This is a genomic window from Pseudoalteromonas sp. SCSIO 43101, from assembly GCF_023650775.1.
Lineage (GTDB): Bacteria > Pseudomonadota > Gammaproteobacteria > Enterobacterales > Alteromonadaceae > Pseudoalteromonas > Pseudoalteromonas apostichopi.
Window position 1 is genome coordinate 461372 of record NZ_CP072674.1, and the last position, 370871, is coordinate 832242.

Genomic DNA, 370871 nt, shown 5'->3' on the forward strand with positions numbered 1-370871 from the left:
TCATAATAGCCTTTCGCTATTGGCTTCCAAGTATAAGCCATGTCGGTTAGGTTCACGAAAAAGTCGGTACTTAATGTGCCTACGTTATCTGTAAATACACCGTGTAAAGTACCATTATGATTAGTACCTAGAACACGCATGCCACCGACAAGAGCGGTCATTTCTGGTGCTGTTAAGCCCATTAATTGCGAACGCTCTAACATTAGCTCCTCTGCTGATACCGTGTACTCTTCTTTGAGCCAGTTACGGAAACCATCATGAATTGGCTCAAGTACGTCAAACGAGTCAGCATCTGTCATTTCGTCTGTGGCATCACCACGACCAGGCGCAAATGGGACTTTTATATCAACGCCCGCGGCTTTCGCAGCTTGTTCAACAGCAGCTGACCCACCAAGTACAATTAAATCAGCTAGGCTTACTGGTTTATTTAAACTCGCTTGTACTGACTCAAGTGCGCTTAATACTTTAGCTAAACGCTTTGGTTCATTGCCCTGCCAATCTTTTTGCGGCGCGAGGCGAATACGTGCACCGTTTGCACCACCGCGATGGTCTGAGCCACGATAAGTACGGGCGCTATCCCATGCTGTTGCAATTAATTCTGCTTGGCTTACACCACAGTTAAGTAGCTTAGTTTTAAGTTCACTAATTTCGCTGTCTGATAAGGTGTAATCTACCGCTGGGATTGGATCTTGCCAGATCAGATCTTCGCTTGGTACATCAGCACCTAAATAACGTGATTTTGGACCTAAGTCACGGTGCGTTAGTTTAAACCAAGCACGAGCAAACACATCACTAAAGTATTCAAAATCATCGTTAAAACGCTCAATGATCTTACGATAAGTTGGGTCCATCTTCATCGCCATATCGGCGTCGGTCATAATAGGATTTAGACGAATTGATGGATCTTCAACATCAACTGGTTTGTCTTCTTCTTTAATATCAATTGGCTCCCACTGCCACGCACCCGCAGGGCTTTTCTTAAGCTCCCAGTCGTAGTTAAGCAGCAAGTAGCAATAACCGTTATCCCATTTTGTTGGGTGAGTTGTCCACGCACCTTCAATACCTGAGGTCATGGTGTCGCGACCAATACCACGTGAATTATGGTTGTTCCAACCTAAACCCTGCTCAAACACATCGGCCGCTTCTGGTTCTGGACCAACGTTTTCTTCGCTACCATTACCATGGGTTTTACCCACAGTGTGACCGCCAACTGTCAGCGCAGCTGTTTCTTCGTCATCCATTGCCATGCGGGCAAATGTTTCGCGAACTTGCTCAGCAGTTTTAAGCGGGTCTGGGTTACCATTCACCCCTTCTGGATTAACATAAATTAAGCCCATTTGTACCGCTGCCAATGGATTTTCCATGGTATCTGGCTTGGCTACATTTGAATAACGCCCATCACTTGGTGCTAACCACTCTTTTTCAGCGCCCCAATAAACATCTTTTTCTGGGTGCCAAATATCTTCGCGGCCACCTGCAAAACCGAAGGTTCTTAAACCCATTGATTCGTAAGCCATATTACCAGCTAAAATAATTAAGTCGGCCCAAGAAAGTTTGTTACCGTATTTCTTTTTAATTGGCCAAAGTAATCGTCGAGCTTTATCTAGGTTAGCGTTGTCTGGCCATGAGTTTAACGGTGCAAACCGTTGGTTACCTGTACCACCGCCACCACGGCCATCTTCTAAACGATATGAACCTGCTGAGTGCCACGCCATTCGGATCATCAAACCACCGTAATGACCCCAATCGGCTGGCCACCATTCTTGGCTTTCGGTCATTAGGTTTTTTAAATCGGTTTTAACGGCTTCAAGGTCTAGTGATTTGAATGCTTCTGCGTAATTAAAGTCTTTGCCGTAAGGGTTCGTTTTGCTGTCGTGTTGATGAAGAATGTCGAAATTAAGTGCGTTTGGCCACCAGTCAGTGTTCGATTGAGCTGTGACAGTATTACTACCATGCATTACCGGGCACCCGCCCGTTTTTCCATTACTCATTGCGTGCTCCTAGAAAGCTAAAATATGACGAAACGCTAGAAATTACTTTTATCTCTTTCGTCATAAAGAGAGATTTTCTACTAGTTATGAATAACTAATAGCGAATAAGTTCCTGTTGTTTGAAACTATAGGAGTTGTATTTAAATAAAGCTAGATGCAAAAGATGGTTTTAAATCGATTGCACCGATAGGAAAATTTGATTTGATTCATTTTATTAAAGCGTCCATTTTATAAGGGTATTTTTTACAGCGAGTAGCCCTTATGAAAACAATTAATCCTGAAGTTGCTAGACAGCTAAGTATTAACTTTTTTATCGCCCATTTACCTATTTTGATGTTATCGGGATTTGTGGTGGCGTCGCTTGTGGGGCTAATTTTCAGAAGCTCTGCATTGTTTTGGATAGCACTATTAATTACGCCTTTCAGCATTAATTATTTATATTCTAAAAAGCGTATTAAGCAATTTTGTAAAGACAACAAATGCACTGATATTTCTTGTCTTGCTAAGCAAACTGATTAATTTTTAATTTTATTACCCAGTCACCAGATTATTTAGCCTTCAATTTGTATGAATATTAATTAGTTATGCGAGTTTTTGCGGCAATTTAAAGGTTAGCGTAACACCATGATCAGGCATGCTATCAATGCTCACCTCACCTTGCAGTGCTTGGGTTGCAAGGTTATAAACTATCGACATACCCAAACCACTACCGCCACTACCACGTTTAGTAGTAAAAAATGGTTCGAACACTTTATGCATTACATCTTCACTCATGCCATGACCATTGTCTTTGTAGGTTACTGTGTAGCTGTGGGTGTCATCATCAATACCTACAGTAATATCAATTCGATTTTGCTCACGCCCTATAAACCCATGAACACAGCTGTTATTCACAAGATTTAAGAATATTTGGCTAAGGGCTCCCGGAACGGTAATGAGCGAAAAATCATCAACGCAGTCAATGTTCACTTCAACATTATTACTGCGGGTTAGTGGCATTAGACTGTGTAAAATGTTTTCAAAATAGTCTTTAATATTCGTTTCGAGTAAATTGAGTGATGATTGATCAACCGCCGTTTGCTTAAAATCACTAATGAGCTTTGCAGCTCGCTCAAGATTCGCAAAGGAAATTTTGATGCACTCGTTTAAATGATTCATACCCTCAAGTAAGGCCGCTTTTGTTAGCGTATTTGCCTCTATAAGTTGATTAAGGCTATTTAGCTTATCCTTAGCCGAGCTATTTGCTGTTACAGCGATGCCAATAGGCGTATTTACCTCATGAGCAATGCCCGCCACGAGATTACCAAGTGACGCCATTTTTTCGGCTTCAATTAGTTTTTCTTGCATTGCAGTAAGCTCAGATAAGGTTTTTTCAAGGGTACGAGTACGCTCTGCAACACGTTGCTCTAAATGCAGATTAGCTCGTTCAAGCTCAGCATTCATGCGTTCATTCTCTTGTGCTGAGAGTGCTCTGCCATATAAGTCAGCTAATGCACCAATAAAGGAGCATTCATCTTCTGTCCATTGCCGTGGTCCACCTATATGCTCACAGCAAAATATCCCGATCATTTTACCTTTATAGCGAATTGGTGCATCTAACATAGCGCCAATATTAAGTGGTTTTAAGTAGCTTTCACTAAACTCAAAGGTGGCAGGGTCAGTATGAGCATCCTCTGCGGTGATAGTACGCTGGGTATCAAGTGCTTTGAAATAAGCTGGATATGCATCACGAGGCAATACTAACATTTGAATTTCTTTGCCGTTTTCTCTATCAAGTAGTAATCGGCACTCAATCGCGGTATTTTCGGCATTTAACAACCATATCCCTGCTCTGCCAATTTCAAGGCCATCTAGTACCGCATTCAGAATTAAGCGTTCAGCTAATTCAACATTGCCACTGTCAAGATCGGAAGAAATTGATACTCCATACAGCAGTTGGACTAGTTGTTGGCGCATACTCTCACCTTTTAGTTTTACGACACTTTAAGTCTAGACGAACATTATAAATCTGACAGAATGATTATAATTTTTTAAAAACTCATTTAGTATTAAGTAGTTGTTCAGATAAATAAGAGTATATTGTACCCAACTCCTGTTAATACCCTTTACGACTTTATGTTGTTTAAGCAGTTTGGCCAGCTCTCCCCCGAGCTGGTTTTTTTTTGCCTAGTCCACAGTGCTAACGCATGTTACAGTTACCTTAGAAATCATCAAAAATTAATATCTCATGCGTTATACCTTAATTTTAATCACATTTTTAATGAGCTTTAGCACTTTTGCAGTTGCTCAAAATGAACCTGAAAACCGCCCTGCGTTAACCGATGTTGAGCAGCAACAAGCTCTCGATAAGCTTCAAGAACCAATGTATAAGCCACTGTTAGAGCGATATATTCTTGATGAATTAAAAGCAGTGCGCCAAGACCAGCAAAAATTACGCGAAGACGTAACTAAGCAAGTAGCTCATACACAACTTGATACCGCAGATCGTGCGATTACTTATACAACAGACACCATTAATAATGTGTTTTTCATTATTACTATTACAGCTTCAATTTTGGTGTTAGTTGGTTGGAATTCCCTGCGTGACGTAAAAAACAAAGTAGAAGACATTGTAAACACACGTGTTAGTGCGATTACACAAGAATACGAAGATCGCTTGAAAGTACTTGAAGAAAAGTTACGTGAGCGATCTGAAGAGATCTTATTAAACCAACAAAAGATCTCGATCACTAACGAAGTTCATTCTTTATGGATGCGTGCCAACTTAGAAAGCGATGTTGCGAATAAGATCGAGATTTTTGACGAAATATTAAAGCGTAAACCTGAAGACGTTGAAGCAATTGCCTATAAAGCGGATGCGCTATTAGAAATTAACGAAACAGGTGAAGCCATTGAACTTTGTAATCAAGCGCTAGAAATTGATAGCGACTACGGCTATGCATACTGGCAACGTGCTTGTGCGTATGCATTACTGCATAAACATGCTGATGCAATGGCAGACATTCGCATGGCACTTGAGTATTCTCCAAACCTTCGTAACGAGCTATTACACGAAAGCGCTTTTGCCAGCCTGCACGACAACGACAGCTTTAATTCGTTGTTAAACGAAATGGCTTAGCCGAAACCCATGTAGCAGCGGGTTTATCCCGCGTCATAGGCGCTAGGGTTTAGGTTCTAGGCTCTAGGTCCTAGGCGCTAGGACGCGATGTAAAATCGCTGCTACCTAGTACCTCGTAACTTTCACCTTTCCCCTTGTAACTTGAATTCAACTAACTTTCACCCATAAAAAAGAGCAGCTAAGCTGCTCTTTTTTCTAACGGAAGAATAACACTTTGGTTATTTTGCCATTCTCTATTTTGTAGCTGGTGACAAACTCAGAACGCTTGTCGACGACTTTGGGGTCTTGTGAACATGTTTCAGAGAGTTCATGATCAATCACGATGTTGCCAAGCACAATGCGTTTAATTGGTGATGACTTAATGCACTTTAGCTTTTTAAACATGATGCCATATCGAGCAATAAGCTTTTCTTTACCTTTAAACATCAACTCATTCGGGAATGTATAAAACTCTACGTTTTCGTCATACATCTTAATGAATGCATCGATGTTTCGTGCATTATAAGCTGCAATCAGCTGTTCAATCACCGCCATCGATTCACGTGACTGACGCGCTTTTTCTTGCTGCTTAGCTGTAAGGGCTTCTTTAGCTTGGTTAACGGCTTTTTCAGCTTCTGCAACTGCTTGCTGTTTTTCAGCAACTGTTTTTGGTTGCTCTGCAGGTGCGGGAGTTTGTGTGCCTAGCACTTTGCTGTCATCAACTTCTGCAACCGCTTTTAAAGCTTCTGCAGTGGCTTTTTGCTCATCGCTGCTTTGAGTTTTTTCGGCTGTTGCTTTCGCTGTTTCAGTTTCAGACGCTGATTTTTGTTCTGTTGCAGGCTTTTCTTCAATAAACTCTAAGCTAGGTAAGTCCTTCTTTTCGGCTTTTTGTTCATTGCTAGTTTGAGGTTGGACTTGCTCTACTGTTTCGTCACTTGCAATTGACTGCCAAGAGAATAATAAACTGATTGCAAAAAATAACGGTTTCATAGTTTTCCTAAATGCATCATGCCTGATTGAGGCGCTAAGGTAGCAAATTATGACTGCTTGGCATAGTTTTTTACCAATATTGCTCTACTGTTATCTGCCCAGGTTCGCGGCGTCTGTTGCGGCTAAAACCCAGCTCTAATAAAATAGCTGTGGTGTCTTTTACCATTTTTGGATTACCGCAAATCATAAACTGTGCGGTATCAGGTACAGTAGGATGCCCTATTACATCAAACAAACGATGGTCTTTAATTACATCTGTGATCCGACCATTAAAACCTACTTCGGCTGACTCTCGGCTGACTACGGGTGAATAGTAAAGGTTCGGGTACTGTTGCTGAAGCGCTTTAATACGCTCTTGATAGCTTAAGTCCTCGTTAAAACGAACACCATGCACTAGGTGAACATGCTCAAATTTTTGCCACACTTCACCCTGCTCTAATATTGAAATAAAAGGTCCAAGCGCTGTACCAGTACTCAGCATATAAAGTTGTTCGCTGCCAGGTACTTCATCAAGGGTAAAAAAACCTGTGGCGCGACGTTCAATTGTAACTGAGTCACCTGATTTTAATTGTGCTAGCTGCTGAGAAAGTTGGCCGTCTTTGACGTTAATAAGATAAAACTCAAGATCGGGATTATTAGGCGCATTCACATAAGAATATGCGCGTGCAACACGTTTATCACCCACTTGCATAGCTAACTTAGTAAACTGCCCTGCCGTAAATGGCTCAACATCGGCATTAACGATTAAGCTAAATAATGACTCAGTCCACCATTTAACGTCTTTAACCTTAGCTTCAACCCAATTAGACATACACATCCTCAATTGTTGTTCCTCTATTAAAAGTGGCAACAATTAGTTGAATTTTCAAGTTTTAAGGGGCGGTTGCAAGTTGCGAGCAGGATTTTACGCGAGGTAAACAGGCAGCTATAAAAAAAGCCGCATAAATGCGGCTTTGAGGTTAGTCTCACTTCACTTTGGGCGTGTTTCCAAATTTCAGTGAATACGTTACCAAGGAACTTATTTAAATTGATTCTAAAGCAATTTTAACCATTTCGTTAAACGTGCTTTGACGCTCTTCACTTGGTGTTGCTTCACCAGTGATTACGTGGTCACTTACAGTAAATAGTGCCATCGCTTTTGCGCCGTATTCAGCGGCTACGCCGTACATGCCAGCTGTTTCCATATCAACAGCAAGTACGCCTAGCTTGTCTAATTCTTGATAAAAAGTGTTATCTGCTTGATAGAATGTATCTGTTGTAAATACATTACCTACCTTCGCTTCAATACCTAATTCTTTTGCTGCGTTTACACCATTTAGTAATAAACCAAAATCAGCAATTGCGGCAAAGTCGTAACCACGAACGCGCGCACGGTTTACGTTTGAATCAGTACTTGCACCTTGTGCAAAGATAACGTCACGGATTTTGATATCGCTACCAATACCACCACAGGTACCAATACGAATTAGATTTTTAACGCCGTAACTAACGATCAATTCACGGGCATAAATTGACATTGATGGAATACCCATCCCAGAGCCCATAATACTTACTGGTTTACCTTTGTAGGTACCGGTAAAACCATACATATTACGAACGCCTGTTACTTGTTTTGCGTCATCTAAAAAGTTTTCAGCAATGTATTGAGCGCGAAGCGGATCACCCGGCATTAATACCGTTTCTGCAAATTCGCCTACATCGGCGCTGATATGAGGAGTACTCATTATTGGTTTCCTTTTTTGTTCGCTAATAGCTTGTCGTTAAAGCTATCACCGTATTCAAGTGCAGGAAGATTAAACCACTGGGCAAGGGTTTGACCTATGTCTGCAAAACTAGCTCGTTCTCCAAGCGGGGTGTTTGTCATTCCCGGTTGGTAGGCAAGTACTGGCACGTATTCACGTGTATGGTCAGTGCCTGCTGCTGTTGGATCACATCCGTGATCGGCGGTAATGATTAACACATCATCGCTATTTAGCTGATTTAAAATGGTCGGCAGATAATCATCAAACTCTTTTAATGCTTTAGCGTAGCCAACTGCATTACGGCGATGACCGTACTTTTCATCAAAATCAACTAAATTTGTAAAAATCAAACTATGATCAGGTGCACTTGCGATAACTTCTGAGGTTTTCTCAAGTAAGTTCATCAGCCCTGGCGCTTTGTGTTTTTGGGTGATGCCTTGGTGCGCATAAATATCAGAAATTTTACCGATACTGATCACTTCACCACCGTCTTGCGATAATTTATCTAGCAAAGTTGGCGACGGTGGAAGCACCGAGTAGTCACGACGATTACCTGTACGGGCAAAATCATCGCTGCTCGAACCCAAAAATGGCCGCGCAATCACTCTTCCTATGTTCATTTCATCAAGCAGCGCCCGTGCGATTTCGCAAACCTGATAAAGTTTCTCCAGTCCAAATGATTCTTCGTGCGCGGCTATTTGAAACACGCTATCAACTGAGGTGTAGCAAATTGGCATGCCAGTTTGCATGTGCTCTTCACCTAGTTGTTCTAAAATGGTCGTTCCTGAGGCATAGCAGTTACCTAAGATGCCAGGAATACCTGCGCGAGCAATAAGCTCATCAACAAATTCTTGTGGAAAACACGGCTGTGTATTTGGAAAATAACCCCAATCAAACAACACAGGTACACCGGCCATTTCCCAATGTCCAGAAGGTGTGTCTTTACCACTTGATAACTCTTTAGCGTAACCCCACGCGCCAGTAGGTGCTTGTCGGTCACTTACTAAACAAGGTTCTTTACCTGCGGCTTCGCATGCATCAGCTAAACCTAGACGGGTAAGATTGGGTAGCGATAAATGCTCACCAGTTTCTTCTGCATAGGCTTTAAGTAAATGAGCAAAAGTATTTGCGCCTACATCACCAAACTTCTCTGCGTCAGGTGCTGCGCCTATTCCTAGGCTATCTGCCATTAAGATGAGTGCTCTTGCCATGGGTACCTCGTTATCAATATGTGAATACTTTATATGCTCTTCGAATTTTTGGTACAGGACATAAGTCCTGTTTCATAAAACAGAAACATTATAAATTTGCATCCCTAAGCGAAGCAAAAGAGATTAATCGTGTCTTTTTTGCTATTGTGATCTACCTAACAATGTTTCCTTCTGTGTGGGCGAGAACTTTAGTGACACGAACAATTATAGCTATTGCTGGCGCATCTGCGTCGGGCAAGTCTCTTTTTAGCAAGACAATTTATAACGAATTAGTCAATGAGCTTGAACCGGGCGCGATCGCAGTGATCGAAGAAGATGCTTATTACAAAGACCAGTCGCATTTGCCGTTTGACCATCGAACGCAAACCAATTACGACCATCCTGATGCTTTCGAGCATGAGCTTTTGCATGAGCACTTACTTCAATTGCGCGCTGGAAAATCGGTAGACGTACCAACTTATGACTATGCAATGCATACCCGTAGCGATGAAACGCGCCGAGTTGCATCTGCAAAAGTACTTATCGTTGAAGGTATTTTGCTACTGAGTGATCCGGCACTTCGAAAAGAATTTGATATTAAGGTGTTTATTGATACACCTTTAGATATCTGCCTTATGCGCCGTATGCAACGAGATATGGAGCAGCGTGGCAGAACATTACAGTCCGTTGTTGATCAATATCAAGCGACAGTGCGACCTATGTTTTATCAGTTTATTGAGCCATCAAAACACAAAGCTGATCTCGTAGTCACTCGCGGCGGTATGAATCGCGTTGCCATTGATATAATTAAAAGTAAAATAAAATATTTACTGCAACAATAACAACGGGAAATAGTCAGTATGACAACATTTATGAGCTTAGTAGGCATTGTTGTGCTACTAGGCATTGCTTTTGCGGCTTCAACTAACCGTAAAGCGATTAATTTAAGAACAGTAGGCATCGCCTTTTTACTACAAGTGTTAATTGGTGGCTTTGTCTTGTTCTTCGAAGTGGGCAAAAACGTACTAGCAAGTATGTCACGAGGAGTTTCATCGGTTATTGGATATGCTAATGACGGTATAAGCTTCTTATTTGGCTCACTGGCATCGCAAGATACTTTAGGGTTTATTTTTGCGATACAAGTATTGCCCGTTATCGTGTTCTTCTCAGCATTAGTTGCTGTGTTGTATCACATCGGAGTAATGGATTGGATAATCAAGATTCTCGGCGGTGGCTTACAAAAGCTATTGAAAACCTCTCGCCCTGAATCGCTTTCTGCAACCGCCAATATTTTCGTTGGCCAAACAGAAGCACCATTGATTGTTAAGCCATTTATTGCCAGCATGACTAAGTCAGAGCTGTTTGCGGTAATGGTAGGTGGCCTTGCTACCGTAGCAGGTTCTGTTATGGCGGGTTACGTAACAATTGGTGTAGAGCTTAAATACTTAATCGCAGCCAGCTTTATGGCGGCACCAGGTGGTTTCTTAATGGCAAAAATGATTGTGCCAGAGACCGAAACACCAAAAGAAGATTTAGCTGATTTAGACGTACAAGAAGAAAAACCGGTTAACGTAATTGATGCAGCTGCATCAGGTGCCGCAAACGGTATGCATCTAGCACTGAATGTAGGTGCTATGTTACTTGCTTTCGTAGCACTTATTGCACTTTTAAATGGGCTATTAGGCGGTATTGGTGGTTGGTTTGATCATCCAACATTAACGCTACAAGAAATTTTAGGTTACGTATTCGCGCCAGTTGCATGGTTATTAGGTGTACCTTGGAACGAAGCAGTAATCGCAGGCAGTTTTATAGGTCAGAAGGTTGTAGTAAACGAATTTGTTGCTTACCTCGACTTTATTAATTATCGCGATACGTTAAGTGCGCACACACAAGCGATTGTCACATTCGCGTTATGTGGGTTTGCTAACTTATCATCGATAGCAATTTTACTAGGTGGATTAGGCGGTATGGCGCCTAGTCGGCGAAAGGATATCGCACGCTTAGGGCTCAGAGCAGTGTTAGCAGGATCTATGGCTAACCTCATGAGTGCAGCAATTGCAGGTTTTTTCCTCTCGCTAGCTTAGAAACTTAATGAGATGAGCCGTAGTTGCAAAACAATAGGATAGGACTTTAAGGGGTTAAAGGTCTATCTGACTTGAACGATACTTCACCAAGGGCCGCAAGGCCCTTTTATCGTTTTATGTGCTAAGATTTAATTACTAAGTCTATTTAAGTACATAAATGAAATTTTTACGAGTTTATATACTAATCCTTTTCTTTAGTTGGCCAGCACTTTGCGAACCGACCCTGACCGTTGTGACTGAGCTGTCGCCACCAAACCAAACTTTAATCAATAACCAAGTTTCCGGTGAAAGCACCGAATTAGTTAAAGCTATTTTTGCCAAAGCAAACATAAACCCAAATATAGAGCTTTATCCTTGGGCCCGTGCCTACAATATGGCACTTAAGAGACCTAATATCTTTATTTATAGTATGGCGAAGACCCCTGAGCGCGAAAAACACTTTCATTGGATTGGTGAAGTAGCTACCTATCAAATGGGCTTTGTTAAATTAAGCTCTCGCACAGATATAAACATCACCTCAAACGAGCAAGCAAAAGATTACAAAATAGCCGTACAACGTAATGATTTAGCGGCACAGCGCCTAACAGACCGTGGTTACACTGTAGTCTATACTTCGGATATCAATAAATCATATCAACTGTTGATGTCGGGCAAGGTTGATTTAATTATCGATGATAAAAATTATATTGCAGCTATGGCTGAGCAGCTGGCATTAGATGAGCGTCGCTTTAGCTTTACGCATGGTATCGACTTTTTAACCATGAAAGGCTACCTCGCGGCAAATATTAATACCGAACAACGCTATGTGGATGCGTTAAAAAAAGCATTTAATGAAGTGATGGTGACGCCAAAATACAATACCGTGATGTTACTACAGCGACCTTAATTCGCCTTATATTGCTCAATATACTTTTCTAGTAGTCCTTGTTTACTCAGCTTGTTATAACTTGCTTGAAATCGAGCAACTAACTCATCAGGTAATGCTTTATTTAGCGCTAGAAAGTTACCCACGGCGCCATTCAGAGGCAATTCAACTAACTTAACCACTTCTCTGCCTTGGTGACCATACTGCATTAATTGATATTTAAACGATAGCTCTGAGCCTATGATCAGCTCGATTTTATTTTTAAAAAATAGGTTAATACATTCGTAATAGTGACTCACTTTTAGAAGATTTTTATCACCTTCATAGCCAATGCTTTCTACGAATTTTTCGTAAATGCTGTCTCTGACAACACATAAACTATGATCTTTTACTTGAGATAAGTCGATAGGATTAATGCGATCATTTGATTGTAAGCGATAAAAAAAGTTACGTGATGAAGCCAGTGGACCAACCCACTTGAATAACTCTTCTCGATCAGGAACTCGTGCCGTAGAGACTAGGCCTGATTGTGGTTTTTTCTGTGCAAAGTGATATGCCCTAGACCAAGGTAAAAGCTCGAAGTGACATTCAATGTCTGCATCAACACACATTGCTTTGACAAATTTAAGATTAATGCCTTCTAGGTGCCCTTTGTTTGAAAAATTATATGGCGGGAATTGCTCGGTGTAGATGGTGACACTATCCTTTGCCATTACTACGGGTGCAAAACTTAGGCATGCTAACAACAATAATTTTAAGATAATTAATACACCCTAATTAAATAGCTGCATTAAATATAGAAATTTTCATTAGCTCAGTCAATTTTTAAGCACAAAAAAAGCAAGCCGTAGCTTGCTTCTTCTTAATTTTTACTAAAAGTAAAAATTATAACGGAGTGATGTTATCCGCTTGTGGGCCTTTTTGACCTTGTGAAAGAGTGAACTCTACACGTTGGCCTTCAGCTAAAGTTTTGAAACCGTCGCTTTTAATAGCGCTGAAGTGTGCGAACACGTCTGGGCCATTTTCTTGCTCGATGAAACCAAAACCTTTAGATTCGTTAAACCACTTAACTGTACCTGATACGATGTTAGACATAGTATTATTCCTGATATAAAAAATTAAAAATGCCCTAATGGGCGGGTGTAGCAAAAAATGAGATGGTACTTAAAAACTTCAGGACGGTACTACAAGTATTACTTATACAACAACGAAATAAAGATTTATTAATTACACGCTTTCTTTCTAGCTGGTGCCCACTATATAGAGTTACTAAGATAAGTCAAACACTATCGTCATTAAAACTCAAATTCCAATGCTAAGCGAAAGCTATGATCTTTACCGGATTGACTCAGTTCGCTGATAAAACCAGCTTCCCATTTTAACTGACGTTTTGGACTAAACCTATGTAAACCAATAAAGCCGGGACCAACCCCAACAAAATCCTCACCAGCGTAAATTTCTATTGATGGTTGAAACGCTGATCGATAGCGATAACGATACTGCAAACGAAACTCGCTTTCCCACTCATTCTCGATATCTGCGCCCCATTCATACACTAAAAATGCATTCATAGTCAGGCTTGTACGGCCAAACTCTTTTTCCCATAAAAAGCCTGTCGTTGCTTCGTAAGCATCCACTGTATTTTGTTTTTCAAGCTCAAATAGTGCCCCCCAGTCAGCCCATAATCGTCCCTGTTCAACAAGCTGCCAACGTAACTCTACCTCGTATGAAGATAACCCAAAATCGCCGTTATCGTCTCGTTCGCCAACCAAATAACCTTCAAGACTCATGGTGTCATTAATTGCCCCACCAAAACCTGCGCGCTGCGCTAACACATTGCCGCTATCAGTTTGTCTCGACACTAAACGCCACTCTACTTCGCGCTCAAAAGGCATTACATAAGGGTGATATACTTTATCGACCACCATGCCATCAGCATGTGCGACTTGACTAATAGTTGCTAACAGCAAACAGCTTAAGCTAATCATTAAGAACCGCATACTGGCTCCTCTGTCTTTTTAATTTTTAAAACACGCGCTAAGGCGATAAATACCAACGCTGCAACTACATACACCCAAAGCGCTGTTTTACTTGGTGTGGCTTCGTAACCCAATAAGGCTTTTAATACCCGCCCTAGTTCTGAGTTTTCAACTAGAAACCCACGCCAATCTAAATAATTTGAAGTCACATCGAGTAGGTCTACCTGACTTGCTAAATCAAGAAGTATCAATAACTTTGCTGTTGCATTTAAGGCAAGCAACACAACTAAAGGCTGCACGCCTGCGCGTTTAACAACACTTTCAAGTAAAAAGAACAGTAACACACCAAAGCTAATACAAATACCAACCCCTAATAAGGTACCAAGTATCAGAGGCTCAGCAGTATCTTTGCTGTGCCAGAAACTGACTAAATAAATCATGTAGTGACTTAAATACAACGTCATGGTAGCAACCAATGCGACAGCTGCGGCCTGACTTCGTTGCTGACAACTAATTAATGCAGCTGCAAAAATCACAATACACAGCAACATTTGCATGAACTCTAAGCCTCTATGATCAAATAACTGGCTCACCCATGCAGCGCCTTGTACAAACACTAAGCTCATCACAATACCAATAACGGCATAAATACATAGCTGACGCTGATTTAAAGGCACAATCAAACCCAGAAGCACAGCTAAAATAACCACAGGCAGAAGCTGATTTATACTCATCAGCAGACTAGTTATCAGCATCATCCACCTCCGTAGCCACAACAGTCCCTCGAGCAGTGTTAGGCGAAAATTCACCAAAAAAATCATAACGCCCAGGGCTTAATGGGCCGATATAAATCACACTGGTTCGGCCTGGGTAGAGCACTTTTTCGCGGTTTAAGTCAAAGCTATCGAACTCTTCAGGAGTGTCATCTTGATTTTCGATTAAAAGTCGCAGCTTTTTATTGGCAGGTACTTTAATTTCAGCGGGGTAAAATAGATGATCTCTTAAGATCAGTTTGTACTCTTTGGCATAAGCAAGCCAAGACGACATACATAGTAGCAGCATAGAGAATGCCAAAATCCATTTATTCACTAATCTCTCCTTGCATAAAAGAGACGCTTACTCGCAAGCCACCGAGGTGACTATCTGCAAGCGCAATATCAGCGTTATAAATCGATACTATGTGTTCAACAATAGCCATACCAAGCCCGGCTCCTTGCTCACCGGATGGATGTTTATCGCCACCCACGCGGTAAAAACGGTTAAAAATGCGCTGCTTTTGAGCTTCATCAATACCTGGACCGGAGTCATCAATTTGCCAGATAAAACGATTACCTTCGGCTTTAAGAGTAATACAAATCTCTCCCACAGCTGGTGTATATTTTATGGCGTTACTCAGTAAATTGCCAAATAAAGTGATCAAAGTGAATTCATCACCAGCAATAATAAAATCATCACCATCTATGCTAATTGTATGCTCTTTTTCATCGATACGGTCATAAAGTTGTGCTACAACTTGCTGGCTAACCTCTAATACCGATACAGGGCTAAATTGCGCCTGCCACTGCTCTGGGTATGTTCGCCCTAAAATCAACATCTGCTCAACGATATTACTCAGTTTATCAACGCCTTTTTCCATCGCATCAAGTTCTACACTATCGACACCTTGGGCAAGTAAATTATGTACATTTATTTTTAAGCTACTAAGCGGTGTGCGCAGCTCATGGGCCGCATCTGAGGCAAAAAATCGTTCTCGTAAATAGGCACTTTCAACACGCTTAAATAGATCATTTAAGCGGCTGATTACGGGTTTAATTTCTTGTTCTGGGGTCTGCCAAGGGATCGCAGTAAAGTCATTTGCTTGTCTATGTTTAAGTTGATTAGATAACCGAGTGAGTGGCGCAAGCCCTTGTTTTACAAAAACACTAATAAGCAGTGCTAAGATTGGTACGCTCCATAACAATGGCGTCATAGCCGATAAAATCACTGTTTCTGTTAGTGCCACACGTTTACTCAATGGCTCAGCAATAAGCACCCGCTTATCTCCTTCGCTTAAACGGTATACTTTGACTCGTTGCCCTGCCAAATTCTCAACACTAAACCCGGTTTGCCAGTGACTTTGATTGATTGGGTTATTTTGTAATGACTTTGAGCTTGAGACCAAACTGTCATCCACCCAAACCTGAAATAATAACTGCGGTAAATTACTCGTATAGGCAGGAGTTTCTTTATTTAACGGCTGTTCAATCAACACATGCGCAAGCGTTACAAGCTCATTATCAAGCAGTGCTTCAGCCTGATTCATACTTTCTCGATAACCTTTAGTAAAAGCCAAAAAGCAGGTTAAGATCACCATAGACAAGATAAGTAAGGTGAGTCGCTTACGAATTGACACTAGCGTTTACCTACCACATAACCAATGCCGCGTAAGGTTTTTATGAACTCTTTCGGAAATTTTTTACGTAAGTGATGAATATGCACTTCGATGGTATTTGATCCCACCTCTTCGCCCCACTCATAGAGTTTACTCTCTAGCTGCTGTTTTGATTGCACGCGGCCCTGATTTTCTAACAAAGCTTTAAGGAGCATGAACTCTTTACGCGGAAGATTAACGGGCTCTCCTTGATAACTCACGGTAAATGCCGCGGTATCCATTTCAACATCACCGACTTTTAAGGTGCTGGTTTGTGCTTGTGTCAGGCGCCTGCTTGCAACCCGAAGACGTGCAAATAATTCAGCGGGATCAAACGGTTTTGCAAGATAATCATCAGCCCCTAAATCTAAACCCATAACTTTATCGTCGATACTACCCCTAGCAGTTAAAATCACCACAGGAATGTTTTTACGATGTTTTTTTATATGCTTTAAAATGTCGATGCCATCACCGTCAGGTAGCCCTAAATCAAGGACTACCAGCTCAATTTCATCGTTGTGCAGCCATTGCATCGCTGACTTAACGGTCGAACTATGTTCAACACTATATCCTTGTTGACGCAAAGAGCGACACAGGCCTTCAGCCACTAAATGGTCGTCTTCAACGAGCAATAAATGCATAGTTTATCTCTTTATTTTTTTCTCTACCTTAGCCAATAGTTTAGTAATTTCTTGTTGGCGGTAAAGATCTGCTTTTGGTCTATCAGGGCGCGCTGGCGCTTGCTGAGCAACCAATAAAAATTCTTTAGCTGATTTATACTTACGCTCGTCATATAGGAATGAAGCATATAAATAGTTACTATCGATACCACGAGGATTTAGCTCAAGCGCTTGCTGAAACAGCTTTTTCGCTTCATCATCATCACCAAAACCAATTGGCCAACCCGGCACTTTACCGTACAAGGTAGCAAGGCTGGTGTATGCTGAACCGTCGAGCGCTTTTGGATCTAAGCTTAGCGCTTTTTCAAATTGCGCTTTAGCATCTTTTGCAAGACCAAGAGCACCTAAGCCCCCTTTCGCTCCCGCATAACTCGATAGCACAATACCGTACCAAATATGACTTGCAGCCTGCTGGTCATTCGCTTTTGTAAATTCAGCCGTTTCGTTGGCTAGTTTTTCAAAGGCATCTAATTGCGCATCATCAACTAATTCGTAATTAACCACTGCCCACTTTTTTTGCACCGAACTTAAATCACTATTAAAGTCGGCTTTTGCAGGCGCGGCCATGATAACACCTAACATCATTAGGGCTTTAAAATTTAGTTTAGTCATAATCATTCACCTTAATCAATTTAGTTCGCAAAAAAACTTTTAATTTTAGGAAGTTGTTTTGCTATTGCGTTATCAACTAGTGATGGAAATGCGCCGTTAATACGGGCAAATAATGTTTCAGGGAAGCCGATAAAACGGCGACGTTTTTTTGATTTAATTAAATCTATTAATGCATCTGCCACTTTTTCAGGCGGATCCATCGTGTTACCAAGCTCTTTGTTCATCGCGCGCACTTGTGGCGAATTGATCGCGGTATCAGTCGCGCGAGGTGCTAAATACAATATTTTCACATCGCTGTGGCTGAGCTCTCTGGCAAGGGCTTCTGTCATACCTCTAAGTCCAAACTTGCTGGCGCAGTACAAGGTTTGATATGGATATCCGATGCTACCAAACGATGAACCTATATTCACAATCGTGCCTTTGTTGCGTGTAATTTGTGGTAAAAATAGCTGGCATAATTTAATTGGCACATGCAGGTTGATATTTAACAGGTGATCTATTTGCTGCTCACTGATTTCACTAAAGCCCTGCATCACATTGACGCCTGCATTATTGATAAGTAATGTTGCACCACCAATTTGCTGAGCAAACTTGGCAAGATCATCACGGGATTCACTGTTACTTAGATCAGCCTGAAAATACTCTGCGTCATTACCACACTCCAACTTAAGTGCAGCAAGTTGCTTAACATTTCTGCCTACCAGCAATAAACGCCACCCTTCTTTCACAAGGCTAAGAGCAATAGCACGGCCAATGCCCCCAGTTGCGCCGGTTAGCACACAAACTGGGCTACTCATGCGCTTTGCTCCATGTCCGCCTCTGTAAAGAAAGGTTCTGAGTCGAGGTCACGAAAAATATTGCCGTATAGTTTGTAAAAACATTTAGCGGCGTGAATAATGGCTTGTTGGTCGTCCTCGTTGTCTATTTTATTCATTAGTGATTCGAAGAACTTAACGTGTTCAATATCAAGTGCACCGTGCGAAGTAAGGTATGAAAAAGCCTTTTTAGGTAGCCCAACAACCTCACGGATTTGTCCTGCAGCATTATCTGCTAATGCAATAGAAGTACCTTCAAGCACATGAACCATACCAAAGAAAGCTAAAGGATTACCGCGATTAATTGCATCATAGGCATACGACACCATTAATTCGGTCGAAAACTGTGGACGAGAATTACGTACCAACTCTTTATCAAAACCGCATGCAGCAATATCATTTAATACCCATTCTTGATGGCCTAACTCTTCTTCAATGTATTCTGCAACAGCTTCACGCAGCCACTCTTGTTTATCGGTAAGCTTTGCACCCACAGCCATTAGTAGTGGCACTGTGTGCTTAACATGGTGATATGCTTGAGTTAAAAACGATGCATATTCACTAAGGCTTACTTCACCTTTAAAAACTCGGCCAATAATCGGCGCTGCTAAAAGATAGTCGCGCTCATTTTGTGTTTCGGCTTGTAATGTATTGAAAAATTGACTCATGCTCGTCGCCTCTTTGTAAAATGCTGAAATTTCTCTAGCAAAAAATTGGTTAATAACATCGCGTTTTGGGCGATTATTGCTAGTTAATAAACCTTGGGTGTGGCTCATTGGCTCTGCCAGACGATGCCATTTTTTTATCTGTGCGTATTCGGGTAACTGCGCGTTTTGTTTAGCAATGTGTGCTGCAAGCTCATTGTCACTCATCGCTTGGTTTGCAAAGATAAGCGCAGCTAAAAACGCTTGGCCTTCGCCAATAACGACAGCTTGCTGTACCTGACTGTGGCTGAGCAATAATGACTCCGGCCACTCAGCACTGATATTGCGTCCAAAGCTTGTGATAAGCTGATTTTTCAAGCGGCCTTGGATAACCAAACGGCCTTCTTGCTCAGTAACTAAGTCTCCAGTGGCATACCAATCGTCGGTATTTTGTGCAGCTTGACCTAAATAACCTAAAAATAATGAACCTTTGATATGAAGTTGGCCATTTTCAATTTTATATTGAATATGTTTAAGTACTCGGCCTGCAGTTTCGATGTCATCATCATTACTAGTGTTTAAACTCACCACCGATGAAGACTCAGACAAACCATAACCTTGATACACAGGTAAGCCACATTCACGGGCTTGCTTAATAAGCTGCTGACTTACAACCGCGCCACCTACAGCAATAAACTTTAAGCTTTTAGGCGCTTGCCAGCCTTGCTTTGCAAAAGCCACCAAACAGGTAAGAAGTTCTGGCACTAAAATAAGAGTATTTGGCTCAGTACGTTCAATTGCAGCAATCAATTTGTGAGGTTCAAGTAACTGCGCACCAGAAAAACCAAGTTCAGCTAAAGGGACCAAATTAACCGTACCACCAGCTAATAGCGGCGCATAAACACCTGCTAAGTTCTCAAGCAAAACCGGTAACGGCAATAAACACAAATGGTTTGGTTTTTCTAAACCAATGCTTTGATAGAGTGATGTAGCTACCTGCATTTGACTTTCAAGAGATAAACACACGCCTTTTGGTGTACCCGTTGAGCCCGATGTAAAGGTAATCTTTTGCGTGTTAGCAAAATAAGGCACAGGCTGTGTATTACTCAGTTGATAAACATATAAAGGGTAATGCTTACACACGTCAACTAACGCAACTAACTTAGCATGCTCACCTTCGTATGCGCGGTCACATACAAATAGCCCTGCCCCACTGTTTTGCAAACCAAATGCAATTTGCTGAGCAGTAAAAAACGTTGGTAGCGGAATCGCGACTCTTTTAAGATCGCTAATCGCGGCTTCCAATACACACCATGCTGGCGTGTTATCTAATTGATAAGCGATGCCTTGGGCATCAAATTCAGCTAAGGTTGGCAGTAAACGAGTTACTTGCTCAGTAAACTCTTGTTTAGTTAGTGAGCGTACACCATCACTTTGATGGCAAACCATCAATGTGTCGCTATCCTTATGCGGTAATTGTGTTAACCAGCTCATAACGCCTCCAAAAATACAGCAAGCTCAAGTGATGACTGCAAACACTGCTGTTTGATATTGAATAAAACTGGGGTGTTTAATACACGTTGATGTGCTTCGTTTAGGTCAACCACACAAATGGTTGGTTGATTGTCGTAATAGCTACCCCAGCTGGCTGGATCTTGAAGTGCTTGTGCATTGGCAACACCGATTTCTTTGCAATTCACACCAAGCATTTTTAATAACGCTCTCACTTTACGGGTTGCGCAAAACACTAAATATTTTGCTCCTGCCTGATAAAGTGCTTCGTTCATTAAAACAAAATGTGCCAAGGTGGCTTTTCGATGCGTTGAGCATAAATTACCTAGCTCAAAAATGTGCTCACGCTTGGCACTGACAAAGTGCTCAATAGACGCAGGGAGGTATTGTTCAATAAACAAAGGCTGTGATGCAGAGCGAAGACCTAAAGTACATACTTCATCATCAACATTAAGCTCGCAAAGTAGCGGCATGAATTGCGAAATTTTCGCGTCATACGCAGCAGCAAAGCCTTGCTTGATATTGCTCTCAAGGCGGTCACGGAATTGACCTCCTTCACGAGTGCAAACAAAGGCTGGCTCTTGAACTTGAGTTTGTTGTAATTGTTGAACTGAAAGCATAATTGTTCGCTCCACTTAGGTTATGTGTAAAATTTATCGAGCGAAACTTAAATAAAACTTAAGAAAAATTAATTTTTATAAATATTTTTCAAACTAATGAAATTTAATGATTTTATTTTTATTAAAAACAAAAATGCCAGTCTGTTAGACTGGCATTTTAATGCTTAAATTAACGTTAAACTTAGATTACTTAACGATAGTCATCTCTTTCAGTAGATTTTGCGCATTATCAACTTTATCCATCACCCATAACATGTATCGTGAATCAACGTGAATTGAGCGATTTAAGTTTTCATCGTAATCCCAATCACCAATAATGCTTTCGTAAACACCATCAAATAATAAACCAACCAGTTCAGCATTACCGTTTAACGTTGGTGAGCCTGAGTTACCACCTGTGGTATCTACATTTGATAAAAAGTTAACCGGAACAGTATTCATACCGCCGGTGTAATCACCATAAAGCTTTTGCTTAATTAACTCATTTTGCTTTTCTGGTGAGTTGAATGGTTCAACACCGGTGTTTTTAGCAAGCAGTCCCTCTAAAGTTGTAAAGGGGGTTGCCACTAAGCCATCTTGCGGTGAATAGCCGCCTACCGTGCCGTAAGTTACACGTAGGGTGCTGTTCGCATCAGCATAAACAGGTTTATTAAGTGCCTTGTTATAAGCGATAATTGCTTCCATTAATGCAGGGCGAGCGGCTTGCTGTTTACCGGCCAGCTCTTTTTTCGCATCTTCTATATCTTTAGTGGCAGCAAAAATAGCCTGAGCGTACTGAATGAAAGGATCGCTACTTTGTTTTAACTGTGCAAGGTCAAGGCCTGCCATCCATAAGCGTTTACTCTCATCAGCAAGAACAGATTTAGCATACATTTCATCAAGTAAAGCTTGTTGTTTTTGCTTGTCAAAACCGTTTGTTAAACCAAGCGCTTTATCAACTTCTGCAACACGTTGGTCCTTTGGTAATGCCGCATACTGCTCAATAAAGTACAGCAATATTGCTTTATCAACAGCTTCATCATAACGACGGCTCATGCTTTTTAAACGTGACTCGATACGTGGCATATCACGCTCTTGATAACCGCTTTCGCGCTCAGCATCTGGCTTTTGTTTTTCATAAGCTAAACGATATAAACGTCGAGCAGTTGAAATCATTTGTGAACGGTGTACATACCCTAACATACGGTCGCGCTGGTTATGCTCTTGTGACTGTGCAACTAGCGCTGATAAATCAGCAAGTACATGTCCGTATTTAGCTTTGCGTTTGCTATCTTGATTGATCCACGCTGTGAGATCTTTTTCGAATTGTTGCTTACGGCTATACATTGAACCTTTGTTAAAGCTCTCAATCATTGAGCCATAGTTTTTAATGTAATTGTTGTAACCCGCAATCGTGCTTTCGTAAGCGATACGTGCCTCTGAACCCTCTGGAGCATTTTCTTCAATTAACGAAACATATTTAGAATTATATTTACGCGCTAATGGGTAGGCTGTATTAAACACGTAGTCAACTTCAGGCGATATACGGTAACGGTTTGTGCTACCCGGATAACCGGTAACCATCACAAAATCGCCTTCTTGTACGCCTTTAGCACTTACTTTTAAAAACGCATCACTTTGGTACGGCACGTTGTCTTCCGAATATTCAGCAGGCTTGCCATCTTTGCCAACATACGCGCGATAGAACGAGAAATCACCCGTATGGCGCGGCCACATCCAGTTATCGATATCACCGCCGTATTTACCCACACCCATAGCGGGTGCATACGCTAAACGTACATCTTTAATTTCTAGTGATTTAATGAGGTAATACTCAAGACCACCATGGAAAGTGTACACATTACAGCGATAGCTTGGATCTTGCTCACATTCACTAACAAGTGCTTTTTCATTTGCTTCAATAGCATCAAAACGTGCTTTACCTGTTAGCTGGTCAGTACCTTGGTTAACTTTATCAGTGACTTCGGTTACTTGTTCTGTCACATAAACACGAGACCCCGGCGCAGCAGGTACTTCTTCACCTGTTGACTTAGCTAAAAAGCCATTTTCTAAAATATTATTGTCGGTAGTTGAGTTATATTGAATCGAACCATAAGCACAGTGATGATTAGTTACCACTAAACCTTTTGGAGAAACAAACGAAGCTGTACAGCCACCAAGGCTAATTACCGCGTTCATCGGAAACTCAGTCAGTTTTGAAATTGATTGTACATCAATGCTCAAACCTTTCGCTTTTAATATAGATTCAAGTTCCGGTAGCTGGTGAGGTTGCCACATGCCTTCGTCGGCAACAGCAACATTTGCTACAGCAAGACCTACTGCAGCAGCAATAAATTTAAAACGCATAGTCATCCTTTTTGTTATGTTTATCATTTTTAGCGCTCATATAATTATCATGGTGCTAGTGAATAGCAATAATTTGCGACCGCTAATGTCAAAATTTGTAAACCACTCAGGTTTCATGAGCCTAATATTTAGACTCATGAACCACTGCATTATGGCCATGTAAGCTTTCTTGATGCTCAACTTTAAACTGATAATCAGTAATTACATCCATTGTTTCGAAGCACTGCTTTAATCGCCTTGCTGCATCTTCGCAAAACAGTAAATTTTTTGCGTTAAGAGCAGCAAATGCTTGTTCATCTTCACGCTTCACGGCGGTTTGTACTGGGGTGCCTATAGCTTGCTCACATACTGTGATAAAGCCGCCAATATCAGGTAGCTTTTCACTAATAAAAGTGACATCGACATACGCATAAGAGCGCTGGCTATGAGGGGTTGCAATTGAGCCCTGTTCACTTGCAAGCCAGTTAAGGAATGATGCTTTATCAATCGCTGCATCGTTAAATTGTTTATCAACCGCCTCGCTCAAAAGCTGCCTCGACAATGCCGCTGAGCACGGGCAAGTGCTGCTATAGGTAATATCTACTTTTAAGTTAATAATCAGCGATTGCTGCTTAGTAATCGTTAAAATAACAGGGTAAGCATTATAACCAGCGTTGTCGCTAAGTAATGCTGGTTTTAACTGAGGTAAATCAAAATGCAGCACCAGTTTTGCGCCTTTACTTAAGCCTTTTTGTGATGCTAAAACGGCCTCCATAAACTCGTTAACACGCTGAGTCGTTAAGCTTTGTTTAGCCAATAGCTGATTAAGTAGTAAATAAAGACGCGACATATGAATGCCTTTAGCATCGCTATCAAGGCTAACGAACACATCGGCTTTGGCATTAAGGTGCACATCAACATGAGTTTGTGCAAGCTTCAAAGGCAATGCTATTTTTTCCATACCGACCCATTTTAAAGGCGACTGAAAATCTACATTAGAGTGCGAGGTAATATCGGGTAATTGCATATCAACTTCTTTTAACGATTAAATGTTAAGGCCATAGCAGCCTGTTTGTGCGGGTATACGTGCTGCCCATCAAAAACACACTCCCCATTTACAAAGGTATGTGTAATTCGGTTTGAAAAAGTAGTGCCATTGAATGGCGTCCATTGGCATAAGTAATGAGTGTTTGTGTGCTCAACGTGCTTTTCTGCATTTGGGTCAACCAGTACTAAATCAGCAAAATAACCCTCTCGTATAAAGCCACGGCCTTCAATAGCAAATCGCTTTGCCACGTTATGCGCTGTTTTTTCAACGATTTGCTCAAGGCTCAACGTACCGCGTTTTACCTGTTCAAGTAACATTAATAAGGCATGCTCGACGAGCGGAAGCCCTGCTGGTGCAGCGTTGTATTGTTGCTGTTTTTCTTGCCAAGTATGAGGTGCATGGTCGGTGGCAATAATATCAATGCGACCATCACGCACTGCTGCGAGCAGCGCTATGCGGTCTTGCTCTGATTTTATGGCGGGGTTACATTTAATTTGATTGCCATAGTGTGCGTAATCGTCTTGGTTAAACCATAAATGATGCACGCATGCTTCTGCGGTTATGTGCTTTTGCTCTATCGGGGCATTACTAAATAGTTCGAGCTCTTTTGCCGTTGTTAAGTGTAAAACATGTAGCTGTGAACCATAACGTTTTGCCAGTGATACCGCATACGATGATGATGCATAACAGGCTAACTCATCACGAATTAATGGATGATGTTCGATACATAGTTCGCCAAAACGTTTTGCTAAACGGCGCTGATTTTGCTGAATAACCTCGCCTTGCTCGCAATGGGTTGCAATAAGTACAGGGCTTTCACGAAAAATGGCTTCTAGTGCATGCGGATGCTCAACGAGTAAATCGCCTGTTGATGCCCCCATAAATACTTTCACGCCGCAAACTTTTTTTGTATCAAGGGCTTTAATTTCTTCAAGATTGTCAGGGGTTGCACCAAAGTAAAACGCATAATTCGCAGCGCTAGTCTGAGCTGCTATCGCGTATTTATCTGCAAGAGCTTTTGCCGAGGTGGTCGACGGTGAAACATTGGGCATTTCCATAAAACTTGTAATGCCACCCGCAACTGCGGCGGCGGACTCTCTGGCAATAGTGCCTTTATGCGTCAGGCCTGGCTCTCTGAAGTGAACTTGATCGTCAATCATGCCAGGTAATAGCAACAGGCCGCTTGCATCAATCACCTGATCATTGGCCTTTGCAGTGATATCAGAATCGATTAGAACAATTCGTTTATCGACTATTTTTATATCGTTTGTTTTCCGCTGTCCTTCATTAACTACGCTCGCATGTTTGATTATGATAGCCATACTGCTCCTTGCTTATTCAGCAACATTTGCAACTTATCGTAAAAAAATTCACTCCATGGCAAGATTGGTTGCAGATTGATATGTTACAATATAACATACCATAAAGTTTTTATTTGGTAACTGTTATGAGTCAAAAAGATCATTTTATCGGGCTATTTAAGCTGCTAAGTAATAAGCCGCTTTCCGATCTTAGAGAATTTTAACAGCTTATCGCAGCCAATAATCACCTTATCGCAACGTATGAGGTCAATTGTAATAAGACACAGTATGCTGGGCTCATTGATCACATGCTGATACCTACCCCATATGAGTGCATTTTTGTAATTCGTTTTAACCGCTTTTCAAATCAAGAGCTTATAAAGCGTATGTGCAAGGGTATATCGACACAATTTAATTTTAAAAATGACAAGAGAAATACTATGAAACACCTAATCGCAACCGCGATCAGTTCAGCGCTGTTACTCACAGCCTGTTCAGAACCACAAACGACAACATCAACGCCTAAATCAGAACAATCAGCACCAGCTGCTGCCGCAGAGCAAGCTAACCCACTGTTTGTAAAAAGCGTATTACAATACGAAACGCCTGATTTCAGTGCGATTAAAGATGAGCACTTTATGCCTGCTTTTAATAAAGGTATGGCTGAGCAAATGGCTGAAGTACAAGCTATCATCAATAACCCAGCAAAGCCTGATTTCGCTAACACCATTGTTGCTCTTGAGAAAAGTGGTGAGCTACTGACTCGCACACGCAGTATTTTTTATAACCTAGCAGGTACTGACTCAAACCCGGCTCGTCGTGAATTACAAAAGAATTAGCGCCAAAACTAGCTGCTCATAGCGACAATATTTTCTTAAATAAAGCACTCTTTGAAAAAGTAGCCGCTATTCACAGCGAAGCTGACAACCTTGCCTTAACTGCTGAAGAAAAACGTTTATTAGACGTTTACTACAAACGTTTTGTGCGTGCAGGTGCAAAATTAAGTGCAGAGCAAAAACAACAAATTCGTGATATCAATACGAAGCACTCAAGCTTAACAACTCAGTTCTCACAAAACTTATTAGCACTGACTAAAACAAATGTTGTTTTAGTGGATGACAAAGCAGAGCTTGAAGGCTTACCAGCAGGTCAAATTGAACAACTCGCCAATGCCGCAGCAGAAGCAGGCCACCCAGGTCAATACCTAATTAAAATCACAAACACCACGCGTCAGCCAATTTTGGCAACACTGAAAAACCGTGATTTACGTGAAAAAGTATGGCGTGCATCGGCTGAGCGCGCATTATCGGGCGAAAATAGTAACCGTGAGATCGTGGCACAGCTTGCTCAGTTACGTGCTCAAAAAGCGAAGCTATTAGGTTACGACAGCTGGGCTGACTTTGGTTTAGAGTCACAAATGGCGAAAAAACCACAAGCTGTATTTGATATGTTTGCGAGCATGATCCCTGCATTAATGCAAAACGTAAACGCTGAGGCCGCTGCAATTCAAGCTAAGATTGATGAATCAGGCGAGCAATTCAAATTACAGCCATGGGATTGGTTATTCTACGCAGAGCAAGTTCGTAAAGATAAATACAACCTTGACGAAAATGCAGTGAAAGAATACTTCGAGTTCAACCGCGTTCTAGAAGACGGCGTATTCTTCACCATGAACCGTTTATACGGCATCACCTTTAAACCACGTAACGATATTCCGGTATATCACCCAGATCTAAAAGCCTATGAGTTATTTGATGAAAATGGTAAGAGCTTGGCCATTTTCTTTGCTGACTACTTCGCTCGTGAAGGCAAGCGTGGCGGTGCATGGATGAGCTCATTCGTTAAACAATCTGGCCTTAAAGAACAAAAGCCTGTTGTTGTAAACGTTATGAACATTCAAAAAGGCGCGAATGGCGAACCTACGCTTATCAGCTATGATGAAGCAACAACGATTTTCCACGAGCTAGGTCATGGCTTACACGGCATGTTCTCAAACGTGAAGTACCCTACTCTATCTGGCACCTCAGTATCACGCGACTTCGTTGAGTTCCCATCAACATTTGAAGAAGATTGGGCAATGTACCCTGAAGTTATCGCTAACTATGCAAAACACCATAAAACCGGCGAGCCAATTCCTGATGAGCTACTGAAAAAAGTAATTCAATCGCGTAGCTTTAACCAAGGTTTTGATACCCTAGAGTACGTTGCAGCTGCACTACTTGATATGGAATGGCATTCACTTTCTGCTGATGCACCATTACAAGACATTGAAAAGTTTGAGCAACAAGCGCTTGCTAAACATGGTGTTGATGTACCATTTGTACCACCACGTTATAAGTCAGCCTTCTTCTCGCACTCAATGGGCGGCGGTTACTCAGCGGGTTACTACGCTTACATGTGGAGTGAAATCTTAGCGGCAGACGCCTTTGCTTATGTTCAAGAACAAGGTGGTTTAACTCGCGAAATGGGTGAAAAATACCGTAAAGAAATTTTAGAAGTCGGTAACTCACGTGACCTGATGGAATCGTTCAAAGCGTTCCGTGGTCAAGAGCCAGACACTTCAGCGTTATTAAAACGCCGCGGCCTAAAAGCAACGGTTCAATAGCTTACCTTGAGCTTTAAGCTCTAAGCTCTAAGCTGTAAGTCAGAAATGTGGGGTTATCGAGTATTGATAACCCCACAACGATAGCAAAAGGAGCGGTCAGCCTTCAGCTATCAGCGGTCAGACGCGCGAAACAAGTTTCACGCCTACAAAAAGGCGCTAGGCTCTAAGACGCGATGTAAAATCGCTGCTACGTCGTATCTCGTACCTTTCCCCTCGTACCTCGGAACTCGGAACTCGGAACTCGGAACTCGGAACTCGCTAACTTAAAAACAAAAAAGCCCTTACAGTAAGCTGTAAGGGCTTTGTTATCACTATTTAACGTTATTATTTACGTTTACGGCGACGGCCGATAAGCGCTAATGGTGCAAGTAGTAGTGTTAAGAAACCAAAGCTACCATTGCTAGATTTAGTCACTTTCTTCTCTTCTACTGGCTCAGCTTCGTTAGTTACAGCAACAGTGAATTGCTCTGATACAGAGTCTGTACCATCATTAACTGTTACTTCAAATACCAACTCGTCATCGCTTGAGATAGCGCCTGGCGTGAAGCCTAAAGTAGCTGTATCAGCACCAGTTAATGTAGCAGTTGTACCGCTTAGTTGCGTCCACGTGTAGCTTAGTGCGTCATCATTACGGTCTGTAGCTGTTGCAGTTAATGTGCCTGAAGCAGACTCAGAAACTGACTCATCACCCGATACAGAAAGTAATGGTAATGCGTTATCACATGCTAATGCATCACCAGCAACCACGTTTGAGAAGATTGGTGAAGTCACGTTGCTTACCGTAACGTTATCAATCCACCAGCCGAACTCACGTACTGCGCTGTCTGATGACATACGGAAACGTAATTTTGCACGGTTACCGTTTAGTTCAGTACCGAAACGAATTGTTTCGTAGTTACCATAAACACCGTTACCATCAACATTGTTACCTGTGAAGGTATCGCGATCTTGTAGTGCTTGCGCGTCGTTTTCGATTAGTGGGCCATCGTAACCTACATCAAAAGTACCGCCCATCTCAGTAACATCTACCCAGTTACCGCCGTTTACGCTGATTTCTACAACACCACCATCCCATTCGTTTTCGATTAGGTAGAAGTGCCAGAATGAAACTTCAAAGTCACCAGCAAAACCGATATCAAACTCTCTTGATTCAACCGCAACATCAGACTGGAAGTCATTGTTGTTTAGGTACATTGTTTGCTCGCCAAGACCGAAGCCAAAGCTGTTGAAGAAGTTAACATTACCACCAGTTGCCATGCTTTGCGTGCCAACAGCTAAGTCATCACCTGTCATTACGTTTTCTTTCCAATCACGTAATGATGCACCTGCTACTTCCATATCGTCTGCCGTTTGTGAGCTAACTGGTGCTTTATCTTCAAAGTCCATATTCACAAGGTAAGATACTGTATCGCTTGCTGCTTCAACAATTTCGTCATCAGCAGAAAGCTCAGGGAATGACACTTCGATTTTAAGTGTATCCGCAGTGTCAGCATCATTTAACGTGAAAGTAATCGGCGCGCTTGTTTGTGAAGCATATGGGTTTGTATCGTCGAATGTGATTAAACCATCATTTTCGAAAGTTACATCGTGGCCACTTACAACCGTTAACTGAGCTTGTGTGCCAGTCAGTACTTCACTACCTGTGTTCATGATGCTAACAGTTAATGTACCTGTTTCACCTTTATCTAGCACGTTATCGTTTGAACAATAACCTAACTCAGCACCGTTGTAGTTTGCATTCATTGCCACATCTTTAAATGTGAAGCTAGCAAGTTTCATTTTGTCTGATTCAACAACACCTGTTAAATCTTCACTGAAACGCTCTGGTGCTTTAGCTCCTAAGCCCATACCACGCTTAGCAAATGCACCTAAGATTAGTTTGTAATCTTCTGGGTCTACAGCATACGCTGCAGCTAAGATAGCATCACGTGCTTCTGTGTATAACGGTGCAACAGGAGTCAGCTTGTAACCAGCAACTAAGTAGTTAGCCATACGGTTTTGAGCATCTTCAAAGCCGTGCTCGTTGATAAGCGCTACATAGCTTTCCCAAAGCATAGTTGCCCAAATTTCACCTGCTGCGTGTGGTGAAGCAACACTTGTTGGTGAAATACCTACATCATCACCAGCATTTTCAGTAATGTGACGGAAAGACAATGGGTTTACTTCCATATTGGTAGAATATGGAACACGACGAATACCGTAGTAGAAGTCTTCTACGAAAGTACCGCTACCGTATGCTTTTTGGAACTTGTCGTTACCAGGGATGTTAATGTCACCTGCTTTAGCAATGAACATTAGAGAGTGGAAATCACCCCAACCTTCACCCATCGCGCGGCCCTGGAAGTTGATAAGGCCTGATGAGTTACCCACTAAGCGGTTACTGATATAGTGACCCCATTCGTGAGCAATAATACCGTTATCTAAAGTACCGTCTTTTAACGTTGCTTTATTGAACATGTTAACAGTGACAGTTTCGCCTGCAGCGATACCATCGTAAAGCGCATGACCGTCAGCATAGTTCAGACCCATGTTAGGAATGATAACGGCATCGTCTTCACCGCCCATTGGCGCTGGCTCATCCGTATCTGGGTTGTTGTTTACAACGATTGCACCAATTGCACCGGCTTCTTGTGCGTGTAGTACTTTTGCTGTGAAGTTACAAGAACCACGATCTACAAGCGCAATTTTGCCAGCGAGTTCTGCTGCATTTGTTGCAGGTTCACAACCATCGTTTACGCTACCAGAATCTACGTTATTACCGTCAACTAGACGAACAACTTCCCCTGCGATATCAGCAAATTGCATTTGACCAAAGCCAGATACTTTAGAAGATTCTAGAAGACCAATCGTTGCATCAGATGTTACAACCACACCGTAGTCAACGCCTACTTTTGCGTCTTTTGAGTTGTATAGATACATTTGCATGCGTGGGCTTGCACCGTCAGCAGGCGTAGACATGTTCGCGTTGTTTAAACCGCTATTATCTTGTGCTTGCGCTTCGATTGGATCGCCTTCAACACCACCACGACCGTAGTTAGATACTTGCGCAACATTTGATGTTTCGTCAAAACCATGATCATAGAAAAAATCGTGTAAGAAGTTGTTCATGTAGAACAAGTTAACGATCGCCGCTTTACGGTTGTCGTAGCTGTTTGCTACTTGATCAACTCGGTAAGGGTAATCGAATGTGTAATCTGATGTTGTTTCTGCAGTGAAGTCACCTTCTGTGTAACCTTGAGGTGCGATAACATCAGCATAAGCAAATACGTTGTTACCTGATGTTGTTGTAGCATCATCAGCAAGCCACGGATCCATCGTGCTTAATTTTTTGTAATAAGATAAGCTTACAAGTGGTGCATCAAGGATTTCTGTTTCATCAACTTGATCAGGGCCATCAGCTGGGATTACGTCACCGTGTGGACCTTCCCACGGGTAACCATCTTCATCAGCCCAAACACGGTAGTTAAAATCTGCCGCGTGAGCTTTTAAGTCTTTCTTGAAGTAAACTTTGTTGTTTTGCGCGCCAATAACATAACTGAAGTAATCGCTTTCTAGGCTATTTTTGTCAGCTACTTCTACTTCAACATAGTATGCAGATTGCAACTCACCCGCTACTTCAAAGAATACTTTCTTAGCACGTGGCTGACCTAATACAACTTTGTCACCATTTTGGTTAGACACATTGTATTTAACATAGTCGCCTTGCTCAGTTGACTTAGTTAGCGATACATTGATATCTGCAAGCTCTTTAATAGCACGCTTGATACTTTGCTCAGCGCCTACAAAGTCAGCTAAAGGTGCAAATGATTGTGTTGCGTTTGAGCTTGTATTAGCGAAGTAACCAGAACCTGCAACTAGGTTGTACTCTTTGTCCATGATCAGGTTGTATTCACGGTTGAATACTTCAATGTCATGTACTTTTTGCTTGTATTTAGCAGTGATTGAACCAAGCTTTTGTTCAGATAAATCTGTTAATACAGCGCTTGATACACCTTTTTTAGCTGTGCTAACGCCAGTTAAGGCATTTAAATAAAAATCTGCGGCATAGGCATTGCGTTGCTCAGGAAGCACCATAGCCATATCTGGCTTAGCTTGACCAACTGCATTCCATAGGAACGTGGCTTTACCTAATTGCGCATCGAAAATAGATTTATGACCCGATACTGTGCGACGCTCAGCTAATGCACGTTGCTGAGATACTTGAGGATTAAATTGTACTTGCGAGCTAACACTTGAGGCATTATAGAAGCGAGTTTGTTCACTTGCCTGTAATTGAGATGATGCCAAGATAGCCGTTACCATGGTAGCAACAGCTGTTACTTTAAATTGAGACATTCCTTACGTTCCCTATTGTTATATTTTTATTTTCGGTTAACAATCATAACCGAGGCCAATGTACCCAATATGGCAATTAAAAAACAGAATTAATTGTAAAAAAAAGTAACAAACAAGCAGGAACATAATGAATCAAACAATTAAGATACAAGCACTTACACTAGCATTAGTACTAGTATCAGGCTGTCAAAAAAATGAAATAAGCGAGCAAAATACAGCACAACAGCCAACGACCAGTTCACAAAAAGAACAAGTTTTAGTTAAAGATGTTAAAAAAGCAGTCGAAATCAACAAACAAAAATCTACTAACGCTTTTAGTAATAATGGCGAAAAAATTACCTTTGATGCGCCTAATTTAGTCAAAGGCACAGAAGTCTTTAATCATGCAATGCAAGAGCGCGGCATCGCTACTGGGGCAATTTATTTAACTCTAAAAGAAAACAGTTTACCAATAGAGCTTAGCAGCCAATACAAACTGAAAAAAATGACCAACAAAAATTATCGATACATTGCAGATAAAAACACTGATTTATTAAAAGTACAAAACGCTTTTAAACAAAATGCCAACGTAGATGTTGTTGAAATTAAAATTGATTATTCACCGATTAAAGAAGTGATGTAGGACAGGAGCTCTCAGCCTTCTGCTATCAGCCGTCAGACGCGCGAAACAAGTTTCACGCCTACTTGTAGCAGCGGGTTTATCCCGCGCCATCATGCGCTAGGTTCTAGGCCCTAGGCTCTAGGACGCGATGTAAAATCGCTGCTACCTCGAAACTCGCTAACTTTACTCTTTCCCCTCGTAACTCGCTAACTTACTACTCCACCACAAAGTCAAAATAGGTGGCTGGGTATGCTTGAGGTTGATAAGTGAAGTGCCACCACTCCATTGAATATGGGGCGAACCCGGCATCTGTCATAAGGGTTTTTAGTTTATACCTATTTGCTTTTTGCTCTGCATTAATACGCGGATCGTCGGTGTTAGAAAGGGTATCGAACATATCAAACGGTGAGCCCATATCAAGCTCTTTGCCTTTTGTATCGACTAACGTTAAATCAATCGTTGAGCCACGACTATGGCCCGATTTAGCAGCGATGTAATCACCAAGCAGCTTATCTTTGCCTAAGTTTGGATAAAACTCAGCTTTAGTACCTGTATCCTCTAAATCGTTAACCCAACGCACAAAGTGGTCAACGGCGCGCTGTGGGCGGTAACAATCAAAGATTTTTAAATTAAGGCCTTGTGTTTGAGCTGCTGTTTGCACATTTTTAAGAGCGGCAGCAGCGCTATTATGCAATAAGCATTTAGGCGCGTTGTAGCCATCAACAGGTTTGCCTACAAAGTTATGATGACCAAAATAACGAATATCTAACACGGCATTAGGAAGTAAAGCACCTACATCCACAAATTCACTTCGCTTATCATCGCTTGGGTTTGCATAAGCAGTGCTTGTGCTAATAAGCGCTATACTTAGCAAAGAAGAGGGGATAGTTAAACGTGCCAACATAGTGAATGCCATTTTAATTTCTCGTAAATAACTTAATACCACTCACTATTGCACATTAAATAACTTATTCCAAGATTAAAGACTCAGAAACAGGAGTAATATTTTGGCTATATAATGCATCTACAACTGATCGGTTGCGACCCGTCTTTTTAGCCTGGTATAAAGCTTGGTCGGCAAGTTTAAATACTTCATCAATGTTTAATTGCTCGATTGGCCAGCCTGAAATACCAATCGATACATTAATGCAGCCAACAGGGTCAATGTAGCTTTCGGACACCCGCATACGCAAACGTTCAGCGAGTTGATACGCTCGTTTTGCTTCGACTCTTGGCATGATCACAATGAACTCTTCACCGCCTGTACGGGCAACCACATCACTATCACGAGTGACATCTAACAAAATTTTAGCTAACGACTGTAGTACCACATCACCAATGTCATGACCAAACTCATCGTTCACTCGTTTAAAATGGTCGATATCGATAGCCAACACAGCAAAAGGACAACGCTGAGCTATAAAATGATTAATTTGTATATCAAGGCTACGGCGATTGTGCAGGCTAGTTAATGGGTCTGTTTGCGCTTCTTGGCGCAATAAACCGATTTTACTTTGTAGTAGCCCCACTCCTTTTAACATGGCTTTTCTTAACTCATTACTTTCAAAATACCATGAGCGGATTTGTGTCAACTCTAGTGACGTTGAAGGGCGATCTAAGGTATTTGCAGTCTCAGCTAATTGCCTTAACGGCTGTGAAATTAAACGTGCTAATACCCAAATAAACACAAATGTAAGTAAACCAATTGGGGCTGTCTTTACAAACACTTGCCACATTAAGTCATCAAGCGGTGCAAGGGTGTTTTCAAGCGGTCGCTGAGTGACTACCCCCCAAGAGGCAACTGTCATTGGCGCGTAACCGGCAAGCATTCCAACGCCTTTGCTGTTGGTAACAATCTGTGTGCCTGAGTTACCTTTTAATACCTCATCAATTACTTGGTTATCATATACTTGCTCACCAATTCGGCTTTTATCAGGGTGATAAAGTAAGCGATGATTTTCATCAACCACATACAGATAGGAACCGTCTTGATAGTAATGAACTTGCAGCAATTCATTTAAAATACTGGTCCGCTTTAAGTAAAGGGTGCCGCCAACATAACCAATAAAATTGCTATTTTTGTCAAATAATGGCTGCGAAATAAAGATCAGTAAATTACCTGCCATCGAAATATACGGCTCACTGATCATTGGAATCCGATACGACAAAGCTGCCTTAGTACCAAAACTATCTACTTTTCGGTTTTGTAGTTTCAGTGACTTGGGCGAAACACCTAGAATATCGCCTTGTGCATTTACAATAATTGTCGAATTAAAACTATTGGTTTGTAGTCTTAACCTGTCTACCTCAGAATTAATTAACCCTTGATTATTAAAATCATCCTCAAGAATTTTACCGACATAAGCAAGTTGTTGCTGAGCAGCCAGTAAAAAGTTATCGGTCGCCGACACCAACTTAGCGGCATAGGCCTTATGATTATTAAGGGTTTTATCTATTAGTTGTTGCTTTTGAACTTGGTAGCTCGAGTAATAACTATTTAGAAAGGTAATAAGCGTTGCAGAAAACGCTAACAATAAAATTAAGCGACGTAGGTTTAAACCTTTACTTAGACTCTTAAGCACGATACTTCTCACATATGGGGCCCAAAGTCCATATCGGGTACATCTAATACCTTTATACTAGCAAGATGTTTTGTATACCTCTATAAAACTTTTGTCATAATTTGATTTAGCGCAAATAAATGAGTGCAATTACTCTAATTAATTAAAGTAACTTTGTTTAATAACTTCAGCTACCAAGCACTCGTTGAACATGAACGGCATCAAAGCCTCTTACCAGCAACCTTCGTTATTTAACATGTTGAATTTAATAAACTATAAACTTAAGACAGTTAAAAGAATGGCTAATACATGCGATTTATATTGTTCAAAAGCAGCTTGCTTTGACGTAATAATTTATTACACTATAAAAACAAAATAACAATAAAGTTTTCCTATGCGTCAACACTGTGCTGAAATCATCAATAAACTCCCTTCACATCGACTTATGGCGTTAGATGTAATGCGGGGCTTGACTATTACTGCCATGATCTTAGTGAACAACCCGGGCAGCTGGAGCGCTATGTATTGGCCGTTGAAACATGCAGACTGGCATGGTTGGACACCTACCGACTTAATTTTTCCCTTTTTTATTTTTATTGTCGGCATGTCTATTACGCTATCTGTAAATAACCTGCGTGGTAAAGGGGTAAGTGATCAACAAATATTAAAAGCAGGTGTTATTCGCACCATTAAACTTATTGTGCTGGGTTGGTTTTTAGCCTTGTTTTATTACAATTTTCAAGACCCTTCTTTTAGCTGGGTTGATGACAAATTATTGCAACTGCGAGTTTTGGGTGTGCTACAACGCATCGGTTTGGTGTATTTAGCAGCCCTGTGTTGTTACCTCTATTTATCGCCGAAAAAAATAGCCATTACTTGCATCGCTCTTTTATTATTTTATGGCGCCGCCATGCTTTATATCCCGTATACCTTGCCAAACGGCGAGGTAGTGAGTGGCTTATGGTTACATGGCAATAACTTAAGTGCTTTCATAGACAACACCGTACTTGGTAGTCATCACCTGTATTATGCCAATGCTAAGCCACTGCCATTTGATCCTGAAGGGCTGTTCTCAACTCTTCCTGCGATTGCGAGTGCGCTCAGCGGCATTTTGACTGCAGTTTACTTAACCAAACAACTCGACCTTAAAAAGCAAGCACGTACACTAATCTTAGCAGGCATATTAAGCGTTATTGCCGGCTATGCTATTTCGCCAATAACGCCTATCAATAAAGCATTATGGACTCCTAGCTATGTGTTACTCAGCTCAGGGCTTGCTGCGATTTTTTATGCTTTATGCAGTACTATTTTAGATATTTATAAGCTGCGCAGCTGGAGTGCTCCATTTATTGTTTTTGGTGCTAATGCGATATTATTTTTTATGTTTGCAGGCGTGTTCGCACGCCTATTAATTATGGTTTCGTTAGGCGATAGCAGTTTAAAAGGCAATGTTTATGGTCTTATACAATTAGCGATCAGTGATCATTATTTGGCATCTTTTATATTTTCGCTGTTGTTTTTAGCAGTGTCTTATATTGTGATGTTCAGCTGCTACCGCAAAGGCATTTTTTGGAAGGTTTAGTCTTTGAAAAAATGAGCCAGTCAGCAACTGGCTCATCTGTTCAGCAATTATGCCTGTGGTATTGCATGGCTTTGCTTATCGAGTAGATACAAAATTGACTGATAACTAATGCCACTGTGCTCAGTTAAACCAATTTCACAGCTACGGCTATTAGATACGCCGCGACTACAATTTTTTGGCACTTGTTGTTTAAGGGTTTTTAGCGCGTTGCTATTTAGTTCTGGCAAGTTAAAACCCTTATCACCAGCAAAACCACAACACTCAATATCGGCTGGAATAATCACCTCATTACTACATGCCTTGGCAAGTGATACTAGGCTTTGCTCTTTACCTAATCGCTTTGAGCTACAGGTAACATGGAGCATCACAGGCTCATTCACGGGCGTTACTTGCAAATTAGGCAGTAAGTACTGAGCTGCAAAGTCGGCACTTTCGTAAATTTTGAGTGCAGTATTTTGCGCAGCATTAAGGGTGGTGAGCGCACAGGGGCTGGCATCAAAAACGATTGGATACAGGCCATTATTTGAAAGCGCCTCGAGCTTAGTAAGTAATTGCTCACTTTTATTTTTAGACTCTTGATTAAAACCTTTACTAGCAAATGGCATACCGCAGCATAGTGAATCAGCTTGTTTAGGTATCACCACTTCATAGCCTGCTTTTGCAGCTAATGAAAAGATTACATCAAGCAGTGGACGCTTATCATCGGCAAGTTTATCGGCCGCAAAAACCCGGCTTGCGCAGCTTGGCATATAAACTAACTTTTTCGCTTGTTGGGGTTGTTGACGTTTTCTATTAATTGGCTGCTCGGCCCTTGGCCATGCCGAATAATATAGCGGTGTACCAAGCAACTTATTAGCAGGTTTACTCAGGTTTCTTAAGTTACTGCTGCCAATTGCTTTTTCTAGCACCTGGATGACGGATAAGCCAAACCGAGCACCAGAGGCGACAACCGCAAAATGCTTGCTGGCAAAGCGTGATAATGACCGCGCTACTTTGCTTGAGGAAACTTGCTCAGCCCTAAGTGATTTTATAAATTCACCAGTGTTTATCCCCACTGGGCATTTAAGTCCGCAAAGACCGGTTGCTGCGCACGAATCAATACCAAGGTATTTAAAGTCGGCCTCGATAACACTGAGCTTTTGATTTAACTTCTGCTTACTCGCTAAATCATCGGTTGTTAGCAATTGATTGTGTAATTCGGTGCGGTGCCGCCATAAAGTAATACGCTGCCTAGGTGTTAAGGTAAGCCCTTTTGATGGGCAAACCACTTCGCAAAAGCCACACTCAATACAGGTGTCAATAATATCATCACTTTTTGGCATGACTTTTAAATGCTGAGTGTGAGCATTTTTGTCGTGATTAATAATAACCCCAGGGTTAAGAATATTCTGCTTATCGAATAATGCTTTAAGCGCAACCATCACCGAGAAGCCATCATCTCCCCATTCGGTGGCAACAAACGGAGCCATGTTACGACCTGTGCCATGCTCTGCTTTTAATGACCCTTTTAGTTCAACTGCCACTAAGTTCGCCACATCAGCCATAAATTGCTCGTAACGGCTTACTTGCTCGTGTGTGTCGAAGGCTTGAGTAAATACAAAATGCAGGTTTCCGGCCAGTGCATGACCAAAAATAATGGCTTCGTCATAGCCATATTTAATAAATAACTGATGCAGCGCATTTACGCCCTCAGCTAATTTATCAAGAGCAAAGGCGACATCTTCAATAATCACTGTAGTGCCAGTTTCACGCACCGCGCCAACCGCAGGAAACGTTCCTTTGCGGATATTCCAAAGTGCTGCATTACGGGCACTGTCAGCAGAAAACTCAATCGCTGCCAGCTGGCTTTGCTTAAACTGAGCAAGAAGTTGCTCGGTGATCTTAGTAAGTGCATCAAGAGCCTCTGCATTTTCAGCTCTTAACTCAATTAAAAGTGCCGCTGCTTGCTCTGGATAGTTGGTCACTTCTTTTGGCATTATGGCATGTTCAGACACCGACATCAGGGCACGTTTATCAAGTAGCTCAACCGCTGCAACATCAAGTTCACTCAGTCTTTGTACCAGCTCACAAACCTTACTGATATCGTCAAAGATAAAAAAACCTGTGTGTTTATACTTATGCTCGACCACTGTGTGGTAGGTAATATCTGCGATAAAAGCTAACGTACCCTCAGAGCCAATAATTAAATGTTTAATGATTTCGATTGGATCAGAAAAATCCAGTAACGCATTTAAGCCATAACCTGTGGTATTTTTTAAACGATATTTATGGGCGATGCGTTCACTCAAATCTGGGTTCTGCTTTACGCTATCAACAAGGTTCATTAGCTCATCAACCCAGCTACTATGGCTTTGCAAAAAGGCGTTACAGCTTTGGTTATCAGCCGTATTAAGCACAGTGCCATCGGCAAAAATTAGGGTCATATCTTTTACTGTATGGTAGCTGTTTTGCGCCACCCCACAACACATACCCGATGAATTATTTGCCGCCATCCCCGCTATTTTGCAACTATTAATTGAAGCGGGATCAGGGCCAATTTTTTTACCAAACGGGGCTAATACTTGATTCACTCTAGCGCCGATGATCGCCGGTTGTAAGCGTATTGCATCGGCATCATCAATAATCTCAAACTTGCTCCAACTATCGCACAATAAAACCAATACCGAATCTGTAATTGCTTGCCCAGATAAACTCGTCCCTGCAGCTCGAAATGTGATAGGTATTTGTTGCTCGTTTGCAGCAATGATCACTTGTCGTGCTTGATTTTGATTGCTAACTAATACAATTAACTCAGGAATTAATCGATAAAAGCTTGCATCTGTTCCATACGCATAACGGCGCGAGTAATCTTCTATTAATGCAGACTCTGGTAAAAAAGGTGCAATTTGCTGTTTGAATGCGTGCAATCTTGTTAAAGCCATCTCGCCCCCAGGCTTGTCATAGTTACGCTGATGATTATGGAATATATTATTACTTTAAATTGTACTAAAAAGCGACCCATTAAATTGATAAATTATCATCTTCAAGCATTTTCATCAGCATAAAGGTTTGGTTATTTAAGCATATCAGCCCTATTTGGTGATCTAACTTAGCTTTTTGCAGTCATGCAGAAAAACCGCTAGGGTAGCAAAAAAAGACTGTATTTATATTTAAAAACCCATTAACATCAAGAATAATTTATTCTAAAAACTAAATAAGCGTTTTGCTTTGGAGCTTGCTGTGTTAAATAAGTTTGCACTATCGTCACTGGTTATCGGATTAGGATGTTTCATGCCATTACAATCATCATTTGCTGAGTCTGCATTAACTTTAAAACAACAGTTAGGGCAAAAGCTCATGCTCGACCTGCGCTATTACTGTGAGCAAGACCCTGGCGAGCAAAAATGCCGTACACCGGTCACTCAGCTGCCAGCCGATTTAGCCAATATCATCACTAAACATAACATTGGTGGTGTGATTTTATTTGCTGAAAATATCGATACCGTGCCACAGGTGATCAAACTTAATAATGATCTACAAAAAGCTGCTGCTAAGTCTGAGTTAGGCTTACCGCTGTTTATTTCGATAGATCAAGAAGGTGGCCGAGTAGCCCGAATTCCTCGTGATGTAGGCACTTCATTCACAGGTAATATGTCGATTGGCGCAACCTACAAAGAACATGGCACATACTTCGCGACTGAGTCTGCGCGCATTATCGCCGACGAGCTTTTAGCACTGGGTGTTAATGTTAACTATGCACCCACGGTCGATGTAAACATGAACCCTGATAACCCTGTTATTAACGTACGTTCTTACGGCGAAGACCCGCAACTGGTTGCGAAACTAGGTGGTGCACAAGTCGCAGGGTTCGAAAATAACGGCGTTATTTCATCGTTAAAGCACTTTCCGGGGCATGGCGATACTAACGTAGATAGCCACACAGGCTTGCCAAAGGTAATGCATGATAAAGAAACCATTTGGCAGCAAGACCTACCACCATTTAAAGAAATTATTAAGAATCAACAGCCGGGTATGATCATGACTGCACATATCCAATATCCAGCCCTCGATGACACTACGTTTGTCAGTAAAGAAGGCAAAACCATGATCAAACCTGCAACAATGTCGCGCAAAATCATCACCGACTTATTGCGTGATGAACTCGGTTATCAAGGTGTTGTGATCACCGATGCACTTGATATGGCAGGTATTAGCCACTTCTTTGAACCAATTGAAGCAGTGATAAATACCTTTGCAGCGGGTGTTGATATTGCGCTTATGCCAATTGAAATAAGAAGCCCTAAAGACTTGGCGGTACTTGAAGCCCTAATTGACAGATTAGAGCAAGAAGTACAGCGTGGCACTTTAAATGCTGACGAAATGAGTGCTTCAGCAACGCGTATTTTAAGACTTAAAGAGAAGTTTAAACTCACCTCTTCACTTGACGACGAAGCAGCTATCAAAAAAGCGCAGCTTTTACTTGGTGATCAAGGTCACAGAAAAGTAGAAGCCGAATTAGCATTAGCCGCTATCACCGAAGTTAAAAACGAAAAAAATACCCTACCACTCGACATTAAATCAGGCAGCAAAGTGCATATTATTATGCCAGATACCCGCAAGTGCTATGCCCTACAGCAGGCGTTAGTTGATAACACTGATAAGTTAATCAGCTTTAGCTGCACTAGTTTGCAAGGCTATGAGAAGCTTGCCACGTTAAAAGAAATTAACGAAGCCGATATAATCATTGCCGCAAATGCGTCACCAAAACAAAGTGCTGTTGAAGTAGGTGGAATGGACGATTTAGCTGATAACCCAGAGTTTGCAATTGCTAAAGCAGATCAATCTGCGGCATTAGAATCATTGCTAAAACAAGCAAAATTAGCCCATAAGAAGACCGTATTTGTAAGCTTACGTGCCCCTTATGATATTGCTCAATTTGGAAAATTTGGTGATGCTGTACTTGCCACCTATGCTTACAATATAGATGTAGATACAGATGAAAAGATTGCTGGTCCTGCATTCACAGCGCTAGCAAAAGTTTTACTAGGGAAGGCCCCTGCTAAAGGACAGCTGCCCGTTACTATTAATGACCTGAACTGAGTGTTATTGTAGCAACTATGGGCAAGTGTTTACTTCAAGGAGAGTCACATGCAAAAAAATGCATCTTTAACCACTCCTGCGGCTATTCGTAAAATGGTACGTGAGGGTGACTACAGTGGAAATACATCGGGTTTTGCACCGGGTTTTGTGCAAGCAAATTTAGTGATTTTACCTAAACAATATGCGTTTGATTTTTTGCAGTTTAGCCAAGCAAACCCGAAAGCTTGCCCGATTATTGCTACTAGCCGTTTACCGGGCGTTACCGATATGCCAACCGTTGGTGAAGATATAGATATTCGTAGCGACTTCCCTCGTTACCGCATCTTTAAAAATGGCCAAATGGTTGAAGAAGTAACTGATATTACAAGCCATTGGCGCGATGATTTAGTCACCTTTCTAATTGGTTGCTCGTTCTCGTTTGAAGAAGCGCTTATTGCCGCGGGTCTTGAGATCAGAAATATCAGCGAGCAAAAAAATGTGCCTATGTATGTAACCAATATGGCCTGCCAGAGTGCGGGGATTTTCCACGCCAATATGGTCGTTAGCATGCGCCCAATGAAACCTGCAGATGCTATTCGGGCAATCCAAATTTGCAGCCGTTTTCCAAGTGTACATGGTGCGCCAGTGCATTTTGGTGACCCTGTAGCAATTGGCATAAAAGATATTAACAAGCCTGAATTTGGCGATGCGGTTACCATCAAAGCAGGTGAAGTACCGGTGTTTTGGGCCTGTGGTGTTACTCCACAAGTTGCGATTGCCAACGCAGCACCTGATTTTTGTATCACGCATAGCCCAGGACACATGCTGATCACTGATATTCCAAATAGTAAAATGGCAGCGTTATAAATGACGATGAAACTAAATTGCGACCTTGGCGAAAGCTTTGGGATGTGGAAAATGGGCTTAGACGAGCAAGTTATGCCACATATTGATATGGCAAATATTGCTTGTGGTTTTCATGCTGGCGATGCCGATGTGATGGCAAACACCCTAGCCCTTGCCAAGCAATACAAGGTAATGGTTGGCGCACACCCAAGTTACCCAGATAAGCAAGGCTTTGGTCGCCGTTCTATGGCTATGAGTGAAAAAGAGCTTACCAATTGCCTGCATTATCAAATTGCTGCAATTGATGGTATGGCTGCGGTACATGGCTTAACGCTCGAATACGTAAAACCACATGGCGCCTTATATAACGATATGATGAGTGACGAGCAAACCTTGAATATCGTTATGCGTGCTGTGGCTAGTTATGCAAAGCCACTAAAATTAATGATTTTAGCCACCAACCAAGCAGCCGAACACAAAGTACAAGCAAAAAATCTTCAACTAGAACTCATTCTAGAGGCGTTTGCCGACCGTCAATACACAGACGAAGGTAAACTAGTCACGCGCTCTTTAGCTGGCAGTGTACACGATAAACCAGCGCTAATGGCGCAGGTTAAACAGTTAGTTGAACATGGCACAGTCACAACGCGAAGCGGTCAGCAGCTTGCGCTTGATGCCGATAGCCTGTGTGTGCACGGCGATAATGATGCGGGTATTGCGCTCATTCAAGAGATCAAAGCACTATGTCAGCAAGCCTAAGTGACGCTGCGCTCAGCCAACAAATTGAAACCATGATGGTTGAACAAAACCCGCGTGGTATGCAGCATTTATATGCAAAACAACTAACGGGTACGTATTTACGCGCAGCGAAATACCTTCATCAAGCACAAGGTACTGTATTGATTGGTACAGGCTTTGCAGTCAACAATACCTTCGAAACCGACGGCCCAGTTGGAGCGATTGCACTTTACAAAGTACTCAAAAAACTTGGTAAACAGCCCCTTTTGGTTACTGGCAACCCCCTTTACAGTGCCCTTAAAAAAGACTTCAACTGCTTTGAGCTGCCAATTAATAGCATTGATAATGCCCACACTTTTAGCATTAAAGCCCTTGCACAGCTGAAACCTGATTGTGTTTTATCAATAGAACGCCCGGGGCTGAATCAGCATCAGCGTTATTACAATATGCGCGGTATTGATATTTCTGAGCATTGCGGCTGCTTTGATTTTTTTGTAACAGAAGCACGTTGCCCCACCATAGCGATTGGTGATGGCGGTAACGAAATAGGCATGGGTAACCTTGCACAGCACATGCAAGCGCTAAACATTACTCCTTGTTTAACTCCTTGCGATGAGCTTTTACTCGCCGATGTATCTAACTGGGCGGCGTACGGGCTGATAGCCTTTTTAAGTCGCTGGCATAACACCGATTTGCTGGCTGAAATTGAGCCACTCAATATTTTACATTATCTAAGTGAGCGCGGTAGTGTCGATGGTGTCACCCATAAAAACGAGCTCACCGAAGACGGTCTGCATGCAATGCATGGTCAACAATTAATAACTCGGCTTCGCCAACTTGGCGGCTTTACGACAGAGAATGAGGTTTAACAATGGGCACGGTATACCTAAATGGTGAATACCTTGGCGCTGATGAAGCAAAGATTTCACCAATGGATCGCGGCTTCTTATTTGGCGATGGCATTTATGAAGTGATCCCATCATACCAAGGCAAAATGCTAGGCTTTGGCGCACATATTGAGCGTATGAATAACGGTTTAAACGAGCTTGAAATTAAGCTCGATTACAATGCCGATACGTGGCGTAAAATCTGTAATGATTTATGCGAAAAAAACCAAGGTGACAACCTAGGGATTTATTTGCATGTGAGCCGCGGCGCTGATACAAAACGTGCCCACGGCTACCCAAGCAATATTACTCCGACCGTATTTGCGTTTGCTTTTGAAATTCCGGCAGAGCCAAAAAGCGACATCGATAGCGCAACAACTTACACCGTATCACTTGAGCAAGATCGTCGCTGGCAACGTTGCCATATAAAATCAACGGCACTGCTTGGCAACGTGATCCATTACCAACACGGTGCAGCAGCGGGTAATAAAGAAACCATTCTATTTAATCGTTTAGAAGAAATTACCGAAGCCAGTTCAAGTAATGTGTTTATCGTAAAAGATGGTGTGATCAGCACGCCACCACTTGATAACCAAATTTTACCGGGGATCACCCGCTGGTTAATCCTCAATATTCTTCACAGTTACAGTGATTTTAAAGTGCAAGAGCGCATTATTAGTAAAGAAGAGTTACTTGATGCCGACGAGGTATGGATCACCAGCGCCACTAAAGAAGTTGGCCCAGTCGTAAAAGTAAATGGCAAGTTAGTTGGCGATGGCAAACCAGGTGCAATTTGGCAACAAGTGCAAAGCCTGTTTACCAAGCATAAGTTTGATTACTAATTTAATCGCACTTTAAAAAAACGCCTACTTAAAGTAGGCGTTTTTTTTAGCTATTATTTAATTGCTTATTATATCAAATGGCCAAGCTTGCAGTAGGCCGTCACTGGTTTCTGAATATAGCAGGTTACCATCGTATGCCACACTCAGTACTGACGTACGCTGGCGCTGTTGTTTAGCTTCGTATTCAGCGATTAGTTCACCATCTGCAACGCGATATAAACGCATCTTCATTTTTGGCGAACCCGTTAATAGCCATTTATCTTGATTAATAAATTGCGATGCGGTGAACTCAATAAAGTTAGCGTATGAGGCCACTTCTGATAGTTCTTTTTTATTGGCTAAATCAAAAAATACTCGATCATCAACCGAATCAATTGCAAAAGCCAAGCTCGCTGTTTTATTTAAAGTAACGTGATTTACTCTAGTAGCTAAACGCTCTTCAAAGCGAGTGCTGCCATCGCTCGTTGACCAAAGCTTTACGTATTTGTCGCTCGAGCCGGTAAACGCCCACTGACCATCAGCCGATAACGCCACGCTATTAATATCTAAGCGATGAATATCAAAACGCTTAGTATCACCTGTGCGGGTATTTATCACCTCAGCCTTACCGCTACGATAGGCTATAACCAAAGTATCGCCTACAGCTGAAATAGCGATGTCTCTGGCGATTTCTTGCCCAGTGAGCCAAGTGCCAATACTACGCCCGGTGCGAGTATCGTATAAAGTTACTGATAACCGATTTGAAATGAAAAAACGAGATTTGTTGGCGCTAAAGCCCGCAAGCTCAACATGTTCAGCGCCCAGCCCTGTTATACAATCGTATAGACGCGCTTTTAACTGATTATCCCAAACGCACACCTCAGATTGGGTTGCCACTAACGCGTGACTAGCATCTTCACTAAGCGCCGTGGCACTTAATAGCTCATTGCCATGCGCAAATTCACTACTAGCAGAGGCAGTAAACACCTCACCTCCACCACAGCCCACAAGGCTTAGTGCAAATACACAGCAAAGAGATTTAAGCAGTTTCGACGTCATGATCACTCTCATTTTTTATAATTATATTGTATAGGAGCAGTGTAATGAAAATAAGCGGAAGTTGGTAGGAAATCTCGCTGCCAGCTTTCAGCCGTCAGCCATCAGTTTTTGTAGGCGTGAAATTTATTTCGCGCGAAGTGCCGGCTGTTCGGCGATGCAGCGGCGCGCCATGCAAGCATGGCGCCTACATGAAACGATTATTGGTCTGTTCTGCTAACGATTTCGTAGCCTTCAGCTTCATAATCATTGATGCATTTTTGAAATTTATTTTGAAGTTTTATTTCATCGAAATAGCCAAGTGAGTATACATCACACTTTACTTTCATATGTTCACTGTTTTCCAAAACCGCATTAAGTTTAAGCTCAGCAAAACCAAATTTATAGGCTAATTCTGTGAACTGTGAATACAGAACCAAAAGCAGTACAGCAAGAAGGGTAAGCGTTAGTGTATTTTTCATTTTTATTTCCTTTAAAAGTGTTGGTAAAAAGTCTGGAGCAATTATCGAACCAACAATATAACTTCATATAAATCAATACAATGAGAGATTAAAGCAAAAACATAGTTGATATTTTCACCAATAAATAGTGAAAAAGACAACTTTTCCCTACAATAAACACAATATGGTGATAATGCTTGTTTTAAAGTACTAGAAATGAGCTTCGAGGTGTGTGAAAGATAGGCGAGAAGCGAGATAGGAGGTGCTTTAGCGCCGAACAAAAGCCTCCTGATTCTCTGCTTAAGGTAATCCCACGGTTTTCTTGTAAACGTGAAATTTATTTCGCGCGAGGGTTCTAACTTTCCCCTTGCTAACTCCCCTCACCCATGCGTAAAACAAAACACATTAAGTTTGTTACCGTCTAGGTCTCTAAAGTATCCCGCATAAAAGCCCGGCATTTCACGTGGGCCGGGAGCGCCTTCGTCAGTGCCACCTAGTTCTATGGCTTTTTTATAAAAGGCATCTACTTGGGCTGGAGTTTCGACTGCCAGAGCGATCATAGTACCGTTACCAACTGTGGCTTTTTCATCATTATGGGGTTTAGTAACCGCAAAACCGGGCTTATCTTGACCTGTACTCCATGCGACAAAGCGATCAGTTTCTAAAAAGCGCTCGGCGTTTAGAGTGGCGAACAATTCATCGTAATACTTTACTGCTTTAGCTAGGTTGTTAGTGCCTAACATGATGTAACCTATCATTGTGTGCTCCTTACATTTAAAAGTGTCTTTACTCAACATAAAAGGGAAATGACCATCTGTCTATTGATTTCTTCATTCATCGCAATGGACTATATTTCTTATGGTTGTTACTTTATAACAGGTCAACGATGAAATGGTCTCCTCCCTTTCGGCATCGCAATGTGCCAAACTTGGAATTGAACGATTCAAGTAATAAAGCGAGGAGACCGAGATGAATATTACAACAGTTGGATTAGATTTAGCAAAGAATGTGAGTCATGTGGTTTGCTGTAATCAAGTAGGTAAAATTGTTAAGAAAAAAATCCTGAGAAGAAAAGAAATACTGAATTATTTTGCTCAACTAGATGATTGCCTAGTTGGAGTCGAGTCATGTGCCAGTGCACATTACTGGGCAAGAGAACTCGAAAAACTGGGGCATCGGGTAAAACAAATAGCGCCTCAACACGTAAAGGCTTATGTCAGAGGTAACAAAACAGATTTTAATGATGCATTAGCCATAGCCGAAGCTGTTGTGCGACCAGAAATGCGTTTTGTTAGAACAAAAACCCAAACCCAACAAGATATTCAATCGCTGCATGTACTACGCAAGAAATGTGAGCGAGACAGAACAGCGAATAGTAATGAAATACGAGGCTTATTGTATGAGTATGGGATTGTCATTCCATTGGGAGTACATAATGTTTATAAGGCCTTGCCTGAGTTATACGATAGAGAAGCAAATAATGGGTTGAGTGAGTTGTTCAAGGAATTATTGGAACAACACTATAAAAAGTTGTCAGAGCTTAAAGCGCACCTGGATGTTTATACTCAAAAAATCCATGACTTAAGTAAAGATGATGCCTGTGTTCGATTACAGAGTATTCCGGGTATTGGCCCATTGATTGCCAGTGCGTTTTATCAACATGTGGGCAATGGCAGTGAATTTAACAATGGACGAGCGGTATCAGCTTCCATAGGTTTAGTTCCGAGGCAACATAGTTCCGGCGGTAAACAAAATTTACTGGGTATCAGTAAACGGGGCGATGGGTATTTAAGAACCTTATTGATACACGGTGCCAGAGCCGTTATGCGAGTCAGTGCGAACAAAGATACGCCACTGGCAAAATGGATAAAGCGAATAGAGCAAACGCGAGGCAGGAACAAAGCTGCGGTTGCGCTTGCCAATAAGTTAGCTCGCGTTGGTTGGGCGATATTAAAACACGGCGGTCGTTACAACGATGATTTGGTAACGGCTTAACAATGAATAACGAGTTCACTTCAGAGGATTGCTGAATAAACATCAAGTGATGACAAACAGGTAAAACCGACATATCGAAAACCTGATAGGGCGTGTGAGTTTGATAAACTCGTGTCAACGATAAGGACGATATGTGCGAAGTTCATCGAGGCTCGAAACCAAAGTGTTTCAATTAAGAAGCCGGATATACGAACGCAAACCTATCCCTGTCAAAACTCATTGTTTATTCTTGCAATGTTGGAGGAGACCATATACACGCCCTAATCTCTGCTCACTAACAAGGAAATAAAATGAAGTTTAAAACATCTTTAGCACTGCTTGCTGCAGCTAGCTTTTACAGCCACGCAGAAGCTAGCAATACCTTTGACCTCGAAAATGTTTTTGATCTTGAATACGCCAACCAAATAGAAATGACAAAAAATGGCGATACAATTTACTTTGTGCGTAATCGCATGGATATCAAAAGCGACCGTAAAGTCAGCAATATTTGGTCAGTAAACCCAGATGGTAAAACCATGCTACCGCTAACGTCTGGCGTGCATATGGATTACTCTCCGGTGCTGTCACCGGATGAAACTCGCTTAGCGTTTATTTCTACCCGTGATGGTAGCAGCCAAATCTATGTAAAATGGTTAAAAACCGGTAACGTAGCGAAAATTAGTAACCTAACGCAAAGCCCTGGTGGATTAACTTGGACACCAGATGGCAAGCAATTGGTGTTTAGCCAGTTTGTACCAGCAAAATCAGCAAGCCCTGTGTCATTACCGGGTAAGCCTGAGGGCGCTAAGTGGGCAGAGCCAGCTAAATATATTGACGATACTTATTACCGTGCCGATGGCGGTGGCTACTCTGAAAAAGGCTATCGTCACTTTTTTATCATCAGTGCAACTGGCGGCAATGCACGTCAATTAAGCTCAGGTGATTTTGATCACGGCGGAGCAATCAGCTTTAACGAGCAAGGCGATGCGTTCTATTTTTCGGCTAATCGTTATGAAAACAACGAACTACACCCAACTGAATCTGAAATCTATAAACTTAGTTTAGCGGATCGTTCAATTACCCAAATAACAAACCGTAAAGGCCCAGATTCACGCCCTAAAGTCTCACCAAATGGTCGTTACCTTGCATACACAGGCTATGACGACAAAAAGACTAACTATGAAAATAACGACATTTATTTACTTGATTTAAATTCAGGTAAAACCTCAGTGCTCACTGCTGATTTAGACCGTAGCGTCGAAAGCATAAAATGGGATGATAGTGGCAGAGGTCTTTATTTTAGCTACGATAGCGAAGGTAAAACACACCTAGCTTACCAACCTCGTAGTGGTAAACATAAAGTGATTACCTCAGAGATTGGTAGTGTCGCCTTTGGCCGTCCGTATTCGGGTGGTGACTTTGACGTGAGCGAAGATGGTGAAGTTGCATTCACACTTGCAGATACCCAACGCCCAGCTGATGTAGCACTAATTAAGCGCGGTAAAACAGCGCGTTTAACGCAATTAAACGAAGATGCGTTGGGCGACAAAGAACTCGCTAAGGTTGAAGAAATTTGGGTTAAGTCAAGCCACGATGGCTTGGCTATTCAAGGTTGGGTTGCTTACCCACCAGGTTTTGATAAAAGCAAAAAGTACCCACTTATTTTAGAAATCCACGGTGGTCCTGTTGCAAACTATGGCCCTCATTTTAGCCCTGAAGTGCAATTATATGCAGCCAAAGGTAACGTTGTGCTTTATATGAACCCACGCGGCAGTGATTCATACGGTAAAGAATTTGCGCAAACAATTCATCATAACTACCCAAGTAATGACTTTGATGACTTGATGACAGGTGTTGATGCTGTCATCAATAAGGGCTTTATTGATGAGAGCAAATTGTTTGTTACCGGCGGTTCAGGCGGAGGTGTTTTAACAGCATGGATTGTGGGCCATACAGACCGCTTTGCAGCAGCGGTAGTTGCTAAACCTGTCATCAATTGGATCAGTTTTGTACTAACTGCTGACTTCTACCCTTTCTTTGCTGATTATTGGTTCCCTGGTAAGCCATGGGACAACATTGAGCATTACATGAAGCGCTCACCAATAAGCTATGTTGGCAATGTTAAAACACCAACCATGCTGTTAACCGGTGAATCAGACTATCGCACCCCAATTTCTGAAACCGAACAATTTTACCAAGCCTTAAAGCTACAAGGTGTTGATACAGCGATGGTGCGTATTCCTAATGCCTCACATGGTATTACCGCTCGCCCATCAAACCTGATGACTAAAGTAGCCTATATTCAATGGTGGTTTGATAAAAACAGTGGAAATAATTAACGACATCGAGCGAAGCGAGAACATTTCGTTTGCACAAGGTGAACGAATTTCGTGACGCAGTTTCGTTTAACTTATCTCAAATTGCATTAAGCGCGGCTTTATGCCGCGCCATACACAAAACATAAAATAGTTTCACACTTACCTGTAGCAGCGGCTTTATGCCACGTCATTTAATAAAACTATAACGCGGGGTAAACCCGCTGCTACTTTCTCCTTTCTAACTTTTGAATTTCAATCTGATAGCTGACAGCTTTCTTTTCTCTGTAAACCCCCTTTACACTTAAAATGTGATTAACTCCTTACATACTTTTCTCAAATATCGGACATTACCCAAAAAGCAGTTAGTAAAAAATCGGTTTATAGCCAAAATCAGTAACTTGAGTTAGTAAAAAATCGGTTTGTGCCGCTAAAAACCTAGCTTCAGTTAGTAAAATTTTGGTTTGTAAGTGTATGGAGTTGGTAAAAAATCGGTTTATGGCTTGGGTGAGTTAATAAAAAATCGGTTTATAAATCGCTAGATTCTACAAAACAACATTAAATTGCCGTTTATATTACCCATTTTTAACCATTCTAGAGGCTGTACTCAGGCAATAAGCCCTAAATTAAAGCTCATAAGACGGAGGTAGTTAAATCCTGATCTAAAATTATGAGGCTGGTAAATGCGTGATCTGTATTTTTATAAAGCTAGTAAATGGCTGATCCAAGACTTGGTTAAAGAGTGATCCGAACCTACGAGATGCGAGTCTGAAAGCTGATAGCTACAAATGAAAAAGGGCCCGAAGGCCCCTAACAACATTATTGAATAGCTATAAAGGAAATTACAACTTGGTTAGAACTGGTTCATGGTATTTGCTTCACCACCGGCTTTAAGCGCATTTTCACCAGAGAAGTACTCTTTATGAGTATCACCAATGTTAGAACCTGCTAGGTCTTGGTGTTTCACTGATGCTTGCTCACGGCGGATTTCTTGACGTTGTACGTCACGAACATACGCTAGCATCCCTAGGTCGCCGAAATAGCCTTCTGATAGAATATCAGTGCTTAGCGCCGCTGTATGGTAAGTTGGTAGCGTGATTAGGTGATGGAAGATACCCGCTTCACGTGCACCATCTTTTTGGAAGTTTTGCACAAGTACGTCTGCTGCCGCTGCAAGCTCTGTGTCATCCATTTCTGGTGCCATTAATGCCTTATTATCATCGATACTTGGGTAAGCAGATAAGTCTTTACCTTGCGCTTGCCACTCAGCATATACTTGCTCACGGAATTTAAGTGTCCAGTTGAACGACGGTGAGTTGTTGTATACCAGCTTAGCATTTGGTACTTGCTCTTTAACGCGGTTAACAAGCTCAGCGATTTGTTTAACGTTAGGCTTTTCTGTTTCAATCCACAGTAAGTCTGCGCCTGATTGTAAGCTAGTTACACAGTCTAGAACTACGCGGTCTTTCTCTGTGCCTTCACGGAACTGGTATAAACCATTATCTAAACGTGTTGGTTTGCAAAGTTGACCATTAAGCTTCATTGCTGTGTCGCCTTCGTTTAAGTCATCCACACTGTTTACTGGTGTTGTTTCAAGGAACGACGTGTATTGGCTAGCAAGGTCGCCAGGTGTTTTAGATACAGGCACTTTTTGAGTAAGGCTTGCACCTAGTGAGTCTGTACGAGCAACGATGATACCGTTATCAATACCAAGCTCTAAGAATGCGTAACGAACTGCGTTAATTTTTGCTAAGAAATCTTCATGCGGTACTGTTACTTTACCTGCTTGGTGACCACATTGTTTTGCGTCAGATACTTGGTTCTCGATTTGGATAGCACATGCACCTGCTTCAATCATCTTTTTAGCCAGTAGGTAAGTTGCTTCTTCGTTACCGAAACCCGCATCGATATCAGCAATAATTGGCACAACATGGCTTTCGAAGTTATCGATTTTATTTAGCACAGCTTGAACGTCACCGCCGTTTGCTTTCGCTTCGTCTAGGTCTTTATAAAGGTGGTCAAGTTCACGTGCATCAGCTTGCTTTAAGAAGGTGTAGATTTCTTCGATTAGCGCTGGAACAGATGTTTTTTCATGCATACTTTGGTCAGGTAATGGACCGAACTCAGAGCGAAGTGCCGCAACCATCCAGCCACTTAGGTAAACGTAGCTGCGTTTAGTTGTTTTGTTATGACGTTTAATTGCCATCATCATTTGTTGTGCAGTGAAACCATGCCAACAACCTAATGATTGTGTGTATTGGCTGTGGTCAGCATCGTATGAAGCCATGTCTGCACGCATAATGTCTGCAGTGTATTGTGCGATGTCTAGACCCGTACGAAAACGGTTTTGTAAGCGCATACGGCTTGCGTATTCTGGGTTGATTGACTGCCACGTTTTGCCTTGTGTTTGACATAAAGTAGCTAGGTTATCTGTTTCGCGTTGATATGTTGTCATAATAAAATCCTTCGAACGGGTTATCTATTTTTGTTAGTGAGAGTGGCTACTTGGCGTTTGCTTCGTAGCGCTTAATTCAACATTAGGCGGATTTTAAGGATTTAGTAAATTTATAGTTGTTATTGCCACTATATATCTAGTGAATGACAAATAGCCTGCTTATTAGCCTTTTTTACGATATGGTTTAGCCATGAATGATCAATTTAAGCTCGTTTAAAGGACATTATTATGACCACTCTCTCACTTAACGGTTTAAGCGTTGCTCAACAACTAGCACAGTTTGTTGAGCAGCAACTTTTACCAGGAACAGGCATTAGCACAGACACCTTTTGGCAAGGTTTTGCTGAAATCGTCAATGAATTAACGCCAATCAATCGTGCGCTTTTAGAAAAACGCGAACAACTGCAAGCTAAGATTGATGACTATCACAAGCAGCAACCGGTATGGGATGCAGCTAACTATCAAGCATTCCTTGAGGACATTGGCTACCTAGTTCCCGAGCCAGCTAGCTTCAGCATAGAAACAGAACAGGTCGAGCCTGAAATCGCTAGCACTGCGGGGCCGCAGCTTGTTGTGCCTGTGAGCAACGCACGCTTTGCCTTAAACGCAGCGAATGCCCGCTGGGGCTCTTTGTATGATGCGCTGTATGGCACCGATGTATTAAGTGAAGATGACGGCGCAGAGAAAGGCTCTACATACAACCCTGTACGTGGCTTTAAAGTAATGGCTTATGCCCGCCAGTTCCTTGATAAAGCATTACCTTTAGCAAATGGCTCGCATATCGAAAGTACTAGCTATTCAGTGGTTAACAATGAACTTTTAATAACATTACGTGACAGCAGCCAGGTTCGCCTAGCAAACCCTGATCAACTTATCGGTTACCAAGGTGAAGCGCAAAACCCAACCGCTATCTTACTGAAAAATAATGGCTTACATATTGAACTGCAAATCGACCATCATCACCCAATAGGTCAAGCTGATAAAGCAGGCCTTAAAGATGTGCTACTTGAAGCAGCCTTAACAACGATTATGGATTGTGAAGATTCAGTTGCCGCTGTCGATGCCGAAGACAAAGTAAACGTATATCAAAACTGGCTTGGTTTAATGCAAGGTAACCTAGTAGAAGCATTTAACAAAGGCGGTAAAACCATTGAGCGTCGTTTAGCACAAGACCGCCAATATCAAGGTGTGAATGGTGAAACACTTACGCTAAAAGGCCGTAGCATGATGTTTGTGCGTAACGTTGGCCACTTAATGACAACCCCTGCAATCCAAGATAGTGAAGGCAATGACGTGTTTGAAGGCATTATGGATGCCATTATCACCAGCACAGCAGCTCTTCATGACTTAAAAGGTACAAGTAGCCTAAAAAATTCAACGGCTAATAGCATTAATATTGTTAAACCAAAAATGCACGGTCCAGAAGAAGTGGCATTCACTAATACATTATTTACCCGCGTTGAGCAGCTATTAGGCTTGCCTGAAAACACAATTAAAATGGGTATTATGGATGAAGAACGCCGCACTTCAGCTAACTTAAAAGCCTGTATTTTCGAAGCTAAAAAACGTGTTGTGTTCATTAATACTGGCTTCTTAGACCGTACCGGTGACGAAATTCATACTTCGATGCAAGCTGGTGTTGTACTGCCAAAAGGCGCTATCAAACTTGAGCCTTGGATCAGCGCATATGAAGATCGCAATGTTGATATTGGGCTTGCTACAGGACTAAGTGGTAAAGCACAGATTGGTAAAGGTATGTGGCCAATGCCAGATAAGATGGCATTAATGATGGAACAAAAAAGTGGTCACCCGAAAAGTGGTGCAAATACCGCATGGGTGCCCTCTCCGACAGCTGCAACCCTACATGCAATGCATTATCACGATATAGATGTGTTTGCCTGTCAAAAATCGCTTATGGACCGCAAAGAAGCAAGCCTTACCAGCTTACTCACTCCACCGCTTATGAAAGATGCAAGCAGCTTAAGCAAAGAAGATATTCAAGCCGAACTTGATAACAATGCACAGGGTATTCTAGGTTATGTTGTACGTTGGATTGACCAAGGTATTGGCTGCTCTAAAGTACCAGACATCAATCATGTTGGTTTAATGGAAGATCGTGCCACACTGCGGATTTCAAGCCAACACATGGCTAATTGGTTGTATCATGGCGTTTGCTCTGAAGAGCAAATTAGAAAAACTATGGCGCGTATGGCAAAAGTTGTTGATGGTCAAAATGAAGGTGATCCAGCCTACAAGAATATGGCAGATTCTGCCGAAACGTTAGCACAAAGTGTGGCTTATCAAGCAGCGCTAGCCCTTGTACTAGAGGGAGTTAAACAACCTAGTGGCTATACTGAACCATTATTACATGCGTTCCGTATAAAGTATAAGTCGTTAAATTAGCCACTACACAACTCCCCTTCGAGTTTCATGTGTCGTTCCTAGCAGCCTAAGGGCTGCTTTTTTTTGACTAATATCAATTGATACCAATCCGCAATAATACTTAATTATTTTGAGGGATTAAACCTGTCGCTACCTGCGTTAAAAATTTCTGATTTAGAACAACTAAATAACGAAATTTTTGCCTTGTTATCAACAAGGTTTTATTGCCTCAAAATAGACCATTAAATTAAGCGTATTGGTATAAACTCATAACGACAGTGAATACTCATCATTCACGGCATAATAAAAATCTATTAAAAAAGGGGGATTTGTTACCAAATCCCCCTTTTTTACATGCTAATTTCTTAAAAATTAGTTTTTGACAATCGCATTGTGATAAACGTTTTGAACGTCATCACAGTCATCAAGCATAGAAATAAACTTTTCAAAGTTTGCGATATCATCTGGATCAGTGATGTCAGTATGAACTTGTGGAACAAACGTAATCTCGTCTACTTCAAAGTTAATACCTTCAAATGCTTCTTCCAGTGCTGTTTTTGCTTTGTAGTACTCTGTATGAGGAGCGAATACTGATACTTTGCCGTCTTCTACTTCTACATCTGTTACGTCTACATCCGCCATCATCAGCGCTTCTAGCACGACTTCGTCGTCATCACCTTCAAAGCCTAAAACAGCTAAGTGATCGAACATATGGGCTACACAACCAGGTGTGCCAATTTTTGAATCTGTTTTTGTGAACGGTAAACGTACATCTTTGATAGTACGGTTAGGGTTATCAGTTAAACAGTCAACAATAACCATACAATTACCAGGACCGTAACCTTCATAACGTGCTGGTGAATAGTCTTCCCCTGCCCCACCGGCTGCTTTTTTGATCGCGTTATCGATTACATGTGCTGGAACTTGGTCTTTCTTGGCACGCTCAATAATACGCTTTAGCGCTTGGTTAACTTCTGGATCTGGTTCGCCATTTTTAGCAACTACGTAGATTTCTTTTCCGTATTTAGAATTTACTTTTGTTTTTGCATTGGCTGTTTTAGCCATGGCGTTTTTGCGGACTTCAAATGCTCTGCCCATCTTATGCCTCTATGAATACATTTGATAATTGCCGATATTTTAGCAACTCATGACCGCTTGGGCTAGTACTAGGACATTTTGAAAAATAAAAAACTAACAATTAATCTCGGGAAAAATAAAAAACAAGGCTATTTAACATAACACCTTATTTTCTTGGAATGAGTCAACCAAAATAGGTAGTTCTGAAAAGTGATGCATTACATAATCAGCTTGATTTGCGTATTCGGGAATTTCGTCTGGTGCATATAAACAAGCTCGCATATTAGCATTATGGGCTGCTTGTATATCAAATAAATAATCACCAACATAGAGTAACTCTGACTGGTCAAGTTCCCATAATGTAGCAATGGCATTTAAAGCACTTGGGTCAGGCTTAGCTGGCGCATCAGAGCGAGTTAACACTGTTTCTATAGGTAAGGGGTTATTCTTTAATTTAATGGCAGCAGCCCGATCGTAATTACGGGTAACAATAGCCATTGGGATATTATTTTCTTTTAGCCTGGTAATAGCTTCAGCAACACCAGGCAATAAATGAGCGTGCTGAGCATCAATAAGTTCATGTTGATGGACAATATTCATTGCTTCTTCACGCATGTAAGGCGAAGGTAATGATGCAATATAAGCGAGTAAGTCATTCTCGATAGGACAACCTACCTGTGCTTTAATTAACGAAAAATCTAACTCCGATGAAACCAAAGTACCATCTAAATCAAAAATTACGCCACGGATTTTATTGTCATGGATAGTCATATAAATCCCTGTATATGAGAATTGGGAAAATTTTGAAGCCCACTAATAAGATAGTTTACGAAAGAAGTTAATTAAAGGATCAAAGGATTAAAAAAGTAACTTTTTTAATCCTTTAGGATTGCTATTACTCTGGATTTACCGATTCAAACCTTGCTTCAAGCCAGGTATCATCTTGGCTAAAGGTCAGTGTTTTTACCTTACCTTTACCTTCAATATTAACCATATTCACTTGTGCCGGCCAAAGATCGCGAAGTGCACCGTTGCTCATGCGTATGCCATGAATCCCTTCTGGTATCGTGACTTCTTGATAAACCCAAAAGAATTTACCATCAACTTGCGCACCTACATCTTTTAGCTCAAGTGGCTTGCCATCTAAAGTTTGCAGAGCAATATGTGACTCAACGTAGTCAGCAAAACGCTTCTGATCTTCTTTATTAGATAGGATATCAGCATTGCCATCAAATAAATGTTCAACGGCGTGCTCTGTATCGTGTAAATAAAAACGATGCATCAGCTCTATGTTGTTAGTGCGTTTATTAAATAGCACAGTTGTCACAGACGCTTTTAACTGGTGCGCCATGCTTGGCGCACTCAGTATTAAAGCAAAAATAATGGCCGCGAAGCGCATTATTGTTGCTCCTGGGCATCTTTTTCGTCGTCCTTTTTCAGCTCAGTTTTAATATCTTGCATGATATCGCGGCTAACTTTCGCTTTACTCTTTTCACGTTTGTACACTTCAATGCGTGATGGAATAATACGACGCGGGTAGTTATTGTTTTCTACATCAACGTCCGCTGTTTCCCAGCGCGGATCGACTGTAACAGACACTAGGTTTTTACCTTTATCGGTTACAATTAGCTTTTGTACATGCTTGTGGTTACGACGCCAGATTTCAGCCGGAATGTACTTTTCTTCTTTCGTACCATCTTCATAAGTAAGCTCTAATAAGATAGGCATTACTAAGCCACCTAAGTTTGAGAACTCAAGTACGTAGTAGTTTTTATCTTCTTTGATTGCACGCTCAAACGTTTTACGTTCCCAAGGCTCTAAACCTTTAAGGAATTTGTTATAAGCGTTACGCTCTTTGTTAGTTACTGTGAAGCGGTCGTTTTCGTCGTAGAAGTCAGTCACATCAGGATTTTCTTCAACCCATAGTTTTTTACCTTCTTCTTTATTACGTTTTACGAATAACGGCATTGGCTTGTCTGCTTCGATATCACGTAAACGATTAAAGTCGATATCAGGGTTTTTCGTATCTAAACGCAGTTGGTAAACCTTGTCTAGCGAGATATCAACGTGATCTGTGGTGTAGAACCAACCACGCCAGAACCAATCTAGGTCAACACCTGACGCTTCTTCCATTGTACGGAAGAAATCAGCAGGAGTAGGGCGCTTGTACTTCCAACGCTGTGCATATTCTTTAAATGCAAAGTCAAATAGCTCTCGACCAAGGATCACTTCACGTAAAATGTTAAGTGCGGCAGCAGGCTTAGTGTAGGCATTAGGACCTAAACGTAATACGCTGTCAGACTGGGTCATAACTGGTACTTGGTTTTCAGACTTCATGTATGCAACAACATCGCGAGGCTCAACACCCCAAGGAATTGTGTGGTCCCACTCACGACCAGCAACACCATCTAAGAAACTGTTAAGACCTTCATCCATCCACGTCCACTGACGTTCGTCTGAGTTAACTACCATTGGGAAGTAGATGTGACCTACTTCGTGGATAACAACGCCGATTAAGAAACGTTTTTCTGCTTGTGAGTAAGTACGAGTACCGTCGTCTTGTAAATCAGTTCGCGGACCATTGAAGGTGATCATAGGATATTCCATACCACCTACAGGGCCATTGACTGACTGAGCCACTGGATAAGGGTAGTCAAACGAGAAGCGCGAATACACTTCCATTGTATGAACTACAGCTTCAGTAGAGTACTTCTTCCAAAGGTCGCCACCTTCTTTCGGGTAGAAAGACATCGCCATAACTAATGGCTGATCTTTACCACCTTGATGATAGCCTTTGGCATCCCACATAAATTTACGCGAAGACGCCCACGCAAAGTCACGTACGTTCTCAGCTTTAAAATGCCATGTTTTAGTTTTATCGGTGCCTTCTTTCTCGTTTTCTAACGCTTCTTCTTCAGTCACGATGAAAACAGGGCGCTTAGCATCTTCAGCTTGCTCAAGGCGCTTACGCTGCGTGCTAGTTAGAACACGGCTTGGGTTATCAAGTTTACCAGTTGCAGATACAATGTGATCAGCAGGAACGGTTAACTCAACGTCATAGTTACCAAATTCAAGAGTAAACTCACCACTACCTAAGAAGGCTTTATTCGTCCATGCTTCATAATCAGTGTAAGCAGCAAGACGAGGGAACCATTGCGCTAATAAAAAGATATCATTGCCATCTTCTTCAAAATGTTCATAACCCGAACGTGCACCAACGGCATCTTCTTCAACAATGTTAAAGGCGAAGTCCATGCTGAACTCAACGTCTTTACCCGGTTTAAGCGGTTCGTTTAAGTCGATACGCATTAATGTATCTACTACAGTAACTTTAAGCTCTTTTCCGTCTTCGTCTTTAACATTGGCGATTTGATAACCCAGCTCGTTGTCGGCCATAAATTGCTGACGACGTAGCTGTCCTAAACTCAATTTAGTTGATTTTGGCTGAGGGTCACCTTGCAATGTTTTACCATTAAAAGTTGATGTCATTTCAGCAATTGAGTCAGATTTAAAGATATTTTGGTCTAGTTGTAACCAAAGATACTTTAAAGTGTGCGGCGAGTTATTTTTATACTCGATAGTTTGGCTTGCTGTTAAGCGGCGTTTCTTTTCATCAAGCTTTGCATCAATTTCGTAGTTTACTTGCTGTTGCCAGTAATGCTCAGCAGGTTCACCTGCTGCACTACGGTAAACGTTTGGAGTTGGAAGTGCTTCATCTAGCTGACGGAACTTGTCAACGAATGAGCCTTTAGTTTGCTCAACAGATGACGCCATGACAGCTGAAGATACTGCTAAAGGCAATACCAAAGCACTCAACTTGAGAACTGCTTTTTTCATTGTTAATCCTGTAATTAATTTGCAAGCATACCATCGCAAACTGCTAACAAAGTTGCAATAAAATAACGATAAAGCGCGGTATTTTTCGGGTAGTATTCGATGTTTTACTGAGGTCCTATTTTTCACAAAAAAAATAGCTTCGATTAACTTCCTGTAAACCCCCTTTACAAAACACTGGTTAATTTTAGTTCAGCACTAATTCATCCCAAAGTATTACAGTTAAGAAGTAAATACTCTGCTTAAATTCTAGTTAATGATGAAAGGGTGATTAGATGAAGTTTTATATTGTAAAAAAAGACTCTCGTTTAGCAGCCATTCCTGCTCAAGAATCGATTCTAAACGAGTACAAAGAACGCGGATTTGAATTTGTTGAAGTCATTGCTGCATGCGATGAGTCAGATGCATTGTCTCGAACCACTCCAAGTGTAACTGGGTCTAAAAAATGGTTAATTTACCCTACTGCACTAGTAATTTTATCCTTAATTGCCATTATTTTTGCAATAAATTAAATTTTGCGACATTTGCTATTGAAATTCACTGCCATTTGTATTTAAAATCGCCCACTTTTTTGATTTTGGGGTCTGTTGTGCGTTTGTTCAAACCCCAAATGTTTTGGTAATCAGCATAGAATTCGGTGAGCTTATGGATTTCTATATCCTAAAAAAACAACAAGAACTAATTGCAATTCCAGCGGACGAACAAAATTGTAAACAGTACCTAGATTCAGGGTATTTTTATATCGACAAAGTAGCGGCATGTAATGAAACAAATGCCCTTAAAATATTGCAAGCTAAGCAAACAAAAGCACTTAAAGTACCTTTGATAATGGCATTATTAGCTCTGCCTATGGTGATTTTTGCTTGGTATAGCTTAAGTTAACAAACCAGGCTGGGCATCTTGCCTCAGCTTAGGTATATTGGCGCTCTTACTAAATAATAAGAGCGTTTAATGAAAGTCCTTCATACATCTGATTGGCATTTAGGCCAACAATTCTACGAGCACTCCCGATTCGATGAACATCAAGCATTTTTTGCTTGGTTAACCGATACGCTTGTGTCAGAACAGATCGACTTACTACTGGTTGCGGGTGACATTTATCATACGGCAACGCCACCTGCCAGCGCAGAAAACCAACTCTACCAATTTATTAAAACCACTAAGCAGCATTGCCCAGACTTACACATAGTGATTATTGCTGGTAACCATGATTCAGCAAATCGAATTATGGCGGCAAAGCCCTTATTAGCTCAGTTTGATACCCATGTTGTTGGCCGCTTTGATAGCAACGCTCCTCATGAAGTAGTACTGCCAATCAGCACAAAAAACGGCGATGCGAATGTTGTTGCCATGCCATTTTTACGTAGCAGTGATTTAAGCAGCTATAACCGCCAACAAGAGCAACCATTAAGTTATAACCAAGCCGTTGCCCTTGCCTACAAAGATGCATTACAAGCAACAAGCGAATTACCAAACGCGCCATTAATTGCCATGGGTCATTTACATGCAAAAGGCGGAGACATCTCATCTGACTCTGAACGTAACTTAGTCATTGGTGGTGAAGATGCGATATCGGCAAGCATATTTACTGAACAACCTGATTATGTCGCGCTAGGGCACCTTCATAAAGCTCAAACCGTCGCGAAGAAAGAGACTATTCGCTACAGTGGCACGCCATTGCCAATGTCATTTTCTGAAAGGCGTTATCAACATCAAGTTGTAATTGTTGAGCTTAGTGACTCAGGAACTTCTGTAAACCCCCTTTACATTCCTAGCTTTTGTAAAGTCATGTTGCTACCAGAAAAAGACTGTGTGCCACTGAACGAATTATGTGAGCTTATAAAACAGCTCGATTTAACGGATGAAGATTTAGCGCCGTATCTTAGGGTTAAATTGAGCGCCCATGACACTGACACCACTTTTAGAGAACAAATAGAACAAGCCCTTGAAGGTAAGCAGGTTAAGTTTTGTGGCATTGAAAGGGTGCGACAGCAAAGCAGCCAGCAAGACGATGAACAAACCTTATTTGAAGATGTCTCGCAAATTGAAGCGCTGAACCCACATTCACTTTTAGAGCAAGCATTTGCAAATAATAAAGATATGGCAGGGCAGGCTGTGCCAAAAGAACTAGAAAGCTTATTAAGCCAAGTGATCGATGAATTGAATGCGGAGGATCTACTATGAAAATTTTAGCGATTCGTGTTCATCAACTCGCCTCTATCTTAGACGCCGAAGTCGACTTTAGCACTTCGCCTTTAAAAGAGGCGGGGTTGTTTGCCATCACAGGTGATACAGGCGCGGGGAAAAGTACTTTGCTTGATGCTATTTGCTTAGCGCTTTATAACAAAACAGCAAGATTACGCGGCGATACAGGCAATAAAATTGACTTTAACGGCGACAATATCAAACTCAATGACTCGCGAAATTTATTACGCCGTGGGGCAGGGCAGGGCTTTGCCGAAGTCGACTTTATAGGCCAAGATAAACAGCAGTATCGAGCAAGATTAAGCTTTAGCCGAGCGCGTAATAAAGCTGATGGCAAGTTACAGCCCGCACAACATAGCTTGCACTCACTACCTGATAAAATCCTGATCGCTGACAGAAGCGCAGCAGGTAAAGAGATCGAGCGTATTATTGGTTTGAGCTTTGAGCAGTTCTCTCGAGCAGTGCTGCTTGCGCAACATGAATTTGCAGCGTTTTTAAAAGCAACCGGTGATGAGCGTGCGCAATTACTTGAATGTTTAACAGGCACAGATAAATTCAGCCGTATTGGTCAGCGTATTTTTGAGCGCCACCGTGAGCAGCAGCAATCGTTAGAGCAGTTAAAGTTAAGTTTAAGTAATTATCAGGTTTTAAGCCCTGAAGAGGTCGAAACTAAACAAGCTGAGCAAACGGCGCTTGAGGCAAAACTTGCTGAGTCACAAAAACAAATAAAGCAATTCGAACAGTACCAAACCTGGTATAAGCAAGCATCTCAGCAGCAACAACAGCTAAACCAAGCTGAGCAAGCAAAACAAGAGTTACAACAGCAATTAGAAGCCCTTGCTGAAAAAGCCACTGAAGCGAAACAAGCTCAGCAATGCCTTGAAATAAAAGATAACCGCGAACGCGCCGCTACAATTACAGCCCAACAAGGTCAGCTAACCCAAAATCGTGAGCAGTTATTAAACGTTGACCATAAAGCACAGATCAAAGATGCTGAGCAAACGCTTGAAAAGCAAACCGTGCAACTAAACCAAGCAAAGCAAGCACAAAAAGACGCGCAACCTCTTATTAGCCAGGCCCGAGAGTTAGATAAGCAACTTGCCGTATTAAACCAGCAAGCAGCGACGCAAAAAGTACAAGCGGATAAAGCAAAGCACCATCATAAAGAGCTGACTAATACACTAAATAGCCATAAAGCAGAGCAGCAAAAACAGCTTGAGCAACAAGCACACATTAATAGCTACTTAGAAACACACGCACAGTGGCAGCCTTTAGCGAAAGACTGGTCATTCTTTAAAAGTGAGCTAAGCCGCTTTAGTCAGAAACAGCACACAATTAACCAAACACAGCAAAACGTAAAAGCTCTTCAACCTAAAATTGATGAGCAGCAAGCAGCCGCGCAGCAGTGCAAAACCCAGTTTCAAACCCTTGAGCAAGAAATTAAGCGCTTAAATGAACAAGATGCCGCCTTTAAATCGAGTTTAAATACCCAATCAATGGCGGATATTGATGCGGGGCTTGAGGCGATTAAGCACCTGATTGAAAAGCGCCAAGTGTGGCAAACTAATCAGCAGCAGTTAAAAAACTGGCAAGCCCAGCTAAACACATTAAGCCAAACTGAGCAGCAACTACAAACGGCATTAAAAGATGCACAGCAAGGGGCAGAGCAAGCACAGCAACAGGTTTCGCTTTGTGAGAAAAATTTACAGCAAGTGCAGCTAAGAGCCAGTGAGGGAGTCAGCCAGTTACGTGCCACTTTAAAAGCAGGGGAGCCTTGCGCGGTATGCGGCTCAAAAGAACACCCCTTTATGCATGAAGAAATGGTTAGCGAGCAATTTAGCCAGCTTATTAACGACTTTACCAGGGAGCTAACTAACGCCAAACAGCATTTAAAAGCTCAGCAAGCATTACAGCAAACTAAAAGTAATGAGCTGGCGGCATGTAGCCAACAGATAAGCTCGTTAAGCGGGCAAATCTCAGAACTGAGCGCTCAACAACAGAGCCTCAAAGAAACCATGGCAGCTAGCCGTACTGAGCTAAATGATTTAACCGAAGATCAGTTAAGTGAGCGTCAGCAACAGCTCAGCCTGCAAAAACAGCAATACTACAAAACCCTCGAGCTGCAACAGCAGCTGCAAAACACACTTACGGCTAAGCAAACTGAATATAATCAGCAAGGGCAAGCGCTACATAGCAAAGAGCAGCAATTAAACGAACTGCAACAACAGCTAAATAATCTGCAAACACGTTTAAATGAGCTCAATGATGAGCATCAGCAGCTCTATACGACACTAAATCAACAGTTCACCAGTGCACCTTGGTGGCACGCATTAAATGAACAAAGTATTTCTCTAGAGAACATCGCTGAACATGTTAAGGCCTATCAAGCTTCGCTACAAACTGCAGATGAGCTTAAAGCTAGCTTAAAAACGATTGAGCAGCACCTTGCTCATTTAACGCCGCAGCTTAACGAAGCAAATGCCTCTTTAACTCATTGCAACGAGCAACTAAGCCAAACTCAAAACGAACTAACGCAGATACAATCAAAGCGCGAGGGCTTATTGAGTAACGCTGCAATTTCGGTAGATGAGTTTATTGCAGAGCTAGAAAAGGCGATAGATTCAGCGCAGCAAGCACTGCAACTTGCCCAGACAACCCATAGTCATGCGGTAAAGGCGCGTGACGAACAAGCCATTCAAATCGCCAATATTGACGAGCGTGAGAAAGAACTAAACGCTGAACAAGCAGCGCTTAATGAACGCTTTTGCGTTTGGTTTAACGATTTTAAAGCGCAGCATCCAAACTTGGATGAGCAAGCAATTAGTCAGCTATTAACGATAAGCCCTACTGAAATCAAGCAAACTCTGGCTGAATATCACTCCGCCGAAAGCGGCTTAAAAGACGCTGAAGCTCTTTTAAAACAACGACAACAGGCTCTGGCTCAACATCAAAAAGATAAGCCAGCTCTGGGAGAAGGTGAGCTGCAAATACAACTTAATCAGGCCACAGAGCAACAAGTGCAAACGAATAACGCATTATTGCAAGTTGCGACGGAGCTTAAAACCCATCAACAAAATAGCCAAGCGCTGGCTGATAAACAAAAGCTATTAGTGGAACAACAAAGAAGCTATGAGCACTGGTATCTACTCAATAAGGTGCTAGGAGATGCAAGCGGTAAAACCATGCGTAATCTAGCGCAAACACAAACCTTAAAAATACTTCTGCACTACGCGAATAGTCACTTACAGACACTAAACAAACGCTACAAATTAACAGCCATAGGACAAACACTCGATATCGCAATTATCGATAAAGACATGGCCGATGAGCAGCGCTCTGTAAATACGTTATCTGGCGGCGAGTCATTTTTAGTGTCGTTAGCACTGGCATTAGGTCTTGCATCGTTGTCGTCAAATAAAGTGCAAATAAACTCTTTGTTTATCGACGAAGGGTTTGGTACTTTGGATAGTGAAACGTTAAGCATCGCGATGGATGCTCTTGATTCTCTGCAAGCACAAGGTCGCAAAGTGGGCGTTATTTCTCACGTATCGGAAATGACCGAACGCGTTGCCACGCAAGTGCATGTGGCGAAAAAACCAGGTGGTTATTCGACCATCTCAGTTATTTAAAGGATTAGCATGCCAACTTTTAATCACGAAGAAGCAAGTCACTACGACGAACGTATTTTGCGCCTAGTTCCAGGTTATGAGCTATTACATCAAGCAACCGCCGCCCAACTGGCAACAACGCTGAGCGATGATGCGTGCATTTTAGTTGTTGGAGCCGGAACAGGTAAGGAAATCATCGAATTAGCAGCATTAAACCCTAGCTGGCAGTTTATTGCTCAAGATATTTCACAAGACATGCTCGATATTGCCGAGCAGCAGTTTGGTCAGCATAACATCAGCGACCGCGTGACTGTACACTGCGGTGATATCAACGACATCGACAGCCAATGTGACGCAGCATTGTGTTTATTGGTAATGCATTTTGTTGAAGATAACGGCGACAAAAAAGCGCTATTAAAAGCGATTCACAGCAAACTTAAAAAATCGAGCAACTTATACATTGCCGATTTAATGCGCCCAGAATCTGCTTTTGAACGTGAATCACAGCTACAGCTTTGTACGCAGTTAGGTTTAACCGAAGCCGGCGTAGAGCACACGCGCCACAATCTAGAGCACGAGTTTTATCCATTAGACCGAATTCGTTTTTCAGAGTTAATGAATGAAACCCGATTCAGCACCCCAAAACAGTATTTTAAAGTGCTGGGTTTTACAGGGTATGTGGTTGGGAGTTAGCTACTTTACGGAGCTGACGGCTGATAGCTGACAGCTCTTTTAAATTCCGAGAACCTAATACCCCGCGGCCTGTCCGTCTTTACGGGTTTCAGATGCGCCGTAATAAACGCCGGTTTTCGGGTCTTTCAATATTGCTTGATAACCACCGTATGGGCCAACGGCGTCTTGTAAGGTGTGGCCTTTTTTCATTAACTCGCGGCGGGTTTCCATCGAAAAGCCTGACTCTAAACTAACAAAACCACCGTCTTCCATAATCTCACCGGTTGGTTGCGATGAACCAGTGTGCAGAATACGCGGTGCATCACCGGCTTCTTGGAGGTTCATGCCAAAATCAATCATGTTGATCAGTATTTGAGCATGCATTTGTGGCTGTGTGGCACCGCCCATTACGCCATAACTCATATATGGCTTGCCATCTTTGGTGACAAACGCAGGAATGATTGTATGAAATGGTCGTTTGCCTGGCTCATATTGGTTCATGTGGCCTTTTTTAAGCGCGAACATTTCGCCACGGTTTTGCAATACAAAGCCTAATTTTGCCGGTGTCATACCTGAGCCCATGCCACGGTAATTACTTTGAATAAGTGAAACCATGTTGCCGTCTTTATCGGCGGTCGTCATATAGATGGTATCGCCTTCTACTGGGCCTGCATGGTCGCGTTTTGCGGCTTTGTTAGGGTCTATCAGTTTACGTCTTTGGTCAGCATATTGCTGCGAAATAAGTGTTTGTACGGGAATGGTGTTAAACGCTGGATCGGCGTAGTACTTTGCACGATCAGCAAACGCGAGCTTTTTCGCTTCAACAAAGGTGTGTACGTATTCTGGGCTATCAAAACCCATTGCTTTGATATCGTAACCTTCAAGAATATTCAAAATTTGCTGTGCAGCAATACCTTGACCATTTGGTGGCAATTCCCAAAGCGTATACCCCCTATAATCGGCGCTCACAGGCTTAACCCATTCACTATGGTGCGCAGCTAAATCTTCATAGGATAAGTAGCCGCCGTTTTCTTTCATGTAGCGACCAATTTCTTTAGCTATATCGCCTTTGTAAAAGGCATCGCGGCCGCCTTTGGCAATTTTGCGATAGGTATTTGCAAGGGCAGGGTTCTTAAATATATCGCCTTTTTCAGGCATTGCTCCATCAGGCATGTAAACATCTTTAAAACCCGGGTATTTACCACGCGCAGCTACACTTTTTTGCATGTAATAGGCAATCAGTTCCGACACAGGGAAGCCATTTTCGGCATAGTCGATAGCAGGTTGTAATAGCGTTTTCATTGGCGTTTTGCCGAACTTTTTGTGCAATTCAAACCAACCATCAACAGCACCAGGTACCGACACTGGCAAGGGCCCATAAGCAGGAATATAGTCCCCCTGTGCTTTTAAAGTATCAAAAGACAAGCCTTGTGGTGAACGACCAGAGGCATTTAAACCGTAAAGTTGCTTAGTTTTGTTATCCCAAACAATGGCAAACAAGTCGCCACCAATTCCACATCCTGTTGGCTCAACAAGGCCAAGCACTGCGTTTGCTGCAATCGCCGCATCAATGGCATTTCCACCATCTTTTAATACTTGTAAGCCCACTTGCGTAGCTAACGGCTGTGATGTTGCAACCATACCTGATTGTGCGATGACTTCAGAACGACTTGCAAAGTTATGTCCTGTGATGCGATCGTAAGCTTGAGTAGCGCCTGTTGTACCTAAGCATATAGCGAGCACTAAGCTTTTAATGAGTGGAGTTGGTTTCATAGTTTTTGCCCTTTTTATTGTATTAATCACTATAAAAAGCATTTAAAAATGAGGCAATGGCTTTGCGTTCGAGTGCGAAAAATCGCGATTGACTTCAAAAATAAGAGAAGTGGCGGACATTTTACCTAAAAACAATCCAAATTAGTAAATAGCAGAGCCATTTAAGCACGGCTGCGCAACTGTCGATACTTCGCCGTGAGAATGCATCTCCTCTGCTACAAACTCATCAACAATTCGGTCTATTTGACCTTCTTGCTTCATGGTATCAAGCGCTTTTTGCAGTGCAGTGATCACCTCTAGCGACGTATTTTTGTTAAGCGCTAAGTAATTACCCACTAAAGCAGGGTGCTTAAGCTCAAATACCGGTGTTACTTGTTCTGGATTCATACCCACATTCATCAATTGTGATGAAAGAGTAAGAGACGAGCCAATTAGCAAGTCATGCTTACCTTGCTTAAACATTTTTAGCTCTTCAAACTTTTTTGAGTAAGTTAAAAATTGCTGGCCTTCAGTTAGGTTAAAATCAGCTAGAACGGTTTGATATACATCACCACGAGATACGCCAATGGTGTAGTTTTGCAACGACTGATTACTCGTTACTTTAATGTCGTTGCGGTTATTTAAACGGTATAAACAAGAATGCCCAGATACCAAAGGGCCAACCCAATAAAATTGAGTTTCTCGCTTTGCGGTACGCGAAGTAGAGTAAATTCCTGCATTCGGTTGGGCGAGCGTTTGTGACATTGCGCGCTTCCAAGGCAATACACTAAACGTACAGCTCAACTTGGCTCTTTCGCACAAAGATTCCATGATTTTGGTGTTAATACCGGTGAGTTGATTGTGCTGCAAAAAGTTATAGGGTGGAAACACTTCGGTGTATAAAGTCAATTGTTCAGCACTTGCCACTGCTGTGCTTGCTGTGAATAAACTCACTATTGTTAAATGCTTAAACATCGCTCTTAACTCCAGTTTTTGCTGGTTATTCTGGTTTAACAATTCGACTTAACTGCTTTTGCAGCGTATTTAAACAAAATGGTTTGATAATAAAGCCGTTTACTCTTGCTGTAATCATCTCGTTGACCGTTTGCTTACTATCTTCGCACGTCACCATAAGTACGGGTAAATCTCTAAGTTCAGAGGATTCACGAATATGATTAAGCAAGCATTTACCATCCATTTTCGGCATGTGTAAATCAGTTATTATCAGGTCAAAGCTTTGCTTTTCTAGTAAATCTAACGCTTGCGCGCCATCAGTCGCCTCTGTTATATCCTTATAGTTTAACCTACGCAACATGTTTATAAGCACATGGCGCATCAAGGGCATGTCATCGACGACCAGTATTTTCATCTGAAGTACTATTAATTTTTGCGGTATTCTAAGCTTAGTTTGCTAACTCAATAACGCAATAAACTAGAAACTAAGAGAAAATATCTGCGACTAACTGACTAAGACGTGCGATTTTAATATTGCTTAACTGACGGTAATCAAAATAAGGGCAGACAATCACTTTATCTGATTTACTAATAGCAAACTCATCATCAAGCCAAGTTAGCTGACTACTGAGAAGCCCATCATTGATAAGCTTTTTGGCATAAGTTCGCCCTGCAATAATATGTAATTGCTTTGGTTTGTCTAATAACGGCGGGCTAAACAGTAATGCCGTTTGACTATGTGCTTGTAGCAGTTGTTCATCGCGAAAAGTCTGCCAGTCAGGTGCGCATTTAGCAAAATCATAATATTCACTTGGTAGTGCAAACAGCACTTTGCCATACACGTTAAAAACTTTACGCCAACCATTTCCGCATGCTTGGTTTATTTCGTTAATTTGGCCGGTTTGCATTACATGTAAATGGTCAAGCTGTTGCCAAGCAGGCATTGGCGGGCGTTTTTCTATATAAACAGCGACTTTAAACGCCTCATCACCAAAACCGATTAGCGCTCTGCTATTAGCGACACTCATGACTTTTTAGCTAGAATTCGGTCTAGGTTATTAGCAAAGTTCTGGCGATCAGCTTGGCTTAACGGCGGTGGGCCGCCGGCCATTTCAACGCCACTAGAGCGCATTGTATCCATAAAGTCACGAACGTTTAAACGTGAGCGAATATTTTCAGTTGTATATAACTCACCGCGAGGGTTGAGCGCTTGGGCACCTTTTTCGATAACTTCTGCAGCCAAAGGGATATCACCGGTGATCACCAAATCACTCGGCTCAATGCGCTTAACGATTTCGTTGTCAGCAATATCAAAACCCGAAGATACCTGCAAACGGCTAATATACTTTGAAGGGGGCACTCGCATCGCATGGTTCGCCACTAATGTGGTGAAGGTTTGTGTGCGCTCTGCGGCACGAAATAATATTTCTTTAATAACGACGGGGCAGGCGTCTGCATCAACCCAAATCTTCATACTGTTCTCACTTTAATTTTTGACTTTAATAGTTTACCGTAATTGAACTAAATTAGTGCCATTAACGTATTAATTTGTTTGATTTTTAAAAGGGAGTAAAAGCGTGCAAACATCATTAAAGCTAATCGGAATTTTATGTATCACAGCTATTTTATCTGCGTGTACAGGAGTGCCAGACGATATCAAACCCGTCGATAACTTTGAGTTAAACAAATACACAGGAACTTGGTACGAAATTGCACGTTTAGATCATTCATTTGAGCGCGGCCTAGAGGGTATTACTGCCGAATACTCGATTAACCCAGATGGCAGTGTGAAAGTTATCAATAAGGGATATAGCGCTGAAGATCAAGAATGGCAGCAAGCTGAAGGTAAAGCGAAATTTGTCAAGCAACAAGACATAGGCCACTTAGAAGTATCATTCTTTGGGCCATTTTATAGCTCTTATGTAGTGTTCGAATTAGATAAGCAAGATTATCAATACGCTTATATCACTGGCTATAACAAAGAGTATTTATGGTTTTTGTCACGCACCCCTAACGTTACAGAACAGCAAATGCAGGACTTTATAAACACAGCAAAAAAATATGGTTTTAAAACAGACGAGCTTATTTATGTTGACCATAAGAGCTTGTAAAGGGGCTTTACAACTTTCTTTAAACTATCACGAATGTGCAACACAACTGTAATGGAGGGTGAGCATAATACTCACCATTAAATTGTAGCAACATGTGATCCCCAATTTAATCCCCTGCTTGGGTAGGCATTGCCTACCCATTTTTTTATATCAATTCCTGAATTAGGTATTATTTCGAATTGGTATCAGATCAGTTTTTTACTAACTAAACTAGAAAATCATCACTGAAAAGCCACTTAACAGCAAGACAGACATAGTTAATAAACTGACATGCTTAACCCAAGAAACAGTAAAACTGAATAAAATCATTAATATAAGTACACTTAATGCCATATAGCCGCAAAACAGCAATGCGCCATATCCAGCATCTGACAGCACACAAAGTACTAAACTTAGTAAAATATTGATCCAGCCACTTAATAAAAAGCTATTTCTTTGTTTTTCAGTCAATTTCTTTTTAAACACATCACGAAAATGATTAAATTTTGCAAGTGCAAAACAATTAAATCCTAAAAAGCAGAGACTAAATTGTAGTAATTCCATCATCCTTGTTGCTCCTTTAAAATCCTGTTTTTATTTGATCTACCTTTATTTGTAGTGGTTTTATGGCTTGGTATTTTTTTGCTTTGTAGTAAAAACAGCCCCCCAGCACAAATAAACGCACTATCAATACCAAATAAAGCCCACTGTTTAGTTAGTAAATACGTGATCCAATTACCATCTGTTGTCAGCGCATTTACAATAGGCACTAATAAGCAAGTAGCAGCGTTTAACCATGCACTATAGCGCCAATGATGTTTTTCTCGGCCGATCACAGCAACAACTAGCGTCGCAAGCCAAGCTAAGAAAAACACGAGTATTTCTTTATCGGCACGCCCAGCTAACTCTAAAGGTAATAGTCGATTAGCAATGAAGAATGCTGCGGTTGCAAGGGGTAAACCCATCAGTGTGGCTAAATTTAGTGTCTCAACGAACTTAAGTCCAAAGCTTGGTTTTTGCTCTGCTTTAAGTCTCTCGCGTAAGCGCTTTGCCCACATGATGCAGCCTGTAGCTATCATGGCACAGCCTGCTACGCCACAGAAAAAATACAACCAACGCAGTAATGGCTCGGCTAAACGGCCGCTATGTAATGCTGTCATTGAGTCATAAAACTGCGCCGAAGCGCTCCAATCTTCACCTGAGCTCGCTTCGAGCTCACCTGTTACACCATTAAATAAATAGCGTGGTCCGTTATCTACAAGCTCTTTGTCGGTTGCCAAATAAACCACTATTTGTGAGGTCGCTGTATTCGCATTTCTCACAAACACGTGGCTAATGTCGGCATTCGGTGACTTAGTATAAATCTGATCTAATACCTCTTTGATTGCCACCATAGGGCGCTGCTCTTCACTGGGCTTAGCACGCTTGTTAATGGGCAATGCCTCTTCAAACATTTGTCTTAAGCCATTTTCATATACGGTTTCAGCGGGGTAGGGGAACAGCATAAATATCAGAGTAATAATACCCGTATAGGTGATCATAATATGAAACGGCAACGCTAATACCGACGAAACATTATGTGCATCTAGCCAACTTCGGCTGCCTTTGTTAGCTCTAAAGCTAAACATATCTTTAAAAATGCGCTTATGGATCACAATGCCAGTGTTCAATGCTACAAGCATAAATAATGAGGCTAAACAAACAATTATCCTTGCAGTAAAAACGTCTATGTAATGCAAATCAAAGTGTAAGCGATAGAAAAAATTCCCCCCTTTAGTATCTCGAGGCGCTGGCAATTGCTCTAAATTATTAGGGTTCAAATAGGTATAATTGAAAGGCGCACGACGCTGCCCTGGCTGTTTAGGCTCAGCAAATCCATAGCTTAAAACTGGATTTCGAGATTCAGGTAAGTTTATTCGCCACGATAATGAGTTAGGTGCCTGCAACTGTAATTGCGCAAACACATATTTAATTTGATCGGCTTGAGACTGAATACGCTTAGGCTGATGCTGCACATGATGCGTTTCGGGCTTAGCCCAAATAGTAATTTCATCCTTAAAAAAGCTGATAGTACCAGCAAAAAATATCAAGAATAATAACCAACATACCAGTAAACCGACCCAGGTGTGCAGCCAAGTCATTGAGCGGAAAAAACTCTCTTTCATAACCACCCCTTAATCAATGAAAGGGCCAGTAATTGCCCACCAGTAGTTAGTAAAATTGTGATCCATACAGTCTTTAAAGACTTAACTGCAAACACCCAAATAAATACACAACAGTAAAAAAATACCGATAGAGTCGTAGTTAAAAGAACACTGTCGAGTTTATTAAGTGGTAATAACACAGCTAATAACGAAATAAGTACACTGGTAAAAGCGTAACCACCAATGATGGCTGCAACAAAACGCAAAAATACAGCGACACGATAAGATAGGCTCACAGAACCCTTTTTAGCTGTAATTTTAGGGTGATTGTTTGTCACTGCATCTAATGATTGAGAGTGCATGATAATCCCTTAAAAAAATAACACGAGAAGAAAACCACATATTATATCGCCGCCAAACAGAAAAGATAGTAATTATCATTTGCGTAAGCGTATTTAATAATGAAACAAATTCATCCTGTATTTTTGTTAGTAAAATAATGATCTGCTAGCTTTGTTCTGAGCATTGTCATATGGTGTTATGAAACTAAAAAGAGGTTGTAATGAAAACAATAGGCTTAATTGGTGGTATGAGCTGGGAGTCAACGCAAAGTTACTATCAACTTTTAAATCAAGGCATTAAAAATGAACTTGGGGGGCTACATAGCGCCAGAATAGTACTTGTCAGTCTCGATTTTGCCGAAATAGCAGAACTACAACAGCAACAGGATTGGCCACAGATGGCCGAAATACTGATAAAAGCAGCCAAACAGGTTGAAGCTGCTGGCGCCGATTATTTATTGATTTGTACTAACACGATGCACAAATTAGCAGAGCAAGTACAAGCATGTGTTTCTATTCCTTTGTTACATATTGCTGATGCAGTTGGTGAAAAGCTAATACAATGTAACCATAAAAAAGTGGCTTTGCTGGGTACTCAATTCACTATGGAGCAAGGCTTTTATAAACAACGCTTAGCAGATAAATTCTCTGTAGACGTTTTAATTCCTGATGCTCAGGAGCGTGAAATAGTGCATCGTGTGATTTATGATGAACTATGCAAAGGCATAATCAATCCAGAATCCAAAGCCGAGTACCTAACAATTATTGATAATCTAACTAAGCAGGGTGCAGAGTCCATTATTCTTGGTTGCACTGAAATAGCATTGCTAGTTCAGCAATCCGATGCCTCAATTCCATTACTTGATAGTACAGCACTGCATTGCGCCATGGCGCTCAAGAATAGTTTAAAATAGGAACAAATTATGTCGAACCACCATAGCTTAAATTATGTTGAGTTTGCAGCAAAAGATTTAGCTGCAACAAAAGCGTTTTTTCATCAAGTTTTTAAATGGCAATTTACCGATTACGGGCCTGAATACAGCGCATTTAGCGTTGAATCAGCGGGCCTTGACGGTGGTTTTTACCAAGCACCTCTAAGTAGCTCAACCTCTAATGGCGGTGCGCTAGTAGTGCTTTATTCAAATAATATTAAAGAGACTCAAGCACAGGTAGAAAAACACGGCGGCACAATTATTAAGCCTTTGTTTGATTTTCCTGGAGGCTGTCGTTTTCACTTCACAGAACCAAGTGGTAACGAGTTAGCTGTTTGGTCAAAACAAGCATAGATCATATTTTTACTAACTCATGACTACTCAATCATTATTAGAACAAGTTAGTAAATGCGTGATCTGCGAGACTCATTTACCACTTGGCGCTCGGCCCGTTATTCAATTTAATTCACGGGCTCGTATTTTAATTGCTGGTCAAGCGCCAGGGATAAAAGTACATGAAAGTGGCAAACCATTTGATGATGCTAGCGGTGAAAGGCTTCGCTCTTGGCTTGGCGTAAGCAATGAAGAGTTTTACGATAATAGTAATTTTGCTATTCTGCCAATGGGCTTTTGTTACCCAGGAAAAGGTAAGTCGGGCGATTTACCACCGAGAAAAGAGTGCGCGATTACATGGCGTGAAAAACTTTTAGCACAGTTAACTAATATTGAACTCACCATTATCTTAGGTAAGTACGCGCAGGCATATCATTTACCCCACACTAAGCAGTTACCCTTAACTGAGTTAGTAAAATCGTGGCGTGAATATTGGCCAAGTTACCTGCCATTACCTCACCCAAGCCCTCGTAATAATATCTGGCTGAAGAAAAACCCATGGTTTGAGCAACAAGTATTGCCTGAGCTTAGTAGTAAAATACGTGCAATTTTAGCAAGGTAAAAAATGGAAAATAACTTTTTTGCTGAAAACGGCTATTGCCATGTAAAGGGGCTTTACACAGCGAATGAACTTGGCAAGATAAGGCCCATTCTCGATAAGTTTCATTATAACTGGCTGCTAGAAAACCAACGTTTTTACCAATCCAGAGGGATTAATAGCTCAGGGTTGACTGGCGCTGCATGTTTAAGTACTGAAGAAAAGTTTACCCTTTTTGAATTTATCTGTGCCGATACTCTATTGAATCAGGTTAAAGGCGTTGTTGCTGAACCTCAGTTTATGAATACTCAATTATTTTTTAATCCTTACAATCCCAAACAAGCAAACTATTGGCATCGCGATATGCAATATCACTTAGAGCTTGATGCACAAAAGGCCGCACTTTATGGCCCTGAAGTTTTACATTGCCGAGTAGCTTTTGAAGATGAGCCGGGAATTGAGCTAATACCGGGCAGTCACAAAAACTGGGATTCAGACGAAGAACTAGCTGTAAGATTGGGGCAGCAAGGAGCTAAAAATAATGATTCGCTGAGACGCGGAAAACAAGTTGCATTGAAGAAGGGTGACTTACTCATATTTTCGGCAAATATGATCCATCGGGGCTTGTACGGCATGAATCGATTTGCCCTAGATATTTTGTACTTTGAACGTCACCCGAGCCTGAATGAATTTGTACAAACTGGATTTTTACCAACTGCAGAACAAAAGCAGCATCTAAAAAACGCAATGGTATTCGAGTAAGTAGAAAAAGCGGCTCACTAGCCCAATGCCAGTCAGTTAAGCTGACTGGCATTTCTTTTTTTATGTGGGTACTTTGATGGCTTAGGCTTAATCGCTCTTGGATACCGCCTATCTTCTCTTCTAGGTGGCAGCTTAAATAGTCTTAGCGTACCTAACAGGTGCTCCCAGTGAATTGGGATATTACCGGGGCTCATAATTGATATTGATGAGAAGTATTGAATAACTGCCATCGAGCAGCTTGAGAAACTGAGTTGGTTAGGCCATATTCCTTCAGCTTTTGCTGCTAGGGTCATCAACCTTCGAATTAAATTGTATGCTAGGAGGATCCCCCATAGCTCCTGTCTGACCATATCAGGGCGCTTGCTTCGAAGATGATATGTGCTATCTAGCATTGTTTGCTTTATTTCTCGATACCCTAATTCTATTTCCCAGCGATGGCTGTATAAATCAACAATTTCGCTACTTGGAAAACGAAGCCTATCTACCATCGAGGTTAATATTCGGTAATTTTTACCTTTTATGGTTTTACTAACCAATCTTGCTTTAATAACTTCTGGAACATCGGGGAAATTCTTTTGCGCATGCTTAGTGGTTTTAAGCTCAATTATCAGGTCATTGTTACCAACCTTAGAAACGACTTCGTATTGTAAATCAGGTCTTGCAGGTATTAGCCAATGCCTTTCTTCTCCAGTGCTGTGCCATCGATTTAACAAGCCCAGTGAATAGTATCCTTTATCAAACATGGTCAATGAGTGGTTAGGTGTACGCTCAATCAGTCGTTCAGCAAGCTTCATTTCATTCGTCTTATAGTTATCAAACTCACTGCTTATCAGTTGGTGGCTGGTGAGTTCCATATGACAAACCATACGAATTTGTGGGAATCCTGTATCACCATATTGGTTGCTAGCCGATGAGAATGCTTCACGATTTTCATCTGAATCGGCCGTACGCCAAACAACGCCATCAACCGCTAATAAATTTAACCCAGCCCACGTGTCAAACTCTTCTGTATGGTACATATTATCAGCAGCTTTATTAAAGACTTGCTTAACGGGGTCATCACCTAATCGCTGGCGAGCTTGAACCATGGCACTTGGGGCGACTAACTGATTTTTGCCAGGCAGCATAATGTCTAGTTTATTCGCAATATTCCAGACAGACTCTTTACGGAATAATGCCATGCCAATAACAGACCAAAGCACAGCTTCTAGAGGCAACCTGCGTTTTCTAACTGTGGCTACTCCTGCTTGTTGAAAGCCTTGTTCAATAAGGTCAGAAGATAAAATTTCAGATAATTTTTCAAACGTGTGGTAACGAGTGCTTTCTTCGAAAGCAGAATGAAGAGCTTGTTCTATATTCACAAAAAAATCCGTAGTTAGTTGCCTAACTACGGATTGTGCATGATCATTCTGATCGGTCAACTGATCAACTTCTTAACTGATCAGCATTAGGCTCACTAGCCGCTTTCTTTATTTTATTGTACTGTTACTGCAACATCGCGAATAACTCTTTTAACTGCGGCATGTATTGCTTAACTAAGTTAATATTACTTTCGCTAACATCTGCTGTTGCAGTACTGGCTTTAACACCTTCTAAAGCACCCGCCATTGAGCGAGCCCCCGCATTAGATGATGATGCCGTTAGGCTTTGTAAACCACTCATCGCTTGGTTTACACGTTGCTTGTTCTCTTCAGACATACCTGCTTTAAGGTTTTCTAAATAGGCAAGAGATACTTCTGAGCCAACTGTAACTAACTGCTCAGGAGTGAAACCGTATTGTTTGGTTAACGCTGCAAACTCAGTGTAAAGCTCATGCCTTTTAATGTGGCCTAATGCATCCATAACAGAGGAACTATCTGCACCATTAGAGCTTCCTAACATACTATCGAGATTCAAACTTTCAAGCTCTGGTTGGTTTTGCGACCAATTTACCACTGCTGGCAAAGCCCTGATATAACGCTGTAGCTGGCTTTCAGTAATATCTTCTGCGAAGCTAGAAAAACTCATCGCCAGTAGGCTTATTGAAATAAATAGTGCTTTCATTGTGATCTCCTTTCTTTCAAATTGGTTAGCAATCGGCTCACATAGTCGAGTAATTATGTTTGACCAATTACAAATGTTATAATCCTTTTTTTACCATAGCTAAATGAACCTGATGTTAACTATTTCTAATACTGTCACGATTGCTGAATGGGAGCTCGACTTTAGTGCGATCCGTTCTCAAGGTGCTGGCGGACAGAACGTCAATAAAGTGGCTACAGCAATTCACCTACGCTTTGATATTAACCGATCAAAATTACCTGACTTTTACAAACAACGTTTGCTTAATTTAAATGACTCTCGAATCACCAAAGAGGGCGTAATTGTCATTAAGTCGCAAAGTCATCGTACACAAGAGATGAACAAAGAAGATGCGCTTAGCCGTTTAAAAGAAATAATCGTAAACGCTACACAAGTACAAAAGAAACGTAGAGCAACTAAACCCAGCAAAAGCTCTCAGAGAAAACGTATGGACAGCAAAACCAAAAGAGGACAAACAAAAGCATTACGAAAAAACATAAAACCCTAACCTTAGCACCAGAAAACCGTGTCAAAAATGAGCGAAACTGTAAAGAAGTGTAACTTGTTAACAAAGTTAATTGATGGTTAATCCTGCCGCGTCTATAATAGTAATACAATTTCACAATAATAAAGGAGGGGCGTATGGGCCAAAAATCACGTTTTTTTGCAGCTGCAATGATAACGCTGTCAACGATGCCTATTTCAAGCTTTGCTGTAGATTCTTGGCAAGCTGGAAGCGCGTATCCGCAAGGTAGTGAAACCTGTTATAACGAAATTCTTTATAAAGCCAGATGGTGGGCAACACCTGGAGAAGAACCAGGCAGTTCTCAATGGGGCGCTTGGGTTGCAGATGTTGCTTCAAAAACTTGCGTACAAAGTGTTGTAAAAAAGCAAGAGGATTTATTAAAGTCTTTACCCACAATTTTCGAACCAAATAATAAAAAAGGGAGTACTGAATAACTCCCTTTTTTGTGCATATTAGATTTTACTCGAATGTGTGATGCCTTGTCATTTCAAAGCGATTTAAAATGTGATGCATAATGTACACTGCACATAAGCTCAGCAGTATTGCCACTGATACTGACGAAAAGCGATAAAGTGCGCTGTATACTAGATCTTGCCCCGGCCCCAATGACTGGCCAAACAAAATGCCAAATGTAGTAATAATACCAAAACCGACACCTGGAATACCCCCACCAATTATATGATAACGACTAAAGATAAAAGTTAAGATCCATAGAATTAACGCCGGAAATATCAAAATATCAGTATGGTTGTACAAGAATAACTGTGAAACTAAGGCCAAATTACAGCCAATTAAAGTGCCTATAGCACGTTGCCATGCAGCCATACCAGCCGCTTTCCAGCATAACGAAAATAAGATCAGAACAAATGCTGCTTGAGCAGAAATTGAATCTTGTAAATCAAAAACCTGAAAAACCACAAATGACAAGGTTGCCACCGTTGAGCAAAGTAATACCTCATGGCGTACACTTTCTTTTGCTTTTTCTGGCATCTGACGGCCTTGGCGCGGTGAAACATCTGGGAATAAACCATGCATTAGCATCGAAAACACCACAGTAACCACAACTGCAACGGCATTACTAATAATCAGCGGATAAATACTTACCCCTCCACCTGTGTAGGTCGAAAAATGCAATTGAATAGACAAGCTGACCACTGTTGTAGCGCCAAATAAAAAGTTAGCGCCACGACTCATTTGATAGAATAAAAAGGCAAATGCCACAAAGCAGATCATCGTCATAACAACAGGCAAGTGAGAGAACAGCCCTTGCACTACAAGTACAAATAATGCACTGAATACAGCGCCTGCGTAAAACTGTCGAATGATATGCATGTTTAACACAGGCACTAAGCCGAGCAATAGCATAGGGTAAACAGTAAAAAAGATGCCATTAGGCCAGTTCATCAATTTTGCCAGTGCAAACCCTAATGCTGAGCCCGTAGCAATGCGAAGCGCCTGGCGCAAGCCATTGCCATCGAGTTGCAATACAGACATAGCTCACCCAGCCTTAGTAAATGAAGTGCAGAACACTGATAAAACGGATTTGCATGCTCGCAAACCAGCTACCGATGCTAGAGTCAGGCAAAAGCTGTACGGTTGCACGAGCACCACTTGGGAACTTAGCTAGCATCTGGTGTTCATCAAGTTGAATATGAATACGTTGACGCTGTGCATCTCGTACCCAACGATTGCTGCTTTCTGTGGCACTGAGTAAACCGTTTGCATTGAGCTGACCGTCACTTACACCGGCTTCAAAACTAATAATTTTGCCAGTAAACACTTTTCCCGGTAGCGCATCAAAGCTTACTTTTGCAGTACTACCAATTTGTACGTGAACTAAAGACTTTTCACGAAAATCAGCCACTAAATCAGCCTTATTGGCAACAATCGCCATTAACGGCTGGCCCTTATTAGCATAAGTACCCGGTGTTACTTGTAAATTTGCTGTTTTACCGTCGGTATCGGCAGTCACTGTGGTGTACGACAAATTTAGTTTCGCTTGCTCAAGCTGATTTAGGGCATGGCGAAGCGCTAAATTGTCATCACCCTTTTTACCACGCGCTAATTTAGCCTCGCTAAGCTGCGCTTCAATTGCAGCTACATTCGCTTTGCTTGATTGGTAGTTTGCATTGATTGTTTCGTACTCTTGCTCTGAAATAGAGCGCTTTTTCAATAACGACTCACCGCGCTCGAACAGCAACGTTTGCTCATGCAGCTTAGCTTGAGCAGCAGCTAACTGCGCTTCTATTGCCTTGACACTACTATCTAAACGTTGGTTTTGTTGTTTCGCATCATCATAAGCAAGTTCAGCTTGTTGAACGGCAAGCTCAAAAGGCTCATCGTTAATCTTAAACAAGGCTTGCTGTTTTTCGACGGCTTGATTATTGGTCACTAATACGTCAGTCACACGCCCACTTACTTGTGGCGTCACTTGCACAACAGGGTGATACACACGGGCCTGTGGTGTGACAGGCATGTATAGATCAGCAATCACAAAATATAAAAATAAAACAATGAAACCCGCCAAAGAGATTTTTACGTAACGGGCAAATTTTTGATCTGGCGTCATAAAGTTACTTATCTCCTGAATAATGACGGATACACTGGCGAGCGTTTTGCTCCATCTGAATTAAACCATGTGCCATAGTATCGAGTTGTTCTGTGGTCAAATCGGCATAAAGATGCTCTTTCACATCAGCGATAATCACTTGTAATGTGTCTAACAATTGTAGACCCTGCTCAGTGAAGTACAGACGTTTACTGCGTTTATCTTCAGCATCAGCTTTGCGAGCAATAATCTCTTGTTGCTCAAGCTTCTTAATAGTGCGAGTCAACGATGGCATTTCAATACCTAAGCTGCTTGCCAACTCTTGCTGCGTACAACCTTGGTTTAAATGAGACAGGTGCATCATTGCAGTCCAACGAGATTGAGTGAGTCCAAGAGGCTCGACCGCCAAAGTTACTGCATCGCGACATAATCGATGCACACGGCCCATACTGCCGCATAATGTTAAATCAAGAGTTTCGTGAAAAGGGGGAGTAGAGGACATGATGCGCTCCATTTACTTAGCATGCTAACTATTTTAATGTAGTTAGCATGCTAAGTAAATATTAGTGCAATTAATAAAATAGATAGCAATGTTCGACAAAAACGAATAACAGCAAAAGTTATCTGCTTAATAATACTAATTAGCAATTAACTCTTTGATATGGCTTTCATAGAGGTCTAATTTATCAGCTAAAAATCCAGTGTGTTGATATCGAACTATACCTTCTTTATCGATTAAAAAGCTGCTCGGCATCCCTTTCAGTTGGTATTGCCTACCAATAACAGCATCAGGGTCGTAAATAATATTAAAGTTCACAGCAAACTCAGTTAAAAACGCATCAGCATCACTGCGCTCAACATCAATGTTTACAGCTATCACTTTAAGTCCTTGCTCTTGATACTTACTTTGCATGGCAATAAACCAAGGAAATGACCGCCTACAAGGGCTACACCAAGATGCCCAAAAATCGAGTAACACGATTTTCCCTTTATATTGATTCAAAAGTTTAGACAATTGTTGCTGGCTTGCCGCTAAAGGAGCGGTAGAAGGGTGCTCTGCCGTAGCAGCAGAGCAAGCAAATAAAAGAAATGCAATTAAGCCGTATTTGATCATTGATAATTTAATAAGTTCGCTGGTGAATATTGGTCAGTGAGTACTTTAGTATCAGCAGGCCAATCTTGATTACCCTTAGTATAAAACAAATGCTCGCTGAGTAACTGCAAATCAACATCGTAAGGTGTTAACTTATTTGCGAGTTTGTTGGCTCGTTCAGCTAACTGTTGCTGGCTAGGCATAGTATCGAAGCCAGCTAAAATAATGCGATTAGAGTTTTCATCGGTCACAACATTGACAAAGTCACCAAACACATCGAAGTAAGTTGCCGACTCATGCTGGTAAAGTTTACTCGATGAAAAAGTATTTGCAGCGATAATTCCGCCATCAGCCAAAACACTTTTTACTTCCGTAAAAAACTCCTTAGTAAGCAGGTGCTCTGGGATATAGTCGCCATTAAAGGCATCAAGAATTATCCAATCGTACTTTTGTTTTTTAAGTGCGGCACGTTTAATAAAAATACGACCATCTTGCACTTTTGACGTTACTTTATCAGTTTCTACAAAACTAAAAAAATCACGGGCAACTTTGATTACCGCAGGATCAATTTCAACATTTTCGATATGAGCGCTAGGGTAAAGCTCATGAATGGTATTAGAAAGCGAACCGCCCCCTAACCCAATGATCAATACATTCTGAGGGTCATCAATAAATAGTAAGCTTGCAAACGTCATTTTGGTGTAATTAAACACCAGCTTTTTAGGCTTACTTTTATACATACAACTTTGCGTACTTTTACGGGTTTTTTCGTTAAATTTTAAACACAATAAATCGCCAGACTTCTCCACTAAAATATTGCGATAAAGCGAGCGTTCTTTATGAATTACTTCGGCAAAGCCATTAAAGGGTAGTGTCATGATCAAACAAACCATTAAGACTCTAAACATACAGTACGCTCCTTCGTTTTTATTTGACTAACAACAATTGCAAGCAACCCAAGCAAGCCTAAAACCGCGGCAAAGGTTTTAATGATGTCGTTAACATCAAATGCTAGCACCATATAAAAAGAGGTAATAATCGTGCCAAGGGCGCTTCCTAGAGTGCTCACAAAATACAAACCACCGGCAACCTGACCACTTTTTTCATGATCGGTAACCAATAATCGCACTGAGTAAGGTGAGATCATGCCGAGTATTGTTGTTGGGATAAAAAACAATGCCGTTGAAGCCAGTAACGAGCCGTAACGACTGTCTTCAATATAGGTGAAAATAAAGGTCATAATTGGCTCAGCAAACAATACAATTGGCACAACCATAATGCTAGCCACAAAGAAGATTAGGCCATATTTAGTTAATGACGGGTTGCGGATTGAAAGCTTGCCACCAAGCAAATAGCCGATCGATAAGCTCAACATAAATACAGTGATGATACTGCCCCATATATGCACACTACTGCCAAAGTACGGCGCTAAAATTCGTCCGCCTAAAAGCTCAATTCCCATAATACAAAAGCCGCTACTAAAGGCTAAAAAGTAGATAAGCGCATTGATCTTATTCATTAAACACCCGCTGATTTTATTGTTATTTTGCCCATCTTAACCTGATGCTGATAAGGATGCTATGACTGTTTTTTAAGCTGTAAAGGCCGTTGACAAAATGAGGGGTAATAAAATAAATAATGAAAAAGGCTAGGTTAAAGCACATATGCTCTGGTATTTTAACGGGAACAAAAAACAAGGATAAATGCAATGGATCAGCAAGTAACGAAAATCAATATCGACAACCCAACGACTTTATTTGGCCTCAAGGTTCGCACCAGTAATATGAACGAAATGAGTGGTAAAGGTGCCAAAATTGCAGGCTTATGGCAGCAATTTTACACAGACATAGCGCCAAATTTAACGCCATCTAGCAAAGTATATGGCGTATACACTCACTATGAGTCAGATGTCACAGGGGAGTTTGATGTATTTGCTTGTACTGACCAGCAAGTCACTTCACCAGAGACAGAACAAACTACACTTGCCACAGGTAACTACCTTCGCTTTAGCGCCAAAGGAGCCATGCCACAAACCGTTATAGATGTTTGGGGTCAAGTTTGGCAGTACTTTAGTAATGAACAATGCCCACACATCCGAGCATATAAAACTGACTATGAGTTTTATAAAAGCAGTGAAGAAGTTGAGGTGTTCATTTCGGTAGAATAACGTTAAATCGAATTTATAATGTAAAGCCCCATTACACAACAAAGCCGCTTATTGCGGCTTTGTTTTGTAATCTTAATTGATGTATCTCAGTGCTAACTGTTCAGCCTTAGCATAGGCATTAGTCAAAGAACGTTGATGCCTGCTGTCGTTAAATTCTTGATACTCACAAGCAATTTCATCAATATGCTGAACACCTAAATACTTACTCAACGTTTTAATGTGCGGCACTAAATGACTCATACTCTCTCGTATACCACCTGCCTCAAAGCCAAACTCACCCGTTGAGGTTATAACCAGCAAACGCTTACCACTTAATAATGGTTGCAAAGGGAAATCCCCCCGCTGCAAATCAAAGTCAAATGTTTTATTGATCCTAACGATTTGATCAAACCATGCTTTTAGTTGTGCGGGCATGCCATAGTTATACATAGGCGTTGATATCACTATGGTATGAGCGTTAACCAATTCATTTATCAATTCATCTGATTCGGCCAGTACTTCTTTTTGCTCTAGCGTTAACTTGTTGGCAGGCGTAAACACAGCACCAATCCAAGATTGATTAATAAATGAAGGTGGATTCATTCCAACATCACGGTAAATATACTCAGCTATAGCATTGTTTTGCTGTAAATGATTTACAAATTGCTTAGCAATATTTTTAGAGATTGAGTCGTGATTAGGGTTTGCGTTTTTAGCTGAACGCACACTAGCATCAATGTGTAGCAGAGTAGTCATAGTAAATACCTCATTAGTTAATGTGTTGGTATCATCATTAAATGTGCGCCATTTAACAAACGAGTTATAATTCACTATAAGTAAGTTATACTCATCTATAAATTTAGGTGGGTTCAACTATGCATATATCATTACAAGCTTTAAAAGCCTTTGAATCAGCTGCACGATTAGGTAGCTTTAAAGCAGCCGCCGCTGAGCTTGCGATTACGCCTACAGCGGTATCGCACCACATTGCTAATCTAGAAAGCCGCTTGAATACTGATTTATTTCATCGCGAAGTGAGAAAGATAACCTTAACTCCATCAGGCGAGTACCTAAGCCAAAACACAACTAGCGGCTTTAAGCTTATTTTTGCGGCAATTGAACAGGTGAGCCAAGCACATAACCAAGTACGTATCACCACAACATCTTCTCTAGCAGCCCTAAGATTAATACCCGCTTTAGAAGAGCTAAATAACAAAAAACCACATTTACAGCTTGATATATCAACCAGTGAAACTTTAGATAAGCAGCTTCATACCTTGCCTGTTCGGCTAGGAAATAGTGAGGAAGTAAACAAATCAGATATCATCAAGTATGAGCGCTTTGATGTGTTTGCAGCAAGCTCAGATAAAAGCCCCCCTTGGCTTGATGAACAGGTCACTTTATACACAAGCCAGTGGAAAAATAATGCGCTACCTGCTCCACCATTAGCGCAGTGGCTCAAAGTAAATAACCTAAATGACTCATGTTTCGAGATAAAAACATTTGATCAAGAGCTATTTAGTATAAATCAGGTGCTCGCCAATAAAGGCGTGGTGTTTTGCTCAAAAACCTTGGTTCAACCTTATTTAAATTCAGGGTTACTAACACCATTTAATAGCCAAGATGTTGAATCAAAACTATGTTACTACATCCCCGAAAAAAATCGCTTTGAAACATCTATACAAAAAGTTGTGATTGAGTGGCTTGAGCGTTTACTAAATTAGTGTTGTACAAATAACCTTCATTTAAGTTACTGTGGTTTAGTAAATTTTAGCCACCAAAAAGGATGTTGTTGTGTATAAATTACTACTCTTTGCCAGCCTATCTCTTGCTGTTTTTTCTACCAGCGCAGCGAAAATTATCGATGATGAACACGTAACAAAAGAAACAGACTGCTTCACAGGCATCTTTGCTGACTATGATTCGTGGCACCAATTTATAGCGCAAAAGAATAAACGCAAAGCTAAAACCGAGACTGAGTACTTAAAGCGTATTAAAGCCTTTGAAGAAACCTTTTCACAAGATATGTTCGATAACTTTAAAACAAATTTAACCTGCCATAACTTTAAATATAAGGTTGATGATGTTGAAGTGCTTGGTTATATCATCAAACCTAAAGTCATCAAGAATAAGCTACCAGTATTAATTTATAACCGCGGCGGTAACGGTAATTTTGGCAGTGTTTATTTTGCAGCAATGATGCGAAATTTATTTCCTTTAGCAGAGCAAGGCTTTGTGGTTATCGGCAGTCAGTACCGCGGTACATTAACAAAAAATGATGATTTAGATGAGTTTGGTGGCAAAGATGTTAATGACGTACTTGCGCTTATTGATTTTATTCCTCACATAGCAAGTGCAGATGAAAACCGTATTGGCATGTTAGGAGTAAGTAGAGGCGGCATGCAAACCCACGTTGCGATGCAACACACAAACAAGATTAAAGCCATTGCAACCATTGCAGGGGCGACCGATTTAGTTAAAGAGCTTACGTTTAGACCTAACATGGAAAATAACGTGTATGTACGTCGTATCCCCAATTATAAAGAAAACAAACAAGCAGAGCTTAAAGCACGCTCTGTAATGAACTGGGTTGATAAGCTCTCGCGTAAAGTGCCCATATTACTTATTCATGGCAGTGACGATAAACGAGTATCGGTCGATAACTCAATTCAATTTGCCAAAGCGCTAGATAAGCATCATATCCCCCATAAGCTTGTGGTGTATGAAGGTGACAACCACTTTTTAATGAACCATAAAAAGCAACTAGAAACAGAGCTAGTGAATTGGTTTAACACTTATTTGTAACTTTTTTGAAAGTAAAAAGGGCCAAAAAGGCCCTATTTAATCATTACTTAGCAATATCAAAATGATTAAACGCCCCATCTAGCGCACTGCGAACGGATTGCTCTGCGTTTTGTTCATGGTCAGCTCCTTTGTTGATGTGGTGCTGCCAGGTAAGGTCGTTTGGTGCATGCTTTTGAAGAGCATTCACTAAGCCATTAAATGCACCGGTTATGATTGGATTCTCATCACCACCTAATGTGACATAAAAATAGTGAGTGCTGCCTGCTGTATTAGGTAAACTTTTACTGAACTGTTTTACGACAACATTATCGTCATACCAAGCCGCAGGGCTAAAAGCAAAGTATGCATTAAATAACTCTGGTTTAGTAACCATGGTATATAACACAAAGCTACCTCCCGCCGAAAAACCTGTTAGTGTGCGCTCCCCGCTAATACGGTACTCTCCCTCTAAATAGGGTATTAGCTCTGTTTCAATAAACTTTAAAAACACATCAGCTTTACCAAATATTTCTCGTTGATTTTGATTAATTGGGCGAGCTTCTATCGCCACATCCTTACGGGCGTAAGGTGGCACTAAATCACGATTTCGTGTGTCATGCCAAAACAGGTTCGGGATGGCCACGAGAATAACCTCATGCTTGTCATCGGTGCTTTCAAGAAAACTTAAAGCGTCATCCCAAGTATCAAGGTTAAAATTGCCGTCAGTTTTAATTATGAGCGGATAAGCTTTGTTAGGGTTGTAGTTTTTGGGCAAGCGAATGAAAACTCGGCGCATTTCTGAAAGCGCATTCGACTTTATATCTATATCAATAAAGCGTGAACTATAGTGCTGTTGGTATTTCATCGCGATATACAAGCCTGTAGCTAACAAAACAAATGTAATAAGCCAAGCTAGATACTGAAATCTAAATTTTAGTAATGCCATTTTATATCCTTAATCAATAACTTAATGACACTACTTCAATTATAAATATTAGTTAATAAGACAATTGTAACAGGGTATTAGTTAGCCTCTTTCACCGACTTAACTGTGATACAAGATATTCATTATACGCTTGCTCGATAATCCAATAGCTCGCAGCCGCCATTGCCAGCACTGAAAATTTACATCGAACATTTGATAGCTTTCATCTAAACGCTTTCTTTGTGTAACGGGGGTTTACAGTTTGCATAAAAATACCGCAGCTTAACGTTGAAGCTGCAGTATTTTTTATAAAGCATATTTACTTGTTATACCAATCCGCTTAATTAAGTAGTCTATTTTGAGGCAATTAAACCTCGTTGATAACAAGGCAAAAATTTCGTTATTTAGTTGTTCTAAATGAGAAACTTTTAACGCAGTTAGCGACAGGTTTAATCCCTCAAAATGATTAAGTATTATTGCGGGTTGGTATTAAGTAAATGCTTTTCGAAGAAGTTAGCCATCATAGTGTGGTAGTGCAGGGTAGTGCCTTTACCTTCTCGTAGGCTGTGAGAACGGTTCGGGTAAGAGAAAAACTCGAACTGTTTATTGTGCTTAACTAATTCGTTAATTAAACGCTCTGAACCTTGGTAGTGTACGTTATCATCTCCGGTGCCGTGGATCAGTAGCAACTTACCTTGCAGATCTTTTGCAAAAGTAATCGGCGACGTGTTGTCGTAACTTTCAGGATCGGTATTTGGGTTACCCGCATAGCGTTCTTGGTAGATAGTATCGTACAAGCGAATATCTGGCACTGGGGCTGAGGCAATACCAACTTTATATTTATCACCATGGCGGAATAACAAATTAAGTGTTGAACTACCGCCACCAGAGTGACCCCATACACCGACACGGTCGGTATCAATGACATCCCAACGTTTTGCCATTGCATCAAGGGCGTCAACTTGGTCTCGTACGGTAATAGAGCCTATTTTTTTGTAGATAGACTTACGCCAATCTCTGCCTTTTGGTGCGCGCGTGCCGCGGTTATCAACTGAGGCAACAATAAAGCCTTGCTGAGTTAGATACGACTTGTATAAGTAACTGTTACCTTCCCAGCGGTCTTGTACTGTTGAGCCCCATGGCTCACCGTAAACATAGAATACAATTGGGTATTTTTTACTTTTATCCATATTCGCTGGGAACATGATGTAGCCATCAAGCTCAACACCATCACGGGCATTAACTGTAAAGAACTCGTGAGTCGGTAATTGCTCAGTCGCTAATTTCTCTTTTAATGCTTTGTTCTCAACTAAGGTTTTCACATTGCTATGATCGCTTACTTTGATGATCTCTTTCATTGGTGGAGTGCCAAATTTAGAAAATGTGTGCATCGCCCAAGAGGTATCTTTAGACATATAATAGCTGTTTGAGCCATCAAATGACGCTGGCGTTACGCGCATAGGTTTAGAGCTGCCATCTAACGACGTACGGAATAAATACCGCTGGCTAGGATCATCCGGTGATGCAGTAAAGTACATAACGTTTTTATCTTCGTTAAGCGCTAACATATCAATGATGTCATAGTCGCCCGGCGTTAAATCAACAACCGTTTTGCCATCGCGAGATACACGGTATAGATGACGCCAGCCATCACGCTCACTGTGCCAAATAAAGAACTTACCGTCTTTTGACCAGTTTGCTTTATAAAACCACTCAATAAAGGCATCGTCTTTATCTTCAAGGATTTTAGTTAGCTGTTGTTTTTGCCAGTCGAATAACCAAACCTTGTTGTGGCTTTGCGGGCGGTTAAGATCTTGGATCATCAAAGATTCACCAGTGCCTGCCCAGCTAATACGTGGAATATAACGATCACGATTATCGCCACCAAGTTCAGCCCAGCGAGTTTTCTTGTCGCTAAGACTGACCACACCCACTTTAACCGCAGAGTTCATCTCGCCGGCTTTTGGATATGGGAATTCTTTAAGGGTAGGGTAGAGATCATCGGTGTTATTGATCATGGTGAAGTATTTCACGCCACTGGTATCAAGCTGCCAATAGGCAATTGATTTATTGTCTGGGCTCCAGCGAAAACCATCACGAATAGTAAATTCTTCTTCGTATACCCAGTCAAAATTACCATTAACAATGGTGTCGTTACCATCAGTGGTTAAAGCAGTCACAGCCTTGCTACCGACTTTTTCCATGTAGATGTTGTTATCACGCACGTAAGCTACTTTTGAGCTATCTGGTGAGAACTTAGCAAACATTAGCTTTTTCGCTTCGATGTTTTCGCCACCTAACTGATATAGCGAATCTGTTTCAAGGTTTAATAGCCAAAAATCACCACGGCTACGTGAGCGCCACACTTGCTCGCCATTGGTAAAAACCATCAGCCATTTACCATCTTTAGACCATTGATAGCTTTCAACGGTGAGTGGCTCTTTATCACCTTTGGGAATTAATTTTTCGTAGCTAACAAGCACCTTACGACCCGTCCCATCGGCGTTATAAAACACAATATCATTGCCTTTTACGCCGTGTTCATCGTCTTTAGCTTTGTCGTCTTGAGTATTTTTATCGCTTTCGCGCTCTTCAAGTACTGTGTAGCCAGTACCATCATCGAGCCACGTAAAATAGGTGCTACGCTCAGCTTTAAAGTCTTTTTCTTTATAAATTTGTGCAAGCGAGAGTGGATTAGCCGTTGCGTTCACTGTTGCTGATGGGGTGCTAGCTTGCTCTGCAGTTGAGCATGCCTGCAAACCTAAACCCGCAACCACAGCAAACGCAAGGGTTGATGTTTTTATTAAATTCATTTTGTTGTTCCTAGGTTTTAACTTACCTAGCGTACCAAATTAGATGAATAAAATCTGAGCTTTTATCGTGTTATCAGGGGGGTTGAACTTAAACTCAATCGTCCCACAAAAACATACTGGCTTGCTTGTTGGCAATACGTAGCTCGTAAATATCATTACAAGGGCGCATCGCCGCACCATAGCAAACATGTAACGGCAATAAGTGCTCTTCACGAGGATGACTAAAACGCGCCGCAGGGGCCATTTGCCATTCTAATAGCTTAGCTTGTCGCTGCTGCTCACTCAGCTCAGTATTGCCACATACATCAACTAACCATTGCTCAAAAGCCATATTTTGCGCTTTAATTTCAGCGGTTTCAGGGGTGAAAAATGCGCGCATATTATGAAAAGTAAAGCCAGACCCAATGATCAATAAATTATCGTAATCAAGTTGTTGTAAAGCCTCACCTATCGCTAGGTGTAAGCTTGGCTCAAGGCTTGGGTGTAACGACAATTGCACACAAGGTATATCTGCTTCTGGATACATAATTTTCAAAGGCACATACATACCGTGGTCAAAGCCACGAGATGGGTTTAATGCGCTATCGATATTAGCTTTTGCCAATGCCTGATGTACTTTTTCGGCAAGGGCTGGTTCACCTGGGCTTGGGTACTCAATACTGTAAGCAGGCTCAGGAAAACCATAGTAATCATAAATTAGCTCAGGAGCAGCACTCGAAGTAATACTAGTAGGGTTCGCTTCCCAGTGCGCACTCACCATCAAAATAGCAGATGGCTTTTTAATTTTAGCAGCAACGGACTGCAAACAAGTGACCATATCGGCATGACTTGGATCGCCAAGTAAAGGCATAGGACCGCCGCCATGTGAAACAAAGAAAACGCGTGGCTTTTGCATAAATGTACTCCTTAAATACGCTTTTCATACCAATTCGCTTAATTAAGTAGTCTATTGTGAGGCGAAGAAACCTCGTTGATAGCAAGGCAAAAATTTCGTTATTTAGTTGTTCTAACTCAGAAATTTTTAACGCAGGTAGCGACAGGTTTAATCCCTCAAAATGATTAAGTATTATTGCGGATTGGTATCTCTATAGTGCACGCACAGAGGTACAATAACTAGCCACAAAAACGCACAACTAGGGTGTGAATTTACACACCAATAGTTTGTAAGTACTAACTTAAATGCCAAGCTACGTTCATGGCAGGGACTTGCCCTTTTAAGCCACCTTCGAGAGGTTCTTTGCACAGTAATGTTAGTTGATAAAAAGCATCGTAGTGCTGATGTAGTTCATCGGCGACTACACTAAACGGCGGACCCGAAAACTCACTTTGCTGATACTCAAAGACCACCACTAACTGTTTAGCTCTATTAGTTAATTCAAGTAAATGCTGGGTATAGCGAATGCGCACTGGCTTTGGTAGCGCAACTAAAGCGGCACGGTCATAAACTGCGTTGATAGGGCCAAGATCAGCTGCAGTAAGTGCAAAAATATCACCCACCCAAACGGTTAGATTTGCGCCTTGGTAACGTAATAGTTCGCCGTGTTGGCTAATTTCGGGTTCTAGCTTTAACTCATCAAATAACTGCTTAATGGCTATCTCACTAAGTTCTGCCCCAACAACACGCATACCTTGCGCTAGCAAATAATGAATGTCGTGAGTTTTTCCGCACAGTGGTACAAAAACAGTATCGCCTTGCTGCAAATTTAAGTTAGTAAAATACTGATCTAGATAACGGTTAACGTCTCCTTCATGAAAACCAATTTCGTTATTTTCCCAACGTTGATGCCAATGCTTTGCGTCCATTACATACTCCTAAATAAATTGAATGAATTGAGCTGATAAATATATTCCGACACCAAAAAGTAGGTGAGTTACAGCACTTTTTAAGCGGGCTTGAAGTGGGTTTGCTGTTTTCGTAGCCATTATCCCCATCCCTAAAGCGGGCTGCATAACAAAAAATGGCATAGATACGCTAGCTAATCCATATATACATGCAGCGATTAAGGTGGGCTGTTCAAGCCAAGCAATACCGACCAATAATATAAATAGAAACGAAAATAAAACACCAATAAAGTAGTGTAAACACCAGCCAAACACGCACTCAAACTGCTTAACTGGACTAGTTGCTATATTCAGGTGCTTAAACTTTCCATCTAATAAACCCAAGCCCCAACGGCCAACTAAACAAAAGTTTAATGACGGTATCTTAAACACTTTAGCCAGCAGAAAAGCATAAAGATCAATGAACAAAGTCGCCGCTATGCCTACAAAAGTTATCACATAAATATCATTAACACTCATAATTAGATGCTCTTAAATGATTTAATAAAAAACATGATATCTAATTGCAAAAATGCTAAAAATAGCAAGATAAACAAACTATGATTGCAAAAATGAGAACATGATTGACGATATTGCCCTATTCATACAGATTGTTAAACAAGGCGGCCTAAGTAATGCGGCTGAGAGCTTGTCGTTGCCTACCGCAACTGTATCGAGACGCTTGCAACGACTTGAGCAACGCCTAGGCGAGCAGCTTTTAAATCGCTCAGCAAGGCAATGCACGTTAACGCAAGCAGGAGAGGTATATTTTCAAAGTTATGTTGAATTAGTTGAGCAGTTTGAACAAACTCACCGCCAGCTTAATGATCAAAAAGCACAATTATCAGGAAAGCTTAAAGTTTTAGCACCTCTGAATATTAGTCATGGTTTCTTAAAGCCAATGTGGCTCGCATTTACTAAACAGTACCCTGATATTCAACTTGAGCTATTGCTTAATAATAAACTTGAAGATCTGAGTAAAAGCCAAGCTGATCTAGCAATAAGAGTCGGGCCGCAGGTTGATTCTATGCTCCATCAAAAAAAGTTAGGCAGTGTTGATACCTTATTTGTAAGCACAAAAGCATACCTTGATTCGGCACCTTCCATAGAAGAGCCAACTGATTTAAAACAGCATAGGTTAATTGGTACCACGTTGAGAAATAAGTGGCAGCTAACCAATACACAAACGAATGCAACTTATACGCACATGTGCCGATTTGCTACTACTTTTAACGATACCGGATTTGTAAAATACTTAGTTTGTGATGAGCAAGGTATTGCTTTGTTACCTCGGTTTGAGGTTATAGATGAATTAAAATCTCAGCAGTTAGTTCAAGTACTGCCACACTGGCGAGGGGAAAACCGCGACATTTATGCTATCTGGCCAAGCGCACGTTTACTGAGTAAAAAGGCTGTCTGTTTAAAACAGTTTATAACCGACTATATTGCTGAACAATTATAAAGTCTGCCATTGATATTCCATCTGTTTAGCAGTCAATAAGGCATGTTCGTAGCTAATAAGCTCAGCGACTAACACTAAACTCATATCAATGCCGGCAGAAATTCCACCTGAGCAGGTAAACTTATCGTCGGTGATCCAACGAGTATCGGCAATCACATTAAGATCTTTAAACATAGCAGCCAAATGGGTTTGATCTTGCCAGTGGGTCGTGACGTTTTTACCGTTTAAAAGCCCCGTTTTAGCAAGCAAAAATGCTCCTGTACAAACGCTGGCAACACGTTTGGTTTTAGTAGCAGTATTTTTTAACCACGCAATAACCTCTGCTTTTTCAAGTTCTAGAGTATGATCACCACCAACCACAATAAGTAAATCAAGCGAAGGACAGTCAGCGAAACTGTAATGGGGGTTTACACTATAACCACCACGGGCAAGAACAGGACCAGTAGTTTCGGCAATTAAACTCACTTGCCAGTCATTATCCGCTAGGCGCTTAGCGGTACTGAACACCTCAAATGGACCTGAGAAATCGAGCACTTCGGCATCATCATAAATGTAAATTCCAATATTCATACAATTGTTCCTGTTATGTTGATTTATTTCTCAAGCAAAAAAACGTACTATGCCATTTTTGCAGTTCGTTAATAACATATTATTAAATTGCGCACTGTATACAAACAAAACTTCAAGGCATTGTTAATGCGTTTTTTATTATTATTGAGCGTGCTGCTGGTTGGTTGTAAAACAACACAGCAAAACGTTGCTGAAATCAGTGAAGTATCGCCGAGCACTATTTATTTTCAGGGCGAAACATCAAAGCAAAATGTTGAAAAGTTCGAACAATTATTAGTAAGTAGCGATCAACAAATCAATACCTTGGTTATTAATAGCCAAGGGGGTGATGTGATGGCGGGTCTACATTTAGGTGGCTTAGTGCATGAGTATCAACTCAATGTTGTAGTACACGAGCTTTGTGCATCGTCTTGCGCCAACTACGTACTTACCGCAAGTCCACATGTTCTCGTTGAAGAACAAGCCGTTATAGGCTGGCATGGGGGCTCATTACAGCCATTATACGTGCCGATGGAGCAACCTCCCGAGGTCGCTAGCTATATTACAAAATGGCAAACAGCAGAACGACAGTTTTTTAAAATCATCAATGTTGAACAAGCGGTTACTATCATAGGTATGATGCCAGGCATTACCGAAAAACGTGATTCAGCAATTTATAGTTACGATGTCCAAACTCTGAAGCGTTTAGGGTTACATATCGAGTTTGCAGGAACGCAAACAGGGATGTCAGCAAGTGGCGAAAAAGTAGCGCAAGTATTCGAGCTTGAGGAGTCTGTACTTAACCACTTTTTGATGCTCAACGATATCGTGTCAGCAGAACTAATTAACTAATAAAAAGCCAACATGACGTTGGCTTTTTTGTATCGCATTTAATCTAACTCTAATTGGGCTTTTTCAACACTTTCCGCGGGTAACTCTTTTTGAACAGAAACCCCCAGCTCTTTGAACTCAGAGGCCTGCTTAATCAAGTTCCCTTTACCACGATACAGCTGAGAAAACGCTTTATCATAGCTTTCTTTGGCGCGGTCTAATTGCTTACCAACCCCTTCCATACTAGTAAGAAAACCATTTAACTTGTTATAAAAGCGCTCTGCACGGGCAGCAAGCTCTTTTGAGTATTTAGTTTGCTCTTCAAAACGCCACAATTGTTTAACGATATTCAAACTAGTCAATAAGGTAGTCGGCGTTGCAACTAAGATATTTTTTTCGATTGCTTGCTGATAAATATCACTCTGGTACTTAAGCGCTTCAACAAATGCAGACTCTATCGGTACGAACATGATCACCACCTCCGGCGAGTTAATACCTGGTAGTCTATCGTAGGCTTTACTTGCTAACTCATTAATACGTGATTGCACTGCCGTGACATGCTCTTTGAGCGCTTGCTGTGCCTCAAGCTCTGAATCGGCATTTACGTAGCGTGTGTAAGCGTTTAACGAGGTTTTAGCATCGATAACTAAATGACGCTGTTGTGGTAAATACACCACCACATCAGGGCGAAGGCGTCCCTGTTCCGTGTTGAATGACACTTCACGTTGATAATCTACTCCGGCACGCAGTCCTGCGCTGTCTAATACATTTTCGAGCATTAACTCACCCCAATTCCCTTGGGTTTTCTTTTGACCTTGTAACGCAGTGCTAAGTCTATCAGCTTGTTCAGTAATAGCTTGGCTTTTAGCTTGCAAATGCAATAACTCGGTTTTAAGTGCAGCACGCTGTTTGAGATCTTCAACATGGATCAATTCCATTTTATCGCGAAAGCCTTTTAGCTCACCCTGAACAGGTTTTAATAATTGCTCAATGCTTTCTTGATTTAAGGTTTTAAAACGCTGAGATTTCTCTTCAAGGATTTGGTTAGCAAGATTTTCAAACTCTTTCTTAAGTTGCTCTTTGCTTTCTTTAATTTGACTGAGCTGTTCTTTAAAGTGCAGCTCTTTTTGCTCTACCGTGCTGCGTAAAGTACTTAAATCAATATCACGTTGATTGAGAGTCGCTTTGGTAGCAGCAAGCTCAGCCTCGACTTGACGCCAAAATTGGTTGTATTGCTGTGCTTGTTTTTCTTGTTCTACAAAACGGGTTTTAAAGTGTTGAGATTCATCACGTTGTTCAGCGTAATCTTGTTGCAATTGAGAAAACGAGAGTTGGCTTTCTTGTAATTGCAACTGCGTTTGCTCTAAATGGCTTTGCTGAATTTGATGACTATTTTGCAGTTCAGCTAACTGTTCTTTTAAGCGGCTTTTTTGCAGAGCAAAAATAACACCACTTGCGAGTGCACCTGTAGCAGCACCAAGCACCACACTTTGCCAATTAATCTGTGCAATTAGCTCTGTAATCATATCGAAAACTCAATAACTTAAAGACACATCATCATAACGAAATAGTTCTCAACAGAGTAGGGGGATCAGGCATAAAAAAAGCCAGCTCAAGAAGAGCTGGCTCTAACATTACTAAAATTTAGTAACCAAATGGGAAATCAACATAATGCTTATGTAAACTGCAATTTAACAACAAGCATAATAATAGACGCCCTAAAATTTGATTAGTTCAAAAAAACTTTAAAAAAATTTAATTTTTTATCAGCGCAAGCATTTGCTCTTCATCAAACTGAGTAAAACTCATTGATTTTTCAGTAAATAATGCATCAACAAGCGCTTGCTTATGCTGCTGCATTTTAAATACTTTTTGTTCAATTGAGTTAGCCATAATCAATTTATAAACAAACACAGGATTAGTTTGGCCAATTCGATAAGCACGATCTGTCGCTTGTTTCTCAACAGCAGGGTTCCACCAAGGGTCAAAATGAATCACGGTATCTGCTTGAGTCAGGTTTAACCCTGTACCACCGGCTTTTAAACTAATTAAGAACACAGATGTATCACCTTGAGTAAACTCTTCGATAACACGATCGCGTTGTCTTGTTTGCCCTGTTAGCATACTAAAGCTGATGCCAAGCTCATTTAATCGCTCCGCAATCACATCAAGTGCCATGGTGAATTGACTAAATATAATCACCTTTCGGCCTTCACTAAGCATGATAGGTAAATGTTTAGAAAGCCATTCAAGCTTAGCGCTGCCTGCTTGAGATGTTGGATCTATCAATTTGGGGTGACAACAAATTTGTCTTAATTTTAATAATGCATCCAGAAAAGCCAGCTTACTTTTTTGCACACCCTGCTGAGCAAATAAATCGACCAATTTCTGCTCTAATGATTCAGTTATACCGGTATAAATTTCTTTTTGTTTAGTTTCAAATTCAAATTCTTTTACTAGCTCTGTCTTCTCTGGTAACTCTTGAGTAACTTGCGCTTTAGTTCGGCGTAAGATAAATGGCATGATCAATGACTTCAATTCGTCAGCGCGTTGTACATCGTTATCACGCTCAATAGGCGTTTGAAAGTAGCTTTTAAAATGTGTTTGCGAACCAAGTAAAGACGGCATAGCAAAGTCGAGCAAGGATTTAAGCTCAAATAGATTATTTTCAATAGGGGTGCCGCTTAAACACAATTTAAAGTCAGCATTAAGGCGCTTAACCAAACGTGAAACTTGAGCTGCATCATTTTTAATATATTGGGCTTCATCTAAAATGATATTTTCAAAATAAAGCGGCGAATAAAAAGCGATGTCGCGCTTAAGCAGTGGGTAAGTCGTTAAAATACAATCAGCTTGCGACAGCTGTTGTAATTGGTCGCTGCGAGCAGCACCGAATACTGTGGTGATTTTTAAGTTGCTAGCAAACTTATTAATTTCGCTTTGCCAATTACCAACAAGGCTTGTTGGGCAAACAATTAATGTAGGACCCGATTGAGGTGATTGTTTTGCGTTAGCTAAAAAGGCGATAACTTGTAAGGTTTTACCTAGTCCCATGTCGTCAGCCAAAATACCACCGAGCTGGTGACGTTTTAAAAAGTTGAGCCAGTCGACGCCAAGTTGCTGATACTCTCTTAGCTGCACACCTTTGTTTAAGCCTTGAATATCGGACTTTTTAATTAACTGTTGTGAGTCACTTAACTCAGCTAAGTAAGCATCTAGCACATCGTCAACAATATTCACCTTAATCGCTTTTTGCTCAATAAGCTTTGGCAAAAACGATAGCGGCATTAAGATTTCGTCACGCGTTTTGATATGCTCAAAACGTTCACGATAATCGTTAAGTTGCATCATCGCGACCTTTTCAACTACCGCAAAGCGTTTACCTACAGTAAAATAATAGAAACGCTCACTTTGTCTATTAAGTGACTGATAAATATTATTATCAGTGATAAATAGTTGTTGCGTTTTGACTCCAGAGATCACGATTTTACTAACTATCTGATGTCCTTTACCACGCTCAACTTGCAGTGAAAGCTGTTTTAGAGCTTTGCCGACCTCTAACTCATCATTAATTTTCCAACCACGCTTTAATAAGTTAGGAATAATTTCAAACTTTAGCCAGTGCTCATGAATAACTGATTGTTTATTAAAGATAAACTCAGTTTGTAAAGCCCCTTTACATAATTCAAAACCGAGATTGGTTAATTCATTTACAACGGTATTTTCTAATGACTGGTTGAGTATATCCGCTGGAGCTTGGCTTAAATCATACAAGGAGTTTTGATAATTAAACTGCAATGATAAGCGGATTGTACCCTCGTCATTATTAATACTGATGACTGGGAATACAGTTCGAGCTAGGCTTTTTTTACTTTGCTTAAAAGCATGCGGAATAACCCCTTCACCGAAGTTATCATTGAGTTGCTGATAAACACGGTCAAAGTTCTCAGTGTGAATTGCAGGCATATTTGCGAGTAAAGCTATTTCATCAGCTGTTAATGGAGTACGAATACGACCTACTTTTAGTTTTTCTGGATCAAGGTAGGTCGGAGGTGTTGTTTTTAATAATAACCAATTATCTTGGCCTGCTAGCGTCATACTCAATGAGGTTAAGTCTTTATTTTGTTTCCAATCAAACTCTAGAGCTTGCATGCTATCAGCTTTAATAGCTTGGCGTGAACGACCTAAGAACAAACGTTGCGTGGCGATTAATTGCTGTAGTGCAGCAAACCCCCATTGACCTTTGAGCTCTAATTTACCGAGTGCATTTTGTGAGCGTATCCAACTATATAAACGAAAGTCTGACTCTAGTAAATCAGTAGGAGTTACAAAGCTGTTTAATTGCTGCTCTGTAAGATTTCGACCTAGGGTATAATTATGTTCAGGGTCATAATTAGCAATCTTCGGGGTGATAGTTACTATAGATTTCTCTACATCAAGAACAAATAATAAAACCTGTTTGGCATCTTCGTTGGCAATCTGCTTAAGCGTCTTAAGTTCACTAAACCAATCGTTAATGATGTAGTCTTCACCGTAGTCGCCTGAATGTTCAATTTTGAGCTTAAGTAACACGGCGGCAATATGACGACATTTGGTTTTAGATCCGCAAGTGCAGTGTGAATCGACCGAAAATCCACTTGGTAATTTACTGATCTCAATATGCTGAGTGAAGGTATTTCCTTCGTTACCAAACATCGATGCATCAATAACACTAAAGTCACTGTTATGTTCTAACCAGTTTATTTGACCGTTCTGATGATACTCTTTTGCTTTACTTAACACATGTGGCTTAAACAGCTGTTTAATGAAGCGCTCAGACAGGGGAAACTGAGTTTCTTGCTCTTGTTTTATTTCTTCAAAGATAGCTAATAAGTCATTTTTGGATAAGTTAGCAGACATAACGCTTATGGCAGTAAAAACAAAAAATAATTCTGCCAGTATATGATCTATCGACCCAGAGCTAAAGCACTATTGAGCAATATTGGACTGGTTGGAGCTGATAACTTAGTAAAAAACTGCTTTAAAAGAAAATGAAAGTTGAAAATTGACATTCTGAGCATTTAACAAACAACAATCGCACAAGATATAAACAGCTTAATAACAAGGCAGGGGCTTTACAGATCGCTTTTTTACTAAGTAAACAAATTTATGGAGTAAAAAGCCTGTAAAGGGGTTATTAGTTGGTAAAAAACTGATCTGAGAGGCTAATAAGTAGCTATTTTTACATTATTAGATCATTATTTTACTAACAAATGGGAGGTTGGGATCACGCTTTTACTAACAGTAAAAGCGCGATAGATCATTATTTTACTAACTAATTAAAGCTATTTAAAAGTTTAGTTAACTGCTCTAAACGTTTGTCTGTCATCACTTTATTATCGATTTTGACAGATAAATCGCCGCTTTTGATATTGCGCTGTACGCTAACAAACTCACTGTCGATGAGCGCTTCTCGGCGACTTGGCGTTGCAGGCTCAGCAGTTAATAATTTTGTAATTGCCAGAGCACGTTTATCATCACTACTAATTTGCGCTATTTCAGCATCACTACTCACATCATTTACTAACTTAGTGAATAACTGCTCATCACGTTCTTTGGCACTAATTAGCTTTTTGGCCACTTCACGGCCAACATGGTTAGCTGTAGGATAAAGGCTCAAAACTGTTGCAGGGAGATTCTCATAAGCTTTGATAGCATCAGCAATCGCAGTGTGAGATACCCCCTCAATTGCCGCAATCTCACGATAAGAGCCCTTTTTACCCTCAGCAATAAGTTCATCACGGGTTTGTTGATAAGCTTGACCAAGCTCCCACAGACTTGGGGCAATGTATTGGTCTGATGATACTGCAAGGATTTTAGCATCTTGATCTGTAAAATCTTCAGAGCTTAAAACTAAGTAATCAGAGTTACTCAAAATACATGCTTTACGACGACGAGAGCCTGCTAACACAAGCATTTCGTCACCTTTATCCCAACATAGTGCAGGGTGCTGATTGCGGCCGTCTTCGGCAATTGCGGGAAGGATATCTGCAACTGACTTTTCATTTAGTAATGATTGTACGCGGCGGTTTTTACCATAGACCTTTGTTCTTGCTTCAATTTCTGAGCTAGGAATAACCTTACACACCAGGGTAATTTGACGAGTAGGATCGCTAGGTGCTGGCATACTAATAACATCGCCAGCCGATGCCTGTTCAAGCAAAGCATCTAAGCTACTACTTTCAATTGAGGTTGAAAAAGGGTCTAAGCTGGTATCATTTTTACGTTTTTTAGCCATTTTTATTCTTTACCTTACTTAGCTGAATTTAGAGACGACTGAGTTGATTGCCAATTCGAGCGGATCAGCATTTCAAGCTCATCTACTACATCTTTGATATTTTCCTGAGCACGAAGTAAAGACTCACGACTAGCTAAGCTGTCAGAGGTTTTTTGATCAAAAATGGTGTTAAAAGATGATGAACTAGCTGTGATAGCAGAACTATGATTAATTGGATAGCTCATTACTTGGCGACCAAATGCACTACGAACATCTTTAACAATATCTCGTTGTGAGTGGTTACCCTTAACATAGTTAGTTACCAAGAATTGCATAAAATCCCAACCTTGGTGACCAAGTGCTGCAACTGTATGGTAAATCTCACCTAATCGTTTTAAGTATTTATTGTTTGCATCAAAGTCGACAGCTTCAGGATGAACCGGAATAAGCATCGCAGTTGAAGCCATTAATGCATTATAAAACATGAAGTTAAGAGATGGAGCTGTATCAATTAGAATAATGTCAAATTGGTCTTTTACTGGCTCGATAACTTTTTCTAGCAGCTTATGATAATGACGTGTTTTATCGTAACTAGAGCTATCTTTTAATAAAGTTGCTGTTTCATGCTCAAAGTAAAAGTCATCCATACCTGAAGGTAAAATACGAATATTAGGAATGTGGGTAGGTAAAAAAGAATTACCTACTAGCTCATGCCAAGTTTCATTTTCTTCAAGCTCGATACAATCACGCATCAAGTCACCCACAGTGATCGGGTCTGGCTCACTTGGTGGGAAAAAACTTGAAGAAGAGCCTTGTGGATCAAGATCAATAATACCGATTCGATAGCGTTTAATGTTGGTAGTAGCAAGTGCAGCGGCAATATTTACCATGCTTGTTGTTTTACCACAGCCACCTTTTAATGAATTGATAACGATAACTTGTAATTTATCGTCCTCTGTACGGTGATCAGGCTTAATATCCATGATATCGGCCATAGCAAAAATATTTACTAAGGTATATGCATAGTGACCATTTGCACCACGTTTAATGTTAAGTTTATCAAAGTCACCATTATCATGGCGTCGTTTTAAGGTACGATTATTACAGCCTAATAAATCAGCTGCTGCTTTTTGGGTATAAGTTCGAAGTTCTTTTTCTTCAGACTTTAGATGAGCACGATAATGTTGAATACGTCCTTCTAGCGATTTTTCAGCAACTTCTGCTGTCGCTTTTAGTAACCTATAAGTGGCTAGCGCATTATTATTGATAGACATACTTTCTTCCTCAAAGTTATGCTTTAAGTATAATGTCCATTCAAATTGCTGTAAACAAGTATTTAAGACGACATGCCTTTTATTTATAAGACATTTAATAAAAAATTGTAACTTTATTGAAGCTAAGTATAAATAAATAAGATTAATATCGGTTAAATATATAGGTATATAAGGTTAAGATGCTAAAATATAGAAATATCTGACTGATTTTATTGAATATTTAGTAAAAAGCCAGATCATACTTTTACTTGGTAAAGATCAGATCTCTTATTACTCACAGATCAGCCTAATACTAAGCAAAAAATGAGCATTTGAGTTATGCACAGCTTAGTCACGAGTTTATTCACAAAATCATCGGTATAGATCAATTTTTTACTAACTAAATTATAAAGTTATGCACTGACAAGCTAATCAAATCAAGCAATAAGTTAGTATGGATCTGATCTATAGTTGGTACAGATCAGATCTATGCTAACTTGAAGTCGCTTTATCCACATGGTGTTTTGAAAATGGGATTTATGTCGTGTTAATTTGCTATAAAAAGGCGTTTTGCAGGACATAATTTGAACTGAGTTAGTAAAATCACGACCTATGAACTATAACTTAGTAAAAATCTGATCTGAAAATTAGCAAGTAAGAATTAGTTGGTATAAATCTGATCCAAAGAAATAAATTATGATCGGATCAAGTTTATACTAACTTAAACATTTAACTTTTGAAGTTTTATGTGTTGTTATTAACTGTCGAAGAAAAATTGGAAATAAGAACAATGAGCCAAAAGGTCAACATCTCGGTAGATAACTTACCCGATACTTTACGCGGGCAGATCCACGGGGTGGAAAGTGCGATTGATAATGAAAGTCTTGCACTATTTACAGACAATAAAGATGTGCGCGTTTCAATTGAAAATGCAGCACATGGTTTGAGAGCTTACTCGAATACTTTTAATCATTATGATTTATGGGGACGTTTTGTTCGTTCTGGTCATAAGAAGCTTCCTGTTGAAGAAGCACCAAAGAAAACAATTGTTACTCGAAAAATTTCTGAAAAAGTAGATGGCATTCTTTATGATGGCGAAATTAAAATAACACCTGCAGTGGTAAGTACACGTAAAGATGGTGAAGATGTAGAATACCTTGTTTGGCCATCTGATCGTGAAGAAAAGGTGGAACGAGCCTTAATTCGATTAGCCTCAAAAGGTAAGATTGTAAAAATTAATTTTAAATCGGGAATTCAATACGCGGTTGTTTTTTCGATGAATGAATTAGCGCAAGAATTAAAAGCGGTTGGTCAATCGATGCCGTATCCACAAATTAAAGAATCATTAGAGGCATTACAAGGTTCTAAACTTTCTTTTAAATATTCAGCGACAGATACCCGTAACTCAGATATTGATGATTCATTTTACGAATCGAATATGAACTTTTTGTCATCACTTCATTTTAGTGGCAAAAAAGGTCAGGGTGGTAACGTGAAATGTGTGGCATGTTTGAACGCATTTGTTCATAACATGATCGACAACCTTGAATATAAAGGCTACTACTTCAATAGTGCTCAAGAATTAAAACGTGGTTTATCTCGTTGGATGATGCTTCGTTTATATCATTTATGGCGCTACGCTGCTCCGGGTAAAACTTACCATTTCCGCCTTTTATCTATCATGGAAAAGTACGGCTCAATTTATTCAACCGACGAAATTACCGAGAATAAATTAAAAGCATTACGTCGTGATATGACAACTACAATGAAAGACTTAATTGAGAAAGGTGCAATTTCTGAATATAACATTACCAATGTTAAAGATGACAAAACCGGTAATATTATTGATTACACTTACGAGATGCATCCGTCTGATCAATTTTGCGATGAGATTCTTACGCTTAATAAGCATAATAAACGAATCGAAATTCAAGGTGGTAAACGTATTGTCGAGAATGCAGTTTTAATCGATGAAGATAAAATTGAAGAAATAGTAGAAGATTAATTTCATTAATAATACATACTATGAAAAAAGGCCACGCATGTGGCCTTTTTAACATAATCAATCTGTTACTTGTTCTAAGTAAAGTCTATCTACTAAGAAATCATATTCTCTTTTCCGAGGATGACTCTCCGGTTTTTGGTAATCTGATAATGTACCAAGTTTTACATCTGGTTCTGGGTTTATCAAAATAAATGGGAGAGCTGCACTAACATGATATCGGTTTTGCGCTGTGTATCTTACATTTACTTGTGGACTTACTCTTGTAGGCCTGCGAATTCGTAATTTTTCTTTATCACCCAAACTTGCAACACGACTTTGTTCTTGTGCTACAAGTGTTTGCCAAGAATGTTGGTCGATCATTCTTGGATTTGAATAACCTGCCGACTTTTCTAACATAGCTAACGCCATTTTTTTTGTAAGCGTTTTTGTTGCATGTTTGTGCATCCAGGTAAAACGAACAGAGTAGGGGGACTCAGTTTCAAAATGAATTTTACGATAAGCAGCTAAAGTAATAAGGTTTGGCACTGCGTTGTGAACAGCTTCAAAGCGTGCATCATTATTATCAATTGCTAACACACAGTTTTTAAAATCGGATTTAGCTTTATTTAACTGATTTATTCGTGCGGTAATAAACTGCTTATCGACATCTTTTAGTACTAACAACCCAGGATGCCTTTTTAATACACGGCTACTTAACCCCGTTTTCTTGTAAAAGTCCCCAAAAGAATTAAGAATTTGCTTTTGAGCTTCCTCTCCCTCAAATTTATTAACAGGGATATTAGAAGGAACTTGTTTTTCATCGTTAATATTTATATCTGGCAACTGATAATATGACGCTTTATAAAACCCCATCTGTTTTAATTCTTCACAAAATAAATGGGTTAGCTCACTGACCAAATCAAACTGACTGCGAATTTCTAGCTTTGTACTCATAAGAACACATCTTACATACTCATGTTTCAAGTTTAACCTTTTCTTTTGATAATTTGAAGTTTCCATTTTCATTATTGCTGACCTAACTTCAAACATAAATAAGTATGATGTGTTCTTTACAGTATTCCATAGCATGCTTTTATTATTTTTCAATATAGTGCTAGAAAAGTGTATTTATCTAGCGTAAAGCTGAGGTTACATAGATAGTAACTTATGGTAAGATGTGTTCTCCCTTTATTGTAAAGAGTAAACGCATAAGAATAGTGATAACTATCTGTTTTAAATGGTTTAAACTCTTCGGTTTTAATCATTAATACTTAAAGAATTTATTAAATAACTAAATAATTACAAATACCTGAATATTGTCCTTGAACTTACTACGTGCAATAAGTTAGTTTTCGTTAACGGTCTATGTTAGGAATGAGGAAAGAACATGCAATCGTGGAACCCAGACAGCTGGAGAAAACTGCCGATACTTCAGCAGCCAGAGTACCCAGATCAAGAAGCCCTTAAATCAGTTGAGGGACAATTAAAAAGCGCACCACCTTTAGTATTTGCTGAAGAGACGCGTAGCTTATACAAACAACTAGAAGCTGTATGTGAAGGCAGAGCTTTCTTATTACAAGGTGGTGATTGTGCAGAGTCATTTAGTGACTTTAATGCTGCAAACATTCGCGATACATTTAAAACACTTTTACAGATGGCCGTTGTTTTAACTTATGGTGGTAAGTGCCCTGTAGTTAAGATCGCCCGTATGGCTGGTCAGTATGCTAAACCACGTTCGTCAGATTACGAGACAATTGATGGTGTGTCATTACCTTCGTACCGTGGTGATATCATCAATAATTTTGAATTCACAGAGCAAGCTCGAGTACCAGATCCACAGCGTTTAATGACGGCATATCATCACAGTGCAGCAACGTTAAATCTATTACGCGCATTTGCTCAAGGTGGCTTAGCGGATTTACACCAAGTAAACCGTTGGAACATGGGTTTTGTTGCAGCAAACCCACTTAAAGAGAAGTACCAACAGTTAGCGGATAGAATTCAAGATGCACTTGAGTTTATGGAAGTGTGTGGTATTGACTCAACTGTTGCTCCAAGCCTAAAAGAAACAGACTTATTTACATCACACGAAGCCTTATTACTAGGTTACGAAGAGGCACTTACACGCCGTGACCACTTATCAGGTGACTGGTACGATTGTTCTGCACACTTTGTTTGGATTGGTGAGCGTACTCGACAATTAGACCACGCGCATATCGAATTCTTTAAAGGTATTAAAAACCCAATAGGCGTAAAAGTTGGCCCGGGTATGGACCCAGATGAACTTATCAAGCTTATTGATGCAGTTAACCCAGATAACATCCCTGGTCGCTTAACTTTAATCACACGAATGGGTGCTGATGTTCTTCCAGAAAAGTTACCGGCTCTCGTCCGTAAAGTACAACAAGAAGGCCGTAAAGTTATTTGGAGTTCCGATCCAATGCATGGCAATACAGAAAAAGCGAGTTCAGGTTATAAGACACGTAGCTTTAATAATATTCTTCGTGAAATCAGCCAGTTCTTTGCAGTTCACAAGGCCGAAGGTTCTTACCCAGGTGGTGTTCACCTTGAGATGACAGGCCAACATGTAACAGAGTGTACTGGTGGTGCGTATGGATTATCAGATGAAGATTTAGCTCAACGTTACCGTACACAGTGCGACCCACGTTTAAATGCGGATCAAGTATTAGAACTTGGTTTCTTAGTTGCTGATTTATTAAAAGACGCACGTAAGTAACATCCTAAGTTAACCAAAAAGGCTGCAACATGCAGCCTTTTTAATGTCCGATACTAAATTAAGTTAGTACTTACGTCTTTCAAGACCTGTATCAGATATAATTTTCGCAGATATTTCTTCAACTGAATGATGTGTTGAATTGAGATATTGAATCTTCTGTTTTTTATAAAGCATTTCTACTTCACGTACTTCAATACGACACTGTTTTAAAGACGCATATTTTGAATTCGCCATACGACGCTGTCGAATATCCGCAAGGCGAACAGGGTCAATAGTTAAACCAAATAGTTTATGTTTGTAAGCCTTTAAACATTCAGGCAAAGTGCCTCTTTCTAAATCATCTTCTGTAAGAGGGTAGTTAGCCGCTTTAATACCATATTGCAATGCTAGGTATAAGCTAGTCGGTGTTTTACCACTTCTGCTTACACCTACTAAAATAATATCTGCTTCTGAGTAGTTTTTAATATTAGCACCATCATCATTAGTCAACGCATAGTTAACTGCGTCAATGCGAAAATCATAACTTTTCTCGTGCATTGAATGAGTTCTATGTACTTTTGGTACAGGTGCAACTTCTAATTCTTGAGAAATTTTATCGCTATATTGTGATAAAAAGTCATAGCAAACCGCACAAGAAGATTTAATTATCTCACTTAGCTCATGATTAACAAAAGTAAAAAATACTAATGGCTGTTCGCCATCACGCTGTGCGGTTGAATTGATCAAGTTCTTAACTTCATTCGCTTTTTTTTCAGTTTCAACGAAAGGAATTGTTTTGTGATTAAAATCCACAGGAAACAATGATAAGGTCGCATGACCAAATACTTCAGAAGTGATTGCTGTTCCATCAGAAATATAAAATGCAGTTCTCATATTTAACCTTTTTATTACCTTTATCTGCAAAATAGGGGCTTCACGGTTTACGTGAGGTCTGTTGCCAGTGTAGAATGACTACGACCTTTTTAGAAGGTTTTCTTTCTTAACTCTCACAGTTAGTACTACAATTTGTTTATGGAGAAAGATCCGTGCAAGAATACGTTCTCTGGTATCAAGAGCTTGGTATGCAAGATGTTCCACGTGTTGGCGGTAAAAACGCTTCACTGGGTGAAATGATCTCAAACCTAGCTAACGCTGGTGTTCAAGTGCCTGGTGGTTTCGCTACAACCGCTGATGCATTCAACGAGTTTCTAGAGCAATCTGGGTTAAACTCAAAAATCCACGACATTTTAGACACATTGGATGTGGATGATGTAAATACACTCGCTAAAGTCGGTGCCGAAATCCGCCAATGGATTATTGATACACCATTCCAACCTAACCTAGACCAAGCCATCCGCGACGCATATAGCCAATTACATGGCGACGCATCACAAGATGTTTCATTTGCAGTTCGCTCATCTGCTACAGCAGAAGACATGCCAGACGCTTCATTCGCAGGACAACAAGAAACGTTTTTAAACGTACGTGGTATTGATGCAGTAATGACTGCCATCAAACACGTGTTTGCCTCACTATTTAATGACCGCGCTATTTCTTACCGTGTACACCAAGGTTATGATCACCGTGGTGTTGCATTATCAGCGGGTATCCAACGCATGGTTCGTTCAGATAAAGCAGCTTCAGGTGTTATGTTCAGTATTGATACTGAATCTGGCTTTGAAGATGTTGTATTTGTAACTTCAAGCTATGGTCTTGGTGAAATGGTTGTACAGGGTGCTGTAAACCCAGATGAATTTTATGTTCACAAACCAACACTTGCTAACGGTAAACCTGCTGTAGTTCGCCGTAATATTGGTTCAAAAGCAATCCAAATGATTTACTCTGCGGATGAATCACACGGTAAGCAAGTTGAAATTGTTGATGTAGATTCTTCGCTTTCAAACAAATTCTCAATCACAGATGCTGAAGTTCAAGAACTTGCAAAGCAAGCTGTGATCATTGAAAAACACTACGGTCGTCCAATGGACATCGAGTGGGCAAAAGACGGTAATGACGGTAAACTTTACATCGTTCAAGCGCGTCCAGAAACAGTTCGTTCAAACGAAGACGCTAACGTAATGGAGCGTTTCCAATTAAATGGTACAAGCACAGTTGTTGCTGAAGGCCGTGCAATTGGCCATAAAATTGGTTCAGGTACAGTTCGCGTACTTGATTCAATTGATGAAATGGACAAAGTACAACAAGGTGACATTCTAGTTACTGACATGACTGACCCAGACTGGGAGCCAATCATGAAACGTGCCGCTGCGATTGTTACAAACCGTGGTGGCCGTACTTGTCACGCAGCGATCATTGCTCGTGAATTAGGTATTCCTGCTGTTGTTGGTTGTGGTAATGCAACTGATTTAATTAAAGCAGGCCAAGATGTAACAGTATCGTGTGCCGAAGGTGATACAGGTTACATCTACGAAGGTATTTTAGATTACGAAGTACTTACTTCACGCGTTGATGAAATGCCAGAATTACCAATGAAAGTTATGATGAACGTGGGTAACCCTGATCGTGCATTTGACTTTGCACGTTTACCGCATGCTGGTGTTGGTCTTGCTCGTGTTGAATTCGTAATCAACCGTATGATTGGTGTTCACCCTAAAGCGCTTCTTAATTTTGATGCGCAATCTGATGAGCTTAAAGCTGAAATTTCAGAAATGATGGCTGGTTATGAATCGCCTGTTGAATTCTATATTTCTAAGCTTGTTGAAGGTATTGCAACACTAGGTTGTGCGTTTGCACCAGAGCGTGTAATTGTTCGTATGTCTGACTTCAAGTCGAACGAATATGCAAACCTTGTTGGCGGCCAGCAATATGAGCCGGAAGAAGAAAACCCAATGATTGGTTTCCGTGGTGCAGCACGTTATATCTCTGAAGATTTCCGTGACTGTTTCGCGCTAGAGTGTGAAGCGATTAAACGTGTTCGTAACGAAATGGGTATGACTAATATCGAAATCATGATCCCATTTGTTCGTACACTTGAAGAAGGTAAACGCGTTATTGAACTACTTGAAGAACATGGCCTTAAACGTGGCGAAAATGGTCTTAAAGTAATCATGATGTGTGAATTACCATCAAACGCTTTACTAGCAGATGAGTTCTTAGAGTATTTCGATGGTTTCTCTATCGGTTCAAACGATTTAACTCAGTTAACATTAGGTCTTGACCGTGATTCTGGTTTAATTGCACATCTATTTGATGAGCGTAACCCTGCAATCAAGAAACTATTATCAATGGCAATTCAAACTGCTAAAGCAAAAGGCAAATACGTAGGTATATGTGGTCAAGGTCCTTCAGATCATGAAGATTTTGCAGCTTGGTTAGTAGAGCAGGGTATTGATTCTGTTTCTCTAAACCCTGATACAGTATTAGAAACTTGGTTATATCTTGCTAAGAAATTAGCAGACTAAGTACTTTATTTATCTAAAATAAAGATTCTAATATAAAAAATGCCAGCATTTAGCTGGCATTTTTGTTACTCAATTAGAAATCAGCGAGCAAGTTTTTTATCTATATAGGCACATGACTTAGTAAGTGCCTTTTGGCACAAGGCTAAATAATCACGCGCTTTAGGATAATAAAAAGATAAACAGAAAAGTCCTGCAATAAAAAAGATCAGCGACGGTCCGGGAATAATAACAAAAACTAATCCCAATAACATGCATAAGGCACCTAAACTGATTAATGCAATCTTTTTCATCTGTCTATCTCATCTGCTGCTTTATTACACAGTATAAAAGCATTACTCCAGAAATCGATAAAAAGAGTGTTACAAACTGTAAAATCTTCAATTTATCTTAGCTATTAGCATGATATAATTTGCAAAATGCCTTAATTTATCACTGTCATGATAGCAACAATAAGCCAACAACAAGCTGCCACAGAACTCGTATCTAATTACTTAGAAACAATTAAAAAACAAGGTTTTAGTGGTGATACCGATGCAAGCTTTTCTACACGTTTAAGTTTATCGACCGATAACAGCGTTTATCAACAAGTACCTCAAGGTGTCATCTTTCCAAAGTCAGCAAAAGATATACAACTTGCTATGCAAATTGCGTCACGTGATCCGTTTTTATCACTGACTTTTGGTCCACGTGGTGGTGGCACGGGTACTAATGGCCAATCGCTAACGCCAGGAATAGTTGTTGATTTATCTCGCTATATGCGTGAAATCTTAGAAATCAATGTCGAAGAAAACTGGGTGCGCGTTCAAACTGGTGTAATAAAAGACCAATTAAATGACTTTTTACGTCCTTACGGTTTTTTCTTTGCACCTGATCTGTCAACTAGTAACCGAGCAACAATTGGTGGAATGATAAATACAGACGCCTCAGGTCAAGGCTCTTTAGTTTATGGCAAAACAAGTGATCATGTTTTAGGCCTTACTACTTATCTTGTTGATGGAACAGAAATGTCTACAACACCTATGAGCGTTGAAAAAGCAAAAATAATTGCTGAACAAAACACAACCATAGGTAAATTGTATAAAACAGTTATCGATATTGGCCTTGAGAACCGTGATGCTATTTTAGAAAAGTTCCCGCGTTTAAACCGCTTTCTTACCGGCTACGATTTAGAACATATTTTTTCTGATGATTTACAAACCTTTGATATGAGCCGATTAATTACTGGCTCTGAAGGATCATTAGGTATTGTAACTGAAGCAAAACTAAACATTACACCAATTGCAGAATTTAAGACTTTAATTAACATTAAATATGATAGCTTTGACTCTGCTCTGCGTCATTCACCATTCTTAGTTGCAGCAAATGCAACTTCTGTAGAAACTGTCGACAGTAAAGTACTTAACCTTGCTCGTGAAGATATTATTTGGCACTCAGTATCGGACTTAATAACCGATGTTGAAAACAGAGAAATGCAAGGACTCAACATGGTTGAGTTTAATGCTGTTTCACCTGAAGATATTAAAGATAAAGTAGATACTCTTTGCAAGTTACTTGATGAATGTGTTGAAAAACAAACTAATGGGGTGATCGGTTATCAGTTAACGAATGACAAAGCTGATATTTTAAAAATTTATGCAATGCGTAAAAAATCAGTAGGCCTTTTAGGTAATGTAAAAGGCAGTCAAAAACCGTTAGCTTTTGCTGAAGATACTGCGGTTCCACCAGAAAACTTAGCAGATTTTATAGTCGAGTTTCGTGAACTTCTCGATAAACACAACCTACAATATGGGATGTTCGGCCATGTTGATGCTGGCGTATTACATGTTCGACCAGCTCTTGATATGTGCGACCCTGAACAAGAAAAATTACTTCGACAGATTTCAGATGAAGTCGTTAAACTTACTGCCAAATATGGCGGCTTAATGTGGGGTGAGCATGGCAAAGGGTATCGTAGTGAATATGGCCCTGAATTTTTTGGCGAACATTTATTTACACAATTAAGAAAAATTAAAGCGGCATTTGATCCAAATAATAGAGTAAATCCAGGTAAAATCTGTACTCCACTTGAAAGTAAAGACTCACTAGTTTCAGTTGATGATCAAAAGCGAGCTTGGTTCGACAAAGAAATTTCTATCGATGTTAAAACAGAATTTAATAACGCTATGACCTGTAACGGTAATGGTCTGTGTTTTAACTATGACGAAAAATCACCAATGTGCCCATCTTATAAAGTTACTGGTGACCGCCGTTATTCACCAAAAGGGCGCGCAAGTTTAATGCGTGAATGGCTACGACTTCAAGAGTCAGAAAATATTGATTTGCTCAATGTTGAAAAAGAATTGATCAATGGCGAAGTCATCACTTGGTGGGAGCGCTATCAACATAGTCGTGATAAGAAAAAGGGCGTTTATGATTTCTCTCACGAGGTGAAAGAATCTATGGACGAATGTTTAGCTTGTAAAGCATGTACCACTGCATGCCCAATCAAAGTGGATGTTCCAACATTTCGTTCAAGGTTTTTAAATTTCTATCACAGTTATTATGCACGACCAGCTAAGGATTACTTAGTTGCGGGTATCGAGCAAACTGCACCTGTTATGGCAAAATTTGCTAAAGTTGTTAACCCAATAGTAAACACTAAACTTGTTTCTGGGTTAATCAAAAATACGATTGGTTATGTTGATACGCCCAGTTTAAGCGTCCCGCAACTTTCAAAACGTATTTCAAAAGAGCAGCATTTCAATTTTGAATTACTTAATTCGCTTTCAAAAGAAGAGCAAGCCGAATATGTACTGATAGTACAAGATCCATTTACTAGTTTTTATGAAGCCGAATTAGTCGAAAGCTTTATTAAAGTAATTAAAGCGTTAGGCAAAAAACCAATGCTATTACCTTTTAAACCAAATGGTAAAGCACAGCATGTGAAAGGGTTTTTAAATGAATTTAGAACAACAGCAAAAAATGCTGCTGAGTTTTTAAATTCACTGAGTGAAATCAATGCACCATTAGTTGGACTCGATGCTTCTTTGGTTATGTGTTACCGAGATGAATATGTATCAATCTTAAAAGAAGACCGTGGTGATTTTAAAGTTGAACTTGCCCATGAATGGCTTCAAACGCAAAACTTCAAACAAGTTTCACTTTCCACTAATAAGACTTCACCATTTAAGCTGTTAAGTCATTGTACTGAAACAACAGCAATGCCAAATGCGTCTAAAGTTTGGCAAACTATTTTTGCTGACCTGAATTTACAATTAGACACAACAAGTACTGGTTGTTGCGGAATGGCAGGAACCTATGGCCACGAAAAACAGAACCAAGAAAATTCACGCGCACTTTATGAAATGAGTTGGCAACCAATTGTTGCCGACAATGAACCTGAAACAATTTTAGCAACAGGGTTCTCATGTCGCAGCCAAGTAAAGCGCTATGAAAAATTCAAACCAAAACATCCATTACAATTAATTGCTGAGCTACTTTAAAAATTAAAGTGCTATTAAATTCATTAAAAAAATAAAGGCGCTTAACGCGCCTTTATTTTTGGTAACTTTTTGCAATTGGCTTGGTACTCATGCCATGAATAAATACACTAAATAAAATTGTCGTTAATGTCACTGTAGCAATTTGTTCTTTGTTCACAATTGCTGTGTCCATAACCATTAAAGTAAAAACAATAGACGCTAAACCTCGAGGACCAAACCAAGCAAAAGTAAATTTGTCTTTGAAATTTAAATTAGTGAATATAAGCGAAATTAAAACTGGCACAATTCTAAAAATCGTTACGCTTAGTAAGGCATAAAATACAATTGGCCATGTAATATCATTCACAATTAAGTGCCCACAAACAAAACCGAATAAACACCAAATAAGTAGTGCAACAAATTCAGCGATATGTTCAGAGTCTTTAACTAATGTTGAACGAATTTTTTTAGGTGCTAAGTAATCAAATAATAGTCCCGCTACAAAAACGGCAATAAAACCACTACCATGAAAATTTTGTGTTAAAGAGAAAATAGCCATTACCAAGCCAATTAATAAAAATGGGCTGCTGTTATTTGCAAAATAATGACGTGCTAATGCAATTTTTAAAAGAGGTATAAACACAGCCATAGACACGCTGGCAATAACGAGTGCGACTCCTAATTCTCGACCAAAAACGAGTAGGGTATCAATCGTTGTTACTGCACTCTCTGGATTTTGTGCTAATAAAAGTAGAACTAAAAATATTGGTACGCAAAGTCCATCGTTCAAACCACTCTCAGTATTTATACCTTCGCGAACATTTTCAGGTACAGATGTGGATTCTAAAATGCCTTTACTAAGAGCTGCATCAGTCGGCGTTAAAATAATAGCAATCAAAGCAGATTGAAAAAGTGATAGCTCAGAAAAGAAAAACAACGCACCTGCAACACCTAATAGTAATGTCATTGGCAAAGCTACAAAAAGTAAAAGACTAGGATATTGATAACTATGTTTTAATACTGCCAGTTTTGATTTTGCTGCATCGGTAAATAAAAAAATACTAAGAGTTAATTCAACTAAAGGTAATATTTCACTGAGTCCCGCTTCACCTAACTTGAACTCACTAGGCAAAAAGTAAGACATAGCGATGCCAACTAGAACAAAAAACATTGGCCCGGTTATTTCTGTTCGTTCTAACTGACGAATTGTCAGTGAGTAAAATAACAAAGCTAAACCAACTAATGCGAGTATGGTATATTCCATTAAACTTTCCTTTTAATTCCAGACTTTGCGCGTTCTTTTATATTTGTTTGAATATAAATTTGATCAGTCGTAGCAATTTTTGCATGACCTAAATCTTCCGATAAGTGTTTAAGCGGTCTTGTCTGAGCATCATGGGTTGCACCTGTATGCCTTAACCAGTGAGCCGTTGCCGCTTCAAGTTGTTCCGCATCGTCTTTAAAACCATCATCTAATAATGATTGTTTTGCTAAATCAAAACTTTGCTGTACTAACCGACGAATTTGTCGAACAGTCATACCACCTTTACCACGAATTTTGTGTACTAATGGTTCGGCTTCATCAACACGGGGGAGGGCAGGTAAGCCTCGGTATAATCTGTAACGTTTTAGGTAAGTGATAAAATCTTCACTTAAAGTGACATCACGTAATTTATTACCTTTACCCATAATTCTTAAAAACCAAAAGCCATCATTGTCTTGCCAAAAATGTGACATCACCGGCGACCACTGTGGTCTTTCAGATAACTCAGAAATACGTAAATACAAACCTTTCAAACAAGCTAGTGTAAATAAATTTCTTTCTAAATCAGGCTGTTGCTCACATAGGTCACGTGTTACACCAAACACATACTCCCATTGAATGTCACTCAGTGTATCTGGAATCTTAATTTGTGATTGCACTACTAAATATGGACTATTCTTTTTAACTACCGGTACAAAATTAGCAAACGTTTTTTCTTCTAAAATCGCAAATTTATAAAATACATTTAGCGCAGTAAACATAGCTGCTAGTGTTTGTTGGCTTGCTATATTTTCTTTATTAATGAAAGGGCGCCAATTTTTATTAAGCTTTCTTATACCTTGTTCATCTTTATAACGCCATTGCACTGAGTTTGATAACCAAGCTGAATCTGGCTCAACCATAAAATCAACATATGCTTCTATGTCTTCGCGTTTTAGTTCAAAAACCGATTTTTCAGCAATCAACCATGACCATAAACAAAATCGCTCAAGTTCATTTCGAAAGCGATTAAAAGTTGCTTCTGATTTTCGACCATACACATATAAAAATTGATAAACAAAAGATAAGTCACTTTTTGATTCAGCAACTGTCAATCCAACTTGTTGTATAAAGTTATCAAGTTCAGGATATTCTATTGCAAGAGTATCATCTTCTAGATGGGCAATTTGGTATCGCAGTTGTTTAAGTGTATCAACGAGAGCAACGAGCATAATAATGAAAAATCTTGTAAAATAACTAGTTATAAGACTACCATAAAGTCCGATACTGTCTAGTATTGGACTTAAGATATCTTAAATATTTGCAACAGTTAATCATTAATTAGATTGCCATACTAATATTCAAGGAATATGTATGAAAAAGTATATCGTTATTAGTTTAGTTTTAATGACCACAATTTTAACCGGTTGCGCCACTACAGGTAGTGCGTCCCCTAATGAAAAACGTGCTTTAGTGCAAAGTATGAAAAATAACACATTGAGTGAATTGTACGCACAAAAGCCAGATGTTAAACAACAAATTGCTAACTCTGCTGGTTATGCCGTTTTTGATAATGCCAATGTTAACGTTGTTTTAGCCAGTTTTGGTGGCGGTTATGGTGTCGTTAAAAATAACCTAACTGGTAAATCAACTTATATGAATATGGGTGAAGCTGGTTTGGGGCTCGGTTTAGGTGTAAAAGACTTTAATGTAGTAATGGTTTTTCATAACCAAGCAGCAGTAAATCGCTTTATTGAACATGGTTGGGCATTCGGTGGAAATGCTGATGCAGCAGCAAAATATGAAGAAAAAGGTGGTGCTTTAGTTGCCGAAGCAATTGCAGACCAAGTTACGGTTTATTCTTTAACCGAAAATGGACTTGCTCTTCAAGCAGTACTCAAAGGCACTAAGTTTTGGGTGGATTCTGAGCTAAATTAACCTTTCAAAAACCCTTCTAAAAGTGGGCTAGTTAGCAACTTAACTCCCACTTTTAATTATTTTAACCTATTTAACATAACGTAATTTATGGGTAGTATTTAATAGGTTTACCTGTAAGCCCTAACATTTCATATCTTAAGAAGATACCTTCAGTTTGTTTTACAAAGACAGTATTTCTAATAATTAAATACTCGGAACATCTATTAAGTTCAAACTTTAGATTTATCTAACCTATCAGAAATTTCACATTTAACTTATAAGCCTCTAATTTTACTTAGTATTATCTCTTCACCTTATTATAGTACGGCTACTGTATTGTACATATGGCTTACTGCCTCAAAGCCTATTCGCTCTTCACTTTAGTCTAAACAATAATAACAAGGATTTATAATGAGGAAATTTTTTCTAATTATCATCATTGGCTATTTTGCATGGGATCATTATGCGGTGAATTATGGTGGTATCTCACCGAAGGAAGCGATAAAAATAAAAATTATTGATCCTGTAAAATCAAAGTACAGCCATAATCGTGATATCACAATTTCTGATTACGAGAAGACAAAATATGAGTGTGATGGCCGACAATACTGCAGCCAAATGAACTCACTAGGAGAAGCGCTATTTTTTACTAAAAACTGCCCTAATACAAAGTTAGATCAAAGCCCAGGTGAAGCGCCCTGCCAGAGTAACTTCCTTTTGCGTGATTAATGTAATTTTAAAAATCAAGTTTGCTAAAAGTTTACAGTTTTAGCCAACTTTTAACCCATCTTCCTAACTTTTCTTAGTTAAATAATATTAACTTTTGTAACATAAAACCGGAATTTTTCTAGTTTTTTTTCATGAATTTATCGCTAAATTGTTTATAAACATTAGTAGCTAATTTAGCACTAACTTTCTTTTTGATTTTAGGTTGTTTTGTTAAAAGCTAATTTAACTTTCTGAAACCAAAGCTGTACTTGGATGATTTTGACGTGAAACATAGAATTAAAACCGATACCGAAGTTAAATTTTCTGAATCTGACATCCTCTTATCGACTACAGATTTACAAAGCTTTATTACTTATGCCAATGATGAATTTTGTAAAATAGCTGGCTATACACTTGATGAAATGGAGGGTAAGCCTCATAACCTCGTTCGCCACTCAGACATGCCAAAACTTGCTTTTGCTGATTTATGGACACACCTTAAAAATGGTCAATCTTGGATGGGGCCCGTTAAAAATCGTTGTAAAAATGGTAATTACTATTGGGTGAATGCCTTTGTAACACCAATTAAAGATAAAAGTGGTCGTACTGTTGAGTTTCAATCTGTAAGAACCAAGCAAAGCGATGATGTTGTACAAAGAGCAACAGCGGAATACGCTAAAATAAACGATAATCAAAAATCCCATGCTACTGCGGCAAAGTTCGATGCCACTCTTTACATAAGTGCCCTATTACTCATTAGTTTTTTAGGTTCGTTGGCTGGCGTATTTAGTTCTAGATTCGATATTTTTAACTGTTTACTTGTACTGCTCTTAGCATCAGCTAATGGGCTCATGTATTTTTGGCGTCAAAAATACTTATCGCTGATCAGTAAAGCAAAACAAGTATACGATAATCCTTTAATGGCTTACCTCTATTCTGGTACCAATGATCTTTCTGGTTTTTTAAATCTTGCTTTAGAGATGCAACAAGCTAAATTAAAGGCTGTCGTTGGCCGTGTTAATGATGTGACCATGGGCGTTAATCAAAATGCTCAGCAGTGTGCAGAGTCCGGCCATAATGTTACTGAGCTTTTAAATAAACAAACGGATGAAGTTTCTCAAATTGTTGTCGCAACAGAACAAATGACCGCGTCTATTAATGAACTATCTTCAAGTACTAAAAAATCTAATCAAGCTGCCGAAAAGTCTAATCAAGCAACCGAAGAAGGCTCACTTGCGGTCAAGCAAACCATAAACTCAATCAGCGAACTTGATAAAAAGCTTAAGACAGCTAGTAGCCAATTAGAAAACTTAATAGAAGGTAATCAACATATTGTGGCAATTTTATCTGAGATAAACGCTATTGCTGATCAAACTAATTTACTTGCCTTAAATGCGGCTATTGAAGCTGCCAGAGCGGGTGATCATGGCCGAGGTTTTGCGGTTGTTGCAGGTGAAGTACGTGCACTGGCCTCACGAACTCAACAATCAACAGAAGAGATAAACAATGTATTGAATCAACTTACTCATGCTTCAAAGGAAGCCCAAGTTGCCATGAAAGACGGGCTAAACTTGTCAGCTAAAAGTGTAGAGCTTGCACATCAAAGCGGTGATAGTTTGGACCACATAAAAGCACAATCAATAAAATTAAGTGAGCTCAATAGTATTATAGCTCATGCTATGAATGAGCAACTAACTGCGAGTCAGGTTATTGCTACAAACCTAACCGCAGCACAAGATTTTGCTCACAAATGTACTGAGCTTGGCCATACTTCGCAGCAGTTATGCGAAGCGTTACTCAGTAAAGTTACTGAGCAGACTGCGCTGATTAATCAGTTTAAATAACGGCTATCAATGTTTTATTTTAATTGATAAGGTTTACTTTCGGTGTGTGCGTTTTAGTACACACTGCATCAAAAACATCTGCTAGCCGTTCGGTTTCTTTGAATACCTGCTGCCAATATTTTATCCGTGTATCTGCATCAAGCTCGGTAAAATCGTTACGATCAGGGATTTTGCCATAGGGTAATGAAGCAACAAAGTCAGCTGATGGGGTGATCATCACCACCTTATCATAGTTACTTGAGGTAATACCGCGCTTTAAGCTTTTGTCAAACCACCCAGCTTTAGGGCTGTTATTAAAATGTGGATATAGAATAAGCCCATCATTATGTATATTTAAGTCAAAGTGATAATCGATGATACCGCCATCGCGATACATACCAGGCGGTGTTCCTGTTATATTTTTAATGCCTTGCATTACTAATGGAATAGAGCCCGAAGCAAGTAAAGCATCCGGCAAATTATCTTCGTTTAACTCTATAGTATGGGTATTAAAAGTATTGTTATCTGAAAATGATAACTTACTATCAGCAGGCTGAAACACATAACGCTCGTATTGCTTACTTAAAAAACGTCTATTCATTCTGTTTAGTAAGTAGCTTTTTGATAAACCCATTAATTGCATTACTTTGTTTTCTGATGCTGTAAATCCATTCGATTTTGCAACTATAAAGTGGGCTTTAAAAATTGGGTTATTAATAATTTCTTGAATGCCTTTTTCGGCAAACACATAGCGTAACAACTCTCGGGCTTTTGTTGTTATTTCTTCAGGCTTTGCTTTATTGGATGAATAACGTGTTTCAGAATATGACTTTGCTAATCTTGATATAGCAGCAACAGGATCGTTTTGTGCAAAACAGGCAGATCTAAACGCGCCAGCGCTTGACCCTAATAAGTTTAAAGGTGTGCTACGGTCTTTAAAAAATTCACCAAATAGATATTTATCCAGACCAAATAAAGTAAACCACTTTGGCCCGCCGCTTGCCCCTAAAAAGGTATTAAACAAATCGGCAGACAGGCCTTGCTCTTGAATAACTTTTGCAGCACTTGGCCCTGCGTAAATATCTATCATGGTTACTTTGCTCGTTATTGTTTTAGATTATTTGCGCCAAATTCCTTGCTCTGTTTGACCTTGAACCTGAACTTTTTCAGAATCAAAGCTCGGTTCTTGCCCTGTTTCACGTTGACTATGATAGTCTTTTGTCACAGATAAGATAGTTGGCGTTAAGCGTATAATAGCGATTACATTCACCACTGTCATTAAACCTAAAGCAATGTCTGCCAGATCCCACACTTGTTTAATAGTCGCTGAAGCTCCCCAAATCATCATTGATAAATATAAACAGGTGTAAATGCCACGGCCAAGTTTATTATCAAGCTTAAATAAATGTAGGTTACTTTCTGCATAGGCATAATTTGCAACCACAGAAGTAAACGCAAATAAACAAATCGCAGCCGCTACAAAGTAAATGCCACCAGCAGCCATATGCGCCGTCATTGCAGATTGAGTTAAGCGTATTCCTTCCATTTCGCCGCTTATATCAATATCAGCCAGTAGAATAATTACCGCAGTACAACTACACAATACAATGGTGTCAAAAAACACCCCAAGCATTTGAATATAGCCTTGAGTGACTGGATGATTCGGAACTGGCGATGCGCAGCCTGATGCATGCGGTACACTACCAGCGCCAGCTTCATTAGAGTATAGTCCACGCTGAATGCCATTTTTTATTGCTGCGCCCATAGCCCCGGCTCCAGCTTCTTGTAAGCCAAAGGCTGAAAGTAAGATATCTTCAATCATCTCGGGCACTTTACCAATATTAAGCAAGGTGATAATGATAGCGGCTAGCACAAATAAAATGCCCATTACTGGCACAATTCGCTCAGCAAAGCGGGCGATCGCTTTAAAACCACCTAAAATAATTGAGCCTGCTAGTATTGTGATCACAATACCTGAATACAATGTTGGAATTTCAAATGCGTAATTGAGAGCATCTGTAATTGTATTAGTCTGCATAGCACTGAACGTAAAGCCATACCCAAGAAACAAGCAAAAGGCAAAACTCACCGCAAGCGCCCTACTACCTAACCCTTGTTGAATATAATAAGCTGGCCCGCCCCTAAATTCTCCATTAGCATCTCTTACTTTGTACACTTGCCCAAGTACGCTTTCGGCAAAGCCTGTGGCCATGCCCAAAATGGCAATCACCCACATCCAAAATATTGCTCCGCTGCCACCTAATGAAATAGCAACGGCAACCCCAGCAAGGTTACCAGTACCAACACGGGCTGAAAGACCAGTACATAAGGCTTGAAACGAGCTGATTGAGTTTTTATCTGTGCTGCTACTCGTCTTTAATAGGCTAAACATATGGCTAAATTTAACCAATTGAATCGCTTTAAGTCGCACCGAAAACCAGATTCCGGCAAACAGAAGAATATAGATAAGAATTTGGCCTTCTCCCCAGAGAAGACCATTGATTGTCGATACCAAAGTGTTAAACATGGCAAGCCTTTATTTTTCTTATAGAATAACAAATCACAAAAAGTGAATAGCTAACCACTTTAACTCTATTTACAAATATCTCAAGTAGGCAATGTGATTAATTAACCGAACTTACGCCCGACTAATTTAGCAGTTGTTGCTGTAAAAATTCACGACCCGCCGCTAATCCCAATTTGTGATCGTAGCGTAGATCATAGTCTGTACTACCAAGTAGCTTACTGCGTAGTTTATCGCCTGCAAAAATTTGCGTGATCCGCGCATCACTTGGAGGATTGGCAATAAAATCAAGTTCATCTTGATAAGCTTGTTCGTGCTGTACTAAATAATCGATTGTTTTAGGACAATAACCCGATACACGTACTATCGATTTTATCTTATTCATCCACTCTGACTGAACTTGAAAGTTTTCATCCACAGTGCGGATAACCACAATATCTCGGGCTCCCCGATTATAGGCTTCTTTTACTGGTAATGGAGCTGCTAAACCACCATCTAGATACATATCATGAACTAAATCAGTATTAGAGCTCTGAATAATTGCATCGTTCGCAGCTTTAGTTGTCAGCCAAGGAGTTAAGTTAACCCCATCTTTATATAAAAACGGTAATGCGCTTGATGCTTTTAACAGTGCTAACCATTGCATATCTTCACCATTTGGGCTCAAGTAATAAGGTTTACGGTCAGCCGCATTAGTAGTTGTGATCAATAGTTCGCGATTGCCTAGGCTTTGCGTTGCTGTTTTAAAATCAAGGGCACGGTTTACTTCTTTGGTTTTATCAAAATACCAATCAAGATCGACAATGCTTTTACCAAACAGCCCACGGCCAAGTTGGAAAAAACGTTTATGACGAGAAAGCCCTCTGATCAAACGTTTTGCATAGCCTTTTTGACGCGCTAAATAACTCGTTAAATTTTGTGAGCCTGCCGATGTGCCAATGAATAAATCAAACGGATCGTAATTGTTTTCTAACCATGCATCGAGCACACCTGCTGTAAAAATCCCTCGTTGCCCACCACCCTCAGCGATTAATGCTGTTTTTGATTGGGGTTCTACTGCGGCAATTGTTTGAGATTTCACGGTGCACCTTCCTAGGGTAATAGTTTATAAATGTATTGTATAAAGTTAATTTCAATCCTTAAAACGGAATAATTAAATTGTTTCAATCTATAAAACCGTTTATTGCATGAGTGTCAGAGTCCAATTTATGCGTATAATAAATCGTTATACGCATCATGTTTTCATCATTCGTTTGACTGTATTAGTTCATGATGTCTGCTAATATTTCTAGCGCATGTTGTCTGTCACTCAAATCATACAGGTCATTAGTAAAAATAAACTCATCAACCTGTAGCGTCTGTTTAATCATACTCAGCTTATGCTTAACGCTCGCTTGATCACCAACGACAGAAAGTCCTAAAAAGTTTTCTACTTGCATTTTTTCTTGCGCTGTCCATAAACCATCCATGCTTTTTACAGGTTCTTTAAGCCAAAGCGGCTTACCACGCATAAGTGCTAAAATGCGCTGTTTCGCGGTTGTTGATAAAAATCGTGCTTGTTGATCTGTGTCAGCGGCTACAACAGGTAAGCCCAGCATTACGTATGGCTTATCTAACACTTCGGATGGTTGAAACTCTCTGCGATATAATGCAATAGCATCTTCAACAAAACGCGGGGCAAAATGTCCTGCAAATGCATATGGTAAGCCTTTTTTAGCAGCTAATTGTGCACTATAAAGGCTTGAGCCAAGTAACCAGATAGGCACATTCGTGTCTTCACCTGGGATTGCACGTACTGCTGAATCACCTTTGTATGGGCCAAGCAAACCTTGAAGCTCAGTTACTTCATCATTAAAGTGTTTAGCGCGTTGCTCGTCTCGGCGCAAGGCACGGCTGGTAATTGGATCGCTGCCTGGAGCACGGCCAAGCCCTAAATCAATTCGACCGGGATATAAACTTTCAAGAGTACCAAATTGTTCAGCAACCACCAGCGGTGGATGATTAGGTAACATCACCCCACCCGCACCTACGCGAATATTCTGGGTTTTACCTGCTATGTGACCAATCAGTACTGAGGTTGCAGCGCAAACAATACCGCGCATATTGTGGTGCTCTGCCATCCAAAACCGATTAAAGCCAAGTCTGTCAGCTGTTTGTGCATAAGTAACGCTATTAGCTAATGTTTGCGAAACTGTTTCGTGCTCTTTCATTGGGCTCAACTCAAGCAATGAAAAAGGCGTGTTGGTAAGGTCAGACATTCGCTCTCCAAAATTAAACTCATTATATTTAGTAAATGAGAGCGAATGACTATTTTTCAAATGCTAATTAAGCACGACTTTGTTGCTGTTTTTCCACCTTTAGGCCATCGGCATCAATACCTCGCTTCCAATATGCTGATGCAACAATATGCTCATGATCAACAGCAAAGCGGTTTGTTATTAAGCGGCGCACAGATTTTACTAAGCTTGCTTCCAATGCCATAAATACCATAGGTTGTGTGTTATATCCTGCACAAAATCGTATTACTTGATCGAGTAGTTCTGTTTCAGGCTTTTTTGTAACTAGCCATTTAATGCTGTGCTGAGTGTTAGCTTTAATTTGCTCAAGCTCGATGATATCGGCTTTATCTGCAACGTGAATAATGACATCAACAATTGCGTCTTTCGGTAATACTTGTAAATAGCCATTTATTGCATTCACTGAAGTTAAATCAGCCAACATTAGATAATGTGTTTGAGTTAAGTCGGTGAGTTTTTTAGGCCCAGGTCCTGCAATACCTACCTCGTCGCCTACTACCGCATTTTGTGCCCAGTTGCTTGCCACGCCTATGTGCTGGTTAACTACAAAGTCGAGGGTAATTGCACCGTTAACAGGATGAATATTGCGAATAGTATAAGAGCGCATTAATGCAGGACGCTTAGCTTGTAGATCAAGTTCAACCTTAGATTCACCCGAGTGAGGTAGCAGTACTTTTACGTACGCACCTTTTGCGTCTTGCGGGAAATCGGCAAACTCATCTGATCCAACGACAATTCTTTGTAGATGCGGGGAAATACGCGTAGTACTTAATACAGTTGCACGACGAACTTTTCTAGCCATGTTGGTCTCCTAGCTGGTTAAATTGCACAACGCCCCAATAGTTGATATAGTCAACTATACGCTTTTAGTTGATTATGTCAACTAATACCAACTAGCATAATTTAGGTAAGCCATGTCACAAACTTCTCTTTCTTCTGCTTTATTTACACTGGCACAAAGTTATCGTGTCACCGTACGAGAAGCAATTAACGCCAACGAGCTTGGTCTTAACGCATTGCATGTACGCTGCTTACATATTATTGCCCAAACACAGCACTGTACCGCGAATGATATTGTCGCCAAAACAGGCCGTGATAAAGCACAAATAGCACGCTTAGTAAAAGAGCTTATAAAGCTTGAACTGGTCTATAAATGTGCCGACGAAAATGACAAGCGCTGTTTAATTTTATCGTTTACTGATCAAGGTAACGCCCTGTTCTCGCGCTTAGAAGTTGCAGAGCAAGAGGTCGATGCTAAACTTTGCCAAGGTTTAACTGATGAACAAGTACGTAATTTTATCGCTATTGCCACAACCATGATCGAAAATATCAATAACAACACCCCGTGATCTTATTGGCAAGATAACCACAAACCACTATACTGTACAAACATACAGTATAGTGGTTTTGTTATGCGTGTTATTCCTATTTATATCGAAGCTGGCGTGTGTGGTTTTGAATCACCGGCAGCACAATACAAAGAGCTAGGCTTATCATTAGATCAACTATTGATTAAGCACCCTGATGCAACATTTATTGGTATTGCTTCTGGCGAATCAATGCAAGGTGTGGGGATTTTTGATGGCGACTTATTACTGGTTGATCGCGCCGAAGACGTTAAAAATGGCGATGTAATTGTGGCAAATCTAAATGGTTTATTTGTCTGTAAACTGTTAGATAAACACAATGCACAGTTATTATCAGCATCGCCCAAATACCCTGCAGTGCAACTACGTCAATCTGATGAATTTCAACTAGAAGGCGTGGTCACTCGCTCTATTCGCTTACATCGCAGTAGTAAAGAGTTATTATCATGTACGCCTTAGTCGATGCCGTAGCTTTTTATGCCAGCGCAGAAAAAGTGTTTGATCCAGCAATTCGCAGTAAACCTGTCGTTGTACTGACCAATAACGATGGCTGTATTTGTGCCGTGTGTCCAATCGCACGAAAGCTGGCTATTCCAAAGTTTCAGCCTTATTTTCAAGTAAAGAAAATACTCGAAGATAACCAAGTAGTGATCCGCTCATCTAACTATGAGCTGTACGCCGATTTAAGCGAGCGGATGATGAATGTAATTGGCCGCTTTTGCGATAACCAACATATATACTCTATAGATGAGTCATTTTTAAACTTTACAGGTTTCACCAGCTTTGTTCACGATTGGCATAGTTATGGCCATGATATTCGTCGTACCGTGTGGCGCGAAACAAAGCTGCCAGTCGGTGTTGGATTTGGCCCAACAGCAACCCTTGCTAAGGCGGCTAATCATGCAGCGAAAAAGCTACCCGGCTTTGATGGCGTTGCAGTGATTGATTCGGAACCTTCACGGTTAGCCATTTTAAAAGCGATGGATGTACAAGATGTATGGGGAGTTGGCAGACGCTTAGCTAAAAAGCTTAAAGCAATAAATATAAATACGGCTTTTGATTTAGCTGAGCAAGAGCCACGAAAAATGAAACGCTTGTTCAGTATAGTCGAAGAGCGAACAGTGAACGAGTTACGTGGTAAAAGTTGTTTAGCGTGGGATGAAGTGCGCCAAGACAAAAAAGAGATTTTCTCGACCCGCAGTTTTGGGGAACGTATCACTGATGCCACAGCGCTAAAAACTGCACTGATCAATCACGGCACTATTGTGGCAAGAAAGCTGCGTACGCAAGGCTCACAAACTAAACGCTTATTACTGTTTGTCGCCAGCTCGCCTCATCAAGACGACTATTATAAAAAATCTTATATTTATGAGTTCAGTGTCGCCACAGCTGATAGCTGCGTGTTTGCGAATGCCATCAGCGAGATATTTAAACACCTCTATAAGCCTGGTGTGCAATTTTACAAATGTGGTGTGGGTGCACTTGAGTTATCAAGTCAAATGTTTCAGCAACCAGATTTATTTCAAGCACCTATAGATAACCCTAAACTGATGCAGTGCCTTGATAACATCAATGCTCGTTATGGGGTTGGTACGCTTGCGATAGCCAGCCAAACACCCACAACTCGTTGGCATATGAAGCGTGAGTATCTATCGCCTCACTACACAACTCGGTGGCATAACCTGCCAAAAATACATTGCTAAAAATTAGCAAATTTAGCATTAAGTAAACTGCAAAGATCCTGCGGAGACAGGGCAATTTCTAAACCACGTTTACCAGCCGACACATACATAACATCAAATTCTTGTGCAGATTCATGAACATAGGTCACAAGACGTTTTTTCTGACCAAGTGGGCTTACACCACCTAAAATATAACCAGTCGTATTTTCGACTTTCTGTTGTGGAGCCATTTGCACTTTTTTAACGCACGCAGCCTTTGCCAACATTTTCAAATTAACTTGCTGACTAACAGGGACAATAGCAACTAAGAGTTGATGTTCTGTATCTTCGAGTACTAAGGTTTTAAATACTTGCTCAGCAGGAAGATTCAATTTTTCAACCGCTTCAAGGCCAAACTGTTGTTGTGAAGGCTCATGCTGATAGCTGAGCACATCAAAACTAATGCCTTTCTTTTTTAATAAGTTTATAGCCGGCGTCATTGATTTTCCTATAACTGATTAATTTTCTGTAACTTATAAAACATATCGTGAAAAAGGAACATAAGGCAATAGAAAAACGACTTCAAAAAGCACTTAATGGCTCTAATTGAACTACACTTGAATAATGAATCTTGGGCAAGGTAACAAGTATGTCTAGACGCACAGGGCTGTATCTAGCCAAGCAATTATTCATCATACTCACCCTTTTGTATGCAGTTAATTTTGTGTGCAACGAATACCTCGCATGGAATGCCTACATGAATTGTCAAAGCAAATGCCATACGCTTGGCTTAGAAAAAGGTAAAATACAAAGCACAACATTTTCAGAAGATGTGACTTTATGTCGCTGTCTTGCCGATACAGACTACTACGTTGTGCTTAACTAAATCTGAAAATACCGACTAGGAATTAGATAAATTTCACGTATTATTAAATTGATTATAAGTTAAACAAAGGAAAGTACATGTTTTTAGACTACTTTGCGCTAGTCATGCTCGTGTTTGTGACGGTTGTAATATTTTATGGTGTAATCGCTATCCACGATATTCCCTACGAAATTGCGAAAAAACGTAATCACCCTCATCAAGATGCCATCCATTATGCAGGCTGGGTTAGCCTATTTACACTGCATGTATTGTGGCCATTTTTATGGGTTTGGGCCACATTATGGCGTGATGACCGCGGTTGGGGCTTCAACCAGATTCAAAAGGAACAAGAAGACTTAGCTGAGAAGGTGGCTAGTCTGACAGCAACAGTCGCAGCACTACAAGCACAGGTTAATGCTCAATCGAATAATAAAGAGAAATAAAATATGGATTTGTTATTAATACTCACATATACCGCATTGTGCATAGGCATATTTAAAGTTTTTAAGATCCCGCTTAATAAATGGACCGTACCCACAGCAGTACTCGGTGGTGTGGTGCTGATTGGTGCTTTAATTCTTTTAATGAACTATAACCACCCACATTCAAATATGGCTAGCAGTGCCTATGTCACAACGCCGATTGTGCCAAATGTACGTGGCACGGTAGAAGAAGTTGCAGTGAAGCCAAATCAGCCAGTTAAGAAAGGTGACTTACTATTTCGTCTAGACGACACCTTGTATCGAGCAAAACTAAATCAAGCAATTGCGGCTTTACAAGATGCAAAGCAGTCAGTTCTTGGTTTGGAAGCGGCCTATAAATCAGCGCAAGCAAGTGCTCTGATGGCTAAAGCTGAATATGACCGCAGCAAGAAAGAATACGAGCGCTATGAAAAAGGCGCAAAAAGCGGCGCCTACTCAAAAGGCCAAGTGGATAATAAATTAGGAGTCTACTTAGCAGCAAAGGCAAGTTATGAAGCAGCACAAGCAGAAGAATTACGTCAGAAGCTGGCATTTGAATCAGAAATAAACGGCGAACAAACCAAAATCGCTGCTGCTCGCGCTAATTTAGAGCAAGCACAATTTAACTTAGATAGCACCCGCGTACATGCACCAACCGATGGCTATGTTACACAACTTACATTACGTCCTGGGATGATTGCGGTCCCTATGCCACTACGTCCGGTAATGACTTTTGTGCACAAAGAAGACACTGTTTATGTGGCTGCGTTTAGACAAAATTCGCTATTAAGACTTGAACCAGGCTATAAAGCTGATTTTATCTTTAAAGCAATTCCTGGTAAAACATTTGCGGGCGAAGTAATCGATGTGTTACCCGCTATTGGTGAGGGACAAGTACAAGCACAAGGCACACTTATGGGCAGTGAGTTTTTTGCCCGTCAAGGCCGCGCTATTGTCACCTTAAAAATTACAGATGATATGAGCCAGTACCATCTTCCACAAGGAACAAGCACTGAGGTAGCTGTTTATTCTGAACACTTCGAACATGTCTCAGTGATGCGTAAAGTGTTGATCAGAATGAAAAGTTGGCAAAACTACCTATTCTTAGATCACTAAAGTAGGCAATTACCAATAAAAAAAGGCGCTAATTAGCGCCTTCTTACTATCTAACTAAAGTTACTTAGTTAGGTCATCGAAGAATTTCTTTACACCGTCAAAGAAACCTTTTTCTTTTGGACGGTTTTTAGAACCATCTTTACCCATGCTTTGCTCAAGCTCTTCAAGTAACTCACGTTGACGTTCGTTTAAATTCACCGGTGTTTCAATAACTACTTTACAGATCAAATCACCTTGTGCGCCACTGCGAACCGACTTCACACCTTTGCCACGCATACGGAACATTTTGCCCGTTTGGCTTTCTGATGGAATCTTCAGCTTTGCGCGACCATCTAGTGTTGGCACTTCAATTTCGCCACCAAGTGCAGCAGTTGTGAAGCCAATAGGTACTTCACAATACAGGTTATTACCGTCACGTTGGAAAATAGGGTGTTCGCGCACAGACACTTGTACGTATAAATCACCTGCAGGCGCACCATGCATACCCGCTTCACCTTCGCCAGATAAACGAATACGATCACCGGTATCAACACCAGCTGGAATTTTCACTGATAAGGTCTTAGTTTTTTCTACACGACCTTGACCATGACAGCTGTCACAAGGATCAGAAATAATTTGACCCGTACCTTGACACGTAGGACAGGTTTGCTGAACCGCGAAGAAACCTTGGCGCATTTGTACTTGCCCTGCACCATGACAAGTAGTACACGTTTTTGGTTTAGAACCTGCTTTTGCACCACTGCCATCACACGGCTTACAGCTTACCCATGTTGGAACTTTAATCTCAACGTCTTTACCACGAACCGCTTCTTCAAGACTTAAATCCATATTGTAACGTAAGTCTGAACCACGTTGTTGACGAGATTGACGACGACCACCGCCGCCACCAAAGATATCTCCAAACACATCACCGAAAATATCGCCAAAATCACCCTGACCGCCGCCGAAGCCACCGCCATGGCCGCCGCCACCTTGTTCAAAGGCTGCATGGCCGTATTGGTCATACATCTGACGTTTTTGCGGATCAGTCAGTACTTCGTAGGCATCTTTTACTTCCTTAAATTTAGTTTCAAGGTCTTTATCGCCTGCTGTACGGTCTGGATGATATTTCATCGCTAAGCGCTTATACGCTTTTTTTATGTCTCGTTCGCTGGCATCTTTGCTCACGCCGAGAACTTCATAATAATCGCTTTTTGACATATCTATCACACTACTCTTTTTACTGCAGCTACACTGCGTAAGATAAATCGATTCATACCAATCGTGTTAAGTTAAATCTAAGCAGATTGGTCTCTTATCAATTTACCGGTTATATACATGCAAAAGGCGCGTCAAGCGAAATCGCTGGCGCGCCTCAATCATTTCATCCTAACTTAATTGGCTAAAAAAAGCAGCCATTATTGCGTTAGGCAGAAGCGAAACAAGCAATTACTTGTCGTCTTTCACTTCTTCGAACTCTGCATCAACAACATCGTCGTCTTGTTTTGCAGAAGATTGCTGTGCACCAGCATCCGCACCGCCTTGTTGCTGCTGTGCTTTAGCTTGTGCAATTTCCATTAGCTTTTGTGATTTTTCAGCTAGAGCTTGAGTTTTCGCTTCAATCTCTTCTTTGTTATCACTCTTAATCGAAGCTTCTAGCTCAGTAAGCGCAGCTTCAATTGCTTCTTTATCTTCTGCTGGTAATGCATCACCCGCTTCTTCGATTTGCTTGCGTGTACCATGAACCATTGCATCTGCTTGGTTACGAGTCGCTACTAGCTCTTCGAATTTCTTATCTTCTTCAGCGTGCGCTTCAGCGTCACGAACCATTTTTTCTACTTCTTCATCGCTTAAACCTGAAGAAGCTTGGATTGTGATCTTCTGCTCTTTACCTGTATCTTTGTCTTTAGCCGATACATGTAAGATACCATCCGCATCTACGTCGAATGTTACTTCGATTTGAGGTGTACCACGTTGTGCTGGGCGAATACCTTCTAGGTTAAATTGACCTAGAGATTTATTGTCGCTTGCACGCTTACGCTCACCTTGTAGTACGTGAATCGTTACCGCTGATTGATTGTCTTCAGCTGTTGAGAAAACTTGTGATTTCTTAGTAGGAATCGTCGTGTTTTTCTCAATTAATGCTGTCATTACTTGACCCATAGTCTCGATACCTAGTGATAACGGAGATACGTCAAGTAGTAGTACGTCTTTAACGTCACCAGCTAGAACACCACCTTGAATCGCTGCACCTACTGCAACTGCTTCATCTGGGTTAACATCTTTACGAGGTTCTTTACCAAAGAACTCAGCAACTGTTTTTTGTACTAAAGGCATACGTGTTTGACCACCAACAAGGATGATGTCATTTACGTCGCTTACTGATAAATCAGCATCAGCTAGTGCACGCTTAAGTGGCTCAATTGACTTAGTTACTAAGTCTTCAACAAGTGACTCAAGTTTTGCACGAGTAACTTTAACATTCATGTGCTTAGGACCAGTTGCGTCAGCAGTCACGTACGGTAAGTTAACTTCTGTTTGCTGTGCAGAAGAAAGTTCAATCTTCGCTTTTTCAGCAGCTTCTTTAACACGTTGCATTGCAAGTGGGTCATTTTTAAGATCGATGCCTTGATCTTTCTTAAACTCTTCAACTAAGTAGTTGATAACACGGTTATCAAAGTCTTCACCACCTAAGTGAGTGTCACCATTAGTTGCAAGAACTTCAAACGTGTGCTCACCTTCAACTTCGTCGATTTCGATGATAGAGATATCGAAAGTACCACCACCTAAGTCATATACTGCAACAACGTTTTCACCTTTGTTTTTGTCCATACCGTATGCAAGTGCAGCGGCTGTTGGCTCATTGATGATACGTTTAACTTCAAGACCTGCGATACGACCAGCATCTTTAGTAGCTTGACGTTGTGAGTCATTGAAGTATGCAGGAACTGTGATTACTGCCTCAGTAACCGCTTCACCTAGGAAGTCTTCTGCTGTTTTCTTCATTTTTTTCAGCACTTCTGCTGAAATTTGTGGTGCAGCACGTTTTTCGCCACGTGCTTCAACCCATGCATCACCGTTATCAGCTTTTACAATTTTAAAAGGCATGATACCGATATCGCGTTGTACTTCTTCGTCTTCAAAACGACGACCAATTAGACGCTTGATTGCAAATAATGTGTTAGTTGGGTTCGTTACTGCTTGGCGTTTTGCAGGTTGACCAACTAATGTTTCACCGTCTTGCGTATAAGCAATGATCGATGGTGTTGTGCGATCGCCTTCCGCGTTTTCAATAACACGTGCTTTATCACCGTCTAGTACTGCTACACAAGAGTTAGTAGTACCTAAATCGATTCCAATAATTCTACCCATGAATCTTCTCCAACTTCAAAATTCGTTAAAACGTTCGATGACTAGTAAATAGGGGTGCAGGAAACTGAATTCAACTGTAAAAATGAAAAAAATATACTTTTTTTTGAAATATTTTCTAAATGGGCATTTTTCCTCAAAAAAATAAGTTTTCAGATACATTCTTAAAATCAAACAAACTGGTCTGATGAGCTTAGCTATGCTATAAGAAAATAAGTATGATAAATAACAAGGAAAATTATGCATTTTGAACAATTGCTCGCAATGGCAACAGAGCTTGGTAAAGACAACACAAAAGTGATGCAGTTTCCAGAAAATTGGTGCCAAGGTAGAACTGCCTTTGGTGGCTTATCTGCAGCACTACTCTACCAAGCAATTCGTCAACATATTGATAGTTCTCGTAGGCTACTTTCATTAAGCACTAATTTTGTTGGACCGCTTCTTGCCGAAACTGACTTTACTATTGATGTCGACGTATTACGTGAAGGAAAGAATAGCGCTCAAGTACTAGCAAAAGTGATTCAGGGTGGTGAAGTCTGTGTAATAACTCAAGCCTGTTTTGGCGCACAACGACAATCAGGAGTTAAGGTTGATGTTACAAAAACAATGCAACTAACTCCTGTTAATGAGCAATTTGTTCTTCCATATTTAGAAGGGCAGATGCCAGCTTTCTTCCAACATATTTCCCTTTGCTTACAACAAGGCAATATGCCATTTACTAACTCAGATACGTCTCACTTAGGCGGTTGGATGAAATTTAAGCACATACCAGAACAGATGCAAGAGGCACATATAATCGCGTTAGCAGATGCATGGCCACCCACCCTGTTGCAAATGTATAAGCAACCAGCACCGGCGAGTAGCATGTCATGGTACATTGAATTTGTAGAAGAACCTGCCATTGCCCATAACGGGTGGCTTGGCTATGAAGCAATTACACATCATAGTAAAGATGGCTACGGTCTAGAAGATGGCTGTATTTGGAGTGAAGATGGCAAACTTATCGCTCTCAGTCGCCAGACCGTTGCGTTATTCGCGTAACTTAGAATTTAAAAGCTGGGCATATTCAGTTCCATCAAGGCGAATAATAGCTTGATATTCGCCTGACTCAATGATCTCATCAAGACCTAAATTAAAGACATTCTTTAACGTTTTACTATGAAAATACGCAGGTCTTGGTGCTTCTTTAAATATTGCATGCACAACAAACGGTTTTACTTCACCGCTTTGTTTGTATTTTTCAAAATAATACAAAAACACTCGACGCTCTAAAATAATAACATCAACCCAGCCTTTCATAAGGTGATCAACTTGTGCTTCTTGATTAACGACTTCTTCGTATGAGCGTAAAATATTGGTAACCGATTTAAATGGTGCTTCAATAAAATTGGTTGCGTTTTGAAACGCCAAAACACTCTTTCCCGCTAAATCATAAATACTGTTAATTTTTAACTCTTTATTAGCAAGGCTGACCGCTACATTTTGGTAGCGCAGCAGTTCGTCACTTTTATAGACTCGTGTCGTAAGTGCATCAGGAAAGTTAAGTACAATATCAACCTTACCATGCATTAGCTGTTGCTCAGCACGCTTATTCGACATGTAATGGATATCGATATTAGAAATACCTTGAGATTTCAAAGCCGCTTTTAGTATTTCGAGTTGGATTCCGCTGTTCGTGTCTTCAATAACATAAGGAGGTAAAGAGGAGCTTGCAGCAACAATAATTGGCTTTTGCGTATTTGGCTCTGATAAACACTCGCCTTTAACACTAACAAACAACATTAAAAGGATAAATAATTGCTTCACTGCTCACCTTAAAAATTAACTGTATTAAAAAGCGTAATCACTTTGTACAAATATTAGCTTATATTGAACAAAGGTGCATTTGAATTTATACACTATTTGATGCAAACTAAACTAAGTTCTTGTTTAAGAGACCATAAGTTTGCAAACAGCCTGTCCTAGCTGCGATCTTGTTATAGAGATCCCACACTTAAGTGCAAAACAAGTGGCATTATGCCCACATTGCAATACAAAGCTTTCGGCGTCGCAAGCTAATCAAGATAGCATGGTTGTCGCACTGAGTTTAAGTGCTATCGTTATGCTCTTTAGTAGTATGTTTTATCCATTTCTATCTTTTACAAGTAGCGGTATTACCCAAACAATCACCTTACCCGATGCCGCACGAATACTCTTTAATTACGACAACGACTTTTTAGGTTTGTTCATTGACACAAGTATTATCGGTCTGCCCCTACTTTTATTGGTACTAATAATTCCTCTGCATTTAGGTTTACTAAAAGCGCTACCATACCAATGGGGAAAAAGAATATTAAAAATTACCTTTGCGTTAGAACCTTGGATCATGTCGGAAATTTTTTTAATAGGCGTAATGGTGAGCATGGTCAAAATTATGTCGATGGCCGATATCGAGTTTGGTGTGAGCTTTTGGGCTTACAGTGCTTTTGTAATTTGCTATGTAGCGGTTACAGCAAAATTAAATAAACACTCTTTGTGGCACCAACTAAAAGAGCCTGACTATATAGAACAAACACAACCGAATATGCGTGCAATTGATCAAGGTTTAAGAGCTTGTCATGTATGTGGACAGCTATGTGCAACAAAAACTTGTTCACGCTGCCACTCTAAAACATACAGCCGTAACCCATTTAGTGTGCAAAAAGCTGCAGCTTGGTTAATTACCTCAGTCGCCTGTTATATACCAGCCAATGTCTACCCAATTATGTATACAACGAGTCTTGGCGATGAGATGCCATCGACTATTATTGGTGGGGTTATGATTTTATGGAATAGTGGATCTTACCCTATCGCGATGATTATCTTTTTAGCGAGTGTAGTTGTCCCTCTAGCAAAAGCGCTTATTTTAAGTTTTTTGTGTTTTATGGTTATGAGGCCGGCAAACAGGCAAACAAAAAGTTATACACGCATATATCAATTGACTGAATTTATTGGCAAATGGTCAATGATCGATGTATTTGTTGTGGCGATTCTAGTAGCCTTAGTACAACTAGGAAACCTAATGTCGGTCACCCCTGGCATTGGCACAATCTTTTTTACTACCATGGTTATTTGCCAAATGTTGGCAGCCCATGCATTTGATCCACGTTTATTGTGGGATAACCCAGATAATTTAAGTACTGCGAAACAAGAGACCTTGGCATGAGCGAAACTGCTAAAATAAAAACAGCGCCAAATATATCAGCAATCTGGATCATACCAGTTATTGCCTTATTAATTGGCGCATGGATGTTGTACCAGTATCAAGCGAATAAAGGCACCACCATCTTTATAAAAATGCCACATGCAGAAGGGATTGTGGCTGGTAAGACAGAAATAAAAGTGCGTAGCGTGAAGATTGGCCAAATTGACCATGTACGTTTGTCTGATAAACAAAATAGTGTAATAGCACGTGCACAAATTGATAAACATTATGACAACCTACTCACAGATGATGCAAAAATTTGGGTTGTAAAACCACGTATTGATGATACCGGTATAAGCGGAATGAGTACCTTACTGTCAGGGGTGTATTTAGAATTTGCACCCGGAGAGAGTAAAAGACTTGCCGAAAGTTTTGAACTTCAGGATGAACCAGCATTAATTGGTAAAGATGTTAAAGGTGGACGCTTTACACTGCTTAGCTATAACGCAGAGGTGCTTGATGTCAGCACTGGCATTTACTTCAAAGATTATAAAATTGGTCAAATAGAAACAGCAACCTTTGATTGGAAAAACCAAGCGATGAAATATGGTATTTTCATCAAGGAGCCTTATCAAAATTTGATCACCTTAAATTCCATATTTTGGGTTAACTCAGGCATTGAAATAGACCTGTCGGCTGATGGTATTAATGTAAATACTGGCTCATTAAGCAAACTACTAAAAGGGGGAATTTCAGTTGGTATTCCTGAACAACAAGCACCCGGTGAAGTTGCCAGTAATGGCCATAGTTTTTCATTAAGTAATAGTTATAAAGCTGCTCTTGAGGAACGTTTTTATGATTTTGACTATTACTTAATAGACTTTGAACAATCAATTCGTGGCTTACGCCCAGGCGCCCCCGTTGAATACCGAGGTATGCGCATCGGTAGTGTGGTCGAAGCACCTGCAAGTGTAATCATAGATGGTAAACCTGCGCACTTTAGAACCGATAACACCGCAGTACCTGCCCTTGTGAAAATTGAATATGGTCGCCTATACCACGACAGCACTGCAGCGCGTGAGTTTTGGCATTCAAGTTTAGATGGCTGGATCAAGAGCGGCCTTCGTGCCTCGCTGAAACCAGGTAATTTATTGACCGGAGCTGTGTATGTCGACTTAGACATATATGATAACGCAGAACCCGCCGAATTAAAGACCATAGCTGAGTACACAGTATTCCCTAGTGTGTCGAGCGGCATAACAGTATTAGCCGACCAAGTATCTGATGTATTGAATAAAGTTAATAACCTTAAAATTGAAGATAGCTTAGCGCAAATGCAGACCACATTTGCCGAGTATCAAGCACTTGCTCAAGACATGAGAGAGCTACTAAATAAACAAGATACTCAAGACTTACCGGGTGATATTAATCGCAACTTTGCAGAAATGACAAAAAGCATGCAACAATTCGATAAAACCATGAAACAATTTGAAAAAACCATGGCAAGCTACGAGCAAGGTTCAACATTCCACCAGCAGTTGCAAACAACATTGTCTGAATTTAAACGTTTAAGTGAAGAGCTCCAACCGCTCACTCGTGGCTTAAACCAGCAACCTAATATGTTGATTTTTGATAAAGAGCTACCAGCAGATCCAACGCCGAGGAAACAATAATGAACTATAAACTCTGTGCTTCAATTGCATCAGTGCTATTACTATCGGCCTGCAGCCAAACTTCGTTTTCAACTATTGAGTATTATCAATTTTCGCAACCAATAGTTGCAATGCAACGCTTAGCTGAGAACACTCAAGCTCAACTAAGAATTAACACGGTACAATTACGCGGTGCGCTAAATAATCGTGGTATTGCTATGGTATTAGATAACAACAGAGTGAACGCTGCTAACTATCACCTATGGAGTGAATCACCTGATTTAATGTTAACTGCAAGTGCCCATCAACAACTTTACACTGAACTTAATAATTGGATGGTAATAAAAGGTTTACCTGTAATTACTGATTTAGATCAGCAAAGCTTTTATGAATTAGAATTTGAACTACATCACTTTAACGGTGATGAGAAAGGTAATGCCAACATTGCTGGGCTTTGGCGCTTGTACTATACAACGCCAGACACGGGCCGAAAATTAAAAGCTGTAAACTATTTTAATGAGCTTACGCCTTTAAAAGAGAGTGACTACGAAGGACTTGTTGCCACACTTGAATCTTCTTGGCTTAAAGTCAACAAACAAGTAGCAAGCGACATTTCAAAGCTTGCTCTTTAATAAAAGTTTTAGTGGCTGATTGTCTTCGTTAATGATGACATCACCGATATACTCAAAACCAAGTTTTTGTAAAACTTTCTGCGAACCAATATTTGTTTGCGAGGTGATTGCTGTAAGTATACCAAACTCTAATACATGCTTTTTAGCCAGCAATAACTTTGCAGCTGATGTTGTTATACCCTTGCCTTCATACTTGGCTAGCAGTGCAAATCCTAAATCAGGAATAGCTAACGCATCTCGCTGAAAGAGACCCACCATGCCAACAGGTGTACCATCAGATAAACATACTATGTAACTACCAAACCCAAATTGCTGGTGGCTGTTAACAAAGTTTTGTTGAATATAATGTTCAGCTTGTGCTGGAGTATTTATATTTTTATTGCCGATATGCTCTAAAAATGTTGCTTGATTTAATAGCTCAACAATAAAGGTGGCATCATCTGGATGCCCTGCCCTTAAATATATATCTAACACTTGTTAAAACACCTTACTGACGACTTCATGAGTAAAATTAAGGCAATCAAGCACTCGCTCTTTTTGAACTGTTGAAAGCTCATCAATAGGGAAATAACGATACTCAGTATGCTCATTGCTTAACATTATCTCAGCATCATCATCCATATAAGCACGAAAAATAAACACATGAGAGTTGAACACAGTGTGATAATAGACACCACTTAAATAACCTATTTCAACGTCGCAATTAAGTTCTTCTTGGCATTCGCGCAGTAGCGCTTGATGAATGGTTTCGCCTTTATCTAAAGCTCCGCCAGGTAGCCCCCAACTTTTTTGACCATAGTTAGCTTTTAGTAACAACACCTGACCTTGACTATTGGTGATAACTGCATGACTACTGAGCCTGTAAGTATCTGAAAAAGCCATAAACTCTTTGCTCAATTATAATAACTATGTGACATAATTGATGAGTGTAAAGTAATTATCCCCACAATAAAAATTCTTATTGACTAAAATTATATTCAGGATTATTTTCCATGCGATGTTTTGGGCAAAACAAAAGCAGTATACCCTCTATATTGTCTGGCGCCAGCCAACGCAGGCACTTCCCCTAACGGGTCCATAAAGTGTGTTCGCGTAAAGCAGTTACTTGAGTCTATAGACTTTTGATTTCTGTAAGCAATCTCGCATTGCTTAACTGTGTGAAAAATATAATGCAAGAACCTTCTGCGTTAAGTTTACTGCCACCAGTAGTTGTGGTTGTTTTGGCCGTATTTTTACGCCGCCCTATTTTATCTTTACTTATTGGTGCTTTGTTTGGTTTAGCCATGCTAGGGCCTGATGCTGTGCTATCTAATTTTGCTGATATATCATTAAAAGTAATGCAAGACGAAACCATTGCCTGGCTTATTCTTGTTTGTGGTGGCTTTGGCGCTTTAATTGCTTTACTGGTAAGAACTGGTGGAGCCAGTGCATTCGCCGAATTTGCGTTAAAGTTTGCCAAAGGTCAGCGTTCATCTTTGCTTATGACATTTGTGTTAGGCGTGATTATTTTTATCGATGATTACCTAAATGCATTAACAGTGGGTGAAACCATGAAGCGTATCACCGACAAGTTTAAAATAAGTCGCGAAATGCTCGCTTATGTTGTTGACTCAACAGCGGCACCTATCTGTGTGCTTATGCCACTATCAACATGGGCGGTATTTTTTGGTGGCCTATTAGTCGATAACAATGTCGCACCTGAAGGCCAAGGTATTGCCGTTTACATCCAAGCTATTCCTTATATGTTATATGCTTGGTTTGCAGTAATTATTGTATTACTGGTCAGCTTAAATGTAATACCGGCTTTTGGTCCGATGAAGAAAGCACAACTCTGTGCCATAAACAATCAAATCGAAATTTCAAATAACCAATACACAGATATTCAAACAGCTGATGAATATGCTGTAAAAGCAGCAGAAGAAAACTTTGAAACAGCAGCATCGAACGGCAAGCTATATAATTTTCTAGTTCCAATTATATTACTTGTCGCTTTTACCGTTTACTTCGACATTGATGTATACAAAGGATTACTCGCGACCTTTGCTGTGGTACTACCATTTTATATATTACAAAAGTTGATGACATTGTCAGAACTTATTGAGCGTATGTTGGATGGCTTTAAAAGTATGATCCCCGCTATAGGGACTGTAGTTGCAGCTTTTATATTTAAAGATGTGTGTGATCAATTAATGCTTCCGCAATATGTGATCAATACCTTAAGCCCTTACATGACCGCACAATACTTGCCTGCAGTGGTATTTTTAGCAATGGCAGTACTTGCCTTCGCAACGGGTTCTAGCTGGGGTATTTTCGCAGTAACGATCCCTATTGTGATGCCACTTTCTTACGCTATTGATGCCAATATTCCTTTAGTAATTGGCGCTTTATTGTCAGCATCGTCGTTTGGTAGTCAAGCGTGCTTCTATTCTGATTCCACAGTTCTTGCAGCACAAGGCTCTGGTTGTGATTTAGTCAGCCACGCTATTACGCAACTTCCTTACACCTTACTAGCAGCAACAGCTGCGTTTATTGGATTTTTACTTATTGCATAATAGAAAAGCCCAAGCAATTGCTTGGGCTTTTGTTTATCAACTATTAAGTTACTTTTGGAATTTAATTCCTTTGTAGTAAGTCTCTAAACTGTCGACTTTAGTTTGGTTTTTAAGATCTGCGAATGGTTTATCAGCAAACTTACTACCACGCATTTGAATGTTCAAACGCGGAGCTTGATCATTTAGCATGGTTTTCTTGTAGTAGTCTTTAAGATCTGCCAAGGTTACGTTTTCAACTTCGGCGATAAGCTTTTCCTTAGAATCAAACTTAAAGTTCTCACGGTACCAATCAGAAATCAGCGGTGACATTTCATCACTTAGGTTCTTAGGTTGCTCTTTTAAAGATACAAGAGTTGCATTTTTAAGTTGTGCAAATGTTTCTTCTGTCATGTTATCAAGCTCTACAGCATATTGCTTCTTAAACTCATCAAAACGCGCTTGCATTTCTTTAGGGCCTTTCACTGGTGTTTGGATATAAAGGCCTAAAGCAGAATAATCTTCAATAGGACGAGCTAAAGCACCAACTGCATAAGCAAGTTGTTCTTCTGTTCGTAACTTATCGAACGCAACGGTTCTAAAGTGACTTTGTAAGATTTGCGCTTGCGCTTTTTGTTTATAGCCAGGAGTTGGGTGAACAACCATATCAATGATAGCCACATCAGCTACATCGATATCTTTTTGCAGCACAATGCGCTCACCAGGTTGAGGTAACCATGCTTTGCTTCTGGCAAACTCCGTTGCTTTATGACCTTTAGGCAGAATAGCTGTTAGCTTACTAGCAATAGATTCAACGTCATTTTGGTTATAATTACCAAACGTGAATACGCGTAAATCATTTGCAGCAAGAGTTGATTGCTTGATAGCAGCAAAATCTGCAAGAGTTAGCGCATCTGCCGCTGCAATCAAGGTTTCAGTATCAAATTTACCGCTACGAGTAAGCTTCGAGTACTCACCAAATGCTTGATAGAAAGGGAACTGCTTTTGCTGATTTAGTAAATCACGCTTAAAACGATCGATAGCTTGTGCAAAGCCTTCTTTAGACACATCTAACGTTAGATTTTCAAGAGCCTGAGCTAGAAGCACATCTTGCTTATCTGTAAAGCCACTAAGCGATAGCACAAGGCCATTACTTGGTTGTAACCCTAAACTCATACCGGCAACTGCTGCTTCTGTACTTAATTTACTTTGTTGTAAGTTATAAAGATCAGCCCAAATTGAGTAAAGAACTTGCGATTTTACATTCACAAGGGCATCTGGCGTATTGATGTAAACTTCTACAAGGCCTTTTGGTTGCTCAGCAAACTGCTGACTAGCTTGACGCCAAACTTTAACACCTTGCTTATCAAATACCAGTTCAGGGTGCGCTTGTTGTTTAAATTCAGCAGTCTTAATTGAAAAGCTTTCTGGTAATAAGCGGTTTACTGTTGGTAATGCTAAAGCGTATTCGCTTGGTTTGTTCCAACTTGCAACTTCTGCATCACTGATGTCTTCTATACGATATTTACCATCATAGAAATGTAGCTGTGAATCTGTTTCTTCTTGCTTTGAAATATACCAAATACGTAAAGTATCTTCATTTAATTGCGAAAGTACATTTTGCACCGCATCTGCATCAAACTGAGCATAATAGTAAGGTGCGTTTATTGCGTTGTTCACAGGGAACTTTTGCATGCTATCAGTAAGGTTACTCACATAACCAAACTCATCACCTTTTTCGAGGAATTGAAATTCGTTATTTAGAGAGGTACGAATTTCATTAAAGTATTTGCTATCAACCCCCTGCTCTTTAATAAGCGCAATGTACTGCATAACCATAGCAACAATTTCTTCGCGGTTTTGCATGCCAGCATCAGTCAATTCAATATTAACAGTTAAGCTGCCGTAGTTACCATATTGTGTTGGTGCATCTGAAGCAGATAAACGTGATACCCAGCCTTTATCACGCAAAATTTGTGCAGGACTACCTTGCATTTCGTTACTTAAAAGGTAAGAAACAAAACGATTTGGTTTTACCGCAAATTGTGAACTGTTATCTGCAATTGTGAACTCTAACTGTAGCTGTTTTACATCTTCATTTGGTGAGTAGTAAACACGCTTTCCGCCAGCAACAGAAAAGTCTAACTTATCAGTCACAGTTGGTTTTTCGATGTTTTTATTTTCAATATCAGCAAAATACTGTTTAGCTTTTGCTTCCATTTCAGCCAGTGGACGATTTGAGATCATCGCCACTTTCATAATGTTCGATGAATAATATTTGTTATAGAAAGCAACGGTTTCTTTATGTAAATTGCTGCCTTCTTTATCTCCTAAGGTTTCTAGGTTACCAATCAAGAAGCGGTTTGCAGGATGTGAGCCCATCATTTGACGTGCCAGTTTAAACTGACCAAAAAAGTCCATTTCACGACGCATTGACCACTCAGCGTTTACCGCATTTTTTTCTTTGTCTGTGTATTCAGGGTAAAGCTTTGGTGATTTAAAGAAATCTGCAAAGCGGTCAAGTGCTTCGTCGTAGGCATCGTTATTAACTTTGAACATGTAGTTTGTGATATCTAACCAGGTGTAAGCATTATGTGCACCACCATTTTTAGTCATAAAATCACTGTAACCTTTAGTGTCTGGGTAACGATCTGTACCAAGGAACAACATGTGCTCTAGATAATGAGCCATACCTTGTTGCGACATAGGGTCGTGCAATAAACCAACACCAACACTAAGTGCAGCAGCTGACTTCTCAGCACTTGGATCTGAAATTAGAATTACATCAATTTCGTTATCGAGTTTTAATGTTTTATATTCGCGGGTGTCGTTTGGACTGATTACCAACGAATCAGGAATAAGGTTAGTATTAGCAGCAGGAGGCGTTGTGGTAGAAGTAGAAGAACAACCTGCTAGCACTGCAAATGCGATTGCACTAAGTCCTATTATTTTTTTCATTATTTTGTATCCATTAGAAATTGAATAAATTTTTATTTATCATGTGTTTTCGAGCGCCGCAATTCAATGCTTTTCAGCTAAGTTACAGCAAAACTTTGTAACACATTGTGAAAATGCAGTACTTACGGTTAAGATTAATAGCAATAACTATAACAAAGGATGAGCTATGGAAAAGTGGCTAATTGTAGCAATGTTCACTCAGGTCTTTCTGACTTTTACTGTGATGTACATTATGGGTAAACGTCGTTTTCGTGCAGCAAAACAAAAAACTATTGAAATGAAAGACTTCTTAACAATGGAACTTGAAAAGGCTGGGGATAACGTTCGCGTAGCAGATCGTAACTTTATTAATCAATTCGAAATGCCTGTGCTGTTTTTTATTGCGTGTTTAACAGCCCTGCAAGTAAATGCTGTGGGCACTGTTTTTGTTGCACTTGCTTGGGTTTATGTTGCATTAAGAATTATTCATAGCGTAATACACTTAACATCAAATACCTTAAAATCCCGCTATTATAGTTTCGTTGTCAGTAGCTTTATTATGCTAATAATGTGGGTTCTAATTTTAGTAAGAATCTTCTAATAATCAGGAACATCAAAAAATAAGGCGCTTTTTAGCGCCTTATATATACCCAAACCACCTCAAGATGCAGAATTCAGCGTTTCACAGGAGCTTAATATCAAGGCGTTACTTTGCAAGAATGGCATCCCCTTTTAAGAAGTAACAACGATGAGAGAAAGTGCCTGTGAAGCGCCCAAAGGGTTGGTTTAAAAGCGATTTATACTGCGTTATTGATTTTAACAATAGAACCACTATTACTTGCAATCAATGCCTTGCCTAAATCGCTTTTAATTCCAACTGAAACTCGCATCTTGAGGTGGTTTGGGTATACTTTGTTGGTTGGAATTATTTACGACGAGTAAAACCTGCTAGGGCCAATAAAGATAACATCCACGCAAGACTACCACCGGAACTACTTCCGCCGTTATCAGATGAATTATCTTGATCAATTAATGTATTTTCTTTTGGTGATAAAGAAGCAGAAGAATTAGGATCATCATCAACCACAGTGACGCTATTTATATAAAATAAGTTCTCACCATTAAAACCTGATGTTGTAGTTGGGCACTGATCTTCATTTAAATTTACGACAGGAATTTCGCCGCAGTGGACTAAAGATGTAATTTGTTCTAAAACATCTATGCTTGTTACAGTAACTTCACCAAACACTGTAAAGCCGCCGTTTTGCAGGTCTAGATTAGCACTGTTATCTTTTAAGTTAAAAAACCACTGACTTGTCGCACTATTAGCATTGCCACCAATTTTGGCCATTGCAATAGTACCTTTAACATTCGATAGTTCAGGCTCGTTCATAATAGAGTCTTTGGTTTCAATTTCTGTAAAATCAGTTTCAAATTTAAAGCCACCACCTTGTAAAACAAAATTATCAACTGAACGGTGGATTACCGTACCATCATAGCTACCGTCAGCCACATAATTTAAAAAGTTTTCAACGGTAACAGGCGTATGTTGGTCATAAAGGTGAACAGTAATACTGCCAAGATCAGTCTGCATTTCTACAATTGTAGCATTGGCAGAGAAACAGCTTGTTAATAGTGCTGTTGCAAGTAAGTGTTTTTTCATTGTTTATCTTTCCTGATAATTTTTATTATAAAACTGCTTGAAGCTTAAACAAAAATAATATGCGCTTAAATAGCAAACAAAATAGTTACACAAAACACGCCAAAGCAATTACAACTCAGTTACATTTATTCACACGATGTATTCATTTTGGTTATAAAAAGTTTGAACATTAAATCAAAATCGTCTTATCAAATAGACAGAGTTTGTTAGTATTTGCACGACAACAATGAACACACAGGAAATAACCATGGCGAATGAAGAGAACGCGATATGCGATTTTGGCCTACACCAAGGTGAGCCATACAGTAAGTTACCAGCTAGTTTTTTAAACTGGATGGTAGGCAATAATCATCAGAAATCACACTACGCAGAACAAGAACTACAACGCCGTCAACTTGCCGCAACAGGGCAACTGAATATAGAAAATGACAATAAAAGTTTATAAAAGACATTTAATTTAAACTTAAGTCGTTTAAACTATGCGCATAATTAACCTACTGCTTTAATCAGGCAAACAATTATGCGCTTTTTTTTACTAATATCGCTACTGGTTACCTTAACCGCGTGTAGCTCATCCTCTAACAATACAAATTCAGTACAATATTTAACTCTGCTTCATACTAATGATAACCATGGTCGCTTTTGGCACAATGAACAAGGCGAGTATGGCATGGCAGCTCGTAAAACGTTGATCGATCGACTAAGAGCCAATGCTAAAGCACAAGGACATGCCGTATTACTTCTTTCTGGAGGAGATATCAACACAGGCATTCCAGAGTCTGACTTACAACACGCAGAGCCAGATTTTAAGGGTATGTCTTTAATAGGTTATGATGCCATGGCAATTGGTAATCATGAGTTTGATAATCCATTAACTGTACTTGAACAACAGCAACAGTGGTCAAACTTTCCATTTTTATCTGCCAACATTATTGATAAGAAAACAGGTGAGCCACGCTACCAAGCTTACGAAATCTTTGAGAAAAACGGTCTTAAAATAGCAGTCATCGGCTTAACAACAACAGATACAGCTAAAATCGGTAACCCGCAATATATTGGTAGCCTTGACTTTAAAGGGCCTGTGACAGTAACAGCCAATCTAGTTCCTAAAATCAAAGCTAAATATAACCCTGATATTACGATTGCAGTGACACACATGGGTCACTATGTTGATGCAAACTTTGGTATTAATGCGCCGGGTGATGTAACAATGGCCCGTAACTTACCCGAAGGCATGCTTGATATTATTGTTGGCGGCCATTCACAAGAGCCTGTTTGTATGAAAGAGGCCAATGTGGCAGACGAGAGCTTCATGCCTGGGAAAGCTTGTAAGCCAGATCAACAAAATGGTACTTGGATTATGCAAGCTCATGAATGGGGTAAATATGTTGGTAAAGCCGAGTTTAAATTAGAAAATGATGAATTAACACTGCTTAATTACGAACTGATCCCAGTAAATCTTTATATCGATGATGAGAATGGTAATAAAAAACTTGCTGCTGATTACATCGAACCTAACAAAGGATTACAAGATGTACTCGCGGTTTATCAGAAAAAAGGCGCAGCTCAAATTGCAGGTAAGATAGGTTCTGTTGATGCAAAGCTAGAAGGTGATCGTAACAAAGTACGCTACGAGCAAGTAAACTTAGCTCGCGTAATTATTGCAGCACAAATGCAATCAGTCGGAGCTGACTTTGGCTTGATCAGCGGCGGCGGTATTCGTGATAGTATTCAGGCAGGCGATGTCAGTTATAAAGATATTTTAAAAGTACATCCTTTTAAAAACCGTATCACTTATATTGATATGACAGGCCAAGAGTTATTCGATTACTTGTCGGTTGTCACTTCTTTCCCACCTGATTCTGGTGCCTACTTACAATACTATAAATTAAGCTTTAAGCGCGATGACGACACATTATCTAATGTTAAAATTGCCGGCAAACCGCTTGATATGGCAAAAACATATCGTATGAGTATTAACAGCTATAACGCCTCGGGCGGTGATGGCTACCCTACTCTTACAAATAAAGAAGGCTATGTTAGCACTGATGATACGGATGCACAGGCACTAAAACGTTTCTTTGAACAAAATAGTCCTGTTAAAGCGGCTGATTACGCGCCTAAGTAACAATAAACATCTTGTAAATAATATCTCTATGTTAAAAGGGAAGTCAGTGACTTCCCTTTTTAGTTTACAATAAGATTAAATTACTTACCTATGACCTCGATGTCCGCAATCTCAATTGTTTTCAATCCATAATGATGTAACCGAGAACGCGAACCTTCACCATGGGCTTTTGGCGGATAATAGGTTTCTTTTATCTCAAGCTGATCTTGCCAAACTTCATCAAGGGCTGCTCGAATTTCACTTAAGGTTTTTTCTAAACTGTTAGTAAAGTTTGGTCTTTTTCTAATAGTATGCCCAAGTTCGACTAACCGGTAAAAATACTTGTTAGCAAGCGTCAGTAATTCTTCTGGAACATCTTTATTCTGATTGAGCACTACATCCGGGTGCTCTATACAAAACTCAACCAAAGCTAGATAGAAGCACAGTGGTTTATTAGCAAGTGCAACGGTTTTATCAATAGCACAACTTGCTGCCAAGGTTTTATTTTGCAGATCGACTATTAATCTTGGCTTTTCTTCAGCTTGAAGCTCAATTTCCGGTTCATGTTTTGCTATTTGAATCTTAGTACGCTCACTAATAAATAATAAGTAAGTTAAAGCCGCTGAAATTAAACATACAAGAATTAATACTGCGATATCGTTTTTAGAAAATAAAGAGGATGTCACAACAAAGCTAACCGATAAGGTTTTTTGTGGGGCATGTAATTGCTTGGTAATTAAGTCAGCACGCGCAGGGTAATCCGTTATACCCTCGATCGAATAGACCATCACTCCTGAGTCTGCCAGCTGTGCATTAAGTCGTGCTATATAATTAAGTACCATATCTTTACTACCTGAATGCTTTAAAAAATCATCAGGTAAATTTAAATGGTTCAAGTCAAGAGCAATACGGTTTTCAACTTTAGCTAGGGTCAATTCATCATTACTTGTTGTCTGGTAGGCTTTTGCAGCAATAAAAGCAGCAAAAAATACCATGCAACAGGTAAGAAACACTGCGCTATATGCAAGTTTAATTCTAGTTGGTAGCATTGCTATCCCCTAGTTTAGCTGTCTGCTGTGAATCACAGCTCCAAAATGACTCTACATGATTAAAATAATGAGAATTCTGATTGTGAGCCAACTGTGTAAGGCGTGCTTGAACTGCACATAAAAGATCCGTGTTCTCGTCTTGCATTTTTAAATACCAACGACTTCCGCTTATATTATCGCGTATTGGTGTGATGTAATTTTTAGAAAAGCGTTGTTGATCGCTGTCTTGCCAATAAGAAGAAATTAAATCGACTTTACCACTGGCAAGCAATTCTCTTAATTCCGTATGCGAACTAGCATAATTAATATTTAGGTTTTCTAAGTTTATATCCAGTTTTTTAAATAATTGTTTGGGCAAAATGTGGCCTGAACGGCTGGTTGGATAGTCAAGCAAACCTATGCGTTTATCTAAAAAGTAGCTTTTTTCAATTCTTGGCTTTTCTTTACTAGAAATTAAATACGCTGTGTAATCAGGAAACCCGACAACAGCTTGGTAGTTATAGGTTGACTCGGCCATAAAGGCGTTAATTAAGTTTTCTTTAGCAAGGATCAGATCTGCAATCCCTTTACCTAAAAACTCAATAGTGTCTGAGGTTTTATAGCCCCAATAAGATGTTACCTTACCATATTGTTTACTGATAGTATCGTCAGAACATAAGGTTTTAGCGACGTCCTCAGCCAGCACTTTGCCAGATGAGTACACAACTAACTCATTTAGATTAACATCTGATTTGGTATCACATTGGAAAGACGTTTCAATAAATGCATTGATATCAGAAACAGCCGGTTTACCCTGCAAAATTCCAATATAAAAAAACAAAATCAATGATAGAAACAAAAATGTAACAATCGACGATTTTTTTATTAGTATTGTTCTTAAATTCAATTTTAATAGCCAACAACGCTCCGTTGTCTCTATTTGAACAATTATTCTTACTCATTGCAATAGGTAACTTTACTTGAATAAATTAACCCATTGAAATATAAGATATATGAACAAGAAATTATGAATCTTATTGAGTCCTTTCTATTTGCTTTTAAATTCAGGAAAATACTCACCAAGAAATCGTGCTTCATGGCACATTCATTTTTGGACACTGAGTCAATGTTACAAAAAACAATAAAAATGTTGCTGTTATCGACACCTGTTATTTCAGCAGTGTTAAGTACCCCAGTTAATGCATGGGGTCAGAATGGTCACCGTATTGTTGGTGAAATTGCATCTAAGCATATTACTGATACGACTAAACAAGCATTAGTTCCATTACTTGATGGTGAATCATTACCTCAAATTGCGACTTGGGCTGATGAAATGCGATCTGCCCCAGAGAGTTTTTGGCAAAAGAAATCCTCGCGCTGGCATTACATTAATTTCAAAGAAGGCAATGCCAAACCTCATTACGACTCACACTCTCATCACAATAAAGAAACCGTGTCAGATATCCTAGAAGGCATGGAATATTCAATTTCTGTATTAAAAAATCAAAAAGCTTCATTAGCTGAAAAGCAATTTGCACTGCGCTTTTTGGTTCACCTAGTTGGTGACAGCCACCAACCTTTTCACGCAGGTCGCGCTGAAGATCGTGGTGGCAACAATATTTCTGTAACATTCTTCGGGCAAGATACCAATTTGCATAGTTTATGGGACTCAAAACTCATCGAGAATGAAAATTTGTCCTATACTGAGTTTGCGCAATTTATAAATACAACAAATCAAGCGTTAATAACGGACTACCTTGCCAGTTCACCTAGCGATTGGTTAATCGAATCAAATAATATTGCAAACTCTCTGTATAATGAAAATGAAACAAACGTAAGTTATAGTTATATCTATAAAAACTTACCGATTGTTAAAACTCGCCTACAACAAGGTGGCATAAGATTAGCTGGTTTATTAAATAATTTATTTGATAAATCGGCAAAACCGTTAGTAAAGGCGCTCAAGATGCCAACTGACAGCAAACTATAAATGAAACATAACCTCTAACACGGGAAATAACATAATGAAAATCCAACTCCGCAAAACAGCTCTATCACTTGCTATTGCAGCATGTGTTGGTGTGAGTGGTGCAGCGTTAGCAAATGAAACAACATCTGCTATCAAGGGTCAAATCAAAGGTCCTAGCGGCAACCCTGCTGCAGGCACTAAGATTACAATCGTTCACTTACCTTCAGGTTCAACTAAAGAAACTGAAACGAACGATGCGGGTTACTTCACAGCAAAAGGCCTACGTGTAGGTGGTCCTTACCGCGTTGTTGTAGATTCTGACGTTTTCGCAGATCAAACATTCAACAACATCAACCTACAAGTGGGTGCTGACTACCCAGTTAATGTTACGTTAGAGAGACAATCTGATGTAGAACAAATCGTAGTTACAGGTCGTCCTATCAGCCGTATGTCTGGTGGCACAGGTCCAGCTGCAACGTTCACACTTGAAGATTTAGAAAACCAACCAGCTATCAACCGTGACCTAAAAGATATCATTCGTATCGACCCACGTGTAACAATCGATGATAGCCGCGGTTCAATCAACTGTGGTGGTGGTAACCCACGCTTTAACAGCTTAACGCTAGACGGCGTTCGTATGAACGATAACTTCGGCTTAAGCTCAAACGGTTACCCAACTATCGGCGCTCCTTTCTCTTTTGATTCAATCGAGCAGGTTGCTGTTGAGCTTGCACCTTTTGATGTTCAATACGGTGGTTTCACATCATGTAACATCAACGCTGTTACTAAATCTGGTGGTAATGAAGTACACGGTGGTGTTTTCTTCGATTACACAAATGATTCAATGAAAGGCGACAAAATTGAAGGTGAAGACTACGACAACGGTGATTACACTGAAAAACGTTACGGCTTCAACGTTGGTTTACCACTAATTAAAGATAACCTTTTCTTATTCACATCTTATGAAAAAGTTGAAGGTGTTAAACAATACGAGTACGGCGGTTTAAATACAGGTAGTGTTTCAGCAGCAGATGTTGCACGTGTACAACAAATCGCTCAAGACGTTTACGGTTATGATGCAGGTGGCATGCCATCAAGCGCACCAGTTGAAGATGAAAAAATCTTTGTTAAACTTGACTGGAACATCAATGATGATCACCGTGCAAACTTAATCTATAACTACAATGACGCTTTCACGCTATCTCAATCAGATGCATACAGCGATACAGTAGCTCTAGATAATCACTTCTTCAAGCAAGGTGCTGAGTTCACATCACTTGTCGGTTCACTTTACTCAGATTGGTCAGATAGCTTCTCAACTGAAGTTCGTATTGGTAAATCTGAGCTAGATGCAACAGTACAATCTTTAGATGCAGCAAGTAGCTTCGGTGAAATGCAAATTGATGCTGCTGGTGGTGGTACTATCTACATTGGTCCAGATGACTCTCGTCAATCAAATGACCTAGATTACGAAACAACGACTGTAAAACTTGCGGGTACATACTACCTTGATCAACACACGATTACTGGTGGTTACGAGTACGAAAACCTAGACGTATTTAACCAGTTCGTTCAGCACACTCAAGGTGAGTGGCGTTTTGATTCTGTAGATGATTTTGAAGCGGGTCAAGCTGCTCGTATCTACTATAACAATGCTGCGGGTACAAATAATCCAACTGATGCTGCTGCAAGTTTCTCTTATGCTCAGCATACATTCTATGTGCAAGATGAGTACAGCTTCACAGATTTAGATGCTACATTAACGTTTGGTCTTCGTTACGACAAATACACAAGTGACGATAAACCTAACTACAATGAGAACTTTACAAACCGCTACGGTTTCAGCAACCAAGGTACATTCGACGGCATCGACTTAATTCAACCACGTGTTGGTTTTGAATGGTACGCAACGGATGCATTAGAAGTTCGTGCTGGTGTTGGCCTGTTCTCTGGTGGTAACCCGAACGTTTGGTTATCTAACTCATACTCAAACGACGGTATCACTAACATTGGTACTTACCGTGAAGATGTTGATTTATTTAATACACCAACAGTAAATGGTGGTACACCAGGTTACGAAGTTCCTCAAGAAATGTATGATGAAGTTGCTAATACAACAATTGGCGCAGGTGATTCTTCAGTAAATGCTGTTGACCCAGATTTCGAAATGCCATCAGAGTGGAAATACTCAGTAGGTGCAACATACACAACTGAAGATGAGTATGTATTCTCACTAGATTACTTATTCACTAAACGTAAAGATGCTGCAATTTTAAAAGATATCGCTTTACAAGATTCTGGCAACACAACATTTGACGGTCGTCCAATTCTTGAGTCTAAAGAAGGTCGTAGCGGTGATTTAGTACTTACTAATGTAAGTGGTAACAGCGGTGAGTCTCATATCATTTCTGCTGCAATGAGCAAACGTTTTGATAACGGTATCAGCGTACAACTTGCTTATGCTTACACTGATTCAACTGACGTAAACCCAATGACTAGCTCTGTAGCGAGCTCAAACTACGGTAACATGGCGACATACGATCCGACTAACCCAGGTGCGCACACATCTGATTACGAGATCCCACATCGCTTTACTATGACATTAGGTTACACAACTGAGCTGTTCGATGGTTACAACACACGTTTCAACCTATTCAGCGAAACATACAAAGGTCTTCCTTACAGCTATACATATAATGGTAGTGACAAAGTTTGGGGTGATAGCAACTCAAACCGCAGCCGTCAGTTAATGTATATCCCTGAAGTGAATGACCCTAATGTTGTTTACGACATGACTGCTGATGAGGTTAATGAGTTCAACGAGTGGATTTCTGCTCAAGGCCTTGAACGCGGTGAAATCGTTGGCCGTAACAGCCAAAATGCTGATTGGTTCACTAAAGTTAACTTCAAGATGACTCAAGAGTTACCTGGTTTCATGCCTGGTCACAAAGGTGAAGTGTTCTTCGTTATCGATAACTTAACAAACATGTTAAATGATGACTGGGGCGTACTTAAGAAAGGTAACTTCGTTGGTAACCGTATGATCAAAACATCAATCGATGACCAAGGTCGTTACGTATACTCTGACTTCAGCCCTAACAATGGTAAAACTGCAACTCAAAGCGGTGCATCAGTTTGGGAAATGCGTGTAGGTGTTCGTTACACATTCTAATAACGAGTTAACCTTGTTATAAAGCAAAAGCCCGCCCCTACTGGCGGGCTTTTTACGTTTTGGAGAAAGTTAGCTGTTGCAAGTTACGAGAGTAAAGCTACTAGGGGAAAGTTAACAAGAGTAAAGTTAGAAAGTTACTAGTAGCAGCGATTTTACATCGCGTCCTTGTATCTGAAACCTAATGCCAAAACCTAGAGCCTAATACCTGATAAAATTTCCGTAGGACGGGCTTTAGCCGGTAAAAATAGTAGTTACGAGCTTTAAGAGGAAAGTAAGCAAGTTGCTAGGTAGCTGATTTTACTCGCGTCTGATGGCTGAAAGCTTTCTAAAAAATGCAGGCCAGTGAGACCTGCACAGATACTTTTATTTAAGCTGCGTAAACCGCAAGTGGGTGTGTTGTATTGATAGAAACATGAACTGCATCACCTGGGCGCACCACCACCTCATGACTCACTCGGCTTGTCACTACTGTATCACACGCTAATTTAACAGCGCATAAGCGGCTGCCACCTTCGTAACGGACCCACGTCACTTTACCATTGCTAGTACTCGCATTTTGAATAAGGTGAACATCATCGGGGCGAAGTAATACATCAACCTTTGCTGCATCATGGTCTACTTTAATAGCTGGCGCATTACCTAAATCAGTTGTGGCGATATCACCTTCACAATGGCCAGAGATAAAACTTGCTTCACCTAAAAAGCGCGCAACAAAGCGATTGCTTGGTAAACTAAAACAACGCTCAGGGGTGTCAATTTGTTGAATAATACCTTCTTTAAGTACGCCGACACGGTCACCAACAGATAAAGCTTCTTCTTGGTCGTGGGTTACCCAAATTGCAGGTACACCAGCATCTTTTAATGCATTACGGATATCCCAACGAAGGGTATCTTTTAAAGCTGCATCAAGGTTAGATAAGGGTTCATCTAGTAATACAAACTCAGGATCATGGGCAAGCGTACGAGCAAGCGCTACGCGCTGTTTTTGACCGCCTGATAATGTAGCTGGCTTTTTATTTCGAAAAGCTTCAAGACCCAGTAGCTTAATCCAATGATCTGCTTTTGAGGTATCAGTCAATCTAAAGCAAATATTTTGCTGTACCGTTAAGTGCGGAAATAGCGCAAAGTCTTGAAATACCATACCTACTTTTCGCTTTTCAGGTGGTACTTTTAACTTTGGCGTTGCTCGCCATGAGCCTAAGTTAATTTCACCTTCGCTAATGGGAATTAGCCCAGCTAACGCTTGTAAAATTGTACTTTTACCACAGCCAGTTGGACCAACTAGCATGAGGATCTCACTTTCCCCAAGTGATAAGTTAAGTTCACTTACCACACGATTGCTACCATAATCGATAGACAGCTTACTAACTGATAGCATTAAACTGATCCTTAATGTTCTAATTGACTGCGTTTTTCACCTGAGAGCATTATAGCTAAGCCACATGCTGATATCACTACCAACAATAAGCCAGGTATTGCAGCACGACCAAAGTAACCGGCTTCATAAACACGCCATAAATAGGTTGATAGGGTTTCGAACCCTGTAGGACCAAGTAACAACGTAGCTTCAAGTTCTCGCATTGATTCTAAAAATACCAAGGCGGCACCGGCAATGATACCGCGCATTGTTAAAGGCAAGGTAATACGCATAAATGCTTCGCGAGGGCTTGCCCCCAGAACGCGTGCTGATTTGATTAAGCTGGAATCTAAATGTTCAGTACTGGTACGCACAGAACCAACCGCCAGCGGTAAAAAACGCAATACGTAGGCAATCACTAATAATGCTAGAGTTTGGTATAGAAGCGGCAATTGCAGGCCACCATACACAAGAGCAGTACCCATCACGATACCCGGAATACCAAAACCAAAATAAGTTACCCGTTCCATAATACGCCCTACTTTGCCGCTTAATGCAGCATGGGCTACAGGTACTGCAACAACAACAGCCACAGTAGCTGCAATACCAGACGCATAAGCCGAATTCCAAGCTATGCTAAAATCAAAATCAGCAACACCATCACGGGCAAGCCAAAGGGTAAAAATGGCTAACGGCAAACAAATCGCAAGTAACAAAACAGGCAAAAAAGTCACCAGCATTGCTAATTTTTGACCGTTAGATGGGAATAACATCAGCGGTCTGCCATGGCGCTCAGATGCTGTTTTAATTTGTGACTCAATGAACAGTAAAAAGCCAACTATCACCATTAATTGTAGCGACAACATAGCTGCGCGGCTTAAACCGAATGCGTTATATTCAACATAGATTACACGAGTAAAGGTATCTAAACGCATCATAGCTGGTGTACCAAAATCTGATAAAGTATAAAGTGCAACCAATAATGAACCCGCAGCTATCCCATTTATTACGCGTGGCAGTATTACTTTAAATACACTCATCGGCATCGACATACCTAATGTACGCGCGGCATTAACCATGCTCGCATCAAGGCTCAGTAAAGACGAACGCGTTGTAAGCATTACAAACGGAAACGTATATAGCGTCATTACAATGGCAGCACCAGTTAACCCATACATAGGGGGCGTTTCAAAGCCCAACAGCTGAGTTATCTCACCGCCGGGACCAAATGCAGCATATAAAGTAAACGCACCAATATAGCTTGGGATTGCAAGCGGAGCTGCAAACAGAACAAGCCAAAGCTTTTTAAATGGAAGTTGAACATAAGCACTAATAAACGCCAGAGGCACTCCAATTAAAATAGAGCCTATTACCGTTAACACCATAAGTGATAAGGTGTTACCAAGAATTTTTAAATTATGACTATCAAAAACAGCAGTCGCATCACTGGCCAAAGTGATTAAAATATATACTGGCACTAATGCCAAAAGCGCTGCAAGCAGCGCCATGGGATAAGAAGCAGGTATGCGCATTATAAAACACCGCTACTGCGCATAAGGTCAAGAGTTGGCCTTAAATCTGCCAATTGAGTTAAATCGATTTTCGGAGGTGAAATATCAGTTAACGCAGGTAGCCCAGCTGGCTGGTCAATACCTTGGATCAATGGGATTTCATATGCTTCACGAGCTAAGTAACTTTGTACTTCTGAACTTAGTAAGTAACGCATAAAATTCATTGCATTTGGATTATCTGTCAGCGATAAGACACCCGATGCATTAACTAAACAACCTGCATCTTGATTTGTAAAAGCAAGATCAAGGTTAGCATCCGGTTTACCTGCCTTAAGGCGTAATGTGTAATAATGGTTAGCAAAACCAATATCCACTTCGCCACGTTCAACAGCCATGACGACACCGAGTTCACCAGCATAATTTTTAGAGCGTTTTTGAACTTTTTTAAGCCATTTAGCTGTTTTATCATCCCCCTCAAGTATGCGCATTGCCGTCACGAATGATTGGAAAGATGCATAAGCAGGTGCCCAACCAATTGATAAATCACTGTCAGCAATTGCCATTATACTATCTGGGATCTGCTCTTTGCTTAGACGCTTAGTGTTATAAGGCAATGTACGAATACGGCCTGTCACTGGTGCCCAGCCAGGATAACGAAACTGCGGCTGTAACTGCGCTACTAAGTCAGATGGTAAAGGTTTAGCTAGACCCGCGTCTGTTACTAAGCCAATAGCACCTGAGTCAACCGCCCAAAATAAATCAGCACGTTTTACACCTGCTTTCGCTTCAGCCACAATCATGTTGGCTAATGCAGCAGTTGGCCCTCGTCGAATAGATAAGTTAAGTTTTGGGTTTTTCTTTTGAATTGATTGCAGTACGTTTTCGTACAAACCACCTTCACCACGGCCTAAATATAATGTTAGGTCACCCTCAAGGGCTGGTAAGTCTTTCACTGAAATTGGGCTTGCAGCAGAGGCTGCAAAGGCACGAGAAAGAGGTAGTGGCATTGCGCCCACTACCCCAAACGCAGCCAGGCCTTGAATAAAGGTCCTACGCTTCACTAAAATACATCCTTACGTGCTTTTTCGGCTTCTTCTAGTAACACCTTAGCGCGATCTAGTTTTTCTTGCATATCAACAACCACTGCACGTACTTGGTCAACAGACCCTTTATCAGAAATAGCTTTTGGCAGGGTTACATTAAAATCTTTTTCGAGAACTTCTACTAACTTCGCATCTTTTTCAATAAGTGTACCTTCAACACCCTCGAATAAATGAAGGTAAGTATCGTGTACGATTTGTGTTGCTTCATCGCTTAAACGTTCTGCATATTTTGCAACAACACGATCTAATTTGTGTTTAATCTCATCGATAGTAGCGCTTTGCGTCATTGTCTCAGAAGCAGTTGCTTTTACAGCTTTTAATAAGCCTTTTTGCTGAAAATCGGCAGCAAGTTTAACAGCTCCAAGACCCTGCCACAAGGCAGCATTTAAAGCCTTTTGGTGCTCACGAACTTCGCTTGCTGGCTTTTTGTCATCAATGGCCATTTTGATACCATAAATACCTTGCCAGATTGATGCATAAACCGGCACATAATTAGTTTCAATTGCACTGTGAAACTTAACTGACTCCCAGTATTCAATTAAATCATCGCTTTTAACCGCTTTTGCGCCTTTTGTTTCATAATCGGTAATCATGGTGTCAACTTTACCGATCATCCACTCAACGTCTTCTGAGTAATCTTTTAAATTTTCTTTTAGATGATTAACGTGCTCACCAATTGGACCATTTGCCAATACAGGTTGGGCAATAAAAGTAGATGCTAATACTAGGCTAAGACCTAGTGTTTTAACGGTGTTTAACGCTAATTTCATAGGGGGGACATCCAAGTTTCTAATTGTAAATGATAGCCATTATCATATACGTATCGATTGTCTAAATCAATTGCTATAAAGCCTTGATTACAGATTTACACATTTTTATTTAAGTGACTGGAAAGCTTACTAAGAGTGTTCATAAATTGTTTAATTTCTTGGCTATCTAAGCCACTGACTAAACTTGATTGCCACTCATTTGCTAGTGGAACAATTTGTTTATGCAAACCTACTCCTGCCTCTGATAACGATAACAGGTTTGCGCGTTTATCTGTTGGGTTCGCTTTTGCTGCAATAAGGTTTCTTGTTAATAAAGACTTTACTGCACGGGACACCGTTGATTTATCCATTTGTGCCATATCACACAACTGTTTAGCAGTGCATTCACCGTATTGAGCAAGATTCGCGACTACTCGCCATTGTGGCACGGTTAAATCAAACTGCTTTTGATATAGCTCACTAAATTGCTCACTCATCTGCATTGCAATATTGGTTAATGAGTAAGGTAAGAACTGCTGTAAATCGAGCGTTGGCTGTTTATCTATTGTCATGGTTACACTACTGTCAAAAAATATTTACACAAGCAAATTCAATGCGGTTTGAATTTAGTCTCACATGAGAGTATCTTACCTAAAACCTTTCAGGAGTCTAGTGATGAATAACGAATTACAATATATGACAGGCTTTGGTAATGAATTTGAAACCGAAGCATTACCCGGTGCATTACCTATCGGTCAATTCAGCCCACAAAAAGTAAAATACGATTTATATGCAGAGCAGTTCAGCACAACTGCATTTACAGCGCCTCGTGCAGATAACCGACGTACTTGGTTTTACCGCATTCGCCCATCAGTAGTACAAGGTGATTATACGCCAATCGACAATGGCCTTATTCGTACAGCACCTATAACAGAAGTGCCAACACCACCGACAATGCTACGTTGGGATCCAATTGAAATTCCAGCAGAGCCAACTGATTTTATTGATGGTTTAGTCACTATGGCTGCCAACGGCAGTGCCAATGCACAAACAGGTATTGGTATTCATATCTATGTCGCTAATAAATCAATGCAAAACCGTTACTTTTATAATGCTGATGGTGAAATGCTGTTTGTACCGCAACAAGGTGAACTGTTACTAAGAACAGAGTGCGGTAAACTAACCGTTCGTGCTGGTGAAATTGCTGTTATTCCTCGAGGGATTAAATTTGCTGTTGATTTGCTTACTGATACAGCCCGTGGCTATATTTGCGAAAACTACGGACATGCTTATATTTTACCTGAGCGCGGCCCTGTAGGTGCAAACGGTTATGCAAATGATCGTGACTTCCACTACCCTGTAGCAGCTTATGAAGATATTGAAGGTGATTTCGAACTGGTTGCTAAATTCAACGGCAATTTGTTTCGCTGTGATATTGGTCACTCTCCTTTAGATGTCGTAGCTTGGACAGGTAATAGCGCCCCTTATAAGTATGACCTTGCAAGATTCAATGTAATGAATACTGTAAGTTACGATCACCCTGATCCATCAATCTTCACCGTATTAACATCACCATCGGGAACAGAAGGGGTTGCTAATATCGACTTTGCTATCTTCCCTCCGCGTTGGATGGTTGCTGAGAATACCTTCCGCCCACCTTATTACCACCGTAATATTATGAGTGAATTTATGGGCTTAATTGAAGGCGTTTACGATGCTAAAGAGCATGGCTTTGTACCAGGCGGTTCTAGCTTACATAATTGCATGTCGCCACATGGTCCTGAAGCCGATGTATTTGAAAAGGCATCAAATGCTGAGCTTGAACCACAACGTTACGAAAACACCTTGGCATTTATGTTCGAATCACGTTACGTTATTTCACCAACTAAATATGCCCTTGAAGGCAAGGAGCGTCAGCCTAACTACACAGACTGTTGGCGCACGATTAAAAAATATTTCACTGGTAAACAGGACGCATAATGAAACTTTATAGCTATTTTCGTTCATCAGCTGCATACCGAGTACGCATTGCTCTTAATTTAAAGAACATTGATCACGAGTTGGTGACTGTAAATTTATTAAAATCAGAGCAGCAAAGCGACGAGTATCTAGCAAAAAACCCTCAAGGATTATTGCCAGCACTTGAAACTGAACAAGGTGTACTTGCGCAATCACTGGCTATTTTAGAATGGCTTGAAGAAGCCCACCCTGAAACACCTCTTTTAACTGGAGATGCGTGGCAAAAAGCTCAAATACGCAATTTATGTTATGCCGTAGCATGTGATATCCACCCTATCGATAATTTGCGCGTATTAAAGTACTTAGCTAACGATCTTGGTGTTGACGAAGAGGCAAAAACCACCTGGTATAAACATTGGGTAGAAGTTGGTTTTGAGAGTATCGAAAAACTTCTCAATGAAGCGAACACCTTTTGTGTGGGCAACAAACCAACGCTTGCTGATGTGTGCTTAGTGCCGCAAGTATTTAATGCTCTGCGCTTTAAGGTTGATATGAGTAAGTACCCTAAAATTGCCGCAGTTTATGAGCAATGTAATAAGCTTGATGCATTTATTGATGCTGCACCACAAAATCAGCCGGATGCAATTTAAGCTTTTCAATTATTCATGAAAAAGGCCCGAACACTTCGGGCCTGTATTTTTGTTATCTAAGCGCTGAGTTAATCACACTCACATGGTTAATTAAATCGAGTCCCAAATCAGTTAAGTAGCCTCCATCTGGGCTGTCAGTAATGCCCTTATCATAAAGACGTTGTGCTGCATCTCTAATTGAACTTTCGGCATCGGAGTGAATTTTAATTCCCTGCATTTGTGAATTACGAGGAAATTTTGCAAGTAGGGTTAGTTCGTCGATCATATTTTTATCAAATTGCATGTGTTCACCTTTTTATTATTTATTCCTTGTCATAAGCTTAGTGTAGTTATACAAATCTGCCCAACGGGAGAGGTATTTTGTTAAAGAAAATTTTACTGTTAAGCACTTTGTTTATTTTAGTATTTTTAAATAAAGCACTAGCAAAGGAAAATCCAGTGATTGTGCTCGACGGTCAAGAAGCATTGAACAACCAAAAAGTCTGTTGGTATGAAAATAAACGCTACACCGAAGGTGCTTATATTTCTGTTGGTGACATTACGTTAATATGCACCGCCAAACAGCCTAATTTTTCAAACAGTGATTTAGCTTGGCTAAGACTTAATGCTAATGGCGAGATTATTTATCCGAAACAAGCTAAAACGATTCATGTCAATTAGCTTAAAACCAGCATATAGGTTACTATTGCGCGGTTGCAAATAACCTAAGATTTATCATGGACAATCAACCAAACAATCCATTACATGGCGTTAAATTAGCTGACATAGTTACTAAACTGGTAGAAAAACTTGGTTGGGACGGGATGGCAGCGCACGTCGATGTACGCTGCTTTCAAAATGACCCAAGTGTAAAGTCGAGTCTTAAATTTTTACGAAAGACCCCTTGGGCACGTGAAAAAGTAGAACAGTTATATATTGATACCATTATCAATAGTGACCATGCCGATGATGGCTCTTTCCAGTGGAAAAGCATTAAAAAGTAATCATTGCTAATCTTCAGCAGCTACAATCACCGAAAGCGATTTCGGTGATATCTCAACATCTAGTTTATCCGCTGTTTTTACCTCACCATCAATAACGTAGCTCAAGCCATCTTCTGCGCTCACAGTCACTCGTTTAGCATTTGTGTGATGACTATTAATTGCGAAACTAGTTTGAGTTATACTTGAGAACACTAACTCTGCGATGCTTAAAGTACTCGCTTTAGAGTCGGCACTGGGTGTTAACCAGTTTACATCAAGTAAACCATCTTGATGATCTGGCTGCCCAGCAGATTGAGCAAGTAACGTGGTAAATGGCGCGGCATTGGCAATGATTAAACTTGTAGTATTAATGGTTTTCAGCTCGTTGTCGTCAATGGTAACATCGTAGTCTTGCGCTTCATGCTCGCCTAATGCTTGCCAAAAGCCCTGTAAATAAGCCAGTTGACCTGACTCATTTTTTGCATCTCGATGCGCTTTTTCGATCATCTTTTGTTCAAAACCGATGCCAACTAGTAACAACATACGCTCGCCATTACAAACTGCAGTATCAATACGACTATCTTGACCTTCAATAATGAGCTCACAAGCCTGCTCTACTGGTATAAGTTTAGACTTAATACCCATTAAAACATGGGCAAGCGCATTAGCAGTACCCAAAGGAATAATACCTAGTTTACAATCAGTATTAACAAGCACACTTGCAACTTCAGTTACTGTACCATCACCACCACAAGCAATAACCACATCAGGGCTTAACTCTAGGGCTTCTTTTGCTAGTTGAGTACCATCGACTTCTTCTGAAGTTGTATAAACGGTTAAATCGTAATACTCAGATAAGCGTGATGTTATTTGCTTACGTTTTGATTCCCAAAGCTTTGTGCCTGATACTGGGTTTGCAATAAGTACGGCTTTATTCTTTATTAATAAGTCACCAGAGCGATGTCGGCGAACAAGATGACGCAGCTGACGCTTATTTAGATTGGCTGTTTGTCGAGTCTCTTTAATTTGTGCGAGAATTTGATGTACATCTGCATCTTTATTTTGGCTAAGTAAGTAAGCTGCCATTACAAATACTGAGCGTCCTCGACCCAGTGCACAATGCACAACGACACGTCTATCTGCTTTTACTTGATGGTCAATCCAATTAATGGCTTGATGTAATTGGGCACGAGTAGGTACACTGTGATCAAGTACAGGAATATTTAAATAACGAATATTCTCTTGTGTTGAAGACCATTCAAGGCCATCAAATTCGCATGTTACATCTAAAATAGCCGTAATACCCATTTCTTTCATTGAGTCTATATCTGAAGGAAATAACCGACAGGCTAAAAATAAATGTTCATTAATTTGTTGTAGTGGCGGAACTTTGTCGTGCTTTCTCGACCATGCGTTATAAAGTTGTGCTCCCAACAAAAAGGGAATAAATGCCCAACGGATGTAGATGGGTATCACTCCGTTTTCTCGTTTTCTGAAAATACGTGCGATATTAAAAAAGTAAGCGCCGCTAACTAAAAGCAACGACAGAGCAGTCCAATAAAAGAACAGCGCAAAATACACAGTTTCAACCATAATAGCCGCAATTATAAATACAATCGCTAGTGCCAAGTAACTAAAAGCTGCCCACATAATCACTCCTTGTTATTCTAATTGAATAGAACAATGCAAATTTCACTCCAGTTAAATCTACTTGTTAAACACTATTGGCTTTTTAAAATCAATGACTTAGATTCAAACTGAAAACTTACCCTTTAAGTTTAGGACATTTTTTCACAACTTTTTGAATAACTTGCAATTATTTACATACGCAAAATATCATAAATTTTAAGGCTGGCTTTCTCTAATAGTCTAAAATTAAAGTTAAGCACACTAGACATTTATATTTAGTGAAGCTTATTTTAAAAACTTAAATCAATCCTGAGCCTAATTCGTTATGAAATACGATGACCACACGCTACTTAATTTTCTTGCAGCAGAATACGTTCTAGGCACATTACATGGCCATGCCCGAGATAGATTTAGCCGCTTAATGCGAACCTCACCAAGAGCTCGCTACGCAACCTCATTATGGCAAAGGTATATAAAAAATTTAGAAAACGCGATTGAATCTAACCCACCCGATCAACAAGTATGGGATAAAATATCAAAAAGAATTGACCCGATACTTTTACCGGCAGAAAAGAAAGCAAAAGGCTTTAACTTTGTAATTTTTAATGCTTGGGCTGCTATTGCCTCTGCGGCGTGCGTTGTATTGGTTTTGATTACTTGGCAACCGCAAGAGTCATTTAGCGATAAAATCAGTCATTCAGTTACATTTTATGATTCATCAAATAAGCCTCTTTGGAATTTAGATATAAGCGATCACAGTATTTTACTTAAAGCGGCTAGTGATATGAGTATACAAACTGATTATGACTACCAGTTATGGATCCGTTTAAAAGGCTACCCCAACGCTATTCCTATTGTTTTATTACCAAAAACAGATAGCAAAGAAATTGCCCGCAATGCATTATTTAAACCGCAAAATATTGCGTTGCTAGCAATAAGCCGCGAGCCGACTGGCGGTTCACAATCAGGCTCCCCAAGTGAAATTATTTATACAGCTAAACTTAACGTTAATTAACCATACACAGCCTAAAGATTCATTATTAAAACACGAGCAAAGCCACTATTTCTAAGACAGATGACCTAGCCGTTAAACCTTTGTACTTGCTATAGTAACAGCCCCTTTTTACTTATCTTAAATAAATGCGGTCATTCGAGCATAAGACTTGCCCGCCTGTATTATCTCAGGAATAAAAATGAAAAAGTCGTTGTTGTTTACGCTATTTCTATTGATTTTTAGTTTTACCAGTTATGCCCACCAGCAAAGCACCGCTTACCTTACTTTAGAACAACAAACGAGTCATACACTTTCATTAACTGGCTCTTGGCAAGCCTCTGTGACTGATCTCGATAAAGCAGTAAACTTCGATAAAAATCAGGATAATGTAATTGCATGGCATGAAATTACCTCTCAGCAGCAAGCAATTTTTAACTATCTAAATAGCCATTTGATTGTTTTACAGCAACAACTAAGCTGCAAGATCGCTTTTGAAGGTGAGCTCAGCGTGAATAACCACTTTAATCAATCGTACATTCATGTGCCACTACAAGTAGATTGCCCTTCTGATAGTTCAATAACGATTAATTACACTGCCTTGTTTGAATTAGATGAGCATCATCAAGCAATTGCTGCTATTGCTAACTCAAACCGCGTGTTTACAGAAAACACGCCAAAACAAGTTATCAACTTTAAAGAGCAAAGCTTTATCACAACATTTGTTGAATATGTACAGCAAGGCATATTACATATTTGGATGGGCACAGATCATATTTTGTTTTTAATCGCTCTATTGCTGGGCTGTGTATTGGTGCGTAAGCAAGGTGAGTGGCAACGTGTCGAGTCAAAAAAACAAATCCTTGTCGATACAGCGTGGATCATCACTGCGTTTACGCTTGCTCACTCAATGACCCTCACAGCAACTGCAATGAATATAATATCGCCAAACACACGTTGGGTAGAATTAGGTATCGCGCTTTCAGTTTTATTTGCTGCCGTTAATAACATCTGGCCGGTGATTGTACGTTTAGGTTGGATCACCTTCTGCTTTGGTCTATTGCATGGTATGGGATTTGCGAGTGTATTAGGTGAGCTTGGCTTATCGAATGAATACCAGCTAATGAGTATTTTAGCGTTTAATTTAGGGGTTGAGATAGGTCAACTCGTTATTTTAGCCATTTGTTTACCGCTACTAATGTTGCTTAGAAATAATCCCTGGTATAAAAAAGCCATTATGCCAGCAGGATCAGTGCTAATTGCAATTATGGCAATCCAATGGTCTATAGAGCGCTTTTAATGAGCGCTCTATTCAAATGGTAACAATAGAGTTTTCATTGCGGGGCGAAGAGCTTTTAGTAACTCATCAGTATCGAGGTCAGGGTTGAGCATTTTACGCAGTAAAAGGCCGCCCATCACAGAAAACATAACTTCAATACGAGCATTCACTTCATCAAGTGCCGTCCCTTGTAAAGGCCCTCTGTCACCAACTAATAAGTCACGCATAGAATCACGAGCATGGCTATCTGACTCACGTAATAAGTTAGCCACTTTTTCATTGCGTGCAGCTTCTGCGAGCATTTCTAAATCAAGAGCACCTTGATTTAAATCGGTATGACGTTCAACACCTCTACCCAGGCCATCAAGCAATACAGTGACACGATCGCCAGGTTTATCAGCAAACTCTTTAAAGATTGAAAACATTTCTTCCATGTCACGTTCGACAATTGATTCTATAATTGCCTCTTTGCTGGCGAAGTAATTATAGATATGGCCAGCGCTCATGCCTGCGGTTTTAGAAATTTCCGCCATTCCTGCGCCATGGTAGCCCTTACGTCGAAAACAATCAGCCGCGGCACAGAGCACTTGATTACGTCTTGCTTCGGCAAGAGCAGGGTCATTGTGTCTTTTCGTTTTTTGCGTCATGGTTTCTCCAAGCTTTACTGACTACAGTTAACTTTAATTTAAACAAGGTTTACAGGATCTTAATCTTTGCGGAGAGTCAAAACAACTAAGAACCTGCAAAACCTTAAATAAATTATGCTTTTGCAGATTTATTGCGCAGCTTTTTGTGCATTCCAGCCGCCACCGAGTGCTTTATACAAATGAATTTGGCTCGCCAGATACGCTTGCTTACCCAATATTAACTGTTGCCCAGCACTGTACCAATTTCGTTGTGCGTCCAATACTTGCAAGTAACTGTCTGCGCCCTTTTGAAAACGAGCATCCGATAAAGTAAAAGATAGCTCATTACTTTGATACAAGTCATTGAGGGCATCTAACTGATGCATATAACCTTCACGATCAGCAAGGGCATCAGAGACTTCTTTGAATGCTTGCTGTATGGTTTGCTCATAGCTGGTTAGTGCTATTTCTTGCTGAGATTGTGCAACATCAAGGTTGGCTTGGTTGCGGCCCATGTTAAAAATAGGCAAATTGATAGATGGTACAAAACTCCATGTGCCTGAACCTGAATCAAAAAGATTACTTAAGTCAGCAGAAGCCGTACCCGCATTCGCGGTTAAACTGATGCTTGGATAGAATGCCGCTTTTGCCACCCCAATATTTGCATTGGCTGCAAGTAAATCATGCTCAGCAGCCTTAATATCTGGTCGTTGAGTAAGCAGTTCTGACGGCAAACCAACCGGCACATCTGGTAAGCTCAGTACATCATCTATACTTTCAGTTGGTAATAAATCCGCAGTGACGGTTTTACCCACTAAAAAGTCGAGCGCATTTTTATCGCGCTTTAACAAGCGCTGATAATTCGCAATATCGACCTTAGCTGTTGCCACAGTACTCTCAAGTTGTGATAGCGTTAACTGAGAAGCAGCGCCAAGAGCAAATGTTTTACGAGTTAGCTCTAAAGACTCTTGCTGAGACTTTAAAGTCTCGTTGGCGAGCGCCAACAGCTCTTTGTCCGTCGCATAGTTAAGCCATGCATTCACTAATTCTGAAATCAAACTAATGCGCACACTGGTTAAACTATATTCAGCTGCATAGAGGTTTTGTAAAGCTTGTTCAGATTGGTTACGTACTTTACCCCAAAGGTCAATTTCATAAGCAGTTAAGCCAACTGTAGCTGAATAATTTTCAGAAATAGTTGCTTGGCCAGTACCAGATAAATCAGCAGGAAGACGCTGACGCGTACCCGACGCATTTAGATCAATGCTTGGGTATAACGCTGAATCTTCAATCTGGTACATTGCTCTTACCTGCTGCACATTTAGTGCAGCAGTTTTGATGTCTTTGTTGTTTTCAAGTGTTAGCTCAATCAACTGTTGAAGTTGCGTATTACTGAAAAATGACTGCCAATTTAGTGCATTTATATCACCTGCTGTACCTTGGATATCATAGTTTTGTGCAACGGGTAATTCACGTTGCTCCATATCTGGCGCCATATTACAGGCAGATAACATAAGTGCAGCAACAGACACTGAGATAAGTTTTACTTTCATTATGCCTGCTCCTCATTGTTTGACTTTGTTTTGCCTGGGAATACACGACGCACTAGTACAAAAAACAATGGCACAAACAACACAACTATGGTCGATGACGCGAGTGTACCGCCAATAACAGCAATACCTAGCGCATTTTGTGCACCTGAACCTGCACTTGATGCAATTGCAAGAGGTAGTACACCACACACAAATGCCATTGATGTCATAAAGATTGGACGTAAACGCAGGCGAATGGCTGCCACTGCTGCATCGACAAGCTTCATACCTTCATCCATTTTATGAATAGCAAACTCTACAATCAAGATGGCATTTTTTGATGCAAGACCAATAGTGGTTAATAGACCAACTTGTAGATAAATATCATTTGATAAGTTAAATACAAATGAGGCAATCGAAGCACCAAATACCCCTAGTGGTACAATCAGCATAACCGCCGCAGGGACTGACCAGCTCTCGTATAACGCCGCTAGACATAAGAATACAACCAGCAATGAAAGTGCATAAAGTAATGGTGCTTGACCACCACTTAAACGTTCTTCATATGAAATACCTGTCCATTCGAACGACACACCAGGCGGTAACTTCTTAACCATTTTTTCAACTTCGGTCATCGCTTGGCCAGTACTGTAACCCGGCGCTGCAGCACCTTGAATTTCCATCGCAGAGAAGCCATTATAGCGCTCAAGACGCGGTGAGCCATAAGTCCAATATGAATGAGCAAACGCAGTAAATGGTACCATGTCACCATTTGCATTACGTACATACCACTTGTCTAAGTCTTCTGGCACCATGCGCGATTCAGGTGTGCCTTGTAGGTACACTTTTTTCACGCGACCACGGTCAATAAAGTCATTTACATAGCTACTACCCCAGGCCGTCGATAACGTGTTATTAATGTCTGCTTGAGTAAGACCTAACGCTTCTGCTTTCGCTAAATCTATATCAAGCTCAAGCTCTGGTTTATCTTCTTGACCATTAGGACGTACACCTGATAGCACTGGGTTTTGCGCAGCCATACCTAAAAACATATTTCGTGCTTCAAGTAATTTCTCGTGACCTAAGCCAACTCGGTCTTGAAGGTATAATGTAAAACCATTTGCAGTGCCAAGCTCGACAACAGCTGGTGGTGGAAAAGCAAACACGAATGCTTCTTTAATCGTTGAGAAGTACCCCATGGCTTTACCAGCAACCGCCCCCACTGATAGATCTGGGCGCTGACGCTCATCCCAATGTTTTAAACCAACAAAACCGATTGCCGCGTTTTGACCCGAACCTGCAAAGCTAAAACCTGTTACCGTAAAGATAGATTTAACCGCTTCTGATTGATCTTCTAAGAAGTGGTGTTCCATCTTTTCAACAACTTTTAAGGTTTGCTCTGTTGTCGCACCTGCAGGTAAGCTTACTTGGTTAAACAAAATACCTTGGTCTTCATCTGGTAAGAATGCCGATGGTAATTGTGAGAAAACAAACACCATACCACCCACGATTAAACCGTAAATAAGTAAATAGCGTTTGCTGTGTTTGATCATGCGAGACACAAAACCTTGCGCACCCGAGTTTGTTTTATCAAAACCACGGTTAAAACCAAGGAAGAAACGACCAATAAATGATTTATTATTGTGAACATGGCTTGGTTTTAAGATGGTCGCACATAGCGCTGGCGTTAAAATCAATGCAACCAGTACTGATAAGCTCATCGCTGTGACCAAGGTAATTGAGAACTGACGATAAATAACACCGGTTGAGCCTGGGAAGAACGCCATAGGCACAAATACTGCTGAGAGCACCATCGCAATACCAACAAGCGCACCTTTGATTTCGTCCATTGATTTACGTGTTGCTTCAAGTGGAGACAAGTTCTCTTCGGTCATTACACGTTCAACGTTTTCAACGACGACGATTGCATCATCAACCAGTAGACCAATAGCAAGCACCATAGCAAACATAGTTAAGGTATTAATAGAGAAGCCAAAAACCTGTAAGATAGCAAACGTACCTAGCAATACCACAGGCACTGCAATAGTAGGAATAAGTGTTGCTCTGAAGTTCTGTAAGAATAAGTACATTACCAAGAACACCAGCACAACAGCTTCAATCAACGTACTGACTACTTTCTCAATTGAAAGTGATACGAATGGCGTTGTATCGTAGGGAACAACCGTTTTTAAGCCTTCAGGGAAGAAAGGCTCAAGCTCTGCAAGTGCTGCTTTTACGCCATCTGCTGTATCAAGTGCATTAGCACCGCTGGCAAGCTTAACACCTAAGCCTGATGCTGGTTTACCGTTAAAACGAGCTACAACACCGTAGTTTTCACCACCTAGTTCAACATCTGCAACGTCACTTAAACGAACAACTGAACCATCAGTATTAGTTTTTACAAAGATATTTCTAAATTGCTCAGGTGTTTGTAAACGGCTTTGTGCAGTCACTGTCGCATTAAGTTGCTGGCCACTCACTGCTGGCAAGGCACCCAGTTGACCAGCCGAAACCTGTGCATTTTGGGCACTGATTGCTGCACTAATATCAGCAGGAGTTAACGAGTACTTGAGTAATTTAGCTGGGTCTAACCAAATACGCATTGCATACTGAGAACCAAACAGCTGTACTTCCCCGACACCGTTAACCCGAGAGATAATATCAAGCACATTTGATGAAACATAATCACCGATATCGATGTTGTTCATACTACCGTCTTCAGAAACAAATCCTACAACCATTAGGAAGTTACGTGCTGATTTTGCAACCGAGACACCTTGACGTTGAACTTCTTCTGGTAATAACGGTGTTGCCAACGACAGCTTGTTTTGTACTTGAACCTGTGCGATATCTGGGTCTGTATCCGCAGTAAAGGTTAACGTTAGAGTAGCTGAGCCATTAGATTCTGACGTTGACGACATGTAGAGCAAGCCATCTAGCCCTTTCATTTTTTGTTCAATAACCTGTGTAACCGTATCTTCTAGAGTACGGGCCGACGCACCAGGGTATGAGGCTTGAATACTAATTGCAGGAGGTGCAATTGATGGATATTGCGCAACTGGCAAACTTCTAATTGCTAAGATACCTGCCAGCATAACTACGATAGCAAGTACCCATGCAAATATGGGCCGATCAATAAAAAATCGTGACATTAAGTTTCTCCGTTACTGGCTGTTAGCTGTTGATTCTGCAGGCATTGCATTGACTGGTGCACCTGGGCGGATTTTCTGTAAACCTTCAACAATCAACTTATCGCCATTGTTTAGGCCGTCTGTCACTAACCAGTTTGAACCAACAGTACGATCAGTTTTAAGCACGCGTGCTTCTACGGTGTTGTCTTTGCTTACAACCATGGCAGTAGGCTCACCTTTGGTGTTTCTGCTAACACCGCGCTGCGGTGCTAAAATGGCATCATTTTTGACACCTTCAACAATCACTGCGCGAACATACATACCAGGCAGAAGTAATTTTTCAGGATTAGGAAATTCAGCACGTAAGGTGACTGAACCAGTGCTTGGGTCAACCGTTACTTCTGAGAATTGTAACGTGCCTTTATGTTTATAAGTGCTGCCATCTTCCATCTTTAATTCAACTTTTGAATGTAAAGCAGCATCTTTATCAAGCTCACCGGCAGCGATCGCTTTTTTCAAACGTGTTAATTCACTGCTCGATTGAGTTAAATCAACATAAATAGGATCTAGCTGAGTAATTGTTGCTAACGCAGTTGCTTGATTAGCGCTAACTAGGGCACCTGCTGTTACATCTGATTTGCCAATTTGGCCGCTAATTGGTGCTAATACTTTGCTATAGTTCAAGTTAATTTCAGCTGTTTTAAGCTGCGCCTGAGCTGTTAGTAAGTCTGCTTTTGCACCTTTATATGCAGCATCTGCTTCATCATAATCTTGTTGGCTTACAGCTTTGATACTCAACAACTCTTTGTAACGTTCAGCTTTTGCTTTGGCATTAGCGATACTTGCTTGAGCTTTAGTAATAGCAGCTTTGCTGGTAGCTACTTCAGCTTCAAATGTAGACGGATCAATTTGATATAAGGCTTGGCCCTTTTCAACTTCAGCACCTTCAACGAACATACGCGACTGGATAATACCGTTAACCTGCGGACGAATTTGCGCGATACGTGAAGCAGCAACACGACCTGGTAATTCTTTAGTTAGCGTAAGAGGTTTGCTTTGCATCTCAATAACGCCAACAGGTACAGCTTGAGCTGCCTGCGTTTGCCCTTGAGCCGATTCTGATTGGCCGCAGCCTGATAATAAAACAGCACCAGCCAAAGCTGACACTGCAAAAAATGGAATGCGAGAGCGCTGCATGTGTATTTCCTTAGTTTAGAGTGAACGATCATTCTAAACTAAAAAAGGCACAGATCAACCATATTTAAATAACTTTACATTAAATAAATAACTTGCTGTAAAGCATGTTTTGTTCAAAAGAAATAAAACGAATAGAAGGTTTGATATTATAACTGATAGCTTGTTAAAAAAATCGTTTTAAAACTATCAGTTATAGTAAATTCGCTTGATTAACTGAGCTCTTAGCCTAAGCACATACCCATTGCTCGAGCGCTTGAAATTAACGAGTGTTCTAAAGGAATAACACGATATTCAGAGGTAGCTTCTTTTAAACTGATTGGTTTAATTTCTCCGTCTTTACTGACAGGAATAAAACCAAATCGGCCATGTTTTACAAGCTCGAATGCTTGCACACCAAATTCGGCTGCTAATACTCTATCGAACGCATTAGGTGTACCACCGCGTTGAATATGACCTAGTACTGTCACTCTCACATCTAGATCAAGTACGACTCGTATTTGTGAAGCCAAATGCTCTGCAATACCACCAAGAATTGGGTTTTCATAACCAAACTCATTTGATTGTTTACTCACTACACTGCCAGCAAGTGGTTTAGCCCCCTCTGAAATTACGATGTTGGCAAATCCATGCCCTTTATCAAAACGTGATTTAAGTTTTGCTTTAATCGCTTCAATATCGTAAGGAATTTCTGGAATAAGGGCTACTTCAGCGCCTGCTGCAATTGCTGAATGCAAACAAATCCAACCTGCATCGCGACCCATGACTTCAGTTACAATCACCCGGTTGTGACTTTGTGCTGTTGGTATTAATCGATCAATGGCTTCTGTGGCGGTGTCGACAGCAGTTTGAAAACCTATTGTGTAATCAGTGCCATATAAATCATTATCAATGGTTTTTGGCACGCCGACAATATTTAAGCCATGCTCAAATAGATGCTGAGATACTCTGTGTGAACCATCACCACCAATATTAATAACGGCATCAAAACCAAGTTGCTTAATAATACTGATTAACTCATCAGAGCGGTCAATAAACACTTGTTCACCTGCTATTTCAGCAGGAAATGCGGTTGGGTTCCCTTTATTAACTGTTTCTAGAATTGTTCCACCTCGAACATGAATACCAGCCACCACTTCACTAGTTAAGTGTATAATATCATTTGGTTTTTCAAGCACACCACAATATGCTCTTCGGCTACCATACACCTGCCAATTGCCATCATGTTCGGCTGCTTTAACCACCGCTCTGATCACTCCATTAAGCCCAGGGCAATCACCCCCACTTGTTAATAGCAGTAATTTTTTCATCGTGTTACCAACTTCGTTCACTGATTAATTACAGATTAGCTTATATATTGAACTTTCGCGTATGACTTACATAAACTAAAACGCGGTTTTTTATGTGTAGAAAACAGCGCCACAAAAAGCACTAGTAATACATACTTAGGCAAACTAGTCAGTAAAGTGGTGTTATCAATATTTGCAGAAAAGGTGTTAAGAGCAAAATATAAATGCAGCGCTAAAAATGGTGTCAGCAATATAAAATATGAATACGCTTTGTCTCTAAGATACAGCGACTTACTAATAAGTAAAAACACTAAAAGTAAAGCTAATAAAGGAAGGCCTAAAGTAACGATATCAACCATTGATAAAGCAAAGTTAGGTGACAAGTCATAAAGGGCTGAGAGTACTTCAGTTGGAATCGCAATAGCTGATCCATAACCAATAACGGGTATAGATAAATAGGCAAATAAACAGCCAAAAATAGATAAAAGTAGTACGTTATATTTCATAACTCCATTCCATGGTTTGTTCATTATTAGTCTTACGCTAACTAATAATTAACAAATAATCCACTACTTTTTCAGTATCTTATACTGTTAAAAGGTCTTAACTTTAAAGGCTAGGTTTTCTACCGCACAGCCTGTACTGCTTGTGTTTACACGGTAGTAATGAGTGTTTTCAGTAGCATTTAAATCCAATAAAAACTCATCATGCTGTGCTACTGCTTGTTGCTCTTGTGTTAAACACATAGCTTGTACAAGCGAGCGTAATTTAGCATCTGAAAATATGGTGCCGAAACGCTGCATCGGCAGTGGCGGAATTTTAATACTAGGGAGTGCATTATCAACAGTTCGTTTAGCTAAGTTAAAGCCATCCATTGTTACATCAATAACCGTACCTGCAGGCCAATAACTAATAGCTCCGCTATTTTTAGCGTCTGATTGAACATGCACAACACCGCTTTTACCAATCACTGTCATTAAGGAAGTTCCACCAGCTCGTATTGATACAAGCGCTGTAGTTTCATCAACCCCAAAGCCATGTTTTTGCCCTGTATCTGCCAATAATCTAGCTAAACGCATTGTTCTGTTGCGCTCGCTAAAGTGTGTATCAAGAACACCGTACGTAAAGCTACCTAGCCCACCTTGTTTTTCATAAGTTAGGCTATCGGACGAAAGCTTATTACTGCACTCATTTTCACAGCGCTCACTTGGAGGTGAAACAGCAAACGAGCCTTCTCTCATTGCCGCTAAACTTGTACCATTTGAAATCATCGGCACTGAACCATATTCATTTTTACCACCACTTTGCACAGCAGTGCCTGCACTTGTGCCAACAAGTAATGGTCTTTGTAAAATTGCGTGAGTCCAAGGATATTGCTTACCGTTATCATCAAACAGTACTTTTCTGGTTAAACTCTGATCGCCACCGTTAAACATCATCCCCGTCGCGTTTTCAATCAGTTTAACTAAATGATCTACCCCTTTATCACAAAGCGCTTTTTCGGCCTTAATTCGATCAGGGTAAATTGTCTCACGATTAAAAACACCCATAGAGTCAGTGCGTAAAGAATCCAAACTTTCACATTGCTTACTCGTAATCGCTTTTGCTAAGGCGGGGGTTAGAGGTAACCAGCTTGATTCTACCCCCTTAAAGTTTAATAGCCCTTCATAAAAGTCAGCTGATTCATATGGATCTCGGCTAGAGGCTGTAACAGCCAAAATTGTTGGTGATTTGGTGGTTGTTTTTAATGAAGCAGCAACAAAATCTAAAATATCTGAAGTAGAGGTTTCTGTAGTTAAGTCTTTATACACTCGCTCTGTAATTCTTTGTTTTTGTTTATTAAGAATAACAACTTCTAATATATCAAATACGTAATTAAATTCACTTTCAGATAGAGACGATAGCACCTGATTATCTAGATCTCGCCAAGCCCATAACAAAGTTGCTTTACTGACTTTTTGGAACTCTTTATGTGTTAATTTATTTAATACAGCAACAACATGGTCTCGGTGCTTTGTATTGTTGTTAGGCCAAAATTGGTCAATTTTTTTAATTGATTGTTTTGTTACGCTAAAAACATTCTCTTGCTTACCGATTATGCTTTCTTTTGTTGAGCAATTCTTTGGTTTGCTACTTGAACAGATTTCTAGGTCACTACCTACCATAACTAAGGTTTGATTTGCAGGCTCAGCAAAACATAATGACGGAAGTAACGCAGTACCTGCAAGTAATGCACTGCGAGAAAATAAGGATAACTTTTTAAAAATGCGCATGTATCGGTTTTTAGCTGTATAAAATTAACAAAAGTATACCGACTTTTTAGATTGCTGAAAATGAAAGATAAAGGCGCATTATGCGCCTTCATTGCTAGTGATTCTAGATACTAATAGTTGCTCGACTTTCACCCCTTCAACATCGACAACTTCAAACTTATAGCCACCATAATTAATAAACTCTGCACGTTTAGGCAGGCGTTTCATGGTGTAGATCAAAAATCCTGCGACTGTTTCGTAATGAGACTGTTCTGGGAATTCTTCAATTTCAAGTACCTTAGCAAGCTCTACCACAGGTGTTAAACCATCAACTAACCAGGATGAATTATCACGTTGAATAATTAACTCTTCACCTTGATGGCTAATTAAATCGCCCATGAACCCTTTCATTAAATCTTTAACAGTGACAATACCGACCATTAGCGCATATTCATTAACCACAACGGCAAACGGCTCTGCCGCTTTTTTAAAGGTATTTAACGCCTCTGAAAGACTCAATGTTTCTGGCAGGTAGAAAATGTCGCGGCTTATCAATTCATTATCTATTTCGGCAGTTTGTCCTTTTAGTACTTTGCGCAAAATATCTTTTGATTCAACCGAACCAATTAATTTATCTAAACTGCCATCACACACTAAAAAGTGATTATGAGGGTGCTCAATTATTTTGGTTGCTACTTCTTGAGCATCTGCTTTGACATCAAAAAACACAATTTGATCACGAGGCGTCATCACACTCGATAAAAAGCGGGCTTCTAAATCAAATACATTGCCAATTAACTCATATTCTTGTTGCTGCAAGCTGCCGTACTCTGCCCCTGCATCCATCATCGCGACGATGTCTTCTGTGGTAACAATATCTTCTCTCTCTGCAGGTACTTTAAACGCGCGTAAAACCAAATTAGTAATACCATTAAAGAAAACAACAAAAGGTGTTAGCGCAAAAGTAACCCAGCGCATAATAGATACCACATTAACAGCAACCGCCTCAGGCATAATCATCGCTAAGCGTTTTGGTAACAAGTCAGCAAATAAGATAAACAAAGAAGTAATACTAAAAAACGAAATCAAAAAGCTAACTTGGCTCAGTAACGGACCTTGATAAATCATCCCTAAAACTTGTTCGATATAAGGAGATAATGCTTGCTCACCAACAATCCCCCCCAAAATCGCAATCGCATTTAAGGCTATTTGTATCATCGCAAAAAATGCTCCAGGTTGCTCTTGTAAGCTAAGCACTGCTTGGGCTTTTTTATTTCCTTCGTCCACCATAACTCGTAATTTGATCTTACGAGATGCAGCAATCGCTATTTCGCTCATTGCAAACAATGCACTGATCAAAATTAAAATCATAATAATGAGTAAATCACTCATTGTAGCTCCTAATAATTAAGCGCATTCAGAGTGTTGAATGCAAACAACTTTTTGCTCGTTTAGGCTAGCTAGAGTTTGGCGAGAATGGACAAAAAGCAGCTGATTATAGCCACTTTGTAGCATTCAACAAGTGCTATTTTTAATCGTTAGCAGCAAAGCCTTTGTTTAATTTTTCAAGAGTCACAGGGTTGATGTTTTTATTGCAAGCGAAGTATAACTGAGGTGTTCCGACGGGCAGTTTTAATATCGGTTTTAAATCTTCAAGCGTGTTATCGCCATCACGTTCATATTTAAACTGTTCATCGCTGAGGATGACTAAATCTATACTTGAGCGTCTGCTTTTAAGCACATCATAAATGTTGTCAAAACTATCAAGTAAGATCAGCTGATTGCGCTCATCAAAGCCATTCTCTTTTAAGTATATGTGTGAATAGTTATTTTTTAAAACTGCAATTCGGTATTTTTTAGCTTCATCAATATTAGCTATTTTTACTTGTTCAGATTTAAAAGAATAAAATGACGCCGAAAAACCACCAATGCGGGCTATCCAAGTAAATTTGTCTTCACGTGAAGGAAGCCTTGCCATAGAAAAGATACAGGTATTGCTGTCACGTAATGCTGCGTTATACGAAATTGACCAAGTGTTTACAGAAAGCTCATAATCCAATCCACTTTTTTCTAGACCTGATTTAACTTGATCAACCACAGTTCCAGTTAATACGCCGTTTTCATTTAGGTATTGAAAATTAGGGAAATTTTCGGTCACCACTGTAATTGCTGCAAAACAAGGTTGCAGAAATAGCAGCAATGACAGGGTTAGAATTGTGCGCATAATGAGCGATACCAAACAAATTATAATTATTTTTTATAATAATATAGCTCGAAGTTGCAGATATTGAAATATTATTTAGTAAAAAGGAATGAGCGGAAACGGGGTGTTTCCGCCCTAGAGTCAATTACTTATTTATTGCATTAATCAAAAATGCTGAGATTTTAGCACCTTCTCTAAGTGTTGTTTCAGAACTTGTTTGACCGATTAATGAGCTGTCTGTGAATGGTGCAATTTCCATCATGTCAGCACCAGTAATTGGGAACTCGTCAGCCAACGCAACTAGAATATCTAAAGCATGTTGTGGTGTTAAGCCACCTGCTTCTGGTGTCCCTGTCGCTGAAGCAAAACTTTCATCAAGTGCATCAATATCAAAGCTTACATAAAGCTCATCTACATTATCAGCCTTAAGTTGTGCAATTACCTCTTCAGCAACTGCTTTAGCACCACGTTCGATGATTTCGTGGGCCCAATGTTGTTTAACACCAAAAGTGTCTTCCCAATGTTGCTTAGGCTTACCACTAGAGCGAATACCAAATTGAATTAAATTACGCGGCGCCGGTAAATACTCAAGGATATGTGTACACCATGAACCAAAACATAAATCGATACCTAAACGTTCAACTAATAAGTCAGTATGAGCATCAAAGTGAATGATTGCGGTGCGTTTACCTGCATCACGTTTTGCTTTTAAGTAAGCTTTAGTCAGCGGGTAGCTAATTGAATGGTCGCCACCGATACCAAAAATACCCTTATCAGGATAGTTTGCATAAAAGCCATCACAAACATCTTCGGTGATAGACAAAGGTGATACATGGTATTCACTGTTTTCATCTGCATATAACGCTTTTTGGCAGTTTGTGATAGTCGCATCGTTAAGGTATTTATCATGTAATAAATGTGGGATTACACGTACATCACCCAAATCAAAAGCGCGAGCTTGAGGTTGTTGATCAATCAAAGTAGAGCGCAAAAACAATGGTCCCCAATTAGCACCACGTAAGATACCACCGCCACAGTCAGAGCTAATACCTAAAATAACGGCTTTGTGTTCAGAGTCAGTCAGTGTTTCAAGTGACTCTTTCCAAAGCACATCAACATTGTCTGTTTGGCCGTATAATTTAGTACGCAGCGCATCTTTACGTTCTTTTGCTGTATTGACTGTAAATACGCCATCGCCAGGAGGACAAAGACACTGACTTAGTTTTTCATGGAATGCTTTTTGTGTGTTACTCATCTCTACTCCGCTGATCATTATCTGCATATTCATGCGTAATAAAAAAAGTTACGCAATCAGGTTTGTGTATCGTTTAGATTTTTGAGGCTAAACAAATACTTGCCCAACCAAACTTATAACTATCTGAAATTAAAAGGTTATAATTTTAATGCAGAAGAATTTAAACTGCTCTAGTCAAATAAGAGCGCTGTATTTGGGCAGGTATAACATGCGCGAAAAGAAAGTCAAATTTTGCGGCAACCTACTCGATTGCCGCTATAGATTTATATTCAAGCGAAGTGAATACTCATTATTCATAGCCTCTTGGCTTCTTGGTTTTGATAACAGCAATATACGCATGCCAGCTGGCGTAGCTCAATAAAGGCATAATGACAATAAAACCAGCAGTGCCAGTAATAAAGCCTACAAACACTAAGCACAGAATTAACCCAGCCCAAACAACCATAGCACCAAAATTTGTTTTAACCGCGTTCATAGAAGAAATTACCGCAGTCATAATATCAACACGGCGCTCCATCATAATTTGCGGGGTAAATGCAGAAATAGCGAATACAGTCACCAGCAAGATACCGCCGACAATACTGCCGAGCGTTAAGAATGCAGATAACTGCTCAAAAGTCGGGTTAACAACGTTCGGGTACAATGCATGAATAAGAGCTGCTAAACGCATCCATACAATCATAATCACCATTAACAACACGGCAAAGCCCCATTCACCTGCAGGGTTTCTGAACATCGATTTAAGACTGTGCATTAAAGTGGGCTTGTGACCTTTTTCAAGCTCCCAAGCAACATCATAAAGACCAGCGGCAAATGCAGGGCCTATTAGTGCAAAGCCAACTACGGCAGGTAAAATAACCAAGTGTGTATCAAACTGATAAACAAAATACATGATAGTCGCAGGTATCAAGGTAAATACTAATCCGTATACTAGACTTAGTATGGGAGCATTAGCGATATCTTTAAATGCGAGTGCCAACCAATGAAAAGGCGCACCGATTGAAATTTTCGAGCTTTCTAAACAGCGTGCAAACTCATGGTGTTTACTCATAGAAGATGAAGCAGGCATAATATATCCTCTTTTATCGTTACTTCTTTAGGTTTAGGTTATCTGTGCAATTCTTGCAACATTCGTAATCTAATAGGACATCTGTCCTGTACTTTAAACACATATGATTAAAGTATTACGCTTTAGACAAAAATAAGGTTTAATAATGGAAAAGGTATTTCACTTAGGGCTTACTCGTCAGGACTTAAACGGCGCAACCCTTGCGATTGTCCCAGGCGATCCTGACCGCTCAGCACGCATTTCAACACTTCTCGATAACCCAGAATGCTTAGCGAAGACCCGTGAATTTCATGTATACCGAGGTGAGCTAAACGGCCATAGCGTTGTAGTTTGTTCTACCGGTATTGGCGGACCATCTACATCAATCGCTGTTGAAGAACTTGCCCAGCTAGGTATAGATACCTTTTTGCGAATTGGCACGACCGGTGCTATTCAGCCACACATTAATGAAGGCGACATTTTAATTAGCCAAGCCTCAGTTCGTTTAGACGGCGCAAGCCAGCATTTCGCACCGCTAAGCTATCCTGCAGTGTCTGACTTTTTTGCTACTCAAGCTATGGTAAATGCGTGTGATAAGTTAGGGATTAGCTTCCATATTGGTATTACAGCATCTAGTGACACCTTCTATCCAGGACAAGAACGTTACGATACCTATTCTGGCTATGTTCCTCGTTCATTCCAAGGCAGCTGTGAAGAATGGCAAAAACTAGGCGTGATGAATTATGAAATGGAATCAGCAACACTATTTACTATGTGTGCAGCACTTGGCTTGCGTGCAGCGTGTGTTGCAGGTGTATTAGTAAATCGTACTAAACAAGAAATTCCTAATGTTGACCACGGCGAGATTGAGAAAAAATCAGTCGCCGTCGTCATTGAAGCTGCAAAACTATTGCTAAACTAATCGTTAACTAGTTTAGCAACACAGTGTTCAAATGCTGGTGGGTTTTCAAAACTTGCCAGCACACTTTTAGCCACCTCATACTGATTTTCAGCCCCTTGTGTTTCTAGCAAGGTTATTGACTTAACCGTTTTATCATCAAAAGTTAAACCCGCAAGATAAAACTGACTCAACGCACTTTGTAGCGGAGAAAGGCTTGGACTATAAGCTGCATTTTCTGCATAGCTTCCGTAAAAGTCACCTTCTGTATATGTACTTAATCTAACAGCACTAAAATTACCTGTATATGGTACGTATGCATTAAGCGCCAATTGAACTAGTTTTTCATCGTTAATACTCGTTTCTGCAAATTGCTTATCTCTTTGTTTATGTGAAAACAAGCATTCTTCATTACCTAAATCTTTTGGACCAAATGAATGTGGTAACAACTCATGTAGGTTAAAGTCCCGTTCTGGCAATAAAATCTCAAGTGAGTCTGCGGTGCTCAATTCATTCATAAATTGACGGCAATAACCACAAGGTGCATCACTGATAGCAATTTTTTGAACTGCTTGCGCGCCGTTAAGCCACGCATTATTAATCGCTGATTGCTCAGCATGTACAACCAAACTTAATGCTTGATGAGAAAACTCGACATTAGCACCAAAATAAAAGTTTGTTTCGCCTTGTTTGTTTAACCCAACTGCAACAGCACCCACATAAAATTTAGAAATAGGTGCGACAGAAAATAAACTTGCGACGGGTACACAGGCTTTTTGTAACTCAAGTTGGCTAACTTCGAACTGCTGACAAAGAGAAGAAATATCTGATTGAGATAAGATGCCACGCTGCTTTTTAAGCTGGTCAAAAAGAGAGTTTTTTTGTTGTTCATTGAAGCTAAACGGCTCAGATTTTTGAGCTAGTTTGCTTGCATCTATCCTAATTGCTGTCATAACAAATTATAATTATTAATTGGCTAAACAGTTTAAAAGGTTACGTATTGAATTGCTAGGTTTTGGCGTTAAACATCCCGATTATTAGCACAAAAAAAGCTAAAAATTAGTGGTATTTGTAAGCCCAGATATACAAATATATTTCCAATAGCTAAGCTCAGCATTTATTGATGCACTAACCAGTTTTTAGCTTTGTTAAAACATTCAAAGTTTTCAGCTTGTAAGTTATAGCGCTTTGCTTTTTGCATAAATAAATCGTGCATAAATCCATCAAAACTTACCACAATAGCCACTACAGCTTCTTTCAAAGAGTTTGCCACTTCCGGCATGATGGTGAATAAATCAGCAGGTGCGAAGTTGTGAGTCAATTCAGACACGTCAACGAGTATTTTTTCTGACCCATATAATACCGAGTATTGTTGGGCAATTTGGTAAAAATTAATCACATCCTGTGCACTAGCAGTCCCTCTTAACGTCATCATCACGAGTGACGTCGATGCATCATAAGTGATGCAAGTAGACACGTTTGGCATAAGTTACTCTAAAAAAGTGTGGGAGTTGTTTTTGGCTCAACGGTAGCTGATCTAAAAAGCTGGGCTATTTTATTGATATCGCCCTTCCAGTCAATACCTAGCAATAAAATAGGTATGACCAGTTGCATATTTCATATTTTAGGATTAGTTTTAATCTGAAAATCTGCCATTCGAGTTCACACCCTATTTACTTTATAAACATGTAAGAGATTTCCTCTAAACAAATAAGCAATTTCAGATAAACCTGTATTTAGTTAAAATTTATAATGTAAAGCGTTATTAAGACAGTAAAAGGAGTGAGTGCTTTATGTACTCATTTTTAAAATGGATTGGTGTGCCATGAAAGCGCGTTTGGTTTTGCTCATTAGCTTTATACTATTGATTTTATTATATTCAACAACAATTAATGCAATGCCTAACAAAGAGTTTAATGAACTCAGACTTTCAATAAGGCAAAGCTATGCAAGCTCACCACAAGAAGGCCTAAAGTTTGTCAATGCCCTCATAGAAACTACCGAGCTAACATTAGAACAAAAGATTATTGCTACTAATTATAAAGCTTGGTTCTTATTAGAGACAGACGAGCTAGAACAAGCCATGGAAACCATTGTTAAGTACATGAATATGGTTTCTCAGTCTGATGAAAAAGACCTCATGTATGGCTATTTCAATATTTCCGGTGGGATTTATGCACGCTTAGGTCTATATGAAGAAGCCTTAGCTTACTATCGCGATGCCATGCCATTTGCACAATCTCGAGATGAACGTTTAGTTTATCAAACCGAAAATAATATCGCTTTGGTAAAGCTACGTTTAAACCGTTACAAAGAAGCTGCTGACTCGTTCACATACTATCGAGATTATGCCCGCAGTAAAAATCAAACTCTGAACGAATCATTTGCTAGTAATAACTTAGCGCTTGCTTTAATTGGATTAAAACAGTATTCAAACGCACTCAAGGTTATCAATGAAGCTATAGGGTTACAAAACCAACATAACTACACCACTCACCTTGCTTCAAGCCTAGTTATAAAAGCCAAAATATTACGTTTTCAAGGTTTTTTAGAAGACTCAGAAAAGGTACTAAACGAGGCTTCGACTCTTATTGAAAATAAAAAGCTTGAAAATGAGCAACTTAATATCATTTTATGCTTAGCAGAAACGTATGAAGCACAAGGTCATACTGAGAAAGCGCTCGATACACTAGCATCCGTTAACATACAAGCTGTTAGCCATACTAATTTTGAAGTCCTATTATCGATTGCAAAATTGACTGCAGAGCTTTACGAACAACAAAAAATTTATGCAAATGCACTAAGCGCTTATAAACAATATTCGTACATTAATGAAGCTATTTTAACCAGACAAGCAAAAGTGAACCTAGCTAAAGCATTAGCGGAAGCTGATGTAGCCGCAAAAGAGGTAAGAATTTCTGAATTGACTCGTGCTGAACAAATAAAAGCGACGAAAGCCAATGCATTTAAAGATCTCACTATTGTTGTAAGTATATGTTTAGTAATTATTTTATTTGGCTCTTTTATCGCAATTAATAGTATCGACAAACAAAAACAAAAATTAGCTAAAGCATTAAAACAGTTAAAAGATACTCAAAATCATCTTATTGAAATAGAAAAAATAGCGTCTTTAACAGCACTAGTATCCGGTATGGCGCATCAACTTAATACCCCTATAGGCACCATAGTTACAGCAAGTTCATTAATAGATGATTACATGGAAGGTTTAGAAGAAAAATTTAAAGCCCGAGAGCTGTCTAGCAAGCATTTTCATAAATTTATTACCGATACCAATAATGCTAAAGACCTTGTGATCAACAGTATTAATCGACTTGCCGGAATTGTAGAAGAATTTAAAGCGCTTAATGTGTCTATACACCTAGATAAACCGATGAGCAAAATACAGCTTTCAAGCTTTCTTAACCATCGTTTATGTCCTTTGAGCAAACATCTTGGTAAACAAATTGATTTTAAAATTCATGGCGATGAAGCAACTATTACATCTTATCCTACTATCTTAAGTGATGTATTAAAAACCTTAGTTATTAATTCCTGTGAGCATGGCTTTGTTAATTCGGATAAGGGAGTGGTCGAAGTTTCAGTCAAAGCGTTTACGCATGTGGTTGAAATTATCTATCAAGATAACGGTGTGGGAATCAGTGATGAAATTCTACATGAAATATTTACCCCTTTTTACACCACTAATCTAGGGGGTAATCACTTAGGGCTTGGTTTAAACGTGGTATTTAACGCGGTTAAATACAACCTAAGAGGCAAAATCGGCGCCGAGTCATGTAAACACGGCGCACGATTTGTTATTAGCCTACCAATCGATGCTCAATTAGTAGATGACACTAGCTATTAACCGGTATTACGCATACCTGCTGCAATACCTGTCATCGTGATCATCAAGGCATTATCAATATCACTTGCAGAGTTTTCATCAGCTTCACGTGAACGACGCAGTAACTCAACTTGTAATAAGTTAAGTGGATCTGTGTAAGGGTTACGAAGCGCGATTGACTCTTTGATCCAAGGCTGGTCTGCAAGTAAGCTCTTTTGTGGGCTAAGCGATTGAACAAGCTCAATAGCCTCGCTCAATTCCTGACGTAACTTCACACCTAATGGCTTATATTGCTCAGTAACAAGTGCATCATCATAATGAGCACTTAACCATGTATCGGCTTTACTAAATACCATCTCTAGCATCTCTAAACGAGCACGGAAGAATGGCCATTTTAAGCTCATTTCGTGAAGTGTTTCGATGCCATATTTATCTAAAGCAGCTTTAAGGCCTGTTAATGCACCTAACCAAGCTGGCAGCATTAAACGATTTTGGCTCCATGCAAAGATCCATGGAATAGCACGAAGGCTTTCTACACCCCCATTCGGGTTACGCTTAGCCGGGCGAGAGCCCAAAGGTAATTTTGAGAGCTCTTGTTCTGGCGTTGCCATTCTAAAGTAAGGAACAAAGTTTTCATCATGACGCACAACTTGACGGTAATGTTCGCATGAGTCTGCACTAATAAGATCCATAACATCACGCCATTCGCTCTTAGGCTCTGGCGGCGGCAATAAGTTACTCTCAAGTACCGCACCGGCATAAATGTTTAAGCTTTGTAGTGCGACAGCAGGCAAACCAAACTTAAAGCGGATCATTTCACCTTGCTCTGTTACACGCAGGCCACCTTTTAATGAGCCTGGAGGCTGAGAACGAAGCGCCTGTGCAGCTGGAGCGCCACCACGACCAACAGTACCACCACGGCCGTGGAATAAGATAAGCTCAATACCGCGCTCTTCGGCTAATTGAACGAGTTTATCCATTGCTTCATATTGTGCCCAACCAGCAGCCATCATGCCTGCATCTTTTGCTGAGTCTGAGTAACCAATCATGACATTTTGCTGATTTTGAATATGACCACGGTACCAAGTGTTATCAAGTAAACATTCAATAACCTCTTTACCATTATTTAAGTCATCTAAGGTTTCAAATAACGGTGCAACCGGCAAGTTAAACTTGCAACCACTTTCTTTAAGCAGTAATTGCACAGCCAGTACATCAGATGCAGTACGTGCCATCGAAATAATATACAAGCCAAATGTTTGTGCGTCTTGCGCTGCTATCACATCAAACGTATCAAGTACTTCTTGTACTTCAGGGCTTGGCTGCCAATGTTTAGGTATTAGTGGTCTACGAGAATTCAGCTCCGCAAGTAAGAATGCTTGTTTATCTTCTTCTTGCCATTGATGGTAATCTCCTAAACCTAAATAACGTGTTAGCTCTGAGAAAACATCACCATGACGTGACGAGTCCTGACGCACATCAAGTTTTGCAAGGCGCAAACCAAAGCTGTTAATGCGGCGCAGTACATCAAGTAGCAAACCGTCTGCCACCACTTTCATGTTGGTTTTAATTAGCGAGCGATAACACACTTCAATAGGGTGCTTAATTTGCGCAATATCGGTAATTAAATCTTCAGAGTCAGTGCGCTTTTTCTTAATTTTAGCGCCCAAATGCGTCACGGTTTCGGCAATTTGATTCTTTAATTTTTTAAGTACCGCACGGTAAGGTTCAAAGTCTTGCCCTGCAAGCTCAACTAATTCATCGCTTGCATCAGACATAGATAACTCATTACTTAGCGTCTCAATGTCACGCGAATACAAATCAAGTGCCATCCAACGGCCATGGTCTAACACTTGCTGAGTGACTTCAGCGGTTACAAACGGGTTACCATCACGGTCACCACCCATCCATGAAGTAAATTCAATTGGGCTGAAATCAATCGGTAATTCAAGATCAAGCTCTGCTTTTACGTCCTCACCAAACTCGCGTAGAAAACGTGGAACGGCATGCCATAAGCTATTCTCAATAACCGCAAAACCCCATTTAGCTTCGTCAATTGGCGTTGGGCGTGAGCGACGGATATCGTCAGTATGCCACGCTTGGCTAATAAGCTGGGCAATGCGGTTTAATAAATCTGCACGTTCACTAGGTAAGTTGTCTTTACGCTCTAAAGAGGCAAGACAATCACTTAATTCTACGTGTTTATTGATCATTGTACGGCGTGTCACCTCAGTTGGGTGAGCCGTCAGAACTAAATTGATGTGGAGTTTTGAGAGTGTTTGCGCCAAGTGATTAGGGTCCACTTGACCTTGCTTTGATGCAGTTGCTAACGCTTTTAATGTTTGAGTGAGAGGGTTTAGTTGGCAAAAACCAACATCATTAAAGCGTGATACGGTATGAAATTGTTCAGCAACATTAGCAAGATTCAAAAAATGATTAAATGAGCGTGCAACCGGTAATAGTTCTTCATCTGTGAGAGCGTGTAGTACTTCGATAAGCGCTTGTCTGTCGGCTTCGTTACCACTACGTGACGATTTAGATAAAGCGCGAATCTCTTCTACCTTATCTAAAATGGCTTGTCCTTGTGCATCTTTAATGGTTTGACCCAGCATTTGTCCAAGCATACTAACATTACCGCGAAGTGCAGCATATTGTTCACTCATTCTCATACTCCTTTCTTTAACTAAGTTGAAAGTACTTACTGCACAGTATTTAGCCAAGCACGAACGCAGCTAAATACTGATCCCTTTTATTAATATCATTGTCAGCGTTAATTTAATAGATCGAATTTTCTAACATACTCGTAAAAAAGAATAACCAATCTATAAACATAAAAGTGTAATAAATACGCAGCTTAGTCAGCTACAAAGCGTTAAAGTTAGCTCAATTGGTAAAATGGACTTACCAATTCAAAAGGTAAAATCCCCGTAATTTAAGGCATCCTTAAAGTTTGCATGGTCAAATCTTTACCCGCCTTTTTTATGTGTTTGTAGGGTTAGATCAAGACAAACAGAGCTACTATCATTTTATTAGTTGGTGAAAGTTTGAGCGAAAAAATTCAAATATTTTTATAACAGGTCAAAAATGCAACTCTATATTTTGTGTGGCACAAGCAGTGAAATCGCTAAAGCCTATTTCACTACTCTAAGAAAACAAATCAGAAGCGGTCATATCGTAACCATCAGTCGAAGTGAATTTAAGGCGCCTTTTGATGAAATATCAAACAATGAGATCAGCCACCAGCATTTTATAACTGATTACTCAGAGCAAAGCCTAAGAGGAATTGCCGTAGAATTAACTAGTAACCAATATGATTTAGCACAATTGATGATATTTAACGGCCTGCTGCATGATCCAGATAATGCGCCTGAACGTAAACTTGAGCAAATATCTGAGCAGCACTTTATAAATAGCATGACGACAAATGCTCTACTACCAATTCGCTGTGTGACTTTATTCTCAACGCTCTTAAAGCCACAATTTTCAACTGTGGTGTGTGCCCTTAGTGCACGTGTTGGAAGCATTAGTGATAACAAGTTAGGCGGTTGGTATAGCTATCGGGCATCTAAGGCGGCACTAAACATGTTATTTAAATCTGCAGCGATTGAACTTAACAGACGCTATAAAAAATGCCACTGCGTGTTATTTCACCCAGGAACTACTGATACGCCATTATCAAAACCTTTTCAGGCAAATGTGCCCGAAGGGAAGCTATTTACCCCTGAGTTTGTAGCCGAGCAATTGTATTCATTGATAAGTGATACTGATTATTTACAACAATCACCCAGCCCAGCCTACTTTGACTGGCAAGGAAAACCCATAGACTGGTAACAGGACAATTATGCATTTTACAAAACAAGCTATTGCTGATTTAGAAAACCGCTACCGCGCCCACTTAATTAATAGTTTGTCGGGATTTAAAAGTGCCAACTTAGTTGGCACACAAGATAATAATGGCCAAACTAATTTAGCGATTGTAAGTTCAGTATTTCATCTTGGGGCACATCCCCCCTTAGTGGGTATGATCATTAGGCCTCATTCAGTGCCTCGCCATACCCTAGAGAACTTATTAGCCACTAAGCAGTACACGATTAACCATGTGAACAAAAATATCTATGATAAAGCACATCAAACATCTGCACGCTACGACAAAGACGAATCTGAATTTGATGCTACAGGGCTCTGCACTGAATACCTAAATAACTTCACAGCACCTTTTGTTAAAGAGAGCAAGCTTAAGTATGCTCTTGAGCTCAAAGAACACCACCACCTTGCCATTAATGGCACTGAGCTTATTATTGGAGAAATCACTGATATCTACTTAGATGAGGCTTGTTTGCAAGAAGACGGCTTTGTCGATATTGAAGCCATTGATACAGTCGCAGTTAGCGGGCTTGATAGTTACCATGTAACTGAACGTTTAGCCCGCTTAGCTTATGCTAAAAAGTAATCGCTAAATTTAAGCATTAGATTATGAATGGCTTAGGCGCATGGGTTAACACCTCAAAGCCAGACTCGGTGACAACTATGTCATCTTCAAGTCGCACACCACCATAGCCTGGTATATAAATGCCAGGTTCAATGGTGATCACATTACCTACTTCAAGGTTGTAATCTGTGAGTGTGTTGATAAATGGTACTTCATGTAAAAATAGCCCTAAACCATGGCCAAGGCCTTTTCCGGCGTATTCGCCAAACCCCGCATCCGCAATCACCTTATTTGACATAGCATTTAATTCTAAACAATTAACGCCAGGTTTAACCATTTCAAGTGCCGCATTTTGCGCATCAAGAACAGTATTATAAATACGGGTTTGTTTTTCTGACGCTTCGCCAATAATGTAACTACGAGTCATATCAGAGCGATAACCATTTACAACAGCACCAAAATCAAGTGTTACAAAGTCACCATGCTTTAAAACCTGATCTGATGGATTGCCATGCGGCAGTGCAGAACGTTCAGCAAACAGCATAATAGTTGCAAACGACATTCCTTCTGAACCTAGCTTTTGCATTCTATATTCAAGCTCTAAGGCAAGGTCTCGTTCAGTCACACCTGGTTTAAAATAAGACAGCGTTTGTGCTAAGGCTTCATCAGCAATAGCTGCAGCAGCTTTAATTTGTGCTACTTCCCAGCTATCTTTAACGCGTCTTAGCTTTTCTATTAGACCGTTTATGGCTGTTAGAGTGTGACCATTAAGCTCATCTGCAACACCTTGCCAAATCGCAACTGTGACATAACTTGCATCAAATGCGACATGGCTGTTTGGTTTAAGGTGCCTGTTAATACAATGACCAAGGGTTTCGTTGTCTCTATCTCGACAAACAACCTCAAATCCTGTTGTTTCTGCAATTGCACGTTGATGGTAACGATAATCTGTAATCAGCACACACGCATTTTGAGTAATTAATGCATAAGCAGCATTACCACTAAAACCACTTAAGTAACGAATATTTTCATGACCTAGTACTAACATGGCGCTGTAACCTTGTTGTTCTAGTAAGGCTTTAAATTCAGCTTGTCTTTTTAAGTAATTAACTTGCATTGTCGCTCCTTATTTTTTGCGCATGCTAACAGTTATGTACATAAATACGAATATTATGCGATTAGTCGCAGTGAGTTTGCATCAGGTGTTTACTCAAGCCACAATGCACAAAAAACCAAGGAGTACACAATGACAACATACGGTATTGGCACACAAACGCCAGAGCAGGCGCTTGACTCTTTGTCAGATATGACAACAGATTTAACCCCTATTCAAAATGACGAATTTCATGCGCGTATCGCAAAAGCACAAGCGTATATGCAAGCAAATAACATTGATGCAATATATTTAAATGCAGGCACTAACCTTGCTTATTTTACTGGTATGCGTTGGTACGCAAGTGAGCGTTTAGTTGGCGCTATTTTACCTGCTAAAGGTGATGTGCAATATATCGCACCGTTTTTTGAAATCGGCAGCTTAAACGACTTTATGGTGATTGATGGCCCAATTCGAGGCTGGCAAGAGCACGAAAACCCATACCAACTATGTGTTGAAGTACTGTCAGAAATGGGTATTAGCAAAAATGGCACCCTTGGTATTGATGAAAGCGCACAGTTTTTCATCTACGACGGCATTAATAAAGCTAATGGTAATTATAATATTGTTAACGCACAGTGCGTAACAGCTCACTGCCGCATGCATAAATCAGCCAATGAACTTGCCTTAATGCAACGTGCTATGGACATGACTTTAGAAGTACACAAAGCAACGGCGAGCATGCTTTATGAAGGTATCACCACTACTGAAGTAGAAGCCTTTATTAAAAAAGCCCACCAAAAAGTCGGTGCACCGGGTAACTATTTTTGTATTGTGCTATTTGGTGTTGCGTCGTCTTTCCCGCATGGCGTTAAAAACCCACAAACCCTTAAAAAAGGTGATGTGGTACTGATTGATACTGGCTGTAAAGTACATGATTACCTCTCTGACATTACCCGTACTTATGTATTTGGTGAAGCAACCGAACGTCAACGTATGTTTTGGCAACACGAGAAAAATGCCCAACTAGCCGCTTTTGCTGCAGCAAAAATTGGTGAGCCATGTGGCAAAGTAGATGATGCTGCAAGACAGTACTTAGCTGAAAATGGCCTGGGACCAGAGTATCAAACACCAGGCTGCCCACACAGAACAGGCCATGGCATTGGTTTAGATATTCATGAATGGCCATACCTTGTTGGTGGTAACCCTACTCCACTCGCAACAGGTATGTGTTTTAGTAATGAACCTATGATTGTTGTACCTGATGAGTTTGGTATTCGCTTAGAAGATCATTTTTATATGACAGACGAAGGCCCGCGTTGGTTTACCGAGCCAGCTCATAGTATTGACGACCCATTTGGCCTAGCTAAATAAAATCTAAATAACTATTAAAAGGTCAGCTATCTGGCCTTTTTTTGTGTCTAAATTATTACATTTTTTAACAGTGTATATATTTTTGAGACAATCTATCAGCTTTTATCATGTTATGATTTTAACAATTTAACCTAACATAATTACGGAGAATAAATGGGTTTACGTTTTAAAGTTCCACATACCTTGATACTGCTGCTTGGCATGATGGTTGTTGCGCTTATTGCTACATGGTTAGTACCACAAGGTTTTTTCAGCACCACACTGAGTGAATCTGGCCGCGAAATGGTCGTTGCGGGTACCTATCAAACGGTTGCTGAACGCCATTACTTAACCCCATGGGATTTATTACAAGCCATACCTCGTGCATTTGCTGCTGCTCAAGATGTTATTTTCTTTGTCTTAATCGTTGGCGGCGTATTAGCTGTTGCACGTGCCACAGGCACTGTTGATGCACTCATTGGTAGGCTTTTAGAGCGACACGGTAAAAAGCCGCAGCGATTAATCTTTATGGTGGTATTTTGCTTTGCTTTGGCATCAAGCAGTATCGGTACCGCCGGTGAATATATTCCTTTTGTTATTATTCTCGTTGCGCTGTGTAAAGCAATGCGCCTAGACGCAATGACTGCCGTAGGTATGATAGTCGCGGGTTATGGTATTGGTTATGGTGTATCGGCATTTAACCCATTTACCGTATTAATCGCACAGCAAATTGCAGGTATTCCAGTTTACTCAGGCTTGTGGTTTCGTTTAGCTATATTTATTCCATTTGTGCTCATTGGTTTTCATCATGTTTGGCAATACACAAAAAAGGTAGCGAATGATCCGTCTAAATCAATGATGATTGGCGTGCCTTGCCCACTGGAAAATCAAACAGCAACAAGTTACCCAGCACTTGCCCTGCGCCATAAACTTATTTTAGGAAGTTTTATCATTACCCTTGCAATTGCAGTATGGGGTATAGCAACTAAAGGCTGGTACTTATACGAGCTAGGCGGTGTTTTTATCGCTTGGGGTGTCGTTGTAGCCATTTTAGGCAAATTATCTGCTGATGAAGCAGCAAACAAATTTATAGAGGGCGTGTCTGATCTTGTTACCACCGCAGTTTTAATCGGTGTTGCACGCGGTATCGCACTTATTTTAGAAGACGGTCAAATCCTGCATAGCCTTGTACATGGTATGTCGTTACCGCTTTCTTATGTATCAGCTGAAATATCAGCAATAGGCATGTTAGTTATTCAAACCTTACTTAATACCTTTATTCCATCAGGTTCAGGACAAGCTTATGTCACTATGCCATTGATGGCCCCACTTGGTGATTTAGTGGGTGTCCCAAGACAAGTTGCCGTGCTTGCTTATCAATTTGGTGATGGCTTTTCAAATATGATCATTCCGACCAATGCTGTACTAATGGGCATTTTAGGGATGGCAGGTGTGCCTTACGGCCATTGGTTTAGATTCTGTTTACCACTGCTGATTAAACTAATGGTCGCAGCATCAGTTGTATTAGTATTAGCTGTAATGTTTGGCTATGGCTTAGATGTGCAGCCCACACTAAATTAAGTTAGTTGATTTTAAAAAAGCGCCCTAGGCGCTTTTTTGTTGTGTTTTGAGTTCTTTTTAGCAACACATTTTTGGATCAAATGAGTTGGAAATGAATGACAGCTCTGTACAAAGTCAGAGCTTCATCCGTAACTCACTGCTGTCGGATAGACGACACCTGTTACCAAGTGTCGCCCTCCTAAGAACCGTACGTGCAACTTTCACTGCATACGGCTCAAGCCTTCACGAAGGCACCTAATTGGTACCCAGCAACTTATAAAGCAGCGAGATTAGGCTCATTCCAAGAGTTGCGGCATTGCCTCTTTGCTTTTCTCTTTGCCAAGTATTCTTGGTATAAAGGATCAAAAGGCGTAGCTTCACTCCTGATTTTCACATGTCTCTCTATTGGCACCTTAGCTATTTGAAATAGATTAAACTGACAATCCATGTTCATGTTCATGTTCATGTTCATGCTCTTCTGCCAACCGTGAAATTGCCATTGGCCTCGACGGTTGATAAAGTACTTCATGGCGATCCAAGTTTTTGATTTTGTTGGATGACGCCTTTTAGCCCAATGCCATAACGCTAGAAATAGTTTGTGGCTCACATATCCGAATACTTGTTTGGCAACGCAATGGCGATAGTAATTCGACCAACCCCTGAGTTTCGGATTTATCAACTTGATTAGATCGTTAACGGGGGTAGTTGCGTGCTTTTTAATGAGTTCGCGCAAGTTACTCAGAAATATTAACGTGTTAGATTTGCTCGGTTTAATGAGCAGTTTTCCTTTGTACTTCCTATGGTTAAAGCCTAGGAAGTCAAAACCACGGCTAATGTGGGTAATGTGCGTTTTCTCTTCGGAGAGCGTTAAGCCTCTATGTGCTAAGAAGTCAGCAATCAACGGTTTGATATCGTTCTCCAGCACGTCCTTTGAAGTGCATGTGACTACGAAATCATCGGCGTATCCTATAAAGTTGGCTCTCGCCCCATTTTTAAGTGCGGTGGACTTAATGCGTTGCTCAAGACCTGCAAGAGTCATCAGCATCAAGGTTGGAGATATGATCCCGCCTTGTGGTGTTCCCTCGTCAGTGCGATAGAACAGCCCTTTGTCCATAAAACCAGACTTTAACCATTGTTCCAACATTCGTTTATCTACAGCTATATTATTCATAAGCCATTGATGCCCAATCTTGTCGAAACAGGCTTTGATATCTCCCTCAAGAACCCATTGCGCGGATTGCTTTTTACTCAAACAGAGAAAACACTGAGCAATAGCATCAGCAGTGCTTCTATTGCGCCGAAATCCGTAGCTATTTGGGTCAGCAAGTGTTTCTGACACAGGCTCTAGTGCAAGAAGGTGAAGCGCTTGTAGCGCTCTATCGACCATGCACGGGATACCCAAAGGTCTGAGCTTGCCGTTTTTCTTAGGGATGTAGATACGCTTGAGCGGTTTGGCTTGATAAGCCTTTCTGCTCAATTGATTGACTGCTTTCATGCGGCGCGTATCCGTATTCCAGATGACGCCGTCTATTCCGGGCGTTTTACTGCCTTTGTTTTGTGATACTCGCTTAACAGCAAGAAGTTTTGCCGAATGCGAGTGAGTCAGTATCCACTGCAACGCTTTCGCTTTGCTGTGTTTACCTTCTCTTGTTGCTTTTGCAATACGCATCTGAAGCTTTAAAACGTGCGACTCAACAGTTTTCCAATTTATGGATTGCCATTGAGCACTGTCAGGGGAGGCACTAATCTCTTTTGAAATCATCATTTGCGTTTCTCCTTGAATAAAGTTCTTCAAATTCTCTTGCAACGGAAGACCAGTCGGAAGTCAGCTCACTTTCGTGCCAGACAGACGTCTGTATCTGCATCATTACAATCCAGCCTTTGCTTTCTCCAACATCCTCTACCTGCATCACTATCGGCTATATAAGCTTTCCCAAAGGGAGTGATACAGGCTTACCGTGTTCCGTATGTTGCGCAATGTCAGGTTAGATGCCCGCTATAGTGCGGAGAGTTCAGTGATCACGAAAGAGCATGGGGCAATCTCTTTCCGACTCTCGTGCCTTTTGGCTACAGCGTATTAACCACTTCCGCTGTTTCATCGTATAACGCACCTTACGCGGATTCACTTATGTTCATCATACTGACTGCCTAGCACTCACCCGATTTGTGGTTATCAGGAGGATCGTCCTCTCACGATTAAGATCCCGATTGGCGCATACCAACCTTCGTTACATTGTCAGAGCCGCTACTTTATTCTGGCTCCTAGGATCATCTGGTGATACAGATGGTTCACTCATTAAGCGGTGAACAGCGCTTCATACGACTTCACGTCGCACGCCCCAAGACGTGTTTAGGCGAATTACTCAAAAGAGCGAACTTCGGCCATTCAAAATTGCTTTTCTATTTCGTCAAAGTATATTGCTTGCATAGTCAGGAAAGCGACCCAATCGCTCTTTTTTGTCCTGAGACAAAAGCTAGAACTACTGCATTTTAGTCTTAATGGCAATTAGTTAAGAAGTTTGTTACAAATGAGTCATTCAGAAAAGCGAGCGACACTGTGTTAGAAAAACGCGCGATTCGCTCGCTATAGACATGTCATGTTTCAAAGGGAAAAGTTGACTTATGAGTTATAGATTTGGAAATAAACTACTTTTTATTTTATCCGTTATAGTTTTTATTTATAGCCTGTTCAGTATTTTCGAAATGCAATTTTCAGCATTTGGATTTAGCGTTAAACTTAATGAAAATCCTGTATTATTTTATTTCATTGTAGGTGGCTTATTAATGGCCTCAGGCTTTACGTTACTAATAAAGACCTTAGAATTTGCCAAAAGCAAAACTCAACGAGTTGAAACATAACAAGCCATTGCAGTGCGGGGCGCTATAAAGCAACGAGGCATCAGAATTTTGGAAATGCATTTTGTATTTACTTCCTCTAGAGGACTAATTGAATCAGCAGAATATCTGCCGGCACACACTGAAGATGATGATGCATTCTTCAATTCAAATAAATACTCCTTTATCTTAGTTGCTGCCGCTTCATTGGAAAGCTTGCTTAATGAAGGCATCATCTCATGGGCTTTTCGTCATTTCCCTAAAGCTGATCACAAAAGACATGCAACAGCGTTTCTTTCAATGAACTTAAGTAAAAAGTTAGATGTATTAGGGTTCCTTTTATCATCTGGTAAGCTCATTACAGACAATGAAAGTAAAATTTATCAGACTTTGATTAACTTAATAAAACTCCGAAATGAAGTGGCACATAGCAAGGACTTTTATAAAGAAACGGACATTGATTATGGTGAGCTAGATAAAGATGGTGGTAGAAGTTTCCTTTTACCTTATGATATTTCTAAATTAATGAATAATCACCCTCTAAGTATTGAGCAAGAAAAGTGTCAATTCATTGTGTCGTCATTGAAGCACTCTGCAAGATAACTTTAAACATTCAAAATGTGGTCATTAATGAACGTAATGACCACAAAATTAATCCAAGTTTCATTCATTATATTCAACTCGATTTCTGCCATTTTTCTTTGCACGATATAGAGCTAAATCAGCACGTTCAATTACTGTTAGCGTATTATCATCACTGTGATTAATCGTCACTCCACAGCTGACTGACAATCTTTTTTCGTGAAAATAAATACCATTTATATCTGTAATAATGGTCGTTGCAACCTCTTTTGTTTCATCTAAGGTTGCCCCTTCAATGATGATTACAAACTCTTCGCCACCCCAACGAGCACATAGCGCTTTACTTGGAGATACTGACTTTAATTTATTTGAAACAATGACAAGCGCTTTATCGCCTTCCAAGTGACCATAGGTATCGTTTATTTCTTTAAAATAATCAATGTCTAGTAGTATGAAACCAAAATTCGAGCTTTTTAGTAAACTGGAAAGCGTTCTATCTAGTTTTTCTCGATTAAACAATCCCGTGAGTTTATCGGTTTCAGCGAGTTTTTTAATAAGCTGATTTTTCTCAGCCAACGTATCATAAGCAGCAAACCGAGTTTTTTCATAGAAACGAAATAAGACAATGTGAGCAATGGCAACTTCAATAATATTAAAAACAGAGCCAAGGCCAATTTTAAGAGGTTCCGGATTCTGTGAGTGTTCATAAACTATAAAAGCACACACTGCAAAAGCAAACGCACTAAGTAAACTTCCCCAATTTCGACCTACTAAATAAAATGAAAATGGAGGAATTAATGTTGCCCAAATAATGAATAGGCCGCGCCGTTAATTGAGATAATAAATGTCAGTATTAAACTGTTAATCAATAACACCACAGCCCATGAAACCGCTTTAATTTTTGAGCTTTTAATGAACCAAACATATAGTAAAATAGACAAAGTTAGCCCAACCGCATCAAGCAAAGCGAGTTCATAGCTGTTGAATTTAAAGATATTGATAACAGTCAGTACAAAGAAGTACACAGTACATATCAATAAAGAATGGGCGATCAAACGGCTTCGCCAAAATAGCTCAGGACTATTGTGGTGTGCTGGAATGTTTTTATACCAATATTTGAGCATAATAAACTCTACTTCGTAATAATCAAACGCGAGCAATGCTCTAAAAGCAAAAGCTCAGTCCTGTCACTTTATCATAGAAAAACTTTTTAGAACTGAGCACATTTTTTCTCTATTTCTTATCACTGTTAACTATATGTAAATCACGTTGAGGAAATGGGATGGTAATTCCTTTGCTCTCCACTTTATCTTTAATTTTACGCTGTGTTTGCCAATATATATCCCAATAATGTGGTGTAGCGACCCAAGCACGAAGCTGCAAGTTAACAGAGCTATCTGCTAATGTGTGTACTAAATACTGAGGGGTTGGCTCCATTAGAATTCGAGATTCTTCATCGACAAGCTCCTTTAACGCTGCTAGACCATCTTCAATTGAGTCACCATAAGAAATACCTACTGTTATATCCATACGGCGCTTATCGTTTCTAGTAAAGTTTTTTATCGCATTTGCCCAAACGGTGCTATTTGGAATTGAAACAAAAACGCCATCAGCAGTTTCAAGGACTGTGGTAAATAGCCCTAAATCTTTTACACTGCCTGTATAGCTTGATACTTCAACAAACTCTGACTTTTTTAGTGGCTTTAGGAAAAGTAGCATGACTCCTGCAGCCACATTACTGAGCGTATCTTTTAACGCTAGACCAATCGCTAAGCCTGCGGCACCGACGAGTGCAACAAGGCTTGCCGTATTAACTCCAAATAAATCTAAAATAATCACAATTGCAATTAAATAAACCACATAGCCTGAAAGCGTGGTAAGCAGTTTTGTAATGATTTCATCTTGCTTGCTCAGTCTGTAAACACCTTTATGTACGGCACGTTTTAGTAATTTTGAACAAATATTTGCCCCAATAAAAATGAAAATAGTCAGCAGCGTATTCTTTGCTATTGCTATAAGTTGCAATTGATGCTCAGAAAAAAAGTTTATGATGGTGTCCATTGGTGATTTCCCTTTTAATATAAATAAAATATGCGCTTTACTCTAAACAATTTAGCGATAAATGTTATCTAATGATACTGGTAACTAAGTAGCCATTGTAAGCAATATAGGAAGCAAGCAAGATACCACCTTCCCAACGATTTATTCTGCCTTGTCGGCCAAAACCGTAAGCCATAACCAATAATATGACGGAAAGTACAAGCATCACACTCCAATCTCTGTAAAGTACGTCTGTAGAAATGTGAGGTATAGGCTCAATAATACCGGCGATACCAATTACGGCTAGGATGTTAAACATATTCGACCCCACAACATTCCCAATGGCGATGTCATGCTCTCCCTTTTTAGCGGCAATAATAGAAGCTGCAAGCTCTGGCAAAGATGTCCCTAATGCAACGATAGTTAAGCCGATAATAAGGTCACTGACACCCAGCGCAGTTGCAATTTCAACCGCTCCCCAAACAAGTATACGAGAGCTAATAATGAGTAATGTTAAACCCGCGATGAGCCAGAAAATTGCTTTCCCTAAAGACATGGCGTGACTTTTAAGCTCAGTATCAAATTCTGTTTTAAGGGTATCACTCGGTGATTTCATACCTGAATACACAGACCATACTAAGAACAAGACTAATCCGCCCAGCAACAGACTTGCATCAATCACTGATAAAGCGCCGTCATACAGCAAATACCCTAAAAAAAGTACGACAGCTAATAATAAGGGAAGCTCGTTTTTAACAATTTTAGACTGAACAGTGATAGGCGCAATGATGGCTGTTACACCAAGAATTAAGCTGATATTTACAATGTTGGACCCAAGTGCATTACCTAAAGCCAAGTCAGGGTTTCCATCACTTGCCGCCATGGCAGACACGACCATTTCAGGAGCCGAAGTCCCAAAACCAACAATGACCATACCAATTAAAATTGAAGGCAAGCCAGCATGGCCTGCTGTAGATGCCGCCCCTTCAACAAAGCGGTCTGCACTCCATACGAGTAAGGCAAACCCTGCAATAATAGCGGCTATAGCTAAAACCATGACTGAGCCCCCGCGATATCAATACCTGAAAGGTGTATGGCAGAGTTGTCTGGTCTATTTGCAAAATGAAGTGAACTTTGGCAGCGATGTAGTTTCATTATTTACCCTTAGGGCAGACTAGACTAAAAAGACAACAAACCATCTCTGCCCGAAATGACTCATTGCCTTAAGTCTTGTCAAAACCTGATACGGTTCGAAACTGCCACGAGCTATGTTGCCCGGAGACTGTTGACAGTTTCCTTGCTTAATGCAAGAGACTACTCCCCTAAGTTTTTCAAGAATAATCCATCCCTAATAATAATACAATTAGCTTGGCTCCCTTTTTTAAAAAATGATAAATATAAAGAATCATCAAAATAGGCCGATATAAAATTACATCACTAAATCAGGGACGTATTATGAAGGTTAATTCTGGAAGTTTACCGCAACCACTTAATATTCAAAATGTGACTTTAGAGTCACCTATAAATGGCAAGGCTCTTTTAGAAACTGAGCTTAAAAAATTGGCGGATGACGTATATCATGAAAGCGCGCCTCCAGAGCTAAACCAAACGTATACCAAACCGCTGACGATGACATCGAGCCAGATAGACATAACTAAAACAGTTGATGACTATATGCATGAGCTAGCTGTTGCTACTGGTGAATTATATTTGCCGGGAGGTAGTGTGCCTAAGGCGGTAGAAAAAATGCTGTCTCCCTATGACTCACTTCTTTCAGATATAAATCGGCAGAACCCTTCATTGGCCTATAAAAATTGGGGAATCGCTATAAACCAATCTGGTGCTTTAGAAGCGACAGGCACAATTACAGGTTTTGAAAAAGAATTCTTAGAAGAAAAACTAAATGATTCAAAGGAACTAGTAAGCACTATATCTGATTTTAAATCTAATTTTTTAAAATATATTGTGCCTGAAAACCGAGGTTATGGAAGGTATGATGTTACGGCTGATAATTTTCTAGGTGTTTTCGATTTTAGAGAAATGCTTGAAAGTTCAAGGAGCAATGACGACTTCAAAAAGACATGGGAATACGAAACTAATTGGTTAAAATTGAATGATAATATCTTGTCACAGTTAAAAAGAAACGCCACAAGTTATTAGGCTTAGTGCCCATATTGTGCTGAAATGAATTCACAGCGTTCCTTACTAAATACTACCATGTAGTGGCATACTTTTATGCCTTAATTTAGTCATGACTCTTCAAATATTTTAACGCGTTTATGTCCAAAAATGAGTTAAAACCTAGCGTTTTAACTCACTGAAATGAAAAGTTTAAGACTAACAACGTGTCTTTTTAAATTTAGTGTGGCTTTAAACTTTACGTTCTGTATAGCACTTTGATTACATGCCAACCAAAGCGCGTTTTAACTAGATGTGGTTCTAAGATTTCACCGCTGAATGCTACTTTGTCAAACTGTGGCACCATTTGACCACGTCTGAATTCGCCCAAGTCGCCGCCTTTTTTACCCGACGGACAGGTTGAATGTTTTTTAGCTAGAGTCTGAAACTTAGCGCCTTTTTTAAGTTGCTTGATAATGTCTTCAGCTTGTTCTTTGTGCTTAACAAGAATGTGCAGTGCGTGCGCTGTATTTGCCATGGGAAATCTCGAAAATTAAAACGCGCGTATTTTATCACGGCAATTAACACTGAGCCACTGCGGCTATTTATGTTTACCTGTTGCTTGCAAAAAACCTGTCACCAAACAAAATTGCGCTAAATAATAACTACCCATGATTGCGATATCTGCATGCTCTATTTCTAAATAAAAACGATTAAGGCCTAGTATAGAGTCTGATATTACAAACACGGCACCACCTAACACTAAAAAACCGTTCGATTTATCAGTCATCCAAGTAAGGCTTGCCATTATGGTGAGCACCAACATATAAAAAAGCACGGGAATGAGCATGTCATTCAGGTTTGGGTAGAATAAGCAAAAAACGATGATGGCCAAAAATAGATAAAGGAGTACAACGTCTAGTCGCCAGTTTTTAATTGGCAACATGGTAATGATATAAAAAGTGTGGCTTACAAAAAATGCCGCTAAACCGCCTATAAACAGTTGCCCCGTATCAAGGGCTAGCAACACATCACCTAGTGCTGAAAAACTAAGAGCGAATAATAAAGTAATAAAAGTTCGATTTTGTAGCTGACTGCGCGCTTTTAACACCATCACAATCAAAAGGCCGATTGGTAATGTTTTAAATAACGCCATAAAAGGCTGAGGTAATGCTGGCTGTAAAAGCAATAAAGCAATGTAAAACGTACTTAAGATTAGGAAGAGAATGTTCATATTCTTATTATTGTTGTTTGTTCCCAATAAAGAGAATAGCAAGCTTTACTTTAAATGTTTATAAAAAATGCTGCTTTTGTTTTTCTGACAATAACTTACACTTTGTTTGTTTGCCGAAAAACCGATAACGATGACGGCCAACCCAATCATACACACGATCGCGAAAGCCTTTTGGCAGTAGCTTGAACACGTTAGCGACAGAGAATGGAAAACCTAATTTCGTTGCGATAAATAATACAGCATCACTTTGTTTATATAGCTGGTTTTTATCAATCACTAACATTGAGGAAAGTGGATCTTTGACTTTATATGCCTTTAATAAACGCTCACCTTTATCGCTTTGCATGGGGCATAACTTAAAGGTAATTTGCTTATCAAAGCGAAGAATAAACCGCACACAAAAATGGCACAGATTGCACTGACCATCAAACAAAATGACTGGGCAGTTAGTACGCAAGTTTAACCGCTTACTTGTACAACTTGTTTACCTGTAAAACCACCAGCAAGTTGTTTATTTAAAGCAGCTGAAACAGCCTCAGCGGTAAAGTCTACGGCATGGATTTGCGGCAATTTGATCTCGCCTCGCGCTGCATTATCAAGTAATAAGTTACCCATAAAGCTTAATCTTTGCTGAGCACATAAACTGTTCGCAAGCCATGCACCACCTAACGATACAATGCCAATATTGGGAGCGCGTCTAAACATAAGTTCTTGTTCAAACTTAGGTAATTCATTTAAACAGGCGATGCGACCACAAAAACGCATTAGCTCAACGTTGCGAATGGTGGTATCGCCACCGATACAATCAAGCACCGCGTCAAAGCCCTGCGGACCAAGTTCACGACGAATTTTATCCTGGAGTTTAGGGTCATTATAATCAAACACAACATCAGCGCCTAATTGCTTAAGTAACTTATGATTGTGTTTGCTGGCAGTGGTAAACACAGTCGCACCACGTTGCTTAGCAAACTGAATAGCGAATTGGCCAACGCCGCCAGCACCGGCGTCAATAAACAGTGAATCCCCTTCGCTTAGCTGCAACTTATCAAGGGCGATTAATGCCGTCATACCTGAACAAGGTAAGGTTGCAGCGTCTGCCGGAGATACATTATCTGGCACAACAGATACTGCATAGTTAGGCACTGTAGTGTATTCAGATAACACACCTTGGTCACCAAGGCTGGCATGCCATACAACACGCGCACCAACACCAGGGAATACACCTTTATTTGCTTGAACAACCACCCCAACAGCGTCATGGCCCAAAACATGAGGGTAATGCCATTTGCAAAAGCCTTGCTTTGCAAAGTTGGCATCACCATGATTTAAGCCCACATATTCAACTTTAATCAAGAGCTCATTGCCTTCAGGGCTCGGTACTGGCACAGAAAGCTCAGATAACGCAATCGCGTCATTCGGCTCAATCAGTGCAAGCGCGCGCATTGTTGACGGAAGATCTGTAGTTTGTTGAATATGTGACATTTAATACTCTGGGTTAAAGGTTGTTTAGTTCAAAGCTCCAACGACCATTAAACGCTTGATAAGCACTTACTTTGGCCTGTAATGAAGCAATTGTTGAATCAACAGCGTTCTCTTGCGCTATTAAAACATCCTGTCTCGCATCTAACAACTCTAAGTAAGGAATTTGTCCTTCTTGATACATTGCTTGAGCTTGACCAAATGCTTTATTCGCATAATTAAAACGCTGATCAGCATAACTTAACTGTTGCTGCTGTTTGACTAGCCTTTGTAAAGTAAGTTCACTATCGCTAATGGCGTTTAATACTTTACTTTGGTAGTTACTGTAAGCGGCTTCACTTAAAAATTGCTGTGCATCACGCTGAGCTAATAATGCAGGATAGCTGAGCAATGACCATTCAACTTTTGGCGTTACTTGCCATTGTTGCACAGTATCTTCTAAACCATTACTGGTTAAGCTCACCACACCTGCAAACCCTGCCAAACTAATATCAGGCAGTAACGCTTTTGAGGCTGCAACACTCAATGAATAAGCCTGACTAAATTGATACAAGGCACTGGTGATATCGGGTCTCAGTGCCATTGCTTCACTCGCTTTACTAAACGACACGCTAAATTGGTGGCTGAGTAACTCAGGCTCTTCGACCAATGTTATGTCGCTTGCAAGTCGACCGGTTAGCACCGCAAGGGTTGCTAAGTCGCGATATTGCAAGTAACTAAGCTCAGGAATAAGCGCTTGTTGTTGCTTTAACTGCGCAAGGGTGCGGTTAAGATCAAGCTCATTCGCAACACCCTCTTCTACTCGCGCTTTTAGTACATCAATACTTTGCTCGAGTGCCTCGATTTGCATCTCAATGATAGCTTGCTTTTGCACATTACCTTGATAGCTGACATAGCCTTGCACCACAGCTGAAACCACTTCAACCTGTAATGCTCTTAGCTGCTCTGCTTGGTTTAATGCCCCCGCATTAGCAGCATCGACTAACGCGGTAATACGGCCGAACAAATCAAGCTGCCAATTAACATTAACCCCAGCGTTTGATTGACGTGTAATAACGCCATCTAAGCTGCTGCGCTCTGCACCTACGCTTAGGCTGCCCTGCGGATAATATTCCGCGCGGGCTGCACCTAAACGGGCAATGGCTGCATCAAGTTGAAGTTGACTGGTTTTTAGGTCGTGATTCATTGCTAATGCATCAGTCACTAAATTATTTAACTGGGTTGAATCTAAACGACGCCACCAGTTATTCTCGCTCGCGCCTTCGTTTTGTTCACCAATTTGTGTATCACTTACAAATTGCGTCAGGCTAACTTGCTGCTCTTGCATATCTACGCTTTGTGCGCAGCCAGCTAATACACCGGCTAACAGCATTGCACTTAAAACTTTGCCTTGTTTAAAGATTGCATGAAGAGGCTTATGCATCATCTTGCTCCTTCTGCGATTTTTTCGTTACTAACATATAAAACACCGGGGTGAACAATAAGCCGAACACGGTTACACCAATCATGCCTGAGAATACAGCGTTACCCATGGCATGACGCATCTCTGCACCTGCGCCTGTGGCTAAAACAAGGGGTACAACACCTGCTGTAAAAGCAATTGACGTCATTAAAATTGGACGAAGTCGTAAGCGACACGCTTTAATAATTGCTTCAAGATGTGTCATCCCACCTTTATGCTGATCTCGTGCAAACTCAACCATTAAGATGGCATTCTTACTTGCTAGTGCAACGAGTACAATTAATGCAATTTGCGTAAAGATGTTGTTGTCATCACCTACAAGCCACACACCTAACAAGGCCGAGAAAATAGTCATAGGCACAATCAAAATAATCGCCAGAGGTAGTCTTAAGCTCTCGTATTGGGCAGCAAGTACCATGAACACGAGCAATACAACGAGTGGGAAAACATACACCATGGTGTTACCCGCTAATATTTGCTGATAAGTTACTTCTGTCCATTCAAACTCGATACCATTTGGTAATGTATCGGCAAGAATTGCTTCAATCGCATGCTGCGCTTGGTCAGAGCTATAACCTGGCGCTGGGCTACCATTTAGTTCAGCTGTAGGGTAACCGTTATAGTGCATTACACGATCTGGCCCTGTTGTTGGCGTGACCGTTAATACAGAACCTAATGGCACCATCTCACCCATGCGGTTACGCACTTTAAGATTCAAAATTTGCTCAGGATCTTGGCGGTAATCAGCATCAGCTTGTGCATTAACCTGATAAGTTCGACCAAACAAGTTAAAGTCATTCACATACATCGAGCCTAAGTACACTTGTAAGGCATTGAATACTTCATCAAGTGGAATACCTTGAATCAGCGCTTGCTCACGGTCAATGTCGATATCCATTTGTGGCACTTGAATTCTAAAGCTTGAGTAAAGCCCCATTAATGCAGGGTCTTGCTGAGCTTTAGCAATGGTTGCTTGTAAGCTATTAAAGAGTGCTTCAAAGCCTTTATTAGCACGGTCTTCAATTTGTAGTTTAAAGCCACCAGTTGTACCTAAACCTTGAATTGGCGGTGGCGGGAATACCGCAACAAATGCTTCATCAATAGCGGCAAATTTTTGATTTAACTGAGCCGCAATCGCCATTGCTGACATACTCGGATCTTGACGCTCTTCAAAAGGTGCAAGCGGAGTAAACACAATGCCGCTATTAGGGCTATTGGTGAAACCATTAACAGATAAACCAGGAAACGACACCGTATTTGCAACACCCGGTACTTGTAATGCAATTTTTTCCATTTCTTGCACGACTTCTTGGGTTCTATCTAAGCTTGCCGCATCAGGTAACTGTGCAACAGCCACTAAATATTGCTTATCTTGCTGTGGAATAAAGCCACCCGGTACAGCATCAAATAATTTAACTGTGCCACCAACAAGCGCAATGTAGGCAACTAATACAATCACACTCATGCGAATCAGTTTTTGTACCAGCTTTTCGTAGCCATTTGCACCTTTATCAAACAAGCGATTAAAAGGCTTAAATAGCCAATTACCAAATACACGGTTTAATAGCTTAGTTAAACGGTCTGGTTTTGCATCATGACCTTTTAATAACAATGCCGATAACGCAGGCGATAGTGTTAATGAGTTAAATGCTGAGATAATCGTTGAAATAGTAATAGTTAACGCAAATTGCTTATAAAATTGACCAGATAAACCAGTAATAAATGCCGTTGGAATAAATACCGCACACAGTACAAGTGCAATGGCGATAATTGGCCCTGTTACTTCTGTCATGGCAACACGGGTTGCTTCGAGTGGCGACAAGCCTTGCTCAATATTACGCTCAACGTTTTCAACTACAACAATGGCATCATCAACAACAATACCAATGGCTAGAACCAAGCCGAATAACGACAAGGTATTGATTGAAACGCCAAGCCATTGCATAACTGCAAACGTACCAATTAAAGACACCGGTACCGCAATCAGAGGGATAACCGATGCACGCCACGTCTGTAAGAACACCACTACAACGATTACAACTAGCGCGATTGCTTCTAGTAGTGTTTTGATAACAGCATCGATAGAACCGCGTACGAAAATTGTTGGATCATAAACAATGTCATATTCAACACCCGCCGGAAAGTCTTTCGATAATAGCTTCATGGTTTCACGCACTTGATCCGAAAGCTCAATCGCATTAGAACCTGGGCGTTGAAATACTGGCATAGCAAGTGCTGGCTGACCATCGAGCATTGCTCTTAATGCATAGGTGTCTTGTCCTAACTCAAGGCGTGCAACATCACTTAAGCGTGTAAGCTGACCTTGTTCACCTACTTTGATGATCACATTTTCAAATTCTTCTTGTGAGCTTAAGCGCCCTTTTACGTTCATCAGAATTTGAAACTGATTTGTTTTCGATGTAGGTTGTGCACCTAAACTACCCGCGGCAACTTGCTGGTTTTGCGCACGTAGTGCATTAACTACATCCATGGCAGTTAAATCACGTGCCGATAGTGCATCGGGGTTTAACCATACGCGCATTGAGTATTGACCACCACCAAACATACGTACATCACCCACACCCGGAAGACGTGCAATTTGGTCTTTGATATACAAGTCAGCATAGTTCGCTAAGTAAGTTGTATCATGCGTTTTTTCAGGTGAGTATAAATGCACTACCATGGTTAAATCTGGTGATGATTTTTCTGCTACGACGCCTAAACGCTGAACTTCTTGTGGTAAGCGTGGCAGTGCACTGTTTACACGGTTTTGCACTTGTACTTGTGCTCGGTCTAAGTCAGTGCCTAACGCAAAGGTAACTGTTAACGTCATACGGCCATCACTGGTTGCTTGCGAAAACATATACAACATGTTTTCAGTACCATTGATTTCTTGCTCAAGAGGTGTTGCAACAGTCTCAGCAATAACCGTTGGGTTTGCACCTGGGTAACTTGCTGTAACAACAACTGTTGGCGGCACCACCTCTGGATACTCACTCACTGGCAATTGAAATAACGAAATTGCCCCTGCGATGAGAAAGATAAGCGACAGCATCGCTGCAAAGATGGGTCGCTGGATAAAAAAGTGTGAAAATTTCATTTTGACCTACTGTTTAGCAACCAAATCTGAGTGATTATTTGAAAGAGTGAATGCAATACCGTCGCTATTAATCGTTACTTTATTAGGCGAAATTGGCATACCTGGACCCACACGAGCAGGACCGTTCACTGCAATCACATCGTTTTCGTTTAGTCCCGATTTAATTGCTCGTAAGCTGCCATAACGCTCACCAACAGTAACTAACTTATATTCAAGAACATTGCCTTCACCAACGGTTAGAACAAAACGATTCTTTAAATCTGTGCCAATAGCACGCTCCGGCACGATGACCTTTTCGCTTACTTTATTGCCTGCAAGCTTAATGCGGGCGAATGAACCAGCACGAAGTTGTTGCTCATCATTTTCAAACACGGCACGAACACGAAGAGTGCCTGTAGTTTCGTTAATTTGGTTATCAATGAAATTAATTTTGCCATTAAAGTTAAAGCTGGTTTCACCCACTTTTTGCATCACAACCGCTTGTTCACTTTGTGCCGTTACATCAGCAAATGACTGATTCCACGTGCGCTCATCAATATCAAAATAAGCATACATTTGCTGATTTGATACGATACTTGTTAACACACTTTGTCCGGCAAGTACGTTATTACCTTTGGTGATGTTGGCACGCGATACTACGCCATTTATTGGCGAGCGAACTTTCGTAAATGCTAAATCAAGCTCAGCTGCAGTTAGCTCAGCCTGAAGAGCAAGTAATTGTGCTTCTCGTTGTCTAAGGGTTGATTTACGAGACTCAGCTTGCTCAGTTGAAATCGCTTTACGCTCAGTTAAGCGCTCTGCGCGTTTTGCTTCACTTTTAGCTTGTTCAAGTGCTGCCTTGGCGCTTTCGATTTGCGCTTTTAAGCTATCAACCACTGCAGCAAAGGGACGTGCATCAAGGGTGAAAAGCAAATCCCCCTCTTTAACGCTATCACCTTCCTTAAAATTAATTTTGTCGATAACACCCGAAACACGTGGCATAAGCGCTACTTCTTGTGGTGCTTCTAAGCGCGTTGTATAGGTGTGCCAATTTTGTACGGGTTTAACCAGTACTTTTGCTACATCGATAGGTTGTAAATGCTGTTGCTGCGCTGCTTGGTTGGCTTCAGTACCGCACCCTGCAAGCGTTAAGCTCGCAATGGTGACAGCCACTGCAAGAATAGATTTGTTCATCACGACTCTCCTGTTAATAGATTGGAGACAATGTTACGGAACTAATTAGAGGATAAAAACGATAGATTTTTAAATTCATTAATGCCAGAATGGCACCAATAAATTTTAAGGAACTGCTATGGATACCACCAGCCGTTTATTAATGCTGCTTGAAGTGATTGAACGAGGCTCATTTGCTAAAGCTGCAGAGTCTAGAAATATAGACCGTTCTGTCATTTCGAAACAAATTAGCCGTCTTGAAGATGAGTTAGGGGTGCGCTTACTAAACCGTACAACTCGTTCTTTTTCGTTGACTGCTGCAGGCGCTGAAATGGTAAAAAAAGCAGCTGAACTCAGGGATTTATTATCAGATACTGTTAGACTGGCCGAGAACTATCACCAAGAACCTCGTGGCACGTTAAAAATTACCTCATCAAGTATTATCGGTAAAAGGTATATTCAACCAGTAATTAATGACTTTCAAAAACGTTTTCCGCAAGTTGAAGTTGAGCTTCGTTTAGACGACAGGCTGATTGACTTAGTATCAGAAGGCTATGACTTGGCTTTTCGTGTTGGCGAACCAAAAGACTCGTCATTTATTGCCCGTAAGATTGCCCGCAACCGTATGTTACTGTTGGCCTCACCAGAATTTATTAAAACTTACGGCATGCCAAAGCATGTTGAAGATTTAAAAGAGCTGCCTGCCGCTAGTTATTCAAGCCCAAGTAAACGCATTAGTGGTATTCGCTATCGTAATGCCGGTGGCGATATTATTGAGCAGGATATTAAAAGTGTCTTTCGTGCTAACGATGCGGAAGTACTTTTGATGAAGGCAATTTCAGGAAATGCCTATGTTCTTGCACCAGCATTTATTCTTGATGATGAGGTAAAACGCGGAGATTTAGTACCAATTTTAACCGATATGGAATTACTCGATTACAGCGCAGTGTACGCGGTTTACCCACATAGAGATTTACCAGTAAGAACACGTTTATTCTTTGATGCTATGCGTGAATACATTGGTAAAGATGTTCCTGTATGGGAGGCGAACATTCCTGATTTTGATACTATGTACAAAGGCTAAGTTTAAAAAGCACTAACTCGCTTTATTACGTTGTGCAAATTGTTCGCTTAACTCATAAGCCGTTACAACTCTATTTCGACCTTGCTGTTTTGCTTGGTATAGCGCATCGTCTGCACGCTTAATAAAGTTTTTAAGGGTTTGATTTGGCATGTAGCAGGCAACACCGATGCTAATAGTCAAATTGATCGCCTGCTCATCAATATTGTGGATAGTTGTTGATAAGTGCTCGCGCAGCATATCTGCAAATTCATATGCACTTTGCGGGTCGCTACCTGGTAAGAAGATAGCAAACTCTTCACCGCCAATTCGAAATACATAGCCTTTACTTATGCGTTGCCTAAAGAAACTGGTTACTTCAATTAGAATACGATCGCCAACATCATGGCCGTATTGATCATTTATATTCTTAAAGTAATCAAGGTCGAGCATTAAGATAAATAAGCCATTTTTGTTTTTCAGCTCAACTTCAAAATAATGGGTCATCGCCAACCGGTTACCTGCCCCTGTAAGTGGGTCAAGTAAAGCTAAGTTTTCGAGTCGTTTACCATATTCTGCACGACTATTCTCAAAGGTGTGAGACACCGCCCAAATACTGATGTACGTGAATGTAAAGTTGAGTAAAAAATTAATGCTATTAAGGGGCTCAAGACTTGATTTGGTGAAAAGAAAACCGCCTTGCAGTACCGCAACGACCAATGACAAAACTTTGCCATACTGTTTGCCTAATAATAAATAAAATAGAACCGGTAATGAGCAAGTCCAAATGAACAGCAAGCTTTTAATATTACTGAGGTAAGTACCCAATGTGACAAGTAGCGTTAAAAACACGCATAAGGTGAGCGACTGCCATAGATGACCATTGCGTTTTCGGGTATAAAAAAAGATATAAAAACAAAAGGATGCAAAAACGACTTCTAATGCACCAAGAACCCAAAAGTCATTTATAAAGAGATTAAAAACGGCGAATATTCCAGCTAGCACGCCAAGACAAAAGCCCATCCATTTAAGAACGGTATTTCGTAACGCTTGAGTGCCCCTTAGCGCCCCAATATCCATCCAGTTTCTCGTTATTGTTATAATTGCCTAATTTTAACGCGAAATAATAGATATAGGAACAAGTTATTAATAAAAAGTGCATAAAAATGCAGACGTTTTCATAAGCACAAGAAAAACTAATAGTTTTTAACTTTTATTTACAAATAATGAGATTCAAGCTAGCAGCAGTTTCACATCGCGTAAAAGCACACCTTGCAGCTAATCATCAATCAAGTCACTGACCTCTTCAATTAACTCATCAAACTCATCATGAATATTACGGCGCTGTTTGTCGGTTAATGTAGGCTTTAGCTCCAATAACAAGCTAACGTAGTTATCAAGGTTTTTATCATCGGCGGCAATTAACTCATCGCTCATAAAGGCAAAACGATCATTAATGATAACAGCGAGCTTGCTATCAAAGTCTGCTGGTTTTTCCTCTTGCATAAATAACGTTTTTAATGCATCTAAACGCTTTTGTTTGTATTGCATCCATAGTAAAAATGTACTTATACGGCTATTTGATGAATTTTCTATCAGTGTTTGTTGCTGTGCAGAGAGCTTGGTACCGAACCACTCTTTATAGTTTTCAAGGTTTTCTTCTAAACGTTCTTGAGCATGTTGCTCAGGTGTTTTCTCTTCGTGCTCTTTGTACTCATCGTTAATGTTTTCTTGTAAGGCAGCGACAAACTCAACTCGCTGCTTGTAAGTTAGTGAGTTAGCTAACTCAATAAGTTCGGGTTCAATTTTATCAACCAAGGTTTGCCAGTGTTGTTTTGCTTGCACAAAGTGTGCTTTAAGTTCGCTATGGTTAACTTGCTTATCTAACATAGATTTTAAGCTTTCGAGGTCACTCTTGTATAAAGGTAGCTGAGTTTCCCTGTGCCAATCACGACTGGTTTTGACAATATGCTTAAATTTATCAGCTTGGTCGCCATTTAGATCAACATAATCATCAATCCAAAACCCTGATAACCAGCCTAAGTTATTGTAAGTGAAGCTAGGAGAGCACCCCGCGACTGAAAACAATAAACTGAAAATTATTAGATACTTTGATAGCTTTTTCATTGTCTTTTTTTAAATCCTGTTTCTAAAACATAGTAAAGTTAACATTGAGAACAAATATTCAGCAATAGCATATAAATGAAATTAATTATCATTTAGGTATTGACGAAAAAACAAACCTAAGTAATAATCGTTATCAACAACTTGGCTCGCTAAAGTATTCTCACGGCAACATCTTGCTGTTAAAGGCTTTGATGTTGTTTTACCAAGTTAGTTCAAGACGTAACTCTTGATTGTCATCTGTTTCCTCGACCCAAGCAGCGACATAAAACGTTACACTTTACTTGCTACATTGCTCATATCGGTGACGGTAGATATGACACTAAAAAGCCCATCATGGGCTTTTTTTATTTCTTTAATTTTTCTGTAAAATCTGTATCTTAAGCCTACTTGTTAATTACAACGCTTGCCGCTGTCTATAAATTAGGCATTTACAGCTGTTGGGTCTAAACTATAAGAGATGTTTTGCTCAGTGACTGTTTGGCAATGCATTTTATCAATAGCTGATTGCCTATTATTGATACATAACACATTTGGAGGCAGACTATGATCAAGCCTAATTTTAAATCACTACTGTTCGCTAGTACGTTAATCCTCTCACCTTTTGCAAATGCCAGTCTTGAAGATGCCCAATTAGCGGCTAATGAAGGTCGTTTTGAAGAAGCACTTCATGAATTTAATTACCTTGCTGATAGAGGTTATGCCCCTGCAATCTATGAGCTTGCTAAAATGTACGAAGGTGGTTTTGGTGTGCAACGAGACTATCGAAAAGCGGCAGAGTTGTATGAAAAGGCTGTAAAGAAAGTACATGCTGATTCAATGTTTGCATTGGGTGTGCTTTATCAAGAAGGTAAAGGTGTTAAACTTGATAAAGAAAAAGCGATTTCACTTTTTGAAATGGCATCAAAAAAGAATCACCCTGCAGCTCAATATAATTTAGGCGTTATGTACGCTAATGGCGAAGGTGTTATTCAAGATTATCGCACCGCGCTTAGCTGGTACCAAAAAGCTGCAGCGAATAACTTTACTCTTGCTCAGTTTAATATGGCCTTGATGTACTACGAAGGTTTAGGAGTACCCAAGAACCTTGAGAAATCATACATTTGGAATACAATTGCTGAGTACAATGGCAATATGAATGCAAGTCATAGTCGTAAACTAGATGAGCGCAATATGATGCCAGCAGAAATTGAAGCTGCTAAAGAAAAAGCAGACGCAATTTATGCAAAAATACAGGCAGGCCTTTACGCCCCTGACGGACGTTTGTAAACAAGTAATGTACTTGCGCTTAACGGCGCAAGTACATCCATTTTAACAGTTTAATTAACAGCTTATTTTGTTTTAACAATAGGCTTGTGCGTGGATTAAACTTTCCTGATACTAGGGTATTTCTTGCGTGGCTAAAGGTTTTAAATCCCTCAACACCATGATAGTGCCCCATTCCTGATTCACCAATGCCACCAAACGGTAACTGATCTGCTGTAACCTGCATAAGTACATCGTTAATCGCTAATGTACCGCTTCTGATTGATGAACTTAGCTTACTAATTTTCTCTTTGTCATGGCCCAATATATATAATGCAAGTGGTGAGGAGTCACCATTGATGGTGTCAATCACTTGTTGCTCTGATTCATAACTTTTAATAGGTAGTAAAGGGCCAAAGATCTCATCTTGCATTACACGCATATCATCATTAACTTGCGTTAAAATATGTAACCCCATGCGATGTTTAAGTTCATCAACTTGGTGCCCTTCAATAGGCTCAAACACTTGTGCACCTTTGTCTTTTGCATCAAGCAGTGTTGCGCTTAAACGTTGGTACTGCGCATCAGAGACGATTGAAGTTAGGTTTTTACCTTCAACACCTTGTTTATAATACTTCTTATAAAGCTCACTCAACTGTAAGACTAACTGATGTTCAAGCTTTTTAGGCACAAACACATAATCTGGCGCGACACATATTTGCCCCGCGTTGTTTAATTTACCAAATAATAGTGTTTTTGCAGCTTCTTTAATATTCACATCTTCTAAAATCACTACCGGTGACTTGCCACCTAACTCAAGAGTCACAGGGGTTAGGTTTTTACTGGCAGCTTGCATTACTTTGCGCCCTACTGATGTCGAGCCTGTAAAAAGTAAGTGGGCAAACGGTAGGTCACAAAAGCATGCTGCGGTATCGGCTTCACCTTCAACAATGATGCAGTGCTCTGCAACTGTATCTGCCATCAGCTGTTTGATAACATTATTGGTATGCGGCGTAAATTCGCTTAGCTTTAACATCACTCTGTTACCAGCCGCTATTGCGCTTATAACTGGCACTAAAGCCAATTGAATTGGGTAGTTCCAAGGTGCGATAACGCCTACTACACCCTTAGGTTGGTAATGAATATGCGCTGATGAAGGCCACAAACTAATACCGACGCTGCGCGATTCGTTACGGGCCCATTTAGGTAAACGTTTTATTGTATCACTAATCGATTTCACAGTTGGCAGCAGATCGCCTAACACCGTATCAAACTCAGTACGATAACCAAAGTCTTTACTGGTTGCTGCAACTAAGGCCTGTTCATTTTCAATGAGGCGAGTTTTGATGGTTTTTAAAAGCTTAATACGCTTATCAAGCGCTAAATAAGGCTCAGCCAAAAAGGCGTCATTAAGTTTTAAAAATTTGCTGTGTAATTGTGCGTATATATCAGTCAAAAGGTCATCTCTTGATAAACGATTTTAGCCACTATAACCAGCTATAATTATCTGAGCAACTTTATAAATGTAAAAACAGCGCTCATAGTGAGCGCTGTTGATGGTTGGATTAGGTTGAAAACTTTTAAACTTATCTAAAAGCCAAACACAACTGCTGCAATGGTCATAGTTACTAAAGTGATCATCGCAATAGCAATAATGTTTAGTGCAAAACCAGATCGGATCATATCGCGCATTTGAATTTGTCCTGAGCCAAATACAATCGCATTTGGCGGTGTTGCAACTGGCATCATAAACGCACAACTACACGCGATTGCCGCAGGAATGACCCACACAAGAGGTGTACCAAATACAGATTCAGCAACCGGGCCTAAAAGTGGAAGGAAGCCTGCGGCTGTTGCTGTATTACTCGTGATCTCAGTTAAGAACGTAATTAAAGTAGCAACTGCTAGAACACTTAGTACCAAAGGTATAGCACTTGCACCCTCTATCATGTGCGCAATGTATTCAGCTAGACCTGATGATTTAATTTGCGCAGCAAGTGTTAAACCACCGCCGAATAGTAATAACACACCCCATGGCACCTTAGCAGCGCTTTCCCAGTCAAGAATACGCTCACCATCACCTTTGTTTGCTGGTAAGACAAATAACAATAGTGCCGCAGCAATCGCAATACCAGTGTCAGAGATTTTTAAACCCGACAGATCGGCAAGTACTGGTCTAAAGATCCAACAAACAGCTGCTAAGACAAAGACTGCTGCTACGCCTTTTTCAGCGCGCTGCATTTTACCAAGCTCTTGTAACTGCGATAAGAATAACGATTTCGTATCTTTACTTGCTGCTTTTGCACATTGTGTATCTACTTTGTAAGCAAACTTAGTTAACCAAACCCAGCATAAAATCAGCATAACTGTTGCAAGTGGTACACCTACTTTCATCCACTGTGCAAAACCTATTTCGATTTTGTAGCTATCTGATAAATACGCAGCCATTAACGCATTTGGCGGCGTACCAATTAACGTTGCAATACCACCGATACTCGCACCATAAGCAATCGACAGTAACATTGATTTACCAAACTGGTCATTATCAGGGTTAGATTGCTTCACCAACATAGTAATCGACATAGCAATCGGTAACATCATCACAGCGGTAGCTGTATTTGACATCCACATTGATAAAAATGCCGTTACTAACATCATGGCTAAAATTTGTAGGCTTGGCTTAGTCCCTGCTCGAAGCATAGTATTAAGCGCAATACGTTTATGTAAACCCCAACGCTCCATCGCAATTGAGATTAAAAAACCGCCCAAGAATAAAAAGATCAAAGGGTGTGCATAAGGCGACGCGACCCCTTTGATTGCAGCAATGCCAGCAAGAGGTGATATAACCAGTGGCAATAATGAAGTAGCAGGAATTGGCACAACTTCGCTTACCCACCAAGAAGCCATCCAAAAAGCAAGGCCCGCAGTGCGAAGTGCAGACACACTCATTCCCGCTGGTGGATCAATTAAGCAAGTTAATAGCATTACTAATGGGCCAAGCAGTAACATGACTGTGCTCATTAATGGACGTGGCTGAGAGCCATCTTTTGTTTGATTTACTAGTGACATACCTATTCCTTAGAACTTGTATTTAAGGCCAATTGCAACGCTGTTGTCTGATTCAAGTTCTAAATCTAAATCAGTATAGAATAAGTAGGCTGTGGTTTGTTTATCAAAAACATAATCAACACCTGCTGTCCATTGTTTACCTTCTTCAGCATGGCGAATTTTTGAGTCATCTTTAACGTACTGAAGCTTAGATACCCATTTATCGATAGCATAGCTTGCACTGAGTGCATAGCCATTACCTTCTTTACTTCCATCTGTTGATTCACTGCGTTGGAATAAGCCCGCAAGTTGTAGGTTTTCATGTTTCCATGCTGCAACCACACGGCTTGCAGTCAACTTGTTAAGTGCATCAACATGGCTGATAGCTAAATAGTAATCTTTTGATTTTAATGCACGGTCACCATAAATAACGGTTGCAGCAAAACCATCTTCATCGTTGCTACTGTCATCTTTTGGTGCATAAGTTAGCGCAAGCGATGCGCCACCATAGGTTTTTGAGCTATAGGTAATTGTATCACCAATACGGTCTTGACCAGGGATCAACTGGGCAATATCAGCTTGCGTTTCGTTAAAACCGTCAACTTTACCTTCTGAGTATTTAAAACGAGTATCGTTACGACCCACAACGACTTCACCAAAATCACCTGCTAGACCTAAGTAGGTATTACGAGCAGAAAATGGTTCACTGGTATCGTCATGCTCGAAGCCTTTTACTTGCACTTCGTATTTGAATACCGCTTTTAGCGATTCAGTTAGTTTATGACTACCTTTAATACCAATACGAGAAAAAGGTGCTTCAATTTGAGTGCCTTCATCTGCATAGCGCATAACGCCAGTATCTGTGTTTGCTATTTGAACTTCTGCTTTACCATATACAGCGTAATCTGCTGCCATTGCTGAGCCCGCTGTGCTCGCTAAAATCACAGCCGCTGCTACGCGTGTTTTGTTATGAGTGAATATTGTTGTCATTATGCGCCCCTTATTAGGTTCAAATTGTTGTTCCTAACTGTTAAGGCAAGTAGGTTGCCAACTTAGTTAATTTATAAAAAAACTATAAATAACAAAACATTAACTTCATTGGCTTAGTGGAGGCTGAGTTTTATGGGTGGATCTCCACACATTTTTAAGATTGTGTTGTCACCTGTTCCACCCATTATCTTTAATTAACTGTAGATGTACTGGTTAGTCTTTAAACATTTCCCGATTAATACCGTATTTAGTCATCTTGTCGTAAAGGGTTTTACGAGCAATTTGCAAAGTGACCATAGTGTCTTTAATGCTACCGTTGTTACGCTCTAACGCTTCTTCAATCAGTGATTGCTCATAAAAGCTGATTTTCTCAGCTAGGCTTAGGTCCTGAGCTAGTTCGTTTTCATTGTTTGCGTCGTTGTATGAAGCAAATGCTAAATCAGAGCCTAGCAATACTGCACGTTCGGCCTGATTTCTAAGTTCTCGCACATTACCTGGCCAATCATAAGCAAGTAGTCGCTGTTTTGCTTCACTACTAAGTGGTGCAGGTGGCTTATGAAAGCGTGTTGCAGCAATTGAGCTAAAGTGTTTAAAAAGTAATGGAATATCGGCTTTTCTATCGCGTAATGCAGGAATACTCACTTTAACTAAGTTTAATCGATAATAAAGATCGGCTCTAAACTCACCTGCTTCTACCAAGGTCATCAAATCAACTTTTGTAGCAGCAACAATGCGTACATCTAAATCAATGGCGTGGTTGTCGCCTACAGGCGTGACTTTTCTCTCTTCAAGCACCCTAAGTAACTTGACTTGTAAACTTGCAGGCGTTGACTCTATTTCATCTAAAAAAACGGTACCTCCTTTAGCAAATTCAAATTTACCTTGGCGAGATTGCGTTGCACCGGTGTAAGCCCCACTTGCCGCCCCAAATAACTCACTTTCAATTAATTGCTCAGGAATTGCACCACAGTTTATCGCTACGAAATTAGCCGCTGATCTGTTACTTTGATCGTGCAAGTAACGAGCAACTAACTCTTTACCTGTACCTGTTTCACCTTCTATAAGCACATCGGCGGGAGTATCAATTACAGCATTAAGTAAATGCATCATTTGTTGCATTTGCTCTGTTTCACCTAAAATACGCACACCGGGTGCAGAAGTTTTTTCTACCGCAATTTTCAAGGCGCGGTTTTCCATCACTAAAGCCCGTTTTTCTGAAGCACGCGCAATACAATCTAACAATTGCTCAGTAAGCGGCTTTTCAAATAAATCATAAGCCCCTAACTGCATAGCTTTAACCGCAACAGATACATCAGCAAAACCGGTAAGAAATATAACCGGCAGTTCACTATCAAACGCTTTTACTTGCTCTAAAAACTCCAAACCATCCATTTTTGGCATATTTATGTCGCTAAGCACAATTCCCTCAAAACGACGACCCAGTTTTGAAAGTGCAGCTGTAGGTTCGCTAAAACACTGAACTTGATAACCCTCAATTTCAAGCAGTTGCTTTAATGAATCGCGGATCACCGCTTCGTCATCAATAACAATTACCTGATTACAGGTAGTTGCAACTACACTCATGATTGTTCCTTATTAGTTTGTAAGGTTATTATAAATTGTGCCCCGCCTTCAGGACGGTTGTGAGCCGATAGTCGACCATTAAATGAGTCTATAATTTGTCGTGAAATAGATAAACCAAGCCCTAAACCATTACTGGTTTTAGTACTATAAAAAGGCTCAAAAATATTACCTAATGCATGTTGATCAATGCCTGGACCCGTATCAAGAATCGATAGCTTCACACGGTCGTCAAATAGTTCAAGTTCAAAACTCAATTCGCGCTTTTCTGATTCACTCATCGCTTGGCTGGCATTGGTGATTACGTTTACCAAGACTTGTTCAAACTTCACGCTGTCGACCCACACGGTTATGTTTGCGTCAATATCACTGGCTTTTACCTCGATATCATCTTGCTTAAGTTGAGCGCTGGCAATCATTAAAGCATTCTTTAACATACTCGCTAAGCTTTGCTGCCTCAATTGAGTTTGCGCCGGTTTACTAAAATGCTTTAACTGAGCAACAATTTTATGAACACGCTCTATTAACGACTGTACTAGCACTAAATTTTCGCCAGCTTGTTCAATATTGCCTTTCATAAGTAACCTTTTTGTACTTACTAAGTAGGTATTCATGGCACTCAAAGGTTGGTTTATTTCATGGTTAATGCCTGCACTTAATTGGCCTATCGTGGCCAATTTAGCTGTTTGGATCAGTGCTTTTTGAGCTTTTTCGAGCGCTTGGGTTCGTTCAATCACTTCTTGCTCAAGACTATGCCTTGAAAAAAGTAGTTTTTTATAACCAGCAAATCGTACCATTGCCATATGAATAAGCACCACAGCAATGGCATAAAACACACTAAACCAAAGAAGCCTTGGAATTTGTGCAAGCTCCACATTTGTCACATCCACCAACACACTGGCTTTAGCGTTTATAATGTCTATTGTTTCGATGGCACTAATAAAGCGCGCTTGTTTGCCATCAAGCTGAATGTTTTGCTGCGCGGTTTGTTTACTTAAAGGCTTGTGATTATGGGCAAGTAAGCTCGGTTTATGAGACAAGTATCGGCGTGACTTAATTAAAGCAGCCATTTGTGCATCATTGAGGGGCTTAAGAGATTTTAAACGCCAGTCAGCAACATCTGACATCACAATTACACTGTCTTCTAAAGTGATATAAAAATGGGTGCTATCTGATGCATTAAGTAGTTGGCGGTCTTGCTCAAACTTTTTAGCATTAACCTTTAATGTTACAACGGCAATGACTTTCCCTTTATCTATAACAGGCTCTGAAAAATAAATACCGCGCTCACTTGAGCGCATGCCTAAAGCAAAATAGGCAACTTTCCCACCTTGCTTGGCTAAATAAAAATAAGGCCGAAAAGCAAAATTACTTCCCAAAAAGGTGTAATCAACTTGCCAGTTACTACTTGCCACGACCGAACCTGATAAATCCATTAAATAGACATCTGATGCACCGCTGGCACGTTGAATATCTTCTAAATAATAATTAACGGCTTGTTCGCCTATACCTTGCTTAATCACAAAGGATTTAACTAAATCATTAGCACTCACTAAGGTAGGAATTGTTTTAAATCGGGCTAATTCACTGGAGAAGTAATGACTTAACTGAGTCGCTTGAACACGGCTTTGTTGCTCTGCCTGCTGATAATCATGGGCTCGCCCAACGTAAAAAACTAACACAAGCAACAATAAAAGCATTGCACCTGCAATAACTAACTTTTTACTTAATGACGACATTCAAACCTTTGTGAGCAGCGCAACTAGAAATTAAACTGGTAGTGTAACGATAATTCTTCTGTTGTACCAGCGACAGCGCCATTGTCCATACGTGGGTCAAACACGTTATATTTCTTGCCTAACAGATTTTCTGCTTTTAACGTTAACTGGCTCTTTGCGTTTACTTGCCATTTTAAACTGCCACCTAATAAGCTATAGGCAGACTGTTTGAAGTGAGCACCAGTTACTGAACTTACCTCAACTTTATCACGCCATAATAAGTTTAAACTTACTTGCCAGCTGTCAGATAAGTTGTAGCTGCTAACTAAGCTTGCGAAACGCTTAAAGCTCGCATTAATTGGATCTTCAAAGTATTGCGTGTAAGTGCCCGTTACAGAGAACTCTTTACTTGATTGCCAAGTGCCATCAAGCTCGATACCACTGTTTTGAGTATTAAATGAGTTTGCAAAAGTAAATAAGGCATCATTAGATTGCGTTGGCTCAATGTTTATAAAGTCATTGAGTTCATTATAAAAAAATACGGCATTAGCTTGTAACTCTGAAGTTTGATAATGCCAAACAAGCTCAGTGGTTTTTACTGATTCAGAGCGAAGTGATGGGTTACCTACGGTGACATCATCATTTGAAAAAAGCTCATTAGTAACCGGGGTTCTAAACGATTCGCCATATTGCACTTTAACGGTATGCTCTGGGTTTATAACATAAACACCCGCAAGACGAGGCGAAAGTTTACTGTCGATGTCTTTCACATCGTCATAGCGTGCCCCTATAAATAAAGTAAGTGCCTCTGAATAAGGTATTTTTAACTGCCCATACGCACTATATGTTTCGAAAGTATATTTAAGTGGCGCAAATTCAGGAAAGTCCATCACAGTCACGATACCTTGCTGATAATAAGCGGGGTCAATAATGACTAACATAGACTCATCATCATAGTAATTGGTACGTACCCCTGCTTTTACTTGCTTAGCCTCTGCATATTCAACACCTGCGGCAAGCTGCCATTGATTATCAAATTGATAACTCAATTCCGTTTCAAATTTACTATCGGTTGTTTGCCATTCTGGACCGAGGAAAAAGTCAGGTATATCGTCAAATTCAGCGATTAGACCAGCGCTAGAGATATTATGCTTTGTGTATGAGTAACTAGAATCTAGCTTTAGCTTATCGTTGTTAACCCAGTTATATTTAATGCCAACAAAGGTGTTATCACTGCTATGTTGGTTCTGCGTTGAATAGCCAGCAAGGTTTAAAAACTCATCAAGGGATGTTTCGTTGTAACGAGCTCGTAATTTAAGCTTTTTATAATCAACACCCGCTTCTAGATATATCGCTTCAAGAGGATCTTTTACTCCTTGCGGATAGCTTTCGCCGTCTTTTTGATCATAAGAAAAACTCGCAAAGAGTGATGTATCATCACTAAAGGAGCTATTAAACTGCCCTGTTGCGCCATAGCGACCATTATTACCAACCACAAGTTGCATAGTATTTCGCTCTTTAGAGGTAACAATATTCATGACCCCTAAAAACGCATTACTGCCATACAGCGCCGAGCCAGGGCCGCGAATAAACTCAATTTTTTCGATGACTTCAATGGGAATATAAGGCATGTAAACAGAGGCTTTACCGAATGATGATTCATTGACTCGTTCACCATTGATCATCACCAGTACATTGCCACTATCTAGATAAACACCCCGAGCATGATCTTTAGGCACTGCACCGACCCAATCCCCCCGGGTTGATTGCATACCAGGCACAAAGTTCATTACTTCATAGGCGTTATCAACACCAAGTGCTTGAATTTGTTTACGACTAAATACACTCATGGTTGAGGGAACAGAGGACAAGGTTTCGTTGGTTTTGCTAGCAATATCAACTTGAACGTCAAGCAAGTCTTCAAAACTTAAAGAGAATAAGTCTTGCTCTTCAGTCGCGTTTGCAACCAATGGAATGGTTGAGGCAACTGCAATTGAAAAAAGTGCTGAACATCTTAAAAACTTCACGTTGCGACTTACCTGTACTAATAGTCTATGCTGCAACAGCAACACATTGTTTACACTATTAATACAAAAGATTGGCAAGCTTGCAATGTTTTTATAGCTTTAGTTGAAGAGTTCTCGGAAGTAGATACAAAAAAACCCATTTTCAACTGTAAATGGGTTTTAAGAAAATCTGTTTTGGTGCACCAAACTTAATTATGCTGTTTCAACATTACCAGTGCGCTTTGCTTTGATGTACTTATATAAACCAATAAGTGACGCCGCTATCCAGAAAATTTCGATAACAAAACTAGCAAGGTTAAAGTTATAACAAAGACTAATCAGTAACAGAATTGCACCGGTTAAGTTCATCATGTTATACACAAGGCCGGTTGGCGATGCTTTATTCAGTTGCAATAAAAAGAAAGCACCAACCACTAAGAATGTGCCTGTCATGCCAATAATATCAAATAAAAGTGCTATCACGTGCGTGAGTCCATTTTGTTCATGTGTTTATACCCATACAACTGGCCCAATCCATGGGGAGGGTTGTTTTCATTCATTGAAACAGCAAACCGGCTAATAGTATCAGAGCATGAGGAATAAACGAGGATAAATGTCCGTATTTTAATTGCTACTTATGCGTCACCTTACCACCAATGATTTTTAGAGCAGGTGTGCCACGGATCATGGTCTGGCGGGCGAATTGACGTTGGCAGTCAGGACAAATACCGGTTTCGTTGGTAAAGTCTTGGCTAATACGTTCGACAAAACATTTAACCAACGCCCCTTTTCCACCTTTGCGGTATTTAAACAATTGGCTTTTACATTGTGAGCAAAAAATATCGACAGTTTTAGTCGGGCCTTTTTTGTTTGGTTTTGCCATTACAACTACATTACTAAACTAAAAGCATACTTTAACATGTTAAGGCCAGAGCCCCAAAACTAAGCCAATAACAGAAAACTGTAATATTGAATAACTTGCATTAACTAAAAACAACTTTAATGGTCGCTGTTCAAAGATATAACCAATTCCCAAAGCACAGCTGACCCAACATAAACCAATAATAAAGCCAGTGCCAACAGCCACCCCTACATTGACATTTGCACCAATAAATAACGATAAACTAAAAGCAATTAAACAACATAAAACAAAGCTGCCACCAAACACCATAAACGGGTTAATGCTCTGTAGGTCAAGTTCAGTTAAGCCACAGCTCTCCATCCAAATTCGTTTAAAAAGCCAAGGAGAATACCACACAGCGCCCAATAGGAAAGATGCAAGGGCAGCAAAAAATATCGCGAAGAAATTAAGTTCTGAAAAATGCATACGCCAGACTCATACAACTAACAGGGTTATTTTGACTTTAGTTAACGATCAGCAATGCAGCAAATCAAAGAGGTCGAGTTTTGTACCTATTTGCATTAAATTAATACTTTAGCATTAATTTAATCATTGTTTCAGTTTATTAAACAATCATTTTATTGTTGTACGGGTTTTTTCTGTAATTTACGTTGTAAAGTTCTTCGATGCATATTGAGTTGGCGTGCTGTCTCGGAGATATTGCCATTATTGCTATGCAATACATGCTGAATATGCTCCCACTCAAGTCGCTCTGGTGACATAATCTGGTTTGGCTTTGTGTCATCCAGTGATTGACTCGTCTCTGTATTACCTAAAATGGTTCTTATTAATGCATTAAAATCAACAGGTTTTGGTAAGTAATCATTAGCTCCTAAACGTATTGCTTCAACCGCACTGGCGATACTGGCAAAACCTGTGAGCAATACAATGCGCGCTGTTGGAAATTGAGCTCTAATTGGTTTAATTAATGCGAGGCCATTATCATCGCCAAGTTTCAAGTCCACTAAAAAGTGACTTGCTTCAAAAGTGGCTAATTTTTGTAATGCTTGTTCACTGTTATGAGCCAGTTCACATGTAAAGCCTTGCTTTGTAAAGCGCCTTGCAAGTGTGGTGGCAAGATTTACATCGTCTTCAATAATTAAAAGTTTCATACAATTTTTAAACTAACCATTGCAATTGCACCTTGCTGCGGGTGATTGCACAGTGTTAATGAGCCATTTAAGCGCTCTAAAGTCGCATTAGATAACATGACTGCCATCCCCATTCCGCCGCTACTTGGCATTAGCTGACCACCTAATGATGCCATTTGTTGCTCGCTAAAGCCTTGACCGAAATCACGCAATGATAAAGAAAGTTGTTGATTATCTATTTGCCAATCAGCTTCTATGATGTTTTGTTGGCTCTGATTATTCGCTGAAACAGCATTTTGTAGTAAATTCAAAATAGCTGGTAACAGCATGGCGTCACTTAAAATAGAGCATTCTGGTGCATCATTTTGCCAATGTATGCTTTGCTCTGGAAAATGCAGGGTCATAGCATCTTGAATGGTATTTTGTAATGTATCCGCGCTGATCACCTGCTGTGTTTGACCGGTTCTTAATGCATTTGATAGTGCTCTAAAGTACTCAAGCTGTTCTTTACATTGTGCTAATGGTTTAGCCATTTCTTGGACAATAGGATCATCAGCTTGTTGCTCTTGCAACTCTTCAAATAAAAGCTGTAAGTTTGCGATTGGTGTCGCTAGTTGGTGTGTCACTTGTGCTGCAGCGCCATCGAGAGTTAATAACTGCTCATGCCTCAGCTGCTGTTCACGGGTACGTGCAATGGTGGCTTCTCTAGCTCTTAAGGTACTATTTAATGTGCCAATTACAAACGCGATTACAATTGCACTAATAACAAAGTTAATCCACATACCAATAAAATGGTGTGTCATTTGCATTTGATGCATGGTGTGCTCAGGCATTCGTATCAGTAAAAAACTGTAAGCTGCGATTGCCAACACAGCGGTATAAGCAAGTCCTTTGGCATTAACAGACACTGCAGCTATCATTATTGGCAACAGCAATAATGAAACAAACGCATTGGTTGCCCCGCCGCTTAACGAGAGTAAAATAGTTAAAAACAGCAAATCAGCAGTTAATTGCATCAACACAGCAGCAGGTTTAGCTTTTGTTACTTTTCGATAAGCTAATATACTTAACAGCTGAAAAATTGCTTCAACACAAATAACAGCAAGTAACGGCAGTAAAGGTATTTGGTATTCAAATAGAAAATACACTGCAATCACAGCAACAAACTGCACAGCTATTGCGGCGCTTCTCAAAATTAGTAGGCGACTAATCGCCGGATCGGTTTGCATAGCGGACTCTTTAAGGCTTAATCATCGTCCATTGAAATTGTAAAAACAGCACAAGGCGTTCCCTGATGAAACACCATTTGCCATTGTTTACCATTAAAACGCCACAGTGACATGCGAACTGAATAGTTAAATTCAGAGCGGGCAGAGCGTCTAAAGGCCGCTTGATAGCTTAGTTGTGCAATATTCTCACTGAGCATACGACCTTTAAAATGTTGATTGTAAAATTGCGGCACCACCTCAGTTGGCAGACGGGTTAATACTTGGAACTTATTAAAAGACGTGCCATCGGCGGCTATTTCAATAAAATCATCATCAAGTAATGCATCAAGCGCTTCAGTAGATTGCCGCACTTCTGGCTCAAGCAACTGTCGCTCTGCATCAATCAAATGATTAAATAACGTCTCTTTAATTTTACCGCCCATAGTAACCCTTACTGTTTGAGCACTTTACCGTCCTTCATAACAAACTGAACCTGACTAAGTTCGCTAATGTTATCAAGTACATTCATATTAACGCTGATAATATCTGCTTGTTTACCAACACTCAAGTCACCAAGGCTATCACTTTGACCTAATAGTTTAGCAGCTTCAACGGTGGCTGATTTAATTGCCTGCTTTGGTGTCATGCCATATTTTACTAATAACTCAAATTCTTTGGCATTATCACCATGCTTAGATACCCCTGAGTCTGTACCAAAGGCTATTTTAACTTTGTTTTTTAAAGCTAATTTAAAAGACGCTTCCATTTTTGGCGCTACGATTTCTACTTTATCAGCAATGGCTTTTGGCATATTCGGGTTGTTTAGCACTTCTTCTTTTACTGTTGCACCAGCTAACAAAGTAGGGACTAAATACGCGTCTTGCTTTTTAAATAATTTAACTGTGTCTTTATCTAAAAAAGAGCCATGTTCGATTGAGTCGACACCCGCTCTAAGTGCAGCTTTTATACCTTCCGTACCATGAGCATGAGCGGTGACTTTACGACCTAAATGATGGGCGGTGTTGACAATGGCACTGAGCTCTTCATCAGTAAATTGCTGATTAACCCCTGCAGCTGTATTACTTAAAACACCACCTGTCGCAGTAATTTTAATCACATCAGCACCACTTTTTATTACATCGCGCACTGCACGAGTACAGTCGTCAGCACCATCACAGACACCCAAACCACCCCCTTCTGTTGCCTTGGTAATATCACGGCGATAACCATGCATGTCACCGTGGCCACCGGTCGGTGTGATCATATCGCCTGCAGCAAAAATGCGCGGACCAACAATATCGCCACGTTCAACCGCTCGCTTTAATGGAAAGATAACTTGATAACTGCTGCCAAGGTCGCGCACAGAGGTAAAACCCGCTTCTACCGTGCGTTTTAAGTACTTTAAAGAACGCAGTGCATAATCTGCTTCGTATTCAGTTGCCCATTGGTGTGGGTTACGTTTTGCATCTCGCTCAAAGGTAACATGAACGTGCATATCAATCAGACCCGGCAATACCATCTGATTTTTTAAATCAATAACGTCTGCGTCACTGAGCTTTAACTGTTGTTTTGTTAGAAAACCAGCTTTGATTGCTGCAATTTTACTATCTTCAATAACCAGTGTTTGCTGCTCTTTGACATCTTGATCAGTGCCAACTAGCATTTTCCCAGCATGGATTATGGTGGTTTGAGCATGAACCGTAAACGCAGATAATAAAGTCAGTACCGATAATGTGCTTATTTTTAGGTTTATTTTTTTCATAATCGCCTCTTTTTTATACTAGGTTTAACTTAAATGCTGAGTAAATGCCATTATTTACGACGTAGCGCAGCAATGAACTAGTGTTAACAAGTGATTTTTGATATAACTTCGGAAAAATTTAACAAGTCTGACCACATAAAGAGAACACATTATGTCTTATGCCCAAATTACTGGCTGGGGTAAATGTATACCACCAGCAAGCATCAGCAATGATGAAATTAGCAATATTGTTGATACCAATGATGAATGGATAACAACACGTACAGGCATCAAATCTCGCCGTGTCAGCCATGTTTCTACTGCCGATTTAGCAACTGTCGCAGCAAAACACGCGCTTGCATGTGCAGGTGTTGAAGGTAAAGACATTGACCTTGTGATTCTTGCGACTTGTACACCATCAACTATGGTGGCAAATACGGCGTCTTTAGTGCAAAAAAACATTGGTGCGGTAGGCGCAGCAGCAATGGACACTAATGCTGCATGTTCAGGCTTTTTATATGCATTACAAGCTGCTACAGCACAAATTCGTTCAGGTATGATCAAAAAAGCCGTAGTTATTGCAGCTGAACGCATGACTTGGTACATCAACTGGGCTCGTCGCGACAGTGCTGTATTATTTGGTGATGGTGCGGGTGCAGTTGTATTAGAAGCCTCAGATACACCATCAGGTTTACTCGCAACGAAAACAGGTTGTGACAGTGAAGATCGTGATATTTTGCATATCGAAAACTTTGGTAGCGACTTAAATAAATACGAACCAATTGGTCCGTCTAATTTATTATTCGAAGGACGTGAAATCTTCAAACGTGCAGTTAAAGGTATGAGTGAAGCCTGTGATGACGTGCTAAACCAAGCACAGTTAGATCTTGATGATATTGATGTATTAGTTCCTCACCAAGCTAATTTACGTATTATTCAAGCCATTCAACAACGCTTGAAAGTAGCTGACGAAAAAGTAATGGTGAACATTGCCGACTATGGTAATACTTCTGCTGCTACAATTGCGATTGCAATTTGTGAAGCTGTTGAGAAAGGCCTAATCAAGCCAAACTCAAATATTATGTCAGCAGCATTTGGTGCAGGCTTAACGTGGGCTGCAAGTTACATTAAATGGGGCGATCGGGTGACACCAATTGCAGTGTCTGATGCAGCTCTACCTGAGTGTGATAAAACAGGTCTTGAACTTGTTGCACCGGCTGTTGCGGCATGTAAAGCGGCAGAATAAAAAGCTGCACTCATTAATAGAAAAGCGCGGCTTAGTCCGCGTTTTTTTATGAGCATAAAAGGAATCGACCATGGAACTATTAGGTATACACCACGCTGCAATCATCTGTAGCAACTACGAGAGGTCGAAGCACTTTTATAGTGAAATATTAAAACTTCCGGTAATTAACGAACTATACCGCGCTGAACGTGACTCTTATAAACTAGATCTAGCACTACCAGATGGCAGTCAACTGGAGCTATTTTCGTTTCCCGCAGCCCCTAAAAGACCAAGTTACCCAGAAGCACAAGGACTTCGCCATTTAGCGTTTAATGTTGCTGATATTACAAAATCTAAACTCTATTTAGAAGAAAAAGGTATCAAGGTTGAAGAAATAAGAGTGGATGAAATCACCGGGAAGCAATTTACGTTTTTTGCTGATCCCGATGATTTACCATTAGAGTTATATCAGCTCTAATTTATTGGAAACGGTCTTGTAGATAGTTAAATACAGCGCGAATACCCAGTGCCTCACCACCAGTAGGACGACCTGGTAATGCACGTAAGTTCCAAGCCATTACATCAAAGTGGACCCAAGGGGTGCTTGGCTCAATGAACTCTTTTAAATAAAGCGCTGCAGTGATCGCACCACCAAATGGAGTCGACGCACAGTTAGCAATATCAGCTACATCACTTTTTAATAATGGCTTGTATTGATCAAATAACGGCAGTTGCCAAACAGGATCATGGCAGCTTTCGCCTGCATCCATCAATTTGTTAGCCACTTCACGGTTATTTGCGAAAAAGCCTGGTAATTCAGTACCTAGGGCTACACGACAAGCACCGGTAAGGGTTGCAAAGTCAACGATAAGATCGGGGTTATCGTTTTGTGCTTCAGCAAGTGCATCACACAGCACTAAACGACCTTCAGCGTCAGTGTTATCAATTTCTACTGTGATCCCTTTACGAGTTTTGATCACATCACCAGGTCTAAATGCATTTCGAGAAACCGCATTTTCAACAGCAGGTACCAGTACACGTAAGCGAATTGGTAAGTTAGCAGCCATAATTAACTGCGCAAGACCAATAACATGCGCGGCACCGCCCATGTCTTTTTTCATATTACGCATACCTGAGCTTGGTTTGAGATCTAAACCGCCAGAATCAAAGCAAACCCCCTTACCAACTAAGGTAATTTGTGGAGCATCTTTTGCGCCCCAAGTTAAATCAAGTAAGCGAGGTTTATTCTCAGAGGCACGACCAACCATATGGATCGTTGGGTAATTTTGTTCTAATAGCTCATCACCAACCCACTCGCTAAACTCTCCATCAAAGGTGTCGGCTAAATCAGCCATCACTTGTGATAGGTGTTGCGGCATCATATCTGCAGCAGGCGTATTAACTAAATCACGCACTAAATTAATTGCACTTGCATGCTGCGATAAACGCTTAACTAAGCTTTCATCTTTAATAGCTAGTGTGGCACGTGGCGATGGTTTTTCTTTATATTCACTAAACTCGTAACCACCTAACACAAAACCCAGCGCTACTTGTTCTACAAATTTGTCATCACCTTGAATTTGATAACAGCCTGCAGGCAGTTTAGTTGATAAGTCACCTGCCAACCAAAAGTCCTGCAAATCATTAACTAAGCAATACACATGCTCAAGTGAACCCGATTCGCTATCAGCAATTAAGGCCATGCCTTTGTTTTTGAAATCACAATTTGTTAGCCAATTTTGTAAGGCTTGCGGCTGCTCGGTTAACCAGGTTGATAGGTCAGCTTTAGCGATAAATGACAGGGGAATTCCCGTAGAAGAATGGCGAATTAATGAACTCATTAAACGACTCGATATAAAGAAAAGGTATTTAAGCATACCAATATCTTGGTACAAAAGGTATAGGCAAAATTAGATAATCAAAACCTAATCAGTCTTTGTTTTGGTTCTCTTTTTCTTCTTTTTCTACTTGTTGATCAAGCTCTTTAATCGACTTATTGATATTGAATGAGCTAGGTAGCACATCAACACCAACCCATTGACCCAGTTTTACAACCAAAGGAATCGTAATAGGTGCAAAGGGCAATACAGCAAATACCCCTAAGCCAAGTCCTTTCAAAATATCTAAGAATTGCTCATTAGCAGTATGCAATTCTTCTTTAGTAGCTTGCCCTTGGGTGTATCGTCTATAGATATGAAGCATCTCTTTTGTTTCTTGCTTTTCTTGGGCAAGTGCGATTTTAAGTGCTACCATAGCACGCTTAAAACGTAGGGTCTGACGCTTTTTGGTAATTTTAGCCACTCGGAACGGGGCTCTATGAATAACTTTATATAATCGCATTAGGTTATTTTCACACAGCAGGCGACGTTCACAAAGTATAATTTACTTATATTAGGTTTTGTTTTATTCTTAAAACTCTAGTACTAATTATTTTTCAGTATTAAAAATGAACACACCCAAACAACAGGCTGAGCCTAAACCCCAAAAGCCAGCCCCAGATGAATGTTGTGGTGGTGGTAGCTGTTGTCCCTGTGTATGGGATGAATACCGAGAAAAATTAAAACAGTGGCAATTAAACAGCAATCCGCAACAAGCTCAATAGACTACTCCATACCCAATCCTGCTTAAAATTCACTCAAAAAATTCCTTTTTTAAAATATTTTTAGATATTTTATATATTTTCTTACATGAACAAGAAGAATAAGGAATAAATTATCCCCATTGATTTCATAGACATAATCAAAAAACGAGCAATAAACAATCACAAAAAAACCAACAAACAACATGACATTAACAATTTGCAAAATAAATTTACAGGATGTATAAGAGATTTACACCAAGTTTAACATTTAGCTTCGGTGACATAATCACAAATATTCTAACTGGGGAAGTCAGAATGAAATTCAAAAATAATGCGCTACAACAAGCAATTAAATTTGCTTTAGCGACAACAACAGCAGGCCTGTTTGTGTCGGGTTCGGTTGTTGCTGCAGAACAAGCAGCTGAAGAAACTAAAGTTAACAAAAATGTAGAAAAAATTGCCGTAGTAGGTACTCGTTCAGCACCACGTTCAATTGGTGATTCACCTGTACCAATTGATATCATTGGTGGTGAAGAGCTAGATAAAGGTGGCAACACTGACATGCTAGAGCTTTTAAAAGGCTCTGTTCCTTCTTTTAACGTTCACCAAAACCCAATTAGTGATGCTGCGTCACTTGTACGTCCAGCTAACCTTCGTGGTCTTCCATCAGACAGCACTTTAGTGCTTGTTAATGGTAAACGTCGTCACCGTGCTTCTGTTATCGCATTCTTGGGTGGTGGTATCAACGATGGTGCTCAAGGTGCCGATATCTCAGTTATTCCAAGTATTGCTCTAAAACAAGTAGAAGTACTTCGTGACGGTGCTGCAGCTCAGTACGGCTCTGATGCAATCGCAGGTGTAATGAACTTTGTTTTAAAAGATGCCTCTGAAGGCGGTTCTTTCGAAATCCGTAAGGGTGAATACTACGAAGGTGATGGCGACACAACACAAATTTCAGGTAATGTGGGTCTTCCATTTACTGATAGCGGTTTTGCTAACTTAAGCTTCCAATATAAAACTGCGGATGCTACAAGTCGCTCAGTGCAACGTCCTGATGCAGCAGCACTTAACGCTGCAGGCGTGCCAGAAGTTTCTTCTCTTGCTCAAGTTTGGGGTGCACCTGAAGTCGATGACGATATTTCAATCTTTGGTAACATTGGCCTTGAATTAAGCAATTCATCTGAATTCTATATGTTTGGTAACTACTCTGAGCGTGATGTACGAGGTGGTTTCTACTATCGTAACCCACACACTCGTCCAGGTGTTTACTCAAATGACGGCGGTGAAACACTCCTTGTTGGTGATTTAACAGGCGATATGAGCGGTAACTGTCCTACCGACATCATGATTGATGATAACGTCTTAGATAACCAAAGATACATTGATCTAGTTGCTAACAACCCAGACTGTTTTGCGTTTAACGAAATGCTACCTGGCGGTTTTACACCTAACTTCGGTGGTAATATTACAGATACTGCTTTAACAATTGGTACTAAAGGTGAAATCACATCTGGTTTCCTTGAAGGTGCTTACTATGACTTAAGCGGTACAGTTGGTTACAACGAATCTCGTTACTTCATCTACGACACAATCAATGCATCATTAGGCCCAGAAAGCCCTCGTGACTTTAGCCCTGGTAAATATTCTCAGTTAGAGAAAAACTTCAACGCTGATTTATCAAAAGGTTTTGACTTTGGTTTAGCCTACGACGTTAACGTTGCTGGTGGTCTTGAATGGCATGAAGAAACCTTCACTGTTGTCGCTGGTGATGTGGCATCTTTTACAGCGGGTCCATTAACTCAACAAGGTTTTGGTATCGGCTCGAACGGTTTCCCTGGTTTCAAACCATCTGATGCTGGCGAATATACTCGCCGTAACTATGCAGCATATGTTGATGTTGAAGCACCATTTACAGAAGACTTCTTAATGGGCTTAGCACTGCGCTATGAAGACTACGACACATTTGGTTCGACAACTAACTACAAATTAACTGGTCAATATCACTTAACTGAAGACTTGAACATTCGTGGTTCAATCAGTACAGGTTTTCGTGCGCCAACGGTTGGTCAAGCAAACGTAAGTAACGTTCAAACTAACTTAAGCAGCGGTGTTCTAGTTGACTCGGCTCTTTTACCACCAACAAACCCAATTGCTGTGCAACTAGGTGGTACAGAGTTACAACCTGAAGAGTCACAAAGCTACACATTTGGTGCAGTATGGACCCTTGGCGACTTATTCTTCACCATTGATTACTACAACATTCAAGTTGATGACCGTATCAGTCAATCAGATAAAATTGAGTTAAGCCAAGCAGACAAAGACACACTTGAAGCAGCTGGTGTACCTAATGTACAAAACTTAGCGCAAGTTAGCTTCTTCACAAATGACTTTGACACAACGACACAAGGTGTAGATGCGGTTGCTAACTATTCAACTGAATTGTTAGGTGGCAGCTCAACATTTAGCTTAGCGTACAACTGGAACGACACCGAAGTAACTAAGTCGAGCCCAATTACAGGTGAATTTAAAGTAAGCCGTTTAGAAAATGACTTACCAAACCACCGTGCAACGCTTAGCTGGGCACAACAATGGGAGAACTTCTCGGCGTTTACACGTGTTAACTACTATGGCGAATACCAAGGCGTTCACGTAGATTACGATGCAACAGCCAAAACAGCTGATGCTGCAGTAACAATTGATGCAGAAGTTACTTACTTCCTAACTGAAGAGCTTAGCTTCTCTGTTGGTGCGACAAACTTATTCGACCAAGAAGCAGAGAAACTTGATTTCTTCGATAGTACAGGTATCCCAAACAACAACTGGGGTGGTAAATACTACGAGACTTCACCATATGGTATTAACGGTGGCTTCTATTACGTGAAAGCGACATATACTTTCTAATAGAAGTGCTTTCTAGGTTGAGCAATCAACCTAGAAAGTCGATACCCCGGATTTATTCTGGATATTTATAGTTAACCAAGGCGAAAGACATTTCGCCTTTTTCGTTTTATAGTAAATAAAAATAACAAATAACCCGCTATTACTATGCTGTTACAGAAAGCGAATCAACTACTAAATGAAAACAAGCTAAAAGAGGCTGAGTTTCATTTTAAAACCATTCTCGATTCAGATCCTGAAAATGGCGAAGCGTTATTTGGATTAGGCCGCATTGCGCTGCGATTAGAGCGTTATGATGCCGCGGTTTACCTTTTACAAAGAGCCTGTGAGCGCCTACCTCATATGCTTGAACCTTTACATGCTCTTGCGGATGCCTTCAATGGTGTGCATTCACCGCAAGATGCTTTAACTGTACTTGAATATGCTAAATCAATTGCTAGCCATAATCCTGAACCGCATTATTACCTCGCCCAGCATTATTTAACCTATGGTGAGTTAGACAAAGCTTATCGCATTTTAAAGCATGCTCTCAGTATGGGAAATTACCCAGTTACGGCGTACATATTATTTGAATTAGTACAGTTTGGCCGCTTTAATAACGAACATAATTACATAAATGAGCTACATCAATTTTTAACATTGACTAATAACCTACGTTTAAAAATGGTGTGTTATTATGCGCTAGGTAAAAGTTATGACCAGCTCAATGATACAGAGCAAGCCTTTAACTACTTCAGCCTAGCAAATAGATTACAAATAAAACTTACTCAGTTTAAAACCAGTGACTTAGTGCCTTTTTATCAGCGTATAATAGAGCAAAATACCGAAGAGCTAATAGATGCTAGAGACAAATCATTCACAGGCACCATTACACCCATATTTATTATTGGTATGCCAAGAAGTGGCTCAACGCTAGTAGAACAAATGTTGGCAAGCAATGATGATTTTGCAAGCTTAGGTGAAGATGCCAGTATCAGTAATCAGGTTGTTGCATATCTTGAACAACAAACACAGCTCCCCTACCCAGATTGCTTAGCAGAGCTAAACCAAGGGCTAATTAACAATGCCCGTAATATTTATATTGAACGAATAAAACAAGCGCCAGTTGTGCGGCCCTTTATGATCAATAAGCTGCCTGCGAACTATCAGTCACTTGGTTTGATTTACTTACTCTTTCCTAATGCCAAATTTATTAATATGCAGCGAGAGTATGATGCAATTGCTTGGTCGGTGTTTAGCAACTATTTTGCTGAAAACGAACCTTACTTTTGTTCTCTCCCAGAGTTTAAACAGTATTTTGATTTGTATCAGCAGTTAATGGAACATTGGCAAAACGTAATGCCAGAAGCAATTTTTGATTTAAGCTATGAAGCACTTGTCAGCGACAGCGAACAAACACTAACAGCGCTGTGTAAATTCTTAAACATTGAGTACAGCAAGCAGTTTTTAAATTTTTATAAGTCAAAAAAACCGGTGGCAACGCTCAGTAAAACGGCTGTAAGGCAGCCGTTAAGTGATAAAGCATTAGAGAAATACAAACGCTACGAGAGCGCAATGCACACGCTTATGCGTGAGTCTCAAACCAATTCAACAAATCAACAAACTGATCAAAACGCGCCTGTGGGTGAGTAAGCATATTTATGTGATCATAATCGACCTTATGCCCAAATTTACGGCCATAAATGGTCATCGTTTGCTTGCCGATGCCCGACTCTTCCATAAACTTTTCAATATCAATAGGCTGGCATAGCGCTTTATCTTTAATTCCCGCCACATGCATAATGGGTGGCAGTGCCTTATCAGCTAATGCGTTGGCGTAATCAAAGCCATCGTCTGTATCGACCCAAGGTTTACGCTTAGCCCATTGCATACTTTGATAATGTGATTTACGGGTTTCATCATCACTGCCCCACTTCAGCTTTTTAGCCGGAACAAAGCCATGCTTACGGGCAACTAAGGGTGCCAAGCCATACCAAATTAAATTACCTTGAATATACTTACTCGGATGATGATTATACAAAGACCGTTTAGAACCAAAATAGCCGCAGGCTTTCACATCATCAATCAACTCAGGAAAACGGGCAAACACACTGTTCATTAACACCCCGCCCCATGAGTGAGCAACCCAATAACGAGCAGGCTCGCCTTCAAGTTGTTTAATTTTATCTAGAAATGCGGGGATATCTTCTAAAATAGCCTCAGTTTGTCCATAGTTTGCATGCTTTGAAATCGCAGGTTTACTTTCACCACGACCACGTAAATCAGCCACATAGCAAGTATAACCATGCTCAGCTAAAAAAGGGGCTAAGCCTTTATTGCTGTGAGTGTAAAAGATTTTGCCATTTTCAACGGCACCATGCATAAAAAACACCGCAGGGCCCTTCGCATCAGTTTTGCTAATACGGCGTAAATGTAAAGTTTGGTTCTCAGCGAGTTTGATAAATACTGATTCTTGTTTAATCGTCACGTTTGACCTTTTTATTCTTATAGACTCATCGTACCAGTATCAAATTACGCCAGTCTATCCAGCAAAGCAAGCATTATGAAATGATAATCAAGGAACCGTTTTGACGTATGAAAGGGCTAAAGTAACCATTATTGTTAAACCTTACGGCGCTTTTCTAAAGCGCCGATATCAAGCCTAACTCAATGTGCCGCCATCACTAAATTTGAAGCAATCAAATGGCAAACCGAGCATAACGCTTTATAAAATACTCGCTAATATTTTAATTTATAAGATAACTTCATCCTTTGGATGATGGATTCCATCGTATATTTTAACTGGCTCTAAATCATAGGGGTTAACACCATCGAGACAAGCAACATTGATTGCAAATTGATGAGGGTTAGAACGCCTTTGATGATGAGTATATATTCCACATGTTTTACAAAAATAGTGTTTTGCTGCCATGGTGTTAAATTGATAGAGGGTTAAGTTATCTTCGCCTTTAATAATTTTCAGGTTTTCAAGCAAAACAGAAGCAGCAATTGCTCCACGCTTACGACACATGGAACATGAACAACGACGCGGGTCTTCTAAACCATGAGGCATAATCAGCTCTAACTCAACGGTGCCACAATGACATTTAGCATTGTGTACTCTTTTTATTTCCATATTGCTACCTCCCTTCTGACACTACAAAATTTAGAGTTGGGAATTAAATTTGATATGCTTTATTTCACCCTTATTCGCATATTTTAAGTATGGTAAAAATAATCTGTTCGGCCCCGTCACCTATCTCATTTACCAATAAAATTCTCTTCAATTCATTTTATGAACTTTTCCCGAGTTTATTTTGGGTTAGAAGCTTTTTTCTTGTATCTACTTTTTAGGACGTAACATACGTTTAAGGGTGTTATCTGCCAAAATATAATGGTGAAACAATGCAGCCGCGGCATGAAAGCCGATTAAGTAATAACCTAACTCGCCGACTGTTTCATGTATTTCTTTTATAGACTTACCCAACTCTTTGTTTTCACTTGCTAATGCAGGAAGCTCTATACCGAAAAATGGCACTGGTTTTCCTGACATACTCAATATTAACCAGCCTGCTATTGGCATCGCCAACATAAACACATAAAGCGCAATGTGTACTAATTTAGCTAAAGCATCTTGCCATTTAGCAGGCGTAGGCTGTATTGCGGGTATCGGACCTGCCAATACACGCATAACTATCCTCACAACGACTAAAGCTAAAACTGATAAGCCCAACATAAAGTGCCACATTTTAAAAGCATCGCGGGTTTCAGTACCTTTATCAAATAATTCACGTAGCTCAATACTAGCGAAAACCGTCACAATTAAAATAAACATAAGCCAGTGTAAGTCAATTGAAATAGTACTGTAATGAGTTGTTGTATTTTTAAAATTCATAATGCCTCGTTTGTACAGAAACGCATTCACAGTAGTACATAGTTTATATGCGTTTGAAATTCGTGGATTTAGTGTAGCGTTCAATCATTGTTACTTTAATGATCTGAAACATAAACAAGTTATAAATTATCTTGTTTATTTTTTACCTAGTGTCTCACTCTACTTTGCTAACCTTAAAAAAAACTTATGTATTTTTTAAAAAATAAATAACAGAAATGAAAAACGGCAAGCTGAACTTACCGTAAAATTTATTGTAGTTAAAATTCAAAGTCTAATAATAGCTAACATATCATCATCTTCTTCGTCCAAGCCAACCTCTTGAAAACCAAAACTTGAATAGAATTCTTTAGCTACAGGGTTTTTTGGGTCATAACATATTTCGATTTCTTTAACAGTGGGACTCTGTTTAATAGCATCTATTGCTTGCGTTAATGCTTCCCTACCAATCCCTTTGTTCTGATAGCTCTTATCAACCATAAACCGCCAAATTGAAATTTTGTAAGGAGATTCTTGAACCCACATCAAAAAGCCGACGGGTAGATTGTCGCTATAAATAGCCCTGCACGTATAACCTGTATTATAAAATGACTCAACTAATGACCACATATTACAAGCAACATACTCTTCTTGAGAGTCTGCCACATCCAGATCACAAACAGATTCGTAATTCGATTTGTCTATTTCTTCCAATGAAATATTCATATTTACCTTAGATTCTAATACCATATATAGAACAAATATATGATGTTCATCTGAAAAAACAAAGAGTAAATGCCATTCAAGCATTTGGTTCTTCGTCCATACATGGCATTTTAAATACTCTATTTCAATCATTTAAGAAGTACTCAAGTATCACTATCGGTTAATAATTTATTGCAAGCATAAAATTGAACTTAACTAATTACGCCATAAAAACAAAACACTCTTTGAACTAACCATTTTATCGTTATAAATATCAATTAAATATTTAGTTAGCACCTGATCAGGTGTAATTGCTTAGTAAATACATAACTTCAAAACCGAAGCTATTTACACACTAAAATCTATCTGATTCTGCAGAAAAATATCCACCGCAAACTAACTCAGAGCAAAGATTTATTTGGTACAATCAACCTTTGATATTGCTAACAGATAGGTTTTCCTTAATGCATCCGCGAAATCGCCACTTAAATGGCTACGACTTTACTTTGCTATGCAAAGATACTCCTGCCCTAACACCTTATATAACGCAAACGCCAACGGGCACTGATACCATTGATTTCAGCAATTCATTAGCGGTTAAAACCCTCAACCAAGCGTTATTAAAAAGCCATTATAAAATCGATTTTTGGGATTTACCCGACAACTACCTTTGCCCACCGGTCCCTGGCAGAGTGGATTACATTCATCACTTAGCCGACTTATTAGCAAGCGATAACCAAGGTCATATTCCTACGGGTAAGCAAGTAAAAGTACTTGATGTAGGCACGGGTGCAAATGTGATTTACCCGCTTACTGGTAATCACGAATATGGCTGGCACTTCACAGGCTCAGATATTGATGCCTTGTCTGTTAAAATTGCTAAACAAATTGTGCAATTTAACCGCCTGAAAATTAATGTTAAGCAGCAAAACAACGCCGATAAAATGTTTAAGGGCGTGATATCGAATAAAGATGTCTTCCACCTAACTTTATGCAACCCGCCGTTTCATGCCAGTGAGCAACAGGCCAAAGCGGGTACTGAGCGTAAATGGAAAAACCTAAACAAAGCACCACAAAAAGTACTTAATTTTGGTGGCCGCCAAAACGAGCTATGGTGTGAAGGCGGTGAGCGCGAATTTATCAGTAAAATGTGTATTGAGAGCCAAGAGTTTGCAGAGCAATGTATTTGGTTTACATCACTTGTTTCTAAATCTGACACTTTACCGCATATAAAAAAGTTACTTAGCACACTTGATGTGAAAGAGGTAAAAGTTATAAAAATGGCACAAGGCCAAAAAATTAGTCGCTTTATTGCTTGGAGCTATTTTGACCAAGCCGACCGCGAAGCCATTCTTAACGAACTAGTATAAGGATAATAAGATGATCGACTTTCGTTCAGACACAGTTACAAAACCAACAGCAGCCATGCGCGCGGTAATGAATGACGCCCAAGTAGGTGACGACGTTTATGGTGACGACCCAAGCGTTAATCAGCTTGAACAATTTGCTGTTGAGCGTCATGGCTTCGAAAGCGCCCTTTATTGTAGCTCAGGCACGCAAGCCAATTTACTGGCATTGATGGCACATTGTGAACGTGGCGACGAATACATTTGTGGGCAACAAGCACATAACTACAAATTTGAGGGTGGCGGTGCTGCTGTATTAGGCTCTATTCAGCCGCAACCAATTGAAAATAATACTGATGGCAGCATAGATTTAAACAAAGTTGTGGCTGCAATTAAAGCTGATGACTTTCACTTTGCTAAAACTAAATTACTTAGCTTAGAAAACACCATTGGCGGCAAAGTTCTCCCGCTTAGATATCTTAAAGAAGCCAGAGAATGTGTTGATAAACATAACCTTGCTCTGCACTTAGACGGTGCCCGTGTGTATAACGCTGCGGTTAAGTTAGGTGTTGATATCACTGAAATCACCCAGTATTTTGATTCAGTGTCTATTTGCTTATCAAAAGGACTTGGCGCGCCGGTTGGCTCACTATTATTAGGTAGCAAGGCACTGATTGATAAAGCGCGCCGCTGGCGTAAAGTACTCGGCGGTGGTATGCGTCAAGCAGGTATGCTTGCAGCCGCTGGTCAGTATGCACTTGAGCATCACGTAGCAAGGCTTGCTGAGGATCACGATAATGCGGCGTATTTGGCAGAGCAGTTAAACACGTTAGCTGGTTTTGATACGTCAACTTTTCAAATCGATACCAACATTGTTTACGCAAATGTTGCCGAACATATCGATTTAAAAGCAGTGGCACATGCGCTAAAAGAGCAAAATATGCTATTTTCGCCAGGTAAACCACTGCGCCTAGTGACCCATTTAGGTGTCACTAAGCAAGATATTGATAGCTTTATCTCGGCATTAGCGGCCGAGATTTAACGATTCTTTATAATGTTTGCGGCACACCGATACATATCGGTCGTTGCCGCCAATTTCTACCTGATTACCGTCTGCAATCGCATTACCATGCTCATCGGTACGCAGTACATGGTTAGCTTTACGACCGCAATGACACACGGTTTTCAACTCAATTAGTTTGTCAGCCCAGGCAAGTAGGTATTGTGAACCACTAAATAGCTCACCTCTAAAATCGTTACGTAAGCCATAACACAGTACCGGAATACCAAGTTCATCAACCACATCTGTTAATTGCATTACTTGGTCTTTTGATAAAAACTGGCACTCATCTACTAAAATACAATGGCGCTTTTGCTCTGCATTTAATGATTTGATCAATTCAAATACATCTTTATCTGCATCAAAAATATGCGCATCAGCCTGTAAACCAATACGTGAAGACACCTTGCCAACACCTGCTCTATCATCAATAGCCGCTGTTAAAATAACCGGTTCCATACCACGTTCGCGGTAGTTAAATGCAGATTGTAAAAGTGTGGTAGATTTGCCTGCATTCATTGCAGAATAATAAAAGTACAGCTGTGCCATGATGTTGCCCAAATTTTAAAGTCGCAATATGCTACCCTAATCGCGCGACAACATCATCTATTACCTTACTCTTATTACCTCAAGCGTTATCCCAGTAAAATTGCTGTTTTATAACAAGCCTTCGTGTTTCAGTAACCACTCTTTTCTTTCAAGGCCACCCGCATAGCCTGTGAGCTTGCCGTTTGCGCCAATAATTCGATGACATGGCACAATAATGCTAATCGGGTTTTTTCCATTCGCAGCGCCCACTGCACGCACCGCTTTTGGGTTATTAATGGCAAGTGCTATCTCTTGGTAACTCTTACTTTGACCAAACTCAACATCCATCAGCGCATGCCATACTTGCCTTTGAAACTCTGTACCTTGCGTATCAATAGGAACAGTAAAACGCGTACGCAGACCATTAAAATATTCATTAAGCTCACTTATACATATTAAAATAGGTGTAAGGGTGTGCTCATCAACAGCCTCTGTTTGCATCGCAACTACTGGGTAAAAGCCAACGTAACTGACGCCTTTTAATGTACTTTGAATGGTAATATCGCCAATGGGGCTTGGCATTATAACTTGTTGCATACTCATAATTGTTGCCATAGTTGAAAAGTTAAATAAGAGCGAAATGGCGCACAGTGCTCGCTATTAAATTCGCTGATTCCAGCGAGGGCTTTTTTAACCCCTAAGTCGCCCGCCAGTAAAATATCTGGGTGGCTTTGACCACGTAGTTTGGCGTAATTAACTGTCCACGGGCCAATGCCTTTAAGCTCTAACCAATTATCAAGCTCTTGATTATCTGGGTTTTGCTGACAATAAGCACTTAAACGACGTAGCGCATCTTTGCGTGATTGTGGCATTTTAAAAAAATCGAGTTCAGAATTGGCAACCCATTCAGGGCTTGGAAAATAGTGGTTATTACTTTGCTGATTAAACTCACTCACAAGCTGTGACACTAGGTTATGAGCCGCTGTAACACTAACCTGCTGACCAAGGACCGCTCGTATGCCCGCTTCATAATCTGACCAAATCCCCGGTAAACGCAGGCCAACACAAAGCGGCATTGAAACTTTAAGCTCTGCATCTAAATGCTGTTCTATGGTATGCGTATCGGCGTCTAAATCAAGCACACGACGAATGTTATGGATCACTTGCTGTAAATAGCGGGTGTTATCAATATCAATCGCCACTTTAAAGTGGTTTTTATGCTCAACAAAATGCGCAGTGAATTGCCCTTGGCAATATTTATCTTTAAAAGTGCGACCATAGCTTGTTGTGCTCAACCATTCTAACCCACTGATTAAACGGCGCTGCAAAAAGTCATGGAGTGCTTGCCAGTTATAAGGCGGCCTAAATGCCAGTGTTAGAGTTAATGTTGAGGCTGGTTTTTTATCTGACTTACGTAACTTTGAAGGAGCGATATTTAACTGCTTTAAAAAAGCATCGTTAAAGCGACGAATACTATTAAAGCCAGAAGCAAATGCGATATCTGCCACCGACAAATCTGTTTCTTGTAATAGCTGCTTGGCGAAATTGCATTGGTTAAATAATCTATATTGGGTGATCGACAGTCCAAAATGTTGGTTAAACAAACGGCGTAAATAGCGGCTCGACACCCCGAGTCTGTCTGCTAAAACCTCACAGTCGTAAGCCTCACCTTTATCTATCAATTGTTTTGCGCGTAATGCTGTGGTTTTAGTACCTAGCCAAGCTGGGCTATTTGGTGCACTATCTGGGCGACAGCGAATACAGGGTCGAAAACCATCTTGCGCAGCTAAGTGCGCGTATTGGTAATATTCAACGTTCTTTTCTTGTGCCGTTGGTGCGGGGCAAATTGGTCTGCAATAAATACCAGTACTTTTTACCGCCACAAAAAACACCCCATCAAATCGTGGATCGCGGCTTTGCCTTGCAGTCTGCCATTGTTGGCTAGTCATAATTATTCTCGTTACACGCTAATACCGTTAGCTTAACTGAATATTATTTTTTGACTAGCCGGTTTCGGACCTTAACTATTTAAACAGCTATTTAAGTGCGGCTAAATATCGGCGCTCTACTTCCGGCCAATTAATCACTTCGTAAAATGCCGCAATATAGTCAGGGCGACGATTTTGATATTTCAAGTAATACGCATGCTCCCACACATCAAGACCTAAAATTGGCGTATGGTTATGCATTAATGGGCTATCTTGATTGAGGCTACTTTCAACAACCAACTGGTTATTTTCATCAACACATAACCAAGCCCAGCCACTGCCAAAACGGCTTACCGCTGCATTAGTAAATTGCTTTTTAAATGCGTCAAAGCTGCCAAATGTATCAACAATGGCGGTATTTAACTCTTCACTTGGCTCACCACCGCCATTAGGTGACATAACTTGCCAAAATAATGAGTGATTATAATGGCCACCTACATGCTCTTGCACTGCCTTTTGTAATGACTCAGGCATTGATGAAATGGTGCGTAGTAATGTTTCAGCATCTTGCTCAGAGTAATGGCTGCCCTCTAGTGCAACATTCGCTTTATTGATATAGGTTTGATGATGCAAGGTATGATGAATTTCCATAGTTTTCGCATCAATGTGCGGTTCAAGTGCATCATAGTCATACGCTAAATCGGGTAATGTAAAAGACATACTGATTCCTTATCGTTAATGTAATAACTGCGTTTTGTGGGGATGGTCAGCTAATAGCTGATTGATTCGGTTAATGAGTGTCGGAAATGCTGATGCCATGCTGGCAAACTTAACCAGCTCAAAGTAGGTTTTGTGATGATGATGCAGGACCAAGGTGCGAACTTGCAGCTCTGGGTGACTTAAAAGCATACTTAATTGTTGATGAGCATGGCAAAGCCAAGTGCAAGCTTTTTCGGGTTTTTGCATCACTTTAAAGGTATCTGCAAGATTCAAAGTTGCAACAACAAATGCTGCAATACAATGCTCTAACGAGCGAGTAACCAACTGGTTGATTGGGATATTAGAAAGTTGTGCGAGTAGTGTTTCGGCGCAGCTGCTTGCAACCGTGTAATGATCACGCGCAGTAATAAGTTCGCCAGATTCAAATGCTAAATTGCCTTTATAAATAGCACGTTGCCAAGGGACAAGCGCATCATCAATGGCGTTTGAAGTTAAAGGTGTGTGGCGTGTTGTTTGAGTCATAAAAATCACCTGCACTTATACCAGTCTCAGTATGTGTTTAAACTACACACCGACACACACAAATGCAAATGATTTTTATTTATGTTTTTATTTGTTTATTTTAAACTACATCAACATTGCTTATTGATGAGCAAAGTCGATAAGCTCTTGGCCTGTCAGGCGGTAAATAATCCACTCATTTTGCGGTTTAGCACCAATGCTGTCGTAAAAATCAATGGCTGGTTTATTCCAATCAAGTACCACCCACTCAAAACGACCACAGTCTTTTTCAAGTGCTTGCTTAGCAAGATATTGCATAATTTGCTTACCGGCACCTTTACCACGGCTATCTGCGCTTACGTAAAGGTCTTCTAAATACAACCCATTTTTGCCAAGCCACGTTGAGTAATTATAAAAATACACAGCAAAACCAATTGGTGTGTCGCCCTCTAAACAAATAACACTATGAGCCGTTGCGCCTTCACTGAATAACGTTTTTAAAATAGCTTGCTCGTCTGTTTTAACTGCGTCAGGTTCTTTTTCGTAGATAGCAAGTTCGGTAATAAAATGTAGGATTGTTGCAGCATCACTTGCGACTGCCGGACGAATTGTAATTGCGTTACTCACTCTGTATTCCTTTTTTACATCATTATTGTAATGCCCAGTTTATAAGGGCTTTAGCGTGGTGTAAACGCCCTTTACAGAAATACATTGCATTAAAAAAAGGGGCTACTAAACGTTAGCCCCATTTTGCTTTATTTACTTACTCATCGACTTATAAAGTACCGGCAGTACAAATAAAGTTAAGAGGGTTGCACTGACCAACCCGCCAACAATAACCGTGGCAAGGGGCTTTTGTATTTCAGCCCCTATTCCTGTGCTAAGCAGCATCGGAATTAGCCCAAGCATTGAGGTTAGCGCAGTCATTAGTACGGGTCTTAACCTCGAAATAGCTCCTTCAAATACCGCTTTGTCTTTGCTATCTCCGGCAATAATCCTTTGATTAATGCTTTCGACCATCACCACACCATTCAATACCGCAACACCAAATAGCGTGATAAACCCTACAGAGCTGGGTACAGATAAGTATTGATCAGAGACATATAATGCAATCACCCCACCAATCACAGCCAAAGGTACATTGACAAGAATAAGCACCACTTGCGATAGGTTACTAAAAGCAAAATAAAGCAATAACGCAATGAGTAACAAGGCCACAGGCACTACAATCATCAGCCGCTGTTGTGCCCGTTGCTGGTTTTCGAACTGGCCGCCAATGGCAACACTGTAACCACTTGGTAGCTGTATTTTATCGGCAATGTTAGCGCGTATATCTGCAACTACAGAGCCCATATCTCGCCCCTGCACATTCGCTTGAATAACCACCCGCCTTTGAACATCATCGCGACGAACTTGAGGAGCGCCTGACTCAATCTGTACATCGGCTACATCCCCCACCCTAACAATGGCACCCGCGGGGGTTCGCAGTCGAAGATCTGCAATCACATTCGGGTTTTGGCGAAATCTTTGGGCTATGCGCACATAAATATCATAGCGCTCATTAGCATTAATGATTTGCCCTGCCGATTGCCCGCCAATACCGTGCTGAACTACATCCATCAAATCAGCCACCGATAAGCCAAAGCGCGACAACGCCAAACGGTTGGGTTTAACTATAAGCTGTGCTTCGCCGCCTATTTGCTCCATCGCGACATCCTTAGCGCCAGGTATTTGCTGAACTAGCTGCTCAATTTGTTGGCCTTTTTCAGTTAAAACGCCTAGGTCACTACCAAATAACTTAATGGCCAATTGCGCTTTAACACCCGATAAAAGCTCATCTACTCGGGTTGCTATAGGCTGTGAAAAGTTAAATAAAAGCCCTGGGAATTGCTCAAGCTTGGCTTCCATTAGTTTTTGCAATTCGACACGTGTTTTCGCGTTAACCCATTGCTCATGAGGTTTTAAGCCTAAATAGATTTCAATGTTGTTAACCGGTTCAGGATCGCCCCCTACTTCAGCCCGACCGATTCGGCTCAGCGCATATTCCACCTCACTAAATTCAAGCAACATGGCTTCAAGCTTTGGTGCAACTGAGATTGCTGTATCGAGACTTGCAGAGGGAGCAAGTGTCACACGTAGATTGATAGTGCCTTCTTCAAGCTCTGGCACAAATTCAGTACCCAGCCTTGGTAGCATAACGGCAGCTACAATCAGTAATAACCCTGCTATAACTAAAACGGCGCGTTTAGCCTGCAATGCTTTTTGTAAAGCCCTTTGATAAAGCATATCGATAGGTTTTAACAAAATACTTTGCTTTACTGTCACGCCCTTAGCAAATAAGTACACACACAGAGCTGGCACTACAACCAAGGCAACGATCACTGCACTAATAATTGCCAGCATAATGCTCACAGCCATTGGCTGAAATAGCTTAGCCTCAACGCCTTCAAAACTAAACAGTGGTAAAAATACCGTTAGAATAATCAAAGAAGCAAAAAAGATAGGCCGCGCAACTTCTTTTGCAGCAATTGCAACCAGCTCCGAAGAAGGCTTATGTTGATTATGCTTAAGCCCTAAGTGCCTAAATACATTCTCAACCATCACTACAGAGCCATCCACCAGCATACCAATGGCAACAGCAATCCCACCCAACGACATTAAGTTTGCCGATAATCCCAGCCATGCCATTACACTCAGTGCTAAGCCAATCGAAATAGGGATCGACAATAACACCAAAAATGTCGCTCTTAAATCAAGCAAAAATAGTGCTAATACTATGATAATAAAGACAAAAGCTAAAAGCAGTGCATCAATAACCGTTTGTACTGCTTGGCTGATAAGCTCTGCTTGGTCGTAAATTGCTTTAAATTCAACATCCTTTGGCAATGCTTGATTTATCATCTCGATACGCGCGTTTATGCCATCAATCGTTTGCTTGGTATTTGCACCCATCCGTTTGAGCACGATACCAGTAACCACTTCACCACGATTAACTATTTCGCCTTTATCATTGCGTTTAGACAAGGTAACAGCACCTTGGCGAATCTCACTGCCAAGCTCAATAGTCGCAACATCAGCCACTTTAACGACCGTACCATCAATGGTTTTGATAGGCGTTTGCGCAATCTCAGCAAGTCCTTTTTCGCCTGGAGTAAACCAACCTGTACCACGAATAACAAGCTGCTCTTGGCCTCGGTTCATATACCAGCCACCCACATTACTGTTGTTAGCATCTAGGGCGTTACTAACATCTTGCTGTGTTAAGTCATAAGCAAGTAGCTTATTGGGGTTTATGTTCACTTGATACTGCTTAACCTCACCGCCAAATGACAGAATATCGGTCACACCATCAATAGGTAAAATAAGTAATTTAACCACCCAATCATTTAAACTACGCAGTGCCATACTATCAATGTTTGCACCCGGCTTTGCTTCAAGTAAATACTGATAGACTTGCCCAAGCCCAGATGTATTAGGGCCCATGGTTGGCGTACCCACACCAGATGGGATCAACTCTTTAGCAGACTGCAAACGTTCAAAAACCAGTTGCCTAGCAAAGTAAATATCAACCCCTTCTTTAAACACAACAGTAACACCCGATAAACCCGTTTTAGAAATAGAACGAACCTGCTCTACATCAGGCAGTGCATACATAACGGCTTCTATCGGGTATGTGATCAGTTGCTCGACTTCTTCAGCCGCAAGTCCTGGCGCTTCGGTATTTACCGCCACTTGCACATTCGTAACATCAGGAAAGGCATCTAAATTGAGTTTTGGGATCATAAATGCACTCACCGCAATCGCCGTAAGTAAGGCCAAAAGCACAAGTAGACGGTTCTTTATCACCGCCTCAATTAATAAATTAAACATGCGTCACCTCTAGTGGTTATGCGGATCAAATCCGCCTTTAGCTAGTTGTGATGCAATAAAAAATGCACCTTGGGTGACAACTTCAAGCCCGGCTTGAATATCCAGCACTTCACGATAATCGCCAAAACGTCTGCCGAGGTTCACTTCTTGGGCGACAAAGCTGCCATCGTCATCAACGACGAACAATTGCCAGTCACCATCTGCGCTGCGAGTTAATGCATTTTCAGGTACAGCAAGTACTGCTTTATCCGTTTCAAATTGAAAATACACATCGGCAAACATGCCTGGATGCAAACTATGCTGAGTGTTTTTTACCTCGAGCCTAACGGTGCGTGAGCGTGTTTGTTCATCAATGGTATGTGCTTCTTGAATAACTGTTGCTGGATAGCGATTACCGTTAACTTCTAACAGCGCCCTAGAGCCATTACTGATAGTACGGTCTTGATTAGCTGAAAGCTGAGCAGCAACCCAAAGCGCTGATTCATCGGCTATTAGCATCAACTCAATCCCCGAATCGACTCGCTGACCTTGGGCAAAGTTATCGGTTAAAACAGCCCCCGATGTTTGTGCAAACAAGGTGTATTCACCGAGTTTTTCTGGGTTTATGGTGAGTGTTTTTGCAATAGCTTGTTTTGATAAACCAAAGGCAACTAATCGGCTATAAGCGACTTCATATTCAGCTTTAGCAGTTAGAATTTGCTTTTTGCTTACCGTGCCAGCTGTCATTTTAGTTAGCCGTTTTAACTCGGCTTCAGCTAACCTAAATTCAGTTTGCTGGCTGGCCACTTCGCCACTAAATAAAGTGACTAAAGAGTCTCCTTTATTTACATGCTGCCCTAATAAGGCATGGCGCTTTACAACAATTGAATCAACACGCGGTGACACCAAATAACTGGCATAGCCATTGGCTTTAACTTCGCCCGGTGCATACAAGATTTGCTTGTATTTTTTCAGTACAAGGCGCTCAACCTTGATATTAGCTAGTTGCTGTTGCTGCTCAGTTAAACTGACTTCATTAGCATGTTCAGCTTGCTCATTTTCTTGATGATTATGCGCTTGTTCTGTCGCATAAATATTTGTCACAGTCATGTAGCATACGCACAGCAATGCATAACGCATAAAATTTCTTAAATACATATATTGTCTCTTACTTAAAATGGGCTAAGCCCAAATAACATCTAAAAAGGGTTTGGGATTAAGTAAGAGCTAAAATAGGTGGGCGATGTAGCGGTGCTAAGTCAGGCGATTTGAAGTTGAAATCAAGTGATTCAATTTTAGTGAAATAGACACCAGTAGGTTCAGACAATTGCAGCGAATCTAAAAATGCAGGGCTGTGACAAACATGACAATGGCCTTTCTCGGCTGAGTCAGACAACTGTTTGCTAAGCTCGTCATGCTCTGATTGATGTAGTTGATGATCGCCATTGGCAGCGCAATGAGCTTCAAGGTCAATTTCTTCTTATAGCAGTACCGAGGTGTGATTAAACGCAACATTATGATCGGCCACATCAAAGCTATCCAGCAGTGGCTGGAGCAATAATACGCTAATCAAAATAATAAATGCAGCTTTCACATTGAGCCTAAAAATTAGAACTAAAAATTGGTACATCGGCGCTAAATTAACAAATCCACCCGCATTTGAACAGAAAATTATAATCTGTTAGCAAACAAACCAATACAAACATTTTATTACAAAGGCACGCATGGTATAAAAATAAAGCAAATCAATAACTAGGTATTTATATGGGACACGGACACCACCATCATCACGATACAAATAACCAAAGCACCCGCCAACTCATGCTGGCAATTGCAATTAATGTGTTATTAACTGTCGCTCAGGTGATTGGCGGCCTCGTTTCTGGCAGCTTATCGTTAATTGCTGATGCGCTGCACAATTTAAGCGATGCCTCGTCGTTATTCATTGCCCTAATTGCCCGAAAAATTGGTGCCAAACCTGCTAATCATCGTTATCAATACGGTTATAAACGTGCAGAAATTTTAGCCACGCTATTTAACAGTTTAAGTTTAATTGTGATTGGTGGTTACTTAATTTTTGAAGCGATCACCAACTATTTAAACCCCGACCCCATTGATGGCTGGATCATCATTTGGGTTGCGGGTCTTGCGCTGGTTGTTGATCTTGTCACCGCCCTATTAACTTACAAAGCGGGTGCAAAAGACAGTATGAATATTCGTGCTGCGTTTATACATAATGTGTCTGATGCACTAGCCTCAGTTGTGGTAATCATTGCGGGTACCTTAATCATTCTCTACCAGTGGTATATTGTTGATTTAATTGCCACTATGCTGATTTCAATGTATGTCATTTATCACGGCATTTTACTGTTAATTGCCAGTAGTAAAATTTTAATGCAAGCAGCCCCTGATAATTTTGCTGTAACAGACGCTATCAATAGGCTTAAAGCCCAATTTGCAATCACTGATGTTGATTACCTTAAAACATGGCAGATAGATGATCATCACGTTCATTGCGAGCTAAAGTTTCGTGCCAAGCAAAGCATCAGTAACGATGATATACGTCACTTTTTACATAACAACTTTGCAATTGAAAGCTGTACCATTGAACAAGTTTTAGTGTAAATGTTTCGCGTTATCATTTACTATTCAGTTTTGTGTTAAAGCAAACTGAAGGAACAAATCTTGTTGAAGTTGTGGTTACGTCGTACGCATTTATTACTTGCCTTAGTAAGCGGTTTATTTTTAATTTGTTTAAGTTTGACCGGTGCTTTGCTTATTTACGCAAAAGACATTCAATACCTTACTCAAAGTGATAGATGGACAGTAACGCCAGCGGCTTCAGCACTTGATTTTGATAACCTAATCAATCACGTTTCAGCGTCAACTAAACAACCTGTTACTCTGGTAATGCCAGAGCAGCGCAGTGATCTAGCGTGGCAATTACAACTAGCAAATAACCGCTATGTGAGTGTTAATCCATACAATGGTCAGGTTTTACATGAATACGATTATTACAGTACGATTTATGGCTTTACCATGGCTTTGCACCGCTGGCTGCTTTATGAAGATGGCGATAAAAGCCGCCCTCTAAGAAACTGGGTATCGGTGTGTGCGCTCATTCTTATTATTGAAATTCTGCTCGGCTTTTATATTTGGGTTAAGCCAAAAAATCGTATGAAACGTTTGGCTATTAAGCGTAAAGCAAAGTTTAGAGTACTGATGTATCAGCTACATACCGTTTTGGGTGTGTATTTTTTAATTCCACTCATTTTAATTGCTTACACAGGTATGGCGTTTAACTGGAAAGAACAAACCAAAGCCGTATTAGAATTTGTGATGCAAGGCACAGTTGAAGATAGACCTAAACCACCAGCGGTTATTCCCCCTTTAGCGGATACGCCCTTTCAAGTGCAAAAAGCGTTTGATAACGCACAAACTGTTTTTCCTGAAGGCAAGTTATTTAGAATTTATTTACCGAAAAAACCAAGTGACAACATAGGATTTAGAATAGAGAACCCAGGTGAAAGCCATGCCTATAGTTGGGTATGGGCAAACCCATATTCAGCCGATATTGTAGCAAGTTATGATGCCAGCGAAAGCTCTTTGACCACTCAAACTTGGAACTTCAAATATAAGTTTCATATTGGTGATTTTGCAGGCCCAATTGTGCAATTATTGTGGTTGATATTTGCTTTATCACCGTTATTTTTTACGATCTCAGGTGTTTACTTTTGGTACAAACGGCATTACAGATAGACACTTTATCTGACAGATTAATTATACAACGGCCTTTCATCATTAAACGAACTCATATTCTCGGCCAAAGCTATATTACTGCGTATATATAATCACATGAATGTGTAAAATTGGTGGCAAAACACTTGATGCTAAAGTGGCAATCAACCACATCGCTATATCAACTGTTTATTCACAAATTTGGGTGCTGCCTGCTAGGTAACACTAGAAATATCAGTAACACCTATGTTAGCGCTTTAAAACCAATACTCTGAACACGCAAAATTAGTAAGGGTTCAAATATAATACTCACCTATTAAGCATCCATTGAACATTCGTGGATGCTAAATTCATCGCTATATAACAGAACCAAAGGACTTATTGCAAATCATTATCATTAACCTTGCCTTTACTCTTCTTTACATTTAGACTGCCGCACAATCAAACAAGAATTAAGGACAAGCATGTTAAAAACTTCTCTGACTCTGGTCGCTATTGCAATTAGCAGCCAATCATTTGCTGATGATGCCATAAATAAAAACCTTACCGTAGAAGAAATGGAACACGTTGTTGTATCAGGCAGCCGTGTATTTGAAAGCATTGATGAAGTCCCAGCTTCTGTCACTATTATTAGCCAACAGCAAATTGAAGAACATTTAAAAGTTAATCCAGAATTACAAAGCTTACTTGCGCAAATGGTACCAGGCCTAGCACCAGATACCGGCAGTTCGAGTAATACAGGTCAGAGTTTACGTGGTCGTGCACCACTTGTAATGATCGATGGAGTGCCGCAATCGACACCACTCAGAAACGGCTCATTAGGAGTTAAAACTCTCGATCCAAGCGCCATTGCGCGTATCGAAGTGATCAAAGGCGCTACCTCTGTTTATGGTAATGGTGCATCGGGCGGTATCATTAACTACATCACAAAGCAGGCAACAAGTGATGGTCAGCCAGAAGGTGAGATCAGCCTATCGTCACGTTTTAGTGCAGTTAAATTAGAAGAAAGCGCCGGTGCGCGAGTCTCTGCAGCAATTAATGGTCGTGCTGATAAAATTAGCTATTTATTTACCGCAAGTTACGAAGAAAATGGTGTTCAACGTGACGCCGAAGGCGATATTCTTGGCTTGCAGTATGGTTTATCTGATGCAGTAACAGAAAACTACTTTACCAAACTCGGCTATGATTTTGATGATGAGAAGCAGCTGCAATTTAGCTATAACTACTTTAGCTCTCAACAAAAAACCGATTTAGGTGACGTTGTTGGCAACCTGAACGATGGCGAAAAAACTTATGCGATTCATGTACCTAAAGAGCTTCAAAAGCAAGGTAAACCACAAGGCCCAGACGGTAACGAAAACATAACCTTAAAGTATACAGACTACGCCCTATTTACTAATACACAAATGACGCTCGATCTATACATGCAAGACATCGAGAATGTGTTTTTCTTTTCTACAAACTTAGCTAACCCAGACGAAGGTTACGAAGGCGGCCAATCAATTATTCGCTCAGAAAAGAAAGGGGCGCGCGCTACCTTTAATACCCTTGTTGATTTTGACAATGTTGAAGCCACCTTTATTTATGGCCTAGATGCACTGAATGATGTGACTTCTCAACCGCTTGTTGATGGCCGTGTTTGGGTACCAGAGATGGATATGGAAAGCCTTGCTGGCTTTTTACAAACAAAGTGGGTTATCGATAATGATTTAATCATTAAAGCGGGTGTGCGCCAAGAGAGTATTGATTTAACCGTTGATGACTACAACACCTTAAAGCTTTGTCGTTCAGAAACACAGTGCTCAGTGCCACTTAGTGTAAAGGGTGACACTATTGATTACGATGCAACCACCTATAACGTAGGTGTTAAATACAATTTGCTTGATGCCTTCAGCCCGTTTGCCAATTATTCACAAGGTTCTGATATCTCAGATATTGGCCGCTTATTACGTTCTGCAACAGTAAATGATATTGGCCTAATTCAAACAGAAGCATCAATCATCGATAACTATGAAATTGGCTTTACATCACAGTTTGATGACTTACGTTTTGAATTTGCAGCTTACCGCAGTACGTCTGAGTTTGGCACTACTAATAGCTTTAATGAGGTAACGGGTGTCTATGAGCCAGTAAGAGCGCCACAAGAGATCTGGGGTTACGAAACACTAATCGATTATAAAATTAATCCAACTCTCAAACTTGTTGCAACCTACAGCTATGTTGAAGGTAAGAACACCGAAGACGACATTTACTTAGGTTCTCGCCAAATAAGCCCACCAAAAGGTACTGCTAATTTAAACTGGCAACCAAATGATGAATTATCACTCACTGTGAGTTATTTATATGTGGGTTCACGCAAACGCTTTGAGCCAAATGCAGAGGGTGAGTTTGTTGGTGATCAAGGTCCAATTAGCAGTTACAACCTATTTAACCTAAGCGGTCGTTATAACTTTAGCAACAACTGGCAAGCGTTTATGGGTGTAGAAAACCTATTTAATAATGATTACTACCCTGCCCGTGCGCAGTCTTATACTTATGGTGGCTATAACATTAATGGTTTAGGTACGACCATGACACTTGGTGCAACTTATAGCTTCTAAAGCAGTTTTTGTTTAGAGCAACAAGCCCTTCTTAGTAAGGGCTTTTACCTTTAAGAATAGAAACGATAAATTGTTCATTTATCAACCATTAACGCAAACTTAAACGAGAATCACACTCAATAGTAAACAACTGATTTACAAAGGAAAATGTTTGCAATCTTATTTTTATATACTACAATTATCGCAACTTGGAATTCGAGGACAGCATTATGAAAGGTAACCAAAAAGTCATCGATAGTTTTAATAAACTACTCGCAAACGAATTAGCTGCTATAGATCAATACTTTATTCATTCTCGTATGTATGACGATTGGGGCCTAAATAAGCTGTATGAGCGTCTTAACCACGAAATGGAAGAAGAAAAAGACCACGCTGATTGGTTGATAAAACGTATTCTATTTTTAGAAGGCGTACCAAACATGACTAAACGTCGTGATTTATTAATTGGCTCAGACGTTAAAAGCATGATGCAAAATGACTTAACACTTGAGCTAGAAGTTGTTGACTGCGTTAAAGAAGCTATTTCAATTTGTGAACAAGAAAAAGACTATCAATCACGCGAAGTGCTTGAAAAGCTATTATTTGATACAGAAGAAGATCATGTTTACTGGTTAGAACAACAGCTGGGTCTAATCGACAAAATTGGTAGCCAAAACTACCATCAATCTCAAATGGGCGAATAGAGGCTAATTGTATGAAAGGCGATAAAAGCGTCATTGCTGCACTTAATAAAGTATTAGCAAATGAATTAGTGGGTATTAACCAATACTTTTTACACGCTCGTATGTTTAAAGATTTTGGTTTTTCAAAATTAGACAAAGCTGATTACAAAGTATCTATTCAAAAAATGAAAAACGCCGACCGTTTAATTGAGCGTATTTTGTTTTTAGAAGGTTTACCAAACTTACAAGATTTAGGTCGCCTACGTATTGGTGAAAACTCAGAAGAAATGATCGAAGCTAACATGAGCTTTGAGCTTGATTCATTAGTCGATCTTAAAGCGGCAATTAAACTTGCTGAAGAGAAAAAAGATTACATCAGCCGTGAAGCGTTAGATAACATCTTAAATGAGCAAGAAGAACAGATTGATTGGCTTGAAACACAGCAACAGTTAATCAAAACCGCAGGGCTTGAGAATTACCTGCAATCTCAAATGTAATTTGCTAAAACTTAAAAAAGCAGCCTAGGCTGCTTTTTTTATGGCAAAAATTTGTGCTTAATCATCTTCGCGATCAATGATTGACACTTTATTACTTAAAATTAAAGAGTTAGGAATTAAATGCACCGCTCCCTCGCCTTTAATTGTGATATAGCGCAAATTAAGGTCAATCACTGTGCCCTTTGAATTGCTCACTTCAATGTAATTACCAAGCTTAATGGGCTTATAAAGCACAATCATGACACCTGCTACTAGATTCGAAATAGCATCCTTCAACGCAAAACCCAAAGCAAAGCCTGTTAGGCCTAAGCCGGCAACTAAAGCGGCAACGTCAAAACCCAGTTTCGATAACGCAAGCACAATACCAATGAATAATAAAATAGCACGCTGCGAGTTAGAAATAAGCCGAAAAGTTTCAAGAGCGGTTGAATCAAAGCGTCGTTGAAATTGTTTAATAGCATGGTCTATAATCAGGCTTGCAATGTAAAACGCGGCGATAACTAAAAGTGCTTGAATAAATTGGCTAGTCATAGAATTTTCAATTAAAAATAAAAGCCCATAATAGGCTTGAAATTGCGTGAGACAAACATTTATTGCTTTTCAAACACACATGAAACTTCAGGTTTATTCAGTGTGTAAGTGATATTGCCATTATCTTTAAAACGCAGATCTTCAGTTGTTGAACCGTTATCGTCTTCATTTTCACAGCGAAAGTAGCGCTTAGTTCTGACAATCCCATTTACAAAGTATTTTAACTTCGAGCTGACAACACAAAAATTTGGGATCTTCTTTACCTGCGTACCGTTATGTAAGTCACTAAAGTCGATTAATGTTCCTAAGCTAAATCCTTGAGTTGTTTCTTTTATCAATGAAAAGGAGGCGTTTTGACAAACCACATCACTGCCTGCTTTCACTTTGTAATCACCTTGTTTATCTTTAATCAGAGCCAAAAACTGCGTTTTATTGCTCGGCTTCACATCAAGTAGAGCACTAGCAATTGACGAGGTTGATAGTAAAAAAGCCACTAAACAAAAGTAATATCTCATTGAAAATCCATAAACTTATAGACACTTTACTAGCATAGCATGCTGATTAAGGTTGGTGAATTTATAACGCATTAGTTAATACGATAAAAAAATGCTTTTGGTTCTATTTTATGAACTTTGCATAAGCAACCAATCTGTTTATGTGCTATAAATTTTAATGATGAAAATTTTTGGAGGGAATCAAATGAAAATAATCAAACTCATCGCTTTAACAACATTTTTAGCCCTAGCTAGCACACAAAGCCTAGCCAGTGATGACGACTGGAAGTCCATCGCCGAGAAAAAAGTCAGCTACAAAAGCGAAACCGATACCGTTAATCCTATCACCAGCAGCAACTACAGCCATATTAAAATTAAATGTACCCATGGCACTGTGAATCTTAAGAAAATTAAAGTTGTTATGAATAACGGTGAAGAAAAAGTGTTTGATAACCTAGGGGTTTTAACCAAAGGGATGTCGTCACGTAGTTTAAGCTTACCAGACAAAAACGACGCAAAACTCGATAAAATCAAACTTGAATATGAATCGGTAGGCAGCACAGCCCTTAGTATGGCAGGTGTAACCGAAAAAGCAGAAGTTGAGATTCTCGCGAAAAAAGCAAAGAAAGAAGATTAAAGTTGCGAGTTGCGAGTTGCGAGTTGCGAGTTGCGAGTTGCGAGTCAGGATGTTAGAGCCTATACAGTTTCACAAGTAGGAACGGCTTCAGCAGTGAACCTTCGATGTTCGGCGTTGAAACGCCTCCTACAAACTTTACTCTAGTATCTCGCTAACTCTTTACTGATTTGTCTAATTTAGTTACATAAGCTTTAAGCTCTGCAAGCTGACTTTTTTCGCCTTGGTGAACATTCATTGCTTTTGCAAAGTAGCTATTGGCTTGCTGCTGCTCACCAGCTTGCTCATGAATAAGTCCAATCCGAAGATAAGTAAACGCAAGATTATTAGGGCCTAACTCTGTTTGCAGCGTTTTAGCGCTATCAAGCTCAAGAATTCTTGCGAGTGCATTTAACGCATAAAGCGCACTATCGCTTGAACCTTTGATGTACTGAGAATGAGCGATTTCTAGCTCATTTTTAAGAAACTCGGCTGTCATTTCATTTGCGTTTGTAGGTACTGCTAACGAGACTAAAGCAGCTAAGGTTAAAACTTTAAACATATTAAACCTCCTTTTAAAATGTATCTTAAAGATTAATCAAACTCGATTAGCTGGTCAAACTTTATTCATAAAAGCAAATTATCAAAGCGCTTAATCGCGACCCAAGCCAATCAACTTTTTGCCATTTAAGCCTTTTCTATGCCATTCGGTTTGTTCTTCACAGAATATTTGCGCGTCTAATTCTTTACTTGGCTCTTCGTTTAAACTACCTGCAGGTACAAGTAGGTATTTACTGTCTTGTGATTCAAATGGCAGCGCAGAGCCACAGGTTTTACAAAACGCTCTAGATAATGCACGACCAGGATAATTAAACCGCGTTATATGCTTCTGACCTTTTACCCATTCGATAGCATCTGGTGAGGTAAACAAATTTGCAGCGTGAGCTGTTCCGCTCAGTTTTCGACATTGTTCACAATGACAGAAGTAAAAACGCCTAAATTTATCAGCAACTTTAAAACTCACTGCACCGCAGCAACATTCACCCGTCAGTGTTTTAGTCATCTCTATCTCCTCATTAGCTAAGCCAAAAATTTATTACCTAAACAATGCGCTATTTAAAAATTTTAGGCAATAAAAAAGGCCATGTTGCGTGTACAACATAGCCTTTTTGCATTGACACAACTTAGAAATCTAAGTTTGATAAAACTTCATCATCAACGTTATTAGACAAGGTCACTTTAAGTTTAGGCGTACGAGCCATTTCACGTTTAATTGCAAAATTAGCTTCTTCGTTACGAGCCCAACTACGACGAGCAATACCGTTGTTTACATCAAATAATAGCATAGATTTCAGACGACGCTCGGCAGCTTCACTACCATCTAGTAGCATACCAAAACCACCGTTGATCACTTCGCCCCAGCCTACACCACCACCATTATGGATAGATACCCATGTTGCACCACGGAAACCATCACCAATTACGTTATGAATAGCCATATCTGCTGTAAAGCGGCTACCGTCATAAATGTTTGATGTTTCGCGGAAAGGTGAATCAGTACCACTTACGTCATGGTGGTCACGACCAAGTACAACTGGACCAATTTCACCACGATTAATGGCATCATTAAAGGCTTTAGCAATTTCAGCGCGGCCTTGTGCGTCTGCATAAAGAATACGAGCTTGAGAACCTACAACAAGTTTGTTTTGCTTCGCATCTTTGATCCACGTGATGTTGTCTTGCATTTGCTGTTGGATCTCTTCAGGAGAGTCTGCCATGATTTTATTTAAAACATCTGCAGCAATAGCATCTGTTTTATCTAGATCTTCTGGCTTACCTGAGGTACATACCCAGCGGAACGGGCCAAAGCCGTAATCAAAACACATTGGGCCAAGAATATCTTGTACGTACGATGGGTATTTAAAATCAATACCATTATCAGCCATTACATCGCCACCAGCGCGTGATGCTTCTAACAAAAACGCATTACCGTAATCAAAGAAGTAAGTACCTTTTGCCGTGTGCTTGTTAACAGCATCGGCGTGGCGCTTAAGCGTCGCTTGTACTTTTTCTTTAAATACTTCTGGCTCTTCACGAATTAAACGATTTGACTCTTCATAGCTGATATCAACCGGGTAGTAACCGCCTGACCATGGGTTATGAAGTGAAGTTTGGTCAGAACCTAAGTGAATGAAAATATCTTCAGCTAAGAAGCTTTCCCATACATCAACCACGTTACCAATAAAGGCAATCGAAACCACTTCTTCATTTTGCTGAGCAGTACGTACACGCTCAACAAGCTCTGGCATGTTATCGATTAGCTCATCTACCCAACCTTGTTGATGACGCTTAATAGCCGCCTTAGGGTTAACCTCAGCACACACGGTAATACAGTTAGCAATGTTACCCGCTTTAGGCTGAGCACCACTCATACCGCCTAAACCAGCAGTTAAGAAGATCTTACCTTTTGGTGATTCGCCTTTTGCAAGTACTTTACGGAACGCATTCATTACCGTAATGGTTGTACCGTGAACGATACCTTGCGGGCCGATGTACATAAATGAACCCGCAGTCATTTGACCATATTGAGTTACACCTAGTGCATTGAATTTTTCCCAGTCATCTGGTTTTGAATAGTTCGGGATCATCATACCGTTTGTCACAACCACACGCGGTGCTTCAACTGATGATGGAAATAACCCCATAGGGTGACCCGAATACATGTGTAGCGTTTGGTCTTCTTCCATTTCGCTTAAGTACTTCATGGTTAATAAGTACTGCGCCCAATTTTGGAATACCGCACCGTTACCACCGTAAGTGATTAGCTCTTCTGGGTGCTGTGCTACAGCAGGGTCAAGGTTGTTGTCGATCATCAACATAATAGCGGCAGCTTGTTCGCATTTAGCCGGGTAATCACTGATCGAGCGCGCTTTAAGCTCATAGTTAGGTTTAAAGCGATACATGTAAATACGGCCAAATTGTTTGAGCTCAGCAGCAAATTCAGCAGCTAATTCTTGATGCCATTCTTTAGGGAAATAGCGCAATGCGTTACGAATAGCCAATTGCTTTTCGTCGGCCAATAAAATGTCTTTACGTTTTGGAGCTCGGTTTGCATCGCTTGGATACGGTTTTGGCTCTGGCAATACGCTTGGGATACCTTGCTTAATTTGTTCTTGAAAAGTCATTATTTGCTCCCTTAGTTAACTTTAAACGCTTGCGATTTAACAAGTTCTACCATGGCATCAATATCAGGCTTAAGTAAGCGGTCTTCTTCTAATTTGGCAACTTTGCTGCGAATTAATGCAAAGTTTTCTTCAATGATGTCAGAACACTTATTAGGACGTCTAAATTCAATTGCTTGTGCTGCATACATAAGCTCAATTGCAAAGATTTTATCAAGATTACCTAAAATCTGGTTTAACTTACGACCAGAAATACTACCCATAGATACGTGATCTTCTTGACCCATTGATGTTGGTACACTGTCCGCTGATGGTGGGAAACACAAAGATTTGTTTTCTGTTACCAATGCCGCAGTCACGTATTGTGGGATCATCATGCCAGAGTTTAAGCCACCCGATGACGTTAATAAACGCGGTAAACCATGTAAGCCCTCAAGTAGCAAGTAACAACGACGATCAGCAATGTTACCAAGCTCTGCTGCTGCAATTGAAGCATAATCTAATACCATAGCAAGTGGTTGACCGTGGAAACCACCACCCGAAATTGCTTCTTCTTCGCTGATCACAATTGGGTTATCTGTAACTGAATTCATTTCTGTTTCAGCAAGTTCTTTTAAGTGGTAATACGCATTACGTGATGCACCATGAACTTGAGGAATACAACGCAGTGAGTAAGGGTCTTGAACACGGTCACAATCAGTATGTGAAGCCATGTTTTCAGAGCCTGCAAAAAAGCTGCGCATACGCGCTGCAACTTCGATGTTACCTTTAAAAGCACGGATAGCATGTAACTCTTCACGGAATGGTGATTCGCTACCTTGCATACCTTCAATACTCATAGCACCTGCGATGTCTGCAAGGTCTAATAGGTAACGCATTTTAGTAAGCGCAGTAATGGCATGAGATAAAATAAACTGAGTACCATTAATTAACGCTAAACCTTCTTTAGCATGTAAATCTAGAGGCGCTAAACCGTGCTCTTTTAATACTTCTGCTGCTGGCTTGATTGTGTCGTTTACCCAAAACTCACCTTCACCTAGAAGAGGTAAAAATAAGTGCGATAACGGTGCTAAGTCGCCCGATGCGCCAACTGAACCTTGCTCTGGTACAACAGGAATGATATCAAGTTCAATAAACTTAAGCATACGCTCAACAACGGTTAAACGAATACCTGAAAAACCTTGGCTTAATGCATGTACTTTGGTGATTAGCATTAGCTTTGAAATAGGTTTAGCGATTGGCTCACCCACACCTACAGCGTGTGTGATCAATAAGTTCTTTTGTAGTAGGTTAGTTTCTTCTGGAGAAATTTGTGTATCACATAATGGACCAAAGCCAGTATTGATACCATAAATGGCTTTATCTGAGGCAGCCATTTTGTCTACATTTTGGCGGCTTTTATTAATTTTATCAATTGCTTCTTGGCAAAGCTCTGCCTGTAACGTACCGGCTGCAATAGCATTAACGCTATCTAACGTTAATTGGTCAACACCATACTTAAATGTCATTTATAACTCCTAAAGAACAGGATTAGTTTTATTTAGAGGGAGTCTAGCTTGCTCTAGTTGTTTTACAAATGCATAATTATCGTTATTCATTCCAGATTTATCGAACTAAAAGAAGAGCTATGCAAGTTCATGACGTAGACCTGCGCTTATTGCGCGTTTTTGTAGCAATTGTTGAGTGTGGCGGGCTTTCAGCCGCAGAGTCACGTTTGAATATTGGCCGCTCAACCATCAGTGCGCATTTATCAGACTTAGAAGTAAGGCTTGGCATTAAATTATGTAAACGTGGCCGCAGTGGCTTTGAAATTACAGATGCAGGAGCTATCACCTATCAGGCATCGATTGAACTGCTTCAGCAATGCGAAGCCTTTGCTAATACCGTAGCAAGCTCTAAAAATGAGTTATCGGGACGTTTAAGTATCGCCATGATAGATACCATGGTTAGCGATCCACGCTGTGCCGTTCCCCGTGCTATTGCAAGGTTAAAAGGAAAAGGTAAAAACATTCAGTTCGATATTAACGTATGTGAAGCACGAGAGGTAGAAACCGCAGTAGCCAATGGCCGCTCGTTAGTGGGGATTGGTGTTAGCCGCCATCATATTCGCGGATTAGATTACACCGCCCTACATAACGAAACCAACTTTCTGTATTGCGCAGTCGGTCACCCGTTATTTAATTGTGAAGACAAGAAAATAAATGAGCTGCTCAAAGAAGCGGAGGTGATTACCAGTAACTACATGCGTGATAAAGAAAGCCGAAACGACGGTTTAAACTATCAAAATAGTGCCGTTGCCTACCATGATGAAGGGATTGCACATTTAATTTTATCTGGTGAGTTTATTGGTTATTTACCTGATCACTATGCACAGTTCTGGGTCGATAAAGGCATTTTTAAGGCTGTTCAGCCAAACAAATATCACTACGATATTCCTGTGGTATTAATCACCTCAAAAACAAACGCCAGCTCCCCTTTAGCAAACGCTATGATTGACGAAATTAAGCGCTGTTACGCGGTTTAGGCTTTATTACTTTTTTGGCGCTTTTTGCTCATTTATAAGCACTAGACTAAACGCGATTATGGCAAGGTTTGTAGTTACAGGATTAAACGCTTCGATTAAAAGTGCGGGTTGTAAAACAGCAACAAACAGCATTAGCCCAACTAAAGCAGCTATATTGAGAATATTGATTAAGATGGAACGGTAGAAAATAAAAAACAGCACGGCAAATATAATTTCACCTATGCCAGCTGCTCGGGTGATGAGCGTTGAGATTTCGGGATTAAAACCAAAACTGGCTGTCATTTTTAGCTCTAGGGGGGCAATGTGAATAAGCTTTGGTATCAGCCCATGATAAAACCAACTAAAGCTAATAATAAATCGAGCTATTTGAATCGTATTTAAATGCTTCATTAGACAAGTTGGCTTTGTGTGCTCTGTTATTCAGAGCACACAGTATAGCTTATAAGCTAGTAGGTTGACCGAAACGGTTCTCAGCTTCATCACCAGCTAAAAAACCATTTTCAATTAAAGCCCAGATAGGACCAATTAATGGCACAAAACTAATTAGTACCCACCAACCTGATTTATTACGGTCATGCCAGCGTTTCACTTGAATCGCAAGCGAAACCCATATTAGCGGAATATAGAGAATAAGCATGATTACAGAAATAGCAGACTCATTACCACCTGTTAATAGTGCTACTAAAAACATAAGAACAAATGAAGCTAAAATCATACCTAATGCTGAATACCAATAAGTCTTACGAGGAATACGTCCTTTAAAAGAAAACAAAATTTCTTTTATGCTTAAAGTGGTTGTTTCTGTTGATGCTGTAGCGAGGTTTGCTTCTGGGGCTTGATATACATTTTCTGACACTGTCATTTCCTTTGATATGTGTTGTAGCAAACCGATTTAATCTAGTCTGCTGATTTATATTGTAAATAGTGCTGAATTCAGCATTAATAAGATAACACAAAGTGAATAGATTTGGGTACTAAGAAATTACTTAAAAGCCATAGACAAGTAAGTATAAAGACATAAAAAAGCACCCTTAGGTGCTTTTATTTAACTCGGTTGTTGCCAATACTTGGCGTATAAATTTGGGTAGGTTTGTTTTAAAAACTTTGCTTTATCTTTAAAACGTTTACCTTTTGGTTGCTCAAGGCCTGATGGCACAAAGGGTAATTCGTCATCATTACGCTCTTCGTACAACATACCGGCAATCAAGTCGTACTCATCTAAATACGGGTAAGGCTGTTCGTTTAAATGATAAACTGGCGTACACTCAGCAATTGAGTCTGGGTTTTCAAGCGCCTTTAAAAAAGCCTGTTCACCACGTGAAATAAGCCAACATAAAAACTCAGAAAAGCCATAATCATCGTTACAACCGGCCATTACATAAGCTGCACCAAATAAGTCCCAGGTATAGGCTTTACGCATACGTAGGTTAAACTGCTTATCAAATTCCATCAGCTGCTGGTCAGATAAATCAGTCAGTTTTGCTTTTAATGCATTACAAACAGACTCAGGCTCGGCAGTTTTATCTTCGGCGGTCACGAGTTGCCAAAATTCACTTTCGCTTAAAACACTCATGATAAAATCTCTTTCACGCGCCCTACTTGACCATCATCAAGTTGAACTTTAATACCATGCGGGTGATTCGGTGACTTAGTTAAAATACGTGACACTATACCTTGAGTTAACTGACCAGTTCGTTGATCTTGTTTTAATACAATGTTGACTTCGCAGCCAATTGAAATTTGTGAACGCGTAGGCACTGCCATTGCTATATCTCTTTCAATAATTTTTGCCGATTATAGCCATTTGCAGCTGGCTTACCAAATTAAACCTGTTTGATTGGGCTGTTTTTAAGCAGCTCCTTTGGCAATATTTCATTTAAACGTTCAGTAATGGCTTGAGCTTTGCCTTTAATTTGAAAATCGAAGCCTTGGCCGTTGCCATCTAAAATGACAGCTAAATAGTTATCAGCAACTTTCAATTGTGTAATACGGCTCAACTCAAGAGTCTCTACTTGCTCGCCATAATACACCTGCTTAACCGTGAGGCTTGTGTCTGTTGCTGTGAGTGTTTTACTAAGGGCTGTTTTGGCTACAAACTTTTCTGTATAGCGATAGGCCTGTGCCAAAAAACCGATAGCAAATATAAAACCAGTAAAACTTGAAATAGGTAATGAGTCTGATTGCAAGCTGTACACACCAATAATACAAAACAACACAGCAAGAGCTAGGTTTAACCTAACCATCTGTTTAGGGGTTAAATTTAAATTCATTTTTATTCCTTTAAAAACGCAATTGCTTTTGGATTGATCGCTAAATCTATTGCACTCAATTCTTTGATAATTAGACTGCTAATTAACTGGGTTTGCTCAGCTGTAATCGGCAGCTCTTTACAGTAACAACTTACTCTCAGCGATTGCGGTAGTTTTTTTAGATCAGCAGTATGAGTTAACCATGAAAATTCGTGTACTTGTTCTTTTGCTTGTTCGCACGCTTGCGTTAACGCAACTCGAATAGCCTTATCTTGGCGCTTTTCAGTTTTAGTCATGTTCTGCTTGTTGTTTTTTAAATTCTTCGTAGCCATCTTGCTGGCGCTTTACACACTCATGGTACTCTTTATCTGCCATATGATTGCATTCACTTAAACGCGCCGATTGAATTTCATGATAACGGGCGTCTGAGCTACAAGCTGACAAGAGCACTACAACAGTCGCGATGATGGCCAATTTTAAAGCATTAAAAAACATTAAATTTCCTTTATGTAGTTATACATTGGTGCTGCGTTTTCCTGTATATTGCGTGGGTTTAAATATTATTACCAAAGGGTTCTATATGATGTTGTCGCAGTTACAAGAGCTGTTTCAGCGTATCGATAAAAGTAAAATTTTTCAATCATTTGTTATCGCTGTCATTGTTATTTCAGCACTAACAGTGGGTGCACATACCTATTCATTACATCCTACAGCTGAGCTTGCTTTACATTGGATGGACGTAGGTATCACGGTATTCTTTTTAGTTGAACTAGTGATCCGTTTTATCGCAAGCCGTGGCTTTAAAGATTTTTTCAGCAAAGGTTGGAATATTTTTGATTTCATAATCGTGGTCGGTAGCCTTTACCCTGCAGCTGGATCAACAATTTTTATCGCTCGATTACTGCGTATTTTCCGCGTTCTGCGACTAGTCTCTATGATCCCAGAGCTTAGACTGCTGGTTAACTCGCTTTTAAAAGCTATTCCGCAAATGGGCTATATTGCCCTACTTATGTTTGTGATTTTTTATATTTATGCCGCTATGGGTAGCATGCTGTTTGCTGATATAAACCCTGTATTATGGGGCGATGTATCTATTTCTATGCTCACCCTATTTAGGATTGCAACGTTCGAGGATTGGACTGATGTCATGTATGAGACCATGGCTGTGTATGAACTCAGTTGGATTTTCTACCTAACGTTTATCTTCTTAACTGCCTTTATATTTTTAAACATGATGGTGGGTGCAATTTTAGAAGTCATGTCTGAAGAGCATCGCAACGCTCGAGAAGAGCAAACATCTGATGCCGACATGCCTGCAACCAAAGGACAAATTGCTCAGCTACAAGCTGAAATGGCCGAACTAAAACAATTACTGAAAGAAAAGCAGTAACATTTTAAGAGGTTAGTTTTTAGATATTAGGCGCTAGGACCTAGCGCCTTTAATTTATCCTCTTTTTTCTACTTTCCATGGTGGGTTTAAGCGGTTCTCTCCGGCCCAATACAATTTAATTTTATTACCTGATGGATCTTTTAAAATTGCTTCTTTCCATAAATAACGCTGGGCGGTTTGTGGCTGTTCAAAGTTAATGCCTTTTTCAACAAGGCTTGCGTAGAGCTCATCGAGCTGCTCATGTTCAAAATAAATTACCGCATGATTATTATAATTATCGGTTTCTAATGACAGCGAAAATGTGGCATCACCATCTGGGCATTGAAAGCGTGCGTAATGCGGGGTATCTACAATCTGAATCATTCCCAGTGTTAAGTAAAAAGCCACCGCTTCATCCATATCTTTTACAGGTAACGTCACCTGATTGAGCTTCATTTTCAATTCCAATGTAATTCAATATTCGTTATGTCAGCATATCGCGAACAGCAAATTAAGCAAAAGATAAGTGACGAGTTACAAGTTACAAGGGGAAAGTTAGCAAGCTACAAGATGAAAGTTGTAGGAGGCGTTTCAACGCCGAGCAAATAGCATCGATTTTACATCGCGTCCTAGAGCCTGAATCCTAGCGCCTAATGTTTTTCCAACGTAGGCGTGAAACTTGTTTCGCGCGTTTGTTTATAAGAGGCGTTTCAAAGCCAAACATTTATGGTTCACGGCAAAAGCCGTTCCTACATGAAAATGTTCAAGGTTTTGTCGCCATAAATAGCGACTTACAAAGACTAGCCATTGGTAAAAACTAATTGAGATGGGTTGTCTGTTTGAATAAACAAGACTCTTGTCACTGTTGAACCTGATTCGTCTTTTGATGTGTTTGTGAAAAGGTAGTTTTCATCAAAAGTACTCAACTTATCAAGATCAAAATCAGAGTTAGCCTCATGGTGAAATGACATAGCACAGACTTTACCTCTACAAGCAAAGTCTTCAGCATAAACGTCGTTTGTGCGAATTTGACTCAACATCTCGAGCAGCTTAACTTCTCTTTCTATTGAATTATCTGTTTCTTCAGTAACTCGTACATTATTCAAAAAGTCATGAAATTCAGGAATTGTGATTGCGCCAAATACGCTTTGCTGTTTAATTTACCCATTATCAGTGATGAATGAATTGGTAACAGATTCTGATGATGAAAAATGTCTATCAGCTAAATTCGTTTGTTGACCTTGCTCTTCACTCACCTTATTACCTTCAGGCTCTGAACTGGCTAATTGTTTAACTTGAATAGTGCTTTGATGTATATCTTTGTTATTCGCCGAGATCACTTCTTTATTAGAATCACTATTAACTTGACTCTCTATTACGGTAGCCGTCACCTCACTATTGTTGCTCGATGAAGTAACCAAATAAGTTATTAGCGAACTGATAGCAATCAAAATTAAAACTGTGAATCCATTTAGTTTAACCATTACTAAAATCCTTTTATTTTTAAACCTTAATCCCCTGAAAATACAATAGATTATTTTGTATGACAAGTAATGATTTTTTAGTTTGTAAGATACGAGAGTAAAGTTTGTAGGAGGCGTTTCAACGCCGAACAAGTAGCAGCGATTTTACATCGCGTCCCAGAGCCTAAATCCTAGCGCCTAATGTTTTCCAACGTAGGCGTGAAACTTGTTTCGCGCGTTGTAGGTCGTGCTTTAGCGCGTTAAAAGAGAAGTTTGCGAGTTACAAGGTGAAAGTTTCAGGAGGCGTTTTAACGCCGAGCAAGTAGCAGCGATTTTACATCGCGTCCCAGAGCCTAAATCCTAGAGCCCAATGTTTTCAATCGTAGGCGTGAAACTTGTTTCGCGCGTTGTAGGTCGTGCTTTAGCGCGTTAAAAGAGAAGTTAGCGAGATATGAGAGTAAAGTTTGCGAGTTACGAGAGTAAAGTATGTAGGAGGCGTTTCAACGCCGTACATTCATCGTTCACAGTTATTGTCGCCATAAATGACGACCTACATGGCTGTAGCCATTCCTACACGAGTTCCATGTGTAATATTGGAAATGGTTTGCCCATATCATCTAAAGGTGAGCGTGAGATAACTTTAAACCCCATATGTTGATAAAACCCAACTGCAAGTGGGTTTTGCTCATTAACATCCACTTTGTTGGCTGCTAATTGCTCAACCGCATAGTTCAAGAGTACTTTACCTATCCCCTCACCTCTGGCAGCATCTAAAATGAACAACATTTCAATTTTGCTATCGTGAACACCAACAAAACCTAAAATTGCTTTATGTTCATCCTTTATGCACTTCAAAGTAACATTTGGAAAAGCCTGCTCAATGATAATGGGCTTAAAAAAGGCTATGTCGTCTTCTGTTATAAAATCATGTGTCGCTCGAACTGAGTTTTCCCATACACTAAGTAGTTCTGGGAAATCTTCAGTGTTCACACTTTCTATTTTCATTGTCATCCTTGCTGGCCATCTAGTGCTTTATTTAGCTCGGTTAATGGTAAAGACTTATAAAAATACCAACCTTGAATTTGATGATTAGGATTAAAAGCTTTTATGAAGTTATATTCTTCAAACACCTCAACCCCTTCAAAAATGACCAAGCGATTAAGATTTGTAACCAGAGACATAATGGCTAATACCATATCCTGTTTAAATTCATCCGTTATTGATTGTGTTAATATTTTATCAATTTTAATGATGTCGAAGTTAATTTCAGTGAGCCACACAAGGTTAGATACTCCTGTTCCAAAATCATCAAGAGCAATAATAAAGCCATAGTACTTTGCCCGTGTTGCAAAGTTAGATAACTCTTCAAGTGGCAAACCTATTCGCTCTGTAATTTCTATTTTTACTTGCTGCGGCTTTATTTTATAACTCATACAAAGTTCGTATAGGTTATCTAAATACTCTGAAGTTTTAATTTCGTACGCATTAACATTAATCGCAACTGTGAACTCGGGATCCCTATGTAAAATAGCTGAAAGCTCTGCAAATGCTCTTTTAACTAAGTCATATGCTAAGGTTGAGTACAAGCCTAACTGTTCTGCGATACTTAAGAAAAGTTCAGGTGATACATTTCCATGAACGGCGTCTTTCCACCTAACTAGGCTCTCCACACCAATTATTTTATTATTTTTCAGCTCAATTATTGGTTGGTACTCTAAATATAATTCACCGTTTTTTATAGCTTTACGCAACCTAAACTCGATTGAAGAGTTCTTATCAAAATATGAAATAACAGAATAAGCAATTAAAAAACTTATTAACCCGATTAAACAAATAAGTGATGACGAGATAAAAATTGGTAAATAAAGTAGCCCAGGACGATTATTTAACGTCTCTACGCAGTATTCGAATTTTGAACTGCAAATTTTTAATTCCTGAGAATTTAATAACGTATCCTTTTTGAACTGATACTCAGATTTGTAGTTATGGAAAGTATGGCTCTCATTTTTTGAAATAATTTTATAAGAAAACCCTTTTTCAAGATGGTCAAAACTCTTAAATGGTTCATTAATTGTGAAAGCAATCACGTTGTCTTTTTTTGTTATATCGTATCTGGCTGGAACTGGGAAAATATTCCCTACCTTCGAAGCGAATTGATACCCCGAGGAAGAACTATAAAACTCTCTTGCAAATAAAATTGGAGTTTCAAATAGTCCCCAGTTTGCTGAACAACCGACCTTACCATCAAAAATTAGACCTAAGTCATGAGTGTATTCATATTTTGAAAGAATTATACGTAATGTGTTGATGGAATCAGAGTCACATCTATTAGGAGATAGCGTTGCGACTTCTTGGATAGAAGCCACTATATCATTCGATATATTTTCTGCTTTAGTTAATAGAGATTCAGCAAACTGCTTTTGATGATTTACTTGAAGGTAGCTTATGAGGAGGTGGAGACTCAGCGTAAAAAATAGCATGATAAAAAATATATAAATAGTTTGTTTGTTATTGTTTAGCTGAAATATTTTTCCCTGCATGTTCTACTTTAGGTTTGATAATACCAACATAAAAACTAACCTTTAATCTCTATTTAATCAACAAAAAAGGGACAAGGTTAGTATCCAAGCATAATTTTAACTACTCTAAACTTTAAACTTACCTACTAAATCAGTAAGCGTGTTCGATAATAAGTTTAGTTTCTCTCCGTTGCCTCTTGCACTTTCAGCAATTTCGCTGACATCATCCGCCGCGTTTTTAATCTCTACCACATTACGATTAATGTCTTCAGCTACATGCTGTTGCTCTTCAGCTGCTGTCGCGATTTGTGTATTCAAATCGCTAATATTAACAATTGACGCGGTTATTTCACTAAATTGTTGCTGTGCTGAATGGGCTAACTCAACTGTTTTATTTGTGCGGTTTAAGCTGGTTGTCATTTCTTTTGACACTTGATCAGACATCTTTCGTAAGGAGTCTAATTGGCTTGCAATTTCTTCTGTTGATTCAGATGTTCTTTGTGATAATGCACGAACCTCATCTGCAACAACCGCAAAGCCTCGGCCATGGTCGCCCGCCCTCGCCGCTTCAATTGCCGCATTTAATGCTAATAAATTGGTTTGTTCTGCAATCCCTCTTATTACGCTCAATATCGACATGATGTTTTCACTTTCAGCATCAAGTTGGTTTATATCTTGAGTTGCTTTGGTGATCACTTCAGACAAAGATACAACGCTATCAACAGTCTGAGAAATCACACTTTGTCCAAGCTCTGAGGCTTGTTGAGTTTGCGATGCAAGCTCAGCTGCATTTGCACAACTGGCAGAGACCTCATTAGCAGTCGCTGCCATTTCATTAATCGCTGTGGCCGCCATTTCAAGAGCTTGTTGTTGCTGCGATGTTGAGCCTGACAGTTGTGCGGCCTGTGATGATGTTTGTGCGGAGGTATCACTCACATTTTGAGCGCAATCATTAATTTGCGTAACTAAATCCGATATCAGGTTCAAAAATAAATTAAAGCTGTTTGCTAATTTGGCCGTTTCATCACGTGTTTTAATAACCAAACGTTTGGTTAGATCACCACCACCTTGCGATATTTCTGTCAGGCCATCACTTACTTCAACAATAGGTGCTGAAATTAATTTAGAAATGTAGCTAGCAACTAGAATGAATACAGCAATCAGAATTGCACTGATGACTAAAATAGTAATCGTCATTGCATTTGCGGCACTCATCACTTCAGATTTTTCAACTAAGCCTATAAATTTCCAGCCTAGTTTTTGTGAGGTATAAATATTCGCTAAGTAATCTTTACCATTAATGTCTATTTCAAATTGACCATGATTATTCTCAGCGAGCTGCTTGTATTTTCCGTTATTGACTTGTGCTAGCTGCTTAAACCTGTAATCAGCATTTTTAACGTCAACGAGTACATTGCCACTGTCTTCAATCAGCATTAAATAGCCAGTTTCACCAAGTTTAATGTTCGCAATAATATCGGTAAGCCCCTGCAAGGATACATCCATGCCTTGCACACCAATAAACTCGCCCTCTTCTTTAATTGCCTTAACAGTAGAAACAATTACCATGTCATCTACTGCCCAATAATAGGCATTGGTTCTTACTGTTTTACCATTTGCAGCTTTACCTGTTTCGTACCATGGCCTAACTCTTGGGTCATAATTTGCTGTTACTTCACCCTCTGGCCATTGAATATAACCACCTTGTTCATTACCCATGTAGATATAAGCAAGTCCCGGGTGGGTTACGCCAAAGTGATCAAACAAACTAAAAGCGTTTTTTTCGGTGCTACTGCCACTTAAATGATCAAGCATCTCTGCACTAGGTGATTGCATATGGGTTTTAACGCCTTGCTTGGCGTCTAAGATAGCGGTATGAGAAGCAAGGTAATCGACATTTTTCTCAATTTCTGCAAAAAACATACTGATACCATTATCGACTTGTCTGGCTTCTCTTTCACTAAGCTCGGCAAAATTGTCGAGAGCTTGCTGTCTTGTTTGTGTAATTACAAGCGCAGCAATGATGATCAGCGGCAGCGCGATGGCTGATGCAAAAGCGAGCTTTAATTTTTTTGAGATATTCATAGCATACTTCCAACTAGGTACTTAAGAAAATATAGTGAGGCCTTGGAAGTTCAGCAAATAAATAAGTGTTTATTTTTATGGGGCAAAATAGATTGGGCTAATAAAATCAATGTGCAGTTTATGGCTATTTTTATTGTCTATACCCAAAACTTACCTTCATATATATGTCATTTAGTTGACATGAACATGGAATGTACTAACTTTAGCCTTAGTAATTAACATGCTTTTAACAAAACCATGCTAGGTACTTTCCAACCAATTGGCAGCATTTGCTGGATGCAAATTAGCTGCCTATTCCTACTTCGTGTTTTAGCATATAGCTAAGTAAAGCCTGACAATCAGGGTGTTTATCGGCCTTTAACCCAGCTACAACACCTTGCTGATCCGCCGCCGATTTATGCTGGCCTAACTTTTCTTTTGCCTGAATTGAGTCAAGTTCAATTTTAATGCCTACAATTCCCCGCAGTAACTTTGCTTGATATTCATCTGGTAGCAAACTGGTATCGTTTAAAATACTTGGCTCGTATTGCCTAATTAGCTCATCTAGGCAAGCTAAGGTGTTTTCATCATCAAGATATGCAACCTTACCCTTGGCATGAACCACAGCATAATTCCATGTCGATACAGCAGGCTTTTCTGCATACCATGTCGGAGATATATAACTATGAGGCCCATTAAAAACCACTAATACCCGAGTATTTTGCAAGCTTTTACCATGACCATTTGCCCGTGAAACATGACCATATAAGGTCCCAAACTCGCCCTCATCGGGTTTATAAACTAATGGTAAATGAGTTGCCTCAAACTCACTATCAACCATTAATGCAAAGCTGTAGGTTTTAATAAACTGCGACACTCTTTCGGGTGTCATTTTCCATTTACTAGGCGTGTGCATTACTTTCCTTTAGTGCTAAAAAAGGCCAGCAAGCTGCTAGCCTTAATGTTGAGTTGTGTGATTAATGTTGACCATCAACAATAATGCGTAACATGCGGCGAAGTGGCTCTGCAGCACCCCATAACAGTTGATCACCAACCGTAAACGCGCTGATATATTCAGGGCCCATCGCTAATTTACGAATACGACCAACAGGAATAGACAGTGTGCCAGTTACTTTTACAGGTGTTAAGTCTGTAGCAGAAATGTCACGGTCATTAGGGATCACTTTTACCCACTCATTGTGAGAAGCAAGAATTTCTTCAATTTTCTCAACGCTAATGTCTTTGCGAAGCTTAATTGTCATTGCTTGTGAGTGACAACGCATTGCACCAATGCGAACACATAAGCCATCAACAGGGATAGGTTGTTCGCTGCTGCCTAAAATTTTGTTCGCTTCAACTTGCGCTTTCCACTCTTCTTTACTTTGACCACTTGGCATTGGTACATCAATCCAAGGAATGAGGCTACCTGCTAAAGGCACACCAAACTGGTCTTGCGGTAAATCGCTTGAGGCAATTTTTTCGGTGACTAATTTGTCAATTTCAAGAATAGCAGCGTTAGGATCAGCAAGCTTATCAGCAACGGTTTCGTGAATTGCACCCATTTGTGCAATTAATTCTTTCATGTTGCGAGCACCTGCACCAGAAGCCGCTTGATATGTCATTGGGCTAACCCATTCAATCAAGTCTTGCTCAAATAAACCGCCAAGTGCTAATAACATAAGTGATACGGTACAGTTACCGCCAACATAAGTTTTAACGCCTTGCTCTAGGCCCGCTGTGATAACATCTTTATTTACCGGGTCAAGCACAATAATACTATCGTCACTCATGCGCAGTGCCGATGCCGCATCAATCCAGTAACCTTGCCAACCTGATTCGCGTAATTGCGGGTAAACGGCTTTGGTATAGTCACCGCCTTGGCAAGTGACAATAATATCCATCTTTGCAAGCTCAGAAATATCATTGGCATCTAAAAGCGGTTTAGCTGGGCCAGCAAGATCAGGACCTAATTGACCGGTTTGAGAGGTGGTGAAAAAAGTCGTGTCGATATTAGAAAAATCATTTTCTTGCTGCATACGTTCTAATAACACAGAGCCAACCATGCCCCGCCAACCGACTAATCCTACTTTTTTCATTGTTTGTTCCACTGTTTGATTCATTCAAATTACCTAAACTGTTAAAAATTAAAGTCCATTGCGTGAGAATTTAATTTTTACAGAAGTAATCTAGCATTGCGGCCCAAGCAAAACCAGCGCAAACCGAGTAACATCAAAATTTTTCATCATCGTATTAGCGGACAAGCGTCTGGTAGCACCATGTTTAGCGCGCCAGCATGCACTTCAAAACGCTGTTGTTTTGAGGTGATTGGCTCGCCATCTAAGTTTATAGGCATTTCTGTTTGTGTTTGCCATTCAAGCCAAGGCACTTGAAAGCGTTTTACCCACTTTTGTGATGAATTAGGGTAGTTGCTTAGCTCTTCGATAACCGCCGGCACATCTGAAATTGCAAATGATGTAAACGCCACTAAATCAACCAAGCCATCATTTATGTATGCATGTGGCGCAAGTAGCTGACCACCACCCGCTTGGCGACCATTACACACGGCAGCAGCAATAATATCGCCCGAAGCACGCTCACCATCAGGCAGTGTTAACTCGCCACTGTAAGGTACAAAACTAAGCGCTTGTACAAGCCCTGCCAATGTATATGCGCCACCTCCTAGTATGTTCTTAAGTGCAGGCGGTGTTGTAGCGGTAATTTTAGCCCCAAAACCAGCACTGGCTACGTTCACAAAGTAACGCTCATCAACCTCTACCGTATCAATTGCATGCGGCTGACCATTGGCGGCAAGTTTAAGTGCTGGCAAGTACCCGTGAGGAATGTGGGCGGCTGTGGCAAAGTCATTCGCCGTGCCCATAGGTAAAATAGCAAGCTCTAAACGCTGTGATTTTTCTAACTTCATTAATGCATTAACTGCTTCATTAACGGTGCCATCGCCACCAGCCACAACAACACGTTTTACGCCTTCTGCTACGGCTTCATTAATAAAGCGCTTAATGTCACCGCCTTCATAGGTAACACGCACCGCCAGTGGCTGACTAGTTCGAAATTTACCGATGGCGTCACGAAGCTGCTCATCAGCCGCTTTTTTACCATTTATAATTAACCGTAAGTCCATTTTAAATCCCTGTTTTAACACTTAGAACTACCATAACACGCAATGGTTTAATATACCCAAACTACCTCAAGATGCGAGTTTCAGTTGGAATTAAAAGCGATTTAGGCAAGGCATTGATTGCAAGTAATAGTGGTTCTATTGTTAAAATCAATAACGCAGTATAAATCGCTTTTAAACCAACCCCTTGGGCGCTTCACAGGCACTTACTCTCATCGTTGTTACTTCTTAAAAGGGACTGCCATTCTTGCAAAGTAACGCCTTGATATTAAGCACCTGTGAAACGCTGAATTCTGCATCTTGAGGTGGTTTGGGTATAGACAATACAGAAACAAAAAAGCCCTGCTATTGCAGGGCTAAATCAACGTTAGGATTTATTATTGTATCCTTCCTTGGGGGAGTTTCATTAAAACTCGTAGCTGAAGCCTAAGCTAAACTTAGTGCCTTCTTCTTTCTTCCAAAGTGATAAACCTTCTTGTTCAATTTCTTTATCTTGACCAAGGATGTTTTCAATTTTGAACTTAACTTTTGTATTGAAGTTCGGGAAGTAAGAATAAACTAAATCAAGCGAATGGAATGGCTTCTCTTCTGCATCTTCGTTACCTCGAGTACCTGGTACAATAATACGCGGACCAAACACGTTATATACAAGTGATGTTGAATGGAAACCATCAGCTGAGTCATAACCCATCTGCAAGTTTGCTACCCACTCAGAGTGACCCACTAAACGGCGCTCATCGTTAGTAACAATGTTAGACACTGTATCTGCATCAAGTGCATCTTTTAATTGCTGCTCAAACAACGAATCAACACCGTCAGAATCATCAATGCCTAGTTTCACACTTGAATCAGATAGCGTAACGTTACCCGACAAAAATACACTCGACCAGTCAGCACTGATAAAGCTAAAATCAGTTAAGAAATCAACCTCAATACCGGTTAACTCACCTGATTCAGCATTAGCAGTTAATAACTGTGGTGCCGCACCACCAACACCCGCAAGCTCTACCATTTCAATAGGGTTAGTAATGTCTTTGTAGAACAATGCAACTGATAGGTTATTACCTGATGCCATATACCATTCAAAACGGAAATCAGCATTTTTAAGTTTTGAACTTTGTAATGTCGGTGAACCACGAACAAGGAATTCCGTTAACGGGTCAACGAAGAAAGTAGAGCTAACATCACGCATATCTGGACGAATCGTTGTCTCGCTTAAATTTAAACGAAATTGCATTTCTTCATCCATGATATAAGTCACAGCTAAAGATGGATAAAAGTCATCTTCTTTGATAGCTACTTCAGCTAACTCATCAGTTGTCGCATCAAACAAATTACTATGCGCCTTAAATGGCACTGATACTTGCGCAAAATCTTCCCAACGAACACCACCAGTAATACGCCAAGTGTTGTCGATAAAGTAGTCAGCCATAAAATAATAAGCATCTAGCTTATGTGCCGCACTGTATTTATCACCGTCAGTTGTTCTGTCGTCGAAAATACCTGACCCCGTTGAACTTGCATAGAAAGCATCATTATTGATGTTATCGTAAGCGAAAATTTCATCTAAACGTGAGCCAAATGAATAATCATCTGAAATACCACGGTGTGTAATACCGAATGTCGTATTATTTGCGTTACGTGTTTTCTCAGAGAAGTCGCCACCTACTTTTAGCTCAAGCTCATAGCCTTCACCATAAAATGGCATACCCATGTTCCAACCCCAGGTATCAACTTCGTCATGAAGAACTTGGAATTCACGTGTCACGTTAGTTGCAGAAACGTCCTGTAATTGCTCAGATACAAACGCCCCATCGTCATAGTTACGTTGGAAAACAGCATCAACACCACCTGGAGCATCACGGTTTGCACGGCTTGTACCGGCATACCAATCAACAAACAAGTTGTTAAAATCAATAAAGTTGTGGGTGCCTTTTAATTGGCTGGAGAACATTTCACGCTCTTCATACACGACATCAACACGGCGAAGATCACGAACACCTTCTTCCGTTTCGTTGGCATCATAGAAATTACGATTACGAACACGGTCACGCATGTCATGCAGGGCAATATTAGTCAGTTCAATTTTATGGTTTGAATTAAACTCATAACCAATATTGAATGTCCCACTCCAACGCACATTTTGTTCAGTCGATGTACCATCGTAATACTGAGCAAAACACTTGTCTTCACACCCTAAGCTGCCAAGGTTGGTACCACTTTTCTCTTGCGCTACTTCCCACTCATTTTCATAAGAAACAGCAGCAAGTACACCAAATGTGCCCATTTCACTTTCAAAGCGATCGCCTAGTGAAACTGAAAAGCTCATTTCAGGATCAACGTCTTTTTCAGTTGCTGAAATATTCCAGTCAAGAGCCGACATCAATGCTTGGCGCTCAGCCAATGTTGTATTGATATCACCCTCAAGGCCAGCACCATAAAAGGCATCGATGAACTCACTTGGTAACGCGCGAGTTCCATCGTCACGTCCCATCCAGTCATCATCACCACCTTCATAGAAGTAGCCTGTATCACTGTTATTGGTGTTATAAGAAGTACCAATATCGACTTTAAATAAAAAATCAGTCGGAATTGATTTGGTTCTAATATTTACGTTACCACCACCAAAATGCGCTGGCATATCGGGTGAAAACGATTTTTGAACACTAAGACTTTCAATAATATCTGATGGAAATAAGTCAAGCGGTACAACTGAGCGAGTTGGATCAGGGCTTGGTACATACATGCTATTAAGCTGAGTACTCGAATATCGCTCACCTAAACCACGAACATAAATGAACTTGCCATCAACAAGTGTCAAACCTGTTACACGACGAAGTGCCGATGCAGCATCGCCATCACCAGTACGAGAGATTTGCTCTGCACCCATGATATCAGCAACGAAAGCTTGATTTTGACGCTCTTGAAGAACCGCGCCAGCACTCCCTTTTAAACGCTGTCCTACAGCAACCACTTCTTCAATTTCTTGTGCTTCATCCGCTGCATAGGCAGTATTCACTGATAAGCCAACTAGTGCTGCAAGCACTGCGTGGTTTATCTTTGAACGCACAAGTTTAGAGGGGGTAAAAGATTTCATTATTATACTCCGAAAACAAAACTAGAAGCTGGCCGGGGTCGCCCCCGACCATGGATTAGAAGGTCTTAGTTAAGACCTACTTTTACCCAACCTGCTGTCCAGTCTGTTTGCGCATCCATTGCACCGATGTAATCTACTTGGTCGAAGAAGCTATTTAGGCTTGAAGCATCGGAACCGCTACCAAGTAATGCTGATTCTGCACTTGGTTGATAACCGTTGTCGCTAAGACCTAACATCGCTGCGTCCATAATAGAGTTACCTTCTTGGCCTTCGAACCAAGATTGAACATTACCAGTACCAATTGCTTGGCTTGAGAAGTTGTTATCTGCTGCACATGCAACCACTGAGTGACTGATAGTCAGTGAGCCATCTTCAGCGCGTGGAGCTGAATCTGCGCCAACTCGTAAGCAGTTTTTATAACCTTCACCACCTGTCACTACTACATTTTTAAGCATACCCGCAGTACCTGCACGTAAACGGATACCGTTTACACCATCTGCACCGATGATAGTTACGTTAGAGATAGTAGGTGTTGTTAAAGGTGATGCATCTGAATCAAACTCTGAGTTATCAGCTTCAATTGCATTATCACCTTCTGAAGAAGACTGTTTGATTAATACGTATTGTGCATTACCAGTCCAACCGAATGACCAATCAAGAGAATCATCACCAATGTTTGTCAGTACTAAGTGGCTAATGCTTGCAGTACCACCAAAGAACTCAACACCGTCGTCAAGGTTTTCGTGAACGTGGATATAATCAAGTTCAGTTTGGCTACCAACGCCAGCTAGTGAGATACCATTAAGCTCATCACCGTTACCTAGTGTTTTACCCGCTTGCTTTACAACAACATACTTAAGCGTACCTGAGTTATCTTCTGGTTGGTTACCACCGAATTGACCTGCATCACCTTCAGCTGCAACACCACAGTTTGCAAGTTCATCTGCTGTTGTTTCACCCACTTGGTCACCACAAGAGTTAGCTGGTGCGTTACCAAGAAGCACTACACCACCCCATTGACCAATACCTGTTTCAGCACCTGTCATATCTTGGATTGATGTCATAACGATTGGTTGAGTTGCTGTACCTACAGCCTCAATCTTAGAGTCACGACGCACAACTAAGAAGTCATCACCGTTTTCACCGATTAGTGTTGTACCAAATTGAACATAAAGAGTTGCACTATCAGTTCGGTCACCACCCACTGCTGTACGACCTTTTAATATCCAGTGAGCATCGTTAGTTAATGTCACGTCAGATGTGAACACAACATCTTGTGCTAACTGATACACTGGCTTATCGGTAATTTGTGGGAAGCTAGCAGAAACATCAGTCGCTAGACCTTGTTCCATTGCGTTAGTGATATCTTCAGGGAAGCTTGGGTTAACAGCAACTGTCCAACCTTCCATCCAGTTATTGTCACCGTCAAATGCACCAATGTAGCTTGTTTTAGTGAAGAATGGGTCAAGGTCTGACGCATCAACACCTGCACCTAATAGCGGAGAGTTTGATTTAGGCGTGAAACCATCTGTTGCTAAGTTTAATGTCGCTGCTGTAAGTGTTTGGTTACCTGTTTGACCTTCGAACCAAGACTGAACATTACCAGAACCAATTGCTTCAGAACCGAAGTTATTGTCTGCACTACATGCTACAACTGAGTTCTCGATAGAAAGCTCACCAGACTCAGCATTTGCTACAGAGTCAGAACCTACACGTAAACAGTTTTTGTAACCTTCAGGGCCTGTCACAACCATGTTACGGATAACACCAGCCGTACCTGCACGAAGACGAACACCGTTTTTACCGTCAGCACCAACAATCGTTACGTTTGAAAGTAGTGGCTTAGTTAATGGTGTAGCGTTTGAATCGAATTCTGAGTTATCTGCTTCGATTGCATTGTCACCTTCAACAGATGATTGTTGGATATATACGTTTTGTGCACGACCTGTCCAACCAAATGACCAGTCAAACGCGTCATCACCAATATCAGTTAGTACAACATTACGAACGTTAACAGTACCACCGAAGAACTCGATACCATCGTCAAGGTTTTGGTGAACCTGGATGTATTCAACTTTTGTTTTAGAACCAACACCAGCGAATGAAATGCCATTTAGCTCATCGCCATTCCCCAATGTTTTACCTGCGTGTTTAACGACAACATAACGAACAACACCCGAGTTGTCTTCTGCATCGTCACCACCAAATTGACCTGCATCACCTTCAGCTGCAACACCACAGTTTGCTAGCTCTTCAGGTGTTGTTTCACCTTGTTGGTCACCACACGAGTTAGCCGGTGCATTACCAAGTAATACTAAACCACCCCATTGACCGATGCCTGTTTCTGCACCTGTCATATCTTGGATAGATGTCATGGTGATTGGTGCTGTTGTATTACCATTAGCGTTGATTTGTGAACCACGGCGAACAACTAAGAAGTCATCACCTGTTTCACCGATTAATGTAGTACCCGCTTGAACATATAATGTTGCGCTATCAGTACGGTCACCACCGACTGCTGTACGACCGTTTAAGATCCAGTGAGCGTCATTTGTTAATGTTACATCTGCAGTGAAAGTTGTATCTTCAGCTAAACGATACACTGGCTTATCAGTGATTTGTGGGAATTCAGATGAAACGTCTGTCGCAAGACCTTGCGCCATTGCATTTTCAATATCAGTTGGGAAACCGCCATTGATAGCAACAGTCCAACCTTCCATCCAGTTATTTGTTGCGCTAAATGCTCCGATTTGACCATTCGCTAATAATGGTGAGCCTGCTAAAGGCATATAACCATTATCATCTAGCATTAAATCTGCAGGTGTAAGAGTTTGGTTACCGTCTTGGCCTTCAAACCACGCTTGTACAGTACCACCATTAATTGTTTCGCTACCGAAATTATTCGCAGCTGTTTGACAAGCAACAATTGAGTTAGTGATAGTTAGTGAACCGTCTTCTGCACGAGGAACTGAATCAGAACCAACACGTAAACAGTTTTCGTACGTTGCAGGGCCTGTAACGAAAACGTTTTTCAGCATACCTGCAGTACCTGCACGTAGACGAATACCATTGTTACCTTCAGCACCCACGATTGTTACGTTTTCAATGGTAGGGTTAGTCAGTGGTGTAGCGTCTGAATCAAACTCAGAGTTGTCAGCTTCAATCGCGTTATCACCTAAGTTCGCAGCTTGTTGAATGTATACGTTTTTCGCCGTACCAGTCCAACCAAAAGACCAATCTAGTGAGTCATCACCAATACTTGTAAGTACCACGTTGCTTACGTTTACTGTACCACCAAAGAACTCAATACCATCATCTAAGTTTTCGTGTACTTGAATGTAGTCAACAGTTGTAGCAGAACCAACACCGGCAAATGAAATACCGTTTAACTCGTCACCATTACCCAGAGTTTTACCAGCATGTTTAACAACTAAGTATTTCAATGTACCTGAGTTATCATCTGCAACGTTACCACCGAATTGACCTGCATCACCTTCAGCTGCAACACCACAGTTTGCAAGCTCGTCTGCAGTTGCTTCGCCTTCTTGGTCACCACATGAGTTTGCTGGTGCATTACCAAGAAGAACTAAACCACCCCACTGACCGATAGACGTTTCAACATTAGTCACATCTTGAATAGAAGTCATTGTGATTGGTTGGCTTACAGTACCTACCGATTCGATTTGTGAACCGCGACGAACAACTAAGAAATCATCACCCGATTCGCCAATTAATGTAGTACCTTGTTGGATATAAAGAACAGTATTATCTGTACGGTCGTTACCTACCGCTGTGCGACCATTTAAAATCCAATGAGCGTCATTTGTTAACGTTACATCTGCAGTGAATGTCGTATCTGCTTTTAAACGGTAAACTGGTTTATCTGTAATCGTTGGGAATTCTGAAGAAACATCTGTTGCTAAACCTTGTGTTAAGGCATTTTCGATGTCAGTTGGGAAACCAGTTGTCGCATTTTGAGAATCATCACGACCTGACTGATCGCCGCCGTTATCACCATTGTCACCACCATTATCGATGATATTAGTGATGTTATCGCCTTCATTTACAGTGGTGTCGCCTTCTTTAACGACTAAATCACCACCACAACCAGCTAAAGAAACTGCAGCAGCTACCAGACTAACTTTAAATAAGTCAGATAATTTCATTGTTCACTCCGTTAAGATAGATATTTAATTATTGTGTTAGCGCATAAACTCAAGTCACCGAAAAGCACTGAAACTTAATGCTTTTGGGACACTTGAGTTTTAAACTGCGACTACCTTACGGGAGCTGTATGACAAACTAGTTACACTTTAATAAACATAAAATGACAATATTAATTATTTTAAAAAGAGTAAGTTAGTAAACTTTAGGAACGGAAAAAAGCCGCCCGAAGGCAGCTTTGGTGTTGCGATTATAAATGAGTTCTTTTGTACGCTTACCTGTTGAATACCATTTAGAGTAAGGCGGTACGTAATGTTTCGGCGTGCACTTTTTCACGCTTCACATACTTGATCCATTGCTCAGCTAAACGCTGTGACTTTTTGTGTTTTTCCGCTTGCTCAAACGCTAAAATAGAGGCATCAAAGTTTTGTAAATTGTACTGCGCCATACCTAAGGCAACATACACATTCGATTCAAACTCTAAGCCGCCTTTATCTAGGGCTTTACGTGCTGCATCCGCTGCTTCTTCATATTTTTCAAGGTTAATGCTTACCTCTGCAATACGTTGTTCGTATTGACCATGCGTTACTAAATCCGCGGCTTTTGCAAAGTAAGGAAGTGACTTTTCGCTTTCTTTTGCTTGTACCATCGCTTCTGCAACAAAGGCATAGTTTTTCGCTGATTTTTCAGCTATACCGTCTTGCATTGCTTTACTCATCACGTTCGCGGCTTTAAAAGCCAGGCCGTTGTATAAATACACTTGTGATAATTGACGTAAATCTGATTTAGATTTCATGAAACCTTGTTGGTATGCCGCTTCTAAAATCGCTAATTGCTTTTTCTCTGCGCCCGTTTCACCGTACATGCCACCTAACTGAACCCAGTACTCTGGCTTGTTATAAAGCTTAACTAAACGCTCAAGTACCTCGACTACTTTGTCAGACTGATTAAGTGAGTAGTACATAGCACGCTGTAAGATTAGCCAGTTTTCTTTTGGCATTTCGCCCTTGCTGTCGGCTTCTGCGATAGCAAGGTTAATGCTTTCAATGCCTTTTTGGTAATCTTTAAGCTGATAATAAGCTTGAGATTTCAAAACGTAATAAGCATCTGTTTTAGGCTTATCGTTAATCACATCCCACTGCGCTAAGTATTTGATTACCTTTTCGTAATCGCTATTAGCCATCGCAAGTTGCGCTAAACTAAACATGGTGCTTACACGTAATGTTTCTGGGATCGCATCTTCGTTTACTACTTTTTCAAACGACGCAATTGCTTTATCTAGGTCATTTTCGTTGTAGTAAATAAAACCATAGAAATTATGCATCATGGCAATTTCATACGAGTTCATGCTTGAAGAGCGCTCTTGAATACTATCAAGTGCTTCCAGCCCTGCTTTTGCATCACCATCATCAGCCAGCTTTTGTGCACGAGCTAATTGGCTATAGACTTTTTCACGCAGTGCAGGTACTCGTTTGGTTTTTTGCTCTTCAGCATAGGCGGTAGCAATTGTTACACCTGGCAACATGCTAACAACGCTTGGGATTACCAGGCTGCTTGTGAAAGCAGCCGCGCAAATCACGGCAACTTTTAAAGGTTTCATAATCGCATTCCTCTTTTCTAACCGTTAATTTGGAAAGAAATTTTGTTCTGTACGCCCGCTACTTCAACAGCTTCACCGTTAACAACGCGCGGTTTATATTTAAATTTAAGTGCTGCATCCATCGCAGCGCGGTCAAACAGTGATTCAGGCTCAGCTTTAATAACTTTCGGGTCACGTACTGTGCCTTGCTTGGTTACTGTAAACTCAACAATCACATAGCCTTCAATACCACGCGATAAAGCTCGGCGCGGATAAACAGGCGCTACTTTTACAATCGGTAGGTATTCACCGTCGCTTGATTCAAGCGCTAAGCCACCCGCTAAGTTAACGTCTGCTTCAACGCTAGCACCAAAGTCAAAGTTGGCATTGCTCGCGTTAGGATCACTATTTTGCATTTGCGGTGATTCCATTGGCGGAGGTGGCTCTTTTGGCGTTGGTGGCTTTTGCGGTTTACGTTCTTTCTTTTGCACTGTCTCTTCTTTTTTCAGACGAACAAAATCAAGTACGTTTCCTTTTACGGGCTCAGACATGGCCCCTTCACCACCGGTGATCAGTGCCTGCATGCCTAAAAACAGCATGACAGTCACGATACCAGCGATGATTAATGCAACTATATAACGCATCGCTCACATTCCTTATGATGCTTCTTGCGCAGCAATCGACACATCAAATGCGCCAGCAGCTCGCGATGCATCCATAACTTTGATAAGTACATCAGTTGTGGCTTTCTTATCAGCTTGAATAACCACGCTACCTTGTGGATTTTCAGCTTTTAAGCGCTCGATATTTGCTTGTACTGCACGGATATCTACTTGGCGTTTGTTGATCCAAATTTCACCTTTGTCAGAAATAGCAACTAAGATGTTGGCACGCTCTTTTTTAACTGCAGTTGCTGCTTCCGGACGGTTAACATCAATACCCGCTTCTTTGACAAATGATGCTGTTACGATGAAGAAGATAAGCATGATGAAAACAACGTCTAGCATTGGCGTCATGTTGATTTCTTCTGCGTCGTCTTCTTGAAATAAGTTACCTAGTGGCGCTCTCATTGTTAGTCTCCTAGTGGGTGATGTGTAACATCACCCTAAAATTCGTTTAGTGGTCTAAGACCATGTTGTCTTCAAGTAATTGCACTTCACGTTTTGCTCGACGTTGTAAGAACGTTGATGCGAATACCCCTGAAAGTGCACCCACCATACCGGCCATGGTTGGAATAGTGGCTTTAGACACCCCTGATGCCATCGAACGAGCACTGCCTGTGCCTGTGATTGCCATTACATCAAATACTTCGATCATGCCGGTTACGGTACCTAACAGACCTAAAAGTGGACATAACGCAACCATTACGTTAATTAGCGCAAGGTTATTATTTAGTTGCATGCCAGCGCGTGAAATCATCGCTTGGCGAATTTGCTCTGCGTTCCAGCTGTTACGCTCTGCTCTATTGCTCCAAGTGCTCTTTACGTCTTTCTTGTAGCGTTTAAAGCCGCCAAAGAAATACATAAAACGCTCAAGTATCAATAACCACATCGCGAAGATGAGGACCCCGATGACCAAGAGAACTTGGCCACCTGTGTCGAGGAAATCACGTAGAGCATTGATTGCATCAATCAATAGCACCATGATTTATGCTCCTTTCTCGCTTCGTTCTGCGATAATACCTGCGCTTTGCTCTTGTAAAATCAACAACATATTTTTAGAACGCGTGTTAAGAAGTGTGTATAAGAATACTGTTGGGATAGCCACAACCAGACCAAGTACAGTTGTTACAAGTGCCTGAGAAATACCACCCGCCATTAGTTTAGGGTCACCTGTACCGAACAAAGTAATAGCTTGGAAAGTGTTAATCATACCCGTTACCGTACCTAGTAGACCAAGTAGCGGGGCTACCACAGAGATAATCTTAATTAGCGTCAGGTTACGGGTTATTTTCGGCATTTCACGAATGATTGCTTCGCTTAATTTTAGCTCAAGTGTGTCGTACGCTACATCTGGGTACTGATCTTTCACTTTCATTACACGGCCAAGTGGGTTGTCATCACGTGCAACGGTGTCTTTAAGCTGACGACGGATTTTGCTACCCATAATCATCAGTGATACAAAGCGCTCAAGTGCGATGAGTAGAGCAATTAGACCAACACCTAAGATGATATAACCTACAGTACCACCTTGGTGAACTTGCTCTTCAGTGTCAGGAGCTTGTACTAAAAGACCTAAGATAGAACCACCTGTTGGGTCAAGAGCGAACTGAACAACACCCGAATTTGCTTGTTGCAGATCAGTAGCAGTTGCTGTGTAACGGCTGCTTGGCTGACGTGTAAGCTGGCTGATTGTATTCGTAGCAGGTGTGTACTCTAGGTATTTACCGTCTGCGATTAAGTTAAATGCACCAACACGCACCACTTCTTTTTGTGCTTTGCTGCCACCTTCAACGATAACATCAGTTGTAAAGCGTGATACTTTACCTTGTTCGGTCATTTCACGTTGTAATTCAAACCATACTTTTTCGATATCATCGATTGAAGCAAGCTTTGACGTTGAACCCATTTTTTGTGCCAGCTCATCCATGAAGTTACTGCGTCCAGGTAGCTCTGCAGAAACAACTGACGTCATAAATTTGTTACTTGAATCACCCGCGACTTGTTGTAACACACCGAAAAGTTCCTTAAGTGAACCCATACGGTTTGAAAGCGTGTCAGTTAAGTTAGCTAGCTTTACTTCATTTTCTTCAAACTGAGTTTCTAAGCGCTCTGACTCATTTAACATTGCAGTACACTTTGCTTGTGTATCTTTAAGCATTTGTACTTGTTCGTTTTGACGCGCCATGAACTCTTGTTCACGTTGTTTATTCTCAGCGCTTTGCTGTGCGTTACCTTGCTCTAATGTTTTTAGTAATGAATCTAAATCCATTGGCTCAGCCGCTAGGCTGCTACCAGCAAAACCAAGGCCAGCTGCAAATACGGCCATTTTTGTCATTTTCGTTAATAATTTCATCTCAAACCTCTTATTCAGCAGCGTGGACTGGCAGTGTTAACATATCTGGGGCAAGTTGCTTACGAGCAATGCGTAAACCTTTGTTAATTTGGCTGATTGCAGAATCTGGTAACTCAACAAACGATTTTGTTTCTTTATCCCAGCTACCTGCTTTTTTGCCGTCGCGTGTTAAATAAATAAGTTCTAAGCGACCAATGCGTAAGAAATCGACTTCGCGCTCTTGACCATCTACATTAAGTAATGATGTATACGCTTCGATAGTGCGACCGTAATCAACCTCTACTTGGTAAGCTTCAAGTAAACGGCGGAATTTTTCACTTGAAGTGATATCTGCGCGGTCCATCATTTCTTTTAATGATGCGATACGTTTGCTTCGTTCTTCAGTTAAGAAAGGCACGTCTAGTGCAACAAATTGTTCCAGGCCCGTGATCATGCGCATCATTAACGGCGTAATTTGACGCTCGATAACTGATACCTGATCCATTGACTCATTTAACGCGTCCATTTCAGCAATTTGGTTGTTTAACTGCTTGGTAAGTTGCGCGTTATAAACAGTTAAGCCTTCAATTTCTTTATTAAGAGCTTTGAATTGTTGTAAACGACCTTGCATTGAATCTGCAATCTTGTCGATTTTAGTTTGTGATTGCGCTGCAGATTTGTTTATCTCGCTGCTTTTATCAATTACTTTATCTAGATCGTTTGCATGTACCGCCGCAGATGCCGCTACAATACCTGCTAAAATCAGTGGTTTAACGCCTTTCATCGCATACACCTTTACTCGTTAAGTTAGCTTAATTTACTAGTGGGGTTGTTTTAATGTGCGAAAGGATAACGGTGAAAAATGACAAGCGTGTTGCGTAAAAAATACAAAATTATGACAGCTGTAACAATTAGTTTATATTGCGCAAAGATAAGGCAAAACTTGCAGGGTTTTGGGAACTAAATATGGGAAACGATCTGTTGATAAGTGCTTTCCCAGTCTAGATAGTTAACAGGGATAGCGTGGTAGTTCCCTTTATTTTCAATAATTAAAGACGGAAAGCCTTGGATAGGTAAGCTTCTAGCTTGGTTTATTTCGGCCATTAATAAAGAATGTATGTTTTCACTTTCAATTTCTTTTATAAATGTGCTTTTTTCTAAACCTATTTGCTCAGCAAGGAGCACAAGTGTGCTTATGTCTGACGGGTTTTGTGCATTTAAGTAATAGGCTTTTTGAATGGCATAAAGCATCTCCTGCTCTTTTTCGTGCTGCCTTGCAACAATCACAGCTCTACATGCTGGGTAAGTAGAGCGACGTGGTTTAGCAGTGTGCCAAAACTCATGATTAAATGGTGTACCAAGTTGCTGCTCAATTCGCAGCCATGTTTGCTGTAAAAACTGTTGCATATCTATAGGCATTGGCTCATCGGAATCAGGAGCAAGGCCGCCCACTCTATATTCAATAGCAAGTTTATCACCAAGGGCTGCTTGAAGCTTTAACCAAGTTTCTCTATAGCCCCAACACCAACTACACATAGGGTCGTAAACATAAATTAACCTTGCCATTTAGCTTATCTCGGTTAAATCAGAAACCACGACATTACGCCCTTTTGCTTTAGCTTTATAAAGGTTGTCATCAGCTTGTTTAATCGCTTTACTAAATTGACTACCACGTTCTAGGCTGGCAATTCCGATACTACATGTGATTGTCACAGACTGCCCAACATCGAAGGGGATCTGTTTTTGAGCGACATAACTACGCAGCTTTTCGGCCACGGCATGAGCTATATTGAGTCCAGCTTTAGGCAGTAAAATAATGAATTCTTCGCCACCATAGCGCGCTTTAATATCTGTGCCACGTAATTTATCATGCATCATAGAGGTAAACGCTATTAATGCCTGATCACCAAAATCATGGCCATAACTATCGTTAATTGATTTAAAGTTATCTAAATCAATTAATAATATCGACATCGGTAAATAGTTAGCCGCTTCGGCTTCAAGACGAGGCTGAATATGCTCATAAATATAACGACGATTCGCAAGGCCAGTAAGTGGATCTGTCAACGCATCGCGCTTTTCTATTAAGGTAATATCAGCAATTTTTTGATGGCTTTTTTGTCTAAAGTATTCGCTAATCGCAGAAAACAATATCACCATTGTGAAAGAGGCTATAAAGCGTGAGGTTTCAACTTGCCCATAATGCGCTTGACCAAAATTAGGGGTAAATAACAAAGCAACCGCACTGCTATACATAATAATAACCAATACACTGCCAACTTTTAAACCTAAGGTGACATAAGCCACAATAGGGTAAAACATCAGCCAATATAAAGCGGTATTCTCTTTGCCACCGGTATATACCAATGCCACGCAGAGCAACAGAATAATAGACAATATAATGCAACTAACAGACACCAAAGCGCCAGTGCGAAAGTAATAAAACATGCACAGCACAATAGTCACATCACTGACCACTAACATAATAGTTAACGGTAAGGCATAAATTTGATAGTTAGATAATACTAAGGATGTGATTAATACAATGGCAAAAAAAGCCATTGTAAACAGCGTGAAGGCACGGCGTTGTTTATCCGCCGTGTCGACACTATTTAAATTAATGGCATTAAGCCAGTTTTGATCCAAAATTGCAGTCTCTTAAAACTAAACTTTAAATTTAAGTACCAATTTTTCAAGCTCATAGAACTGGGCTTTTAATTTTGTACACTCATTCAAGGTGTTATTAAGATTACTCTTACCTTGATTAGAAAGCTCACTAATTGAGTGTATATCACTGTCTAAACTTTGAATTACTTGGTTTTGCTCTGTGGTGGCATTCGCTACACTGTGGTTCACTTCATCGATTGATTCGATAGCACGCGTCACCTCAGCCATTTTATCACCCGCTACATGAGCTTGTTCAACACTCTTTTCGCTGTCACGAATACTTGCAGTCATTACTTCAACCGCAGACGCAGAGCCTTGTTGTAACTGAGAAATAGTGTCTTCTATTTCTTGCGTTGATTGCTGTGTTCGGTGTGCTAGTTGCCTAACTTCGTCAGCAACAACCGCAAAACCTCGACCAGCTTCACCTGCGCGGGCCGCTTCAATAGCAGCATTAAGCGCTAATAAATTAGTTTGCTCACTTACACCTTTAATCACTTCAAGTACTTGACCAATGCTTACAGTGTGCGCATCTAAACTATTAATCGTTTTTTGTGCTTGCTCCATATTACGAGACAAGGCATTTATAGCAGTTAAGTTATCAGCTAACGCAGATTGGCTTTGTAGTGACTGGCTATTCGCACTGGTCGCAAGGCTAGATGCATTACTTGCACTATTTGAGATTTCTACCGCGCTAGAGGTAAGTTCGTTGATTGCGGTTGCAACGTTGTCAGTACGTTTTGTTTGGTCTGCATACATATCGAGCGTACCTTGAGTTTGGTTCACTAAACTTTCAACTAAACGCTCAAGCTCAACAGTGGTATTTTTAACTTGCTCAATTGATGTATGAATTTTTTCGATAAAAGCATTGAAGTAATGACTTAATTCACCAAATTCATCATTGTTTTCGACCTCAAGACGACGGGTTAAATCACCCTCACCTTGTGCGATATCCTTAATTGCATCGTTTAGGCGCTGCATTGGACGCATTAAATAACGAAGTAAGAACTGCATCATTAATACAATAGCAGCTATACCCATCAGCATATATATGGCCGCCATATTTCTAAATGACGCGACCGATGAATAGGCAATTTCTTCGTTGATCACCACACCAAGATACCAATCAACGTTTTGAATTCCTTTAATTTTGGTAAACGACACTAATTTATCTAAGCCACCAACTTGTACTTCTACAAACTCAGATTGTAACGATAGGCTTTTACCGAATAAATCGCGCATGTTTTTGTCGTTAAACTTAGTTTCTGGGTGACTTAAAATGCGGCCTTCACTATCAAGTAAGAAACCATAACCAAAACCTAAAAAGTCAATTTCGTTAACTATCTTAGTAATGGTTTTCATATCAATATCGGCACCTGCAACACCGCTAAACACACCATTTGCTTGCATAGGGGCTACAGCCGAAATAGTCAGCTCATTGGTTGTTACATCAATATAAGGGGCAGTAAAAGCAGTGTTAGTTTTGTTTTCAACAAGTTTGTACCACGGGCGTGTCGTAGCATCGTAGTCAGGCGGTAACACAACCGATTGGTCATTCAATACAAATGTGCCATCAGTGATACCTATATATGTGTTTTTAAAGTTACCAGCTTTGTCAGCTGTGTTGAGCTGTGTAAGTGTTAGCTCTTTGCTGTCACCAAGTTGATAGGTGTCTGCAACTGACGAAACAATCGCTAACTTGGCATTTAACCAGTTCGCTATATTTTGCGACACTGACTGAGAAATCTCTTGCAGCACAAGCGAAAGCTGCTCCTGCGTTTGGCTGCGCATAGAGATGAAGTTATTAATGGTGAATAAACCGAGCACTATCACTAAAACCAGTGATGCAGCCACAGTTACCTTGGTGGTAAATTTAAGAGTGCTTTGCATGACAAACCTGTTTGTTATTTTTTTCGTTGTTAGCCTCATTATATTTAACAAATTTAAAGCTCTTTGTCTTATAAAATTAAGCTAAAACTAGAAAAACGTTCCTTTTATTAAAGTACGCTTTCTTTGAAAATCAATTACTTTGTTAACGGCAGCCAATTCCACTTCTTAAGTCGCATTAATAAAAAAGCAGCAAAAACCAATTGGAACGTTCCTAAACAGATTTGATTTAATCGCCCTTGAATACGTATTCATTAAATCATTTTGTCATCTAAATTTGTTCCTGGTAGCAAATAAATGGCATAAAAAAACCCCGCAAATCTGTGCGGGGCTTTTATTAGAAAGTACTTTTAACCGATGCGCTGTTTCCAGCTATCAGCTAAACGCACAACGTTTAAGCCATACCAAGCGATAAATCCATAACAAATCACTGGTACGAAGAAGCTTTGTTGTATGTTAACTGTATCTGCAACCACACCTTGTACTAATGGTACTAATGCACCACCTACAATAGCTAAGCATAACCAACCCGAACCTTTACTGGTGAGTGAACCTAAACCTTCAATAGCTACAGAGAAAATAGTTGGGAACATAATTGAGTTAAATAAACCAATCGCAAGTACAGAGTAAAGTGCTAAGTCACCTTCAGTGAAAATAGTCACTAACAGCAGTGCAATAACCATCATGGCATTAAAGAATAACGCTTTTGATGGTGCAATCTTCTGAAGAGCTGCAGAACCAATAAAGCGACCAACCATTGCACCGCCCCAGTAGTAAGCAATTAAGCTTGCAGCTGCATGCTCTTCAAGGCCAGCAATATGCTCTTCTCCGAAGTAGTTTACCAAGAAACTACCAATAGAAACCTCAGCACCTACGTAACAAAAAATACCTACCACACCCATCATTAAATGTGGTGCTTCTTTCAGGCTGTGGCCTTTCGCTTTACAGTCTTGCTCTTCTGTGTGCTCTGCAATCACTGGTAGTTTAAAGAATGCAAATACAACAGCAATAGTTAATAGCGCTGCTGCTAACATAAGGTAAGGCACTTTTACTGATTCAGCAGTTGCCGCATTTGCAGCTAAAGTACCCGCTGTACCGAAGAATAAAATACCACCTACATATGGTCCAACCGTTGTACCTAGGGAGTTAAGTGCTTGAGCAAGATTTAAACGCGACGACGCTGTTTTTTCAGGGCCTAACGCCACAACATATGGATTAGCTGACACCTGTAATACGGTAACACCCGCTGCTAGTACAAATAATGCACCTAAGAACAGCCAGTACTCATGCACTACAACCGCAGGATAAAATAACATACAGCCAATTGATGCCACGACTAAGCCTGTTAGTACGCCATTTTTATAGCCAAGTTTTTTAACCAACATACCCGCTGGTAGCGAAACAATAAAGTAAGCACCAAAGAAACAAAACTGAACCAGCATTGCCTCTGTATAGGTTAAATCGAATACCCCTTTTAAGCGCGGGATCAACACATCATTTAAAACTGTAATGAAACCCCACAAAAAGAATAGGGTTGTCATTGCCGTCAGTGGTAGCAGGTAATTTTTATTTTGCTGCGAACCATCGGCGACAAACGATTGGTTTGTATTTATTTCACTCACGTGGTTTTCACTCCGTTAACAAGTTACCTTTGATTCTACACATTGAAGTAAAAATAGCACAAAGATTTACTAGGAACGTTCCAATATTTCTATTTCCTGCTATAGTTGCAAGATGAACACAGATTTATTGATAGACCATGGCCACAGTTAACTTTAAAAGCTCTGCTTTTCTTAAGCAGCATATCCAAGATACGCTTGCTTTTTATCACCCACACTGTGTTGATTATTCAGCTCATGGCTTAGCGGGCTTTTATCAATTTTTTAAAAATAATGGCGCGATTTACGATAAACACACTCGCCATTTAGTATCGAGTACACGCTTTGTTTTTAACTACGCAATGGCGTACATCGAGTTCAAAGACCCTGAATATTTAAGCCTCACTAAACATGGTTTAGCCCACCTTGAACATGCCCATAAACAAGCATCCGGTGGTTACGCTTGGCTTATAAAACAAGATAACAACGGCAAAGTGAGTGTTTTAGACGATACCAACCATTGTTATGGGCTTGCCTTTGTAATGCTTGCCAATGCAGTTGCTTTAAAAGCTGGTGTTAGCGACTGTAAAAATACTATCTCACAAGTATGGGATTTATTAGAGCAACACTATTTTGAACCAAAGTATAATGCCTATTTAGATGAACAAAATGCCGATTTTAGCTGTGCAGATGAGTATCGAGGGCAAAATGCCAATATGCATTTATGCGAAGCTCTTCTCATGTGTTTTGAAGCAACATATGAACAGCGTTATTTAGAGCGCGCGAAAGAGCTAGCCAAAACTTTCACAGTTAAACTAGCAGCATACAGCCAGCAGTTTGTGTGGGAGCACTACTCTAAAAACTGGCAAATTGATTTAGATTACAATAAAGATGACCCGCAGCATTTATTTAGACCATGGGGCTTTCAACCTGGACATCAAACAGAGTGGGCAAAACTGTTAATTATTTTGAACCGCCACATTGATGAACCTTGGCTGGTGACTAGGGCGAAAAGCCTTTTTGATGAAACTCTAAGCATTGCATGGGATCAGCAACATGGGGGCATTTTCTATGGCTTTGCACCAGACAAACAAATTTGTGATAGCGATAAATACTTTTGGGTGCAGGCCGAATCACTAGCCGCAGCAGCCCTACTCGCTGATGCCACAAATGATGAAAGCTATTGGCAATGGTACGAAAAAATTTGGCAGTACAGTTGGCAACATATGGTAGATCACCGATATGGTGCTTGGTACCGTATTTTATCAGCAGAAAATCTGCCTTACAGTGACGAAAAATCGCCAGCAGGCAAAACCGACTATCATACTATGGGTGCCTGCTACGAAGTATTAAGAACCTTAACCTTGAGGAATGCATAATGAGTTTAGTGTGTTTTGGCGAAGCATTAATCGACTTTTTATCAGATGGTAAACAACCTGAATCATTTACTAAATACGCAGGTGGCGCACCTGCCAATGTGGCTGTTGCAGCTGCAAAACTAGGCCTAAACACCAGCTTTTGTGGCATGTTAGGCGATGATATGTTTGGTCACTTTATTAAACAAGAGCTTGACCAACATGCGGTAAACACTGATTACTGTACATTCACTGATGCTGCTAAAACAGCGCTGGCGTTTGTATCACTCGATGAAAGTGGCGAGCGCTCGTTTAGCTTTTATCGCCCACCAGCAGCTGACTTACTGTATCGCGTAGACGACTTTGACCATGCAATGTTCGCAAGTCACGCTATTATGCATGTATGCAGCAACAGTCTCACTGAGCACAACATCTATCAAACAACTATTTATGGCTTAACTCAGGCGAAAAAAGCCGGTGCAATTTGTAGTTTTGATATGAATCTACGCGAAAACCTATGGCCAAGCATGCGCCATACGCTAGATAGAATGTGGCATGTTATTTCACTGGCAGATATCGTCAAACTATCATTTGAAGAACTTGAGTTTTTAAATCAAAAGAGCCATCAAGCAATGCCACTGGAACATACCATTGATACCATTTTAAAGGCAGGTGTAACTTGTTTGCTTGTTACCAATGGCGGTGAAGCAATCAGCTTTTATCATGCTGACTTTAAAGGCCAAGTAAGTCCACCTGCTACAAAAGTGGTTGATACCACTGCCGCAGGCGACGCTTTTATTGGCGGTATGCTGTCTAGAATTGGTCAGCACTGTGAAAACAAACAAAGCTTTAAAGAGTTTTGCCAAACGCAAGCTAATATTGAACAAACTATTGCTTACGCTGCTAAAGCCGGCGCTTTTGCTGTAAGCCGTTATGGTGCCTTTGCATCATTACCTAGCGGCGAAGATCTTCTATAACCACTCATAATTGCTTACAAATCTATTAAGCACTCTAGTGGAGAGTGCTTAAATTTCATGGTATGTTTTTCAACTAATTAAAGAAAAAGGAATTCATCCTATGAATAATAAGCTTCTAGCTGGGGGCGCGATTGCCATTGTTGCAGGTGCGTTGTTGTACTCACAAAACAAAGCCAGTGTTGATGTAGATTTACCTGAGCTTGCTTATGTACCAGCAGATACGGCGGTTTTTTATGGTCAACTTAAGCCGTTTCCGTACAGCAAGTATTTTGCGCTTATGCCAGATGCAATGAAAGGTACTAGCGATTTAACGCCCGTTATTGCTGAGCTTAAAACAGTTGATGATAAGAATGCCCTATTCCTTGCATCACTGATGGAAAAATACCAGCAATCACTGAGCTCTTACGATGCCTTTAAATCGATTTGGGGCTTTGGTGACGACTACAAAGGGATGATGTATGCGCAAGGTTTAATGCCTATTGTGCGCTTTCAGGTCGCAGATCAAAGCAGTATTATCAATAGTATTAAACAAGCTGCTGATGAAGCAGGTATTGCTTATACAACAGAAAGCCTTGAAGGCGTTAGCTACACGCGCTTTGCCATTGAACTTGAAGGGCTAGATAACTTCAACCTAATAGCATCAGCTCACAACAATTGGGCTACCTTAACGCTGACTACCTCGCTTTCTAACGATCAAGACTTACGTATTGCCCTTGGCGTAGAAAAACCAGCTCAATCACTGGCTGAGACTAAAAAACTACCTGAGCTTATTAAAACTTTCTCGCTTGATGGTAACTCGGTTGGCTTTGTCGATCATCAACGCATCGCCAATGCTGTAACAGGCAAAGAAGACTCTCGTTTACACCAGATGCTAAAAGAGCTTCTTGATAAAGCGCAGCAATCAAATGTCTTAGCAGCGATTTCAACACCACAGTGTCAAGATGATATTGCTGCTATTGCCGCTAAATGGCCCGCGACAGTATCAGGCACAACAAAAACACGTATTACAGCCGACTACGCCGACTTTGACGTAAAAGCAGTGCTGCAAAGCACTGATCAAGACTTACTTAATACTTTACAAGCCGTGCGTGGTTTTGTACCAAAACACACCACACAGCTTGATGGCCAAATGATGAGCGTTGCTTATGGTATTGATGTAGCAAAAGTACTGCCACTGGCCAATACGCTAACCGGTGCAATTAAATCAGCTGAGTTTAACTGTGGCCCGATTGTCGCACTACAAAATGAAATGCAAGATGTGAGTACTGCTGGACTTGCTATGCTGTCGGGTTTTGCAAATGGCGTACAAGGCATGAGTGTAAGCGTTCAAGATGCTGCATTTACCATTGATGACTACAACGGCCCACAAATTGATAAGCTTGATGCCATCGTTACTCTATCTGCAACCGATGCCCATGGCCTTTATTCTATTGCGCAAGGTTTTGTACCGCCACTTGCTAACATTAAACTGCCAGCCAATGGTGATGCTGTGTTGATCAATGAATACATTCCATCGCCAGTGCCACTTAACTTTGATATTAAAATGGCGCTGAAAGGCAATCATATTGTGGTTTTCACGGGCGATAAATCAGCACAAATTGCCGAGACTTTAGAGTCGCAAAGTGTCACTAAAAATGGCTTTGTGAACATGGCATTCGACGTGCAAAAAATCCTATTACCTTTGCTTGATACGATTGCTGCAACGGGTCAATTATCTGATGAAGAAATGGCTGAGCTTGATACGCTACGCGACCAACCTGTCGGTGTTTATTTTGCCACAGACATTACCGACAACGGTATTGGCCTTGAAAGTAACGTACAAATTACTAAAAAGTAGTTTTGAGTTTGAATCTAAAAAGAGCGTTATTTAGCGCTCTTTTTTTGTTGCCATTTAAGTGAGTTGTTGGTGTCTCGACTATTGCAAATGGTGTCGTTTGAACTCTCAATACCACCGAGCTTTGCAAGTCGGTCGTACAGCACAACATTGCAGGTTGCGGCTAGGTTCATACAGCCTATGGTTGGCACATACACTACTTCATCACACCATTTCAGCACGTCTTTACTAACCGAGCCATCTTCAGGGCCAAACACATAAAATGCGTTTTCAGGGTGCTTAAATTCAGGCAGCGGCGTTGCACCTTCAACAAGCTCAATCACCACCGTTGTGGCACCTTCAGGCTTTGCTTGCTCAAGGCTTTCAACTTGCGTTAGTGGAATATGCTCAAGCACATTTTTGGTATCGGTGTGATACTTATTGGCACGTAAATAGCGGCTACCAGTAAAAAACACCTGCTTGGCATTGTAACAACCCGCGGCACGTAATACGCCACCCACATTGGTTGGGCTTTTTGGGTTTAACAAGCCAATGCTGGCTTTAAGGGCGCTCATTAATCAATGTCTCTAGTTGGCCACTCGGCCACGTAAAGGTCAAAGTCATCTAGGTCAACATCACAGTCTTTAACTGTTTTGTCACGCACCGAAATACCTAGCTCATGCATCATGTCTTTACTGCCACCGTTCAGTAGCGGGTGCCAAGACGCAAGACCACGTCCTTCGTAAAGGCGGCGGTAGCTACAGCTTTGCGGCATAAAAAAGATGTCTTTGAGGTTTTCTTTAGTGAGTTTTACACATGAAGGCACCAAGGTTTGACGATTCTCATATTCGCTGCAACCACAGGTGTCGTTGTCTAGGTATTGGCAAACGATATTAGTGAAGATGAGTTCTTCACCCTCGCGAAGTTGATCCGTTGCGGTAAATTCATCTTCGTCTTCGCTGTCGATAAATGTGTTTAAACAACATTTACCACAGCCATCACAAATGGCCTCCCATTCGGGTTGTGACATTTGCTCAAGCGAGCGCTTAAGCCAAAATTGATCTTCTAACATGGTATTACTCAAAGCCCCTAAACAGCGCGCATTCTAGCGTAAAGCCAGCATGCGCGCAAAGTTTAGCGTGTTACTTTTGCTCGTTAACCCAACGCTTAATTTTCTCTTCAAGAATTGGCATAGGTAATGCGCCATCAATCAGAACTTGCGTATGGAAAGCTTTAATGTCGAACTTATCACCAAGCTCTTTGCTCGCGTAGTCACGTAGTTCTTGAATTTTGAACTGACCTAACTTGTACGATAGCGCTTGGCCCGGCCATGCAATATAACGCTCAACTTCGGCGATAATGTCACTTTCGGCCATTGATGAGTTTGCCAACATGTAATCAATACCTTGTTGACGTGTCCAACCTTTCGCATGGAAACCAGTATCAAGCACTAAACGCATTGCACGTAATTGCTCATCTGATAAACGACCGTACCACATGTAAGGGTCAGTGAATAAACCAAGCTCTTTACCTAAGCTTTCTGCATACAATGCCCAACCTTCTGCAAATACCGTGTAGCCACCGAATTTACGGAACAGCGGTAATCCTTCAATTTCTTGTTGCAAGGCAATTTGAAAGTGGTGACCCGGCGCTGCTTCGTGAATAGACAGTGTTTCAAGTAAAAACTTAGGCTGTGCTTTTAAGTTAAAGGTATTGATATAAAAAATACCTGGGCGTGAACCATCTGGTGCTGGCGACTGGTAAGATGCACCCGCAGCAGATTCAGCGCGGAAATCTTCAACTGCTTTTACAACGTATGGCGCTTTTGGCGCAATATCGAACATTTGCGGCAGCTTAGCATCAATTTTTTCTTTTACTGCTTCGTACGCAGCAATTAACTCTTCTGGCGTATCGTAGTAAAACTCATCTGAAGTTCTTAAGTGTTCAAAAAACGCTTTTAAATCGCCTTCGAAACCGACAGTCTCTTTGACTTTTTTCATCTCAGATAAAATACGCGATACTTCGCTTAAGCCAATGTCATGAATTTCATCGGCGTTTAAGCTAAGTGTTGTATGCTGTTTGATTTGATACTCATACCATGCTTTACCATTTGGTAGGTCGCTGTAACCAATGCTTTCACGGGCATTTGGAATATATTCATTAGCTAAAAAGTCAGCCATTTTTTGATACGCCGGCACTAAACGCTCGCTGATCATCGCAGAGTATGCGCTTGTTAGCTGTGCTTTTTGTTCGTCGCTGAAAGACTCAGGTAACTGAGCAATTGGCCCCCAGAATAATGACTCTTCTGGTTTTTCTACAATATGAGTTTGAAATTGTGGTAATAGTTTTTCAGCAAGCGGCTTAGGAAGAACCACTTTGTCTTTCATGCCTTGGCGCATTGATTGCTCAACACTGTCTAACCAAGCGATGAAACCATCAGCACGTTTTTCAAATGCTCGATAATCTTCCACGGTGTTAAAAGGCTGTGCACTTTGCCCAGAACCTAATGCAGCAAAGGTATTATGCGCCCCACCCATTTGGTTAATTGGCATTAAGTAACTTGGAAACTGAGCACCTTCAATCGCAAGGTCTAAATCGCGCGCTAGAATTTCGTAGCTCAATAATGACTGACCCATTAATTGCGCTTTGTCGATATTTGCTAGTTTGTTTTTGTATTCTTTAACAAAGTTAAGCTGCTCGTCGCGGTTTGCTTTACTAATAGGTGCAATAAATTGGTCGTTATATTCGCTACGGCCAATGTAAGTACCGCCAATTGGATTAAACTTTAGGCCTGCTTCAAAGTAGTCTGCTAGTAATGTATCAAGTTGCTCTGTAGCTGAGCTTGCGCTAGGCGCTTGTTTGCTCACCGAAGTGGTTGGTTTTTCGTTTGTTGGCGTTGATTCATTACAACCAAGTAATGCAAACATCACTGCCGAACTAAGTAGTGCTAGTTTTACGTTTTTCATTCTTTCCCTGCCCTTATATTAAGTACGCGTAAATTATGAGGGTTTAGTTCCCTATTTAGCAAGTATAGCCGTAACTTATCGCAGTTTATTTACACTTTGCAGGCTGATTGCTAGAGTGGCGACTCGACTTACCAATTTTGAATAAAAATGAAAAAGACAGTTCTTGCGATTAGCCTAGGCCTTACTTGCCTAACCTCTTTAAATACCCATGCAACAACCTACTTATCGGCAAAAGCCATGGTAGATGTAAATTCAGGTAAACTGATTAAATCACCACTTATTAGTATAGATAATGGTCAAATTACAGCTGTACAAAGCAATAAACAGCCGAATTTAAAAGACGGCGATAAGCATGTTCAATTACCAGAGCTGACTTTGGTGCCAGGTTTAATGGATATGCATGTGCATTTAACAAGCGATCCTACCGTGCCGCGCAGTGAGCGAATTGGTCAATCGATTCCGCGTAAAGCAATCAAAGCGGCGCACTTTGCCGAAAAAACACTGTATGCAGGTTTTACAACGCTGCGTAACTTAGGCGCAGAAGGCTACAGCGTGATTGCAGTTCGCGATGGCATTAACGCAGGCGACATTGTTGGCCCACGTATTTGGGCTGCAGGCCCGTCGTTAGGTGTTACTGGCGGTCACTGCGATAACAACCGTTTGCCACCAGAAATGAAATACACCGCCGAGGGCGTTGCTGATGGTCCATGGGCCGTGCGCGCTAAAGTACGTGAAAACATTAAGTACGGTGCTAATGCCATAAAATTTTGTGCAACAGGCGGTGTATTCTCAAAAGGCACAAAAGTCGGTATTCAACAATATAGCCAAGACGAAATGAACGCCATTGTTGACGAGGCTCATTTACGTGGCCTTACTGTAGCAGCCCATGCGCATGGTACCAGTGGTATTAAAGCGGCCATTGTTGCCGGTGTAGACAGTGTTGAACACGTTAGTTTTGTTGATGACGAAGCCATTAAACTTGCTAAAAAGCACGGTACTTGGTTCTCAATGGATATTTACAACACTGAGTACACCCTAGCCTTTGGTGAACAAAATGGGGTTGCAGAAGAAAACCTCAACAAAGAACGCCAAGTATCTAAAAAGCAACGCGATAGCTTTAGCCGTGCAGTAAAAGCAGGAGTGAACATGGTATTTGGTACCGATGCGGCGATTTACCCACATGGCGATAACGCGAAGCAGTTTTCGCGTATGGTTGAATTTGGTATGACACCACTGCAAGCATTGCAATCTGCCACTATCAACAGCGCTAAACTGCTTAAAGCTGATGATCAACTTGGGCAAATAAAAAGCGGTTTCTTAGCCGATATTATTGCCGTTAAAGGCAACCCGCTTGAAAACATTGCAGTACTTGAAGATGTACAATTTGTTATGAAAGACGGCAAAGTTTTTAAATAAGCTAACATGCTGGCTTTGCATGAGTGAAGTCAGCAACCCTCACTTGTATCTATATCGTAAACAAAATTACCAACCATAAAACCAATTGTTAACAACCTGTGCCTAGAATGAGAAATTACCCAAAACAGATAAATAAAACTTGAAATGAAAATAGATCGCATTATCATTACCGAAAAACTTCGACTAATTACCTATAATGACGACACATAAATACTCAATTTTAGCCCTAGCCTGCTTAAGCGCATTCAATGCAACCGCCAACGATTTAAACTCAGTTGAACGTATTACCGTTTACGATAAACAAAACCGTGTAGTACTTGAATCTGGCCTTGCCACTAAATCAAATATGACCCTAATGGAAACGCCAGCGCCAGTTGTGGTTGTTGATCAAGAGCTTATCAACTCGCAAGGCGCAACAAACTTACAAGACTTAGTACGTAACATCAGTGGTGTAACCCAAGCCGGTAATAACTACGGTATTGGCGATAACTTAGTGATCCGCGGTTTAGGCGCTAACTATACTTACGATGGCATGTACGGCGGTGCAGGCCTAGGTAACACCTTTAACCCAACCCGCTCAATGACCAATGTTGAATCTGTAGAAGTACTTAAAGGCCCAGCAACGGGCTTATATGGTATGGGTAGCGCAGGTGGTGTTATCAATCTGATTGAAAAGAAACCACAATTTACTGAACAGCACACCGTTAATGCTGAGCTTGGTCAATGGGATAGCTACTCACTAGGCTTTGATAGTACAGCAGCATTAACCGACAACCTTGCTTATCGCGTTAACGCAAAAACAGCTCGCAGCGATGGCTACCGCGATTTAAAAGACGACCGTGATGAAATTTATGGCGCGTTAAAATACGTATTAAGCGACAAACAAGACATCATGATTTCTGCCGCTTATATCAAAGATGCCATTGCCGTTGATTCAATTGGCCACCCTATTCGTATTTTTAACAGCGACTCAGTCAATGGTAAAACCGCAGGTGAAGTAACCGCTGCTGATTTAATTAACGACGCAACGGCAAAAGGCCTGCAACTAACCGATCAGCAACGCCAGCAATTAGCAGATTCACTGGCAGCAAATGATGGCTTAACACCTTACACCTTTGGCCATAACGGTATTATCTCGCCAATGGCGAATGATAACGAAGGCGAAGAACTACGCTTTAAATTAACTCATAACTACTTCATTACTGATAATTTATTTTTAAATCAGCAACTACAATACCGTAATTACGAATCGAGCTTTGCCCGCCAAACGGGTGCTTACAACTATGTTTATTGGAACCGTAATGGCGTGATCAATGCTGACCCGCGCGCTCCATTAGTAGTTGATGACGTACTATACCCATTTGCTGCGCGCCGCCAAGAATACCGCCAAGTAGAAGCTGACGAAAAATCATGGCAATACTTTGCTGACTTGCGTTATGACTTTAGCTTTGCTGGTATTGATAACGAACTACTTGTAAACGCCAACTACGAAGACCGCGATATTCGTTTTAAACAATACTCAATTTACGATGCCGACAAAGTCATTAAAAATAAAGATGGAGAGGTTATTTACCAAGGTCAATTACCTTACATTTTTGATATTCGTAACCCGAACTGGGGCGAAGGCAGCTTTTATGATTACGACCCGCTAAAAACCAGCGATTACAACAAAAAGGTTCAAGCTTGGGGTGTAGGTATTCAACATGTTGCCTATATTCACGACACTTTCACAACCCGAGTAGGTGTTGCGTTCAACCGTATTAAACAAAGCTACGAACACTTTGGCGTTGATGCGCGCTACCGCGCTAGTGCCGCCGAGCCAACGCCAGAAGCAGATACATCAGACAGCGGTATGACCTACAACCTAGGTGCAACATACAAACTTAGCGATGATATTTCGTTCTTTGTAAACCACTCTAAAGGTCGCACAGCCTACAGCGTGCTTGGTAGTGTGTCGGGTAACGAAGCTGACCGCGATGACGCAGAATCAGTCAGTAACGACATTGGTATGCGTGTAAAAGCCTTTGACGATCAACTACTGGCCTCACTGGTGGTATTTGATAGTGCTCGTACAAACCTTGAGTATGCCAACCCAGATTATGAAGCCGGTGTATCTGATGCCTCAGTACCAAAAAGCTTTTACGATGGTGAAGAGCAAACCAAAGGTGTTGAACTTGATTTAAATGCCGATTTAAACGAGCAGTGGAAACTTAACGTAAATGCGGTGTATCAAGACGCTCGCGATAAGAAAAACCCTAACTCATCATCTTTCGATACTCGCCAAAAAGGTGTGCCTTATGTAACAGCAAGCAGCTGGTTAAGCTATGACGCTAAATGGTTTAATTTAGCCGAGCCACTGACAATTAGCGCAGGCGTGCAATATGTTGATGACCGCAGCACAAACTCAACCTCGTTTGGTATTCCTGATGGCTACGTACCGAGCTACACGGTGTACGACGCCGCCATTCAATACCAAACAGATGATTGGAAACTACAGTTAAACCTAAATAACTTGTTTAACAAAACCTATTACTCAAAAGCAATGTTCTTAGGCGGTATGCCAGGAGAAGAGCGTAATGCTAAATTAACCTTTAGCTACACACTTTAATTGTGAATAATGAGTAGAAAGCGCGGCTTAAGTAAGCCGCGCTTTTTTGTTTGTTTAGTGCGAGATTTTGATTAGTAACTTGTTTTTGGACAGTAGTGAGTTAGAGCTGAAGGACGGCTTTGTGCCATTTGCGGACTGTCGTAACCTTAGACTCTTGTTAGCCATTTACTCTGGTAGTGAAAATGTGAACTCTTGATAGTCGTGTTCTTTAGTCAGTGCTGAGGCTGTATTTTCAAAGTGCTGTAAAAAAAATTCAGACTCTACTGAATCAGGTGTCACATGCTCTTTCACAAATGGGTGCAATGCAATTCCTGCATTCAGAGACAAAGGCACAAAGTTGAAAAATATTTGAGATTTACTGAAACCTAAAGATTTTGCCTCTTCTTCAAATTTATCTGCATTTAAATAGTTACGAATTAGATCTCTAGCATTAGCTCTCAATCTTGATTCATTTCGTGGCAAAGTTAACAAATCGTCTAAATCAGACCAAGATAGAGGTATATCAAAGTACCCTCCACCTTCTTCCTCTTCAGGTACAACAGAATTTACGTATAGATACTTCTTTTTGTTTGTAGGCTTTTCACAAACTTGATTATGGTAGTTCCATAAACTTCTAATTCTGTTTGCTTTGTTATGGTGGCGAGCATTGCGAATTGCCAGAATTATGCAAAGTTCAGGGACTGAATACCAATCTACTGGCTTTCCTAATTCTTGCGCCATCAAATCATATAAATTATGGAATGCATTTAATTTTGCGTTAATTGCAGTTTCCACAGTACCCACGGCTTCTGCTCTATCAATATCAATTAATTGTTTTAATCTTTGATTCGATTCAAGCAGAACTCTAAACGTTTGAGTCAGGTCTTCGAAGGAATGGGTAAGCATATAAACTCCGTACGTATGAATTAATGGCTAACAGCTTATTGAACACCGTTTTGGTGGTTTATAACACACCAAAACGGCGTATATTACATACCCCGATAATTTCACCAATAATTTCCTTTGTAAACAAGTAATTAAAATAGCGAGATATTAAGCATGTTATTTTTCCCCAAAGCGGCGTTTAATAATGTTATCGAACAGAATTAGGCTCTTACTCAAAGAAGTAATAATAAATTTAACTTTTCAGTGTCCGCTCCTCGCTCATACCCGAATTCTTTTGTAGCGAGCTAAGCTTAAAACTCCATAAACACCGGAGTACAACTAATGCACCAGTTAACTATATATCAGCCTAAAGAGCCTTGGAATAAAAATAAGCTTGTAGGACAAAAGTTACCTCTAAAATTACAGCAAATATGGGCTATCCGAATACGACTGGAACTTTTTCATAAAATAAGAGATCTAGCACTATTTAACCTAGCCATAGATAGCAAACTAAGAGGGTGTGATTTAGTTTCACTAAAAGTTAATGACATTGCACATGGTAAAGCAATCCAATCACGGGCAATAGTCGTTCAAAAAAAGACTGGTATGCCTGTTCAATTTGAAATTACTGGAAATACAAGGAAATCAATTGTGGCGCTCATAGAGCAATTTACTCTCAATTCTTATGATTACTTGTTTAAGTCACGAATTCATTCCTCTGAACACCTTTCAACCCGTCAATATGGACGTATAGTTGACTCTTGGGTCACCTCAATTGGGTTAGATAAGACTCAATATGGCACTCATTCAATGAGACGTACCAAACCATCACTAATTTACAAAAAAACTAAAAATTTAAGAGCCTGTCAGCTTCTACTTGGCCATAGAAAACTAGAGAGCACTGTCAGGTACTTGGGAATAGAAGTTGATGATGCGTTAGAAGTATCAGAACAGATCGATGCTTAAATTTGAACCTAAGCCAGACTCGAAGTTAGAGTCTGGCACGTGCCATAATCCGACCTTGAGACACATAGAGATTAAGACTGCAAAGATACGAAAGCGGAAGTTAGCTTTGGCCTGTTTAACGACAAATATTCCGACAAAGCAGTCATGACTATTAGTTTATTGTTAAATCTAATCTTTCTTTTCGTTCATCTACTCAATAACCCCACGCTAAACGTGACTTTAGCGTGGGGTTAGAGTTCACAGTAATTTTATCTGGATAGCTCTTTTATTTTTTTCTCTGAAAACCAGCGATATAAAACAGGTAAAACAAATAATGTTAACAGTGTTGCAGTTACCAAGCCGCCAACAATAACACTCGCTAATGGGCGCTGTATTTCTGCACCAACACCATTAGACATTAACATCGGTATCAAACCTAAAGCTGATGTTATAGCAGTCATAAGTACAGGTCTTAATCTTGAAGTAGCGCCTTCAAAAACGGCTTTAGATGCTTCTAGACCGTCTTTAATACGTTGGTTGATACTTTCTACCATAACGACCCCATTCAATACCGCTACACCAAATAAGGTAATAAAGCCAACGGAGCTTGGTACAGACAAGTATTGTCCAGATAAATATAAGGAGAAAACTCCGCCAATTACAGCAAGCGGCACGTTGACCAATATCAGCATAGCTTGACCAACAGAACCAAAGGCAAAGTAAAGTAGTAGTGCGATTAGTGCTAACGATAAAGGTACAACTATAGCTAACCTATTTTGAGCACGTTTTTGACTTTCGAACTGGCCGCCAATCGAAACAGAATAACCTGAAGGTAAGTCAACCTTTTCAGCAATTACCGTTCTGATATCGGCAACCACGCTTCCCATATCTCGATTTTGTACATTTGCTTGGATAACGACTCTTCGTTGTACATCATCGCGTCTAACTTGTGGTGGGCCTGACTCAAATGAGACTGAGGCTACGTCACCCAGCCGCACCCAAGCACCAGTAGGTGATTGAAGCCGAATATCAGCAATAGCTTCTTTGTTACTTCGGTACTCTTCCTCTATGCGAACGTAAATATCATAACGTTCATTACCATTGATTATTTGTCCGGCTTCAACACCACCAATACCATCACGCACAACCTCCATTATGTCACTCACAGACAATCCAAAGCGTGATAGTTCTTGCCTGTTAGGACTTATCACCAATTGCGCTTCACCAGCAATTTGCTCCAATGCAACATCCCTTGCACCTTCAATGTTTTTAATTGCTGTTTCTATTTCTTGACCTTTAGCCGCCAGTACCTCAAGTTCAGGCCCAAACAACTTTATCGCCAACTGAGCCTTAACACCAGATAGTAGCTCATCGACACGAGTCGCAATAGGTTGAGAAAAGTTGAGTAGCAACCCAGGGAATTCTTCTAAAGATCTCTCCATTTTTCCTTGAAGTTCATATCGATTAGATGCACTGGTCCACTCAGAAACAGGCTTCAACCCTATGTAAATTTCGATGTTATTCACAGGCTCTGGGTCTCCACCTATTTCTGCTCGACCAATTCGGCTTAATGCATAGGTTACTTCAGGAAAAGCCATTAGTTTTTCTTCTAGAATTGGTGCCACAGTGAGCGCGGTATCTAAACTGGAAGAAGGTGCAAGCGTTGCTCTTAAGTTTATCGTCCCTTCTTCTAACTCAGGTACAAATTCAGTACCAATTAATGGAACTAATGCAAAGGCAGAGAAAACTAATATAAGTGCGGCTGAAATGACTAATTTGGTGCGTTTTAGTGCGAATGTAAGCCCTTTTCTGTAGAGTTTGTCTAATGGCCTAAGAACAAAGCTTTCCCTCTCTTTTACACCTGACTTAAATAAATAAGTAGCTAAAGCGGGTACAACAAACAACGCAACCACAATAGCAGATATAACAGCTAAAATGATGCTTATTGCCATAGGTTGAAATAACTTTGCCTCAACACCTTCAAAGCTAAATAAAGGCGTAAATACGACTAAAATAATAGAAGCTGCAAAAAATACGGGACGAGCCACTTCTTTACCCGCATTTTGAAGACGTAACTTAATACCATGCTCATCTTGTTCTACATCATGTGGATCAGTATCAGCACTAGGCACTCTTTCTTTTACAGTTTTTAAATGGGTAGAGTCTGGTCTATTTAAATGCTTAAACATGTTTTCAACCATCACGACTGAACCATCAACTAGCATACCAATGGCTACGGCAATGCCACCCAATGACATAAGGTTTGCAGAAATGCCCCACCAAGCCATGATCATTAACGCGATACCAATTGAAATTGGAATAGATATTAGGACAAGGAAGGTTGCACGTATATTCATTAAAAATAGTGCTAATACAATACAGATGAAAATAAATGCTAGTAATAGTGCATCAACTACTGTATCAACGGCTTTTTCAATCAAATCAGTCTGATCATAAAATGGTTCAAAGCGAACACCTTTAGGCAATGCTTGATTAATCAATGGGATTCTTGCATTGATACCATCAATGGTGGCTTTAGTATTAGACCCCATGCGTTTTAAGACAATGCCAGAGACAACTTCACCTAAATTTTCGACTTTACCGTCTTCGGTTTTGCGCGTCATTGTGACAGCACCTTGACGAATTTCACTGCCCATTTCAACTTTAGCAATATCCGAAACCGTCACAACTGTCCCATCAACTGTTTTGACGGGAACTTGTTTGATATTACTAATACCAGCGTCACCACTTTCAAACCAACCTGCACCTCTAATAACAAGCTGCTCTTGCCCACGGTTCATATACCATCCGCCAACATTGGCATTGTTGTTATCTAGGGCACCAACAACGTCTTCTTGCGTTAGGTTATAAGAAAGAAGCTTAGATGGATCTACATTTACTTGGTACTGCCTAACAATACCTCCAAAGGAGAGTACATCAGTAACACCATCGACAGGCATAACGAGTAATTTTACTACCCAATCATTGAGACTCCTGAGTGCCATAGCATCATAGCCTGCATCTTTATCTGAAATAAGAAGGTACTGAAATACTTGGCCTAGCCCTGAGGTGTTTGGCCCCATTTCGGGTGTGCCGACACCTTCTGGTATCAGTTCTTTTGCGGCTTGAAGACGCTCAAATACAAGTTGTCTTGCAAAGTAAATGTCGGTGCCTTCTTTGAAAACAACCGTGACGCCAGACAAGCCTGTTTTAGAAATTGAGCGCACTTGTTCTACATCAGGTAAGGCATACATGACCGCTTCAATGGGGTACGTAATGAGTTGTTCAACTTCTTCAGCAGCTAGTCCTGGCGCTTCAGTATTTACAGCAACTTGAACATTAGTAACATCAGGAAAGGCATCTAAATTTAGTTTTGGTATAACCATAATTGCGCCGACAATTGTGGCAAACAGCGCAATCAAAATCAGGAGTCTATTATTAACAGACCAATCTATTATTTTATTAAACATAGTCTTGCTCCTTAGTGGTTATGCGGATCAAATCCGCCTTTAGCGATTTCAGAAGCAACAAAAAATGCGCCTTTGGTTACAATTCGCGTCCCACTATCAAGGCCAATGATTTCCCTAAAATCACCTAAGGCTCGGCCTAGTTCTACTTCTACAGCTTTAAATTCTCCAGGGTGGTCTTCGACAAATACGGTCCAATCACCATCTGCGCTGCGGATCAATGCTTCTTCTGGCACAGCCATCACTTTCTGCTTTGTGGCAAACTGAAAGTAAACTTTTACAAACATACCTGAATGAAGGTTATCATCAGCATTCTGTACCCCCAATCTAATAATTCTTGTACGAGTTACGGGATCAATTGTATGGGCTTCTTGGATAACTTTGGCATTGTAACTCTGGCCTTCTAATTTAAGTACCGCAGGAGAATCAATTGATAAATTTAGCTTTTTATTTGGAGAAACTTTTGCTTCAACCCATAGTTGTTTTTCATCAGCTAACAACATGACTGAATCCCCAGCATCAACACGTTGCCCTTGGATAAAGTCGTCTTGAAGCACGACACCTTCACGGTGCGCCGTTAATGCATATTGTCCAAATGCTTTAATGTCTTTGTTAGAAATACCATTTATTGCTTTTTCAGTTAACCCTAAAGCAATGAGCTTGCCATAGCTCGCATTGTATGTTGTTTCAGCTTGTAATAATCGACTTTCACTCACCGTCTTATTACCCAGCTTTTTTACACGTTGCCATTCGGTTGAAGCGATTAAATAGTCAGCTTGTGCTTGTGCCATTGCTTCACTAAATAATGTAACTAACTTCTGACCTATTTCTACATACTCGCCAAGCGCTGCATGGCGACTGATAATGACTGACTCTGTACGTGGTGATACCACATAACTTTTATAGCCATTAGCTTTTATTTCGCCAGGTGCATATACGGAGCTAAATTGATATTCAGGCTTAACACTTTCCACTTTAATGTTAGCAAGCGACATCTTCTTTGGATCAATAGTGATACCTTCTTCATGTCCTTCTTCTCCCTCTTTATTACCACCTTCATGGCCGTGCTCGTCATGGTCACCTTTATCTTCTTCATGTCCCTTTTCGTGTTCATGCTCATCTTGATGTTCTTTTTCTTCTTGTTTCGAAACGTTTGTGACAGAACCAGTTCCATCTGACGACTGTGCAAAAGCATCATGATTTGTAGTAAACCCAACTAACAGGCAGCTAATTACTACGGCTAAAAATTTTTTACTAATTACTGTATTCATTTTTGTAACCTATATTTTTAATAAATTTAAGATTTCGTTTTTCGCTACTGAAAAAACAAAGCGCTCAAATCTCAAATTTGGATAACTGACCCATACTTAAAATGAAGGATATTTCTGCAAGCTTGAATTGATTTTCCAAACGTATTCCTGCATGAAGCCCTTCCGCACGTTGATTTAATGCAAGTAAGTAGTCAGAAGTATTAATGTCACCAGCTTCCCAGCGCTTATTTAATAAGTTTTCGCTGCTATCTAATCTGCCTTTTGTCAGTTTTTGCCATTGCTCATAATATTTTTTACTGACAATAAGCGATTCATAATTAGCTTTTGCTTCAAATGACTGCTTTCGATAAACCGACCGAAAGTTAGCCTCTGCTGCAATTGCTTCTGAATAAGCGGCTTTAACAGTATCTGAATAGTTATTTCTGATATTTAAAGGCATTGAGAAAGTCACGCCAATCAAGTCTTCATCTCCACTTTTCCCTGCGTTAACTCCAATGGTTGGATTGGCTTTAGATTCCATAGTGGTTAGTTGAGCTTTAGATTGTTTTATCTTCCATTGCGCTCTAGCGAGTTTAACTTTTGGATGTTCCTCAACCCACTGAGAGTTAAATGAATAGTTTGTTGCTCCAAAAGTAAATGAAAACAAATTGGTAGTATTAGGCGTCCAATCAGGCAATAACTCCTGAACATTTACCTCTGCATTTTTCAAAGCAATTTGCGACTCAGATATTTCACTGAAAACTTGGGACAAGTTTAAATAAACCAGTTCAGCGTCAAGTGGCTCTAAAAGTCCTGCTTTTCGCTTATCTTCAATAATTCCAACGAGCGTTTGTAATTGATTTTCTCTTACTGAAAGTAACTGAGCCACCTTTTTTGCTGCTTGCCAATTAACTATTGCAGTTAAAGCGTTAGCCTTTTTAGAATCGAGTAGAGATAACAATTGTTGCTGGTTTGCATAAACACCAATTTCACCAATGCTTTTATTTGCTGATTGCTTATCCCAAAAATCAATCGTTTGACTGATACCAATAGAATAATTATCAAAATCACCCTCTTTTTCATAGCTTGCTTCAAGCTCTGGGTTATATACGGCTTTAGTTAAGCTCTTGGCTCTATGATTACTTGCATTAAGTAACTCTTTAGCCGCAACAACTTCGGGATCTTTATTTATTTGACTATCTAGCCATGAAATACTTTTCTGTTTGGCATAAGTGGCAACTGAAAAACTCACAGCCATACATAAAGACAGGACTAAACCTGCATTTTTTAAATATATATACATAAAAATTCTTAATTTTAAAATTAATAAACACGAAACCTTTATCCATTATTAAAGGATAAATAGGTCATTAAAAATTAATCTAATTAAGAAATGGGCGGACGAAGTATCGCTTCAAGAAAGGTACTTGTTTGATCAATTTGATAAGGCGTTTTATTGATAATGTTTAGTTTGCCCGTGGTATTTGAATTACTGACTAAAATCCAAGATAAGTGGCTGCCACTGCAATGTCCGCAGTGATGACAATCTTTTTCATTATGCTGCTCATCACCTACATTATCATTTGAGACATTTCGATCATCTGCATGATCATGTTGAATTTGAAGGTGCTCTATATCTATTTGGTGATTCTCAGGTGTTGCGGATACAACAGCAGTTAACGATTGCAAAACAATCGAAACGACTAATAGTATTTTTAACGCAACATTGAATTTCAAAATAAACACCTACTTAAATATGAAAAATTATAATATCAAAAAAAGGTTTTCTAAACTAGCCATGCGCATGTTTTTCATGCTCGTCACGGCAAGTTTCTTGAGGAAACTCAAACTCAATGGTTGTATGAGATAAATTATAAGAAGAAAGTTCCTTAGCCACTTGTTGTTTTAGCCTAATTAATTTATCAACCTCAAAGTTATGGGCTAACTCTAGGTGAGCAGTTAATACGTGACTTTCCCCGTCTAATGACCAAAAGTGCATATGATGAATCCCATTAATTTCAGGTATAGCCTTTATCGCTTTTTCAATATTATTCTGCACTTCTTCATCAGGTGTAGCTTGAAGAAATAGTGCCAATGTTGTTTTCAGGTTTTTCAAAACGTTAAACAATATAAACAGTGTAAAGCCTATAGAAAGCAAAGGATCTAATATTGGTAGATCTACAAAAAGCAGCACGATAGAAACAATTAGGACTGCAACCCAGCCAAGTACGTCTTCAAGCAAATGCCACGTAAGTACTTTTTCGTTCAGCGTTTTACCCGCTTTTAGTTTAAATACTGCATACCCATTAACAGCAACCCCAAGTAATGCAAGACCCAACATTCCTTCAGCCATTGGCATTTCAGGATTAGATAATCTTGGTATTGCTTCAAATAGCACCCAGACAGAACCAATAACTAATACAATACTGTTAATTAATGCGCCAAACAGGGTAAGACGACGATAGCCATAGCTAAATCTATCGGATGCTTCTTTATCCGAGAAACGACTCAGTATCCAAGCGAATCCTATAGATAAACTGTCACCCAGGTCATGTACAGCATCAGCCATAATAGCGGTACTGTTGGTTAGCCAACCACCAATAAATTCGATAATAGTAAATGAAACATTAAGGAAAAATGTCCAACCTATACGGTCGTCTTTTCCATGCGAATGGCTATGGCTATGATTGTGCATTTTCCACCTCAAGAACTTTTAAATTTCTTACATTGACTACGTTAAAATTGATAAAGTGACGGATCACTCGTTGATACATCCAACGTTTGATTCCTGATAAGTTAGTTCCTTTTTCGAGATAAAACTCATCAGGGGAATTATAAACACCAAAATCATCATGAATACCTTCTTTTTGTATATAGGTATCTTGACCACGCCAATCTGTATCTGGCGAAGAGAAACACTTTGTTGCAACACCATAACCACAAAATTCGTTTTTTATTTGACTAAATTTGTGCTGTAGTGAACTTAAATATTGTTCATCTAATATAAAGCCTTCTAAGTTTATCCAACGATCCTTGAAATAAACTTCAATCCAACTATGAATGATATATTTAGGTGCTAACCAAAATACATAAGTTGGAATAGCTCCTTTTTGTAATCGCTGCTCAATAGTAAAGCCGTGAAAACGACATTGAATACCTAATCCTCGTAACAAAGCCATCAGCAAGTTACCCTTGGTATTGCATTGTCCGTAACCATCGGCTAAAACACTGCTTGCTGAAATATCATCACTCTCATTGTAACCAAATAATATTTCATCTTTAACAAATTGGTAGGCTGCACCAATTTTGTTGAAGTCATCGAGTTCTTGCCAATTACGCTCAGAAATTAATGATTGAATTGTAGAGTGTTCAAAATTTACTATCTTGGTTTTTTCTAGATATTTGCTATTCATTGATGTTTCCTTACTTTGAACAACCAAAGGTTGATTGTTTATCTTCATTTGGTGTTTAACGTGTTTTCTCAGCAACAGCTAATTCTTGTTTAGCATCGCTTAGTATTCGGTAAGCGCCTCGAAGAATTAACATTGAAATGATGCTACCAATGACGATATCAGGCCAACGCTGTTTCAGCACCATAACGAGTATGCCTGCGATAACGACACCAAGATTTGCAATTACATCATTCGCTGAAAATATCCAGCTAGCTCTCATATGTACTTCATCGTTGTTGTGCTTTCGAATAAGGATGAGACAAATCACATTTGCAACTAAAGCAACCATGCCTACGCCAATCATAAACCAAGAGTGAGGCTCACTTTCACCATACAGCCTTCTAGCAATATCCATTAGAATTAGCACGCCTAACCCCAGTTGGAAATAGCCACTCACTAAAGCAGCATTAGCCTTATGTTGGATTGACTTTCCCACCGCGTATAGTGCAATTGCATAGACGATTGCATCCGCTAGCATGTCTAACGAATCTGCAATTAAAGCCGTTGATTCTGATAACCAACCAAAGCCAATTTCAAAAACAAACATCGAGGCATTGATAGCCAGAAGCCAATAAAGCACCGTTTTTTGCTGGTTATCTTTTAGCTCAACTTCACACCCACAATCGCTCATTTTCATCTCCGATTAACTTGTATGCTCTAACTATAAATCCTATAGTGACTATAGGGTCAAGTTTATTTGGAAATTTTATGAAAATTGGTGAGTTATCGAAAACATCGGGGTATTCAGTACAAACCATCCGATATTATGAAAAGGAGGGCTTGCTGTCAGATCCTGATCGCACTGAAGGGAATTTCAGGTTGTATTCTAATAAGGCATTTAAAGAGCTAGAGTTCGTAAAGCATTGTCGAAGTTTAGATATTCCGCTTAATGATATTAAGCGACTCATTGAATTAAAAAACAAGCCAGAGGAGAGTTGCTCTAGTGTAAATGCATTAATTGATCGGCAACTAACTTTAGTTAATCAACGAATGAAGGAATTGAATGCACTCAAAAAAGAGTTAAAACTAATGGCAAGCTCTTGCGGGTCTGACGGTACAATTGAAGTCTGTGGCATTATCAAGTCATTAGATAGTTGAACTAAATATAACTTTAGATTAGTAGTATTCACAAAGGCAATAATGAAAACCATTGGCAAATTAGCACAATCATTAAATTTAAATGTAGAAACCATTCGTTTTTATGAACGAGAAGGACTGATTACACAACCTGAAAAACCAATATCTGGTTATAGACAATATGACGAATCAATAGCAGGACAACTTAGGTTTATCACAAAAGCCAAAGCGCTCGGCTTTACGTTAAGAGAAATAAAATCGCTAATGTCTATGGACAGCAACTGCGCTCAAGTTGAGCTATTAAACCGACAAAAGTTAGCAATCATTCGAGACAAAATTAATGACCTTCAACGTTTAGAGAAAGTAATTGTGGGTATGACAAATACCTGTATGCAAAACGAAGATCCAACACATTGCCCCATAATTGACTCATTAAAATGATTGACTCCGTACTTGTATACGGAGTTTAGAATGATGGTAATATCAACCAATAGACTTTCAAATGATAAATAAAATATTAGACAGAGTAGGCTCTAGTGGCGTTTGGCTAGCGGCACGGCCTGCCTCCCTGCATTAAGGTCACTTGCATCGGCATTAGGACTAGGCTTCTTCTCTCACTTCGAAGGAATAGCTGTAAATACGCTTTTACCTATTTTTGCATCTTTGGAACTATTGGTAAACTTATACAACTGGCACAAAAATAAAAACCATACCAGAGCTGTCTTCAGCATTCTAGGGCCTGTAGCAGTGCTATTAACGCTTTATCCTCTTTGGCTATATGATTGGAGCACATACCTATTTTACTTTGGTATTTGCTTAATGGTCGTTATGTCGGTTTTGGATATCGTAAAACCAGTAAGGGAGCAAACATGCAACGTATGGCTAATTGCCGTCGTTGAAACGATTAACGGTCAATGTCTGCTTTTCGCTCAAAGCTGCCCTTAGAGCATTTACGTTAACTCGTTTTGGGGCGTGCGACGTGAAGTCGTATGAAGCGCTGTTCACCGCTTAATGAGTGAACCATCTGTATCACCAGATGATCCTAGGAGCCTGAATAAAGTAGCGGCTCTGACAATGTAACGAAGGTTGGTATGCGCCAATCGGGATCTTAATCGTGAGAGGACGATCCTCCTGATAACCACAAATCGGGTGAGTGCTAGGCAGTCAGTATGATGAACATAAGTGAATCCGCGTAAGGTGCGTTATACGATGAAACAGCGGAAGTGGTTAATACGCTGTAGCCAAAAGGCACGAGAGTCGGAAAGAGATTGCCCCATGCTCTTTCGTGATCACTGAACTCTCCGCACTATAGCGGGCATCTAACCTGACATTGCGCAACATACGGAACACGGTAAGCCTGTATCACTCCCTTTGGGAAAGCTTATATAGCCGATAGTGATGCAGGTAGAGGATGTTGGAGAAAGCAAAGGCTGGATTGTAATGATGCAGATACAGACGTCTGTCTGGCACGAAAGTGAGCTGACTTCCGACTGGTCTTCCGTTGCAAGAGAATTTGAAGAACTTTATTCAAGGAGAAACGCAAATGATGATTTCAAAAGAGATTAGTGCCTCCCCTGACAGTGCTCAATGGCAATCCATAAATTGGAAAACTGTTGAGTCGCACGTTTTAAAGCTTCAGATGCGTATTGCAAAAGCAACAAGAGAAGGTAAACACAGCAAAGCGAAAGCGTTGCAGTGGATACTGACTCACTCGCATTCGGCAAAACTTCTTGCTGTTAAGCGAGTATCACAAAACAAAGGCAGTAAAACGCCCGGAATAGACGGCGTCATCTGGAATACGGATACGCGCCGCATGAAAGCAGTCAATCAATTGAGCAGAAAGGCTTATCAAGCCAAACCGCTCAAGCGTATCTACATCCCTAAGAAAAACGGCAAGCTCAGACCTTTGGGTATCCCGTGCATGGTCGATAGAGCGCTACAAGCGCTTCACCTTCTTGCACTAGAGCCTGTGTCAGAAACACTTGCTGACCCAAATAGCTACGGATTTCGGCGCAATAGAAGCACTGCTGATGCTATTGCTCAGTGTTTTCTCTGTTTGAGTAAAAAGCAATCCGCGCAATGGGTTCTTGAGGGAGATATCAAAGCCTGTTTCGACAAGATTGGGCATCAATGGCTTATGAATAATATAGCTGTAGATAAACGAATGTTGGAACAATGGTTAAAGTCTGGTTTTATGGACAAAGGGCTGTTCTATCGCACTGACGAGGGAACACCACAAGGCGGGATCATATCTCCAACCTTGATGCTGATGACTCTTGCAGGTCTTGAGCAACGCATTAAGTCCACCGCACTTAAAAATGGGGCGAGAGCCAACTTTATAGGATACGCCGATGATTTCGTAGTCACATGCACTTCAAAGGACGTGCTGGAGAACGATATCAAACCGTTGATTGCTGACTTCTTAGCACATAGAGGCTTAACGCTCTCCGAAGAGAAAACGCACATTACCCACATTAGCCGTGGTTTTGACTTCCTAGGCTTTAACCATAGGAAGTACAAAGGAAAACTGCTCATTAAACCGAGCAAATCTAACACGTTAATATTTCTGAGTAACTTGCGCGAACTCATTAAAAAGCACGCAACTACCCCCGTTAACGATCTAATCAAGTTGATAAATCCGAAACTCAGGGGTTGGTCGAATTACTATCGCCATTGCGTTGCCAAACAAGTATTCGGATATGTGAGCCACAAACTATTTCTAGCGTTATGGCATTGGGCTAAAAGGCGTCATCCAACAAAATCAAAAACTTGGATCGCCATGAAGTACTTTATCAACCGTCGAGGCCAATGGCAATTTCACGGTTGGCAGAAGAGCATGAACATGAACATGAACATGAACATGGATTGTCAGTTTAATCTATTTCAAATAGCTAAGGTGCCAATAGAGAGACATGTGAAAATCAGGAGTGAAGCTACGCCTTTTGATCCTTTATACCAAGAATACTTGGCAAAGAGAAAAGCAAAGAGGCAATGCCGCAACTCTTGGAATGAGCCTAATCTCGCTGCTTTATAAGTTGCTGGGTACCAATTAGGTGCCTTCGTGAAGGCTTGAGCCGTATGCAGTGAAAGTTGCACGTACGGTTCTTAGGAGGGCGACACTTGGTAACAGGTGTCGTCTATCCGACAAAAACAAGTTACAGTTACTTACTTTTTAGCATATGAAAAACTGTCAGACTCAATTGAGCCGCTCAACCAAACCTGACAGCATTAACTGACTTAAGTTTAAAGCGTCATTACGATTCGGCCTGTGATATCACCTTTTAGCATGTCGTCAAAAATATCATTGATATCTTCGAGTCGTTTTTCTTCAATAATGGCTTTAACTTTACCTTTAGCAGCAAAGTCGAGGCATTCTTATAAGTCTTTACGCGTACCAACAATTGAGCCAACAACAGACACACCATTTAACACGGTGTCGAAAATTGGCAATGGCATATCTTCTGGTGGTAAACCTACAAGTACGCACTTACCGCCACGGCGCACGCTTTTATAAGCTTGCTCAAAACCGGGTTTTGAAACAGCCGTACACACAACACCATGTGCCCCGCCCACTTGCTCAAAAATGGTTTCTGAAGGTACTTGCTTCATAAAATCTATGGTGATGTCTGCGCCAAGCTCTTTGGCTAGTGCCAACTTGCTCTCGCCGGTATCAACGGCAATTACATTAAAGCCCATTGCTTTTGCGTATTGCACCGCCAAATGACCAAGGCCGCCAACACCAACAATTGCCACCCAGTCACCCGCTTTTGCATCGGTAACTTTAAGCGCCTTATAGGTTGTAACCCCCGCGCAAAATAGAGGTGCGGCTTCTGCAAAGCCTAATCCTTCAGGAATTTTAATCACATAATCACCATGGGCAACACAGTATTCGGCGTAACCACCATCGACTGAATAACCTGTGTTGTGCTGCTCAAGGCATAAGGTTTCTTTGCCTTCTAAACAAAACTCACAATGCCCGCAGGCGCTATATAACCAAGGAACACCGACACGGTCGCCTACTGATAAGTGTTTAATGTTTGCACCTACTTTTTCGATAGTACCTACCCCTTCATGGCCCGGCACTAATGGCATTTTCGGTTTAACTGGCCAATCTCCATGACAAGCATGTAAATCTGTGTGGCACACTCCACACGCGGCAATTTTAACTAGCACATCGTTAATTCCCACCTCTGGGCATGGGATATCTTCGATTGTTAATTTACCCTTGTACTCTTTATTTACTGCAGCTTTCATAACGTTCCTCCATGGTATTATTGGATTTCAGCCTATACGATAAACTTATTAGCCCCGAATTCAGATAATAAGTGCACCACTCATGGTTAAACGGTGAGAAGAGATCAACTGCCTGTTGGTGGTACTCTATCGTCGCCAAACAAACAGAAGCATTTACCATGAGTTACAAGCAGTTGATCGCAGGACAAAGATACCAGATAGAAGCCTACTTACGCGAGGGCTTTAGTTATCGTGAGATAGGCAAACGCCTGAAAGTCAGTCATAGCACCATTAGCCGAGAAATCAGACGAAATAGGATCCGGGAAAATCACTATCTACCCGAAGTCGCCCAGGCAAAGACACTCAAAAGGCGCGTTCAAGCCGCAAAGTCGTGTCTATCTAAGCTGACCATCACCTTTGTTGAGTTCGGATTAAAACAAAAGTGGAGTCCCGAGCAAATTGCAGGCGTGGGCCGGATTATTGGGCTTTCAGTGAGTCATGCATGGATTTACGGTTATGTGCAACGGGATAAATTGAGTGGCGGCAAGTTGTTTAGGCACTTACGACAAGGCCATCGACGATATCGCAAAGGTCGTCGTGCGAAGCGTGTCATTATCCCGAACCGAGTGGGCATTGAGCACCGCCCAGCGATTGTTGACAAGAAAAGACGGTTCGGTGACTGGGAAGCTGATACCGTACTGGGTAAGCATGGAACGGGTGCCATAGTCAGCCTAGTTGAACGCCAAAGCAAGCTTTATTTAATACGTAAAGTGCCAGCAAAGAGCGCGGCAGACGTAAGCAGAGCCATGATAGGCATGCTGTGGCGATATCGCCGTCATGTGCATACGATAACCGCTGATAATGGCAGCGAGTTCTGTGACCACGAGCTAGTTGCAGATAAGCTCAACACTGATATTTATTTTGCGAATCCGTATTCCTCATGGGAGCGCGGATTGAATGAAAACTTCAACGGTTTACTGCGCCAGTACATACGCAAAGGCACGGATTTAAGAACGGTAACGGATAAGCAGGTGGCCGATATAGAACGTGCGCTAAACGCCAGACCTAGAAAGTGCCTAGGTTACAAACAGCCTGTCGTTGTGTTTAACGAATTACGCAATGCGGCCTAATTTAGCGAGTGGTGCACTTCGGGGTTGAATTCGCGACTGTCACTATTATTGATCCACATCAAATAGCTAATCACTGTGGCATTTAATTAAACTATTATTTAAATTCAATAACTTAAATTTTAAATATGGCATATCTACACTTTAGTAGCAGAAGATTGCATAGTGGCTATTTCTTTTAGTTATACCCCGAGCGTGCTAGCATTTAATTTCTGAAATTTTTGAATACTAAAAATTATGAGCCTATCTGAAAAAAACTTAGCTTTTGTTATGCACTGCGGTGAAATGGGTAGCCGTTGGGGCTTTAACCGCACCATTGGTCAAATGTGTGGATTATTAACCATTACTAAAGAACCAATGACGGCAAATGAAATTGCCGATACCTTAAGTATCTCGCGCGGAAACGTAAGTATGGGCATTAAAGAGCTACAGTCTTGGCGCTTAATTAAAGTGCACCATATTCCGGGTGACCGTAAAGAATACTACGGCCCTGCTGGCAGCATTTGGGATATGGCCAACCGCGTATTCGAAGAGCGTAAAAAACGCGAGATAGACCCAACCCTAAGCCTGCTTCGCGATAACATTTTAGAAGAAGCCCACACAGATGATGAGCGCTTTGCTCAGCAACAAATGCAAGAAATTCACGACCTACTCGAAACCGTAACCAAGTGGTCAGCAGAGCTACAACGCTTAAGCCCTGAGCAACTGCAAAGCCTAATGAAACTAGGTTCTGGCATTGGTAAGGTACTTGATTTTAAAGATAAGATTTTGAAAAAGCCGGGGAAAGGGGAATAAGTTAGCGAGTTTGACCTTGTAGGCGTGAAACTTGTTTCGCGCGCACTCTTGTAGGTCTTGCTTAAGGCGTTTGTAGGAGATAATCGTAACTTTGTTTCCATTTGCTATACTAATAATTAAGCGTCTATTTACGTTCTGACATACAAGGATATTAGGCTATGTATAAACAAACGGAAATTAATTACACGTTAATTATTATTTTATTAGTGATTAGTGCCTTTATAATTTTCTCTCCTGAACTGGCTAACCTCAAACTGATTATAATATCGATAAACCTGCTTATTGTTGTGTTGTTTTTTTCACTGACAATAGTAATCGATGAACAAAAACTTCGTTGGTATTTTGGGTTTGGGATCATTAGCAAACAGGTTGAATTATCTCAGATTGCCGACACTTCTGAATACCAAACAAAATGGTATCAAGGAATTGGTATACGTATGCTAAGTGATGGCTGGTTATATAACGCGTCTGTTGGAAAAGCCGTTAAAATAACTTTAACTGACGGAAAAAACATATACCTTGGCTGTAAAGACGTTGATGCACTGCAACAAGCACTCAAGGTAAAGGTTTAAAATTGTACCGAGTGGAAAGTTAGCGAGTTTGTAGGAGGCGTTTTAACGCCGAATAAGTTAGCAAGTTGCTCGGGTAAAACTTATTGCTTTACCCTTGGTACTTGCTAACTTTTATTAATCAATTACTTAATCGCTGGGTAACCGATGCGATCTGATAAGTAACCGACACTGGTTGCGAAGTAATACGAGCGATTCCAGTGCATAAGTGCTTTGTAGTTATCGTAGGCTAGATACATACGGCCGTTTACGTCATCTGGCATTACCATTGCGGCGGTAACATCAACGTTTGGTAAGTCACTGCCATCCATTTTACGAACACCGATGGCTTGCCAATCTGCAAGGCTGCGCTCTGAATCTTTCCAATACTCTAACCATTGGCTGCGTGTTTTCGTGCCACGTTTAAGAATATATGAGTTATCAAACCCTTCAGGTAATTTAACTTGGCGACCCCAGGTTAAATCATCGTTCCAACCAGCTTGCTTTAAGTAATTTGCGATTGAAGCAAATGCATCTTCTTCTGTGGTCCAAATATCTTTGCGGCCATCACCATTGTAATCAACAGCATAGGCGTTAAATGAGGTTGGCATAAACTGCGTTTGCCCCATTGCACCAGCCCAAGAGCCTTTGAATTTATCAAGGGTAATGTGACCCTCTTTTAAGATATCAAGTGCTGCCCAAAGTTGGTTTTTATACATGGCTTCGCGGCGACCATCAAACGCAAGTGTCACCAATGATGCAATCACACTGTGACCACCTTGGATTTTACCAAAGTTACTTTCTAGGCCCCAAAGTGCAACAATAAAACGCGCTTGAACACCGTATTCTTTGGCTACTTTTTCAAGAACGTCTTGGTTTTCTTTGTATAATTTACGCGCGCGGTCAATTTTCCATTGCGGCACACGTTTTGGTAAATAAGTTTCGAGGGTTTCTTTTACTTCTGGCTGATTTTTATCTGCTGAAATAACTTTCTTTTTGAATTTAGCTGTTGCAAGTGCTTGATCAACTAAGGCTTCATCATAGCCTTTTTCAATTGCTTCTTTTTTTAATGCTGCAACGTAAACGTCAAAATCAGCTTGTGTCTTTTGTTCTGCCAATACTGAAGTACTTAGTGAAGCACTGAGTAAAATGACGGCAAGTTTTTTAATCACTCTCAACTCCCTTGTCTTTTTTAAATTGGGTTAACAGATTTTCTTCTGGCGGAGGTAATTGCAAGTAGAACCCTTGATCAATTAACGCTTGCTTAACCGCGCCTAAGTCTGCCACACCTAACTTTTCACGGCTTGCTAGATTAATCATCATCACGTACTTAGGTTGACCAAACGTTTCTAGTAAAGGTTCAGGTACGCGTGAGAAATCATCTCTTTTTTCTACAAAAAGGTATGTATCCGCTTTTTTAATACTTTTATACACCGCAGTTAGCATTATGGCCCTATAATATCTTGCTTAACGAAGGCGCACACTATAACATGAGTCAAATAATAAGTTAGAAAAAATAGATTAGATTTTTACTGTATATGCCTTGTTCAGCCTGTGTTTATACTTAAATTATGCTAATCCAGACAATTCAATTGAGCGTGTATGTCGGAACAAATTTTTGAATTAAAAGGGAACCTTTTTACGTTATCTGTTTTACATTTATTTTCAGCAGATACGGCCCTCTTAAGTAAGCAGTTAGATGAGAAAATCGCCCAAGCACCTAAGTTCTTTGCCGGTGCGCCTATCGTAATCAACTTAAGCGACGTACAAGATGAAGCGCTTGATTTCTCTTTCTTAAAATCAATGTTAAGCGGCCTTTCGCTAAACCCTGTTGGGGTTTGTAATGGCTCTCAAGAGCAAAACGAAAGCGCAAAAGCTGCAGGCTTGTCGGTGTTAAATTATTCACAAGACGTTAAGGCTGCAACCGCTAAACAACAAACAAATACATCTATCGTTGAAAAAACCGTTCACCTGCCTGCGCAAGTTATTCATGGCACTGTTCGTTCGGGCCAGCAAGTGTATGCAAAAGACCGCGATTTAATCGTGATTGGTGCTGTAAGTCATGGCGCCGAAGTGATAAGCGACGGTAACGTGCACATTTATGGCACCCTTCGCGGCCGTGCAATTGCAGGGGCAAAAGGTTACAACGAAGCAAATATATTTTGCCAAAAATTAGAAGCAGAACTTGTTTCGATTAATGGTAGTTATTGGATCAGCGACTCTCTACAAGGTGAACACTGGGGCAGCGCAGTACAAATCCAACAAAAAAATGATTCATTAGAAATTTCAGCTTTGGTTAAAGGATAAATCTCATGGCAAAAGTGATTGTCGTTACTTCTGGTAAAGGTGGTGTTGGTAAAACCACATCAAGTGCTGCGATTGGCACAGGTTTAGCGCTTAAAGGCTTTAAAACCGTTATTATCGACTTTGATATTGGTCTACGTAATCTTGACCTTATCATGGGTTGTGAACGCCGTGTTGTTTATGATTTCGTAAACGTAATCAATGGCGAAGCAAACCTAAATCAAGCACTTATTAAAGATAAGCGCGTTGATAAGCTACATATTTTACCTGCCTCACAAACCCGTGATAAAGACGCACTAACCCGTGATGGTGTTGAGCGCGTACTTAACGAGCTGAAAAAAGATTTTGATTACATTGTGTGTGACTCACCAGCGGGTATTGAAGCCGGTGCAATGATGGCAATGTACTTCGCTGATGAAGCGATTGTAACAACGAACCCAGAAGTATCATCAGTACGTGACTCTGACCGTATTCTTGGCATTTTACACAGCAAATCAAAACGTGCTGAAGAAGGTCTTGAAAGCGTAAAAGAACATCTACTATTAACACGCTATAATCCTGAGCGTGTTGAAAAAGGTGAAATGCTTTCGGTAGAAGACGTACAAGAAATCTTAGCGATTAAACTACTGGGCGTTATTCCTGAATCACAAGCTGTTCTTAGTGCATCGAACTCTGGTCAACCGGTTATTCTAGATGCTGAATCTGATGCTGGCCAAGCGTATACAGATGCAATCAATCGTTTATTAGGCGAAACTGTTGATTTTCGTTTCTTAGACGTTGAGAAGAAAGGCTTATTTAAACGGATTTTTGGAGGTTAATGTGTCTTTACTTGACTACTTCCGCTCAGAAAAGAAAAGCAGTGCGTCATTAGCAAAAGAGCGATTGCAGATCATTGTCGCACACGAACGTTCACAGCGTGGTACACCTGATTATTTACCACAGCTAAAACAAGACATCCTAGATGTTATTCGTAAATACGTGAATGTAAACACTGATGCAGTTCAGGTTCAGTTTGACCAAAACGAAGATGACTTAGCAGTACTTGAGCTAAACGTCACTTTACCTGACGAAGAAAAGAAATAGTCAAAATTGGGCGCTTAGTTTTTAACAGCGCCCTTTTTTATTTCTGCCACTGCATGTGAAACTCATAGTCGTCTTCGCCTAGAGTTTTAAACCCTGCCCGTTGATATAATCCATACGCTGGATTAGCTTTTAACACCGTTAAATTTATCTTTGCTGTTTGCGCTTTTAGTGCATCTAACACCTTAGTGCCTAACCCTTTGCCTTGCTCTTTAGGTGCAATTTGTAGCTGTAATAAACTAATTGCTTGATCACTAACGATGAACTTGGCAGCGCCTACACATTGCCCATCATTTAACACTAAATGACTATGCTCAAAGTGCTCAGCCACTCTTGCTTGATGCTGCTCAAGTGATAAAAATAACCCCTGATTTTCTAAGTGCTCAACCATGGTATTTAATCTTAGGTCGAGTAAATAGGCTTTGTCTTGCTCAGTTGTTTTTACAAACTTAATCATTATTGTCTTAAAAAAGAAAAAGGTACTTTAATAAAAGTACCTTTTTAGGTTGCAACAAACAACATGTCTTCGGTTAGAAATTATAATTTGCGCCTAAGTAAAAACGGCGGCCCGAATATTGGTTATAAGTAAAGCGATTGCTTTGTTTCCAGTAACCTTCTTCAACTTCTTCTGTTAGGTTCACAACTGATGCGGTAAACGAAAGATCCTCTGTTAAGTTGTACGAGGCATTCACATCAAGCTGACCATAGTCTTTGGTATATAAGTTATAGCCTTGGTGAATACCGTTAGCACGGTCATCTTTCCAGTTATACGACGCACGAACACTAAAGTCGTCATTTTCAAAATACACCGACACATTATATTGGTGCTTAGCCGTGCCTGGAATTTCGGCTTCTGTTTTTTGCCCGTCAGTAGATACTTCGCTGGTGCTGGTATCTGTGTAGGTATAGTTAGTTAAAATACCAAAACCATTATCAAACGAATGCTGAAAGAACAGCTCCAAACCTTCTGATTTTGCATCACCGCCACCGACTTTGGTGTTCATTTCGACTTCGATTGGGCCATTACAACAATCGTGTTCACGCTCTACTATTTCTACTGTCGAAATTGGTAAGTTAGAAATATCTTTAGAGAATAACGTCGCGCCAAGTGCTGAACCATCGCCGTAATACCATTCAATACCTAAATCGAATTGGTCAGATAACATAGGCTCAAGCCCTGTATTTACTGAGGTACCATTACCACGGCCTGTCCATGAATCAGGTGAGTTAATGTTAACTGGAGGACCATATGACTCGGCCTGGCTTAAGTCTGAATAGCTCACTCTTGCCATGGTGCGTGCTGCGGCAAAACGAACAACAAGGTCTTCGGTTGCATCCCATGCAAGGTTAAAGCTTGGTAGTACTTCACTGCCATCGCTACTGCGCTCATTCGGGTCGGTATCGTCATCGTCTTGACCAATGACATCATCGTAAGTCAAAGTGCTAAGCTCTGTATTGACATAGCGCACGCCGACATTACCGCGAAAATCTTGCCATTCAAAATCAGCTTGTGTGTACACAGACCAAATTTTCTCTTCAAGGGCATAAGTACCCGAAAGCGTAGGTACAACTGTTTGGCTAAAGTTTTCTTTTAAGTAGTTATCAAGCGCTCCAAAATCGAATGCTAAAAAGTTAAATGCACCTGTATCACCGGCGCTGTTATCAACCACGTGGTCGCTCACCAATGTTGGTGCATCCGGATGAAAATCTGGATTATGGAACCACTCAGTACCAGGTAAATAACCTCGGTAACCACCGTTATCAGCTATGCCGTCATCCCAACGAAAGTCGTTACGAATACCTTTAATTTCGTGATCGCGGTATTTACCCCCCACATATAAACGGGTGAAAAAGCTACCATCAAGGTCAAATTTTACATCTGTTTGAATGTAATCTTCAGAGTCTTCATTTTCAGATGAGTAAGAGTCAAACCAATCGTAATATTGGTACGCTTCTTTATCAGTGGCTAAATCGGTCGATACTTCATAGCTTGGTTTACCATTTTCAATTGACCATAACCAGCTATTTACTGAGCCTAACCGCGCATCAATATTAGCGTAGGTTTCTTTTGAGGTACCACCCTCTGCTTCGGTATGCCCCAGCTTTACTGTAACGCTGTAAGTATCGCCATAATAAGTGCCTTCAAAATCGTAGGTGTTTGATTTTGACTCACCAAAACGCTCACGCCCGGTAAGTTGAGGAGACAACAAACCGCGACGCACAGGCACACCGCCGTTTACATCAGCATCACCCCAGTTATTGTCATTCAGTAAACCATTATCACCGTTACCGTAAGCAACTACGGTATCGCCATCAAGTACAATACCGTAATACGGGTTATGATTATCATTCCACTCAGCAAAGGTAATGCTTTGTCCTGTTTGGTCATAACCTAGCTTGGCACCAAAATAATTAAAGTTTAAGTCAAGTCTGTCACTTGGGGCCCATTGAACGGCCACTTGATAACCATCACGGGTACGGTCTTGGTTTGAGTTATTTACACTCATAGCCCGCGGTGCCCATACATTGTTGTACACTTCGCCAGTTGCTTGGTCGACAAGCGCAGGGCGCTCTGCCCCTTCAACTGTATCTGAGTGAAAACGCCAGTGTGACGCGTTGTTAGTGATGGTTGTTACGGTGCGATCTTGACGAGTAAAGCCGGCAAGTACGCCAAAGTTTTCGTCGTCATTTTTCCATGAATAAAGCACATTGACTTGCGGTTTAGTATCTTCAGACACATCATCGTAAGTTACTTCAGCACTTAACGCACCTGAGTTTGCTTCCATCTCTAGTGGTTTACGGGTATGTAAAATAACCGTACCACCAATACCGCCCTCATCTATGCGTGCTTCAGCACTTTTATACACTTCTACACTTTTGATCATGCTTGAAGGCAATAACGTGTAATTAAAACTACGGGTAGGAGTACCTGAACCTGATGAAGCAATATAGTTACCGTTTAATTGGGTTAGAGTCCAATCTGGTGAAGTACCACGAATACTTACACGGCTACCTTCGCCACCATCGCGGTCAATTAGAACACCTGATACACGTTGCAATGAATCAGCGACATTTTTATCAGGGAACTTACCTATATCCTCAGCAGTGATTGCATCAACAGTGGCAGCTGATAGTCGTTTTATTGCTAAGTTTTCTGCTGTTGAAGAACGAATTCCTCGTACTTCAATCACTTCTACATCGTCATTTGCTTGCTCTGCTGCGTAACTTGTATTAATAGCAGCCAATAGCGAAATTAAAATTGCATTACGTTTGAAATGCCGTCCCTGCCCTTTTGTTTTTATTACAGTTTGCTTGCCCATGCCTATCTCCAGTTGTGTGTTCTGTTTTTGTTTATGAGGCTTTAATACCAACCCGCAATAATAATTAGTCATTTAGAGGGATTAAACCTGTCGCTAACTGCGTTAAAAATTTCTGATTTAGAACAGCTAAATAACGAAATTTCTGCTTTGTTATCAACAAGGTTTTCTTGCCTCAAAATAGACCATTTAATTAAGCGAATTGGTATAACCTCCACAAAAACGATTTATTGTTATCGGTTTTAAAACGTATTATCGGTAGTTAATAGCTTGTTAAACTCCAATTCAGAATAGGGTGAGTGGTCAAAAAGTGATAATAAAAATTCGGTGAGAGATATGACAAAATCGGCGTGTGGAATATTTTATATTCATTTTTATCTTTTCTACTTTATAGTTAACCTTATGTTTTTTGTATTTAAGCCTAAATTCTAAAAAACACACACAAACATATAATTCATTGATAAATATAAATTAAAACCCGAAAGGCACTTTCTGATAATGCAAGTTAAATAAGTGACTAGAAACTAGGTGTAATAGATATGGTAAAAGAACGACGATGAGCAATGGTAAAATTCTCGAAGTCTGCCTAAACGAAGGCGACTTAAAGCAACTTGCGAACAACGTTTTTACGTCTAGCAACTTAGGCGTAAAACGATTTGAGTTATGCAGTAATTTGCACCTAGGAGGCTTAACACCCGGTATTTCTGCAATTGAATGCGCATTGAAAAGCCTGACCAGAAATACCGAGCTATTAGTAATGATACGACCAGAAGCTGGCAATTTTACTGTAAGTACTGAGTGTCATAAATTAATGGAAAAACAGATAAAACTCGCAGCTAATGTAGGCGCACATGGGGTAGTATTTGGTGCAGTCAAACAAGGAAAACTTGATATAGAGGTAACTCGTTCTTTACTCGCCACTGCAAAACATTATGGGCTTATGGTTACCTTTCATCGTGCATTCGATAGCCTGACAAATCCGTTATGCGCACTTGAAAAACTAATTAGCTTAGGAGTTGACCGCATATTAACAGCAGGCACGCCGTGGCAAAGCGGCCAAAGTGCTGTTGATGGTCTAAATCAGCTCAACACATACTTAGCACACAGCGCTAATCAAATAGAAATTGTTATGGGTGGTGGCGTTACCCTAGAAAACGCGGAAGCTTTTTGGCAATTAATAAGAAACCATTCAGCAAATGCATCTGTACATGTACACTCTTGCGTGCATAACGCACAAGGTGCAATTAGCGCTGAGGCTATCAATAAGCTACTTTCAAAGGATTAAGCATGGCAAGCAAAGCAATTTATTTTTTAGGTATTGATGGCGGTGGCAGTAAATGTAAGGTGCGTTTAGAAAACGAAAATGGCACCCTACTTAGCGAAGCTATCAGTGGCTCAGCAAACGTGGCTACCAGCTATAAACAAAGTCAAAGTTCAATACTCCATGCTACAGAACTTGCTTTTCATGATGCTGGGCTTGCCTTAAGCGAGCTGAAAAATACCTATGTGCATGCCGGGCTTGCTGGTGCCAATATCGAATCTGCCTATCAATCTATGCTCATGTGGCAACATCCATTTGCCAACTTTACCCTGTCAACAGATATGCTGATTGCGTGTAAAGGCGCACACCAACACCATGATGGCGCGGTGATTATTCTTGGTACGGGCTTTTGTGCAGGCTACCAGCAGCAAAACCAATTTAACGAATTGGGTGGATATGGTTTATTACTGAGCGATGGTGCCAGTGGTGGTTGGTTAGGCTTACAACTTTGCCGTAAAGCATTTGAAGTACTTGATGGTGTTGCGAAAAGTTCAACGGCCATAGATACCCTACTCACCCAGCTTAACTGCCACTCCAGCCAAGCGTTAAGTCAGCTTTTAATATCGGCGCGCCCTGCTGAGCTCGCTAAATTTGCGCCCCTCGTTTTTAGCCATTCTGACGACGCTTTTTGTAAGCAATTAATCAATGAAGCTTGTGCATACATAGCCCGCTATATCTCATACTTTGAAAAGCAAGGCATTAAAAAAATTACCTTGATGGGCGGTATTGCCAGTGCCATTACCCCTTACTTAACTTATGCTAGTAAAGCGCGTTTAACCCCTGCCCTTGCCAGTGCTGAGCAAGGGGCTATTTTAATGGCGAGAGCGGCAATTTAATCACCGAGTTGTGAGCGCATTTGTGATGGAATTTCACCAAACAAACGCCGAAATTGTTTGCTGAAGTAACTTGGTTCGGAAAATCCGCATTGATAAGCAACTTGTGAAATGGGTAGCTGTGTTTCAATCAGTAGCTTGCGGGCATTTTCGAGACGGACTTCGTTGATAAACTGATTAGGAGTTTTTGCCAAATGCTTTTTAAAGCGACGTTCTAAGGCACTTACTGACAAATGTGCAAGCTCTGCCAATTCATCAATACTAATCTGACGATGATAGTGCTCGCGAATAAATTTTACTGGCTCTTCAATCGCACGAACATGAGAAAGCGCTTTTGAGGTTTTTTGTAAGTGCCGAGTCACCCCGTAGGTGCCAATCACATTGTCATCGTGATCTTTTAAAGCATGCTTTGATGTTGAAAACCAACCAAGCTCACCTTGTTGGGTTTGATTAAGTTCTAAACGGTCAGTCACTATGAAGCCTTCCATCACTCGCTTATCATCATTGACGTATTGAAACGCCAAGTGTTTTGGGGAAAAGTCAAAGTCTGTTTTTAACAATATTTGCTCAAGTGTTTTATAACCCTGATGCTCAATAAAATGTTGATTACAATGCAAGATTCTACTATCAGTGTCTTTTACCCAAAAGAGAATATCTGGCAATAAGTCAAATGCAGCAATCAACTGATTTACACCAGCTTTTTTTATTATTTCTTGTATATCCATCGCTCAATTTTGTCTCTTTCCCGAATAATGCTATATATTTTAAACGCCGATTTTGTTGCATTGTCAACCGAATTTTTATTATCACTTATTGCTCAAGCTTTCCTATTATCAATAACATGAGATTAACAGTAGCTAACGCTATTTAAATTAGGAGCGCTTAAGATGAGCAAAGCTAAGATCCGCATGGCGATGGTTGGCGGTGGCGAAGGTGCTTTCATTGGCGCTATTCATCGTATTGCAGCACGATTAGACGGGATGATAGAGCTTGTTGCAGGCGCATTTAGTTCAGATGCTAATAAGTGTAAAGCAACTGGCGAGTTACTAGGGCTAGATAACAGTCGTTGCTACGACAGTTACCAAAGCTTATTTACCGAAGAAGCAAAATTACCCGCTGATGAGCGTATCGACTTTGTAGCTATTGTAACACCCAACCATTTACATTTTCCCGTCGCCAAAATGGCACTTGAACATGGTTTTCATGTGTTATCAGACAAACCGGCAACGCTAACACTTGCAGAAGCAGAGCAATTACAAGCCATCATTGCAAAGCAGCACGTTTTGTACGGTTTAACCCACACTTACACGGGTTACCCTATGGTAAAAGAAGCCAAACATCGCGTTAAATCCGGTGAGCTTGGCACGATTCGCAAGGTGATTGTTGAGTACACCCAAGGCTGGTTATCTCATAGTGAAGACGAAGCATCAAAACAAGCAAGTTGGCGCTTAGATACCAGTAAGTCAGGCATTAGCTGCTGTATGGGCGATATTGGCGTGCATGCAGCTAACTTAGCCGAATATGTATCTGACCTTGAAATTACAGAGCTTTGTGCTGATTTAGATCATGTCGTTGATGGTCGAGTTCTCGATGATGATGGCACCGTGCTACTTAGATTCAATAATGGTTGTAAAGGCGTTTTACTAGCAAGCCAAATCGCTATTGGCGATGAAAACAACTTACGGCTACGTATTTACGGCGACAAGGCAAGCCTTGAATGGTCACAGCTTGAGCCTAATAGTTTATGGCTGCGTGGTCACAACCAACCCTCTATTTTACTGCGAGCGGGTGTGGGTGAATTACACCCTGACACACAAAACGCACTGCGAGCCCCTGCAGGTCACCCTGAAGGCTACCTAGAAGCATTTGCTAATATCTACAGCAATTTTGCAGCACAAATTCACGCATTTAAACAAGGCGACCATGCAACAAACTCAGCATTTGATGTGCCTGGCATCAATGAAGCTATACGTGGTATGGCATTTATTGAGCACGTAGTTGCTTCATCAAAGCAAGACATTAAGTGGCACAAATTACAGATTGGATAATAAAGAATGAATAAAATCAAAGGGCCAGCAATTTTTTTGGCGCAGTTTATTTCTAAAGAAGCCCCCTTTAACAGCCTTCGTGGCTTATGTAAGTGGGCAAGCGGTTTAGGTTACAAAGCGATTCAAGTACCTACCTCTAACCCTGAAATTTTCGATTTAGAAAAAGCCGCCCAAAGTCAGCAATACTGCGATGAAGTCACTGGTATTGCCACAGAGTATGGACTTACAATTTCAGAGTTATCAACCCATTTGCAAGGTCAGTTAATTGCTGTACACCCTGCGTACGATGAAATGTTCGATAACTTTGCCGCAGAGCATGTAAAAGGTAACCCTGCAGCACGTACAGAATGGGCAACAGAGCAACTGATGCTAGCTGCTAAAGCCAGTAAGAACCTGGGGTTAACAACTCATGCGACTTTTTCGGGTTCTTTTTTATGGCATACCTTTTACCCGTGGCCACAACGCCCACAAGGACTCGTTGAGCAAGGTTTTAATGAGCTTGCTAAGCGTTGGTTACCTATTTTAGATTGCTTTGACGAGCATGGTGTCGATGTCTGTTATGAATTACATCCGGGTGAAGACTTACATGATGGCGTGACATTTGAGCGCTTTTTAGCGGCTACTGATAATCATCCGCGCGTTAATATTCTTTATGATCCGAGCCACTTCGTATTGCAACAGCTCGACTATTTAGCGTTTATCGATATCTATCATTCGCGCATTAAAGCGTTTCATGTCAAAGATGCCGAGTTTATTGCGAATGGCCGCTCTGGGGTATATGGCGGTTTTCAAAACTGGCAGGACCGACCGGGTCGTTTTCGTTCTTTAGGAGATGGCCAAGTAGATTTTAAGCAAATCTTTAGCAAGTTAACTCAATATGGGTTTGATGGTTGGGCTGTACTTGAATGGGAGTGCTGCTTAAAGCACCCTGAAGATGGAGCAAGAGAAGGTGCTGAGTTTATTAAAGCTCACTTAATAAACCCAACAGACAAAGCCTTTGACGATTTTGCCAGTGGCGCAACAAACACCGAGCGTAATAATCGAATTTTAGGTTTATAAAACCGACAACAATAGAACACACAGGACACACAATATGGACAACAATAATTATAACCGCATAGTCTTTCGGCTTTGCTGTATAGCACTGATTGTGACCTCTATGACCTTTGCCATCCGTGCTGGTATTTTAGGTCAACTTGGCAGTGAATTTGGTTTAACAGACACCGAACTTGGTTGGGTGAATGCCATGGCATTTTTGGGCTTTCCGGTTGCGACTATGGTCGGCGGTATTATTTATAATGCCATTGGCGCTAAGAAATTAGTCGCTTTAGCGTTTATCTGTCATTTACTTGGTCTGGTTTTGACTATAACTGCCGATGGCTTTTGGGGCTTGTTAGTTTCTACCTTTTTGATTGGTTTTGCTAACGGTTCTGTTGAAGCGGGCTGTAATCCGCTGATTGCAGAAATGTATCCTAAAAATACCACTACCATGCTAAACCGTTTTCATGTTTGGTTCCCAGGTGGCATTGTGATTGGCGCACTTGCTTCTAACTTTATGTCGGGAGCGGGCCTAAATTGGCAGTGGCAAGTAGCATTAATTTTAGTTCCAACCGTTATTTATGGCGCGATGCTAATTAAAGCTCAGTTTCCTAGCTTTGATACCCGTGCTCACTCGACCACCAGCAATATTCGCCACTTATTCACGCCGTTATACATCTTTTTAATTGCCTGTATGACGTTCACTGCAACCACTGAGTTTGGAACGCAACAATGGATTGAGCGAATTTTAGGTTCTTCTGGGGCTTCTCCTATGGTGGTATTAGCTTTAATCACCGGCTTAATGGCAGTTGGTCGCTTCTTTGCGGGTCCAATTGTTCATAAGCTTAATCCTACTGGTGTGTTACTTGGTTCTGCCATTTGTGCAAGCTTAGGGATCTTTATGATGAGTCAAGCCGAGGGCAGCATGATTTATCTGGCAGCGATGCTATTTGCACTTGGCGTTACCTACTTTTGGCCAACCATGCTTGGCTGCGTTGCTGAATACATTCCCAAATCTGGCGCATTGGGTATGTCGTTAATGGGCGGTGCAGGCATGTTTGCTATGAGCATCTGGAACCCAGTAATTGGTAGTTGGATAGACACTGCCCGCTCATCGGCAGAGGCAAGTGGTGCAAGTGCTGAACAAATTGAAATTTTAGCCGGACAGGCTGTATTACAAAACCTACTGATCTTCCCAATTATTTTAATCGTCGCATTCATTGGGTTGCATTTAGTAGTTAATAACAACAAACGCACCGAAAAATGTGCGTCTTAAGCAAGTAAATCGTCGAGGAACACTATGTTTAAATCTCTTAAAGCACTGACTTTAATGCTTACCGTTAGTAGCTGTGCACTCGCTAATGCGGCTGACAATCAGCTTACACAACAAGAAAAGCAAGCTGGCTGGCAGTTATTGTTTGATGGCAAAGATATGTCGCAGTGGCGCAATTTTAAAAGCGAATCTTTAAATCCTGCGTGGGTTGTTGAAGATGGCGCGATGACATTAACCAAAGGTGGCGGTGATGTGCTTACCAAAAAGCAGTACCAAAATTTTGAATTACTGATTGATTGGAAAATCTCTACCAAGGGTAATAGTGGTATTTTCGTACTGGCTGATGAAACTGGGCAGATGATTTACTCACATGCTCCTGAAATTCAAATTATCGATAACGAAGAACACCCAGATACTGAAATTGATTCGCACTTAGCGGGTTCAATTTACGATTTATTTGCAGCGCCAACTGCGGCACACAAACCTGCAAATAGCTGGAACCATGTACGCATTAAGATGCAAGACAACCACTTACAAGTTTGGCAAAACGGTATCAGCACCACCAGCATTGTGATTGGTAGTACAACCTGGAATACCCTTGTTAAAGGCAGTAAGTTTGCAACCTGGAAAAACTTTGCAACAGCATCGCAAGGTCATATTGGGCTTCAAGACCACGGTGACAAAGTGTGGTTTAAAAATATAAAAATTAAGGAGCTATAAGATGTCTGATTTTAAACATAAGGTATTAGTAGTTGGCTCTGGTGCTGGCGGTGCCATGGCTGCTTACACGCTGACCAAACTTGGCCACAAAGTCTTATTACTTGAAGCCGGTCGTAATTATGACCCGAAAACAGAAAGCCCGATGTTTCGCCGTAACAACGAAGCCCCACTTATGGGGGCTGGTAATAAAGACAAAAACTTTGGCTTTTACGATGCAACCGTTGATGGCGGCTGGCAAGTGCCTGACGAACCTTATACTAGCGCTAAAGGCAGTGACTTTTACTGGTGGCGTGCACGTATGCTAGGTGGTCGAACTAACCACTGGGGCCGCTATTCATTACGCTTTAGTGAGCACGATTTTAAAGGTAAAAGCCGTGATGGTCACGGTGCTGATTGGCCTTTTGAATACGCTGATTTAGCACCTTGGTACGATAAAACAGAAGAGCTTGTTGGTGTGTGTGGTACCAATACTGGCCATGAAGATATGCCAGATTCATCGCCAGGTATTTTACAGCCACCACCGAAGCCGCGTGTTCCTGAGCTTTTAATTGCCGCCTCTGCAAAGAAAATGGGCATTCAAGCAGTGCCTATGCACCGCGCGGTACTAACCCGCCCGAAAGATGACCGCATGGCCTGTTTTTATGCAACACCTTGTGGTTCTGGTTGCTCGATTGGCGCCGCTTTCCAAACCACAACATCGCTTCTACCTATGGCAAAAGCTACGGGTAACTTAAAAGTAATTACCGATGCCATGGTTAAATCAGTCAAGGTTGATGAGCAGGTAAAGTAACTGGCGTAACCTATGTTGATAAACATACGGTCACTGAGCATGCCATTGATGCAGATGTGGTTATCTTAGCAGCCAGTGCCTGTGAATCAGCGCGTATCTTATTAAACTCAAAAAATAAAAAGCACCCTAAAGGCCTTGCTAATTCAAGTGGCCAAGTAGGTCGAAACTTAATGGATTCGACAGGTGCATGGTTAGGTGCACAAATTCCTGCACTTAAAGGCCGTCCACGTTATAACGAAGATGGCCATACCGCTAATCACTTATTTATTCCTTGGTGGGGTCATCAAGCACAAGCTAACAATGAGCTAGACTTTCCACGAGGTTATCACTTTGAAATTGGCGGTGGCTTTAGACAACCAGGCTCGGGTGTATCGGGTGATAAACAAGGCTATGGTCCTGCCCTCAAACAACAAATTCGTGATGCATATGGCTCTTACGTTGGCTTTGCTCTGCGTGGCGAGATGTTACCGAACAAAGATACCTATATGGAAATTGACGAAAAGGTTAAAGACAAATGGGGTATTCCGGTATCAAAGTTCCACTTTAAGTGGTCTGACAGAGAGTTAAAGCAAATTGAACATGGTTTAAAAACTGCGAAGCAAATTTTAGAAAACATGGGTGCGACCGTTGGCGATCTCCCTCCTGCTGAAAAAGCAATTTCAAAAGGCGGCGAAATCATCCACGAAGTGGGAACCACACGAATGGGTAGCTCAAAGAAAGATTCGGTCACCAATCAATGGGGACAAACGTGGGATTGTAATAACCTATTTGTAATGGATGCCGGTGTATTTGCTTCAAATCCTCATAAAAACTGTACGCTCACCATCATGACGCTGGCAATGCGTAATTCAACTTGGCTTGCTCAACAAATTGATAACGGGGTACTTTAATTATGCATCATCGTAACGAACACGACTCATATAACTATGTTTCTAACATGAGCCGCCGTGAGTCTTTAAAATGGCTTGGCTTATTAGCTGCAGGCTCGGCAGTGGGTTTAACCGCTGGTTGCACAAAAGCACTTGAAGATGACGGTGCTGTCTCTGCAAAAGAGCATTGGCCTGATTTAGATATTAAGCCTGTCACCGCGAAAGGCTATGGCCAAGATCCTAATTTGGTGATGCCACCAGAATCACCTTGGCCACTGACCTTAACGGCTGACGAACTTACGTTAGTAGCGCTATTATCTGATTACATTGTACCGCGCGAAGGTGATATTCCTTCAGCCAGTGAGCTACAAGTACCGGCAGTTATTAATGAATGGGTTAGCGCACCTTATGAAGGCCAACAACGCGATAGAATTAAAATTTTAAATTCATTAGCGTGGCTTAACGATGAAGCACAGCTTCGTTTTAAAAAGCAATTTGTTGCGCTGAACGAAAAGCAACATCGTGCGATTCTAGACGATATTGCGTTTTTAAACGAGCAAACACCGGCGCAGTTTAAGCGTATTGGTAAAGCCTTTTTACGCTTTAAAGAGTTAGTGCTCGCAGCCTTTTTCTGTACACCTGAAGGCTGTAAAGACATAGGTTACCTCGGCAATGTACCAATTGCGGGTGATTATCCTGGCCCTTCTGATGAAGCAAAAGCTCATTTAGATCAGGTCTTAGCAGAGCTTGGTCTGAGCGAGTACGCCTATACCGATTAACTTTCCCCCTTGTGTTATTTTTAACACAGTGCAGGGGGTCACTCCCCTGCTTTTTTTAGGATTTAAGTATGTTTAAAACCCGCATTTTATTGCTCATTCTTAGCCTTGTATTTAGTGGTCAATTATTTGCAAAACTGCCAGTAAGTGTTCAGCTATGGTCAGTCAAAGACACCTTAAAAAATGACTTCCATGGTACGCTTAAGTCTCTTGCCAAAATGGGGTTTGACGGCGTTGAATTTGCCGGAGATTTTGGCCCTTACTCAAATAACCCAGCAGCCTTAAAAGCAAAGCTCACTGAATTAGGCTTAGTTGCCAGTAGTGCCCACATCGGCTTTGATGCACTCAGCGAAAGCACTATTGATAGCACCCTACTGTTTTACAAAACCCTTGGCGTTACCACACTTTATGTACCGTGGGATGAGCGAGCATGGCACCCAGAAGGAGTTAAATCTCTGGTTAAAGAGCTCACTAAAGTCAGTGATTATGCAATCCGTTTTGATATGAAGATCGGTTTTCACAATCATAATAAAGAGTTTAATGCATTCAATAACGCAACATTTTGGGATTATATTGCCAGTCATACCCCCAAAACCATGCCACTGCAGCTAGATATCGGCTGGGTTAATTACGCAGCTAAAGATCCAATTTACTTCATTAAAAAGTACCCTAACCGCACTCTCGCTACGCACATCAAAGTACGTACGATTGAGGGTAGCAACATGAGCCCGATTATCGGCGAAAACAACATTGATTGGCCTGCCATCATCGACACTTTAGAATCCCACGGCAACACCAAGTGGTTAGTACTTGAGCAAGAAGAATACCCACGTGGATTAACGCCGCTACAAAGCGTTGCTAAATCAAAACAAAACTTAGATAAGATTTTACTTGGTTTGTAATGTTATTGTAGAAATGAGCTCGCTTTAAACAAGTGAGCTCATGACTGAGATTTAGATTGGATGAGTAAGAAAAGCATTACCTTGTTTTTGGACAGAAGCGTTTGTTAGGGCTGCGGTTGGAGCGACTGCTTTTCTTTCAAGTAAAGATACAGTGGCAACCCAAACGATACACCAACTGACAAAGTTCCCAACACTGCAAAATATCGATACTTCACTTTATGTCTTTTGCCATCCACCACGATAAAACCTAATAGAGCAATCGCCGCAACCAAGACATCAAGCCAAGCAAAAATACTAATTGGGGTTGCCACCGCTTCACTGAACAAAAGACCAATATCTAAGCCATTGCTAACTAGCCAAGGAACAAACGCCCCGTATGGTAGCAATATTCCCAACAAAGTAAGAACCAGATAGAACCTTATCATTTCGCCACCCTTGCAAATTTTTCGTAGTAAGCCCTAACGCCTTGTTAAGGTGTGATGCACGCTATACCAATGCTTCCGCATACTACCTTAACCACTAAAACCAACGCATAGTAAAAATGCCACGCGTGCCGAATCACTCTTGAACAATTTGTTAGCCAACTTCTACCGCAGAGGTAATTAACCCGTAGCCCTCTATGTCCTCGTTATTTCCCATTGCATACCACAGCTCATCGAGAGTTGAGTTTGCATGCTTAAGAAATTCAATCGTCAAGAGTTCATCATAAGGTCGCTTAAACACTGCAAATTCGTCCTCACTGTCACCCAGATCGTATTCATACCTGTCGGGCTTTGCATGTGCCAAACTATTTCTTGCTTCTTGAAGTGCATCAAGGACTTCATATAACCCTTCGATATGCTCGACATTTAAAATCGAGAAAACTTTTTTTCGTTTCCAATGATACGGTTTCTTTTCCTTGAAACTTTCTCGGAGTAAGCCAAAACCCGCCATATTTATTAACGCCTCAGCCAGAAATGCATGTGAGATTAAACATGCTTGCATATCCATACTGATACCATTGGAATGACCAGAACTACTTTTCGTCTCAATGCAATCAAGTTGATATTGAGCTAAATTCGCCAGGTCTGAATGTGGGTTGTATCTAACTTGAAACTTCAAATTACCTCCAGTTGGCTAACGCCGCCAGCACGCGCGGCTTTGCAGTGAAGGCTGAGCCGCAACGGAAAAGCCGTCGCCGTGCCTGGCCTTATTAGGGCTGCCAGACGATATCGAGTGATCCATCTACGAAGCCCACCCCTATCCCTCGAGTTGATTTAAGCACAGAGGACAATCGATGTTCCGATAGCAGTAACTGCAAGAGAAGCTCCTTTAATCGATCCTGACATTTTGCCCAATCAGTTCCGGAAAACTCGATAGGAATAAATAACTGCCTTTCCTGCGGCTCCCATACTTCCTCACAAGCCCAATCTTCATCCTCTGGGTCGAACTCTGAGGTACCGACAACTTCCACTCCGAATTTGACTCCATCCCGTAGAGCCGGCTCGTACAAATTAAACGAGAAAGCGACCACACCTTCTGGTACTTTCTCTGGCAGCGCATCCACAAGCCACTCTTGGAATTCTTGTTCGAAGCTCATAGGTCCTTCGCCCTAACAATTTTATCGTGCGCGCTTCGCGCATCTTTCTGCCGATGTCACGCTCATGTATTAATAAATCTATTCTTAACAAATAACATAATGTATTGCCAACTATAATTTTTTATTGAAGCTAAAGAGATTCAGTAAAAAGAAAGTGCGCTCGTCACTCATTTTCTTGAATATGGGAGCACAAAACTGAACGGTATATTAAAACAGTCATTTGTATTGGTGATGACATAAAGTTAGTGGAATATCAGTTTTATGGAGTAGAGCCAATAGCATTAAATGAATAACACTGTACCTGATCGCTCAAAGACACCCTTAGAGTATTTGCGTTAACGCGAAATGGGCAAAGACTTGTTTGATAATGACTTGCACACTTATCCATGACTCCAAATAGGTTACCTCAATTAATCTATTTAGAGTTATGGGTTAAAAATACACAAAAAATCATCTATCGCCGTAAGGCGGTTAACTAATTAGCCAGCTCATTTTGGGGGTGGCATCGTATTTGCCATACACAATTACAGATATAAAAGTGACTCCATAGTTGTTATTCACACTTTACAATGATTTCATGACCATACGAATTATCGATTGAACACAACCAAACACCCTCTGAGCTTTTGGTAAAAACATATGTCGCTTTTCGGATTACTTCTGGGTAATTAGGTGCTGACACAACTGTATTTGCTAAAACTAAAGCAGTATCTTCGGTTTCAAGAACTTCTAAACCTTGTTGTTTTACTTGCAACCCATTTTTGAAATATACAGAAATTGCTTCAAAAGCCTTACGTATAGCAGCTTTACCCTTTGCATTTTTACCAGGCTCAATAACTAAAATGGCGTCATCTGTATAGATATTAAGAAGTGTATCGAAGTCTTCGGCAACAATTGCATTATCGGCTTTTCTGATTTGTTCAACTATCGGATGAGCCATGATTTCTCCAAAATTAATAATGTAACAGTTGAGTGTGATATTTATTGAAATATCATAATTTACCATTAAAAAACATAGGTCAATGACTGTTTACGTAAAAAATTATCAATGCAAACTCTGACTTGAAATTGGACAATTATGCGTTAGTGCCGAAAGAGCGCTCTGTGTTAATAGCGGACCATCATTTATTTACAGTAAAGACCATGCTTTTTTAAAGTATTCACCCTTACATACGCTTTAAAGAGCTAATCTCCTAGTGATAGTAGGCAAGATAAAGGATGACTACTCTATTGTACTGTCTGGCTCCATGAAGTCTTCTAAAAACCAAGCTGAAAACTCATGTCGACCCTCTACATCCGCTTTGACATATATACTAGAAGCCTGCTGACGAACTGTTTTTTCTTTAGTATCTCTTACACCACTAATTTCTCTAAAACTCAATCCCTTCAGCATCAACATAGCAACTTCTTGTTCACTTTTTGTCAGTCCCCACTGATTAAACTGTTCATTTATGACTTCACTGTATTTTATACGAGCGAGCTTCATTTCTTCCGAAATATTTTTTAGTTGAATGCCCGATTTATCTAATTCACTTTTCAACTGATTAATACGCTTTGTGCGGTTTGAAATATCTCGAACCAAAAAAACAAAACCAATCGCTGAAGCTAAAACAATCAAACTTTCTTCGACAATATGCCAAGTCGGAACACCTAAAGAAATATCAGTAATTACATCAAAAAAATTGAGTACCATTATTATAGCTAGAAGCACTGCTATCGCTTTATCTTTCATCTAAAAATCAACCAGTTAAAAAGTTTATGGGACATTTGTCTTATGAATTTACAACACATGCCTGACGTAAAAACTACACATTATTTGTAGGATAAGTTCACTTAAAAACAAAACAAGGCAACTATCGCGGTTAGCCTAACAAGAGTCAGTAACAAATGATAGCAACCTCATATCGATTATTCTCATTAATAGCGTCAATGTTTTTAACCGTTTTAAGCATGCAAACTCAAGCTGAACAAGTCACCAATTCAGTGATCGCCATTTCACAATTGGGAAGCTTTAAACATCAGTTCAAAACCGTACATCAGGTTGACAGTATGGAGATAGAGCAAGTGCTTGGAGAGGTATCCTTTAAACCTAAATCCAGTTTCAAAGTACAACTGCCTTTTACACCGCAACAAATATCTTTTTTATACAATCCGGGTGTTAAGGTAAGTAAAGGACAAAAAGTAGCTAGAATAGAAGGGCCAGAAGTACATCACTTCTTAGAAGAAATAGATGCCAGTAAATCAATATTTTTAAAAAGTAAGAAGCATCTTGAGTCTGTTAAAAATTATGCAAATTCGAAAACGATAAAAAGTGCTGAATGGTTAGACATCAACAAAACCTATCTTCAAGCAAAGTTAAGTTTTGAACACTTAAGCCATGCACTACAACAATTAGCCATCGATAAAAACGGCGATATTTTTATAATCAGTCCTTCTAATGGTCAACTTAAGTATACGAACGAACAATCACCATACCTTTTTGAAATAATTCCTTCACATAATGTTTTTGTAAAATCTTCGCTATTAGCAAGCACTGCAAAAAATGTTAACTCATTTAAAACTGAAGATAATTGCATACTAAAAGTAGAAAATGTTGACGAAACAATCAGCCGTTATAAGCAAACAGTCTGGAGTAGTTTCGACTCATCGTGTGAGCTTAAACTCGGGCAACAACTGTTACTAACACCTATCGTTTTAATTGAAGGTATTAAAGTCCCTCACCAGTCATTATTCGAACTCAATAACAAAAGCTATGTTGCAGTAAAACGAGGACAAGAAATAAACTTAGTTAAGGTCATTATTATTGGCAATGAGAATGATAGCTACATTGTTCAATCTGACAATCTAACACCTCAAGCCGAAGTACTTAGCTCCTTCGTTAGCATTGCCCAAGGTCTATTTCTCGGGCTGGGAGGATAAACGATGATAAGTGCGGTAATCAGGTTTTCTCTTATTCAACGAATTTTTATTACTATTTTGACTTTGCTCGTAACTGCTGCAGGAGTCAACGCTTGGTTTAATTTGCCAATTGATGCTTTTCCCGACATTTCTCCTACCCAAGTAAAAATTGTCTTAAAAGCACCGGGAATGACAACTTCGGAAATAGAAACTCAAATTACACGTATTGTCGAAACAGAGTTACTTGGTATTCCATCCCAAAAGATTCTTCGTTCAACTACAAAATATTCTATTACTGATATTACACTTGATTTTGAAGAAGGCACTGATATTTATTGGGCGAGACAACAAGTAAATGAAAGGCTGATGAATATTTGGGCTGAACTCCCAGAGGGTATTTCTGGTGGTCTTGCTCCTATGAGTACGCCTCTAAGTGAAATTTTTATGTTTACAGTTGATAATCCAAACTTAAGCCTTCAACAGCGACGTGATATTTTGGACTGGCAGATCAGACCGATTCTTCGAACAGTTGAAGGCGTCGCAGATGTAAACAGTTTAGGCGGCTATGTAAAAACATATGAAATAACACCAACTACTTTGAAAATGAAATCACTAGACGTTTCTTTTAGTGATATTGAACAAGCCGTAATAGCTAACAATTTAAATGGAGGACTTGGCCGAATAAACAAAGGTAACGACAATTTCGTTGTTCGAACACAAGGACAATTTGAAAAAATTGATGATATACGTCAGTTAGTTATAAAAAACAACCAACAAGGAATAATCAGGTTAGCCGATGTTGCAGCAATCAACGAAGGAAGTTTAATACGTTATGGTGCAGTGACACATAATGGTGAAGAGGCCGTACAAGGCTTAGTTATTGCGCTAAAAAACAGTAATACCGACCAAGTAGTAAGTTCAGTTAAAGAAAAACTTTTAGAACTAGAGCGCTCACTACCTAATGGCACTACTATCAATGTCTTTTATGACAGATCTAATTTGATTAGTACTGCTATTGAAACCATCACAAATGCATTAGTTCAAGCTGTAGTGCTCGTTATCATATTGCTAGCCTTATTTCTTGGCAACTTTAGAGCGGCACTAATTGTCTCTATATCCTTGCCGGTGGCAGCTCTTGCCACTTTTATATTAATGAGCCATTTTTCCATATCAGCAAATTTAATGAGTTTAGGAGGCTTAGTTATTGCTATTGGTATGCTTGTTGATTCATCTGTTGTCGTTGTTGAAAATACTGTAAATAGGCTTTCAGAAAACAGCAAACTTCCTAAGCTGCATGTTATTTATAGAGCATGTAAAGAAGTTTCTGTGCCAACTGTATCAGGAACATTAATTGTCGTTATTGTTTTTTCCCCTCTATTAACTCTTTCAGGGTTAGAAGGGAAGCTGTTTACGCCTGTTGCATTGACGATTGTTTTTGCGATGTTATCTGCGCTAGTTTTAGCGTTTACTTGCATCCCGGTGCTAGCTTCAATGATACTGAAATCAAATGAAGCGAGTGAGCCTAGCTTCATCAAATCATTACAAATACAGTACAAAAAGTCGCTATTAAGCGTTATTAATTCACCTAAATCAGCATCATCGATAGCTTTTTTGGTGTTGATCACAAGCATTTTTGCCTTTGTAAGTTTGGGGAAAAGTTTTATGCCTACGTTGGATGAAGGAGACATCATTGTTCAACTAGAAAAGTCGCCATCTATTACCCTGCAATCCTCTTTAAATATTGATATCCAAGTAGAGAAAGCACTACTAAAACAAGTACCTGAAATACTTCAAATTGTAGCCAGAACTGGATCAGATGAGCTTGGCCTAGATCCTATGAGCCTAAATGAAACGGATATATTCATGGAGTTGAAGCCTCAAAATGAGTGGCGCTTTGATACCAAGCAACAGCTAATCGAAGATATACGCAACGTATTATCAAATTACCCCGGTATGAACACGAATTTTACTCAACCTATTCAAATGCGGGTAACTGAAATGCTAACTGGCACTACAGGCGATGTATCAATAAAAGTTTTTGGGGATAAAGTCCAAGAATTAGCAAATATCGCTGAAAAAATGAAAGTGTTAGTAAGCCAAGTATCTGGTAGTCAAGACATACAAACAGCATTGATAGAGGGTGGAAAATACATTCGCATTTCATTAAAACCTGAAATAGCTCATCAATTTGGTTTAACCACTAAAGCATTAACTGATTTTCTAAAGCCACAACTTGAAGGCTCACAAATATCTAAACTAGTTACCGTTAATAAATTTACGCCTATTGTTTTCGGTGCTTCGTCGAAGCACAAAGCAAGTCAGATTGGCTCAATAAATGATTTGAAACAAGTATCTGTTTTAATGCCTGATAATACCATTTTACCTCTAGAGAGCGTCGCTGACATTAAGGTAGAACAAGAACCTTTACTGATCGAAAGAGAACGAGGTAAACGTTTTGTCTCAATTACAACCAATGTTGAAAACAGAGATGTGGTAAGTTTTGTTGAAGACTTACAAGCTAAAGTTCACTCTGAGTTGTCGCTTCCTAGCGGCTATTACGTAACTTTTGGTGGTGAGTTCGAAAATCAGCAACGAGCAATGAAGAACTTAATAATCGTTGTTCCTTTAGCTTTAATCTTAATTTTTGTGATTTTATTTACAACTTTTCGCTCTGTATCCTTAGCAAGTTTGATTCTTTGTAACATCCCATTCGCCTTAATGGGAGGGGTTTTTGCGTTACTAATATCTGAACAATATTTATCAATTCCTGCATCAGTTGGCTTTATTGCATTACTTGGTGTTGCAGTGCTCAATGGTATCGTTATGGTTAGTTATTTCGAACAGAGCAAAACCACTATATCTAATATCACTGAACGTGTAGTAGATGGCTCTCGAAGAAGGCTGCGTCCAGTACTTATGACCGCGACCACTGCAATGTTTGGCCTAATGCCTTTAGCGTTTGCTTCAGGTCCGGGAGCTGAGATACAAAAACCGCTTGCTATAGTTGTTATAGGGGGCTTACTGACTTCAACGGCAACAACACTCTATTTATTACCAATCTGGTATCGTTTATTGGAGCAGCGCAATGTTTAGTTCATCATTAGTTTTTACCTTCATAGTCCCTAAGAAGCACAAGGATGATGTTATCGACCAATTAATGCTGAGTGATATAGCATCCGGCTTCAACATTTTCCCGATCATGGGCTACAGCAAGAAACATAGTGCTTTTAGCTTAGAGGAACAAGTTAGAGGCTACAAAGATATGCTGAAGTTTGAAGTAGTTATTGAGCAATGTGAATTAGAAAAGCTTAAAGAAGAACTAAAGTTACTATTCACAACCATAAAAATTAGGTATTGGACAACAACTATCATTGAAACAGGCCATTTATAAGTTACGCAATCTCTGGAAAAGGAGAAATGTTATGAACAAAACTAGAACACTTACTTATGTATGGCCTAAAAGCATCAGGCTTTTTCACTGGATAAACGTCATCACAATTAGCTTACTAATAGTGATCGGCTTAATCATCTTTAATGGAAAAACACTTGGTGTAACGGTGGACGCCAAAATAATGCTTAAAACCATACATGTTACTATCGGTTACATTTTTGCCATAAACCTTATCATTCGGCTGGTTATGGGTTTTATTGGTTCGTCGAATGACATGTGGTCACAAACTCTGCCATTTATGAAAGGGTATAAGAAGGAACTAACTAAATTCAGACGCTCTCCCAAACAAGTATACAAAGGCCATAATCCAATAGGAAAGCTCATGGTATTAGCTTTGCTGATAGCAATGACAATTCAAATGGCAACGGGCTTAATTCTGGCAGGGACTGATATTTACTACCCACCGTTAGGACAGCACTTTGCTAAAAGCATTGCGGTTGACGAGACTCAACTTGACGTAATCAAGCCTTATTCAAAAGTTAATGTTGACGATAAACGTTATAAGCAGCTTAAAGAGTTTCGCTCCCCCATCATCACTGCTCATGTATACGCATTTTATGCCCTAGTAATACTTATACCATTGCATATACTAGGTGTTATCGTTGCTGAACGAAGAGAAAAGTCAGGACTGGTTTCAGCAATGATCAATGGTTATAAATTTCTACCCGAAAAATCGAATAATCACAAAACTTAATTTAAATCTATTAGTTTATTAAGGCTATAAATACAAAAGGCAAACTGAGGTATTCCTTTTTGGAATTAAAATCTTTGGGTGATTGCTTACAAGTGAGAATTGGCAATTAATGCTAGATAAGTTATGCCGAATGGCAGCTAGTCGCTCAAGGCAGACCTTCCGACATATATCACTATAGACTTTGGTTTATTCGACTACTTGCTTTTCCTGACAACCAGACGCCTTTTATTTAGACTTAGAGAATAACAATTAATTATTTTATTTAAATTCAACAAGCTAAAAAAACCAAAGCTCAAAGCATAATAATAAACCATTAAAAATAGCATTTATTTTCATTTTTTTGGCAGATTGTTTTATCTAAGTAGCAAAGTACTATATTAGAAAAACCTCTCAAGGACTGAGAATGAAAGTATTGAATTTAAGGAAGAGTTCAGAGAAAAGCACACTTGCTATCCTCGTAACTTTAGCCGTTTTAACATTGTCTATACTGAAAGTGACATCACAAAAGCATCCACTTCATGACCTACTTTTAATGGCTTTTATGCTTACATCGATTGTAATTATATTTTTGATATTGAACAGTAAAAATGAGCTGACGATATGTCGCCACGGTATTTTTTATAGCTCTGCGTTTGGTAATGTTCATATTGAGCCAAACAAAACTAAACTAATTAAACAATATTCTAAATATGGTTTTAACTGCGTGGTAATTATTGGTCATGGCTACTTTATATTTGCGCCATTTTATTATTTAACGTCAAAACAAAAACAACGATTAAAACGATATGATAATAACTTGCTGCATTGGTTACAGGTAACGCGTAAACGCAGCAAGTTTCAGGGCTTTTAGTGACGAGTACAAAGCCCTTTTAATAGGCTGTTGCTCAGTTTTGCCACTCTTTAAGTACGTCTTTTACAAGCTCATAGCGCCATGAGTTAAACAGGTCTGGTTTTGATGCAGTTTTACGCTCATCGGCATCGAGCTTCCAATTCCAGCTGATCAGTTGGTTAATCTGTTTTTTAGAGGCCAATACATCTTCAGGAATACCCTGCTCTTTTGCAACTTTAGTAACTTTTTGCTTAATATCTTTAGCGGCTTTTTTGTATGCCGGAAAATCAATTAAACGTTTTAATTGTGCTGGTTGTTCGCTTACAGGAACAGCTTTACCACGCTCAATACATTTTAAAATTTCAACGCCCGAACGGTTAACTTCCATAGGCTCAACACCTGGCACTCGGCGTAACGCATTTAAACTTGTAGGCTTACGCTTAGCAATTTCAACCATGTTGTGCTCTTTTACCACAAAGTTAAGTGCGAGATTTTTGCGCTCTGCCTTTTCACGGCGCCATGCAGCAAGTTCGCGCAATACCGCTAAGTCGTGCGGTCGTAATTGCCATGCATTTTTAATGTCTTTGTAAAGCTGCTCTGCAGGTGTTTGATAAGCACGTTTTTGCGCAACTAACTCGCTTTCGCTGATCACGATGTCAAAAAAGCCAGCTTCATCAATTTGTTTTTTAATAATTTCAAAACAAGGCAGTAAGTGATACGTATCGGCAGCGGCATAATCTAGCTGCTTCTCAGTGAGTGGGCGCTGTAACCAATTAGTGCGCGATTCACTTTTATCAATTTCGATATCAAGTAATTCTTTAACCATGTGCGCAAAGCCCATGCAGTTACCATGGCCTAGTATTTGTAGAGCAAATTGGGTATCAAACAATGGTGTTGGTACAAAACCAGCATATTTTTGAAACACTTCAATATCTTCTGACGGTGAGTGCAGTACTTTTAACACCTCAGGGTTTTTAAGTACTTGCCAAAAATCAAAAAGCGACAACTCAGCCAGTGGGTCGATTAACGCTAAATGCTCACCATCATATACTTGAATAAGTGCAACTTCAGGGTAAAGCGTACGACGACGCATAAACTCAGTATCAATTGCTAGTACCGGTTTACCTGTTATTTTTTCTACAAAATCATTTAATTGATTTTGTGTTTCGATCAGTTGATATTGCACTTATACCCCTTTCTTTACCATAAAAAAGCCGGCTAATGCCGGCTTTAATTATTTTTCTTCGTCCTTTAAGGCTCTTCTGAGAATCTTACCAACGTTTGTTTTTGGTAGTTCATCTCTAAACTCAACGAGTTTAGGCACCTTATAGTTCGTTAAATTATCACGACAGTGCTTTATTATATCTTTTTCAGTTAAAGATTGATCTTTTTTCACGACAAAAACTTTAACTTGTTCGCCACTTACCTCATGAGGGATACCGATAGCAGCTACTTCAAGCACGCCATCGTGCATTGCGACTACTTCTTCGATCTCATTTGGGAACACGTTGAAGCCTGATACGATAATCATGTCTTTCTTACGATCAACAATATAGAAGAAACCTTCATCATCGTAAGTTGCAATATCACCTGTTGCAAACCAACCGTCTTTTAAACATTCAGCTGTTGCATCAGGGCGATTATAGTAACCTTGCATTACTTGTGGGCCTTTAACCCAAAGCTCTCCAGGTTCACCCTTAGCTGCTTCTTCACCATTTTCAAGCATTAGCTTGATATCAGTACTTGGTGCAGGTAATCCAATTGAACCGTTATAACCGTCAAGGTCATATGGGCTTAGTGTTACAAGTGGTGCACATTCAGTTAAACCATACCCTTCCATTAGCTTGGTTTTTGTTACAGCTTGCCATTTTTCAGCTACAGGACGTTGTACCGCCATACCACCACCAAGCGACATTTTTAAGCTCGAGAAATCAAGCTCAGCAAAACCCGGGGTATTTAATAAACCATTAAATAGGGTGTTTACTCCCGTTATCGCAGTGAATTTGTGTTGTGTTAACTCTTTTACAAAGCCCGGCATATCACGTGGATTAGTGATAAGTACGTTTAAACCACCATATTTCATAAATGTTAGGCAGTTCGCAGTTAATGCAAAGATGTGATAAAGCGGCAGTGCCGTAATAACCACTTCTTTACCTCGCTCTAGTACATTATCTAAACAACCAGATACTTGCTCAAGGTTACCAACCATGTTGCCATGAGATAGCATTGCACCTTTAGATACACCCGTTGTACCACCTGTGTATTGTAGGAATGCTAAGTCGTTTAAATCAACTTCAGGCTTTTTGTAACTCGCTTCATTACCAGCTAGTGCATCTGCAAATTTAATTGCATTTGGTAATGTGTAGCTAGGCACCATTTTCTTAACGTGCTTAACCACAAGGTTAACAATGTGCTTTTTAAGACCGCCCACCATATCACCCACTTGGGTAACCACAATGTGCTTAACGTTAGTTTTTGGTAATGCTTTTTCTAGGGTATCGGCAAAGTTAGCAAGAATGAAAATTGCTGATGACTCTGAGTCATTTAACTGGTGCTCTAATTCACGCACAGTGTAAAGTGGATTTACGTTAACCACCACACAACCAGCACGAAGAATACCTAAAATAGTCACAGGCGTTTGCAGTAGATTCGGCATCATCACCGCTACTTTATCGCCTTTTTTTAGACCAAGATCATTTTGAATGTACGACGCAACACGTTTTGTAGCACTGTCTAACTCACTATAGGTCAACACTTTACCCATGTTGGTAAAGGCTGGAAGGTCACTATAGTCAGCAAAACTTTTTTCAAACAAGTCGAGTAGCGAGTGATAATGCTCAGGGTCGATTGTTTCAGGCATACCTTCTGGGTAGCGTTTAAGCCAGATTTTTTCCACTCTTAGCTCCTGTTTATAATTATATTTTTTAATAACCTTAATCTAACTAAGGCAGTTTCTCAATGGAGTAAATACTCTAATGGTGCAGATAATCCCACATTTGGTGCAATTATACAATTAACTTGCTTTATACTGCCCAATAAATGCATGAATGTGCTCTAAGGTTAATGCAGGACTTTGCATATGGCAATGGTGACCTCCTGGTATCTCATGAATTTTTAACTCCTTGTAATATTTACCATATGCTTCTAGGTTATCTTTAACAAAAGGGTAACCTTTCCCCCCTAAGATAAGCTGACATGGTGCGTTAATTTGTTTGATGGTTGCAATGCATTGTGCCTCATCAAAGCGAAACCCTGAGTGATTTTTAAGTTTTGGATCGGTTGTCAAATACCACTTACCTGCTTTTTCGTAACAATTTCGTGTCATCAGTAGCTCTGCTTGTGGGTATTCAAGGTCACCACTTGCGAGCCTTGCACTAATAATGTGCGCTTTTGAGTCAAAAGCGCGAGGGCCTTTACTGTTTACCCGCGCTCTATTTAAAATCGCTTTACGGAGTTGGCTGCTCACGTCATTGCTGTCGGTTGTAACGCAACCAATGCCCTCAATGAAGTTTACCGATGCTACCTTTTCAGGAAAGCAGCTGGCAAAAACTCCAGCAACCATAGCCCCCATTGAATGACCAACTAAATGCACTTTAGTCACATCAAGTGACTCAACAAATTTATAAACGTCATCAATGTAGTCAATAAAGTAATAGTGTGCGTCACTACTTCGCCAATCTGATAAACCATGACCAGGAAAATCGAGACAATACCAACGCTGGTTAAGCTGCACATTTTGTAACATAGGTATGTAACTATGTGCGTTATCAAGCCAACCATGTAAGGCAATCACGACCTCATCGCCATGACCAAAGGTTAGGCCATGCATTGCCTGAGTGCCAGTTTGAAAAGAAAATGGTTGCACAATTACTCCTATTTATTAAGCGTTTCAACTTAAAGGCGTTTATTTATCCTCTGGCTAGTATACAATAATCCTCGCAGTATAAATAAGGGCACAATAATAAGGTTACATCAATGAAATTAAAATTAAGTCTTTTAGCATTATTATGCTCAGCAGGCTCAGTAATGGCTGAATCAGCACCAAAAAACATTATTTATATGATTGGTGATGGTATGGGCCCAGCGTACACAACTGCATATCGTTACTTTAAAGATGATCCAAATACTAAAGTTGTTGACCCAACTGTTTTCGATACTATTTTACGTGGTATGGCACATACTTACCCAGATGATCATACTTATGTAACAGACAGTGCAGCGGGTGCAACAGCTCTTAGTAGTGGTCATAAAAGTTATAATGGCGCAATTGCTGTTGATACTGATAAAAAACCAGTAAAAACCATGCTAGAAGTTGCCAAAGAACGCGGTATGACCACAGCATTAGTGGCGACATCACAAATTAACCACGCAACCCCTGCAAGCTTTGCTTCACATAACGAATCTCGCCGTAATTATGACGAGATTGCCAACGACTATATCGATAACAAAATCGCGGGCAAATTGCCGGTTGATTTAATGTTAGGTGGCGGCACGAAATATTATGTACGTGAAGATCGCAACCTAGTTGAAGAGTTTAAAGCGGCTGGCTATCAGTACAGCGATGACTTTGCAGCAATGAATGACTTAAAGCAAGTTCCAGCGCTTGGTTTATTCGCTGAAGTGGGTTTACCGTTTGCGCTTGACGAAAATCCAACGCGCCTTACGCAAATGACAACGAAAGCACTCGATTTACTTGATGGTCAAAACGACAAAGGTTTCTTTGTGATGATCGAAGGTAGCCAAATTGACTGGTGTGGTCATGCAAACGACATTGCATGTGCGATGGGCGAAATGGATGACTTTGCTAAATCGATTGAGCAAGCTAAAGCATATGTAGATAAAAACCCAGACACCCTGCTTGTTATCACTGCCGATCACTCAACAGGTGGTTTAACACTCGGTGCTCATGGTCAATATAAGTGGGAAACAGATGTTGTTAAAGGTGTAAAAGCAACAGCTGGCACTATCACTAAAGCTCTACTTGAAAGCGATGACTTAAAAGCAGTATGGCAAAAGTATTCTGATATCGAATTCACTGATGCAAACAGCATTAAGCTTAGCCAAGCTAAGAAAATGGGCGATAAAGCACTTTTACTTGCTGTAAAAGATATCATCAATCATGCAAGCTTCACGGGTTGGACTACCGGTGGCCACACGGCTATTGATGTTCAAGTTTTTGCCTATGGTAAACGTGCGGAAGATTTTTACGGTTCGCAAAACAATACCGCGATTGCCGACAAGTTGATTGATTTTATTAAGCAGTAATTTATATTGAATACTGTCCAATCATAAAAAAAGCCTAAACATTTGTTTAGGCTTTTTTCATTTTAATTCAGTTGCTTGCTTTATTAATTAAGCGTATACATCAACGCCAATTAAGCTTTGCACTTCTGCACGGCGCTCTAAGTTAGCAAACTCAGTGTAGGTTGAAATAGCACGACTTGTTTTTGGGTTGCTTGGTTTATCATAAATTGTTTGCTGGTAGCTTTGCGACTCAGCTTTAAATTCATCGGCAATAACAACTGCTTGAGGGCTTGATTTAACATACTCTGTTGACGACTTTTGCTCAGCCGTTTGATCTGATATCGCTTTAGGCTTATCAGTAACGGTATTTTTACGGCTATATTGACCGGGAATGTCACCGGTATAAAAGCCTGAGCCAATAGGTAAAGTCAAACTAGTAATTCCACATCAAACATGACTAAATTATGTGCCATAACTGACAAGCACGCAAGTGTCGTTAATCGTCTCTTTATTCTCGGCCAGGTAGTTTTTTCCAAGTCACTGTATCACGAACATATTTAGGCTGCGCATTCGCTGCAGTTACTGTATCACCGCTAGCGAAGGCAGTTGCAACCCAGGCTAGCATGTACTTCGCATCAGGCAGTAAAATGTTTTCATTTAGACTTACATTTGCAAGTTCAGTGACAAGCGCAGGATAGGTTTTCCAACCAGTGCCCACCGCAGTTGCTGCTGTTTCAGGTAACGTTAGCAACTCAGGTTTAATTACTTGCTCTTCATCAACAAGTGTCATTAAGCCATTTTCATCAGCCTTGTAGTGGGCATAATATATTTCACCCATACGCGCATCAATCGCTGAAAACACATCACTAACTTTGTCTTGTTCAAATGCTTGCTGCGCCATCATCTGTAATGTTGATACAGCAACCAAAGGCAAGCGTGCGGCATATGCTAAGCCTTGCGCAATCGCGACACTGATACGCACTCCTGTAAAGCTGCCCGGTCCTTGACCAAACCCAATAACATCTAAGTCTGCTAATTTACATTGCGCCTTAGCGAGTAACTCATCAATTAAAGGCAAGATTTTTTGGCTGTGCTGCTGTGGGCACTCTTCAAAATGATGAAATGTTTGCCCTTGATAATGTAGCACCAGCGATAAAGCTTCAGTTGATGCATCTAAGGCAAGAATATTGTGTTTAATCATCTAAGTTACTCTAATTGATCTGTTCTAAAAACGCGTTTGCCATTGCTAAATCGCGCGTGCGGCGCATTGGTGGCAAACTTTTTAAAAATACTTGGCCGTAATGGCGTGTTACTAAGCGGTTATCGCAAATAACCAGCACACCTTTATCTTTACTATCGCGAATAAGTCGCCCTACCCCTTGCTTTAATGCAATGACCGCTTGGGGTAATTGAATATGTGCAAATGGGTCCTTGCCTTGTAATTGGCAATCTTGCATTTTTGCTTGCAATAATGGGTCATCTGGTGCGGCAAACGGCAATTTGTCAATGATAACACAACTTAATGTACTGCCTCTAACATCTACACCTTCCCAAAATGAAGCTGTGCCGAGTAAAACGGCATTACCATGACGGGTAAACTTCTCAAGTATAATGCGTTTTGACATTTGCCCTTGCATATAAACCGGATAATCCATTTGTGTCGTTAAACCTTCAGCCACTAAATGCATCATACGATAGCTAGTAAACAGCACAAAGCAGCGACCTTTTGCTGATTTAATCAACTCAAGGGTCAGCTTGATAATAGCATGGGGCATATTATTCGCATGAGACTCAGGTAAATAGCGCGGTAAACAAAGCATTGCTTGTTGTTGATAATCAAATGGACTTTCAACAATCATACTTTGTGTTGGTTTTAGACCAAGGCTGGCATTAAAATGTGCCAAGTCGTTATCGACCGATAAAGTGGCCGATGTAAACACAAAACCAGCCCCAGTGTCTTTCATCATTTGTGCGAATTTAGCCGACACATTGAGTGGCGTAATGTTCACCGTTAGGTATCGACGGGTTGTTTCGTACCAATAACTATAGCCCGTTTGTGCAGTATCAAATACCCGCTCTAACTGACCTTTAAAGGCTAATGTACGCTCAAACGGATGCTCGATTTTTTCACTACGATCTAAGCATAATTTCAACACCTGGTATAAAAAGTCAAGATCACTGATCACCCGGTGCAATGCAGCACAAATATCTTTATCGGCTAGCTTTTCGCGCCAATCACCACGACTCCCATCTAGCCCAAACTGCAAGCGTAAATCTGCGACACTAGTTTCTAACTTGTTGAGAGTTTTACCTAATTGCAGCATATCGGGAATATCGGCACGGTAAATCGCTCGTAAATCATTAATTAAATCCACCAGCTTTTTGGTACTTACACTTTCACCAAAATAGTCACTGGCAATTTCACTCAGTTGATGAGCCTCATCAAAGATGTAGGCATCGGCGGTTGGCATAAGTTCAGCAAAGCCAGTGTCTTTTACTGCCATATCTGCAAAGAATAAATGATGGTTGATCACTACGACATCGGCTTCCATTGCATTTAATCGGGCTTTACGAATATAACAATCTTGGAAATCTGGGCACTCTTTACCCAAACAGTTATCAGCGGTTGAGCTAACATAAGGCAGTACCTTGGCGTCTTCTTCTATGCCAATACAATCCGCTAAATCGCCTGAACGGGTTTCACTTGCAAACTTTGCCACCATCGCAAGTTGATGCATTACATCTGGATCATCTGTTGGCACATGCGCGACATGCTGACTTAAACGATACGTACACAAATAATTCGCGCGGCCTTTTAAAAGGGCGACTTTTTTGGTGGCGCTCAGTGCTTTGACTAAATTGGGTAAATCACGGTGAAACAACTGCTCTTGCAGTGCTTTTGAACCCGTTGAGATGATGGTTTTGCCTTTTGATTTTAACGCAGGCGCTAAGTAAGCATAAGTTTTACCCGTGCCTGTGCCCGCCTCAACCACTAATTGGTGACGTTTTTTTAAGGCATCGTCAACTGCAACAGCCATGTCAATTTGTGGCTGCCGAGGAGTATATCCATCAAGAGAAAGTGCAAGGGGGCCAGTGGCACTGAAAAGTTGTTTGATAAACTTCGCCAATAGATTAAAAGTGATGAGCAGATTTTACGTAACTGACTTGCCAAGGGCAAGACTAAATGAGGAAGCAAGGCTTCCTCATGGTTAAAAGTATGATTGCTCTTAAATCATTGTCCTTGAATCTTTAATGTCACGCCCGAAGCGGCTCGGTAACCTTGCAAATCTATATACCAAGTACCACTTTGCGGGTTATCAAATTGACAACTTTCTTCGTTACCATTTTTGTAGGGTCGACACAGATAATTTGAACTTGTCGACGCTGAGCCATAGTTAACATACAAATCAGCATCGCCACTACCGCCGGAAATAGTCACTGTAAAATTACTAAGGCCTTCTGGTATTTGTTGAGTAAAGCGCTGCCAACTCCCTGTTGCGACACTAATATTTGTCTCAGTTCTGTCAATGTTTTCGCTGCCACCAGAAGTGCTGAAACTTCCCGTAAGTGACACATTCGAAATCTGATTCCACGCTTCAACCATGACATGATAAGTGCCCGTTTGAACAGACGACATCACACAGCTTTCATTACTTGTAGAGGTAGTACTTTTACAATCAAAGTCTTGTAATGTCGGTTTACTGCCAAACTTCACGTATAAATCGGCATCACCTGAGCCGCCCTCAGTTACAAACTCAAGGTTACTACTCATTGCGGGTACGTCTAGCGTAAAGAAAAGTTGCTCTTTTGCTGAGCCCGCCAAACCCGTTTTAGTTACACCATTTGCAAGCTCATTAGTTGGCTCAGTCACTACATCACCAGCATTCTTTGCCATTTCAGCAACATAGCTCACGGCCAATTTTGCAAATTTACTCGCGTGAGCCGCATCAAACTGGGCATCATTTGATGTATGGATCATTGGGTTAATATCACTCATTTTAGATTCAAATGGCATTGAGGCGGCAAACCCTTGCTGATACCAAGAGGCATGATCTGAGCAGCCATAACCACATTGATCAAAGCCATAGCTCACTGTGGGTTGATAAGCATCGAGCAATTGCGATAGATACTGGTTTTGCGATGAATTAGTGTAATCCGTCATCATCACAATATCGGTGCTGCTGCCGTTATTACCGGTCATATCAAATTGCACCATGCCAACAACATTCTTACCCTGTGATTTATAGCTTTGTGCAATATCTTTCGAGCCTCTAAGACCCACTTCTTCAGCGGCAAATCCCATTATTTGAATCGTTCGCTGAGGTTGGTAGTTATTTTCCACAATCGCTTTCAAGGTTTGTGTGAGCACCGCAATGCCAGAGGCATTATCGTCTGCACCGGGAGCACGTCCATTACTCGGGTTTGACTGATTGATTGAATCTAAATGACCACCAATAACGACGATTTCATCTGCTTTTTCTGCACCAGGTATGGTTACAATAACTGATGACTGCGAAAAACTATGGTTAAAGTACTCAACACTGATATCACTACGACTACTGGCAATTTGTTGCCAATGACTCTTTAACCAGTCAGCCGCATCAACACCACTTTGCACTGAATAATAACGGTTATGAAAGTTCATCATGCTATTAACCGTATCGCTCAGTTCACTACTATTAATCGATGATACTAGCGCATTGACTGTCGCGGCATTATCAATACTGTAATTTACCAAGCTTGCATTCATCGCAGTCTGCGACAGCGTATTTAATTGCTGAGTATATAGCTCTGCATCTGCTAATGAGTCATGGGCTACAAAACCACCACAGCGATGATAATTATCGTGCATAAATTCACTTAAACCAGCTATATCCTGTTTGTTAACGCGCATAAAATTAACTTGATTCAACACTGATTTTTGCATCGCAAAATTACTGTTTAGTTTATGCTTACTCACTGTATCTTGTTGAAAATGCTCTGCAGCAAGGGCATCAATGGTCACCCAAATTGTTTCGTCTTGTTCTGCATAACTTAATTGGCTCAGTGACAGAGTGGCAAAGCCCACTAGGCACTGCTTTAGGCGGGTTGTCATAATCGCTCCTTATTAAAAATAAAAAAAGGGAGCCGGAGCTCCCTAAAAGGGTGGCTAGTTAGCCGAAATGGTGAGTGTTACACCACTTGCAGCGCGATAGCCGCGAAGGTCGATATACCAAGTACCCGCTTGAGGATTTGTAAATGTACAGGTTTCGCTATTGCCATTTTTATAAGGGCGGCAGTCATAGCTAGATGTAGTCGATTGCGAACCAAAATTCACATACAAGTCAGCATCACCTGAACCACCAGAAATAGTCACATCAAGTGACGAATACCCAGCATCTAGGTCTTGCGTGAAACGAGTCCAACTATTTGTAGCAACACTTAAGTTAGACTCAGTGCGGTTAATAGGTGTTACACCACCACCGCTGCCCGAATCAAAGCTACCAGTTAGTGATACACCTGAAATTTCATTCCAAGCTTCCACCATTACGTAGTAAGTACCTGCTTGCACATTACTAATAGCGCAGCTTTCAGTACTGGTAGATGAAGTGCTTTTACAATCAAAGTTGCTCAATGTTGGTTTTGCACCATACATTACATAGAGATCTGCATCCCCACTTCCACCTGTTGTATTGAATTGTAAATTTGTTGCACCTGCTGGTACTTCGAGGGTAAAGAACATATGATCTTTAGCACCGCCACTGATCCCTGTGCGTGCAACGCCATTAGTTAGTTCTTCATCACCGCTTGGAGGTGGCTCAGTCGTACCACAACTGCTACCTGCGCTTAAGCTTGAAGTCACACCGACTGCCGCAAGCGCCGCCTGTACATCTGCTGGGTCATAACTTAAATCACAGGCCGCATCCATCACGCCATTACCTGCTAAATCCCAGTTTGTGCTGGCAGTCCAGTAAAGTTGGTTAGCACGAGCCATGACCACGAACGCCTTTTGCGTATCCCAACCAGGTGTGGTTGCAAGGTTATAAAATGCCTTGTTGAATACACCTGAGCTGTAGTGCACATCCATGCCAGAGTAATAATTGTTTTGATGATCAATTGAGCTACCATCTTGGGTTGGATTATTCATGTAACGTAATGCACCGTTACCTTTAAAAATTTCCTGACCCACTAACCAGTCGTTTGAGCCTTTCATATAAAACTCAGCCGCTTCACCTGCCATATCAGAGAAGGCTTCGTTCAAACCACCTGATTTACCAGAATAAACAAGGCCAGAGTTTTGTTCAGTAAAACCATGGCTTACTTCATGAGCTGATACATCAAGGCTTACTAGTGGATAGAAGGTATTTTGACCATCACCAAAAGTCATGGCACTACCATCCCAAAACGCATTTTCGTAGTTGTTGCCATAATGAACGCGCATTTTCAACTGGAAAGTTAATGGCGCAGTACCGACCCAATCGTTATACATATTAAAAATAACGTTACCGAAATAATGTGCATCATTTAAAGGCGAGTACGCACCGTTAATTTCTTTAAAAGTATTTTCAGGGCATGTGAACGAATACGCTGTCGAACCACTCGTACCACCATTTAAGTTAATGGTTTTTACGTTAGCGTTATTCATCGTACAGGTACTACCCGACTGAGCAACATCTAGGTTATCAAAGTCAGTGCCGTAGATGTATTTGCCTGTTTTTAAGTTACCACCAGGGCCTGTTGCACTGGCATGTTGAAGGTTATCGAAGCTAAATAATACTTCGCCACTGTTTGCATCGATAATTTGGTACGGACGAGATGGGTTTTCGCCATAAGTTACGTACGTAACTTCATACACCAGATGAGCAACACTATCTTCATCTAGCCAAATAGCTAAACGTGATTGTTCATTATGTTTTTTTAACCCGACTGACTTAATTGCAGCGGGTGAATTAGCAAGCCCTTTAGCGACTGCTTTTTTCTTGTTAAGTGCCGGAGACACAGAATCGATGTCTGCGGCAATATCATACACAGCTGCGCCATGTGCACGTTTTAACTGACCATTACTATCAAATGTAAGGCTAACCGTATCGCCGATGACAGGCAGACCTTGATACATTTGTTGGTAACGGCGCGTCGTATTGCCGTTACTGGTTTTGATTTCTTTTAATACAACTAAATCATTCCCTGCACCTAAACCAACTAACTGATTTGGATTTGCACTCAAAACCGATGACGCATTGGTTTGCAAAGCTTGGTTAATCCCTGTTTGTTCGTTTAGGTATTTCTTATTCGCAGCTACTGCACTTGTTGCTTGAGTCAAAGCAAAAGCAGCAAGAGTTGCTAGTGTGATTTTAGATAAATTCACGTTTTACGCTCCGTTAGATTGTTATGTATTTAATGTTTTCCTTGTAATCGGACTGCACTGTTCCCGATTAATGACCAGCCTAGATTGAATGGAGCGAAATTGAAAATGAAACAAAAAATTTACAAGTAAAGTATTAGCTCTAAAACATTATTCCTTAAATAACAATATGATAATGGATTTCATATGTACAAAATGTTAACAAACGGAATTGGGGTGTAAAATTAATGATACAAATTTATAACATTTATTAAACATTTGTACCTTTTATTTTTATCATCTCATCTTTTCTATTTGATAGTTAGAAGACATAACTCATTGCAGAAAAGCCTAGGTATATAAATTGCAATAACACCAAGTAACTAAGGTTTAAGGATTAAGCATGATTACTGAACTGATACAAAGCGATTGGCTAAATAAGCCTTGGTTAGTCGTTATTGGTGGCACAACTTTAGCTGCCATTGCATTGTTTTTATTAAAGTTTGTGATTATTTATTGCTTAAAAAAGTGGACCCAGCGAACCGACTTTGTGTTCGACTCTTTATTGGTTGACTCACTTGCTACGCCATTGACCTTATGCACAATGATGGTGCTTGTGATCATCTTTGGTCAATTATTGAACACAACTGGCTTTATGGCTGGGCACCCCTTACCGATTTCAGCCACCGCCAAAGCTATTTGTATTTTTGCCTTAGTGTTATTTTTAGACCATTTCTTATTTGGCACCGTTGATTATTACAGTGCCCGTTCGGTTGTGGTTTCAAATAGCCATAGCATAATTAAAGGCTTGATCCGCTGTGCAATAGTATGTGTTGGCTTACTGGTGTTATTGGGCACGTTAGGAATTTCTATCACCCCTATTATTGCCTCTTTAGGCATTACATCTCTTGCTGTTGCTTTGGCTTTACAACCTACACTCGAAAACTTCTTTTCTGGGGTTCAGCTGGTGGTTGATAAACCTATTCGGGTTGGCGACTTTATAGAGCTTGAAAGTGGCGATCAAGGTTTTGTTGAGAAAATTGGTTGGCGCTCAACCTGGGTAAAAATGTTGCCTAATAATATGATAGTGATCCCAAATAGCCAGTTGTCTAAATCACGGATCATTAACTATTTTTATCCAGAAAAAGAGCTTAGCGTACCTGTTGAGGTTGGTGTTCACTACGGGTCAGATCTTGATAAGGTTGAGCAAGTTACATTGGATGTTGCTAGACAGATTTTAAAAAGCCACAAATGGGGTGTAGATGATTACGATACATTTGTTGTATTTCACACCTTTGATCAATCCAGTATCAATTTTACAGTGATGTTAAGAGCAAAAGAGTATTTTAACCGTTTTTGGGTGAAATCTGCGTTTATTAAAGCATTACATCAACGTTACGCAGAAGAGGGAATCGTTATTCCTTATCCAATTAGGGCTATTAATACCAGCCAAGAGTCTGCGCAGTTTAAACCTGCTGATTGACCTAACAGAGCTTATCATAATTGCATATTTGTATGGTTTTTCATGTCTCTTTTTAGACATTTTTAACACCTATTATACATATGCAATCGGAGCCTTGAATTTTTACTCTAAAATACAATAAAAATCGCATAAACACTGTGACATACCTATATTAGAGGCGTACTATATGCGGCCAGAAAGTGACTGCTTTCTGCGTCTTGTTATACAAATATTTAAGGTCAAACAATGAATGCTTGGTACCTCATTTGTTTTCTTTCAGCATTAGCTATTTTTATTGCTTTTGCTAACCAATTTATCCTCAAAATGCAAACCACTATTGCTATAACAACAGGCTCTGTTGTTATTTCTTTATTACTTATTCTTGCTGTTAAAATGCTTGGTGATACCACCGCCCTCGAAATAACTCAAATAGTCTCTAGTATCAATTTTAATCAGTTGCTATTAAAAGGCATGTTGGGTTTTTTACTGTTCGCTGGCGCATTAGAAATAAACTTAGCAGCCCTTCGTAAACAGCGTTGGGAAATAACCGCATTAGTATTATTTTCAACGATTACCTCCACAGTCATCGTTGGTTACTTAAGCTATTACTTATTTGCTTTTGTTGGCTGGCCAGTGCCGTTTATTTACTGCTTGTTGTTTGGAGCATTAATCAGCCCAACCGACCCAATTGCAGTATTAGCCATTATTAAACAAATGCGAGCCCCAGAAGGTATTTCTGTGCAAGTTGAAGGTGAGTCTTTGTTTAATGATGGCATTGGTTTAGTGATCTTCACTACGATATTTTCAGTGGCCTTTTATGGTACCGAAGCCACGTTTACTGACGTTGCTGAATTATTCTTAGTGGATGCTATTGGCGGTATCGTGTTTGGCCTAGTAATTGCGTTAGTTGGGCATTTTTTAATTATTAATAGTCGCGATGTGAACATTCGTTTGCTATTAACACTGACAATACCAACCGCTGGCTTTGCCGCAGCAAATATTTGGGAAATTTCAGGTGCTCTTGCCATGGTTACAAGTGGTATTTTACTTGGCAATATTACTCGCTCTAAGGCAACCGAGCGCACAGGACCAGAAGATACCCGCTATGTAAAAGATTTTTGGCATGCCACCGATAGCTTTTTAAATGCCTTGCTGTTTTTGATCATCGGTATGCTGATTGTCACTATGCCAATTACCCTTGCAGAAGTTGGCCTAGGTTTACTGATAGTACCTGTAGTATTGCTAGCTCGCTTTATAAGTGTAGGTGCGCCATTTGTGTTCTTTAAAAAATATCGAAAATACGATAAGCACTCAGTGAAGATACTCACTTGGGGTGGCTTACGAGGTGGTTTAGCGCTAGCCATGGCTGCTGCGATCCCACGAGATCAAGTAATGATTGCAGGCTCTGACCTACACGATTTAATCGTTATTGTAACCTACGTGGTAGTCATTTTTTCAATCATCGTACAAGGTTTAACAATATCACCGCTGATCCATAGTAGTATTCAATCGGCAGAAGCGAAAAATTAAGCACCGCTTTTTACTTTAAAGGCTCGATTATCGAGCCTTTTTTTGTGCTTTATTGGCATACATTCGACCATCTGCAACTGCAAGTAACTTAGTCAACGAACAAGGTTGCTGGTCTGAAAAATCAGCAATACCATAAGAAAAGCCAAGTTCAACTTGGTTATTAAAACTATTGGGTGAGTGATTAAATGACAGCAACAAACGTTGCATGATTGCTTCGCATTCGCTGGTATTTAAATCTGTAAATAAAATAACAAACTCATCACCACTCAAACGCGCATATAAATCAGCTTTACGACAACAACTTTCTAGCAACCCAGCAAAATCTTTCAGTACTCTATCGCCTGCGGCGTGGCCAACTTTGTCGTTAATTGCTTTAAAGTTATCTAAATCAATAAATACTAATTTTGCCTTTAAATGATGGCGAATACATAAATCAAGATAATGCTCTGCGGTGCTATTAAAACCTCGACGATTAGGCAATAAGGTAAGCTCATCGGTAGTCGCTAACTGCATGATTGCAAACTCTCGTTCAACAATTGCGGCAAAGTCCGTTAACGCTTTAATTTCTTGTTTATTAAAACTGCGCGGTTGATGATCGATAAGGCACAAAGTGCCAATTCTATTTCCTGATTTGAGTGTAATTGGGCAGCCCGCATAAAAGCGAATATTTGGATCACCCATTACCAAGGGGTTGTCTGCAAAGCGCTTATCATTTAAAGCATTTTCAACCACTAGTGGGTCTTTATATAAAATTGCATGGGCGCAAATAGAAATATCTCGCGCTGTTTCTGTGACGTCTAACCCCGCACATGACTTAAACCACTGTCGCTGCTCGTCGATTAAGCTAATAACACAAATAGGCACAGAGAAAAACTGTTTGGCAAGGCGAGTGATTCGGTCAAAGGCAGGTTCACTTTGAGAGTCTAAAACATCCAACGAGCGAAGCTCTTCAAGCCTAGCTTGCTCGTTTAAAGGTACTGAAGGTTTTTCCATTGAATTGCCTTGTAAGGAACAACACAAGTGTTTCTTTACGTTAGCAGAAAAAAACGACCTGTTGCATAAATACAAATTCTTATATTGAGTATCAAGCCCATGTATCTAGGTGTTTATTACCCTCTTCATCCTCTTCAATGGCATTTTTACTGTTTTTATCATCTTTTTCAGCTGCTTTTTCAGCTGCTTTTTTACGGCGCTCTATTTCACGCTTTTGGCGCTTTTCGAGTTCAATTCGCTGCACGTTCGCGTCTTTTACGCCCACAATATGAAACGCACCTTTACTCTCCAACTGTAAGCGCGTTATTCGACCTAAAAAGGGGATCATGATATCCATTTGTACCTCCTATTGTACCTCCTACCTATCCAATATATATCGACAGTTATAAGATATACTTTAATTTCGCAAAAAAATGCTTGCCAAAGATTAGCAAAGCATGTTTATCTATATACGTAACTTATTTAAACAGATTTACGCACTGGTTTATATAAACGAGTGCAATACAGGAAAAATTATGCGCTTCAATCTGACAACTATCCATCATCACCATCATTCACCGGAATAGCCTGTCAGGTTTTTCGCT

328 protein-coding genes and 4 pseudogenes (1 of these 332 cut by a window edge) are annotated in these 370871 nt (G+C 40.4%); 121 read left to right on the forward strand and 211 right to left on the reverse strand.

Features of this window, described 5'->3' with window-relative positions:
• Positions 1–1991, reverse strand: the 5' portion of a protein-coding gene (gene katG / locus J8Z25_RS19105; protein ID WP_250662068.1) for a catalase/peroxidase HPI. It extends 187 nt beyond the left edge of the window; the window shows 1991 of its 2178 coding nt (coding positions 1–1991); its start codon is at positions 1989–1991; its stop codon lies beyond the left edge, outside the window.
• A 261-nt stretch (positions 1992–2252) separates the two neighbouring features.
• Here katG and J8Z25_RS19110 point away from each other — a divergent pair, with 261 nt between their 5' ends.
• A complete protein-coding gene (locus J8Z25_RS19110) occupies positions 2253–2510 on the forward strand; it encodes a hypothetical protein (protein ID WP_130052968.1) in 258 nt (85 codons plus the stop codon).
• A 63-nt stretch (positions 2511–2573) separates the two neighbouring features.
• Here the strand turns inward: J8Z25_RS19110 and J8Z25_RS19115 are convergent, their stop codons facing one another.
• Positions 2574–3947, reverse strand: coding sequence for a GAF domain-containing sensor histidine kinase (locus tag J8Z25_RS19115; protein ID WP_250662069.1), 1374 nt, complete (start codon positions 3945–3947; stop codon positions 2574–2576).
• A gap of 271 nt (positions 3948–4218) precedes the next feature.
• Here J8Z25_RS19115 and J8Z25_RS19120 point away from each other — a divergent pair, with 271 nt between their 5' ends.
• Complete coding sequence (locus J8Z25_RS19120) at positions 4219–5109, forward strand: tetratricopeptide repeat protein (RefSeq protein ID WP_130052970.1); 891 nt, start codon at positions 4219–4221, stop codon at positions 5107–5109.
• A gap of 195 nt (positions 5110–5304) precedes the next feature.
• On the opposite strand, the gene J8Z25_RS19125 is transcribed toward J8Z25_RS19120, so the two are convergent.
• The 4 genes from J8Z25_RS19125 to J8Z25_RS19140 all read right to left on the reverse strand — a co-directional run bounded on the left by J8Z25_RS19125 (position 5305) and on the right by J8Z25_RS19140 (position 9031).
• Entirely contained in the window at positions 5305–6078 is a 774-nt protein-coding gene (locus J8Z25_RS19125; protein WP_250662070.1) for a nuclear transport factor 2 family protein, read from the reverse strand.
• Between the two features lie 70 nt (positions 6079–6148).
• Entirely contained in the window at positions 6149–6889 is a 741-nt protein-coding gene (locus tag J8Z25_RS19130) for a ferredoxin--NADP reductase (protein ID WP_250662071.1), read from the reverse strand.
• A 211-nt stretch (positions 6890–7100) separates the two neighbouring features.
• Positions 7101–7802: a purine-nucleoside phosphorylase gene (gene deoD / locus J8Z25_RS19135; RefSeq protein WP_130052973.1), complete on the reverse strand. Its 702-nt coding sequence runs from the start codon at positions 7800–7802 to the stop codon at positions 7101–7103.
• On the reverse strand, positions 7802–9031 hold the full coding sequence (locus J8Z25_RS19140) for a phosphopentomutase (protein ID WP_130052974.1): 1230 nt from the start codon (positions 9029–9031) through the stop codon (positions 7802–7804). The genes deoD and J8Z25_RS19140 overlap by 1 nt, the downstream gene beginning before the upstream one ends.
• 191 nt (positions 9032–9222) lie before the next feature.
• Between J8Z25_RS19140 and udk the strand changes: the two genes are divergently transcribed.
• From udk to J8Z25_RS19155, 3 genes are all read left to right on the forward strand, one after another.
• Positions 9223–9852, forward strand: coding sequence for a uridine kinase (udk, locus tag J8Z25_RS19145; RefSeq protein ID WP_130052975.1), 630 nt, complete (start codon positions 9223–9225; stop codon positions 9850–9852).
• Between the two features lie 18 nt (positions 9853–9870).
• Positions 9871–11094 (forward strand): NupC/NupG family nucleoside CNT transporter, encoded by a 1224-nt coding sequence (locus J8Z25_RS19150; RefSeq protein WP_130052976.1) that lies wholly within the window; start codon positions 9871–9873, stop codon positions 11092–11094.
• A 157-nt stretch (positions 11095–11251) separates the two neighbouring features.
• On the forward strand, positions 11252–11980 hold the full coding sequence (locus J8Z25_RS19155) for a substrate-binding periplasmic protein (RefSeq protein WP_167657342.1): 729 nt from the start codon (positions 11252–11254) through the stop codon (positions 11978–11980).
• On the opposite strand, the gene J8Z25_RS19160 is transcribed toward J8Z25_RS19155, so the two are convergent.
• The 15 genes and pseudogenes from J8Z25_RS19160 to J8Z25_RS19230 form a co-directional block, all read right to left on the reverse strand.
• Positions 11977–12672 carry a substrate-binding periplasmic protein gene (locus J8Z25_RS19160; RefSeq protein ID WP_167657341.1) on the reverse strand — a complete coding sequence of 232 codons (696 nt, stop codon included), beginning with the start codon at positions 12670–12672 and terminating at the stop codon, positions 11977–11979. The genes J8Z25_RS19155 and J8Z25_RS19160 overlap by 4 nt on opposite strands.
• Positions 12673–12844: 172 nt before the next feature.
• Complete coding sequence (locus J8Z25_RS19165) at positions 12845–13054, reverse strand: cold-shock protein (RefSeq protein WP_036972536.1); 210 nt, start codon at positions 13052–13054, stop codon at positions 12845–12847.
• A 200-nt stretch (positions 13055–13254) separates the two neighbouring features.
• Positions 13255–13947, reverse strand: a complete 693-nt coding sequence (locus tag J8Z25_RS19170; RefSeq protein WP_250662389.1) for a hypothetical protein — start codon at positions 13945–13947, stop codon at positions 13255–13257.
• Complete coding sequence (locus J8Z25_RS19175; RefSeq protein WP_250662072.1) at positions 13947–14696, reverse strand: iron transporter; 750 nt, start codon at positions 14694–14696, stop codon at positions 13947–13949. Before J8Z25_RS19175 ends, J8Z25_RS19170 begins: the two co-directional genes overlap by 1 nt.
• Complete coding sequence (locus tag J8Z25_RS19180) at positions 14680–15027, reverse strand: cupredoxin domain-containing protein (RefSeq protein ID WP_256854101.1); 348 nt, start codon at positions 15025–15027, stop codon at positions 14680–14682. The genes J8Z25_RS19175 and J8Z25_RS19180 overlap by 17 nt, the downstream gene beginning before the upstream one ends.
• Positions 15020–16330, reverse strand: a complete 1311-nt coding sequence (locus J8Z25_RS19185; protein WP_250662073.1) for an ATP-binding protein — start codon at positions 16328–16330, stop codon at positions 15020–15022. The genes J8Z25_RS19180 and J8Z25_RS19185 overlap by 8 nt, the downstream gene beginning before the upstream one ends.
• On the reverse strand, positions 16330–16989 hold the full coding sequence (locus tag J8Z25_RS19190; protein WP_167657339.1) for a response regulator transcription factor: 660 nt from the start codon (positions 16987–16989) through the stop codon (positions 16330–16332). Before J8Z25_RS19190 ends, J8Z25_RS19185 begins: the two co-directional genes overlap by 1 nt.
• A 3-nt stretch (positions 16990–16992) precedes the next feature.
• On the reverse strand, positions 16993–17640 hold the full coding sequence (locus J8Z25_RS19195) for a hypothetical protein (protein ID WP_167657338.1): 648 nt from the start codon (positions 17638–17640) through the stop codon (positions 16993–16995).
• A 20-nt stretch (positions 17641–17660) separates the two neighbouring features.
• A complete protein-coding gene (locus tag J8Z25_RS19200; RefSeq protein ID WP_130052983.1) occupies positions 17661–18437 on the reverse strand; it encodes an SDR family oxidoreductase in 777 nt (258 codons plus the stop codon).
• Positions 18434–19123, reverse strand: coding sequence for an iron-containing redox enzyme family protein (locus tag J8Z25_RS19205; protein ID WP_205987957.1), 690 nt, complete (start codon positions 19121–19123; stop codon positions 18434–18436). Before J8Z25_RS19205 ends, J8Z25_RS19200 begins: the two co-directional genes overlap by 4 nt.
• Before the next feature lie 12 nt (positions 19124–19135).
• Positions 19136–20593: pseudogene (locus tag J8Z25_RS19210) on the reverse strand (AMP-binding protein); the annotation flags it as partial.
• A complete protein-coding gene (locus J8Z25_RS19215; RefSeq protein WP_130052985.1) occupies positions 20590–21231 on the reverse strand; it encodes a thermostable hemolysin in 642 nt (213 codons plus the stop codon). The pseudogene J8Z25_RS19210 and the gene J8Z25_RS19215, both read right to left, overlap by 4 nt.
• Before the next feature lie 186 nt (positions 21232–21417).
• Positions 21418–23577, reverse strand: a complete 2160-nt coding sequence (locus tag J8Z25_RS19220) for a S46 family peptidase (RefSeq protein WP_250662074.1) — start codon at positions 23575–23577, stop codon at positions 21418–21420.
• Between the two features lie 121 nt (positions 23578–23698).
• A complete protein-coding gene (folE2, locus tag J8Z25_RS19225; protein ID WP_250662075.1) occupies positions 23699–24583 on the reverse strand; it encodes a GTP cyclohydrolase FolE2 in 885 nt (294 codons plus the stop codon).
• 11 nt (positions 24584–24594) lie between these two features.
• Positions 24595–25926 (reverse strand): dihydroorotase, encoded by a 1332-nt coding sequence (locus tag J8Z25_RS19230; RefSeq protein WP_250662076.1) that lies wholly within the window; start codon positions 25924–25926, stop codon positions 24595–24597.
• Between the two features lie 419 nt (positions 25927–26345).
• Here J8Z25_RS19230 and J8Z25_RS19235 point away from each other — a divergent pair.
• Positions 26346–28510, forward strand: a pseudogene (locus J8Z25_RS19235) (M3 family metallopeptidase).
• A 324-nt stretch (positions 28511–28834) separates the two neighbouring features.
• Here the strand turns inward: J8Z25_RS19235 and J8Z25_RS19240 are convergent.
• Positions 28835–32845: a rhombosortase-dependent M36 family metallopeptidase gene (locus J8Z25_RS19240; protein ID WP_250662077.1), complete on the reverse strand. Its 4011-nt coding sequence runs from the start codon at positions 32843–32845 to the stop codon at positions 28835–28837.
• Positions 32846–32972: 127 nt separating this feature from the next.
• Here J8Z25_RS19240 and J8Z25_RS19245 point away from each other — a divergent pair, with 127 nt between their 5' ends.
• Entirely contained in the window at positions 32973–33467 is a 495-nt protein-coding gene (locus tag J8Z25_RS19245) for a serine protease external chaperone (RefSeq protein WP_250662078.1), read from the forward strand.
• 193 nt (positions 33468–33660) lie between these two features.
• On the opposite strand, the gene J8Z25_RS19250 is transcribed toward J8Z25_RS19245, so the two are convergent.
• Together J8Z25_RS19250 and J8Z25_RS19255 are read right to left on the reverse strand one after the other, a co-directional pair.
• Positions 33661–34350, reverse strand: a complete 690-nt coding sequence (locus tag J8Z25_RS19250; protein WP_250662079.1) for a M15 family metallopeptidase — start codon at positions 34348–34350, stop codon at positions 33661–33663.
• A gap of 64 nt (positions 34351–34414) precedes the next feature.
• The gene (locus J8Z25_RS19255; protein WP_250662080.1) at positions 34415–36028 is read right to left on the reverse strand and encodes a sensor domain-containing diguanylate cyclase; all 1614 of its coding nucleotides are present in this window, start codon (positions 36026–36028) and stop codon (positions 34415–34417) included.
• A 373-nt stretch (positions 36029–36401) separates the two neighbouring features.
• Between J8Z25_RS19255 and J8Z25_RS19260 the strand changes: the two genes are divergently transcribed.
• Positions 36402–37589: an acyltransferase family protein gene (locus J8Z25_RS19260; RefSeq protein WP_250662081.1), complete on the forward strand. Its 1188-nt coding sequence runs from the start codon at positions 36402–36404 to the stop codon at positions 37587–37589.
• A 47-nt stretch (positions 37590–37636) separates the two neighbouring features.
• Here J8Z25_RS19260 and J8Z25_RS19265 read toward each other — a convergent pair whose 3' ends face one another.
• Complete coding sequence (locus J8Z25_RS19265; protein ID WP_250662082.1) at positions 37637–40510, reverse strand: FAD-binding and (Fe-S)-binding domain-containing protein; 2874 nt, start codon at positions 40508–40510, stop codon at positions 37637–37639.
• A 349-nt stretch (positions 40511–40859) separates the two neighbouring features.
• Between J8Z25_RS19265 and J8Z25_RS19270 the strand changes: the two genes are divergently transcribed.
• Genes J8Z25_RS19270 through J8Z25_RS19290 form a run of 5 tightly spaced genes read left to right on the forward strand, consistent with a single transcriptional unit; the run spans position 40860 to position 45960 of the window.
• Positions 40860–42668, forward strand: coding sequence for a glycoside hydrolase family 3 protein (locus J8Z25_RS19270; protein ID WP_130052996.1), 1809 nt, complete (start codon positions 40860–40862; stop codon positions 42666–42668).
• Positions 42669–42716: 48 nt separating this feature from the next.
• Positions 42717–43514: a putative hydro-lyase gene (locus J8Z25_RS19275; protein ID WP_130052997.1), complete on the forward strand. Its 798-nt coding sequence runs from the start codon at positions 42717–42719 to the stop codon at positions 43512–43514.
• Positions 43515–43520: 6 nt separating this feature from the next.
• Positions 43521–44252, forward strand: a complete 732-nt coding sequence (locus J8Z25_RS19280; RefSeq protein WP_250662390.1) for a 5-oxoprolinase subunit PxpA — start codon at positions 43521–43523, stop codon at positions 44250–44252.
• On the forward strand, positions 44237–45100 hold the full coding sequence (locus J8Z25_RS19285; RefSeq protein ID WP_250662083.1) for a glutamate cyclase domain-containing protein: 864 nt from the start codon (positions 44237–44239) through the stop codon (positions 45098–45100). The genes J8Z25_RS19280 and J8Z25_RS19285 overlap by 16 nt, the downstream gene beginning before the upstream one ends.
• A gap of 2 nt (positions 45101–45102) precedes the next feature.
• Positions 45103–45960 carry an aminotransferase class IV gene (locus tag J8Z25_RS19290; RefSeq protein WP_130052999.1) on the forward strand — a complete coding sequence of 286 codons (858 nt, stop codon included), beginning with the start codon at positions 45103–45105 and terminating at the stop codon, positions 45958–45960.
• 57 nt (positions 45961–46017) lie between these two features.
• Here the strand turns inward: J8Z25_RS19290 and J8Z25_RS19295 are convergent, their stop codons facing one another.
• From J8Z25_RS19295 to J8Z25_RS19305, 3 genes are all read right to left on the reverse strand, one after another.
• A complete protein-coding gene (locus J8Z25_RS19295; RefSeq protein ID WP_250662084.1) occupies positions 46018–46998 on the reverse strand; it encodes a WD40 repeat domain-containing protein in 981 nt (326 codons plus the stop codon).
• A 197-nt stretch (positions 46999–47195) separates the two neighbouring features.
• The gene (locus J8Z25_RS19300; RefSeq protein ID WP_130053001.1) at positions 47196–47456 is read right to left on the reverse strand and encodes a hypothetical protein; all 261 of its coding nucleotides are present in this window, start codon (positions 47454–47456) and stop codon (positions 47196–47198) included.
• Between the two features lie 359 nt (positions 47457–47815).
• Positions 47816–48193 (reverse strand): VOC family protein, encoded by a 378-nt coding sequence (locus J8Z25_RS19305; protein WP_130053002.1) that lies wholly within the window; start codon positions 48191–48193, stop codon positions 47816–47818.
• A gap of 211 nt (positions 48194–48404) precedes the next feature.
• Between J8Z25_RS19305 and J8Z25_RS19310 the strand changes: the two genes are divergently transcribed.
• Both J8Z25_RS19310 and J8Z25_RS19315 read left to right on the forward strand, forming a co-directional pair.
• Positions 48405–49430, forward strand: coding sequence for an IS110 family RNA-guided transposase (locus J8Z25_RS19310; RefSeq protein WP_250659740.1), 1026 nt, complete (start codon positions 48405–48407; stop codon positions 49428–49430).
• 290 nt (positions 49431–49720) lie between these two features.
• On the forward strand, positions 49721–51748 hold the full coding sequence (locus tag J8Z25_RS19315) for a S9 family peptidase (RefSeq protein ID WP_130053003.1): 2028 nt from the start codon (positions 49721–49723) through the stop codon (positions 51746–51748).
• A gap of 829 nt (positions 51749–52577) precedes the next feature.
• Here the strand turns inward: J8Z25_RS19315 and J8Z25_RS19320 are convergent.
• Positions 52578–54179 carry an isocitrate lyase gene (locus J8Z25_RS19320; protein ID WP_250662085.1) on the reverse strand — a complete coding sequence of 534 codons (1602 nt, stop codon included), beginning with the start codon at positions 54177–54179 and terminating at the stop codon, positions 52578–52580.
• 228 nt (positions 54180–54407) lie between these two features.
• On the opposite strand from J8Z25_RS19320, the gene J8Z25_RS19325 reads away from it, so the two are divergent.
• Positions 54408–56582: a malate synthase G gene (locus tag J8Z25_RS19325; RefSeq protein ID WP_502934607.1), complete on the forward strand. Its 2175-nt coding sequence runs from the start codon at positions 54408–54410 to the stop codon at positions 56580–56582.
• A 351-nt stretch (positions 56583–56933) separates the two neighbouring features.
• On the opposite strand, the gene J8Z25_RS19330 is transcribed toward J8Z25_RS19325, so the two are convergent.
• The 4 genes from J8Z25_RS19330 to J8Z25_RS19345 form a co-directional block, all read right to left on the reverse strand.
• Positions 56934–57659, reverse strand: a complete 726-nt coding sequence (locus J8Z25_RS19330) for a YebC/PmpR family DNA-binding transcriptional regulator (RefSeq protein ID WP_054553380.1) — start codon at positions 57657–57659, stop codon at positions 56934–56936.
• A gap of 132 nt (positions 57660–57791) precedes the next feature.
• A complete protein-coding gene (locus J8Z25_RS19335; protein WP_130053006.1) occupies positions 57792–58409 on the reverse strand; it encodes an HAD family hydrolase in 618 nt (205 codons plus the stop codon).
• 124 nt (positions 58410–58533) lie between these two features.
• Positions 58534–59037, reverse strand: coding sequence for a DUF6702 family protein (locus tag J8Z25_RS19340; protein WP_130053007.1), 504 nt, complete (start codon positions 59035–59037; stop codon positions 58534–58536).
• Positions 59037–61475: a M1 family metallopeptidase gene (locus J8Z25_RS19345; RefSeq protein WP_130053008.1), complete on the reverse strand. Its 2439-nt coding sequence runs from the start codon at positions 61473–61475 to the stop codon at positions 59037–59039. Before J8Z25_RS19345 ends, J8Z25_RS19340 begins: the two co-directional genes overlap by 1 nt.
• Before the next feature lie 272 nt (positions 61476–61747).
• Between J8Z25_RS19345 and J8Z25_RS19350 the strand changes: the two genes are divergently transcribed.
• The 5 genes from J8Z25_RS19350 to J8Z25_RS19370 all read left to right on the forward strand — a co-directional run bounded on the left by J8Z25_RS19350 (position 61748) and on the right by J8Z25_RS19370 (position 67978).
• A complete protein-coding gene (locus J8Z25_RS19350; protein ID WP_167657327.1) occupies positions 61748–61984 on the forward strand; it encodes a hypothetical protein in 237 nt (78 codons plus the stop codon).
• A 133-nt stretch (positions 61985–62117) separates the two neighbouring features.
• Positions 62118–62354, forward strand: coding sequence for a hypothetical protein (locus J8Z25_RS19355; RefSeq protein ID WP_130052326.1), 237 nt, complete (start codon positions 62118–62120; stop codon positions 62352–62354).
• Between the two features lie 69 nt (positions 62355–62423).
• On the forward strand, positions 62424–63656 hold the full coding sequence (locus tag J8Z25_RS19360; RefSeq protein WP_167657326.1) for an exonuclease SbcCD subunit D: 1233 nt from the start codon (positions 62424–62426) through the stop codon (positions 63654–63656).
• Positions 63653–67306, forward strand: a complete 3654-nt coding sequence (locus J8Z25_RS19365; RefSeq protein ID WP_250662086.1) for an SbcC/MukB-like Walker B domain-containing protein — start codon at positions 63653–63655, stop codon at positions 67304–67306. Before J8Z25_RS19360 ends, J8Z25_RS19365 begins: the two co-directional genes overlap by 4 nt.
• A 9-nt stretch (positions 67307–67315) precedes the next feature.
• On the forward strand, positions 67316–67978 hold the full coding sequence (locus J8Z25_RS19370; RefSeq protein ID WP_250662087.1) for a class I SAM-dependent methyltransferase: 663 nt from the start codon (positions 67316–67318) through the stop codon (positions 67976–67978).
• Between the two features lie 54 nt (positions 67979–68032).
• Here J8Z25_RS19370 and ggt read toward each other — a convergent pair whose 3' ends face one another.
• The 5 genes from ggt to J8Z25_RS19395 all read right to left on the reverse strand — a co-directional run bounded on the left by ggt (position 68033) and on the right by J8Z25_RS19395 (position 72137).
• Positions 68033–69730: a gamma-glutamyltransferase gene (ggt, locus tag J8Z25_RS19375; protein ID WP_250662088.1), complete on the reverse strand. Its 1698-nt coding sequence runs from the start codon at positions 69728–69730 to the stop codon at positions 68033–68035.
• A 141-nt stretch (positions 69731–69871) separates the two neighbouring features.
• The gene (locus tag J8Z25_RS19380; RefSeq protein ID WP_250662089.1) at positions 69872–70684 is read right to left on the reverse strand and encodes a substrate-binding periplasmic protein; all 813 of its coding nucleotides are present in this window, start codon (positions 70682–70684) and stop codon (positions 69872–69874) included.
• 25 nt (positions 70685–70709) lie between these two features.
• Positions 70710–71078, reverse strand: a complete 369-nt coding sequence (locus J8Z25_RS19385) for a response regulator (RefSeq protein ID WP_167657322.1) — start codon at positions 71076–71078, stop codon at positions 70710–70712.
• 70 nt (positions 71079–71148) lie between these two features.
• Positions 71149–71691, reverse strand: coding sequence for a DUF6942 family protein (locus tag J8Z25_RS19390; protein WP_167657321.1), 543 nt, complete (start codon positions 71689–71691; stop codon positions 71149–71151).
• Positions 71688–72137 carry a YaiI/YqxD family protein gene (locus J8Z25_RS19395; protein WP_130052334.1) on the reverse strand — a complete coding sequence of 150 codons (450 nt, stop codon included), beginning with the start codon at positions 72135–72137 and terminating at the stop codon, positions 71688–71690. Before J8Z25_RS19395 ends, J8Z25_RS19390 begins: the two co-directional genes overlap by 4 nt.
• Before the next feature lie 103 nt (positions 72138–72240).
• On the opposite strand from J8Z25_RS19395, the gene J8Z25_RS19400 reads away from it, so the two are divergent.
• A complete protein-coding gene (locus J8Z25_RS19400; protein ID WP_239977456.1) occupies positions 72241–72774 on the forward strand; it encodes a lipocalin family protein in 534 nt (177 codons plus the stop codon).
• A 210-nt stretch (positions 72775–72984) separates the two neighbouring features.
• Here the strand turns inward: J8Z25_RS19400 and J8Z25_RS19405 are convergent, their stop codons facing one another.
• From J8Z25_RS19405 to J8Z25_RS19415, 3 genes are read right to left on the reverse strand one after another with little or no spacing between them, the layout of a single operon-like run.
• A complete protein-coding gene (locus J8Z25_RS19405) occupies positions 72985–73320 on the reverse strand; it encodes a DUF3325 domain-containing protein (protein WP_167657320.1) in 336 nt (111 codons plus the stop codon).
• On the reverse strand, positions 73317–74918 hold the full coding sequence (locus J8Z25_RS19410) for a PepSY-associated TM helix domain-containing protein (protein ID WP_250662090.1): 1602 nt from the start codon (positions 74916–74918) through the stop codon (positions 73317–73319). The genes J8Z25_RS19405 and J8Z25_RS19410 overlap by 4 nt, the downstream gene beginning before the upstream one ends.
• Positions 74915–75259 carry a hypothetical protein gene (locus tag J8Z25_RS19415; protein ID WP_175580338.1) on the reverse strand — a complete coding sequence of 115 codons (345 nt, stop codon included), beginning with the start codon at positions 75257–75259 and terminating at the stop codon, positions 74915–74917. The genes J8Z25_RS19410 and J8Z25_RS19415 overlap by 4 nt, the downstream gene beginning before the upstream one ends.
• Before the next feature lie 200 nt (positions 75260–75459).
• Here J8Z25_RS19415 and J8Z25_RS19420 point away from each other — a divergent pair, with 200 nt between their 5' ends.
• Genes J8Z25_RS19420 through J8Z25_RS19435 form a run of 4 tightly spaced genes read left to right on the forward strand, consistent with a single transcriptional unit; the run spans position 75460 to position 77863 of the window.
• Positions 75460–76152 (forward strand): aspartate/glutamate racemase family protein, encoded by a 693-nt coding sequence (locus J8Z25_RS19420; protein WP_130052337.1) that lies wholly within the window; start codon positions 75460–75462, stop codon positions 76150–76152.
• 9 nt (positions 76153–76161) lie between these two features.
• Positions 76162–76524, forward strand: a complete 363-nt coding sequence (locus J8Z25_RS19425; RefSeq protein WP_130052338.1) for a VOC family protein — start codon at positions 76162–76164, stop codon at positions 76522–76524.
• Between the two features lie 19 nt (positions 76525–76543).
• A complete protein-coding gene (locus J8Z25_RS19430; protein ID WP_130052339.1) occupies positions 76544–77125 on the forward strand; it encodes a uracil-DNA glycosylase family protein in 582 nt (193 codons plus the stop codon).
• A 3-nt stretch (positions 77126–77128) separates the two neighbouring features.
• A complete protein-coding gene (locus J8Z25_RS19435; protein WP_250662091.1) occupies positions 77129–77863 on the forward strand; it encodes a phytanoyl-CoA dioxygenase family protein in 735 nt (244 codons plus the stop codon).
• A gap of 32 nt (positions 77864–77895) precedes the next feature.
• Here J8Z25_RS19435 and J8Z25_RS19440 read toward each other — a convergent pair whose 3' ends face one another.
• Both J8Z25_RS19440 and J8Z25_RS19445 read right to left on the reverse strand, forming a co-directional pair.
• The gene (locus tag J8Z25_RS19440; protein ID WP_062564240.1) at positions 77896–79224 is read right to left on the reverse strand and encodes an IS4 family transposase; all 1329 of its coding nucleotides are present in this window, start codon (positions 79222–79224) and stop codon (positions 77896–77898) included.
• A 124-nt stretch (positions 79225–79348) separates the two neighbouring features.
• The gene (locus J8Z25_RS19445) at positions 79349–79906 is read right to left on the reverse strand and encodes a short-chain dehydrogenase (protein WP_130052341.1); all 558 of its coding nucleotides are present in this window, start codon (positions 79904–79906) and stop codon (positions 79349–79351) included.
• A 112-nt stretch (positions 79907–80018) separates the two neighbouring features.
• Here J8Z25_RS19445 and arfB point away from each other — a divergent pair, with 112 nt between their 5' ends.
• Positions 80019–80432, forward strand: a complete 414-nt coding sequence (gene arfB / locus J8Z25_RS19450) for an alternative ribosome rescue aminoacyl-tRNA hydrolase ArfB (protein ID WP_130052342.1) — start codon at positions 80019–80021, stop codon at positions 80430–80432.
• A 134-nt stretch (positions 80433–80566) separates the two neighbouring features.
• Positions 80567–80884 (forward strand): hypothetical protein, encoded by a 318-nt coding sequence (locus J8Z25_RS19455; RefSeq protein ID WP_167657316.1) that lies wholly within the window; start codon positions 80567–80569, stop codon positions 80882–80884.
• A 25-nt stretch (positions 80885–80909) separates the two neighbouring features.
• Here the strand turns inward: J8Z25_RS19455 and J8Z25_RS19460 are convergent, their stop codons facing one another.
• The 6 genes from J8Z25_RS19460 to J8Z25_RS19485 all read right to left on the reverse strand — a co-directional run bounded on the left by J8Z25_RS19460 (position 80910) and on the right by J8Z25_RS19485 (position 85610).
• Positions 80910–81944, reverse strand: coding sequence for a DUF2955 domain-containing protein (locus J8Z25_RS19460; protein WP_250662092.1), 1035 nt, complete (start codon positions 81942–81944; stop codon positions 80910–80912).
• 13 nt (positions 81945–81957) lie between these two features.
• Positions 81958–83019, reverse strand: a complete 1062-nt coding sequence (locus J8Z25_RS19465) for an HlyD family secretion protein (protein ID WP_130052345.1) — start codon at positions 83017–83019, stop codon at positions 81958–81960.
• A 4-nt stretch (positions 83020–83023) separates the two neighbouring features.
• Positions 83024–83500: a MarR family winged helix-turn-helix transcriptional regulator gene (locus J8Z25_RS19470; protein WP_130052346.1), complete on the reverse strand. Its 477-nt coding sequence runs from the start codon at positions 83498–83500 to the stop codon at positions 83024–83026.
• A gap of 135 nt (positions 83501–83635) precedes the next feature.
• Positions 83636–84112: a TlpA disulfide reductase family protein gene (locus J8Z25_RS19475; RefSeq protein ID WP_250662093.1), complete on the reverse strand. Its 477-nt coding sequence runs from the start codon at positions 84110–84112 to the stop codon at positions 83636–83638.
• Complete coding sequence (locus tag J8Z25_RS19480) at positions 84109–84999, reverse strand: spermidine synthase (RefSeq protein ID WP_250662094.1); 891 nt, start codon at positions 84997–84999, stop codon at positions 84109–84111. Before J8Z25_RS19480 ends, J8Z25_RS19475 begins: the two co-directional genes overlap by 4 nt.
• A complete protein-coding gene (locus J8Z25_RS19485; protein ID WP_130052349.1) occupies positions 84984–85610 on the reverse strand; it encodes a fused MFS/spermidine synthase in 627 nt (208 codons plus the stop codon). Before J8Z25_RS19485 ends, J8Z25_RS19480 begins: the two co-directional genes overlap by 16 nt.
• A gap of 189 nt (positions 85611–85799) precedes the next feature.
• On the opposite strand from J8Z25_RS19485, the gene J8Z25_RS19490 reads away from it, so the two are divergent.
• On the forward strand, positions 85800–86258 hold the full coding sequence (locus J8Z25_RS19490) for a GyrI-like domain-containing protein (protein ID WP_167657313.1): 459 nt from the start codon (positions 85800–85802) through the stop codon (positions 86256–86258).
• A 72-nt stretch (positions 86259–86330) separates the two neighbouring features.
• On the opposite strand, the gene J8Z25_RS19495 is transcribed toward J8Z25_RS19490, so the two are convergent.
• A complete protein-coding gene (locus tag J8Z25_RS19495) occupies positions 86331–86993 on the reverse strand; it encodes an FMN-dependent NADH-azoreductase (protein WP_130052351.1) in 663 nt (220 codons plus the stop codon).
• Positions 86994–87112: 119 nt separating this feature from the next.
• Here J8Z25_RS19495 and J8Z25_RS19500 point away from each other — a divergent pair, with 119 nt between their 5' ends.
• Both J8Z25_RS19500 and J8Z25_RS19505 read left to right on the forward strand, forming a co-directional pair.
• Positions 87113–87961: a LysR family transcriptional regulator gene (locus tag J8Z25_RS19500; RefSeq protein ID WP_250662095.1), complete on the forward strand. Its 849-nt coding sequence runs from the start codon at positions 87113–87115 to the stop codon at positions 87959–87961.
• Between the two features lie 70 nt (positions 87962–88031).
• Entirely contained in the window at positions 88032–89042 is a 1011-nt protein-coding gene (locus tag J8Z25_RS19505; RefSeq protein WP_250662096.1) for an alpha/beta hydrolase family protein, read from the forward strand.
• A gap of 43 nt (positions 89043–89085) precedes the next feature.
• On the opposite strand, the gene J8Z25_RS19510 is transcribed toward J8Z25_RS19505, so the two are convergent.
• The 5 genes from J8Z25_RS19510 to J8Z25_RS19535 all read right to left on the reverse strand — a co-directional run bounded on the left by J8Z25_RS19510 (position 89086) and on the right by J8Z25_RS19535 (position 95060).
• Positions 89086–89967, reverse strand: a complete 882-nt coding sequence (locus J8Z25_RS19510; protein ID WP_250662097.1) for an alpha/beta hydrolase — start codon at positions 89965–89967, stop codon at positions 89086–89088.
• 452 nt (positions 89968–90419) lie between these two features.
• Positions 90420–92759, reverse strand: coding sequence for a S9 family peptidase (locus J8Z25_RS19515; protein ID WP_167657308.1), 2340 nt, complete (start codon positions 92757–92759; stop codon positions 90420–90422).
• 94 nt (positions 92760–92853) lie between these two features.
• Positions 92854–93654, reverse strand: a complete 801-nt coding sequence (locus J8Z25_RS19520; RefSeq protein WP_250662098.1) for a DODA-type extradiol aromatic ring-opening family dioxygenase — start codon at positions 93652–93654, stop codon at positions 92854–92856.
• A gap of 275 nt (positions 93655–93929) precedes the next feature.
• Positions 93930–94562, reverse strand: a complete 633-nt coding sequence (tmpT, locus tag J8Z25_RS19530; protein ID WP_130052357.1) for a thiopurine S-methyltransferase — start codon at positions 94560–94562, stop codon at positions 93930–93932.
• 9 nt (positions 94563–94571) lie between these two features.
• Positions 94572–95060 carry a DUF2938 domain-containing protein gene (locus tag J8Z25_RS19535; protein ID WP_130052358.1) on the reverse strand — a complete coding sequence of 163 codons (489 nt, stop codon included), beginning with the start codon at positions 95058–95060 and terminating at the stop codon, positions 94572–94574.
• 100 nt (positions 95061–95160) lie between these two features.
• Here J8Z25_RS19535 and J8Z25_RS19540 point away from each other — a divergent pair, with 100 nt between their 5' ends.
• A complete protein-coding gene (locus J8Z25_RS19540; RefSeq protein ID WP_250662099.1) occupies positions 95161–96042 on the forward strand; it encodes a LysR family transcriptional regulator in 882 nt (293 codons plus the stop codon).
• Here the strand turns inward: J8Z25_RS19540 and J8Z25_RS19545 are convergent.
• Positions 96037–96612, reverse strand: a complete 576-nt coding sequence (locus J8Z25_RS19545; RefSeq protein ID WP_250662100.1) for a DJ-1/PfpI family protein — start codon at positions 96610–96612, stop codon at positions 96037–96039. The genes J8Z25_RS19540 and J8Z25_RS19545 overlap by 6 nt on opposite strands.
• A 126-nt stretch (positions 96613–96738) precedes the next feature.
• Between J8Z25_RS19545 and J8Z25_RS19550 the strand changes: the two genes are divergently transcribed.
• Positions 96739–97443, forward strand: a complete 705-nt coding sequence (locus tag J8Z25_RS19550) for a hypothetical protein (protein WP_250662101.1) — start codon at positions 96739–96741, stop codon at positions 97441–97443.
• 38 nt (positions 97444–97481) lie between these two features.
• Here the strand turns inward: J8Z25_RS19550 and J8Z25_RS19555 are convergent, their stop codons facing one another.
• From J8Z25_RS19555 to J8Z25_RS19570, 4 genes are all read right to left on the reverse strand, one after another.
• On the reverse strand, positions 97482–98948 hold the full coding sequence (locus tag J8Z25_RS19555) for a DNA recombination protein RmuC (protein ID WP_250662102.1): 1467 nt from the start codon (positions 98946–98948) through the stop codon (positions 97482–97484).
• A gap of 229 nt (positions 98949–99177) precedes the next feature.
• The gene (locus J8Z25_RS19560; protein ID WP_250662103.1) at positions 99178–102321 is read right to left on the reverse strand and encodes a DEAD/DEAH box helicase; all 3144 of its coding nucleotides are present in this window, start codon (positions 102319–102321) and stop codon (positions 99178–99180) included.
• A 415-nt stretch (positions 102322–102736) separates the two neighbouring features.
• Entirely contained in the window at positions 102737–103699 is a 963-nt protein-coding gene (locus J8Z25_RS19565) for a transcriptional regulator (RefSeq protein WP_167657301.1), read from the reverse strand.
• Positions 103700–103713: 14 nt separating this feature from the next.
• Positions 103714–104952 (reverse strand): AAA family ATPase, encoded by a 1239-nt coding sequence (locus J8Z25_RS19570; RefSeq protein WP_167657300.1) that lies wholly within the window; start codon positions 104950–104952, stop codon positions 103714–103716.
• A gap of 769 nt (positions 104953–105721) precedes the next feature.
• Here J8Z25_RS19570 and J8Z25_RS19575 point away from each other — a divergent pair.
• Complete coding sequence (locus J8Z25_RS19575) at positions 105722–106936, forward strand: replication protein A (protein WP_250662104.1); 1215 nt, start codon at positions 105722–105724, stop codon at positions 106934–106936.
• Positions 106937–106993: 57 nt separating this feature from the next.
• Here J8Z25_RS19575 and J8Z25_RS19580 read toward each other — a convergent pair whose 3' ends face one another.
• The gene (locus J8Z25_RS19580) at positions 106994–107869 is read right to left on the reverse strand and encodes a DNA replication terminus site-binding protein (RefSeq protein ID WP_250662393.1); all 876 of its coding nucleotides are present in this window, start codon (positions 107867–107869) and stop codon (positions 106994–106996) included.
• A 433-nt stretch (positions 107870–108302) separates the two neighbouring features.
• On the opposite strand from J8Z25_RS19580, the gene J8Z25_RS19585 reads away from it, so the two are divergent.
• On the forward strand, positions 108303–109652 hold the full coding sequence (locus J8Z25_RS19585) for a class II 3-deoxy-7-phosphoheptulonate synthase (RefSeq protein WP_054563102.1): 1350 nt from the start codon (positions 108303–108305) through the stop codon (positions 109650–109652).
• A gap of 63 nt (positions 109653–109715) precedes the next feature.
• Here J8Z25_RS19585 and ppsR read toward each other — a convergent pair whose 3' ends face one another.
• Complete coding sequence (ppsR, locus tag J8Z25_RS19590) at positions 109716–110525, reverse strand: posphoenolpyruvate synthetase regulatory kinase/phosphorylase PpsR (protein ID WP_250662105.1); 810 nt, start codon at positions 110523–110525, stop codon at positions 109716–109718.
• A gap of 152 nt (positions 110526–110677) precedes the next feature.
• Here ppsR and ppsA point away from each other — a divergent pair, with 152 nt between their 5' ends.
• A complete protein-coding gene (ppsA, locus tag J8Z25_RS19595) occupies positions 110678–113053 on the forward strand; it encodes a phosphoenolpyruvate synthase (protein WP_138617233.1) in 2376 nt (791 codons plus the stop codon).
• An 80-nt stretch (positions 113054–113133) separates the two neighbouring features.
• Here the strand turns inward: ppsA and J8Z25_RS19600 are convergent, their stop codons facing one another.
• Complete coding sequence (locus J8Z25_RS19600; protein WP_130052369.1) at positions 113134–113343, reverse strand: PGPGW domain-containing protein; 210 nt, start codon at positions 113341–113343, stop codon at positions 113134–113136.
• Between the two features lie 147 nt (positions 113344–113490).
• Between J8Z25_RS19600 and ydiJ the strand changes: the two genes are divergently transcribed.
• Positions 113491–116535: a D-2-hydroxyglutarate dehydrogenase YdiJ gene (gene ydiJ / locus J8Z25_RS19605; protein ID WP_250662106.1), complete on the forward strand. Its 3045-nt coding sequence runs from the start codon at positions 113491–113493 to the stop codon at positions 116533–116535.
• A gap of 52 nt (positions 116536–116587) precedes the next feature.
• Here the strand turns inward: ydiJ and J8Z25_RS19610 are convergent, their stop codons facing one another.
• Both J8Z25_RS19610 and J8Z25_RS19615 read right to left on the reverse strand, forming a co-directional pair.
• Positions 116588–117778 carry a cation:proton antiporter gene (locus J8Z25_RS19610; RefSeq protein WP_250662107.1) on the reverse strand — a complete coding sequence of 397 codons (1191 nt, stop codon included), beginning with the start codon at positions 117776–117778 and terminating at the stop codon, positions 116588–116590.
• Positions 117778–118989 (reverse strand): tyrosine-type recombinase/integrase, encoded by a 1212-nt coding sequence (locus J8Z25_RS19615; RefSeq protein WP_167657296.1) that lies wholly within the window; start codon positions 118987–118989, stop codon positions 117778–117780. Before J8Z25_RS19615 ends, J8Z25_RS19610 begins: the two co-directional genes overlap by 1 nt.
• Positions 118990–119131: 142 nt before the next feature.
• On the opposite strand from J8Z25_RS19615, the gene J8Z25_RS19620 reads away from it, so the two are divergent.
• The 3 genes from J8Z25_RS19620 (at position 119132) to J8Z25_RS19630 (ending at position 122226) form a co-directional block, all read left to right on the forward strand.
• Entirely contained in the window at positions 119132–119695 is a 564-nt protein-coding gene (locus J8Z25_RS19620) for a lipid-binding SYLF domain-containing protein (RefSeq protein ID WP_130052373.1), read from the forward strand.
• Positions 119696–120085: 390 nt separating this feature from the next.
• Complete coding sequence (locus J8Z25_RS20900; RefSeq protein ID WP_502934608.1) at positions 120086–120403, forward strand: hypothetical protein; 318 nt, start codon at positions 120086–120088, stop codon at positions 120401–120403.
• A gap of 263 nt (positions 120404–120666) precedes the next feature.
• Entirely contained in the window at positions 120667–122226 is a 1560-nt protein-coding gene (locus tag J8Z25_RS19630; protein WP_250662108.1) for a methyl-accepting chemotaxis protein, read from the forward strand.
• Positions 122227–122245: 19 nt separating this feature from the next.
• Here J8Z25_RS19630 and J8Z25_RS19635 read toward each other — a convergent pair whose 3' ends face one another.
• From J8Z25_RS19635 to J8Z25_RS19655, 5 genes are all read right to left on the reverse strand, one after another.
• A complete protein-coding gene (locus J8Z25_RS19635; RefSeq protein ID WP_250662109.1) occupies positions 122246–123295 on the reverse strand; it encodes a patatin-like phospholipase family protein in 1050 nt (349 codons plus the stop codon).
• A gap of 27 nt (positions 123296–123322) precedes the next feature.
• Entirely contained in the window at positions 123323–124732 is a 1410-nt protein-coding gene (locus J8Z25_RS19640) for an alanine/glycine:cation symporter family protein (RefSeq protein ID WP_250662110.1), read from the reverse strand.
• Between the two features lie 121 nt (positions 124733–124853).
• On the reverse strand, positions 124854–125810 hold the full coding sequence (locus J8Z25_RS19645) for a patatin-like phospholipase family protein (protein ID WP_130052395.1): 957 nt from the start codon (positions 125808–125810) through the stop codon (positions 124854–124856).
• A 181-nt stretch (positions 125811–125991) separates the two neighbouring features.
• Complete coding sequence (locus J8Z25_RS19650) at positions 125992–126987, reverse strand: LLM class flavin-dependent oxidoreductase (RefSeq protein ID WP_250662111.1); 996 nt, start codon at positions 126985–126987, stop codon at positions 125992–125994.
• Between the two features lie 67 nt (positions 126988–127054).
• Entirely contained in the window at positions 127055–127828 is a 774-nt protein-coding gene (locus J8Z25_RS19655) for a siderophore-interacting protein (protein WP_130052397.1), read from the reverse strand.
• Between the two features lie 112 nt (positions 127829–127940).
• On the opposite strand from J8Z25_RS19655, the gene J8Z25_RS19660 reads away from it, so the two are divergent.
• From J8Z25_RS19660 to J8Z25_RS19670, 3 genes are all read left to right on the forward strand, one after another.
• Positions 127941–128375 (forward strand): MarR family winged helix-turn-helix transcriptional regulator, encoded by a 435-nt coding sequence (locus tag J8Z25_RS19660; RefSeq protein ID WP_130052398.1) that lies wholly within the window; start codon positions 127941–127943, stop codon positions 128373–128375.
• Between the two features lie 63 nt (positions 128376–128438).
• Positions 128439–128852 (forward strand): LexA family protein, encoded by a 414-nt coding sequence (locus tag J8Z25_RS19665; protein WP_130052399.1) that lies wholly within the window; start codon positions 128439–128441, stop codon positions 128850–128852.
• Positions 128840–130096 (forward strand): Y-family DNA polymerase, encoded by a 1257-nt coding sequence (locus tag J8Z25_RS19670; RefSeq protein ID WP_250662112.1) that lies wholly within the window; start codon positions 128840–128842, stop codon positions 130094–130096. The genes J8Z25_RS19665 and J8Z25_RS19670 overlap by 13 nt, the downstream gene beginning before the upstream one ends.
• Here the strand turns inward: J8Z25_RS19670 and ybaK are convergent.
• Complete coding sequence (gene ybaK, locus J8Z25_RS19675) at positions 130093–130554, reverse strand: Cys-tRNA(Pro) deacylase (protein WP_250662113.1); 462 nt, start codon at positions 130552–130554, stop codon at positions 130093–130095. The two genes, J8Z25_RS19670 and ybaK, sit on opposite strands and share 4 nt — an antisense overlap.
• Before the next feature lie 149 nt (positions 130555–130703).
• Between ybaK and J8Z25_RS19680 the strand changes: the two genes are divergently transcribed.
• From J8Z25_RS19680 to J8Z25_RS19690, 3 genes are all read left to right on the forward strand, one after another.
• The gene (locus tag J8Z25_RS19680; protein ID WP_130052402.1) at positions 130704–130940 is read left to right on the forward strand and encodes a hypothetical protein; all 237 of its coding nucleotides are present in this window, start codon (positions 130704–130706) and stop codon (positions 130938–130940) included.
• A gap of 77 nt (positions 130941–131017) precedes the next feature.
• On the forward strand, positions 131018–131362 hold the full coding sequence (locus tag J8Z25_RS19685) for a DUF3302 domain-containing protein (RefSeq protein WP_063703726.1): 345 nt from the start codon (positions 131018–131020) through the stop codon (positions 131360–131362).
• 3 nt (positions 131363–131365) lie between these two features.
• Complete coding sequence (locus J8Z25_RS19690; protein ID WP_130052403.1) at positions 131366–132496, forward strand: HlyD family secretion protein; 1131 nt, start codon at positions 131366–131368, stop codon at positions 132494–132496.
• A gap of 60 nt (positions 132497–132556) precedes the next feature.
• Here J8Z25_RS19690 and dnaJ read toward each other — a convergent pair whose 3' ends face one another.
• Positions 132557–133696 (reverse strand): molecular chaperone DnaJ, encoded by a 1140-nt coding sequence (gene dnaJ, locus J8Z25_RS19695; protein WP_130052404.1) that lies wholly within the window; start codon positions 133694–133696, stop codon positions 132557–132559.
• Between the two features lie 228 nt (positions 133697–133924).
• Entirely contained in the window at positions 133925–135847 is a 1923-nt protein-coding gene (gene dnaK, locus J8Z25_RS19700) for a molecular chaperone DnaK (RefSeq protein ID WP_130052405.1), read from the reverse strand.
• Positions 135848–136084: 237 nt separating this feature from the next.
• Between dnaK and J8Z25_RS19705 the strand changes: the two genes are divergently transcribed.
• Positions 136085–136885: an acyl-CoA thioesterase gene (locus J8Z25_RS19705; protein ID WP_130052406.1), complete on the forward strand. Its 801-nt coding sequence runs from the start codon at positions 136085–136087 to the stop codon at positions 136883–136885.
• On the opposite strand, the gene J8Z25_RS19710 is transcribed toward J8Z25_RS19705, so the two are convergent.
• A complete protein-coding gene (locus J8Z25_RS19710; protein ID WP_239977856.1) occupies positions 136874–137650 on the reverse strand; it encodes a substrate-binding periplasmic protein in 777 nt (258 codons plus the stop codon). The genes J8Z25_RS19705 and J8Z25_RS19710 overlap by 12 nt on opposite strands.
• 139 nt (positions 137651–137789) lie before the next feature.
• Here J8Z25_RS19710 and J8Z25_RS19715 point away from each other — a divergent pair, with 139 nt between their 5' ends.
• Genes J8Z25_RS19715 through J8Z25_RS19725 form a run of 3 tightly spaced genes read left to right on the forward strand, consistent with a single transcriptional unit; the run spans position 137790 to position 141291 of the window.
• Positions 137790–139028 carry a PqiA/YebS family transporter subunit gene (locus J8Z25_RS19715; protein WP_130052407.1) on the forward strand — a complete coding sequence of 413 codons (1239 nt, stop codon included), beginning with the start codon at positions 137790–137792 and terminating at the stop codon, positions 139026–139028.
• Positions 139025–140680, forward strand: coding sequence for an intermembrane transport protein PqiB (pqiB, locus tag J8Z25_RS19720; protein ID WP_130052408.1), 1656 nt, complete (start codon positions 139025–139027; stop codon positions 140678–140680). Before J8Z25_RS19715 ends, pqiB begins: the two co-directional genes overlap by 4 nt.
• Positions 140680–141291, forward strand: a complete 612-nt coding sequence (locus J8Z25_RS19725) for a PqiC family protein (protein WP_250662114.1) — start codon at positions 140680–140682, stop codon at positions 141289–141291. The genes pqiB and J8Z25_RS19725 overlap by 1 nt, the downstream gene beginning before the upstream one ends.
• Here J8Z25_RS19725 and J8Z25_RS19730 read toward each other — a convergent pair.
• Together J8Z25_RS19730 and J8Z25_RS19735 are read right to left on the reverse strand one after the other, a co-directional pair.
• Complete coding sequence (locus J8Z25_RS19730) at positions 141274–141765, reverse strand: GNAT family N-acetyltransferase (RefSeq protein ID WP_130052410.1); 492 nt, start codon at positions 141763–141765, stop codon at positions 141274–141276. The two genes, J8Z25_RS19725 and J8Z25_RS19730, sit on opposite strands and share 18 nt — an antisense overlap.
• 3 nt (positions 141766–141768) lie before the next feature.
• Positions 141769–142173, reverse strand: a complete 405-nt coding sequence (locus J8Z25_RS19735; RefSeq protein WP_130052411.1) for an NUDIX hydrolase — start codon at positions 142171–142173, stop codon at positions 141769–141771.
• Positions 142174–142460: 287 nt separating this feature from the next.
• Here J8Z25_RS19735 and J8Z25_RS19740 point away from each other — a divergent pair, with 287 nt between their 5' ends.
• Entirely contained in the window at positions 142461–143843 is a 1383-nt protein-coding gene (locus J8Z25_RS19740; RefSeq protein WP_250662115.1) for a Na+/H+ antiporter NhaC family protein, read from the forward strand.
• Between the two features lie 48 nt (positions 143844–143891).
• Here J8Z25_RS19740 and J8Z25_RS19745 read toward each other — a convergent pair whose 3' ends face one another.
• On the reverse strand, positions 143892–146777 hold the full coding sequence (locus J8Z25_RS19745) for an insulinase family protein (protein ID WP_250662116.1): 2886 nt from the start codon (positions 146775–146777) through the stop codon (positions 143892–143894).
• A gap of 166 nt (positions 146778–146943) precedes the next feature.
• Between J8Z25_RS19745 and J8Z25_RS19750 the strand changes: the two genes are divergently transcribed.
• On the forward strand, positions 146944–147357 hold the full coding sequence (locus J8Z25_RS19750; protein ID WP_250662117.1) for an MAPEG family protein: 414 nt from the start codon (positions 146944–146946) through the stop codon (positions 147355–147357).
• Between the two features lie 324 nt (positions 147358–147681).
• Here J8Z25_RS19750 and J8Z25_RS19755 read toward each other — a convergent pair whose 3' ends face one another.
• Positions 147682–148419 carry a peptidylprolyl isomerase gene (locus tag J8Z25_RS19755; protein WP_250662118.1) on the reverse strand — a complete coding sequence of 246 codons (738 nt, stop codon included), beginning with the start codon at positions 148417–148419 and terminating at the stop codon, positions 147682–147684.
• A 247-nt stretch (positions 148420–148666) separates the two neighbouring features.
• Here J8Z25_RS19755 and J8Z25_RS19760 point away from each other — a divergent pair, with 247 nt between their 5' ends.
• Both J8Z25_RS19760 and ushA read left to right on the forward strand, forming a co-directional pair.
• Positions 148667–148864 (forward strand): hypothetical protein, encoded by a 198-nt coding sequence (locus J8Z25_RS19760; RefSeq protein ID WP_130052416.1) that lies wholly within the window; start codon positions 148667–148669, stop codon positions 148862–148864.
• Positions 148865–148939: 75 nt separating this feature from the next.
• Positions 148940–150547, forward strand: coding sequence for a bifunctional UDP-sugar hydrolase/5'-nucleotidase UshA (ushA, locus tag J8Z25_RS19765; protein WP_130052417.1), 1608 nt, complete (start codon positions 148940–148942; stop codon positions 150545–150547).
• An 80-nt stretch (positions 150548–150627) separates the two neighbouring features.
• Here ushA and J8Z25_RS19770 read toward each other — a convergent pair whose 3' ends face one another.
• The gene (locus tag J8Z25_RS19770) at positions 150628–151521 is read right to left on the reverse strand and encodes a hypothetical protein (protein WP_250662119.1); all 894 of its coding nucleotides are present in this window, start codon (positions 151519–151521) and stop codon (positions 150628–150630) included.
• Positions 151522–151561: 40 nt separating this feature from the next.
• Positions 151562–152461 (reverse strand): type 2 periplasmic-binding domain-containing protein, encoded by a 900-nt coding sequence (locus tag J8Z25_RS19775; protein ID WP_167657284.1) that lies wholly within the window; start codon positions 152459–152461, stop codon positions 151562–151564.
• 219 nt (positions 152462–152680) lie between these two features.
• Between J8Z25_RS19775 and J8Z25_RS19780 the strand changes: the two genes are divergently transcribed.
• Together J8Z25_RS19780 and J8Z25_RS19785 are read left to right on the forward strand one after the other, a co-directional pair.
• Entirely contained in the window at positions 152681–153544 is an 864-nt protein-coding gene (locus J8Z25_RS19780; protein ID WP_130052420.1) for a S1/P1 nuclease, read from the forward strand.
• Positions 153545–153578: 34 nt separating this feature from the next.
• Positions 153579–156695: a TonB-dependent receptor gene (locus tag J8Z25_RS19785; protein WP_250662120.1), complete on the forward strand. Its 3117-nt coding sequence runs from the start codon at positions 153579–153581 to the stop codon at positions 156693–156695.
• Between the two features lie 367 nt (positions 156696–157062).
• On the opposite strand, the gene J8Z25_RS20905 is transcribed toward J8Z25_RS19785, so the two are convergent.
• From J8Z25_RS20905 to J8Z25_RS19810, 6 genes and pseudogenes are all read right to left on the reverse strand, one after another.
• Complete coding sequence (locus tag J8Z25_RS20905; protein WP_444860527.1) at positions 157063–157569, reverse strand: TOBE domain-containing protein; 507 nt, start codon at positions 157567–157569, stop codon at positions 157063–157065.
• Positions 157570–157599: 30 nt separating this feature from the next.
• Positions 157600–158073 (reverse strand): annotated as a pseudogene (locus J8Z25_RS20910) (ABC transporter ATP-binding protein); the annotation flags it as partial.
• Between the two features lie 11 nt (positions 158074–158084).
• Positions 158085–159584, reverse strand: a complete 1500-nt coding sequence (locus tag J8Z25_RS19795; RefSeq protein ID WP_250662122.1) for an ABC transporter permease — start codon at positions 159582–159584, stop codon at positions 158085–158087.
• Entirely contained in the window at positions 159584–160624 is a 1041-nt protein-coding gene (locus J8Z25_RS19800; protein ID WP_167657280.1) for an extracellular solute-binding protein, read from the reverse strand. The genes J8Z25_RS19795 and J8Z25_RS19800 overlap by 1 nt, the downstream gene beginning before the upstream one ends.
• Positions 160624–161436, reverse strand: a complete 813-nt coding sequence (locus J8Z25_RS19805) for a hypothetical protein (RefSeq protein ID WP_250662123.1) — start codon at positions 161434–161436, stop codon at positions 160624–160626. Before J8Z25_RS19805 ends, J8Z25_RS19800 begins: the two co-directional genes overlap by 1 nt.
• A 95-nt stretch (positions 161437–161531) precedes the next feature.
• A complete protein-coding gene (locus tag J8Z25_RS19810) occupies positions 161532–161987 on the reverse strand; it encodes a MarR family winged helix-turn-helix transcriptional regulator (protein WP_167657279.1) in 456 nt (151 codons plus the stop codon).
• Positions 161988–162090: 103 nt separating this feature from the next.
• Here J8Z25_RS19810 and hmgA point away from each other — a divergent pair, with 103 nt between their 5' ends.
• Together hmgA and maiA are read left to right on the forward strand one after the other, a co-directional pair.
• Positions 162091–163395, forward strand: a complete 1305-nt coding sequence (gene hmgA / locus J8Z25_RS19815; RefSeq protein WP_250662124.1) for a homogentisate 1,2-dioxygenase — start codon at positions 162091–162093, stop codon at positions 163393–163395.
• Positions 163395–164024: a maleylacetoacetate isomerase gene (gene maiA / locus J8Z25_RS19820; RefSeq protein ID WP_167657277.1), complete on the forward strand. Its 630-nt coding sequence runs from the start codon at positions 163395–163397 to the stop codon at positions 164022–164024. The genes hmgA and maiA overlap by 1 nt, the downstream gene beginning before the upstream one ends.
• 52 nt (positions 164025–164076) lie before the next feature.
• Here the strand turns inward: maiA and J8Z25_RS19825 are convergent, their stop codons facing one another.
• Entirely contained in the window at positions 164077–164307 is a 231-nt protein-coding gene (locus J8Z25_RS19825) for a TIGR02647 family protein (RefSeq protein WP_130052429.1), read from the reverse strand.
• A 77-nt stretch (positions 164308–164384) separates the two neighbouring features.
• Between J8Z25_RS19825 and J8Z25_RS19830 the strand changes: the two genes are divergently transcribed.
• Positions 164385–164684: a DUF1496 domain-containing protein gene (locus J8Z25_RS19830; RefSeq protein ID WP_167657275.1), complete on the forward strand. Its 300-nt coding sequence runs from the start codon at positions 164385–164387 to the stop codon at positions 164682–164684.
• A gap of 56 nt (positions 164685–164740) precedes the next feature.
• Positions 164741–165007, forward strand: coding sequence for a VF530 family protein (locus tag J8Z25_RS19835; RefSeq protein ID WP_130052431.1), 267 nt, complete (start codon positions 164741–164743; stop codon positions 165005–165007).
• Positions 165008–165013: 6 nt separating this feature from the next.
• Here J8Z25_RS19835 and J8Z25_RS19840 read toward each other — a convergent pair whose 3' ends face one another.
• Positions 165014–166636 (reverse strand): diacylglycerol kinase family protein, encoded by a 1623-nt coding sequence (locus tag J8Z25_RS19840; RefSeq protein WP_167657274.1) that lies wholly within the window; start codon positions 166634–166636, stop codon positions 165014–165016.
• 304 nt (positions 166637–166940) lie between these two features.
• Here J8Z25_RS19840 and J8Z25_RS19845 point away from each other — a divergent pair, with 304 nt between their 5' ends.
• Both J8Z25_RS19845 and J8Z25_RS19850 read left to right on the forward strand, forming a co-directional pair.
• Complete coding sequence (locus tag J8Z25_RS19845) at positions 166941–167630, forward strand: anti-sigma factor (protein ID WP_167657273.1); 690 nt, start codon at positions 166941–166943, stop codon at positions 167628–167630.
• 178 nt (positions 167631–167808) lie between these two features.
• Positions 167809–168906: a HupE/UreJ family protein gene (locus J8Z25_RS19850; protein WP_250662125.1), complete on the forward strand. Its 1098-nt coding sequence runs from the start codon at positions 167809–167811 to the stop codon at positions 168904–168906.
• 8 nt (positions 168907–168914) lie between these two features.
• Here J8Z25_RS19850 and J8Z25_RS19855 read toward each other — a convergent pair whose 3' ends face one another.
• The 11 genes from J8Z25_RS19855 to J8Z25_RS19905 form a co-directional block, all read right to left on the reverse strand.
• Positions 168915–169532, reverse strand: coding sequence for a TetR/AcrR family transcriptional regulator (locus tag J8Z25_RS19855; RefSeq protein ID WP_130052435.1), 618 nt, complete (start codon positions 169530–169532; stop codon positions 168915–168917).
• A 128-nt stretch (positions 169533–169660) separates the two neighbouring features.
• Positions 169661–171064, reverse strand: a complete 1404-nt coding sequence (locus tag J8Z25_RS19860) for an efflux transporter outer membrane subunit (protein ID WP_250662126.1) — start codon at positions 171062–171064, stop codon at positions 169661–169663.
• Positions 171064–174195, reverse strand: a complete 3132-nt coding sequence (locus J8Z25_RS19865; protein ID WP_250662127.1) for an efflux RND transporter permease subunit — start codon at positions 174193–174195, stop codon at positions 171064–171066. The genes J8Z25_RS19860 and J8Z25_RS19865 overlap by 1 nt, the downstream gene beginning before the upstream one ends.
• Positions 174196–174207: 12 nt before the next feature.
• On the reverse strand, positions 174208–175371 hold the full coding sequence (locus tag J8Z25_RS19870) for an efflux RND transporter periplasmic adaptor subunit (protein WP_250662128.1): 1164 nt from the start codon (positions 175369–175371) through the stop codon (positions 174208–174210).
• A 221-nt stretch (positions 175372–175592) separates the two neighbouring features.
• Positions 175593–176678 (reverse strand): 6-phosphofructokinase, encoded by a 1086-nt coding sequence (locus tag J8Z25_RS19875; RefSeq protein ID WP_250662129.1) that lies wholly within the window; start codon positions 176676–176678, stop codon positions 175593–175595.
• Positions 176679–176713: 35 nt separating this feature from the next.
• The gene (locus J8Z25_RS19880) at positions 176714–177163 is read right to left on the reverse strand and encodes a hypothetical protein (protein ID WP_250662130.1); all 450 of its coding nucleotides are present in this window, start codon (positions 177161–177163) and stop codon (positions 176714–176716) included.
• Positions 177164–177250: 87 nt separating this feature from the next.
• On the reverse strand, positions 177251–178930 hold the full coding sequence (locus J8Z25_RS19885; protein WP_250662131.1) for a cyanophycinase: 1680 nt from the start codon (positions 178928–178930) through the stop codon (positions 177251–177253).
• Between the two features lie 78 nt (positions 178931–179008).
• A complete protein-coding gene (gene paeA / locus J8Z25_RS19890) occupies positions 179009–180301 on the reverse strand; it encodes a polyamine export protein PaeA (RefSeq protein WP_250662132.1) in 1293 nt (430 codons plus the stop codon).
• Between the two features lie 139 nt (positions 180302–180440).
• Entirely contained in the window at positions 180441–181133 is a 693-nt protein-coding gene (locus tag J8Z25_RS19895) for a substrate-binding periplasmic protein (protein ID WP_130052443.1), read from the reverse strand.
• Between the two features lie 124 nt (positions 181134–181257).
• Positions 181258–182367: an arginase family protein gene (locus tag J8Z25_RS19900; protein ID WP_130052444.1), complete on the reverse strand. Its 1110-nt coding sequence runs from the start codon at positions 182365–182367 to the stop codon at positions 181258–181260.
• Between the two features lie 289 nt (positions 182368–182656).
• Complete coding sequence (locus tag J8Z25_RS19905; RefSeq protein WP_130052445.1) at positions 182657–183436, reverse strand: DUF2189 domain-containing protein; 780 nt, start codon at positions 183434–183436, stop codon at positions 182657–182659.
• 145 nt (positions 183437–183581) lie between these two features.
• Here J8Z25_RS19905 and udp point away from each other — a divergent pair, with 145 nt between their 5' ends.
• Positions 183582–184337, forward strand: coding sequence for a uridine phosphorylase (udp, locus tag J8Z25_RS19910; protein WP_130052446.1), 756 nt, complete (start codon positions 183582–183584; stop codon positions 184335–184337).
• Here udp and cdd read toward each other — a convergent pair.
• Both cdd and J8Z25_RS19920 read right to left on the reverse strand, forming a co-directional pair.
• Positions 184334–185266, reverse strand: a complete 933-nt coding sequence (cdd, locus tag J8Z25_RS19915) for a cytidine deaminase (protein WP_250662133.1) — start codon at positions 185264–185266, stop codon at positions 184334–184336. The two genes, udp and cdd, sit on opposite strands and share 4 nt — an antisense overlap.
• A gap of 164 nt (positions 185267–185430) precedes the next feature.
• Positions 185431–185799 carry a hypothetical protein gene (locus J8Z25_RS19920; protein ID WP_130052448.1) on the reverse strand — a complete coding sequence of 123 codons (369 nt, stop codon included), beginning with the start codon at positions 185797–185799 and terminating at the stop codon, positions 185431–185433.
• 339 nt (positions 185800–186138) lie between these two features.
• Between J8Z25_RS19920 and J8Z25_RS19925 the strand changes: the two genes are divergently transcribed.
• Positions 186139–188178, forward strand: coding sequence for a tetratricopeptide repeat-containing sensor histidine kinase (locus tag J8Z25_RS19925; protein WP_250662134.1), 2040 nt, complete (start codon positions 186139–186141; stop codon positions 188176–188178).
• On the opposite strand, the gene ppc is transcribed toward J8Z25_RS19925, so the two are convergent.
• A complete protein-coding gene (gene ppc, locus J8Z25_RS19930; RefSeq protein ID WP_167657264.1) occupies positions 188175–190820 on the reverse strand; it encodes a phosphoenolpyruvate carboxylase in 2646 nt (881 codons plus the stop codon). The two genes, J8Z25_RS19925 and ppc, sit on opposite strands and share 4 nt — an antisense overlap.
• Positions 190821–191241: 421 nt before the next feature.
• Between ppc and J8Z25_RS19935 the strand changes: the two genes are divergently transcribed.
• Positions 191242–191988 (forward strand): SDR family NAD(P)-dependent oxidoreductase, encoded by a 747-nt coding sequence (locus J8Z25_RS19935; protein ID WP_250662135.1) that lies wholly within the window; start codon positions 191242–191244, stop codon positions 191986–191988.
• Between the two features lie 10 nt (positions 191989–191998).
• Positions 191999–192607, forward strand: a complete 609-nt coding sequence (locus J8Z25_RS19940; RefSeq protein WP_250662136.1) for a flavin reductase family protein — start codon at positions 191999–192001, stop codon at positions 192605–192607.
• A gap of 16 nt (positions 192608–192623) precedes the next feature.
• Here J8Z25_RS19940 and J8Z25_RS19945 read toward each other — a convergent pair whose 3' ends face one another.
• The gene (locus J8Z25_RS19945) at positions 192624–193703 is read right to left on the reverse strand and encodes a M24 family metallopeptidase (RefSeq protein ID WP_250662137.1); all 1080 of its coding nucleotides are present in this window, start codon (positions 193701–193703) and stop codon (positions 192624–192626) included.
• A gap of 129 nt (positions 193704–193832) precedes the next feature.
• On the opposite strand from J8Z25_RS19945, the gene J8Z25_RS19950 reads away from it, so the two are divergent.
• Together J8Z25_RS19950 and J8Z25_RS19955 are read left to right on the forward strand one after the other, a co-directional pair.
• Positions 193833–195053, forward strand: coding sequence for a M24 family metallopeptidase (locus J8Z25_RS19950; protein WP_250662138.1), 1221 nt, complete (start codon positions 193833–193835; stop codon positions 195051–195053).
• Positions 195054–195206: 153 nt separating this feature from the next.
• Positions 195207–196613: a YfcC family protein gene (locus J8Z25_RS19955; protein ID WP_130052455.1), complete on the forward strand. Its 1407-nt coding sequence runs from the start codon at positions 195207–195209 to the stop codon at positions 196611–196613.
• Between the two features lie 253 nt (positions 196614–196866).
• Here J8Z25_RS19955 and ltrA (J8Z25_RS19960) read toward each other — a convergent pair whose 3' ends face one another.
• On the reverse strand, positions 196867–198357 hold the full coding sequence (gene ltrA / locus J8Z25_RS19960) for a group II intron reverse transcriptase/maturase (RefSeq protein ID WP_130050855.1): 1491 nt from the start codon (positions 198355–198357) through the stop codon (positions 196867–196869).
• 1142 nt (positions 198358–199499) lie between these two features.
• Here ltrA (J8Z25_RS19960) and J8Z25_RS19965 point away from each other — a divergent pair.
• Positions 199500–200030, forward strand: coding sequence for a hypothetical protein (locus J8Z25_RS19965; RefSeq protein ID WP_130052456.1), 531 nt, complete (start codon positions 199500–199502; stop codon positions 200028–200030).
• Between the two features lie 60 nt (positions 200031–200090).
• Here the strand turns inward: J8Z25_RS19965 and J8Z25_RS19970 are convergent, their stop codons facing one another.
• The 4 genes from J8Z25_RS19970 to J8Z25_RS19985 all read right to left on the reverse strand — a co-directional run bounded on the left by J8Z25_RS19970 (position 200091) and on the right by J8Z25_RS19985 (position 203106).
• Positions 200091–200735, reverse strand: coding sequence for a GGDEF domain-containing protein (locus tag J8Z25_RS19970; protein WP_250662139.1), 645 nt, complete (start codon positions 200733–200735; stop codon positions 200091–200093).
• A gap of 68 nt (positions 200736–200803) precedes the next feature.
• Positions 200804–201133 (reverse strand): hypothetical protein, encoded by a 330-nt coding sequence (locus tag J8Z25_RS19975; RefSeq protein WP_250662140.1) that lies wholly within the window; start codon positions 201131–201133, stop codon positions 200804–200806.
• 109 nt (positions 201134–201242) lie between these two features.
• Complete coding sequence (locus tag J8Z25_RS19980) at positions 201243–202070, reverse strand: mechanosensitive ion channel family protein (protein ID WP_250662141.1); 828 nt, start codon at positions 202068–202070, stop codon at positions 201243–201245.
• A 64-nt stretch (positions 202071–202134) separates the two neighbouring features.
• The gene (locus J8Z25_RS19985) at positions 202135–203106 is read right to left on the reverse strand and encodes a calcium/sodium antiporter (protein WP_130052459.1); all 972 of its coding nucleotides are present in this window, start codon (positions 203104–203106) and stop codon (positions 202135–202137) included.
• A gap of 398 nt (positions 203107–203504) precedes the next feature.
• On the opposite strand from J8Z25_RS19985, the gene J8Z25_RS19990 reads away from it, so the two are divergent.
• Complete coding sequence (locus J8Z25_RS19990; RefSeq protein WP_130052460.1) at positions 203505–204209, forward strand: hypothetical protein; 705 nt, start codon at positions 203505–203507, stop codon at positions 204207–204209.
• Between the two features lie 217 nt (positions 204210–204426).
• Here the strand turns inward: J8Z25_RS19990 and ppiC are convergent, their stop codons facing one another.
• The 7 genes from ppiC to J8Z25_RS20025 all read right to left on the reverse strand — a co-directional run bounded on the left by ppiC (position 204427) and on the right by J8Z25_RS20025 (position 212615).
• Positions 204427–204705: a peptidylprolyl isomerase PpiC gene (gene ppiC, locus J8Z25_RS19995; RefSeq protein WP_055021968.1), complete on the reverse strand. Its 279-nt coding sequence runs from the start codon at positions 204703–204705 to the stop codon at positions 204427–204429.
• A gap of 63 nt (positions 204706–204768) precedes the next feature.
• Positions 204769–205401 carry a lysoplasmalogenase gene (locus J8Z25_RS20000; RefSeq protein WP_130052461.1) on the reverse strand — a complete coding sequence of 211 codons (633 nt, stop codon included), beginning with the start codon at positions 205399–205401 and terminating at the stop codon, positions 204769–204771.
• 58 nt (positions 205402–205459) lie between these two features.
• Positions 205460–205858, reverse strand: a complete 399-nt coding sequence (locus J8Z25_RS20005) for a thiol-disulfide oxidoreductase DCC family protein (RefSeq protein ID WP_130052462.1) — start codon at positions 205856–205858, stop codon at positions 205460–205462.
• 2 nt (positions 205859–205860) lie between these two features.
• Positions 205861–206883, reverse strand: a complete 1023-nt coding sequence (locus J8Z25_RS20010; protein WP_130052463.1) for a zinc-binding dehydrogenase — start codon at positions 206881–206883, stop codon at positions 205861–205863.
• 13 nt (positions 206884–206896) lie between these two features.
• A complete protein-coding gene (locus J8Z25_RS20015; protein WP_130053013.1) occupies positions 206897–208303 on the reverse strand; it encodes a TolC family protein in 1407 nt (468 codons plus the stop codon).
• On the reverse strand, positions 208296–211442 hold the full coding sequence (locus tag J8Z25_RS20020; RefSeq protein WP_250662142.1) for an efflux RND transporter permease subunit: 3147 nt from the start codon (positions 211440–211442) through the stop codon (positions 208296–208298). Before J8Z25_RS20020 ends, J8Z25_RS20015 begins: the two co-directional genes overlap by 8 nt.
• A 6-nt stretch (positions 211443–211448) precedes the next feature.
• The gene (locus J8Z25_RS20025; RefSeq protein WP_130052465.1) at positions 211449–212615 is read right to left on the reverse strand and encodes an efflux RND transporter periplasmic adaptor subunit; all 1167 of its coding nucleotides are present in this window, start codon (positions 212613–212615) and stop codon (positions 211449–211451) included.
• 118 nt (positions 212616–212733) lie between these two features.
• On the opposite strand from J8Z25_RS20025, the gene J8Z25_RS20030 reads away from it, so the two are divergent.
• Positions 212734–213678: a LysR family transcriptional regulator gene (locus J8Z25_RS20030; RefSeq protein ID WP_130052466.1), complete on the forward strand. Its 945-nt coding sequence runs from the start codon at positions 212734–212736 to the stop codon at positions 213676–213678.
• Between the two features lie 12 nt (positions 213679–213690).
• On the opposite strand, the gene J8Z25_RS20035 is transcribed toward J8Z25_RS20030, so the two are convergent.
• Both J8Z25_RS20035 and J8Z25_RS20040 read right to left on the reverse strand, forming a co-directional pair.
• The gene (locus J8Z25_RS20035) at positions 213691–214734 is read right to left on the reverse strand and encodes a GGDEF domain-containing protein (protein ID WP_130052467.1); all 1044 of its coding nucleotides are present in this window, start codon (positions 214732–214734) and stop codon (positions 213691–213693) included.
• A 198-nt stretch (positions 214735–214932) separates the two neighbouring features.
• The gene (locus tag J8Z25_RS20040; RefSeq protein ID WP_130052468.1) at positions 214933–215781 is read right to left on the reverse strand and encodes a DUF6279 family lipoprotein; all 849 of its coding nucleotides are present in this window, start codon (positions 215779–215781) and stop codon (positions 214933–214935) included.
• A gap of 543 nt (positions 215782–216324) precedes the next feature.
• On the opposite strand from J8Z25_RS20040, the gene J8Z25_RS20045 reads away from it, so the two are divergent.
• Positions 216325–217047: a tetratricopeptide repeat protein gene (locus J8Z25_RS20045; RefSeq protein ID WP_130052469.1), complete on the forward strand. Its 723-nt coding sequence runs from the start codon at positions 216325–216327 to the stop codon at positions 217045–217047.
• 19 nt (positions 217048–217066) lie between these two features.
• Here the strand turns inward: J8Z25_RS20045 and J8Z25_RS20050 are convergent, their stop codons facing one another.
• The 13 genes from J8Z25_RS20050 to J8Z25_RS20110 all read right to left on the reverse strand — a co-directional run bounded on the left by J8Z25_RS20050 (position 217067) and on the right by J8Z25_RS20110 (position 231328).
• A complete protein-coding gene (locus tag J8Z25_RS20050; protein ID WP_130052470.1) occupies positions 217067–218479 on the reverse strand; it encodes a coniferyl aldehyde dehydrogenase in 1413 nt (470 codons plus the stop codon).
• 134 nt (positions 218480–218613) lie between these two features.
• Complete coding sequence (locus J8Z25_RS20055; protein ID WP_239977783.1) at positions 218614–220044, reverse strand: SLC13 family permease; 1431 nt, start codon at positions 220042–220044, stop codon at positions 218614–218616.
• 57 nt (positions 220045–220101) lie between these two features.
• Positions 220102–221061 (reverse strand): porin, encoded by a 960-nt coding sequence (locus tag J8Z25_RS20060; RefSeq protein WP_130052472.1) that lies wholly within the window; start codon positions 221059–221061, stop codon positions 220102–220104.
• A gap of 213 nt (positions 221062–221274) precedes the next feature.
• Positions 221275–222645 (reverse strand): sigma-54-dependent transcriptional regulator, encoded by a 1371-nt coding sequence (locus J8Z25_RS20065; protein WP_130052473.1) that lies wholly within the window; start codon positions 222643–222645, stop codon positions 221275–221277.
• Entirely contained in the window at positions 222642–224381 is a 1740-nt protein-coding gene (locus J8Z25_RS20070; RefSeq protein WP_130052474.1) for a sensor histidine kinase, read from the reverse strand. The genes J8Z25_RS20065 and J8Z25_RS20070 overlap by 4 nt, the downstream gene beginning before the upstream one ends.
• A 23-nt stretch (positions 224382–224404) precedes the next feature.
• Complete coding sequence (locus tag J8Z25_RS20075; protein WP_239977780.1) at positions 224405–226387, reverse strand: TonB-dependent receptor plug domain-containing protein; 1983 nt, start codon at positions 226385–226387, stop codon at positions 224405–224407.
• Between the two features lie 192 nt (positions 226388–226579).
• Positions 226580–226849 carry a CBU_0592 family membrane protein gene (locus J8Z25_RS20080; protein WP_054552127.1) on the reverse strand — a complete coding sequence of 90 codons (270 nt, stop codon included), beginning with the start codon at positions 226847–226849 and terminating at the stop codon, positions 226580–226582.
• A gap of 148 nt (positions 226850–226997) precedes the next feature.
• Positions 226998–227249 (reverse strand): hypothetical protein, encoded by a 252-nt coding sequence (locus J8Z25_RS20085; protein WP_130052475.1) that lies wholly within the window; start codon positions 227247–227249, stop codon positions 226998–227000.
• 39 nt (positions 227250–227288) lie between these two features.
• Positions 227289–227693: a DUF1761 domain-containing protein gene (locus J8Z25_RS20090; RefSeq protein ID WP_130052476.1), complete on the reverse strand. Its 405-nt coding sequence runs from the start codon at positions 227691–227693 to the stop codon at positions 227289–227291.
• A 152-nt stretch (positions 227694–227845) separates the two neighbouring features.
• On the reverse strand, positions 227846–228379 hold the full coding sequence (locus J8Z25_RS20095) for a response regulator transcription factor (protein ID WP_130052477.1): 534 nt from the start codon (positions 228377–228379) through the stop codon (positions 227846–227848).
• On the reverse strand, positions 228376–229587 hold the full coding sequence (locus J8Z25_RS20100; RefSeq protein ID WP_130052478.1) for an ATP-binding protein: 1212 nt from the start codon (positions 229585–229587) through the stop codon (positions 228376–228378). Before J8Z25_RS20100 ends, J8Z25_RS20095 begins: the two co-directional genes overlap by 4 nt.
• A gap of 17 nt (positions 229588–229604) precedes the next feature.
• The gene (locus J8Z25_RS20105; RefSeq protein ID WP_130052479.1) at positions 229605–230009 is read right to left on the reverse strand and encodes a nuclear transport factor 2 family protein; all 405 of its coding nucleotides are present in this window, start codon (positions 230007–230009) and stop codon (positions 229605–229607) included.
• Between the two features lie 8 nt (positions 230010–230017).
• A complete protein-coding gene (locus tag J8Z25_RS20110) occupies positions 230018–231328 on the reverse strand; it encodes a metal-dependent hydrolase family protein (protein ID WP_130052480.1) in 1311 nt (436 codons plus the stop codon).
• Between the two features lie 151 nt (positions 231329–231479).
• Between J8Z25_RS20110 and J8Z25_RS20115 the strand changes: the two genes are divergently transcribed.
• Together J8Z25_RS20115 and gloA2 are read left to right on the forward strand one after the other, a co-directional pair.
• Positions 231480–232553 carry a ketoacyl-ACP synthase III gene (locus J8Z25_RS20115; protein ID WP_130052481.1) on the forward strand — a complete coding sequence of 358 codons (1074 nt, stop codon included), beginning with the start codon at positions 231480–231482 and terminating at the stop codon, positions 232551–232553.
• A 70-nt stretch (positions 232554–232623) separates the two neighbouring features.
• The gene (gloA2, locus tag J8Z25_RS20120) at positions 232624–233010 is read left to right on the forward strand and encodes an SMU1112c/YaeR family gloxylase I-like metalloprotein (RefSeq protein ID WP_130052482.1); all 387 of its coding nucleotides are present in this window, start codon (positions 232624–232626) and stop codon (positions 233008–233010) included.
• A 1-nt stretch (position 233011) separates the two neighbouring features.
• Here gloA2 and J8Z25_RS20125 read toward each other — a convergent pair whose 3' ends face one another.
• Together J8Z25_RS20125 and J8Z25_RS20130 are read right to left on the reverse strand one after the other, a co-directional pair.
• Positions 233012–234373, reverse strand: a complete 1362-nt coding sequence (locus J8Z25_RS20125) for a leucyl aminopeptidase family protein (RefSeq protein ID WP_130052483.1) — start codon at positions 234371–234373, stop codon at positions 233012–233014.
• An 88-nt stretch (positions 234374–234461) separates the two neighbouring features.
• Positions 234462–234872, reverse strand: a complete 411-nt coding sequence (locus J8Z25_RS20130; RefSeq protein ID WP_130052484.1) for a hypothetical protein — start codon at positions 234870–234872, stop codon at positions 234462–234464.
• A 106-nt stretch (positions 234873–234978) separates the two neighbouring features.
• Between J8Z25_RS20130 and J8Z25_RS20135 the strand changes: the two genes are divergently transcribed.
• The 3 genes from J8Z25_RS20135 (at position 234979) to J8Z25_RS20145 (ending at position 239643) form a co-directional block, all read left to right on the forward strand.
• Positions 234979–235134: an oxidoreductase-like domain-containing protein gene (locus tag J8Z25_RS20135; protein ID WP_130052485.1), complete on the forward strand. Its 156-nt coding sequence runs from the start codon at positions 234979–234981 to the stop codon at positions 235132–235134.
• A gap of 294 nt (positions 235135–235428) precedes the next feature.
• Positions 235429–238014 carry a TonB-dependent receptor plug domain-containing protein gene (locus J8Z25_RS20140; protein WP_130052486.1) on the forward strand — a complete coding sequence of 862 codons (2586 nt, stop codon included), beginning with the start codon at positions 235429–235431 and terminating at the stop codon, positions 238012–238014.
• A 144-nt stretch (positions 238015–238158) separates the two neighbouring features.
• The gene (locus tag J8Z25_RS20145; RefSeq protein WP_130052487.1) at positions 238159–239643 is read left to right on the forward strand and encodes a tetratricopeptide repeat-containing sulfotransferase family protein; all 1485 of its coding nucleotides are present in this window, start codon (positions 238159–238161) and stop codon (positions 239641–239643) included.
• Here the strand turns inward: J8Z25_RS20145 and J8Z25_RS20150 are convergent.
• The 4 genes from J8Z25_RS20150 to J8Z25_RS20165 all read right to left on the reverse strand — a co-directional run bounded on the left by J8Z25_RS20150 (position 239576) and on the right by J8Z25_RS20165 (position 242587).
• Entirely contained in the window at positions 239576–240478 is a 903-nt protein-coding gene (locus J8Z25_RS20150) for an alpha/beta fold hydrolase (protein WP_130052488.1), read from the reverse strand. The genes J8Z25_RS20145 and J8Z25_RS20150 overlap by 68 nt on opposite strands.
• A 264-nt stretch (positions 240479–240742) precedes the next feature.
• Positions 240743–241126 (reverse strand): GFA family protein, encoded by a 384-nt coding sequence (locus tag J8Z25_RS20155; protein WP_130052489.1) that lies wholly within the window; start codon positions 241124–241126, stop codon positions 240743–240745.
• A 207-nt stretch (positions 241127–241333) separates the two neighbouring features.
• Positions 241334–241885, reverse strand: a complete 552-nt coding sequence (locus J8Z25_RS20160; protein ID WP_250662143.1) for a cytochrome b — start codon at positions 241883–241885, stop codon at positions 241334–241336.
• 264 nt (positions 241886–242149) lie between these two features.
• Positions 242150–242587 (reverse strand): GNAT family N-acetyltransferase, encoded by a 438-nt coding sequence (locus J8Z25_RS20165; RefSeq protein ID WP_130053015.1) that lies wholly within the window; start codon positions 242585–242587, stop codon positions 242150–242152.
• A gap of 443 nt (positions 242588–243030) precedes the next feature.
• Between J8Z25_RS20165 and rlmF the strand changes: the two genes are divergently transcribed.
• Both rlmF and ltaE read left to right on the forward strand, forming a co-directional pair.
• Positions 243031–243936 (forward strand): 23S rRNA (adenine(1618)-N(6))-methyltransferase RlmF, encoded by a 906-nt coding sequence (gene rlmF, locus J8Z25_RS20170; protein WP_130052491.1) that lies wholly within the window; start codon positions 243031–243033, stop codon positions 243934–243936.
• Between the two features lie 10 nt (positions 243937–243946).
• Positions 243947–244954 (forward strand): low-specificity L-threonine aldolase, encoded by a 1008-nt coding sequence (gene ltaE, locus J8Z25_RS20175; protein WP_130052492.1) that lies wholly within the window; start codon positions 243947–243949, stop codon positions 244952–244954.
• Here ltaE and J8Z25_RS20180 read toward each other — a convergent pair.
• From J8Z25_RS20180 to J8Z25_RS20220, 9 genes are all read right to left on the reverse strand, one after another.
• On the reverse strand, positions 244937–245521 hold the full coding sequence (locus J8Z25_RS20180) for a thymidine kinase (protein ID WP_058584247.1): 585 nt from the start codon (positions 245519–245521) through the stop codon (positions 244937–244939). The two genes, ltaE and J8Z25_RS20180, sit on opposite strands and share 18 nt — an antisense overlap.
• Positions 245522–245629: 108 nt before the next feature.
• Positions 245630–246097, reverse strand: a complete 468-nt coding sequence (locus J8Z25_RS20185) for a methylated-DNA--[protein]-cysteine S-methyltransferase (protein ID WP_205987955.1) — start codon at positions 246095–246097, stop codon at positions 245630–245632.
• A 2-nt stretch (positions 246098–246099) separates the two neighbouring features.
• On the reverse strand, positions 246100–247449 hold the full coding sequence (locus tag J8Z25_RS20190; protein WP_130052494.1) for a DNA-3-methyladenine glycosylase 2 family protein: 1350 nt from the start codon (positions 247447–247449) through the stop codon (positions 246100–246102).
• Between the two features lie 87 nt (positions 247450–247536).
• Complete coding sequence (locus tag J8Z25_RS20195) at positions 247537–248148, reverse strand: superoxide dismutase (RefSeq protein ID WP_130052495.1); 612 nt, start codon at positions 248146–248148, stop codon at positions 247537–247539.
• Between the two features lie 15 nt (positions 248149–248163).
• A complete protein-coding gene (locus J8Z25_RS20200) occupies positions 248164–248670 on the reverse strand; it encodes a DUF2753 family protein (protein WP_130052496.1) in 507 nt (168 codons plus the stop codon).
• A gap of 120 nt (positions 248671–248790) precedes the next feature.
• The gene (locus J8Z25_RS20205; RefSeq protein ID WP_054552102.1) at positions 248791–249276 is read right to left on the reverse strand and encodes a GNAT family N-acetyltransferase; all 486 of its coding nucleotides are present in this window, start codon (positions 249274–249276) and stop codon (positions 248791–248793) included.
• A 132-nt stretch (positions 249277–249408) separates the two neighbouring features.
• Positions 249409–252519 (reverse strand): efflux RND transporter permease subunit, encoded by a 3111-nt coding sequence (locus J8Z25_RS20210; RefSeq protein ID WP_130052498.1) that lies wholly within the window; start codon positions 252517–252519, stop codon positions 249409–249411.
• Positions 252520–252528: 9 nt separating this feature from the next.
• Positions 252529–253656, reverse strand: a complete 1128-nt coding sequence (locus tag J8Z25_RS20215; protein ID WP_250662144.1) for an efflux RND transporter periplasmic adaptor subunit — start codon at positions 253654–253656, stop codon at positions 252529–252531.
• 58 nt (positions 253657–253714) lie between these two features.
• Positions 253715–253894 carry a hypothetical protein gene (locus tag J8Z25_RS20220; RefSeq protein ID WP_130052502.1) on the reverse strand — a complete coding sequence of 60 codons (180 nt, stop codon included), beginning with the start codon at positions 253892–253894 and terminating at the stop codon, positions 253715–253717.
• A gap of 368 nt (positions 253895–254262) precedes the next feature.
• On the opposite strand from J8Z25_RS20220, the gene J8Z25_RS20225 reads away from it, so the two are divergent.
• The 5 genes from J8Z25_RS20225 (at position 254263) to bfr (J8Z25_RS20245) (ending at position 259995) form a co-directional block, all read left to right on the forward strand.
• Positions 254263–255123, forward strand: a complete 861-nt coding sequence (locus tag J8Z25_RS20225; protein WP_130052503.1) for a cation diffusion facilitator family transporter — start codon at positions 254263–254265, stop codon at positions 255121–255123.
• Positions 255124–255186: 63 nt separating this feature from the next.
• Entirely contained in the window at positions 255187–256257 is a 1071-nt protein-coding gene (locus J8Z25_RS20230) for a PepSY-associated TM helix domain-containing protein (protein ID WP_130053016.1), read from the forward strand.
• A gap of 443 nt (positions 256258–256700) precedes the next feature.
• Entirely contained in the window at positions 256701–258836 is a 2136-nt protein-coding gene (locus J8Z25_RS20235) for a TonB-dependent receptor (RefSeq protein WP_130052505.1), read from the forward strand.
• Positions 258837–259045: 209 nt separating this feature from the next.
• On the forward strand, positions 259046–259519 hold the full coding sequence (gene bfr / locus J8Z25_RS20240) for a bacterioferritin (RefSeq protein ID WP_130052506.1): 474 nt from the start codon (positions 259046–259048) through the stop codon (positions 259517–259519).
• A gap of 11 nt (positions 259520–259530) precedes the next feature.
• Positions 259531–259995: a bacterioferritin gene (gene bfr / locus J8Z25_RS20245; protein WP_130052508.1), complete on the forward strand. Its 465-nt coding sequence runs from the start codon at positions 259531–259533 to the stop codon at positions 259993–259995.
• Positions 259996–260052: 57 nt separating this feature from the next.
• Here the strand turns inward: bfr (J8Z25_RS20245) and J8Z25_RS20250 are convergent, their stop codons facing one another.
• Both J8Z25_RS20250 and J8Z25_RS20255 read right to left on the reverse strand, forming a co-directional pair.
• Positions 260053–260526: a mechanosensitive ion channel family protein gene (locus J8Z25_RS20250; RefSeq protein ID WP_130052509.1), complete on the reverse strand. Its 474-nt coding sequence runs from the start codon at positions 260524–260526 to the stop codon at positions 260053–260055.
• Between the two features lie 59 nt (positions 260527–260585).
• Positions 260586–261041 (reverse strand): hypothetical protein, encoded by a 456-nt coding sequence (locus tag J8Z25_RS20255; RefSeq protein WP_130052511.1) that lies wholly within the window; start codon positions 261039–261041, stop codon positions 260586–260588.
• Positions 261042–261225: 184 nt separating this feature from the next.
• On the opposite strand from J8Z25_RS20255, the gene J8Z25_RS20260 reads away from it, so the two are divergent.
• Entirely contained in the window at positions 261226–261657 is a 432-nt protein-coding gene (locus J8Z25_RS20260; protein ID WP_130052512.1) for a DUF2541 family protein, read from the forward strand.
• 151 nt (positions 261658–261808) lie between these two features.
• Here the strand turns inward: J8Z25_RS20260 and J8Z25_RS20265 are convergent, their stop codons facing one another.
• From J8Z25_RS20265 to hutH, 4 genes are all read right to left on the reverse strand, one after another.
• Entirely contained in the window at positions 261809–262195 is a 387-nt protein-coding gene (locus J8Z25_RS20265) for a hypothetical protein (RefSeq protein WP_130052514.1), read from the reverse strand.
• A 90-nt stretch (positions 262196–262285) separates the two neighbouring features.
• On the reverse strand, positions 262286–262696 hold the full coding sequence (locus J8Z25_RS20270) for a GFA family protein (RefSeq protein ID WP_250662145.1): 411 nt from the start codon (positions 262694–262696) through the stop codon (positions 262286–262288).
• A gap of 121 nt (positions 262697–262817) precedes the next feature.
• Positions 262818–264818: a urocanate hydratase gene (gene hutU, locus J8Z25_RS20275; RefSeq protein ID WP_130052517.1), complete on the reverse strand. Its 2001-nt coding sequence runs from the start codon at positions 264816–264818 to the stop codon at positions 262818–262820.
• Positions 264819–264829: 11 nt separating this feature from the next.
• Positions 264830–266323, reverse strand: a complete 1494-nt coding sequence (gene hutH / locus J8Z25_RS20280) for a histidine ammonia-lyase (RefSeq protein WP_130052518.1) — start codon at positions 266321–266323, stop codon at positions 264830–264832.
• A 119-nt stretch (positions 266324–266442) separates the two neighbouring features.
• On the opposite strand from hutH, the gene J8Z25_RS20285 reads away from it, so the two are divergent.
• On the forward strand, positions 266443–267339 hold the full coding sequence (locus J8Z25_RS20285) for a LysR family transcriptional regulator (RefSeq protein ID WP_130052519.1): 897 nt from the start codon (positions 266443–266445) through the stop codon (positions 267337–267339).
• 6 nt (positions 267340–267345) lie between these two features.
• Here J8Z25_RS20285 and J8Z25_RS20290 read toward each other — a convergent pair whose 3' ends face one another.
• The 7 genes from J8Z25_RS20290 to J8Z25_RS20320 form a co-directional block, all read right to left on the reverse strand.
• Positions 267346–267729 (reverse strand): DoxX-like family protein, encoded by a 384-nt coding sequence (locus J8Z25_RS20290; protein WP_130052521.1) that lies wholly within the window; start codon positions 267727–267729, stop codon positions 267346–267348.
• Between the two features lie 49 nt (positions 267730–267778).
• Positions 267779–268195 (reverse strand): DUF805 domain-containing protein, encoded by a 417-nt coding sequence (locus tag J8Z25_RS20295; protein WP_205987947.1) that lies wholly within the window; start codon positions 268193–268195, stop codon positions 267779–267781.
• Positions 268196–268384: 189 nt separating this feature from the next.
• Positions 268385–268912 carry a DUF4240 domain-containing protein gene (locus tag J8Z25_RS20300; RefSeq protein ID WP_062565591.1) on the reverse strand — a complete coding sequence of 176 codons (528 nt, stop codon included), beginning with the start codon at positions 268910–268912 and terminating at the stop codon, positions 268385–268387.
• The gene (locus J8Z25_RS20305) at positions 268909–269103 is read right to left on the reverse strand and encodes a YwbE family protein (RefSeq protein WP_130052523.1); all 195 of its coding nucleotides are present in this window, start codon (positions 269101–269103) and stop codon (positions 268909–268911) included. The genes J8Z25_RS20300 and J8Z25_RS20305 overlap by 4 nt, the downstream gene beginning before the upstream one ends.
• Positions 269104–269162: 59 nt before the next feature.
• A complete protein-coding gene (locus J8Z25_RS20310; RefSeq protein WP_130052525.1) occupies positions 269163–269609 on the reverse strand; it encodes a hypothetical protein in 447 nt (148 codons plus the stop codon).
• A 2-nt stretch (positions 269610–269611) separates the two neighbouring features.
• The gene (locus tag J8Z25_RS20315; protein ID WP_130052527.1) at positions 269612–269884 is read right to left on the reverse strand and encodes a hypothetical protein; all 273 of its coding nucleotides are present in this window, start codon (positions 269882–269884) and stop codon (positions 269612–269614) included.
• On the reverse strand, positions 269877–270083 hold the full coding sequence (locus J8Z25_RS20320; protein ID WP_130052529.1) for a hypothetical protein: 207 nt from the start codon (positions 270081–270083) through the stop codon (positions 269877–269879). The genes J8Z25_RS20315 and J8Z25_RS20320 overlap by 8 nt, the downstream gene beginning before the upstream one ends.
• A gap of 88 nt (positions 270084–270171) precedes the next feature.
• On the opposite strand from J8Z25_RS20320, the gene J8Z25_RS20325 reads away from it, so the two are divergent.
• A complete protein-coding gene (locus J8Z25_RS20325; RefSeq protein ID WP_175580486.1) occupies positions 270172–270978 on the forward strand; it encodes an ion transporter in 807 nt (268 codons plus the stop codon).
• Positions 270979–271032: 54 nt separating this feature from the next.
• Here J8Z25_RS20325 and J8Z25_RS20330 read toward each other — a convergent pair whose 3' ends face one another.
• From J8Z25_RS20330 to J8Z25_RS20430, 21 genes are all read right to left on the reverse strand, one after another.
• Positions 271033–271413 (reverse strand): VOC family protein, encoded by a 381-nt coding sequence (locus tag J8Z25_RS20330; RefSeq protein WP_250662146.1) that lies wholly within the window; start codon positions 271411–271413, stop codon positions 271033–271035.
• Positions 271414–271757: 344 nt separating this feature from the next.
• Positions 271758–271997: a hypothetical protein gene (locus J8Z25_RS20335; RefSeq protein ID WP_250662147.1), complete on the reverse strand. Its 240-nt coding sequence runs from the start codon at positions 271995–271997 to the stop codon at positions 271758–271760.
• Between the two features lie 120 nt (positions 271998–272117).
• Positions 272118–272441 carry a hypothetical protein gene (locus tag J8Z25_RS20340; RefSeq protein WP_130052535.1) on the reverse strand — a complete coding sequence of 108 codons (324 nt, stop codon included), beginning with the start codon at positions 272439–272441 and terminating at the stop codon, positions 272118–272120.
• A 549-nt stretch (positions 272442–272990) separates the two neighbouring features.
• Positions 272991–273425 (reverse strand): GNAT family N-acetyltransferase, encoded by a 435-nt coding sequence (locus tag J8Z25_RS20345; RefSeq protein WP_130052537.1) that lies wholly within the window; start codon positions 273423–273425, stop codon positions 272991–272993.
• 2 nt (positions 273426–273427) lie between these two features.
• Positions 273428–274960, reverse strand: coding sequence for an EAL domain-containing protein (locus tag J8Z25_RS20350; RefSeq protein ID WP_130052539.1), 1533 nt, complete (start codon positions 274958–274960; stop codon positions 273428–273430).
• A gap of 105 nt (positions 274961–275065) precedes the next feature.
• Positions 275066–277024, reverse strand: a complete 1959-nt coding sequence (locus J8Z25_RS20355) for a methyl-accepting chemotaxis protein (protein WP_130052541.1) — start codon at positions 277022–277024, stop codon at positions 275066–275068.
• A gap of 283 nt (positions 277025–277307) precedes the next feature.
• On the reverse strand, positions 277308–277919 hold the full coding sequence (locus J8Z25_RS20360; protein ID WP_130052543.1) for an FMN-binding negative transcriptional regulator: 612 nt from the start codon (positions 277917–277919) through the stop codon (positions 277308–277310).
• Between the two features lie 61 nt (positions 277920–277980).
• Entirely contained in the window at positions 277981–279123 is a 1143-nt protein-coding gene (asd, locus tag J8Z25_RS20365) for an aspartate-semialdehyde dehydrogenase (protein WP_130052545.1), read from the reverse strand.
• A 122-nt stretch (positions 279124–279245) separates the two neighbouring features.
• Positions 279246–280142, reverse strand: coding sequence for a lipid kinase YegS (yegS, locus tag J8Z25_RS20370; RefSeq protein WP_130052547.1), 897 nt, complete (start codon positions 280140–280142; stop codon positions 279246–279248).
• Between the two features lie 403 nt (positions 280143–280545).
• Positions 280546–283236, reverse strand: a complete 2691-nt coding sequence (locus J8Z25_RS20375; RefSeq protein ID WP_130052549.1) for a TonB-dependent receptor domain-containing protein — start codon at positions 283234–283236, stop codon at positions 280546–280548.
• Between the two features lie 65 nt (positions 283237–283301).
• On the reverse strand, positions 283302–287402 hold the full coding sequence (locus J8Z25_RS20380) for a beta-helix domain-containing protein (protein ID WP_130052551.1): 4101 nt from the start codon (positions 287400–287402) through the stop codon (positions 283302–283304).
• A 290-nt stretch (positions 287403–287692) separates the two neighbouring features.
• Complete coding sequence (locus tag J8Z25_RS20385) at positions 287693–289000, reverse strand: tetratricopeptide repeat protein (protein ID WP_130052553.1); 1308 nt, start codon at positions 288998–289000, stop codon at positions 287693–287695.
• A gap of 17 nt (positions 289001–289017) precedes the next feature.
• Positions 289018–289623 (reverse strand): energy transducer TonB, encoded by a 606-nt coding sequence (locus J8Z25_RS20390; protein ID WP_054552071.1) that lies wholly within the window; start codon positions 289621–289623, stop codon positions 289018–289020.
• Between the two features lie 12 nt (positions 289624–289635).
• On the reverse strand, positions 289636–290049 hold the full coding sequence (locus J8Z25_RS20395) for an ExbD/TolR family protein (protein ID WP_063707380.1): 414 nt from the start codon (positions 290047–290049) through the stop codon (positions 289636–289638).
• Between the two features lie 46 nt (positions 290050–290095).
• Complete coding sequence (locus J8Z25_RS20400; RefSeq protein WP_054552070.1) at positions 290096–290623, reverse strand: MotA/TolQ/ExbB proton channel family protein; 528 nt, start codon at positions 290621–290623, stop codon at positions 290096–290098.
• A 3-nt stretch (positions 290624–290626) separates the two neighbouring features.
• Positions 290627–291994: a MotA/TolQ/ExbB proton channel family protein gene (locus tag J8Z25_RS20405; RefSeq protein ID WP_130052555.1), complete on the reverse strand. Its 1368-nt coding sequence runs from the start codon at positions 291992–291994 to the stop codon at positions 290627–290629.
• Between the two features lie 10 nt (positions 291995–292004).
• Positions 292005–292757 (reverse strand): DUF3450 domain-containing protein, encoded by a 753-nt coding sequence (locus tag J8Z25_RS20410; RefSeq protein ID WP_130052557.1) that lies wholly within the window; start codon positions 292755–292757, stop codon positions 292005–292007.
• 176 nt (positions 292758–292933) lie between these two features.
• Positions 292934–293539 carry a DsbA family protein gene (locus J8Z25_RS20415; RefSeq protein WP_250662148.1) on the reverse strand — a complete coding sequence of 202 codons (606 nt, stop codon included), beginning with the start codon at positions 293537–293539 and terminating at the stop codon, positions 292934–292936.
• Entirely contained in the window at positions 293540–294619 is a 1080-nt protein-coding gene (locus tag J8Z25_RS20420; RefSeq protein ID WP_239976781.1) for a GGDEF domain-containing protein, read from the reverse strand. It lies immediately after the preceding gene.
• 18 nt (positions 294620–294637) lie between these two features.
• On the reverse strand, positions 294638–296527 hold the full coding sequence (locus tag J8Z25_RS20425; protein ID WP_130052559.1) for a methyl-accepting chemotaxis protein: 1890 nt from the start codon (positions 296525–296527) through the stop codon (positions 294638–294640).
• Between the two features lie 347 nt (positions 296528–296874).
• Complete coding sequence (locus tag J8Z25_RS20430; protein ID WP_130052561.1) at positions 296875–298146, reverse strand: sugar MFS transporter; 1272 nt, start codon at positions 298144–298146, stop codon at positions 296875–296877.
• Positions 298147–298283: 137 nt separating this feature from the next.
• Between J8Z25_RS20430 and J8Z25_RS20435 the strand changes: the two genes are divergently transcribed.
• The 3 genes from J8Z25_RS20435 (at position 298284) to J8Z25_RS20445 (ending at position 302291) form a co-directional block, all read left to right on the forward strand.
• Positions 298284–299501 (forward strand): AGE family epimerase/isomerase, encoded by a 1218-nt coding sequence (locus tag J8Z25_RS20435; RefSeq protein WP_130052563.1) that lies wholly within the window; start codon positions 298284–298286, stop codon positions 299499–299501.
• Entirely contained in the window at positions 299501–300454 is a 954-nt protein-coding gene (locus J8Z25_RS20440; RefSeq protein WP_130052565.1) for a carbohydrate kinase family protein, read from the forward strand. The genes J8Z25_RS20435 and J8Z25_RS20440 overlap by 1 nt, the downstream gene beginning before the upstream one ends.
• Positions 300455–300554: 100 nt before the next feature.
• Positions 300555–302291 (forward strand): hypothetical protein, encoded by a 1737-nt coding sequence (locus J8Z25_RS20445; protein ID WP_130052566.1) that lies wholly within the window; start codon positions 300555–300557, stop codon positions 302289–302291.
• A 26-nt stretch (positions 302292–302317) separates the two neighbouring features.
• On the opposite strand, the gene J8Z25_RS20450 is transcribed toward J8Z25_RS20445, so the two are convergent.
• The 3 genes from J8Z25_RS20450 to J8Z25_RS20460 form a co-directional block, all read right to left on the reverse strand.
• Positions 302318–302842 carry an RNA methyltransferase gene (locus J8Z25_RS20450; RefSeq protein WP_054552060.1) on the reverse strand — a complete coding sequence of 175 codons (525 nt, stop codon included), beginning with the start codon at positions 302840–302842 and terminating at the stop codon, positions 302318–302320.
• A complete protein-coding gene (locus J8Z25_RS20455) occupies positions 302842–303339 on the reverse strand; it encodes a YcgN family cysteine cluster protein (protein ID WP_130052567.1) in 498 nt (165 codons plus the stop codon). The genes J8Z25_RS20450 and J8Z25_RS20455 overlap by 1 nt, the downstream gene beginning before the upstream one ends.
• 70 nt (positions 303340–303409) lie before the next feature.
• A complete protein-coding gene (locus J8Z25_RS20460) occupies positions 303410–305233 on the reverse strand; it encodes a DUF885 domain-containing protein (protein WP_250662149.1) in 1824 nt (607 codons plus the stop codon).
• Positions 305234–305380: 147 nt separating this feature from the next.
• Between J8Z25_RS20460 and J8Z25_RS20465 the strand changes: the two genes are divergently transcribed.
• Both J8Z25_RS20465 and J8Z25_RS20470 read left to right on the forward strand, forming a co-directional pair.
• Positions 305381–306649 (forward strand): Xaa-Pro dipeptidase, encoded by a 1269-nt coding sequence (locus tag J8Z25_RS20465; protein WP_130052569.1) that lies wholly within the window; start codon positions 305381–305383, stop codon positions 306647–306649.
• A gap of 196 nt (positions 306650–306845) precedes the next feature.
• On the forward strand, positions 306846–309257 hold the full coding sequence (locus J8Z25_RS20470; protein WP_130052570.1) for a TonB-dependent receptor: 2412 nt from the start codon (positions 306846–306848) through the stop codon (positions 309255–309257).
• A gap of 165 nt (positions 309258–309422) precedes the next feature.
• Here J8Z25_RS20470 and J8Z25_RS20475 read toward each other — a convergent pair whose 3' ends face one another.
• Positions 309423–310142 carry a PI-PLC domain-containing protein gene (locus J8Z25_RS20475; RefSeq protein ID WP_058155173.1) on the reverse strand — a complete coding sequence of 240 codons (720 nt, stop codon included), beginning with the start codon at positions 310140–310142 and terminating at the stop codon, positions 309423–309425.
• 321 nt (positions 310143–310463) lie between these two features.
• On the opposite strand from J8Z25_RS20475, the gene J8Z25_RS20480 reads away from it, so the two are divergent.
• On the forward strand, positions 310464–311087 hold the full coding sequence (locus J8Z25_RS20480; protein WP_004589486.1) for a tyrosine-type recombinase/integrase: 624 nt from the start codon (positions 310464–310466) through the stop codon (positions 311085–311087).
• 248 nt (positions 311088–311335) lie between these two features.
• Here J8Z25_RS20480 and J8Z25_RS20485 read toward each other — a convergent pair whose 3' ends face one another.
• The 7 genes from J8Z25_RS20485 to J8Z25_RS20515 form a co-directional block, all read right to left on the reverse strand.
• Complete coding sequence (locus J8Z25_RS20485; protein WP_250662150.1) at positions 311336–314536, reverse strand: efflux RND transporter permease subunit; 3201 nt, start codon at positions 314534–314536, stop codon at positions 311336–311338.
• 11 nt (positions 314537–314547) lie between these two features.
• Positions 314548–315804, reverse strand: a complete 1257-nt coding sequence (locus tag J8Z25_RS20490) for an efflux RND transporter periplasmic adaptor subunit (protein ID WP_002962258.1) — start codon at positions 315802–315804, stop codon at positions 314548–314550.
• A gap of 64 nt (positions 315805–315868) precedes the next feature.
• Entirely contained in the window at positions 315869–317086 is a 1218-nt protein-coding gene (locus J8Z25_RS20495; protein ID WP_008468875.1) for a TolC family protein, read from the reverse strand.
• An 83-nt stretch (positions 317087–317169) separates the two neighbouring features.
• Entirely contained in the window at positions 317170–317520 is a 351-nt protein-coding gene (locus J8Z25_RS20500) for a hypothetical protein (protein ID WP_004588885.1), read from the reverse strand.
• A 55-nt stretch (positions 317521–317575) separates the two neighbouring features.
• The gene (locus tag J8Z25_RS20505) at positions 317576–318478 is read right to left on the reverse strand and encodes a cation diffusion facilitator family transporter (RefSeq protein WP_004588886.1); all 903 of its coding nucleotides are present in this window, start codon (positions 318476–318478) and stop codon (positions 317576–317578) included.
• Positions 318465–319196 carry a transglutaminase-like domain-containing protein gene (locus J8Z25_RS20510; RefSeq protein WP_004588887.1) on the reverse strand — a complete coding sequence of 244 codons (732 nt, stop codon included), beginning with the start codon at positions 319194–319196 and terminating at the stop codon, positions 318465–318467. Before J8Z25_RS20510 ends, J8Z25_RS20505 begins: the two co-directional genes overlap by 14 nt.
• 55 nt (positions 319197–319251) lie before the next feature.
• Entirely contained in the window at positions 319252–319866 is a 615-nt protein-coding gene (locus tag J8Z25_RS20515; RefSeq protein ID WP_004588888.1) for a cation efflux transmembrane domain-containing protein, read from the reverse strand.
• Positions 319867–319943: 77 nt separating this feature from the next.
• Between J8Z25_RS20515 and J8Z25_RS20520 the strand changes: the two genes are divergently transcribed.
• The 4 genes from J8Z25_RS20520 to ltrA (J8Z25_RS20535) all read left to right on the forward strand — a co-directional run bounded on the left by J8Z25_RS20520 (position 319944) and on the right by ltrA (J8Z25_RS20535) (position 323346).
• Entirely contained in the window at positions 319944–320333 is a 390-nt protein-coding gene (locus J8Z25_RS20520) for a Cd(II)/Pb(II)-responsive transcriptional regulator (RefSeq protein WP_004588889.1), read from the forward strand.
• Positions 320334–320375: 42 nt separating this feature from the next.
• The gene (locus J8Z25_RS20525) at positions 320376–320753 is read left to right on the forward strand and encodes a MerR family transcriptional regulator (protein WP_004588890.1); all 378 of its coding nucleotides are present in this window, start codon (positions 320376–320378) and stop codon (positions 320751–320753) included.
• Positions 320754–320855: 102 nt separating this feature from the next.
• The gene (locus J8Z25_RS20530; protein ID WP_239978102.1) at positions 320856–321257 is read left to right on the forward strand and encodes a MerC family mercury resistance protein; all 402 of its coding nucleotides are present in this window, start codon (positions 320856–320858) and stop codon (positions 321255–321257) included.
• 598 nt (positions 321258–321855) lie between these two features.
• Positions 321856–323346: a group II intron reverse transcriptase/maturase gene (ltrA, locus tag J8Z25_RS20535; protein WP_130050855.1), complete on the forward strand. Its 1491-nt coding sequence runs from the start codon at positions 321856–321858 to the stop codon at positions 323344–323346.
• Between the two features lie 209 nt (positions 323347–323555).
• On the opposite strand, the pseudogene adhP reads toward ltrA (J8Z25_RS20535), so the two are convergent.
• Positions 323556–324566 (reverse strand): annotated as a pseudogene (gene adhP, locus J8Z25_RS20540) (alcohol dehydrogenase AdhP).
• 158 nt (positions 324567–324724) lie between these two features.
• Between adhP and J8Z25_RS20545 the strand changes: the two are divergent.
• From J8Z25_RS20545 to J8Z25_RS20555, 3 genes are all read left to right on the forward strand, one after another.
• Positions 324725–325675: an IS30 family transposase gene (locus J8Z25_RS20545; protein WP_063528617.1), complete on the forward strand. Its 951-nt coding sequence runs from the start codon at positions 324725–324727 to the stop codon at positions 325673–325675.
• A gap of 234 nt (positions 325676–325909) precedes the next feature.
• A complete protein-coding gene (locus J8Z25_RS20550; protein WP_055021667.1) occupies positions 325910–326467 on the forward strand; it encodes a GbsR/MarR family transcriptional regulator in 558 nt (185 codons plus the stop codon).
• Positions 326468–326625: 158 nt separating this feature from the next.
• Positions 326626–327039, forward strand: a complete 414-nt coding sequence (locus J8Z25_RS20555; RefSeq protein ID WP_130052572.1) for a hypothetical protein — start codon at positions 326626–326628, stop codon at positions 327037–327039.
• Between the two features lie 122 nt (positions 327040–327161).
• Here J8Z25_RS20555 and J8Z25_RS20560 read toward each other — a convergent pair whose 3' ends face one another.
• Positions 327162–328187 carry a lytic murein transglycosylase gene (locus J8Z25_RS20560; RefSeq protein WP_130052573.1) on the reverse strand — a complete coding sequence of 342 codons (1026 nt, stop codon included), beginning with the start codon at positions 328185–328187 and terminating at the stop codon, positions 327162–327164.
• Positions 328180–328461: a YcgL domain-containing protein gene (locus J8Z25_RS20565; RefSeq protein WP_130052574.1), complete on the reverse strand. Its 282-nt coding sequence runs from the start codon at positions 328459–328461 to the stop codon at positions 328180–328182. The genes J8Z25_RS20560 and J8Z25_RS20565 overlap by 8 nt, the downstream gene beginning before the upstream one ends.
• Before the next feature lie 156 nt (positions 328462–328617).
• Here J8Z25_RS20565 and minC point away from each other — a divergent pair, with 156 nt between their 5' ends.
• The 3 genes from minC to minE are packed head-to-tail and all read left to right on the forward strand — an operon-like array spanning position 328618 to position 330402.
• Positions 328618–329322 carry a septum site-determining protein MinC gene (gene minC, locus J8Z25_RS20570; protein ID WP_130052575.1) on the forward strand — a complete coding sequence of 235 codons (705 nt, stop codon included), beginning with the start codon at positions 328618–328620 and terminating at the stop codon, positions 329320–329322.
• A gap of 5 nt (positions 329323–329327) precedes the next feature.
• Complete coding sequence (gene minD, locus J8Z25_RS20575) at positions 329328–330137, forward strand: septum site-determining protein MinD (RefSeq protein ID WP_130052576.1); 810 nt, start codon at positions 329328–329330, stop codon at positions 330135–330137.
• 1 nt (position 330138) lies between these two features.
• Positions 330139–330402, forward strand: coding sequence for a cell division topological specificity factor MinE (minE, locus tag J8Z25_RS20580; RefSeq protein ID WP_054552047.1), 264 nt, complete (start codon positions 330139–330141; stop codon positions 330400–330402).
• A gap of 37 nt (positions 330403–330439) precedes the next feature.
• Here the strand turns inward: minE and J8Z25_RS20585 are convergent, their stop codons facing one another.
• Positions 330440–330856 (reverse strand): GNAT family N-acetyltransferase, encoded by a 417-nt coding sequence (locus J8Z25_RS20585; RefSeq protein ID WP_239977573.1) that lies wholly within the window; start codon positions 330854–330856, stop codon positions 330440–330442.
• A gap of 73 nt (positions 330857–330929) precedes the next feature.
• The gene (locus J8Z25_RS20590) at positions 330930–333719 is read right to left on the reverse strand and encodes a TonB-dependent receptor (RefSeq protein WP_168990038.1); all 2790 of its coding nucleotides are present in this window, start codon (positions 333717–333719) and stop codon (positions 330930–330932) included.
• A 553-nt stretch (positions 333720–334272) separates the two neighbouring features.
• Here J8Z25_RS20590 and J8Z25_RS20595 point away from each other — a divergent pair.
• Entirely contained in the window at positions 334273–335001 is a 729-nt protein-coding gene (locus J8Z25_RS20595; RefSeq protein ID WP_130052578.1) for a copper homeostasis protein CutC, read from the forward strand.
• A gap of 2 nt (positions 335002–335003) precedes the next feature.
• Positions 335004–335873, forward strand: a complete 870-nt coding sequence (locus tag J8Z25_RS20600; protein ID WP_130052579.1) for a glucosamine kinase nucleotide-binding domain-containing protein — start codon at positions 335004–335006, stop codon at positions 335871–335873.
• Here J8Z25_RS20600 and J8Z25_RS20605 read toward each other — a convergent pair.
• Positions 335870–336595 carry an AraC family transcriptional regulator gene (locus tag J8Z25_RS20605; protein ID WP_130052580.1) on the reverse strand — a complete coding sequence of 242 codons (726 nt, stop codon included), beginning with the start codon at positions 336593–336595 and terminating at the stop codon, positions 335870–335872. The two genes, J8Z25_RS20600 and J8Z25_RS20605, sit on opposite strands and share 4 nt — an antisense overlap.
• 162 nt (positions 336596–336757) lie before the next feature.
• Between J8Z25_RS20605 and J8Z25_RS20610 the strand changes: the two genes are divergently transcribed.
• The 8 genes from J8Z25_RS20610 (at position 336758) to J8Z25_RS20645 (ending at position 344286) form a co-directional block, all read left to right on the forward strand.
• Positions 336758–337918, forward strand: a complete 1161-nt coding sequence (locus J8Z25_RS20610) for a Gfo/Idh/MocA family protein (RefSeq protein ID WP_130052581.1) — start codon at positions 336758–336760, stop codon at positions 337916–337918.
• A 6-nt stretch (positions 337919–337924) separates the two neighbouring features.
• The gene (locus J8Z25_RS20615; protein WP_130052582.1) at positions 337925–338977 is read left to right on the forward strand and encodes a sugar phosphate isomerase/epimerase family protein; all 1053 of its coding nucleotides are present in this window, start codon (positions 337925–337927) and stop codon (positions 338975–338977) included.
• A 34-nt stretch (positions 338978–339011) separates the two neighbouring features.
• On the forward strand, positions 339012–340232 hold the full coding sequence (locus J8Z25_RS20620) for an MFS transporter (RefSeq protein WP_130052583.1): 1221 nt from the start codon (positions 339012–339014) through the stop codon (positions 340230–340232).
• A gap of 24 nt (positions 340233–340256) precedes the next feature.
• The gene (locus J8Z25_RS20625; RefSeq protein ID WP_130052584.1) at positions 340257–340949 is read left to right on the forward strand and encodes a 3-keto-disaccharide hydrolase; all 693 of its coding nucleotides are present in this window, start codon (positions 340257–340259) and stop codon (positions 340947–340949) included.
• 1 nt (position 340950) lies between these two features.
• Positions 340951–341739, forward strand: coding sequence for an NAD(P)-binding protein (locus tag J8Z25_RS20630; RefSeq protein WP_250662151.1), 789 nt, complete (start codon positions 340951–340953; stop codon positions 341737–341739).
• Positions 341740–341795: 56 nt separating this feature from the next.
• Positions 341796–342629 carry a GMC oxidoreductase gene (locus J8Z25_RS20635; RefSeq protein ID WP_250662152.1) on the forward strand — a complete coding sequence of 278 codons (834 nt, stop codon included), beginning with the start codon at positions 341796–341798 and terminating at the stop codon, positions 342627–342629.
• 2 nt (positions 342630–342631) lie between these two features.
• Positions 342632–343387 carry a gluconate 2-dehydrogenase subunit 3 family protein gene (locus J8Z25_RS20640; protein ID WP_130052586.1) on the forward strand — a complete coding sequence of 252 codons (756 nt, stop codon included), beginning with the start codon at positions 342632–342634 and terminating at the stop codon, positions 343385–343387.
• 68 nt (positions 343388–343455) lie between these two features.
• Positions 343456–344286, forward strand: coding sequence for a sugar phosphate isomerase/epimerase family protein (locus J8Z25_RS20645; RefSeq protein WP_130052587.1), 831 nt, complete (start codon positions 343456–343458; stop codon positions 344284–344286).
• 104 nt (positions 344287–344390) lie between these two features.
• Here J8Z25_RS20645 and J8Z25_RS20650 read toward each other — a convergent pair whose 3' ends face one another.
• The 5 genes from J8Z25_RS20650 to J8Z25_RS20675 all read right to left on the reverse strand — a co-directional run bounded on the left by J8Z25_RS20650 (position 344391) and on the right by J8Z25_RS20675 (position 347597).
• Positions 344391–344711 carry a DUF2834 domain-containing protein gene (locus tag J8Z25_RS20650; protein ID WP_130052588.1) on the reverse strand — a complete coding sequence of 107 codons (321 nt, stop codon included), beginning with the start codon at positions 344709–344711 and terminating at the stop codon, positions 344391–344393.
• Positions 344712–344862: 151 nt separating this feature from the next.
• A complete protein-coding gene (locus J8Z25_RS20660; RefSeq protein ID WP_239977571.1) occupies positions 344863–345387 on the reverse strand; it encodes a hypothetical protein in 525 nt (174 codons plus the stop codon).
• A 91-nt stretch (positions 345388–345478) separates the two neighbouring features.
• Positions 345479–345865 carry a hypothetical protein gene (locus J8Z25_RS20665; RefSeq protein WP_130052590.1) on the reverse strand — a complete coding sequence of 129 codons (387 nt, stop codon included), beginning with the start codon at positions 345863–345865 and terminating at the stop codon, positions 345479–345481.
• A gap of 553 nt (positions 345866–346418) precedes the next feature.
• Positions 346419–346805, reverse strand: a complete 387-nt coding sequence (locus J8Z25_RS20670) for a YybH family protein (protein ID WP_175580347.1) — start codon at positions 346803–346805, stop codon at positions 346419–346421.
• A 282-nt stretch (positions 346806–347087) separates the two neighbouring features.
• Positions 347088–347597 carry a helix-turn-helix transcriptional regulator gene (locus J8Z25_RS20675; RefSeq protein WP_130052591.1) on the reverse strand — a complete coding sequence of 170 codons (510 nt, stop codon included), beginning with the start codon at positions 347595–347597 and terminating at the stop codon, positions 347088–347090.
• Between the two features lie 197 nt (positions 347598–347794).
• On the opposite strand from J8Z25_RS20675, the gene J8Z25_RS20680 reads away from it, so the two are divergent.
• The 5 genes from J8Z25_RS20680 to J8Z25_RS20700 all read left to right on the forward strand — a co-directional run bounded on the left by J8Z25_RS20680 (position 347795) and on the right by J8Z25_RS20700 (position 353758).
• The gene (locus J8Z25_RS20680) at positions 347795–348784 is read left to right on the forward strand and encodes a hypothetical protein (RefSeq protein WP_130052592.1); all 990 of its coding nucleotides are present in this window, start codon (positions 347795–347797) and stop codon (positions 348782–348784) included.
• 3 nt (positions 348785–348787) lie between these two features.
• Positions 348788–351856 (forward strand): efflux RND transporter permease subunit, encoded by a 3069-nt coding sequence (locus J8Z25_RS20685; protein ID WP_250662153.1) that lies wholly within the window; start codon positions 348788–348790, stop codon positions 351854–351856.
• On the forward strand, positions 351849–352154 hold the full coding sequence (locus tag J8Z25_RS20690) for a DUF3240 family protein (RefSeq protein ID WP_250662154.1): 306 nt from the start codon (positions 351849–351851) through the stop codon (positions 352152–352154). Before J8Z25_RS20685 ends, J8Z25_RS20690 begins: the two co-directional genes overlap by 8 nt.
• Before the next feature lie 31 nt (positions 352155–352185).
• The gene (locus J8Z25_RS20695) at positions 352186–352908 is read left to right on the forward strand and encodes a cytochrome b/b6 domain-containing protein (RefSeq protein ID WP_250662155.1); all 723 of its coding nucleotides are present in this window, start codon (positions 352186–352188) and stop codon (positions 352906–352908) included.
• A gap of 403 nt (positions 352909–353311) precedes the next feature.
• A complete protein-coding gene (locus J8Z25_RS20700; RefSeq protein WP_130052595.1) occupies positions 353312–353758 on the forward strand; it encodes a hypothetical protein in 447 nt (148 codons plus the stop codon).
• A 34-nt stretch (positions 353759–353792) separates the two neighbouring features.
• On the opposite strand, the gene rnd is transcribed toward J8Z25_RS20700, so the two are convergent.
• The 3 genes from rnd to J8Z25_RS20715 form a co-directional block, all read right to left on the reverse strand.
• On the reverse strand, positions 353793–354923 hold the full coding sequence (gene rnd / locus J8Z25_RS20705) for a ribonuclease D (RefSeq protein WP_250662156.1): 1131 nt from the start codon (positions 354921–354923) through the stop codon (positions 353793–353795).
• 48 nt (positions 354924–354971) lie between these two features.
• Positions 354972–356633 carry a long-chain-fatty-acid--CoA ligase FadD gene (gene fadD, locus J8Z25_RS20710; protein WP_130052597.1) on the reverse strand — a complete coding sequence of 554 codons (1662 nt, stop codon included), beginning with the start codon at positions 356631–356633 and terminating at the stop codon, positions 354972–354974.
• 117 nt (positions 356634–356750) lie between these two features.
• On the reverse strand, positions 356751–357602 hold the full coding sequence (locus tag J8Z25_RS20715; protein ID WP_250662157.1) for an alpha/beta fold hydrolase: 852 nt from the start codon (positions 357600–357602) through the stop codon (positions 356751–356753).
• A 110-nt stretch (positions 357603–357712) separates the two neighbouring features.
• Here J8Z25_RS20715 and J8Z25_RS20720 point away from each other — a divergent pair, with 110 nt between their 5' ends.
• Positions 357713–359002 carry an alkaline phosphatase gene (locus tag J8Z25_RS20720; protein WP_250662158.1) on the forward strand — a complete coding sequence of 430 codons (1290 nt, stop codon included), beginning with the start codon at positions 357713–357715 and terminating at the stop codon, positions 359000–359002.
• A gap of 87 nt (positions 359003–359089) precedes the next feature.
• On the opposite strand, the gene J8Z25_RS20725 is transcribed toward J8Z25_RS20720, so the two are convergent.
• From J8Z25_RS20725 to J8Z25_RS20745, 5 genes are all read right to left on the reverse strand, one after another.
• Positions 359090–359413 carry a hypothetical protein gene (locus tag J8Z25_RS20725; RefSeq protein ID WP_119852947.1) on the reverse strand — a complete coding sequence of 108 codons (324 nt, stop codon included), beginning with the start codon at positions 359411–359413 and terminating at the stop codon, positions 359090–359092.
• 76 nt (positions 359414–359489) lie between these two features.
• Positions 359490–360182 carry a tRNA (adenosine(37)-N6)-threonylcarbamoyltransferase complex dimerization subunit type 1 TsaB gene (gene tsaB, locus J8Z25_RS20730; RefSeq protein ID WP_250662159.1) on the reverse strand — a complete coding sequence of 231 codons (693 nt, stop codon included), beginning with the start codon at positions 360180–360182 and terminating at the stop codon, positions 359490–359492.
• A gap of 10 nt (positions 360183–360192) precedes the next feature.
• Positions 360193–362109, reverse strand: coding sequence for a DNA repair helicase YoaA (yoaA, locus tag J8Z25_RS20735; RefSeq protein ID WP_130052600.1), 1917 nt, complete (start codon positions 362107–362109; stop codon positions 360193–360195).
• A gap of 104 nt (positions 362110–362213) precedes the next feature.
• Complete coding sequence (locus J8Z25_RS20740) at positions 362214–364076, reverse strand: M28 family metallopeptidase (protein WP_250662160.1); 1863 nt, start codon at positions 364074–364076, stop codon at positions 362214–362216.
• 54 nt (positions 364077–364130) lie between these two features.
• Complete coding sequence (locus J8Z25_RS20745; RefSeq protein ID WP_250662161.1) at positions 364131–366326, reverse strand: M4 family metallopeptidase; 2196 nt, start codon at positions 366324–366326, stop codon at positions 364131–364133.
• 379 nt (positions 366327–366705) lie between these two features.
• On the opposite strand from J8Z25_RS20745, the gene J8Z25_RS20750 reads away from it, so the two are divergent.
• Both J8Z25_RS20750 and J8Z25_RS20755 read left to right on the forward strand, forming a co-directional pair.
• Positions 366706–367785 carry a mechanosensitive ion channel family protein gene (locus J8Z25_RS20750; protein WP_250662162.1) on the forward strand — a complete coding sequence of 360 codons (1080 nt, stop codon included), beginning with the start codon at positions 366706–366708 and terminating at the stop codon, positions 367783–367785.
• A gap of 225 nt (positions 367786–368010) precedes the next feature.
• A complete protein-coding gene (locus J8Z25_RS20755) occupies positions 368011–369294 on the forward strand; it encodes a cation:proton antiporter (protein ID WP_130052603.1) in 1284 nt (427 codons plus the stop codon).
• Between the two features lie 27 nt (positions 369295–369321).
• Here the strand turns inward: J8Z25_RS20755 and J8Z25_RS20760 are convergent, their stop codons facing one another.
• Both J8Z25_RS20760 and J8Z25_RS20765 read right to left on the reverse strand, forming a co-directional pair.
• On the reverse strand, positions 369322–370287 hold the full coding sequence (locus J8Z25_RS20760) for a sensor domain-containing diguanylate cyclase (protein ID WP_250662163.1): 966 nt from the start codon (positions 370285–370287) through the stop codon (positions 369322–369324).
• A 91-nt stretch (positions 370288–370378) separates the two neighbouring features.
• Positions 370379–370624: a hypothetical protein gene (locus J8Z25_RS20765; protein WP_250662164.1), complete on the reverse strand. Its 246-nt coding sequence runs from the start codon at positions 370622–370624 to the stop codon at positions 370379–370381.
• Positions 370625–370871 lie beyond the last annotated feature (247 nt).

What these genes read in the sequence shown, in the direction of transcription:
- J8Z25_RS19415 (WP_175580338.1), bottom strand. Translation starts at nt 75,259, where the DNA reads ATGCACTCTCAATCATTAGATGCAGTGACAAACAATCACCCTAAAATT.
- J8Z25_RS20145 (WP_130052487.1), top strand. Translation starts at nt 238,159, where the DNA reads ATGCTGTTACAGAAAGCGAATCAACTACTAAATGAAAACAAGCTAAAA.
- J8Z25_RS20625 (WP_130052584.1), top strand. Translation starts at nt 340,257, where the DNA reads ATGTTTAAATCTCTTAAAGCACTGACTTTAATGCTTACCGTTAGTAGC.
- J8Z25_RS19545 (WP_250662100.1), bottom strand. Translation starts at nt 96,612, where the DNA reads ATGAATATTGGAATTTACATTTATGATGATGCCGAAGTGCTCGATTTC.
- J8Z25_RS20100 (WP_130052478.1), bottom strand. Translation starts at nt 229,587, where the DNA reads ATGCAAACCGATCCGGCGATTAGTCGCCTACTAATTTTGAGAAGCGCC.
- J8Z25_RS19535 (WP_130052358.1), bottom strand. Translation starts at nt 95,060, where the DNA reads ATGAGTGTTAATGATATTTATGTGATAACTTTTGTAGGCATAGCGGCG.
- J8Z25_RS19770 (WP_250662119.1), bottom strand. Translation starts at nt 151,521, where the DNA reads ATGGTATTTTTTGCTGCTTTTATTGCTGCAAAAGCCTACCAGACAACA.
- arfB (WP_130052342.1), top strand. Translation starts at nt 80,019, where the DNA reads ATGTTAACTATTTCTAATACTGTCACGATTGCTGAATGGGAGCTCGAC.
- J8Z25_RS20360 (WP_130052543.1), bottom strand. Translation starts at nt 277,919, where the DNA reads ATGCACACGCCTAGTAAATGGAAAATGACACCCGAAAGAGTGTCGCAG.
- J8Z25_RS20550 (WP_055021667.1), top strand. Translation starts at nt 325,910, where the DNA reads ATGAGCCTATCTGAAAAAAACTTAGCTTTTGTTATGCACTGCGGTGAA.
- J8Z25_RS19390 (WP_167657321.1), bottom strand. Translation starts at nt 71,691, where the DNA reads ATGAGTGTCGCTAATAGCAGAGCGCTAATCGGTTTTGGTGATGAGGCG.
- J8Z25_RS19955 (WP_130052455.1), top strand. Translation starts at nt 195,207, where the DNA reads ATGGGTTTACGTTTTAAAGTTCCACATACCTTGATACTGCTGCTTGGC.
- J8Z25_RS20340 (WP_130052535.1), bottom strand. Translation starts at nt 272,441, where the DNA reads ATGGTTAAACTAAATGGATTCACAGTTTTAATTTTGATTGCTATCAGT.
- J8Z25_RS19655 (WP_130052397.1), bottom strand. Translation starts at nt 127,828, where the DNA reads ATGGCTAGAAAAGTTCGTCGTGCAACTGTATTAAGTACTACGCGTATT.
- J8Z25_RS20555 (WP_130052572.1), top strand. Translation starts at nt 326,626, where the DNA reads ATGTATAAACAAACGGAAATTAATTACACGTTAATTATTATTTTATTA.
- maiA (WP_167657277.1), top strand. Translation starts at nt 163,395, where the DNA reads ATGAAACTTTATAGCTATTTTCGTTCATCAGCTGCATACCGAGTACGC.
- J8Z25_RS20300 (WP_062565591.1), bottom strand. Translation starts at nt 268,912, where the DNA reads ATGAGTGTTTTAAGCGAAAGTGAATTTTGGCAACTCGTGACCGCCGAA.
- J8Z25_RS20200 (WP_130052496.1), bottom strand. Translation starts at nt 248,670, where the DNA reads ATGACTCAAACAACACGCCACACACCTTTAACTTCAAACGCCATTGAT.
- J8Z25_RS20510 (WP_004588887.1), bottom strand. Translation starts at nt 319,196, where the DNA reads ATGAATAGCAAATATCTAGAAAAAACCAAGATAGTAAATTTTGAACAC.
- J8Z25_RS19940 (WP_250662136.1), top strand. Translation starts at nt 191,999, where the DNA reads ATGCATTTTACAAAACAAGCTATTGCTGATTTAGAAAACCGCTACCGC.
- hmgA (WP_250662124.1), top strand. Translation starts at nt 162,091, where the DNA reads ATGAATAACGAATTACAATATATGACAGGCTTTGGTAATGAATTTGAA.
- J8Z25_RS20610 (WP_130052581.1), top strand. Translation starts at nt 336,758, where the DNA reads ATGAGCAAAGCTAAGATCCGCATGGCGATGGTTGGCGGTGGCGAAGGT.
- J8Z25_RS19410 (WP_250662090.1), bottom strand. Translation starts at nt 74,918, where the DNA reads ATGAAAGAGAGTTTTTTCCGCTCAATGACTTGGCTGCACACCTGGGTC.
- J8Z25_RS20545 (WP_063528617.1), top strand. Translation starts at nt 324,725, where the DNA reads ATGAGTTACAAGCAGTTGATCGCAGGACAAAGATACCAGATAGAAGCC.
- J8Z25_RS20720 (WP_250662158.1), top strand. Translation starts at nt 357,713, where the DNA reads ATGAAATTAAAATTAAGTCTTTTAGCATTATTATGCTCAGCAGGCTCA.
- J8Z25_RS20755 (WP_130052603.1), top strand. Translation starts at nt 368,011, where the DNA reads ATGAATGCTTGGTACCTCATTTGTTTTCTTTCAGCATTAGCTATTTTT.
- J8Z25_RS19205 (WP_205987957.1), bottom strand. Translation starts at nt 19,123, where the DNA reads ATGAGTCAATTTTTCAATACATTACAAGCCGAAACACAAAATGAGCGC.
- J8Z25_RS20355 (WP_130052541.1), bottom strand. Translation starts at nt 277,024, where the DNA reads ATGAATATCTCAAAAAAATTAAAGCTCGCTTTTGCATCAGCCATCGCG.
- J8Z25_RS19610 (WP_250662107.1), bottom strand. Translation starts at nt 117,778, where the DNA reads ATGGAATATACCATACTCGCATTAGTTGGTTTAGCTTTGTTATTTTAC.
- J8Z25_RS19895 (WP_130052443.1), bottom strand. Translation starts at nt 181,133, where the DNA reads ATGCGCACAATTCTAACCCTGTCATTGCTGCTATTTCTGCAACCTTGT.
- ydiJ (WP_250662106.1), top strand. Translation starts at nt 113,491, where the DNA reads ATGATAGCAACAATAAGCCAACAACAAGCTGCCACAGAACTCGTATCT.
- dnaJ (WP_130052404.1), bottom strand. Translation starts at nt 133,696, where the DNA reads ATGTCAAAAAGCGATTATTATGAAGTTCTCGGCGTGAGCAAAGATGCC.
- J8Z25_RS19280 (WP_250662390.1), top strand. Translation starts at nt 43,521, where the DNA reads ATGAAACTAAATTGCGACCTTGGCGAAAGCTTTGGGATGTGGAAAATG.
- J8Z25_RS19425 (WP_130052338.1), top strand. Translation starts at nt 76,162, where the DNA reads ATGTCGAACCACCATAGCTTAAATTATGTTGAGTTTGCAGCAAAAGAT.
- J8Z25_RS20045 (WP_130052469.1), top strand. Translation starts at nt 216,325, where the DNA reads ATGATCAAGCCTAATTTTAAATCACTACTGTTCGCTAGTACGTTAATC.
- J8Z25_RS20440 (WP_130052565.1), top strand. Translation starts at nt 299,501, where the DNA reads ATGAGTTTAGTGTGTTTTGGCGAAGCATTAATCGACTTTTTATCAGAT.
- J8Z25_RS19445 (WP_130052341.1), bottom strand. Translation starts at nt 79,906, where the DNA reads ATGAAAGCACTATTTATTTCAATAAGCCTACTGGCGATGAGTTTTTCT.
- J8Z25_RS19420 (WP_130052337.1), top strand. Translation starts at nt 75,460, where the DNA reads ATGAAAACAATAGGCTTAATTGGTGGTATGAGCTGGGAGTCAACGCAA.
- J8Z25_RS19735 (WP_130052411.1), bottom strand. Translation starts at nt 142,173, where the DNA reads ATGGCTTTTTCAGATACTTACAGGCTCAGTAGTCATGCAGTTATCACC.
- J8Z25_RS19560 (WP_250662103.1), bottom strand. Translation starts at nt 102,321, where the DNA reads ATGTCTGCTAACTTATCCAAAAATGACTTATTAGCTATCTTTGAAGAA.
- J8Z25_RS20260 (WP_130052512.1), top strand. Translation starts at nt 261,226, where the DNA reads ATGAAAATAATCAAACTCATCGCTTTAACAACATTTTTAGCCCTAGCT.
- J8Z25_RS19230 (WP_250662076.1), bottom strand. Translation starts at nt 25,926, where the DNA reads ATGGCTATCATAATCAAACATGCGAGCGTAGTTAATGAAGGACAGCGG.
- J8Z25_RS20160 (WP_250662143.1), bottom strand. Translation starts at nt 241,885, where the DNA reads ATGAATTTTAAAAATACAACAACTCATTACAGTACTATTTCAATTGAC.
- J8Z25_RS20010 (WP_130052463.1), bottom strand. Translation starts at nt 206,883, where the DNA reads ATGTCACATATTCAACAAACTACAGATCTTCCGTCAACAATGCGCGCG.
- J8Z25_RS20195 (WP_130052495.1), bottom strand. Translation starts at nt 248,148, where the DNA reads ATGTCTTTTACATTACCCGATTTAGCGTATGACTATGATGCACTTGAA.
- gloA2 (WP_130052482.1), top strand. Translation starts at nt 232,624, where the DNA reads ATGGAACTATTAGGTATACACCACGCTGCAATCATCTGTAGCAACTAC.
- J8Z25_RS19855 (WP_130052435.1), bottom strand. Translation starts at nt 169,532, where the DNA reads ATGACGCAAAAAACGAAAAGACACAATGACCCTGCTCTTGCCGAAGCA.
- J8Z25_RS20030 (WP_130052466.1), top strand. Translation starts at nt 212,734, where the DNA reads ATGGATACCACCAGCCGTTTATTAATGCTGCTTGAAGTGATTGAACGA.
- J8Z25_RS19380 (WP_250662089.1), bottom strand. Translation starts at nt 70,684, where the DNA reads ATGTTTAAGCATTTAACAATAGTGAGTTTATTCACAGCAAGCACAGCA.
- J8Z25_RS20475 (WP_058155173.1), bottom strand. Translation starts at nt 310,142, where the DNA reads ATGCTTACCCATTCCTTCGAAGACCTGACTCAAACGTTTAGAGTTCTG.
- J8Z25_RS20330 (WP_250662146.1), bottom strand. Translation starts at nt 271,413, where the DNA reads ATGAAGCTCAATCAGGTGACGTTACCTGTAAAAGATATGGATGAAGCG.
- J8Z25_RS19685 (WP_063703726.1), top strand. Translation starts at nt 131,018, where the DNA reads ATGTTTTTAGACTACTTTGCGCTAGTCATGCTCGTGTTTGTGACGGTT.
- J8Z25_RS19115 (WP_250662069.1), bottom strand. Translation starts at nt 3,947, where the DNA reads ATGCGCCAACAACTAGTCCAACTGCTGTATGGAGTATCAATTTCTTCC.
- J8Z25_RS19905 (WP_130052445.1), bottom strand. Translation starts at nt 183,436, where the DNA reads ATGCCTGCTTCATCTTCTATGAGTAAACACCATGAGTTTGCACGCTGT.
- J8Z25_RS19975 (WP_250662140.1), bottom strand. Translation starts at nt 201,133, where the DNA reads ATGCTCAAATATTGGTATAAAAACATTCCAGCACACCACAATAGTCCT.
- J8Z25_RS20620 (WP_130052583.1), top strand. Translation starts at nt 339,012, where the DNA reads ATGGACAACAATAATTATAACCGCATAGTCTTTCGGCTTTGCTGTATA.
- J8Z25_RS19990 (WP_130052460.1), top strand. Translation starts at nt 203,505, where the DNA reads ATGAAGGTTAATTCTGGAAGTTTACCGCAACCACTTAATATTCAAAAT.
- J8Z25_RS20760 (WP_250662163.1), bottom strand. Translation starts at nt 370,287, where the DNA reads ATGGAAAAACCTTCAGTACCTTTAAACGAGCAAGCTAGGCTTGAAGAG.
- J8Z25_RS20740 (WP_250662160.1), bottom strand. Translation starts at nt 364,076, where the DNA reads ATGACAACCCGCCTAAAGCAGTGCCTAGTGGGCTTTGCCACTCTGTCA.
- ybaK (WP_250662113.1), bottom strand. Translation starts at nt 130,554, where the DNA reads ATGACGCCGGCTATAAACTTATTAAAAAAGAAAGGCATTAGTTTTGAT.
- J8Z25_RS19305 (WP_130053002.1), bottom strand. Translation starts at nt 48,193, where the DNA reads ATGATAGGTTACATCATGTTAGGCACTAACAACCTAGCTAAAGCAGTA.
- J8Z25_RS20495 (WP_008468875.1), bottom strand. Translation starts at nt 317,086, where the DNA reads ATGTATATATATTTAAAAAATGCAGGTTTAGTCCTGTCTTTATGTATG.
- J8Z25_RS20350 (WP_130052539.1), bottom strand. Translation starts at nt 274,960, where the DNA reads ATGCAGGGAAAAATATTTCAGCTAAACAATAACAAACAAACTATTTAT.
- J8Z25_RS20180 (WP_058584247.1), bottom strand. Translation starts at nt 245,521, where the DNA reads ATGGCACAGCTGTACTTTTATTATTCTGCAATGAATGCAGGCAAATCT.
- J8Z25_RS19245 (WP_250662078.1), top strand. Translation starts at nt 32,973, where the DNA reads ATGAATCAAACAATTAAGATACAAGCACTTACACTAGCATTAGTACTA.
- J8Z25_RS20065 (WP_130052473.1), bottom strand. Translation starts at nt 222,645, where the DNA reads ATGAGTGTAGTTGCAACTACCTGTAATCAGGTAATTGTTATTGATGAC.
- J8Z25_RS19300 (WP_130053001.1), bottom strand. Translation starts at nt 47,456, where the DNA reads ATGAAAAATACACTAACGCTTACCCTTCTTGCTGTACTGCTTTTGGTT.
- J8Z25_RS19515 (WP_167657308.1), bottom strand. Translation starts at nt 92,759, where the DNA reads ATGAATTTAATAAAAACATCAACCCTTGCGTTTGCTGTGGTTGCGGGT.
- paeA (WP_250662132.1), bottom strand. Translation starts at nt 180,301, where the DNA reads ATGAGTGATTTACTCATTATTATGATTTTAATTTTGATCAGTGCATTG.
- J8Z25_RS20605 (WP_130052580.1), bottom strand. Translation starts at nt 336,595, where the DNA reads ATGGATATACAAGAAATAATAAAAAAAGCTGGTGTAAATCAGTTGATT.
- J8Z25_RS19635 (WP_250662109.1), bottom strand. Translation starts at nt 123,295, where the DNA reads ATGATAGATATTTACGCAGGGCCAAGTGCTGCAAAAGTTATTCAAGAG.
- J8Z25_RS20480 (WP_004589486.1), top strand. Translation starts at nt 310,464, where the DNA reads ATGCACCAGTTAACTATATATCAGCCTAAAGAGCCTTGGAATAAAAAT.
- J8Z25_RS19810 (WP_167657279.1), bottom strand. Translation starts at nt 161,987, where the DNA reads ATGACAATAGATAAACAGCCAACGCTCGATTTACAGCAGTTCTTACCT.
- J8Z25_RS19170 (WP_250662389.1), bottom strand. Translation starts at nt 13,947, where the DNA reads ATGATTAGCTTAAGCTGTTTGCTGTTAGCAACTATTAGTCAAGTCGCA.
- deoD (WP_130052973.1), bottom strand. Translation starts at nt 7,802, where the DNA reads ATGAGTACTCCTCATATCAGCGCCGATGTAGGCGAATTTGCAGAAACG.
- J8Z25_RS20305 (WP_130052523.1), bottom strand. Translation starts at nt 269,103, where the DNA reads ATGGCAGTGCCTACGCGTTCACAAATTTCAATTGGCTGCGAAGTCAAC.
- hutH (WP_130052518.1), bottom strand. Translation starts at nt 266,323, where the DNA reads ATGACATTTAAGTATGGTGTTGACCAATTAACGTTAGATAGCGTTAAT.
- ltaE (WP_130052492.1), top strand. Translation starts at nt 243,947, where the DNA reads ATGATCGACTTTCGTTCAGACACAGTTACAAAACCAACAGCAGCCATG.
- J8Z25_RS19430 (WP_130052339.1), top strand. Translation starts at nt 76,544, where the DNA reads ATGACTACTCAATCATTATTAGAACAAGTTAGTAAATGCGTGATCTGC.
- J8Z25_RS19290 (WP_130052999.1), top strand. Translation starts at nt 45,103, where the DNA reads ATGGGCACGGTATACCTAAATGGTGAATACCTTGGCGCTGATGAAGCA.
- ltrA (WP_130050855.1), bottom strand. Translation starts at nt 198,357, where the DNA reads ATGATGATTTCAAAAGAGATTAGTGCCTCCCCTGACAGTGCTCAATGG.
- J8Z25_RS19680 (WP_130052402.1), top strand. Translation starts at nt 130,704, where the DNA reads ATGTCTAGACGCACAGGGCTGTATCTAGCCAAGCAATTATTCATCATA.
- J8Z25_RS19295 (WP_250662084.1), bottom strand. Translation starts at nt 46,998, where the DNA reads ATGACGTCGAAACTGCTTAAATCTCTTTGCTGTGTATTTGCACTAAGC.
- J8Z25_RS19220 (WP_250662074.1), bottom strand. Translation starts at nt 23,577, where the DNA reads ATGCGTTTTAAATTTATTGCTGCTGCAGTAGGTCTTGCTGTAGCAAAT.
- J8Z25_RS20590 (WP_168990038.1), bottom strand. Translation starts at nt 333,719, where the DNA reads ATGGGCAAGCAAACTGTAATAAAAACAAAAGGGCAGGGACGGCATTTC.
- J8Z25_RS19355 (WP_130052326.1), top strand. Translation starts at nt 62,118, where the DNA reads ATGGATTTCTATATCCTAAAAAAACAACAAGAACTAATTGCAATTCCA.
- J8Z25_RS20390 (WP_054552071.1), bottom strand. Translation starts at nt 289,623, where the DNA reads ATGCGTTATATAGTTGCATTAATCATCGCTGGTATCGTGACTGTCATG.
- ggt (WP_250662088.1), bottom strand. Translation starts at nt 69,730, where the DNA reads ATGAAACCAACTCCACTCATTAAAAGCTTAGTGCTCGCTATATGCTTA.
- J8Z25_RS19880 (WP_250662130.1), bottom strand. Translation starts at nt 177,163, where the DNA reads ATGAAATATAACGTACTACTTTTATCTATTTTTGGCTGTTTATTTGCC.
- J8Z25_RS19725 (WP_250662114.1), top strand. Translation starts at nt 140,680, where the DNA reads ATGAACTATAAACTCTGTGCTTCAATTGCATCAGTGCTATTACTATCG.
- J8Z25_RS19190 (WP_167657339.1), bottom strand. Translation starts at nt 16,989, where the DNA reads ATGCATTTATTGCTCGTTGAAGACGACCATTTAGTGGCTGAAGGCCTG.
- J8Z25_RS19580 (WP_250662393.1), bottom strand. Translation starts at nt 107,869, where the DNA reads ATGAGTACAAAGCTAGAAATTCGCAGTCAGTTTGATTTGGTCAGTGAG.
- J8Z25_RS20410 (WP_130052557.1), bottom strand. Translation starts at nt 292,757, where the DNA reads ATGAAAGGCGTTAAACCACTGATTTTAGCAGGTATTGTAGCGGCATCT.
- J8Z25_RS19330 (WP_054553380.1), bottom strand. Translation starts at nt 57,659, where the DNA reads ATGGGCAGAGCATTTGAAGTCCGCAAAAACGCCATGGCTAAAACAGCC.
- J8Z25_RS20215 (WP_250662144.1), bottom strand. Translation starts at nt 253,656, where the DNA reads ATGTATTTAAGAAATTTTATGCGTTATGCATTGCTGTGCGTATGCTAC.
- J8Z25_RS19885 (WP_250662131.1), bottom strand. Translation starts at nt 178,930, where the DNA reads ATGCGCATTTTTAAAAAGTTATCCTTATTTTCTCGCAGTGCATTACTT.
- J8Z25_RS20595 (WP_130052578.1), top strand. Translation starts at nt 334,273, where the DNA reads ATGAGCAATGGTAAAATTCTCGAAGTCTGCCTAAACGAAGGCGACTTA.
- J8Z25_RS20255 (WP_130052511.1), bottom strand. Translation starts at nt 261,041, where the DNA reads ATGAGATATTACTTTTGTTTAGTGGCTTTTTTACTATCAACCTCGTCA.
- J8Z25_RS20680 (WP_130052592.1), top strand. Translation starts at nt 347,795, where the DNA reads ATGTTTTTAACCGTTTTAAGCATGCAAACTCAAGCTGAACAAGTCACC.
- J8Z25_RS20750 (WP_250662162.1), top strand. Translation starts at nt 366,706, where the DNA reads ATGATTACTGAACTGATACAAAGCGATTGGCTAAATAAGCCTTGGTTA.
- J8Z25_RS20385 (WP_130052553.1), bottom strand. Translation starts at nt 289,000, where the DNA reads ATGAAACCTTTAAAAGTTGCCGTGATTTGCGCGGCTGCTTTCACAAGC.
- bfr (WP_130052506.1), top strand. Translation starts at nt 259,046, where the DNA reads ATGAAAGGTAACCAAAAAGTCATCGATAGTTTTAATAAACTACTCGCA.
- J8Z25_RS20600 (WP_130052579.1), top strand. Translation starts at nt 335,004, where the DNA reads ATGGCAAGCAAAGCAATTTATTTTTTAGGTATTGATGGCGGTGGCAGT.
- J8Z25_RS20110 (WP_130052480.1), bottom strand. Translation starts at nt 231,328, where the DNA reads ATGAAAAAAATAAACCTAAAAATAAGCACATTATCGGTACTGACTTTA.
- J8Z25_RS19340 (WP_130053007.1), bottom strand. Translation starts at nt 59,037, where the DNA reads ATGCGCTTCGCGGCCATTATTTTTGCTTTAATACTGAGTGCGCCAAGC.
- J8Z25_RS20900 (WP_502934608.1), top strand. Translation starts at nt 120,086, where the DNA reads ATGAGGAAATTTTTTCTAATTATCATCATTGGCTATTTTGCATGGGAT.
- J8Z25_RS19750 (WP_250662117.1), top strand. Translation starts at nt 146,944, where the DNA reads ATGGAAAAGTGGCTAATTGTAGCAATGTTCACTCAGGTCTTTCTGACT.
- J8Z25_RS20140 (WP_130052486.1), top strand. Translation starts at nt 235,429, where the DNA reads ATGAAATTCAAAAATAATGCGCTACAACAAGCAATTAAATTTGCTTTA.
- J8Z25_RS19160 (WP_167657341.1), bottom strand. Translation starts at nt 12,672, where the DNA reads ATGGCAAAGGATAGTGTCACCATCTACACCGAGCAATTCCCGCCATAT.
- J8Z25_RS19850 (WP_250662125.1), top strand. Translation starts at nt 167,809, where the DNA reads ATGAAAAAGTCGTTGTTGTTTACGCTATTTCTATTGATTTTTAGTTTT.
- J8Z25_RS20090 (WP_130052476.1), bottom strand. Translation starts at nt 227,693, where the DNA reads ATGCATTTTTCAGAACTTAATTTCTTCGCGATATTTTTTGCTGCCCTT.
- J8Z25_RS19935 (WP_250662135.1), top strand. Translation starts at nt 191,242, where the DNA reads ATGCAACTCTATATTTTGTGTGGCACAAGCAGTGAAATCGCTAAAGCC.
- minD (WP_130052576.1), top strand. Translation starts at nt 329,328, where the DNA reads ATGGCAAAAGTGATTGTCGTTACTTCTGGTAAAGGTGGTGTTGGTAAA.
- J8Z25_RS19845 (WP_167657273.1), top strand. Translation starts at nt 166,941, where the DNA reads ATGAAATACGATGACCACACGCTACTTAATTTTCTTGCAGCAGAATAC.
- J8Z25_RS20115 (WP_130052481.1), top strand. Translation starts at nt 231,480, where the DNA reads ATGTCTTATGCCCAAATTACTGGCTGGGGTAAATGTATACCACCAGCA.
- pqiB (WP_130052408.1), top strand. Translation starts at nt 139,025, where the DNA reads ATGAGCGAAACTGCTAAAATAAAAACAGCGCCAAATATATCAGCAATC.
- J8Z25_RS20025 (WP_130052465.1), bottom strand. Translation starts at nt 212,615, where the DNA reads ATGAACAAATCTATTCTTGCAGTGGCTGTCACCATTGCGAGCTTAACG.
- J8Z25_RS20375 (WP_130052549.1), bottom strand. Translation starts at nt 283,236, where the DNA reads ATGAAATCTTTTACCCCCTCTAAACTTGTGCGTTCAAAGATAAACCAC.
- J8Z25_RS20765 (WP_250662164.1), bottom strand. Translation starts at nt 370,624, where the DNA reads ATGGATATCATGATCCCCTTTTTAGGTCGAATAACGCGCTTACAGTTG.
- J8Z25_RS19385 (WP_167657322.1), bottom strand. Translation starts at nt 71,078, where the DNA reads ATGAAAATACTGGTCGTCGATGACATGCCCTTGATGCGCCATGTGCTT.
- J8Z25_RS20380 (WP_130052551.1), bottom strand. Translation starts at nt 287,402, where the DNA reads ATGAAATTATCTGACTTATTTAAAGTTAGTCTGGTAGCTGCTGCAGTT.
- J8Z25_RS20345 (WP_130052537.1), bottom strand. Translation starts at nt 273,425, where the DNA reads ATGAAAATAGAAAGTGTGAACACTGAAGATTTCCCAGAACTACTTAGT.
- J8Z25_RS20070 (WP_130052474.1), bottom strand. Translation starts at nt 224,381, where the DNA reads ATGTCGTCATTAAGTAAAAAGTTAGTTATTGCAGGTGCAATGCTTTTA.
- J8Z25_RS20425 (WP_130052559.1), bottom strand. Translation starts at nt 296,527, where the DNA reads ATGCAAAGCACTCTTAAATTTACCACCAAGGTAACTGTGGCTGCATCA.
- J8Z25_RS20290 (WP_130052521.1), bottom strand. Translation starts at nt 267,729, where the DNA reads ATGAAGCATTTAAATACGATTCAAATAGCTCGATTTATTATTAGCTTT.
- J8Z25_RS20125 (WP_130052483.1), bottom strand. Translation starts at nt 234,373, where the DNA reads ATGAGTTCATTAATTCGCCATTCTTCTACGGGAATTCCCCTGTCATTT.
- J8Z25_RS19570 (WP_167657300.1), bottom strand. Translation starts at nt 104,952, where the DNA reads ATGTCTATCAATAATAATGCGCTAGCCACTTATAGGTTACTAAAAGCG.
- J8Z25_RS19925 (WP_250662134.1), top strand. Translation starts at nt 186,139, where the DNA reads ATGAAAGCGCGTTTGGTTTTGCTCATTAGCTTTATACTATTGATTTTA.
- J8Z25_RS20210 (WP_130052498.1), bottom strand. Translation starts at nt 252,519, where the DNA reads ATGTTTAATTTATTAATTGAGGCGGTGATAAAGAACCGTCTACTTGTG.
- J8Z25_RS19875 (WP_250662129.1), bottom strand. Translation starts at nt 176,678, where the DNA reads ATGAAAAAATTACTGCTATTAACAAGTGGGGGTGATTGCCCTGGGCTT.
- J8Z25_RS20130 (WP_130052484.1), bottom strand. Translation starts at nt 234,872, where the DNA reads ATGCGATTATATAAAGTTATTCATAGAGCCCCGTTCCGAGTGGCTAAA.
- udp (WP_130052446.1), top strand. Translation starts at nt 183,582, where the DNA reads ATGGAAAAGGTATTTCACTTAGGGCTTACTCGTCAGGACTTAAACGGC.
- folE2 (WP_250662075.1), bottom strand. Translation starts at nt 24,583, where the DNA reads ATGCAATTACCCGATATTACCTCGCACTCTAATGTAGATTTTCAGTCG.
- J8Z25_RS19540 (WP_250662099.1), top strand. Translation starts at nt 95,161, where the DNA reads ATGATTGACGATATTGCCCTATTCATACAGATTGTTAAACAAGGCGGC.
- J8Z25_RS19470 (WP_130052346.1), bottom strand. Translation starts at nt 83,500, where the DNA reads ATGTCCTCTACTCCCCCTTTTCACGAAACTCTTGATTTAACATTATGC.
- J8Z25_RS20395 (WP_063707380.1), bottom strand. Translation starts at nt 290,049, where the DNA reads ATGAGAGCGCCACTAGGTAACTTATTTCAAGAAGACGACGCAGAAGAA.
- J8Z25_RS20685 (WP_250662153.1), top strand. Translation starts at nt 348,788, where the DNA reads ATGATAAGTGCGGTAATCAGGTTTTCTCTTATTCAACGAATTTTTATT.
- J8Z25_RS19465 (WP_130052345.1), bottom strand. Translation starts at nt 83,019, where the DNA reads ATGACGCCAGATCAAAAATTTGCCCGTTACGTAAAAATCTCTTTGGCG.
- J8Z25_RS20095 (WP_130052477.1), bottom strand. Translation starts at nt 228,379, where the DNA reads ATGAAACTTTTAATTATTGAAGACGATGTAAATCTTGCCACCACACTT.
- J8Z25_RS19405 (WP_167657320.1), bottom strand. Translation starts at nt 73,320, where the DNA reads ATGATGGAATTACTACAATTTAGTCTCTGCTTTTTAGGATTTAATTGT.
- J8Z25_RS20060 (WP_130052472.1), bottom strand. Translation starts at nt 221,061, where the DNA reads ATGACAACAATATTCACTCATAACAAAACACGCGTAGCAGCGGCTGTG.
- J8Z25_RS20645 (WP_130052587.1), top strand. Translation starts at nt 343,456, where the DNA reads ATGTTTAAAACCCGCATTTTATTGCTCATTCTTAGCCTTGTATTTAGT.
- J8Z25_RS19640 (WP_250662110.1), bottom strand. Translation starts at nt 124,732, where the DNA reads ATGTTTAACACTTTGGTATCGACAATCAATGGTCTTCTCTGGGGAGAA.
- ltrA (WP_130050855.1), top strand. Translation starts at nt 321,856, where the DNA reads ATGATGATTTCAAAAGAGATTAGTGCCTCCCCTGACAGTGCTCAATGG.
- J8Z25_RS20105 (WP_130052479.1), bottom strand. Translation starts at nt 230,009, where the DNA reads ATGGGCGGTAAAATTAAAGAGACGTTATTTAATCATTTGATTGATGCA.
- J8Z25_RS20235 (WP_130052505.1), top strand. Translation starts at nt 256,701, where the DNA reads ATGTTAAAAACTTCTCTGACTCTGGTCGCTATTGCAATTAGCAGCCAA.
- tsaB (WP_250662159.1), bottom strand. Translation starts at nt 360,182, where the DNA reads ATGATTAAACACAATATTCTTGCCTTAGATGCATCAACTGAAGCTTTA.
- J8Z25_RS20455 (WP_130052567.1), bottom strand. Translation starts at nt 303,339, where the DNA reads ATGTTAGAAGATCAATTTTGGCTTAAGCGCTCGCTTGAGCAAATGTCA.
- J8Z25_RS19265 (WP_250662082.1), bottom strand. Translation starts at nt 40,510, where the DNA reads ATGGCTTTAACAAGATTGCACGCATTCAAACAGCAAATTGCACCTTTT.
- J8Z25_RS20325 (WP_175580486.1), top strand. Translation starts at nt 270,172, where the DNA reads ATGTTGTCGCAGTTACAAGAGCTGTTTCAGCGTATCGATAAAAGTAAA.
- J8Z25_RS19110 (WP_130052968.1), top strand. Translation starts at nt 2,253, where the DNA reads ATGAAAACAATTAATCCTGAAGTTGCTAGACAGCTAAGTATTAACTTT.
- ppiC (WP_055021968.1), bottom strand. Translation starts at nt 204,705, where the DNA reads ATGGCAAATACAGCGCACGCACTGCACATTCTTGTTAAGCACAAAGAA.
- J8Z25_RS20185 (WP_205987955.1), bottom strand. Translation starts at nt 246,097, where the DNA reads ATGCAACAAGTTATAATGCCAAGCCCCATTGGCGATATTACCATTCAA.
- J8Z25_RS19615 (WP_167657296.1), bottom strand. Translation starts at nt 118,989, where the DNA reads ATGCTCGTTGCTCTCGTTGATACACTTAAACAACTGCGATACCAAATT.
- J8Z25_RS20670 (WP_175580347.1), bottom strand. Translation starts at nt 346,805, where the DNA reads ATGGCTCATCCGATAGTTGAACAAATCAGAAAAGCCGATAATGCAATT.
- J8Z25_RS19325 (WP_502934607.1), top strand. Translation starts at nt 54,408, where the DNA reads ATGACCACTCTCTCACTTAACGGTTTAAGCGTTGCTCAACAACTAGCA.
- J8Z25_RS19840 (WP_167657274.1), bottom strand. Translation starts at nt 166,636, where the DNA reads ATGTGGGCAGCTTTTAGTTACTTGGCACTAGCGATTGTATTTATAATT.
- J8Z25_RS20040 (WP_130052468.1), bottom strand. Translation starts at nt 215,781, where the DNA reads ATGAAAAAGCTATCAAAGTATCTAATAATTTTCAGTTTATTGTTTTCA.
- J8Z25_RS19285 (WP_250662083.1), top strand. Translation starts at nt 44,237, where the DNA reads ATGTCAGCAAGCCTAAGTGACGCTGCGCTCAGCCAACAAATTGAAACC.
- J8Z25_RS19435 (WP_250662091.1), top strand. Translation starts at nt 77,129, where the DNA reads ATGGAAAATAACTTTTTTGCTGAAAACGGCTATTGCCATGTAAAGGGG.
- rlmF (WP_130052491.1), top strand. Translation starts at nt 243,031, where the DNA reads ATGCATCCGCGAAATCGCCACTTAAATGGCTACGACTTTACTTTGCTA.
- J8Z25_RS19620 (WP_130052373.1), top strand. Translation starts at nt 119,132, where the DNA reads ATGAAAAAGTATATCGTTATTAGTTTAGTTTTAATGACCACAATTTTA.
- J8Z25_RS19705 (WP_130052406.1), top strand. Translation starts at nt 136,085, where the DNA reads ATGCATTTTGAACAATTGCTCGCAATGGCAACAGAGCTTGGTAAAGAC.
- J8Z25_RS19825 (WP_130052429.1), bottom strand. Translation starts at nt 164,307, where the DNA reads ATGCAATTTGATAAAAATATGATCGACGAACTAACCCTACTTGCAAAA.
- J8Z25_RS20165 (WP_130053015.1), bottom strand. Translation starts at nt 242,587, where the DNA reads ATGAATATTTCATTGGAAGAAATAGACAAATCGAATTACGAATCTGTT.
- J8Z25_RS20250 (WP_130052509.1), bottom strand. Translation starts at nt 260,526, where the DNA reads ATGACTAGCCAATTTATTCAAGCACTTTTAGTTATCGCCGCGTTTTAC.
- J8Z25_RS20695 (WP_250662155.1), top strand. Translation starts at nt 352,186, where the DNA reads ATGAACAAAACTAGAACACTTACTTATGTATGGCCTAAAAGCATCAGG.
- asd (WP_130052545.1), bottom strand. Translation starts at nt 279,123, where the DNA reads ATGAATCAAACAGTGGAACAAACAATGAAAAAAGTAGGATTAGTCGGT.
- minC (WP_130052575.1), top strand. Translation starts at nt 328,618, where the DNA reads ATGTCGGAACAAATTTTTGAATTAAAAGGGAACCTTTTTACGTTATCT.
- J8Z25_RS19795 (WP_250662122.1), bottom strand. Translation starts at nt 159,584, where the DNA reads ATGCGCATACCTGCTTCTTATCCCATGGCGCTGCTTGCAGCGCTTTTG.
- J8Z25_RS19475 (WP_250662093.1), bottom strand. Translation starts at nt 84,112, where the DNA reads ATGATCAAATACGGCTTAATTGCATTTCTTTTATTTGCTTGCTCTGCT.
- J8Z25_RS19140 (WP_130052974.1), bottom strand. Translation starts at nt 9,031, where the DNA reads ATGGCAAGAGCACTCATCTTAATGGCAGATAGCCTAGGAATAGGCGCA.
- J8Z25_RS20490 (WP_002962258.1), bottom strand. Translation starts at nt 315,804, where the DNA reads ATGAATACAGTAATTAGTAAAAAATTTTTAGCCGTAGTAATTAGCTGC.
- J8Z25_RS19745 (WP_250662116.1), bottom strand. Translation starts at nt 146,777, where the DNA reads ATGAAAAAAATAATAGGACTTAGTGCAATCGCATTTGCAGTGCTAGCA.
- J8Z25_RS20640 (WP_130052586.1), top strand. Translation starts at nt 342,632, where the DNA reads ATGCATCATCGTAACGAACACGACTCATATAACTATGTTTCTAACATG.
- J8Z25_RS20415 (WP_250662148.1), bottom strand. Translation starts at nt 293,539, where the DNA reads ATGGCAAGGTTAATTTATGTTTACGACCCTATGTGTAGTTGGTGTTGG.
- J8Z25_RS20650 (WP_130052588.1), bottom strand. Translation starts at nt 344,711, where the DNA reads ATGATAAGGTTCTATCTGGTTCTTACTTTGTTGGGAATATTGCTACCA.
- J8Z25_RS19310 (WP_250659740.1), top strand. Translation starts at nt 48,405, where the DNA reads ATGAATATTACAACAGTTGGATTAGATTTAGCAAAGAATGTGAGTCAT.
- J8Z25_RS19950 (WP_250662138.1), top strand. Translation starts at nt 193,833, where the DNA reads ATGACAACATACGGTATTGGCACACAAACGCCAGAGCAGGCGCTTGAC.
- cdd (WP_250662133.1), bottom strand. Translation starts at nt 185,266, where the DNA reads ATGACAGCAATTAGGATAGATGCAAGCAAACTAGCTCAAAAATCTGAG.
- J8Z25_RS19650 (WP_250662111.1), bottom strand. Translation starts at nt 126,987, where the DNA reads ATGTCTGACCTTACCAACACGCCTTTTTCATTGCTTGAGTTGAGCCCA.
- J8Z25_RS20265 (WP_130052514.1), bottom strand. Translation starts at nt 262,195, where the DNA reads ATGTTTAAAGTTTTAACCTTAGCTGCTTTAGTCTCGTTAGCAGTACCT.
- J8Z25_RS19870 (WP_250662128.1), bottom strand. Translation starts at nt 175,371, where the DNA reads ATGCAGCGCTCTCGCATTCCATTTTTTGCAGTGTCAGCTTTGGCTGGT.
- J8Z25_RS20700 (WP_130052595.1), top strand. Translation starts at nt 353,312, where the DNA reads ATGAAAGTATTGAATTTAAGGAAGAGTTCAGAGAAAAGCACACTTGCT.
- J8Z25_RS19320 (WP_250662085.1), bottom strand. Translation starts at nt 54,179, where the DNA reads ATGACAACATATCAACGCGAAACAGATAACCTAGCTACTTTATGTCAA.
- J8Z25_RS19335 (WP_130053006.1), bottom strand. Translation starts at nt 58,409, where the DNA reads ATGACTATCCATGACAATAAAATCCGTGGCGTAATTTTTGATTTAGAT.
- J8Z25_RS20445 (WP_130052566.1), top strand. Translation starts at nt 300,555, where the DNA reads ATGAATAATAAGCTTCTAGCTGGGGGCGCGATTGCCATTGTTGCAGGT.
- J8Z25_RS20320 (WP_130052529.1), bottom strand. Translation starts at nt 270,083, where the DNA reads ATGTTTTTTAATGCTTTAAAATTGGCCATCATCGCGACTGTTGTAGTG.
- J8Z25_RS19785 (WP_250662120.1), top strand. Translation starts at nt 153,579, where the DNA reads ATGAAAATCCAACTCCGCAAAACAGCTCTATCACTTGCTATTGCAGCA.
- J8Z25_RS20675 (WP_130052591.1), bottom strand. Translation starts at nt 347,597, where the DNA reads ATGAAAGATAAAGCGATAGCAGTGCTTCTAGCTATAATAATGGTACTC.
- J8Z25_RS20035 (WP_130052467.1), bottom strand. Translation starts at nt 214,734, where the DNA reads ATGGATATTGGGGCGCTAAGGGGCACTCAAGCGTTACGAAATACCGTT.
- J8Z25_RS19315 (WP_130053003.1), top strand. Translation starts at nt 49,721, where the DNA reads ATGAAGTTTAAAACATCTTTAGCACTGCTTGCTGCAGCTAGCTTTTAC.
- J8Z25_RS20505 (WP_004588886.1), bottom strand. Translation starts at nt 318,478, where the DNA reads ATGCACAATCATAGCCATAGCCATTCGCATGGAAAAGACGACCGTATA.
- J8Z25_RS19215 (WP_130052985.1), bottom strand. Translation starts at nt 21,231, where the DNA reads ATGCTTTCAGTTCAACAATTACAACAAACTCAAGTTCAAGAGCCAGCC.
- J8Z25_RS20470 (WP_130052570.1), top strand. Translation starts at nt 306,846, where the DNA reads ATGACGACACATAAATACTCAATTTTAGCCCTAGCCTGCTTAAGCGCA.
- J8Z25_RS19350 (WP_167657327.1), top strand. Translation starts at nt 61,748, where the DNA reads ATGAAGTTTTATATTGTAAAAAAAGACTCTCGTTTAGCAGCCATTCCT.
- J8Z25_RS19860 (WP_250662126.1), bottom strand. Translation starts at nt 171,064, where the DNA reads ATGAAAGTAAAACTTATCTCAGTGTCTGTTGCTGCACTTATGTTATCT.
- J8Z25_RS19370 (WP_250662087.1), top strand. Translation starts at nt 67,316, where the DNA reads ATGCCAACTTTTAATCACGAAGAAGCAAGTCACTACGACGAACGTATT.
- ppsR (WP_250662105.1), bottom strand. Translation starts at nt 110,525, where the DNA reads ATGAGAACTGCATTTTATATTTCTGATGGAACAGCAATCACTTCTGAA.
- J8Z25_RS20515 (WP_004588888.1), bottom strand. Translation starts at nt 319,866, where the DNA reads ATGAGCGATTGTGGGTGTGAAGTTGAGCTAAAAGATAACCAGCAAAAA.
- ppc (WP_167657264.1), bottom strand. Translation starts at nt 190,820, where the DNA reads ATGAGTGAACAATATGCTGCACTTCGCGGTAATGTTAGTATGCTTGGA.
- J8Z25_RS19275 (WP_130052997.1), top strand. Translation starts at nt 42,717, where the DNA reads ATGCAAAAAAATGCATCTTTAACCACTCCTGCGGCTATTCGTAAAATG.
- J8Z25_RS19740 (WP_250662115.1), top strand. Translation starts at nt 142,461, where the DNA reads ATGCAAGAACCTTCTGCGTTAAGTTTACTGCCACCAGTAGTTGTGGTT.
- J8Z25_RS19125 (WP_250662070.1), bottom strand. Translation starts at nt 6,078, where the DNA reads ATGAAACCGTTATTTTTTGCAATCAGTTTATTATTCTCTTGGCAGTCA.
- J8Z25_RS20020 (WP_250662142.1), bottom strand. Translation starts at nt 211,442, where the DNA reads ATGAAATTTTCACACTTTTTTATCCAGCGACCCATCTTTGCAGCGATG.
- J8Z25_RS19270 (WP_130052996.1), top strand. Translation starts at nt 40,860, where the DNA reads ATGCCATTACAATCATCATTTGCTGAGTCTGCATTAACTTTAAAACAA.
- J8Z25_RS19175 (WP_250662072.1), bottom strand. Translation starts at nt 14,696, where the DNA reads ATGATGCTGATAACTAGTCTGCTGATGAGTATAAATCAGCTTCTGCCT.
- J8Z25_RS19395 (WP_130052334.1), bottom strand. Translation starts at nt 72,137, where the DNA reads ATGAAGATTTGGGTTGATGCAGACGCCTGCCCCGTCGTTATTAAAGAA.
- J8Z25_RS19670 (WP_250662112.1), top strand. Translation starts at nt 128,840, where the DNA reads ATGTACGCCTTAGTCGATGCCGTAGCTTTTTATGCCAGCGCAGAAAAA.
- J8Z25_RS19665 (WP_130052399.1), top strand. Translation starts at nt 128,439, where the DNA reads ATGCGTGTTATTCCTATTTATATCGAAGCTGGCGTGTGTGGTTTTGAA.
- J8Z25_RS19920 (WP_130052448.1), bottom strand. Translation starts at nt 185,799, where the DNA reads ATGCCAAACGTGTCTACTTGCATCACTTATGATGCATCGACGTCACTC.
- J8Z25_RS20450 (WP_054552060.1), bottom strand. Translation starts at nt 302,842, where the DNA reads ATGAGCGCCCTTAAAGCCAGCATTGGCTTGTTAAACCCAAAAAGCCCA.
- J8Z25_RS20225 (WP_130052503.1), top strand. Translation starts at nt 254,263, where the DNA reads ATGGGACACGGACACCACCATCATCACGATACAAATAACCAAAGCACC.
- J8Z25_RS19550 (WP_250662101.1), top strand. Translation starts at nt 96,739, where the DNA reads ATGCGTTTTTTATTATTATTGAGCGTGCTGCTGGTTGGTTGTAAAACA.
- J8Z25_RS19130 (WP_250662071.1), bottom strand. Translation starts at nt 6,889, where the DNA reads ATGTCTAATTGGGTTGAAGCTAAGGTTAAAGACGTTAAATGGTGGACT.
- dnaK (WP_130052405.1), bottom strand. Translation starts at nt 135,847, where the DNA reads ATGGGTAGAATTATTGGAATCGATTTAGGTACTACTAACTCTTGTGTA.
- J8Z25_RS19780 (WP_130052420.1), top strand. Translation starts at nt 152,681, where the DNA reads ATGTTACAAAAAACAATAAAAATGTTGCTGTTATCGACACCTGTTATT.
- J8Z25_RS19455 (WP_167657316.1), top strand. Translation starts at nt 80,567, where the DNA reads ATGGGCCAAAAATCACGTTTTTTTGCAGCTGCAATGATAACGCTGTCA.
- J8Z25_RS19345 (WP_130053008.1), bottom strand. Translation starts at nt 61,475, where the DNA reads ATGAAAAAAGCAGTTCTCAAGTTGAGTGCTTTGGTATTGCCTTTAGCA.
- J8Z25_RS20135 (WP_130052485.1), top strand. Translation starts at nt 234,979, where the DNA reads ATGAACACACCCAAACAACAGGCTGAGCCTAAACCCCAAAAGCCAGCC.
- J8Z25_RS20270 (WP_250662145.1), bottom strand. Translation starts at nt 262,696, where the DNA reads ATGACTAAAACACTGACGGGTGAATGTTGCTGCGGTGCAGTGAGTTTT.
- J8Z25_RS20055 (WP_239977783.1), bottom strand. Translation starts at nt 220,044, where the DNA reads ATGAGCACAGTCATGTTACTGCTTGGCCCATTAGTAATGCTATTAACT.
- J8Z25_RS20085 (WP_130052475.1), bottom strand. Translation starts at nt 227,249, where the DNA reads ATGGCAAAACCAAACAAAAAAGGCCCGACTAAAACTGTCGATATTTTT.
- J8Z25_RS20310 (WP_130052525.1), bottom strand. Translation starts at nt 269,609, where the DNA reads ATGAATTTAAATTTAACCCCTAAACAGATGGTTAGGTTAAACCTAGCT.
- J8Z25_RS20315 (WP_130052527.1), bottom strand. Translation starts at nt 269,884, where the DNA reads ATGACTAAAACTGAAAAGCGCCAAGATAAGGCTATTCGAGTTGCGTTA.
- J8Z25_RS20525 (WP_004588890.1), top strand. Translation starts at nt 320,376, where the DNA reads ATGAAAACCATTGGCAAATTAGCACAATCATTAAATTTAAATGTAGAA.
- ushA (WP_130052417.1), top strand. Translation starts at nt 148,940, where the DNA reads ATGCGCTTTTTTTTACTAATATCGCTACTGGTTACCTTAACCGCGTGT.
- J8Z25_RS19865 (WP_250662127.1), bottom strand. Translation starts at nt 174,195, where the DNA reads ATGTCACGATTTTTTATTGATCGGCCCATATTTGCATGGGTACTTGCT.
- J8Z25_RS19460 (WP_250662092.1), bottom strand. Translation starts at nt 81,944, where the DNA reads ATGTCTGTATTGCAACTCGATGGCAATGGCTTGCGCCAGGCGCTTCGC.
- J8Z25_RS19600 (WP_130052369.1), bottom strand. Translation starts at nt 113,343, where the DNA reads ATGAAAAAGATTGCATTAATCAGTTTAGGTGCCTTATGCATGTTATTG.
- J8Z25_RS19805 (WP_250662123.1), bottom strand. Translation starts at nt 161,436, where the DNA reads ATGAAATTAGCGTTAAACACCGTTAAAACACTAGGTCTTAGCCTAGTA.
- J8Z25_RS20565 (WP_130052574.1), bottom strand. Translation starts at nt 328,461, where the DNA reads ATGCTAACTGCGGTGTATAAAAGTATTAAAAAAGCGGATACATACCTT.
- J8Z25_RS19155 (WP_167657342.1), top strand. Translation starts at nt 11,252, where the DNA reads ATGAAATTTTTACGAGTTTATATACTAATCCTTTTCTTTAGTTGGCCA.
- J8Z25_RS19360 (WP_167657326.1), top strand. Translation starts at nt 62,424, where the DNA reads ATGAAAGTCCTTCATACATCTGATTGGCATTTAGGCCAACAATTCTAC.
- J8Z25_RS19195 (WP_167657338.1), bottom strand. Translation starts at nt 17,640, where the DNA reads ATGACTAAACTAAATTTTAAAGCCCTAATGATGTTAGGTGTTATCATG.
- J8Z25_RS19260 (WP_250662081.1), top strand. Translation starts at nt 36,402, where the DNA reads ATGCGTCAACACTGTGCTGAAATCATCAATAAACTCCCTTCACATCGA.
- J8Z25_RS19510 (WP_250662097.1), bottom strand. Translation starts at nt 89,967, where the DNA reads ATGGCATTACTAAAATTTAGATTTCAGTATCTAGCTTGGCTTATTACA.
- J8Z25_RS19120 (WP_130052970.1), top strand. Translation starts at nt 4,219, where the DNA reads ATGCGTTATACCTTAATTTTAATCACATTTTTAATGAGCTTTAGCACT.
- J8Z25_RS20690 (WP_250662154.1), top strand. Translation starts at nt 351,849, where the DNA reads ATGTTTAGTTCATCATTAGTTTTTACCTTCATAGTCCCTAAGAAGCAC.
- hutU (WP_130052517.1), bottom strand. Translation starts at nt 264,818, where the DNA reads ATGACTTTTCAAGAACAAATTAAGCAAGGTATCCCAAGCGTATTGCCA.
- J8Z25_RS19485 (WP_130052349.1), bottom strand. Translation starts at nt 85,610, where the DNA reads ATGAATAAGATCAATGCGCTTATCTACTTTTTAGCCTTTAGTAGCGGC.
- J8Z25_RS19480 (WP_250662094.1), bottom strand. Translation starts at nt 84,999, where the DNA reads ATGTTTAGAGTCTTAATGGTTTGTTTGATCATGACACTACCCTTTAAT.
- J8Z25_RS19690 (WP_130052403.1), top strand. Translation starts at nt 131,366, where the DNA reads ATGGATTTGTTATTAATACTCACATATACCGCATTGTGCATAGGCATA.
- J8Z25_RS19250 (WP_250662079.1), bottom strand. Translation starts at nt 34,350, where the DNA reads ATGTTGGCACGTTTAACTATCCCCTCTTCTTTGCTAAGTATAGCGCTT.
- J8Z25_RS19240 (WP_250662077.1), bottom strand. Translation starts at nt 32,845, where the DNA reads ATGTCTCAATTTAAAGTAACAGCTGTTGCTACCATGGTAACGGCTATC.
- J8Z25_RS20405 (WP_130052555.1), bottom strand. Translation starts at nt 291,994, where the DNA reads ATGAAATTATTAACGAAAATGACAAAAATGGCCGTATTTGCAGCTGGC.
- J8Z25_RS20000 (WP_130052461.1), bottom strand. Translation starts at nt 205,401, where the DNA reads ATGAACATTCTCTTCCTAATCTTAAGTACGTTTTACATTGCTTTATTG.
- J8Z25_RS20400 (WP_054552070.1), bottom strand. Translation starts at nt 290,623, where the DNA reads ATGGTGCTATTGATTGATGCAATCAATGCTCTACGTGATTTCCTCGAC.
- J8Z25_RS20435 (WP_130052563.1), top strand. Translation starts at nt 298,284, where the DNA reads ATGGCCACAGTTAACTTTAAAAGCTCTGCTTTTCTTAAGCAGCATATC.
- J8Z25_RS20615 (WP_130052582.1), top strand. Translation starts at nt 337,925, where the DNA reads ATGAATAAAATCAAAGGGCCAGCAATTTTTTTGGCGCAGTTTATTTCT.
- J8Z25_RS20285 (WP_130052519.1), top strand. Translation starts at nt 266,443, where the DNA reads ATGCAAGTTCATGACGTAGACCTGCGCTTATTGCGCGTTTTTGTAGCA.
- J8Z25_RS19565 (WP_167657301.1), bottom strand. Translation starts at nt 103,699, where the DNA reads ATGGCTAAAAAACGTAAAAATGATACCAGCTTAGACCCTTTTTCAACC.
- bfr (WP_130052508.1), top strand. Translation starts at nt 259,531, where the DNA reads ATGAAAGGCGATAAAAGCGTCATTGCTGCACTTAATAAAGTATTAGCA.
- J8Z25_RS19835 (WP_130052431.1), top strand. Translation starts at nt 164,741, where the DNA reads ATGGACAATCAACCAAACAATCCATTACATGGCGTTAAATTAGCTGAC.
- J8Z25_RS19500 (WP_250662095.1), top strand. Translation starts at nt 87,113, where the DNA reads ATGCATATATCATTACAAGCTTTAAAAGCCTTTGAATCAGCTGCACGA.
- J8Z25_RS19520 (WP_250662098.1), bottom strand. Translation starts at nt 93,654, where the DNA reads ATGCAAAAGCCACGCGTTTTCTTTGTTTCACATGGCGGCGGTCCTATG.
- yegS (WP_130052547.1), bottom strand. Translation starts at nt 280,142, where the DNA reads ATGGACTTACGGTTAATTATAAATGGTAAAAAAGCGGCTGATGAGCAG.
- J8Z25_RS19985 (WP_130052459.1), bottom strand. Translation starts at nt 203,106, where the DNA reads ATGGTTTTAGCTATAGCCGCTATTATTGCAGGGTTTGCCTTACTCGTA.
- J8Z25_RS19585 (WP_054563102.1), top strand. Translation starts at nt 108,303, where the DNA reads ATGCAATCGTGGAACCCAGACAGCTGGAGAAAACTGCCGATACTTCAG.
- tmpT (WP_130052357.1), bottom strand. Translation starts at nt 94,562, where the DNA reads ATGGACGCAAAGCATTGGCATCAACGTTGGGAAAATAACGAAATTGGT.
- J8Z25_RS20585 (WP_239977573.1), bottom strand. Translation starts at nt 330,856, where the DNA reads ATGATTAAGTTTGTAAAAACAACTGAGCAAGACAAAGCCTATTTACTC.
- J8Z25_RS20520 (WP_004588889.1), top strand. Translation starts at nt 319,944, where the DNA reads ATGAAAATTGGTGAGTTATCGAAAACATCGGGGTATTCAGTACAAACC.
- J8Z25_RS19980 (WP_250662141.1), bottom strand. Translation starts at nt 202,070, where the DNA reads ATGGACACCATCATAAACTTTTTTTCTGAGCATCAATTGCAACTTATA.
- J8Z25_RS20190 (WP_130052494.1), bottom strand. Translation starts at nt 247,449, where the DNA reads ATGACTAGCCAACAATGGCAGACTGCAAGGCAAAGCCGCGATCCACGA.
- J8Z25_RS19555 (WP_250662102.1), bottom strand. Translation starts at nt 98,948, where the DNA reads ATGATTACAGAGCTAATTGCACAGATTAATTGGCAAAGTGTGGTGCTT.
- J8Z25_RS19365 (WP_250662086.1), top strand. Translation starts at nt 63,653, where the DNA reads ATGAAAATTTTAGCGATTCGTGTTCATCAACTCGCCTCTATCTTAGAC.
- J8Z25_RS20460 (WP_250662149.1), bottom strand. Translation starts at nt 305,233, where the DNA reads ATGAAAAACGTAAAACTAGCACTACTTAGTTCGGCAGTGATGTTTGCA.
- J8Z25_RS20665 (WP_130052590.1), bottom strand. Translation starts at nt 345,865, where the DNA reads ATGAGCTTCGAACAAGAATTCCAAGAGTGGCTTGTGGATGCGCTGCCA.
- J8Z25_RS19945 (WP_250662137.1), bottom strand. Translation starts at nt 193,703, where the DNA reads ATGCAAGTTAATTACTTAAAAAGACAAGCTGAATTTAAAGCCTTACTA.
- J8Z25_RS19755 (WP_250662118.1), bottom strand. Translation starts at nt 148,419, where the DNA reads ATGAAAAAACACTTACTTGCAACAGCACTATTAACAAGCTGTTTCTCT.
- J8Z25_RS19575 (WP_250662104.1), top strand. Translation starts at nt 105,722, where the DNA reads ATGAGCCAAAAGGTCAACATCTCGGTAGATAACTTACCCGATACTTTA.
- J8Z25_RS19150 (WP_130052976.1), top strand. Translation starts at nt 9,871, where the DNA reads ATGACAACATTTATGAGCTTAGTAGGCATTGTTGTGCTACTAGGCATT.
- J8Z25_RS19495 (WP_130052351.1), bottom strand. Translation starts at nt 86,993, where the DNA reads ATGACTACTCTGCTACACATTGATGCTAGTGTGCGTTCAGCTAAAAAC.
- J8Z25_RS19900 (WP_130052444.1), bottom strand. Translation starts at nt 182,367, where the DNA reads ATGAGTAACACACAAAAAGCATTCCATGAAAAACTAAGTCAGTGTCTT.
- J8Z25_RS20630 (WP_250662151.1), top strand. Translation starts at nt 340,951, where the DNA reads ATGTCTGATTTTAAACATAAGGTATTAGTAGTTGGCTCTGGTGCTGGC.
- J8Z25_RS20155 (WP_130052489.1), bottom strand. Translation starts at nt 241,126, where the DNA reads ATGGAAATAAAAAGAGTACACAATGCTAAATGTCATTGTGGCACCGTT.
- J8Z25_RS19200 (WP_130052983.1), bottom strand. Translation starts at nt 18,437, where the DNA reads ATGAGTAGCCCAGTTTGTGTGCTAACCGGCGCAACTGGGGGCATTGGC.
- J8Z25_RS20465 (WP_130052569.1), top strand. Translation starts at nt 305,381, where the DNA reads ATGAAAAAGACAGTTCTTGCGATTAGCCTAGGCCTTACTTGCCTAACC.
- J8Z25_RS19760 (WP_130052416.1), top strand. Translation starts at nt 148,667, where the DNA reads ATGGCGAATGAAGAGAACGCGATATGCGATTTTGGCCTACACCAAGGT.
- J8Z25_RS19165 (WP_036972536.1), bottom strand. Translation starts at nt 13,054, where the DNA reads ATGTCTAACATCGTATCAGGTACAGTTAAGTGGTTTAACGAATCTAAA.
- J8Z25_RS19490 (WP_167657313.1), top strand. Translation starts at nt 85,800, where the DNA reads ATGGATCAGCAAGTAACGAAAATCAATATCGACAACCCAACGACTTTA.
- J8Z25_RS20485 (WP_250662150.1), bottom strand. Translation starts at nt 314,536, where the DNA reads ATGTTTAATAAAATAATAGATTGGTCTGTTAATAATAGACTCCTGATT.
- J8Z25_RS19660 (WP_130052398.1), top strand. Translation starts at nt 127,941, where the DNA reads ATGTCACAAACTTCTCTTTCTTCTGCTTTATTTACACTGGCACAAAGT.
- J8Z25_RS20015 (WP_130053013.1), bottom strand. Translation starts at nt 208,303, where the DNA reads ATGCATAAGCCTCTTCATGCAATCTTTAAACAAGGCAAAGTTTTAAGT.
- J8Z25_RS20335 (WP_250662147.1), bottom strand. Translation starts at nt 271,997, where the DNA reads ATGTTGAGTCAAATTCGCACAAACGACGTTTATGCTGAAGACTTTGCT.